352 protein-coding genes, 5 tRNA genes, 3 rRNA genes and 5 pseudogenes (2 of these 365 cut by a window edge) are annotated in these 461,373 nt (G+C 41.2%); 158 read left to right on the top strand and 207 right to left on the bottom strand.

What is annotated here, in order from left to right; genetic code table 11:
* On the bottom strand, positions 1-293 hold the 5' portion of the coding sequence (locus ACYQ3L_RS27440) for a MerR family transcriptional regulator (protein WP_379994474.1). Its footprint begins 58 nt before the window's first position; only the first 293 of its 351 coding nucleotides appear in the window; its start codon is at positions 291-293; the stop codon falls past the left edge of the window.
* Between the two features lie 72 nt (positions 294-365).
* Positions 366-1,337 (bottom strand): M23 family metallopeptidase, encoded by a 972-nt coding sequence (locus tag ACYQ3L_RS27435; protein WP_379994473.1) that lies wholly within the window; start codon positions 1,335-1,337, stop codon positions 366-368.
* Between the two features lie 186 nt (positions 1,338-1,523).
* On the opposite strand from ACYQ3L_RS27435, the gene alaS reads away from it, so the two are divergent.
* Entirely contained in the window at positions 1,524-4,142 is a 2,619-nt protein-coding gene (gene alaS, locus ACYQ3L_RS27430; RefSeq protein ID WP_379994472.1) for an alanine--tRNA ligase, read from the top strand.
* 676 nt (positions 4,143-4,818) lie between these two features.
* Here alaS and ACYQ3L_RS27425 read toward each other — a convergent pair.
* Together ACYQ3L_RS27425 and ACYQ3L_RS27420 are read right to left on the bottom strand one after the other, a co-directional pair.
* Complete coding sequence (locus tag ACYQ3L_RS27425; protein ID WP_379994471.1) at positions 4,819-6,282, bottom strand: sodium:solute symporter; 1,464 nt, start codon at positions 6,280-6,282, stop codon at positions 4,819-4,821.
* Between the two features lie 8 nt (positions 6,283-6,290).
* Positions 6,291-7,934, bottom strand: coding sequence for a hypothetical protein (locus tag ACYQ3L_RS27420; RefSeq protein ID WP_379994469.1), 1,644 nt, complete (start codon positions 7,932-7,934; stop codon positions 6,291-6,293).
* 291 nt (positions 7,935-8,225) lie between these two features.
* Between ACYQ3L_RS27420 and ACYQ3L_RS27415 the strand changes: the two genes are divergently transcribed.
* Entirely contained in the window at positions 8,226-9,758 is a 1,533-nt protein-coding gene (locus tag ACYQ3L_RS27415; protein WP_379994468.1) for a Do family serine endopeptidase, read from the top strand.
* 233 nt (positions 9,759-9,991) lie between these two features.
* Positions 9,992-10,852 carry a sigma-70 family RNA polymerase sigma factor gene (locus tag ACYQ3L_RS27410; protein WP_379994466.1) on the top strand — a complete coding sequence of 287 codons (861 nt, stop codon included), beginning with the start codon at positions 9,992-9,994 and terminating at the stop codon, positions 10,850-10,852.
* Positions 10,853-10,930: 78 nt separating this feature from the next.
* Here the strand turns inward: ACYQ3L_RS27410 and ACYQ3L_RS27405 are convergent, their stop codons facing one another.
* The 4 genes from ACYQ3L_RS27405 to mtaB form a co-directional block, all read right to left on the bottom strand.
* Positions 10,931-11,557 carry a DUF4294 domain-containing protein gene (locus ACYQ3L_RS27405; protein WP_379994465.1) on the bottom strand — a complete coding sequence of 209 codons (627 nt, stop codon included), beginning with the start codon at positions 11,555-11,557 and terminating at the stop codon, positions 10,931-10,933.
* 266 nt (positions 11,558-11,823) lie between these two features.
* Positions 11,824-12,849 (bottom strand): glycosyltransferase family 2 protein, encoded by a 1,026-nt coding sequence (locus tag ACYQ3L_RS27400; protein ID WP_379994464.1) that lies wholly within the window; start codon positions 12,847-12,849, stop codon positions 11,824-11,826.
* A complete protein-coding gene (locus tag ACYQ3L_RS27395; RefSeq protein ID WP_379994463.1) occupies positions 12,846-13,754 on the bottom strand; it encodes a lysophospholipid acyltransferase family protein in 909 nt (302 codons plus the stop codon). Before ACYQ3L_RS27395 ends, ACYQ3L_RS27400 begins: the two co-directional genes overlap by 4 nt.
* A 3-nt stretch (positions 13,755-13,757) precedes the next feature.
* Positions 13,758-15,068, bottom strand: a complete 1,311-nt coding sequence (mtaB, locus tag ACYQ3L_RS27390) for a tRNA (N(6)-L-threonylcarbamoyladenosine(37)-C(2))-methylthiotransferase MtaB (protein ID WP_379994462.1) — start codon at positions 15,066-15,068, stop codon at positions 13,758-13,760.
* A gap of 657 nt (positions 15,069-15,725) precedes the next feature.
* On the opposite strand from mtaB, the gene ACYQ3L_RS27385 reads away from it, so the two are divergent.
* From ACYQ3L_RS27385 to ACYQ3L_RS27295, 19 genes are all read left to right on the top strand, one after another.
* Positions 15,726-17,393 (top strand): AMP-binding protein, encoded by a 1,668-nt coding sequence (locus ACYQ3L_RS27385; RefSeq protein WP_379994461.1) that lies wholly within the window; start codon positions 15,726-15,728, stop codon positions 17,391-17,393.
* Positions 17,394-17,567: 174 nt separating this feature from the next.
* On the top strand, positions 17,568-17,795 hold the full coding sequence (locus tag ACYQ3L_RS27380; protein WP_379994460.1) for a hypothetical protein: 228 nt from the start codon (positions 17,568-17,570) through the stop codon (positions 17,793-17,795).
* Between the two features lie 178 nt (positions 17,796-17,973).
* Positions 17,974-18,837: an ABC transporter permease gene (locus ACYQ3L_RS27375; RefSeq protein WP_379994459.1), complete on the top strand. Its 864-nt coding sequence runs from the start codon at positions 17,974-17,976 to the stop codon at positions 18,835-18,837.
* Positions 18,838-18,851: 14 nt separating this feature from the next.
* Positions 18,852-20,120 (top strand): ABC transporter ATP-binding protein, encoded by a 1,269-nt coding sequence (locus ACYQ3L_RS27370; RefSeq protein WP_379994458.1) that lies wholly within the window; start codon positions 18,852-18,854, stop codon positions 20,118-20,120.
* Positions 20,121-20,126: 6 nt separating this feature from the next.
* On the top strand, positions 20,127-20,837 hold the full coding sequence (locus ACYQ3L_RS27365) for a class I SAM-dependent methyltransferase (RefSeq protein ID WP_379994457.1): 711 nt from the start codon (positions 20,127-20,129) through the stop codon (positions 20,835-20,837).
* A 9-nt stretch (positions 20,838-20,846) separates the two neighbouring features.
* On the top strand, positions 20,847-21,977 hold the full coding sequence (locus ACYQ3L_RS27360; protein WP_379994456.1) for a glycosyltransferase: 1,131 nt from the start codon (positions 20,847-20,849) through the stop codon (positions 21,975-21,977).
* Positions 21,974-22,834, top strand: coding sequence for a glycosyltransferase family 2 protein (locus tag ACYQ3L_RS27355; protein ID WP_379994455.1), 861 nt, complete (start codon positions 21,974-21,976; stop codon positions 22,832-22,834). The genes ACYQ3L_RS27360 and ACYQ3L_RS27355 overlap by 4 nt, the downstream gene beginning before the upstream one ends.
* Positions 22,835-22,840: 6 nt before the next feature.
* Positions 22,841-23,704, top strand: coding sequence for a glycosyltransferase family 2 protein (locus ACYQ3L_RS27350; RefSeq protein ID WP_379994454.1), 864 nt, complete (start codon positions 22,841-22,843; stop codon positions 23,702-23,704).
* Positions 23,692-24,630, top strand: coding sequence for a glycosyltransferase family 2 protein (locus ACYQ3L_RS27345; protein WP_379994453.1), 939 nt, complete (start codon positions 23,692-23,694; stop codon positions 24,628-24,630). The genes ACYQ3L_RS27350 and ACYQ3L_RS27345 overlap by 13 nt, the downstream gene beginning before the upstream one ends.
* The gene (locus ACYQ3L_RS27340) at positions 24,597-25,613 is read left to right on the top strand and encodes a glycosyltransferase (protein ID WP_379994452.1); all 1,017 of its coding nucleotides are present in this window, start codon (positions 24,597-24,599) and stop codon (positions 25,611-25,613) included. The genes ACYQ3L_RS27345 and ACYQ3L_RS27340 overlap by 34 nt, the downstream gene beginning before the upstream one ends.
* Positions 25,610-26,398: a glycosyltransferase family 2 protein gene (locus tag ACYQ3L_RS27335; RefSeq protein WP_379994450.1), complete on the top strand. Its 789-nt coding sequence runs from the start codon at positions 25,610-25,612 to the stop codon at positions 26,396-26,398. The genes ACYQ3L_RS27340 and ACYQ3L_RS27335 overlap by 4 nt, the downstream gene beginning before the upstream one ends.
* Positions 26,383-27,258, top strand: a complete 876-nt coding sequence (locus ACYQ3L_RS27330) for a glycosyltransferase family 2 protein (RefSeq protein ID WP_379994449.1) — start codon at positions 26,383-26,385, stop codon at positions 27,256-27,258. The genes ACYQ3L_RS27335 and ACYQ3L_RS27330 overlap by 16 nt, the downstream gene beginning before the upstream one ends.
* 102 nt (positions 27,259-27,360) lie before the next feature.
* Positions 27,361-28,209, top strand: coding sequence for a glycosyltransferase (locus ACYQ3L_RS27325; RefSeq protein ID WP_379994448.1), 849 nt, complete (start codon positions 27,361-27,363; stop codon positions 28,207-28,209).
* A gap of 90 nt (positions 28,210-28,299) precedes the next feature.
* Complete coding sequence (locus ACYQ3L_RS27320; protein ID WP_379994447.1) at positions 28,300-29,418, top strand: DegT/DnrJ/EryC1/StrS family aminotransferase; 1,119 nt, start codon at positions 28,300-28,302, stop codon at positions 29,416-29,418.
* A 42-nt stretch (positions 29,419-29,460) separates the two neighbouring features.
* Positions 29,461-30,159 (top strand): WbqC family protein, encoded by a 699-nt coding sequence (locus ACYQ3L_RS27315; protein WP_379994446.1) that lies wholly within the window; start codon positions 29,461-29,463, stop codon positions 30,157-30,159.
* A gap of 12 nt (positions 30,160-30,171) precedes the next feature.
* Positions 30,172-30,390 (top strand): YdeI/OmpD-associated family protein, encoded by a 219-nt coding sequence (locus tag ACYQ3L_RS27310; protein WP_379994445.1) that lies wholly within the window; start codon positions 30,172-30,174, stop codon positions 30,388-30,390.
* A 9-nt stretch (positions 30,391-30,399) separates the two neighbouring features.
* Positions 30,400-31,353: a hypothetical protein gene (locus ACYQ3L_RS27305; protein WP_379994444.1), complete on the top strand. Its 954-nt coding sequence runs from the start codon at positions 30,400-30,402 to the stop codon at positions 31,351-31,353.
* A gap of 212 nt (positions 31,354-31,565) precedes the next feature.
* The gene (locus ACYQ3L_RS27300; protein ID WP_379994443.1) at positions 31,566-32,444 is read left to right on the top strand and encodes a glycosyltransferase; all 879 of its coding nucleotides are present in this window, start codon (positions 31,566-31,568) and stop codon (positions 32,442-32,444) included.
* A gap of 2 nt (positions 32,445-32,446) precedes the next feature.
* Complete coding sequence (locus tag ACYQ3L_RS27295; RefSeq protein WP_379994441.1) at positions 32,447-33,265, top strand: glycosyltransferase family 2 protein; 819 nt, start codon at positions 32,447-32,449, stop codon at positions 33,263-33,265.
* On the opposite strand, the gene ACYQ3L_RS27290 is transcribed toward ACYQ3L_RS27295, so the two are convergent.
* Together ACYQ3L_RS27290 and ACYQ3L_RS27285 are read right to left on the bottom strand one after the other, a co-directional pair.
* A complete protein-coding gene (locus tag ACYQ3L_RS27290; RefSeq protein ID WP_379994440.1) occupies positions 33,262-34,635 on the bottom strand; it encodes a methyltransferase RsmF C-terminal domain-like protein in 1,374 nt (457 codons plus the stop codon). The genes ACYQ3L_RS27295 and ACYQ3L_RS27290 overlap by 4 nt on opposite strands.
* Before the next feature lie 249 nt (positions 34,636-34,884).
* Entirely contained in the window at positions 34,885-35,595 is a 711-nt protein-coding gene (locus ACYQ3L_RS27285; protein WP_379994439.1) for a transposase, read from the bottom strand.
* 260 nt (positions 35,596-35,855) lie between these two features.
* On the opposite strand from ACYQ3L_RS27285, the gene ACYQ3L_RS27280 reads away from it, so the two are divergent.
* The 6 genes from ACYQ3L_RS27280 (at position 35,856) to ACYQ3L_RS27255 (ending at position 42,650) form a co-directional block, all read left to right on the top strand.
* Positions 35,856-37,370: an ArnT family glycosyltransferase gene (locus ACYQ3L_RS27280; RefSeq protein WP_379994438.1), complete on the top strand. Its 1,515-nt coding sequence runs from the start codon at positions 35,856-35,858 to the stop codon at positions 37,368-37,370.
* Positions 37,371-37,383: 13 nt separating this feature from the next.
* Complete coding sequence (locus ACYQ3L_RS27275; RefSeq protein WP_379994437.1) at positions 37,384-38,880, top strand: phospholipid carrier-dependent glycosyltransferase; 1,497 nt, start codon at positions 37,384-37,386, stop codon at positions 38,878-38,880.
* 8 nt (positions 38,881-38,888) lie between these two features.
* Positions 38,889-39,593, top strand: coding sequence for an SAM-dependent methyltransferase (locus ACYQ3L_RS27270; protein WP_379994436.1), 705 nt, complete (start codon positions 38,889-38,891; stop codon positions 39,591-39,593).
* 480 nt (positions 39,594-40,073) lie between these two features.
* Positions 40,074-40,802, top strand: coding sequence for a TorF family putative porin (locus ACYQ3L_RS27265; RefSeq protein ID WP_379994435.1), 729 nt, complete (start codon positions 40,074-40,076; stop codon positions 40,800-40,802).
* Positions 40,803-40,831: 29 nt separating this feature from the next.
* Entirely contained in the window at positions 40,832-41,188 is a 357-nt protein-coding gene (locus ACYQ3L_RS27260) for a P-II family nitrogen regulator (RefSeq protein ID WP_291112705.1), read from the top strand.
* Positions 41,189-41,231: 43 nt separating this feature from the next.
* Positions 41,232-42,650 carry an ammonium transporter gene (locus ACYQ3L_RS27255; RefSeq protein ID WP_379994434.1) on the top strand — a complete coding sequence of 473 codons (1,419 nt, stop codon included), beginning with the start codon at positions 41,232-41,234 and terminating at the stop codon, positions 42,648-42,650.
* Positions 42,651-42,737: 87 nt separating this feature from the next.
* On the opposite strand, the gene ACYQ3L_RS27250 is transcribed toward ACYQ3L_RS27255, so the two are convergent.
* The 15 genes from ACYQ3L_RS27250 to nspC all read right to left on the bottom strand — a co-directional run bounded on the left by ACYQ3L_RS27250 (position 42,738) and on the right by nspC (position 60,235).
* Positions 42,738-43,181, bottom strand: coding sequence for a VOC family protein (locus tag ACYQ3L_RS27250; RefSeq protein ID WP_379994433.1), 444 nt, complete (start codon positions 43,179-43,181; stop codon positions 42,738-42,740).
* Positions 43,182-43,338: 157 nt separating this feature from the next.
* Positions 43,339-43,677 (bottom strand): YegP family protein, encoded by a 339-nt coding sequence (locus ACYQ3L_RS27245; RefSeq protein WP_379994432.1) that lies wholly within the window; start codon positions 43,675-43,677, stop codon positions 43,339-43,341.
* A gap of 177 nt (positions 43,678-43,854) precedes the next feature.
* Positions 43,855-44,679: an orotidine-5'-phosphate decarboxylase gene (gene pyrF / locus ACYQ3L_RS27240; protein WP_379994431.1), complete on the bottom strand. Its 825-nt coding sequence runs from the start codon at positions 44,677-44,679 to the stop codon at positions 43,855-43,857.
* Positions 44,676-45,761, bottom strand: coding sequence for a peptide chain release factor 1 (gene prfA / locus ACYQ3L_RS27235; protein ID WP_379994429.1), 1,086 nt, complete (start codon positions 45,759-45,761; stop codon positions 44,676-44,678). The genes pyrF and prfA overlap by 4 nt, the downstream gene beginning before the upstream one ends.
* Positions 45,762-46,321: 560 nt before the next feature.
* A complete protein-coding gene (gene uvrA / locus ACYQ3L_RS27230; protein ID WP_379994428.1) occupies positions 46,322-49,156 on the bottom strand; it encodes an excinuclease ABC subunit UvrA in 2,835 nt (944 codons plus the stop codon).
* A 105-nt stretch (positions 49,157-49,261) separates the two neighbouring features.
* The gene (locus ACYQ3L_RS27225) at positions 49,262-50,242 is read right to left on the bottom strand and encodes a lytic transglycosylase domain-containing protein (RefSeq protein WP_379994427.1); all 981 of its coding nucleotides are present in this window, start codon (positions 50,240-50,242) and stop codon (positions 49,262-49,264) included.
* Positions 50,243-50,418: 176 nt separating this feature from the next.
* On the bottom strand, positions 50,419-51,237 hold the full coding sequence (gene ispE, locus ACYQ3L_RS27220; RefSeq protein ID WP_379994426.1) for a 4-(cytidine 5'-diphospho)-2-C-methyl-D-erythritol kinase: 819 nt from the start codon (positions 51,235-51,237) through the stop codon (positions 50,419-50,421).
* 109 nt (positions 51,238-51,346) lie between these two features.
* Positions 51,347-52,243 carry a diaminopimelate dehydrogenase gene (locus ACYQ3L_RS27215; RefSeq protein WP_379994425.1) on the bottom strand — a complete coding sequence of 299 codons (897 nt, stop codon included), beginning with the start codon at positions 52,241-52,243 and terminating at the stop codon, positions 51,347-51,349.
* 68 nt (positions 52,244-52,311) lie between these two features.
* Positions 52,312-53,001, bottom strand: coding sequence for a DUF2461 domain-containing protein (locus ACYQ3L_RS27210; protein WP_379994424.1), 690 nt, complete (start codon positions 52,999-53,001; stop codon positions 52,312-52,314).
* Between the two features lie 177 nt (positions 53,002-53,178).
* Positions 53,179-54,564, bottom strand: coding sequence for a phosphoglucosamine mutase (gene glmM / locus ACYQ3L_RS27205; RefSeq protein WP_379994423.1), 1,386 nt, complete (start codon positions 54,562-54,564; stop codon positions 53,179-53,181).
* Positions 54,565-54,572: 8 nt separating this feature from the next.
* A complete protein-coding gene (gene bamK / locus ACYQ3L_RS27200; RefSeq protein WP_379994422.1) occupies positions 54,573-55,181 on the bottom strand; it encodes a BamK family beta-barrel-assembly machinery protein in 609 nt (202 codons plus the stop codon).
* Between the two features lie 33 nt (positions 55,182-55,214).
* The gene (locus ACYQ3L_RS27195) at positions 55,215-56,246 is read right to left on the bottom strand and encodes a DHH family phosphoesterase (protein WP_379994421.1); all 1,032 of its coding nucleotides are present in this window, start codon (positions 56,244-56,246) and stop codon (positions 55,215-55,217) included.
* Between the two features lie 157 nt (positions 56,247-56,403).
* On the bottom strand, positions 56,404-57,984 hold the full coding sequence (locus ACYQ3L_RS27190) for a ComEC/Rec2 family competence protein (RefSeq protein WP_379994420.1): 1,581 nt from the start codon (positions 57,982-57,984) through the stop codon (positions 56,404-56,406).
* 38 nt (positions 57,985-58,022) lie between these two features.
* Positions 58,023-58,676: a ribulose-phosphate 3-epimerase gene (gene rpe / locus ACYQ3L_RS27185; protein WP_379994419.1), complete on the bottom strand. Its 654-nt coding sequence runs from the start codon at positions 58,674-58,676 to the stop codon at positions 58,023-58,025.
* Positions 58,677-59,092: 416 nt separating this feature from the next.
* On the bottom strand, positions 59,093-60,235 hold the full coding sequence (gene nspC, locus ACYQ3L_RS27180) for a carboxynorspermidine decarboxylase (protein WP_379994418.1): 1,143 nt from the start codon (positions 60,233-60,235) through the stop codon (positions 59,093-59,095).
* A gap of 180 nt (positions 60,236-60,415) precedes the next feature.
* Between nspC and xrtK the strand changes: the two genes are divergently transcribed.
* Positions 60,416-60,949, top strand: coding sequence for an exosortase K (xrtK, locus tag ACYQ3L_RS27175; RefSeq protein WP_379994417.1), 534 nt, complete (start codon positions 60,416-60,418; stop codon positions 60,947-60,949).
* Positions 60,927-63,782: an MSEP-CTERM sorting domain-containing protein gene (locus tag ACYQ3L_RS27170; RefSeq protein WP_379994415.1), complete on the top strand. Its 2,856-nt coding sequence runs from the start codon at positions 60,927-60,929 to the stop codon at positions 63,780-63,782. The genes xrtK and ACYQ3L_RS27170 overlap by 23 nt, the downstream gene beginning before the upstream one ends.
* Before the next feature lie 86 nt (positions 63,783-63,868).
* On the opposite strand, the gene ACYQ3L_RS27165 is transcribed toward ACYQ3L_RS27170, so the two are convergent.
* Entirely contained in the window at positions 63,869-66,181 is a 2,313-nt protein-coding gene (locus ACYQ3L_RS27165; RefSeq protein WP_379994414.1) for a glycoside hydrolase family 95 protein, read from the bottom strand.
* Positions 66,182-66,864: 683 nt separating this feature from the next.
* Between ACYQ3L_RS27165 and ACYQ3L_RS27160 the strand changes: the two genes are divergently transcribed.
* The gene (locus ACYQ3L_RS27160; RefSeq protein WP_379994413.1) at positions 66,865-67,572 is read left to right on the top strand and encodes a hypothetical protein; all 708 of its coding nucleotides are present in this window, start codon (positions 66,865-66,867) and stop codon (positions 67,570-67,572) included.
* A 33-nt stretch (positions 67,573-67,605) separates the two neighbouring features.
* On the top strand, positions 67,606-68,247 hold the full coding sequence (locus ACYQ3L_RS27155; RefSeq protein WP_379994412.1) for a thiamine diphosphokinase: 642 nt from the start codon (positions 67,606-67,608) through the stop codon (positions 68,245-68,247).
* 9 nt (positions 68,248-68,256) lie between these two features.
* On the opposite strand, the gene ACYQ3L_RS27150 is transcribed toward ACYQ3L_RS27155, so the two are convergent.
* From ACYQ3L_RS27150 to ACYQ3L_RS27030, 25 genes are all read right to left on the bottom strand, one after another.
* Complete coding sequence (locus tag ACYQ3L_RS27150) at positions 68,257-68,685, bottom strand: SufE family protein (protein WP_379994411.1); 429 nt, start codon at positions 68,683-68,685, stop codon at positions 68,257-68,259.
* Between the two features lie 2 nt (positions 68,686-68,687).
* The gene (locus tag ACYQ3L_RS27145; RefSeq protein WP_379994410.1) at positions 68,688-69,680 is read right to left on the bottom strand and encodes a M28 family peptidase; all 993 of its coding nucleotides are present in this window, start codon (positions 69,678-69,680) and stop codon (positions 68,688-68,690) included.
* A 136-nt stretch (positions 69,681-69,816) separates the two neighbouring features.
* Entirely contained in the window at positions 69,817-71,772 is a 1,956-nt protein-coding gene (gene gyrB, locus ACYQ3L_RS27140) for a DNA topoisomerase (ATP-hydrolyzing) subunit B (RefSeq protein WP_379994409.1), read from the bottom strand.
* Between the two features lie 895 nt (positions 71,773-72,667).
* A complete protein-coding gene (locus tag ACYQ3L_RS27135) occupies positions 72,668-73,426 on the bottom strand; it encodes a glycosyltransferase family 2 protein (RefSeq protein WP_379994408.1) in 759 nt (252 codons plus the stop codon).
* A 183-nt stretch (positions 73,427-73,609) separates the two neighbouring features.
* Positions 73,610-73,718 (bottom strand): 5S ribosomal RNA (gene rrf / locus ACYQ3L_RS27130).
* A 185-nt stretch (positions 73,719-73,903) separates the two neighbouring features.
* Positions 73,904-76,790 (bottom strand): 23S ribosomal RNA (locus ACYQ3L_RS27125).
* A 190-nt stretch (positions 76,791-76,980) separates the two neighbouring features.
* Positions 76,981-77,054: transfer RNA gene (locus tag ACYQ3L_RS27120), tRNA-Ala, on the bottom strand.
* A 509-nt stretch (positions 77,055-77,563) separates the two neighbouring features.
* Positions 77,564-79,243 (bottom strand): ribulokinase, encoded by a 1,680-nt coding sequence (locus ACYQ3L_RS27115; protein WP_379997747.1) that lies wholly within the window; start codon positions 79,241-79,243, stop codon positions 77,564-77,566.
* A 42-nt stretch (positions 79,244-79,285) separates the two neighbouring features.
* Entirely contained in the window at positions 79,286-80,710 is a 1,425-nt protein-coding gene (locus ACYQ3L_RS27110; protein ID WP_379997749.1) for a glycoside hydrolase family 183 protein, read from the bottom strand.
* Positions 80,711-80,721: 11 nt separating this feature from the next.
* Positions 80,722-81,846, bottom strand: coding sequence for a glycoside hydrolase family 183 protein (locus ACYQ3L_RS27105; protein ID WP_379997751.1), 1,125 nt, complete (start codon positions 81,844-81,846; stop codon positions 80,722-80,724).
* A gap of 87 nt (positions 81,847-81,933) precedes the next feature.
* Positions 81,934-83,142 (bottom strand): glycoside hydrolase family 172 protein, encoded by a 1,209-nt coding sequence (locus ACYQ3L_RS27100; RefSeq protein ID WP_379997753.1) that lies wholly within the window; start codon positions 83,140-83,142, stop codon positions 81,934-81,936.
* 89 nt (positions 83,143-83,231) lie between these two features.
* On the bottom strand, positions 83,232-84,149 hold the full coding sequence (locus ACYQ3L_RS27095) for a hypothetical protein (protein WP_379997755.1): 918 nt from the start codon (positions 84,147-84,149) through the stop codon (positions 83,232-83,234).
* An 87-nt stretch (positions 84,150-84,236) separates the two neighbouring features.
* Positions 84,237-86,159, bottom strand: coding sequence for a RagB/SusD family nutrient uptake outer membrane protein (locus ACYQ3L_RS27090; RefSeq protein WP_379997757.1), 1,923 nt, complete (start codon positions 86,157-86,159; stop codon positions 84,237-84,239).
* 12 nt (positions 86,160-86,171) lie between these two features.
* The gene (locus ACYQ3L_RS27085; protein WP_379997759.1) at positions 86,172-89,279 is read right to left on the bottom strand and encodes a SusC/RagA family TonB-linked outer membrane protein; all 3,108 of its coding nucleotides are present in this window, start codon (positions 89,277-89,279) and stop codon (positions 86,172-86,174) included.
* 208 nt (positions 89,280-89,487) lie between these two features.
* Positions 89,488-89,898, bottom strand: coding sequence for a DUF4945 domain-containing protein (locus tag ACYQ3L_RS27080; RefSeq protein WP_379997761.1), 411 nt, complete (start codon positions 89,896-89,898; stop codon positions 89,488-89,490).
* A gap of 22 nt (positions 89,899-89,920) precedes the next feature.
* Positions 89,921-91,678, bottom strand: a complete 1,758-nt coding sequence (locus ACYQ3L_RS27075) for a RagB/SusD family nutrient uptake outer membrane protein (RefSeq protein ID WP_379997763.1) — start codon at positions 91,676-91,678, stop codon at positions 89,921-89,923.
* 12 nt (positions 91,679-91,690) lie between these two features.
* Positions 91,691-94,795 (bottom strand): SusC/RagA family TonB-linked outer membrane protein, encoded by a 3,105-nt coding sequence (locus tag ACYQ3L_RS27070; RefSeq protein WP_379997765.1) that lies wholly within the window; start codon positions 94,793-94,795, stop codon positions 91,691-91,693.
* Positions 94,796-94,992: 197 nt separating this feature from the next.
* A complete protein-coding gene (locus tag ACYQ3L_RS27065) occupies positions 94,993-96,768 on the bottom strand; it encodes an L-fucose isomerase (RefSeq protein ID WP_379997767.1) in 1,776 nt (591 codons plus the stop codon).
* 28 nt (positions 96,769-96,796) lie between these two features.
* Complete coding sequence (locus tag ACYQ3L_RS27060) at positions 96,797-98,728, bottom strand: glycoside hydrolase family 172 protein (protein ID WP_379997769.1); 1,932 nt, start codon at positions 98,726-98,728, stop codon at positions 96,797-96,799.
* A 12-nt stretch (positions 98,729-98,740) separates the two neighbouring features.
* A complete protein-coding gene (locus ACYQ3L_RS27055; RefSeq protein ID WP_379997771.1) occupies positions 98,741-100,837 on the bottom strand; it encodes a glycoside hydrolase family protein in 2,097 nt (698 codons plus the stop codon).
* Positions 100,838-100,873: 36 nt separating this feature from the next.
* A complete protein-coding gene (locus ACYQ3L_RS27050; protein WP_379997773.1) occupies positions 100,874-102,115 on the bottom strand; it encodes a DUF6786 family protein in 1,242 nt (413 codons plus the stop codon).
* Between the two features lie 4 nt (positions 102,116-102,119).
* Positions 102,120-104,699, bottom strand: coding sequence for a GH116 family glycosyl hydrolase (locus ACYQ3L_RS27045; RefSeq protein ID WP_379997775.1), 2,580 nt, complete (start codon positions 104,697-104,699; stop codon positions 102,120-102,122).
* 222 nt (positions 104,700-104,921) lie between these two features.
* The gene (locus tag ACYQ3L_RS27040) at positions 104,922-106,082 is read right to left on the bottom strand and encodes a glycoside hydrolase family 172 protein (RefSeq protein ID WP_379997777.1); all 1,161 of its coding nucleotides are present in this window, start codon (positions 106,080-106,082) and stop codon (positions 104,922-104,924) included.
* 36 nt (positions 106,083-106,118) lie between these two features.
* Entirely contained in the window at positions 106,119-107,366 is a 1,248-nt protein-coding gene (locus ACYQ3L_RS27035) for a sugar MFS transporter (protein WP_379997779.1), read from the bottom strand.
* Positions 107,367-107,438: 72 nt separating this feature from the next.
* Positions 107,439-108,440: a LacI family DNA-binding transcriptional regulator gene (locus ACYQ3L_RS27030; protein ID WP_379997781.1), complete on the bottom strand. Its 1,002-nt coding sequence runs from the start codon at positions 108,438-108,440 to the stop codon at positions 107,439-107,441.
* A gap of 426 nt (positions 108,441-108,866) precedes the next feature.
* On the opposite strand from ACYQ3L_RS27030, the gene ACYQ3L_RS27025 reads away from it, so the two are divergent.
* Positions 108,867-109,931, top strand: coding sequence for a hypothetical protein (locus tag ACYQ3L_RS27025; RefSeq protein ID WP_379997783.1), 1,065 nt, complete (start codon positions 108,867-108,869; stop codon positions 109,929-109,931).
* Positions 109,932-110,289: 358 nt separating this feature from the next.
* On the opposite strand, the gene ACYQ3L_RS27020 is transcribed toward ACYQ3L_RS27025, so the two are convergent.
* From ACYQ3L_RS27020 to ACYQ3L_RS27005, 4 genes are all read right to left on the bottom strand, one after another.
* Positions 110,290-110,366: transfer RNA gene (locus ACYQ3L_RS27020), tRNA-Ile, on the bottom strand.
* 202 nt (positions 110,367-110,568) lie between these two features.
* Positions 110,569-112,095 (bottom strand): 16S ribosomal RNA (locus ACYQ3L_RS27015).
* Between the two features lie 392 nt (positions 112,096-112,487).
* Entirely contained in the window at positions 112,488-113,270 is a 783-nt protein-coding gene (locus tag ACYQ3L_RS27010) for a hypothetical protein (RefSeq protein WP_379995098.1), read from the bottom strand.
* Positions 113,231-113,527: a hypothetical protein gene (locus tag ACYQ3L_RS27005; RefSeq protein WP_379995100.1), complete on the bottom strand. Its 297-nt coding sequence runs from the start codon at positions 113,525-113,527 to the stop codon at positions 113,231-113,233. The genes ACYQ3L_RS27010 and ACYQ3L_RS27005 overlap by 40 nt, the downstream gene beginning before the upstream one ends.
* A 282-nt stretch (positions 113,528-113,809) precedes the next feature.
* Here ACYQ3L_RS27005 and ACYQ3L_RS27000 point away from each other — a divergent pair, with 282 nt between their 5' ends.
* The 3 genes from ACYQ3L_RS27000 to ACYQ3L_RS26990 all read left to right on the top strand — a co-directional run bounded on the left by ACYQ3L_RS27000 (position 113,810) and on the right by ACYQ3L_RS26990 (position 116,020).
* Positions 113,810-114,985: a thioredoxin-like domain-containing protein gene (locus ACYQ3L_RS27000; protein WP_379995102.1), complete on the top strand. Its 1,176-nt coding sequence runs from the start codon at positions 113,810-113,812 to the stop codon at positions 114,983-114,985.
* 168 nt (positions 114,986-115,153) lie between these two features.
* Positions 115,154-115,621 carry a transcription elongation factor GreA gene (greA, locus tag ACYQ3L_RS26995; protein WP_379995104.1) on the top strand — a complete coding sequence of 156 codons (468 nt, stop codon included), beginning with the start codon at positions 115,154-115,156 and terminating at the stop codon, positions 115,619-115,621.
* 6 nt (positions 115,622-115,627) lie between these two features.
* Positions 115,628-116,020 (top strand): HIT family protein, encoded by a 393-nt coding sequence (locus ACYQ3L_RS26990; protein ID WP_379995106.1) that lies wholly within the window; start codon positions 115,628-115,630, stop codon positions 116,018-116,020.
* Between the two features lie 62 nt (positions 116,021-116,082).
* Here ACYQ3L_RS26990 and ACYQ3L_RS26985 read toward each other — a convergent pair whose 3' ends face one another.
* The 4 genes from ACYQ3L_RS26985 to ACYQ3L_RS26970 all read right to left on the bottom strand — a co-directional run bounded on the left by ACYQ3L_RS26985 (position 116,083) and on the right by ACYQ3L_RS26970 (position 122,993).
* Entirely contained in the window at positions 116,083-116,889 is an 807-nt protein-coding gene (locus ACYQ3L_RS26985) for an alpha/beta hydrolase (RefSeq protein ID WP_379995108.1), read from the bottom strand.
* Positions 116,890-117,296: 407 nt separating this feature from the next.
* On the bottom strand, positions 117,297-118,673 hold the full coding sequence (locus ACYQ3L_RS26980; protein ID WP_379995110.1) for an efflux transporter outer membrane subunit: 1,377 nt from the start codon (positions 118,671-118,673) through the stop codon (positions 117,297-117,299).
* Entirely contained in the window at positions 118,666-121,824 is a 3,159-nt protein-coding gene (locus ACYQ3L_RS26975; protein WP_379995112.1) for an efflux RND transporter permease subunit, read from the bottom strand. Before ACYQ3L_RS26975 ends, ACYQ3L_RS26980 begins: the two co-directional genes overlap by 8 nt.
* Complete coding sequence (locus ACYQ3L_RS26970; protein ID WP_379995114.1) at positions 121,824-122,993, bottom strand: efflux RND transporter periplasmic adaptor subunit; 1,170 nt, start codon at positions 122,991-122,993, stop codon at positions 121,824-121,826. The genes ACYQ3L_RS26975 and ACYQ3L_RS26970 overlap by 1 nt, the downstream gene beginning before the upstream one ends.
* 458 nt (positions 122,994-123,451) lie before the next feature.
* On the opposite strand from ACYQ3L_RS26970, the gene ACYQ3L_RS26965 reads away from it, so the two are divergent.
* The 5 genes from ACYQ3L_RS26965 to ACYQ3L_RS26945 all read left to right on the top strand — a co-directional run bounded on the left by ACYQ3L_RS26965 (position 123,452) and on the right by ACYQ3L_RS26945 (position 132,005).
* Complete coding sequence (locus ACYQ3L_RS26965; protein WP_459952535.1) at positions 123,452-123,667, top strand: hypothetical protein; 216 nt, start codon at positions 123,452-123,454, stop codon at positions 123,665-123,667.
* A gap of 128 nt (positions 123,668-123,795) precedes the next feature.
* Positions 123,796-126,804, top strand: a complete 3,009-nt coding sequence (locus ACYQ3L_RS26960) for a SusC/RagA family TonB-linked outer membrane protein (RefSeq protein ID WP_379995118.1) — start codon at positions 123,796-123,798, stop codon at positions 126,802-126,804.
* Positions 126,805-126,822: 18 nt separating this feature from the next.
* On the top strand, positions 126,823-128,448 hold the full coding sequence (locus ACYQ3L_RS26955) for a RagB/SusD family nutrient uptake outer membrane protein (protein ID WP_379995120.1): 1,626 nt from the start codon (positions 126,823-126,825) through the stop codon (positions 128,446-128,448).
* A 32-nt stretch (positions 128,449-128,480) separates the two neighbouring features.
* On the top strand, positions 128,481-129,626 hold the full coding sequence (locus ACYQ3L_RS26950) for a SusE domain-containing protein (protein WP_379995123.1): 1,146 nt from the start codon (positions 128,481-128,483) through the stop codon (positions 129,624-129,626).
* 162 nt (positions 129,627-129,788) lie between these two features.
* Positions 129,789-132,005 (top strand): glycoside hydrolase family 97 protein, encoded by a 2,217-nt coding sequence (locus ACYQ3L_RS26945; protein ID WP_379995125.1) that lies wholly within the window; start codon positions 129,789-129,791, stop codon positions 132,003-132,005.
* A gap of 63 nt (positions 132,006-132,068) precedes the next feature.
* Here the strand turns inward: ACYQ3L_RS26945 and ACYQ3L_RS26940 are convergent, their stop codons facing one another.
* Both ACYQ3L_RS26940 and ACYQ3L_RS26935 read right to left on the bottom strand, forming a co-directional pair.
* Positions 132,069-132,539: a hypothetical protein gene (locus tag ACYQ3L_RS26940; protein WP_379995127.1), complete on the bottom strand. Its 471-nt coding sequence runs from the start codon at positions 132,537-132,539 to the stop codon at positions 132,069-132,071.
* Between the two features lie 13 nt (positions 132,540-132,552).
* A complete protein-coding gene (locus ACYQ3L_RS26935) occupies positions 132,553-133,833 on the bottom strand; it encodes an L-cysteine desulfidase family protein (protein ID WP_379995191.1) in 1,281 nt (426 codons plus the stop codon).
* Positions 133,834-134,024: 191 nt separating this feature from the next.
* Here ACYQ3L_RS26935 and ACYQ3L_RS26930 point away from each other — a divergent pair, with 191 nt between their 5' ends.
* Positions 134,025-135,002, top strand: coding sequence for a diacylglycerol/lipid kinase family protein (locus ACYQ3L_RS26930; RefSeq protein WP_379995129.1), 978 nt, complete (start codon positions 134,025-134,027; stop codon positions 135,000-135,002).
* Between the two features lie 9 nt (positions 135,003-135,011).
* On the opposite strand, the gene ACYQ3L_RS26925 is transcribed toward ACYQ3L_RS26930, so the two are convergent.
* From ACYQ3L_RS26925 to ACYQ3L_RS26890, 8 genes are all read right to left on the bottom strand, one after another.
* Positions 135,012-137,573, bottom strand: coding sequence for a DUF5686 and carboxypeptidase-like regulatory domain-containing protein (locus ACYQ3L_RS26925; protein WP_379995131.1), 2,562 nt, complete (start codon positions 137,571-137,573; stop codon positions 135,012-135,014).
* Positions 137,574-137,615: 42 nt separating this feature from the next.
* On the bottom strand, positions 137,616-137,747 hold the full coding sequence (locus ACYQ3L_RS26920; RefSeq protein ID WP_379995133.1) for a hypothetical protein: 132 nt from the start codon (positions 137,745-137,747) through the stop codon (positions 137,616-137,618).
* A 1,158-nt stretch (positions 137,748-138,905) separates the two neighbouring features.
* Complete coding sequence (ettA, locus tag ACYQ3L_RS26915; protein WP_379995135.1) at positions 138,906-140,594, bottom strand: energy-dependent translational throttle protein EttA; 1,689 nt, start codon at positions 140,592-140,594, stop codon at positions 138,906-138,908.
* 19 nt (positions 140,595-140,613) lie between these two features.
* Positions 140,614-142,275: an AMP-binding protein gene (locus tag ACYQ3L_RS26910; RefSeq protein ID WP_379995137.1), complete on the bottom strand. Its 1,662-nt coding sequence runs from the start codon at positions 142,273-142,275 to the stop codon at positions 140,614-140,616.
* A gap of 257 nt (positions 142,276-142,532) precedes the next feature.
* Positions 142,533-143,594, bottom strand: a complete 1,062-nt coding sequence (locus ACYQ3L_RS26905) for a bifunctional 3-deoxy-7-phosphoheptulonate synthase/chorismate mutase type II (protein ID WP_006799604.1) — start codon at positions 143,592-143,594, stop codon at positions 142,533-142,535.
* Positions 143,595-143,607: 13 nt separating this feature from the next.
* Positions 143,608-144,774 carry a pyridoxal phosphate-dependent aminotransferase gene (locus tag ACYQ3L_RS26900; RefSeq protein WP_379995140.1) on the bottom strand — a complete coding sequence of 389 codons (1,167 nt, stop codon included), beginning with the start codon at positions 144,772-144,774 and terminating at the stop codon, positions 143,608-143,610.
* Between the two features lie 37 nt (positions 144,775-144,811).
* A complete protein-coding gene (locus ACYQ3L_RS26895; protein WP_379995142.1) occupies positions 144,812-145,654 on the bottom strand; it encodes a prephenate dehydratase in 843 nt (280 codons plus the stop codon).
* A 274-nt stretch (positions 145,655-145,928) separates the two neighbouring features.
* Positions 145,929-146,384, bottom strand: a complete 456-nt coding sequence (locus ACYQ3L_RS26890; protein ID WP_379995144.1) for a cupin domain-containing protein — start codon at positions 146,382-146,384, stop codon at positions 145,929-145,931.
* Between the two features lie 345 nt (positions 146,385-146,729).
* Here ACYQ3L_RS26890 and ACYQ3L_RS26885 point away from each other — a divergent pair, with 345 nt between their 5' ends.
* Positions 146,730-148,052 (top strand): hypothetical protein, encoded by a 1,323-nt coding sequence (locus tag ACYQ3L_RS26885; protein WP_379995146.1) that lies wholly within the window; start codon positions 146,730-146,732, stop codon positions 148,050-148,052.
* An 8-nt stretch (positions 148,053-148,060) separates the two neighbouring features.
* Complete coding sequence (locus tag ACYQ3L_RS26880; RefSeq protein WP_379995148.1) at positions 148,061-149,305, top strand: hypothetical protein; 1,245 nt, start codon at positions 148,061-148,063, stop codon at positions 149,303-149,305.
* A 5-nt stretch (positions 149,306-149,310) separates the two neighbouring features.
* Here the strand turns inward: ACYQ3L_RS26880 and ACYQ3L_RS26875 are convergent, their stop codons facing one another.
* A complete protein-coding gene (locus ACYQ3L_RS26875) occupies positions 149,311-150,060 on the bottom strand; it encodes a glycoside hydrolase family 25 protein (protein WP_379995150.1) in 750 nt (249 codons plus the stop codon).
* A 208-nt stretch (positions 150,061-150,268) separates the two neighbouring features.
* Here ACYQ3L_RS26875 and ACYQ3L_RS26870 point away from each other — a divergent pair, with 208 nt between their 5' ends.
* Together ACYQ3L_RS26870 and ACYQ3L_RS26865 are read left to right on the top strand one after the other, a co-directional pair.
* Positions 150,269-150,571, top strand: a complete 303-nt coding sequence (locus tag ACYQ3L_RS26870; protein ID WP_379995152.1) for a CD225/dispanin family protein — start codon at positions 150,269-150,271, stop codon at positions 150,569-150,571.
* Positions 150,572-150,636: 65 nt separating this feature from the next.
* Positions 150,637-151,044, top strand: coding sequence for a DUF2752 domain-containing protein (locus ACYQ3L_RS26865; protein WP_379995154.1), 408 nt, complete (start codon positions 150,637-150,639; stop codon positions 151,042-151,044).
* Positions 151,045-151,070: 26 nt separating this feature from the next.
* On the opposite strand, the gene ACYQ3L_RS26860 is transcribed toward ACYQ3L_RS26865, so the two are convergent.
* The 7 genes from ACYQ3L_RS26860 to argR all read right to left on the bottom strand — a co-directional run bounded on the left by ACYQ3L_RS26860 (position 151,071) and on the right by argR (position 157,962).
* A complete protein-coding gene (locus ACYQ3L_RS26860; protein WP_379995156.1) occupies positions 151,071-152,192 on the bottom strand; it encodes an aspartate aminotransferase family protein in 1,122 nt (373 codons plus the stop codon).
* Between the two features lies 1 nt (position 152,193).
* Complete coding sequence (locus ACYQ3L_RS26855; RefSeq protein WP_379995158.1) at positions 152,194-153,540, bottom strand: MutS-related protein; 1,347 nt, start codon at positions 153,538-153,540, stop codon at positions 152,194-152,196.
* A gap of 88 nt (positions 153,541-153,628) precedes the next feature.
* Positions 153,629-154,138 (bottom strand): hypothetical protein, encoded by a 510-nt coding sequence (locus ACYQ3L_RS26850; RefSeq protein ID WP_379995160.1) that lies wholly within the window; start codon positions 154,136-154,138, stop codon positions 153,629-153,631.
* Positions 154,139-154,175: 37 nt separating this feature from the next.
* Entirely contained in the window at positions 154,176-155,144 is a 969-nt protein-coding gene (gene argC, locus ACYQ3L_RS26845; protein ID WP_379995162.1) for an N-acetyl-gamma-glutamyl-phosphate reductase, read from the bottom strand.
* Between the two features lie 503 nt (positions 155,145-155,647).
* Positions 155,648-156,853 (bottom strand): argininosuccinate synthase, encoded by a 1,206-nt coding sequence (locus ACYQ3L_RS26840; protein WP_379995163.1) that lies wholly within the window; start codon positions 156,851-156,853, stop codon positions 155,648-155,650.
* A 10-nt stretch (positions 156,854-156,863) separates the two neighbouring features.
* Complete coding sequence (locus ACYQ3L_RS26835; protein ID WP_296945126.1) at positions 156,864-157,460, bottom strand: GNAT family N-acetyltransferase; 597 nt, start codon at positions 157,458-157,460, stop codon at positions 156,864-156,866.
* A gap of 46 nt (positions 157,461-157,506) precedes the next feature.
* A complete protein-coding gene (gene argR, locus ACYQ3L_RS26830; protein WP_379995165.1) occupies positions 157,507-157,962 on the bottom strand; it encodes an arginine repressor in 456 nt (151 codons plus the stop codon).
* A 206-nt stretch (positions 157,963-158,168) separates the two neighbouring features.
* Here argR and ACYQ3L_RS26825 point away from each other — a divergent pair, with 206 nt between their 5' ends.
* Complete coding sequence (locus ACYQ3L_RS26825; RefSeq protein WP_379995167.1) at positions 158,169-158,426, top strand: hypothetical protein; 258 nt, start codon at positions 158,169-158,171, stop codon at positions 158,424-158,426.
* 12 nt (positions 158,427-158,438) lie between these two features.
* On the opposite strand, the gene ACYQ3L_RS26820 is transcribed toward ACYQ3L_RS26825, so the two are convergent.
* Genes ACYQ3L_RS26820 through kdsA form a run of 5 tightly spaced genes read right to left on the bottom strand, consistent with a single transcriptional unit; the run spans position 158,439 to position 161,464 of the window.
* Entirely contained in the window at positions 158,439-159,173 is a 735-nt protein-coding gene (locus ACYQ3L_RS26820; protein ID WP_379995169.1) for a biotin--[acetyl-CoA-carboxylase] ligase, read from the bottom strand.
* A gap of 16 nt (positions 159,174-159,189) precedes the next feature.
* The gene (locus ACYQ3L_RS26815; protein WP_379995171.1) at positions 159,190-159,561 is read right to left on the bottom strand and encodes an MmcQ/YjbR family DNA-binding protein; all 372 of its coding nucleotides are present in this window, start codon (positions 159,559-159,561) and stop codon (positions 159,190-159,192) included.
* A 5-nt stretch (positions 159,562-159,566) separates the two neighbouring features.
* On the bottom strand, positions 159,567-159,932 hold the full coding sequence (locus tag ACYQ3L_RS26810) for a YraN family protein (protein WP_379995173.1): 366 nt from the start codon (positions 159,930-159,932) through the stop codon (positions 159,567-159,569).
* 9 nt (positions 159,933-159,941) lie between these two features.
* Positions 159,942-160,658 carry a 2-phosphosulfolactate phosphatase gene (locus ACYQ3L_RS26805; RefSeq protein ID WP_379995175.1) on the bottom strand — a complete coding sequence of 239 codons (717 nt, stop codon included), beginning with the start codon at positions 160,656-160,658 and terminating at the stop codon, positions 159,942-159,944.
* Entirely contained in the window at positions 160,655-161,464 is an 810-nt protein-coding gene (gene kdsA / locus ACYQ3L_RS26800) for a 3-deoxy-8-phosphooctulonate synthase (RefSeq protein ID WP_379995177.1), read from the bottom strand. The genes ACYQ3L_RS26805 and kdsA overlap by 4 nt, the downstream gene beginning before the upstream one ends.
* 248 nt (positions 161,465-161,712) lie before the next feature.
* Here kdsA and ACYQ3L_RS26795 point away from each other — a divergent pair, with 248 nt between their 5' ends.
* The 7 genes from ACYQ3L_RS26795 to ACYQ3L_RS26765 all read left to right on the top strand — a co-directional run bounded on the left by ACYQ3L_RS26795 (position 161,713) and on the right by ACYQ3L_RS26765 (position 169,758).
* The gene (locus tag ACYQ3L_RS26795) at positions 161,713-162,558 is read left to right on the top strand and encodes a helix-turn-helix domain-containing protein (RefSeq protein ID WP_379995179.1); all 846 of its coding nucleotides are present in this window, start codon (positions 161,713-161,715) and stop codon (positions 162,556-162,558) included.
* Between the two features lie 295 nt (positions 162,559-162,853).
* Positions 162,854-163,366: an ECF transporter S component gene (locus ACYQ3L_RS26790; RefSeq protein WP_379995181.1), complete on the top strand. Its 513-nt coding sequence runs from the start codon at positions 162,854-162,856 to the stop codon at positions 163,364-163,366.
* Between the two features lie 115 nt (positions 163,367-163,481).
* On the top strand, positions 163,482-163,880 hold the full coding sequence (locus ACYQ3L_RS26785) for a phosphoribosyltransferase (protein WP_379995183.1): 399 nt from the start codon (positions 163,482-163,484) through the stop codon (positions 163,878-163,880).
* A 6-nt stretch (positions 163,881-163,886) separates the two neighbouring features.
* A complete protein-coding gene (locus ACYQ3L_RS26780; protein WP_379995185.1) occupies positions 163,887-165,791 on the top strand; it encodes a TonB-dependent receptor plug domain-containing protein in 1,905 nt (634 codons plus the stop codon).
* Between the two features lie 38 nt (positions 165,792-165,829).
* Entirely contained in the window at positions 165,830-166,768 is a 939-nt protein-coding gene (locus ACYQ3L_RS26775; RefSeq protein ID WP_379995187.1) for a DUF362 domain-containing protein, read from the top strand.
* 16 nt (positions 166,769-166,784) lie between these two features.
* Complete coding sequence (locus ACYQ3L_RS26770; protein WP_379995189.1) at positions 166,785-168,320, top strand: 4Fe-4S dicluster domain-containing protein; 1,536 nt, start codon at positions 166,785-166,787, stop codon at positions 168,318-168,320.
* A 214-nt stretch (positions 168,321-168,534) separates the two neighbouring features.
* Positions 168,535-169,758, top strand: a complete 1,224-nt coding sequence (locus ACYQ3L_RS26765) for an IS4 family transposase (RefSeq protein WP_459952373.1) — start codon at positions 168,535-168,537, stop codon at positions 169,756-169,758.
* A gap of 80 nt (positions 169,759-169,838) precedes the next feature.
* Here the strand turns inward: ACYQ3L_RS26765 and ACYQ3L_RS26760 are convergent, their stop codons facing one another.
* Together ACYQ3L_RS26760 and ACYQ3L_RS26755 are read right to left on the bottom strand one after the other, a co-directional pair.
* The gene (locus ACYQ3L_RS26760; protein ID WP_379994238.1) at positions 169,839-170,021 is read right to left on the bottom strand and encodes a hypothetical protein; all 183 of its coding nucleotides are present in this window, start codon (positions 170,019-170,021) and stop codon (positions 169,839-169,841) included.
* Between the two features lie 187 nt (positions 170,022-170,208).
* A complete protein-coding gene (locus ACYQ3L_RS26755; protein ID WP_379994237.1) occupies positions 170,209-171,273 on the bottom strand; it encodes a hypothetical protein in 1,065 nt (354 codons plus the stop codon).
* 238 nt (positions 171,274-171,511) lie between these two features.
* Between ACYQ3L_RS26755 and ACYQ3L_RS26750 the strand changes: the two genes are divergently transcribed.
* Together ACYQ3L_RS26750 and ACYQ3L_RS26745 are read left to right on the top strand one after the other, a co-directional pair.
* Entirely contained in the window at positions 171,512-172,843 is a 1,332-nt protein-coding gene (locus ACYQ3L_RS26750) for a PhoH family protein (RefSeq protein ID WP_379994236.1), read from the top strand.
* A gap of 75 nt (positions 172,844-172,918) precedes the next feature.
* On the top strand, positions 172,919-173,701 hold the full coding sequence (locus ACYQ3L_RS26745; protein WP_379994235.1) for a prephenate dehydrogenase/arogenate dehydrogenase family protein: 783 nt from the start codon (positions 172,919-172,921) through the stop codon (positions 173,699-173,701).
* A 50-nt stretch (positions 173,702-173,751) separates the two neighbouring features.
* Here the strand turns inward: ACYQ3L_RS26745 and ACYQ3L_RS26740 are convergent, their stop codons facing one another.
* Positions 173,752-175,077, bottom strand: coding sequence for a hypothetical protein (locus tag ACYQ3L_RS26740; RefSeq protein ID WP_379994234.1), 1,326 nt, complete (start codon positions 175,075-175,077; stop codon positions 173,752-173,754).
* A gap of 128 nt (positions 175,078-175,205) precedes the next feature.
* Here ACYQ3L_RS26740 and ACYQ3L_RS26735 point away from each other — a divergent pair, with 128 nt between their 5' ends.
* The 5 genes from ACYQ3L_RS26735 to ACYQ3L_RS26715 all read left to right on the top strand — a co-directional run bounded on the left by ACYQ3L_RS26735 (position 175,206) and on the right by ACYQ3L_RS26715 (position 183,638).
* Positions 175,206-176,960 carry an LIC_10190 family membrane protein gene (locus ACYQ3L_RS26735; RefSeq protein ID WP_379994233.1) on the top strand — a complete coding sequence of 585 codons (1,755 nt, stop codon included), beginning with the start codon at positions 175,206-175,208 and terminating at the stop codon, positions 176,958-176,960.
* Between the two features lie 101 nt (positions 176,961-177,061).
* Complete coding sequence (locus ACYQ3L_RS26730) at positions 177,062-178,567, top strand: helicase HerA-like domain-containing protein (RefSeq protein WP_379994232.1); 1,506 nt, start codon at positions 177,062-177,064, stop codon at positions 178,565-178,567.
* A gap of 120 nt (positions 178,568-178,687) precedes the next feature.
* Positions 178,688-179,755, top strand: a complete 1,068-nt coding sequence (locus ACYQ3L_RS26725; RefSeq protein ID WP_379994231.1) for a hypothetical protein — start codon at positions 178,688-178,690, stop codon at positions 179,753-179,755.
* A 2-nt stretch (positions 179,756-179,757) separates the two neighbouring features.
* Entirely contained in the window at positions 179,758-180,651 is an 894-nt protein-coding gene (locus ACYQ3L_RS26720; protein ID WP_379994230.1) for an RsmD family RNA methyltransferase, read from the top strand.
* Between the two features lie 311 nt (positions 180,652-180,962).
* Positions 180,963-183,638, top strand: coding sequence for an AsmA family protein (locus ACYQ3L_RS26715; protein WP_379994229.1), 2,676 nt, complete (start codon positions 180,963-180,965; stop codon positions 183,636-183,638).
* A gap of 686 nt (positions 183,639-184,324) precedes the next feature.
* On the opposite strand, the gene ACYQ3L_RS26710 is transcribed toward ACYQ3L_RS26715, so the two are convergent.
* From ACYQ3L_RS26710 to ACYQ3L_RS26645, 14 genes are all read right to left on the bottom strand, one after another.
* Positions 184,325-186,370, bottom strand: a complete 2,046-nt coding sequence (locus ACYQ3L_RS26710; RefSeq protein ID WP_379994228.1) for a M13 family metallopeptidase — start codon at positions 186,368-186,370, stop codon at positions 184,325-184,327.
* 10 nt (positions 186,371-186,380) lie between these two features.
* The gene (locus tag ACYQ3L_RS26705; RefSeq protein WP_379994227.1) at positions 186,381-187,046 is read right to left on the bottom strand and encodes a GDSL-type esterase/lipase family protein; all 666 of its coding nucleotides are present in this window, start codon (positions 187,044-187,046) and stop codon (positions 186,381-186,383) included.
* A gap of 19 nt (positions 187,047-187,065) precedes the next feature.
* On the bottom strand, positions 187,066-189,012 hold the full coding sequence (locus ACYQ3L_RS26700; protein WP_379994226.1) for an ABC-F family ATP-binding cassette domain-containing protein: 1,947 nt from the start codon (positions 189,010-189,012) through the stop codon (positions 187,066-187,068).
* Between the two features lie 744 nt (positions 189,013-189,756).
* Positions 189,757-190,521: a carboxylesterase family protein gene (locus ACYQ3L_RS26695; protein ID WP_379994225.1), complete on the bottom strand. Its 765-nt coding sequence runs from the start codon at positions 190,519-190,521 to the stop codon at positions 189,757-189,759.
* A gap of 152 nt (positions 190,522-190,673) precedes the next feature.
* Complete coding sequence (locus tag ACYQ3L_RS26690; RefSeq protein WP_379994224.1) at positions 190,674-192,035, bottom strand: glucoamylase family protein; 1,362 nt, start codon at positions 192,033-192,035, stop codon at positions 190,674-190,676.
* Positions 192,036-192,054: 19 nt separating this feature from the next.
* Complete coding sequence (gene bglX / locus ACYQ3L_RS26685; protein ID WP_379994223.1) at positions 192,055-194,349, bottom strand: beta-glucosidase BglX; 2,295 nt, start codon at positions 194,347-194,349, stop codon at positions 192,055-192,057.
* A 191-nt stretch (positions 194,350-194,540) separates the two neighbouring features.
* Positions 194,541-196,061, bottom strand: a complete 1,521-nt coding sequence (locus ACYQ3L_RS26680) for a RagB/SusD family nutrient uptake outer membrane protein (RefSeq protein ID WP_379994222.1) — start codon at positions 196,059-196,061, stop codon at positions 194,541-194,543.
* A 13-nt stretch (positions 196,062-196,074) separates the two neighbouring features.
* Positions 196,075-199,155: a SusC/RagA family TonB-linked outer membrane protein gene (locus tag ACYQ3L_RS26675; protein WP_379994221.1), complete on the bottom strand. Its 3,081-nt coding sequence runs from the start codon at positions 199,153-199,155 to the stop codon at positions 196,075-196,077.
* A gap of 305 nt (positions 199,156-199,460) precedes the next feature.
* Positions 199,461-202,286 (bottom strand): triple tyrosine motif-containing protein, encoded by a 2,826-nt coding sequence (locus ACYQ3L_RS26670; protein WP_379994220.1) that lies wholly within the window; start codon positions 202,284-202,286, stop codon positions 199,461-199,463.
* A gap of 161 nt (positions 202,287-202,447) precedes the next feature.
* Positions 202,448-203,629: a TolC family protein gene (locus ACYQ3L_RS26665; protein WP_379994219.1), complete on the bottom strand. Its 1,182-nt coding sequence runs from the start codon at positions 203,627-203,629 to the stop codon at positions 202,448-202,450.
* Positions 203,630-203,646: 17 nt separating this feature from the next.
* Positions 203,647-206,745, bottom strand: coding sequence for an efflux RND transporter permease subunit (locus ACYQ3L_RS26660; protein ID WP_379994218.1), 3,099 nt, complete (start codon positions 206,743-206,745; stop codon positions 203,647-203,649).
* A gap of 141 nt (positions 206,746-206,886) precedes the next feature.
* Complete coding sequence (locus tag ACYQ3L_RS26655; protein ID WP_379994217.1) at positions 206,887-208,140, bottom strand: efflux RND transporter periplasmic adaptor subunit; 1,254 nt, start codon at positions 208,138-208,140, stop codon at positions 206,887-206,889.
* A gap of 90 nt (positions 208,141-208,230) precedes the next feature.
* On the bottom strand, positions 208,231-208,686 hold the full coding sequence (locus tag ACYQ3L_RS26650) for a DUF6769 family protein (protein ID WP_379994216.1): 456 nt from the start codon (positions 208,684-208,686) through the stop codon (positions 208,231-208,233).
* 48 nt (positions 208,687-208,734) lie between these two features.
* A complete protein-coding gene (locus tag ACYQ3L_RS26645; protein WP_379994215.1) occupies positions 208,735-209,700 on the bottom strand; it encodes a DUF5106 domain-containing protein in 966 nt (321 codons plus the stop codon).
* Between the two features lie 280 nt (positions 209,701-209,980).
* Between ACYQ3L_RS26645 and ACYQ3L_RS26640 the strand changes: the two genes are divergently transcribed.
* Entirely contained in the window at positions 209,981-210,631 is a 651-nt protein-coding gene (locus tag ACYQ3L_RS26640) for a hypothetical protein (protein ID WP_379994214.1), read from the top strand.
* An 84-nt stretch (positions 210,632-210,715) separates the two neighbouring features.
* On the opposite strand, the gene ACYQ3L_RS26635 is transcribed toward ACYQ3L_RS26640, so the two are convergent.
* Together ACYQ3L_RS26635 and ACYQ3L_RS26630 are read right to left on the bottom strand one after the other, a co-directional pair.
* The gene (locus ACYQ3L_RS26635) at positions 210,716-211,939 is read right to left on the bottom strand and encodes an IS4 family transposase (RefSeq protein ID WP_459952373.1); all 1,224 of its coding nucleotides are present in this window, start codon (positions 211,937-211,939) and stop codon (positions 210,716-210,718) included.
* A gap of 162 nt (positions 211,940-212,101) precedes the next feature.
* A complete protein-coding gene (locus tag ACYQ3L_RS26630) occupies positions 212,102-214,261 on the bottom strand; it encodes an elongation factor G (RefSeq protein WP_379996978.1) in 2,160 nt (719 codons plus the stop codon).
* Between the two features lie 1,105 nt (positions 214,262-215,366).
* Between ACYQ3L_RS26630 and porW the strand changes: the two genes are divergently transcribed.
* On the top strand, positions 215,367-218,984 hold the full coding sequence (gene porW, locus ACYQ3L_RS26625; protein WP_379996976.1) for a type IX secretion system periplasmic lipoprotein PorW/SprE: 3,618 nt from the start codon (positions 215,367-215,369) through the stop codon (positions 218,982-218,984).
* Positions 218,985-219,110: 126 nt separating this feature from the next.
* A complete protein-coding gene (locus ACYQ3L_RS26620; RefSeq protein WP_379996974.1) occupies positions 219,111-221,219 on the top strand; it encodes a DUF349 domain-containing protein in 2,109 nt (702 codons plus the stop codon).
* A 93-nt stretch (positions 221,220-221,312) separates the two neighbouring features.
* Here ACYQ3L_RS26620 and ACYQ3L_RS26615 read toward each other — a convergent pair whose 3' ends face one another.
* The 17 genes and pseudogenes from ACYQ3L_RS26615 to atpD form a co-directional block, all read right to left on the bottom strand.
* Entirely contained in the window at positions 221,313-222,425 is a 1,113-nt protein-coding gene (locus ACYQ3L_RS26615) for an ABC transporter permease (RefSeq protein WP_379996972.1), read from the bottom strand.
* A gap of 87 nt (positions 222,426-222,512) precedes the next feature.
* Positions 222,513-223,619 (bottom strand): ABC transporter permease, encoded by a 1,107-nt coding sequence (locus ACYQ3L_RS26610; RefSeq protein ID WP_379996970.1) that lies wholly within the window; start codon positions 223,617-223,619, stop codon positions 222,513-222,515.
* A gap of 15 nt (positions 223,620-223,634) precedes the next feature.
* Positions 223,635-224,363 (bottom strand): annotated as a pseudogene (locus ACYQ3L_RS26605) (ABC transporter ATP-binding protein); the annotation flags it as partial.
* A 14-nt stretch (positions 224,364-224,377) separates the two neighbouring features.
* Positions 224,378-225,289 (bottom strand): ABC transporter ATP-binding protein, encoded by a 912-nt coding sequence (locus ACYQ3L_RS26600; RefSeq protein ID WP_379996966.1) that lies wholly within the window; start codon positions 225,287-225,289, stop codon positions 224,378-224,380.
* Complete coding sequence (locus ACYQ3L_RS26595) at positions 225,286-225,489, bottom strand: winged helix-turn-helix domain-containing protein (protein ID WP_379996964.1); 204 nt, start codon at positions 225,487-225,489, stop codon at positions 225,286-225,288. The genes ACYQ3L_RS26600 and ACYQ3L_RS26595 overlap by 4 nt, the downstream gene beginning before the upstream one ends.
* 213 nt (positions 225,490-225,702) lie before the next feature.
* Positions 225,703-226,602, bottom strand: a complete 900-nt coding sequence (locus ACYQ3L_RS26590) for an HlyD family secretion protein (RefSeq protein ID WP_379996962.1) — start codon at positions 226,600-226,602, stop codon at positions 225,703-225,705.
* A gap of 37 nt (positions 226,603-226,639) precedes the next feature.
* The gene (locus ACYQ3L_RS26585; RefSeq protein ID WP_379996960.1) at positions 226,640-227,899 is read right to left on the bottom strand and encodes a TolC family protein; all 1,260 of its coding nucleotides are present in this window, start codon (positions 227,897-227,899) and stop codon (positions 226,640-226,642) included.
* A gap of 11 nt (positions 227,900-227,910) precedes the next feature.
* Complete coding sequence (locus ACYQ3L_RS26580; RefSeq protein WP_379996958.1) at positions 227,911-228,531, bottom strand: TetR/AcrR family transcriptional regulator; 621 nt, start codon at positions 228,529-228,531, stop codon at positions 227,911-227,913.
* 173 nt (positions 228,532-228,704) lie between these two features.
* On the bottom strand, positions 228,705-229,592 hold the full coding sequence (locus tag ACYQ3L_RS26575; RefSeq protein ID WP_379996956.1) for a F0F1 ATP synthase subunit gamma: 888 nt from the start codon (positions 229,590-229,592) through the stop codon (positions 228,705-228,707).
* A 7-nt stretch (positions 229,593-229,599) separates the two neighbouring features.
* Positions 229,600-231,186 carry a F0F1 ATP synthase subunit alpha gene (gene atpA / locus ACYQ3L_RS26570; RefSeq protein ID WP_291111734.1) on the bottom strand — a complete coding sequence of 529 codons (1,587 nt, stop codon included), beginning with the start codon at positions 231,184-231,186 and terminating at the stop codon, positions 229,600-229,602.
* A gap of 77 nt (positions 231,187-231,263) precedes the next feature.
* Positions 231,264-231,818, bottom strand: a complete 555-nt coding sequence (locus ACYQ3L_RS26565; RefSeq protein WP_379996954.1) for a F0F1 ATP synthase subunit delta — start codon at positions 231,816-231,818, stop codon at positions 231,264-231,266.
* Between the two features lie 5 nt (positions 231,819-231,823).
* Positions 231,824-232,324, bottom strand: coding sequence for a F0F1 ATP synthase subunit B (gene atpF / locus ACYQ3L_RS26560; protein WP_006799680.1), 501 nt, complete (start codon positions 232,322-232,324; stop codon positions 231,824-231,826).
* Between the two features lie 97 nt (positions 232,325-232,421).
* Positions 232,422-232,670, bottom strand: a complete 249-nt coding sequence (atpE, locus tag ACYQ3L_RS26555) for an ATP synthase F0 subunit C (RefSeq protein ID WP_006799681.1) — start codon at positions 232,668-232,670, stop codon at positions 232,422-232,424.
* A gap of 190 nt (positions 232,671-232,860) precedes the next feature.
* Entirely contained in the window at positions 232,861-233,973 is a 1,113-nt protein-coding gene (atpB, locus tag ACYQ3L_RS26550) for a F0F1 ATP synthase subunit A (protein WP_379996951.1), read from the bottom strand.
* A gap of 3 nt (positions 233,974-233,976) precedes the next feature.
* Entirely contained in the window at positions 233,977-234,378 is a 402-nt protein-coding gene (locus ACYQ3L_RS26545; RefSeq protein WP_379996949.1) for a hypothetical protein, read from the bottom strand.
* A gap of 3 nt (positions 234,379-234,381) precedes the next feature.
* A complete protein-coding gene (gene atpC, locus ACYQ3L_RS26540; protein ID WP_006799684.1) occupies positions 234,382-234,630 on the bottom strand; it encodes an ATP synthase F1 subunit epsilon in 249 nt (82 codons plus the stop codon).
* Positions 234,631-234,647: 17 nt separating this feature from the next.
* Positions 234,648-236,162 carry a F0F1 ATP synthase subunit beta gene (atpD, locus tag ACYQ3L_RS26535; RefSeq protein ID WP_379996947.1) on the bottom strand — a complete coding sequence of 505 codons (1,515 nt, stop codon included), beginning with the start codon at positions 236,160-236,162 and terminating at the stop codon, positions 234,648-234,650.
* Positions 236,163-236,709: 547 nt separating this feature from the next.
* Here atpD and ACYQ3L_RS26530 point away from each other — a divergent pair.
* The 5 genes from ACYQ3L_RS26530 to ACYQ3L_RS26510 all read left to right on the top strand — a co-directional run bounded on the left by ACYQ3L_RS26530 (position 236,710) and on the right by ACYQ3L_RS26510 (position 241,914).
* Positions 236,710-237,903 (top strand): saccharopine dehydrogenase family protein, encoded by a 1,194-nt coding sequence (locus tag ACYQ3L_RS26530; protein WP_379996945.1) that lies wholly within the window; start codon positions 236,710-236,712, stop codon positions 237,901-237,903.
* A 15-nt stretch (positions 237,904-237,918) separates the two neighbouring features.
* Positions 237,919-239,730, top strand: a complete 1,812-nt coding sequence (locus ACYQ3L_RS26525; RefSeq protein WP_379996943.1) for an LIC_10190 family membrane protein — start codon at positions 237,919-237,921, stop codon at positions 239,728-239,730.
* Positions 239,731-239,946: 216 nt separating this feature from the next.
* Positions 239,947-240,864 (top strand): aspartate carbamoyltransferase, encoded by a 918-nt coding sequence (pyrB, locus tag ACYQ3L_RS26520; RefSeq protein WP_379996941.1) that lies wholly within the window; start codon positions 239,947-239,949, stop codon positions 240,862-240,864.
* 13 nt (positions 240,865-240,877) lie between these two features.
* A complete protein-coding gene (gene pyrI, locus ACYQ3L_RS26515; RefSeq protein ID WP_379996939.1) occupies positions 240,878-241,339 on the top strand; it encodes an aspartate carbamoyltransferase regulatory subunit in 462 nt (153 codons plus the stop codon).
* Positions 241,336-241,914: a flavin reductase family protein gene (locus tag ACYQ3L_RS26510; RefSeq protein ID WP_379996937.1), complete on the top strand. Its 579-nt coding sequence runs from the start codon at positions 241,336-241,338 to the stop codon at positions 241,912-241,914. Before pyrI ends, ACYQ3L_RS26510 begins: the two co-directional genes overlap by 4 nt.
* A gap of 11 nt (positions 241,915-241,925) precedes the next feature.
* On the opposite strand, the gene ACYQ3L_RS26505 is transcribed toward ACYQ3L_RS26510, so the two are convergent.
* The 4 genes from ACYQ3L_RS26505 to serS all read right to left on the bottom strand — a co-directional run bounded on the left by ACYQ3L_RS26505 (position 241,926) and on the right by serS (position 245,826).
* Complete coding sequence (locus ACYQ3L_RS26505) at positions 241,926-242,684, bottom strand: MBL fold metallo-hydrolase (protein WP_379996935.1); 759 nt, start codon at positions 242,682-242,684, stop codon at positions 241,926-241,928.
* Positions 242,685-242,694: 10 nt separating this feature from the next.
* On the bottom strand, positions 242,695-243,633 hold the full coding sequence (locus ACYQ3L_RS26500; protein ID WP_459952534.1) for an SPOR domain-containing protein: 939 nt from the start codon (positions 243,631-243,633) through the stop codon (positions 242,695-242,697).
* A gap of 297 nt (positions 243,634-243,930) precedes the next feature.
* Positions 243,931-244,455 carry an SPOR domain-containing protein gene (locus ACYQ3L_RS26495; protein WP_379996931.1) on the bottom strand — a complete coding sequence of 175 codons (525 nt, stop codon included), beginning with the start codon at positions 244,453-244,455 and terminating at the stop codon, positions 243,931-243,933.
* Between the two features lie 99 nt (positions 244,456-244,554).
* Positions 244,555-245,826, bottom strand: coding sequence for a serine--tRNA ligase (gene serS, locus ACYQ3L_RS26490; protein ID WP_379996929.1), 1,272 nt, complete (start codon positions 245,824-245,826; stop codon positions 244,555-244,557).
* A gap of 845 nt (positions 245,827-246,671) precedes the next feature.
* On the opposite strand from serS, the gene ACYQ3L_RS26485 reads away from it, so the two are divergent.
* The 3 genes from ACYQ3L_RS26485 to ACYQ3L_RS26475 all read left to right on the top strand — a co-directional run bounded on the left by ACYQ3L_RS26485 (position 246,672) and on the right by ACYQ3L_RS26475 (position 250,271).
* Complete coding sequence (locus ACYQ3L_RS26485; protein WP_379996927.1) at positions 246,672-248,420, top strand: LIC_10190 family membrane protein; 1,749 nt, start codon at positions 246,672-246,674, stop codon at positions 248,418-248,420.
* 218 nt (positions 248,421-248,638) lie between these two features.
* On the top strand, positions 248,639-249,430 hold the full coding sequence (locus ACYQ3L_RS26480) for a LiaF transmembrane domain-containing protein (protein ID WP_379996925.1): 792 nt from the start codon (positions 248,639-248,641) through the stop codon (positions 249,428-249,430).
* Between the two features lie 10 nt (positions 249,431-249,440).
* The gene (locus ACYQ3L_RS26475) at positions 249,441-250,271 is read left to right on the top strand and encodes a LytR/AlgR family response regulator transcription factor (RefSeq protein WP_379996923.1); all 831 of its coding nucleotides are present in this window, start codon (positions 249,441-249,443) and stop codon (positions 250,269-250,271) included.
* 60 nt (positions 250,272-250,331) lie between these two features.
* Here the strand turns inward: ACYQ3L_RS26475 and eco are convergent, their stop codons facing one another.
* Positions 250,332-250,826 carry a serine protease inhibitor ecotin gene (gene eco / locus ACYQ3L_RS26470; protein ID WP_379996921.1) on the bottom strand — a complete coding sequence of 165 codons (495 nt, stop codon included), beginning with the start codon at positions 250,824-250,826 and terminating at the stop codon, positions 250,332-250,334.
* Between the two features lie 212 nt (positions 250,827-251,038).
* On the opposite strand from eco, the gene metG reads away from it, so the two are divergent.
* Positions 251,039-253,108 (top strand): methionine--tRNA ligase, encoded by a 2,070-nt coding sequence (metG, locus tag ACYQ3L_RS26465; protein ID WP_379996985.1) that lies wholly within the window; start codon positions 251,039-251,041, stop codon positions 253,106-253,108.
* A 56-nt stretch (positions 253,109-253,164) separates the two neighbouring features.
* Here the strand turns inward: metG and ACYQ3L_RS26460 are convergent, their stop codons facing one another.
* Positions 253,165-255,744, bottom strand: coding sequence for a Kelch repeat-containing protein (locus ACYQ3L_RS26460; protein ID WP_379996919.1), 2,580 nt, complete (start codon positions 255,742-255,744; stop codon positions 253,165-253,167).
* 376 nt (positions 255,745-256,120) lie between these two features.
* Here ACYQ3L_RS26460 and ACYQ3L_RS26455 point away from each other — a divergent pair, with 376 nt between their 5' ends.
* The 6 genes from ACYQ3L_RS26455 to ACYQ3L_RS26430 all read left to right on the top strand — a co-directional run bounded on the left by ACYQ3L_RS26455 (position 256,121) and on the right by ACYQ3L_RS26430 (position 268,040).
* Positions 256,121-258,388 (top strand): GH92 family glycosyl hydrolase, encoded by a 2,268-nt coding sequence (locus tag ACYQ3L_RS26455; RefSeq protein ID WP_379996917.1) that lies wholly within the window; start codon positions 256,121-256,123, stop codon positions 258,386-258,388.
* Between the two features lie 46 nt (positions 258,389-258,434).
* The gene (locus ACYQ3L_RS26450; protein WP_379996983.1) at positions 258,435-260,711 is read left to right on the top strand and encodes a GH92 family glycosyl hydrolase; all 2,277 of its coding nucleotides are present in this window, start codon (positions 258,435-258,437) and stop codon (positions 260,709-260,711) included.
* Positions 260,712-260,994: 283 nt separating this feature from the next.
* On the top strand, positions 260,995-261,132 hold the full coding sequence (locus ACYQ3L_RS26445) for a hypothetical protein (RefSeq protein WP_379996915.1): 138 nt from the start codon (positions 260,995-260,997) through the stop codon (positions 261,130-261,132).
* 403 nt (positions 261,133-261,535) lie between these two features.
* Positions 261,536-264,796 (top strand): SusC/RagA family TonB-linked outer membrane protein, encoded by a 3,261-nt coding sequence (locus ACYQ3L_RS26440; protein WP_379996913.1) that lies wholly within the window; start codon positions 261,536-261,538, stop codon positions 264,794-264,796.
* Between the two features lie 15 nt (positions 264,797-264,811).
* A complete protein-coding gene (locus tag ACYQ3L_RS26435; protein WP_379996911.1) occupies positions 264,812-266,743 on the top strand; it encodes a RagB/SusD family nutrient uptake outer membrane protein in 1,932 nt (643 codons plus the stop codon).
* Between the two features lie 124 nt (positions 266,744-266,867).
* Positions 266,868-268,040: a glycoside hydrolase family 130 protein gene (locus ACYQ3L_RS26430; RefSeq protein WP_379996909.1), complete on the top strand. Its 1,173-nt coding sequence runs from the start codon at positions 266,868-266,870 to the stop codon at positions 268,038-268,040.
* Between the two features lie 72 nt (positions 268,041-268,112).
* On the opposite strand, the gene ACYQ3L_RS26425 is transcribed toward ACYQ3L_RS26430, so the two are convergent.
* The 8 genes from ACYQ3L_RS26425 to glpA form a co-directional block, all read right to left on the bottom strand.
* Positions 268,113-269,075, bottom strand: coding sequence for a M28 family metallopeptidase (locus tag ACYQ3L_RS26425; protein WP_379996907.1), 963 nt, complete (start codon positions 269,073-269,075; stop codon positions 268,113-268,115).
* Between the two features lie 4 nt (positions 269,076-269,079).
* The gene (locus tag ACYQ3L_RS26420; RefSeq protein ID WP_379996905.1) at positions 269,080-270,081 is read right to left on the bottom strand and encodes a M28 family metallopeptidase; all 1,002 of its coding nucleotides are present in this window, start codon (positions 270,079-270,081) and stop codon (positions 269,080-269,082) included.
* Between the two features lie 56 nt (positions 270,082-270,137).
* Complete coding sequence (locus ACYQ3L_RS26415; protein WP_379996903.1) at positions 270,138-270,551, bottom strand: DUF1634 domain-containing protein; 414 nt, start codon at positions 270,549-270,551, stop codon at positions 270,138-270,140.
* A 5-nt stretch (positions 270,552-270,556) separates the two neighbouring features.
* Complete coding sequence (locus ACYQ3L_RS26410) at positions 270,557-271,405, bottom strand: sulfite exporter TauE/SafE family protein (RefSeq protein WP_379996901.1); 849 nt, start codon at positions 271,403-271,405, stop codon at positions 270,557-270,559.
* A 969-nt stretch (positions 271,406-272,374) separates the two neighbouring features.
* Positions 272,375-272,551, bottom strand: a complete 177-nt coding sequence (locus tag ACYQ3L_RS26405) for a hypothetical protein (protein ID WP_379996899.1) — start codon at positions 272,549-272,551, stop codon at positions 272,375-272,377.
* A 342-nt stretch (positions 272,552-272,893) separates the two neighbouring features.
* A complete protein-coding gene (gene glpC, locus ACYQ3L_RS26400; protein WP_379996897.1) occupies positions 272,894-274,108 on the bottom strand; it encodes an anaerobic glycerol-3-phosphate dehydrogenase subunit GlpC in 1,215 nt (404 codons plus the stop codon).
* Positions 274,109-274,140: 32 nt separating this feature from the next.
* Positions 274,141-275,397, bottom strand: coding sequence for a glycerol-3-phosphate dehydrogenase subunit GlpB (glpB, locus tag ACYQ3L_RS26395; protein ID WP_379996895.1), 1,257 nt, complete (start codon positions 275,395-275,397; stop codon positions 274,141-274,143).
* The gene (gene glpA, locus ACYQ3L_RS26390; protein ID WP_379996893.1) at positions 275,387-277,036 is read right to left on the bottom strand and encodes an anaerobic glycerol-3-phosphate dehydrogenase subunit A; all 1,650 of its coding nucleotides are present in this window, start codon (positions 277,034-277,036) and stop codon (positions 275,387-275,389) included. Before glpA ends, glpB begins: the two co-directional genes overlap by 11 nt.
* A 183-nt stretch (positions 277,037-277,219) precedes the next feature.
* Between glpA and ACYQ3L_RS26385 the strand changes: the two genes are divergently transcribed.
* Positions 277,220-277,762, top strand: coding sequence for a glutathione peroxidase (locus tag ACYQ3L_RS26385; protein ID WP_379996891.1), 543 nt, complete (start codon positions 277,220-277,222; stop codon positions 277,760-277,762).
* Between the two features lie 221 nt (positions 277,763-277,983).
* Here ACYQ3L_RS26385 and ACYQ3L_RS26380 read toward each other — a convergent pair whose 3' ends face one another.
* The 5 genes from ACYQ3L_RS26380 to folB form a co-directional block, all read right to left on the bottom strand.
* Complete coding sequence (locus ACYQ3L_RS26380; protein ID WP_459952533.1) at positions 277,984-278,334, bottom strand: hypothetical protein; 351 nt, start codon at positions 278,332-278,334, stop codon at positions 277,984-277,986.
* 81 nt (positions 278,335-278,415) lie between these two features.
* Positions 278,416-281,070: a T9SS type A sorting domain-containing protein gene (locus tag ACYQ3L_RS26375; RefSeq protein WP_379996887.1), complete on the bottom strand. Its 2,655-nt coding sequence runs from the start codon at positions 281,068-281,070 to the stop codon at positions 278,416-278,418.
* A 411-nt stretch (positions 281,071-281,481) separates the two neighbouring features.
* Entirely contained in the window at positions 281,482-282,999 is a 1,518-nt protein-coding gene (locus ACYQ3L_RS26370; protein WP_379996885.1) for a DUF4301 family protein, read from the bottom strand.
* A 64-nt stretch (positions 283,000-283,063) separates the two neighbouring features.
* Entirely contained in the window at positions 283,064-283,591 is a 528-nt protein-coding gene (locus ACYQ3L_RS26365; RefSeq protein WP_379996883.1) for an RNA methyltransferase, read from the bottom strand.
* A gap of 5 nt (positions 283,592-283,596) precedes the next feature.
* Positions 283,597-283,950: a dihydroneopterin aldolase gene (folB, locus tag ACYQ3L_RS26360; protein WP_379996881.1), complete on the bottom strand. Its 354-nt coding sequence runs from the start codon at positions 283,948-283,950 to the stop codon at positions 283,597-283,599.
* 198 nt (positions 283,951-284,148) lie between these two features.
* Here folB and ACYQ3L_RS26355 point away from each other — a divergent pair, with 198 nt between their 5' ends.
* The 6 genes from ACYQ3L_RS26355 (at position 284,149) to ACYQ3L_RS26330 (ending at position 289,941) form a co-directional block, all read left to right on the top strand.
* The gene (locus ACYQ3L_RS26355; RefSeq protein WP_379996879.1) at positions 284,149-284,493 is read left to right on the top strand and encodes a bactofilin family protein; all 345 of its coding nucleotides are present in this window, start codon (positions 284,149-284,151) and stop codon (positions 284,491-284,493) included.
* Positions 284,494-284,633: 140 nt separating this feature from the next.
* On the top strand, positions 284,634-286,412 hold the full coding sequence (locus ACYQ3L_RS26350; RefSeq protein WP_379996877.1) for an aminopeptidase P family protein: 1,779 nt from the start codon (positions 284,634-284,636) through the stop codon (positions 286,410-286,412).
* On the top strand, positions 286,402-287,829 hold the full coding sequence (locus ACYQ3L_RS26345) for a TlpA family protein disulfide reductase (protein WP_379996875.1): 1,428 nt from the start codon (positions 286,402-286,404) through the stop codon (positions 287,827-287,829). The genes ACYQ3L_RS26350 and ACYQ3L_RS26345 overlap by 11 nt, the downstream gene beginning before the upstream one ends.
* Complete coding sequence (locus ACYQ3L_RS26340; protein WP_291109108.1) at positions 287,816-288,334, top strand: gamma carbonic anhydrase family protein; 519 nt, start codon at positions 287,816-287,818, stop codon at positions 288,332-288,334. Before ACYQ3L_RS26345 ends, ACYQ3L_RS26340 begins: the two co-directional genes overlap by 14 nt.
* A 58-nt stretch (positions 288,335-288,392) precedes the next feature.
* Complete coding sequence (locus ACYQ3L_RS26335; protein WP_379996873.1) at positions 288,393-288,830, top strand: GNAT family N-acetyltransferase; 438 nt, start codon at positions 288,393-288,395, stop codon at positions 288,828-288,830.
* A gap of 118 nt (positions 288,831-288,948) precedes the next feature.
* The gene (locus tag ACYQ3L_RS26330; RefSeq protein WP_379996871.1) at positions 288,949-289,941 is read left to right on the top strand and encodes a polyphosphate kinase 2 family protein; all 993 of its coding nucleotides are present in this window, start codon (positions 288,949-288,951) and stop codon (positions 289,939-289,941) included.
* 237 nt (positions 289,942-290,178) lie between these two features.
* Here the strand turns inward: ACYQ3L_RS26330 and corA are convergent, their stop codons facing one another.
* Together corA and rsmA are read right to left on the bottom strand one after the other, a co-directional pair.
* The gene (gene corA, locus ACYQ3L_RS26325; RefSeq protein WP_379996869.1) at positions 290,179-291,123 is read right to left on the bottom strand and encodes a magnesium/cobalt transporter CorA; all 945 of its coding nucleotides are present in this window, start codon (positions 291,121-291,123) and stop codon (positions 290,179-290,181) included.
* A 28-nt stretch (positions 291,124-291,151) separates the two neighbouring features.
* The gene (gene rsmA / locus ACYQ3L_RS26320; protein ID WP_379996867.1) at positions 291,152-291,952 is read right to left on the bottom strand and encodes a 16S rRNA (adenine(1518)-N(6)/adenine(1519)-N(6))-dimethyltransferase RsmA; all 801 of its coding nucleotides are present in this window, start codon (positions 291,950-291,952) and stop codon (positions 291,152-291,154) included.
* A 232-nt stretch (positions 291,953-292,184) separates the two neighbouring features.
* Here rsmA and ACYQ3L_RS26315 point away from each other — a divergent pair, with 232 nt between their 5' ends.
* The 5 genes from ACYQ3L_RS26315 to ACYQ3L_RS26295 all read left to right on the top strand — a co-directional run bounded on the left by ACYQ3L_RS26315 (position 292,185) and on the right by ACYQ3L_RS26295 (position 297,418).
* Positions 292,185-293,198 carry a lysylphosphatidylglycerol synthase transmembrane domain-containing protein gene (locus tag ACYQ3L_RS26315; protein WP_379996865.1) on the top strand — a complete coding sequence of 338 codons (1,014 nt, stop codon included), beginning with the start codon at positions 292,185-292,187 and terminating at the stop codon, positions 293,196-293,198.
* A gap of 30 nt (positions 293,199-293,228) precedes the next feature.
* Positions 293,229-293,555: an HTH domain-containing protein gene (locus ACYQ3L_RS26310; RefSeq protein ID WP_379996863.1), complete on the top strand. Its 327-nt coding sequence runs from the start codon at positions 293,229-293,231 to the stop codon at positions 293,553-293,555.
* Between the two features lie 60 nt (positions 293,556-293,615).
* Positions 293,616-293,795: a hypothetical protein gene (locus tag ACYQ3L_RS26305; RefSeq protein WP_379996861.1), complete on the top strand. Its 180-nt coding sequence runs from the start codon at positions 293,616-293,618 to the stop codon at positions 293,793-293,795.
* A gap of 853 nt (positions 293,796-294,648) precedes the next feature.
* On the top strand, positions 294,649-294,969 hold the full coding sequence (locus ACYQ3L_RS26300; RefSeq protein WP_379996859.1) for a hypothetical protein: 321 nt from the start codon (positions 294,649-294,651) through the stop codon (positions 294,967-294,969).
* 994 nt (positions 294,970-295,963) lie between these two features.
* Positions 295,964-297,418 (top strand): aminoacyl-histidine dipeptidase, encoded by a 1,455-nt coding sequence (locus ACYQ3L_RS26295; RefSeq protein ID WP_379996857.1) that lies wholly within the window; start codon positions 295,964-295,966, stop codon positions 297,416-297,418.
* A 68-nt stretch (positions 297,419-297,486) separates the two neighbouring features.
* Here the strand turns inward: ACYQ3L_RS26295 and ACYQ3L_RS26290 are convergent, their stop codons facing one another.
* Positions 297,487-298,563, bottom strand: coding sequence for a family 10 glycosylhydrolase (locus ACYQ3L_RS26290; protein WP_379996855.1), 1,077 nt, complete (start codon positions 298,561-298,563; stop codon positions 297,487-297,489).
* 52 nt (positions 298,564-298,615) lie between these two features.
* Complete coding sequence (locus ACYQ3L_RS26285) at positions 298,616-299,299, bottom strand: SIR2 family NAD-dependent protein deacylase (protein WP_379996853.1); 684 nt, start codon at positions 299,297-299,299, stop codon at positions 298,616-298,618.
* A 172-nt stretch (positions 299,300-299,471) separates the two neighbouring features.
* Between ACYQ3L_RS26285 and bamJ (ACYQ3L_RS26280) the strand changes: the two genes are divergently transcribed.
* The 8 genes from bamJ (ACYQ3L_RS26280) (at position 299,472) to ACYQ3L_RS26245 (ending at position 306,453) form a co-directional block, all read left to right on the top strand.
* Entirely contained in the window at positions 299,472-300,056 is a 585-nt protein-coding gene (bamJ, locus tag ACYQ3L_RS26280; RefSeq protein WP_379996851.1) for a BamJ family beta-barrel-assembly machinery protein, read from the top strand.
* Between the two features lie 21 nt (positions 300,057-300,077).
* The gene (gene bamJ, locus ACYQ3L_RS26275) at positions 300,078-301,094 is read left to right on the top strand and encodes a BamJ family beta-barrel-assembly machinery protein (RefSeq protein WP_379996849.1); all 1,017 of its coding nucleotides are present in this window, start codon (positions 300,078-300,080) and stop codon (positions 301,092-301,094) included.
* 121 nt (positions 301,095-301,215) lie between these two features.
* The gene (locus ACYQ3L_RS26270) at positions 301,216-301,680 is read left to right on the top strand and encodes an Lrp/AsnC family transcriptional regulator (protein WP_006799740.1); all 465 of its coding nucleotides are present in this window, start codon (positions 301,216-301,218) and stop codon (positions 301,678-301,680) included.
* A 182-nt stretch (positions 301,681-301,862) separates the two neighbouring features.
* Positions 301,863-302,477 (top strand): PASTA domain-containing protein, encoded by a 615-nt coding sequence (locus tag ACYQ3L_RS26265; RefSeq protein ID WP_379996847.1) that lies wholly within the window; start codon positions 301,863-301,865, stop codon positions 302,475-302,477.
* Between the two features lie 2 nt (positions 302,478-302,479).
* Positions 302,480-303,547, top strand: coding sequence for an RluA family pseudouridine synthase (locus ACYQ3L_RS26260; RefSeq protein WP_379996845.1), 1,068 nt, complete (start codon positions 302,480-302,482; stop codon positions 303,545-303,547).
* A 113-nt stretch (positions 303,548-303,660) separates the two neighbouring features.
* Complete coding sequence (locus ACYQ3L_RS26255) at positions 303,661-304,644, top strand: D-alanine--D-alanine ligase (protein WP_379996843.1); 984 nt, start codon at positions 303,661-303,663, stop codon at positions 304,642-304,644.
* 11 nt (positions 304,645-304,655) lie between these two features.
* Entirely contained in the window at positions 304,656-305,804 is a 1,149-nt protein-coding gene (locus ACYQ3L_RS26250) for a hypothetical protein (RefSeq protein ID WP_379996841.1), read from the top strand.
* A gap of 76 nt (positions 305,805-305,880) precedes the next feature.
* Positions 305,881-306,453: a DUF4468 domain-containing protein gene (locus tag ACYQ3L_RS26245; protein WP_379996839.1), complete on the top strand. Its 573-nt coding sequence runs from the start codon at positions 305,881-305,883 to the stop codon at positions 306,451-306,453.
* Here ACYQ3L_RS26245 and rnhB read toward each other — a convergent pair.
* A complete protein-coding gene (gene rnhB / locus ACYQ3L_RS26240; RefSeq protein WP_379996837.1) occupies positions 306,450-307,049 on the bottom strand; it encodes a ribonuclease HII in 600 nt (199 codons plus the stop codon). The genes ACYQ3L_RS26245 and rnhB overlap by 4 nt on opposite strands.
* A 28-nt stretch (positions 307,050-307,077) precedes the next feature.
* A complete protein-coding gene (locus ACYQ3L_RS26235; protein ID WP_379996835.1) occupies positions 307,078-308,322 on the bottom strand; it encodes a metallophosphoesterase family protein in 1,245 nt (414 codons plus the stop codon).
* Positions 308,323-309,994: 1,672 nt separating this feature from the next.
* On the opposite strand from ACYQ3L_RS26235, the gene ACYQ3L_RS26230 reads away from it, so the two are divergent.
* The 4 genes and pseudogenes from ACYQ3L_RS26230 (at position 309,995) to ACYQ3L_RS26215 (ending at position 313,979) form a co-directional block, all read left to right on the top strand.
* A complete protein-coding gene (locus ACYQ3L_RS26230; protein WP_379996833.1) occupies positions 309,995-310,912 on the top strand; it encodes an endonuclease/exonuclease/phosphatase family protein in 918 nt (305 codons plus the stop codon).
* Positions 310,913-310,934: 22 nt separating this feature from the next.
* A complete protein-coding gene (locus ACYQ3L_RS26225) occupies positions 310,935-312,485 on the top strand; it encodes a glycoside hydrolase family 10-like protein (protein WP_379996831.1) in 1,551 nt (516 codons plus the stop codon).
* A gap of 36 nt (positions 312,486-312,521) precedes the next feature.
* A pseudogene (locus ACYQ3L_RS26220) lies at positions 312,522-313,667 on the top strand (THUMP domain-containing class I SAM-dependent RNA methyltransferase); the annotation flags it as partial.
* 36 nt (positions 313,668-313,703) lie between these two features.
* Positions 313,704-313,979: a DUF4884 domain-containing protein gene (locus tag ACYQ3L_RS26215; protein ID WP_291108800.1), complete on the top strand. Its 276-nt coding sequence runs from the start codon at positions 313,704-313,706 to the stop codon at positions 313,977-313,979.
* 3 nt (positions 313,980-313,982) lie between these two features.
* Here ACYQ3L_RS26215 and ACYQ3L_RS26210 read toward each other — a convergent pair whose 3' ends face one another.
* From ACYQ3L_RS26210 to ACYQ3L_RS26180, 7 genes are all read right to left on the bottom strand, one after another.
* Positions 313,983-314,582: an aminotransferase class IV gene (locus ACYQ3L_RS26210; protein ID WP_379996828.1), complete on the bottom strand. Its 600-nt coding sequence runs from the start codon at positions 314,580-314,582 to the stop codon at positions 313,983-313,985.
* Entirely contained in the window at positions 314,579-315,556 is a 978-nt protein-coding gene (locus ACYQ3L_RS26205; RefSeq protein ID WP_379996826.1) for an aminodeoxychorismate synthase component I, read from the bottom strand. The genes ACYQ3L_RS26210 and ACYQ3L_RS26205 overlap by 4 nt, the downstream gene beginning before the upstream one ends.
* A 110-nt stretch (positions 315,557-315,666) precedes the next feature.
* A complete protein-coding gene (locus tag ACYQ3L_RS26200; protein WP_459952532.1) occupies positions 315,667-316,050 on the bottom strand; it encodes a hypothetical protein in 384 nt (127 codons plus the stop codon).
* Positions 316,037-316,417 (bottom strand): phage holin family protein, encoded by a 381-nt coding sequence (locus ACYQ3L_RS26195; protein ID WP_379996822.1) that lies wholly within the window; start codon positions 316,415-316,417, stop codon positions 316,037-316,039. Before ACYQ3L_RS26195 ends, ACYQ3L_RS26200 begins: the two co-directional genes overlap by 14 nt.
* Positions 316,407-316,610 carry a YtxH domain-containing protein gene (locus ACYQ3L_RS26190; protein WP_379996820.1) on the bottom strand — a complete coding sequence of 68 codons (204 nt, stop codon included), beginning with the start codon at positions 316,608-316,610 and terminating at the stop codon, positions 316,407-316,409. The genes ACYQ3L_RS26195 and ACYQ3L_RS26190 overlap by 11 nt, the downstream gene beginning before the upstream one ends.
* A 231-nt stretch (positions 316,611-316,841) precedes the next feature.
* On the bottom strand, positions 316,842-318,212 hold the full coding sequence (miaB, locus tag ACYQ3L_RS26185; RefSeq protein ID WP_379996818.1) for a tRNA (N6-isopentenyl adenosine(37)-C2)-methylthiotransferase MiaB: 1,371 nt from the start codon (positions 318,210-318,212) through the stop codon (positions 316,842-316,844).
* 121 nt (positions 318,213-318,333) lie between these two features.
* A complete protein-coding gene (locus tag ACYQ3L_RS26180) occupies positions 318,334-318,615 on the bottom strand; it encodes a hypothetical protein (RefSeq protein WP_379996816.1) in 282 nt (93 codons plus the stop codon).
* 274 nt (positions 318,616-318,889) lie between these two features.
* On the opposite strand from ACYQ3L_RS26180, the gene ACYQ3L_RS26175 reads away from it, so the two are divergent.
* Positions 318,890-319,693, top strand: coding sequence for a metallophosphoesterase family protein (locus ACYQ3L_RS26175; protein WP_379996814.1), 804 nt, complete (start codon positions 318,890-318,892; stop codon positions 319,691-319,693).
* Positions 319,674-320,315 (top strand): hypothetical protein, encoded by a 642-nt coding sequence (locus ACYQ3L_RS26170; protein WP_379996812.1) that lies wholly within the window; start codon positions 319,674-319,676, stop codon positions 320,313-320,315. Before ACYQ3L_RS26175 ends, ACYQ3L_RS26170 begins: the two co-directional genes overlap by 20 nt.
* Before the next feature lie 228 nt (positions 320,316-320,543).
* Here the strand turns inward: ACYQ3L_RS26170 and ACYQ3L_RS26165 are convergent.
* The 15 genes and pseudogenes from ACYQ3L_RS26165 to ACYQ3L_RS26095 all read right to left on the bottom strand — a co-directional run bounded on the left by ACYQ3L_RS26165 (position 320,544) and on the right by ACYQ3L_RS26095 (position 337,102).
* Positions 320,544-322,608, bottom strand: a pseudogene (locus tag ACYQ3L_RS26165) (dipeptidyl-peptidase 3 family protein).
* A 1,252-nt stretch (positions 322,609-323,860) separates the two neighbouring features.
* Positions 323,861-324,982, bottom strand: coding sequence for a universal stress protein (locus ACYQ3L_RS26160; RefSeq protein WP_291108779.1), 1,122 nt, complete (start codon positions 324,980-324,982; stop codon positions 323,861-323,863).
* A gap of 77 nt (positions 324,983-325,059) precedes the next feature.
* Positions 325,060-325,314, bottom strand: coding sequence for a DNA-binding protein (locus tag ACYQ3L_RS26155; protein WP_291108777.1), 255 nt, complete (start codon positions 325,312-325,314; stop codon positions 325,060-325,062).
* A 78-nt stretch (positions 325,315-325,392) separates the two neighbouring features.
* Complete coding sequence (locus ACYQ3L_RS26150) at positions 325,393-326,088, bottom strand: phosphatase PAP2 family protein (protein ID WP_379996809.1); 696 nt, start codon at positions 326,086-326,088, stop codon at positions 325,393-325,395.
* Between the two features lie 25 nt (positions 326,089-326,113).
* The gene (locus ACYQ3L_RS26145; protein WP_379996807.1) at positions 326,114-326,938 is read right to left on the bottom strand and encodes a tetratricopeptide repeat protein; all 825 of its coding nucleotides are present in this window, start codon (positions 326,936-326,938) and stop codon (positions 326,114-326,116) included.
* A 6-nt stretch (positions 326,939-326,944) separates the two neighbouring features.
* Entirely contained in the window at positions 326,945-328,780 is a 1,836-nt protein-coding gene (locus ACYQ3L_RS26140) for a BatD family protein (RefSeq protein WP_379996805.1), read from the bottom strand.
* Positions 328,781-328,962: 182 nt separating this feature from the next.
* On the bottom strand, positions 328,963-329,814 hold the full coding sequence (locus tag ACYQ3L_RS26135; RefSeq protein ID WP_379996803.1) for a BatD family protein: 852 nt from the start codon (positions 329,812-329,814) through the stop codon (positions 328,963-328,965).
* On the bottom strand, positions 329,814-330,611 hold the full coding sequence (locus tag ACYQ3L_RS26130) for a tetratricopeptide repeat protein (RefSeq protein WP_379996801.1): 798 nt from the start codon (positions 330,609-330,611) through the stop codon (positions 329,814-329,816). Before ACYQ3L_RS26130 ends, ACYQ3L_RS26135 begins: the two co-directional genes overlap by 1 nt.
* A 17-nt stretch (positions 330,612-330,628) precedes the next feature.
* Positions 330,629-331,651, bottom strand: coding sequence for a vWA domain-containing protein (locus tag ACYQ3L_RS26125; protein WP_379996799.1), 1,023 nt, complete (start codon positions 331,649-331,651; stop codon positions 330,629-330,631).
* 104 nt (positions 331,652-331,755) lie between these two features.
* Positions 331,756-332,739, bottom strand: a complete 984-nt coding sequence (locus tag ACYQ3L_RS26120; protein ID WP_379996981.1) for a vWA domain-containing protein — start codon at positions 332,737-332,739, stop codon at positions 331,756-331,758.
* A gap of 15 nt (positions 332,740-332,754) precedes the next feature.
* Positions 332,755-333,813 carry a hypothetical protein gene (locus ACYQ3L_RS26115; protein WP_379996797.1) on the bottom strand — a complete coding sequence of 353 codons (1,059 nt, stop codon included), beginning with the start codon at positions 333,811-333,813 and terminating at the stop codon, positions 332,755-332,757.
* Positions 333,814-333,887: 74 nt separating this feature from the next.
* Complete coding sequence (locus ACYQ3L_RS26110; RefSeq protein ID WP_379996795.1) at positions 333,888-334,757, bottom strand: DUF58 domain-containing protein; 870 nt, start codon at positions 334,755-334,757, stop codon at positions 333,888-333,890.
* 55 nt (positions 334,758-334,812) lie between these two features.
* Positions 334,813-335,166: a four helix bundle protein gene (locus ACYQ3L_RS26105; protein ID WP_379996793.1), complete on the bottom strand. Its 354-nt coding sequence runs from the start codon at positions 335,164-335,166 to the stop codon at positions 334,813-334,815.
* A 39-nt stretch (positions 335,167-335,205) separates the two neighbouring features.
* On the bottom strand, positions 335,206-336,198 hold the full coding sequence (locus ACYQ3L_RS26100; protein WP_379996791.1) for an AAA family ATPase: 993 nt from the start codon (positions 336,196-336,198) through the stop codon (positions 335,206-335,208).
* A gap of 271 nt (positions 336,199-336,469) precedes the next feature.
* The gene (locus ACYQ3L_RS26095; RefSeq protein ID WP_379996789.1) at positions 336,470-337,102 is read right to left on the bottom strand and encodes a MarC family protein; all 633 of its coding nucleotides are present in this window, start codon (positions 337,100-337,102) and stop codon (positions 336,470-336,472) included.
* Positions 337,103-337,454: 352 nt separating this feature from the next.
* Between ACYQ3L_RS26095 and ACYQ3L_RS26090 the strand changes: the two genes are divergently transcribed.
* The 10 genes from ACYQ3L_RS26090 to ACYQ3L_RS26045 all read left to right on the top strand — a co-directional run bounded on the left by ACYQ3L_RS26090 (position 337,455) and on the right by ACYQ3L_RS26045 (position 347,891).
* Positions 337,455-338,717 (top strand): phosphoglycerate kinase, encoded by a 1,263-nt coding sequence (locus ACYQ3L_RS26090; protein ID WP_379996787.1) that lies wholly within the window; start codon positions 337,455-337,457, stop codon positions 338,715-338,717.
* A gap of 104 nt (positions 338,718-338,821) precedes the next feature.
* Positions 338,822-339,916, top strand: a complete 1,095-nt coding sequence (locus tag ACYQ3L_RS26085) for an MACPF domain-containing protein (protein ID WP_379996785.1) — start codon at positions 338,822-338,824, stop codon at positions 339,914-339,916.
* 487 nt (positions 339,917-340,403) lie between these two features.
* Positions 340,404-340,712, top strand: coding sequence for a DUF4286 family protein (locus ACYQ3L_RS26080; RefSeq protein WP_379996783.1), 309 nt, complete (start codon positions 340,404-340,406; stop codon positions 340,710-340,712).
* A 2-nt stretch (positions 340,713-340,714) separates the two neighbouring features.
* Positions 340,715-341,275, top strand: coding sequence for a crossover junction endodeoxyribonuclease RuvC (ruvC, locus tag ACYQ3L_RS26075; protein ID WP_291108828.1), 561 nt, complete (start codon positions 340,715-340,717; stop codon positions 341,273-341,275).
* A 9-nt stretch (positions 341,276-341,284) separates the two neighbouring features.
* Positions 341,285-341,953: a lipoyl(octanoyl) transferase LipB gene (lipB, locus tag ACYQ3L_RS26070; protein ID WP_379996781.1), complete on the top strand. Its 669-nt coding sequence runs from the start codon at positions 341,285-341,287 to the stop codon at positions 341,951-341,953.
* Positions 341,954-342,057: 104 nt separating this feature from the next.
* Entirely contained in the window at positions 342,058-343,002 is a 945-nt protein-coding gene (locus ACYQ3L_RS26065) for a Ppx/GppA phosphatase family protein (RefSeq protein WP_379996779.1), read from the top strand.
* A 74-nt stretch (positions 343,003-343,076) separates the two neighbouring features.
* On the top strand, positions 343,077-343,880 hold the full coding sequence (locus tag ACYQ3L_RS26060) for a UDP-2,3-diacylglucosamine diphosphatase (RefSeq protein WP_379996777.1): 804 nt from the start codon (positions 343,077-343,079) through the stop codon (positions 343,878-343,880).
* The gene (locus ACYQ3L_RS26055; protein ID WP_379996775.1) at positions 343,877-344,959 is read left to right on the top strand and encodes a glycosyltransferase family protein; all 1,083 of its coding nucleotides are present in this window, start codon (positions 343,877-343,879) and stop codon (positions 344,957-344,959) included. Before ACYQ3L_RS26060 ends, ACYQ3L_RS26055 begins: the two co-directional genes overlap by 4 nt.
* Positions 344,959-346,995: a polyphosphate kinase 1 gene (ppk1, locus tag ACYQ3L_RS26050; protein ID WP_379996773.1), complete on the top strand. Its 2,037-nt coding sequence runs from the start codon at positions 344,959-344,961 to the stop codon at positions 346,993-346,995. Before ACYQ3L_RS26055 ends, ppk1 begins: the two co-directional genes overlap by 1 nt.
* A gap of 5 nt (positions 346,996-347,000) precedes the next feature.
* A complete protein-coding gene (locus ACYQ3L_RS26045) occupies positions 347,001-347,891 on the top strand; it encodes a Ppx/GppA phosphatase family protein (RefSeq protein WP_379996771.1) in 891 nt (296 codons plus the stop codon).
* Positions 347,892-348,137: 246 nt separating this feature from the next.
* Here ACYQ3L_RS26045 and ACYQ3L_RS26040 read toward each other — a convergent pair whose 3' ends face one another.
* Positions 348,138-348,518 (bottom strand): hypothetical protein, encoded by a 381-nt coding sequence (locus tag ACYQ3L_RS26040; RefSeq protein ID WP_379996769.1) that lies wholly within the window; start codon positions 348,516-348,518, stop codon positions 348,138-348,140.
* A gap of 6 nt (positions 348,519-348,524) precedes the next feature.
* Positions 348,525-348,713: a hypothetical protein gene (locus ACYQ3L_RS26035; RefSeq protein ID WP_379996767.1), complete on the bottom strand. Its 189-nt coding sequence runs from the start codon at positions 348,711-348,713 to the stop codon at positions 348,525-348,527.
* Between the two features lie 129 nt (positions 348,714-348,842).
* On the opposite strand from ACYQ3L_RS26035, the gene ACYQ3L_RS26030 reads away from it, so the two are divergent.
* A complete protein-coding gene (locus ACYQ3L_RS26030; RefSeq protein WP_379996765.1) occupies positions 348,843-349,556 on the top strand; it encodes a S24 family peptidase in 714 nt (237 codons plus the stop codon).
* A gap of 21 nt (positions 349,557-349,577) precedes the next feature.
* On the opposite strand, the gene ACYQ3L_RS26025 is transcribed toward ACYQ3L_RS26030, so the two are convergent.
* From ACYQ3L_RS26025 to ACYQ3L_RS25980, 10 genes are all read right to left on the bottom strand, one after another.
* Positions 349,578-350,393: an FAD:protein FMN transferase gene (locus ACYQ3L_RS26025; protein WP_379996763.1), complete on the bottom strand. Its 816-nt coding sequence runs from the start codon at positions 350,391-350,393 to the stop codon at positions 349,578-349,580.
* 228 nt (positions 350,394-350,621) lie between these two features.
* Positions 350,622-352,232, bottom strand: a complete 1,611-nt coding sequence (locus tag ACYQ3L_RS26020; RefSeq protein ID WP_379996761.1) for a RagB/SusD family nutrient uptake outer membrane protein — start codon at positions 352,230-352,232, stop codon at positions 350,622-350,624.
* 11 nt (positions 352,233-352,243) lie between these two features.
* Entirely contained in the window at positions 352,244-355,342 is a 3,099-nt protein-coding gene (locus ACYQ3L_RS26015) for a SusC/RagA family TonB-linked outer membrane protein (protein WP_379996759.1), read from the bottom strand.
* A gap of 531 nt (positions 355,343-355,873) precedes the next feature.
* The gene (locus tag ACYQ3L_RS26010) at positions 355,874-358,600 is read right to left on the bottom strand and encodes a hypothetical protein (RefSeq protein ID WP_379996757.1); all 2,727 of its coding nucleotides are present in this window, start codon (positions 358,598-358,600) and stop codon (positions 355,874-355,876) included.
* Between the two features lie 188 nt (positions 358,601-358,788).
* Positions 358,789-359,982: a glycoside hydrolase family protein gene (locus ACYQ3L_RS26005; protein ID WP_379996755.1), complete on the bottom strand. Its 1,194-nt coding sequence runs from the start codon at positions 359,980-359,982 to the stop codon at positions 358,789-358,791.
* Positions 359,982-360,245: a hypothetical protein gene (locus ACYQ3L_RS26000; RefSeq protein ID WP_379996753.1), complete on the bottom strand. Its 264-nt coding sequence runs from the start codon at positions 360,243-360,245 to the stop codon at positions 359,982-359,984. Before ACYQ3L_RS26000 ends, ACYQ3L_RS26005 begins: the two co-directional genes overlap by 1 nt.
* A gap of 13 nt (positions 360,246-360,258) precedes the next feature.
* A complete protein-coding gene (locus ACYQ3L_RS25995) occupies positions 360,259-361,563 on the bottom strand; it encodes a Gfo/Idh/MocA family protein (protein WP_379996751.1) in 1,305 nt (434 codons plus the stop codon).
* Positions 361,564-361,597: 34 nt separating this feature from the next.
* The gene (locus tag ACYQ3L_RS25990) at positions 361,598-363,010 is read right to left on the bottom strand and encodes a putative oxidoreductase C-terminal domain-containing protein (protein ID WP_379996749.1); all 1,413 of its coding nucleotides are present in this window, start codon (positions 363,008-363,010) and stop codon (positions 361,598-361,600) included.
* Between the two features lie 12 nt (positions 363,011-363,022).
* Positions 363,023-364,351 (bottom strand): sugar MFS transporter, encoded by a 1,329-nt coding sequence (locus ACYQ3L_RS25985; protein WP_379996747.1) that lies wholly within the window; start codon positions 364,349-364,351, stop codon positions 363,023-363,025.
* A 52-nt stretch (positions 364,352-364,403) separates the two neighbouring features.
* On the bottom strand, positions 364,404-365,744 hold the full coding sequence (locus ACYQ3L_RS25980) for a Gfo/Idh/MocA family protein (RefSeq protein WP_379996745.1): 1,341 nt from the start codon (positions 365,742-365,744) through the stop codon (positions 364,404-364,406).
* 727 nt (positions 365,745-366,471) lie between these two features.
* Between ACYQ3L_RS25980 and ACYQ3L_RS25975 the strand changes: the two genes are divergently transcribed.
* From ACYQ3L_RS25975 to ACYQ3L_RS25930, 10 genes are all read left to right on the top strand, one after another.
* Positions 366,472-367,626 (top strand): XylR family transcriptional regulator, encoded by a 1,155-nt coding sequence (locus tag ACYQ3L_RS25975; protein ID WP_379996743.1) that lies wholly within the window; start codon positions 366,472-366,474, stop codon positions 367,624-367,626.
* 635 nt (positions 367,627-368,261) lie between these two features.
* A complete protein-coding gene (nagA, locus tag ACYQ3L_RS25970) occupies positions 368,262-369,467 on the top strand; it encodes an N-acetylglucosamine-6-phosphate deacetylase (RefSeq protein ID WP_379996741.1) in 1,206 nt (401 codons plus the stop codon).
* Entirely contained in the window at positions 369,464-370,222 is a 759-nt protein-coding gene (locus ACYQ3L_RS25965; RefSeq protein ID WP_379996739.1) for a glucosamine-6-phosphate deaminase, read from the top strand. Before nagA ends, ACYQ3L_RS25965 begins: the two co-directional genes overlap by 4 nt.
* Positions 370,223-370,281: 59 nt before the next feature.
* Positions 370,282-371,292, top strand: coding sequence for a Gfo/Idh/MocA family protein (locus tag ACYQ3L_RS25960; protein ID WP_379996737.1), 1,011 nt, complete (start codon positions 370,282-370,284; stop codon positions 371,290-371,292).
* Positions 371,293-371,790: 498 nt separating this feature from the next.
* Positions 371,791-374,655 carry a TonB-dependent receptor gene (locus ACYQ3L_RS25955; RefSeq protein WP_379996735.1) on the top strand — a complete coding sequence of 955 codons (2,865 nt, stop codon included), beginning with the start codon at positions 371,791-371,793 and terminating at the stop codon, positions 374,653-374,655.
* Between the two features lie 15 nt (positions 374,656-374,670).
* A complete protein-coding gene (locus ACYQ3L_RS25950; RefSeq protein ID WP_379996733.1) occupies positions 374,671-375,936 on the top strand; it encodes a DUF4876 domain-containing protein in 1,266 nt (421 codons plus the stop codon).
* A 21-nt stretch (positions 375,937-375,957) separates the two neighbouring features.
* Positions 375,958-377,553 carry a DUF6850 family outer membrane beta-barrel protein gene (locus ACYQ3L_RS25945; protein WP_379996731.1) on the top strand — a complete coding sequence of 532 codons (1,596 nt, stop codon included), beginning with the start codon at positions 375,958-375,960 and terminating at the stop codon, positions 377,551-377,553.
* Between the two features lie 7 nt (positions 377,554-377,560).
* Entirely contained in the window at positions 377,561-379,741 is a 2,181-nt protein-coding gene (locus ACYQ3L_RS25940; protein WP_379996729.1) for a HEAT repeat domain-containing protein, read from the top strand.
* 15 nt (positions 379,742-379,756) lie between these two features.
* Positions 379,757-380,605, top strand: a complete 849-nt coding sequence (locus ACYQ3L_RS25935; protein WP_379996727.1) for a hypothetical protein — start codon at positions 379,757-379,759, stop codon at positions 380,603-380,605.
* Between the two features lie 29 nt (positions 380,606-380,634).
* Complete coding sequence (locus tag ACYQ3L_RS25930; RefSeq protein ID WP_379996725.1) at positions 380,635-381,927, top strand: APC family permease; 1,293 nt, start codon at positions 380,635-380,637, stop codon at positions 381,925-381,927.
* 105 nt (positions 381,928-382,032) lie between these two features.
* Here ACYQ3L_RS25930 and ACYQ3L_RS25925 read toward each other — a convergent pair.
* Both ACYQ3L_RS25925 and ACYQ3L_RS25920 read right to left on the bottom strand, forming a co-directional pair.
* Positions 382,033-382,106: transfer RNA gene (locus tag ACYQ3L_RS25925), tRNA-Asn, on the bottom strand.
* Between the two features lie 35 nt (positions 382,107-382,141).
* Positions 382,142-382,215 (bottom strand) — tRNA-Asn (locus ACYQ3L_RS25920).
* 81 nt (positions 382,216-382,296) lie between these two features.
* On the opposite strand from ACYQ3L_RS25920, the gene ACYQ3L_RS25915 reads away from it, so the two are divergent.
* The 6 genes from ACYQ3L_RS25915 to ACYQ3L_RS25890 all read left to right on the top strand — a co-directional run bounded on the left by ACYQ3L_RS25915 (position 382,297) and on the right by ACYQ3L_RS25890 (position 388,782).
* Entirely contained in the window at positions 382,297-383,274 is a 978-nt protein-coding gene (locus ACYQ3L_RS25915; RefSeq protein WP_379996723.1) for an adenosine kinase, read from the top strand.
* A gap of 13 nt (positions 383,275-383,287) precedes the next feature.
* Positions 383,288-384,046 (top strand): SDR family NAD(P)-dependent oxidoreductase, encoded by a 759-nt coding sequence (locus ACYQ3L_RS25910; protein WP_379996721.1) that lies wholly within the window; start codon positions 383,288-383,290, stop codon positions 384,044-384,046.
* Between the two features lie 128 nt (positions 384,047-384,174).
* On the top strand, positions 384,175-384,876 hold the full coding sequence (locus ACYQ3L_RS25905) for a helix-turn-helix domain-containing protein (RefSeq protein ID WP_459952531.1): 702 nt from the start codon (positions 384,175-384,177) through the stop codon (positions 384,874-384,876).
* A 561-nt stretch (positions 384,877-385,437) separates the two neighbouring features.
* Positions 385,438-386,655 (top strand): C45 family peptidase, encoded by a 1,218-nt coding sequence (locus tag ACYQ3L_RS25900; RefSeq protein ID WP_379993522.1) that lies wholly within the window; start codon positions 385,438-385,440, stop codon positions 386,653-386,655.
* Between the two features lie 42 nt (positions 386,656-386,697).
* Positions 386,698-388,050: a dihydrolipoyl dehydrogenase gene (gene lpdA, locus ACYQ3L_RS25895; RefSeq protein ID WP_379993523.1), complete on the top strand. Its 1,353-nt coding sequence runs from the start codon at positions 386,698-386,700 to the stop codon at positions 388,048-388,050.
* Between the two features lie 195 nt (positions 388,051-388,245).
* Complete coding sequence (locus tag ACYQ3L_RS25890; RefSeq protein WP_379993524.1) at positions 388,246-388,782, top strand: DUF4251 domain-containing protein; 537 nt, start codon at positions 388,246-388,248, stop codon at positions 388,780-388,782.
* Positions 388,783-389,158: 376 nt separating this feature from the next.
* Here the strand turns inward: ACYQ3L_RS25890 and ACYQ3L_RS25885 are convergent, their stop codons facing one another.
* From ACYQ3L_RS25885 to ACYQ3L_RS25865, 5 genes are all read right to left on the bottom strand, one after another.
* Positions 389,159-390,460, bottom strand: coding sequence for an NAD(P)/FAD-dependent oxidoreductase (locus ACYQ3L_RS25885; RefSeq protein ID WP_379993525.1), 1,302 nt, complete (start codon positions 390,458-390,460; stop codon positions 389,159-389,161).
* A gap of 106 nt (positions 390,461-390,566) precedes the next feature.
* Entirely contained in the window at positions 390,567-391,247 is a 681-nt protein-coding gene (locus tag ACYQ3L_RS25880) for a DedA family protein (protein ID WP_379993526.1), read from the bottom strand.
* A 150-nt stretch (positions 391,248-391,397) separates the two neighbouring features.
* Positions 391,398-391,940: a DJ-1 family glyoxalase III gene (locus tag ACYQ3L_RS25875; protein ID WP_379993527.1), complete on the bottom strand. Its 543-nt coding sequence runs from the start codon at positions 391,938-391,940 to the stop codon at positions 391,398-391,400.
* Between the two features lie 6 nt (positions 391,941-391,946).
* Positions 391,947-392,810, bottom strand: a complete 864-nt coding sequence (tolA, locus tag ACYQ3L_RS25870; protein ID WP_379993528.1) for a cell envelope integrity protein TolA — start codon at positions 392,808-392,810, stop codon at positions 391,947-391,949.
* A gap of 3 nt (positions 392,811-392,813) precedes the next feature.
* A complete protein-coding gene (locus tag ACYQ3L_RS25865; RefSeq protein WP_379993529.1) occupies positions 392,814-393,548 on the bottom strand; it encodes a pyridoxine 5'-phosphate synthase in 735 nt (244 codons plus the stop codon).
* Positions 393,549-393,833: 285 nt separating this feature from the next.
* On the opposite strand from ACYQ3L_RS25865, the gene ACYQ3L_RS25860 reads away from it, so the two are divergent.
* The 13 genes and pseudogenes from ACYQ3L_RS25860 (at position 393,834) to ACYQ3L_RS25800 (ending at position 414,808) form a co-directional block, all read left to right on the top strand.
* Entirely contained in the window at positions 393,834-394,703 is an 870-nt protein-coding gene (locus ACYQ3L_RS25860; RefSeq protein ID WP_379993530.1) for an NAD kinase, read from the top strand.
* Positions 394,704-395,035: 332 nt separating this feature from the next.
* Positions 395,036-395,881 (top strand): hypothetical protein, encoded by an 846-nt coding sequence (locus tag ACYQ3L_RS25855; RefSeq protein WP_379993531.1) that lies wholly within the window; start codon positions 395,036-395,038, stop codon positions 395,879-395,881.
* A 387-nt stretch (positions 395,882-396,268) separates the two neighbouring features.
* Complete coding sequence (locus ACYQ3L_RS25850; RefSeq protein ID WP_379993532.1) at positions 396,269-399,535, top strand: SusC/RagA family TonB-linked outer membrane protein; 3,267 nt, start codon at positions 396,269-396,271, stop codon at positions 399,533-399,535.
* A 13-nt stretch (positions 399,536-399,548) separates the two neighbouring features.
* On the top strand, positions 399,549-401,444 hold the full coding sequence (locus ACYQ3L_RS25845; RefSeq protein ID WP_379993533.1) for a SusD/RagB family nutrient-binding outer membrane lipoprotein: 1,896 nt from the start codon (positions 399,549-399,551) through the stop codon (positions 401,442-401,444).
* A 145-nt stretch (positions 401,445-401,589) separates the two neighbouring features.
* Positions 401,590-402,756 carry an exo-beta-N-acetylmuramidase NamZ family protein gene (locus tag ACYQ3L_RS25840; protein WP_379993534.1) on the top strand — a complete coding sequence of 389 codons (1,167 nt, stop codon included), beginning with the start codon at positions 401,590-401,592 and terminating at the stop codon, positions 402,754-402,756.
* A gap of 44 nt (positions 402,757-402,800) precedes the next feature.
* Positions 402,801-404,264 (top strand): sodium:solute symporter, encoded by a 1,464-nt coding sequence (locus ACYQ3L_RS25835; protein WP_379993535.1) that lies wholly within the window; start codon positions 402,801-402,803, stop codon positions 404,262-404,264.
* Positions 404,265-404,297: 33 nt separating this feature from the next.
* On the top strand, positions 404,298-405,161 hold the full coding sequence (locus tag ACYQ3L_RS25830; protein WP_379993536.1) for an ATPase: 864 nt from the start codon (positions 404,298-404,300) through the stop codon (positions 405,159-405,161).
* Between the two features lie 20 nt (positions 405,162-405,181).
* Positions 405,182-406,003, top strand: coding sequence for an N-acetylmuramic acid 6-phosphate etherase (murQ, locus tag ACYQ3L_RS25825; protein ID WP_379993537.1), 822 nt, complete (start codon positions 405,182-405,184; stop codon positions 406,001-406,003).
* 75 nt (positions 406,004-406,078) lie between these two features.
* Positions 406,079-407,266 (top strand): annotated as a pseudogene (locus ACYQ3L_RS25820) (serine hydrolase domain-containing protein); the annotation flags it as partial.
* A 21-nt stretch (positions 407,267-407,287) separates the two neighbouring features.
* Positions 407,288-410,293: a golvesin C-terminal-like domain-containing protein gene (locus ACYQ3L_RS25815; protein ID WP_379993538.1), complete on the top strand. Its 3,006-nt coding sequence runs from the start codon at positions 407,288-407,290 to the stop codon at positions 410,291-410,293.
* 239 nt (positions 410,294-410,532) lie between these two features.
* Positions 410,533-411,738: a C40 family peptidase gene (locus tag ACYQ3L_RS25810; RefSeq protein WP_379993539.1), complete on the top strand. Its 1,206-nt coding sequence runs from the start codon at positions 410,533-410,535 to the stop codon at positions 411,736-411,738.
* Between the two features lie 128 nt (positions 411,739-411,866).
* Positions 411,867-413,012, top strand: a complete 1,146-nt coding sequence (locus ACYQ3L_RS25805; protein WP_379993540.1) for a dipeptide epimerase — start codon at positions 411,867-411,869, stop codon at positions 413,010-413,012.
* A 353-nt stretch (positions 413,013-413,365) separates the two neighbouring features.
* Entirely contained in the window at positions 413,366-414,808 is a 1,443-nt protein-coding gene (locus ACYQ3L_RS25800; protein WP_379993541.1) for a transglutaminase-like domain-containing protein, read from the top strand.
* A gap of 125 nt (positions 414,809-414,933) precedes the next feature.
* On the opposite strand, the gene ACYQ3L_RS25795 is transcribed toward ACYQ3L_RS25800, so the two are convergent.
* The 5 genes from ACYQ3L_RS25795 to ACYQ3L_RS25775 all read right to left on the bottom strand — a co-directional run bounded on the left by ACYQ3L_RS25795 (position 414,934) and on the right by ACYQ3L_RS25775 (position 424,201).
* Positions 414,934-416,421: a UxaA family hydrolase gene (locus tag ACYQ3L_RS25795; RefSeq protein ID WP_379993542.1), complete on the bottom strand. Its 1,488-nt coding sequence runs from the start codon at positions 416,419-416,421 to the stop codon at positions 414,934-414,936.
* Positions 416,422-416,501: 80 nt separating this feature from the next.
* A complete protein-coding gene (locus ACYQ3L_RS25790) occupies positions 416,502-416,921 on the bottom strand; it encodes an HIT family protein (protein ID WP_379993543.1) in 420 nt (139 codons plus the stop codon).
* Between the two features lie 15 nt (positions 416,922-416,936).
* On the bottom strand, positions 416,937-418,385 hold the full coding sequence (locus tag ACYQ3L_RS25785) for a tagaturonate reductase (RefSeq protein WP_379993544.1): 1,449 nt from the start codon (positions 418,383-418,385) through the stop codon (positions 416,937-416,939).
* A 27-nt stretch (positions 418,386-418,412) separates the two neighbouring features.
* Complete coding sequence (locus ACYQ3L_RS25780; RefSeq protein WP_379993545.1) at positions 418,413-419,636, bottom strand: DUF4861 family protein; 1,224 nt, start codon at positions 419,634-419,636, stop codon at positions 418,413-418,415.
* Between the two features lie 143 nt (positions 419,637-419,779).
* Complete coding sequence (locus ACYQ3L_RS25775) at positions 419,780-424,201, bottom strand: hybrid sensor histidine kinase/response regulator transcription factor (protein ID WP_379993546.1); 4,422 nt, start codon at positions 424,199-424,201, stop codon at positions 419,780-419,782.
* Positions 424,202-424,521: 320 nt separating this feature from the next.
* Between ACYQ3L_RS25775 and ACYQ3L_RS25770 the strand changes: the two are divergent.
* From ACYQ3L_RS25770 to ACYQ3L_RS25710, 13 genes and pseudogenes are all read left to right on the top strand, one after another.
* Positions 424,522-427,762, top strand: a pseudogene (locus ACYQ3L_RS25770) (SusC/RagA family TonB-linked outer membrane protein).
* Positions 427,763-427,784: 22 nt separating this feature from the next.
* Positions 427,785-429,713 carry a RagB/SusD family nutrient uptake outer membrane protein gene (locus ACYQ3L_RS25765; RefSeq protein ID WP_379993547.1) on the top strand — a complete coding sequence of 643 codons (1,929 nt, stop codon included), beginning with the start codon at positions 427,785-427,787 and terminating at the stop codon, positions 429,711-429,713.
* 28 nt (positions 429,714-429,741) lie between these two features.
* The gene (locus ACYQ3L_RS25760) at positions 429,742-431,352 is read left to right on the top strand and encodes a DUF5123 domain-containing protein (protein ID WP_379993548.1); all 1,611 of its coding nucleotides are present in this window, start codon (positions 429,742-429,744) and stop codon (positions 431,350-431,352) included.
* Positions 431,353-431,416: 64 nt separating this feature from the next.
* Entirely contained in the window at positions 431,417-433,054 is a 1,638-nt protein-coding gene (locus tag ACYQ3L_RS25755) for a glycoside hydrolase family 28 protein (protein ID WP_379993549.1), read from the top strand.
* 18 nt (positions 433,055-433,072) lie between these two features.
* Positions 433,073-434,239 (top strand): glycoside hydrolase family 88/105 protein, encoded by a 1,167-nt coding sequence (locus tag ACYQ3L_RS25750; RefSeq protein WP_379993550.1) that lies wholly within the window; start codon positions 433,073-433,075, stop codon positions 434,237-434,239.
* A 97-nt stretch (positions 434,240-434,336) separates the two neighbouring features.
* Complete coding sequence (locus tag ACYQ3L_RS25745; RefSeq protein WP_379993551.1) at positions 434,337-435,722, top strand: pectate lyase family protein; 1,386 nt, start codon at positions 434,337-434,339, stop codon at positions 435,720-435,722.
* 26 nt (positions 435,723-435,748) lie between these two features.
* A complete protein-coding gene (locus ACYQ3L_RS25740) occupies positions 435,749-436,708 on the top strand; it encodes a pectinesterase family protein (protein WP_379993552.1) in 960 nt (319 codons plus the stop codon).
* 608 nt (positions 436,709-437,316) lie between these two features.
* Entirely contained in the window at positions 437,317-438,495 is a 1,179-nt protein-coding gene (locus ACYQ3L_RS25735) for a tyrosine-type recombinase/integrase (RefSeq protein WP_459952530.1), read from the top strand.
* Between the two features lie 22 nt (positions 438,496-438,517).
* Positions 438,518-439,435: a hypothetical protein gene (locus tag ACYQ3L_RS25730; protein WP_459952529.1), complete on the top strand. Its 918-nt coding sequence runs from the start codon at positions 438,518-438,520 to the stop codon at positions 439,433-439,435.
* 72 nt (positions 439,436-439,507) lie between these two features.
* Entirely contained in the window at positions 439,508-439,918 is a 411-nt protein-coding gene (locus ACYQ3L_RS25725) for a helix-turn-helix transcriptional regulator (protein ID WP_459952528.1), read from the top strand.
* Positions 439,919-440,134: 216 nt separating this feature from the next.
* Complete coding sequence (locus ACYQ3L_RS25720) at positions 440,135-440,431, top strand: helix-turn-helix domain-containing protein (protein ID WP_459952527.1); 297 nt, start codon at positions 440,135-440,137, stop codon at positions 440,429-440,431.
* 25 nt (positions 440,432-440,456) lie between these two features.
* Positions 440,457-443,105, top strand: coding sequence for a hypothetical protein (locus ACYQ3L_RS25715; RefSeq protein WP_459952526.1), 2,649 nt, complete (start codon positions 440,457-440,459; stop codon positions 443,103-443,105).
* Positions 443,106-443,326: 221 nt separating this feature from the next.
* Positions 443,327-443,815 carry a DUF6169 family protein gene (locus tag ACYQ3L_RS25710; protein ID WP_459952281.1) on the top strand — a complete coding sequence of 163 codons (489 nt, stop codon included), beginning with the start codon at positions 443,327-443,329 and terminating at the stop codon, positions 443,813-443,815.
* 53 nt (positions 443,816-443,868) lie between these two features.
* On the opposite strand, the gene ACYQ3L_RS25705 is transcribed toward ACYQ3L_RS25710, so the two are convergent.
* The 18 genes from ACYQ3L_RS25705 to ACYQ3L_RS25620 form a co-directional block, all read right to left on the bottom strand.
* The gene (locus tag ACYQ3L_RS25705) at positions 443,869-444,243 is read right to left on the bottom strand and encodes a hypothetical protein (protein WP_459952525.1); all 375 of its coding nucleotides are present in this window, start codon (positions 444,241-444,243) and stop codon (positions 443,869-443,871) included.
* A 204-nt stretch (positions 444,244-444,447) separates the two neighbouring features.
* A tRNA-Thr gene (locus tag ACYQ3L_RS25700) sits at positions 444,448-444,520 on the bottom strand.
* A gap of 49 nt (positions 444,521-444,569) precedes the next feature.
* Positions 444,570-445,739, bottom strand: a complete 1,170-nt coding sequence (locus ACYQ3L_RS25695; RefSeq protein ID WP_379994068.1) for a hypothetical protein — start codon at positions 445,737-445,739, stop codon at positions 444,570-444,572.
* A 71-nt stretch (positions 445,740-445,810) separates the two neighbouring features.
* On the bottom strand, positions 445,811-447,106 hold the full coding sequence (locus ACYQ3L_RS25690) for a caspase family protein (RefSeq protein ID WP_379994070.1): 1,296 nt from the start codon (positions 447,104-447,106) through the stop codon (positions 445,811-445,813).
* Positions 447,107-447,147: 41 nt separating this feature from the next.
* Positions 447,148-449,064 carry an SUMF1/EgtB/PvdO family nonheme iron enzyme gene (locus ACYQ3L_RS25685; RefSeq protein ID WP_379994071.1) on the bottom strand — a complete coding sequence of 639 codons (1,917 nt, stop codon included), beginning with the start codon at positions 449,062-449,064 and terminating at the stop codon, positions 447,148-447,150.
* A 2-nt stretch (positions 449,065-449,066) separates the two neighbouring features.
* Positions 449,067-451,013 (bottom strand): C1 family peptidase, encoded by a 1,947-nt coding sequence (locus ACYQ3L_RS25680; protein ID WP_379994072.1) that lies wholly within the window; start codon positions 451,011-451,013, stop codon positions 449,067-449,069.
* Between the two features lie 559 nt (positions 451,014-451,572).
* Positions 451,573-453,684, bottom strand: a complete 2,112-nt coding sequence (locus ACYQ3L_RS25675) for a terminase large subunit (RefSeq protein ID WP_459952524.1) — start codon at positions 453,682-453,684, stop codon at positions 451,573-451,575.
* A 49-nt stretch (positions 453,685-453,733) separates the two neighbouring features.
* On the bottom strand, positions 453,734-454,357 hold the full coding sequence (locus ACYQ3L_RS25670; RefSeq protein ID WP_459952523.1) for a DUF6549 family protein: 624 nt from the start codon (positions 454,355-454,357) through the stop codon (positions 453,734-453,736).
* Positions 454,358-454,398: 41 nt separating this feature from the next.
* Positions 454,399-454,665, bottom strand: a complete 267-nt coding sequence (locus ACYQ3L_RS25665; protein WP_459952522.1) for a hypothetical protein — start codon at positions 454,663-454,665, stop codon at positions 454,399-454,401.
* A gap of 3 nt (positions 454,666-454,668) precedes the next feature.
* Entirely contained in the window at positions 454,669-455,211 is a 543-nt protein-coding gene (locus ACYQ3L_RS25660) for a glucosaminidase domain-containing protein (protein WP_380002020.1), read from the bottom strand.
* Positions 455,186-455,542 (bottom strand): hypothetical protein, encoded by a 357-nt coding sequence (locus tag ACYQ3L_RS25655; RefSeq protein WP_380002022.1) that lies wholly within the window; start codon positions 455,540-455,542, stop codon positions 455,186-455,188. Before ACYQ3L_RS25655 ends, ACYQ3L_RS25660 begins: the two co-directional genes overlap by 26 nt.
* Before the next feature lie 41 nt (positions 455,543-455,583).
* Positions 455,584-457,305 carry a hypothetical protein gene (locus tag ACYQ3L_RS25650; protein ID WP_459952521.1) on the bottom strand — a complete coding sequence of 574 codons (1,722 nt, stop codon included), beginning with the start codon at positions 457,303-457,305 and terminating at the stop codon, positions 455,584-455,586.
* A gap of 266 nt (positions 457,306-457,571) precedes the next feature.
* Positions 457,572-458,594 (bottom strand): BACON domain-containing protein, encoded by a 1,023-nt coding sequence (locus tag ACYQ3L_RS25645; protein ID WP_459952520.1) that lies wholly within the window; start codon positions 458,592-458,594, stop codon positions 457,572-457,574.
* Between the two features lie 259 nt (positions 458,595-458,853).
* Entirely contained in the window at positions 458,854-459,150 is a 297-nt protein-coding gene (locus tag ACYQ3L_RS25640) for a BACON domain-containing protein (RefSeq protein ID WP_380002030.1), read from the bottom strand.
* A gap of 137 nt (positions 459,151-459,287) precedes the next feature.
* A complete protein-coding gene (locus ACYQ3L_RS25635) occupies positions 459,288-459,896 on the bottom strand; it encodes a hypothetical protein (protein WP_380002032.1) in 609 nt (202 codons plus the stop codon).
* A 111-nt stretch (positions 459,897-460,007) separates the two neighbouring features.
* The gene (locus tag ACYQ3L_RS25630; RefSeq protein ID WP_380002034.1) at positions 460,008-460,652 is read right to left on the bottom strand and encodes a hypothetical protein; all 645 of its coding nucleotides are present in this window, start codon (positions 460,650-460,652) and stop codon (positions 460,008-460,010) included.
* Positions 460,653-460,689: 37 nt separating this feature from the next.
* Positions 460,690-461,070 carry a hypothetical protein gene (locus tag ACYQ3L_RS25625; RefSeq protein ID WP_380002036.1) on the bottom strand — a complete coding sequence of 127 codons (381 nt, stop codon included), beginning with the start codon at positions 461,068-461,070 and terminating at the stop codon, positions 460,690-460,692.
* 4 nt (positions 461,071-461,074) lie between these two features.
* Positions 461,075-461,373, bottom strand: partial view of an SU10 major capsid protein gene (locus tag ACYQ3L_RS25620; protein WP_380002038.1) — the 3' end only. The gene runs 1,144 nt beyond the window's last position; only the last 299 of its 1,443 coding nucleotides appear in the window; its start codon lies off the right edge, out of view — the gene reads right to left on this strand; the stop codon is at positions 461,075-461,077.

Below are 461,373 nucleotides of genomic sequence, written 5' to 3'. Positions count from 1 at the left end.
TCCAGTTTCTGTATGACCTGTACCTTGCGTGTTTCCTCATCTTTTCTTTGTTTCAAAGTCTGACGGGCGCCCTCCAGGGTCAGCCCTTTTTCTTTTACAAGATGATATACGACTGCAATATCTTCAATATTCTTCCTGGTATATTGGCGGGCGCCGCCATCTGTCTTCCGTGGATTGATTATATCAAATTCGGTCTCCCAAAAACGAAGCAATGATTCATTTACACCAAAGTGGACTGCAACCTCTTTGATGGAATAGTACAAACGGTTACTATTTTCTAAATCAATTTTCATATTTTAGCCGTTAGCTATTAGCCGATAGCTCTTAGCTTTTTTTTACTGTTTACTGCTAACTGTTAACTGACATCAATCCATTACCTGTCCGTGGTTAGCGGCTATCTGCAACATCTTGTCATACTCTTCCGGAGATAAGTCCATAAAGTAATACTTTGCCGGATTGTCGGGAACACCCCTTACATGAACCTCGTAGTGAAGATGCGGGCCGGTAGACTTTCCGGTATTCCCTACCTCACCGATTTGCTCCCCACGTGTAACCTTCTGGCCATAACGCACTTTATAATCATTCAAATGCGCATACAAAGTCTCATAGCCGTAACCGTGGTCAACTATAATACACTTACCGTAACCTTGCTTCCAGTCGGCAAGGGTAACCACCCCGTCACCCGTGACATATACGGGAGTACCTATATTGGATGCAAAGTCCATTCCCGCATGGAAACGGGCTGTTCCGTAAATAGGGTCTATACGCGTACCATATCCTGACGCTATCTGTTTCAGAAATTTATCAGGAACCGGCTGAATGCTTGGTATATGTTTAAGACGGTCTTTCTGATTTTTTGCCATACCCAGTACTTCATCGAAAGAATTCGACTGGATATAGATCTGCTTTGAAATATAGTCTATCTTCTTCGTTGTCTGAATAATAAGCTCCGGACTGGACAATTCCGTCAGGTAATCATATCTGCCCGGGGCACCTACTCCCGATGTCCTTATAGATGTAGGAATAGGATCGGCATGGAAAATAGCCCTGTACAGATTATCGTCACGCTGCTGTATATCCCTCAAAACTTTAGACATCTCGTCGGCCCGCCTCGACAATACTTCATACTGTGTAAGTATGAGTTGATTTTCTTTTTTCTGAGCCTCTCCCCAAGGGGTACCAAAGAAATAAACAAATGCTATCAAAGCTCCTATCCCAACCACTATGCCCGATATCAAATGACGGAAAACGGTGATAACTTTATCCTTCATGCCAGGATAAATCCGTTCATATGTGAGAGTTTGCGGATTGTAACGATAGTATACTTTTCGCTTCATTTTTAGTACTTCTCCGATATTTTGTTTAGAGAGTTCGACAAAAGTAAAGTTTTTGAACTATTTTTGCAAATTGAAATTACTAATATAAATATGCTAATGTGAAAATGTGCCAATATGCCAATATTATAAGTTATCAGGTAGAATAAATCGGCACATCGGCATATTATAAATTGACTCATTAAAACTATGATGACTTCTAAAGAAATTCGTGACTCTTTCAAATCTTTCTTTGCTTCCAAAGGACACCAGATAGTATCGTCAGCCCCGATGGTTATCAAGGATGACCCTACTCTGATGTTTACAAACGCGGGTATGAACCAGTTCAAAGACATTATTCTGGGAAATGCGCCTATTAAATATCCACGTGTGGCGGACTCACAGAAATGCCTTCGTGTTAGCGGCAAGCATAACGACCTTGAAGAAGTCGGCCACGATACATATCACCATACGATGTTCGAAATGCTTGGCAACTGGTCTTTTGGCGACTATTTCAAAAAAGAGGCTATAGAATGGGCATGGGAATATCTGACTAAAGTTATCAAGCTGGATAAGAACCGTTTATATGTAACGGTATTCGAAGGCAGTCCCGAAGAAGGCCTGTCACGCGACGACGAAGCTGCCGGATACTGGGAGCAATACCTATCCAAAGACCGCATTATAAACGGAAATAAGAAAGACAATTTCTGGGAAATGGGAGATACCGGACCGTGTGGTCCATGTTCGGAAATACATATAGATTTACGTCCCGACGAAGAACGCGCAAAGGTTGACGCACTGACCCTTGTAAATGAAAGCCATCCGCAAGTGATTGAAATATGGAATCTTGTATTCATGCAATTTAACCGTAAAGCTGACAAATCACTGGAACCGCTACCTGCAAAAGTAATCGACACCGGTATGGGATTCGAACGGCTATGTATGGCAGTACAGGGGAAAACTTCCAATTATGATACTGATGTATTCCAGACCATTATAAAAGCTATCGGGGGATTAACCGGAAGCACTTACGGACAGGATGAAAAACAAGACATCGCTATGCGTGTCATTGCTGACCATATCCGGACCATCGCGTTCTCAATTACCGACGGGCAATTACCATCGAATGCTAAAGCAGGTTATGTAATCCGGCGTATTCTCCGCCGTGCCGTTCGCTACGGATATACATTCCTCGACCAGCATAAGGCATTTATGTACAAGCTCATTTCTGCCCTGATAGAGACTATGGGCGGGGCTTATCCGGAACTTATCCAACAACAAACGCTGATAGAGAAAGTGATAAAGGAGGAGGAAGAATCATTCCTGCGCACACTCGAGACAGGTATTAAATTACTCGACAAGCAAATATCCGATACAAAAGCGAAAAATAAAACGGAACTGAATGGCGCCGACGCTTTTACACTATATGATACATTCGGCTTCCCGCTCGACCTTACAGAGCTTATCCTTCGCGAAAACGGTATGACCGTAGACAACGACGGCTTTAAGGCGGAGATGCAGAAGCAAAAAGACCGTGCCCGTAATGCCGCCGCTGTGGAAACAGGCGACTGGGTAGTTCTGAAAGAAGGCGACCCGGAATTCTTCGGATACGATTTCACGGAATGTGAAACGGAGATACTCCGCTACCGGAAAGTAAAACAAAAGAATCATGAATTTTACCAGATAGTGCTTAACCGCACACCTTTCTATGCCGAAATGGGCGGACAGGTCGGCGACAGCGGCTGGTTGATACATGATGATGAGAAAATAGAAATCACTGATACAAAACGTGAGAACAACCTGGCGGTTCATCTCTCTGCTAAATTACCCGAAGATGTGACAGCTACATTTATTGCACGCATCAACACGAAGAACCGTACCGCTACCGAGTGTAATCATACCGCGACACACTTATTGCACGAAGGCCTTCGCGAAATACTGGGAAACCATGTGGAACAGAAAGGTTCATATGTATCTCCCGGTGTTCTGCGTTTCGACTTCTCACATTTCCAGAAACTGACGGATAAGGAGATACGTAAAGTGGAGCGGTTTGTAACAGCAAAAATACGCGAGGATATTACCCGCGATGAGAAACGCCATGTCCCTATCTCCGAAGCCAGGGCAATGGGAGCGATGGCCCTGTTTGGCGAAAAATACGGTGATGACGTACGGGTTATACGCTTCGGTGACTCCGTAGAGCTTTGCGGGGGTACACATATTTCATCTACGGGCCGTATCGGATCATTCCGTATTGTGAATGAAAGCTCTATTGCCGCCGGTGTACGCCGCATAGAGGCTATTACAGCCGAGGCGTGTGAAAACTACTTCTATACGCAACAGGATATATTGACCGAAGTGAGATCATTCTTCAACAATACGCCTAATCTGACTCAGGCTCTCCAGAAATTCCTCGAAGAAAATTCAGAACTTAAAAAACAGGTGGATGAATACGTCAAGGAAAAAATCGTTCAGGTAAAGGACGCTTTAATAAAGAAAAAACAGGTTATCAACGGTATAGATATATATTCTTTAGCCGGACCATTCCCTGCTGATATTGCAAAAGATATAGCATTCCAGATCAGGAGCCAGTTCCCTGTCAATTCAGTTTTCGTTGGGGCTACCCAATATGAAAATAAGCCGATGCTTACATTGATGATTAGTGACGATCTGGTGAAGGATCACGAACTAAATGCTTCTCAGATAATCCGTGATGCAGCTAAACATATCCAAGGCGGCGGAGGCGGGCAACCTCATTTTGCTACTGCAGGAGGAAAGAATATAGAAGGCTTGTCGAATGCATTGCATGAGATAATGGAAAAGATAAAGTGATATTTATTCTATTAAATAGTTATTAGGGACGGTAAATTACCGTCCCTACTTATTTTATATTTGCATTGAGAAAAGTAAAAAGGTTTATCTATATAATAAGATTAAAGACAACGATAATCTTGTCGTTCTTTGAAATTATTTATTATCAATTATAAGATTGCAGAAAAGTAACACCGGAAAAATATCTAAAAAGGTGTTACTTTTGTTACCTTTTTTATAGTTACAAGTTACTTCGCCCTAGGGCAGTTACGCGTTACGAGTAGACAAGATACGAGATACGAGTTGTTAACTGCTGACTGTTAACTGAAATAAGTGTTACCTTTGTTACCTTTTAACAAGTAGTAAGTTGAAAGTTATATGAGATACGAGTAGACAAGACACGAGATACAAGTTGTTGACTGATGACTGTTCACTGTTCACTGATATATCTGTTACTTTTGTTACTTTTTATATAGTGCTCTTTGTGTAAATCTTTGTGCCCCTTGTGGAAGAGTTTTAACCACTAAGTACACGAAGGGAATCACAAAGGGCACAAAGGCTAAAAAGACTGTTACTTTTGTTACCTTTTAACAAGTAGTAAATTTTAAGTAATAAGTAGTAAGTCATAAGTTGAGAAAGCTACATTACTGTTTACTGTTCACTGTTCACTGATATATCTGTTACCTTTGTTACTTTTTCAATTCAACCCAATTTTGATCTCATTACCCTTTTTTGACAAGAGGAATAATCCGGCTGCGGTCAGTAAACCATTCAGAAGAAGTATCTCATATCCCACCCTGTAGTCCAAAGTATGTAGTAAAGTATATTCTAAGGCATAACTTAACAGAGGGGCAAGAATACAGACAACAGGGACAAACCTGTCCTTTATATTTATCTTTGTAAACAGACCGAAAAAGAATAGTCCCAGCAAAGGTCCGTAAGTATATGACGCCGCTTTATAAATAGTATCCAGTATGCTCGTCTGATTTATATGGTCAATAAAGAAGATAGCCAGTAAAAATACAATACAGACAAGCAGATGCACCCTACCCCTTATCTTTTTAGCCTCTTCGGCCTCCTTCTTCTCCACATTCAGCAGATCCACACACACTGAGGTAGTAAGAGAAGTCAACGCAGAATCTGCATTGGAAAAAGACGCGGCGATAATACCGATGGTAAAACAGATCAGTACAGGCATACCTAAATATTCGGTCGCTAACATCGGTAATATCTGGTCCGGATTATCCGGAAGTGTAATCCCATATTGGGTTGCAAATGCGAGCAACAATATACCCAGCGACAGAAACAGATAATTCATAGGAATAAAGCCAAATCCGTAACTGACCATATTTTTCCGGGCATCTTTAAGGGTCTTGCATGTCAGATTTTTCTGCATCATATTCTGATCCAGACCCGTCATGACTATCACAATGAGTATTCCGCTAAAGAACTGCTTAAAAAAGTTTTGCTTCGACACCCAGTCATCAAAAACAAAGATGCGGCTATGTCTGCTACTCTGAATAGTATCAGCAACCTGCGAAATATCGAATCCTATCTTCGAAGCCACCTGCCAGATGATAAGGCCTAATGCCGCCAGCAGGCATATAGTTTGCAAGGCATCGGTCCAGACGATTGTCTTCATCCCGCTTCGGTGCGTGTAAGTCCATATCAGGGCTACAATAACGATAACCGTTACATAAAACGGAATATTCCACTGGTCGAAAACCAATGTCTGCAGGATCAATACGATTAGATATAATTTAGAGGCCGCTCCTACAATTCGCGATAATATAAAGAATGACGCCCCTGTTTTATATGAGAACAAGCCAAAACGCTGTTGCAGGTAGCCATAAATAGAAGTCAGGTTGAGTTTGTAATATAAGGGTAATAACACAAAGGCCACAATGAGATATCCGGGGAAAAAGCCTAAGACCATCTGCATGTATGTCATGTCGAATTGCCCCACCATGCCGGGAACAGAGACAAAAGTCACTCCCGAAATAGAGTCGCCCAGCATACCTATAGCAACGATATACCAGGGAGATTTTTTGTTCCCAAGGAAGAACGCGTCATTATTGCTGTCTTTTCTGCTCACAATGTGGGATATCAGCAAAAGTACCGCAAAATATACAGCTATAATAAACAGGATAGAAGCCCCCATATATCTAATTATTCCATTATATATACATTCAATGTCTTATTGGAATAAACAGGCTTTCTCTTCTCTGTCTTATCCCAGGGCCTGTCGATAACGATATAATCAAAATTGCCCTTCAGGGTATCTGTATTCACCAGCCTGAAGTTTTCAAAGTCTGTGAATATCCTGTCATATTTTGATTTACTGTAATCGTATCCCCTCAGCATCATCTCAAATTTATGGCTCTCTATATTCAGTCCGCTAAGTACATAAAAAGTTTTACCTTCTTCGATAAATTTCTCGCTTACATCGTGAAAGCCGATATTAAAACTTTCGTATTCTTCAATATTATTTTTGAAGTTATAAAACAACCCTGCCTGCAATACGAGAAGCATAACAGTAAGCCATTTTACAGGTATCTTTTCTATATATTCCGACACCGATATCCCCATCAGGAAAACAACGATAAAGCCATAGTATATAAACGTACGCGGGAAAGGGATCACCGAATGTATTGCCAACAGGACAACCGGGGCCAAACCAAAAATAATCCAAAGTTTAAGAATTTCCTTCTTTTTTTTCAACAGGGCAACTATAAACGGTATACCGATGGCAATAAAAGTGTATATGAGGTGCAGGCCATAAATCTCACTGAATGTATTCCTAAAGAAAAGAGGAAACAAGCTTAATACCCCCATACGGTCTCCCGGAGTAATGGATAACACTCCGAAACCCTGATGCAATATAATCGGCATATAGCAAAGCAGTGTCGCCAATGTTATAAATACATTGAATACAAATTGCTGCCTTATATTCCTATAGTTATAGAGCAAAATAACAAAGTTAAGGGTAACAAAGGGATAAAGATAAGATGGCACAGCATAAAATCCGAGAACACTGCATATAGAGAATATAGCCCAATCTTTATTCCGGCTGCCGTACTTTATTATATTAAATGTAGCATACAGAGATATGACAAAGAAGAAAGCTACCAAAGCATATCCCCTCGACATATAACTATAATAGATGGACATGAATAACATGGAAGAAATGGCAACAGAAAACAATGCCACTTTCCTCGAATAGTATCTTTTGACAAAAGAATAAGCAATAACCCATGTCAGAATAGAGACAACAACCGATGATATCCGTAAGCGGAATAAGATATCAAAAAACGGAATATGCTTGGTTATATGCGTTATTATAGAATGAAAGACATGGTTGTTCGGTGCCGGATAAGACGATATACAATATAAGACAGGATTATTTGTAAAATCGACATAGGTAAGTGCCTCGTCATACGATATCGGCAATACAATAGCGAAATAGATGGATGCGATAAGGGGCGGAAGCAATATCAACAACACATACCTGTCCTTCAAATCGTTCCATATACTCTTTATCGCCCTGCCGATGTACGAACAGAAAGATACCATATGAAGATAAAATAAATTTATCTTTATTATATGGTAAACACTGATAAAGATAGAGATGACCAATATAAGTAAGAAAATGATATAATTGACTCCCGACAGTGCGTTTGCTATCTGAAAAAGTTCTTTGAAAGACTGATTTTCCAGAGGAAAGAAGCCTATTTTTATAGAAACTATTGACAATAGGAATAATATGAGCAATACCGTTATCAATATAAGGAAAGTATGTAAAGTTTTTCTCATTTAAAAATTTCATTAACTGAATGAATTATCCCTTAAGGTCAGACAAAAAATCTGCATCCTTATTTTGGGCGCAAAGATACGTTTTTTCAAAAGATTGCCATCTTTTCCTTTAGAACATTTACGTTAAACTGACAAAAAGTCCGGTCGAATTGTTAAAATTGCAATAAAGATTTTCGTCTCGGTTAAAAGTGTTAAAAAATAGAGTTACCCCACACTAAGTGTACACTTTTTGTGTTTACATTTGAAATAAAAATAAAGTGAATTAATAAACAATTTAAACGATACTTGCATATGAAAAAATTTTGGAAGAATATTTCAACCTATGTTGTGGTTGCATTAGTGAGTATAGGAGCTACATATGGCATGTATAGCTTCATGGACTACAAAAGAGGATACAGCGCTGCTGATACTTATAATTACGGAACCGAATTTGATCAGAAAGGCATACATCTGGCAAGCCTGACTGCTGACGGCTATCCTGATTTTACAAAAGCTGCAGAAAATTCTATTCATGCAGTAGTACACATCAAGTCTACAGTGAAGGCTCAGGCTTCACAAGGTCAGGGACGCCAACGGATGATCGACCCATTCGAATATTTCTTCGGATTCGGTGACCGTGGGGAACAGGGTTACGGACAACCTCAGCCAAGCGTAGGCTTCGGATCGGGTGTTATAATCTCTGCCGACGGGTTTATAATCACTAATAATCACGTTATCGATAAAGCCGACGAGATAGAAGTTACTTTGAACGACAACAGTAAATATACGGCAAAACTGGTAGGAACAGACCCTGTGACCGATATAGCACTACTGAAGATCGAAGGCAAAGAGTTTCCATATATCCCATTCGGGAACTCCGACAATCTGAAAGTTGGGGAGTGGGTATTGGCAGTAGGAAATCCATTCAACCTGACATCTACCGTTACAGCCGGAATTGTTAGTGCCAAAGGCCGTGGCAACATAAGTGGAGGGAGCCGCAACGGCGTAGATATGAGTATCCAGTCGTATATACAAACCGACGCAGCCATCAACAGGGGTAACAGCGGTGGAGCATTAGTCAACACCAATGGTGAACTGATAGGCATCAATACTGCTATCTACTCTCAGACCGGTGACTTTTCCGGATATGGATTTGCCGTACCTATTTCGATTGCCGGAAAAGTAGTGGCCGACATCAAAGAATACGGTGCCGTCCAACGTGCTGTTCTTGGCGTACAGATAGGCGAAGTTGCTGCGGCAAAAGAAGCTGATCCTGAAAAAACAAAGAACCTGAAAATAAACGAAGGTGCTTATGTTGGGGGATTTGCAGATATGAGCCCTGCCAAACAGGCCGGAATAGAAGAAGGTGATGTTATCACAGCAGTGAACGGCGTGAAGGTAAAAACAGTAAGCGAATTACAGGAACAAGTAAACAGGTTCCGTCCGGGAGACAAAGTTAAAGTAGATATAGTACGCGGAGCTTCAACCAAGACATTCGATGTAACCCTCAAAAACAGTGCCGGCAGCACTTCGGTTGTAAAGAAAGAAGACGGCATAGCCATCGTAGGGGCGGCATTCAAAGATCTTACTGCCGAAAGGAAGAAAGCTTTGGGTGTTAGCTACGGCGTAGAAGTGGCCGGTGTAGATAGTAGCGGCAAATTCCATAAAGAAGGTATTGCCAAAGGATTTATCATACAGAAAATCAACAATCAACCAGTATCTTCGGCCAGCGAAGTGGAACGCATTATCACCACAACAGCCAACAGCCAGGATAAGGCGCTATTCATAACCGGAATAACTGCTAACGGATCAAGGAAATATTACGCTGTCGACTTAAGCGAGTAATATTAACTTAACAAATATCAAATAACGCTTAAGTAAAAACTAAACATCTTACTTAAGCGTTATTTATTTTGTATATAACTTAGATATAAACTTTAAGTAAGTAAGCAAAAACAACAATTGAGTATTATTAACTAAAGCTATCTGACATTCGGCCCAAACAGATAGCCATATATAGCATTATTTTTACTATATTTGCAAACATTTTTGGGACATTTTAACATATATATTTATATATGAGGCAGTTAAAGATTACGAAGTCAATTACAAATCGTGAGAGTGCATCTCTGGATAAGTATTTGCAAGAAATTGGTCGTGAAGACCTGATTACAGTCGAGGAAGAAGTAGAGTTGGCTCAAGCCATAAAAAAAGGTGACAGGGCCGCACTCGAAAAACTCACAAGGGCTAACCTTAGATTTGTTGTATCTGTTGCAAAACAATACCAAAATCAAGGGTTAAGCTTACCCGACTTAATCAACGAGGGAAATCTGGGACTTATCAAAGCTGCAGAAAAATTCGACGAAACCAGAGGGTTTAAATTTATCAGTTACGCAGTATGGTGGATTCGCCAATCTATATTGCAGGCATTAGCAGAACAATCGCGTATCGTACGCCTTCCTCTCAATCAGGTGGGTTCGCTGAACAAAATCAGCAAGGCTTTCTCCAAATTCGAGCAGGAAAACGAACGCAAACCGTCAGCAGAAGAACTTGCCGAGCAATTGGACATACCGGTTGATAAAATCGCCGATTCGCTGAAAGTTTCAGGACGACACATTTCTATGGACGCACCTTTTGTCGAAGGTGAGGACAACAGCTTGTTGGATGTACTTGTAAATGACGACGCCCCAATTGCTGACCGTATGTTGATAAACGAATCGCTTCAACAAGAAATCGAGCGTGCATTATCAACATTGACAGAAAGAGAAAGTGAAATTATCAAAATGTTCTTCGGTATCGGATATCAGGAAATGACCCTGGAAGAAATTGGTGATAAATTCCAACTCACACGGGAACGTGTACGTCAAATCAAGGAAAAAGCGATCAAGCGCCTGCGTCAGAATTCACGAAGCAAATTATTAAAAAGCTACTTAGGTTAAAAAGGTTCTTAACCGAAAGTTCAATGGATAAGGAGAGCAAGGAAACTTACTCTCTTTTATTTTGTCTTATTTGCAGTTTTATCTGAATCCGTGATAATTACGGGCGTAATTATAGTCAATAGTACCCTGTTCTATCTGGATAACAATAGCTTCTATTGATGCATCCTTATCATTAGGGTCATACCTCGTTTTCAGGCTATTACCAAAAAGCCCCGCAAAAGCGTTATATACTCCCGCCTTGAAACTGCCGACAAGAGCTTTTACAATATTGTAAGAAGGAGTATTGCATTCACGGTCGATAAGCTTTACCAATATTTTACCCTGATTCTTGGTCATCTTTTTCATCTTAGGCTTATACTCGTCCATCATGTACTTTTGCACATCTTCCAGATATTTTTGCTTAGCCTTTTCAGTAGGTAAGGTCTCCATATATTCATAAGTCTCAACGATGGAGTATGCTATTGTTTTGGCATAAGGATATGCTATCTTTACATCCCGTACCAATTTAGAGTATTCCTGCCTTTCCTTATTATTTTTAAATTTGATCTGTCCAAAAATATAAACAGGCTTCAACTGAACCACGGCAATGGTATCACCTTCATATATAGCGGCTATATCTATATACGTCTTGGGCTTCTCTTCCTGGGACTTAACCGATACAGAAAGAAACAGAAGTAAACATAGTACAGAGAAAACCCTTTTCATATTTCAGTTAATAAAAACATTCAAATATACAAGAAAAATAAACAGAGATATCAATTTTAGAATAAATTAAGGGCGCAGGCGAATTATTTCCCTCCAGAATATAACAGAAGGCAGATCATTACCGTTTTTTTCATCATATGTATGGTATATCAATTTTTCAAAGAACGAGGAGCCTGTATAAAAGTCATACGCTCACAACTATAGATAAAGATTCTCTGAAAAAGTGCATATAAACAATCCTGATATGCAGAATAATTATAAGTTAATCAAAAACCCTGTAGTTTAGAGAAAGTTCTCACCCATTTCAGGTAATATGCAGAAAGAATACTTTTCGGGTAAATGGCTTCGATCTCCTCCGTCACCCTCTTTTGCAGATTCTCGAGACGCGCCTGACGATATGACCTTCTGTTATCATAAAAGTCTTTGTGTGCGCGGATAACCTCTTTGGCATTGGCATATTTTCCGGTAATAGCAAATTGAACAGCCGCTATATAATCAAGAATGAGACGGGCTACCATCACTCTCTTCAACTTTTCCTGCGGCAGGTTCTTATAGAGCATAATCAGATTGTTACGAAAGTTGAGAAAAGTCTTGCGCGGACTTTCTTTCTTCAATGTAGCAGCACCTACGTGGTAAACAACCGATGAGGGCAGGCATACAATCCGTTTTCCACGGCAATTCAAACGCCAGCAAAGATCTATTTCTTCCATATGAGCGAAAAACGAAGCATCAAAGCCTCCTGCCTCAAAAAAATCTTTAGAGCGGATAAACAAACAGGCACCTGTAGCCCAAAGCACGTCAACAGGCTCATCATATTGCCCCTTATCTTCCTCCACATGCATAAAGATACGCCCACGGCAAAAAGGATAACCGTATTTATCGAGAAATCCCCCCGATGCCCCTGCATATTCGAAGTACGCTTTATTTCTCTGGGCAAGAATTTTGGGTTGGGCCGCAACGATATCTTTATTATTATCCAAATGATTTATTATCGGCAACAGCCAGCCTTCAGTTACTTCTACATCCGAATTGAGCAGGACATAGTATTCGGCATTCACCTCCTGTAAAGCCTTGTTATATCCACCGGCGAAGCCGTAATTCCCGGGCAAGACTATCCGGGTAATCTGAGGATATACAGATTGAAGAAATGCAATAGAACCGTCTGTAGAACCATTATCAGCCACCATGAGCTCCACATCGGCATATGTAGTATATTGTACCACGGAAGGCAGGAATTGCTCTAAAAGCGCCCTGCCGTTCCAGTTAAGAATAACAACTGCTACTTTATTCATTTTTGTTGCTGCATTGCTTCCACTTCTTCACGTGTACGTTTCCAACGCTTATGAGTCCAGAGCCAGTAAGCCGGATTGCGAAGGATGGTCTTTTCCATAGCCCTGATATATGTCTCTGTAATATTATTTTCCGGTTCTTCCCTAGGATCATCTGTAATCAGACGAACGGTAGCCTTATAATGCCCTCTCTTTATTTTCTCCATATCCAGATAAACAACCGCAAAACCGGTTTGCTTTGCAATACGCTCCACTCCTGTAAATACAGGGGTTTCCTGATTTAGAAAAGGAGTCCAGTAGTGAATATTCCGCCATGCAGGTGTTTGATCTGCCATAAAACCGATCAAGATCTGTTTTCCTTCGTTCCTGAGTTTTACAATAACCCGGAATGTATCTTGTTTGGCAATAGCCAGAGATCCGAAGCGACTACGTATTTTGAGAAACAAATCATCCATCGCTTTATTTTTCAATGTCTTATAAATCTCACCCAGGATTTTACCTTCTTGCCTAAAGACCAGATTTATAGATGTGACCCATTCCCAGTTGCAATAATGTCCAAGATACATCAAAACAGAATTTCCATCTTTCATCAACTCTTTTATTTGCTCCACATTCTCAAACTGCATCCGCGCTTGCATTTCTTCATCAGATATATGCAGCATCTTCAATGTTTCAACAAAATAATCACAAAAGTGATGATAGAACTCCTGCTCTATGGCCAATCTTTCCTGTTTTGTTTTCTCCGGAAAACTGGCTTCCAGATTGAGCCTGACTACCTTCAAGCGATAACCGGCTATTTTATAGACGAAAAAATAAAGCATGTCGGATAATATATACAATACCCTGAATGGCAGAAGGGCATGTAAATACATCCATATATATAGTATATAATATAACAGTCTGTTCATTCCTTAATTTTCTACCAGTGCTGTTTTTACTTTATTAAAGTCCCCTAAGGTAACTATTTTTATTTCATTTGCCTTACCCGCCTGATACGGCGTCTCTATTTTCACATAATTCTCGGTAAATCCATACATCATATTATCATGTTGTGCATGCTCAAACAACACCTTACGCTGTGTGCCCTGCTGCGACTGGTAAAACGCTTCCAGTTTATTATCCGATAGATCCAGCAAAACCTTGCATCGGGCATGTTTTGTCCTGGGGTCTACCTCGTGCTCTATCTTCAAGGCTTGTGTATTCGGGCGTTCAGAATATGTAAAAACATGTAGCTGAGAAAAATCAAGACCTTCCAGAAACCGTCTGGTTTCTTCGAAATATTCATCCGTTTCTCCCCTTGTACCTACAATTACATCCACCCCGATAAATGCATCGGGCATAATCTCTTTAATTTTTTCCACTTTGTGACGAAACAGTGCTGTATCATACCGGCGGCGCATCAATTTCAATACAGCATCGGAGCCTGATTGCAGCGGAATATGGAAATGTGGCGCAAAACGCTTCGATTTTGACACAAAATCTATAATTTCATCCGTCAGCAAATTAGGTTCAATAGAAGATATACGATAACGCTCAATGCCATCCACCTCATCTAACGCTTTAACCAGGTCGAAAAACGTTTCTCCGGTCGTACGTCCGAAATCACCGATATTCACCCCCGTAAGCACAATTTCTTTTCCTCCTTTTGCCGCCACTTCCTGAGCCTGTTTTACCATACTCTCAATTGTACCATTACGGCTACGCCCACGGGCAAAAGGTATGGTACAGAAAGAACAGAAATAATCACAGCCATCCTGCACTTTCAGAAAATAGCGGGTACGGTCGTCCTGCGAGCAGGAAGGTACAAAAGATTTTATTTTATTCGTTTTCGACGTATGGACTACTCCTTTATCTTTCTTCTTCAATTCATCCAGATAAGCAACTACGTCAAGCTTCTGTTCAGAACCCAACACGATATCGACGCCCTCGATCCCGGCTATATCTTCAGGCTTGAGCTGAGCATAACAGCCCGTCACGATCACATATGCCCCGGGATTCTCTTTAATTAATTTCCGAACGGCCTGACGGCATTTTTTATCTGCAAATTCAGTAACCGAACAGGTATTTATTACACATATCTCCGCTGTTTCCCCCTCTCTTGCCCGACGGACACCAACCTGCGAAAGCTGTTTCCCGATGGCCGAGGTCTCGGCAAAGTTCAATTTACATCCTAATGTGAGATAGGCTGCCTTTTTATTTTCAAATATCGAATTATCTATCATTGTATTTAGCTTTTAGCTGACAAGTTTCCATTGTCAACTCCAGTATTGTATATCTAAAAAACCATAAAAATCTTATATAAACAAGGTAACAGGTTCAAATTACGAGCTACCTGTATGTTAACTATCAACCTGCCAAAACCTTCATTAAATTAACCTTCTTTTGCAATATATAGTTAAAAGGTAACAAAAGTAACAGAAATCGATGCACTGATTAACTAATAATATGCCGGTGTGCCAATGGCAGGAAGCGACTTTACAGAAAACAGTGAACAGTCATCAGTTAACAACTCGTATCTTGTATCTCGTATCTTGTCTACTCGTATCTTGTAACTGCCCGAAGGGCGAAGTAACTCGTAACTATATCAAAAAGTAACAAAAGTAACACGAAATACAGACTTTATATTATTACTTTTTCCAACTTTCAAAGAACCATAAATTAAACATCCGAAAATATCAGGCTGTTTACCATACAGATAAAATTCCGGGAAAATCATACATCCATCTGGCATTAAACCATATAGCGCCAAATTCGAATGAACCCGCATTTTAAAAGAGTACAAAATTACAACAATTGTCGCAATTTTAGCGATAAAATACTTGTAGAATATAAGGAGACTATTTATTTTTGCACAAATTCACCTAAAATGAGCAATTTTCATGATTAAAGAAAACCTGATCGATTTATATGCCAACAGCTTCAAAAATAACTGGGAACTGAAAGGATTATCCGATTACTCGGAACAAAAAACACTGTATTATAAGGACCTAGCCTGCGAAATAGCCCGTATACACATTATTTTGGAAGAAGCTCAGATAAAAAAAGGTGATAAGATAGCCCTTATCGGCAAAAACAATATACCATGGTGTGTAACCTATCTGGCTGTGATTACCTACGGGGGCGTCATAGTACCTATATTACAGGATTTTCATGCCGACAGTGTACAGCATATCATAAATCACTCCGAAGCCGTACTTTTATTTTCCAGCAGTCAGATTTGGGATTCCCTGGACGAAGATTATCTGCCTAAAGTAAGAGGCGTCTTCTCCGTAAATGACAATAAGTACAAATGCCTGCATGAACAAAAAGGAGAGAAGCTATCTTTTATTGTCGACTCATTGGACGAAAAGATGAAAAAAAGATATCCCGACGGATATAAAAAGGATAACATCAACTATACCAAAGTAGATAATTCGGAACTTGTGCTCATTAATTACACCTCAGGAACAACCGGGTTCAGCAAAGGCGTTATGCTTTCGGCCAACAATCTGGCCGGTAATATTACACATGCCCATTACCTGAAGCTCTTGTTCAGAGGACAAAATATTGTATCGTTCCTACCGTTGGCACATGCCTATGGCTGTGCGTTTGAGTTTCTTTATTCCCTAACCGAAGGTTCGCACACGACCTTATTGGGAAAAGCACCTTCACCGAAGATACTGGCAGAAGCCTTTGCCGAGATAAAGCCTCATCTGATTATTTCCGTACCATTAGTTATAGAAAAAATATACAAGAAATCCATACTCCCTAAAATAGAAAAGCCCGCCATTAAAATGGCCCTGAAAATACCAATTGTAAGAGACCAGATATATTCAAAAATACGAAAAGGCATGATGGAAGGACTGGGTGGCAACTTCCATGAGGTTATTATCGGCGGTGCCGCTTTAAACAAAGAAGTGGAAGCTTTTCTGCACAAAATAAAATTCCCGTTTACTGTAGGTTATGGAATGACCGAATGCGCGCCCCTTATTTCATACGACCATAACTACGATTTCATCCCGACATCATGCGGTAAGATATTGGATAATATAATGGAAGTCAGAATAGACTCTGACGATCCGTACAATACCGTAGGCGAAATTCAGGTCAGAGGTGAGAATGTAATGATGGGATATTATAAAAATGAAGAGGCAACCAAAGCTACATTTACCGAAGACGGATGGCTGCGGACAGGCGACCTGGGGACAATAGACAGCAACAACAGGATATTTATCAGAGGACGCAGCAAAACAATGTTGTTAGGCCCAAGCGGACAAAACATATTCCCGGAAGAGATAGAAGCCCGTTTAAACAATATGCCGTTTGTACTTGAAAGCCTTGTAGTTGAGCGGAACGGAAAGCTGGTCGCATTAACTCACCCCGACTACGAAACAATGGATGCCGCACACGTTGAGCAGGAAATGCTTCCGGCTATCATGGAAGAAAACAGGCAAAACCTGAATAAACAGCTGGCAAGCTATGAAAACATAACGGCAATACAGATATACCCGAGTGAGTTTGAGAAAACTCCTAAAAAAAGCATAAAAAGATATCTCTATGAAAACTAAACAGTTATTTCCGGCGAACATATAAAAACACATAATTTTGGAGAAAAATAAGAAAAACACTAAAAAAAACATAATTATGCTATACAACATGTAAAGAAATATATATATCTTTGCATCGTGTTATCAGAAATAACTCAAATACATTTACCGTTTAAGTTTTAATAGAAAAGAAAAATGAAAAAATTAGTATTATTTGCTGTTGCTGTTATTGCAATCTCTTTCGCATCATGTAGTAATAAAGCTGCTGAAGAAGCTAAAGCTAAAGCTACTGCTGACTCAATCGCTGCAGTTCAAGCTGCTGAAGAAGCTGCTGCTAAAGCAAAAGCTATTGAAGATTCAATCGCTACTGCTGCAAAAGCTATTGAAGATTCAATCGCTGCTGCTACTGCACCAAAGAAATAATCTGAGCTATAACAGCTAAAGATTACAGAAGCCTGTATGAGTGATACTCATATAGGTTTTTTTTATTAACTATTAATCAAGATTATTCACAATCTAAACTATTGTTTTAATGAATAATTCATCAAAAATAGTTACCTTTGCATGCTGAGCAGTAGAACACAAACAAAAATCATATTAAATGAAATCGGAGAAAGGGTATTGGGATATTGTAATAAAGCCTCGCGAAAACAATTTTTCCCTGAATATCGGTGAGATATGGAAGTATAGAGACCTCATAAAGAGGTATATACACCGGGACATCGTAACTGCATACAAACAAACAGTGCTAGGACCCTTATGGTACATCATCCAACCGTTGTTTACGACCATCACATATATGTTTTTGTTCGGAGGTATAGCAAATATCCCGACAGACGGTTTGCCTCAACCCCTATTCTACATGTCGGGGATATTGCTTTGGAACTATTTCGCTGAGTGCTTAGGCAGGGCTCAGGGCACATTCCTTAGCAATGCGGGTGTTTTCAGCAAAGTATATTTTCCCCGGATGGTCGTACCCATTTCGGGTGCAATCTCTACGATGCTGAAACTGGCCATTCAGATAGCAACATTCATTGTGATGTATTTATATTATATATACATTAAAGACGTAAGTATCGCACCTAATATATATATATTGCTGGTTCCACTTTTAATACTGATGATTGCATGCTTTGCCATCGGTACTGGGATTATCATTTCTTCAATGACCACGAAGTACCGGGATGTGGGTATTCTTATTGGTTTTCTGGTATCTCTGTGGATGTTTATAACCCCCATAGTGTATCCTTTATCGGTCATGTCGGAGAGATACAGCGAATATAAGTGGATTATAGCATTGAATCCGTTGTCCCCTATTGTTGAAACATTCAGGTTTGCCACTATGGGAACGGGTGAATTTTCGTGGGCTTCACTCAGTTACAGTTTCGGTGTTACGGTGGTAGTGATGATCGCCGGAATGGGAGTCTTTAATAAAGTTGAGAGGAACTTTATAGATGTCGTATAATAAAAAAACGAAAAATGTCAGATATAGCAATAAAATTTGAAAACGTATCGAAACAATATCGTCTTGGGGTGGTCGGTACGGGAACTATCAGCCACGACCTCAACCGCTGGTGGCATCTTGTAAGGGGCAAAGAAGACCCATACCTGAAAATAGGTGAGGCCAATGACAGAAGTTCCAAAGCTACAGGACAATATGTATGGGCGCTGAGGGATATAAATTTTGAGGTGCAACAAGGGGATGTAGTTGGTATTATAGGACGAAACGGAGCCGGAAAATCCACCCTCTTGAAATTATTATCGCGCGTAACGACACCCTCTACCGGATGCATAAAAGCAAAAGGGAGGATCGCTTCATTATTGGAAGTAGGAACAGGTTTTCATCCCGAACTAACCGGACGTGAAAATATCTACATGAATGGCACCATCATGGGTATGACCAAACATGAAATAACGGAAAAACTCGATGAGATCATTGCTTTTGCGGGGGTGGAAAGGTATATTGATACTCCGGCAAAAAGGTATTCGTCGGGTATGATGGTGCGTTTGGGCTTTGCTATCGCTGCGCATCTTGAGCCTGAAATACTGGTAGTTGACGAGGTACTGGCTGTTGGGGATGCCGAATTTCAGAAGAAAGCTATCGGAAAAATGCAGGATGTATCGAGAGGAGAAGGGAGGACGGTGTTGTTTGTGAGCCATAATATGCAATCGGTATCTACTTTAACGAACAACTGTGTATTATTAGTGAACGGAAAAATACATAGAATCGATAATACAAAAAATATAATTCAAGAATATTTATCATTAAATAATTCTGGAGAACTTGTATATACAGCAAATCCTAAAATAGATAAACCAAATATTGTTAAGGTTGAATGCATTACGTCTCATCCAAGTAACATACAGCAATTTGGGAAACCTATGAAAATTGTTATTGACGTATACACTCCCCATAAGATACCATCAGCAGCTGTTTCATATCAGATAATTAATTCACAAGGAATCCCAGTTACTCATATATTAAATATGCATGAAGAGATTCCTTTTGGAGATGAAAAAGGAACATATAGATTAAGCTCGGTTATTCCCTTTAGTCATCTATATCCAGATACTTATAGTTTAATTATTCATTACTCTGACAGAATCTCCAGAGAAAAATTCGAAACTCTTGAAAATGTTGTCCCATTTGAAGTCAAAATTTTTGAAGAGGTTCGAGACTACTATTGGGGAAAACGAAATGCTATTTATGTAGAAGACGCCTATTGGGAGATAGAAAAGATAAATTAAAGATATATGGTTGAGAAATATGATAATTTTATAAAAATACCTTTCACTACTGACAATTTAGACAGGTATTTTATCCGCTCATCTATCTTCAACGCACTAAAATCCAGTTTACCTTATTTCAAAGGAGAATTACTGGATGTAGGTTGTGGGCAAATGCCTTATCGCAAATATATTCTTGAAAATAGCAAAATCAATAAATATATCGGATTAGATATTGAAACGGCCATAGTGTATAACGAGGCTGTTAAACCCGATTATACATGGGATGGCAAGGCTATGCCTTTCGATGATGAAAGTTACAGCACTCTTATGGCTACTGAAGTTTTGGAACACTGCCCCGAACCAGAGCTTATATTACAAGAAATGAAAAGAGTACTAAAAAAAGATGGCTTTCTATTTCTTACGACACCATTTCTATGGCCTCTACATGAGACGCCGCATGATGAATACAGATATACTCCTTTCGCATTAAACCGACTTCTAAAAGACGCCGGATTCAATGACATTAAAATTTATGCAGGAGGTGGCTGGCATGCAAGTCTTGCTCAAATGTTGGGCTTATGGGTCAGAAGAAGTGGATTGTCTCCGAAAAAAAGGAATATTTTATCAATTTTGTTAAAACCTGTAATTAAGTATTTATTGAAAAAGGACACTCCTTCTTCTCATTTTCGTGAAAGTTTGATGATTACAAACCTATTTGTATCAGCGCAAAAATAAGTATGCAAAATGAAAATAAATTTAGCTCTCATATCTCCGAACCAGAACGCATATTCTGAAACATTTATTCAGAATCATAAAAAATATTTTGATGCTAATGTCAAGTTTTATTATGGAGGATATCTTCCTGTCTTTCTGGAAGAAGAAGCTTTGCTGGGACTAAATAAAAAAGAGAGAATAATCCGCTATATAAAAGAAAAAATCCTCAGAAAAAAACCGGAATATACAGAGAAAGAAAAAGCGTTAATTAATTCTTTCAGAAAACACGAAATAAATATCGTTTACGCCGAATACGGACCTTCGGGTGTTGCTGTTATGAAAGTCTGCAAAAAATTGGAATTACCTTTAATCGTAAATTTTCATGGATATGATGCATCTGTGACGGATATTCTTAAAGAATACAAAGACCTGTATCCAGAGATGTTCCAATATGCGTCAAAGATAATAGCAGTATCCAAATATATGTATAGCCGGTTGTTATCTCTTGGGTGTCCTCCCGAAAAATTAGAATACATAACATATGGGCCTGAGGACATTTTTTTCGATCAGACTCCTGCATATACAGAGAATGCATTCCTTGCAGTAGGCAGATTTGTAGATAAAAAAGCGCCATATTATACCATTCTGGCATTCAAAAAGGTAGTAGAGAAATATCCTGATGCGAAACTATATATCGCGGGAGAAGGCCCATTATTCAATGCATGCATCAACTTATCACATTATCTAAAGATACATTCAAACGTCCGCTTTCTTGGTAAATGCAAACATGAAGACTTAATGCCTTATTATGCTAAAGTAAAGGGATATGTACAACATTCGGTAACTGCTTCGAACGGAGATATGGAAGGTACTCCTGTAGCTATTTTGGAAGCCTCTGCCGCTGCACTCCCTGTTGTATCGACCATACATGCCGGAATTCCAGATGTGATTATCGATGGTGAAACAGGTTTACTGGTAAAAGAACATGATGTGGAAGAGATGGCAGAAAAAATGATATGGATATTGGAAAATCCTCAGCAAGCCGTTAAAATGGGTGAGACTGGAAGAAAAAACATCATGGAAAACTTCAGTATGAATATGCATTTAAAGAAGTTGAATACACTAATAGAACAAGTCTGTAATAAAAATTGCAACGCATGAATCCGCCTCTATTCTCAATCTTAATAGCCAATTACAACAACGGCCGCTTCCTTGCAGAAGCCCTGGAGAGTGTTTACAGGCAATCATATAGCAATTGGGAAGTTATAATCGTGGATGATCATTCAGATGACAATTCATTTACGATATACAATCAATTAAAAAATGATGAGCGTATAAAAATATACTACAATAGTGAAAATCAGGGAGCCGGATTTACCAAAAGAAAATGCGTGGAAATGGCTGCCGGAGAAATATGCGGTTTCCTTGACCCTGACGACGCTTTAACTCCTGATGCCATAATGGATATGGTAAGCCTCCACTCCAAAATGCCAGATTATTCTATAATTCATTCAAAATTATTTTATTGTGATGAGAATTTGAATATTAAGAGCGAATACACACATGGTCGGAACGTCATTCCTTTCCAACCAATGTTTTTTAATCTTGAAGGGGAAATTTCTCACTTTTGCACATTTAAAAAAGAAATATATGATAACACAGATGGTATAGATCCTTATCAGAGAAGGGCTGTAGATCAGGACTTATATTTAAAACTATATGATGCGGGGAGAACATTCTATTGGGATAAATCTCTATATTTATATAGGATACATGAAAACGGAATATCTACAACCAACAATATAGATAAAGCATACTATTGGAGATGGGTCGTCAATATAAATACAGCCAAAAGGCGAAATATAAATATCGAGAACCTTTTTTTAGACTCATTTGTTTCAAAGATGGACTATGACTCCCTTTTCAAAGAATACTGGAGATTGAAAAAATATAAAAAACTGAATGAACTTTTACATAAAATAAATAGTATTTTCAAAAGTCGTAAAGAAGTAGAATAAATTATTATGCCACAAATCTCCGTCATAGTCCCCTGCTATAATCAGGCACAATATTTACCGGAAGCATTACAATCCGTATTAGATCAGTCTTTTCCCGATTGGGAATGCATAATAGTAAATGATGGCTCACCAGATAATACCGAAGCTGTCGCTCATGAATGGTGTGATAAAGACTGCCGGTTTAAATATTTGAAAAAAGAAAATGGAGGATTAAGTTCTGCCAGAAATGCAGGAATAAATATGGCTGAAGGAGAATGGATACTCCCCCTCGATGCAGACGACAAAATTGGTAAAGAATATATATCATTAGCTCTTGACGCTATAAAATACAGTCCTGATATTGGAATTATATATGCAGATGCGTTCTTATTTGGAGAAAAGGAAGGCAAATGGAATCTACCAGAGTATAATTATAGAGATATTTTGAAGTCAAATATGATATACTGTTCTGCATTTTATAAAAAAGAAGATTGGACTATAATCGGAGGTTATGATATCAATTTGATTCATGGTTGGGAAGACTGGGAATTCTGGATACATTTACTTAGTACAACACAAAAAGAAGTCCTGAAACTTCCGTATATCGGGTTCTATTACAGAATAAAAGAAAATTCAATGATAGAGTTCCTCAAAAAAGATAATAATAAACGACAAAAAATCAATGTGTATGTACAAAAAAAGCATTTAGATATTTATATAAAGGAATTTGGTACATATCAAGAGGTACTAAGTGTAAATGATTGGTTAATATCATGCAATAATGCCTTATCACATAAGGTTTATCGATACGAAAATTTTATGCCTATCAAGATTCTAAAAGTATTGCATTCTTCGTTCAAACGCATATTTGATAAAAAATGGTTTCAATAATCCTCCCCAACTACAATCATGCGCCTTTCTTAAAGCAACGCATTGACAGTATTTTGAATCAAACTTTTCAAGACTTCGAACTGATAATACTGGATGATTGTTCAACAGATAATAGCCGGGATATAATCGAAGTATACAGGAAAAATCCGCATATAAGTCATATTATTTATAATGAAACCAATTCCGGTTCTCCATTCAAACAATGGCGTAAAGGTATTGATTTGGCAAAAGGAGAATATATCTGGATTGCTGAAAGTGATGATTGGTGTGAATCAACACTCGTTGAAACACTAATACCGCCCTTAGATGCTGACGAGCAAATTACTTTTGGATTTGTTCAATCCTATTATATAGTTGAAAACGAGATTAAATGGATTTCGAAAGAAGATTATTTAGAGAATTCGGTTGAAGGGCGAATGTTTATAAAAAGCCATTTATTGTATAGAAATGCAGTATTTAACGCCAGTATGGCGATCTTTAAAAAAAAGTATTTTGATGCAATAAACAACCATATTTATACGAATTACAAGTTTTGCGGTGACTGGCTGTTTTGGGGATTAATGGCAGCACAGGGAAAAGTTTTCATCAGTGGTAAGATTTTGAATTTCTTCAGAAAACATGTTGCCGATGTAAGTGGCGGAGCCTACTCCTCTGGTCTTAATTATTTGGAGGAATTTGATGTTTTACAATCCTTTTATGAGAATGGATATATCGAAAAGAGTGAATTAAAAAATGCATTACATGCGAAATATGATAATTTTACATTAAAAAGAGTGAATTTGCCAAGCGACAAAATTGCCGAAATAGATCAGAAATTTAGCAACTATATTGATATCCGGCATGTAAAAAATAATAAATTCGTGTGTTTAAAAATAAAAAATGTTTTATACTCATGCAAAAACAAGATAATAAGGGCATTTCGATAATTATTTGTTGCTATAACAGTACGGCCAGACTGCCAGAGACTATCCGACACATTGCTTTGCAAGAAGTAGATGATAATATTTCGTGGGAATTGATAATCATAAATAATGCCTCAACAGATAATTTGGAAACTGTAGCTTATTCCGAATGGGAAAAATACAAAAATACAAAGGCGGGTTTTTCCATTGTTGAGGAAGTGCAACAAGGGCAAACATATGCAAGAAGAAAAGGCGTTTCTATGGCTCAATATGAATATGTCCTGTTCTGCGACGACGATAACTGGCTGCACCACGATTACTTGCAAAATGCTTTTCGTATCATGGAGACCAATCCTCAAATAGGGGCATTAGGCGGACAAGGAGAAGCAGTTAGTGATGTTAATTTCCCTGATTGGTTTGAAGATTTTAGTGACGGATATGCTGTAGGAAAGCAAGACAAAGATAGTGGCGATATTTCGCAAAAAGGATATCTATGGGGAGCAGGAATGGTAACTCGATTAAGTTTATTAATCAAAATATTTGATGTGACATATCCGATGTTATTGAGTGGCAGAAGTGAGGAGAAATTGACCTCAGGTGATGATTCGGAAATATCCCAACGTATATTGTTAATGGGATACCATCTATTCTACAGCCAGGAATTACGTTTTAAGCATTTCATTCCCCATAACAGACTGACATGGAAATATAAAAAGAAGCTGTTTGAAGGATTTACGTATTCAGGGACTTACGTATTAAACAATTATATGATAGCCAATCAGTATCTACATGTTTCAAAGACTAAACTTTTGAGTAGTATATTTAAGTTAAGTGTGAAAAATATCTTGTGGATAGTTCTTTCCAGAAACAGAAAAGCTATTGAATCACAGTTGTCTTGGGAAAAAGCATTTTTCTTTGGTAATGCCAAATTTCTTACAGATGCAAATTCTCGTGCTATATTTCAATTTTATTTGAAATATGGTCGTGAAAACTTTGCAATAAAATGAAACTATCCATCATAACAATCAACTTCAATAATGCTGCCGGATTGCAAAAGACAATCGAAAGCATTGTATGTCAAAGAAACGCCGGCTTTGAATATATTGTTATTGATGGTAGTTCTACCGACAGCAGTGTAGATATTATAAAAAAGCAGGCAGACCGGATAACATATTGGGTCAGCGAACCCGATACAGGAATTTATAATGCCATGAATAAAGGAATACGGAAAGCCACAGGGGAATATCTCTTATTTGTAAATAGCGGCGATACAATCATGGGAAATACTGATTTGAGTTCTATAATAGAGAAGCTCGCATCTGGAGAGGATATAATCTATTACAACCTCGAAATCGCCGAAACAAACGGCAACGCCTATATTAAAACCTATCCGGACAATCCGGATTTCAAATATTTTGCTGAAGATACTTTACCCCATACAGCCTCTTTTATCAAAAGAAAGAGACTGATCGATTATGGCTATTATTCTGAAGAAAAAAAGATAGCGTCCGATTGGGCCTTCTTTATCGATGCCATTTGTTCGCTCAACTGTAAGTATAAACATATAAATCAGTGTTTTTCCACATTTTATATAGACGGGATTAGTTCCGACTTTCAAAACAGGAAACTCCTGGAAAAAGAACGGGACATGCATATAGCCCTGACTTATCCCTTATACAATACCATCTACAAAGACTGGATGGAAAAAAAGCAGGAACTATATAAACTAAAAAAGTCAGTCAGTGTTCAATTTCTTAAAAAGATAGGATTATTAAAATGGCTGAAACTATAAATACGATACACAATCCGCTTATTTCGGTGATAGTCCCTTGTTATAACCAGGCACAATATCTATCCGAAGCCCTGCAATCTCTGATCGGCCAGACATACCCGCATTGGGAATGTATTATTATTGATGACGGATCTCCGGACAATACAGAGGACGTTGCAAATGAGTGGCTCAGGAAAGATCAGCGATTCATCTATTTCCGGAAGAAAAATGGCGGAGTGTCTGATACCCGCAACTTTGGCATAGCTCACTCCACAGGAGAATTCATCATTCCTTTGGATGCTGATGATAAGATAGGTCCCCATTACTTTTCTAGGGCGATGGAAGTGTTCTCCGCGATGCCTGAGACCAAGTTGGTATATAGTAATACTCTTTTGTTCGGAAATATAGAAAAGGAGCTAATAAAACCAGCATTCTCTTTTCCCCAAATGCTGAAAGAGAACCAGATACATAATTCAGCAATATTCAGAAAGAGTGCTTTCCAGGAGACAGATGGTTACAACATAAACATGGTTGAAGGGCTGGAAGATTGGGATTTTTATCTATCATTGATAAAACCGGAGGACAAAGTTGTGAAGCTAGATGATTTCCACTACCTATACCGAATCAAGGACATTTCTCGTTCCACATTGATAGATAGTATAAAAAATGAAAAACTATTACTTCAAATCTTCAGGAATCACCTACCTTTGTATCTTGAATATTTCAATCCGATAAGAGACCATATTGAAGCAACCTACTATAAATGGGAAGCCAATTTATATAAGAACTCGATAGAATATAAGATAGGAGACTTTTTTTTATCTCCCGTCAAATACATAAGGAAAGTATTCCGAAGGATTTTTTCCGGGGAAAAGGACTAATACAAACTAAGGTTACAGACCTGTTTATTACTTTGATATATATAACCACAACAGGTAGTTATGTTATAAGAATGCATCATTAAACACGTTATTTTACCTATAATGAAGATAAACGTCATACTCATAACATATAATCAGGCTGCATATATGCCTCAGACGCTCGAAAGCATACTGATGCAGGAGACTGTGCATGATGTGGAGATCATTGTGGCTGACGATTGTTCTTCCGACAACACGGTAGATATCATAAAAGAATACGAAAATAAAACCGGGTTCAAATTCACATACCTTCAAAAACCCCATAATGTAGGCTATAATAAAAATTACCGGCAAGCCTTTGCCGCCTGTACGGGTGATTATGTCGCTATCATGGAAGGAGATGATTATTGGCTGAAACCAGATCACATACAAAATCATATAGACCATCTCGATGCTCACGCAGAATCTTCGATGAGTTACAACAGGCATTTACGACTGTTTATAGATCAAGATAGAGAAGAAATATTCGACTGGACAGGTAACAATGATTACGAGCTTATTACAATCGAACAACTCGCCCTGGGAAATAAGATAGGTAACCTGTCATGCTGTGTTTTCAGAGGTAAATATGTGCGAAATCTTGATCCCAAGCTGTTCGATATGGAGATTGCCGACTGGATGCTGGGTATGTATATGGGACAATTCGGGCCTTTACTCTACCTTAAAGATGTTACTTCCGCTTACCGCATACACGACAACGGACAATGGTCGAAAATGGATAATAAAACACAGTATCTGCGAATCATAGAATTTATAAACGAATACGACAGATACTTCAATTATAAATATACAGAGGCTTTTACAAAACATAAACGAAGGCTGGAAATACTACTCTATGGAGACAAATCGCTACGTGGACGTATAAAAAGTATTACCCCGGAATTTATCCGAAAAATAATTCGTAAATTATGAGTTATAAATTATAAATTGAGTAACTTGTTTATTTGTAACCTGTCCGCCAAGACTTGTAACTCGTAACTCGTAACTCGTAACTGTAAAATTATGAGCAAACAAATATTTGTAACACAACCGGCTCTGCCGCCATTGGATGAATTCATCCCTTATCTGCAACAGATATGGGACAATAAGATATTGACTAATAACGGGCCTTTTCACCAACAATTCGAACAGGAACTGGCCGATTACCTCGGGGTGAAATATATCTCGGTATTTTCTAACGGTACACTGGCACTCATTACGGCATTACAGGCTCTGCGTATAACGGGAGAAGTAATAACCACGCCATTCAGCTTTGTAGCAACCACCCATTCCCTCTGGTGGAATAATATCAAGCCTGTATTTGTGGACATCGACGATAAATATTACAATATAGACCCGGCAAAGATAGAAGCAGCCATAACCCCGCAAACTACAGCGATCATGCCTGTGCATGTATATGGCAATCCTTGCAATGTAGAGGAAATACAACGTATTGCCGATATATACGGTCTGCGGGTAATCTATGATGCGGCCCATGCTTTTTCTGTAAAAAAAGACGGGCAATCGGTGATGAACTGGGGCGACCTTTCAATACTGAGTTTCCATGCCACAAAAGTATATAACACAATTGAAGGCGGTGCGATCGTTTGCCAGGATGAAAAGACCAAGCAACGTATCGACTTACTCAAGAACTTTGGATTCCGTAACGAAACCACCGTCATCGAACCGGGCATCAATGCGAAGATGAATGAACTGCAGGCCGCTTATGGTTCCCTCCAGCTCAAATACGTAGACGGCTATATAGCCAAACGCCTGGAACTGGCAAAACTATATGATAGTCTGTTGAAAGATATTCCCGGAGTATCTTACATGGAAGTTGCCAAAGGTGTACAACACACCTACCCGTATTATCCTGTGCGGATCAATACGGCAGAATATGGTATGAGCCGTGATGACCTCTATTTCAAATTACAGGAATATGATATTTTCGGACGACGGTACTTCTATCCGCTTATCAGTGATTTCCCTACATACAAAGGGTTACCATCCGCAAGCGTAGGAAATCTTCCGGTAGCCGGACAGGTTTCGAAAGAAATTGTGTGCCTTCCGATATATGCCAACCTGGAATTTGATGAAGTACGAAAAATCTGTGATTTAATAAAACAATTTGCAACCAGATAAAATACTGAGTGCACACCGTTGTAACTCGTAACTTGTAACTAAATGATGAAACTGGGAATAATGCAGCCGTATTTTCTGCCGTATATCGGATATTTCCAATTATTGAATGCTGTCGACAAATATGTAATTTACGATAATATCCAATATACTAAGAAAGGCTGGATTAACAGAAACAGAATTCTGCAAAACGGCAAAGATTTGATGATTACTATTCCGCTGGAAAAAGATTCGGATTATCTGGATGTCAAAGATCGATGTTTATCAGTTGGTTTCGATAAAAAGAAATTATTAAATCAAATAAGAGAATCTTACCGGAAAGCTCCTTATTTTGAATCGGTAATGTCTTTAATCGAGAGAATCGTCAATTACAACGATACCAATCTGTTTCACTATATAGATAATTCTGTTCGGGAAATATGCAGATATTTGGGAATTAATACAGAGATAATTATATCCTCCTCTCTCAACATTGATCATTCACTAAAAGGACAGGATAAAGTGATTGCAATCTGTAAGAAGTTGAAAGCTACGGATTATTATAATGCAACCGGGGGGCAGGAATTGTATTCTCCCGAAGAATTTAAGAAAGAAAATATAAACCTGCATTTTATTTCTTCCAATCCGATTGAATACAAGCAATTTGCAAATGAATTTGTACCTTGGCTTTCCGTATTGGATGTAATGATGTTCAATTCTTTAGAGGATATACCTGCAATATTAGATAATTATAAATTAATATAATCCAACTTATATATGGAAAGGAGTAAAGGTGAAATCATTGTACCGGAAGAACTCGTTAAACTTCTTAATGATAATAATGAAGAAAAGGAGTTCTTTGAGAGTCTTACAGATGGATATAAACGGGGATATTGTGATTGGGTAGGCGGAGCCAAACAACAGGCAACACGGGAAGTAAGAGCCGGAAAGGCTTTAATTATGTTGAAAAACAAACAGAAAACGCTCAAAACATAACTGTATCGGATGAAAGAAATAGGCGGATACTTCGAACTTCAGCTCCGTAAAGGTGAGCATTATCACAAAGGAGCGGTGCAGCTGAATACTGCCCGTAATTGCCTCGAATATATTTTGAAAGCAAAGAAGTATAAAAAGATATATATTCCATATCTCAATTCGGAGGTAATATGGGAGCCTATAAAGAAATTAGGCCTCGAATCTGAATTCTACTCTGTTGATTTCAATATAGATCCGGTTTTCGGAAAGGAACTGGCTGATGATGAAGTATTCCTTTATTCAGACATATATGGGATCAAATGCAATACTGTCGAAAAACTGGTCCGGAAGTTCGGCAAACAACTCATTGTGGATAATACCCATGCATTCTATTCCAGGCCATACGAAGGGATAGATACAATCTACTCTCCACGCAAGTTTTTCGGACTGCCCGACGGCGCGTACCTTTATACAGATACGTTACTGGATGAAGTATTCGAGCAGGATATGGCCATTCCGCATATGACGCACCTGATGAAGCGTATCGAATATGGGAATGCAGGCGCAGCCTATCAGGATTATCTGGACTATTGCGCCAGCCTTATCAATCAGCCGGTAAAGAGGATGTCTAATCTGGCAAATGCCTTGCTGGCGAATATAGATTACGAAAATCTGAAACAAAGGCAGATAAGCAACTTTAAGTACCTGCATTCTGTCTTAGGTAAAGATAATATATATAAGTTCGACAACTTCCCCGAAGATACCTGTCCACTCAGCTATATGTTCTATTCGGAAGATCCGGACCTGAGAAAAAAGCTGATAGATAATAAGATCTTTGTTTCGACATACTGGAAAGCGACACTGGACTTGGTAGAGAAAGATTCGGCCGAATACAGGATTGTAAATTATCTTTTACCTTTACCTTGTGATCATCGGTACGATGAGGAGGATATGAGAAGAATCGTAAAAGTGATTCGTTCTTAAAAAAGGATTACAGGACAAGAGCCCAGATGAGTATTAGCAGTACAATCAAAGCTGCCGCAAATGCAGCAGTGACCAGAGCTGTAAATTGCAGATTTTTTGACCTTGTATCTTTGTCTTTCTTTCTCATTCCCAAATATGCTAAAAAAATAATGATATAAAAGAAGCAATAAGACTGTAATCTAACATTCCTTTAGTAAATAATTCTGTAAAAAATGGACAGTAAAAAAGATATATTGGTCTCCGTTTCCATGATTACCTACAATCATGAGAAGTTTATAGCTGAAGCTATTGAAGGAATAGTGATGCAAAAAACAACCTTTCCCTTCGAACTGGTTATCGGCGAAGATTGCAGCACAGATAACACACGGGCCATATGCATTGAATATCAGAAGAAATACCCCGACATTATCCGCCTTAGGTTAGCCGAAACCAATCAGGGCATGATGCTTAACTGGATAAACAATATAAACTCCGGACAAGGCAAATACATTGCTCTTTGCGATGGTGACGACTACTGGACCGATCCATATAAACTACAGAAGCAGGTAGACTTTATGGAAGCCAATCCCGGTTTCACCTTGTGTTCGCATAAGACCTATACACTGCTGTGCGGCGTCCTGGACGAAAATATAGAAATGGAGCGGGATGTATTGACAACGGAAGATCTCATCAGCAAGGATTGGGGATTGCTCACCGCCTCTATCCTTTTCCGCAAAGACGCACATAAAGCTCCCGATTGGTATTACACCGTAAAGAACGGTGACTATGCCCTGCAACTCATTGTATCCCTGTCGGGCAAAATCAAGTTCCTGCCTGAATATATGGCAGTGTACCGGCAGCATCTGGGCGGGATGTCATCCACATTGAAACCCTTAAACCAAACCGCATGGATGGTATATTTATTGCATGAATTCGATAAATACACCTGTCATATGTATAAAAAGACTGTCAAAGATCGCATAAAAAGGATATACCGTATACAGATATACTATGCCAGGGGCTACAGCCTGAGAAAAGCCGCTGCTGTTCTCACTTTGTTTCAGAAATTATCCTTTATCAATCCGTTCCTTATAGAATCGCAACGTAAATAAATATGAAACTGTCCATTATAACCATAAACCTGAATGACAAAGCTGGTCTGCAAAAGACTATCGACAGTGTTGTTTCACAAACATTTACCGACTATGAGTTTATCATCATCGACGGCAAGTCCACTGACGGCAGTATAGACCTTATCCGCAAATATGAAGATAAGATATCATACTGGGTAAGTGAAAAGGACAGCGGCATATACAACGCTCAAAACAAAGGCATAAAGCAAGCCGAAGGCGAATATCTGTACTTTCTGAACTCCGGCGATGCCTTATATGAAAAAGACACACTGGAAAAAGTCTTTTCCGGTGACCCGCACGACCCTTTCATCTGCGGCAGCTTCTATATGGAGCAAAAAGGCAAACTGGAAGCAGACGCCTCATACAAAGAACGTGACTGGCATATGGCCATCTACGAACTGTTTTCCGGATTCCTTTGCCATCAGGCATTCTTTATCCATCGCAGCAATTTCGAAAAATATGGACTGTACGACGAAAGCCTGCGGGTAGTCGCCGACTGGAAACTATTCTTTCAGGGAATAGGGATCGACCAGCTACCGGTAAAATATGTAGACACATTTATCGTCATCTACAATATGGAAGGATTCAGTACCCGGATTGGCGGCAGTGTCATATATCCTGAAAAACTGAAAGTCTGCCGTGAATTCCTCAACGAAAATGCAGTCAGGAAACTGGAACGGCTCTATTACCTCGAACAAAACGGCTTTGTCACCGATATAATGAAGTCTAAGCGTTGGATATACAACGGGTTCCGTGCATTCTGCAAAATCGGGCGTATCTTCGGTTTCATAAAGGGCTAATCCACCACATTCACTTCGCTTTCGGGTATATTTGCTGAACGTATGCGCCATTCCTGCGGATAAAGGTTATTGGCACGGTTCCCTATATTTTTTACAAATCCGAATGGCATATCCTTATATGTCAAAAGAATATAGCCTTTCGGCATATCCTGTAATATCAGGGCTTCCTTTCTCAGATAGCTTACCGCGGTTTTCCAATCCGCGTCGTAAGTATCGAAAGCTTCTATATTCAGATTATTACTCAAAGCCAATGATTGCGCGGGGATAAAATCCTTTCCTTTAAACTCTCCCAAACAGATACCTTCCGATACAATATTCAAACCGGAATTTAAGATACAGACATCATTATACAGTTCTTCCTTAAAGGCATACCAGGAATCCCCCTTCGGATAAAACACAAATTGCTCCTTATCCAAAATATAATCTTTATACCGGTCAGGCAATTCCACCCTGTTCTTTTTCTCATTCCTTTTCCTTCTGAAGTCGGTACGGACACCCTCTTCCCGCTGCTTCCGCAATAAAGCGAAGAAGAAACCTTCCCCCGCCGTCTTATGAGGAAAAAAACGGCAGGCAGGGATACCCTCCGCAAAAGACGGGCTTATCCCCCACTCTTCCGGTATATCCACCGGCAATACTTCTGCTCCTAATTCATCGCGTATCCACTCTACATTTTCTTCATTCTCTTCCGGGTTATAGGTACATGTACTGTATAATAATAACCCGTCAGGTTTTAATGCAGGCCATATATCCGCTAAAATCCGCTGCTGGCGTTCTTTGCATAAGTTTACATTATCAACAGACCATTCGGATATTGCTCCCTCATCTTTCCGGAACATACCCTCACCCGAACAGGGGGCATCGACAAGTATAATATCGAAGAAACCTTTCAGCTTGCCTATATGGGCGGGGTCATTATTTATTACCACAACATTCGGATTACCCCATTTAGTCATATTTTCAGCCAGGATATTTGCCCGTGAACGGATTACTTCGTTCGATACCAGCAAACTATCCCCACTTAATAAATCGGCTATCAGAGTAGATTTGCCACCGGGAGCCGCGCACAAGTCCAAAACTCTTGCATCTCCCTCAACATACTGACTCAACGCCTGCCCTACAAACATAGAAGACGCTTCCTGCACATAATAACATCCCGCATGAAACAACGGATCGAACGTAAATTGCGGCCGTTTGCCGAGATAGTAACCTGTATCACACCAGGGGACTTTAGCTCCGGACATTTTTTTCCGTTTCTTTTTATTCAAACGGATACTTGTTGGCGAATCACTGCTTAATGCTGCGACAAACTCGTCCCATTCTTCTCTCAAGAGCGGTTTGGTCCGTATTATAAAATCATCAGGTAAATTCATTTTTTCAGTTATTGGTTCCCCGGCCCACAAAGAGGGAACATCAGATATTACTTATAACCTCCCTGCAGCCTCCCCCTGAGAAGATATCAGTCAACAGTTAGCAGTCATCAACTTGAATTCCCGTATCTTGTATCTCGTATCTTGTCTACTCGTAACTTGTAACTGCCCGAAGGGCGAAGTAACTTGTAACTATTTCAAAAAGGTAACAAAGGTAACACTTTTTCCACTTTTTTTCACCTGTTACATCTTTCATTTTCTACGTTTCTTTTTCCTTTTATTCTGTTGACTCACAGTCTTCCGGTTATTATTAGCGGTTAGTTTCCGCTTTATTTCCTGACGGGCTGCGAACGCCTTGTCCATTCGCTCAAAATATTCATTCATTTCTGCTTCATCGATCTCGCCAGTACCTTCATCGTCATTCTCTGCTGTGGCCTGTTCCATATCATCTTCCACATGTGGCGCCTCCGCTGTGATACACACAGGATCAATCTCCGGCTCCTCCGGCATATAAAGGGATTCGGGCTCAATCTCCGTCATATATTCTTTCCCAGCTTTCTCCATCTCTTGGTGAGTCCGGGAGGAGCTTTTCTTATCCTGCCTGTCCAACAGCAATTTTATGGTACGCAGATCGGGCAGGCAGTTCTTCCGTTTTATCGTTTTCGATTGCAACGATACTCCTTCGGGATTACGGGCATCAGGCAGGTAAATTTCTTTTTCTTCAACCATAATATAGCCGTCGAGCCGTTTTTTCAGGGACGAATACAACATCTGACGAGTTCTTTCCTCCCGCTGATCCTCAGCTTTTGCTATTTCCCGCGCCAGTTCGGGCTTCGTGTCTTTCCAACTGTAAAATGTTTTACGGCTGATACCCATTACCCTGCATATTTCAGCCACCGAACAAAAATCATCCTCTATCAGGGATACGATTTTTTCTACTGATTCTTCACTATACTTTGCCATAAGGTTTTTATGGTATAGATAAATGACTTTGGATTTTATAATGATTCGAAATATAAAATCGTTCTGTTTTTCTAACGCGCCGGCCGGCTTGAACCGGATGATAAAAGTTTTTGCAAAGAACGCTTATATGATTAAAAAATAGAACATTTAAATTTACGTATACTTCAATTCTATAAATTTAATTCCGGATTGAATAAGCAAAACAATTCACTATCAGTAATATTTTTCCTATTTTTGCCTCTGATTTCAATTTATATATAATGATAAAGAAAACGATATCTGATGACAGGGGCATATTTATTGTTCTGTTCATATACGCTTTCCTTCTTGTCTTTTTCTGCTCGCTGATGTCGCCATTGTATCCGTTCAATGACTGGTCGGATATAAACCTCTATTTCAATATAGGTAAAGCGATGTTTCACGGACAAACACTATATACTGATATATTCGATCACAAAGGTCCGCTTATCTTTGTCATCTATGGTATCGGCTCCCTTTTTTCGGAAGACTCTTTTATAGGCATGTACTTCATCGAATCCCTTGCATGGGTGGGCATGACATTTACCGCCTACCTTATAGGAAAATTATACCTCGATAAAATATATGCCTTCATTACCGCGCTCTTTTTCCCTGTCCTGATGCTTTCGCATTCATCGGAAGGAGGTTCGGCCGAAGAATTTATCACGTTATTTATCGTCATTAGTCTCTACCTGTTCATCAGATACTTTAAGAATAAAGACGCTGCTCTGCACAAACCCTCACATATGCTTGTACATGGCATTATGTGCGCCATTGTGCTATTTATAAAGCTCAATCTGGTCGTCTTCTGGTTCTTTCCCCTGCTGGCCGTATTTACCAATATACTGCTGAAAAAAGAATATAAGAACCTGCTCCGGAATATAGCTGCATTCCTGGCCGGGGTACTGATTGTAACCTTGCCTATCGTTATCTATTTCCTGATAAACGGAGCGCTCTCCTATGCCTGGGATACTTATATTACACTGAACAGGACATATGCGCAGCTCGGCGATTTCGCCCGCATCATGGAGAACCTGATTATACGCTTCTACCAACGCCTGAAATATGATAACTACGAATTTGCAATCATACTCATCGGTGCGCTGTACTTCCCTGTCAGGTATATAGGAAATATATGGGGTAAGATGGGACTGATACTATCATTTGTATCATTGTACACAGTCATATTCATGCCCGCCAATTATGTTTTCTACTATTCCATACCCTATTACGTTTTCTGTATAACAGGCATAATCGCTATCCTCGATATACTGCGCAAGTACATTAAGATACCTGCCCTATGGTATTCCTACCTGCTTTTTGCTCTCGTAGCTCTTGCATGCGGAATCATGACCAAAGGCTTTTTCGGCAAGCCAAAAGAAGTCATTTTCAGACAACAGGAAGAAGACAACGGCGTTTTCCATAAGTTCTACGGCATAATATCGGAAGAAAAGAACCCTACTCTCATGTGCATGGGACTTGATGCCACAACAGGTATCTTTACCAAAGCCAATATAATGCCGACCGTAAAATACTTTATCTCGCCCAATCTGCCTTACAATATTTACCCCGAAATGAGGGACGAACAGACAGGATACATAGAAGAAAAGAAAGTACAGTTCATCATATTGTCGGGAGCTTCGTTCAACTACGATTACTATATGTCTTTGCCTGCCCTTCTGGAAAATTACATGCTTGTAAGTACCTTTGAAGAGAACGGAAAGTCTACTTACTTCCTATACAAACGAAAAGACTAAACCGCACAGACAAATGATAAAGAAACAAATACAAGAAGAGAAGAAAAGTTTCGTCATACTTATTTTGTATGCCATCATTCTCCTGTTCTTCTGCTCAAAGATGTCCCCCCTTTATCCTATCAACGAATGGGCAGATGTAAACCTATACTTCAATATAGGAAAGGCAATATTTCACGGGCAAGTGCCTTATGTGGATGTATTCGACCACAAAGGCCCGCTTATCTTCTTTATCTACGGAATCGGATATTTGCTCTCAAACACCTCTTTTCTGGGAATGTACTTTATTCAGTGCCTGCTGTGGATATTGATGGTATCCGCCGCCTACCTCACAGCAAAACTGTATCTCGATAAAATATATGCCCTTTTTGCAGCTATGCTCCTCCCGGCTCTGATGCTCTCACATACATTGAACGGAGGATCGGCCGATGAGTTCATTACCGTATTTGAAGTCATAAGCCTTTATCTCTTTATCCTTTACTTCAAAGATAGATCAGCGGCAGATCATAAGCCCGTCCACATGCTTATACACGGCCTGCTATGCTCAATGACACTCTTTATCAAGATCAACCTGATTGCATTCTGGGCTTTCCCTATACTATTCATATTCATCAACATAATACTGCAAAAGAAATATCGTAACCTGTTGGAAAACGCCGTGGCGTTTCTGCTCGGGCTCTCCGGCATCGCCTTGCCTATTCTTCTTTACTTCATCTTCAACAACGCTTTGCAAGATGCATGGAGTACCTATATTGTCCTGAATAAGAGTTACTCGAATCCCGGCAGCATAGGCGAAATATTAGAAAGGTTATTCTCTTACCTTTACCAACAGATACGATATGGCAACTTCGAGTTTCTAATTATTCTCATCGGAGCTATATGGTTTCCGTTGAAATATATTAAAACCCGTCTAGGTAAAGTATCTGTCACATTGTCCTTCGCAGCCACATATACAGTCATTTTCATTTCGTCCTATTATATCGACTATTACTCTGTTCCCCTGTACCCCTTCGTACTATTGGGATCTATCGTTATTTGCCGCTATATAAAAGTTCCTGCTCCATCGTGGAAGTATTACGCTCTTTTCATTATCCTTGCCCTGTACATGGGTATTCAGCAGCGAAAATTCTTCGGTATGGATTTTAGCGAGCTTTCCGGTAAAAAAGAATACAGCTTCGATATGTCCAGGTTTTCACAAATAGTGAAACAGGAAAAGAGCCCGACATTGATGAATCTGGGCCTCGATCTTGGCAACTCTGTCTTTACACAGGCCAATGTTATCCCGAACGTCAAATATTTCATATCCCCTAACCTCGAATACGACATATATCCTGTGATGCGGGATGAACAAACTAAATATATAGAGCAACAAAAGGTACAGTTTATCATTCTTGCCGAAATCGCCCTCAATTATTCTTACTTCGATCAGCTTTCTGCCCTGCACGAAAACTACGAAGTAGTATCTACCATCGGCAATACAGGCGACAAATATTACCTCTATAAACTAAAATAACAAGAAGCATGCAACCATCCTTATATCTTATCCCCGTTACATTGGGAGAAACCAGCATAGAACAAGTATTGCCACCCCATAATAAGGAAATAATACTGCAAATAAAATATTTCATTGTTGAAAATATCCGTTCGGCACGCCGTTTCTTAAAGAAGGTAGATAGCAATATCAATATAGACGAACTCACATTCTATGAACTGAATAAGCATACTAAACCCGGGCATATAGATAATTACCTGCAACCGATAACCAATGGCTTTCATATCGGCATCATATCCGAAGCCGGTTGTCCAGCCGTAGCCGATCCGGGGAGTGATATTGTCGCCATCGCCCAGCGAAAAGGCTATAAAGTGGTGCCATTGGTAGGCCCGTCATCTATCCTTCTGTCACTGATGGCGTCGGGCTTCAACGGCCAGAGCTTTGCTTTTCAGGGATATCTGCCCGTAGATGGTGCGGAACGCATCAAGAAAATCAAACAACTGGAACACTTTATTCAATACGACCATCAAACCCAAATATTCATAGAGACTCCTTACCGTAATCAAAAGCTGGCAGAGGACATTATCAAACACTGCGCGCCTTCGACAAAGCTTTGCATAGCAATGAATATTACCTGTGAAGGCGAGTATATAAAAACATTGCCCGTAAAGGAGTGGACTAAACAACTGCCGGATATGGCCAGACAACTTTGCATTTTTCTTTTATATAAGTAATCCAATACAGTTAACGGTAAAACGCCATCCGGGCCGGCCACCCAACAACTTCGACAGTCCATCACCAACCATCCATTCAAAAAAAGGTAACAATGGTGACAATTTTCTCACTTTTCGCACGTGTTACTTTACCACCTGTTCCGAACACCTCTTCCACCTTTTCAAAAAAAAGGAATAAGCCTGCACAATTATTTCACTATATAGATAAAAAAAATTCAAAAAAACACAATAATCATTTTGACCGGCAAAAAAAGATAAAATATATCCAACAGACACAAATACCACTGTTTCACAAACAATATAACACACAAAATGACCATCGGAAACTTTTTTTTCAAATTTGCACGCATTAAATTTGCGCATTAAAATATTTTGACATACTTTTGCCAATATAAATATCAAAAAGGATACTCCAATACCATTTTTCTAATCAAAAAGAGAATAAAAAGACATTTTTAACATCTTTAAATATTTTTGATTATGAAAATTTCAACTTTAAAGAAAAAAGTTTGTTTGGTCATCATTCTATCCAGTTTATTATCAACAGTCCAAATCAAAGCCCAATCGGGAATTGAAGTCGATTTTGGGGCAGACTTGGTCAGTTCTTATGCATGGAGGGGATTTAAACAGGCCGGCGCAAGTGTACAACCCGGAATCAGTGCCAGTGTAGCCGAATTCAGCCTAAGTGCATGGGGCTCTACAGACCTGGCCGGTGAAGGGAAAAAGGAAGTTGACTTCACCGCTGCTTATGAGAAAAGCGGATTTAAAGTAGCGGTTACCGACTACTGGTGGGACGGGGAAAGTGCCAACCGCTATTTCAGCAGTCCTAACGAAGGATTTGCCGGACATTATCTGGAAGCTACATTAGGATATACATTACCTGAAGCATTCCCGCTGAGCCTCACATGGAATACATTCTTACTGGGAAAAGGTAATAAAAAAGAAAATGGAGACAATTCCTACTCTACTTATATAGAATTAGCCTACCCGTTTTCGGTGAAAGGTGTAGATATGGGCATTTCCGCCGGGTTCACCCCTTGGGAAAGTTCTGTATATCCAACTTCCGGATTTAAGTTTACATCCATAGCATTAAGTGCAGCCAAAAGCATCAAGATTAACGATTCATTCTCTTTACCCGTATTTGCTAATATAATAGCTAATCCGGCTGTAGAAGACATCCATTTCGTATTCGGAATCTCCATCAAGTAAATAAAAACACTCTATAATTATTATTTAATATGAAAAAAATCGAAGCTATTATCCGCAAATCAAAATTCAATGAGGTTCGAGCCGCCCTGCACGAAGCAGACATAGACTTTCTGTCGTGGTGGGATGTAAAAGGGCAGGGCAGTGCCCGCCAAGGGTTAATATTCAGAGGAATAGCATATGATGTAAATGCTATAGACCGCATATATATTTCGTTTGTAGTGAGAAATATCAATGTGGAAAAATCAATAGATGCAATTTTAAAAGCGGCATATACGGGAGAAAGCGGTGACGGGCGAATTTTCGTTTCCAGTATCGAACAGTCGATACGCATACGTACAGGCGACCACGGCGACGAGTCGTTGTACGATAAAGATGAAGATAAATAAAGATTTGGTTATAAGAATTTGGTTAAGGTAAAAACAAGAAAATATGAAACGAAGATTATTTAAGTATATAACTATATTGCTGTTCGCTTCGCTGACTCTCCCCACAGCCGTAATAGCACAAGATTCCCTGGCTACAAGTACAGATTCTTTACAGGTGGCAGCAACCGCCGTTGTAGAAAAAGTAGCCGCAGAAGAAGCCCCTGCAACACTGGATTCAGGAAATACGGCATGGATGATAGTCGCCACCGTACTGGTACTGATGATGACAGTACCCGGACTAGCCCTGTTCTATGGAGGTCTGGTACGTCAGAAAAACGTTTTGAGTATTATTATGCAATGTCTCTTTATAACAGGCGTTATCAGTATATTATGGATAGCTTTCGGATACAGTTGGGTATTCGGCACAAGTTTTATGGAGTCTGATAGCGCCTTAGGGGCAATAATCGGAGGATGGGATAAAGTATTCCTGTGCAGCCTCACCCTCGACACCCTCACAGCCGGAAATATCCCCGAAATACTGTTTGCCTTGTTTCAGTGTATGTTTGCAGTCATCACTCCCGCGCTTATCATTGGCGCCTTTGCCGAAAGAATCAAATTTTCGGGATATGTCGTGTTCATCATCCTTTGGTCTATCATTGTCTACAACCCTATGGCTCACTGGGTATGGGGAGGCGGATGGCTCCAGGAGATGGGCGCCATCGACTTTGCCGGAGGTACTGTTGTACACATCAATGCCGGTATCTCGGCTTTAGTAATGGCCCTTATGCTGGGACGCCGCAAGGGGTACAGAACAATAGGCCATCCGTTCACACCGCACAATATTCCATTCGTATTCATCGGTACGGCACTATTATGGCTGGGATGGTTCGGATTCAATGCCGGTAGCGGGCTGGCAGCCGACGGACTTGCCGCTAATGCATTCCTTGTAACGCATCTGGCTACCTGCGTGGCAGCAGTAGCATGGATGTCACTGGAATGGTTCCTGTATAAAAAACCTACTATCGTAGGCTTCTGTACCGGAGCAGTAGCCGGACTGGTAGCAATAACTCCGGCAGCAGGAACAGCCGACGTGCCGGGTGCATTTGCCATCGGAGGTATCTCCGCGCTGGTGTGCTTCTTCATGGTCGCTTATGTGAAGCCAAAACTGAAATATGATGATTCCCTGGATGCATTCGGCGTACATGGTGTAGGAGGTATCGTAGGATCAATCCTTACAGGTGTATTTGCCACACAGGCAATTACCGGGCCCGAAGGTGTACAGGGTGCTTTATACGGTGATTGGAACCAACTCTGGATACAAGTGGTAGCGACAGGCGCATCGGTTGTTTACAGCGCGGCACTTACATTCATCCTGTTCTTCATCGTTAACAAAACAATCGGGCTTAGGGTATCCAAAGAAGAAGAGGCTGTTGGTCTCGATATCTCCCAGCATGGAGAGTATGCTTACAGCGAAAACGAATAGAACATTATACTATAAAAACACGAAGAGAAAAGCGAGGATAGATTCTTGTCTATTCCCGCTTTTCATTTTATATCCTGCAATCTGAAATTAATTTTCAAACTTTTTCATATCATCCAACAAATCCTGGTCCCATTTATCTAAAGGCAAGCTTGCATATAATTCTATCAAATTACCCTCTGTATCCCTCAAATGTACGGTACGACAACCCCAGCCTGTCATATCGGTCGGCTCATTAATAAACTTCACGCCACGCGACAAAAGTTCTTTGTATGCTTTATCCACATCATCCACTTCAAGAATTATAGCAATCTTCTCCCTGCTATTTTCCGGTAACGGCAAGTCTGTATTGCCTACAGCCGGAGCCATTAGGTCGGAAGGGAAAATTGAGAGGCCTTCACTATCGCTTACTCTAAAGCTGGCATACTGTCCGCCAATTTCACCCCAGGTTACTTCCAGTCCAAGCATCTCGGAATAGAACCTGAAGCACTCGTCAAAATCTTTTACCAATAGTCTGATACCATTTAGTTTCATAGTTTTCATTTTATTGTTAGTAGCATATGCAAAAGTAGCCACAAGCTACAATTTTTTTGTGTAAAAAAGCGGCACCGTTTTTTAAAGATAGGAAATGAAAATAAAAAACGAAGACCCCTCATCGGATCTTCGTTCACATATAATAAATGTCCGGTCTTTATTTTTCCACCGTCAGGTCTGCCACCTCTGCATCAGGAGCGTTTTTCTTAACAGAAGCAATACCATTGTCACGGCTGGCTATACTTTCATACATTTCACTTGTACCGATAATTTGTCCGTTAGTAGCTTTCAGGTTAAAATACGGTTTGCCGTTCTTTGCTTCCAGCTTGTCAAAGCGGGCATCTACCTGGCTGTTTTTCTTTACAGATTCAATTCCGTTTTTACAATTTTCCTTGGTTGTATAGCCTTCGCTTGTCAGTATTACTTGTCCGTTACCGGCCTTAAGATCAAACTGGTATTCACCGCTTTTTCTCTTCTTGATTTCAAATTTTCCCATTTTGTTTTGTTTTAAAAGTTTATAATTAGGATAACGCAAGTTTACAACAAAAAGTTCAGTTTTCATATTTTTTCACACAATATATCATTTTACAATTTTCAGAGAGACATACTCTAAACAAAATAAGCCTCGTAAAATAAATTTTACGAGGCTTCATATCTTCAGGGATATACGCTATCAAATGATCTTTTCCAGATAACCGGCCATCTCCGCCTGTACTTTCTTAGCTTCTGCTGTCGCTGCAAAAGCAAACTCGCGAGTATTATCAGCATAAATAATCGCGCGCGATGAATTAACCAATAGTCCGCATTGTGAATTCATCCCGTATCGCACCACTTCGGACAAACTGCCTCCTTGCGCCCCTACTCCGGGTACCAGCAGAAAATGATCCGGAACGATCTTGCGAATTCCGGCAAACATTTCACCCTGTGTAGCCCCGACAACATACATGAGTTGTTCGTCAGTAGCCCACTCCTGAGATTTCTTCAATACTTTCTCAAACAAGCGTTCTCCCGCTTTATCTTCCGTTAACTGAAAGTCTGCCGAACCCTTATTGGAGGTAAGCGCCAAAAGGATAACCCACTTCTTCGGATACTTCACAAACGGCTTCACACTGTCTTCTCCCATATAAGGAGCTACAGTCACGGCACTTGCTTTCAGGTGCTCGAATGCCGACACTGCATACATTTCGGATGTATTGCCTATATCACCCCGCTTGGCATCCAGTATGATAAACTGGTCAGGATATTTAATCCGGATATATTCTATCGTTTTTTCCAAAGCAATAATACCTTTCACACCCTGGCTCTCATAAAAAGCAGTATTAGGCTTATATGCCACGCAATATTTGGCTGTGGCATCTATAATCGCCTTGTTAAAAGCATATGTAGGGTCCTCCTCTTCCAAAAGGTGGGTAGGTATCTTTTTTATGTCAGTATCCAATCCTACACACAGGAAGGATTTTTTCTTTTTAATATTTTCAAATAATTCTTGCTTCGTCATAATTCACTCTCTTTTAATCTTTCTGTATTCTCTGCTATAATCAACTGATCTATTATCGGCTGTATTTCGCCATCCATCACTCCCGACAAGTTATACAGCGTAAGGTTGATACGGTGGTCCGTCACCCTTCCCTGCGGATAGTTATATGTCCTGATTTTCGCTGAACGGTCGCCGGTAGAAACCATTGTCTTACGCTTCGACGCTATTTCCGACTGATATCTGGACAATTCTATATCGTACAATTTTGTCCTCAGCATCTGCATTGCCAATTCCCTGTTTGCTAACTGGGAGCGAGCCTGCTGGCAGACAACTACCAAACCCGAAGGCTTGTGAGTCAATTGCACTTTTGTTTCCACTTTATTTACATTCTGGCCTCCCGCGCCGCTCGATCTTGCAGTTTGCATCTCTATATCGGCCGGGTTTATTTCCACATCTACTTCCTCTGCTTCGGGTAGCACGGCAACTGTAGCAGCCGATGTATGCACCCGCCCCTGCGTCTCTGTAGCAGGTACACGCTGTACACGGTGCACTCCCGATTCGTACTTCAATATTCCGTAAACACCTTCGCCTGTAACGGTGAATATCACTTCTTTATACCCGCCCGAAGATCCTTCTGTCAGGCTGCTTACTTCTGTTCTCCAGCCTTTCAGTTCACAATATTTGATATACATACGGTAAAGGTCCCCGGCAAAAATAGCGGCTTCATCACCTCCCGTTCCCCCACGGATTTCCATAATAGCATTTTTACTGTCTTCGGGATCTGCCGGAACTAACAGGAGTTTTATTTCCTCTTCCAATTCAGGTAAACGCGCGTTAGCTGTTTCAAGTTCATCTTTGGCCATCTCCCGTAATTCAGCGTCATTTTCCGAATCCAGAATATCCTTTGCCTCTTCTACGGTAGTCAGCAATTGTTTATACTCATCGCGGGCCACACTTATTTTCTCCAAATCGCGGTATTCTTTATTCAACTTGACATATCGCTTCATATCGGCAATAACTGCCGGATCGGTTATAAGCTTCCCTATTTCCTCGAAGCGAATAACCAAAGTATCAAGTTTTTCCAATAAAGATAGCTGACTCATAGTAATTTATTCCTTTTCTTTTAAATTCGGGGACAAAGGTAAAAATAAGTTGTAAGTTATGAAATTATATATTATAAGTATTTTCAACAGCCCGATAATAATTAGGTGAAAGCGACTATATAAAAACAGAAAGCCCGCGAAATCACCTTCGCAGACTTCCCAACCTTAACACAAACTTTACAAAACTACACAATAGAGCTGATTGCAGCCTGATAATTTGGTTCATTCGTAATTTCAGGAACCAACTCTGTGTTCGATTATATATCTTTTAAGATAAAGACAACGCATACTCATTCAGAAACATGCTATCCACATCTTATATTTCAATGCTTTCCTTTTAAAAACAGATACCGGAAACTATAAATAGGAAATAATATTCCTTAAAAAACAGTAAGTGAAGTTAATAAATTTACTCTGAGAAGTCCTCATTTTTATTTATATTTCAACCTTCAGATGTTATAGTTGACGTTTCTCTATTATCACCTGACAAAGATAGTAAATTTTACACATTGGCAATAGACAATATCTATTTTTTTGAAAAAATTATCTTTTCTCATAAATTAACTTAACTCATTTCTCAGATACTCGGCCGTAAAACTGTTTTTCTCATTTATGACCTCCTCCGGTTTTCCTACAGCAACAACCGTACCCCCTCCGATACCGCCGTCCGGACCCATATCTATGATATAATCCGCACTCTTGATTATATCCTGATTATGTTCGATCACAATGATGGTATTCCCTCTGTCTACCAGTTTATTGAGTACCCCGAGCAATACCCTTATATCTTCGAAATGAAGCCCTGTAGTAGGTTCATCCAATATATATATAGTATTCCCCGTATCTATTCTTGCCAGTTCGGATGCAAGTTTGATGCGTTGCGATTCCCCGCCGGACAAAGTAGTGGAAGGCTGACCGAGTTTCAGGTATCCCAGGCCGACTTCCTGTAACACTCTTACTTTATGTAATATAACAGGTACATTCTCAAAAAACTCGACAGCCATATTGATTGTCATATCCAGCACATCGGCTATGGATTTACCTTTAAACCGGACTTCCAGCGTCTCCCTGTTGTAACGTTTCCCATGACATTCTTCGCATTGCACATAAACGTCCGGAAGGAAATTCATACCGATAGTCTTATAGCCGTTTCCTCCGCAGACTTCACACCGCCCGCCTTTCACATTAAAAGAAAAGCGTCCGGGTTTATAACCCCTGATCTTCGATTCGGGAAGCCCGACGAAAAGGTTCCGAATATCGGAAAACACACCCGTGTAGGTAGCAGGATTGGAACGCGGAGTACGTCCGATAGGCGACTGGTCGACACTGATAACTTTATCCACATTGTCAATTCCGTCTAAAGTTTTATATGGCAACGGGTCGGTTAAAGACTTGTATAAGTGCTGGCTCAGTATCGGTTGCAGCGTTCCGTTTATAAGGCTCGATTTACCGCTACCCGACACCCCCGTCACACAAATGAATGTATTGAGAGGGAATGTGACTGACACATCTTTCAGATTATGTCCGGTCGCGCCTTTTATTGTTATTTTCTTACCGTTACCTTTCCGCCTTTTCTTCGGGATCTCTATTTTGAGCTTACCATTCAGGTAATCAGCGGTCATAGTACTTGCACTAAGCATCTCCTGCGGAGTCCCGGCAAAAACGACCTTACCTCCGCGACGCCCTGCATATGGTCCTAAATCCACGACATAATCGGCATCCAGCATAATATCTTTATCGTGCTCTACTACTATAACAGAGTTACCGGAATCACGCAATTTTTTCAATGAATCTATGAGCCTGTTATTGTCCCGCTGATGCAGACCGATACTAGGCTCATCCAATATATAAAGGACGTTTACCAATTGGGAACCTATCTGCGTGGCAAGCCTGATTCGCTGGCTTTCGCCACCGGACAGCGTTACCGAAGCCCTGTTCAGCGAAAGATAATTCAGTCCCACATCGAGCAGGAACGAAAGACGGGATACAATTTCCTTCTTTATCTCCTGCGCTATTACTTGCTGACGCTCCGAGATATGTACGTCCATATCCTGTATCCAGTCATAAAGCCGTTGAATATCCATTTCCGCCAGTTCGGCTATATTCTTTTCATTTATCTTGTAATGGAGTGCTTCTTTATTCAGGCGTTGGCCGTTACAATCGGGACAGACATCCGTTTTAATAAATTGCTCCGCCCATTTCTGAGCAGATGCTGACGAATCGCTATCCTGCTGCATCTCAATATACTTTGTAACACCTTCGAACGCCACTACATAATTCGATGTCCCCAACGATTCGTTCTTTATCTGTAAACGCTCGTCAGTACCAAACATGATATCATCCATAGCCTCCTGCGGTATATCCTTTATCGGAGTCTTGATAGAAACACCATGCTTTTCACAAATGGCTTCTAATTGCCAGAAAAACAGTGAATTTTTGTATTTCCCCAATGGCGCGATACCTCCTGCATAAATACTCAGTTGCGGTTTAGGTACTATCTTCCCCATATCTACCTGATTGACTACCCCCAGCCCTTTACAGCGGGGACATGCTCCATGCGGCGAATTGAATGAAAATGTATGAGGCGCGGGTTCGCTATACGACAATCCGGTTGTAGGACACATCAGCTGACGGCTGAAATGGCGTACGTCTCCGCTCTCTACATCCTGAATCATTATAAGCCCGTCCCCCTGTTTCATCGCGGTGCGTAGACTGGCCTTCAGGTTATCTGCAAACTTATTGGATACCTGCAACTTATCTATCAGCACTTCTATACTGTGCATTTTATACCTGTCGACACGCATACCCGGGAGTATTTCCCGTATCACACCATCGACACGCACTGTGAGGTAACCTTTCTTGCTGATTTGCTCGAACAGCTCTTTATAATGTCCTTTACGGTTCCTGACTACAGGGGCAAGCAAGTATATCCTTTTCCCGATATAGCGTTCCATGATGAGTTCCAGAATCTGCTCTTCGGTATATTTTACCATTTTCTCCCCGGTAAGGTAAGAATAGGCATCTCCTGCACGTGCATACAGCAAACGGAGGAAGTCATATATCTCGGTGGTTGTGCCTACCGTGGAACGGGGATTACGGTTGGTTGTTTTCTGCTCAATAGAGATAACCGGACTAAGCCCCGTTATCTTATCCACATCAGGACGCTCCATACCTCCCAGAAAGTTACGGGCATATGCCGAAAATGTTTCAATATAACGGCGTTGCCCTTCTGCAAAGATAGTATCGAATGCCAGTGATGATTTCCCGCTGCCGCTGAGGCCTGTAATGACCACAAGCGAATCGCGGGGTATTTCTACGTCTATATTTTTGAGATTATGTACGCGTGCCCCATACACGCTTATTGTTTCTTTTGCTTCCTGTGTATTTGTTTCCATTAAATAAAAAATGTTCAATTACATTAGTCGTTTTACGCGGCCCTGCATAATACAAAGTAGACTTTGATTCTGCTACAGCGACTTAAAACGTTTCTTTATAAACACTTATCTGTCTCTGTAAATCCAGGCCTTATCGTGTACTTTTATTTTCTCACCCTTTTTGTAATAGAGCGATTCCTGTGTAGGTAAAAGAATTGTATATGAACTACGGCTTTTGGAAGTAATAGTTAATTTTCTATCTCTGAGCCATGAATTGAAATCTTTCAACTGAGCATAAGTAAGTCCTTTCTCTTTGGCAAAGCTTGCCAAATCAGGGATAGACTGTGTCACCTCTACTTTTGTAAACTCAATAGGTTTGTATAAATCGTTTTCGGTAAGGACAAATCCGTATTTAGCCGGGTCTTCGAATATCTGCTTAATAGCCAGCATGCGGTAATAATAGCGGGTAGTTTCGCTTACCAGCCAAAGATCAAGGCTGTCTTCGGCCTGCTGCTTATCCATTTCTGTACTGATGCGTCCTTGGCCTGCATTGTAGGATAAAGCTACACTCGCCCAACTTCCATACTTGGCATAGGCCTCTTTCAGATAACGGCAGGCGGCCTCTGTCGATTTTTCTATCGAATACCGTTCATCTACCTCCGATGATACTTCCAATCCATAATTAGGACCGGTTTTAGGCATAAACTGCCATAATCCGGCTGCTCCGGCAGACGATACGGCACGGTGGTCGAGGCTACTCTCTATCACGGCGAGATATTTGAAATCTTCGGGAACACTATTTTCTTTCAGTATAGGTTCTATAATAGGGAAATAACGGTTGGCTTTCTTTATCAGGAGTAAAGTTGTAGAATGAAGATAAGTAAATCCGTTTATCTCACGGTCGTAACGCTCATGCAGGTCGTACCTGTCCAAAACAAGTTCTTCGCCGGCAAACTCTACCTTATGGGGAACTTCAACCGACTTGGTCATTGACAATACATAGGGAACTTTGGATTGTATCTCGTCCCCGCTATTATTGGAAAGTAAAAAAAATGCAAGAAAGCATAAGATGAGAACGGAAAGGGAATATATTATATATTTTTTCATCGGAGAAAACTCAGGCCGCAGACCTTTTTATTAATATTTTATGTTTAAAATATCCAATAAGCAGGAGCTAAACAATATTTTATTAAATACGGTCAGCCCCTTATTCTTTTTGAATAGATAATAACTATCAAAGGTACGATTTTATTTTCAGAAATGAAATTACATATACATCCCTATTATGCGGGCCCCTGCCACACAACGCAGTCCTGATAAGAGTTTTGAATATCAGATCGCTCTTCCTTAAAAATTCCAAAAACAGAAGAACCCGAGCCTGTCATGGATGCATACAATGCGCCTTTCTTATACAAATCCTCTTTCAAACCTCCAATCACAGGATATTTGACAAATACACTTTTTTCGAAATCATTCGCCATTAACCCTCCCCAATCGGAAACGGGTAGTTTTACAATTTCTTTTAATGACATTTGAGGCTGTTGTGGTTTTATTCCGGCAAAAGCATCTTTGGTTGGCACATGAATATCCGGCTTAACCAATACAAAATAATATCCTTTGAGGGATAAATCTATCTCCTCAAACACTTCCCCTATTCCACGTGCAAATACCGGCCGGTTATAAATAAAGAAGGGACAATCGGCCCCCAACTGTACAGCTATTGTTGCCAGCTCCTCATCGGAAGCTCCCAAGTCAAATATTTGATTGAGCAACTTCAATACAAATGAAGCATCTGCCGACCCCCCTCCTAGTCCGGCACCGAAAGGAATATTTTTCAAAAGATGTACTTCGACCGGGGGAAATATATACTTGACCCGCATCAACTGCAGAGCCCTCATTACCAGATTATTATCAGGCAAAGAGTCTATTTTTATTCCAGCTTCGACAAAGGTATCGCAAGGCTGTTCTTCACGGATCATTACCTCGAGAGCATCTTTTATGCCAATGGGATAAAAGATGGTTTCCAGATTATGATATCCATCTGTCCGCCTGGAAACGATATTCAGCCCTAAGTTTATTTTCGCGTTGGGGAAACAAATCATGTTTTTGAATGAAGAACGAAGAATGAAGAATGAAGAACGAAAAATAGGGAGTGTTGTAACATGCAATACCCTATTCTTAATTCTTCATTTTTAATTCTTCATTAATTTTTTATACCAATTTCTTTATTAAGGCTTCTTTGTCACCATATATATAATCTATTACCGGCACCTCGATCATGGTATATGCTCCCGGCTTTTGTTTCAGGGTTGCACGCGCCGAAGCCACTAGTACCTGAGCAGTCAGCGCAGGGTTATTTATCTTCATATTGAAGTCCAGAAGCTGGTTCTGCGTATCTCCTGAAACGCCCTTACGCACCATATTCACCCCATGCCCCATATCTTTAAGGTTATCTACACATTCTACCTGCATCACATGTGTTTCGTCATGTGCAAAATAGTCGTCAGCCTTTATTGCTGCCGCAACATCAGCAAAATTATGTTCGTCTTCCACTTCGATGTAGACCATCCGACGATGAATCCCGGTACCCACAGGAATAGTCATGGACAATGCCGCTTTTACTCCTTTTATGGCTTTCACGGCAACCGTATGCCCCATGCTCATACCCGGACCAAAGTTGGTATAGGTAATTCCTTTAGGCGCCATAAATTCAAACATGGAACGGACCATAGAATCCGTACCCGGGTCCCATCCTGCAGAAATAATAGACACTGTGTTGTTAGCCTTGGCTACTGCATCCAGCGACCTGCGTAAAGCGACAATCCCTCCGTGTATATCGTAACTGTCCACAGTATTGATTCCGGCGGCAAGACACTCTTTTGCATAATCCTCTACGCTGCGTGTAGGAGTACAAAGTATCGCCACGTCTACATCTTTCAGTTCCTTTACAGTTTTTACTACAGGATATTTTTTCAGTTCATCCGGGATATTATTCGGGTCGCGGCGTACGATACCAGCTACTTCGAAATCCGGCGATGATAGTATTGCATCCAATACATATTGCCCGATATTTCCATATCCGACAATTGCTGCTCTGATTTTTTTCATCTAAATGTATTTTAATTTATGAGTTATGAGTTGTAAGTTGTAAGTTAAAAGCCAGAAATATATGCGAATTAGTCCATCGTTACTTCCTTCATAAAGTTATAGAGCCATTCCATAGCTACAAAGTCTTCTTTCATCAGGTTAGCAAAATCGGCTGAGAACAACTCTTCTCCTACCGGCTTGTGCTTGCTCACCCATATGCCTTTGCGATGTATCCACGGCTGAAAATATTCAGGTAAATTATTCGGTATAGGGCGTTTATACTCCTCACCATTTATAACATACCCCCTGTCCAATACAGCCTTTTGTGTCACTCGCCGGAATTCTTCTGCATCATAGCTTATCTCCTCCCTGAATGCGTCCATTACTTTCTTCTTGGGTTGGAAAAGGCCTAATCCAAGGGCATATCCCTCCCCTGATATTTCCAGATAGTAGCCTGGATAATCTTTCCAGACATCATTTGTCACCGGAATCTGGAATGCCATCCACATAAAATCTTTATACGGATCTTTGTTTTTCGAAAAGCGGATATCCCGGTATATTCTCGACAGGCAGCGATGCGGCCTCAGTTCGAATGACGGGTCTATATTATGCATAACAGGCGATAATGTGGTAACCAATGCTTTCAACGGGTTCAGTACCTCCTTCTCATAGATATGCTTATGTTCGTCGAACCATTCTTTATAATTATTCTCTTTCAGGTCGTTAAAGAACCTGAACGTCTCCGGAGTAAAACCTTTAAATGTTTCTATTTTAGCCATATTATTTTACTGAATAAGCAAAAGATAGTATTTTATGCAACATTATCTAATAGTAACCAGCTATTGTTGTTGCAGACACAAAACTAATAAATCAATCTGCGACCTTACATAAAAAAAGGATAACAAATCTATAAAGAAAAAGATTGTTATCCTATATTTTTTAAGCATCAGCCTTATTTATTTTGCCAACTGCCTGATTACATTCATTATCTCGCCGCCTATTTCTTCTGCCTCTTTCATCGTATGGGCTTCGGAATATACACGGATAATAGGCTCGGTATTCGACTTGCGAAGGTGTACCCATTTATCGGGAAAATCTATTTTTACACCATCAATATCCGTTACATCGTATTGGCTGAATTTTTCTTTAACGGTTTTTAGTATGCCATCCACATCGAGTCCGGGCGTTAGCTCTACTTTCTGTTTTGCTATATAGTATTGAGGATAAGATGCCCGTATCTCGCTTACTTTCTTTTTTTCGTGTGCCAGATGCGAAAGAAATAAAGCAATACCCACCAGCGAATCGCGTCCGTAATGGCTTGCCGGATAGATAACCCCACCATTTCCTTCTCCGCCTATTACGGCATCGGTAGCTTTCATTTTGGTAGTGACATTCACTTCTCCTACTGCCGCGGGATTGTATTCACAACCGTATTTACGGGTCACATCACGTAATGCGCGGCTCGAACTAAGATTGGATACGGTATTACCCGGTGTATGCTTCAATACATAGTCGGCTACTGCGACCAGCGTATATTCTTCACCGAACATTTCTCCGTTCTCACAGATAATTGCCAGACGGTCTACATCGGGATCGACAACAAAACCGACATCGGACGATGTGGTTCTCATCATTATCGATATGTCTTTCAAGTGTTCAGGCAGAGGTTCCGGATTGTGCGGAAATTCACCGTTGGGCGTACAATACAATTCATTTATTTTATTCACTCCCAACGCCTTTAACAGCTTGGGAATAACGATTCCGCCAACAGAATTGACACAGTCGATGGAAACTTCAAAGTCAGCCGCTTTAATGGCCTCAACATCTACCAAAGCAAGGTCGAGAACAGCCTGTATATGTTTTTCCGTATAATCTTTCTCTTTTACACTGCCAATATGGTCGATATGCGCATAATGGAAATCTTCGCTTTCGGCTATCCGAAGAACCTCTTCACCTTCCCTGGCATTGAGAAATTCCCCATTTTCATTGAGTAGTTTCAGGGCATTCCACTGCTTCGGGTTATGACTAGCCGTCAGGATGATACCACCGCAGGCATGCTCCATAGCTACGGCCAGTTCGGTAGTAGGAGTTGTCGCCAAGCCGATATTTATCACATCGAATCCCATACCCATTAGCGTACCCACAACTATCTGTTCCATCATCTTACCCGAAATGCGGGCATCGCGACCAACAACAATAGCATTAGAGCCATTTTTCACATTTTCTCTTATAAAAGAAGCGTATGCCGATACGAATTTCACCGTATCAAGCGGATTGAGGCCATCTCCGACTCTTCCGCCGATAGTTCCCCGTATTCCTGATATAGATTTTATTAAGGCCATCTTCCTATTTATTCTTTAGTTTCTTCGGTTTCATCCAATGTAAACTGGTATCTCAAACGTCCATAAAACATCGGAATGTAATTTGCCTGCTGATAAGTAGAACCGTTTGCAAACGGAACAATCAGGCTAACTTCAGCACCATTCCCCAATCCCTGTTCCAACGGTAATACACATGCCTGAGACAGGAAATAATACATCTGGAGTTGATAAGTTGTAGAGGTACTGCTACCCATATAAGTAGACGAATTGCCGTAACGGAAAGTCATAAATGAGCCTTGAAAATTATTTGTTGCTATAGTATCATTTTCGTTCAGCAAGTTTAGAATATTCTCATATCTGAGATACACATCAGTCTTTCCTTTTACCGGCTTATCGTCGTTACCGGGATCGATTACGCGGAAATAAATGCCGGTATTTTGATCCAGATAATACTCATTTTCAGCAAATTTATGATCGGTAGGATAGGTTCCTCTGGTCGTAATCTTATTATCACTTATAAAGCGGTCGATGCCTTTCTTTTCTTTTTTCAGTTTATCAGCATATGTTTCTCCGCCACAAGCAGAAAAAACAATCGCTAAACTCATAAAAGTAAATATTGCGCCAATAATCTTTCTCATGTATCTTATTCGTATTTAGTATTTAGTAATTACTCATTTCTTATTTAGTAAATCAGCATATTCCGGCAATGCTTTTTCGAATATGGCTATTGCCTCATCCATTGTCCCGTAAAATTCCCCTCCTGAAGCATTAAGGTGGCCTCCGCCATTATAACATTGGGCCGCAAACTTATTGCTGGGAAAGTCCTTCTGAGAACGAAACGAAATTTTTATCATTTCATTGTCCTCACGGATAAAAACAGAGAAAATAATTCCTTTAATATTTAAAGGCAGATTGGCAAAACCCTCTGTATCGCCTTTCTTTACTTTATATCTTTTTTGTTCTTCGTTTGTGAGCCATATCAGCGCCGTGTTGTATTCGGGATATATCCTCATCTTTTCAGAAAGGGTAAAGCCCAGCATCCGGTAACGGTCTTCCGAGTAGTTATGATAAACGTTCGAATATATCTGGTCTTTGTTTATGCCTTTTTTCAACAACTCGCCTATGATATAATAGATCTCGGCACTATTGGAATTATAGGTAAACGCCCCCGTATCAGTCATCATTCCGGTATAGATCGCAGTAGCACTCTCATGGCTCATCACCTCAAAATCACCCATACGGCAGATAAGGCGGAAAATAAGTTCGCTGGTCGATGATATTTCTGGATATGAGATCATTACATCGCAGAAATCCGAAGGTTCCGGATGATGGTCTATCAGAACTTTTTTCCCTTTTGCCGCTTCGATAAAAGGCCCTAAATGATAAGAGCGTTTCGGCACATTAAAATCGAGACAGAATATCAGTTCAGCCTCAGCAATCAGTTTTTGCGCAAATTCGGGATATCTCTCATATTCGAGAATATCCTTTGCGCCGGGTATCCATTTCAGAAAATCAGGGAAAGAATTAGGAACAATTACATTCACGCTGTTTCCCAAATCGTTCAGATAATGATATAATCCCAAAGATGATCCAATAGCATCACCATCAGGCGACACATGTGTCACAATCACTATTTTATCATACTTATTGAGTAACTCCTCTACCTCTGTTATTTTCTGACTCGCTATTATCTTTGAAATCATCCACTTATACTTTTTCCTCTAATCTGCATTATGCAGCCACAAAAATACTAAAAAAACAAACTAAATACACCTTTTTGAACCATATCGTTATAAGGAAAGTTCCGTTTTTGACATTCTTTAGATAATTCAGATTGTATATCCCCTGAAAATGAAGCACCTATATACTAACATTATGATAGATCCGGACTATAAAAAACAAGAGTATGGAGAGCAAGCCGAGAATCAATCCTATAGGTTTTTTGTAAATAAAGAAGGCAAGGGCACCTGTTATCAGTGTATATATTAAAACCATATCGGGAAATGATATTTTCGCATCGTTGACCAAAGCGAATGGTAAATTCTCAAAGAAACGGATGATACCTGTCATAAACCCGACTAAACCCCCTAATATTTTTACAGGCAAGCAGTAAAAATAAGCACTTAAATCCGGCATTATCAGACTCAGCAATTTAGCCAGGCCAATCCCTCCCACAGCATAGATTATCAATGTCACTAACGGTACAATCAGCAAATTGGTTACAAAGAAATAAGTAGGAAATGTACCGAAGTAATACAAACAAAGAGGAAACGTCGCCAACTGCGCCACAACAGACAATGCGGACATCTGCCATATATGCCGCAAATATTTATTCTCTATCCTCCACAGTCCTGATATTTTAGGCAATAAATATAATATGGAGAGAACTGACATAAAACTCAGCTGGAAACCTATATCAAATAATGAAAAAGGATTTATCAGCAGAATAAAGAACCCTGCTATATATAGAGCATGCAGTGAAAAGCTTTTCCGTCCGAAAATCTCCGAAGCACAGAATACCGTGAGCATCGCACTTGCCCTTATTACTGAAGGCGGCAAGCCGGTAATAAAAGCATATACCCATAGCAGAACAATAATCAATAAGGGTTTCAGCCAATAATATCCTGTACCTTTGCGAATAAACCCGAGTAGAAAACTTATCATCAGGTAGATGATGCCGACATGCAGCCCGCTGACCGAAAGTACATGTACCGTACCCGTAGTCCTGAATCCCTGTTTTATATCATCTGTCAGGCCTTCCTGATAGCCAAGGGTCAAAGCCGACAGAATACTATATTCAGTATCATTAAATCCTAACGACTTATAAAAGTCCATAATATGTTGACGACAGCGCAATGCCGTATATTTCAGCGATAAAGAAGTTTCGCCTGTTGTTTGCCACAAATGCCGTGAAACATAAGCAGAACCGACAAAGCCCTGATTGTACATATAACGCGTGTAATCGAAATCCCCGATATCCTGAAATGGTTGTATCTTTCCCTGAAAAGAAAAGATATCTCCCGGTTGCAGCCTGTTGTTATCCAACGTATCTCTTTGAAAATAACAGACTATCAGTTTATCTTCGCGGGACAAATAGACTCTGTACGCTGTCGTTTTTTTCTTCTCCTGCGGCGTATCGGTAACAACACCGGTATATACCTGTATTTTATCCAGATATTCAAACTCAGATTTTTGCTGACGTAAAGTTGTGGATACAATACCAATACTTATCAGGAATAAACAAACTCCCGCACCAAATAACCAACGCCAGCGAAATTGCCTGTCTTCGCGTATAAGGTATGAAAAAAGCATAGCCATCAACCCTGTCAAGGAGAAAGCTATGCCTGAATATTCTATCTTTAAATAATACTGTAATAAAATTCCAACTATTAGCGGAATAAGAAAGAAAAGAAATGGTATTTTGGAGAACGGATTCTTCATTTCCGCCAGTCAAAACAAGGCCTCAGACCTATTTATTATTATTTAATACTTTTCAGTTTATGTATCATTTCCACAGGATCAGAATCTGCAAATACTGCGTTACCTGCCACGAGCACATCGGCTCCGGCATCTATTAACTGTTTTCCTGTTTGCAAATTCACCCCACCATCGACCTCGATCAATATCTGCAAATTTCGCTTTAATATCATTTCTTTCAAACGGGAAACTTTAGTCAGGGAATGCTCAATAAATTTTTGTCCGCCGAATCCCGGATTCACTGTCATAAGAAGTATCATATCCACATCCTGTAATATATCTTCGAGCAGAGAAACGGGTGTGTGCGGATTCAATGTCACTCCGGCTTTCATACCTGCTTCGTGTATAGCCGCAACCGTGCGATGCAGATGGGTACAAGCCTCGTAATGGACATTCATCATATATGCCCCGGCATCTTTTACCTGAGAGATGTATTTATCGGGATTGACAATCATCAGATGAACATCCAGCGGTTTCTTTGCAATTGTACTGATTTGCTTTATTACCGGGAAACCGAACGAGATATTAGGCACGAAGCTTCCATCCATTACATCGCAATGAAACCAATCGGCTTCGCTATTGTTTATCATCTCCACATCTGCCTGAAGATTCAGGAAATTAGCGGAAAGAAGAGAGGGTGCTATCTTATGAGACATGTCTACGAATTATAAGTTATGAATTATGAGTGTAAATATAGTAAAAAAAGGGACGGGACGGTATAGAAAAGGCCGAATTTGAGATTCAGCCTTACATCATGCTTTTTTAATAAAAAAGCACAAACCGTTAATAGCCTGTACTTTATTTATTTTATCTGTTTTCAATTAATACAAAGTCCGTTTATAGTATCCGGTAATGATTTGTCTATATAGTGGACCCGTGCAAACTGTTTAAGAAAGTCCAGTGTTTTTTCAGAAGGTGCGACAACCTTCTCTTCATTTTTATCAAAACGTTGACATTGTTCAGGTGTAAAGATTTTCTTCATAGGCGATTTCCGTTTTTAGAGTTCTATTATTGAAACGCCCATCCAATACTCTTATTGCCTGCAATCTCATTTTTAACATTTTACGATTAATCAGCTCATCCTGTTTTTGTAGTCCTCATAACCGAACTCGCGATAGATTTCCAGTTGGTTATACTTATTCCAAAGCGCGATAGCCGGATGTGAGATACCGTTAAACATCGTTGTTTTCACAGTAGTATAATGTATCATATCTTCAAAAATAATCCTGTCACCGACCAAAAGTGGTTCATCAAATGACCATTCCCCCACAAAATCACCGCTAAGACAGCTGCTCCCTCCCATACGGTAAGTAGGCAGACCCTTCACCGGCTCATGATACGCCCCCCTGATATACGGCTTATACGGCATTTCGAGACAGTCGGGCATGTGGCATGCAAAAGACACATCGAGTATGGCTGTTTTAATCCCTCCATTATCTACAATATCCACCACTGTGGAGACCAATATCCCTGTCTGCCACACAAAAGCGCTTCCGGGCTCCATCGTAATTTCAAGGTTCGGATATTTTGCTTTAAAAGACAGTAACAAATTTATAAGGTGTTCCACATTGTAGTCTTCACGGGTCATCAGATGACCTCCGCCCATATTGAGCCATTTTATTTTTGGGAGAAAGTGTCCGAATTTCTTCTCTACCTGTTCCAGCGTTTTTTCCAAATCGTAGGAAGACGATTCACACAACGTATGAAAATGCAGGCCTTCCACCCCTTCGGGTAATTCATTTCCAAAATGACCGGCAGGCACTCCAAGGCGAGAATCCGGAGTCGCCGGATTGTACAGGTCTGTTTCCACTACCGAATATTCGGGGTTGATGCGGATACCACACGAAACTTTCTTTCTATGCTTCAGTGTTTCCGGATAGAAACGTTCGTACTGAGACAAAGAATTGAATGTAATGTGGCTGCTGTACCGCATGAATACAGGAAAGTTGTCCGGGGTATAGGCCGGAGAGAATGTATGGGCAAGACTACCCATTTCCTCATATGCCAATTGTGCTTCAAATACCGAACTCGCCGTTGAATAAGGAACATATTCGCGGATGATGGGAAAAGATTTCCACATGGCAAACGCCTTGAATGCCAGTATTATATTTACTCCCGCCCGTTCTTTTACCGATTTGATAAGCGAAAGGTTCTTCCTGAGCAATTCTTCTTCCATGACAAAACATGGAGATGGGACTTTATGTATTTCTATCATGTAATTATTGATCTATATTTTTTCGCTTGCAAAGGTCGCTATTTTTATTGAATAGTGGAGGGGGGACGGTCATAAATTATGTATAAGTCATACCAACTCTTATTTTCTTCTGGAATTTCTTTCCTAAATATTTGGAAAATTAATTTCTAAATAATTACTTTGCAATTCAAAGTTCTTTTTATGAAAAACAAGATAATAGTTTCAATACTGTGCTTCTGCATATTTGCAGGTTTAAAACTGGCATATCCGCGAATGGATACCGGCAACATACTGTTCCTGCTTGGCCCCACAAATAAAGCCATAGAACTGATATCCGGATCGGATGCCATTTATGATAGCGTTTCGGGATATTTTCATCCACAGATAAATATGGTAATCAATAAGTCATGTTCGGGATATAACTTTCTGTTGATAAGCTTCCTTATGATTTCCTTTTTATTTGTAAAAACCGGGATTGTAAAAAAATGGCTTGTCATTCCCGTATCTTTTCTTTTAGCCTATACGATTACACTTATAGCCAATATATCCCGGATAACAGGATATATGCTGATAATGAATATCGGGACTTATTCCTCTTCCGGCTTTCCGGATAAATTACTGCATCAGGTAGAAGGTATTTTTGTCTACCTCTCCTTCCTCATATTCGCTTATTTACTACTTAACCACATAATAAACAAAATACAACACAATCATGAGAAAGCTGCTCAATCCTAAATGGATATTCCTTATCAACACTTTACCTGTCGCCCTGATACTATTTCTGGAATGGGGCGAATTCCAGATAATAAAAAGCCTGCTGGAATATCCGGCGCTCGCTCGCTGGAAAACATTTGCGCTTGTACTCCTTATACTTGCATTACTGAATGCTGCCTATGCTATCGTACAGACGGTACGCAAAAAACGGATAGATATGGTCTACTGCATTGTATCATTCGTTGCTTTTCTCTGTTTCATATACATATATTATTACAATTACGATGATCTGGTGCCGTCCGGTATTCCCGACTGGATGATATCGGGGAACCTGCCTATGTATGCAGGAGCTTTCCTTATGCCTACACTTATTCATGCCTTATTTGCTTTGGCTCTTTTACTTACTCCGCATGCAAGAAAACAAAAAGCATCGATAAATATTGTAGTGGCCATAAGCATTCCATTTTTTACTTATGTTTTTGCTACAATGGTATTGCCACTGTGGGACGGAATGAGATTCGGGAGTGAACACCTCTACCTTGTGTCTGCAATTCTGGCAACTACCGTTTTTCTGTTCTTTATCATTCGTTTCATATATATACTTATATCCCGCCGGAATATCTTTAAAGAATATGAACTGGCATGGAAAATTCCGGTTGCTATTATTTTTCCGATATTGGGTTTGTATATCAACAAGGAATTCGATAACCTTTTCGGGAATTTCTCCGATCCGTGGTTTTATATTACCGCAGTCACAAACGGTTTGCTTATCTGCATACCGGCACCGGAGAACAGGCAGCCAAGATTATGGCTCTATACCGGACGCTGTATCACATTTATGTATACGCTTTACTTCTTCCTTGTCATGCTCCCGTTCCTGCCGTTATCGGTTTTTGCCATTATCATATTCGGAGGAGGATTCCTAATGCTCACTCCTCTTATCCTATTCCCAATACATCTGAATGATATTGTAAAGGATTTTAATAATCTGAAACGAAGCTATAAGAAACCATTGTTATATACCATTACAATCATAAGTATTTCCACTCTGCCAATAGCAATAACAGTCACTTATAAATATGACAGGTCTGTCCTACATACCACACTTGAATATCTATATAGTCCCGACTACACAAAAGAATATAAACTAAACGGAAAATCAGTAGAACGGATACTGGAAGCTACGGATACTCACGACCGAAGGGGCAGCACCATATTCTACTCTTCTACACCATATCTGTCCGGCTATTACAAATGGCTTGTGCTGGACAATCTAACTCTTCCGGAAAGTAAAAGGAAGCTTATCTATAATTTATTTAACGGTTCAAAAATAAATAATTACAGAGACAGGAACGCAAGGAGCAATACTACACGGGATACTACCGAAATAAAAATAACAGATATCAGGCATAGCAGTAAATATGACAGTGCTCAAAAAGCCTGGGTAAGCTGGATAGATTTGTCCATTCACAACAAAAGCGCCCCTCTTTGGAATGCCGAATATATAACAAAAATCGATTTACCTGCAGGATGCTGGATCAGCGATTATTATCTCTATATAGGAGATGTAAAGGAACCCGGAATACTGGCCGAGAAAAAAGCTGCCACATGGGTATTTAATCAGATAAGGAACGTAAACAGAGACCCGGGACTGCTTCGCTACCTGTCGGGAAACAGCGTGGAGTTTAAGGTGTTTCCATTCCAAACAGACGAGACCAGATATACAGGGATCGAATTCATACACAAAGAGCCTGTCACTATCGATATAGACAACAACCTGATAACGCTGGGCGACACCATAACGCAGATGCATGGCAATTGGAATACCGGCTTGAATGGAGTAGTATATATATCGGGGCAAGAAAAACAAAAACTGGAAACAGTACTGCGTAAGCCTTATTACCATTTCATTGCAGATATGTCTGCAAATGTGGGTAACTATGAAATAGCGGGACAATCCCTTCCGGAAGAAAAAAGATCTGACAGTGAAAAAGCAGGAAAGTACATTGACCAAATACACAAATTGCTGGACCGTAACCTGATTGACAGAAATAATGCGAAGATATCGTTCACAAACACTTATATAAAAACCTTTTCGTTGAAAGATGAATGGCAGGAAGAATTGAAAAAGCAAAAATCCGAAGGTGGATTTTTCCTCGACAGGGCTGTAAAGAAAATACTTTTCGATTCATATACCCATCCTCAAACGACATACCCCGTCATAGTTGTACTGAGTGATAATATTCAGGAGGCTGTTCTTTATAATGATTTTGCCGGCATGGAGTTTACTTATCCGGAAGGTGACAGGTTCTATTCGTTGCAAAACGACAGCATAAAAGGACATTCTTTTTCGAAAGGTATAAAAGTAACAGAGAGTATTGTCGACTCCATCCCGCTGAAAACCGTAAAAGTATGGCCAAGCCTGAGTAACCCGCTTGTATATTTGCCTAATGACGACAAAGCCTCTGTTATATTAAATACAAAAGATAAAACTCTGGCAGTCAATCAGGATGCGATAAATAAAAAGAGTTGGGAAACGGGTTTGCTGATGCAGGCGCAGTGGATGCTTCAGACATTACACCCCGAAACCGCAGAAAAAGAGTGGCTTAGCCTCCTGCAAAACAGCTTCGAATCGGGGATAATGAGTCCGCCCACATCCTACATTGTTGTGGAAAACGACGCACAGAAGGCTATACTGAAAAAGAAACAGGAAGAGGTAATGTCGGGACACAGGGCACTCGACCTGAATGACGAGACACAGCCGATGTCAGAACCTGATTTATTCATATTAATGGTTTTGTCCGGACTATTTTATCTCTGGTATCGAAGGCGTAAAGCGAAAATACCTGAATAAAGATTTAATATGTTTCTTTTCATAAAAACTTTATCTGCATAATAAAACAACTGCGAGTTCTTTGAAATATTGAAAGAGGTGAAAGATTACTTCATATCGAAAATAATTTTATACTCCTGTCCTTTCACTGTTGAGAAACAAATCTTATTCTTTCCCATTTGCTCGAAATCAACGCGATTTCCAGCGTTATCCATAACCTTGGCAATGTGTATATCAGGATAATACAGGACGCATCTGTTTCCCGAACCGGAATAGACAGAACATTCTACCGGCTTGGCATTTTTCCAAACAAGACGGAGTGTAAAATTACCTTCTGTTTTCAATCCGTCTATACTTCCGGCAGGCCATGCAGAAGGTAAAGCAGCTAACAACCGGATAAAACCCATATTGCTTTGAATAAGCATTTCTGACATGCCGGCAGTAGCTCCAAAATTTCCATCGATCTGGAATGGCGGATGTGCATCGAGCAAGTTTTCATATACACCTCCGTCCTGATTATTCATACTCACAATGGTGATATCTGTTAGATTTAGAGCTGATTTCAGTAATTTATAAGCGTGATCGCCATCAAAAAGACGAGCCCAACAGGATATCTTCCAGGCGCGGCTCCATCCCATACCTTCATCACCTCTGGAAGTCAGTGTTATTTTTGCGGCATCTGCATACAAACTATCCTTATGATAAGAAATTTGATTACCGGGATATAAACCAATCAGATGGGAAAGATGCCGGTGCTGATTACTCTGATTATCCAGGCCCTCTGTATCCGTTTTCCATTCTTTTATTTGTCCCCGGCTACCAATTTCAAGACCATTATCCAGGTGGGCAAATTTGTCTTTAAGCTCAGCGGTAAATACTGGATCTGCGTCAACTACCGTTATGGCTTTCAAGGTTTGATTGAATAATTCCCAAATCAATTGTTGAGCATAAGCCACACCGTCCTGCCAAGGTCCTTGTTCCGGCGACCATTCATCGGGGGCTATAAGCTTACCTGTATTTGGATCTTCTTGCAGGCGGTCGAACCAATACTCACAAGTGGCTTTCATTATAGGAAAAGCCGTTTTGCTGAGATAAATTATATCGTTTGTATAGGCATAATGTTGCCACAAGTGCATGCAATACCAGGCATTGGCAGGACGGTTGATATTCCAATCCGTATATGCAAAAATGTTGCATTGGGTTTTGAGAGCCCAGCCCCGGTTACCTTCACTGGCAGCCAGATTGCGGAAAGAGCCGTTTTCTCGCAAGGCTTCAGTATTTATGTAATTAATAAAAGGGAGATGGCATTCCGATAAATTGGTACTTTCGGCAGGCCAGTAATTCATCTGTATATTGATGTTGGTATGAATATCGCATTCCCAGGGAGGCATATTGTTATTGTTCCAGATACCTTGCAGGTTGTTGGGTAAATTCATACCCCGTGACGAAGCAAGCATGAGATAACGGCCATATTGAAAATAAAGCATATCGAGATACAGATTATCTGTATGCAAGCCAACAAGTTTGTCTGTGGTCATATCAGGCATAGGAACGTCAAGAGAAAATTTCACCCGGTCAAACAGAGGTTTATAGTCGGTCAGATGCGCATGTTTCAATTCGGCATATGACTTTGTACTTAAATTCGAGATACGTTTGGATAACCTCTCATGTAGCTGTTGCGGAGATTCCCCTAAATAGTCATTGGAAGTGATAGTGTAATTCGTAGCTGCCGTAAGCAATATAGTTACAGCATCAGCGTTAGAAACAGTTATCCTGTTGTTGTCTGATATCAGCACGCCACCTTCGTTCAATATACAGGCCTGCGCTTCGTAAGACAGAATATCGAATTTTCCCCTGAATGTTATGAAATTAGAAGAGACTGACTGAATGACATTATGCTCAGTTTCCATACAAACAGAGAGAGTTACCTTGCCTTTTTTCTTTGGAGTGCTTATACGTATGATGATCATGCTATCGGGACTGCTGGCGAAATATTCTCTTACATACCGCACATCGTCAATATCATAGCTGACTTTACCTATAGCATTATCGAGACTGAGTTCCCGGCGGTAATTGGTCACTTCATCATGTTCAGGAAAATCTATATACAGATCGCCAAAGCTCTGATAAGCGCCTCGCGAGGAGGTACTGCCTTTCCACAAAGTTTTTTCGTTGAACTGTATATGCTCATGTTCGATACCGCCAAAAAACATGGCTCCTAATTCTCCGTTGCCAATAGGTAATGCAGAGGTCATCCACACAGTGGCCGGCCTGTCGTAATGCAGTAGCATGGGTGGTTGAACGACATTGGGGGAAATCGAGTCAGCCTTTATATGACTGCCGCAGGTACACAAAAGCAACAAAGCTATCATTGCAACAATTTTATTTGAAAACAATCTAAAGCGTTCATTTTTCTTCATCTAATTATCAACATTAGGATTCTTTTATCATATTACATTATCTCTCGGATGCAGACACATACAAAGATATATTTTTTTCACTATCCAAAACTGCTTGGAAAGAATTGTCAGGATAAAGAGTGACTTTTTGAAAAACACTTTATCTATACTATAAGCTGATAGTTGTTAGCTTATAGTTCTTTGAAGTATTGAAGGAGCCCCCTCAATTGGCTCCGCCGAACGTTATTTCCCCAAGGGGGACTTACAGAGAGGGAAAAAAGGAACAGATAAAAAATAGTGGGAAAAGTGTAACTTTTGTAACTTTTTTGATATAGTTACGAGTTACTTCGCCCTACGGGCAGTTACAAGTTACGAGTAGACAAGATACGAGATACAAGATACGGGTTGTTAACTGCTGACTGTTTACTGTTAACTGAAATAAGTGTTACCTTTGTTACCTTTTAATAGTTACAAGTTACTGCGCCCTTCGGGCAGTTACGAGTTACGTGTAGACAAGATACGAGATACAAAATACGAGTTGTTTACTGTTTACTGATATCCCTGTTACCTTTGTTACTTTTTAATTATACATAGTTAAAATATGTGAATAAAAAAGATGTATTTATCTTTTCTTTTAATCGTTAAAATCATTTTTTCGTATATTTGACATACAAACGAAACTACAAACACATACATATTGAAGTATGAAAACAACTGTATTAAAACCGGCTATTTTAGCTGTTCTCGTATTAATGGCTTTCACCAGAACTATAGCTCAATCCACTTACACCGAAATTTATCCGAACACTAAGGTGGCAATTAGTAGCGAAAAACTGAATATCAGTCAGTACAGTTCCAGATTCAAAGGTTCTATATTGGATTACACGGAAACTAAAACTGACGGGACACAGATACAGGCAAAAGCATATAAGCGCAATTCCAATATCGAAATATTTGAAAGGCCTGCATACCCTGCTATCCACACTATTTATAAAGAATTTTATCCCAATGGGAATTTAAAGCAAAAGGGGGTATTATTGCCACTGCAGGTAAAAGTAGGTAAATGGATTGAATGTGATACCCGGGGCGGCTGTTCAATCATAGACCACGAAAGCGGACGAAATACTTTCGGATATAACGATGTATTAGAATATCTCGAATTTGAGGGCGTTTACAACAAAACCGATGGCAATATATGGAAATGTACCTTCTGGCACACTCTTGAAAGTAAGACATGGGGTGTAAGGGTTGATAAAAACGGACAGCAATACAAGATGTTTAACTTCGACAGCAGAGGGCAAGAGGAAGTGAAAGAGTTTGACCTGTCCGGTAATTCCAATACGGCCACATCTGTCGGCCCATTCGAACAAAATGAGGAGACGGATGGATTAAAAAACCGAACTAATCGCTAACTTTGCTGTTCTATAGGCTATAGAACACTCAGAATGAAAAGATACAACTTGCCCTATCCTTACAGGGAAACGGAAACAGTAATATTAGCGAACGGAGAATTCCCTATACATCCTATTGCTTTGGCAATATTGAATAATAGCAAATATCTTGTTTGCTGCGACGGCGCTATTAATAATCTGGAAAAGACTAATTTAATACCGGATGCTATTGTTGGCGACTGCGATTCGCTATCGGAGGATAGCTTATCAAAATTTGCAGATATTATACACCGCATCACCGAACAGGAAACAAACGACCTGACAAAAGCGGTACAATTCTGTATAAAACAGGGAAAGCGAAATATTACTATTCTGGGAGCCACTGGCAAAAGAGAAGACCATACAATAGCAAATATCAGCCTGCTATGCGAATATATGAAAGATGCCGATGTGGAAATGGTCACAGATTACGGGATATTTGTCGCTATTGACTCTGACTCTGTATTTGAAAGCGAAAAGAAGCAACAGGTTTCACTTTTCTCTATAGACAAAACGCCTATTACCACACACAATCTTGCATATGCGGTAAATAATCACATATTTACAAATTGGTGGCAGGCAACACTGAATGAATGTACAGGCAATGAGTTTACGATAGAGACAAAAGGCAGGACCGTGGTATACCGGGCATTTTGACAGAAAACGTCAACCCATTTCCTTTGCCTTGTACGCCATGGCATAGAAACGGATCTGCTTTATCATCGAAACCAATCCATTGGAACGGGTGGGGCTCAGATTTTCTTTTAAACCGATCTTTTCTATAAAGTAAAGGTCTGCATTGATGATCTCATCGGGAGTCCTGTTTGATAAAACCTTAATTAGCAAAGCAATTATCCCTTTCACGATAACAGCATCGCTCTCTGCCTTGAATACAACCCTGCCATCGACATAATCGGCTTGCAGCCATACACGGCTCTGGCAGCCTACTATAAGATTGTCTTCGGTTTTCGATTTATCATCCAGCTTATCAAGGGAGTTACCCAGTTCTATGAGCAGCGCGTAACGATCCATCCAATCGTCGAACATGGAAAACTCTTCTATTATTTCGTCTTGTATCTCGTTTATTGTAGCCATTCTTATTTCTCCTTATAGATAACCTCCAGGACTGTCTGTCCGACAACTTCGAGTGTTTTTTTGCTGATGTTGCTCATATCGTCTTTCTGGGTATGCCACGAATGGAAGAACCCGTGTTCCGTATTTGGTCTGTAATCGATAATATCTATGCTCGGTATACGGCGAACCTCGTTCACAGGTACATGATCATCGGTAATACCTCCTATAGTATCACCTTTAAAAAACGCTCCGAAGTTTAGTTGGCCGGCAGTACTCCATACCTTCTCTACAATATTCTTTGCATGTATCCGGGAACCTTCTTCTTTGTAGAATGTAGCCTCGTCAGCTCCTACCATATCGAGTAAGATACCAAACTTAGCCTTATAATTCGGCACATGTGGATTCTTAGCCCAATATTGAGATCCCAGACACCATGTTTCACCATCTATTACAGACTTCTCAGCAAAGTGAGGTATCCCATAATCCTCCGCATCGAAGAAGATAATATCCACGCCTATCTCCGGCGATCGTGACTGTATTACACGGGCTATTTCCAGCAACACTCCCACTCCACTGGCGGCATCGTTTGCACCTAATACAGGTTTGTGGTAATTTTCGGGATTAGGGTCCTGATCTGAATAAGGGCGTGTATCCCAATGAGCAAAGAGCAAGACTCTGGTCTTCTTATCCAGTCTGTATGAGCCTATTATATTACGGCAATTCAGCTTTGTTCCATCATATGCAGTCAGCACCATCTTCTGCTCCTGTACATCTGCCCCGAAACGCTTCAGTTCGTTTACAAGATAATCACCGCAGGCGATATGCTGAGGGGTATTGGGTACACGAGGGCCGAAAGCGACTTGCTTATCTACAAAGTGATATGCACTATCAGCATTGAAATCGGGCGAAACTTTCTGGTATGCTTCCACTGGTCTTGATGTAGATGTCTTATTATTACATGCACAGGCTATCAGCGACAGCATAAGGCACACAGCGATAATATTCTTAAAGGTCATTTTATTTACAGTTAAAATATACAGTTGCAAAGATAAGAAATGATATGATATCCTTAAAGCCATTTTAATATTATCTGATTAAGGTCTTTACAAAAGGAGCCGCATTACTGCGGCTCCTTTTTATCGTTAAAATCCCTTAGGCATCAATCTTGGCATAAGTCGCGTTTTCTTCTATAAACTCGCGGCGAGGGGCTACATCTTCACCCATCAGCATGGAGAAAATATGATCTGCTTCGGCTGCATTCTCAATTGTTACCTGGCGCAAAGTACGATGGTCCGGATTCATTGTCGTATCCCAAAGCTGGATAGCATTCATCTCTCCGAGACCTTTGTAACGCTGTGTGTGAATTGAATTCTCATCGCCATCGCCATATTTATCGATAAAGGTACGGCGTTGCCTGTCATCCCAGCAGTATTCTTCCACTTTTCCTTTCTTACATAAGTAAAGCGGCGGAGTAGCGATGTACACATAGCCTTTCTCCAGTAAAGCTTTCATATGACGGAAGAAGAACGTAAGGATCAATGTAGCAATATGGCTACCGTCCACATCCGCATCGGTCATTATCACTACTTTATGGTAACGCAGCTTTTCCAGGTTCAATTCCTTCGAATCTTCTTCGGTTCCAATAGAAACGCCCAGCGCCGTATATATATTCTTGATCTCGTCGCTCTCCAGAACTTTATGAGGCATAGCTTTCTCAACGTTCAATATCTTACCGCGTAGAGGCAGAATAGCCTGAAATGCACGATCACGACCCTGCTTTGCAGTTCCCCCCGCAGAGTCCCCTTCGACAAGGAATATCTCGCAATTGGAAGCATCTTTACTGGAACAGTCGGCCAGTTTACCGGGAAGACCTCCACCTGTAAGCGGAGATTTACGTTGTACCATTTCACGGGCTTTACGTGCAGCAGCACGAGCCGTAGCGGCAAGTATGACCTTTTCAACTATGATCTTGGCTTCTTTCGGATGTTCTTCGAGGAAATGCCCTAAAGCTTCACCTACAGCCTGATCTACAGCTCCGATAACTTCATTGTTTCCGAGTTTCGTTTTGGTCTGTCCTTCAAATTGCGGCTCTGCCACTTTGATAGAAACTACAGCTGTAAGGCCCTCGCGGAAATCGTCTCCACTGATTTCTATTTTGACTTTTTCCAGCATCTTCATATCATCGGCATACTTCTTCAAAGTACGCGACAATGCACGGCGGAAACCTGTGAGGTGAGTACCTCCTTCGATAGTATGGATGTTATTCACATAGGAATAGACATTTTCATTGTAGGAAGTATTATAAGTCATCGCTACTTCTACAGGAACGCCTTGCTTCTCTGTCACAATGTGTATAACATCATCGATAAGAGCCTCTTTCGAAGCATCGATATAGCGTACGAATTCCTCCAGCCCTCTTTCGGAATAGAATACATCGGTGCGGAAAGTCCCGTCTTCTTTCTTCTGGCGCAAATCTGTCAACGAAAGACGGACTCCCGCATTCAGGAAAGCAAGCTCGCGAAGACGTGACGCCAGTGTATCATATTTATATTCGGTAACTGTAAATATTGTATCATCCGGTTTGAAAGTGATGGTCGTACCATTATCCTTTGTCTCGCCTATTCTTTCAACAGCAGTTAATGGTTTCCCACAAGAATACTCCTGCATATATATATTACCCTGCTTATGGATTTCGGCCCGCAAATGTGTAGAAAGGGCATTTACACAAGATACCCCGACCCCGTGAAGACCGCCCGATACTTTATATGTTCCTTTATCAAATTTACCTCCGGCATGCAATACGGTTAGCACAACTTCCAGAGCCGATTTCTTCTCTTTTTCCATGATATCCACGGGGATACCACGCCCATTATCCTTTACCGAAACAGAATTATCTTCGTAGATAGTAACTTTAATATCGTCACAATAACCGGCTAAGGCTTCGTCAATAGAGTTGTCAACAACTTCGTACACCAGATGATGCAAACCTTTCTCGCTGATATCCCCGATGTACATCGCAGGTCTTTTTCTTACAGCCTCCAGACCCTCAAGCACCTGAATATTCTGCGCCGAGTAAGACTCGCCTGCCATTTTTTGTTTCTCTGTCATATCTATATCTTGCTATTTTTTTAGATGAATTTCCACCTGTTGTTTTGCGTTCAAAAATCTAACAAATATACGAATTTTTATCGGGAAAAACAAGTAAAGCATCAGCCCTTTTATTATTCAAAATACAGTATAAAATATCAATCAGACATAAGGAAATATTTGATTCTCCGATTTTCTTACCTTCTTTGTAAAGGATAAATGAACCTTATAGATCCAACCTTATGAAAAACAAAATCCTTATATTCGGCATTCCCTACTTTTTAACAATGCAACCATTAAAAAAAGGTAAAATTAACTTACATTCACAACATATCGTTAAAAGGTAACAAAGGTAACAGATATACTAATGTACCAATTGCCTGATATGCCGATGAGCCAATTAACAATCGCCGAAGCGAAGGCGAGGCAATGGCGCGAAGCGACAAAACTTGTAACCCGTAACTGCCCGGAGGGCGCAGTAACTTGTAACTATTAAAAGGTAACAAAGGTAACACTTATTTCAGTTAACAGTAAACAGTCAGCAGTTAACAACCCGTATCTTGTTTCTCGTATCTTGTCTACTCGTAACTTGTAACTGCCCGTAGGGCGAAGTAACTCGTAACTATATCAAAAAAGTTACAAAAGTTACACTTTTTCCACTATTTTTTATCTGTACTTTTTTCCCTCTCTGTAAGTCCCCCTTGGGGAAACAACGTTCGGCGGAGCCAATTTAGGGGGCTCCTTCAATACTTCAAAGAACTATAAGCCAATAACTATCAGCTTATGGTATAGATAAAGTATTTTTCAAAAAGTCACTCTTTATACTGACAATCAACGCAAAAAAATGGAAGATATCGCAGGCCGATACCTCCTGACCACATTTTATATACAACTAAACATCAGCGGCATACAGATATCACCATCTCTTTACCACCCTATTGATCAGACTTTTTACATTTAGGACAAAATTCAATTCTTTATACTTCTTATCATCAATAAATCCATACTTATGCTTTATCCTATAATAGTCGGAGTAAAAATCGAAGTATGAAGAGGATATACCCCCCAATCTGAAATTAGAGATTACAATATCGACTTCTTCGAGGTCCACACCTTGACTGACGCATCTGCAAATAAAATCATAGTCAGCCAAGACTTTTACAGATAAGTCGAAAGCCCCGAATTTGTCATAGACGGTTTTTGACACAAAGAACGTAGAATGCGGCAGTACGCTCTCAGAGATGAAAGAAGCTCCACGTCGTTGAACATTAAATATCTTATCATCCTTCCAAACCCGTTCGATACCATATATCATGCTGTTTGACTTATTCACTTTACCATCAGTAAATTTTCCCCACATCGCTTCCAAAGCGTTATCTTCATACCAGTCATCAGAATTCGTAATGCCTATAAGCTCACCTTGTGCCAAAGCAATCCCCTTATTCATAGCATCATAGACACCCTTATCCGGCTCACTTAATATTCGCAAAGTGACACCTTTCTGCTCAAATGCAGGGATATAACTCTTTATCTTCTCCACTGTATTATCTTTGGAGACTCCATCTATAATTATGTATTCAAAATCAGAAAATGTTTGCCTGAGTAAGGCGTCAATTGTTCCATGAATCGTATTTTCCGAATTGTAAGTAGGTGTTATAATAGAAATCTTTGGCATATTTGTTTATTTAAAGAAACACAAAGATAAATATCTTTTTTTATTATCAGACAGTACCATCTTTATCTATATAATACTTAAAGAAGTTTCTGATTCTTTCATAGTCTTCCATATATGCATAGGAAAACCCGTATCCCAAACAAAAAAAAAGTCCCTCACTGTTTAGTGAAGGACTTATCTTAAAAACGGCGGTAACCTACTCTCCCACTTGCGCAGTACCATCGGCACGACCGGGCTTAACTTCTCTGTTCGGAATGGGAAGAGGTGGAGCCCCGGTGTTATAACCACCTGAATATCTTCAGTTAACAGTTTACAGTTAACAGTTTACAGTATTAAATACCACAACCGTATGCCTTGCTGTCAACCGTGTAGGATTGACTGATGTAAAAGAGCGAGTATCGTTATCTTATATTCGTAATATAGCAAACCTCTGGTTTGTTGTTTGGCGTCAGTTAACATCATTCTGGTTACTGACACCCTTGAAAGCGTCCGGGCTATTAGTACTACTCGGCTATGACATTGCTGCCTTTACACCTGTAGCCTATCAAGGTCGTAGTCTACAACCACCCTTAATGGATATCTTATCTTGAAGTCGGCTTCGTACTTAGATGCTTTCAGCACTTATCCAATCCGGACTTAGCTACCCGGCGATGCTCCTGGCGGAACAACCGGCAGACCAGGGGTCCGTCCAACACGGTCCTCTCGTACTAGTGTCAGATCTCCGCAAATATCCTGCGCCCACGATAGATAGAGACCGAACTGTCTCACGACGTTCTGAACCCAGCTCGCGTGCCACTTTAATGGGCGAACAGCCCAACCCTTGGGACCTGCTCCAGCCCCAGGATGTGACGAGCCGACATCGAGGTGCCAAACCATTCCGTCGATATGAGCTCTTGGGAATGATCAGCCTGTTATCCCCGGAGTACCTTTTATCCTTTGAGCGATGGCCATTCCATACTGAAACCACCGGATCACTATGCTCTAGTTTCCTACCTGATCGACTTGTGGGTCTCTCAGTCAAGCGTGCTTATACCATTACACTCTACGAACGGTTACCAATCGTCCTGAGCACACCTTTAGAAGCCTCCGTTACTCTTTTGGAGGCGACCACCCCAGTCAAACTACCCACCATACACTGTTCCTGCATCCGCAGGTTAGATTCCAAACAATTAAAGGGCCGTATTTCAAGGATGGCTCCACAAGTACTGGCGTACCCGCTTCACAGCCTCCGGCCTATCCTACACATCAAGTGCCCAGAATCAATGTAAAGCTATAGTAAAGGTTCACGGGGTCTTTTCGTCCCATCGCGGGTAATCGGCATCTTCACCGATACTACAATTTCACCGAGATCACAGTTGAGACAGTGTCAAGATCATTACACCATTCGTGCAGGTCGGAACTTACCCGACAAGGAATTTCGCTACCTTAGGACCGTTATAGTTACGGCCGCCGTTTACTGGGGCTTCAATTCAATGCTTCTGATTGCTCATGACATCTCCTCTTAACCTTCCAGCACCGGGCAGGTGTCAGGCTATATACTTCTTCTTTCAAATTTGCATAGCCATGTGTTTTTGTTAAACAGTTGCCTTGACCTATTCTCTGCGGCCACCCTTACAGATGGCACCCTTTATCCCGAAGTTACAGGGTCATTTTGCCTAATTCCTTAACTGTGAATCGCTCGAGCGCCTTAGTATTTTCAACCCGACTACGTGTGTCCGTTTGTGGTACGGTTGCTATACAGATTAGCGTTTAGCGGTTTTTCTAGGCAGTATGCTTACCTGCATTATCTACGCTCCCGAAGGATTGTAGTACTATCAGTTTCAACTCCAAAGGCGGATTTGCCTACCTCTGTCTACGTCTACTTCCTTTAACCAAGTAATCCGTCACTTGGCAGCAGTGTCACTCCTGCGTCCCCACATAACTCTGTATAACAGTACCGGAATATTAACCGGTTCTTCCATCGGCTTCGCCGTTCGGCTACACCTTAGGGTCCGACTTACCCTGATCCGATTAGCGTTGATCAGGAAACCTTAGTCTTTCGGCGAGGAGGTTTCTCACCCCCTTTATCGTTACTTATACCTACATTTGCTTTTCTACACGCTCCAGAATACCTGACGGTACGCCTTCAACGCTGAGTAGAATGCTCCCCTACCGATAATATTTTATCCCATAGCTTCGGTAACATGTTTATGCCCGATTATTATCCACGCACGACCACTCGACTAGTGAGCTGTTACGCACTCTTTAAATGAATGGCTGCTTCCAAGCCAACATCCTAGCTGTCTTAGTAGTCATACTTCGTTAATTCAACTGAACATGTATTTGGGGACCTTAGCTGATGGTCTGGGTTCTTTCCCTCTCGGACATGGACCTTAGCACCCATGCCCTCACTCCCGGTATTAACTTATGCCCATTCGGAGTTTATCTGGACTTGATAGGCGGCGAAGCCCTCGCATCCAATCAGTCGCTCTACCTGACATAAGTAATTCGCCGAGGCTGCACCTAAATGCATTTCGGGGAGTACGAGCTATCTCCAAGTTTGATTAGCCTTTCACCCCTACCCTCAGGTCATCCGAAAGCTTTTCAACGCTTACCGGTTCGGTCCTCCATTTGGTGTTACCCAAACTTCAACCTGCCCAAGGGTAGATCACTTGGTTTCGCGTCTACTCCTACTGACTCAAACGCCCTGTTAAGACTTGCTTTCGCTTCGGCTGCGTACATCATTGTACTTAACCTTGCCAGTAAGAGTAACTCGTAGGTTCATTATGCAAAAGGCACGCCGTCACATTTTAATGCTCCGACCGCTTGTAGGCACATGGTTTCAGGGTCTCTTTCACTCCTCTGTTCGAGGTGCTTTTCACCTTTCCCTCACGGTACTGGTTCACTATCGGTCTCTCAGGAGTATTTAGCCTTACCGGATGGTCCCGGCTGATTCACACAGGATTTCTCGTGTCCCGCGCTACTCAGGATACTGCTAGGCTTCGGATATGATTCGTATACGGGATTATCACCCTCTATGATCGCTCTTTCCATAGCGTTCTACTTCAAATCGGTCTTGCCACGGCGCAGTCCTACAACCCCGCTATTGCCTAAACAATAACGGTTTGGGCTCTTCCCATTTCGCTCGCCACTACTCTGGGAATCATTTTTATTTTCTTTTCCTACGGGTACTTAGATGTTTCAGTTCCCCGCGTTTGCTCACTACATACATAGTGTAATATCCTCTTCGGATACTGGGTTGCCCCATTCGGAAATCCACGGATCAAGGGTTATTTGCACCTTCCCGTAGCTTATCGCAGCTTATCACGTCCTTCTTCGCCTCTGAGAGCCTAGGCATCCCCCATGTGCCCTTTCCTACTTTCTTTTTTCTATCTAACAAATAACCCGAAGATTATTCATTAGCAGGGTTTGATAGATTATTTCCATAATCTAACTTTACTTGCTCTTTTTTTACATCATGTCAAAGATCGTTTTTAAGTGTAAACTGATAAGTGTAAAGTGAAAAATATAATTTATATTCTTCGTTTTTCACTCTTCGTTATTCACTTAAGTTGTGGAGAATAACGGATTCGAACCGTTGACCCCCTGCGTGCAAGGCAGGTGCTCTAGCCAGCTGAGCTAATCCCCCGGATTCTTTCAAGAACACCAGGATTACGCTTCGCATCTTATTTTTCGGTTAACAATTTATGACCATGACTTAAAATTTCTATAAATCCAGCCTCTATTATTCAACCGATCTTTAAGATCTCAATTCTTCAAATCTCCTTTATCTGCAACCCCTCTCTCGGTAAGCGGATGCAAAGGTAGTTCTTTTTATCAAACTTCCAAATTGTCAGACCAAAAAAAACAGTTTTTTTCTGCTAACAGGCCTGAATTCATAAGGAATATCAAAGATAAAACTTTTAATGACAATAATTTAAGAAGGCTCAAAAAATTACACTTAATTTGAATATTTTTATTCACCGATAAATTATGAGGCTATTTATGAGAGAGGAAAGCCTTTTCAGTCTTTCCTCCGCCTGACATATAAGTCCACTTTTCTACATAGTATAAATATCGGATATTCATTTCACTCTGGGAATATTCACTATTTTTTTTAATTAACACGAGAATAATATAAGACCCGATTAAAGATAGTTAATAAGATAAATAATCAGACTCTGTAAACTTACCTATACTCAAATACCTGTTATATAACATTTTGTATTTCTCATGGTTTGCCATATCCGGTTTATACTCACATATAAAGCCTTGCCCCATTTTTAACTGTGCTTCCTGCACTGTATGATATTTTCCCGCAACGACAGCCGCAAACATAGCAGCTCCTAATGCACAGGTCTGCTGCGAGCGTGCGACTTTTATAGGTAAGCCTATTACATCTGATAACATTTGCATTACAAAAGGAGCTTTCAAGGAAATACCTCCAATACCTATTACTTCTTTTATTTCAATACCAGATTCTATAAAACGTTCTATAATCGCTTTGGAGCCAAATGCCGTAGCCTCAACCAATGCCCTGAAAATCAATGGGGCCGAGCTACCGAGAGTCAGTCCTGTAACCGTCCCTGTAAGTAGCTGATTAGCATCCGGCGTACGACGACCATGCATCCAGTCTGTAGCTACAATCGTACTTTTTTCTACGGGAACTTTCATCGCCCCTTCCGAAAGGAGTGGAATAATAGCATCACCCACTTCTTCTATTAATTTAGATTTCAATTCGTCGTTGAGTAATTCTGATCTGGATAGTATATTCTCCAATGGCCATTCCAATAATTTCCGGAACCATGCATACAAATCACCAAAAGCCGACTGTCCCGCCTCAAGGCCTATATATCCGGGAAAAACCGAACCATCTACCTGTCCGCAAATGCCGGGAATAAGCTTATTCCGCATCTCATCATACGGCACAACCATTATGTCGCAGGTAGATGTTCCCATAACACGGACAAATGCTCCGGGTGTTACACCCGCACCGACTGCTCCCATATGACAATCTATTGCCCCTATACCAACTTTAACCTTTGTTGTCAGGCCCAGACGTGAAGCCCATTCGGCAGTAAGAGTCCCGGCACAGGTATCCGAAGGGTATGTTTTCTCAAACAGGTGAGAGCGGAATCCTGACAATAATGGGGAAAGTTCTGTAAGAAACTCTTCGGATGGAAGGCCATCCCATTGTTCATGCCACATCGCTTTATGACCTGCAGCACAACGACTACGCAGAACACTCTCAGGTTTTGTATTACCGGTCAGTAATGCCGGCATCCAATCGGTATGCTCGATCCATGAGTAGGCTTTTTCGCGGACTTTTTCATCTACACGAAGCACGTGCAATACTTTTGACCAGACCCATTCGGCGGAATAAATCCCCCCTTCATAGGCAGTGAAGTCTACAACCCATTCTTTCGCAAGTTCATTAATTTCGATGGATTCTTTTATGGCCGTATGATCTTTCCATAAGACAAACATAGCATTCGGATTATCCTCATATTCGTCCAACAGGGCTAAAGGAGTACCCTGTTTATCTACTAGCACCGGTGTACTTGCTGTCATGTCGAATGAAATACCGATAATGTCTCCTGCAATATCCCCTGCAACCTTCGATAAAGAATCTTTTATTGCCGATTCGAGCGTATCTATGTAGTCCTGGGGATGTTGCCTGTATTGGTTTACTTGCGGATCACAGTATAATCCTTTCTTCCAGCGCGGGTAATATTTTACGGAGGAAGAAATTTCCTCCCCATTCTCCACATCAATTATCACGGTACGGCACGAATCTGTTCCGAAGTCCACTCCTATTACATATTTTCTATTCATCATATATCTTTTATTAATAAATAAGCTCTTTTATATTTCGGGCTTTCAGTCGAAACTGCCCATATCTGCCAATTCCGCTTTCATCAGGAATACATTGTATGGCAACCACATAGACATCAGAAAATACAGGCTGTCGCCATCGGCCGACAACGGATGAAAATATGATCCGTACAACTGCGCATATTCCACTCCCGAGGCCAATTCATAAGGCTCACTCCAAGGTCCGGTTATTTCTGTTGCCGTACGCATGGTTATGTTATATCTATCGGCATTAAAATAGGCAATTATCCATCTATTATGTTTCTGGTTATATATAAATGATAGTTCTCCCACTTTGTCATTAAATATGTTCGTAGCTTGCTCTTCATCACCTTTGAGCCATTGTTTGGTTAAGCCATTCCAAAATTCATAATTAGCCTGATTCTCTATATGCTGTTCTTTGAACCGGGCCAGGCGCGCATTGCTGTCGCGTCCTGTTTGAGTCCCAATCATATACACATATCCATCCTTCTTAAAATATCCCCCCTGCCCAAAATTACTATTGGAAGAAAAACGTACATTTTCGCATTTCGCCCATGTTTGACCGTTATCGACAGATCTATACAGACCGGAATAATTTGTAATCCATCCCGTCCAGTTTTTTATATTAAAATAATGTACATAATCTATATTATTTGCCCGGATAGCTGCTGCCGGAATAGAGGTCCAGTCTCCATTACCCGACGCATCTTTTCCTCCATATATAATTTCGCGGGCATTACCCGACGCATCTACAGCCATACTATTGAATGTCAATCCATCTTCAAGATCATTATCATCCGAAAAGGCAAGAACATTACTGCGCCAACTCCCACCGTTAGGACCGGGAGCGGCAGAGTTAGGCGAAAAGTCGCGCCCGAACGTATCTCCGAAGAAAATCCCATATTTTCCCGGATTCATTTCCCAGATAATTCCCAGATCGGTTCCTCCGACATTCCATTTCTGCGCTGTATTATTCGGGCTAGGGAATTGTTCGCCAGACATAGGGCTCCCTGTTACACGTGCCGTACGGGAAACCTTACGAATAAAAAATCCCCAACGATTATCTATAGTCAGAACTTTTTCTTTCGATTTATTTCCGTCCTTGTAATAAGCAGTCAATAACAGCCGAAAGGATTCGGGATCTGTTTTTTTTACCACATACCTGAATAGATAAGAGGCTGACAGTTCCGATTTTTCTATTTTTGCAGAATAACTTTCACCTCCGCTTTTTGTAACCAGCAGATAATCTATCTCTCCTATATTTTTAAAAGTAAGTGTCGTGGAAACTGCTTTTGTTTCCTTATCGGGTACCAGTTCCGCTATTGAGACCGTAATTTCGTCAATAGGGATATAGGGTTCATTCTCTTCATCTTTACTACAAGAGTAAAATCCTGAAAAAAAGGCTAGCACCCATATATTAACTATATATTTAAATAATCGAGTCCTCATATTATATATTATTATTCCAATTCCGCTCTCATCAGGAACACATTATATGGCCTCCACATCGACATCAGAAAATATAAATTATCACCATCTAATGATGCCGGATGTATATACGAACCATATAACTGAGGGTATTCTTTCCCAGTCGCCAATATCTGAGGTTCGCTCCACCGGCCGGTCAGTTCTTCCGCATAACGTATAGATATATTATATCTGGCAGCGCAGAAATATGTTATAATCCAACATTTATACTTGTTATGATATACAATAGACAGTTCACCCACTGTATCTTCAAACAGGTTAGTAGCTTGAGATTCATCACCTCTGATCCACTCATTGCGATCCTTGTTCCAGTATTCATACAAGGATTGGTTTTCTATATCTTTTTCGTTGAACCGTGCCAGGCGGGGATTACTGTGTCGGCCTGTTTCCGTTCCTATCATATAAACATAGCCATCCTTCTTATAATATCCGGCTTGTCCAAAATTACTATCCGGAGTAAAATGGACTGTTGCACATTTTTCCCATGTTTTTCCATCGTCTTCCGATTTGTAAAGGCCTGAATAATTGGTTATCCATCCCGTCCAGTTTTTCATATTGAAATAGTGCACATAATCCTTATTATTTGCCCGGATAGCTGCTGTCGGGATCGATGTCCAGTCTCCATTACCCGACTTATCCTTTCCTCCGGGAATAAGTTCTCTGGCATTGCCATTTTCATCAGTAACCATGCAGTTAATAGTCAATCCATCATCAAGATTACAGTCATTCGAAAAAGCCAAGACGTTGCACCGCCAATTATCGCCGAAGTCTGCCGGATCGTCCTGACCGGGGATGAAACCCTTACCAAAAGTATCGCCAAGAAAAATTCCATATTTCCCTTTATCCATTTCCCAAACAATACCGAGGTCTGTACCTCCCACATCGTATATTCCGGTAGTATTATTAGGAGAGGACAAGGTCTCACCTTTTACGGCAGTTCCCGTTATACGCGCAATCCGCTCTACTTTTTTTATTTTTAAATGTTTCTTATTTTTTGAGAATCCGTATTCTATTTTCCCATCGTTACTCATCGAAATCAAGGAAGAAGAGAATCCTATCAGGAAAAATATATGCTTGATTTTGTTTGACAATTTCATATTAACATCGTTTTGCCATAGATTCTTCTGGAAGAAGATAATACCCCCTCTCATACTTTAGGAAGAGGTATTATGGCTTATTTACAATTATTGTTCCGGCATTTCATTACCCCAAAGTCTAGAATCTCCCCCCCTGTTTTTTCTCCATTCGTGACGCCAGCGATGCATATCCGGCACGTTAATGAATGGCTTCAATTTGCGCACTTCTTTCGATGGTGCAGGAGGCAGAGGGCTGGCTTCCGACTGATACCAGTATGCGACGGTAGCCAAATCTAATGTAAGATTATTTGCATGTCCGTGTTCTATACTTGCTTTCAGGCTTTTTTCGAAGAAAACAGGATCTTCTATAAAGAAGCGATATATATGTGTACGCCCCAACCAGCCTACATCATTGTTCACACGTGGATATCCGAAGTATGGATGAGAATAGGCCTCTTTTGGACACCATGATGTATTGAAAAGGTCTTCCGTACCTGTTCCCAGCAATGAAGCTTCTTCTTCGCCATCAATAAACCAAAAGTCGTCACCTTCACCATACCAGATTGGAGAAGGACAATGGACATAATAGTTAAGCCCCACAAAATGCCCTTTACCTTTGATATCAGCAAATACATAATTGCGGTCGCCTGTTGTATTATTGTCTTGTTTCCCGATTACAGCCCATTCTGTTTCTCCTTCAGGTGCAGCCTCTGTCAACTCCTGATTATACCACGCATGGAAACGGCCCAGATCGGCTGGTAATTTTTTAGTTTCATAATAATCTACATAAAAATAAAATTTCTCAAGATTTACATCCGACTGGTTTTCAATTTCGAGCCTGGCACCTTCAGCAAAAGGCATGGAGAAATATGACACCATTGATGTACCGTTTGCAGGACCTGCTGTAATAGGCAGTGCCGAATAATTGTACCGTTCATTCCATCCCTGACCAAAGAACGGCCCGATAGGAGATTCAACAGAAGGATAAGCATTGCCATCCCAGTACATACGGATTATAACATCGCTACGGTTCAAAACATGAGGCTCGGGAGCCATTGTTATCCATATATGGTTTATAATACCTGAACCGGGTATATCAGCAATTATACGTTTTTCCCCGGGACGTATATCTGAAAGATGATCCAGAACTCCTCCTGCGGGATCATTACTGCTAATGCGCCGGTTTCGCATTCCGTTTTTCATTTGAGAAAGCTCATACATAGTTCCCGGAACGGGATTTTGAGCTTCTGAATCCGGAATACAGAATGATGCAAACAGTAAACAAATTAAAATTAGCTTTAATGATTTCTTTTTCATAATAATAAACTATTTATCTAATGGGTTCTGACGGCCTGCCTTTTATGAACGGAAGGCAGGCTAAGATACTTAATGTTTATAACATATGGTTATTCAAAAGTCAGAGGGAAAGGAAGTTCATAATTTTCCGGTAAGATTATCATTGCATTGATACAATAGAATTTAGCCCAGTGAGTATTCTCAGGCCCGGGACACAGGGTTATAGTAATTCTTTCACTATCATCCGGAGTTATATCCCTGACAACAGCAACATTTGATGTATTGTAAGCCGTATTCAAATATGTCACTACTTCTTCACCTTTACCTTTAACCCGATATTCATTTTGAGTATTTATATCATTAATCGTACTAAAAAAAATAAAAGAATATTTCAGGTTTTTATTCAAAGAAAGTACAAGTCGGCTCGAAGCCACATCCTTCCCGTCATTAAAAAATAAGTCATCCGACACCTCCGACGGAAAACCCAATGTATTTGGAAAGTTTCGGTCAAATGTTCCGAAAACTCCGTCAATAGAAATAGAATAATCAGAAACTGCATCTTCCATATCTTTTAATTTATCTAATTTCATGTCAGATACCTTAAAGTTATTAAAAGGTGCTGCCGATAGTATATCACCAAAATCAATAAATATTGGACTTTTGAATGGGAAAGCCTTAAGTACATTTAATGTAGAAAAATATTTCAGTTTCCCGTCCTCCGATTCTATTTTGAGCGTTGTTTGTCCCGGAACAAGCCCTACTAGTGTAAGGGAATTATCCGTATGAGGCTCAAGCCGCACAAGTTCTGGTTTGTCGACACTCCATATAAATTTCCCTTTGGCTGTTTCTTCGCTGTCAAAAACAGGAAATATCGTTACCTTGTTTTCTATTTCGGTCTTGACTGTTATAATTTTTTGGGTAATTCTTGCATATTTTGTTGGGAATTCAGGCATATCATCACCACTCTTGCAAGAACTGATTCCCAAAACTATTAAAAGAATATAGAAAATATATTTAAAAGATTTCATAAGATAATATTTTATATTCACTATTATTTGTATCAGTAAGAAGAACCGGAGCGGAAACTACCGATTCCGGTTCTCCTTGTTTGAGAATTAATAACCCGGAGCCTGGATCAGCCTGGGATTAATATCAATCTGGGCTTGCGGCACAGGCCACAGATACATTTTTTTGTAAAATCTACGATTTTTGTAAAAAGTACGTTTATAGAATGCATCAGGATTATTGATATCATCACTTTTCGCAGACCCTTTAAAGTTCATCCCGTAATACGGACGATTAAGTTCAGTTTCTGCAATTTTCCATCGACGTACATCATGAAAGCGGATACCTTCACAGTTAAACTCCACCCGCCTTTCTTGTTGAATCAGCTTACGGATCTCGTCCTGAGAACCCGATGTTACATCCGGGATTCCGGCTCTCTGCCTCACATAATTGATGTATTTTAAAATATCCGCATTACCCGGGTCGGATTCATTCAGAGCTTCGGCATAACCCAAGTATGCTTCTGCCAAACGGTAAAGAATACCAGGCTGATACGGATGTGTCGGAGTCCTGGGGAAAACTTCGAGACTAATCCTCTTCCTTACATTATAACCATTTTGCGGAGCGTCGAAGGTGTTTCCTGTATCCCGTCCTCCATTCTGATAAAACTCAACCCGTCTGTTATCTACTCCTAGCCACGCCTCATTGTATATTACCGATGCATAGAAACGTGCTTCTCTCTTACAATACATGTTGAATGTGCCTGGGAGTGTCACCTGTCCGTGTACATTGTCCGGCCCTGATGCTCCCGGCCAATTTGTATTTCTTACTTCCCCTAGCGTAGAAAATCCGCTTTCGGAATATCCGGATGCGGGATTAATAATTGGCATATTATTTACATCGTATCCCAGTATCGGACTCGTGCCGTTTTCCATATAAAAAGCATCTACCAGTTCCTGGGTAACACCCATCCCGGCATTTCCGTTTATTCCTTTTGGCAGATGATGATCCTGCCAACTACCCAAACCTTCATAATAATCTCTACCCGGGTCCCATGTCCTTCCAAATATAATCTCTTTATTACCTTCAGAAAATTTCTTCAAAGACATATTATAATATGACATGAAAGGATCTATTGTACTGTCATTATTGTATTCCTTATATAGCTGATAGCCGTTTGCATGTGCCAGATCGATCAACTCTTTATGAGCTGTTGCCGCACGGCTCCACTTACCGATCTCCGCTGTAGGTTTGAATAAATTGACCCCATCATTATTTTTCCAGTCCTTAAGATCCGGATTCCCATTAAATAAAGGGCTTGCCGCAAAAAGAAGCATACGCGCTCTCACAGCATAACACATTGCGGAAGTTGCTCTACCCCAATCAGCTTCTTGAGAATAAACTGCAGGCAGGTGTTTGGCCACTTCTACCAATTCATTATCTATCCAGCTCACAATATCATCATATGGAGTTTGAGTGATCATCAGTTCCGACTCTGGTGCATCCACTGATTCTATAACTCCGGGCTTGAACGGGATCGGACCATATATCTCCAGCATTAACGCATAGTAGTACGCAATCAGGAAGCGGGCTTCATATTTCATTCTAGTAACATATTCGTCGCTCATACCCTGCGCCTGATTGGGACGCGCATTTTCTATAAATATCAATGCACTCCGTATTTTTTGAGGAAAAGTAACCCAATAATAGGGATTCCATGCCGATTCCGGATTCCAATCCCCGGCAGTGTATGCATACACATTTTTCCATCCAAAAGGTTGCCACTCTGATGGAATAGTCATATCATCTGACATTATGTTCCATCCCTGTTCTTTAAAATACCCCCACATCGGATTAGGTACCCCTGAATACACACCTGCAAGCCAGTCTTCAGTTCTGATTTTATCAGAAAATATCATCTCCATCGTCAGATAATCATCAGGTTTCTTATCCAGAAAATCGGAGCATCCTGTTGTGCCAATTATTAGTAATGAAGAAATAAGGGCCAGTATTAAATATTTTATATCTTTCATATTCATCATTATTTATTGGAAATTAATACTTAATCCAAATGATATGGACTGAGTCATAGGATACTTAAGCCCATCCGTCGTGGCTAATTCCGGATCCCATAATTTAAATTTAGAGAAAGTAAAGATATTCGAAGCCCTTGCAAAGAGACGCAGGTTTTCTATTCCGGCCGATCTCGTCCATACCTGAGGCAATGTATAACCAACCTCCAAAGTCCTCAACCGCAAGAAGCTCATATCTCTTAACCACCAGGTAGATGCCTGTTCATTATTAGTATTCGCCCCATAAGTCAATCTTGGCCAGAATACATTCTGATTCGGATTTTCCTTTGTCCAGCGATCATCGATATTAGTGAAGACATTCCCGGTTGCTCCTAATGCGGTTCCGGGTAACCAGTTCTCTCCGCCAAGCATCTGATATGTATTAGCTGTACCCTGGAAGAAAAAGCCAAAATCTATAGCCTTATATTTTATATTGGCACCAAATCCGTATACAATTTCCGGATTAAAGGTTCCGCCAATAGCTGTCCGGTCTCTTGCATCGATCGAATTATCCCCGTTCAAATCTTTATACTTGATATCACCCGGACGGACTGTACCGAACGTATGAGCAGGTATCTCCTGCTTTAAATTGCCATTGGTGTCAAAATCATCTTCAGTAAAAAGCCCTTCTGATACAAGTCCGAATATCTGGTTGATAGGATGTCCCGTTTCAGCCCTGTTAGTTCCTATTACAGCAGCAGGTTCATCTTTCTCAATAATTTTGTTTCTGGCAAAAGTGTAATTTGCCATTGCCGAAATATGCCAGTCGTCAGACAATTTTTTATTTGCATTCAGAGACAGTTCAAACCCTTTATTTTCTACTTTACCAAAATTGGCATAAGGAGTTTGCATAAATCCGGCCGAACCCGGAACTGTCCGCCTTTGCATAAAAATATCCCTGCGCTTATCCATGAAAACATCCGCGGTCAGGTTTACCGAATTGCCCCATAAACCCACCTCCAAGCCTAAGTTTGTCTTGGTCGATGTTTCCCATGTTAATGCAGTATTTTCTGCATTCCCTTCTGCTTTTCCGACACGATGGAAATTACTATCTGTGCCAAAAGTATACCATCCGTAACTTTCATTGATTGTTGAAAGATACGCAAACCTGTTATCCCAGATATTTACGCCAAGTATACTATTACCTACTTCACCCCAGGACCCTCTAAGTTTCAGATTGGAAATAGTGTTTGCCAGGCCTTCCATAAAACTCTCCTGAGAAATGATCCACCCTAAAGAAACCGATGGAAAAAATCCGAAGCGATTACCTTTGGCAAAATTTTCCGAACCATTGTACCCAAAGTTGAACTCCGCAACATAGCGGGTATTATAAGTATAGGAGAATCTTCCGGCAAAACCCTGAGTACGGTAAGGCAAACGGTCCCAATATTCAGTTCCTCTTTCGAGCTCCCTCTGATTATATAAAAGCATAGAATTTACAGCATGCTTTTTATCAAAGGTTCTCTCATAGTTGATTGCCCCTTCAAGATAAATACTTTGTTCACCCCATTCGGAACCGACATCATAACCTAGAAATTGTTGACCATAAGTATATATAGACAACGCTAAATTTCCATTAGCATCTCTTTCAGTGGCAGGTGTATAATAATCAGGATTTTTTCCCCTAACCTTATAGGAACCCGAATATCTGTCGAAAGAAAAACTCAATTTTGCACTTAACCCGGGAGTGATAAATTTCAGATCTTGCTCAACGGATGCCAAAGATTCAATTTTATGGCGGTTCAATGTTTCATACCCCCGTTGTGTAGCCCAGGCCCACGGATTTTCCCTTGCATATACCCGAGGTATTTCTCCTGTTGAATAAACGGGAGGATGAACATATGGAGGAATCCTCGAAGCCTGATAGAAAATACCCACATCTGTTTCATTCCATCCCGGAGGAGAGTTACGGGCGATCAGATGTCCTCCCAGATTGAAACGAAACAGCGTAGTTTTAGTCAGGTTAACATCTACATTTGAACGGACATTATAACGCCTGACCTTCAGAGAAGAATCCCATGCCTGATTTTTATCTCTTTCTATAATTCCGCTCTCATTATAGAGCCCTAACGTTAGAGCATAACGTAATATGTCACTACCTCCGTTTATATCTAAATTAGCAGTAGTACTACTTGCAAAGTCCTTTGCTACAACATCCCACCAGTTGATATCAGGATACAGTTCGGGATCGGTTTGATTTCTGTAATTTTCGATTGTTGCGTTGTTGAAGAGCGGAGACTGATTAGGATATGCGTCCAGATAGACGTCGTTCATCAATTCCAGATACTTCACAGAACCAATATACTTAGGCAGTTTCGTTGGCTTAGTATATGCCTGCTCTACGCGCGCGCTTACTTTCGGGGCCCCTATTTTACCCCGTTTTGTTGTAATCATTATCACGCCATTAGCCCCCCTAACGCCATATACGGCACTGGCAGCAGCATCTTTTAACACAGAAAATGATTCGATTTCATTCGGGTCCATATCGTGTAAGGAGCGCTCTATTCCGTCTATCAACACTAAAGGCTTAGAATTTCCAAAAGAACTCATACCTCTAATCCAAAAATCAGAATCATTAAACCACGGATTGCCACTTCGTTGTACGGCAATTACCCCGGCTAACTTCCCTGCAAGATTATTGCTGACCGAACGAACTGGGGCTGTAAGTAATGATTGAGGCTCAACAGTACTAATAGCTCCAACAACTGACGCTTTCTTCTGAGAACCGAATCCGACAACCACTACTTCATCCAAAAAAGCGACATCTTCATCTAAGGCAACATCAATAACCTTTCTGTTCCCTATTTCTTCTACTTTCTCTTTAAAACCAATACATGTAAATCTCAGTACAGCACTGTTTGATTTTGTACCAATGGAATAAGTTCCATTTTCATCTGTGATCACTCCATTTGTAGTGCCAACTTCTGTAACTACTACTCCGGCCAATAACTCTCCTTTAGAATCGCTCACACGTCCTGTTATTACCCTGCCGGACTGAGCAAAAGCAAAAACAAGGTTTAGGAAACAACACATCATTAACAGGAAATACTTTCCATTTCTTCTTCGTTTCATGTGTCTCATAACAATCATAATTTTAGCATAAGTATCTATATATAATTTTTTAATAAGATCATTCTTGTTTATCGTACCGGGTATCGGTAAATTCGTTCCTTAGATTTTGCTTTTCAGTTATCAAATTACAATTTATCCACCATATGCAAGACCTACACGGAAAAAGACCAATACCCGATAAAATCATCTGAATCTTCAGGTATTCCTATACACTCATTCATTCAATATGAATAACCTGCCCTTCCGAATAAACCCTGTCTGTTTTACCCTCTTCTTTTGCTTCGTTGGTCAGATAACCCAGAAGTTTCACAACAAACCGATATTTCTTACTTGTATCGATTGTTATATCGCGAGATGTTCCTTCATTTTCGACTATAACTATTTCTCTGTAAATATTATTCTCTACTACCTGTATACTGACTTCCAACGGCCGTCTGAAATCATCCGATATATTTGCAGGAATCTGCCATGATAATTTGACTAGATTATCATGTTTTGTATAACTCAAATTTTCAATCTCAGGTAAAGAATGACCGAATTCTTTATAATCAATAACATCTCTATCATAACAGCTTGTAAATGACATAATAGTAAGCGCTATGATCAGCATTCTAGCTATATTTTTCATAATCATATCTTTATTTTCAATATTAATACCCCGGATTCTGTGTATAATTACCTTTTGCCCATTTCATTTGAGGTAACGGAATTGGGAAATACTCATCTCTACCCGCTGTAAAGCGCGCATTATCCATCCAGGAAAATCTATTTTTCTCAACAGCGAAATAATCATTCATCGTTTTTTCCAAAATACCCCACCGCTGCAAATCGAAGAACCGGCGTCCTTCGCAAGCCATTTCCAAACGGTTTTCCCATTGTAATGCTTTCATAGCAAAATCTTTAGTCCAGGTGCAATTGATTCCGGGCTTATATGTTTCACATTTGTAATTCAAGATTGGCGATCCATCCGCTTTCCTCAAACGGATAGTACTTTTTGCCGCCCGCTCCCGAATTTTGTTGATTAACGGCAAGGCTTCATCCCATCTATCCAACTGTATGAGCGCCTCGGCTTTCCATAGTAATACTTCATCGTAACGAATCATCCTTTTATTCATCGAATTGAACTGCCAGCCATCATATAGCAAACAATTACAATTAGGATGGACCAGTTCCTTTATTGATTTCAGATATCCATATTCAGCCGGATTACGAATTGCTTTTTGTTCGAAGATCAGAAAAGGATCATATTTATAGGGTTGTCCCGGAACGGCGGCAGTATGACTAAAACGGGGATCGAATGTATTTTTACCGAAAAATTCGTTATCCCCATCAGCATAGCTACCGACATTGTAAGTATCAAACATCGGCAATCCGTCTGTTCCGGTTTTGAAAGCATTTCCCATTGTGTAACTCACATGGTGAAAACCACAGCATTGAAATCCGGCCCATTGCCATGGATGATTCAATCCTTCACTTCTGTTTATTTTCCCTCCTGTAGAGCTACCGTCATCGATCGAATATTGTATTTCCCATATAGATTCTTTCGTATTATTATCAAAAGCAATATCAAAATTATCTCCAAAATCATCGCATAACCCAACAGCTTTACCTTCCTGCTCCGTCAACTTATTGAGATATACCAGGGCTTCTGTTAATCTGTCTTTATTGATGGTTGTTACACGGTGTCTTTCATCCTGCTCATAGGCCATAGAAAGCAGTACCCGGGCAATCATTGCCGTTGCTGCATTCTTCGTTATGCGCCCTTTATCCACCTGGCTTTCGGGCAGAAGGTTTTCCGCGTCTTTAAAATCGTTCAACAGTTTTTCCCATAAGTACAGATCGTTTGGCATATCTTTTTCCCTGTTCGGTACTGATTCAAAAGCAGAGGAAGTCCCAACAACCTTCTCGTCAATATAAGGCACATATTTCCAGAACAGCTTAATACGATAAAGCGTAAAAGTCCGAATAAACTTCATTTCTCCCATTCTGGCGTTCCTGGCGGGAAATTCATCTTCAGTGATTGTCTCCAGTCTTTGCAAAGCGGTATTACATCTCTGTATTACCTGATATGATACATACCATGGGTAATCGAGAGGCCATCCATTTGGAGTTACGCCCACAAAGGTTTCCATAAAATGCCAGCCATCTCCATCCCATGTACCTCCTCCACCTTTATAAGAATCGTCGGAACGTAATGAACCTGACCACCAGGGTGCAAAAGGTGAATCCCAGGACGGTATATCTGTCATTCTTGCATATGCTGCAGTTACAAAGCCTTCCATATCTTCAGGTTTCGTAAGCAACGATTCATCCAATACTTGTTTGGGAGCCACATCTAAAAAATCGGAACAACTATTTGCTGCGAAAAAGAAAGCTAAAACGAATATTATTAATTTAAACTTTTTCATAGATACTAAGATTTAGAATGTAACATTAAGTCCAAATGTTAATGAGAATGGAGTCAAATAACCGTAACCGGGCATCTCCGGATCGAAACTTGTGTATTTATCTTTACCCCAGCTTTTCTTCAGAGTTAAGACGTTTCGTGCCGAAGTATAGATTCTTAGGTTCTGCATCAACATCTTACCTGATATTTTCTTTGGAAGTGTATACCCTAATTCTATATTCCTCAGTTTGAGATAAGACCCATCTTCTACAAAATAGCTGGAGAAACGATGTTCTGCATTTTGTGTCGAATTAGATATAGCTGGAATATCTGAATTAGGATTATCGAATGACCAGGCACCTAATATTCTCTCCGGATGATTTTTATGAGCCGGTACAGTTATATTCCATAAGTCGGATTCTTGTTTCCAGATATTATTTACTTTATTGCCATAAACACCCTGGAAGAATATATTCATATCAAAATTGCGGTATTTAAGGTCAAATGTGATCCCTCCGAAGAAATCTGGATCTGTAACTCCGATATATGTTCTGTCATATACTTCGTCTACCACTCCATTTCCATCGAGATCTTTGTAGCGAATACGGCCGACAGCCTTTCCTTTCTGTTCGGCATGGTTATCAACTTCCTCCTGTGTCTTAAATATGCCATCAGCAACTAAGCCATAAAGTATATTAGGAGTTCTTCCGGTAACAAGGTCAAGTACCCCATCGCCCGGATATTTATTAATTACGTTTTCGGGAAGATCTATTATTTTGGTTTTATAGGTTCCTATATTGGCCGAGATAGTGTACTGAAAGGCTGATTTAGGATCGTTACTATAACTAATGGAAAATTCTATCCCTTTATTATTCATATCAGCACCATTAATCCAAGGTTCGCCACCTTCACCCATCGCTGCAATGTAAGGTGTTTGAACCAATATATCTGATGTCTTCTTATAATAATATCCTAACGAGCCGTTTATCCGTTGATTAAGGAATCCGAAATCTACAGCAAGATCGGTCTGTGTTGTTGTTTCCCATTTGAGATCCGGATTACCCAACCATGTTCTCCTATAACCCGAATATAAAGGCCCGGTCTCATTTCCTTCTATAGGATAAGATGTCCCGAAATAATCGGTTGTGAACGGAGTAGATGTATAACCTCTGGGTAAACCTTGTACACTGCCGTTTGCTCCCCAGCTGGCACGCAACTTGAGGTCAGATATAAAGTTAAAGTCCGCCATGAAAGGTTCGTTATTAATCCGCCATCCTGCCGAGAATGCAGGGAACGTCGCATAACGATTATTTGCACCGAAAAGAGAAGATCCATCCCGACGCAACGTGGCTGAAAACAAATACTTTGTATCATAAACGTAATTGGCTTTTCCAAATACGGAGAAATATGTATACTCATCGGCAGAACTTCCAAGAGAATATTTTGATCCAGTAGTTATCCCTAAGTGAGCGAAGTCACGGTCTTCAAGATAGACACCTTCTCTTCTTGCTGAGAACCCTTCTTGTACAAACCTTGTCAGTTCCAATCCAAGTACGGCATCAAGACTATGTTTCCCTTTATTCATATTATAAGACATAGTGTTAGTCCAAACATAGCTAAGAGGATGAGACTGGCTATTTCCTACATAGTTTTCGCCGTCACTATTCCGTCCTCCGTTTTCGGACCAGGCACGATCCAGAGTCCTGTTATATGCATTCCCGTAATCTACACCAAACTGTGTGCGGGCAGATATCCCCTTCCAGATATCAAGGTCCAGAAAAACATTACCTATTACTTTTACATAGTTGTTAGTATTGTCTTTATTGTTTGTCAATACACGCACAGGGTTTGTAAAGTCATCAAAACCAGCAGCTCCTGCCCATCCTCCATTGACGTCATAAACGGGAACCGCCGGAGGCATAATCATAGCCCAACGCGTTTCATTCCCATCCCTGTACTGCAAATAGGACACAGCAAGATTTTCCCCTATCTTCAACCGGTTATTTATCAGATTATACTCCGTATTGACCCGTATTGAATACTGTCTGAAATATGTATGAATTTGTGTTCCCTGATTGTCGTAATAGCCAAGCGAAAATAAACTTTTCGATTTATCCGATCCACTGGAAACAGTTAATTGATGATTAGTCATTATTGCTGTCCTGAGAACCTCATCCATCCAGTTTGTATCAGAACCTCTTACCGTTTTGTCGGCATTAAGCCATTCAGCCGGTCGCGCCGCATCCAGTATAGCTCTTCCGTTAGCATCTCTATGCCATATGAAATCGTAGGTAGATGGTAATGACATAGCCATCCCATATATCTCTTCGTCATATGCCTGCGCCCTGAAAGTCGCAATCCCGTATTGTTCCGCATTCATCAGTTTCGGCTTATTCAATACGGTATTGAAAGAAACACTCCCGTTATATTCGACTTTGGTTGTGCCAGCTACTCCTTTCTTAGTCTGAACCAATACTACTCCTCCTGAAGCCCTGGCTCCGTATATACTTGCAGAAGCCGCATCCTTCAAGACTTGGATAGACTCAATATCTCCTGAGTTTATATCACGAAGATTCAGGTTTTCAGTTGGCATCCCATCTAATACTATCAAAGGCTTAATTCCTCCCGATAAAGATGAAAGTCCCCTGATTTGTATATTAACTCCTTCTGCCGGATCACCTCCGTTAGTAGTAATATATACTCCTGAAAGTTTTCCCTGAAGAGACTTCATTGCATTCGCTGACGGATTTTTTGCTAAATCAGCAGCATTGGCAATAGATAGTGATCCCGTCAAATCAGCCTTCTTCTGAGTCATATAACCGGTATAAATCACCTCTTGCAACATGGTAGCATCGTTCTCCATATTTACATTAATCGTGCTCTGATTCCCGACTACGACTTCAATCGTTTTTTTTCCAATAAAGTTAAAGACAAGAATAGCACTTTCTGAATCTGCTTCCAATGTGTACTTTCCATTAGCATCAGTCATCGTACCTTTTTGAGTGTCCTTAATAAAGACACTCACCCCGGGCAGAGTCTCTCCGGTTTCAAGTTCAAATACCGTACCTGTAACTATTCTTTTTTGGTATGCCTCATCAGTACCGTTTATCGCAAACAGGCCAACTGATGTGAAAATCATTAGCATTAGAATAAGTGACTTTCGATATATGTTTTTCCATAGTTTTAGAAACAATATAATTCTGAGATTACATAGCAGTTCCTTTTTCATAATTTTTAGTTTAAGGTGAAACAGTGTAAAAAATCTTATTATTGATTTTAAAGATTATAAACAGGAAGAGCTTAGGAGAAAACTCCTCCTGTTTTTATATCGACCTTCTATTTATAGATCGGGCCATATGTATTACATGCCCTATAATCAGAACCTTCAGTATCAGAACCAAAGGCACTCCATGCCGATGGACGGAATATCTTATCCTCATCCACATTATGCATACAGACAGGGATAGAACACATGGAAGCAAGCGAAATCAGATCTGCTCCGATATGCCCGTAACTGATAGCTCCATGATTGGCTCCCCAATAATTCATAACAGAGTACACATCTTTAAAATGGCCTTGTCCGTTAAGTCTGGGCACAAAAAATGTAGACGGCCAGGTTTTATCTGTACGCTGATCAATTATATTAAATATTTCTTCCGGGAATGTAGCTGTCCATCCTTCTGCTATCTGAATAACAGGCCCTTGCCCTTTCACCAGATTAATGCGGCACATTGTAACAGGCATTCCGGCTTTTGACAAAAGCTTGGAAGAATAACCACCTCCACGGAAATATTCTAAGGAAGAAGGCCCCCACTTTGTCGCTTTAAGCATAGCATTTACTTCCTCTTCGTCTATTTCCCAGAAAGGTTTCATTACAGGTTTACCATATTTGGTTTGCTCTCCTGTAGCATCCAAAGTACATGCTCCGGAATTGATCAGGTGGATAGCCCCATTCTCCAACAGGCCGTCCGGTTTCCAGCCTGTAACCCTTTCCAAAGCTGCAGGACTCCAATATGTTCTTACATCTGCAAATATCTGAGCCGTATTTGTTAATAATTTACCAAATAACATTGATATCCCATTCAGATGATCATCCTCTGTCGCAAATGTAAAAGGCTCACGTATGCCATTCCAGTCAAAAGATGTATTAAGAATTGCTTCAGAAAAATCGCCGTTCGGAAGAAAATCTGTCCACTGGCGCTGTCCCTGGAATCCTCCGGCAATAGCGTTGTGCCCCATTGCTTCTTCTCCAAATCCCATATCCCATAACTTATCATTGCCTATCATCAGATCGCGCATGATTAAAGTCATTTTCACTACAAATTCCCAGTCTTGGTCTTTCTGCTCACGCGAGCGCCGGATTGTTTCAGGATTATGATCCGGTAATTCATTCACAACACAGTTTTTCTTGGTCCAAGCCAGTGCTTTTTCAAATTCATCCTTATCATATATCTCCTGCTGAATCCTCCGAAGCACTTCGGAACAATCTACATATTCGGTACGCATACCCAGATATTCCTGAAGAAAATCAGGGTTTACGATAGATCCACCTATCCCCATCGAGACAGATCCGATAGCCAAATAAGATTTCCCCCGCATGATGGCTACTGCAAGGCCTGCTTTAGCAAAACGTAACAATTTTTCCTGAACATCTTCAGGTATCACAGGATCACCCATATCCTGAACATCGCGTCCGTAAATTCCGAAAGTAGGGAGGCCTTTTTGCGTATGTGCGGCAAGAGCAGCAGCCAGATATACGGCACCCGGACGCTCAGTGCCGTTAAAGCCCCATATTGCTTTTGGTATCAGAGGATTCATATCTATTGTTTCTGATCCATAACACCAGCATGCTGTTACGGAGAGAGAAACTCCAACATTTTCCCTTTCAAACTTCTCTGCACAGTCAGCCGCTTCTTTAACACCGCCAATACATGTATCCGCGATGACGCATTGCACAGGTGATCCATCCGGATAGCGAAGATTTGTGCTATAAAATTCAGCAACCCTTTTTGCCATATTCATCACTGTATCTTCTAAAGACTCACGGATACCTCTCCTGCGCCCGTCAATAACAGGGCGAATCCCAATTTTTGGATAGTTCGTTTTTTTCATTTTTTACTTTTTTAATATTACTTTTTCTTTATTGTTTCTCAAGTGTCAGTATATCGAAGTGAAATTTTGATCCCTTCTCTGTTTTTTTCACTTTAATTGAAATAGAATTTGTATGTCTGGTAAGAGTAAATATCCCTAACTCTGCATCCTCCATTTTTTCTTCAGTCTTGCTGTATACATCTTCCCACGATTTTATTTGCTTTTGCCTGTTCCAGACTTCAAAAGCTCCTCCATCGGGAGTTTTATAATAGGTCAGCTTAATTTTATAGACACCCTCTGGTACTTCATCCAGCATAATGCGCACCATTCCCTCATTTTCAGTATCCGCGATCAAACGATCTTTGTTTTCAACTTTCAGTCCATGACCGATCGACAGGTTCATTAACTGTGGATAAAAGATATGTGTAGAAGGCTCATAGACCGTACGCAGTTCTTCGGTCGGAAACACACCACATTCAGCAGGTTTTGATCCGTAATAGAATGCCAGAGATGTATAATCGACAGGAAATCTGTTTTGCTCAGGTCCATGTTCGATCGTAACCAGAAGGTTCTTATCGAATGTAACTTTATCCGTCATAAAAAAACGATATCCTCCGGTGCGTGCCATCGGTAAGGAATAATCGAGAGATCCATGTATAGGCAAACTCACCCCTCTATCCCATCTATCGAGCAAGGCATACCATCCTCCATTGTAGTAATCTTCCGACCCTGTACCATGCATCCTCAATTTATTATCGACTACAGTAGAATCATCTCCTTCGAAAAACAGAGTCATACCCGGGCGTAAAGCTTGAGCAATATGTATGATCCCTATATAATGCCCCCGATCCTTGATGTCTGCAAATAAATAGGGTTCGAATTCCTTTGGATTAATTTCCCGGCGCCAGATACTATATAGACGGCCTTCTTTTTCGGGGTTCTGTGCTTCTTTTGTATAAAATACCCTGGCTTTTACTTCTACCTTCGATTGGTTTATATCCTGCCTTTTTTCATATACAAGGCTCAGCCTCGCTTTTTTACTATACGGCATAGGGATATATGAATAGTTGATTGTCTGAAAAGAGCCCAGTAAAAGACTTTGCATGGCCGGTTTTCCATATGCGTAGCCAAAGAAATCGGCGGCGGGACTGTAAATAGCAGGAGACTCATCATCATCCCACTGCGCTTTCAACATAATATCTTTATATTTACCTTCCAGAGCCGGGCCAAAATCCAACTCAATGCCGGATATACGTCCTCCTTCATTGGCTGAGAAAAAAGGAACAGCTTCTCCCGGAGCAATAAAAAATTCTTTTGTTTCTACCAGCTGTTCAGCCTTATTCAAGCTAGTTAAAGGTTTAACTTGATGGAGCCAAAAATTACAAGCCGTGTTCAGAGCCTCTTTTTGCTTTGTATTCCATATCATACTGAAAGACTCTGTTTGCACATTCTCCGGATAAGGACGGTATTGTATCTGATGAAACATGATCTTCTCACCACAAAATACTATTTTACATGATTTTGCAAATTGAATAGGTACATAACAATAGTATCCTCCTATTTCATTTCCGCAAACCGGATTAACAAAAGGAAAAATCCTTCCTGAAAACAAGTCTATAAAAGGAATACTGATACGTGGAGTTTTTTCGCCATCAATATAGAATTGTATTGTATCTGTAGTCGGTGTGGGCGTCCAAATACGATTAATAACGCCAGGTCCTTTGTAATCGGCCAATACCAATTTCCCATTTTCCTTGCGTAGATAGGAATATTTCCCCGAAAAACCGTCATCATTGTTTCCCGTACGGTCATAACTTGATTCTTGTTCCATTATCCCGGTCCGGTATTGAGGTAATAATGCAAAATTGTATAATTGCTCCAATTCGCTGACCAAGGTAATGTCACCCGCATTTTTCTTCTTTTGTGAGTATGCAGGAAAAACAAGTAAAAATCCGAAAATAATAAAAATTAATTTTTTCATATTTAGTATATATTATCTGAATATCTCAATGCCAAATTTATCACGGATGCGATTATATGCCTCAGCAGCAGCCCCATTACCCCAATCATAAATAGTGAATTCACCTATACCTATCCCGTCCTTACTTGTCCGGCCGTCGTGCCCGTAGTTTTCCATCGTAAAGCCATAGTCTTTTTCATTGAAGAATGGCCAGACTCTTTCCCATTGCTCTTTGGCTAAAGGATTTTCAGGACAATACATCATTGAGAATGAAGCCCGGATCGCAGATAAACCCCGCTCATTGTATTCTTTTTTATTCAGCAGTTTTCCATATTGAAGAATCGTTTCGGCAAAAAGGCTTTGACGAGAGTCATTCCATTCTCCGTCTGCATTCATTACACCAAATCCACCCACTGCATTTACATAAATATAGGGAGGCTGCCATACGGTTTGTGTCATAAGCATCTCATCAAGTGTGCGCTGACCAAGTTTGAGATATTCCTTATTCTTAGTTATTCTATAGCTTTCGAGAAGAGCTTCCGCTGTCCAAAAGATAGAAAAATTACATTGCTTGTACATATTGTTCCTCTCTACTTTCTTCCCTACCCATTCCGGTGTTCCCAAACGGCAACATGACCAGTAAGTTTCAAAATCCTCCCACCGTCCGACAGGCACAATCTCCTTACATACGGCATCTAATGCTCTTAATGCAGATGAATGGTATTTTTCAATTTTAGTTAACTCATACAGCTTGAGCAAGAAAGTAACGCTCATTGATGTCTCCGGCGAATCGTTAAGATATTCCATCGGTTCCAGAGTTTCCATGTCGAGCCATCCCGGGAAGAACCCTTTTGCATCCTGCTTTTGTAATAAGGCGTCCGCGTATTTCCGGGTATATTCCAGTAACCGTTCATCTTTCTCTAATTCTTCATACCAACGCAGCATCAGGGTAGCAGTCCAACTCATATCCAGAATATGGAAAGGAGATTTCCGTGCATCCCAGGTATATGGATTTCTATTGGAGTTTCCCCAATAATAAGTATCCCAGCCTTTCGAACGGTTATATTGCTTCCCTTCAGTTTCTACCGTTTCCATCTCCGTACCGATCAGCCCATAGAAAAAACCTTCTTTCATGGGAGTGGCCAAAGCTAATTCTTTTGAGAGTAGCGCCTTATTCAATAGTTCCTTATCGCCTTTGCGACGGGCATAACGATACAATCCACTTGCCGAACGCAAAGAACTAAACCATGCCTGATTCCATATCGACCGAAACTCCCTCTCATTTACTCTGCCGGGGTAATTAGGACTTTGAGTTGTATTTACGATAAACACCGGAGCACCCACTTTCTTATCACCTAACATAAATTCTTGCCAAACGGCATCTTTCCATGTATTGAACGCCCAGTTGTAAGTATAATCGACATAAGGTTCCAAATCTCCTTTTATCGGATTTCCTTCTTCATACAGTTTCTTTCCCCAATTTTTCCAGAAGAACTTTAACGGTCTGCGAAAAGGATTTTCCAGATCTTCTTTATCCGCATATTTCATCAGATAAAAGCCGAATTCAACCCTTCCTTTAGGATATACTGCTCCTTCTTTGCGCTCATAGATAACATGTCCTGATACAAGTGTTTCACTCATACCTAATACAAGCTTATTTTCCGAAGCGATCATATCCATATACCATCGTGTAGGAGTGCCATTTTTCATAATATTGATATCCGGTATTACAGCTAATCCCTGATTATTATCAGTCACGATCATAGCAGGACTACGAAAAACATGTTGATCGATAATGTTCTTCTCTCCGGGAGTAATATGAGGGGCCCAATTAAAGTCAGGGATAAACGCAGGCTGTATCGTTAGCTGCCAGTCATCTTGTTTTATTTCGGCAGGCAAATCAAATATAAGCCTGACATGAACCAAACCGTTGTCTAGGTTCTTTATTTCCTGCTGAGGATTAATTGAACCTAAACGATTAAACTCGATACTGTGAATTACAGTCTGAAATTCTTTTGGTAGTTTTCTTATCTCTAACAACTCTTCACCTAATACCCTAACCGGAAAAAGAAGACTTGAAAAGAGAGGCAGAAAACTAATTACTAACAAATGATATATCCGTTTATTCATATCTGATATATTGTGCCCCTTTTATAATTATTTCATTTAAAATGCATTGGTAATATCATCTATAGAAACTCCAAGCAGTTTTTCCGTTATTTTTGTCAAATGAGCAGGTTCTCCCACAAAATGGAATACATTATGATTATGAGCCTGGGACTCATTTGGTTTGAGGAAAGCGGCCGGGGAGCAACTCTCCACTTCCAGGAAAGGCCCCATTATACTACCATCTTCAAGAGGTCCGTCGTTGTATGCATTCATAGCATCGCCGACAAGCGGATCTTTCGAAGGATTCCATTCCTGATTAAGATAAGTAGCTCCTTTTTCCACATCGAAAGTAGTGATAGTTAATCTATTCAGTCCAGGATCATAATTTCCGGCAATACCTTTTGTCCTGAATGAATTCAAACCTAATTTCCCCCGCTGGGCACCATCTGTCTTCAGGTAGATGGTCTCTTCTTTTACAGCTAATCTGTCAGCAGGAATTTCGCCGAAATAATCACTGGTCACGATTTTACCCATCGTTTTTTCATCACCCTTATTAAATGGAATAATAGTTACAGCTTTTGGTGCCGGGATAAACATATCCAATATCCATGTAGAAATCGTACCCGTAGCTTTAGTCCATTCAAAATCATTTTTATTGGTAATAATATTACGGGTACTATATGCAACATATTTCACTTCATCAGCTAACCGGATACCTAGCAGGGACTTTATTTGCTCTCCATCTAATAATTCGACAGTACGGTCTACATTCAACTTAAATTGCGTCCCAAGAAAGTTCTTTACCTCCATCTCTTTTTTCATAACAACCTGTTGGCCAGTTGCCGAAATCAATTCCCATGGTTCTATATCAATAGGCTTAGGTGTATGCCAGTTATCATAGACCTGCTCCTTTCCCTTTTCGAAATAGACAGAGTATTTTCCACCTTCAGGCCCAAGCCAAAAACGATTTTCGCCTCCATAGCCATTCATATGTTCATCAGGAACAGCCAGTTCGAAAGCTTTATAACCAATAAACCCCATACTCCTGCCACTTGCCCCATCAACAGTACTGGTGAATACTTTTGCCTGATATTTGGGAGAGACGATTACCTGAGCTTCATTATCCCCTTTCAGTATTATCAAGCTGTCTTTTTCAGACAGATAATTCAGATCGTATCCGAATGTTCCTTTTTCATAATTTTCCATAGCGGTTTCTTTTCCCTTCTTGTTAGAATTAGCACAACTGAACAATAGGCCTAAAGCCAAGATCAGGGCTATAAATTGACTGATTTTAATCATATTATTATTTTTTTATATCTATTTGGTGATGTTTTCCCGAAACCAGGCACTCCTGAATATCGATTTCTCCGTATTTAACCTCCAGAAACGGCTTTCCATTTTTCAATCCCGCATTTGCAAATCCGGTATTGGTTGAAAGGAAAGACACAAAATCATTCCCAATGCGGGAGTCGAAATAAATTGTCTTATCTACTGCATCATAGCGGATACCGGTCAGTCCCTCCAAAAGGGCATAGCTGGCCATTGCACGGGCATACCATGCTCCGCATTCATACTCATTGAAAGGATTACGTACTTTTCCATTATAACGGTCACGGCATGTACGCACTATTTCCAAACCTTTCTCTACTTCGCCCTCGAACATCAGATGTGCAGCAACCTGATATTCAATACCTGTCCACACCTCATCACTATATACAAACGGGAGTTTAGGTTTACCTCCTTTCGGCCAGGAGCAGAGAAGCAAGCCACCTTCATTACCCATTGCAAACGTTGGGCGTTGAGGGTTCGCGTGTTCGCGTAAATCATGTTTCAGGTTATATTTATGCACGGCATTCAAGTGACTCGTAACTTTCGTTTTATCTATTATCTCAGGCATTCCGCATACAATTGACATCCACGAACCTAATATACCATCTGACAAACAGCCCTTGCCGTATTGATATTTAGGACCTTCTGCCTCCAATATTTTAAGGGCTTCATCCGAATAGCCCGAATTAAATGCCTGTACTTTAGTCGGATCGTCCGCATTCAAACCTTTCCATTGTATATTCTGAATAAAATATTCACCATCGAAAAGCTTTGTTTCCATATATACTTTACTCTTGTCCATCAGCGCTTCGTAACGTGAAATATCTTCTCCCAAATATTCCCCCATCAAACATATCCCCTGTAATGCCCCGGTATAGAAACTTGTAATCATACCATCAGCTCCCCAGAATTCAATATCGTAGGTATTATGATGAGGCTCTTCTATCGCCCCTACTTCACGCGGGTCCCATGTCCTGATACAGTAGTCCATACTTGCTTTTACGAATGGATATATTTCTTTGAGCCAATTATTATCGCCCGATATACGCCATTCGCGATAGACCTTCATGATACCGCCGAGCTGTCCGTCCGCTGCCGAATGGAAATCGTGAATAACAGGACGTATAGGCAAATTGTTCCGGAATACCTGATGGCCTTCCTTATTTTGGCCTGCATAATATTCTGTCTCCCGCAATGTGCGTTCCATTGCCGGAAACAGATGGGGCACTGCCTGCGCATAATTCCAAACATGTGTACAGGAACCATGACACGATCCCCAGGTATCTCCGCACCCTTCCCAGTTCCACATACGTCCATCGTACTGGCGGAAGACTGTCGGGGATTTTAATATTGTAAGATTAGCCGCAACGGCTTCAATCACTTCCGCAGGAAGCGTACTATTATAGAAAGCCTCTGTAAATAGTTTGGTCTTTGATTTCAGATCATTATAGTTTTTAAGCCAGTAAGCAGAAACTTCTTTTATGTTCTCAAATTTATTACTATACCATGGACGGTAATTCCCATCCCCTTTATTATCATAAGGATAGCATTTTGTTGTACTATCTGTACATTCAGGGATATTTGGATAGTCCGATCCGGATTTAGGATCTCCGCCTATGCGCAGATTAGAGTAAGGTACATACCAAGCCATATAGAGTTTCACTGTTTTAACTTCTCCGGGTTCTAGTTTCACGGGAACAAACAATGACGCTCCGGTAGCCCCCTCTAATTCGGGTGGATTGTTTTCTATTGTTCCTGTAACGACATTATTCCAACAGATAGTCAGCGGGTCAAACCACCCTCCTCTGAACCAGTTATGATTTACCTTAGTTTCAGGATCATCAGTAAATATAGCAAACTCACCCTGATGAAAAGGTTCATCCCCGGCTCCGGACTGGTATAGAATAAAGCCATTTTCGTGTGATTTTATACAAGAGGTACCTTTCCCGTGTACATACATAAAATTGCGTGTATTGTACGAAAAAATTGCTTCGATGACAGTATCGCCTGTATTTTTGAATTCATATTCCAATCCCCCTACCGACAGGCTCGAGTTATCAGCATCTGTAGGGATAAATGGATTCCATGCGTTTATTTTTACATCCACAGGCATTTGATCGTCTTTCAACTCTATTTCGGCAAATGGAAAACGAGCAGTAAAGGTATTTTCCTTATAACGGGGTAGCCCCCATGTCCCACCTCCACCTAAAGCAGAGAGCGGCATTCCAAACTTTTTCCAGTCAGGGACCTGACCTTCTAAGATTTTGGTTGTATTGTTGACATCTTTTATATGAAGGGCCGCAAACATGGCAGGTTCATGAAAAACCTCTGGACGATGCCGCAACGACATATTTGATATCGCACCACTTCCTTCGATACAAAACATCCCTGTTCCCATTCCCCCTATAGGGAAGGCAATCCGGTTTGTATAATCCCCTGTATATTTTTCATTATAGATCCGGAGTCGTTCCCTATTACTTTTCTGGGTACAACATATAAGAGATGCCAACCCAATCACAGCCATACATAACAGGCTATGGTGTACTTTTTTCATAGATACAGTCTCGTTAAATTAAGGATGACGAATATACCTTTATGATAAGGTATCAAAAAACATTAAGAGTAGATTATAATAAGCCTTCAGGACTTATACGTTTTCGTTTTCTTACTTATTATCTTAAGAGGGACAAGAAGTATCTTATAAATATATTCCCGGACAGAATCTAAAGGGGGATGTAAACCTTATCTTCCCCCTTCAGACAAGTAACCTAAATTATTAATTAACCTCTAAATCCTGCCAACCCGGCAATTTCGGAAATTTAGCATGTGGTTCGCTTTGATACCAAAAAACGACTGAAGATATATCCGATTTTTGAGGCAGGTAACGTCCGCCTGCTCTCCAGCCCAAATCTTGAATCGTTATTTTGAGATCTTTTTCGAAACGTACAGGATCTGTTATATGCCATCTATACATACCGAAGCGTTGCTGGGAACGATAAGTTCCATCGGGACGAATAACCTGATGCAATCCTGCATAAGGCGTACAAAATTCTTTATACTGTCCTTCGCGGTCAAAGTTGTAAGATCCACAGAAATAATCTTCCGCGCCGGTACCGCAAATAGTAGGATATTTAGTATCTCCATCCATAAAGAATTTGATTTCTCCTTCGCCCCACCATCCATTATTATTTACTCCCTGGGCCATATATGTACCCACGTAATGTCCTTTTCCTTTAACTCCGTCAATCATTGTATAATCTGATGTTTCATTGTAATGTGTACGGCGGAATTGCGCATGGAAGTACCCTGCATCAGCCGGGACATCAGTCAGAGTATAGTCAACTTGATAATAAAGCACCATCGCATCTCCCGGATTGACATTTTCCATGGTGATCTTACATTTCTTACGGAAAGGCATTGTCCAGTAACAATTGAATGCACTTCCCGGATTAACGCATATGGCCAATGAGCTTAGAGGAGCATAAACACCCCATCCCATACCGAAAAAGTCTCCGACAGGACATTCTACCGAAGGTTCTTTTTCATCGTCCCAATAAAAACGCAGGATGGAAAAGCGCCAGTTGCCCGTAGGTGTCATCCAAATATGCTGGATAGCTCCGGGACCTTCAATCTCAGCTAATGTAAAAGTTTCGCCGGGCGCTATATGGACATACGGATTAACCTTCCATGTAGGCCCGAGATCGCGCGCAGCATGGTGAGCGTTCGCTACATTTCGCTTATCTCCCTGCATAGCAGGATCGGCCATTCCTCCCTTACCCTTTTCTCCTGTAAAGTTCTCAGGGCTGATAGAACGTGTTTTTGCATTAGATAGCCGATGCAGATTACTCATATCCACACCAAGACCGTTAAACGCTTCTTGCGAGAATAAAAGCTGCGTTATAAAAAAAAGACTAATTAGAAAACAAGTTTTTTTCATGGTATTTTATTTTTAGATAATAATTGAAAGTTCGGTTTAACCTTTTGCCGGTTTATAGCCATACAGGCCAAAATATAAAATAAATAAGAAACATGCGAGCGGAATAAAAAATCCGATAGCCATATTTTCTTCACCTAATGCTCCCATTATAATCGGAGAAAACGCTCCCCCTGCAACAGCCATGGTCAAGAATGATGCGGCACGCTTTGTGTGCTCGCCCATTTTTACAAGCCCTAATGCATAAATCGTAGGAAACATAATAGACATGAAAAAGAAATTAATGTATAGGGCATATAAAGATATCTTCCCTAAAGAAAGGATGACCAGAACCATGGATATAGTACACATAAAAGCATAAAGAGACAAAATATGCTGAGGCTTGAATTTTGCCATGATAAAGCTCCCCGACAGCCTGCCAATCATAAATAAAAGCATACCTCCGAATGATAATAACTGCGTAGCCTCTATTTTTGATATATTATGATCCTGCTCCATCACATAATTGATAAAAAAACCAAATATTCCCGATTGAGCCATCATATATGCGACCAGAGCCGCTATCGCCAGCACAAAATGCCGGTGCTGGAATAATGGTATGGCTTTATCTTGCCCGCTTTCGGTAACTTCCTGAACGGCTTCCTCATCAGACTCCTGTATATCGGGAAGTTTGACAAAAAAGAACAATACTGTAATAACCAACGTACAAATACCAAGTAGAATATAAGGCTTTGTTAAAGCTAGCGTATCCCCTTCTTCTGCCCCAAAGATAAGAGCACCTCCGATAAGTGGGCCAAGAATCCACCCCAATCCGTTTAACGACTGGGACAAATTGAGCCGCTGCGCGCCACGTTCTTTCGGTCCTAACACTGTTGAATAAGGATTTGCCGCAGTTTCAAGAAAGCATAATCCGCACGCAACAACAAACAGTGCTATAAAAAACGGATTGGCTGAATGAAGATAGGCCGCCGGAAGAAAAGAAAAGGACCCTACGGCGTAAATCAACAAGCCAAATATAATCCCCTTTTTATATCCAAAACGGCGCATGAACATCCCTGCGGGAACACTCATAAGACCATATGCTATATAAGTAGAGAATTGGACAAACCCCGATTGAGCCTTGGTCATAGTAAACGCTTCCTGAAAATGTTTATTCAGAACATCAAGTAACCCATGAGCAATCCCCCACATTAAAAACAGGCTACTAACCAGAATGAAAGGGATTAAATAACTCCCTCCGCCGGGTGAGGCAAATAATGATAACTTCCTTTTTTTGTGTTTTTCCATTATAGTATTATTAATAAAAATATGCTTATACGTTTAACTAAAAATAAAAAAAAATTACCTTTTCCGTTTTTGTTAATTTTTCCCCGGAACCACAATATTTGTTTGTAGAGTCACGCTTTCCACAATCTTATATTTCGGATTCTCTATATATTTGAATAATATATCCAGGGTTCTTTCCCCAAGTTCCTTCACAGGCTGTTCTATACATGTAATATCTATATCTGCAAAAATATACTCATCCGGATTATCTATACTTACATATTTCAAATCGCGATAATTATCAAATTCTCTCAACGCAATTAATGACTGTACTCCCACCCTGTTGGTTGCAAAAACAACAGAATCAACCTTCTTGGTCATCAATGCAGCTATAGCCTGCTTTACATTTTCTTCAAAATTCTCGAATGTCACAGAACGGACAAGATCAGCATCAACTGAAACTCCATTCATTTTCAAAGCCTTAGCATAACCTTCGTATCTTTTCTTTATATTCGGCAGGTTTATATTATAAGCCATAAAACCGATACGTTTACAACCCTGCTCCAACAGAATATTAGTCAGTTGAAAAGAAGCTCCTATATTATCAATCTGAATGGAACTTACAGGCAAACCTTCGAGACCTCTATCCACAGAAACTACCGGCACCTTACGCTTTACTAGTTCCATCATAGCCTTTTCGCTGTCTTGAGGTGGCACAACAATTATACCATCGACATTTTTTTCTATAAAAAGGTGAATAAGGCCCTCAAATTTGACACTAGACTCATCAGAGCTGCCGAACATAACCTGATACCCCTTAACCTCCGCAATATTTTCAATATGCCTGGCCAGTTTCGCAAAGAAAGGATTGGATATATCGGCAACTATCAAGCCAAGAGTCTTTGTTTTCCCTGTACGCAAGCTTCTTGCAGCCATATTAGGCCTATAGTTCATTTCAATTGCAGCCCGGCGGACTTTTTCCGCAACTTCCTTCCCAATACGGGAATCTTTGTCTTTTTCATTCAAAACCAAAGAGACCGTAGCACTGGACACACCTAATTTTTCCGCAATATCTTTTATAGAAACTCTAGCCATAAATTCATTTTACCTGATCGATTCAATAGGGCTTTATACTCTTTAACAACTAATTATGACACCCCATGATACAAACGTAATATTATTAAATCGTTTTAGCAAATTTATCTGTTATTTTTTTTTATAGATCATTTATTTTAACATTTAACATAATTCCAAACATATTTGAGTCACAGCTTATATATAAATTTTCTACGCTTCTATTTTGAAGCAAAAGAAGTATATTATTCACAGAAACAAAGTACATAAACATCTGTTTATAAACAATATAATAAAATAGATATAGCATTATATCAAAGAAAAAGAATCACTTTAATTCAGGATCATGCATTGCCAGCGATGAAAATATAGCATTCTCTTCAATATTTATTTCTAATTAATTTATACATTTGTTGTAGTTAATCGTTTTATTAAAATAGAAGAACCATGAAGAATATTATTTCCATTGCTCTATTCTGCCTATTTACATTATTATCAAAAGCACAGCATGAAAAACTGAAATTTGAAAATCTGGTGACACCCGATACAAGTAAAGTATGGATACAGCCAACACAGGGAAAGCCGGCAATGGCAATATGGGGACATACAAAAGGGATCTCTGTCGCGATTCCCCAACTAGACATTATGCCCAGAGGACTAATTCGGATTTTCACTCCCTATTTAAATCATGAACGGCATATAGTCACAAACTTCATAGCAATGGAACCTGTACCTGCGGGTCAAGAACAACGAGGGCTCTCGGAACTGGAAATGAGTAGCTGGGATCCCGGCATCAGGGGCAAACGTTTCTGGAGTTCTGATAATGCAGATCAAACCTCCAACAGCAACGAAATATTTCCGGTGAGAGGAATCATTGAAAACAAGAATGGCATAGAGACATTAAGCGTCTATATTTTTTCGGAGCCATTCGACAATGGGGCAAAAGTATATGTTCGGTTGCGTTTCTTTGAGAATCGTCCATATGAATTTGAACTGACAAGCTATACATACGAGAACTCAACCGAGCTGAATAACTTTATTCTGACCGCCACTATGGGAAACAAGGCTCGCCTGCGGACACTGTATCTCGACAGCTATGAAAAGAATTCTGCCGACATATGGCCTTATTACACAAATGATGCATTTACTCCACATGCCTTCTTCTCCTTAAAAGACATGATACAAGACCCTAAAGGTTTTGCTTACTTTATAGCAGCTCCAAACGAGAAAGACCCATCTACAGCCGTTTATGCTGAAGGTACGCATCAACATTGGAAATACACCGGAAATGTGGCTACACAATATTGGATAAGCACAAATCCAAGCAAAGAAACACAAGGAATTGTCAATGGCCGCTATACATACTGGGCAAGTAAATCACCTATTCCGGGAGGAATTTCATTTGAAAATTTCGAAATGAAGGAGCTTTTTAAAAACGGGAACCGGTATATATTTGGCATTACACCTGAGTCTCCTGAAGACTTCATAAATAGGATAAAGAAAGAAAAATAAGCAGTTATCATTTCTTTTACTCTAACATTTATTGATTTCAAATCTATTATAGAGGGAATAGTTTGCTCTTTGTCAACTGTGCGATACATTCAAACCTGTATACATTGATTGTCTACAGGATAAACATCAGATGCAAAGTGTCCTTTCGCCTTCCCTTCCCTGGTCTAATACTTAATCTTATTGGGATTTTTTGCTCTTATTATCTATTGTTCTCTTCTAACTTACAATATAGCATAACAAAAGCATGTATGAAGTTCTTTATTTTAATCCTACCATGTAGTAGATCATGTGTTTTGCATTGAAGATCCTGCTTAAATTTTAGGATTCTTATCTCAAATTCTTATTGTGTTATTGTGCTTGGTAGTCCCAGGCAGAGTTGAACTGCCGACCTCTACATTATCAGTGTAGCGCTCTAACCAACTGAGCTATAGGACTGGCTGTTCTCGCCTGAAACTGATTGCCAGCTTCTTGGTTTCTCTTGGTCAGTTAACAGTTAGCAGTAAACAGTAAACAGTATATTTCAACTGGTAAACCTGTACCTACTCCTGTAAACTGAGTATATGTTAAAACAACAACATCATTTAAGAGTGCAGTACCTTTCTTAAAAAGGACTACCTTGCTCGAACAGCATCTCCAGAAAGGAGGTGTTCCAGCCGCACCTTCCGGTACGGCTACCTTGTTACGACTTAGCCCCAGTCACCGGTTTTACCCTAGGACGCTCCTTGCGGTTACGCACTTCAGATACCCCCAGCTTCCATGGCTTGACGGGCGGTGTGTACAAGGCCCGGGAACGTATTCACCGCGCCATGGCTGATGCGCGATTACTAGCGAATCCAGCTTCACGGAGTCGAGTTGCAGACTCCGATCCGAACTGGGAGTGGCTTTGGAGATTAGCATCTTGTCACCAAGTAGCTGCCCTTTGTACCACCCATTGTAACACGTGTGTCGCCCCGGACGTAAGGGCCGTGCTGATTTGACGTCATCCACACCTTCCTCGCATCTTACGACGGCAGTCTTGTTAGAGTCCTCAGCCTGACCTGTTAGTAACTAACAATGTGGGTTGCGCTCGTTATGGCACTTAAGCCGACACCTCACGGCACGAGCTGACGACAACCATGCAGCACCTACATACATGCCATTGCTGGCTTACATCTTTCAACGTAATTCATGTACATTTCAAGCCCGGGTAAGGTTCCTCGCGTATCATCGAATTAAACCACATGTTCCTCCGCTTGTGCGGGCCCCCGTCAATTCCTTTGAGTTTCACCGTTGCCGGCGTACTCCCCAGGTGGATTACTTATCGCTTTCGCTTAGTCACATACGGTATATCGCATACAACTAGTAATCATCGTTTACGGCGTGGACTACCAGGGTATCTAATCCTGTTTGATCCCCACGCTTTCGTGCTTGAGCGTCAGTTATGGCTTAGTAAGCTGCCTACGCAATCGGAGTTCCTCGTTATATCTAAGCATGTCACCGCTACACAACGAATTCCGCCTACTTCATCCATACTCAAGACTCCCAGTTTCAACGGCAGTTTCGGAGTTAAGCCCCGAGATTTCACCGCTGACTTAAAAGCCCGCCTGCGCACCCTTTAAACCCAATAAATCCGGATAACGCTCGCATCCTCCGTATTACCGCGGCTGCTGGCACGGAGTTAGCCGATGCTTATTCGTACAGTACATGCAATAAGGGACGCGTCCCCCTTTTTATTCCTGTACAAAAGAAGTTTACAACCCATAAGGCAGTCTTCCTTCACGCGATTTGGCTGGTTCAGGCTCTCGCCCATTGACCAATATTCCTCACTGCTGCCTCCCGTAGGAGTCTGGTCCGTGTCTCAGTTCCAGTGTGGGGGACAAACCTCTCAGTTCCCCTATCCATCGTTGCTTTGGTGAGCCGTTACCTCACCAACTGGCTAATGGAACGCATGCCCATCTATAACCGATAAATCTTTAACAAATATCTCCATGCGGAGCCCCTGTTTTATGCGGTATTAGTCCGAATTTCTCCGGGTTATCCCCCTGTTATAGGTAGGTTGCATACGCGTTACTCACCCGTGCGCCGGTCGCCATCAAAGTATTGCTACCCTATGCTGCCCCTCGACTTGCATGTGTTAGGCCTATCGCTAGCGTTCATCCTGAGCCAGGATCAAACTCTTCTTTGTATATTCTTTTTTTTAACCTTTTGATCCTGTTCAAGCGTTTTTATTTTACTATTGGGTAATAGTAATTGACGGTAGCACCTTTTTTTACTATCTCTAGCTTTTTATCCAAACCCCAAACTTAACCAGGGTTCAGACTGTGTACTACACTCTATAATGTTGTTATTTCATAATCTCAAAGATCGCTTTCTCTACTCCCATAAACTCCCCGCTGCCGAAGAGCCTTTTAGTGGTAAAGCGGGTGCAAAAGTAGAAAACAATTCTTTACTCTCCAAATATTAAACAACCTTTTTTTAATTATTTTTTTACATAATCACTAACCAAGATAACTATTACATTAATCAACAACATGTTATTAAACCGGATAAATATAATCGTCCAAAAGCACCAAATCGTCATCGTCCTATACCAAACTCATAAGTAAGTTTCAGTGCCAGCCCATGATATGTTGGTTTAACGCCAACTCTTTCCCTTGGCTCAGTCTCTGACCATTCATAGTATTTTGCATTTTGGTAAGAATAAACCAACCCAATATTCCAGGCGCTCTTCCCTTTCTTCGCCATACTCATTCCCAGCGACGTGCTGAAATAAAAGCCTTTACCCATAGCGACTGAATATCCGACTTTTACATCCCAAAAAGGAGTTGTGTTCTCATCAAGAAAATTAATTCGGGGATTGATAAAGACAGGGAGGGATGAATCCTTCTTGTTCAGAGTCATTGCATAACTGGTTCCCACTCCCACATAAAAAATCGGATTAAACTGATATCCCATAGATGTACCGTATTCGAAGCGATAGTTCTTTATCTGGCCGATGCCATGTATATAAGCATAATCAAGAAAAACCCGGAATCCTTTTATTTCGCGATTCCATATCTTTTCCCGCCGCTTAGGCCTTGGAACAGCAAAGGGATCAAAATACTCATCCGGGCTTGCAGCCCTGGTCCCATCGATCATAACAGGCTGATCAACCATCACAGGCATCGGTAAATTACCTCCCGGCTGTTGAACTTGCCTCAGAATATCCTCATGCGGTGATTGCTCCGGGGTCAAACTTTGTGTAGGATTTGAAGGCATGCCTACAGCACCTCCGGCCACCGGTTGCGGTTGCCCCTTTTTCTTTGAATTAGGACTGCCCTCTATATATTTTTGCGGATCGGTTTTCGATAACTCCCCCATTCAGTTCCGCTAAAATGTCCTTCCTCTATTTTTTTTATATCCCCCTGTTGATATATTACTATATTCTCTTTCTGCGAAATACTATCTGTGATTTTTACACTTATAGTTCCGAATTGCCGCTTAACCAGTTTTCCTTTTATCGTTTTACCATTTTTCAGATATATAATATCCAGTCTTTCCACCTTGACAGAATCCTGAGAATAAACCAAACATATACTATAAATGAAAAATATTAAGAAAATTGTTATTTTATGCATAGTAACAGATATTTTCAGTTGATTAATACGATAATAAATATAGCGTAAACTGACAAAAAATCAAAATGACTTTAATTATTATACGATAAAATCAATGTAATTATTATCACCTGTCAGAAAAAATATAATTTTATAAAATACAAGATAAATAGATTTGATTATAATTAATATCTTTGCTGCTCTAAAACATTATAGATAAAGTTTTTTTATTTCGATCACATGTAATAGCTAAAAAATACACCAAATATATACTTTGATTTACTTTATAATATAACATCATACATGAAAACGTCTCTTTTATCTAAAATCACAATTCTGGCTATTGCTTCATTAGTACTACTTGCATCCTGCAAAGACAAGAAGCCCCAATTTACTATCGAGGGGAAAATAAGTAATGCCGATACAACTATACTCTATCTGGAGAAAAGGTCTCTTACCGAAACAACTATAATCGATTCTGTAAAATTAGATAAAGACGGAAACTTTAAATTCACAGAGGTAAATGTTGGCTATCCTGAATTCTATTTACTAAAGCTAAACGGGCAAACAGTCAATTTAGCTGTAGATTCCATAGAAACCATTACAGTGAATGCTCCTAAAGAAACTTTCGCTATGGATTACACAGTTGAAGGCTCTAATAGTTCGGCTAAAATTAAAGATATTGTTTTAGCTCAAAACAAGTTAAGCCAGACTTTTTCCGAATTGAAAAAGAAATTTGAGAGCAAAGAGATATCACAGGATGAATATATCGCAGCTGTGCAAAATGGAGTGAATGAGTATAAAACCAAAGCAAAAGACCTCATATATTCCGATTATAAAAGTTTAGCCGCATATTTTGCGCTTTTCCAAAAGGTAGATAATTATTTGATTTTCGACCCGTACAACAAAAAAGATATCGCTGCATTCCAAGCTGTCGCTACAGTATGGGACACACAATATCCGGCATCTCCCCGCACCGCTAATCTAAAAAACTTCACCTTATCCGCTCTGTCCGAAATCCGCAAAGCGGCAAGCCAGGAAGAAGCTATAAACAGAATAGCAGCATCGGAAGTTACGGACCATAGTACTTATTATGACATCACTTTACCGGATATGCACAATAAGAAGATAAGCATGTCTTCATTGAGAGGAAAAGTCGTTATACTGGATTTCACAGCATACCAAACAGACTTTTCACCGGCTCACAATATTCTGATCAATAAAGCTTATGAAAAGCACAAAGGGAATGTCGAGGTATATCAGGTTTCATTCGACACCGATCTGCATGCATGGCAAAACAGCGCAGTAAATCTGCCCTGGGTTTGCGTAAGAGAGGACAAATCATTGGCATCCGACCTACTGACCAAATACAATGTACAAGGATTCCCCACTACTTTCATTATCAACAAAAAAGGCGAGATCGTAAAAAGGGTATTATCCACGGATGATTTGTCTTCTGAAGTTCAAAAATTATTATAAAAGTTTGCTAAATATTTTGACGGTATAAAAATTATACCTTATCTTTGCTTACAATAGATTGAAAAAAGGAAAAGGAGTTCTGGCCTATACGGCAAGGATTCTTTTTCTTTTTGTCGCTTTAAAAATCAAAAGGAATAATAGTCACTAACTAATTTAACTTTAATTACCATGGCTATCACTTACATGACCGAAGACGGTTACAAAAAGTTGAAAGAAGAAATTAACGCTCTGGAGAGCGAGAGGCCGGCTATCTCGAAACAAATAGCTGAAGCCCGTGATAAAGGCGACCTGTCGGAAAACGCCGAATACGATGCCGCCAAAGAGGCCCAGGGTTTGCTGGAAGCAAAAATAGCGCAGATGAAGAATCTGTTGGCAAACGCCCGTATAATAAACGAAGACGCGATAGGAATCGACGTAGTACAGATACTAAACAAGGTAACCATACGCAATACGAAGAACAACCAGCAAATGACATACACCCTTGTAGCTGAAAGCGAGGCCAACCTGAAAGAGCATAAGATTGCCGTAAGCACTCCTGTTGCGCAAGGCCTTATGGGTAAAAAGGTGGGAGATATTGCCGAAATAAAAGTTCCTTCGGGAATGATGAGTTTCGAAATCGTAAACATCTCTATCTAACAACGGATGGCTAGTATCTTTAGCAGAATAGCAGCCGGTGAGATACCTTCTTACAAGGTGGCAGAGAATGACAAATTCTTTGCCTTCCTTGATATAAATCCCATGGCTAAAGGTCACACTCTAATCATTCCTAAACAGGAAGTGGACTATGTATTCGATCTGGACGATGCGACCATAGGCGAGATAAACATCTTTGCCAAGAAAGTCGCCGGAGCCATCGAAAAGGCTGTTTCATGCCAACGGGTTGGAGTTATGGTAGTAGGACTGGAAGTCCCTCACGCACATATACACCTGATTCCGATAAACAAGGAGTCGGACATGCTGCTATCCAATCCCAGAGTAAAGCTGGAGCAAGCCGAGTTTGAAGAGATTGCCCGGACGATTAGAGAAAATATCTGATAAGATTTATTTCAAAACAGGAAGGGCAGGAATCACGAGGTTTCTGCCCTCTTTGTTATGTCTTATTTCTTACTGTATTTCTTGATCCAATCGAGCAAAAGCAAACAGCCGGGGCCCCCTACTCCCCCATGATCGAAGCCCTGAACTTCGTACATGGTCACATCCTTGTTCCCAAACGACTTTAGGATAGCTTCCAGATGCAGATTCTCCTCATAGCGTGCTGTCATCTCCAGATTACGGTCTCCCGAAATTAATAAAACAGGAGGGATACCTGCCCGTGCCTGATTCAATGGTGCATAAGCATCAACGACAGGAAGATTTTGAGGTATTCCCTGTTCTTTCCTTATGGTATAATGCGTATTAGTCTGACCGCTGATAGGCACCAGCCCCTTTATCTTATCCGCATCAATTCCATATTTTTCAAGATAACTCTTATCCAGTCCCACCATAAGAGTCAGATACCCCCCGGCAGAATGTCCCGACACATAAATATCATTTACACTACCGCCATACGAAGCAATGTTTTGGAAAACCCACGCAACAGAAGCGGCAGCATCCTCTATATACGCCGGATTTGTTGCTTTCGGGCTAAGGCGGTAATTGACTGCCACTACCGCTATACCTTTTTCCTTCAGTTCGTTCGGGATATGCTTTTCCCCGCCTTCAAGGCCCCCGCCATGAAACCAGACCACCACAGGAAAATCTTTCTTATCCACAGGATAGTATATATCCAGTTTACAACGCTCCTTACGGTATGCATCCGTCTCGGCAGCACCGGTATAAGGTACATCCTTTTTCAGTTCATATGTATTCTGTGCGGTTATCGCCAAAGCACAGAAAAGGAAAATCACAATCAAACTTTTTTTCATATAGTCAATATATTAATTTAAGATCAGAAATTTGTAGTAACAAAGGTAACATTATTTACAGTCATCAGTTAGCAGTCATCAGTCAACAACTCGTATCTCGTATCTTGTATACTCGTAACTTCCCCAAAAGGTAACAAAGGTTACACATTTTACAGTCAACAGTTAGCAGCCATCAGTCAACAACTTGTATCTCGTGTCTTGTATACTCGTAACTTCCCCAAAAAGTAACAGATGTAACAGTTTTTACCCAATTCTAATATTGTTACCTTTTCTTTCGTTTCCATCTCCCAAAATATCAAAGAACTTATCCGGACAAAACAAATAAGTAAATGATTTGTATCTGTATAGATAAACTTTGAGATATTTTATAAACATTCAACCTTATAAAATAAACCTGTTACCAAAACTTATTTGACCACTCCCCCGCCCAATGCTTTATATAAAACTACCATTGAGGACAATTCATTCAGGATAGCCGTATTAAGGGCTATCTCGGCATCAAAGAACTGACGTTGGGCATCCAGCAGGTCAATATAGCTGATAACGCCGTTTACATACTGCAATTTAGCCAGTTCGTGGTACGATTTGGCCGAATTGTAAAGAGCTTCCTGTGAACGATATACTTCTTTCATCTTATTAAAAGTCACAATGGAATTATTCACTTCCTTAAATGCTTCAAGAACAGACTTCTCGTAAGTATATACCTCTTGTTCGTAAGCGGCTTTTGCCGCACTATGCCGGGCCTTGTTCTTCCCCATATTGAATATCGGCCCTGTAAGAACCCCCGAAATAAACCAGGTAGGGCTTTTCAGGAAATCGGACAGTTCGTCATTCTCTCCTCCCAAGCGCCCTGTCAGGCTCAGGGACGGAAACATCTCCGTATAGGCAATACCTACACGGGCATTCGCCTCTATTAGTTTTTGCTCTGCCTGTATCATATCCGGACGCCGCTTCAGGAGGGATGAAGGCATATCCACAGGCAAGCTCTGAGGAATTAACTGGTGATTTATATCATCGCCTACCCTCGATATAGTACCTGATGGAAATTCTCCGACCAGGACAAACAAATCATTCTCTTTCAGCTTTATTTCATTTTCCAGATTAGGGATCAGGGTTTCGGTACGTGCGAGTTCCACCAGACTTTGCCGGTATGGAATCTCTGATGTCAGACCTCCCTCATACCGCAATTTGGCAAAACGCACTCCCTCCCGCCGGGCTTCCAGTGTTTGTTTTACGATTTCCAATTCACGGTCAAGCGCTTTCAGTTCGAAATAAGATTGGGCTACCTGTGCCACAATGGTCAGGTGCAGGGCTTTTTGCGCCTCTACAGTCTGCATATAAGCGGCCACGCCCGCATCATTTGCCCAGCGGAATTTGCCCCAGACATCCAGCTCCCACGATACGTTCAGGTTTGCCCGCAGTTCGGGCGTATATTTACTATTATCGCCTCCATAATTCAAATATTCTTTCTGCCCGGCAAGTTCTCCCCCTATCCCGGGAAATAAGTCAGCAAAAGATATACGCTTATTGGCAGCCATCTCCTTTATACGGGCCACGGCAACAAGCATATCTTTATTGTGGCCTAGGGCCCTGGTGATCAATCCCTGCAAAACGGTATCGGAATATAATGTACTCCAGCCGATATCGGATGCATCACCGGTAGCCATACTCCCGGTTTCGAAAGCCCGGGGCACATCCATCCGTGGCTGCTCATATTTTTGTCCTATCTTACACGACGATAAAACGATTGCAGATATGATCAATATATATTTGAGTTTACTCATTTTCATTCCTTTTTATCAGCTTTTTAATTTTCAAGAACTTAGGAAATTTCAATTCGGGTATTCTTAGTTTTTCCTTAAATTTATAGACTAACACAAAGAAAAACGGTACCAGAATTATACCAAAGGTGATGGCTACAATCATACCGAAAAATACGCCCGTACCAATTGAATGCCTGCTTGCAGACCCCGGACCTGAAGCTATCACCATAGGCAGCATACCCAGCACAAAAGCCAGCGATGTCATCAGAATAGGACGAAAGCGCAGTTTTGCCGCCTGCATAGCCGCAAATATGGGTTGCATGCCCGCATCCACCTGTTCTTTCGCAAATTCAACTATCAATATGGCATTTTTCGCGGCAAGGCCGATAAGGGCAACCAGACCTATCTGAAAATAAATATCATTGTCAAGCCCTAAAACCCATATACCCAAGAATGCGCCCAATGCCGCAATAGGTAATGACAGCAAAACTGAAATAGGTACCGTCCAGCTTTCGTACAAAGCGGCAAGGAAAAGGAATACGAAAAGAAATACAAGTCCCAGCACAACTCCCGTCTGGCCGCTGGCCTTTTGTTCCTGAAATGACAACCCGCTCCATGCCACAGCTATGTTGTCGGGCAAACGGTCTTTGGCTATGCGCTGTATTTCATTCATTACCTGTCCCGAACTGTGCCCGGCGGAGGGAGTCACCTGCATAGAGGCAGATGTGTACATATTGAATCGTGTGATATTACCCGGCCCGGTGGTGTAGCTTGTTTTTCCTAAGGCCGTAAGAGGAACCATATCGCCCGTTTTAGTCTTGACGAAGAACAGATTTATATCGTTAGCTGTGGCCCTGTATGATTGGTCGGCCTGTATATAAACTTTATATATACGGTTAAACATATTGAAGTCATTCACATACACCGAACCCAGATAGGCCTTCATTGTAGAGAATATGTCCGACATAGGCACCCCCAGCAGCATGGCCTGATCCCTGTCCACATCAAAATACAACTGCGGGATTTCAGATTGCAAGGAGGATGACACATTCGATATCAACTTCGATTTCTCCGCATAATACATGAATGTATCCGTAGCCGCTATCAGATCGTCCCATTGTGCGTCCGACCTTGCCTGTAGTTTCATTTCCACCCCCCCGGCTGACCCTAACCCCGGGATAACAGGCGGACGGGAGACAAACGACCTGATCTCCGGATAATTATAAAATTCTTTCTGTACATCGCGCATTACTTCATCTACACCTTTTTTCCTTTCCTTCCACGATTTCAGTATCACAGTAAGCGTAGTGCGCCCTTGATTTGTACCTACCCGGGGACTGGAGCCTGTCACATTCTGCACATACTCGACATCGTCGAGAGAGTCTACATATCCGATAGCCCTGTCCGTTACAGTGCGCATACGCTCCAAAGTAGTTCCTTCAGGCATTTCAAGTTCTACTGTAAAATAACCCTGATCTTCCTGCGGTATAAAACTGGTAGGAACAACCTTATTCAACACAAATATAAAAACCATAACCATCCCGAAGCCCACTAAAACACGGCGGGGATTACTGATAACCTTCATCAGTATATTCGCGTATTTACTATTTCCGGTAGCTAACCAGTTATTTATCTTACGGAAAACAACATTCTTCTTTTTACCTTCCTCCTCGGGACGCAGGATCAAGGCACACATGGCAGGACTTAATGTTAGTGCAACCACTGCCGATATCAACACGGAAACGACTATCGTCACCGAAAACTGCCTGTAAAGCGAACCTGTAATACCATCGAGAAAACTAACAGGTACAAATACGGCGGCCAATACCAGAGACGTAGCGATCAGCGCTCCGGCCAGCTGATTCATAGCCAGATGTGTTGCTTCCCTCGCCCCGATCTTCTTTTCTGCCATAATCCGCTCCACATTCTCCACAACCACAATCGCATCATCGACAACAATACCGATAGACAGCACCAACCCTAACAGGGTCAACATATTCAGGGAGAAACCCATCGCCAGCATAAAACCGAAGGTACCTATCAGGGATATCGGAACCGCGACAATAGGAATGATAGAGGCACGCCAGTTTTGTAACGAAAGGAATACAACTATAATAACAAGCGCCAAAGCCTCAAATAACGTTTTATACACTTCATGGATGGACTCCCCGATATACTCCGTCATATCGAAAGGAATCAGATAATCAAGCCCTTCGGGGAAATCTTGTTTTATCTGTACCATAGCTTCTTTCACCTCTTCGGCCACTTCCATGGCGTTGGCGCCCGGAAGCATATATATGCTAAGCATCGTGGCATATTTCCCGTTCAGTCCGCTTTCGGTACTATAAGATGACGCTTCTAGAGAAACCCTTGCTACATCACGCATACGGATAAACGATCCGTCATTGTTGGCCCTCACTACAATATCCTCGAACTGGCTGACCGTAGACAAACGCCCTTGTGCTGTAATAGGCATCGCCACATCGACATTCACAATGGGCTGCTTACCCAATTCTCCTGCCGCCGACTCTCTGTTCTGGTCTTTCAATGCATCCTGCAGATCTTTTATCGTCAAGCCGAAACTAGCCAGCCGATCGGGATATACCCAGATCTGCATACCGTAATAACGGCTACCGACATTGGATACACGCCCTACTCCGGGAATACGCCTGATTACATCGAGTATATTTATAGTGGCATAATTACTCAGGTATATCTCATCATATTTGGGATCATCCGAAGTCAGGGCAATGGTCAATAACTGCCCCGGCGCCTGCTTTTCTACTGTGATGCCACTTTGTAACACCTCGGCAGGCAAGCGGCTCTCGGCGAGCTTTACCCTGTTTTGTATCTCAACCGCCGCAAGGTCTGCATTTGTATTTACATCGAATGTTACAGTTATAGACAATCCCCCGGAATTGGAACTGCCCGACTCCATGTAAATCATACCCGGAGTACCGTTCAATTCCTGTTCTATCGGGGTTGCCACAGCCTGCGACACAGTTGTGGCGTTCGCCCCGGGATAAGATGCGCCGATCTTTACCACCGGAGGCGTTATCTGCGGATATTGCTCTATAGGCAATAATACCAAACCTATAATACCGGTTATAACTATCAATAAAGAAAGTACGGTAGATAAAACAGGCCTTTCTATAAAAAATCCGGGCTTCATTATTTATCCTCCTTCTTTGTTTCTTTATTTTTTTCCTGATCCATTATTTTTTGCTCTTCATCTTTTGTGCGGGGAATCACTTTCTGTCCCTGTGCCAGTTTCTGATATCCTTCAATCACAATATTTTCCCCTACCGAAAGCCCACGGGTAACAACAATCTTGTTGTCCTGTTCAGGGCCGGTTTCTATATAACGCTTTTCCACTATGTTATTAGGGAAGACAACATATATAAAGGCGCCGCCCTTTTCTATCAGAATCGCTTTCCGGGGAACAACGACTACATTTTCCAAGACATCGAGTAATAGTTTGACCCGTGTAAATTGTCCGGGAAGAAGTACCTGGTTAGGATTCGGCAATTCGGCACGCACACCGAATGTACCGGTTTTCGGGTCCACTTGCGGTGATGCGAAGTCGACAATACCTTTCTCATTATAGACCGAATTATCTGCCAGTGTTACTACAACAGTGGGCTGCCATGAGCGGGTAGTGTCGAGTTCTCCGAGATGCACGTTCCGTCTCTGGCTACGCAGGTAATCGAGTGATGTAAGCTTAAAGTCGACAAGTACCGTATCGCGCTTAACAACGGTTGCCAGTAAAGACTTCGAATTGCCTACCAGCGTCCCTATATCCACATAGCGTTCACTTATATAGCCTGACAATGGAGAACGAACCACAGTATAGCTAAGCTGTAGTTCGGCCTGCTCCAAATCAGCCTTGCTCATCGCAACATCGGCCCTGGCCATATTCAATGCTGCTACTGCATTATCCAGATCGAGCCGGCTGGCGGCATTCTGATTATATAACGGTTCTATACGCCTGAGGTCGCTCTCTGCTTTCAGTTCCTTGGCCTCATCCCTTTTCAGTTGCGCTTTTGCCTTTTCTACCCTTGCCTTATAAGTTTTATCGTTTATATAAAACAGCGGTTCGTTAGCCTTCACTTCCTTGCCTTCACTGAAAGTCATCTTTTCGAGGAAACCTTCTACCCGGGCGTGTATCTCTACATTACGGGAAGCCCTGATCAAACCTACATATTCTCCATAAATTTCGATATTGTCCGTTGCTACGGGTTCTACTTCAACAATCGGGGATTCGACTGAAGCCTTCTTACATGCACTCAACAATACAGTGCAAAGTAAAGTTACAGTTAAAGTACGTCTAATGTTGTTCATATATAATATGTTGCAGCATACCGACTTAATAGCATGCTATTTTTGTCTTTCATCATTTATAAGACACAATGCCAGGCATCATCTTTACGAAAACACCGGGCATTTTACTCAAGTAAAGAACACTTTCTACAGATGAATTGTTTACAGTATAAACAACTCCAAATATGTGCAAATTTATAGAATATTGATTAAACTTTAACTTAATCATTTCATAAATAGTATGAATACCGGTCTTAAACGAGCCTAAAATTCAAGAATAAAGAGATATTACACACGTGCAATCGTTTGCATAACAAAAAGGTAACATTTACGTATTCTTTTAAGCCAAAACAAGATAGGACTTCTCATATTTGTATCGTGAATGTAAGATAACCATGAAACAAGATGATTATTTCTATCCATTTTAATTTAATCAGATCAATTTGAAATATACACTGGTGAAACAAAACCCTCTTTTGATGCTTATGCAGAAAAAATCACAAAATAGAACATTTTTACCTTCCGGTTTTCGCTCTGAAAATTTGGAAGTTAGCCTTATTTTGCTAGAGAGAGAGAGAGAGAGAGAGAGAGAGAGAGAGAGAGAGAGAGAGAGAGAGAGAGAGAGAGAGAGAGAGAGAATAACTTCTTATACCAAACAATATACTTTACCTCAAATAGCTGAACAGTCTATTTGAGGCTAAGCTATTTATGCATATATCAACAGAACAGAAGCTAGTTCCTGATAGTCAGGCCAATTCTATAGACAAATCAATTTATAAAATAAATCAATATTAATAAAAGTTAATCCTTAATATTATTTCGCATGGAAAGAAAGAGAAAGAGCAGATGCGCAAAAATATTCCTGATTATTATGTTAGGAATAATCACTTTGTCATCAAGTATGCATGCCCAAGGCGGCACTATTACAGTAAAAGGAAATGTGAAAGACAGCAATGGCGAACCTATCATTAGCGGTAGTGTTGTTGTTAAAGGTACAACAGTAGGTACTGTCACAGATTTAGATGGAAATTACGAACTTAAGGCACCGGAAAATGGTACATTAGTTTTTTCATATGTTGGTTTTACTACACAGGAAATACTAATTGCCGGAAAAACAACTATTGACGTTGTAATGAGCGAAGATGCCGAACTCTTGAAAGAAGTTGTGATAATCGGGTATGGCAGTGTAAAGAAAGAAGACCTCACAGGTTCAGTAACAGCCATCTCGGCTAACTCCCTGGCTAAAGGGATGGCGACTTCAGCCTCTGACCTGCTTATAGGTAAAGCCCCCGGCGTAAGTGTCGTCACAGACGGTGGTGCCCCTGGATCAGCGGCTAAAATACGCATCCGTGGAGGTTCTTCGATGAAAGCCAGTAACGATCCTCTGATTGTTATCGACGGCGTACCGGTAGACAATACAACATCTATAAATGGTATGGCCAATCCGCTGGCATCAGTCAATCCTAATGATATTGAGAGCTTCTCTGTATTAAAAGACGCTTCTGCCGCTGCGATCTACGGTTCTCGCGCTTCAAATGGAGTTATTATCATTACTACGAAAAAAGGAAGCTCCGGCAAACCGAAAATCAATTACAACGGAACATTCTCCATCAGTAGTAAAACAGACGATATCGATGTGATGAGTGCTGATAACTTCAGGAATTTTGTAAAATCGAAATATGCTGAAGGCAGCAGTCAGGTAAATGCACTTGGAACAGCCAACACAAATTGGCAGGACGAAATATTCCGTACAGCATTCAGTACAGACCATAATCTAAGCGTAGCCGGAGCTGCAGGAAACTTCCCTTACCGTGTATCAATCGGTTACACAAACGAGAACGGTATTCTGAAAACATCTTATATGGATCGTTGGACCGGATCGCTGAATTTAAATCCGAAGTTTTTTGACAATCATTTGACTGTACAACTTAGTTTAAAAGGAATATACAATACAAACCGTTTCGCTGATACAGGAGCAATTGGCGCCGCAGCAGAATTTGACCCTACCCAACCTGTATATAATAGCGAAAGCAAATATGGCAACGGGTATTATATGTCTCTTAAAGAGGACGGTACTCCTATCGATATAGGTTTGGCGAATCCAGTGGCAACTCTGAATCAAAAAAGAGATGCATCCAGGGTAAAAAGAAGTATTGGAAATATACAATTTGACTATAAGATGCATTTTCTTCCCGATCTGAGGGCAAATCTTAATCTGGGATATGATATATCTAACAGTATCGGTTGGATCAGTATAGAAGACAACTCTCCATTGAGCTGGGTAACAGGAAACTTCAAAACAGGATTTGGAGAGAACAGAGACTATAAGCAATTGAAACGCAACCAGCTGATGGATTTCTACCTCAACTATGTGAAAGAATTAGGCAGTCACAAGTTTGATGTTATGGGCGGTTATTCATGGCAATATTTCTACAGATCAGAATCTAATATTTATCCATATTCTGAAGCTAAGCAAAACGAATTTGGAGCACCATATTATAAAGATGGTGACAGTTTCAAAACAGAAAATTATCTGATATCTTACTTCGGACGCTTCAACTATACATTTGCAAACCGCTATTTATTAACAGCCACACTCCGTAATGACGGATCATCACGCTTTAGCAAAGATAACCGCTGGGGATTATTTCCTTCTGTAGCTCTAGCTTGGCGGATAACAGAAGAATCATTCATGAAGAACCAGAATTTACTTTCTGATCTGAAACTTCGCCTGGGATATGGTATCACCGGACAACAAAATTTAGGAACCGGAGATTATCCTTATATGGCTAAATACCAATATAGCAAACCAGGAGCAAACTACTACTGGGGAGATGAAAAAGTACAATTGATCCGTCCTAACGCTTACGATTCGGAATTGAAATGGGAAGAAACTACCACTTATAATATCGGTTTGGACTACGGATTTCTTGGCAACCGTATATCAGGAGCTGTAGACCTGTACTATAGAAAGACTAATGATATGTTGAATGAGATACCTATACCTGCCGGATCTAACTTTAGCAATGTACTATTGACCAATATCGGAAACATGACCAATAAGGGTATTGAATTTAATATAACTGCCCGTCCGATTGAGACAAAAGATATTAACTGGTCCCTGTCATATAATGTTTCCTATAATAAAAATGAAATTACAAAACTAGCCGAAGATCCGACCAGCATATTCAGATGGGGAGGTATCACCGGAGGTACAGGTAACCAGGTATTAGTACACAAGACCGGCCAACCTTACGGTACATTCTATGTTTATGAACAAATATATGATACCGATGGCAAGCCTATAGAAGGAGCTTATGTAGATCAGAATAACGATGGTGTAATAGACGGAGAAGATCTACGTCCATATAAGAAAGCTTCACCTGACGTATACATGGGATTATCATCTCAATTTTCTTATAAGAACTGGGATTTCAACTTTGCATTGCGTGCCAGTTTCGGAAATTATGTATACAACAATATTCAGTCAAACCGTGAAGCTTATGGCGGAGCTTGGTTGATGGACCCTACCGGATTCCTTAAAAACAGGGTAAGCAGCGCATCTTATACCAATTTCAGCCAGGCACAGTTTATCTCTGATTACTATATACAGAATGCATCTTTCCTGAGAATGGACAATATCTCTTTAGGATATACATTCCTGAAGCCATTCAAAGGATTGGAATCGGCACGTCTGTATGCAACCGTTCAGAATCCTTTTATTATCACCAAGTATAAAGGCTTGGACCCTGAGTTCAATAACGATGGTATAGACAATAATATCTATCCTCGCCCACGTATTTATATGCTTGGTTTAAGTCTCAATTTTTAACATTAAACAGATTAGAACATGAAATCACTGAAATATAAATTTATGACTGTTATGGCTGTTGCCTTAAGCACATTGGCTATAACATCATGTACAGACGATTTAAACACACTGCCTATCGATCCCAATGAAGTAGTTGGCGAAACTGTATATGGTAAAGAAATAGGGGCCTATAAGTCCGGATTGGCCAAAATATATGCAGGTTTGGCTATTTCGGGAAATAAAGGAGGAGACGATGAATCGGATGTAGCCGGAGTAGACGGGGGTAGCCAGGCCTCATTCCTTCGCGGATTATGGAACCTGCAGGAACTTCCCACAGATGAAGCTCACTGCTGCTGGGGAGACATCGGTATAAACGATTTTAATACCCTTGCATGGAATTCTACCAATGTTTTCGTTAAAGGTATGTATTACAGGCTATACTATCAGATAAATCTATCGAATGAGTACCTTCGTGAAACATCAGAAGATAAACTATCGTCAAGAGGTGTAGAGGAAAGTGTAAAATCAGAGATACGCGTTCTACGTGAAGATGCGCGTTTTATGAGAGCATTGGCATATTATTATCTATTGGATATGTTCCGTAATGTACCATACGTTACAGAAGAAAGTGTTGTAGGAAAAGAATCCGCACCTCAGATAATGGCCAAAAATTTATTTGCGTATATTGAAAAAGAGCTTATTGAATGCCAAAACGGCTTATTAGATCCTTTTGTTGGATACAACAGCAAAAATTATGGGCGTGTAACCAAAGCCGCCGCATGGTCTCTTCTTTCACGCTTATATCTGAATGCCGAAGTATATACCGGGGAGAAAAAGTACACGGAAAGTCTGACATACAGCAAACAGGTATTAAGCGTAGGATATGAACTCGAACCAAAATATGCAGACATATTCAAGGCCGACAATGGTAAATCCAGAGAAATGATTTTCCCGATACGCTATGAGGGTGCAGACACTCAGACATGGGGTGGAATGACATTCCTTCTTTGTAGTACAGTACCTTCAGCTATGCAGGCCGATATTAACGCACAAGGTGCATGGCAAGGTAACCGCGCCCGGGTTTCATTACAGGAAACATTTACCAAACAAAGTAATAATAGCAAAGACATCCGTTATAATATGCTATATCCTGCTTTGGCTGATAACATAAATATTGTAGACCCTTCTAATTACAAGAACGGTATACCTGTGGTAAAGTTTTCCAATGTTAACAAAGACGGATCTTTACCGGCAAGCAATATTGCATATACAGATTTTCCTTTATTCCGTTTAGGTGAAATATACCTGAATTATGCCGAAGCAGTTCTCCGTGGAGGAACCGGGGGATCAGAAGCTACAGCCCTCACCTATATAAACGATCTTCGTAAACGTGCTTACGGCAACGATGTAAGCGCCGAAATAAGCCAATCGAATCTCACATTAGACTTTATTTTAGACGAAAGGGGACGTGAATTATTCTATGAGGCTCAACGCCGTACAGACCTTGTACGTTTCGATAAACTGACCACTGGAACTTATACATGGCAATGGAAAGGCGGAACATATACGGGAAGATCTGTTGATAAGAAATTCAACATATACCCTATTCCGGCTGATGATATGGGAGCCAACCCTAATCTGACTCAGAATGAAGGCTATAATTAACCATCTCTAAACAAAAAAAAACACATCAGAATATGAAAAAGTTAAATATACTACTGACTAGCTTCATCGCTCTGTTCATCTTTGTTGCCTGTTCCAACGACGATGATCATATAAAGCTGAATGAGGGTAATCTTATTTCACCTACCCTCACCGAATTTGAAAGCCAACAAGATTTTGTTGTAACAGCTTCTACAAATCAAAAGGATGTAATTGGTAATATAAAATGGACTGAAGCCTCTTTTGGTATAAATTCTCCGGTTACATATGCGATTGTGGCCGACACATTGGAATCAATGGCTACCGAAGTACAAATCACCACATTCTCGACTTTTGATGAAAAACAAGATATTACAATCGAGATGTTGAACGGAGCAGCCTCATCCATGACCAAAGAGTCCAAGCCTGTTAAACTATATGTAGCAGTAAAAGCATACCTGGGTACTACAGGCGATTTAGCCGCACTTTATACTGCTGTTAAATCGGTTTCTTTCACTTGTTATTTCTTCAACCCTAAAGATCCTCTTTATATTGTAGGTGATGGATTAGTAGGCTGGGGTAATGACGTAGCTAATATAGGCAAAGACTTACAAATATTCTTTGCTAATAATAGTGGAAAATCTGATTTGATCTACACTTATACAGGATTCTTCCATGGAGGTAAAGGTCTGAAGTTCCCTACTCTTGCCGGAGACTGGGAAAAGGCTTATGGAACTAATGGAGCAACACTTGTACCAAATGGTGGAGGCGATTACACTACCCCTGCTACAGATGGCCTCTATACATTAACTGCGAACTTAAATACACTGAGTGTATCCATGACTCCATATACAGGAGAAACAAAAACTTATACGTCTATCGGTATTGTAGGCGATGCAGCCAATGGATGGCCTGGTGATGATAATATTACCGATATAGAGATGACACAGGTTGTTGCTCATGTATGGGTGGCTACTGATGTAGACCTGAAAGGTGATAAAGTAATGAAGTTCAGGGCAGAGAAGAAATGGGATACCAACTGGGGCGCACCGGATGAGCAGGAATTACCATTTGCATTAGGAAGACCAAATGGAGCCGATATAAAAATATCAAAATCAGGCAAATATTATATTGCACTGAATGACCTGACAGGACATTATGCTATAATACTTGCAGACGATCTTCCTAAAAAGAAAGACTAAAATAAAAATACTCTGTTTCGGAAAAGTGGGGATATGTCCCCACTTTTTCTTTTTGGTCCCTTGCAAACGTTTGCAAACTTTTTAGCCCGCTTTAATAATTGCACAGACTACTATTAACTCTTTAAAAGCGTTTCTTTGCTGTGTAAAACTTTTAAAAGAATCATGAAGAAAGTAATAAGTATTTCCATTTTTATCGGCTTTTGTTTAATATTCCAGACAATGAAAGCACAGGACCTAAAATCACCGGATGGCAATCTCACCCTGAAATTCTCTATCCAGAACGGAGGCGTTCCTACATATGCTCTAATATACAAGGACAAAGATGTTATAAAAACATCCAAACTCGGGCTGGAGCTCAAAGATGACAGTGACGCGCATACAGACTTCAGCGACTTTTCCGTAAAACAAAAAGACAATAACTCAAGTGAAGATAAAGTATCTTTACTGAACGGCTTTGAAATAACAGATATTAAAACCGCTACATTTGACGAATCATGGAAACCGGTTTGGGGAGAAGTAAGCCAGATCCGTAACCATTATAACGAACTAGCCGTTACTCTAAACCAGAAATCGACAGACAGACATATCGTTATCCGTTTCCGTTTGTTCGATGACGGGCTGGGATTCCGTTATGAGTTCCCTGAGCAAAAAAATCTCACATACTTCGTAATCAAAGAAGAAAGAACCCAGTTTGCCATGGCCGGAGATCACAAAGCTTTCTGGATTCCGGGCGATTATGATACACAGGAATATGATTATACAACATCTAAGCTATCCGAGATCAGAGGATTAATGAGTAAAGCTATTACACCGAATTCATCTCAGACTCCTTTCTCTGAGACAGGGGTGCAAACTGCATTAATGATGAAAACCGACGATGGCTTATACATTAATCTGCACGAAGCGGCATTGATCAATTACTCTTGTATGCATCTCAATCTGGATGATAAGAATATGATATTCGAATCATGGCTTACTCCCGATGCACAAGGTTACAAAGGCTATATGCAGGCACCATGCCATACGCCGTGGCGTACAGTTATCGTAAGCGACGATGCCCGCAAGGTACTGGCTTCACACACCACACTCAACCTGAATGAGCCCTCTAAAATAGAAGATACATCATGGATCAAACCTGTAAAATATGTCGGTGTGTGGTGGGAAATGATTACAGGCAAAAGCACTTGGGCATACACTGACGACGTGTACAGTGTACAACTGGGTGTTACCGATTATAGTAAAACCAAGCCAAATGGCAAACATGCAGCTAATACTGCACATGTGAAAGCATATATAGACTTTGCTGCATTACACGGTTTCGACGGTGTACTTGTAGAAGGTTGGAATGAAGGATGGGAAGACTGGTTTGGCAAATCGAAAGATTATGTATTCGACTTTGTGACTCCTTATCCCGACTTTGATGTCGAAGAACTTAATGCGTATGCAAAAAGTAAAGGAGTGAAAATCATGATGCATCACGAGACTTCATCGTCTGTGCGCAATTATGAACGTCACTTGGATAAGGCTTATCAATTTATGGTAGACAATGGGTACAATTCCGTAAAAAGCGGTTATGTCGGCAATATTATTCCCCGTGGCGAACATCATTACGGGCAATGGATGGTAAACCATTACCAGTATGCTTTCGAAAAAGCTGCCGGTTATAAGATCATGGTAAATGCTCACGAGGCAGTACGTCCGACAGGTGTATGCCGTACATGGCCAAACCTTATAGGAAACGAATCGGCCCGCGGGACAGAATACCAGGCATTCGGCGGTAATAAGCCCAACCATGTTACCGTACTTCCGTTCACCCGCCTTATCGGAGGCCCGATGGATTATACTCCGGGTATCTTCCAGATGGATATAAGCAAGTACAACCCCGGAAACAATTCACATGTAAACAGTACACTGGCCAATCAACTGGCACTGTATGTAACCATGTACAGCCCGTTACAGATGGCTGCCGACCTGCCCGAAACATACAATCAATATCTCGATGCATTCCAGTTCATTAAAGATGTTGCTATAGACTGGGACGAAAGCAAATATCTGGAAGCCGAACCCGGTGAATATATTACAGTTGCCCGTAAAGCAAAGAATTCAAACAACTGGTTCGTAGGTAGTGTATGTGGAGAGAACGGACGCACATCAAATATCACATTCGAATACCTGGACCCGGCTAAAACATACATCGCAACTATATACAGCGATGCGAAGGACGCTCACTATAAAACAAATCCTCAGGCATACACTATCCGCAAAGTAGTGGTAACGGGCAAGTCGAAGTTATCGCAGCTATGCGCACCTGCCGGAGGTTACGCCATCAGCATTACAGAAGCTGATAAGGCGCAAACAAAAGGATTGAAAAGACTGTAAAAGGTTAAGATTCTAAATTGGTTATCAAATGGTTGAAAAAACGCTCCCGGTTGGGAGCGTTTTTTATTGCTTTAAGCTATCTAATAATTCAAACATTTGTTCTTTTTCCTCCGGCAACAGATACCATTTATTTTCAAATTTGGCTTTTCCAAGTTCTTTCCATACAGATATCCAGCTGTTATGATCCTGCGTCTTACCCTTATAATGCATCGTTATCATATAATCGGGAGCAACCATTTTCACCATGATACCGCTATTGTTCCACGCAGTGTCATTCACCAGCTGTGACAACATCTCTCCTACCCGTCCTCTGTCTGTATCTCCTATTTGGATTTTCAGCTCATCCTTATCTGTATAGATAATTGTCATTGAATCCACCGACGTATAATCCAGATTCAGTTTCATCGTATCTGCAATTGCAACCGTATTCTCCTCACCTTGCACATTCTTCTTTGAAGAACTACAGGCAGAGAGGCCGGTTAGTAAAGCCAACCCGCAAACAGGCAGCACCTTAACGATATTTCTTACTTCCATCTTTATTAATTAATTATTTACTCGTCATTATCTTCAATACCAGCTTATCAGTTTCCTGCATACCAACAGCACCAATACTGGTAAGATTTTCAATTGTTTTATCTACATCATCATCCACAATACCCTCCAAAGATGATACTACTTTATGCTCCATAGCCATGATAGCAGAAAGTACCGCAGTGGATACGCCACTCGATATCTTAAGAGCACAACTGGGTTTTGCTCCGTCGCAAATCATACCAGTTATATTTCCCACCATATTTTTCACGGCAAAGGTGACCTGACTGTAATTACCGCCCATCAGATGAGTAATACCACAACTTGCCCCTGTTGCCGCAGCCACACAACCACACAGGGCTGAGAGACGGCCTAATTTCTGTTTTATATACACTACAGTCAGATGGCTAAGTATCAATGCCCTGACAAGTTCATCTTCCGTACAATTGGTATCTTCTGCAAAAGTAAGTACAGGCAGGGTCGCCGTAATCCCCTGATTTCCGCTGCCGGAATTACTCATCACAGGAATCATCGCTCCATCCATACGGGCATCGCAAGCTGCCGCCGTATATGACATCATATGCGAAAGCATGGAATCTCCGAATATCTTTTTACCTAAAGTCCCTGTTACCGTTTTGGCAACATTGTGTCCATAATTACCTTCATTGGAAAGGTTAGAGGCTTCCCTATTCAGTTCCGCAGCCTGAAGAATAAACCGTATATCATCAACCGGAACAGCAGTAGCGAACTCATATACCTTTGCGAAGGTCAGTGCTACTTCTTCTTTACACACATCGCCATTATCACAACAAGCCTCATCGCAAAGTATATCTCCGTTTATGGCTATATATGAAAAATTTGTATGCATGCCACGAATGATGGCTTCAGCCTCATCCACCCCTGCCATACAATGTACCTCTATGTACAGGCTGTCTGCTATATTTTCTTTCAGGGTTATTTCTAAACGTTTTTCGGATATATATTGTTTTCCTTGTACAACATCCTCCGGTGTAAGATCTTTCAGTACCTGCAGGCCATATTCACTCTTTCCGATAAGCGCTCCCAAAGCCACAGCTATAGGCAGTCCTACCATCCGGGTTCCCGGAATCCCCACCCCCATAGCATTCTTCAATACATTGGCACTCAGATACACCTTTATCTTTTCTGGCTGTTTTCCAAGAACTTCTGTTGCTTTTGCCACACACAATGATACTGCAATAGGTTCGGTACAGCCGATGGCCGGAACAACCTCTTTTTTAATCAAACTGACAATTTGTTCTTTTTCTAATGGGTCCATCATGGCTTATCTTTATATTTTAGATTATAAATACAAAGATATTGAATTAATGATGTCATTAATCTTAAAGGATATATAAATTGCAGATTAGAGTCTCATTACTTCTACAACTATATAAAGAAGCCATTCTGATTGTTCTGTGCAATTCCAGCCTATTATTTGGTCTATGACTGTTAATATGTTATTTTTGTATGACAAAACTTTTATGTGCTGATGAAATGAGTGCCAAGAAAAAAATATATGCCATAATCAACCCGAAATCGGGAACATCATCGAAGCAAAACCTTCCTCACAAAATAGCGGATATGTTTGATGCCCGCAAATTCGATATCCATATATTTATTACCGGTTATGCCGGACATGGCTCAGAGATCGCCAAACAAGCTATCAAAGATAAAGTGGACTATGTGATTGCCGTAGGCGGTGATGGTACAGTAAACGAAGTAGCTCGCACATTAGTCAATTCCGACACGGCTTTAGGCATCATCCCAATGGGGTCCGGCAATGGCCTGGCCCGTGACCTGAATATTTCGATCGATGCAAAAAAAGCAATGGCTGTTATTCTGGACGAAAATATCATATCCATCGACTATGGAATGGTAAATGACCGCATATTCTTCTGTACCTGCGGTGTAGGCTTTGACGCGGAAGTGGCCGCAATGTCCTCAGGTAAAAAGACAAGAGGCTCGTTTATGTACTTCAAGAATATGCTTGAGACCTTTATCCGGCAGAAGCCCGAAACCTATGAAATAATATGCCCCGAGGGTACTATAAAAGACAAAGCATTTGTGGTTACCTGCGCTAATGCTTCACAATATGGGTACAATGCGCATATAGCCCCCCACGCCGACATACAGGACGGCATGATGAATATCGCCATATTAAAGCCGTTATCTATCCTTGATGTTCCGCAAACATCCCTGCAACTATTTACAAAGAAAATAGATGAGAGCAGCAAAATGATCGAACTGATTACCAATGAGGTCACAATCAGGCGCGAAAATGAAGGAATGATGCATATAGACGGTGACCCCGTGAAAATGGGCAAGGAGATACATGTAAAGATCATCCCGCAGGGATTAAAAGTATTAGTACCTGCAAACCCGCCTAAGAAACACCCCTTAGACCCTCAGGAAATATTAATGCGGATAGCGGATACATTCCTCTGAAAAGAAGCGTCAAAAATTCAGGTTAAACGATATCCTGAAGCCATCCTTATCTACATTCGGATGATCGAGATAGTTTATCCTGCGTACATAGTCGATACGGAACAGCTTAAATATATTTTCTATCCCTATATTATATTCCATATACGGACCTCTGCTTGTGGTATATGTATCCTGCGGAAAGATCAGCAGATTCCTGTTGAGCTCCGGATTGTTCTTATTACTCAATGAACCGATAAAACCACGGAAGCCAAATACTTCGCGCCACTTCAGGACTTTAATGAAAGGAACCCTATTGAGGAACCATCCACCCATATGATAATATATTTCCCATGAAGCCTGCGCATCGTGTACAAATTCGAGAGGCTCTATCAGATAGTAGTTCCCCCGCTGTATAGTATATGAACTATTGGCGCTGGGCGTTATCAAAAACGGGAATGGTGTCTCACCCCATATTTTTTCAGCCTGCGCTGTCAGATAGAGCTTACCGTATGGTGCAACCCAAAACTGTTTGGATATGGCCAGAGATGTTTTATTGTAATTATACTGACCTCCTAAGATGTCTTCAAGAGCCATGGTATGCGTCAGGTTCATCACCAGCCGCGGCGAAGGTATAGAGTGCCTCTTCCTACGCTGCTGAAAGAATTTTTCATTCGGGGCATAGCGTAGGGCAAGCATGGCCTCGGTGGTCTTTACCCTGTCCACTGCATATATATTACCATTTTCATCCATTTTTTCAAATACGATATTGGCAGCGGGACGTTCATCAAAGGTCTGCCCGGTAAGTTTAAATGAGAACCCGCCATAAAACTCTTTATCCCAGGCAATCTGAGTCTGGCGGTTATATGTCATTTTAGAATTACCCGATGCTTGTATCGACATCAGTATATTGTCCCGTTCGGCCTGCGTGTAGCGTTGGCCTAATGTATTTATATCATATTTATAGGCAACTATCAGGTTATTCTTCGGATATTCATCTTTGTGCTTCTCTACCTTGTCGAAAGCCCACGTAACTTCGCCGTAATATTTAAACTCTTCATCCCTTGTTCCGTAAGCTCCATAACCATAGAAGAAAAGATTCTGATGGAAATTCTTCGTAGTAGATAGTGTCATACGGAAGCGATTACCTTCTGTTTTATTGAAACTGTAGAATGTAGGAATAGTCCCTATCTCCAGCTTATTTGTCTCAGGGTCCTTCGAGGTAGGAAAGTAGCCGGTGGACAGGATATCACCGGTTCTCAATAGTATTTTGAACAGTAATATTTTATTTACATCTTCCAACATTTGATCCATCCGGTAGTCTTTCTTATGTTCAGCCGGCCGGTTATCTGCCCAGAAATTTTTATCTCTTCTCAAATAGTCTTTTTCAAATACCTCGGGGGCAGTGAGAGCAAAAACCGGGTCCATAGGCTGATTTTCGACAAAATCCACATAAGTCCGGGTTTTATCTATATAGAACTTGACAAGATCGGCCATAGTAACATCGATAGCCATACGCTCCTCCAAAGGAATCCACTTATTATCTGCCGTTTTCTTATAATCGTGCTGAATAACAAGTTCCTGAACAAAGTTTATATTCATTTTCTTCGGAGTCCTTATCACAGCTCTCTTTACTGCATACATGCTGTCAAGAGAGATATACAGATTGCCTGTAAAACCGATATCACGGGAATTGAAAGGAGCAAAATCAAGTTTTACATAACGGTCCTTGTCTATGGTCACCGTATCCGACAGGTACCATCTGTAAAAATTAACGGCACTATGCTCGCTCAACGGACTCACAAAGGGCTGTAGCAGCAGATTGATAGAATTATCATATATAGATATATCTTTAAACACTTCCTTGATAATGGCATCAAGCCCTTCTGTATCGAATGTCTTATCCAATCCTTCTATATGATAGCCTTTTACAATACGTTTGGTCGAATTATTTTCTTTTTTATAAAATACATCGGAAATCCTTTCCCTTATAGAGAAAGGCAGTATGATTTTATTATCGATCATTGATGTATCTGCATAATTGGGCAGGAACTTATATTTTTTCAGCAAAGGCATATCCGGATGATACTCATTCAGTGCAAAAAATATCCGTTCATATTCCTTATACTGGTAATAACTGAGATCTGTTATATTATTCTCATTTTTGTGAGCGATCACTTTTTTAATCAATTCGACTGCAGGATTATTCTTCTTGGAATATTTCTCTTTCTGCGGGCGGACAATGACCTCTTTCAATAATTTATCTTCCGGTTCGAGACTTATTTCTATTGTTGTAGTTTTACCTATAGGAATCGTTATCGTTTCGGACTTATATCCCAGAAGAGAAGCTGTAACAGATGTATAATTCCCTCTGTTACTCAATCTGAATTCACCCTCTTCATCCGAAAATGTACCGATAGTCGTCTTATCGAATACGACCGTAACAAAAGGTAATTTTTCCTTGGTTATTGCATCTCTGACGGTACCACGTACCGTAGTGAGCGACTGGGCACATACTGTACCACAAATGATGAAAAAGAAAGACAATAGGAGCATTATCTTCCTTCTGCTAATATATTGTGGTATTTCACTCATTCAGTTAAAACGTTTTTTCTTTTTTGTTCCTTAGATTCTCATCTATTTTGAATCATCTCCTCCACCGCTGCTATCGGTCCCCATATGGTACATATCTCCAGTATCTTTTCCTAGATAGTCACTGATTCTCTTCAAACCGGTAATATAGCGGGTCATATCTTTATTATTTTCCATTATTTATTAAAATAATATCTAGTCTAAATGCACATAACATACTGACAACAAAACACATATAAAAATAAAGTTTGATACAGGTCTGCTCTTTTCATTTATATAGGAGTTATCATAATCAATAATTGAAAGTAACAAAGGTAACACATTTTTCAATTATGAGTCAATAGTTATCCAATGAACAATATTTTACTCGTAACTTGTTACTGCCCGCAGAGCGCAATCATTTGTAATTCTTGCAAAAAACTTGACAAAAACTTGACAAACCTGACACACTTTTCACGTTATTTTTCATTGTTTCTTCCTCAAAGAACCCAGCAGCTATTGCCCGGTACAAACTCTGTCCAGAATCAATCTCCAAGTGAAGGGACGGCACTTCTGCCTTTTCTAAAGAAATATTTACTTTACTGATAATCAACATATATTTTATCAAAAAGTAACAAAGGTAACAACCTTTTCGAAATTTTTCACCCTGTCAGCTTTTGTTATATACATACCTGTTATCTGTATTTATAGATAAAAATATACGAATAAAGTAACACTAGGTTTTCAAACTCTGACACGCATCGTTTATAAAAACAAGAGCAAATGTAACTAAATCTGCTGTCGATACACATATGTTAGATGTATGCAACATACCTTTAGTTGCAGATGTTATGATTTTTTAATTAATCAGCCGCTACCGTACCGGGTATTGAATCTTTTGTCTCATGGAACGGGATTACTGCCATCTCCGGGGTTTGTGCATAGATATTTCTTGCTGCTAATGCGAATACGGTTGGTAACAGTTATGTTTTATTATCCTGGCTGTTTGTTCGTGATACCGTAAGGCCGCTTTCCAGTACCCGATTATCCTTTGAATTGTTCTACATAAGTACCGGGCCAAATAATTTTCGACGCTCAAAAAATCTACAAAATTGATATTTAACTTTGTTTTATACATTAAATGTCAGCGTAAGATTATTTAGAAGTTTTGGTTAGGCCTGTTGTGAGACAGGCTTTTCTTATATTCTTCCTTTTTTATATAGAAGAGGATATCAAAGAAAATGACTTTAATCGAATTACTTCCATATTAAAGTCATTTCTTAATTTTTTTTCAGTCCACACCTCAACGACGTAGTAACAGATGAATCCGGCAGCCTTTTAACCGGCCGCCCGGTATCAATTAATCAGTTTTCTGTAACGGATACGCTTCGGCTCCACATTGCCCAAGCGTGCCTTTTTATTTTCTTCGTATTCGCTGTAACTCCCTTCAAAAAAGAATACTTCCGAATTACCTTCAAAAGCCAGGATATGTGTACAGATACGGTCGAGGAACCAACGGTCATGCGATATCACAACAGCGCATCCTGCAAAGTTTTCCAAACCTTCTTCCAATGCACGCAATGTATTTACGTCGATATCATTGGTAGGCTCATCGAGAAGCAATACATTGGCTTCCGACTTCAGCGTCAATGCCAGATGCAGACGATTACGCTCCCCTCCGGAAAGTATACCGGTAAGTTTTTCCTGGTCTCCTCCCGAGAAATTAAAGCGGGACAAGTAAGCGCGGGCATTAATATCTTTCCCTCCTACGCGGACAAACTCGCTTCCTCCCGAAATAACCTGATAGACAGTCTTATTAGGATCGATATCAGCATGCGATTGATCTACATAACCTATCTTTACGGTCTCACCTACTTCAAATGTTCCCTTATCAGCTTTTTCCAAGCCTTGAATCAAGCGGAACAAGGTGGTTTTACCTGCTCCATTTGGTCCGATAATACCGACAATACCCGATGGCGGCAGCATAAATTCTAGATTATCGAACAAGAGCTTATCTCCGAAAGCTTTTGTTACTCCATGTGCCTCTATTACCTTATTACCGAGACGCGGGCCGTTAGGAATAAATATCTCAAGTTTTTCTTCCCGCTCTTTCTGGTCGGCATTCAGCATCTTCTCATAGTCATTCAAACGGGCTTTACCTTTTGCATGACGGGCTTTGGGAGCCATACGCACCCACTCCAACTCCCGTTCGAGGGTTTTGCGGCGCTTGCTGGCCTGCTTTTCTTCCTGCTCCATACGCTTGGTCTTTTGCTCAAGCCATGATGTATAGTTTCCTTTCCACGGGATACCTTCTCCTCTGTCGAGTTCAAGAATCCATCCGGCAACATGGTCGAGAAAGTAGCGGTCGTGGGTGATACAGATTACTGTACCTTTATACTGTTGAAGATGTTGCTCCAACCAATCGATAGACTCCGCGTCCAAATGGTTGGTAGGCTCATCGAGTAGCAATACATCCGGTTCCTGGAGCAACAGGCGGCAAAGTGCTACACGACGGGCTTCCCCTCCCGAGAGATTTGCGGTCAATTGGTCTTCGGGCGGACAACGGAGCGCATCCATCGCACGCTCGAGCTTATTGTCTATATTCCATGCGTCGCTCGCATCTATCTTATCCTGCAATACTGCCTGACGGGCAAAAAGAGCGTCCATTTTATCTGCATCCTCGTAATATTCGGGCAATCCGAATTTTTCGTTAATGCCTTCATATTCTTTCAGCAGGTCCATTATAGGCTGTACACCTTCCTGCACTATTTCCTTTACGGTTTTGGCAGGGTCGAGCTTCGGGTCCTGTTCAAGGTATCCCACCGAAAAGCCTTTGTCCGATACTATTTCGCCCTGATATTCCTTATCTATTCCGGCTATAATCTTCAACAGCGTGGATTTACCCGAACCGTTGAGGCCGATGATGCCGATCTTGGCTCCATAGAAGAATGACAGGTAAATGTTCTTTAATACTTGTTTTTGTGGCGGGTATAATTTACCGACGCCCATCATTGAAAAAATAATCTTTTTATCGTCTACTGACATGAGTCTATATTAGTTAGAGTTATGAGTTCTTTTGATATAAAAAGCGTTTAATACTCCGTTTTGGCGTCTTTTCAAATTCCTGATCCTGCAATCTGAAATTCACCACCTGACTGTATCCCGGCAGGCGTTTGTTTATCGCTTTCAATTCAGCCACAAAAATAGCAGAATAATCCTCTTCTTTCACATCATGCGCCTTCAAATAATCTTTATCAGGATAAATAAGGGCGATCAGTTTGCCATTTTCCTCGATTACAAGTGATTCGGCAATATAAGGTGAATTATTGAAATAGTCTTCAATTTCTTCCGGATAGATATTCTGCCCCGATCCACTGAGTATCATCGTTTTACTACGGCCGCGAATAAACAGGAATCCATCGCGGTCCATCACGCCCAAATCCCCGGTACGCAACCATCCCGCACTATCCAGAACCTGGTTGGTCGCTTCTTCATTTTTGTAGTATCCCAACATCACATTTTGTCCCTTCACTATTATTTCTCCAGCTTCAGTTTCCATATTGGATGATTCTATGCGCACACTCATACGGTCGACAGGGCGGCCACACGACCCTTGCTTATATGTTTCCCAATATTCATAGGAAATAAGCGGGCCGCATTCGGTCATACCATAACCAACTGTGTATGGAAATCTTATATCCGTGAGAAATGCCCCGACCTCTTTATTCAAGGCAGCTCCTCCAATGACCACCTCAACCAGCTTATTGCCAAAGACAGGTACAAGTTTTTCAGCAATTTTTTTATATATTTTTTTTCTGAAGAAAGGGATTTTAATTAACGTCCTGACCGGTTGTTTCTTCAATTGAGGAAAAACACGGGTCTGTATTATCTTTTCGATAATAAGCGGTACAGCCAGCACTAATGTCGGATTCACTTTAGAAAAAGCATCCAGAATTATTTGAGGTGAAGGGACACGGGTCAGGTAATGTATGTGACAACCCTTGGCTATAGATAGCAATACCTCGAAGGCTAACCCGTACATATGCGCCATAGGCAACATACATACTATGCCGTCACCCGCTTTCACAAATTCAATACTATCTATCGCGAAACGGGTATTTGACCACAAACTCCGGTACGGGATCATCACTCCCTTAGGATTACTGGTAGTTCCTGACGTATAATTAAGTACTGCCAGTTCATCCGGAGACTCGTCATAAAAGATGACATCTTCCTGTGAGAATCCTTTCGGATATTTAACATTGAATGTCTGTTCCAAATGAGAGCATGATTCCAAAAACTTAGCTGAACGTGATTTCTGCGCCGAAAAGTCATCTATCAGTAAAATAGCTTCCACAGACGGCATTTGTACTGGATCTACCTTAGACCATACATATTCATCCGCAAACAGGACTTTCGCTTCGGAATGATTTACAAGCGTATGTATATTCTCCCCGCTAAAATCATGCAGAATCGTAGTTATAACAGCTCCATAAGTAAGCGAGCCGAAAAAGGCTACAGCCCAGTTAGCCGAATTCTTGCCGCAGATAGCGATTTTATCTCCTTTCTGAACCTCAAGATCATCGAACAAGATATGTAATTGCGCTATTTTTTTTGCAAAATCCTTATATAGGTATGTTTCTCCGTTATAATCGGTCAATGCGGGACGTTCCCAGTTATTAATTATTCCCTCCCGGATGAGCGTTAAAAATTTATTATTTTCCATATAATCATTCTATAGGTGATATGTGCAAATGTAAACAAATTCTTAGATTATATGCCATATAAACATTGCAAATATCATAATTGTAACAGTAATACCAGTAAGCATTATACCATACAGGTACTTTTGTTAGAATTATTAATATATGGAAAGTATTCTTTGTTAAATTATATCTGACACCTGTCACAATAAACTATCAAGATATATAAATAAAGGGTGAACAAAATCCACCCTTTACTTAATAACTGATAAACAGATATTTACTTATTCAGAATATCTATTTGCTGTCTTACAGACTCTTCGTGAATCGCTTCCAGAACAACACGCATAAATTCAGGATTCATACCCATACCTTCTGCCTGGGAAATACGCTTGCTTAGTATCTCATCATAGCGGTCGGTCTGCACGATAGTCATGTTATGTTCTTTCTTGAATGTACCTATCTCGCAAGAAATACGCATACGTTTGGCCAGTAGTTCCAGCAACTGGTCATCTATTTCGTCAATCTGCCTGCGCAATACCGACAAGTCTTCCGTCGACTGCTTACCATCGCGGATAACCAAAACCGAAAGAATTTCTTTCAACCTCGATGGTGTCACTTGTTGCGAAGCATCGCTCCATGCATTATCAGGATCGCAATGTGTTTCAATAATCAGCCCTTCGAAATTCAGGTCCATAGCCTGTTGAGAAAGAGGTTGGATCAGATCGCGCTTACCTCCGATATGGCTTGGGTCGCAGATGATAGGCAAATCAGGGTAACGGCGTTTCAGTTCGATAGGGATATGCCATTGGGGAAGATTACGGTAGATCTTTTTATCATACGAACTGAATCCACGATGGATCGCGCCCAGTTTAGTCAACCCTACATTGCTAAGGCGTTCGAGTGCCCCGATCCATAATTCCAAATCGGGATTTACCGGATTCTTTACCAATACAGGTATATCCACACCTTGTAAAGCTTCTGCAATCTCCTGTACAGCAAACGGGTTAGCCGTGGTGCGGGCTCCTATCCAGAGCATATCTATGCCGTACTTCAATGCTTCATATACATGCTTCTGTGTAGCAACTTCAGTTGAGACATACATTCCTGTTTCCTGCTTCACTTTTTTCAACCATGCAAGACCTTCACTGCCTACACCTTCAAATCCTCCGGGTTTTGTGCGTGGTTTCCAGATGCCTGCACGCATAATTTTGATACCATCAGCTGCCAGTTGGCGGGCTGTATTTAATGTTTGTTCCTCCGTTTCGGCGCTACACGGGCCCGCGATCACCAAAGGACGTTCCGGGTCAACTCCCGGCAGTAAGATTGATTCTAATTCCATTTTATCTGAGTTTTTATGATTGTAATTTCTTTATTCTTTCCAGTGCCTCTTTCAGCATATGTTCATTGCAGCAAAGCGATATACGGATGTATCTCTCCCCTTTGCTCCCAAATATAAACCCGGGTGTAAGGAATACTCTGGCATCGTATAAGATTTTATCTGCCAGTTCCTCGCTGCTTTTATACTTCGCAGGTATTTTTCCCCAAAGAAACATACCTACCTGATTCTCATCATATGTGCAGTCCAGTTCATCCATTATGGCAGCAGCATATCTACGGCGGTTTGCATATAGTTCTATATTGTTTTTCCTATGCCATTCATCCGAATTATTCAATGCAGCGATAGCAGCCATTTGCATGGGTTTTAGAATGCCGCTTTCGATGTTGCTGAGCACTTTGAGTATCCACCCTATAAACTGAGGATTGGAAACAACCAGACCAATACGCCATCCGGGCATATTATGCGATTTACTCATAGAATTCAACTCTATACAAATCTCTTTTGCTCCCTCCACTTGCATGATACTAAGCGGATTCTCGTTCAATATAAGGCTATACGGATTATCATGGGCGATGACAATACCATGCTTCCTGCCAAATGCAACCAGCTTCTCGAACAGGCCTAACGAACCATTTGCTCCTGTCGGCATATTCGGATAATTAACCCACATCAGCTTTACACCGGATAAATCCATTTTTTCCAATGCTTCAAAATCGGGCTGCCAGTTGTTATTTTCATCCAGATCGTATGTATGAATCTTCGCACCTGCCATCTTACTTACAGATGTGTATGTAGGATAACCGGGATTAGGCACCAAGACCCCGTCTCCGGGGTTCAGAAACGCCAGAGAGATGTGAAGGATACCTTCTTTTGAGCCGATTAGCGGCTGTATCTCCTTTGCCGGATCGATCGTCACACCATACCAACGTTTGTACCACGTAGCAAAAGCATCACGCAGCTGAGGGATACCCACATGCGGCTGATAACCATGCGCGTCATTTTTCGCAGCGGATTCACTCAGAGCCCTTACCGTTTCTTCTGATGGAGGCAGATCGGGACTACCAATGCCAAGGCTGATCACATTCTTCCCTGCGGCATTCATTTCCGCTACTTCTCTCAATTTGGTAGAGAAATAGTATTCCTGCACTGTATTCAGGCGGTCGGCGGGTATTATATTCATATTGATTTCAATATTTAAAGATTCCAGGAATTCAAAATTAAAGTTCGCTCTGACGGCCTTCCGGGTATTCACCCAGTGTTTTAAGTTCACTTATCAGGGGACGGATAGCATCCAGCGATTGGTGATAACGTTCCAAATCCGAGAATTTGAGGTCTACATAAAACTGATATTCCCACTCCCGGCCGACAATAGGCAAAGACTGTATCTTGGTGAGACTGATACCATAGAAAGAAAATACAGACAATACTTTCGAAAGGCTTCCTTCGGTATGCGGCAGGGTGAACACAATAGATGATTTGTTTATGACCTCGTTTAGCTGAATCTCCTGTACTATCCATTTATTGCCAAAAATAAGAAAGCGAGTAAAATTGTGCTTATTCGTCTCAATTCCTCTCGCCAGTATATCCAGTCCATAAATTTCAGCTGCTCTCACGCTGCATATAGCAGCCGTAGCATGCAAACGCTTTTCGGCGACATCTTTCGCTGCCAGAGCTGTATCCTCATGTTCAATAATGCGTACCCCGGGTAATGTATCCAGAAAATTAGTACATTGCATCAGCGCGATAGGATGCGATTCCACTTCCTTTATATCATGGATGGTTTGTCCGGGAAGCGCTGCCAGACAATGAGATATACGTTGCTTAAACTCACCTGCAATAGGAAGCTTATTCTCTTTCAGTAATTCATAATTACCCAAAAGGCTCCCGGCAATGGTATTTTCTATAGCCATAATACCAATCGTATTCGGCTCTTTTTTGATGGTAGTAAAGATATCGCGAAATGTAATGCAGGGCACTATTTCGACCTCTTCTTCAAAGAAATTTTCAGCGGCAATGCCGTGATATGCTCCCAGTCCTCCTTGTATTGCAACTTTTCTCATTTATTTAGCTTATTGTCAAAAAAAAAATCCCGTCATACTTGACAGGATTCTATATATCTGATTGTTTTATTTTATTTTCAATTTTCTCATACAAAATCCTGTTTCACCTTCTAAAAAAGTAAAAGTAAAAAAAGAAAAAGTATGTAGAAAAATTCTTCATTTCAATAACCTTGTTATGATTATGGATACAAAAGTAATACTTTTTTGAATAAAACAAACATTTTGTCTTTTTTATTTCAAAAATTTTAAAATAAGTAAATCCGTGTATCCTCCGCTATTTCCATTTAGGATCGTAAAGAACCCGCTCCCCATCAGCAGAACTATACTGATTCAGAGAATCTTCCTTCGACTGGATGACCATATAGATCATTGTTTCATCAGAAGAATTACGCAAGCACCTCTTTCCTGCCGGTGATACTCTCACCACACTGCCTTCTGCTATAGGGAAGCAATCCTCATCTACCTGAAAATCGCCAAAACCCTTTAATACTATATAGGTCTCTTCATTTTGTTTATGAATATGAAAATAGGAAATATCGGTTTTGGGTGGTAGCATCTGAAATGAAATTTCGGTACCCGTTGCACCTGTCGCTTCTTTCAGGAAAACTTTGCCTGTTATCTCCTGTCTATTCTTAGGATGGATAAGGGAATATTCATTCAGGTTTTCTAAACGGCCGATATTAATTGCCGTGTAATTTTCATTTTCTGATATTCGCTTTATTTCTTTCATATAATCTATTTTTATTTCTACATATCAGGATGATTAAAAGTCCCGTACAGTTATTTTCTGAAATATTATTTATCTATAAGGTAAACGAAGATATGATTTTTTAAGAATCAGTAATTTATAATATGACATATTTTTCAAAAAAAGATATTGTAATTTTCCGATAAGAGAATAAATAACAAAAATATTTGCAGGACATTCTATGGACAAGAAAAGTATCTGCACCATATTGTATTCTGTACATTTGATTAAACAGGCCTGCGAACCCAAGCATTAGTTATTTGAAAATTAATTAGTTACATTTGAACCGTCATCTTAATTTAACTAACGATTTAAATCTGATATTCTATGTCCGGAATAAAATTTTTATTGATAATTTTTTGTTGTATATCCTTATCGGGGATCAGTATTGCACAATCAGGCACAATCACTGCCGGATTATCGAAAGTAAATATCACATCACCACACGAAATACCACTGCACGACTCATTATATGCCCGTGTTCTGATATTACGGGACGGGGATAAACGAGTAGGATTTATCGCTGTCGACCAGGGCATCTACACAAGTGACCGGATAGCCAAAATAGGTAAAGAACAGTTTGGCTTAGATGTATTATTTTTATCTTCATCACATACCCATTCTTCCGGAAAAAGGGACGAAACTCTTGTCATAAGCCAATTAACCAAAGCATTGAAAGAAGCTACAGACAATATGTTTCCGGCAAAACTGGCTGCCGGTCACCGAAAATTCCCTCAACTTGGGTTCAACCGATTGATAGTAAGGGAAGATGGACATTCGCGGGAATCATGGTTCTCAGACGATCATTATACTTCTGAAAATCCGGAACGTATTCCTTTTGGCCCCGTAGATCCTGAAGTGGGAGTTATAAAGGTGGAAGATATGCAGGGAAATACAAAGGGAATTGTAATGAATTATGCCTGTCACGCCGATATAGTATGCAGCAATTATGAGATTTCAGCTGATTTTCCGGGAGTTGCCTGCAAAAAAGTCGAGGAAGCTTTTGGGAATAACGCGGTTTGCCTGTTTGTACAGGGTGGCGCCGGAAATATAGAATCATTGATTATCAGTTCGAGGAGAAGTGGTCCGGACGATTCATTTAAGACGGACTACAGAACCATAGAACGGGTTGGAAGCCTGCTTGCATATGAGGCTATTAAACTAACCGGATCACTGACTCCCTCGGCAATCAAGCAGGCCGGCATAAGATATATGAACGATTCACTGCAATTTACAGGAAGATTCAAGTCCGATGCTCTTTTTGATGTTCATATCTCAACAATTCTGCTCAATGACAATATAGCTATTTCTACTTGTCCGGGCGAACCGTTTGTACAACTTCAGTTGGAGTGGAAACAAAAGATGCGGGATGCCGGAAGTATCCCATTTCTCTTTGGTTACACATGGTATAAAGGTACATGGCCGAATTATATACCTGATATTAAATCAGCGGCGCAAGGCGGCTATGGAGCAGATCAGGATGGCCCTACGCTCATAGCAGTGGGGTCGGGAGAAACGATAATGAATAAGCATTTCGAGAACTTTTTCCGGCTGAACGGACTGATGCGGAAAGAAAGCGGCCCGGTCGGATTTAAAGGCGGGTCACAATGGCAGACAATAGAAATCACTCCCGAATCGAAAAATAAATAAATACAGATATGAAACTGCTCATAACATTCATTGTAAGTTCTATAATTTTCAGCTTCTCCTCCTGTGAAACCAAGGGTAATAAAAAATCTTATCATTTTGATAAAAACGGCATACGGGAAGATGTTCTGGGTAATTATCTCGACAAATCAATCACAATGGTGTACTTTCTTATGCCCGATAAGCCTGAAGGCAGGCGTACATATCCCTACCATAGGGATGATATAAGGATGGTAAAAAACATTGGAGCTAAATTCATAGGGCGTTCCATTTACCGATGGGGCGGTGAAAGCCTTTTAAATTCACCGGAGTTTTGGACGAGGGCCAAAGCCATTATTACTGAAATGCACGCATTTGATCCCGAAATGATTTTTCAGGCCTGTATATTTGAGATTATCACGCGGGATGTAGATAATGTAAAGATACCGGTATGGGTATTCGAAGATTTCGACCTCCCGGCCGAAGACCGCTTTTTCTCTTACGACAGTATGCTCAATAATGAAGGGAAACTGGTTAATCACTGGCATGAAGGGAGTAGCGTTCCCGATATAAGCAAACAGGAGACTCAACTATGGTTCTACTTTCTGGCAGGTTCATATATCAACCTTGGTTGTGAAGCATTCCATATCGGACAGGTCGAACTTATGGGGATGAGCGATCCCGAGAGAGAAGCCTGGGAAAGCATTCTGAAAAAAATACGGAATTATGCTCAGCTACATGCACGGCGCAACTGGGTACTGATAGATGCGCATGTACCCAAAGGCGATATGATAAAAGACGGGGTAAGTTTATTGGATTTCAATTCGTTTCCATTACGGATTAAAGAAATACCGGAAAAACCGTATGAGGGTATATTGGAAGAAAATTATCTGGATGCCATATACAATAAAAGTAAAGGTTGCATCACTCCAAGCGGATGGAAATGCGGTAACCTCCCGTATCTGGTAGAGTTCGATAATTTCGGGCGGGGAGAAAAGCCCAATGTAGCAAATCTGGAAAGTCATTTTGTATGGGGATGGGATGAGATATCATGGTTTTCACTCCAGCCGGAAACATATAGAAATGAGTGGCTTCGTTATGTCTACAAGTGGATCAGGAAATATGATCCCGACGGTCATCTCGAAATGCCGGGCTTTCGTATGATCACATGCCCTAATAAATCGGAAGGAAGCTATAGGGCGAACACCAGGAGCGATGATTGCCCGCTCGGATATTCACAGGAAGAAGTCATTAAGGAATTATGGAATGGAAAATAAAAGAGTTATTCACTGACAAGAGCCTTTTTATTTAAAAGCTTTTCAAATTCTTCGTGGCTTCCATTGAAGGCATTCAGGTCGACCGGGGTATCTATGCCGTCTATCCGGCCCCGGTTCGAGAATTGCCAGAATAGCCAGTCACGGCCATCGGGTAAATTGGGTTTTGCGATAATATCACGTATCCAGATAGGATTATCCGGGAATTGGTGTTGCAGGTAATTTTTATAGAATTCATTTGTGGTATAGATAATCACCTTGCGCTGATAATGGTCTTCTATAATCTCAAAGTAGTTGGCTATTTCAGTGATCAGATCCTCCTTCCGGTTTGCAGGGCTACAGTTTCCTCCATACTCCAGGTCGATAATAGGTGGTAAATCTATACTATCACGAGGGACGTAGTGTATATAATTCCGTGCTTGCTCCTCTCCGTCTTTACAAAAAGTAAAGAAATGGTAGGCTCCCGACAGTATCTTATTCTGACGGGCTTCGCGCCAGTTAAGTTGAAACATGGAATCTTTATGATTGCCTCCTTCTGTGGCTTTGATAAAAGCAAACTGAACCTTTTTCTTATCCAGCTTATGCCAGTCTATCTCTTGCTGATGATGGGAAACATCAATCCCCTGTACAGGATAATCTTTGAAAGACGGATAATTCAAACGGATATATCCATTCATAAAAGCCACATATACCCCGGCACAGATAAAAACAATCATGGCTAACACAATAAGGGAATACAGGGTAACTTTTACTTTCATTGATACTTATTTAAACCGAATAACGAAGTTAGGATTAATTTTTCTTTTTGTATGTTATATTTTTATATATATTTGAGCAGTATTAACAAACTTTTTTAATAATAATATCATAACCATGACAGAATTTAGCAACCAAGGTTATCAAGAACCTGCTCAACAAGCTAACAGTTGGGAAAACCCGACTAAACCACCGAGACCAAATAATAATTTGATTTTAGCTATCATAGCTACAGTTGTAAGTTTGATAACCTGCTGCGGATACGTCAGTTGTATCGGTGTTATCCTCGGTATTATCGCAATTGTTTTCTCCACTCAGGTTGATTCCAAATATTTTGCAGGAGATTATGCCGGAGCAGAGAGTGCTGCCAAGAACGCTAAATTATTGTCATTGATAGCCATAGGTACGATCATTCTGTCAATTGTCTGGATTATTGTTTCTATCATATTGGCAGGTGGTATTTCCGCTATCATGGAGCAATACCAAACTATCATGGATCAGTACGGAGCTTAACAGCCACTAAGTTTAAACATTATAATACAGAAAGGTAATTTCAATGGAATTACCTTTCCTTTTTTATGAAGAAGTATATACTGCTTATATCAGCCATTTTATTCCCAATCGTTATTATAGCCGTTTATTATGCAATCTATAATATAGCGGGAGAAAATACACCCTGTACATTCAAAGCGGCTACCGGACTGGAATGTCCCGGATGCGGCGGGCAACGTGCTTTGCATTTCCTATTGCATGGAGATATATCAGAGGCTTTGCGCTATAATATCTTCTTCATCGTAGCGGGACCATTTCTGGCTTACTTCTATTATCTGGCTGTAAGGATTTATATACTCGGGCAGGAAAAGTACCTGAAAAGCTTTGTATTCAAACCCTGGTTCGGATATACACTTCTGATTACAGTTATCCTGTTTTTTATCCTGAGGAATATCCCTTTCTGGCCGTTTACCTATCTGGCTCCTCCCCCATAAAGAAGTGGCACCAGCCTTCACATATTTCAGAGCACTTTTTTAAACCTTTCGAGAAACTCTTTTGCCTGTTCTACTGTCAGGCAAAGCGGAGGCAGTAAACGAAATACGTGTGTACCTGTAGCTCCGGTAAAAACTTTTTCTTCAAATAAAAGCTTCGTCCGTTTTTCTTTTATAGGTTCATCAAATTCCATACCTATCATAAGCCCGCGTCCGCGTACTTCTTTTATCTGAGGGAATTTTCTAAGTTCTTCCATCAGGAATTCGCCGACATTGTAAGCGTTTTCGATAAGCTTCTCGTTCTTCATTATGTCAAGTACAGCGATAGCTGCCGCACAAGCCAGATGATTCCCCCCGAATGTGGTTCCCAATTGTCCGTATACAGCTTTAAACATCGGATTAATCAAAACTCCCGACATCGGAAAACCGTTACCGATACCTTTAGCAACAGTTATCAGGTCGGCTTGTATTTCCGCATACTGATGGGCGAAAAATTTACCGCTGCGGCCATAGCCCGATTGTATCTCGTCCAGAATCAGAATAGTTCCTGTTTCGGTACAAACGTCGCGAAGCTCTTTCAGGAAATCATCGTATGGTATCTGGATACCTGCAACGCCCTGAATACCTTCTATAATAACAGAGCAATATTCTTTTGTGGCCAACTCCTTTTTTACAAATTCAATATCATTAAACGGAGCGAAGACTACATTCTCCGACTGATTTACAGGCGCTGAATACGCTGGGATATCCGTTGTAGCAACAGTAACCGAAGTACGTCCGTGAAACGCTTTCTTAAACGAGAGAACTTTCCTGCGTCCATTATGGAACGAAGCCAGTTTTATAGCATTCTCGTTTGCTTCTGCACCTGAGTTTACAAGGAACAGAAAATAGTCGGGGTAACCGCATTGTTCTCCCATCTTTTGCGCCAGTTCCTGTTGCAGCTTATTTACTACAGAATTGGAATAGAACCCGAGTTTATTCAACTGTTCTGTAAGTTTGGCCACATAGTAAGGATGTGTATGCCCCACCGATATTACGGCATGGCCTCCGTAAAGGTCCAAGTATTCATTACCCTTATCGTCATACACATAACATCCTTTACCTTCCACGACATTGATGTCGAACAGCGGAAATACATCGAATAATTTCATTTTATATATTATTTATTTCTTTAATTGTTTCTATTAAGTTCTCTTTCCGGATAATGTACATTCCTAACCTGACCTGCGAAATTCCGTCTTTCAGCTTATATGTGTACACAGGATGTCCGTCCTGCTCGAGAATCTCGAAATAAGAAAATTCTATATTCTTATTGGCTTCCAACTCTTTGGTAACCTCTACAATATGGGAAGATATGACAAAGAACGAACTTTTCACCTCCGTAAATGCATTCACTACAGCCAATGTGCCGTCATAAGCATCTTTCACATTCGTACCCCTGAATAGTTCATCGAAGATCACCAGCATATTCCGGTGTGTTTTCAGCTGACGGGCAACATCCTTGATACGCATCACCTCTGCATAAAAATGGCTGTAACCGGAACTCAGGTTGTCGGAAATATTAATTGTAGTACACAATCCCGACAATATACTCAAAGTCATCCTCTTTGCAGGAACAGGGAATCCCACATGCGCCAGATATGCAGACAATCCCAGCGCTTTCAGGAAAGTGGATTTGCCAGCCATATTCGGCCCCGATATAAATAACAGGTTTGATGGCTTTTCAAAGCCCATATCATTTGGAATAGCCTCTTCTACAAAGGGATGGTATAAACCATCTATCTCCAGCCGGTTATTATCGGCCGGAAGCATTTCGGCATACGACAGTCCGTATTTATCAGCGGCTTTTGCAATGGATAGAAAAGCATCGTATTCGTATATAAGGTCAAGAAAGAAGAGAATATCCTTTTTGTGAGTATAGCGAAACATATAATCGAGCCGGGATGTCTCATAAGATGGTATTTTCCGCCCCAGTTTAATGATGCCGGCATAGTCGTCCGAAGAAAATATTTCCAGAACCTTTTCGTTATTCTTTTCCAGCAATTTCGGATAATTATTCCCCTTAAACTTATCTGCCAAAATATGAGAGAAAGCATATATTGTTTTCAACAGGTCGACAGTAGAGCCAACTCCTTTCTTTACCAGATAGTACTCCGTATTCGTACTTATCCTGTCCATTATCATCCTCTCCAGGGCTGTAAACCAGGTAGGGATGCGTGTCGGATAATCACCATGCCGGATATAATATTCAGTAAAATCAAGAGAATCTTTATCCACGCTCAGGCCTTCGGGCAAATATTTCTGAAAGAACGCGATTGTGTCTGTCCGTTCGGTTATCTTTTCCAGATCGGTCAGAGGATTGGACAAAAAATTATAGAGTATCCTCCTGCCACCATAACACTGAGTGTGATTAAACAGGCTGAATACAGACGTACCGTCTTTGACTGTGTCAAAGATTTCAAGGTCTTTCAGGGTTTGGGAGTCTACTTCAAATTTCATAGCTTGCTATATTATAATGTTTATATCTTTTAGAGATATAAATCTTTTATTTTCCATAAACCTTATGGTTTTCTTCTCTCTGATTATCCTAAGAATGTATGTTTTGTTCGAATCCTATCATCATATGACTATGAATCGTAAAATACATCTTAATAATCTCCTCCTCGTTTACTTTATTATAAAAATCATCATCAACCTTATATCTTACATTGTTTATTACTAAATAGCAAAGGAGAGAAAGTCTCGGCTGCGAACCCCATAACTTAGGAAAGAGATTTCCTAATATAGGGATATATAAATTACCACTACCTGCCTCATAACTCTTTTTACATTCTTTTATTTGTATCTTACCTAACTCTACAATCTTCTCTCCAGCGTCCAAATCCTTCCTATAATTCTTATTCATAAAGAAAGGTATAAGTATACATAAACTCAAGATTCCAATATTTACCAGTATTAAGCAAATGTCTATACCGTATTCTATATAATAAACAAAATTAAAAAGAAGATCAGCAAATAAAAATAGAGAAGAGAATATAAAGCCAATTCTCATTTCATCTCTTATTATTTTTATATCATGCTCTGTAAGTCTCTCCATATTCATTTTGCCTTTTCTGGAAAATCTAATTATTATTTTAGAATGCACTAGCTTTCATCTTCAACCCTTCTGTTTCGTCCAATCCGAATATCAGGTTCATATTATGTACTGCCTGTCCCGACGCTCCTTTTACCAGATTGTCTATACAGGAAAGGATAAGCAACCTATTTCCGTGCTTTTCCAGATGCAAGATACATTTATTTGTATTTACCACCTGCTTGAGATCTATATTTTTATCGGAGACAACGACAAAAGGACTTTCTTTGTAAAAATCCTGATATAATTTCGCTGCATCTTCAATCGTTCCGTCAAATTTCAGATAGGTAGAAACAAATATACCTCTGGTGAAATTTCCACGGACAGGTATAAAGTTAATATCTTCTGTAAAAGCGGCCTGTAACTGAGTTAAAGACTGGCGAATCTCTGTCAGGTGCTGATGTTCGAAAGCCTTGTAAACAGAGATATTATTCTCCCGCCAGCTGAAATGGGAGGTTGCCGACGGCTTTACTCCCGCCCCGGTGGAGCCTGTGATAGCATTCACATGGATTTCAGTATTCAGCAATCCGGCTTTCGCCAGTGGTAACAGGCCTAACTGTATGGCTGTGGCAAAACACCCGGGATTTGCGATATAAGATGATTTCCGTATCTCTTCTTTATTCAGTTCCGGTAAGCCGTAAATGAATTTATTTCCTTCGGCTTTGTGTCTGTAATCGGTAGACAGGTCTATAATTTTCAGATGTCCGGGGATCTCATTCGTTTCCAGAAACTTCTTTGTATCACCGTGCGCCGTACAAAAGAATAAAACGTCTATTTTATCGTAAGGTAACTGGTCGGTAAAGTCCATATCCGTATCGCCTAACAATCCGCTATGTACATCCGTGAGTTTATTACCCGCGTTACTTGTACTGTTTACAAATACCAGTTCAACCTGTGGATGATTGATCAATATCCTTATCAGTTCTCCGGCAGTATAGCCGGCTCCCCCTATAATTCCTGCTTTTATCATAGTTCTATTTTTTATTTCAGAAGCTTTTTACAAATATTTTCATGGTTTTTCTTATAGAGTATACCCTCCTTACTTTTTCTTAAATAAACAATATTCTCTCGCAAAGGCGCAAAAGGTAACAAAAGTAACAGTTTTTTCATGTTACACTGAGAACCACTGAGAAGACACAATGAGTTTTACTGAGGCTTTTGTTAAAAAGTAACAAAGGTTACACTATTTACAGTGAACAGTTATCAGTCATCAGTTAACAGTTAACAACTGGTAAAATATAAAAACTTTGCGCCTTTGCGTCTCTGCGTGAAACAAAATAAGACGCCAGCCAACTTGTAACTCATAACTGCCCGCAGGGCGAAGAAATAACATTCGCCGAAGCGAAGGCGAGGCAAACTTGTAACTATTTCAAAAAGGTAACAAAAGTAACAGTATTTTCAATTTTAAATACATGTTACCTTTGCTCTGTCCCATACGCTTATGGCCATTATATAGATAAACGAAAAATGTATTTACAACTCTTTCCCGTTCTTTTTCTGTACACTATGATATATCTTGTTTGTCATAGCATAAATCTTCGTAAAACCTTTCGCATCATCCGATGTCCATGCCTTATTCACTTCGCCGTACTCCCCGAAATCAGCCTTCATCAGGTCGAAATCACTTTCCACTCCAATCAGCACGTAATGATATGGCTGAAGTTTAATGCTCACACGCCCTGTTACATTTTGCTGCGAACTCGATAGGAAAGCCTCTATATCACGCATAACTGGTTCCAGATATTGCGCTTCGTGAAGAAACATTCCGTACCAGTTACCTACCTGCTCTTTCCAATACTGTTGCCATTTGGTTAGTGTATGCTTTTCCAGCATTTTGTGCGCATTGATAATTACCAGCGGAGCCGCGGCTTCAAAGCCCACACGCCCCTTTATGCCGATAATAGTATCACCTATATGCATATCGCGGCCGATAGCATAAGCCGATGTAATCTCTTCTATCTTCTGGATAGCCTTTACCTTATCAGCATATTTTTCACCGTTTACTGCTGCTATTTCACCTTCTTCGAAATCAATCGTAAGAACTTCCTGTCCTTGTTTCTTCAATTGGGACGGATAGGCATCTTCCGGTAAAGTCTGCTCAGACTTCAGCGTTTCCCTGCCACCTATGCTTGTGCCCCAAAGACCTTTATTAATGGAATACACCATCTTTGTAAAATCGGCTTCATACCCATGTTCTTTCAGATAATTGATTTCATACTCACGGGTAAGAATCATATCGCGGGTAGGTGTAATAATCTCAATGCCGGGAGCAAGCACATCAAATGTCAGGTCGAAGCGAACCTGATCGTTTCCTGCTCCTGTGCTGCCGTGAGCAACAGCGTCAGCGCCTATTTCCTTTGCATAGTTAATAATGGCTATCGCCTGAAATATACGTTCCGAGCTGACCGAAATCGGATATGTGCCATTACGCAATACATTTCCGAAAATCATATATTTGATGCTCTTTTCGTAATATTCCTGTGTTATGTCGAGGCTTACATGCTTTACAGCACCTAATTTATACGCTTTTTCCTCTATAACTTTCAATTCTTCGGGGGTAAAACCTCCTGTGTTGGCTATGGCTGTATATACATCATATCCCATATCAGCGGACAGATATTTTGCACAGAACGATGTATCTAATCCTCCACTGAATGCTAAAACGACTTTCTTTTTCATATATGTTATGTTATTTCAATTGCTTTTTGAGGTCTTTGATTATCTCTTTTATCTCCTTCTTGTCTTTCTGCTTTTCGGGATCGAAGAGCATCGCAGTACAGATACAGTATTTCCTGTCGGTACGGGTAAGGATATCATAATTGACACATCCCTGACAACCACGCCAGAAAGACTCATCATCAGTCAGTTGCGCAAAAGTCACGGGCACATACCCCAGTTCTGTATTTATTTTCATTACCGCAGCACCCGATGTCAGGCCAAATACTTTCGCTGTCGGAAACATAGCTCTAGCCAGGGAAAAGGCATGCTGTTTGATTTTTTTTGCCAGTCCGTGCTGTCTGAATTTTTCAACTACAATTAACCCGGAATTGGCAACAAACTGTTTATTTCCCCATGATTCTATATAGCAGAATCCGGCAAATTCATCTCCCATCAGGGCAATAATAGCTTTACCTTCCTTTATTTTAAGTTCCACATATTCCGGTGTACGTTTTGCAATTCCCGTGCCCCGCACCTTAGCCGCAGCCTCAATTGTATCCAATATCGTTTGCACGTATCCGACATGGCTTTCGTTGGCTATCTGTATAGTAAGTTGTTGTTGCTCCATTGGCTTTTCTACCACAAGTTCTTCTATGTTGTTCATTGTTGTCTTATCATTCAATGTTCGGTATAAACTCAGAAAGTGAAGCTATTACCTCCTCCCTGCTTATATTCTCTCTCGGTATCAGAAGGATAGTATCATCACCGGCTACTGTACCTAATATATAACGTGTCGCTCTGCGGTCTATTTCTCCTGCTATGGCCATAGCATAACCCGGACGGGTCTTTATTACTGCCAGTTGCCCTGAGAATTCCATACTTACAAAACCAAAAGAAGACAGAGGTGTTTCTTCTTCCACATTCTGTATCGACCCGGAAAACTGATACACATAACTGCCTCTTGCCGTGGGCACTTTCACTATTTTCAATTCCTTTATATCACGGGACAAGGTAGCCTGAGTAAGCTCAAATCCTTTATCTATCAACAGCTTAAGAAGCATATCCTGACTACTCACCTCATTGGTCTGCAATACCTCCCTTATTATTTTATGTCTGTATTTTTTTGTCATTTCGTATAAATATGCAAATAATAGCGCAAATTTACACATATTTATGCATATTGTAAAATATTTAATGTATAAAAAATATTATAATGTAAATAACACATCTGCAAAATGTTAAACATCCCTTTTTTTAATTTATTTTTCTATATTTGTGCATTCGCACTTCAGGGCATATCGTGCCTTGAAATAAACCTATATATTATTGAAATCGAATGGATGAACCAGAGAAAAAGCAGCCGATAATATCTGTCTTGCGGTCAGATGCTCCGGAAAAGAAAGCGACCAAAGTCACAATTGATGACTCTTTTGCACGTATTGTAGTATATGAAAAGGAGGATCTGACGAACGATGAGATTTTCCTGCTTCTGAATATCAGGAAATGTATAAAAATTGATATTGACAAACACTATGAGCGTACAAACGAGGGAGTTGAAACACATTCTTATACAATATACAACATCCTGATTTAAAGCAAGTCACATTCACAGAACATATCTCACTTCTTTAAACGCAAAGCGCCTCTCGTTGCCGTTTTCCGTTTGCAAAACAAGCGTTCCATCGGAGACTACATCCTTTATCCTGGCTATAAAATCATTTGTGTTGTCATTAAATAAATGATAACCTGTTTTTCTGAACAGAGAATCTCTATAATTCTCTGCAATAATCTGTATCTCTCCCCTCCTCAACTGCTCGTAATAAGAAAAAAGGAGTTCTCTGACTTCTTCAAGCATAATACTCTGCTCATAATATTCTCCTGTTATTTGCTTTAAAGAAACAGGATTAGGCAGACTGCTACCGAAACTTTCCTGATTAAGATTAATACCTATCCCGCAGACAGACTCTTTTATCTCATCCCCTTCTAAGGTATTCTCTATCAAAATTCCACATATTTTCTTATCTTGCCAGTAGATATCATTAGGCCATTTTATTGTAATACCGTCAGTATATTTCCGGAGAAAATCTGCTACCGCTAACGATACCATCTGCGAGATAACAAACTGCCCGTTCGCCTTCACTGTATCCGGATACAGGACAATACTGAACAATAAGTTTTTCCCTTTCTCCGATAGCCAGCCATTACCACGCTGCCCCCTGCCTCCGGTCTGAAAATCGGCCGAGATAATGGTTCCTTCCTTTACTTTCTGCTTCAACAACAGGCTTTTCAGGTAATTATTTGTAGAGTCAATTTCGTCGACAAGGTGAATAATCAGAGGCATAGTTATGTTCGATTATTTAGGTATTAGACAAATTATTATATTCGGCTTGCTTTACTTTTGGCAATTTCCTTATCACCTCATCAACAGAATGTTGGATAAGTTCCTTTATCAATACATCAGATACATCACTCTCAATAACAATAGTATTCCAATATTTTTTATTCGAATGATAGCCCGGTCGGACGCCATTATAACACTCTCTCAGTTCAATAGCTTTCTCCGGATCACATTTCACATTCAGCCAGAATTCGCCGTCTCTTGATTCCAGACCCATATAGGCAAACATTTTGTCCATTACTTTATAAACCAGTGTATCATCTCCGAAAGGAAAGCTTTCGGTTGCTCCTTTTATAGATATACATGCCTCACGAACTTCTTCTATATTCATTTTCTTTAATTTACAGGTGCTAAGAATGCATCGTCTATATGTTCTATCTCAAACTTCTCTCCATTCCAGACTGCAGCAACCACATCAAAACGGGCAGGCTGATCTATATCATATTCCCGAAGGTAAAAATCGGCAGCTTCAACAATCCGTTTTATCTTTCCCTTCGATACTGCTTCCTCCGGGTTTCCCCATTGGCTTGAGCTACGGGTCTTTACTTCTACAAAAACAATATATTCCTCATTCCGGACAATTATATCTATTTCATATTTTTCATATAGCCAATTACGCTCTATTATTTCATAACTCTTCTGCCTGAGATAATGCTCCGCTGCATCCTCTCCCTTTTTCCCCAGATCATTATGCTCAGCCATAAAGCAAAATCAGCCGATTGTTATTTTCCTGGTTTCTTTGCTGTAAACAGGAACCAAATTTACGGTATCCTCTGTTAAACAGTATTCTACCGAATCTTGCAGGTTATGGGCTTCCAGCCGCTTAATATGCTCTGTACGGTCAATATAACTGCGAACATCCGGCAAAGCCTCTTTCCACATTGACAAAGCTACCTGCGTTGCATCCGAGGCGGGAGCATACCCTCCTCTGTCTATCAGTTTCCGGGCCAGGGCACCACCAAAAAGAGAATCCTCAATATTAAAACGGTTATTCCATCCGGCACAAAGCACTATTACATCCTTTTGTTTATCTACACAGAAGTCAGCTAAAGCGCTAATATTGGAAAAAGCACCAACAGTCAGTATATCCGAATCTTTCGCCATATCGATAGCCTGTGTTCCGTTTGTGGTAGTAAAAACAATATCCTTACCGCTCACTCTATCAGCTGTATAATCAAATGGAGAGTTCCCAAAATCTGCGAAATCACAACGCTTCACATTACGCTCTGCACCGACAAGATAACCTTTAGCCTTATAATCCTGCGCTTCTTCTATAGATGCGACAGGTATAACAGATTCCGCGCCGTTTCTCAATGCGGCACACATAGTGGTCGTTGCCCTGAAAATATCTACAACAACCGTAATATGATTGTTATCATTTGTATAAAACGGATACAAGGCCGGAGAAAAACAAACTTCTACTTTCATTCTTTTAACGCAGCTTTAATCCGTGTAAGTTTTATCAATAATCCTTCTAACTGGTCGAGTGGCAACATATTTGCCCCATCCGACAAAGCATTCGCAGGATCGAAGTGCGTTTCTATGAACAATCCGTCAACACCGGTAGCAATCCCCGCCTTACACATCGTTTCTATCAACTGTGGCTGCCCTCCTGTAACACCCGAAGCCTGATTAGGCTTTTGAAGGCTATGGGTAGCATCCAGAACTACGGGAAAACCGAATCCTTTCATTTCGGGTATCCCGCGAAAATCAACGACCAGATCTGAGTATCCGAAAGACGTTCCCCTGTCCGTTATAATTACATTATTATTTCCCGAATCCACAACTTTTTGTGCGGCAAATTTCATCCCACCCGGAGCAAGAAACTGACCTTTTTTGATATTCACTATTTTCCCGGTCTTAGCTGCAGCAATAAGCAGGTCGGTCTGGCGGCAGAGAAATGCAGGTATTTGTAATACATCCACATATTCGGCAGCCATCGCAGCTTCATGCGTCTCATGAATATCCGTAACTGTAGGCACACCAAAAGTTTCGTTCACCTTACGCAATATTTTCAAAGCCTTTTCGTCACCGATACCCGTAAAAGAATCGACCCGAGAGCGATTTGCTTTTTTATACGACCCCTTGAAAACATAAGGTATATCAAGTTTTGATGTAATTCCTATTATTTTTTCGGCAATGCGTAATGCCATTTCTTCCCCCTCAATAACACAAGGTCCCGCAAGCAGGAAGAAATTATCATTTTTCAGATTTGTAATGTCCATTTTATTCATTTGATTAGAATCTATTAAAAACTTTATCAAAGGTACGAATATTAAACCTTTTTCAGAAGCGCCTCTCCCATTTTTACATCAACCAACTGACTACAAGCATATTACAATTAAAAACAGACAAATATTCCCTGTTTTAAACAAAAAGGAACAGCAAACCGGCTCCGGCCTTCAGAGTAAAGTAAACAAACCCTTTTTATAATTTGGCCATTAAAAATAAATTCTCTTAATTTACAAAAAAATCTAGCCTCATGAACACTCAATCGGATACGATTATTTACAATTACATGGACACCTTTTTCTGTTGCTGTGTAGAAAAAGACAAACTCTGCGAAGAAATGATCACAGACCATATGCTGGTATATATATGCTCCGGCGAAATGATTTTGCAGACAAAAGAAAAACGCACCATCTTCAAAAAGGGAGATGCCGTATTCATGAAACGCAATCATCTCGCAAAAAAGACAAAACGGCCGACTAAGAACGGAGAGCCGTTCAAAGGACTTTTCTTACAGCTTAGGACACCTCTCTTAAAGACCTTGATGACTGAAGCTAAATTTCCAATATCCACCAACTTTTATACGGGAAATAAAGATAAAAGTTATACAATGCTTACCAGACATCCATTCTTAACCGGCCTGTTTATGTCGTTGGAACAGTATTTTGATTCGCAAAAATATCCATCCAACGAACTGATGACAACTAAATTGAAAGAAGCTGCCCTCGTCCTTTTAGAAGTAGATCCTTCGCTCGCCAGTGTCTTATTCGATTTTGCTGAACCATGGAAAACGGATCTCGCCGAGTTCATGAACAAAAATTACAAATATGACCTGTCGCTTCAGGAATTTGCCCATTATACAGGCCGGAGCCTCACTTCTTTCAAGCGCGATTTTGCATCCATCTTTAATGAACCTCCGGGCAGATGGCTTGTAAAAAAGAGATTACATGACGCGTATAATCAGATTGTAAATAAAAACCAAAAGCCGTCTGAAGTATATCAGGAAGTAGGATTTAAAAACCTCTCACACTTTTCTACCGCATTCAAAAAAGAATTCGGATATCCACCCTCTAATAAAATGGACTTTCAAGAAAAGTAAATTTGAGCCTATAAGCAAAGCAAGCCATTCTCTTTCTACCTATATTTGTCCCTGATTACCGTGACACTATCTTAAGGATATAAAAAAAACAACACGTTTTTTGCTTAATTCAAAGATAATATATAGTATTGTATTGGTTTTGAATATTATGGGTACAGAGTAAAACAAATACCGGAATTACATTTTTTATCAGCAGCAACCTGAAAAACAGAAAGAAGGAGAAGTGTATATTTCTTCTGATTTAACAAAAGTATATTCAATAAATAATAAACACCGCACTTAATTCACTTTGATTATGGAAACAACAACAGTAAAACTTTATTCTCTCAACTACAAAGAGGCTAAAACATATATGTTTGCCCTACTGTTCATCGCCGGTAATATAGCTCTTCCTCAAATCTGCCATTTGGTTCCCGGTGGAGGCTTGACGTGGTTGCCTATCTATTTCTTTACCTTGATTGCCGCCTACAAATATGGCTTTCGCGTAGGGTTGCTGACAGCTATCCTTTCTCCGCTTGCCAATAATGTATTATTCGGCATGCCTCCGGTAGATGTGCTCCCAATCATCCTTATTAAATCGTCGTTACTGGCTGCTGCTGCCGCATATGCTGCTCACCGCTCCGATAAAGTTTCTTTATTGGCCATCGTTGGCGCTGTATTGGCTTATCAGGTAGCAGGTACATTTGCTGAATGGGCGATTGTAAAAGATTTCTTCGTAGCTGTGCAGGATTTCCGCATTGGCATACCGGGTATGTTAATTCAGATATTTGGCGGATATGCCGTACTGAAAGCTATTGCTAAACTCTGATAATATATATAATCTCAAGATTTCAAAATTTCAAGTTTGAAGATTAGAATATAATTATACTGAGAATAATATATTCTGGAAACTTGAAATTTCGAAATCCTGAAATCCAAATCATATGTATGATAAAACATTCGAAGAAGTATTGGAGCGGTTCCGCGCAATATCTTTTTCCGAAGAGTTCGATATGATTGTGGCTATTGCCAACGGGGGGATAATACCTGCGGCAATACTTAATCAACGGCTCGGGATTGAAATACAACTATTAAAAATCAATCTGAGGGACAGCAATCAGAAACCAATCTACGACAGCCCGCAATTGATGGCACCGATAGACTTCGACTTTAAGGACAAAACGATCCTGCTGGTAGAAGACCGTGTAAAAACAGGTGCATCCCTCACTAAAGCATGTGAACTTCTGAAAGGAGCCAAACAAATAAAAACATTTGCAGTCAACGGAAAAGCAGACTATTCATTGTACGATGAAACCTGCTTCAAGTTCCCCTGGCTATTATAAAAATTTATGCAAAAAACATTGTGTGTTATTGCATCGTTGTTGCTGTCTTTGCCGAATATCTATGCAGACGAAACTCCCGATGCCCCAATCCGTGATTCTGTTCAGTTAGGAGAAGTTATAGTCACAGGCAGCCGTCCGGCAGTAAGTGTTAACAACCTGCCTATGAGTATTACAATTGTAGGAAGTAAACAGATAGAGAACCGTTTCGAACCGTCATTATTACCTATTATTACAGAAGAAGTGCCGGGATTGTTCATCACATCGCGGGGAGTTATGGGTTATGGCGTTTCCAATGGAGCAGCGGGAGGAATGACCATACGTGGTATCGGCGGAAGTCCGACAGGGCAGGTACTGATGCTCATAGACGGGCATCCGCAATATATGGGATTAATGGGTCATCCGCTGGCCGATTCATATCAGTCGCTGATGGCCGAACGTGTTGAAGTTGTGCGTGGTCCGGCCTCTGTCCTTTATGGTTCTAATGCAATGGGGGGCGTTATAAATATAATTACTAAGAAACAAAAGCGAGACGGAGTACAAACAGGTGTCCGAACCATGTACGGCTCATACAATACATTAAGCACGGAGGTTAATAATGCTGTACGTTCCGGAAAGTTCAACAGCTATGTCTCGTTGAGTTACAATCATACCGACGGGCACAGGCTAAACTCGGATTTCGACCAGTATAGCGGCTATACTAAAATCGGATATGATTTCACGCCCAACTGGAAAAGCTTTGCAGATCTGGATTTGACAAAATTCGACGCAGCCAATCCGGGAACCGAATCCGCTCCTATGATAGATAACGATTCGAAAATTACCCGCGGGGTAACGTCTTTTTCTCTGGAAAACAGTTATGATAAAACATCCGGAGCATTGAAGTTCTTTTACAACTTCGGGGCACATAACATAAATGACGGATACAAGGCGGATGCACAGCCTAAAGATTTCAGATTCCGCTCGAACGACAGAATGTTAGGCGTAACATTCTTCCAGACATACAGTTTTTTCGATGGTAATCAGACAACTGCCGGTATAGATTACCAGCATTTCGGAGGCCATGCATGGAACAGGTACCTCGACGAACGGGAAGACGCTCAGATTATAGATAAAAGTTTTAATGAAGTCGCAGGTTACCTGAACTTCCAGCAAATCCTTATCAATAAACTGGTGCTGAATGCAGGAATAAGATTCGACCACCATGCTTATACCGGAAATGAATGGATTCCCCAGTTCGGACTCAGCTACATAGCATCCGACAACACGGTATTGAAAGGGATTGTAAGCAAAGGATTCCGTAATCCTACCATTCGTGAGATGTTTATGTTCCCGACACAGAATCCCGGTTTGAAACCGGAAAAACTGATGAATTATGAATTATCGGCATCGCACAAAATGCTAAACAAGGCATTAAGCCTCGACTTGAGCCTGTATTACATCAAAGGTGACAACAGCATAATAACCGTACCGAAAGAAGCAGGAACGGGTATGATATATATGAATACAGGGGAAATAGAAAATTACGGACTCGAATTTGCTACTCGCTATCAGTTTAATCCGTATTTGAGCCTGTCGGCTAATTATAGCTGGTTGCATATGGAAAATAAAGTAGTTGCATCACCGGAACATAAATTATATGCCGGGATAAATTATTCGAAAGATAAATGGGATTTATCGACAGGAGTACAGTTTATACGTAACCTCTATACCCAGCTAGCCGATGCAAAAAACGCCATGCCTGAGATAAAGGATACATTTACCCTTTGGAATATAAGAATTGCTTATAAACCGATAACAACTGTCGAAATATTCACAAAAGGTGAAAACCTGTTAGCACAGGAATACGAAATAAATGCAGGTTATCCGATGCCACGGGCAACAGTATTCGGTGGCGTCAATTTTAAATTCTAAGAATTAAAGGTAAAAATAAATAAAGTGAAAAATTGGTTATGGATAGACGTAATTTTTTAAGAGCGATAGCGCTCACGGGGGCCGCAGCCACTATTAAGGCTAGCGGAAACATAGATATACTATCAGAGAAGCTCATTAGTTCCGAATCGGCTGCTGCCGTGGATATGGTTGCCGTCATGGGCGGTGAGCCTGAGGTTATGTTCAGGCGCGCTATAACAGAGATGGGTGGCATGGGCAAATTCATCAAAAAAGGATGGAAAGTAGTCGTGAAGCCGAATATCGGATGGGATAAGACTCCCGAACAATCAGGAAATACCAATCCGAAACTGGTAAGCGAAGTTGTCCGTCAGTGCCTGTCGGCCGGCGCAAAAGAAGTGGTTGTATTCGACCATACCTGCGACGACTGGATCAAGTGCTATAAAAACAGTGGAATTGAAGCCGCAGCTAAAGCCGCCGGAGCAAAAGTAGTCCCTGCACACGAAGAATCATACTATCGTGAGGTTGCCCTCCCACAGGGAAAGAAACTGAAAAGCGCAAAGATACATCAGGCTATCGTCGATTGTGATGCCTGGATAAACCTTCCTGTACTGAAACATCATGGAGGAGCCAACCTGACAATTTCCATGAAAAACTATATGGGTATCGTCTGGGACAGGCGTATTTTCCACAGCACCGATTTGCAGCAGTGTATAGCCGATGTATGTACATATTCGAAAAAACCTGTTCTCAATATTGTAGACGCATACAGGATAGTGAAAACAAACGGCCCGCAAGGACGTTCGACTGCCGATGTGGCAAATCCGAAGGGGCTTTTTATTTCTCAGGATATCGTAGCAGTAGATACGGCAGCCGCCAAATTCTTCGGCCAGGTGCGGGCAATGCCTCTCGACCATGTAGGCCACATAGCGGGAGGACAATCCCATAAGCTTGGAACGATGGACATAGACAAACTGAACATCAAGAGGATAAAAATATAATTCATAAAGATCGACAATGCTAAAAAAACTACGAGTGGGTGTATCTATCATCTTATTCACCCTGATAACGTTCTATTTCCTTGATTTTGCAGCCCTGATGCCTGACCAGTTTCATGCACTGGCGCACATACAGTTTATTCCGGCAATACTGGGAAGTAGCTTTATTATATTGACTGTACTTATTATATTGACTCTATTATTCGGGCGGGTATATTGTTCTTCCATCTGCCCGATGGGTGTCTATCAGGATATAGTGGCATGGCTATCGAAAAAAACAGCCAGGAAGAAAAAAAGATATAAGTACAGTAAGGCCAAGAATATACTCAGATGGTCGGTAATAGTAGTCGTCCTCATTGCATTCTTTGCGGGCTATCCTGTCTTATTAGGCTTGGTAGACCCTTACAGCGCCTACGGACGTATTATCAGTAATGTCTTCAAGCCAGTTTACATGGCCGGGAATAATGTGCTGGAGTCTGTCTTTACCAGTTTTGGCAATTATACATTCTACAAAATGGAAGTCGCAATACTAAGCATATTCTCTTTCATTATTGCTATTCTCACTTTCCTTGGCATAGGTTTCTTTGCTTGGAAATACGGACGCACGTTTTGTAATACGATATGTCCTGTCGGAACTGTACTGGGCTTTATCAGTAAATTCTCATTATTCAAGGTACAAATAGACGACAGCCTGTGCAACAGTTGCGGCTCGTGTGCCATGAAGTGCAAGGCCTCGTGTATAGACAGTAAAAATCACACTGTAGACCATAGCCGCTGTGTAGATTGTTTCAATTGCCTCGACAGCTGTTCCCGGAATGCTCTAAAATACACACCTTACATGAAGAGAGCAGCAGATACCAAGATCGAAAAAACAGCCGATTCGGGAAAAAGGCAGTTTCTGGCTACAGCGATAACAACCGCTGTATCTGTACCCGCTGTACTGGCGCAAGAAAAAATAGTAGAGATTATTACAGACGGCAAAGTCCCTACACGGCAGAATCCTATATGCCCGCCGGGGGCAAAAAGCGCAGAACATCTGCTGCATCGCTGTACATCGTGTCATCTTTGTATAAGTCGTTGTCCGTCAAGAGTAATCAAGCCGGCCTTTATGGAGTATGGCATCGGGGGGATTATGCAACCTGTGATGACTTACGAAAAAGGTTTCTGCAACTATAACTGTACAGTATGCGCAGATGTATGTCCCAATCAGGCATTGCTTCCATTGACAATGGAAGAGAAACATATGACACAGATCGGACGCGTGCATTTTGTCGAAGATATTTGTGTGGTGCATGTAGAAGAAACCAATTGCGGGGCTTGTGCCGAGCATTGTCCGACACAGGCTGTAACGATGGTTCCGTATGAGGGCCATGAAGGACTTACCATACCGCACATCACACCGGACATTTGTGTAGGATGTGGCGGTTGTGAATTTATCTGTCCGGTACGACCTAACCGGGCGATTTTTGTAGAAGGTAATATCATTCATCAAAAGAGGAAAGAATTCGAAGTTGAGAAGAAGGAAGAAGTTAAGGTTGACGATTTCGGGTTCTGATTATCCCGCTTATAGCTATTTCTAAAAATACATAAGGCAGACCCCTTATTTATCAAGAATATTGCAAACTAAAATAAAGCCGGCCATCCGGCCAGGAGTGGTCGGAAGAAATATCTTCCGACTATTTTTTTATATAATCATTTGATATTAAGCTGATTATGTTTGTTTTTATCACATAGTTTTATTATCTTTAAGTATTGATAATCATATATTTATGGCAATATTTAAAGATCATAGGATTGGAATAAATCAACTATTGGGAGTTATTCCAGAGGCACTTTTAAGTCATTTATCCGAAAATACAAAAGTTGACTATTATTCAAAAGTTCTGCATGGCAAGAAATTGTTTTACCTTTTGATGTATGGCATTTTAGAGAATGACAGATTAAGTCAGCGAACCTTAGAGGATACCTTTAATGATCCAGTCTTCAAGATGCTTTTTAACTTAGACAAATCAGAGAGTGTTCGCCGAAGTTCCATATCAGAACGGCTTTCTAAGATTGATGCGGACTTCTTCAAACAAATATATGAATGTATTTATGAACAATTCTCAGCAGCCTATTCATCGACAGAAAAAGAGGAATATAATCTGATACGAGTTGATTCTTCAATGGTAAGTGAAGCTTGTAGCAAACTCTTAGAAGAAGGTATTGACCATAAAAACGGAAAGAAGTCAGTTAAGTATAGCATTGCTTTTGATGGCATTTTACCTTGTGATGTTAAGATATTTACAGACTCCAAATACTCTGGCGAAGAAACAGCTTTACCTGAGGTTATAAGAAGTCATGTGAAACAAGAAACCGGACATCACAATATTTACATTTTGGACAGAGGATTGCAGTCAGCTAGAACCATGAAAGATTTTTCCGGAGAATCTATCCCTTTTATAATAAGAGCAAAAGAGAATCGAAAACATGTTGAACTAAAATCCTTGAAAAGCGATGATATTGATCTAGACTTGGGTAGTTTGATGCTTTTGAAAGATAGTGAAGTTTATTTATATACCGGTAAGCCTATTAATAATAAACGAGGTAATATCCATTACAAAGAAGAGCTGGTAGAAGTACCTTTTCGCTTAATTGTAGCACAAAGCAAAGATGATCCTGATAAAGAATTTTGGTTTATCACCAATGTGCTTAACTTATCAGCCAAAGATATTACGGACGCTTACAGGCGAAGGTGGGATATCGAAGTATTCTTCCGATTTATAAAGCAGGAACTAAATGTGAGTACTCTTGTGTCACTCAATAAAAATGGAATAAAAGTTATCCTATATATGACTTTGATTGTGGCTATACTTATCTTGATATATAAACAGGCTAATAAACTTGGATATAAAACTGCTAAAAGAAGATTTTCCATGGAATTGAGAAACCTGATTATATCTATGATTGTTGTGCAGTGTGGTGGTGATCCTTCTATTTTCTTCAAAACGTAGAAAACAAAAAGTGATCGGAATTTCTTCCGACCACTCCTGGCCATCCGGCCGGCTTTATTTTTTTAACACTGTATTATCTGCTAATAGCAGCCATGAAGTTCATAAGAATCCATTTCCAGCTTTTCTTTGGAATGTCCGTGGCCTATATAAGATTTGTAAATAGAAGAGTTCAGTGTCCACTCCAAATCGAATTCTTCTAACAAACGAACTATCATATAAATAAGAAAGTTCTTCTTGTTTTTGATGCTTTTATTGAGATTCATTCTAATAATGTTTATATGATTTAACTATATCAAGGTAATATAACCCTACTACCATTTTAGACGAATAACTCAGTTACATATTTTAAGAAGAAGCTCTTTTTTGAAAAAAAATCAGATCAGGGCGGAAATATAAAAATATCATAATAGTAAAAAAGGGCCTTCAGTTGAAAGCCCCTTTTCCGGTTATTTAGTTTCTCTTATATACCACCCGACACTCTATCCGCCATTGCTGAGGGAATAAATTATCCCGCATATATCTGTAAGGATTACCTTGAGCCAACTGCATAAGCTTCAGTTCGCGACCGGTAAAAATACCTGTATTGTTTATGATATTCAGCACTTCTTGTTGATACGGCATGTTTGATTGCTTAACAAGTTCGGTTAATCCCGGCCAGTCCTCTCCTTTCCATTCTGTAAAGAACAAAGCATCCGGATAGTTATTTCCGGCTTGCAGGGTCCTCTTAAATGCCAGAGACTGCCCTTTCGTTAGTTCATCATTATCCATATAGATTCCATCAACAGATGTATAAGAAGTAATATAAACACCGATAAGCGAAATATTCTCATTCGTCATTGCCCAATCGATCAATGCCCTGATCTTATTTACTTCCTCCTGATTAGCTACGACAAATGATTTCTTTCCAGAAAGGCGTAAATCGAAAGTAGCGCTTTCGCGGGAAAAATCTGCCGGAACGGAAAAGGAGTTTTCGGTGCGTGACGGTGAATTAACCCTGAATTCAGAGTTAGCAGAAACAATAGGATTTTCCTTCCTGGCTCCTTTAGGGTTGATATTATTTCTTAGAGCTTCTGCATAGCTGTATAAGGGAAGCCCACCTATCTGGCTCAAGTCAATTTTCATATCCAATCTTGAATTATTCATCCACGACTCGTATGGGACTGTAGCCTGATATAATTCATTATTTTGATTCGATATTCTAAGGAACCTATATGAGGTTGCGTTTGCCAAGCTCCTGTTAAATAAATGAAAACCTTGCTTTCCCTGCCCTATCAATACGAGATAAGGTAGTTCCAAAGCATTCGCATTTGCACTTATCAGAGGTGTCAATGTCAGAGAATCTCCTAATTCAACATAGTAGTCCTGCAAATTAAGATAAACACGTACATAGACATTCTCGTTATCGTATTCAAATTCAATGTCTTTGTATTTGGCACTATTGTATTGTTGTGCATAAGTTCTCTGGAGAAAACAAACAAATGTCATCATCAGAAAAATGATAAAAATTTTCTTCATATTTATATAGTGTTATAGGTATCTGTCCTCACCCGCTAAAGTCTTCATCCCCCAAACAGGGTAATATAAAAATGGAATATACCAAAGTATTCTTGTTTGTGTGAATATTAAATTGTCTTGTGTTTCTACCTAGTTTTATGGCCGAAAGATAATAAAAATATTTCAAAAATTTACTTTGTATAAATCAAATAAGCTATATTTATTGTTATATATCACAGATAATGTAATTGTAAAGAATATGACAAGAAAGAAAAAAAAGAATTTTGTATTAGATACAAACGTAATACTACATGATTTCAGATGTTTAGATAATTTTGAGGAAAACGATATATATCTTCCTATCGTAGTGCTGGAAGAGTTGGATAAATTTAAGAAAGGAAATGACCAGATAAATTATAATGCCCGCGAATTTCTCCGCCAGCTGGATGCTATCACTGATGACAATTTATTCACAAAAGGAACACCCTTAGGTAGCGGCATGGGAAATCTGTTTGTAGAAACAGGGATTAAAGCTCAAAATAAGGTATATGAAATATTTCCCGAACGAATTCCTGATCATCGTATTTTGTCTGCCGTTGTAGAACTAACAGAGCGCGACCCGAAAACAAAGACAATACTGGTTACCAAAGATATCAACCTGCGGATGAAAGCGCGCGCCATCGGCCTGCTGGCTGAAGACTATATCAATGATAAAGTGGTGGATGTATTCATGTTTGAAAAACAGCACAAAACCTTCAAAGATATGGATTCTTCCGTCATTGATAATCTGTATGCCAATCCGGATGGGATCGACCTCGACGAATTCGATCTGGAGAACCCGGTTATCGCAAATGAGTGCTTTGTGATGAAGAACGGGAAAAAGAGTGTTTTAGCCCGCTACAATCCTTTTACCAATAAGATAAAGAAGATTGAAAAACAAATGGCTTACGGCATACAGCCACGCAATGCTGAACAAACATTTGCACTGGAAGTATTGATGGACCCGGATATAAAGCTGGTAGCCCTGACAGGAAAGGCGGGTACGGGAAAAACATTACTGGCTCTGGCATCGGCTTTGAAACAGAATGAAAATTTCGATCAGATATTGCTGGCGCGTCCAATCGTAGCCCTTGGCAATAAAGAATTGGGTTTCTTACCGGGCGATGAAAAGCAAAAGATCGCCCCATATATGCAGCCGTTGTTCGACAACCTTTCCGTAATAAAAAATCACATACCATACGGTGGTGTGGAATATCGCAACATTGAAGAGATGCAGAAAAATAAAAAACTGGAAATAGAAGCCCTTGCTTATATCCGCGGACGGAGCCTGTCGGAAATGGTATGTATCATAGATGAAGCGCAGAATCTGACTCCCCATGAGATAAAAACAATTATCACCCGTGCCGGGGAAGGTACTAAAATGATATTTTCCGGAGACTTGCAGCAGATAGATTCTCCATATCTCGATGCCCAGTCGAACGGATTGGCGTATATGATAGATAAGATGAACGGACAGGATCTGTTTGCTCACGTAAATCTGGTGAAAGGCGAAAGGAGTAAACTGTCGGAAGTCGCAAGCACATTATTATAATTAAAAAAAGCAGTGATCTGATACAGATTGTACCGAATCTTGTATCTTTGCACCAATTTTTAAATAATACAGGAAATGAGAATTTTGATACTTGGAGCCGGAAAGATGGGTTCTTTCTTCGGCGACGTGCTTAGCTTCGACCACGAGCTTGCTGTATTTGATATTGATCCGCAAAAACTGAGATTTATATACAATACAGTAAGGATGAGTGATCCGGAGGAAATTGCGGATTTCAATCCCGAACTTGTTATCAACGCCGCTACAGTTAAATATACGATAGATGCATTCAAGACGGTATTGCCGTATATCAGTAAAGATTGTATCATCTCCGACATAGCATCCGTAAAGACCGGGTTGAAAGAGTTTTATGCAACCGTGGAGCAACCTTTCGCCTCGTCCCATCCTATGTTCGGCCCCACATTTGCCGACCTGCGCAACCTGAGTACACAAAGTGCTATTGTTATCTCGGAATCGAGCCAGGAGGGTAAGAAGTTTTTTCTCAACTTATACAACAGTCTGAATTTAAGAGTATTTGAATATACATTTGAAGAACATGACGAAACAATAGCCTACTCGCTGTCCATACCTTTTGCATCCACTCTTGTTTTCACTTCGGTGATGAAGCATCAGGAAGCGCCGGGAACAACATTCAAGCGGCATATGGATATTGCTAAAGGTCTGTTGTCGGAGGACGATTATTTGCTCACTGAAATCCTGTTCAATCCATATACTCCTGCACAGGTTGAAGGTATCCGCAAGGAACTGAAAAACCTTCTGGAGATAATAGAGAAAAAGGATAGTGCGGCGATGCTTGATTTTCTGACCAAAGCAAGAAAGAATATAGCTGAAAAAGACTAAGTAACTGTTTCAAATTAGCGGAAAAACAATATGGACTGCATCTTGAGTAATCAGGATGCGGTTTTTCGTTTTACCCGATATTGATAATATTGCAATACATTAAGCAACACCGATGTAACCATCAATATTTCGAACGGATAACTGAACCGTGAATTTGTTCCGTATGTTGCGAAAGCCTGAAGAAGTGAAGCAAATAATACAATCAAGGATATTATCGATTCGGGCGTCAGCCTCCTCCTGCGTATAGCAACTATAATATTGTATGGGATAAGTAACACAAAAAGTATTTTCACCAGCTGCAGGACAATACGCCCCGCGTAGCATACATACATGACTACGACATGCGATTCGGGTACAGAGAAATTATAAACCTCCCAATATAGCGAAGTTTTCCAAAAATCTCGCCATGAGATAAGTACCTGCTCAAGATAAAGCCCCGGATTCTTCTTAATAGTAGCAATGCTGTAGTCGTACATTTTTTTTGATAAATCGGGGAATGATAAGCCTGTACGGGCTTTCAGTTCGGGATAAGCCTCCCAGATAGTCATAGCGATTTCTTTATCTTTAGGGCTTTCATATCTGTATCTCACATACACATCTCCGATTTCCTTATATTCTTCGGTCGTATTATCTGCAAACCAGACACAATTCTGCGCAATATTGAAGCCATAGAAAGTAGAAGAAACAAAGAGTCCTGTATTCAGTTTATTTACATAAGACCATCCTAAAAACACCAATAAGGGTATCAGCAATACCAGAACATATTTACGAACAATAACCCTTAACGACCGGCAGTGCAGTCCGAGTATTATAAACAAGAGGATAGCCAGATAGATATAAAACATCTTTATCAGCACCAGATAGCCGCAGAGCAAGGACAGCCACAGATAACTTTCCGGCTTACTATCCTTATCCTTGATAATACCAAAGAATATATAAAATATAAGCGTGACAACCAGCAATGTAAATGTCTCGGTAAGTATAGCGAACTCAAAGAAAACCGAGGGCAGATAAATTGTCCCGAAAAGAGTCACTACCAATGCTATCCGTTTCTCCACATTTAGTAATAATAGGGTTTTATAAGCAATAACAAGTGCGAAAACGCCCATTATCAATTGAAGTATAACCGTAATCAAACCGGACAAACCGGAAAGACAAAGCAACAACGGATAGCCCGGGGGCCTCCCCCCTTCGTATCCTGCAAGATTAAAATTTAGAATACGCCCAGCCAACGCCTGATAATCTTTACTATCAGGATATAATGTAATATGCCCGTAAAGGATAGCTATCAATAAACGGACGGATACCGCGGCGATAATAATCGCTTTTACAGGGTTGTTGATACACCACAGCCATATTTTAGTTGTTTGCTCCAAATTATCCGACTTTTAATGATTATAACTAACAGAGCCTGATTATGTTCGCCAAGATATTAATATTTTGTGAAAACATTCCCATTAAAACTTTAATACTTTATATCTTTACAGACACAATTTTTATAAACATGGCAATAGTACTCATATCGTGGTTCATAATTTTCTTCGTATTACTCACTTCCGGAGATTTTTTTATTTCCATATATAATCTGATTTGCAAACGAAAAGAAATATATTCTATTCCCGATACAATTCTATTTGGCCTGTTTTTTACAATCATCCCTCTTTCTGTCACCTCTTTCTTTGTCCCTTCCAATTATTATATCTTATTCGCCTGTATTGCATTATGCACAGGATACTGGGTTTGGAAAAAAGAAAGAATAAGTGCATTTCTGCAGAAAATAAAAAAAATATTCCATAATCTTCATTTCTATCAAAAAGTTTTACTCGTATTTCTCTTTTTATCCGTCATCTTAATCGCAGTGTGGTCACCAGATGGCTTCGATGCCATGTCGTACCATTATGCGAATATCCGCTGGAACGAAGAATACCCCGTAACACCGGGTATAGCAAACCTTGAAGACCGTTTCGGATTCAATTCCAACCTGTTCTTATTAGATGCCATTTTCACATTCAGGCTTTTCCTCGGCTATCCGGTCTATACAGTCCAGTCATTAATCGCCATACTCATATTCTCATGGATACTCCTGGAAGCTTTCAGGTCAAAATTCGAATTGAGACGGGTAATTCTCTTCATCATATCAGTCGTTTATTTCTATTATGAACATAGAGGCATCAGCGATACATCCACCGATATACTCCCCGGGCTGATTACGTTTTACCTCGTTGCCAAAATCATTCTATATCCCGATTCTTTCAGGCAGAATTATTTATTATATATCTTCGTTCCGTTTGCCCTGGCCGGATTCAAAGTATCAGCCGCACCAGTTGCCCTGCTCAGTGTCTTCCTCGCTATTGTTATTATCCGGCGAAAAGAATATAAGCCGCTGATCTTTATAGGCTCCCTCCTATTCCTATACTTTGTTTTATGGATGGCACGGACCGTAATTGTATCGGGTTACCTTATATACCCGCTTCACGAAATCAACCTTTTTGCTTTCGACTGGCAGGTACCAGTGGAGACTGCGGCCAAACAACGTTTCCTTATCGGCTATTATGCAAATGAATACATGGCAGAAGCCTTCCGAAACGGGATAGCAGTACACAACAAATATTATATAATCCTTTCATTTATCTATTTGCTTACGGTATCATCTGTCGCCGTTTCCCTATATACCGCCTTTAAGGGCAGGAATACGATCTATAAATATGTATTGGCAACCCTGATACTCGGCCTGTGCTACTGGTTCTTTTTCGCGCACGATTTCCGTTTTGGCAGCGGCTATGTATTCGCGGCCATATTTACAGGTACAGCGTGCCTATTTGGAAAAAAGGAACATTTCTTTCCCCGGTTAAGCATTATCGGCATAGCCTTACTCGTTTTGTGGATGACTGTCTTTTCGTTCCGTTCAGCCTCTTATTACGATGAATGTCTGAGAGACCAGTTGCATGTGGCTGAAAAGAGCACTCGTATAACAAGAATATTACTGCATCCCTACTCAGCCAAAGACAAAATGGCGGCATTAAAAGAAAGCGAAGCTACGGATGAAGACTTTTCCGTCAGGCAACATAAGCTAAACAATTCGGTATCCATCGGTATCAGCACCTATCCCAACGGATGGTATGGCGACAGCATACCCTGTATAGCCAATAAGGAAGGTACGCCGGATTTCTGGACAATCCCGGATATCAGGTGGATAGAAGCAAGAGGAAATTCAATAAAAGATGGGTTCAGAAGGAAAAGGGAATTTATAAATAAATGATTAATTTTACCCTCTATTTCACGAACTTTTTATTCTCTGAGTTTTTATATAAATAATAAATAGGTTTATGACCTTATTCTGAAATCTAAATCAATAATCCGATGTTCGACAACGAAAAAAGGGCTTTTATCGCCATATCACAAGATGCAGAGGTTTGTCTGGTTCCTAAAATGGCAAACCGTCACGGGCTTATTACCGGAGCCACCGGAACAGGGAAAACCGTTACCCTGCAAACATTGGCGGAAACATTCAGCAAAATGGGTGTACCTGTTTTTGCCGCCGACGTAAAAGGCGACCTATCCGGCGTTGCCGCCATTGGAGGGAACAAGGATAGCGTAGTACAACGCGTAGAGTCATACCATCTGGCTGACAAAGGATTCAAATTTCAGGCATTCCCCGTACAGTTCTGGGATGTATTCGGTGAACAGGGAACTCCTATCAGAGCTACAGTGGCCGATATGGGTCCACTGCTGCTTAGCCGCCTGCTTTCGCTGAACGACACTCAATCTGCCATCCTGACTATTATATTCAAGATAGCAAAAGACGAGTCTCTGGAAATAATTGATCTCAAAGATTTGCAAAAACTTCTCGAATATGTAGGGAACAACTCCAATAAATATACAACATCATACGGAAATATATCGACGGCCAGTATCGGGGCCATCCAGCGTGGGCTGATAACACTCGAACATGACGGGGCCGACCGGTTTTTCGGTGAACCTAACCTAAATATCGACGACCTGATACAAACAGAGGGGGAAAAAGGAGTAATCAACATTCTTGCGTCGGACAAGCTGATGAATTCACCGAGGGTGTACACAACCTTCCTGATGTGGCTGATGACAAAGCTATTCGAGGTAATGCCCGAAGTAGGAGACCCGGATAAACCGAAAATGGTTTTCTTTTTCGATGAAGCCCATTTACTATTCACAGATGCGCCCAAAGCATTATTGGAAAAGATAGAACAGGTAGTACGGCTCATCCGTTCGAAAGGAATAGGTATATATTTCATTTCCCAAACGCCTGCCGATATACCCGATTCTGTATTAGGACAATTGGGTAACCGTGTACAGCATGCGCTCAGGGCATATACGCCGAAGGACCAGAAAGCGGTAAAAGTAGCAGCACAGACTTTCCGTGCCAATCCTAAATTCGATACGGAAACCGCTATCTCCGAACTGGGAACGGGTGAAGCATTAGTCTCTTTCCTCGACGAAAAGGGACGGCCAAATCAGGTGGAAAGATCTTATATACTCCCTCCCGAAGGACAGATAGGTCCGCTCGATACCGATACCAGAAAGAAAATGATAGCCGGTTCATTGCTGTACAGGCATTACGCACAGGTACAGGACAGACAATCTGCTTACGAAATACTTACCGAACGCCTGCAAGGCATCCTTAGCGAAAAAGAACAGGCAGCACAAGAAAAAGCGGATGCCAAAACTCAAAAAGAACAGGAAAAAATACAGAAAGAACAAGCAAAAATAGAACGGCAGGAAGCTGCACAAAAAAAGAAATTCTGGGGAGCAATAGCAACTACGGTCGTAGTTCCCCTGGCAAAGCAGGTTATTAGTGCTTTCTTCAAAGGTTCATCGAAGAAGAGATAAGATTTTCTAAACGATATAAAAATCAGAGATAATGCAGCGAATTGTCTCTTCCGGGCATCTTATTCTTATAAGAGAGGATATTTCATTGTGGTTTACTATAATAACCTAAAACGATATACTATGCACAAATATTTTTTAATAGGAATAATACTGTCAACCTGCCTGTTTTTCCCATCTTGTGCATCCATCCTGAAAAAAAAGAATGTCGATATATTCGTATATACTAAAAATCCGGCAGAAATTATCTATAAATCGGATACAATAAAAACGGAGAAAGAAAAAGAGTATGGCAGCATAAAAATGAGGGTTCCCAGAAATGAGGACTCTTTACGGTTTATAATAAAAAACAATGGCCTGAAAAAACAAATAAGCGTAAATCCTAAAATATCCGATTTTTACGATGCCAGGCTACTCTTGTTCGATGACAGCCTGAATTTGTTTTTAATTAAAAACAGAGTTATTAGCGCAACCCAAAGAGACAGATTAGATTTTGTAAGAAAAAATTATGAATCCAGATATGAACATAAATACAGGTCTTCCATACCTGAAAGAAAGAAACAATATTTTAGTAAAGAAAACTTTGCCCAAAAAGGCGATTTCTATCTCAACCTTTCCTCCCCTTTTTTGTATCCGGGCTATACAATACTAAAGCTAACACCCGGCCTGTATATGGAGAGAGGTTCCGGCCTGGGTTTCGCTGCGGGTTTTGATTATTATTACAATAATAATAAATTCATTAATCTGACGACAAGTGCCACACTGGGAGGAGATATCCCTTTCGGTTGCGGATGGGATATAGGTTATAACGACACAGAAAGATTTAATATATATCACATCACTGTTTCCAATAACCATAAGTACAAATCTTTTTCTTTGGGCTATGGTATAAGTTATGCATATACAGATTGGTGGGCAACCAAATATCATAACAATAAAAATACTTTGATAAACACAGACACAGACTATTATACAAGATTAGGCATAATGAGGCAGGATCAGGAACGGAAATATGCAGCTGTGGGATTTGTGCTTAATGGATACGTTTATTTTTTCAATTCATTTACATTTGGTATTATTTATAAACCTACCTTTGTACGGTTAAATTCCATTATGGAAAAAAGATTTTGTTACGAACACCAGATCAGTTTTGACATGGCGTTTAAAATCAGGCTATACCGAAAAAAATGAATATGCAACTATTACAACCTCAGCACTGGATCGAGTACGAACTGATCGATTCGGGAGAATATGAAAAGTTAGAGCGATTCGGCAAATACATTATACGCCGCCCCGAACCACAAGCCGTATGGCGCAAATCATTATCGGAAAAAGAATGGGAAAATATGCCGGATGCCATATTCAAAAGGGAGAAAGGAAAAACTTCCCAGGATGGTAACGATAAAGGCGTGTGGACTCAAAAAAAAGGAATGCCTGACCAGTGGTTCATCAATTATAAGTATAAGGAAATGAACCTTAAATTCCGTCTGGGGCTGACCTCATTCAAGCACGTCGGCATATTTCCCGAACAGGCTGAAAACTGGAACTTCATCTACGATACAATCAAAGCAATGAAAGTGGAGGAACCTAAAGTTCTCAATCTCTTTGCATACACGGGCGGAGCCTCTATCGCCGCTAAAAGTGCCGGATCAGATGTAACACATGTGGATTCGGTGCGGCAGGTGATTACATGGTCGCGTGAAAATATGGAAGCTTCAGCACTGGATAATATTCGCTGGATAGTAGAAGACGCCCTTAAATTCTGTCGCAGGGAAGTAAAGCGTGAAAAGAAATACAACGGTATAATACTTGACCCTCCCGCTTATGGACGCGGACCCGACGGGGAAAAATGGATACTGGAAGAGAATATTGCCGAACTGATGCAGTTATGCCGGGAACTATTAGCGCAAAAAGATTCATTCCTTATACTCAATCTTTATTCGATGGGGTTCTCGGCTGTCATCGCTGAGAATCTGATAAAAGATTATTTTCCGGATGTGAAAGACTGCCAGTTCGGCGAACTGATTGTGCCGGAAAAATCGGGAAAAAATCTTCCACTAAGCGTATATGCCCGATTTAAAAAGTAAGGTCTTGCTTTAATCCGTCAAGAAATTTTGTAACGAAACTTAAACCGGCCTTAAAACAAACACAAAAACTTTCCGTTATATTATAAGAGTCTGTTTAAATTTTATTCGTTCCAATTTTTAGAGTTATTTTTGACATGTTTTTTCGTTCGCGAAACCATAATAACGGATTATTTGATGAGCTGAGTGAACAGAAAAAACAGCTAAAAAGAAATGAAAAATGAACGGAAAGAAAGTCATAATAAAATATTCAGTCAGAATTTAAACATACTCTAAATATGCAAACAGAACAAATTACGAAAAATCAATGAATTATGAAGAAAGTATTAACCATTATTGGCGTAGTGTTGATAGTCATTATAATAGCAATGATATCAATACCTTTTTTGTTTAAGGACAAAATTAAAACCGCGGTACTCAACGTTGCCAACGAACAACTGAATGCCAAAGTAGATATTAAAGATTTCGGTCTCAATTTATTTTCCAATTTCCCCAATGCCACATTATCTCTCGAAGACGCAAGCATTACAGGTATCGGTGATTTCGAGAAAGATACACTAATACAGGCTAAATCTGGTAGCGTGACTATCGATCTGATGAGCCTCTTCGGAAGTAACTACAAGATTTCCAGAATCAATCTGGACAGGGCTTCCGTATATGCGAAAGTGCTGGCCGACGGCCGTACCAATTATGATATAATGAAAACGGATTCTACTGCGGCTGGTGCCCAGGCTGAAAACAGTACTCCGTTTAACCTGAATCTGAAAAGAATTACAGTGAATGACTGTAACATAGTTTATCAGAACGATTCCACAAAAATGAAACTCGTGCTCAACAAATGGAGCGGTGAAATATCCGGTGATTTCTCTGCCAGCGAAACAACGATAAAAACGACCTCCGAGATCAGTGAAATTTCATTCTATATGGACGGCATCCCTTACCTGAACAAAGTAAAAGGAAATGCGGACGCTACCATCAACGCGAATTTCGACAATATGAAGTTCACATTCGACAAGAGTGAAATCAGGTTAAACGAACTGAAAGCCTCTATCGACGGATGGTTTACAATGCAGGGCAAAAACTATGAGGATATGGATTTTGACCTGAAACTGAATGCTCCCGACACACAATTCAAAGATATACTCTCCCTTGTTCCGGCCATGTACACAGCCGACTTCAAAGATGTGAAAACATCGGGGACAGCGACTCTGGACGCCTATATCAAAGGGCTTTGGCAAGGGGAGAATTACCCTGCTTTCGATGTGAAGATAGGTATAAGCAATGCTATGTTCCAGTATCCGTCATTACCAAAATCGGTGAACGACATCAATGTGGCAGTGAATATAAACAGTAAAGGCGGTTCGCTGGATAATATGATTATCGACATCAGCAAATTCAGCTTCAATCTGGGAGGAAATCCGTTCAGCGGAAACCTGAATATTACCACCCCGATGAGTGATCCTAACCTGAAAGCGTATGCCAACGGTACAATCAATCTGGGTATGATAAAGGAAGTGTATCCTTTGGAAAAAGGTACGGAACTGAATGGTATAATCACAGCCAACATCAATCTGGCCACAAAAATGTCGGCTATAGAAAAAGAACAATATGAAAATGTATCGGCAACCGGTAAGCTGGAATTAAATAATATGGCATACAAAGCTACCGATATGCCGGAAGTATTGATCAACAATGCATCCCTCGAGTTTACCCCGCGTTATGTAAATCTACCTTCGCTGGAAGTAAAAATCGGCAAGAACGACATCTCGGCAAACGGCCGCCTGGAAAACTTTATCGCTTATGCGCTGAAAGACCAGACACTGAAAGGCCAGTTGAATATAAAATCAAATTATCTGAATGCCAACGACTTCATTAGCAGCGAAACATCGGGTACAGCCACGGCAGATAGCACATCGGCGACTTCAGAAGACATCATTATCCCTAAGAATATAGATTTCACACTAAGTGCTGTCCTTAACCAAATCGTATATGGCAAAATGAACATTACAAATATGGCGGGCAACATGACTGTAAGGAACGGAATACTGACGCTGAATAACGTCAGTGCCAACGCATTGGGCGGTTCCGCTAAGGTCAACGGGTCATATAACACGTCCGACCCTAAAACACCGAAAGTAGATTTTGACATCGCGTTGTCAAAAGTATCATTTGCAGAAACATTCAAATCGGTGGAATCAATCCAGAAATTCGCCCCTATCTTCGAAAGCCTGATCGGTACATATTCCATGAATCTGAAATTCAATACTTCACTGGGACAATCCATCATGCAAACCCTTGCAAGTCTTACCGGTAGCGGCGCTTTACAGACAAGCGATGTAAAGGTAGAGAATGTAGCCGCACTTACAGCCCTTTCATCCGCATTGAAAACCGACGCGCTGAAGTCTATATCCCCGAAAGATTTGAATCTGCCGTTCAATATCGATAACGGGCAGATTATTACCAAGCCATTCAATATAAATATCGGAAACGGAGGTATGATGAAACTGGAAGGTTCTACCGGACTCGACCAAAGTATCAATTACAAAGGAACTGTAACCCTGCCTAAATCCTTGGCAAATAATTATATCAACAATGTGCCTATCACTATCGGCGGTACTTTCTCCAGTCCTAAAATCGGAGTGGACACCAAAGCTCTGGTAACCGATGCCGCATCGTCAATTGTCAGCGGCCTGCTTGGCGGAAAGAATAGTGACGGTACTGCAACTTCCTTATCGGAAGAAAAAGCTAAGCAGATAGAAAAAATCAGGGCTGAAGCAGACAATGCCGCCAAAAAACTCGTAGAAGAAGCACAAAAGCAATCTGATAATCTGGTAGCTAAAGCGGGCAGTAATGTTCTCGCAAAAGCTGCAGCAAAAGGCGCCGGAAAGAAGCTGGTGGATGAGGCCGAAAAACAGGCTCAAAACCTAAGGAACAAAGCCGAAGAGCAAATCAAGAAAATTGAAGGCGAAACGGCTGCGACCACAGAATAAAGACAGAATATATATCTTGCTCAGAGAGGTGCTTTAGCAATTGCTAAAGCGCCTCTTTTTTTGTAATGGGATTCCCTTATGTTTATCTATATATTGGAGAAGTTACGAGTAGACGGGATATGAGTTATTTACAGTTAACTGTAAAAACTGTTACCTATGTTACTTTTTAACTATATATTGTAAATATAGGTTAACTAAAAGCGGTCTTTGAAATGATTATTGTTAATGAAGAGGGGAAAAGGTTACAGTTGAGAAAAAGAGTGTTACCTTTTAACAGTTACAAGTTTGCCTCGCCTTCGCTTCGGCGAATGTTATTTCTTCGCCCTAGGGCAGTTACAAGTTACGAGTAGACAAGATATGAGTTATTTGCAGTTAACTGTAAAAACTGTTACCTATGTTACTTTTTAACAAGTAGTAAGTATAAAGGAGTTCTAATTGTTTACTGGTAACTGTTTACTGATATATCTGTTACCTTTTTTTGAAAGTTACGAGTTACGGGTTAGCAGGCTGCTCACTGTTGACTGAAAACAGTAAAAGACCTGACTAAGAATTAGAAGTAATGTGCCAATTGTCAAATATGCCGATATGCCAATGAATACAAGTTCCGGTATCAGGCAATTTGCTAATTTCCGGATTTACTCATTGGCATATCGGCACATTATTTCATCAGCACATTAAAAAATCAGTTACCAGATATCTGCACGTTTATCCTTAGGAAGGAACAAGGAATCTTTCTCTGTAATACCAAATGCATCATACCATGCATTGATATGTGGCAGAGCACCGTTTACACGCCATTTTCCCAATGAGTGAGGGTCCATTTTGGTACGGCGGAGTATTTCTTCATCACGGATATTACCAGCCCATACACCAGCATAGGAAAGGAAGAAACGCTGGGCAGGGGTAAAGCCGTCTATTTTGGCACCAGCTTTAGCTTCATCAGTCTTTTCGAATGCATTATAGGATATTTGCAGGCCGCCGAAGTCACCGATATTTTCTCCCAGTGTAAATTCACCGTTGGCAAATACGCCCGGTAGGACTTCTATCCTGCTGAAATGTTGGACAAGTACTTGCGCTCTTTCGGTAAACTTCTTGGAATCGTCTGCTGTCCACCAGTTTGCGAGGTTCCCTGCTTTATCGTACTGGCTACCCTGATCGTCGAAGCCATGAGACATCTCGTGACCGATAACAACACCGATTGCCCCGTAGTTTACAGCATCATCAGCATCCAGATAGAAGAACGGAGGTTGCAGGATACCGGCAGGGAAACAGATTTCGTTAGTCGTAGGATTGTAATATGCATTCACCATTTGCGGCGGCATATGCCATTCTTCCTTATCCACAGGCTTATTGATTTTCTTAATCATCTCGTTATAAGAAAATTGTTCAGCCCTGACCATATTGGCCCAATAGCTTTCGTCTTTCTTGATTTCGAGGGTTGTATAGTCCTTCCATTTGTCCGGATAGCCGATTTTCACATTAAAAGCATTCAGTTTTTCCTGAGCTTTCTGCTTCGTTTCAAGACTCATCCATGTGAGGTTGTTGATACGCTCACCCAAAGTCACTTGCAGGTTTTTCACCAGTTTCACCATTCTTTCTTTGGCTTCGGCAGGGAAATACTTAGCAACATACATTTGTCCCACAGCTTCGCTCAATGCACCGTCGACAGTGCTTACCGTACGCTTCCAGCGGGGTTGTAATGCCTTACGGCCACTTAGTTGTTTACCATAGAAGTCAAAATTGGCATTTACGAAGTTATCGCTCAGATACGAAGCCGCGGCATCGATCACACACCACGAAAGATATGCTTTCGATTCTTCAAGAGGTAGTGTCTGGATAAGTTTTACGGCTGTAGCAACCGGTTTTACCTGAGCCACATTGATCTCAGTAAAGTCTTTCGCCTCGGCAGCATCGAAGAATGCTTTCCAGTCGAAGTTGGCAACGGATTTGTTCAGTTCCTCAACTTTCATCTTATGATAGTTCAGTTCAGGCTTTCTGGTATCCTCTTTCTTGAAGTGGTCCTGAGCCAAAGCCGTTTCTATTTTAAGAACTGCATCGGCAGCTTTTACCGCATCGGCTTCTGCATACCCTGCATTTACAAACTGTATCCGGATCAAATCGCTATATCCTTTACGGATAGCAACAGAAGTGGAATCGGTAGCAACATAATATTCACGTTCGCCAAGTCCCAGTCCACCCTGATATAGCTGAACGATATTCATCGCACTGTTCTTATCGTCGGCACCCACATAAAGAGCGAGGAAAGGAGAGCTTGCATATTTCCTCAATTCGCCGGATAACTTAATGATATCCGCTGTACTGGCTGCTTTTTTAATCGCGTCAAGCTGCTGTTGAATAGGTTTTGCCCCATCGGCATTGAGCTTTGTGCTATCCATACCGATAGCAAACAAGTCTCCGATCTTTTGCTCTACAGAACCTTGTTTATGCTCTGTCTTTCCCAGGTCTTCAATCAGACCTTTCACTTGTTTCTGGTTCTCTTCTGCCAGCTGGTCGAAAGAGCCGTAACGGGCATATTCATCCTTTATCGGATTGGCTTTTGCCCATCCGCCTGTAGCATACTGATAAAAATCGTTGCTGGGGATAGCTGTAGTATCCAGATTGGCAATATCAAAGCTTTTCACTTCCACGTTCGTCTGAGTATTTGTCTTGTCTTTGCAACTGACGGAAGCAAAGGCGAGAACAGCAATCGGTAAATAATAAATTGTTCTCATTTGTTATAAATTAATAGATATATGATTGTAATTGTTCTTTCCAAACGGCATAACCCGCATCATTCAGATGAAGCCCGTCACCCGTATATCCGGCATTCAGCAAACGTTTCTTTGCAAGGAAGAACGGGTACAGGTCTATAAATGTAATGGATTCTTCTTTGCAGAACCTGCGGATTTCCTTATTCAGGTCTTCGATCTGCTTTTCCTTACCCCTCATCCGTTCATACATGCAGACATCCTTATTCATAGGTAGCAGGCTCTGTACAAATATCTGCGTATCGGGACTTCCGCTTTTTACCTGATAAATGAGGGATTTGATGCCGACCATTATCTTTTCATTCGAACGTCCTAACGAAATATCATTGATTCCCGCCATTAGAAAGAGTTTCATCGGTTTGGCGTCGATTATCTCTCGCAGGCGCCCCAGCATACCGAACACATTATCGCCGGCAATGCCCCGGTTTGCAACATTCATTCCGGGAAAGTATTCTTCCCATTTCCCTGCTTGGGTAAGGCTGTTGCCAAGAAATACGATCTGCCCGTGTTCCAGGGGATTGGCCTTAAATACGGCCATCCGGTCTATATAAATCTGATTATCCAAAATATTCTCTTTAATTTCCTGCCCCATCACGCAGGCCGATAGTGATAACAATAATATCAGCAAATTGGTTCTCATAGTAAATCTTATTATCAGGTTAAGTATTATTCTTCATATTCTCCAGTTCCACCGTCAGTTCCTCCCACCGGATCATATCCTTCTCCAGTTCCTTTGCCAGTTGCCCGTGTTTCTCGAAAAGGGAAGTATCAGCCGTACCTTCGGGCGTAGCCAGTTTCATTTCAATATCTGCTATCTCGCTTTCTTTGTTCTCAATTGTATGCTCAATATCCGAGATTTGTTTTTCTATTCTCTTTATCTGGCGGCTCAACTCTTTACGTTCCCCATAAGAAAGCTTACTTACAGGGTCTTCCGCTATTTTCTCCGGCTCCTCATTTCTGGAAGAGACATTCGCCGACACTTCCAGTTCTTTAAGGCTATCCATCTTTTTGCGTTGCAGGAACTCATAGATTCCTCCAAGATGCTCTTTCACCTGCCGGTTGCCAAATTCATATACCTTATCCACCAAACCGTTCAGGAAATCACGGTCGTGCGATACAACAATCACGGTGCCCTCAAATTCCCTCAATGCATCTTTCAGGACATCTTTCGATTTCATATCGAGGTGATTGGTAGGCTCATCCAGGATCAGCAGGTTTACAGGTTCTAGCAATAAGCGGATCATCGCCAGACGGCTGCGTTCTCCTCCCGAAAGGACCTTCACCTTCTTATCAGAGGCTTCGCCACCAAACATAAAAGCGCCGAGTATATCCCGTATTTTAGTACGAATATCGCCCACAGCAACATAGTCTATTGTTTCAAACACGGTTCTCTCCTCATCGAGCAATTGAGCCTGGTTCTGGGCGAAATAACCGATCTTTACATTATGCCCCAGCTCCAATTTTCCTTTAAAGTCGGTTTCACCCATGATACACTTTACCAACGTAGATTTACCTTCTCCGTTCTTACCTACAAAAGCGACTTTGTCCCCTCTGTTGATAGTGAAGGTCACATCCCTGAATATAAGATGATCGCCATAACTCTTCTCCACATTTTCAGTTATCACGGGATACGAACCGGAACGGGGAGCCGGTGGAAATTTCAGATTCAGCATGGCATTATCTTCGTCATCCACCTCGAGCCGCTCTATTTTATCGAGCTGCTTGATTCGCGATTGTACCTGTACGGCTTTTGTTGCCTTATAACGGAAACGTTCGATAAACTCTTCGGTCTTCTGTATCTGTTTCTGCTGGTTTTCGAAAGCACGCATCTGATGTTCCCTATGCTCTTTGCGCAGTTCCACATATTTAGAATACGGGACTTTATAATCGTAAATACGCCCGAGAGATATTTCCACCGTGCGCTGTGTAACCGCATCCAGAAAAGCCCTGTCGTGCGAAACAAGAATCACGGCATTAGCACGGGTTGCCAGAAAGTTTTCGAGCCATTGAATGGATTCTATATCCAGATGGTTGGTCGGCTCGTCGAGGAGTAAAACTTCCGGTCGTTGAAGCAGCAACTTAGCCAGTTCTATACGCATACGCCATCCTCCGCTGAATTCGCTGGTGGGGCGGGTAAAATCCGTACGGTTAAAACCTAAACCGGTCAGAGTTTTCTCTATTTCAGCCTGAAAGTTATTTCCGCCCGACATCAGAAACTGTTCGTTCAGATGGGCTGATTTCTCTATCAGGTTATGGTATGCTTCCGATTCGTAATCCGTTCTTTCGGCAAGTTGTTGGTTGACATACTCCAGTTCGGCTTCCATTTTCTGAATATGTTCGAAAGCCAGGGATGCTTCTTCAAAAACCGTATTCCCCTCTTTGAGGGTCATATGTTGGGGCAAATAGCCGATTGTTATATCTTTGGGATACGAGATATTGCCTCGTGTAGGTGGTTGCAATCCTGCAAATATTTTGAGCATGGTAGATTTACCCGCTCCGTTTTTCCCCACAAGGGCAATCCTGTCTTTTTTATTCACTACGAACGATATATCATCAAAGAGGGTAAATCCTCCGAATTCTACCGTAAGTCCTTCTACTGAAATCACAATTAATATATTTTAAATCTATGCAAAAGTAGGGAATTTTGTTGATAGCTAAATAGAAACAGGGCTAAATAAGCTATTTGGGAAAATAAAAATATGCTGATCGTCAATATACCAAACAATGTTTGCCGAAGCAACAAGATTGCTGTTACTTGTTAAAAGGTAACAAAAGTAACAGTTTTTTTATGTTACACTGAGAACCACTGAGAAGACACTGAGTCTCACTGAGGCTTTTATTAAAAAGTAACAAAGGTAACAGATATATCAGTTAACAGTAAACAGTTAACAGTCATCAACTCGTATCTGGTATCTTGTTTACTCGTATCTATTTACTTATTACTTAAAACTTATTACTTACTAAAAGGTAACACTCTTTCTGTCTCTTCAATTGTAACCTTTTCCACTCTTCATTAACAATAATCATTTCAAAGACCGCTTTGTGTTAACCTATATTTACAATATATAGTTAAAAAGTAACATAGGTAACAGTTTTTACAGTTAGCTGTATAATCCGTATCTTGTTTACCCGTAACGTATCACTGCTTACTATATAGATAAAGTATTTTCTAAAATCAACTATCATTTGTATGGTAATCTTAGCCCTTGATTTGCAGAATAAAGGAAAGGCTGCATAATGATACAATCATTATACAGCCTTTCTAACCACTTACATACTGAACTGAATATTATTTAACAGACAGCCCAACCTAAAACAACCTTGCCTTAAAATATAACCAAACCAATCTTTTATTTTTTATGCTTAAACAGCCAGGGAACCAACTCCTTTTCAGCGAAAGCATTCACCCAACTGCCATGATTCACTCCTTTATACTCAGTATATTCGACATCACAGCCCAATGTTTTCAGCCGCGCGTAAATATCTCTGGAGTTCGTTACCGGAACCACCGAATCGTCATCCCCGTGGAAAAGCCATACTGCTGTATGCTTCGCATATAACGGAAGCTTGCTTAAATCAGCTCCTCCACATATAGGGAATGCCGCGGCAAAAGTCCCGGGCATACGCCACAATATTTCCAGGGTACCCATCCCTCCCATAGAAAGACCTCCTATATACACTCTGCTCACATCTACCTTACCGGACGATAACCAATCCTGAATAAGCCCCATAACCGTCTTCATCGATTGTGTAGGTTCGTCGGACAATCCGAAGGTCAGGGTCATCTTATCATCGATCTGATGCCTCACTACATTAGACCAGTAACTATTTGCAGGACATTGCGGTACAATAACGACAGCCGGATAGGCAGACTGAAAGTGTTCTGACAAAAACTGCTTGCCATGCGTCAGCTGCTTTTGGTTATCGTCGCCGCGTTCTCCCGCACCGTGCAACATTACTACCAATGGATATTGTTTAGTAGCATCATAGTTTTCCGGAAACATTACCAGATAAGGCAAGGTATATCCGTTTACCATATACGAGGCATTCCTGAACTGGGCAAAGCCATACACAGTACATACAAACAAGATAAAAATGAAGATACTCCTTTTCATAATTATATATTTAATATTAGACTATCAAAGATAGCCATAAAGCCTCAGTTCCGCTCATATTTCAAAGCTCCCGGCCTTATAATAGTTCCTGTTGGATATTTATCCGGATAAAAGGCCGTACCTGGATACGGCCCTTAGCAAAAAAAGAGTATTTATTTTAATGCAAATGATTCAAAACCTAATTTTTTCAGTCCTCTTTGCACATCGGGATGGCTCATAAAAAGATTCCACAACAGTTGCGAACGGTAGTTCTCTATCATAACCGCTATAGGCCCCTGATCGATAGCCAGATAACGTTTCGGATACCAATTATCAGTTTCACTGTATGCATCATAAAACCCATATTGTCCCCATACTTTATCTCCCATATTATACAGATTCCTCATTACTTTCATCGATTCTTCCGGTGTGTAAACAATAGAAGATAATGCCGCAGTAGGAGCTATTACGCCATGATCGCCGGCCTCATCCGGTTCGTGGGCTGCATATCCTTTTACGGAATAACTGGCTGTCAATCCCCAGGCATCTTCACCATATCCCTTATACCCCTTCGGATTGCGGATACAATAAGCCCGGTTAATCAAAGTATAATGCTTCATTTCCTGGAAATAATCGGCATATTTATCTTTCAGTCCTGTAGGATTAAGGCCAAGGAAAGAATAATGCGCCCAGAACAAAGACCCCACTCCGCTATTACTCTGATAACGCATGTTTAATGTATAGCCTTCCAGTTCATGCGTCCCTATTATTTTACCACCTTCGGCCCAGCCTTCATGATATACTTCGGCAGGTACGCCATGTGTAGGTGAGCAAGCCGCCAGTACATATGTAATAAGGCATTCGTTATACCCCCGTATAGGGAAATTCATTTCCCATGAGTGATTGGGACTCCAATGCCAGTACAATACGTTTTTGCTGTTTCGATGCCAGTTCCAGTCTACATTCTTCCATATTTTATCAATACGTGCAGCCAAAGCTCTTTCAGGGTCCGAACCATCAACGTAGTACTGATGCAAAGCCAGTAGTCCTTGTAGCAGGAAAGAGGTTTCCACTAAATCTCCGCCATTGTCCTTATCGCTGAAACCCTTCACTTTTCCGGTTTCGCCATCCCACCAGTGAGGATATACACCGTGGAAAGAGTCGGCCTTTTCCAGAAAATTTACAATCCGGATCATACGCTCCAGACCTTGTTGCCGTGTAACATAGCCACGTTCGATTCCGGCAACCATAGCCATTATACCAAATCCGCTACCGCCGGATGTAACTGTACTTTTGTCATTTTGCGGATATTCTCCGTCTACATGAAAACGTTCGCGTGCCATCCCGCTGTTTGGCTCGGCTCCATCCCAAAAATACAGGAACGTCCTGCGCTGAACACTATCCAGCAAAGCCTCATCTGATATCTCTGTCGAGTCGCTGTTATTTTCCGTCCGATTAGTTGACGGACTACGATTACAACTAACGATAACAGATAGCAAACCAAGCAGGATAAAAGAAAGATGTATCTTTTTCATATTTTTCCTGTTTAATGATTTAATTCAATGTGAATCGCGCCGATTTAACATCATGACTGTTTCCTCCGATCATTACATCGAAATCCCCGGGTTCGAACACATAATCAAGGTTGTAATTATAGAACTTCAATAATTCGGGAGTGATCCTGAAACTTACCGTTTTAGATTCACCGGCCCTGATAAATACTTTTTCGAATCCTTTCAACTCTTTCACGGGACGGGTTACACTGCCTACGAGGTCGCGGATATACAACTGTACAACTTCCGCTCCATCAGCTTTTCCTTTATTGGTTACTGTTACACTCGCTGTCAGTTCCCCTTTGCCATCAATAGATGCAGAACTCAATTTCACATCGCTATATTCGAACGTCGTATAACTAAGGCCATATCCGAACGGATAAAGCGGATCGTTGTCTACATCGAGATAGTTGCTACGGAACTTCTCAAACCATTTTCCCTCCTGAAGCGGACGGCCAGTATTCTTATGATTATAGAATAATGGTATTTGTCCTACATTTTTAGGGAAAGTAGCTATCAGCTTACCGCTTGGGTTAACATCCCCGAACAATACATCGCCGATGGCTTCCGCTGCTTCCGTCCCACCAAACCAAACATTCAGGATAGCGGGTACATTTTCGTTTTCCCATGTCAGGGTTAAAGGGCGGCCTGTGAATAATACCAATACAACGGGTTTGCCTGTTTTTAATAATTCCTTCAATAGAGTTTTTTGTACATCCGGAATATCCAGGTTGGTACGGCTGCTCGATTCACCGCTCATCTCCGACGATTCGCCGAGAGCAGCCACGATTACATCCGCGCTCTTCGCTACATCCAAAGCCTCTTTCAGCATCTCTTCATCCGAGCGTGTCTCTTTATCTCTGTGAAGAGTACGGCCAAACATAGTGGCATGCTCTTCATAAACAGGATCACTTATCAGATGGCTGCCTTTCGCATATACGACCTTTACATTCGCTCCGGCTACAGCCTGTACTCCCTCCACAACTGTCCTGGCAGTATCGAGGTTCACGGCCACGCTCCATGTGCCCGGCATATTTGAACGGGTATCAGCCAATGGACCTACGACAGCAATAGTGCCTTGTTTTTTCAATGGCAGCGTATTGTTGGCGTTTTTAAGCAGTACAAAACTTTCCGAAGCTATTTTTCGCGCTACAGCACGGTGTTCCGGTGTATATATCTCTGTTTTGGCACGATTTACATCACAATATTTATAAGGATCGGCAAATAAACCCAGTTTATACTTGGCTTCCAATACACGGCGGCATGCCTGATCTATTTCGGCTTGAGTAACTTTTCCTTCTCTGAGCGATTTACCTACGGTAGCCAGTCCTTCACTGACCATATCCATATCAATACCAGCCTTTAGAGCGCGGGCCGAAACGGTTTGCAAATCTCCTATACCGTGATCTATCATTTCGCTGATACCTGTATAGTCGGTTACTACAAATCCTTTGAATCCCCATTTGTCGCGCAGTACATCTGTCATCAGCCATTTATTTGCGGTAGCAGGGACTCCGTCTACCTCGTTAAATGAAGCCATCACACTACCGACACCTGCATCCACAGCAGCCTGATAAGGATACAGATATTCATTGAACATACGAATACGGCTCATATCCACGGTATTATAATCCCGGCCGGCTTCACCCGCGCCATATAATGCATAATGCTTCACACAAGCCATTATATTCGAATTGAGCGCATAAGCCTTGTCTCCTACTCCCTGATAACCATGAATCATCGCTTTTGCTATCTGTCCTCCGAGATAAGGATCTTCACCGCTCCCTTCCGAGAAACGTCCCCAGCGAGGATCGCGGGAAATATCCACCATAGGGCTGAAAGTCCAGCTGATACCATCTGCACTGGCTTCAATCGCCGCAATACGTGCCGATTGCTCTATGGCAGCCATATTCCAAGTAGCAGCCAGGCCTAACGGAATAGGAAATACAGTCTCATATCCGTGAATAACATCCATCCCGAATATCAAAGGAATTTTAAGACGGCTTTCTTCTACGGCAATTCGTTGTACATCCCTGATTTTTTCAACACCTTTTATATTGAACAGACCTCCGACTTCTCCTTTCTTGATCTTCTCGGCAATGTTGCTGCTTTTGGCCTGTCCGGTAGTAATATCCCCGGAACTCGGCAGATTGAGCTGTCCTATCTTTTCTTCCAGCGTCATTTTGCCCATCAAGTCACTTACAAACTTATCCATCTTAGGATCCTTCGACACGTTTTTCTGTGCTGTCAAGCCGAGAGTACAAAGGCTTAACGCCAGAACCAATAACCTTTTCATAATTTTTTAACCTTTTTGCCTTTTTATTACCTTTTTCTCCTTTTAAGTTCACATAACGTCAAAGCTGTATCAAAAGCCGTAACCGCAAAGGATGCAAACAATCACGCTAAATTCGCGAAAAACGTTGCGGCCTTTGCGGTAAAGAAAAAAATTCTTTCGATACGCCTTTACCAATCAACCAATAACAATCTTTACAAATAGTCCGGATTTTGCTTCAAAACTCCGTTTGACTTGTCTATTTCCGATTGAGGAACCGGAAGCAGAGCGTGTTTGTTCTGATAATTCGTTTTACCGGCAGCATGTAGCACCTCTGTCGCAGTACCCCAACGTACCAAATCGTAGAAACGATCCGGCTCAAGAGCTAATTCCGCCCTTCTTTCACGTTGTATCGCTTTTCTCAGTTCAACCATATCCGTCGTTGTTACTTTTGGTAAAATAGAAGAACTGGCACCTCTGGCATGGGCTCTTACCATTTCCAGATATTCCAATGCATCGTCCGTGTTACCCGTCTCATTTGCCGCTTCTGCCGCCATAAGAATTACATCCGGGTAACGGATAATACGTATATTAACCCAAAATCCTTCTCTTGTATATTTAGCTCTCATTGCAGGATTCGTATAAGCTTTCTTGTTGAAGTATGCACCCATAGCGGAAGACTCGGGGGATTCCCCGTATGGTTTGTTCGTATTTTCCGGAGTGATCGGTTCGCCCGGTCTTCTGAAATATAACAGTGTAGCATCTTTACGGGGATCTCCGGGCTCAAAAGCTTTTGCCACTTCGCTTGTAGCCATATGCCAGCCCCAGCCAAGATTCCATTCACCGGCTCCTCTGACTCCCTGTACCTGGCAAAACTGGCTACCGATGTCCGTACTGGCTGGTTTAGCCGAAGTAGCTGTACATTGCAGTTCGAATATAGATTCGCCACAGTTTTCACCGGCATCAGTAAATACCTGATCTACTGCGGTATTCAGATTATATATCTTAGAATCAATAACCTCCTTGGAAGCAGCCAGCATGTTGCCCCAGTCGTTACGCATCATGTACGTACGGGCATGCAACGATCTCGCAGCCCCCCATGTCAGGCGGCCTACATATTTAGCCTCCCAACTTACAGGAAGATTAGCAGTAGCATAAGTCAGGTCGGCATCAATTAACTGATATATTGCCGATGCCGGGCTTTTGGCTATATTGGCCTGTGAAGCATCTGTGATCTTGAAATCGATCAAAGGTACGTCGCCCCAGGCTCTCACCAGATTGAAATAACAGTATGCCCTGAAGAACTTAGCTTCGGCTTCCAGGCTATTAAATTCAGGATTATTTATTTTCCGCAAAGTATCGATCACCGAGTTACAATCGTGTATAATGGAATAGTTGTGGTTCCAGTATGTTCCAAGTATACCATTCGACGGAGTGTATTCAAAATCGTCCCAGAACCGGGCATTATCCGGCCCGTCATTATCTGTACTACCCTTTTCCGAGTCTTCGGACCGGAACATGTGCACAGCAAAGGCCGGAATACCAGCTGTTATATTATAGCTTCTCATTTTTGAGTAAACACCGAATACATTTGCTTCCAGGCCACCGCTGGTATCATCGTCTTCAGTAAAGCTTCCCTGAGGGCTTCTGTCCAGAAAATCGCTACACCCGACAATAGATAATGCTATTACAGCGATTATCGTTACATATATATATTTATTAAAAATTCGTTTCATAATATTTTACCTATTAAAATGTGAGATTTAAACCAAATGTATAAACCGCAGGTATTGGATATGGATTAGAATCTATACCGAATGCAGTAGCGCTACCACCTATTTCAGGCGAATACCCGGTATTATTCTTCCAAGTCTTAGGGTTCTGTGCATTTATATATACTCTAAGAGACCTCATGCTTAGTTTCTTCAACAATTCGGAGCTGAATGTATATCCAAATTGTATGTTTCTGATACGGAAGAAACTACCATCTTCGAGAAAATATTCCGACGGATAATCTTTTCCGTTGATAGCGCGGGATCTGTTCAAAACAGGTTCCCAGTTTGATGTTCCTTCTCCGTGCCACCTATTCATACGGCCTTCGAGATAATTGAATTGGGACCATTCATAAATATTCCATGTACGGTATATTTCATTGCCCGCCACGCCCATCATATCAACAGACAGATCGAAGTTCTTATATCCAAGATTAAAGGAAATGCCGTATGTGAAATCCGGGGTAGGATTACCTATCATTGTTCTGTCTGCAGTCGTAATCTCTCCATCACCTGTCACATCTTTGAATTTAAGGTCTCCGGGTCTTACTGTCACTAACTTGTTTACAGGGGAGTTTGCAATATCGTCGGCCGACTGATATACACCTTCCACCTTATACCCGTAGAAATATCCGATCGGGTATCCGGCCTCTGTATACGACATCATCGGAAGTCCGGAAGTACCATCTGTAATCCTGTATCCTTCCTGAACGAGGGATATGACTTTATTCTTGATTGTTGTCAGATTGGCGTTAACCCCGTATCTCCAGTCCGAACCAATCTTGTCGTTCCATGACAGGGATAATTCCACCCCTTTATTTTCTATTTCTCCTAAATTACCAAGCCCCGGCGTAGTTCCTGCGATACCCGGTACTTCGGCCAACAGGTCTTTTGTGTTCTTTTTATAATAAACTCCTTCAAAGTTCAATTTGTTTTTCAGGAAATAAGCTTCCAGTCCGGCTTCCCAAGCTTCAACTTTTTCCCATTTCAGGTTAGGATTAGGAAGATACTGTTTGCTATATCCCGGGATAATATTATCACCGAATACGGCAGATGTGGTATTGGTCAATATAGGTTCAGCCGGATAAACCCTGCTCATATTCTGGTTCCCTAATGTACCCCATGAACCTTTCAGCTTCAGGTAATCAAAAATACCGTTATCCTTCATAAAGTCCTCTTCACTGATGATCCAACCGCCACCGAAAGAGTAGAAATTCTGCCACTGGTTACCGGTGTAGAAGAAAGCGGATGAACCATCGCGGCGGAACGACCCGTTGAACAAATATTTGTTGTTATAGTTATACAACGCCCTTAGAAGGAATGACACTGTAGAACGCTCCCATTGGGTACTTCCCGTAGTAGATGCATCCGGGTCGCCAATACTTACGAACCATTTGTCCGGGTCGTTAGCAATCGGAAGCCCGTTTCCTTCGGCACGCTTGGCGGTAAGGCTTGACAGGCTGTTGTAATAAGTCGTGAAACCCGCTGTTGCTGTGATATTATGCTTATCGAAGGTGTTCGTATAAGTCAAAAGGTAATCGGCCTGAACCTTTGTTTCATTCTGTTTTTGCTGTTCTACGGCTGTTTTTCCATCACCCATTACAACTGCCTGCTGGGTATCCACATCAAACAATGTCCTTTTTGGTGTATACAGCCTGCTGTCATAAGACCCGAAATCCAAAGAGTACATTATCCGGAAGTTGAAATTCTTTAAAAAAGTAAGGTCTCCGTACACGTTTCCGGAAGCCCTGTAATCAATAACTTTGTTCACTCCTTTTTGTAATTCCACAAAGCTCATAGGATTCGACACCTCATTTTTCTGGAAAGCAGGAAGCGTATTGAACAAGCCTTCTTGTTCATTGTATGGTGCTGCAATAGGTGCTGCATACAAAGCCCTCTTCACCCCATCAGTGTATAAGCCGATTGCCGTATTGAGAGGGGTCGCACGGGCTCCGTTAAACTGGAATCCGACTTTCAGATTTTTTGTGATATTATAATCGCTACTCAAATTGATCGTAACCTTATTATATTCCTCGTGCTTCAGGTTACCTTCTTCCGATGTATAACCTACACCCATATAGAATTTATTCTTTTCGGTAGAAGATGTTATGCTGATATTGTTGTTCGTAATGAAACCTGTCTGGAATATTTCATCCTGCCAGTCAGTATCGGCAGTCCATCTTGTATAATCAAATGCTGCTGCGCCCTGATTTGCCAATTGCTCCGAATAAAGTTCTTTAAACTGAGTTGCATCTGCCATCTTAATCTTGTCCACTACTGACTTGAAACCAAAAGATGTATTGATATTAACCAGGGTCTGTCCTTCCTTAGCTTTCTTGGTTGTAACGATGATAACCCCATTGGCACCACGTACACCGAATATAGCAAGAGATGAAGGGTCTTTAAGTATTTCCATCGATTCAATATCGGCAGAATTCAGGAAACTGATATTATCATTGAACAACCCATCTACAATATAAAGAGGTTTGTAACCGTTGATCGAATTCGTACCACGAATCCGGATTTCAGGATCTTGTCCCGCAATACCTGTATTCACCACCTGAACACCAGCCACTTTACCCTGCAAACTAGCCAATGGATTGGCAGATGGTCTGTTTGCGATCTCATCAGCCTTGATACTCACGATAGAACCTGTCAGGTCGCGTTTCTTAGCTGTACCATAACCGATTACTACAGTTTCGGAGAGCAGTTGGGCATCATCTTCCAGTGTCATATTTATTGTAGACTGAGAACTTACTGTAACCAATTGCGTTTTCATCCCTACATAAGAGAATTCCAAGACATCTCCAGATTTGGCCGTCAGGGAATATGTACCGTCAACATCTGTAACAGTACCAGAGGTGGTTCCCTGTATCTTAATACTTACGCCAATCAGAGGTTCGCCGGCGACATCCGCCACCTTACCGGTAATAGTCTTTGTCTGAGCATAAATACTTACAGTACTCACCAGTAAAAGGCAAGCAAGGAACATAAAACTCCTCATAAAGAAGGAGCCGGTTCCTAATGTAATAAATGTTCTTTTAGGTTTACTTTTCATAGTTTTACTTTTTATTTAAACACACATTATCAAACAAAAATCTACTATGAACGACTGAAAAGAAATGGTAATTATTCTTAAAATATTTTTTAGGCTTTAATTTTGGTTGAGAAAAGAGATATTAGATTACCATATCGTATCTATGCCGTGATATTAGATTTTATGTCAAATGTAGATAATCTGACAAAAGTGTTTCGAAAAGTTAATACACCGTAATTACACACCTCCACGTTTTAACAGTACCACAACCTCACTATTACCTCTCAAAATAAAATAATAGATTAATAAACAATGAATTAATACGATCAATCTATTTCAAGAAAAAACTCATTCAAGTTCTGGGAAGGTTGGATATTTAATTTTTTTCGCAGCCTGTAACGGCTGTTTTCTACGGCTCTTATCGAAAGATTCATCAACGAAGCTATTTCTTTTGTCTCCAAATTTAGCTTGAGACAGGCACAAAGCCGGAGGTCATTGTTCGTCAATTGAGGATATAAGGTCTTCATTTTTTTAAAGAATCCGGTATGTTTCTCTTCAAATTTTATAAGGAACATTTTCCAGTCATCTTCAGAGTTCATGTTATTATTGAGGAGAGAATTTATCCTGTGATATAAAGGCAATAACGCATTTATCTTGTTCTTTGAATAGAAATCATCCACTATATCTTTTATTCGCAGAATCAGTTCATTTTTTTGTATGATAAATGAGGTCTGAGTAAGCAATTCTGCGCTTTTCTGTTCCACTTCCTGCTGTAATTCTCCTGCTAATACCCGCAAACGCCTTGTTTCACGCTGCCTGATTTTCTGCAAATGAAGGTTGCGGTAGCGGCGAAGGATCAGCAACCATGTAGTATATAATATTCCGACTATTATCAGTATATAAAGCATATATGCCCAGATAGTCTGATACCAGGGAGACAGTATTTCGAATTCATAGGAAACCGAATCTGAAAAATTACCCAGACTATCTATTGTCCGTATCATAAACCTATATTTTCCCTGGGGAAGCCGGGCATAAGAAACGCTATTGACTTTTTGAGGCACAGACCAGTCCTTATCCACATTTTCCAGCATATACTGAAATGATAAGTTTGAGGCAAACGCATTATTGGATGAAAAGGTAAATGTTACAGTATTGAAACTATAAGATACTTCTGTACTTTTTGTTATATCCTTATATTCTATATGGCCGTCAATATTTACAGTCCGCATAGATTCAAAATACGGAGCTAACAATTCTTTATAAAGGCTATTTTTGCTTTTCGTCGTTTTATTGTATAGCAGAAACCCATTATCGAGACAGATGAGGCTCGTGGTTTCATTTAGTATGGAAACATTCTCATATGCATTAACAAGAGACAAGTTCATTCCCAAATTATAATTCTCTGTTATAGCTATTTCATAACCATCGTAGAAAAACTTATATATAGCAGCCTCTGTCAATGCCCAAAACTGATTTTCTCTTATCGGAATTATCTGCCTTATATTATGCACGGTACTGAAACATTCATTCAGCAAAGAACTGGACACAATCTTGTTTTCAATATCATCATATGTATAAAACCGATTGTCCCCCAGTAAAACTATACGCCCTCCAACCTTAAATATTTTCAGTTTATAAGGTAATCCGTCCTTATTATTACCTCCATAATATGAAAAAGACCGGAAACCCGAAAAATCATCTTCCAGCTTACAACGATATACTCCCCTATTGAAATGTTCGAGCCATATGTTTCCTAAATGATCAAACTCAGCATTTATGATTGGTTCGGATATCTGGCCGGGAGTATAAACCCGGCCTGTTTTCTTATCTACTATCCTTATCGAACTATATGTGGAAAGCACCAATAAATCATGATCCCTTACCTTAGCTTCAGACAAGTTATATATACCCGTACCTATAGCAAATGCGTCGGTAACCGACAGGTTTTTATGAATTTCCTTCAACCCTTTGTTATGGCAACAATATAGAACGCCATCAACAACCTTGAGTGCCCAGACCTGACCCTGTGTCCCATCTATCAGTTTCATATCGGAGAGAGCGTTCGGCTTATTCAATCCCTCTTTCTCTATGTAAAACACACCCTGATTGGTACCAATAAAGAGCTTATTATCCCAAAGCACGGCACAATACACAGCTCCGGTATTTCCTCCGGGATCTGTATAACAACTCATATTCTCAATGTATTGAATATATGCTATTCCACGATCCAGTGCAGCCCAGATATTACCCAGATTATCTTCATACAAAGAAAGCACCGTATTATTCTGGAGTGTATTTTCGGAAGATATATGGTCTATAATCCGCCCATCAATGTCAACCTCGTAGATCCCATCCAGAATAGTACCCAGATAATACGATCCTTTCGAAGACAATACCCCGCAACTCAGTTCCTTTAAATTCATTATACCCGAAAGCTGCGGATTCCACTCTCTAAAGCTCTTCCCGTCATAGATATAAATACCTTTGGATGTAGTGCCTATCAGGTATTGATCTTTCTTGTAAGGCAGAATAACACGGACGTCCGTACCTTCAAAAAACTCGCTCCCCTCTATTTTCTCCAGCCTATCCCCCTTCAGGCGGAAAAGCGAACCCAGCATTTGTTGTACAAGAAATTCATCCCGTACTTTTGAAAGGAACAGGAAGCCTTTCTCGGACGGTATTCGCTTTACCGTATTATAGTCATAAACATATATAGAGCTAAACGACTGGAAATAGACACAATCGCTCGCAATCCAGATTTTCCAGAAATCATCATTTTTGAAGAGCGCCTTATCCAGGCTATCACTTAAGGAAGTGTAAACAAGCTTCCCCGAAATATCTCTATCCCAGCGGCCAAATTCTTCGTAGCTCCCTGTGAATACGGTTTTGTGCGACATTACTGCAACAGACCTGGCGATCAATGAATTCGGTATCCGGTTAAGATTCCATTCTATACCATCAAATTCGAGCAATCCTATATCATTCCCGAAATACATAGTACCTCTTTCATCCTGTCCTATCGACCAGTTTTTGTTATCAGCCTGATATTTTTCCCTGTACAAGTTTATAATATGCGGCTTATTGGAAAAAGCAGAGATGGTAGTTAGCAGCAGTATGATTAAGATAATATATCCGGATAATCGCTTCATAAGGTCCACAGTTTTAAGAAGGGTTCTATTTTGACATTCAAAAATAGCATAATTTTATTAAAATAACATCTCTAAGTCCACTTGGTTCACCGGATGTAAACGGAGCAAAGGCATCCGCTATTGCCAACGGATGCCTTTCATGCATATAAATTGTAAAAAAACTATCGTTCCCATTGCTGCAACTCACTCACAGCTAGCTGATAATCCCTTTCCGTTTCATAATACTTATCTGTCGTTTCATAATATACCGAAAGTTCCAACAGATAGTTTATGAGAGACAACTGGCCTTTATCCAAAGCCTTTTTCAACAAATCGCGATTGTTCGTAACCTTCAGTGTCTCCTGATATTCATTCAGTAATACAGAAAGCTTAGAGGCTTTATCATATTGATTCTTTAATACATTCTGAAATTGCAGTTTGGTATCAGCGTGCTGCATCTGCAAAGCTACAGTCTGCGCTTTACGGTGCTTTACGGTATTCTTTCCTTCCCATAAAGGGATGGAGACACCAACTGTAAAACCCTGCAATGTAGTACCGAGAATACGTTCGCTTGTGTAGCCGGCTGTAATTTTCGGCAGATTCAGTGCGCGGGTCAGTTGCTCCTGTTTTTTACTCAACTCAATTTCTTGTTCGGCCAGACGCAACGAGGGATTGTTTTCTTTTACCCTTTCGAACCATTCTGTAAAATCAAGCGGAAAAAGGTAGTCCGGATAATCACCGAACGAATATGGGACCGGCTCCCCACCATTCAACCGTTGTAGTTCGGCTTTCAGCGTATTTATTTCAACCATGTTTATCTGATACAACTTTTCTGTATTGAGTAAATCCAGTTTGGTTTTATTCCTCTCCAGAACATCTATATCTCCCTGGTTGAAACGTTTCTGGTAAGCATCAGACAATTCCCTGGCAGACTCCAGACGCTGGGCCAGTTGTTCATTCAACTTTGTCCGGTAGGTAAGTTCCACACACAAAGCGCGTGCCTGCTGCATAATCTCCCTGTGTTGTTGGTCATAGGTCAGATCGACCTGCTTATTCTTACCTGCTGCTAACTGAGATTTGTAGCGGTAAGCAGTAGGAAAATCGAAAGATTGCGTTACATTCAGATCCGTACGGTTGCCTTCTCCGGCAGGACTCCCCCAGAGATAACCGAATTCAACTTCAGGATTAGCCATATTTATGCCGGTCCTGTTACCGATCTTATCGGCATTGGCTTGTTCCCGGTACGCCTTCAGTGTTGTATTGTTCGCTTCTATGCTTCCCAACACCTTACTGAATGTATCCTGTGCCTCAACACGAACAACAGACAGCAGCGATAATAAAAGTATATATATTACTGTTCTCATAATTTGATTCTTTTTTGTCAAACAACCTCTTGTTTTACCTCTTTACGGTTTTTCAGCATCCTGTAGATAATAGGTACGACATACATATTCAATAAAGTGGACGTCAGCAACCCTCCGAGTATAACTTTTGCCATAGGGCTTTGTATCTCATTCCCCGGAAGATCTCCCTGAATAGCCAATGGAATAAGGGCTAACCCCGAACACAAAGCAGTCATCAAAATAGGATTCAGACGATCAAGAGATCCTTGCAGAATACTCTTATTCACAGAATATCCATGATTACCCAAATCATTGTAATGCGCCATCAGCAAAATGCCATTCCGTGTCGCAATCCCGAATAATGCTATAAATCCGATAATGGCAGGGATACTTATTTCTCCCGAAGTAAACAAAATAGCATATACTCCCCCGATAAGGGCCAACGGAAGATTTAGAAGTATTACTGCCGATTGAGTGATATTCCGGAACTGATTGAACAACAATAGAAATATAATCATAATAGCAAAAACAGACACAATAAGCAATATTCTCGATGCGGCCTGTTCACTTTCGAACTGTCCTCCATACTCGATGTGATAACCCTCCGGCAACGTAATATCCCCGTCGACCTTTTCCCTGATATCATTAACTACACTGCGCAAATCGCGATCGGCGACATTGGCGGAAACAACAATTTTACGCTGTGCATTTTCACGGTTTACGGTGTTGGGACCTGTGGATGAAGTTACCACCGCAACATATTCAAAAGGTATTTTCTTATCGCCGGCATCTATCATCAGATTCCGTATTTTGTCCGCCTGATCTTTATAATCGTCCGATGCTTTCAATGTGAGGTCAAAGCTTTTACCATCCCTGTAAACTTGCGATACAACTTCCCCGGACAACATGACTGTTACAAAATCGGAGAATTGCGGCAATGTAATTCCGTATTTTGCCAGCATCTCACGCTTTGGAGTTATCTTCAATTGCGGACGCTCTACCTGTTGTTCTACATTCAGGTCGGCAACACCCTCGATACTTTCTATCGAAGATTTGATTTCATTACCTAACGAATACAACTTATTCAGGTCCGTACCAAACAATTTAATCGCAATATTGGCTTTTGTACCCGAAAGCATATGATCTATACGGTGCGATATAGGTTGCCCGATTTCGACACTGATACCGGGAATAGCGTTCAGCTTTTCGCGAAGCTCGGCTATCATCTCATCCTGTGAGCGGTCTTTGAGTATAAACGGGGCTTCTATCTCCGATGTATTTACGCCGAATGAATGTTCGTCAAGCTCTGCCCGGCCTGTCTTACGGCCTACTGTCTGTATCTCGGGTACACTAAGGATGGCCTGCTCGGCCATAGTTCCTATTTTATCCGATTCTTCCAGCGATATACCCGGTAAGGTATTTATCGTAACAGTAAATGAACCTTCATTGAACGGAGGTAAAAAGTTACGTCCGAATGTAAAGAATATGATAATAGCGGACACTAACAATACTCCTGTCACTCCCAGTACAATTTTCTGTTTTTCTAATGCCCAATGCAGGCTTTTTTCATAAACAGCTTTTAATTTAACCACAAAGACAGGTTCTTTCTCCTCCTTATTCTTCTTGTTCTTACCCAACAGATAACTACATAATACGGGAGTCACTGTCAGAGCGACAACGGTCGAGGCAAACAATGCTACAATAAAGGCAATACCCAGTGGCACAAGCATACGCCCTTCCATCCCACTAAGGAAAAACAACGGGATAAAACTGGTGACAATAATCAGTGTAGAATTAAGTATCGGCATACGTACTTCCTTCGAGGCCTCGAAAACGACAGTCAGCACGGAGTGTTGTTCTTCTTTCGGCCTTTGCCTGTTTTCACGCAAGCGTTTGAATACATTTTCCACATCAATAATAGCATCATCTACCAGAGAACCGATTGCGATAGCCATCCCTCCCAGGCTCATCGTATTAATTGTCAGTCCCATTAGTTTCAGAGCAAGGATCGAGGTGAGCAACGACAAAGGCAGAGCCATCAAGGAGATAAATGTAGTACGCCCGTTCATCAGGAATATAAACAGGATAATAACGACAAATATCGCTCCTTCATACAGCGATTTCTGTACATTATTTATCGAGTTGTTTATAAATCGTTCCTGACGAAATATATCTGTGGATATTTTTATATCGGAAGGAATATTCTTCTGTAATCCGGCAAGAGAAACATCCAGTTTATCAGACAGTTCTATTGTATTGGTATTCGGTTGTTTGGTGACAGTTATCAGTATGGCAGGTTTTGTCTTCTCCGAAGCTATTCCCAGTCTCGGAGTTTTTGCTCCTATCTTTATTTCGGCTACATCGCTGATAAGGATAGGACTTTCGCCTACCTTTTTTACAACGGCCTTACCCAATTCCGATATATCAGCGCTTTGGAGTACACCTCTTACAATATATTCATTCCCATATTCGTACAAGATGCCTCCGGACGCATTCTGATTCATATTGCGTGTTACCTGCAATACTTCATCAAGAGTCACACCATAGTGCTTCATACGCCCCGGATCGATGAGTATCTGATATTCTTCTATATCGCCGCCTATTACCGTAACCTGAGCCACACCACCGGTAGATAGAAGCCGTGGACGGATTGTCCAGTCAGCGATAGTCCGCAAGTCGAGCAATGAAGTAGAATCGGAAGTAAGACCGATAATCATTACTTCCCCGAGGATTGAAGACTGAGGTCCCAAAGTAGGTTGGCCTATATTTTCGGGCAGGGCATCACCCAATGCGGCGAGTTTTTCGGTAACAATCTGACGGGCCTTATATATATCGGTACCCCAATCAAACTCGACCCAGACCACTGAAAACCCGGTAGTAGAGGACGACCGCACACGACGTACATCCGTAGCTCCGTTTACAGCCGTTTCTATAGGAAAAGAAACCAGGCGTTCCACTTCTTCGGGAGCCATTCCGTTTGCTTCGGTCATTATCACTACGGTAGGCGCATTCAGATCGGGAAATACATCTATTTCCATATTCTTTGCGGTATAGAACCCGCCTATAAGCAGGAGCACCGCGCCAATCAACACCACAAGACGGTTGTTGAGTGAGAATTGTATTATTTTATTCAGCATAAATAAGTTACAAGTTGACGAGTTACAAGTTACAAGCAATAAGATGGTCTACTGCATGTATTTTTCTGTATCTACTGGTTAATTTGTCCATCATGTGCATATTTGCTAATTTTCACATTGGCATATTGACACATTAATAATTTAGTGTTCATGAGCATGAGGAATAGCCGCTGAAGCCGATGCCAGTTTAATATGATATGCACCTTTACTTACAACCTTATCTCCCGTCTTTAATCCCGAAAGTATTTCTACAAGACTCCCGTCATTTGTTCCTATCCTGACTTCCTGTTTTTTGTAGGCATCGGGATGAGTCTGCAAATAGACGAAATAAACGCCTTGTTCCTCTGTAAGAGCAGAAGCGGGAATCGCCAGGACATTTTCCCTCGGCTGTCCCAACAGATAAACTTCCACATAAGAGCCGGAAACAACCTGCCCTATATTGTCAAACTCAAAGTTAGCTGGTAGATAATACTCCTGACTGTTTGTTGAACGGCCGTATGAGACAATGCGGCCGTTCAGATCTGAAAGACGGTAAACCGTATTGTCATACGAAGTTTTGAAGTTAGCGGATGTAATGCTTCCCAAATCTTTATAATAGCGCTCCGACACATCGGCCCGAAGTTGCAACTTCCTGTTCTGTGTCACAGTCATTAATGGCTGGCCCACATCCACATATTGACCTTCGGATACCAGTTTACTTTTTACAAACCCGCTGATAGGAGCAGAAATACTGATGCCTCTTGCTGTGGAACGCTGACCTATGGCCTGATATGATACTTTTGCATTCTCATAATTCAGCTTTATCTCGTTGTATTCTTTTTGTGAAATCAGTTTATCCCCGATCAGGGATTCTGCGCGTTGGTACTCGCGTTGAGCTATATCATACGCTGTTTTCGCTTTTACGGAAGGGTCTCCATCTACAAGGTTTTTCGAGGAGATGCTGACCAGAGACTCGCCTCCTTTTACAGTTGCACCCTCATTCAGCGATGCTTTATTAAAAGATACGATACCGCTCGAAGTAGCGGAAACAGTTACTTCATCGCCTTGTGCCGATAATATCTGCCCGCCGGTCTTTATCACCTGATGAAACTTGTCAGGCTTTACGTTAAACACTTCCAAACCAGCCTGCCTGGCCTGTTCGGGTGTAAATAATATTTCATCACCATGAGCCTGTTCTTCTTTTCCATGATCGTGATCGCATTCTTCACCCCCGGCATGGTTGTGCTCAGCCTCTTGTTCATGGTCATGATTGCACTCCTCACCTTCTGCATGATTATGCCCCTCTTGCGATTCGGATGTATGATTGTGTCCCGCGTGATCGTCTGTTTTAGGTTTGGAATTACAACTCCATAATATCGCCAACAGACAGGCGAAATAAATTATATATTTTTTCATTATTCTTATTTTTTAGATTTTCTGACATAACAAAGAGTGAGGTTTTTTACTTCCTCTTCTCAATGACATAGATAAAGTTTCTATAAAATATTAACCTAAAAAATAAGATACGGGAGGAGCGCGCAGACTTTTTACTGAGCCTACGAAAGGAGGAATATAGTTTTCTAAATACGGTTTCTGTTGTAACCTCTGTCCAAATTCGGGAGCTTCCAGATAAAGCTCACTCAGAGGATTTATTGTAAACAATAAGGACAAGCAATTAGCGCAGGGAAGTATATCGTCATGAAGATCATTATTCTGTCGAAGAACGATTTCTTTCAGATCGCAGTCTTCTGAAGATGAATGATGGTGATGCTTGTCATGCTCGCAACAGCAGTCTCCTAAGTCGTCATGTTGACCCGAACAATGATGTTGATGAACGATTTCCTCCAGAGAGAAGCAAACGGCACCATCATGATGGGAATGAGGTAAAACAGAATGCGCCAATAAGAATATATTGGCAAGCATCAATAACGTCAGAGTAAGCAGTCGTTTTACCTTTTTCATATATGCAAAGATATGATTTTTTCTTAAAAAAACCTGATATCCTCTTCATCAATCGGAAAATAGCATTGGGTTATGATCCTTTATGTAAGATTCTATTTTCTGGGCAGTAGCATCCTTTAGTAATATGCGCTTATCCTTGTCTAAAAGATAAAGCGTAGGAATTGCTTTCAGATCGTAGACTTTCTTGTTCAACACCGTTTGATTCTTGTCATAACCGTTTATCCATGACGCAGGAATATCCTTCTGGTGATTTTGCCAGATACTTAAGTCTGCATCAGGATAAAAAGTCAATACTTTAAGCCCGCCTGACTCGTGTATCTTATTTATAACGGGGGATTGTTTCAAATAAACTATATTTTCGGCACAGGTATGACAATCGGGATTGTAGAACATCAGCAAAGTATATCCCGCATCTAATCTGTGAAGTGTACCCGTTTTTCCGGAACTCAGGGTATAGGTGATATCGGCGGCTATCTGCCCGGGCCTGTTTTTTTCCATCATTTCCAGCTTAAATCTGATTTTCTCCTTTTCTACATCACCTGTTACAGAATCAGTCAGTATATATTTAGCCACGGGAATATAATACTCTTCATTACGCATAAAGGAATTAGGATCATACAGATACTTCTCGAAGTTATTTGTGAAGAAAAAATACATCTCCGGTGTTTTCTGATGCTCTGCCTTCTTCAATAAAGCGGCTATAGATTGTTCGGCAATATTCTTATCTGCTACAGGCAAAATCTGTACATAATTAGCAAGAGCCTGCTCGGTTATATCAGGCAGATGGATATATGTTGTATCTGAAAAATCGAAATTATCCCAGTAATGGGTAATCAAAAAATTGGCTCTGTCCACAGGCGCGGTAAGTTCTTCCGGTACCTCCGGCAATTCCACAGCCGTTCTCTCCTCAACTTCCGTTTCCTGTGCAGATGCATTATTCTGCAATGGTTTGCTATTACTACAAGAATAAAAACCAAGTACGGCTATAACGGCTATTAGTATAAAGTATTTCATATCCTATATCAATTAAATATCTGCAAAGATAGCATTTTAACATTTTATATTAAAACAAAGAAGAGCAGTAATAGTTTGATTCTCTTCGTTTTTTGTATTATGTCAGATATCATCAAAATAACAGGGGCTAAAGACAAAATCCGGGGATATAACGGGTATTAAATAAAGAGAGCTATATTTATATAACCGAATTTGAAACAGTTTCTTAACCGTCTCCGGGCAATCTCCAGATAAATAATCCCTATCTTTGGTTTATAAATATGACCTAATAAAAAACAATATGAAAAAAATCCTAGTGCTATTATTGTCTGTGATAATACTTACTCCCTCCTGTAGCAACGAATCGGAAACTGAGATCTCACCATCGGGAGAAAGCAATAATGGGCAAAAGACAGAGACTTATGTATTTAGCGGTATCAAGTATTCCTTCCGGGAAGGCGACGGCGTAGAGGAATCTTTATATACAGCCCCTTCTATAGTATTTACCAATAAGACTGCTTCTGAAATAACTGTTTCTTCCGTAAATCCGGTTTGTGAAGACCTGAAGCAGAAATCCCAATTTATGCCTGAGAACAAGCCTGAACAGAATATAGAGATAAACGATTCTATAACAATCGGAATACCGTATAGCGTAGATTCTGACACGTTTGAGAAAGAGAAATGGTTCACTGTCAGCGGCAATACCGAATGGAAATATTCGGAGTTGCCGGAGGAATCTGCAGATACAACTAAGATTGCAGATAAACTGACCGTCCCGTCATTCAAAAGCCTGAAAGTGGACAGGACTTTCAAGAAACGCGTAGTACGGACATCATACATAGCCACATTCGTAGGTAAAGAGACAGGCAAAGTGGTTGAAGTCTACGGAAAATGGGAAGGAGTTGGATATTCCACATTCTCAGTAGAACTTAATGAATTGGAGATTGAATAAAGCGGCACGTATTGATAAACCAGATAAAAAAGAGTACCGTATTGGCAGGAGTGGTCGGAAGAAATTCCGATCACTTTTTGTTTTCTACGTTTTGAAGAAAATAGAAGGATCACCACCACACTGCACAACAATCATAGATATAATCAGGTTTCTCAATTCCATGGAAAATCTTCTTTTAGCAGTTTTATATCCAAGTTTATTAGCCTGTTTATATATCAAGATAAGTATAGCCACAATCAAAGTCATATATAGGATAACTTTTATTCCATTTTTATTGAGTGACACAAGAGTACTCACATTTAGTTCCTGCTTTATAAATCGGAAGAATACTTCGATATCCCACCTTCGCCTGTAAGCGTCCGTAATATCTTTGGCTGATAAGTTAAGCACATTGGTGATAAACCAAAATTCTTTATCAGGATCATCTTTGCTTTGTGCTACAATTAAGCGAAAAGGTACTTCTACCAGCTCTTCTTTGTAATGGATATTACCTCGTTTATTATTAATAGGCTTACCGGTATATAAATAAACTTCACTATCTTTCAAAAGCATCAAACTACCCAAGTCTAGATCAATATCATCGCTTTTCAAGGATTTTAGTTCAACATGTTTTCGATTCTCTTTTGCTCTTATTATAAAAGGGATAGATTCTCCGGAAAAATCTTTCATGGTTCTAGCTGACTGCAATCCTCTGTCCAAAATGTAAATATTGTGATGTCCGGTTTCTTGTTTCACATGACTTCTTATAACCTCAGGTAAAGCTGTTTCTTCGCCAGAGTATTTGGAGTCTGTAAATATCTTAACATCACAAGGTAAAATGCCATCAAAAGCAATGCTATACTTAACTGACTTCTTTCCGTTTTTATGGTCAATACCTTCTTCTAAGAGTTTGCTACAAGCTTCACTTACCATTGAAGAATCAACTCGTATCAGATTATATTCCTCTTTTTCTGTCGATGAATAGGCTGCTGAGAATTGTTCATAAATACATTCATATATTTGTTTGAAGAAGTCCGCATCAATCTTAGAAAGCCGTTCTGATATGGAACTTCGGCGAACACTCTCTGATTTGTCTAAGTTAAAAAGCATCTTGAAGACTGGATCATTAAAGGTATCCTCTAAGGTTCGCTGACTTAATCTGTCATTCTCTAAAATGCCATACATCAAAAGGTAAAACAATTTCTTGCCATGCAGAACTTTTGAATAATAGTCAACTTTTGTATTTTCGGATAAATGACTTAAAAGTGCCTCTGGAATAACTCCCAATAGTTGATTTATTCCAATCCTATGATCTTTAAATATTGCCATAAATATATGATTATCAATACTTAAAGATAATAAAACTATGTGATAAAAACAAACATAATCAGCTTAATATCAAATGATTATATAAAAAAATAGTCGGAAGATATTTCTTCCGACCACTCCTGCCGTATTGGTACTCTTTTCTTCTTTATTATATCAGATTAATCAATCTTCCTCTTTCTGACTTGCCTCGTACTCTTTCAATAACTTGTCCTGAACATCGGACGGTACAAGCTCATAACTCGCAAACTTCATAGTAAACGAAGCACGGCCTCCGGTCAGTGAACTAAGCGAAATAGAATAGTTAGCCATTTCTTTCAACGGCACTTTGGCATTCAGTATCTCTATACCCTTGTCGCTTTCCATTCCCATAATCATGGCACGGCGATTCTGGAGGTCTCCCATCACATCCCCCATCCTATCCGATGGAACAGTTACTGTCACATCATAGATCGGTTCCAGGATTTTCGGGCCCGCGTTCCTAAACGCTTCGCTAAACGCGTTACGTCCCGCAAGCATAAATGAGATTTCATTGGAGTCTACCGGGTGCATCTTTCCATCATAAACAACCACACGGACATCACGCGCATACGAGCCTGTAAGAGGGCCTTGTTCCAGACGCGACATCACCCCTTTCAATATAGCCGGCAGGAAGCGTGCATCGATAGCACCTCCGACAATACTGCTGACAAAGACAAGCTTGCCACCCCAATCGAGTTCATAAGTTTGCACATCGCGTGACTGCACCTTAAACTCCTGTCCGTTAAACTTATACGTATCCGGCAATGGCATTCCTTCTGTATACGGCTCTACAACCAGATGTACTTCTCCAAACTGTCCGGCACCTCCCGACTGCTTCTTGTGGCGGTAATCCGCGCGTGCAGCCTTCGTTATGGTTTCACGATACGGAATCTTAGGTTCGGAATAAACAATAGCTATCTTATCATTGTTTTCGATCCTCCATTTCAATGTTTTCAGGTGAAATTCACCTTGCCCGGATACGATAAGTTGCTTCAGCTCTTTCGAGTTTTCGATTACCCATGTAGGATCTTCCTCATGCATACGCTGCAACGCCTCGTTCATCTTTTCCGTATCCTTCTCATTTTCGGCCTTTATAGCACGACGGTATTTAGGGTCCGGATATTTTATAAAGTTAAACTTATTATCCGCGCCTTTTGCATTCAGGGTATTCCCTGTACGCACATCTTTTAGTTTCACTGCCGCACCGATATCTCCTGCCACCAGTTCTTCTATTTTTGAACGCTGCTGTCCGGCGGGACAGAAAATCTGGCCGATACGTTCTTTCGAACCTCTGTCGGCATTTATCAGGTCGTCCCCTTCATGCACCTTACCGCTCATTACCTTAAAGTAAGAAACTTCTCCCACATGCGGCTCAACCATTGTCTTAAAGAAGAAAAGGCTGGTAGGCGCCTCCGAATCCGGCTTCACTTCTACCCCTTCGGTATTCACAGGCGCAGGCTGGTCGCGTACGTAAGGCACCACATTACCAAGGAATTCCATTGTACGGCGCACACACATATCTTTTTCGGCAGATACGCAGAATACCGGGAACAAATCCCTGTTCACCAACCCCCAACGGATACCCATACGCATTTCGTCTTCAGTCAGCGTCCCTTGTTCAAAGAATTTCTCCATCAGGGACTCTTCGTTTTCCGCAGCTGCCTCTATCAGTTTTTGCTGCAATTCGGTTGCCTTATCCAATTCTTCGGCAGGTATATCGAGAACCTCAGGAACACCACCTTCAGGTTTCCATCGGAACATTTTAAATTTCAAAACATCGACAACAGCATTAAAACCTTCCCCGCAATTGATCGGATATTGTATTAACACTGCCTTTTCGCCATAATCGGCTTTAAGTTGGGAAACCACATTATCAAAGTCTGCCTTTGGATGATCTAATTGGTTAACAATAAAGATCACCGGTTTCTTAAATTTTTGAGTATATCTCAATTGGTTTATAGTGCCCACTTCCATTCCATACTGGGCGTTCAGCACCATCAGCGCTGTATCTGTCACATTTAACGAGGTAACGACATTTCCCACAAAGTCATCTGATCCCGGACAATCAATAAAGTTAAGTTTTCTATTCATCCATTCCACAGAGAAAATGCTGGAAAAAACGGAATATCCGTATTCTTTTTCCACGGGGAAATAGTCCGAGACTGTATTTCCGTCCTTTACACTTCCTCTGCGTTTTATGACACCCGCTTCGTAGAGCATGGCTTCGGCGAGAGTGGTTTTGCCCGCTCCCGAACTACCAAGAATAGCTATGTTCTTGATTTCTTGTGTTTGGTAAGTTCTCATGGCTAAAAATGTTTTACATGGTTAATATTATTATACCTTTTACCAAAATAGCCTCATTTTGAGGCGACATTTCCAAAATTAGTGAAATGTTTTGAGGAAATTATCATTTTTGTCATGCTAAATATAGTAACATGTTAAAAAAATTCTATTTGCCTTTAAGTTTTTTCACTGATATCGGCTATCAGCCGGGAGAATCAATTAACAGTTAACAGTAAACAGTTAGCAGTAAACAGTATTTCGCGTAGAGACGCTAAAACGCAAAAGGTAACAAAGGTAACACGGAAAGCAATTAAGAATTAAGAATGAAAAATTAAGAACCAACGGTCAGCGGAGCTAATTTTTTTTCCTCGTAACTCGTAACTGCCCTAGGGCGAAGAAATAACATTCGCCGAAGCGAAGGCGAGGTAAACTTGTAACTGTTAAAAGGTAACAAAGGTAACAGATATGTCAGTAAACAGTCAACATAGCAGTCATTAGTCTACAGCTCGTAACTCGTCGTATCTCGTCTACTTGTATCTCGTGTCTCTTTTACTTGTAACTGCCCTAGGGCGAAGTAACTCGTAACTGCTTTAATCAATACTTCAAAGAACTAAAAGCTGTCAGCTATTATATAGATAAATCTGTAAAAGAAAAGTGACAGTAATGGCAAAAGTTTATATACTGCTCTTACAGGGCGTTTACCGAAGATCATTATTTATACCCAAGGCGTTACCGTTGGGTTGAAATATGTAACCCTTTCAGGGTTATTTTAGGCTGAAAGCCTGATATACGATAGCCCGCACCGGGTATGGGTAACGCTCCTGAAACGGCGCCCTGAAACGAGAAACATGGAGAGAATGACAAAAGGGATATCTATCCATAACATTGTTGTAAACTGCTCGTCTTTTCCATAAATAGTTACAAGCTGAGTAATACAAGTTGTTTACTGCTAACCGCTCGCTATTCACAGTTCACTGTTCCTTACTATCTGTTTACTGAAAAGTACAGACCAAACAATAAATTGTTTATTTTTGTGTTTTATTATATGTAATAATCAGCCGTCGAATTATACGTGTCACAAAACAAAACGGTATGTACACTATGTCTTGGACTAAGTGTACTGTTAGTGTTCTTATTAGTATCGTGTTCTAACCAGAAGAACACCGCTTTGACACGCTTTTACCATTCCGTAAATACCCGTTATAATATCCATTTCAATGCGAACGAAGCGTATAAGGAAACCCTAAAGGCCAGAAGTCAGGGTCAGGAAGATAACTTTTCGCAAATGCTGTATATTTTCCCCGACAATTCGGACTCTGCCTCTATGCAGGCTCCCGGCGGAAGTTTTACAACTACCATAGACAAAACGACGAAGGCTATAAAGTTGCACTCCATAAAAGCAAAACCCCGCCGCGACCCTAAACGCAGGAATGACGAAAAATACCAGGCATGGCTTCAGCAAAAAGAATATACCCCTTTTATGGATCAGGTATGGCTCCTGCTGGCTAAGGCCGAATTTTATGAAGCCAATTACCTGCGGGCGATAACCACTTTCATGTATATCACAAAGATATACAGTTCTGATCCCGATATTGTAGCCGAATGCCAATTGTGGATCAGCAGGGCCTACACAGAGATGGGATGGATGTACGAGGCCGGCAATATATTGTATAAGATGGAAATTGCGGGAGGTGCTCCCGAAAGCCAGAAAGCACTGTATTCGGCTGTAAAGGCAAATTATCTGGTAAGAAATAAAGAATACGCGGAAGCTGTTCCTCATCTGGAATATGCTATAAAGAAAGAAAAGGATAAGAATCAAAAACTCCGCTTAAAATATCTGCTGGGACAATTACATATCGAAACGGGAGATAAAACCGCCGCCGCTAAGGCTTTCTCGAATGTATACGGGATGAATACTCCTTATAAGTTTACATTTAACGCCAAATTGCAGGAATTACAACTCAATGCGTCCAGAAAAACATCCGACGTGATCTCTTCCCTCAGGAGTATGGCTAAAAATTCGAAGAACAAGGATTACAAAGATCAGGTATACAATACCATCGGGAACATATACCTGCAACAGCAAGATACGGCTATGGCTATAGAAAATTACCGCACCGCGATAAAAGAAAGTGTCCGCAACGGATACGATAAAGCTATGGCACAGGTAGCGCTTGGAGACATCTATTTCAACAGGAGGAATTTTATTCCGGCCCAGCCCTGTTATTCCGAAGCTTTACCTCAATTGAAAAAATCAGATATGAATTATCCGCGTGTCGCCTTTCGTTCCGGTGTTCTGGACGAATTGGTTGTGCATGCCATCGTTGTTTACGAACAGGATAGTTTGCTGCATTTGGCGAGCCTTCCCGAAGAACAACGTTTGGAGATCATTCATAAAAAGATAGACGAACTAAAAAAAGAGGAAGAAGAGCGCCTGCAAAAAGAGGAAAGGCAGAAGCGGGTAGAAGAACAAGAGAGCCGGATCTCCAGTTGGGACCAACTGGAAACAAGCTTATCCAATAACATCCCGCAAAATCAGGTATTTCAGCCGGGAACGGCAGGTCTGCAAGGGTCGGATACTCAATTCTATTTCTATAACGAGCAAACTGTATCCCAGGGAAAAGTGGCTTTTCAGAAGCAATGGGGAAACCGCAAACTGGAAGACGACTGGCGCAGGCGGAGTAAATCGGGTATATCTCCTTTGGATAAGTTGGATGAAATAAACCGATCAGACTCTATAAGTATAGGCAAGACGGGCTCAGTACCGGAAGATACGGCGGTTTCAGGGGAGAAGGGCGCTATAGAAGACAAATATTCCGTGGAATACTACTTACAACAATTACCGCTTACCGAGGAGGCTGTAAAAGAAGCTGACGAACTGATCGAGAATGCCCTGTTCAACATGGGAAAAATATACAAAGACAAGCTCGAAGACATGCCTCTGGCTATAGAGACCTTTAATACGGACATAAGCCGTTTTCCTGCCACGCCTAATCTGGAAGAAATATATTACCAGTTGTTACTGATATACATGCGGCTCGGCGATCAGGATATGCTGGCTGTGTACAGGAATAAATTACTGACCGAATTCCCTCAGGGGCAATATGCGACACCGTTGTCCGAACCTGATTTTGAATGGAATTTCAGGCATATGCCACTCCTGCAGGATTCGTTGTATAATGAAGCCTATGATGCTTATAGTAAGGCCGATGTACAGATTGTGAGAAATAATTATCAGGCTATGAGGGCAAAATATCCGTTTACGGATATGATGCCCAAATTTGCTTTCCTGAACGCCTTATCTTATGCTCAGACCCGCGATATAAAAGCATTGGGTGATAATCTGACCGAAGTAGTACAAAAATATCCGAAAGCGGACGTTACTCCACTGGCTACAGAAATCCTGGAAAGGATAAAAGAGGGCCGCATCATTCTGGCCGACGGCACACCTATTACAGAGTTCGATTGGAGCAAAGCGTATCTGGGAGACAGTGCAATGGTTGGCCAAAACGGAAAAACATTGGCTTATAGTGACAGTTTGAACACAGAGTATTTGTTGTTACTGATGTATAAATCAAATACTATAGACCGGAATGAATTACTCTATCAGGTAGCTGATTATAATTTCTCCAATTACGTGATTCAAACATTCGACCTGAATTTCGACACCGAGCCACCATACGATATTTTGCAGGTAAAGGGATTCGAATCGTTTGCCAATATCAGGTCGTATATGAATAAGGCCTTTGGCGAAGAAGGGCTGATGCATAAAATGGATACTTCTATACTGGCGCTACCAATCTCGGTCGATAATTATACAAATATGCTTCCCCGGCTGGGACTGGATCAATATATGATATTCTTCTCAGAACATTATGAAAAACAATTGCCTCAATTGGTCGCATATTGGAACAATAAGGGGATAATTGACAGTCTGACAGTACAACCGGCTACTGATGAATCCAATGTAACATTACCGGAATTGCCAGATGATATCACCCAACCGGAAAAAGAAGAGGAAATTATAAAGAAGGATGATGAAGTTGTCAAACAACCAGAACAACCTGTCAATGATAAACAAATAAATGCTGACGACCTGCTTACTAAAGAACAATTGGAGAAAGCCGGAAAAGTAAATGATGTAATAGAATCTGTCGAAGATATTGTAAATAATCCGGTGGATGGCATCAAAAACTTGTTCGGTAAATATAAAAACAAAGAAAATCTGACCAAGGAAGAAAAAGCGGAGCTGAAAGAGCAGCAACGCCAGGAGAAACAACGCCAGAAGGAACTGAAAGCAATAGAAAAAGCCAGACAGGATTCTATCGGCAAGATTGAGAAAATTAAGGCTGATGCTATAGCCAAAGCAGAAAAGGCAGCCCAGGATTCCATAAAAGCTGTAGAAAAGCAACGCCAGCAACAAATACAACTGGAGCAACAGCAGAAGAAAGATGCAGAACGCGCTGCGATTAAGGCAAGAGAGGACGAGCGCAAGCAGAAAGAGAACGAGCGTAAAGAACGTATCCGGCAGCAGGAAGAACGGCAACGGCAACAGGAAAGAGAACGCAAAGACAAAGAGAAAGCCCGCGAAGAAGAACGTAAAGAAAAAGAACGCCAGCAAAAAGAACGTCTTCGTCAACGTGAAAAAGAACGTGATGAAAAGGAAAAAGCCCGCGAAGCAGAGCGTAAAGAAAAGGAAAAACAAGCCGAAGAAAAACGAAAAGAGCAGGAGAAAGATAGATGATAATACCCTATTTTAGCTACGTTAGTTAAAAAACTTTATATTAATAGTTGATATGACAAAAAAAAATGATTAATTTGCCGTGCGAAAAACATAAGGTATTACCTACATCCATTAAAAACTAACTATATGAACGAGAACCTAGAGCCCAAATTGCCTGTGGGAGACTCTTCTGACGAGAACAAAGCCGAAGAAACAAAGCCGGTAGAAGCAAATGTTGAAGCGGTGGAGAATATATCTGCTGAAAAAGAATCCCCGGCTGAAAATATAGAGCCAGTAAAAGATATAGAGCCAGTTGAAAAACCAGAGCCAGCGAAAGATGCTGAAACTGTAGAAGAAACTGTAGCTCCGGATACTACTGAACCTATAGAAGATGCCGTTCCTGAAGTTCCTGAAGCAGAAGCTAAAGCTGAAACTGCGGCAGAACCGGAAGAATCAACTACTGCGGCAGAAAAAGACGAGTCGGAAGACGACACAGAGCAACCAGAGGCAACAGAGGCTCCTGTGGCAAAGCATGCATCTTTAACAAAGGATGAGATAATAGAAAATTTAAAAAATCTTGCATCACAATCCGAATTACCTTCGCGTACAGATGTGGAAAGCCTGAAACAGGCATATTATAAACTTCGTTCGGCGAGTGTAGAAGCAGAGAAAGCCGCATTTCTGGAAGACGGCAATGACGCTGAAGCTTTCACGCCTACACCCGATCCCAGTGAAGATGTGGTGAAAACTTTCCTAAACGAGATAAAGGAAAAGCGGGCAAGTAATGCTATTGCCGAAGAAAGACTTAAAGAAGAAAACTATAATAAGAAGATCCAGATAATAGATTCGATAAAGAATCTGACTGAAAGTTCAGACGACTTTAACAAGTTGTATAAAGAATTCAAAGACTTACAACAGCAATGGAACGATATAGCGTTGGTTCCTCAGGCCAAGGTGAAAGAACTATGGAAATCATATCAGATTTACACAGAGAAATTCTATGACCTGATAAAGATAAACAACGAGTTCCGCGATTATGATTTCAAAAAAAATCTGGAACTGAAAACGTCCATTATTGAAGCCGTAGAAAAACTGATGGAGGACGCAGATGCCGTATCAGCATTCCATCAGCTTCAAAACTTCCATCAGCAATGGCGCGAGATAGGCCCTGTAGCAAGAGAACTCAGAGAAGAGACATGGACGCGCTTCAAAGATGCATCTACGGCAATAAATAAAAAATACCAGACACATTTCGAGTCTTTGAAAGGAAAAGAAGAAGAGAATCTGGCCGAGAAGACAGCTATTTGCGAAACCCTCAAGACAATTGATTATTCTACGCTTAATTCATTCAAAGATTGGGATGAAAAAAGCAAGGAAGTAATTGAGTTGCAGGCTAAATGGAAAACCATTGGGTTTGTGCCTAAAAAGGTGAACACACAGATATTTGAAGAGTTCAGGGCATTGTGCGATACATTCTTCGAACGTAAAAGCGAATTTTTCAGAGGGGTGAGGGACGAGATGGATATCAACCTCGAGAAAAAACGTTCTTTATGCGAACAGGCAAAAATGCTGAAAGACAGCACCGAATGGAAATCTACAGCAGATAAACTCATAGGTATACAGAAAGAGTGGAAAACCATCGGTCCGGTTCCACGTAAATATTCGGATGCTATCTGGAAAGAGTTTGTCACTGCCTGCGATTATTTCTTCGAACAGAAAAAGAAGAACGAATCTTCACAAAAAGGTGAAGAACTTGAAAATCTCACAGCAAAGAAAGAAGTCATAGAGAAGATAAACAATATAGACCAATCTTTGGAAGCATCGGAAGCAATCGCCCAGGTGCGTTCTTTAGCTGATGAATTCCATAAAATAGGATTCGTTCCGTTTAAAGAAAAAGATAGGATTTATAAAGAGTTTCATCAGGCCGTAGATGCCCATTACGACCGCTTGAAAGTGGATAAAACCGAACGCCGTTTCGAAGCATTCAAGTCGAATATGAAGGATATGTCAAAACAAGATAATCCCAAACGGGTATTATACAAGGAAAGGGATCATCTGATGCACCAGTATAATAAGGTGAAAACAGATCTTCAAACTTATGAGAATAATATGAATTTCCTTTCTGTTTCATCTAAAGGTGGCGGAGGACTATTGAAAGACATTACTCATAAGATAGAGAATCTGAAAAATGAGATGGACTTGCTTGTGAAGAAGATAGAGGCCATTGATGAAAACCTGAATGAGTTAGAAAAATAGATAATTCTTATCTCAGAATATAAAGAAAGGACACCTGAAAAAGTGTCCTTTCTTGTTTCTATCAATGTGAAAATCAGAGGATTTTTTTTTGATTCAATTGGTTTTCTTATAGCTGATTACCGCCCATATATTAAAGAATAATGCAAATCCGATGAGGACAACCATATGCCTTGTCATATCTGCCAATGCGCTCCCTTTCAGGAATACCATACGCATGACTTCTATAAAATATCTCAAAGGATTAGCCATCGTAATGATTTTTGCCCACTCCGGCATACTGTTTATGGGAGTAAACATACCACTCATCAAAATCAGTACGATAAGGAAAAAGAACATCACAAACATGGCCTGTTGCGTTGTATTCGAATAATTTGAGATAACCAGTCCCAATCCCGAAACTACAAGCGTGTAAACACCTGCAAAGAGGCCGATAGAGAGAAGGCTTCCCGAAGGAGTCAACCCATACACAAAAGCGGAAAGCAGAAAACAAACCGTCAAGACAATACCTCCGATAATCCAGTATGGGATCAATTTTGCGAGAATAAAAGTAAACTTGTTTACAGGTGTCACATTCATCTGTTCGATAGTTCCGGCCTCTTTTTCACCGACTATGTTCAGGGCAGGAAGGAATCCTGCAAGTAGAGTGAGTAACATAACCATCAGTGCCGGCACCATGAACACTTTGTAATCCAGATGCGGATTGAACTTATTCTGAGGTACTATATTGATTACCGGCAGAATTGTCTTTGTGCCTGCGTTTACCCATTCACCCCGTATTTCACTCCCGAAGTCATTAAGAATAGAAGTCATATAGGACGAACTCAGCCCTCCTTTGACGCCATTCACAGCATTTGCCGAAATCATTACATTGGCAGTCCCGTCCCTTACGAGGTCCCTTTCAAATCCAGGTTGTATTTCCAGTATAATATCCGCTTTACCGGATTCTATACTCTCCAAGGCTTTATTATTCGACGCAGAAACATCAGTCAGAATAAAATACCCGGAAAATGTTATTTTATTCACAAGACGTTCCGAATAAGAGCTATGGTCATTGTCGACAACACTCAGGCTGATATCTTTTATCTCCTGATTCGCCGCCCAAGGCATAACAAGCATCATCATTACAGGCCAGACCATTATCAATTTCGGAAGGAATTTATTCCTCAGAATCTGCTTGAATTCTTTCTCGATAAGAAACTTTATCATATTATTCGCTTTTAGCTGTCAGACATTAGCCTATAGCCTTTTTCCTGTATTTTCCAACAGCTGATGGCTATAAAAGCCAACAGCTTATTAAGTGAGCCTTGTTTTGAACTTCTTTAAACTTATCATGATCAGGAATATTGCCATTATCAACAGTATTGTCATCTCTTTCCATACAAATATGACACTAACACCTTCTATCATCAGTTTCCTTACAGCCGATATATACCATTTCGCAGGTATGATGTCCGAAAACCATTGAAGAGCTACAGGCATACTTTCTACAGGAAATATCATTCCCGAAAGTAGCATCACCGGCATCATAAAGCCCATACCCGAAACCAGCATGGCGGCGACCTGTGTATCCACAATCGTAGAGACAAGAAGCCCCAGAGCCAATGCCACCATAATAAAAATGACCGAAACAATTGTCAACCAGAACAGGCTGCCCGCAACAGGGACCTGTAATACAAAGACCGACAAAAGGAGTATCGTGGACAGATTGACAAAAGATAGGGTGAAATACGGAACCATTTTTGCCAGAATAATATATATAGGCTTAACAGGTGATGCCAATAATATTTCCATTGTTCCCAGTTCCTTCTCGCGTACAATGGCTATGGATGTCATCATGGCGCATATTAGCATCAATATAAGTCCCATTACTCCCGGGACGAAGTTATAGGCACTTTTAAGCTGAGGGTTATACAGCATTCTTATTTCAGGTATAATCCGGAAAGGGAGCTGGTATTCCCGCATCAGTTCCTGCTGATACGAAGATATAATACTGGCCGCGTAACCGGACAGCATACTGGCCTGGTTAGGGTCGGTGGCATCGGTTATAAGCTGTACGGATGCTTCCCCCGTATGAAGCAGGTTATCGCTGAAATTCTCTCCGAAGACGACTACCAGATTTGCCTTCCCTTCTTTGAATACTCTATCTATATCATCAGGGTTATTCAAGACTTCTGCAACGGTAAAGTATTCGCTGGCCTGCAATTGTTCCGTGATACGCTGCGTAGAAATATCTTTTGATGGATCGAATATCGCAATCTGAGTATTTTTCACTTCGGTAGTGATGGCAAAGCCAAAAAGGATAATCTGCACGATAGGTATGCCAAGAAGAATAAGCATGGTACGCCTGTCGCGAAATATGTGGAAGAATTCTTTTTTGACGAAGCTTATGAATTGTTTCATAATAGTTGAAAGTTATTAGTTATCCCCCCTTTGTGCTTTCCTCGCCAATTGCTGAAATACTCCGTCCATACTATCCGCATTGAACTGATGGCGAAGATTGTGAGGAGTATCCAAAGCCTCTATCTTACCATCGACCATAATAGATACCCTGTGGCAATATTCAGCTTCATCCATATAGTGAGTAGTGACAAATACGGTGATACCTCTGTCCGATGCCTGATATATCAGTTCCCAGAATTGCCGGCGTGTGGCAGGATCGACACCTCCGGTAGGTTCATCGAGAAAAACGATCTTAGGTTCGTGAAAGATAGAGACCGAGAAAGCCAGTTTCTGTTTCCAGCCGAGGGGTAGTTCTTTTACAAGCGTATTACGTTCATTTATAAAACCCAGTTCGGTAAGTATCTCGTCGGTTTTGGCAGCTATCTGTTTGTCTCTCATCCCATATATTCCTCCAAACAGTCGCATATTCTCCCACACCTTCAAGTCTTCATATAAAGAAAATTTCTGGCTCATATAGCCTATATTCCTCTTTACATTTTCCTGCTGCCTGGCAATATCGAACCCGGCAACCATGCCTTTTCCCGAAGTTGGATAGCTCAATCCGCAGAGCATGCGCATCGCAGTTGTTTTCCCGGCTCCGTTTGCTCCCAAAAATCCGAATATCTCACCTTTATCTACACTGAAAGAAATATTATCTACGGCCGTGAAATCGCCGAATTTCTTTGTGAGATTTTCCGTCTGTATTACTTTTTCTGTCATTATTCGTTATTTTGAGCCAATTGCATGTAGCAATCTTCTATCGTTGCCTGAATAGCATGTATTTCTATACTCTTATGTTGCATATCAGCAAGATAGGTTTTCAGTTCGGCTATATTCAGATTACCACTGACTGTGATATGATGTGTTTCCCCAAATGTGAAGCAGCTTTTCACCATATCGTATTGCCGTAAATCCTTTAACAACCGATACATCTGATCACTCTTTACCGACCATAACGGTTCGGAAAACCGGTCTATAATATTTTGCGGTGTATCTACCTGCAAAAAACTGCCTTGCTGAATAAGTGCAATACGGTCGCAAAGCGTAGCTTCGTCCATATAAGGAGTAGATACAAGAATGGTGATATTCTGTTCTTTCAGTTTTCTGAGCATCTCCCAGAATTCCTTTCGAGAAACCGGATCTACTCCGGTTGTAGGCTCGTCGAGAAATAATACGGAGGGTTTATGTATAAGGGCGCAACTTAGTGCCAGCTTTTGTTTCATACCTCCCGATAACTTACCGGCTCTCCTGTTTTTGAATGGTTCTATCTGCTGGTAAATATCTTTTATCAGATGATAGTTTTCCTGAATGGTCGTATTGAATACGGTAGCAAAGAATTCGAGATTCTCTTCTACTGTCAAATCCTGATAAAGTGAAAATCTGCCCGGCATATAGCCGATTCGTTTGCGTATCTCCTTATAATCACCGACGACATCAAGCCCATCGACTGTAGCTGTACCGCTATCAGCCAGAAGTAATGTGGTAAGTATGCGAAAAAGACTAGTCTTACCTGCTCCGTCGGGGCCGATAATACCGTATATCTCACCTTGCTCCACATCGAAACTGATATTGTTCAGAGCGTGAACATTGAGGTACTTTTTATTTATATTCTGTACTGAAATCGCGTTCATTTGTTTAATTCAACATACAGATTATCATCCTTTTCCAGATAATGTATTTTATCTTCTCTCGAAAGCCAGCCAAGGGTGAGATATACATACATCTGTCTGTAACCTGTTATTTTTTCTATATCATCAATTGTCATCATACCCCTTTCGCAGAGTAATTGCCATATCAATCCAGCATCAGCACTAATAAGATTATTCAACATATGCAATAAAATTTCAAGATTCCACAACTTCTTCTTTTAAACGGATGCTTATCTTCAAAGCTCCTTTCCGTAAGAATACGTTTTATTAGTTTCCGATATAAAAATATGTCCGCTATAGTTTACGGGCAATAATAAATCGACAAACAGATACTATTTCCCGATGAAACCGGTGTCCTTATATATCAATTCAGGATCTCAAGATTATATTGATTTTTAGCGCAGTTTCAACTCTCCATACATTCCTTTTTTGAGGTAGCCATCATTCTTTACGGCTATTTTTACCGCATAGACCAGATTGGCCCGTTCGTCCCGTGTCTGGATAGTTTTCGGAGTGAATTCCGATTTATCCGATATCCATGTGACAGTACCCGCATACTCTTTCATATCCTTTTCGCCGAAGTCGGCAAATACCTTGACCTGCTGCCCTATTTTCACTTCTGTAAGCTGACCGGAAGTAATATACGCCCGCAGAAACATATTGTCCATATCGGCAATCTTGAATAGTGCCCTGCCCTGAGTTGCCAGTTCTCCCTGTTCCGCATATTTGGATAATACAGTTCCTTTTATCGGGCTTGTAATAATGGATTTCTGCAATTGATCGTTCAACTGGGCAACCTGTATATCCAGCCCTGTACTTTCTTCGGATACTCCCTTGTTAGAGTTTTCCAATGTCTCGGTTTGTGCAGCCAACTGCCTTTCCAATACCAGTATCTGAGCATTGATGTCATCTACTTGTTTCTGATTGGCGGCATTGGACTTTACCAGATTCTCGAAACGTTTGAGTTCATTTCTCTGAGTAGCTATCTGCTGTTTTGTGGCTGCTATCTGACGCGGGACATCGGTATAGCGGGTTTTCACCGATTTCATATTGGCCTGTAACTGCATCTTTTTCAGATATAGCTGTACGGTGTCTATATAACCTATTTCCCTTCCTGCGTCGAGGAGTTGACCTTCTTCAAGATCAAATTGCATTATCTTCCCGTTCGCTTCTGCAGAGACAATCACTTCGGTCGTTTCAAATACACCTGATGCATCATAGTCACCATTGCTATTTCCACAAGAGGATATTAAGAAAATTATACTGATGAACGATAAGTATTTTATTAATTTCATAACGTATATTTTAGACTAGCTACCCGGCGAAGGGAGATTAATTATTCGTCGTATATTTCAGATTATATATAGATAGAAGTAATTCGATTTCATGCTGTATTTTATCTTGTTTTGCCAGATCCTCATTGGTTATTTCGCGCATCAGGTCGGTAACGGTCAGTATTCCGTTAGCTACTTTTGCCTCTGCTGCCCGTTTTACACTACTGCGGAGTGAGATTATTTCATCATCATACTTCAATAAATCCCGGTTCTTTTCTATCTCCTGTTGGTCCTGAGTGGTTTCCAAACTTGTATTGAAAAGAAAAGTCTCACGCTGTGTAAGTACATTATCCTGATTAACCTCTATCAGCTTTCTATCATTCTTTTGAGTGTAAAGGCTTCCAAAGTTCCAAGACAAACGGACTCCCCCAATATAGTACGGTGAGAAATCATTATCCAGCATATTCAATCCCGGCTTGCCGTAACCACCCGTGAGGAACAAACCCAACTTTGGCATATAGCCTGTTTTAATTGATTTTTTTTGTATTTCAAGGCTGTTGAATTGTGCGTCGAAAAGCTCCAGCTCGGGGTGATTCACTTGTGATAAAATCATCAGGTCTTCCCCTTCCGGCTTTTGCAATGTGGTACTTTTATCCAGACTCTCACCTATCAACAAAGCGAGCATGTCCAGATAAGATCTTCTGTTCGACAGCAATTGTGTTTTGTTTTGTTCCGTTTTCAACTGTTCTACTTTGACTGCATCCAGATCGGCCTGATTGGCTACTCCGTTTTGAATATAGCTCGAAATCAGGTTGTAGTTACGCTGCAATTCATCTTGCAACAGGCTGTTTTGCTTCAACCTGGCATCAAGTAACAATATACCAAAATACAATTGATTGACCCTATCGTTTATTGTATATAGCTCCACATCCAATTGTTTTTTCTCCACGTCGGCATTTGCATTGGTTATATTTTTTTTTGAGCCGATTACTCCTCCGTCCCAGATAGTCTGGGTAATATCTATCGTTGCAAAATACTGATCTTTGCTTAGTCCTTTGATGTCTATCCCCGGAACAGTAACCGGTATCTTAGTCACTTCCGACTGATACGATGCTTTTGCCGACAAAGAGAACTGGGGCAAATATCCCTTTCCTGCATTCGACAGATTATACTCTTTCGATTTCTCTATCAGCTCATACCGTCTGATAAGCGGATAATTCGCTTTTGCTTTCCGCTGACAGACCTCCAATAAAAGTGTTGCCTGCGAAAAAACAAAGGACGGAATTGAAAACAACAAAAACAACAGATACTTTTTCATAATTCCAGGGATTATTTGTCTATTTTCAACATCATTCTTATCCATTGCGGAACCAGTTTCCGGCGGTCATTGATGAAATTGGCATAGTCATCTTCTGTCATCGGACTATGTATGCTTATCAACAGAGGTTTGCCTACAATAGGAAATACTGTCATTGATACGATGTTAATGAAAATCTGAAGCGGGTCAATTCCTTTTAGATCTTTCTTATTCATCTGATCCGACATCTGTTTATAGAAATAATTGTTTTTGATGAGATTCTCAGAGATGCCTACTCTTTCCATCAGTTTTTTGGGATTTGCCTGTATTTCACTTAACACAAACAGTGGCAGATTCGGATTCTCCAAAAGAGAATCTACATAGCGATTTACAATTAAATCTATCTTTCTTGACAACTCGATGCTTTCATCATTGACAACGCCAACTATCAATCCGAACATTTGCTGCATACTTTCCTCCATTATTATATCAAAGAGTTTCTCTTTGCTGCGAAAATAATAATTGAGTAATGCCAGATTTATACCGGCTTCATCGGCTATGTCACGTGTACGGGCTTGCCCGTACCCCTTTTCCTGAAAAACTTTTCGTGCGGCTTTCTTTATTTTTTCTTCTGTGGATATATCTTTTTCCATAAGCAGATCATTACTTTCATGATGCAAATATAAATTGAATTTTCGATTTAATCAAATGATTAAATATTTATTTTAAAAATATTATTCTTTATTCTATAATCAACCGGATACAAAAAACAATAAGGGATTGTTCCTGTAGAAACAATCCCTTATTATATGGCTTAAGAGTATTATTAACCTTGCAATGCTGAAGCTCCGCCGATAATATCCAGCAACTGGTTAGTCACTGCCTGCTGACGAGACTTGTTGTATTGGATTATCAGATCCTGAACAAGCTCATCCGCATTATCCGACGCTATCTGCATAGCCATCGTACGGGCTGCGTGTTCCGATGCATTAGCATCCAGCAACGCTGCATACAGACGTGAATACAGTACCGTAGGGATCAGGCTCTCCAATATCTCTTCTTTCGAAGGTTCCAGAATATAATCGGTCTGGACAGCGTTTTTGTTTGCTGTGTCATCCGGCTGCGTATGACTAAGGTCGAAAGGTAGGAAAAGTACATTCCTCAGCTTCTGGGAACCAGTAGATATAAAATGGTGGTATATCAAAACCACCTCGTCTATCTCCTTATCGATATACTTCTTTATCAAATCTTTTGCCAAATCCTGCACCATCACGTATGATGGCTTATCGGCCATTTCCTTATAATCTCCCTGGGATACCAACCCCTGCTTCTTCACAGCATCAGCGATTTTTTTACCTATAGGATATATGAGGATATTGTCCTTTCCCAACGCTTTATACCTGTTGTATGTAGCATTAAACTCTTTCACAACATTGGCATTATAAGCTCCACACAGCGAAGAGTTGGAAGCAAAGGCTACTATTGCAACCTTTTTCACATCTCTTGTCTGAGTAAAAGGTGAATCGTAACTTGTATCCGAAGAAAGCAGATTAGTCAGAATGGCATCCAACTTTGCCTGATACGGTAGAAAGTTGCTGATGGCAGCCTGAGCTTTGTGAAGCTTAGATGATGCTATCATCTTCATCGCAGAAGTAATCTTCTTCGTGCTTTTTACCGAAGTAATCCTGGTTTTTATTTCTTTAAGAGATGCCATAATTCAATCATTTTCTATATTGAGCGGCTGTATCCTTCGCAACCTGCTTAATAATATTCTCTATATCCGCGTTGATAACACCTTTTTTCAGTTGGTCCAATACATCTGCCTGATGCTGCATTTCCAATGTTCTCAGAAATTCAGTTTCAAAATCATGGACTTTATCTTCAGGAACATGCCTCAACAGTCCGTTTGTACCACAATACAATATTGCAATCTGGCGTTCTACCGGCATTGGCGCATATTGTGGCTGAACAAGCAGCCGGGTATTTTTCTTACCTTTGTCGATAGTCATTGCCGTTACAGCATCCAGATCCCCTCCAAATTGAGTAAATGCTTCCAGCTCGCGATATTGAGCCTGGTCTATCTTCAATGTTCCGGCCACTTTTTTCATCGCCTTCACCTGAGCCGAACCACCCACACGCGATACGGATATACCAACGTTAATAGCAGGGCGCAAACCTGAGTTAAATAAGTCAACATCAAGGAAAATCTGACCGTCGGTAATAGAAATCACATTAGTAGGGATATATGCCGACACGTCACCCGCCTGAGTCTCGATAATAGGTAATGCGGTAAGCGAACCTCCCGCTTTTACTTTACCTTTAAGACTTTCGGGCAAGTCGTTCATTTGCTCGGCAACTTCCTGCTGACTGATAATCTTGGCTGCACGCTCCAACAAACGTGAGTGCAAGTAGAATACGTCTCCCGGATAAGCTTCACGACCCGGAGGACGGCGAAGAATCAGGGACACTTCACGATAAGCTACCGCTTGCTTAGATAAGTCATCATAAACCACAAGGGCATGACGGCCTGTATCACGGAAATACTCTCCGATAGCAGCTCCCGCAAATGCGCCGAAATACTGCAAGGCCGCAGGTTCGGCTGCCGTAGCAGAAACAACAACGGTATACTTCATCGCGCCTTTTTCACGAAGTGTTTCAACGATATTGGCTACTGTCGAAGCTTTCTGACCGATAGCTACATAAATACAATATACAGGGTCTCCGGCTTCATAGTTCGATTTCTGATTGATAATCGTATCGATGGCGATTGCTGTTTTTCCGGTCTGGCGGTCACCAATGATAAGCTCACGCTGACCTCTACCTATCGGAATCATGGCATCCACAGCTTTCAGACCTGTTTGCAACGGCTGCGCAACAGGCTGACGATAAATAACCCCCGGAGCTTTGCGCTCCAACGGCATTTCGAGTAGTTCGCCCGTAATAGGACCTTTTCCATCCAACGGCTGACCAAGCGGGGTGATTACACGTCCGAGCATTCCTTCACCCACATTGATGGAGGCAATTCTCTTTGTACGTTTTACCGAAAAACCTTCTTTGATCTGATCGGACGGGCCAAGCAATACAGCTCCCACATTGTCTTCCTCGAGGTTCATCACAACGGCCATAATGCCATTGTCGAACTCAAGAAGCTCATTGGCTTCCGCATTCTTCAGTCCATATATGCGAACAACACCGTCCCCTACTTCAAGAACAGTACCCACCTCGTCGAATTGCACGCGGTTGCTAATGTTCTCAAGCTGCATTTTCAGCACTTCAGAGACTTCGCTTGCTTTTATATTTTCAGACATAAATCAATTTAGTTATAAGTTATAAATTATGAATTATGAGTTTCATTCACTCATTTTCATATTGGCATATTGGTACATTAATTCATCTTACTGTTTTCTGCGACAAACTGTTGTTTAATCCGCTTCAGCTGAGTCTTCACACTGGCATCGAGCCGGTATGTATCGATATAAAGAATAAACCCTCCTTCGATATCAGGGTCTACACTTATTTCAAAATCAAGGGTTCCGGGTTTGATTGTTTGCAGCAATCCCTTCATCTTCTCTGTTACAGCAGCATCTACAGGTGTAGCTGTCACGAGCTTTCCTGTATTGATATGCTTCGACTCACAATATAAGTCCACATAACTCAATGCTATATTCCGAAGATATACCTCCCTTTTATTTTTCACAACAAGATCGACAAACCGGACAAACACACCGCTGCCTTTTCCCCCTATGGAGGCTTTAATCAGCGCGAGCTTATCATCAGCGTTCAACGTAGGATTATCCATTGCCATACGCAACCGGGGCTCGGCTGCAAATGCAGCTGCAAGCACCTTCATCTCCGAAAAGAGAATATTTTCGGATTTATTGTCAATAGCAAATTGCAACAACGCTTTAGCATATCGCTTAGAGATCATCCCTTCATTCATAACAGTTAAGATTTAGATACCATAGCCTCATCAACCAGGCGATCAATCATTGACATCTGAGCTTTTGGGTCTTTCAGAGATTCGCGAAGAACTTTTTCGGCCACATCGACGGAAAGCTCGGCTACCTGACGACGAATGTCCCGGATAGCCTGCTCTTTTTCCGCTTGTATCTGTTTCCTTATTTCTTCGAGTTCTTTAGCCCCAGCCACTTTTGCTTGTTCACGCGCTTCGTTTACAATACGGTCGCGGGTGTCGGCAGCATCCTTCAAGATCTTCACCTGTTCTGCTTTGGCCGAGTTAAGAAGTTCATCACTTTTTTCTTTTATCTTGGCCAACTGCTCATTCGCTTTATGAGCTGCATCCAATGAGTCCTGTATATAGTTTTTGCGTTCATCCACCATTTTGGTAATCACAGGGAAACCAAATTTAGCGAGAATGAAGAAAACAATACCGAACGAAAGAAGCATCCAAAAGAGAAGCCCAGATTCAGGTAATAGTAAATTCATATTTTTATTAATTTAATGTTTAAAAATTTAATATTTAAAGATTAAAGCGTTATTATCACATTTTTAAATCCTTAAATCTTAAATCCTTAAATATTTATTAAAGGATAAATCCGCATACAACAACAGCAAACAAGGCAACCCCCTCTACTAACGCTGCCGCAATAATCATGGATGTACGGATATCTCCGGCTGCATCCGGTTGACGGGCAATACCTTCCATAGCAGAACTACCGATTTTACCGATACCGATGCCTGCTCCGATTACAGCTAATCCTGCACCAAGTGCAGCACCAAAACCTGTTAAGCTTGCAGCTTCTGCTGCTTGTAATAAAGTTGATAGTAACATAATTTTTACTTTTAATTAGTTAATTATTTATTGTTTTATTTTAGTTATGAGTTACAAGTTACGAGTTACACGTCAAACACAAGTTGACAAGTAAACGAGTAAACTGGTTTTATTGTTTCTTTAAATTCGTTTCATTGGCATATTGGCACATTTTAGATCGCTGACCGTTGGTTCAAATTGGCTAATCAATTTAATGCTTTTCTTCTGCATGATGATGCGGTTCGGCTTGTGCCAGACCAATAAATACAGCCGATAACATAGTAAACACATACGCCTGGATGTATGCAACCAGAATTTCTACCAGACTGATAAAAATTGTGAGCAATACAGAAACTACAGTCATCGAGCTATTGATGACAGTTCCCAGATTGACCGTAACAAATATCAGACATGTCAAACCCAATACGATGGAGTGCCCGGCAAGGATATTTGCAAAAAGACGAATCATCAATGCAAACGGCTTGGTAAAGACACCTACCAACTCGATAGCAGGCATAATCGGAATCGGAACTTTCAACCATGTCGGCACATCTGGCCAGAATACTTCTTTCCAATATTCTTTTGTCCCGAAAAGGTTTACTGTAAAGAATGTAAACAGTGCCAATATCAGCGTGATGGCAATATTGCCCGTCACATTCGCCCCTCCCGGAAATATAGGGATCAATCCCATTATATTGTTGAAGAAGATGAAAAAGAATACGGTAAGCAGATAAGGTGAAAACTTCCTGTAATTCTTACCCACACAAGGTTTGATGATATCATCCTGAACGCTCATAATGAACATTTCCATGAAACCGACAAAACCTTTCGGAGCTTTCTTTTCCCCGCTTTTCGCCTGTTTTTTATACCAACCGGCAACGCTCATCACTATAATGAGCAATAAGACAGAGCTGATTATCAGGCTAGTAGCATTCTTGGTAAGTGAAAAATCCCACGGACGCACTTCTTCTCCTGCTGCATTCTTTTCTACTATTTTGCCTTTATATTTACCATCGGGAGCAATATAAAAGCCTTCGTATGCTTCGTGCCCGTGATGGAATCTGGTTGACATAAATATATGCCACCCGCTGGTTTCACCCTTTACTATAATTGGCAAAGGGATGCTCAGATGGAAATCGCCGAAACTAGCCATATGCCATTCATAGGAGTCGGCCAGGTGGTCGAGAATCAATTCTTTTACGTTCAATTCGCCTTCTTCCTGCTCCACTTTGGCTTCATGTCCTTCTTCCGCCGCTACAGGCTGCATGCCCGCGACTGCAAACAGAAAGAGTATGGCTATAACATATTTCAAATAGTGTTTCATATACTATTGTTGTTTTTTCTTGATCCGTTTTTCTATTCTGGTGAACAAATAGGCTTCAACGGCCAGGAACAACAGATAGAAAATCATAAAAATAAGAACGAAACTCTTTATATTTTCCTTGACTATAATTGCATATGCCCCAACAAAAATGAGTGCTGCAAATATCTTTATCACCTTTGTCAGCATATATGTATTCAACATCTGCCGCGAAGTAGCCTTCCGGCTTGCCGATTCTACATAAATGAGAATCAAAGATTCCAGTATAAGGAAAAAGAGCAAAATGCCTTCGTACCAGTGCGGATAATACTGCGGGAACTGATAGTACAGCAAAGCACCGATCAAAGCCCCTGCGATAAGGCCGAATGCCAGTAACGAAGTAATTAATTTGGCTTTAAAAAAGTCCATCCTTCAAGCTACGCAAATTGTCACAACTCCGTTGTTCACTTCCGCTATACCGCCATTCACCTCTACTGTTTTTTCCGATCCGCCGACCGTATAAATAATTACACCTTCTTTTAATGGTGAAATCAACGGTGCATGGTCGGGATAAACTCCGAAGCTGCCCGATATGCCGGGTATGACTACCGAAGCCACAGCACCCGAAAACAGTTTCTTTTCGGCTGATATAATATTAAGTTGGAGTTCTGTTTTTTTCATATTTGCTAATTTTCAAATTATTCCGCAGCCTGAGCCAGTATCTTCTTACCTTTCTCTATAGCATCTTCGATTGTACCTACATTCAGGAATGCCTGTTCAGGTAAATAATCCACCTCTCCATCCAATATGCGTTGGAAACCTTTGATAGTATCCTGAATATCGACGATCACACCCGGTACTCCGGTGAATTGCTCTGCCACATTAAACGGCTGGGACAAAAAACGTTGGATACGTCTTGCACGGTTCACAGTTTGCCTGTCCTCATCGGAAAGTTCTTCCATACCCAGAATGGCAATGATATCCTGCAGTTCCTTGTTACGCTGAAGTATTTCTTTCACCCGTTGGGCTGTATCGTAATGTTCCTGTCCTACAACTATAGGGTCGAGACTTCGGGAGGTAGAACCCAGCGGGTCCACAGCCGGATAAATACCCATCTCGGTAATCTTACGGTCGAGAACGGTCGTAGCATCCAGGTGGGAGAATGTTGTCGCAGGCGCAGGGTCGGTCAGGTCATCGGCAGGTACATACACTGCCTGTACCGATGTGATAGACCCGTTCTTAGTAGAAGTAATACGTTCCTGCATAGCCCCCATCTCCGTAGCGAGCGTAGGCTGGTAACCCACTGCCGATGGCATACGTCCCAACAAGGCCGAAACTTCCGAACCGGCTTGTGTAAAACGGAATATATTATCAATAAATAAAAGGATATCTTTTGGTCCGTCTGATTTCGCATCGCGGAATGATTCGGCAATAGTCAGTCCAGAAAGGGCTACGTCGGCACGCGCTCCCGGCGGCTCGTTCATCTGGCCGAATACAAGTGATATCTGGGATTTTTCAAGTTCCTTGGGATCTACTTTCGACAAATCCCAATGCCCCTCTTCCATGCTTTTTTCAAACTCTTCTCCGTAACGGACAACTTTCGACTCTATCATTTCACGCAACAGGTCATTCCCTTCGCGGGTACGTTCCCCTACCCCTGCAAATACAGAATAACCATTGTGCTTTTTAGCGATATTATTAATAAGTTCCATGATCAGTACGGTCTTACCAACCCCGGCACCACCGAACAAACCGACCTTACCTCCCTTTGCATACGGAGCAAGCAAGTCCACAACTTTAATCCCTGTGAAAAGAACTTCGCGTGTAGTCTGCAATTCTTCGAATTTTGGCGGTTCCCTGTGAATCGGATTTCCTCCGGTCTTATCCAAAGTACTCATACCATCGATGGCATCCCCGACAACATTCATCAGACGACCTTTCACCTGATCCCCGGCCGGCATTCTGATAGGTGAGCCCAAAGGTACCACATCCAGTCCCCGGCTCAGACCGTCGGTACTATCCATGGCTACGGCACGTACAGTGTCTTCGCCTATGTGTTGTTTAACTTCGAGAATCAAAGAGCGACCATCAGGCCTTTTAATTTCAAGGGCATCATTGATATTCGGCAAGTTCGATGCAGGGTTGGTTGTGTCGAAAAACACATCCACCACCGGTCCGATTATTTGAGATACATGCCCAACAATTTGTGACATAAGCTTTCTGTTTATTATTTATTTTCTATTATTTCCGTTTGCTCAAAAGTATGCACCATGCAAGTCTCGAAGAATCGCCTCAGCAATTCCCTACCACTTTTTATTAAAGTTTTAAAATTAATAAAACTTTTGGAGAATCAGTATATATTGAAAACCTTTCTGTATAATTTGTGGCACCAGACTCCTCTATAAATGTCGTCGCAAATATAAACAATATAAATTTTTAATAGTATTTTCGCAAACGAAAAAAATAAGTACGCTTATCATTTTTAAACTTTAGTTAACTACAATGTTTTAAATAGTTAAATATCCCCCCCGAATCATTTTGAATTGAGAGATATTTTACCTGAATGACCACAGATATACTTAATAAGAACACTGAAAGGCGCCTTTTATCAAATATGCAAAAGAAGTATCCTGCAAAGCGCATTATAATAATCAGGCTAGCCCTAAATCTGAAAACAGATACTTTCTATTTATCATTTTTAATCGTATTTTTGTAAAGCGAATTTATTCATCATTTAGAAAACCGTCTTAAAATAAAGAAATGGGAAAAGTTTTAATAATCGGAGCCGGAGGTGTCGGCACAGTTGTGGCGCACAAAGTTGCCCAGAATATGGATGTCTTCACCGAAATAATGCTGGCTAGCCGTACAAAATCGAAATGTGACGCTATTGCTAAAGCTATAGGTGGAAATAAAATACAAACAGCACAGGTTGATGCCGACAATGTGGAGGATCTGAAAAGGCTATTCAATTCATTTAACCCCGAATTGGTTATCAATGTCGCATTGCCTTATCAGGACCTGACAATAATGGATGCCTGCCTTGCTTGTGGGGTCAATTATCTGGACACTGCCAATTATGAACCGAAAGAAGAAGCTAAATACGAATACAGTTGGCAATGGGCCTATCGAGAGAGGTTTAAAGAAGCCGGGCTCACTGCAATACTGGGTTGTGGATTCGATCCCGGAGTTACCAGTGTATTCACAGCTTATGCCGCCAAACATCACTTCGATGAAATACATTACCTCGACATCGTGGATTGTAATGCAGGCGATCATGGAAAAGCTTTTGCTACCAATTTTAATCCGGAAATCAATATACGTGAAGTTACCCAGAAAGGTAAATACTGGGAAGATGGTAAATGGGTGGAGACTGAGCCTCATGCCATACACAAGCCATTGAATTACCCGAATATCGGACCAAAAGAATCGTATGTAATTTATCACGAAGAGTTGGAATCGCTTGTCAATAACTTCCCGACACTGAAACGTGCCCGTTTTTGGATGACATTCGGACAGGAATACCTCACACATTTGCGTGTTATACAGAATATAGGTATGGCACGTATCGACCCTATTGTCTATAATGGAGTGGAAATCGTACCTATCCAGTTTCTGAAAGCTGTATTACCTGACCCCGGAGAGCTAGGCGAAAATTATACAGGCGAAACATCGATAGGATGCCGCATCAAGGGTATAAAAGATGGGAAAGAGCGCACATATTATGTCTATAACAACTGCTCCCACGAAGCAGCCTATAAAGAAACAGGTGCGCAAGGGGTGAGCTACACGACCGGCGTACCCGCGACCATCGGCGCAATCATGTTTATGAAAGGCCTTTGGCACAAACCGGGAGTATATAATGTAGAAGAATTTAACCCGGACCCGTTTATGGAACAATTGAATAAACAAGGTCTGCCCTGGCACGAATTATTCGATGTGGACCTGGAAATGTAATTAAATGCTAAATATATGCTAGCAACCATAATTGCCTGGATAGTAATATCGCTTGTATTACTATCCTTTGGCGATATACTTATCCACTCTTACAACAAACTTTGCAAGCAAAAAGAGGAATACAACCTGCCCGACATTTTTATTTTGGGGATGTGTTTCATACTAATACCTTTATCGTCCACATCATTCTGGCTACCATCCAATCATTATATACTATTGGCCTTTATAATTGTCTCTATAATATACTGGGCTTTTAATAAAGAAAGATTAAAGGATCGAATCAAAAAAGCAAAACTCACTCTTTCAACCCTTTCTTCATTCCATCTGATTATTATACTAGCATCGGTCATCTCTATTTTATCTTTTGTCATATGGAGTTCCTGTGTGTTTGACGGAGCATTCTATCACCATCAAAATATCAGATGGAATGAAGAGTTTGCCGCTGTTCCGGGGCTTGCTAATCTGGAAGACAGGTTCGGGTTTAATTCCAATTATCTGTTGATATCAGCTATTTTTAGCTTCAGATTTATGTTTGGTGAACCCCTATATGCTTTACAATCAACTTTGTTTGTATATATAACATGCTGGTTATTAACAGAGCTGATAAAAAGTAATTTCAAGATAAAACATATAATAGCATCTATAATATTTTTGGTTTTCTTCTCAATAAACAGTGAACTTCTTTGTGATTCATCTACTGACATCGTACCTAACTTATGTACCTTTTACTTCATTTTAAAATTTGTATTTTACCCCAATTTATTTAAAGATCAGCTACTTTTCGTTATACTGCTACCTATAAGTTTAGTAACGTTCAAATTATCTACATTTCCTTTATCCTTTGCCAGCTTATATATAATTATACTATATTTAAAAAAGAAAACATGGCAACCTGTTCTTTTTTGTGCGGCAGTCGCAACAAGCATTATCTTTGTATGGTTTGCCAGAAATATTATTGTATCCGGTTATCTGGTCTTTCCTCTTCATGAAGTAGATTTATTCTCTTTCGACTGGAAAGTACCCGGATCGGTAGCCAAATTAGAAAGATGGGGAATACACGGTTATGCCAAGAAAGTATTTTATGAAACTGTAACAACATGGCATTATCTGAGACATGCAGTCTTAACCTACAAAATATATCTGATCAATAATAGCTTTATCATGCTTTCTTTCATAAGTATAGCAATTTCACCCTTAATAGTTTTGTATAGCTATATAAAGAAGAAAGCTGTAAACCACGTGTATTATATACTCTATATTTCCTCCTCTATATATATTCTCTATTGGGCCGTATCTGCTCCTGATTTCAGGTTTGCAAACGGAATCATCCTTTCTTCCGTATTCATTATACTCGTTATATTTTTAGGAGATAAAGCTGATGGAAGTATAAATCTAAAAAATCCGACATTGATAGCCTTTTCCCTGATACTGCTTTTCTCCGGAATAAAAAAGACGCAAAACTATTATAAACTTTTACACTTAGAATATCCTGAAATAAGGACAAAATCGTTTGCCTCCATTCTCTGTATACCATATGGAGCCAAAGATCAAGCAAAAGCGAGAGGGGTATCAATAAAATTCGAAGAGTATCGGATAAAAGATGATATAATTATTTTCCTGTCGGAGGATGAAACAGGCAGAACCTTCGATCAACTACCTGCCACAGCTAATATAGGCCTGCCATTCCAGCATCATTCAAAAGCTCAAGATGTAAGGACTATCGGGCTAAGAGGAAAAACTCTTCAAGAGGGTTTTCGCACAAAAAAAGAATATTTAGATATATTAGATTCTATGATAAAGGAAATTACAGGGAAAGAATACAAATAAAAAAAAGTATCATATTATCTCAAAAAAAGTATCTATCTTTGAACAATAATAAAATAAAGATTGTCATGAAACGGAAACATATGCGAGATCATCATTTTATACCCGAAGACAATCTATTTATTTGTAACAACTATTTTAATATATAGATAATTTATCCTCGAAGAAGTTCTCTTTTTCGGGGATTTTTTTGATATAATATCAAACCTGATTAAACATATGTGCAACAAAAGCCTGGTATCCATTACAGATTATTCTAAAGAAGATATTCTGAGAATAATCAACTTGACTAAAAAGTTTGATGAGAATCCTAACCGGAGATTATTGGAAGGTAAAGTCTGCGCTACCCTCTTCTTCGAACCCTCTACCCGTACACGCCTTAGCTTTGAGACTGCAGTTAACAGGCTGGGCGGTCGCATCATTGGTTTTTCCGATGCTGCCACCACGAGTTCCTCCAAAGGGGAAACACTTAAAGATACGATCGCCATGGTAAACAACTATGCCGACATTATCATTATGCGTCATTATCTCGAAGGGGCTGCACGCTACGCATCGGAAGTATCTTCTATACCCATCATTAATGCAGGGGACGGAGCGAACCAGCATCCGACACAAACGATGCTCGACCTTTATTCCATATTCAAAACACAAGGTACTCTCGAGGATCTCGAACTAACAGTTGTCGGTGATTTGAAATACGGACGCACTGTGCATTCCCTAATCATCGGAATGTCACATTTCAATCCTACCTTCAACTTCGTGGCTCCCGAAGAATTAAGACTACCCGAGACATACAAAAACTTCTGCGATTCGCACAATATTAAATACAAAGAGTATACAGATTTCTCACCGGAAGTAATAAACAATGCGGATATACTTTACATGACCCGTGTACAACGAGAACGGTTCACAGACCTGATGGAGTACGAAAAGGTAAAGAACGTATATATCCTCAAAAAGGATATGATAGCAGATACCAAAGAGAACCTGAGAATATTACATCCCCTTCCACGTGTAAATGAAATACAACAGGATGTGGATGACAGCCCTAAGGCTTATTACTTCGAACAGGCGAAAAACGGGGTATTCACCCGCGAAGCCGTTATATGTGATGCATTGAATATTAATGTAGAATAATTGCTATTAAGAGATGAAAGAACAAAGGAAAGAATTACAGGTAGCTGCCCTCTGCAATGGTACAGCTATAGACCATATACCTTCAGATGTAGTTTTTAAAGTAGTATCTCTGCTCGAACTGGAAAAGCTAAGCAATCCTATTACCATCGGTAATAATCTGGAGAGTAAAAAGATGAACTCTAAGGGTATCATTAAGATCTCCGACAAATTCTTTGAAGAAGAGGTCATTAATAAGATAGCTTTAGTAGCACCGAATGTTGTATTAAACATCATTAAAGACTACACAGTCGTGGAAAAGAAAAGGGTTATCCTTCCCCGGAAGATAAAAGGTATTATGAAGTGTAATAACCCTAAATGCATCACTAACAATGAACCTATGCCGACTAAATTTGAAGTTATCGACAGAGAAAACATCGAACTGCAATGCCATTATTGCAGTGTAAAAATAAAGAAAGACGAGATCATACTGAAATGAAGCAGGACTGGAAACCGGGAACGCTGATATACCCTTTACCGGCTGCCATGATTAGTTGCGGCAGTAACCCCGACGAATACAACATCATTACCCTTAGCTGGTTGGGAACCATATGTACCAATCCGCCAATGTGCTATATATCAATCCGACCCGAACGCCATTCCTACAGTATTATCAAACGGAATATGGAGTTCGTGATAAATATTACCACCGAAGAACTGGCCTATGCTACAGATTGGTGCGGTGTCAGATCAGGGAAAGACTTCAACAAATTTGACGAGATGAAGCTCACCGCAGGAAAAGCATCTATCGTGCAGGCCCCTGTCATTGAAGAATCACCATTAAATATAGAATGCCGGGTAAAAGAAATACTTGCCCTCGGTTCACATGATATGTTCATAGCCGACGTGGTAAATGTGAAAGCCGACGAGAAATACATTGACAGCACAACGGGCAAGTTCAGTCTCGAAGATGCAAACCCGATCGCTTATTCACACGGCCAGTATTACGAACTGGGTAATAAAATCGGGGGCTTCGGCTGGACTGTCAGGAAAAAGAAAGACGAAGAATTGTAAATATGGTATCACTATATAAATACCTCAAGTCCATCATAGGATAAGAACACATTCCCGGGCAGAGTCCGTTGCACCATATCGTGTAAACCTATACCATGCGACATATGGATAAGATAAGCCTTCTTGGGAGCTATCTTTTTAATTTGCTCCAATGCTTGCGACAGGTTCAGATGCGATATATGTTCCCCAATGCGTAATGCATTTATAACCAACGTATCCAAACCTTCCAATTTAGCATACTCTCTATCAGGAATAAATTTTACATCTGTCAGGTATGCAAAATCACCGATACGATAGCCCAGTATGGGGAGCTTATAGTGCATCACACCTATAGGCTGTATCTCTACATTCTTGATCCTAAAAGGTTTTTCAGCGTCCACTTCATGTAACAGCAATGCCGGAATCCCGGGATATTTCTGTTCCATGAAAAAATAAGGAGTCCGCTTCCTGAGAGCATCCAATGTAATACCATTAGCATAGATATCAACATCTGAAAATTTACAAAACGGCCGTAAATCATCTAACCCTCCAACATGATCATAATGTTCATGCGTCAGCAACACCCCGTCAATCGGAGAAAACTCTTCATTGATAATCTGTTCTCTGAAATCAGGACCGCAATCGATCAACAATCTTAAGTCATCCATACTCACTAAGACAGACGCTCGTAAGCGCCTGTCCTTTACATTGCCGGAGGTACATACCTCGCATCGACATCCTATTTCCGGAACTCCTGTAGACGTCCCTGTCCCCAAGAATTTTATTCTCATTCTTTCAAATTCATTTAAGTACCAAAATCCACAAATCGTCGAGAGGTATTCCAAAACGACTTATCCGCCTTGTTTTAGAAACTCCTTCCGTATATTTCTTTGTCACCTCTTCCAATCCCTGAATCGCCTCTGTTTCAGTATCATAATTTCCTAACAAAACGTAATACACTCCAAGATTGTTCCTTACAACTGTCGAGTATTCCCCTACCCCGTTAAATGTCCTTTTAATAAAGTCTGCATTGTTCCGGCTCTTGAAAGAACCCAGTACAATAGCATATTTCTTCATATATCCGTTATCCGCCTGATCCACTAATTTTACGTCCATAGAACGGAACAATTTCCAGTCCGAATCATTGAATGTCCGGAATGATGCCGATGGTTTTGAAACGGGAGCCACCCTCTCCGGATTCGATGTGGATGTAGTCACATCAGCTTTCGACGCAGCCGTTACCGGAGACCTTGTCCCCGAAGGGATTATAGTCGCACGCTCAGACTCTACTGCCCTTTTTGCAGAAGGAGGCCTAACTGCTGCAACTATTCCGGTTTTCTTTACCATAGGAAAGCTCTGAATTTTCGGTTCCGGAGTACCTTTCCCTACACCAGGAGTCCTGTCCTGTGTTTCAACACTGCCAAATAAAGCCTCGGAGGCTGAAGAATGAGGATCTAATTCGAGTGTAATAACCGGATGCAACAATGACTTTCCGTCTTGTATAATATCCGTCACCCCTGTAAGGTTCTTCATCACGGAGTCTAACTCCGCAACTGTAATTTTTTCTATTATAACATCTGAATCTGCAACCTTCTTGGTCTGCACAGGCATAGTCCCGTGAGTTTTATTCACAGATTGATAAAAACTTTTATATTTTTTGTCCTGATTTTTCTGAGATTTACATGGTAAGACAAGAAAGATAAAAGCCAAAAGTAAAGTTGTGTGTATAGTTATTTTCATAAAACCTATGTGTTTTGCGAATAAATAGGAAACTTTTTTACTATTCAATATACAAAGATAGAAAAAAACAAAAGGAAACAATACTCTTATACAAAGAAACTTACAAAAGCCCGTCACTTTTAACAAGCTAATATTGAAACCTTACATAACCCTGTGAACTATTTATAATAATATAAGAACTTCAAATGTTCAGATGCGGGTTTCTCTTAACCCGTTATATAGATAAAAATTATCGTATCCGATAACAAAAAAACAGGGAGAACATTATGTCCCCCCTATTATTATATTATCTGACGATCAGTATTCTCTCTGAAGTATCCACCAGTCATTGAATGGTATACCATATTTAGCTTTTAGTGTAGATGGATCGCCTAATTCCGCATATTTTGCCAGAATTTCATTTTTCTTGGCCACAGCCTGTTCTTTTGAGTCATAGCTTGCGATAATCACGCGGTACATACCTTGCTCGTTACGAGCCAGAATAATATTGTAACCATCATTACCGAATCTTTCCTTCAATGATTCTGCTCCCGGCTTCATTGCCATAGCAGCAACTACTACGCTGTATGCCTTTAATCCTGACGCATCACTCTCATATACAGGTGTTACTTTTTCCTTCCTTACAGATTCGTTAGTGCTTGGAGTGTATGTCGGTGTGGTAGCCGCGGGTTTAGAAACAGCAGCCGATGTTGTATTATCTTCCACATCTCTCTCTTTAGCCGCTTCGTACACTGATTTGTAGGCGCTTTGTTTTGGTTTACATGAACCAAAACCTATAACGAAAGCAATAGCCAATCCGATTCCAATTAATTTCTTATTCATACCTTTTTATAATTATCTTAGTTTTAACGATTAGCACAAAAATAATACATTAACTACTTAAAATAACAGTTTCCCGAATCAAATAGTTCCTTTTTCACTTTAATTAATAAATTCAAATCCCGTATATGGCACCAATGCGTCCGGTATACGGATACCTTCGGCAGTCTGATTATTCTCCAGTAAAGCAGCTACTATACGCGGCAAAGCCAGCGCGCTTCCATTCAACGTATGCACCAACTGAATCTTTTTATCAGCATCACGGTAACGGCACTTCAAACGGTTGGCCTGATAACTTTCAAAGTTCGATACAGAACTTACCTCCAGCCAACGCTGCTGTGCTGCTGAGAACACTTCGAAGTCGAATGTAAGGGCCGATGTGAAACTCATATCGCCTCCACACAGACGAAGGATGCGCCAGGGTAAACCCAATTCTTCGACAAGAGACTGAACATGAGCCACCATTTCTTTCAATGATTGGTAAGAGTGCTCCGGCTTGTCGATGCGGACAATCTCTACCTTATCGAACTGGTGCAAACGGTTCAAACCGCGCACATCTTTCCCGTATGATCCTGCTTCACGCCGGAAACAAGCCGAATAAGCGGTATTCATCACAGGAAAATCCTTCTCTTCCAATATTACATCTCGATAAATATTAGTTACCGGAACTTCCGCCGTAGGGATCAGATATAAGTCGTCCAGCGTTGCATGATACATCTGGCCTTCTTTATCCGGCAACTGGCCTGTACCGTAGCCTGACGCAGCATTTACTACATATGGAGGCTGTACTTCCATATATCCGGCTTCGCGCGCCTTATCAAGGAAATAATTGATCAATGCCCGCTGCAACCGCGCACCTTTCCCTTTGTAAACGGGAAAACCCGCACCTGAGATTTTTACCCCGAGTTCAAAGTCTATCAAATCATATTTCTTGGCTAAATCCCAGTGAGGAAGCGCGTCTTTCCCCAGATCGGGAATTGTTCCGCCGGTACGTTCCACTACATTATCTTCCGGTGTACGGCCTTCGGGAACTTCATCGGCAGGAAGATTGGGTATAAGTACAAGCAAATCCTGCAAATCCTGTTCTGCCTGACGCAAAGCATCTTCCAATATCTTATTTTCGCTTTTTAGTTCCGACACTCTGTTTTTTGCAGCTTCCGCCTCTGTCTTTTTACCTTCCTTCATCAGTTGCCCGATATGTTTGGATAAACTATTGGATTCGGCCAGGCTTGCATCGAGTGTTGTTTGCGTTTTCTTTCTTGTCTGGTCTATATCCAGTACTTTCTCTATTATTTCTTTTCCGTCGAAATGCTTCTTGGCCAGTTTTTTTATAACCAGCTCCGGATTCTCACTAATGGTTTTCAGCGTCAACATTATATCTGTTTTTTCAGGTCACGAACCTATTTTATTATTTGCGTATTTATAATAACAATATTTGAGTTACAAAGGTAACAGGAATCAATTAAGAATGAAAAATTAAGAATGAAAAATTAAGTAACAACGGTCAGTGAAGCTAATTCTTTTCCTCATAACCTGAAACTGCCCGAAGACGAAGTAACCTGCAACTGTTAAAAAGCAACAAAGGTAACAGATATATCAGTAAACAGTAAACAGTAAACAGTGAACAACTCGTATCTCGTATCTTGTCTACTCGTAACTGCCCTAGGGCGAAGTAACCTGTAACTGTTAAAAGGTAACACTTATTTCAGTTAACAGTAAACAGTCAGCAGTGAACAACTCGTATCTCGTATTTTGTCTACTCGTAACTCATAACTGCCCGAAGGGCGAAGTAACTTGTAACTGTTAAAAGGTAACAAAGGTAACAGATATATCAGTTAACAGTAAACAGTGAACAACTTGTATTTTGTATCTCGTATCTTGTCTACTCGTAACTCGTAACTGCCCTAGGGCGAAGAAATAACATTCGCCGAAGCGAAGGCGAGGCAAACTTGTAACTGTTAAAAGGTAACACTTTCCACATATTACTTCTTTTCTTCATTGTAAGTTCCCCCTCCGGGCAGGCCTGTCAACACGTCAAAGACCATAAGCTAATTGCTGATAACAAAAAAGCTTCTAAACTATAGATAAAGTTCCTGCCAAATATTTTATATATTTGCCTATTATGAGTAATAATAAATTATCAAATTATGATTTGCTCTTGTCGTTTTATTTTTTGAGAGAACAAATAGGTCTGCGACCCTAACGATTACGGTTAAAGAATGATTGCAATACTTGTATCCTGGCTTCTAATTTTCTTCGTCTTGTTTTCTGCCGGGGATTTCTTTATCTATTTATATCAGATTTTATGTAATAATCGCACCGGTTATTCTCTGACCGACCGCTTTCTTACCGGAATGTGCGTTATTCTGATTCCGTTGTCCCTGTCATCTTTATTTATCCCGTCAAATCAGTATGTGTTATTCTCATTCCTGGGTTTAATAATCATATACTGGTGTATGAGGAGACACCATTTACAGGAAATCATCAAAAGCATACGCCTAAAAATAGGCAGATTATCAATAGTGCAATTATTGATTATCGGCCTGACTATACTCTCTTTTTGTATCCTTTGCCTTTACTCCTCCTTCCTTAGTTTCGATCCCAATTACTACCATTACCAGAATATCCGGTGGAATGAAGATTTTGCCGTTATCCCCGGATTGGGAAATTTCGAGGACAGGCTGGGTTTTAATTCGAACTACCTGCTGCTGAGTTCTATTTTCACACTCCGCTTCTTATTCGGACAGCCTGTTTATTGTTTACAAAGCGTATTGGCTATATTACTGGCCATATGGATATTATATGAAACAATAAATAGCAGATTTGAAGTTAAACGCCTGATTCTACTTATCTTTTACTTTCTCTTATTCTATTTTTCGAAAGAAGGCATTGCTGATACTTCAACCGATACAATACCTAATCTGGCCGTATTTTATCTTATGTCAAATTTGGTATTATATCCGGATGCTCTTAAGGAAAAAGCTGTCTTATATGTTTTTGTTATCACCAGCCTGGTAACCTACAAGCTACTCTTCGCCCCGCTATGCCTGGTTAGCCTGTATGTAATGTATCATCTCATCAAAGAAAAAAACTATAAAGAAATACTATTCCCGGGTATCAGCGCAATGACCGTTGTTATACTTTGGCTGATACGGAATGTAATCATTACGGGCTATTTGGTCTATCCGTTAGGAGAAATGGATTTGTTTTCGTTCGACTGGAAAGTACCTGAATATATCCTCATCAAACAGCGTGAATACATCAGTGAAATCGGAAATAGCGGGTTTGATTATGCGATTCCTCATTATTTGGAGAATCTTTCTTTTTCTACTTTTCTGCTGTCATGGACTACCTATTTTTTCCTGTCGGTAATTGCTGTCTTTATTACAGTATCCTGGTATATCGGAAAGAAAGGGAATATTCCTGCGTATATGTATTTTGTATTTCTTATACTATGCACTAATCTTATATACTGGCTCTTAACCGCGCGCGACTTCAGATTCTGCGCGGGAGTAATATTTTCCATGATATTTTTTGCTATATCCTTAATTCTGAAAGATAATAAGAAAATACGCAAAAGGGCCGGAAACATAATTACGGCAGGTCTGGCGCTTCTCTTATTCATATCTTTTGCCAAGGCTGGCAGCCAATATTACCATGCATTAAAAGAAAGAAATATAAAGGATTTCGTTTGGACAATGCTCTATCGTCCTTATCCGGCAGAATATAAGATGGAAGATTCAGCCCTGTTTGAAAAGACATCGCATAACCTGACATTCGAAATAATCCCCTATAAGATGAACGACAATATCACTATCTATATAACCACCCAAAGGACGGGCTCATGCTTTGGCATATTCCCGTGCACAGGAGATGCAGCCATTGCCAGAGAATGGAAAATGCAGGATATAAAGACAGTGGAAGCGAGGGGAAATAGCCTGCAGGACGGCTTCAGACCGATATATTGATTACGGATTAGCAAATCCTGAGATTAGCCAATTCATATTTTATTTCCTTTTACTAGTCGCGATATTCATAAACAGCATATTTTCACATCGGCTAATTTCAGGATTTGCTAATTAATATATTGATTTCATCGGGAAATAGTATTTGTTTGTCGATTTAATATTGCCTGCAAACTATAGCGGATGTATTTTTGTATCAAAAACTAATAAAACGTGTTCTTATGGAAAGAAACTATAATGATAAACACCTGTTTAAAAGAGGAAATGGAAACGGTATCGGATTCGCTCTCTTCTTAATTCTTTTTGGAGGAGTGTTCCTGTTCCTCAATTTGGGTATTATACCGATAGAATACAAACGGATACTTATATCATGGCAGATGCTTCTGATTGTATTAGGTATATGGACATTACTGAAAAGGCAATATGTAGGAGCTTTCGTTCTTCTAGCTGTCGGCATTTTCTTTATATATCCTGTTTTATGCAACGTGTTTCCCGAATATTTTGTACGGTTCGACGTAGATATCAAAACATACTGGCCTGTCCTGCTTATTGCTGGCGGGGTCCTTCTAGTAATAAGCCGTTCTTTTTCTTCACCCAAAAAGGAATTCCATAAAGGATGCAGGCGAGAATCAACAAATGGTAATTACAATCCGGCAGAACAGAACAGTGCCGACTATATTGACAAGAACCTGATGTTTGGCGGATCGGAACAGATTGTTCTCTCTCAGAATTTTAAAGGAGGAGAAGCCAATGTAATGTTCGGGGAGCTGATTATAGACCTGCGCCGTGCAAATCTTAGCGAATCCGCGGGCATACTCGAAGCCAACGTGATGTTCGGCAGTATTGTCATTTATATTCCATCCGACTGGACTGTGGAATTAAAAAGCAACTCCTTACTGGGCTCTTTCGAAGATAAAAGATATCATTTCAGTGAAAAAATAAGGGAAACCGGTGTGCCACGCCTGGTAATCAAAGGGAGCGCTATGTTCGGAAGCGGCGAAATAAGAAACTAATATCCTGAAAATGGAAAACCGCAAACTGATTTATATACATATTCTCATTGCGTCATCAGCAGGCATCACTCTGTACATCTGTATAAAGCCGCTGGTGGATATATCCGAATATGTATTGATAACAGACTCAGCCATATCGGGAACCGTACTTTCGGGATTACTCCTATTGTTAAGGAATATAGCGCAATATAGTCGTATTTCTTCATTTCCGGTCAGGCAACAGCTTATCAATTACAGTGCATTGGCTATCCTCTTTGTGGCATGCTGGCTCTGTATCGAATTTCTGGCTCTATATCTGGTATTCCCCGAAGAAGGCTGGGCTGTACTACTGCACACGATCCCTATACGTATTGTACTGGCATTACTGGTATACAGTCTTACAATAGCGACATTTACCCGAATGTATATAGCAGAAGATAAGATTGCCGATATAGCGATCGAAAATGAAAAAGAAGTAAGGGAACGTCCGGGCAATATACCGGAACCGGTGACTGAGGCCGAAAACAATGAAACACTGGAACGTATAGCCGTAAAAAACGGACAAAAAATAGATGTGGTACTGGTATCTGAAATCATACACTTACAGGCCGAAGGCGACTATGTAATGATACACTCCACGAAGGGAAAATTCCTGAAGGAGCAAACAATGAAATCGTTCGAAAGCGGCTTGCCTCAAGATAAATTTGTACGGGTACACCGCTCCAGCATAGTCAATATAGAATTTATATCCCAGATAGAGCTCTATGACAAGCAAAGCCAGCTGCTGAAACTGAAAAACGGAGGACACGTGCGGATAAGCCTGAGTGGGTATAAGGCATTGAAGAAGACACTGGGTCTGTAAAAAATAGAAGAGCCTGAATTCCGGTATGGATTCAGGCTCCTTCTTTTATATTACTAACATTTACTTCTCTACCGAACTTTTTTCTTTATCGGCTTTCCATATTCTGTATTTCACCTCATAACCCTTTGGCGCATATATTACAATAGGCAATTTGCTGTTGTATCTTACAATAAGGGTTTGGCCGCTGACAAACTTGTTTTCGTTTGGTTTGTTACAGGCCATCATTGTGGAACGGGTTTGCCCGTCAGAAGTAAACTCATAATAAGTATATCCCCAGCCTTGCAGGTCTTTTTCTTCCAATTTACCCATAAGCGAGTGATGATTACAATCTACGCTCATCACTTTTCCGGGAATAATCTCTACTTTGTACAATGATTCATCTGACTTCTTTTTCATTTCTATTACGTGTCTTACCATCCCTTCTCCGGCTTTAGGGAATGGAGCCAGCGCCTTCTCTATATCGTTTTTTTTATCCTGTGCATTCATTGAAGTTGTGAATGATAATAATACGGCTACCGAAAGTAGTGTCAGCATTGTTTTTGTTAAGTTCTTCATTTTTACTTATTTTTAATTAATACCTATATTTTAATCACTTATACTGTATAGATGAACAAAATGTTAAAAAGCTGCATCTATATGTCCGGTTAGTTAACATCCGGACAGACCGATTTGTTTATATAATCTTCTTAACATGGAAAATAGGAACGAATTAATTTATAAAAAAAATATCTTTTCCTTTTTAGTTTCTATCTTTGCATCCTGATATTCTGAAAAAATATAAAACAATATACTATATGACTAAGAAATTCAAAAGAACCCTCGTTACATCGGCCCTTCCCTATGCCAACGGGCCTGTCCATATCGGGCATCTGGCAGGCGTTTATATTCCTGCCGATATTTATGTGCGTTACCTCAGGCTGAAAGGTCAGGAAGTAATACACATCGGAGGTTCTGACGAACATGGGGTACCGATTACCATACGCGCCAAAAAAGAAGGTGTGACGCCACAGGATATCGTAGATAAATATCATACCATAATCAAAAAATCGTTTGAGGATTTCGGCATATCCTTCAATATCTATTCGCGCACAAGTTCGGAGATACATAAGCAAACAGCTTCTGACTTTTTTCTCAAACTATATCAAAGCGGAGATTTTGAAGAAAAGACAAGCGAACAATATTTCGACGAAGAGGCGCAAATGTTCCTTGCCGACCGCTACATAATGGGTGAATGCCCGCATTGCGGCAATCCGAACGCATACGGAGACCAGTGCGAATCGTGCGGAACATCTTTAAGCCCTACCGACCTGAAGAATCCCCGTTCCACAATTTCAGGTTCGACACCTGTAATGCGAGAGACAAAACACTGGTACTTGCCTCTCGATAAACACGAGTCATGGCTTCGCCAGTGGATACTTGAAGACCACAAAGAATGGAAGCCGAATGTGTACGGACAATGCAAATCATGGCTCGATATGGGATTACAACCCCGCGCCGTAAGCCGCGACCTCGACTGGGGTGTACCTATTCCTCTGCCGGACGCCAAGGGGAAAGTGCTTTATGTATGGTTCGATGCGCCTATCGGTTATATATCGAATACAAAAGAATTGTTACCTGACAGCTGGGAGAAATGGTGGAAATCGGAAGATACAAAATTGCTTCACTTCATCGGCAAGGACAATATCGTATTCCATTGCATCGTATTCCCGGCCATGCTGAAAGCAGAAGGCTCGTTTATCCTACCGGAAAACGTTCCGGCAAATGAATTCCTGAATCTCGAAGGAGATAAAATATCCACATCGCGCAACTGGGCTGTATGGCTGCATGAGTACCTCGACGATTTTCCGGGACAACAGGATATCCTGCGTTATGTGCTTACGGCAAATGCCCCTGAAACTAAGGATAATGACTTTACATGGAAAGACTTTCAGGCTCGTAACAACAATGAACTGGTCGCCATACTCGGAAACTTCATCAACCGTGCGCTGGTACTTACTCAAAAATATTTCGACAATAAAGTCCCGCAGATACACGAGTTGACCGGCTACGATAAAGAAACCCTGAAAGAGTTTGCCGACGTAAAAGAAGTGGTGGAATCATATCTTGAGACATTCCGTTTCCGCGATGCACTGAAAGAAGCTATGAACCTGGCCCGTATCGGGAATAAGTACCTGGCGGATACCGAGCCGTGGAAAGTGGCTAAAACAGATATGTCCCGTGTGGAAACCATAATGAATATCGCATTGCAACTGACAGCAAATTTGTCTATCGCCTTCGAACCATTCCTACCGTTCAGCGTGCAGAAAATCCGCCAGTTCATTAATAAAGATAATCTGACATGGGAACAACTGGGCAGAATAGATCTATTGCCGGCAGGCCATCAGCTGAACCCTTCGGAACTGCTATTTGCCAAGATAGAGGATGAAGCGATCGAAAAACAAATACAAAAGTTGCTTGACACAAAGAAAGCCAATGAACAGGCTGTGGAGATAAAGGTTGCCCCTCAGAAAGCAAATATAGCTTTCGATGATTTTGCAAAACTCGACCTTCGTGTAGGCAAAGTATTGGAATGCATAAAAGTGCCGAAAGCTGATAAACTGCTCCAGTTCCTTATATATGACGGAATGGGCAAACGTACAATCATATCGGGTATCGCCGCATGGTACAAACCCGAAGACCTTATAGGCAAACAGGTATGCTTTGTGGCTAACCTTGAGCCACGTAAGCTGAAAGGAGTGGAATCGCAGGGAATGCTGTTGTCTGTGGAAGACAGTGATGGAACACTATCATTGATACAGCCGCCTAAAGACGTAACTCCGGGCAGCCAGATAGGATAATAATTTAATGAAATAATGTGCCGGTATGCCAATGTAGAATGGGATACCGGTATTTTCTATTCCGAAAGGATAATAGAATCATATTTGAGCTGTGGTTCTTCGTTCAGGATGCTCTTATAATCCAGACAAAATTTATCATAGCATTGCTTTGACAAACCTTTTTGTCCTAACTTATATAAACTCCGGCATTTGATCTGCACGGAATCTTCGTCTATACTATCATGTATAAGTATTACATCAGCCAACTTTACCAACAGCCGGAAATCGTCTTTAATACCCATACTTTTTGCTGCTTTGAGCAAATTATTGATAAGCAGATCGGAATAACCGGACTGATATTTATCTGCCCATCTCTTATCTATATTCGGCAGCAACAAACCCGCTGATGCAATATCAATAATCTTTTCCACGGTGGCTTTATTCATTCTATCGCTACCTGATATTTCATGCAACAGATTCATTACAGTTACATAATCGCAAAAGGTATCTTTCCCGATACTTACGTGCCAGTAACTGTTATCTTTCTGAAAAGCTACATCGCCTGTTTCCTGAAGAAGAAGCCGTAGTTTACGGATATTTACATTCCGGTTGTTTGTCGCCTTGTTCTTATCCATATCAAACCAGAACTGCTCATCCAAACGCTCGGATGTTATTCCTTTTCCCGTAGCAATATATTCGAGCAAACACATAAGGAACATTTGCCTGATTACCGGAGTAAAGTATCCTGTGATATCATTGCCTTTACGGTCGAAAATCTGAAAACCTCCCAGCAGCGATATCGTGGACTGTTTCTTATCTTTATAATAATGAGCAGGCTGTACCTGCAATTGTTCCGGAAAAGAATCTCTATTTCCCACAGCCTCAGGGTGGATATTTTGTTTATTATATCCGAATCTCATAATCAGAGAGATAATCAACAGAACCACCACGGCCAGCAAACCTATTACGATATAGGTCACAGGCGAATTACTGAATGCCCCACCTGCATTATATACCGGTAAAATATCCGGTTGAGACAATGGTGGATAAAGTAAAGAATATATACCGATTTCAAACGCTCCCTCTTCTGTTCTCTGTAATATAACCGCATATATGCCGGAATTTTTATATCTGAACATATCACAAAAAGACTCTGTATCCTGAAAATTGTATGGTATGGAATCGGACAGGAACCTGTAAGAAAAGTCATCCATATTCACTTCCATCAGGCGTATAGAAGATTTATAAACATCGCTTCTGTTGGCAAGAGTATAAAACTTATTCTCCGCCACATTGATTATCATCGAATTACCAAAAACATACGGCTCCTGCATTCTGGTCAACATACCTAGTTCCTCAGTTGTCTTGTTCCTTGTATCGATCAATTGAAGATCATATATATTGTACGAAGAAGCCTCCTGCAATCCGGTCTTGCTGCCATACCCCCCGAATACGAGTATCTGTCCATCTCCCAGATACCCCATCGATGACAAATAACGGGGGGTCAACTGGCCGATAAGGTCATTTGACTCCCACTCTCTCGTGCCTGGATTATAAGTCGATAAAGCAGCGCTATATCTGTACAGGCCGTAGCCTCCGAATATGACCAGTTGATTTGTATACGGATCTATGAACCTGTTATGATGCTGAATATACAAAGACATATCCACCGGACTCCCCGACCATGTATCTGACCCGAAATCATACAGTATCAGTTCGGGCTGGCTTATGCTGTATGATATAAGCCTGTCAGCTTTATAATCATAGATCAGATAGCTGGATGCCCCCTGAAAAGGCCTGCCGCTATTAACCTTTATACGTTGTACCGACTTATTCTTCAGATGCATTATATATAAGCTGTCATTTGTGGCTACAAATACCCTGTTGTTAATAGAATCCGTTGCTATCTGGGGATTATAGTTCTTCGTAATCAGGCTCATATCTTTATTCCAGTTCGTATGCCTGTCTATTTCCCATATACCGTTCGATACAGTAGCCCTGTATCCGTTAGTTTCATCATATACAACGCCCGTATCATGTCTCCCCATATCCCATCTACGGATGATCTTTCCTTTCTCATCCTTTATTACGATATCTTTAACCGACATGGGAGGCACATCGGAAGTATAAAAAAACTTATGTCTGTTAGCTCCAAAGTATATCTTTTCTATAATAGATATTCCTGACGGATTATCGGGTGTATCAATCTGTATTTCATCTCCGTCTATGGAAAATGTTACTGAGCCCGTACGGACCTCTATCTTTACTTTCACCCATTTGTCTTCGAGTCGTTTGCGCTCATATTTATATTCCGATGAGGCTTTCGTGTTATGTATGCCGTTAAGTATAAGATTGATGCGATTATTCCCCAGATAAGATGTCATATCCAGACTTGTAGTATCATTTGCTATAATCCTGAATATATATCCGTATGTATGGTTACTGTTTGTAAGTTTAAGGTCAAATCCGAGTGTATATCCTTTTGAGAGTTTCAAAAATGCGTCGGGGAGTAAATCAAGAGAAGTCCTGTCATCCTTATTTACTTCATGTGACTTAAAATTCAATCCATATGAAAGATCCTTATCCATATCTTTGGATTGTGAGATAATAGTAAGGAAAGAAGAAAAAATAAAAACAAAAAGTATAGAAATTTTCATCTTATTTCTTTTAAGGTATAGCAGCTAGTACAAATTTACATAAAATTAGTTATTCGTAATTATATACAAAATATTAAAGGATCTTCCCGGACCGCACAGCCAAAAGACTCCTTTATGCACCATTTTACATAAAATATTAAATATCAACATAATTACAACAAAAACATACAATAAAAGGTCATCTTACCGGAGATACAAACAGATCATTCGTTAGTGTACAAATGAGACAAAAGTGTTGCTTTTGACGCCAATTAATAATTAATTAAGATACGGGTTAATAGCGGAAATATACGTTTGCACAATATAATTTGCAGACACAACAGTCAGCCTGAAAAACGATTTAGCTTTTATTTGAATATAATATTCCAACAAAAATATGAAGAAAAGTATATTCGTCTCTTATACCTTAATTTTACTGTTTTTACTAACAAGCAATATAAATGCCCAGAACAAAAGCCAGCCTGTAGATTTTGTAAATCCGTACATCGGTAACATAAACCACCTTTTGGTGCCCACGTATCCGACTGTACATTTACCTAACAGCATGCTTCGGGTATATCCCGAACGTGAAAATTATACAGGTAATACTATCGCAGGACTTCCCCTTATCGTCACAAGCCACAGGGGAAGTTCTGCCTTTAATCTGAGCCCGTATCAGGGAGCGGCAGATGATATAACAAGTGTGATTAACTTCGGCTACGACAATGAGATTATAAAACCTTATTATTACAGTGTCGACCTCGACGATTATAATATACATGCGCAGTATGCTCCGTCACATCAGGCAGGAATTTACGACATCGGGTTCGAAAATAATAATGAACCCGCCTATCTAATCCTCAATACCCGGAACGGGGAACTCAATTCGGAAAAGAATACAATATACGGATATCAGAATCTGAGCAATAATACAAAAGTATATATCTACTTCGAAACTGATATACAACCTTCAGAAGTTGGAACATACAAAGGGAATACCATAAATAGCAATGAAAAAACCACCCAAGGCCGGAACGCTTTTTATGTGATGAAATATCCTGCCGGAACCAAACAAATAAAAGTGCGTTACGGAGTCTCGTTTATAAGTGCCGAACAGGCTAAAAATAATCTAAGGCGTGAAATAAAAGACTATGATATGGAAAACGTAGCGCAAAAAGGCCGTGACATCTGGAATTCAACATTGGGAAAAATACAGGTTTCCGGTATCGACGAGAATGCCAAGACAGTTTTTTACACCTCTCTTTACCGCACTTACGAACGTATGATTTGCATTTCGGAAGACGGTAAATATTTCAGTGCTTATGACAGCAAAGTCCATGATGATGAAGGCCGTCCATTCTATACCGACGACTGGATCTGGGATACTTACCGTGCGACTCATCCGTTGCGCATAATTATCGAACCTGAAATGGAAAATGATATGGTTAACTCATACATAGTAATGACTCGCCAGATGAAAAATCCATGGATGCCAAACTTCCCCGAAGTGACGGGCGACAGCCGCCGTATGAATTCGAATCACGGGGCAGCTATGGTTGCCGATGCCTACATAAAAGGATTGAGAGGATTCGATCTCGAAGAGGCATACAATGTGAGTAAAGCGGCAATCACCGAAAAAACACTTGCTCCCTGGTCGTCCAAGCCCGCCGGAGTATTAGACCGGTTCTACAAAGAACACGGATACTTCCCGTCCTTATCAAAGGGAGAAAAGGAAACAGCTCCGGAAGTCCACGGATGGGAAAGACGCCAGCCTATCGCCGTTACTTTAGGTACAGTCTACGATGAGTGGTGCCTCTCGTTAATTGCAAAACAATTAGGGAAGAATGATGAAGCCGATTACTTTTCGAAACGTAGCTTGAACTACCATAAGGTGTTTAATCCCGAGACCAGGTTTTTCCACCCTAAAGATGCATCAGGCAAATTCATGGAAGACCTTGATTACCGCTTTCCACCGGGTATTGGCGGACGCGATGCTTACGATGAGAACAACGGATATGTATATCGCTGGGATGTGCCGCACAATATTGCAGACTTAGTGAGCATGCTCGGAGGAAAAGATGCTTTTGTAAAAGAACTTGAAGATATGTACAGCACCCCTCTGGGGAAAGGGAAACCCGATTTTTACCATATTTACGCCGATCATAGCGGTAATGTCGGACAATTCTCGATGGGCAACGAGCCTTCGATGCACATTCCGTATTTATACAATTATGCAGGACAGCCATGGCGTACGCAAAAGCGTGTGCATACCCTGCTCAATCAATGGTTCAGAAACGACCTGATGGGTATTCCCGGCGATGAAGACGGCGGCGGACTCACTGCATTTGTCGTATTTTCGCAGATCGGATTTTATCCCGTTACCCCCGGACTACCAATGTACGTAATAGGAAGTCCGACCTTCGAGATTGCAAAACTGGATATCGGCAACGGAAAATCATTTGAGGTTGTGGCGATCAATTATTCTCCTGAAAATAAATACATCCAATCAGCAAAGCTAAATGGTAAAGACTGGAATAAATCATGGTTCTCACATGAAGAACTGATGCGTGGAGGAAAGCTCGAACTTGTTATGGGAAAACATCCGAATAAAGAATGGGCCTCAGACGATAACGCTGTGCCGCCATCATTCAGCATGAATAAATAAAATTCAATTACTATACTACCACACGGCTATGAATATCAAAAACACGATTAAGAAAGTAACTGCTTCCGGTATATTCTTTTTATTTGCAATTATTACTTTTGCGCAAATAAAAACAGAACCGGTAGACTATGTAAGTATCCTGACAGGGACATTATCTAAATTTGAACTATCGACAGGTAACACATATCCGGCAATAGCCCGTCCGTGGGGGATGAACTTCTGGATGCCTCAGACCGGGGAAATGGGGAATGGGTGGTCGTATGTATATACTGCCGACAAAATCAGGGGATTCAAGCAAACACACCAACCCAGCCCATGGATGAACGACTACGGACAATTCTCCATCATGCCTATTGTAGACAAACCGGTTTTCAATCAGGACAAGCGGGCCAGCTGGTTCTCGCACAAATCGGAAGTAGCAAGACCTTATTACTATAAAGTATATCTTGCCGATTCGGATATAACAACTGAAATAACGCCAACCGACCGCGCGGCAATATTCCGTTTCACTTTTCCCGAAAAGGATAATTCCTATGTTGTTATAGATGCTTTCGACCGAGGATCTTATATAAAAATTATTCCGGAACAGAACAAAATCGTAGGTTACACAACGCGTAACAGCGGCGGTGTACCCGATAATTTCAAAAACTATTTTGTCATTGTTTTCGACAAGCCGTTTACCTATCAGGCAACTGTAGGAGACAGTGAAATCCGTAAGAACGAACTTGAAGCTAAAGAAAACCATACAGGTGCTATTATCGGCTTTGCTACAAAGAGAGGTGAAACTGTTCACGCACGTGTGGCATCATCATTTATAAGTCCCGAGCAGGCCGAACTGAACCTCAAAGAACTCGGCAGTGACAGCTTCGATCAGATAGCGGACAAAGGCCGCAAGGTCTGGAATGAGACATTAGGGCGGATAGAAGTGACAGACGACAACATAGACAACCTTCGTACATTCTACTCCTGTTTTTACCGCTCGGTACTATTCCCGCGCAGCTTCTATGAGATAGATGCAAAAGGAGAAGTTGTTCACTATAGTCCTTATAATGGCGAAGTCCTTCCGGGATATATGTTTACCGATACTGGTTTTTGGGATACATTCCGATGCTTATTTCCATTCCTGAACCTTGTATATCCGTCGATGAACGAAAAAATGCAGGAAGGTCTGGTAAACGCATACAAGGAAAGTGGATTCTTGCCTGAATGGGCCAGTCCCGGCCATCGCAATATTATGGTGGGGAACAACTCTGCTTCTGTAGTTGCCGATGCATATCTGAAAGGATTAAGAGGTTACGACATTGAAACACTATGGGAAGCCCTGAAACACGGAGCGAATAATGTACATCCTAAAGTTTCGGCTTCAGGGCGTCTGGGGTATGAATATTACAACAAACTGGGTTATGTGCCGGACGATCTCAGAATAGGACAAAGTGCCGCACGTACTTTAGAATATGCATATGACGACTGGACTATCTACAGATTGGGCAAAGCATTGGGCAAACCCGAAAGTGAAACCAGCATATATAAAGAACGTGCTATGAACTACAAGAATCTCTACAATCCGAAGTTCAAACTGATGACAGGGCGCAATGAAAACGGTGAATTCGATAAAACGTTTGTAGCCGAAGACTGGAGCCGTGCATTCTGTGAAGGTAACAGCTGGCACTGGAGTTTCTGCGTATTCCACGATCCGCAAGGCCTGATAGACCTGATGGGTGGAAAGAAAGAATTCAATACAATGATGGATTCCGTATTTATAGTACCGGGGAGCAAAGGAATGGAAAGCCGCGGTATGATTCACGAAATGCGAGAGATGCAGGTGATGGACATGGGACAGTATGCACATGGAAACCAACCGATACAGCATATGGTTTACCTGTACAACTATTCCGGTGAACCATGGAAAACTCAATACTGGGCACGCGAAATAATGGATAAGCTCTACAACCCCAATCCTGATGGGTATTGCGGCGATGAAGACAACGGACAAACATCGGCCTGGTACGTTTTCTCTGCACTCGGCTTCTATCCTGTATGCCCAGGCTCTGATGAATATATTCTGGGATCGCCATTATTCAAATCAGTCACCCTGAATCTGGAAAATGGGAAAAAAGTAGTTATCAAAGCTGATAATAATAGTAAGGCAAGCAGGTACATATCATCTATGACTGTGAATGGGAAAACTCATAGCAAAAACTACCTGACTCACGATACATTGCTGAAGGGTGCGAATATCAATTACAAAATGGCTACTACCCCTAATATAACAAGAGGTATAAATGCTGCTGATTATCCGTATTCATTCTCTAATGAGAAATAATGACAAATAAAATTCTGTATTAATCAAAAACAACCCTGGTACTCAGGTATCCCAAATTACCAAAGAAGTATATACATACGCCAACGGCTCATTTATAGGCTTCTTTTGGTAAAGCGGATAGCAGAAGATATTTTAATATTAATTAATATTGCATGCTGTATTTTCTATCTGATCCGAAAGAAACTTAAAAAGAATTAATTATATAAAAAATTGGAATCAACAAAGAATTAACCCTTAATTTATCCTCACATATATGCTCTATATTATACAAAATACAACAACAATGAAAGGCATTTTTTCATCTGAAAATTTGGCGGTTAGCTGTATTTTACTAGAGAGAGAGAGAGAGAGAGAGAGAGAGAGAGAGAGAGAGAGAGAGAGAGAGAGAGAGAGAGAGAGAGAGAGAGAGAGAGAGCATTAATTAAAAAAAGGCAAAAAAACAATAGGCCGGATATAACAAATAGAATCCGACTATTCTATTAAGAAACCCTTCTTCCGGGAAACTGACCAGTTCCCCGGAAGAAGGGTTTCCGTATTTATACACATCTGTTAAAATTATGGTTTGTAAGAGGGGAAAACACCCATTCATATTAAAAAGTCCGATTATTAACCTCTAAAATTTATAGCCTATGGGAAAACAAAAAAGATAACAGTAGATCAGAGATTTTAAACAACTAACCTTATTCGTAATTATTATAACAATGAAAATAACAAAAAACTCCCATCGACTGGACATTCCTCTGTGTCTAAGAGTTATAGAACACCCCTCTGAGACACGATTAAATAGTAAAGAACCGCAAATTACTAACTTTAATTAACCTATTATGAAAGACATTTTTACTAAGAAAGTATTTATGCGCATAAGAACGGTATTGCTTATAATAACATTATTAGCAATAGGAAGCCCGCAATACATATCGGCTTCAGTACACAAAACCGAACAAACCCAGAAAGAAGTAAAAGGGACGGTTTTCGACAGTTCTAACAAAGAGACATTACCCGGTGTCAGCGTTTTTGTAAAAGGAACAAACATTGCCACTATGACAGATGCAGACGGCAACTTCTCCATAAAAGTTCCGTATGCTGAAGCTACCCTCATTTTCTCATATATCGGATTCCAGCCACAGCAGATAGAACTGAATGGCAGAACAACCTTAAACGTTGATCTGGTAGAGGATATCAAGGCGCTGGATGAAGTTGTAGTTGTAGGTTACACTACTCAGAAAAGAGAGAATATCACAGGCGCCGTAGCAACCATCACTACGAAAGACCTCGTACAAAGTCCCACCGCAAATATAAACAACGCGCTAGCCGGACGACTTCCGGGTTTGATTGTAAACCAGTTCAGCGGAGGAGAACCGGGTGTCGATAAATCCGAATTGTTTATTCGGGGTAAGTCCACTTATGGGGATCAGTCTCCAATCGTAATCGTTGACGGAGTAGAACGTGACATGTCCTATCTGGCGGCAGACGAAATAGAGACATTCACTATATTAAAAGACGCTGCTTCTACCGCACCTTATGGTATCCGTGGAGCCAATGGAGTTATAGTTGTTACCACCAAGCGCGGTAAAGCTTCGGAAAAGGCTTCTGTGAACTTCAAGGCTTCTTTTGGATTTAATAAAGTAGGTAAGACCCCTAATTTATTAGGCTCTGCCGATTATGCGACTCTATATAACGAAGCATCGCGAAATGACGCCATGATGAACGGAACCCTGGAAAACTTTAAATATCCGTTCACTGACGAAGCTATTGCCAATTTCAGAATGGCTAAAGGTGATAATTCGGATGGCTTGGGATACAACTGGGACTATTTCGATTATATGTTCAAATCTGCCGCCCAGCAAGACTATAACCTGTCGGTTCGCGGAGGTACAGATAAGGTCAGATACTTTGTTATGGCCGGACATATGAATCAGGGAACCAATTACACACATGTAGATCTATCCGATTATGACACATCCCCTAATTTCAAGAAATATAATTTCCGTTCTAACATAGATGTGGATATTACAGATAAGTTCTGGGTGAAACTGGACTTGGGCGCACGAATAACTGACCGTACAAATATTGGTTCGGCGGCCAGCCGTCTGGTAAATATAGCCATGACCCAGCCTCCTTACCTGCCGATCGTTCTGGAACAAAATGATAATCCGGCGAATCAAAGTTATTTTGTCAGCAATCCTAAAGGTATGCTGTTCGGAGACCAGATATATCGTTTCAATCTATTGGGTGAATTATCCCGTTCGGGCTACCACAACCAAAAGTTCACTTATCTGGAAGGCAGCTTCTCTATGGGATACGATTTGGACTTCATTACAAAAGGATTAAAAATCGAAGGAACCTTCTCTTATGATGCCCGTGAAGAACAATGGACAAGGAGGGAGGTTAATACTTATAGCGAAGGATACCGCCAATACCCTTCTTACGCCACATTCAAGCCTACAGATGGTATTGACATTTACAGGACTCCCGGCCACTACCAAGGAACATATTCTACCGGTAATAAATACAACACAGACCAGACGGTAGGTAATAACTTCACTCAAAGCAACCCTTCTAACAGAACATATTATCAGGCAAAATTAATGTATCAGAACTCATTCGCACAGAATCATAATGTAGCGGGTATGTTTCTGTTCAATCGTTCCACAGAAGGGCAATATGATGGGCAATACATTCGTCCCGACCATAGGTATCAAGGCTTGACAGGACAGTTTACATACAATTTTTCCGATCGCTATTTTGCAGAATTTAACTTCGGGTATAACGGCTCCGAGAACTTTGCTAAAGAGAAACGTTATGGCTTCTTCCCTGCCGGTTCTTTAGGATGGATAATCTCCAACGAGTCATTTATGAACAGTACCAAATCGTGGATGGACTTCTTAAAGATCAGAGGTTCATACGGTTTGGTAGGTAGCGACAAACTTCCCGGAGGACGATTCGGATATCTGCAATTTTTCGAAAGCGGTGAAGGCTATAACTTCGGCGAAGGAGGCTTTAACACAAACCCGGGCGGATGGAGAGAAGGTGGATTGGCTAATAGAATACTGACATGGGAAAAGGCAAAAAAATTAAACATTGGACTAGATGCTAATTTTCTAAAACAGAGACTGCGATTCTCATTCGACTACTTCCACGAAAACAGGTATGATATCCTCACCGAACTGACCGGTGACAGGCTCGGTTTCCCTGATATAGTAGGAAAAGATGCCCCTCGTATAAATTCTGGTAAAGTTAAAAATCATGGACTTGAATTTGAAGTAACATGGTCCGACAAAATAGGCAAGGACTTCAGATACTTTATCAAACCTAATTTCACATTCGCCCGTAATAGGATTGATTACATGAATGAAGTTGTATATGAATATGTATGGAGAAGGAAAACAGGACAAGTTCTGGATGTAAATATGCTATATGTATTCGACCACTTCGTAGCAGATCAGGCAGAGGCCAACAAATTGAATGCCGACGGTTACCAGCCATGGGGAACTCTGATACCGGGAGATGCCGTTTACAAAGATCTGGATGGAGACGGTGTTATTACCGATCGGAATGACCGCATGGCAATGGGGTATCCCCGCAGCCCGGAAATCCAATTCGGATTACCTGTTACGTTACAATATAAAGGATTCGATTTCAGTGTACTCTTCCAGGGTGCGACAAACTCTACCATCATGCTGAAAGATGCTGCCGTATTTGATTTTCCTAACTTCGACCAGGACAAGATAGGACGCGTAAGACCTATGCATCTCGAGAGATGGACTCCTGAAACCGCGGCAACAGCCAAATATCCGGCTTTGCATATCGGTACACACTCTAATAATAAGAATGAAAGCAGTTCTCTTTTCATGTACGACGGTTCATATGTAAGATTAAAGAATATAGAACTCGGTTACACACTACCCCGCAAGATCATAAGGGTAGCAGGACTAAGCAATGTCAGAGTATATGCTCAGGCTCAAAATCTAGCCACATGGGATAAATTGGGTGATGTAGACGTAGACCCTGAAATGCGTAATGGAGGAGGGGACTGGTATCCTATATTGAAGGTATTTAATTTTGGTGTGGATATTACATTTTAATAAAATAACAAGAATATGAAAAGTTTCAAATATATATTAAGAGGTCTGCTGGCAGTCATGCTAATGTCTCTTGCCGCATGTAGCGAATATCTGGACAAGCAACCCGACGATCAGATTCCTGAAGAAAAAACTTTTGCCAGCTATGATAAGGTAAACCAGCTTGTAACAGACTTATACCTGAGAACAAAAAGATGTAATGCGCCAATGACATGGCTATCGCATTTTTCCTCTGCCGGTTTGACCGATGAAGCCGAGGCTACTAATGTGGAGGGAAATATCACAAACCGTTACAATAGTGGTGACTGGAGTCCTACAGCTGTACCTCAGCCGAACAATGATATGTTCTGGAAAGGAATTTACAATACGATACGCCGGGCCAACGTAATCATTACCGGAGTTGCAAAGTATAACACTCCTGACAGTGCTATCGATCCTGGAGACCTGAATATAAGGATTGGAGAGGCATATTTCATCCGGGGCTATCTGCACTATCTACTGGTACGCATGTACGGTGAAGTACCGTATATCGATTACGTAGTGGATGCCAATCAGCCTATGGACTTCAAGAAAGAATCGGTACATACGATCGTTAGTAAAATTGCGGCCGATGCCAATGAAGCGGCTAACCGCCTGCCTGCAATTCAAACAGGAATAAATTTTGCTCGTGCCGATAAAGGTGCCTGTTTAGGATTAATCGCTATCGCAAGATGGACTGCTGCTGCGCCGATGTACAACGGAGCTGCCAGTTACGGTTATACCGGGAAACGCGAATTTGAATCTGAATATGCTTACGACGTCAAGCGTTGGGAAGCTGCCCGTGATGCAGCTAAAGCTGTGCTTGATTTTCAGGCTGACGGCAAACCGCGCTACTCCCTCTATACCAAATATACTAATGCAGACTTCAATGACAGCGGTGGTAAAAACTATAATGGTTCTACTGTATATACCCGCCTTTGGCAAATGTTCTACGACGAAGAAGCATTCAAGAACGAAGCTGTTTGGTTTGTAACAAAAGACAAGTATGAAGGGTGGTTTGGTGATATGTATCCTCCTAGCCGCGGAGGAGGTTCCCGTCAGCAACCCGTACAGGAACAAGTAGATGAATATGAGTACATTTCTCCTGACGGATACGGTTATCCGATCTATGGCAGCAAAGCAATAGCAGACGGATACGATGATAGTGACCCATACATGTCGGTCAGGCGTGATCCTCGCTTCTACCGCGATATTATATTCCACGGAGCTGCATTCCGCGATGGAGGGAACAATCCTTCTGTTACAAATACGGCTTCCGGAAGTGATAAAATCGGGGCTAGCAATGCGACCACCACGGGCTATTATCACCGTAAATACCTGCAGGAAGGCTGGAACAGAAGCGGTAGTGTCTCCATAAGCGCCCCTGCTGTATGGCGGTTACCGGAATTTATCTATATCTATGCCGAAGCTGTAAATGAAGTATCGGGGCCAAATCAAGCGATATATGACCTTGTGAATACTGTAAGGGCACGTTCTTTTATGGTGCCTATGCCCGAAGCTTGTAAAACAAACAAGGATTTGATGCGGGAATATATCAAGCGTGAGCGCCGTGTCGAATTCTATTATGAGAATAAGAGAACATTCTACAGCCGTTTGTATCTGGAACCGACAACCGAATCGGAGTTGACGAAAGAACAACAATGGCTGGCGGCAGGTTCTACGAACAACGAAAGATCTAAAAACTACTGGACGCAATACCATCAACCATATCCTAAATGCCAGCGTATGATTAACGGTATGATGCCTGTAGAAGATCCTAATGGTAAAATCGAAGTTGGAGATAAAAAATACAGGATGGAACGTTTCTGTAAGGAAACACGGGTATTCGAGGCTCCTAAGCATTATTATTGGCCGATAATGCAAACTGAGTTACAGAAGGCCGTAAATCTGGTGCAAAATCCAGACTGGTAAATTTTATTGGTTATCTTGTGAAAGAGAGTTTATAGCTCTCTTTCACTGTTTTATGGCCTTTATTATTTATCTTTAGCCTCCAATAAATATAGCACCTTGAACGAATACTAAAAATCAATTGAATATGAAACACTTAAACGTATTTATCGCTCTTATCATCTGTTTTGGCATACTCTCATGCACGGGCAAGAAAGAAAGCAAAGTATCCACACCGGGCAACTCCAACAACCTTCCGGATTGGGCTTTTGGAGGATTTGTCCGCCCGGACGGAGTCAATCCGCTAATCGAACCCGATCCGGCCACGAAATTCTTCTGTCCTATGCAGAAAGATTCTATCGGATGGGAAGAAAGCGATACATTCAATCCCGCAGCAGTTGTAAAAGACGGGAAGATCTATGTCTTGTACCGAGCCGAAGACAATTCTGCCACAGGCATCGGCAAGCGCACCTCCCGTATAGGCTTAGCCGAAAGTCCGGATGGCATTACAATACAACTACGCAATACCCCTGTGCTATATCCCGCTGAAGATAACAATAAGGAATATGAATGGGAAGGCGGCTGTGAAGACCCGCGTGTTGCCATGACCGAAGACGGAACATTTGTAATGATGTACACCGCATGGAACCGGCAAGTCCCACGCCTATGCGTAGCTACTTCCAAAGACCTCATTACATGGGAGAAACACGGCCCGGCTTTCGCTAAAGCATACGACGGCCGTTTCAAAGACCTGGCGAGCAAATCAGCGTCCATTGTTACCAAGGTTATGGATGGTAAACTCGTAATTACCAAAGTAAACGGGACATATCTGATGTACTGGGGCGAACACATGATCAATGCCGCTACATCGACCGACCTGATAAACTGGACTCCTCTCCTCAATGAAAAGAACGAACTGAAAGGGCTTATCTACCCACGCTATAAGTATTTCGACAGCGCCCTTACCGAATGCGGCCCTCCGGCGATAATGACCGATAAAGGCATCCTGCTCCTGTATAATGGCAAGAACAGAACCGATGACAGACGCGACGAACGCTTCAATGCGGGTACATACAGCGCCGGACAGGTCTTATTCGATCTGCAGAACCCATATAAAGTGATCGGACGGCTCGATACTCCTTTCTTCCGGCCAATGGCCGAATTTGAAAAGAGCGGCCAATATAAAGACGGTACTGTTTTTATAGAAGGACTGGCCTATCTCAATAACAAATGGTTCCTATACTATGGGTGTGCCGATTCTAAAGTTGGGGTTGCCATTTATGATCCCGGCAAACAAGTCCCCGGAGATCCCATCGAATAATGACAACGTATCATCAATGATCTATATGCCAATATCTAATTTAGAGTTGGCATATTTTTTTTCCAACCCTCATCAGAAACTTTCCAGATTAGCCATATTCCACAGATTAAGGAACGACAGTTTGGTTATATCCACCACCTTATCATAATTTATCTTATCCGCTTCATCGCTTAGTTTATGATAATCGGGATGCAGATCGGTGTTATAAAAGATCACAGGTACTCCTTTCTGCATAAACGGCATATGGTCGCTCCCTCCCGGCGAACTGTCTAAAGAAGGAAAGTCCGGAACCAGCTTTAGGCTGTATCTTTCTATATCCGACTTAATCCATTCCCCGAATACCGGTTTGCTCTCACTGTAAAAAACAGATACATGAGCTCCGTCCCCGTCTTTGTTGCGCCCTATCATATCACAATTGATATATCCTTTTATGGGAATAGGTGAAAGCAGCGGAACAGGTATATATGAAAAATGTTCTTCCACAAAATGAAAAGAGCCCAACAGCCCCATTTCTTCCCCATCCCAAAGGGCGAAAACGACAGTCCGCTCCGGTTTCTGACCCGAAGCGACGAAAGCCTTCGCTATCTGCAATACAGCCGATACGCCCGAAGCATTATCATCAGCCCCGTTATACACACTATCGTTCAGATTACCGGAGCTCAGGCCCAAATGATCGTAATGCGCTCCTATCATAACTATTTCGGCGCTGTTTTTACCCGGAATATATCCCAATACATTATTTAATCTGGTATCCTTATTAGCCGATCCTTTAAAAATATCCGGGATAAAAGGATGCATGAATTTACCTTGCCAGGGCTTTATGCCAATATCTTCCAGAATAGACGCGATATAGCTTGCAGCCTTCGCTCCGCCGCGCTGCCCTGCTTTCCGTCCTTCAAGACTGTCACTGGCGAGAACTCCTATATAAGTAAGGGCATCCTGACGGGTAATAGCCGACAAACCCTTTTCCACAGGAGTTTGAGATAAGCAACAAATAGAAAGTAAGAGTAGTGTAGAAGTAAGTATATGTTTCATGTATTCAAAAGTTTTTCAGGTTTGCCATATTCCACAGATTGAGGAAAGAGGCCTTGGTAATATCCACCAGTTTATCCCAGTTTATTTTATCGGCATGGTCGGTAGGCTGATGATAATCGGGATACCCATCGGTATGATACCATATCAAAGGGATATCGCGTTTTGCAAAAGAAGCGTTATCACTCCCTCCTATCGGCTTATCCCACGGCCTGTAGTCCGGTTTCAGATTCAGTTTGTATGTTTTTATATCATCTTTGAGCCATTCTCCGAACGCAGGGTGTGATTCGGTATAAAAATAAACGACATGTTCCGGTTTTGCCTCATCCTTATTACGGCCTATCATATCAAAGTTCAGGTATCCTTTGACAGATGATGCAAAAGGACAATCAGCCACAAAATATTCCGAACCCAGCAAACCCAGTTCTTCCCCGTCCCAGAAAGCAAATATAACCGTTCTCTCCGGCTGCTGACCTGAAACGACAAAAGCTCTTGCTATCTGCAACACGGCTGATACCCCGGAAGCATTATCATCGGCGCCGTTATATATTTTATCTCCCGCCAGACTCTCATCCACTCCCAGATGGTCGTAATGAGCGCCGACAATCACATATTCGTCTTTCCTTTTACCTTCAATATATCCCAGAACGTTTTTTAACTCCAGCTTTCGGTAGGCCCTTTCCTGCTTATATTTAGCTATAGAATCGGGATTTACGGAAAATCGCGCCCGTGTCTGGCGCTCGCGGCTATATGCCTCGAACGGCTGGAAATAAGAACCGGCATTCAGAGGCTTAACACCCATATCCTGCAACAGAGATTTGATATACTCCGCAGCAATACGGCTCCCATGCCTGCCCGCTTCCCGCCCCTGCAAAGCATCACTGGCTAGGAAACCGATATAAGCTTCGGCGCTTTCCTTGTTGATACTGCCGAGTCCTGCATCTTTTCCCGGCTGCCCGAGAACAGACAGAGATATAAAAAAAACGGTTATAAGAAATATTTTATCCATAAAGAAGATAGCATTTAATGATACATTATTTCAATCTGACTTGATTATTGCATACTTCAATGCAGCCCTAAAAGCATATTAGCTACAATAATACACAAAACAATTAAGGTCACCACCACATACATGTAGTCTTTTTCTATCAGAAAGCCAATTACGGAAAAGGCAACCCGTAATATAGGCGTCGCAATCAGCACACATACCCCCAATTGTATAATAGCCGCGCCATCGAAAGACAAAACACGGGGAATTATTGTAGACAATTCCCTCAGATAATACTCCACTCCGGGGAATGGCTGCCCGTCCGGAGTCGGTTTGTAATGTTCCATAGACACCCCGTGATTCTGGAAAAGGTAAATAATACCTCCCAAAAGCGTAATGCCACAGGCAAGGGTAACTCCATAGCGAAGCAGTTTTCCTATAAAGAGCTCCATATCCCTTTCGGCCCAAAATTCTTTTGTAAATATATTCATACCCTTTATAGTTTACCTGTTATACCATTATATATCATCGAAACAGCTAGCAAGAAAATCACGACACTGAAAAGCAGGCGTAATTTTTTCACATTCGTCTTAGGCAGTATCTTGGACCCGAAGAATGCCCCCAATAGCACCCCTACAACGATAGGCATTGCCAGTCCCGGATCTATATATCCGCGTTGCAGGTAAATAACCGCACTCGCGGCAGCTGTTACACCGACCATGAAATTACTTGTTGTGGTAGATACTTTAAAAGGTATCTTCATTGCAGTATCCATTGCCAGCACTTTCAACGCTCCCGAGCCAATACCTAACAGTCCGGACAAAACTCCCGCCAATGTCATCAGTGAATAACCACCCACTACATTATGTACATTATATTTTTCTATTCTGCCGTCTTTTGTGGGATAGGAACCGTTAAGCTTCAGTTTTTCCCCGAGCTTATCACCCGGCGCGGCATAATCGATATTCTCTTCCTTTTTGCTGATAGAGCGTACTGCCGAAAAAATCAACACACAGCCGAATATGACGGCAATATATACTTTATCGAGATACATTGCCACTATAGCGCCGATCACAGCTCCGGTGGTAGTCGCTATCTCGAGGAACATCCCTATACGTACATTCGTTATTCCTTCTTTGATATAAGCCGCCGCCGCACCCGACGACGTAGCAATCGATGTAACTAAAGCCGCGCCTATCGCATAGCGCATATCTACGCCAAACCCCAGAGTAAGCAAGGGGATTACCACAACTCCCCCACCCAATCCTGTCAGTGAGCCGATAAACCCGGCAAAGCAAGCACCGAAAAAGAGGATGATGGAGAACACTTCTAAATTTAAATCCATTTCATTTATTTTTTATGAGTGTAAAGATACTATTTCGCAAGCCAATTCAATTAACAAATTTACAAATTAGCATATTAGCAAATGATGCGAAGCGACTTTACAGTTAACAGTTAGCAGTAAACAATATTCTCTCGCAAAGATGCAAAAAGGTAACAAAGGTAACAGATATATCAGTGAACAGTGAACAGTAATGTAGCTTTCTCAACTTATGACTTACTATTTATTACTTAAAATTTACGACTTGTTAAAAAGGTAACAAAGGTAACAGTCTTTTTAGCCTTTGTGCCCTTTGTGATTCCCTTCGTGTACTTAGTGGTTAAAACTCTTCCACAAGGGGCACCCGCTCGCGCAGACGTCCCGTCTGTGTGTTGCGTAGCAAACATTTTCGCCCTGTCAACAAAACACGGACTGGAAGTCCGCGCCAGCAGGGGACTTACTACTTATTACTTAAAATTTACTACTTGTTAAAAGGTAACAAAGGTAACACTATTTTACAGTCAACAGTTAGCAGTCATCAGTCAACAACTCATAAGATGTAAAACTTTGCACCTTTGCGTCTTTGCGTGAAACAAAACAGGGAGTCAGCCGACTCGTAACTTGTAACTGCCCTAGGGTGAAGAAATAACATTCGCCGAAGCGAAGGCAAGGCAAACCCGTAACTATTTCAAAAAAGTTACAAAAGTTACACTTTTTCCGCTATTTTTTATCTGTTACTTTTTTCCCCTCTCTGTAAGTCCCCTTGGGGCAGGGGCCTATCAATACATCAAAGAGCTATCAGCTAAAAGCTATATCCTATAGATAAAATACTCCATTCCTATTCATATAAACCAGCATCTTTTTTTTATAAAAACAAAAAAGATGCATCCAATGAATACATCTTTTTTGTGAACGGAACACCTGAATTATAAAAACAGGTATAATCTATTCATATAATCATCTGTAAAAAGACTGACTTCCCAACCTGTTTTCTTACAGTTTCTTAATTATCTGAGTAACATCAACAAGGCTGAAAGCTTCCCTGAAAATCTTCAAGATCTCATTGTAGGTAGAATACTCAGCTTCTACTTCAAAACTCTGAACACCAAACGGACGGCATTCATTAATTTTGGCCTCATGGCTACTTCCAATATTGTAAATTCTTTCCATAACTTATTTTTTTAAGAGAAAATAAAACAGCAGCATAACTTATTTTGAAACATAAAAATTCATCGATACTTTATTTTATTTCACTGTATAAACAAATATAACGATAATAACATATTTTTGCAAACTTTTGTTTCATAAAAATTCATTTTTAACACCACAGTTCCAATAGCTTTCCAATAAAACAGACAAAATACTATATATCAAATAATTAAAACATGAACGAATTAACCGGCATTAAAAAAAACAACTATCCAAAGCAAAACTACATTTCAAATCAAAACTTTTATGATTTCGAAAAGAAACTTTGACAGAATTCTATCGTAACTTTATTCGAAACCTTAATTAACCCAAAGCCTTTGCTAAAATCGAAATAGGATGTTCACTACGTTTCGTCGTAGACATTTCTATCTGCCATTTGCATGTTTCGCAATCGGTAACTACATAGTCAGCATCGCTTGCTTCTATCTGCCCGAACAAAGGCGCGCCAATATCCTGTGATGTCTTATAATTTTCTTTCTTAAAGCCGTAGGTCCCGGCAATACCACAACATTGCGAATCAAGAACTTTTAATTCTATATTCGGGATCAATTTCAGTAATTCTATCGAATAGTACGACCATCCCAGTTTTTCCATATGGCAGGGCGTATGATAGGCCACCTTTATTTTTTCCTTACCGAATTTCAACTTCACATCAGTTATACTTAACAGCCGGTATATATAACGGGTCGCAAGCTCCACATTATCCCTTACATCGGATGTATCGATATCCAGCAAATGAGGATATTCGTCCCGTATGGTAAAAGTGCAGGTCGAAGAAGTTGCCACCACAGGAATATTCTTTTCCAGTACCGATTCCCTGATAGAAGCCATATTCACCTCCGCCTGTTTCTTAGCCTGACCTATAAGACCGTTGGAAATCAATGCCACTCCACAGCACTTCTCTGTCCTAAGCAGCTGAACGCCGATTCCGAGTGCATTAAATACCTTTACGAGATCTTTTCCCAGTTGCGGATTATTATAATTGGCATAGCAGCCATGAAAATAGCTGACCTGCTCCTTAAATTTCTTTTGCTTATCCGCCTGCTTTTTATACCAGCTTTCGAATGTACCAGACGAATATTTCGGAAAAGTACGGTGATGATCTATCTTCAAAGCAACATCCAGTACTGACTTCATCGGCTTTAGTCCTAAAGCCAGATTCACGATGGGTGCAAGGGGAGTAGCCAGCGTACCTACAATATCCGTATTGGCCAGAATATAATCCCTCAGTTTCGGTTTTTTCTTACTGTATTTTATCCGTGCCGACTGGATAATATCGCCAATCTTCACATTCGAAGGGCATGCCACTTCACACCTTTTGCAATTGATGCAATACTTCAATGCTTCGTCATAAAAGTTCGATTTTTTCAGACGCAGACGTTCTCCGTCAGGTCCGGCCTGCTTAGGTCCGGGATAAGCGGGATTTACAGCTGCTACCGGACAATATACCGTACAGATGGTACATTTGATGCATTGTTCGAAATTATTATCGCTCATGTTATGTTGTTGAAGATTCATGACCGTCCTCCTTCCAGGTCTCAGACCTTTTTTTACTTACTCATTATTTTATCCGCTATAAACAGGGCGCTAAGGATGGAAACCCCTGCCCCACTACCTTCTTTTATAGGATTGAATCCTTCCAGAACCGCGCCGGAAACATATAGATTCTCTATAACTTTGCCTTTACGCAAAGCATTGAATGTTTCGTTTGTCTTTACGCCAAATTCCTGATAGTTCTGTCTGTCGAACATATTTCGGTTGTACCAGTCTTCCCTGCCGGGATTATAAGACACATCCAGATCGAACACAGGTTCGTAAACCCGGGAACGCGTCGCGATCAGCCCCTGGCTGAAATAGCTCCCTGTTGCCAGGACTATATTCCCGGCATTGAAAGGGATATTACCGTGGTTGTAAGAATAAACCCTCATCACCCTGTTATCCTCCACATCAGCCCCCTTTACCGTATCGCCCAACATATATACACCTCCCAGATGAATAAAATAATCGTGCATATACTGTTGCGTGTGTATTCCTATAACAGACGGCGGCAATGTCGGGATCAGGAATACCGGCTTACCTGCAGCCTTCCTCAAGGCGGCAAGTATATTTGTATTTTCCAATCCGAAACATGCCGGAAAAATGATGGCATCACTATCCGGCGCCGCCTTGCCTGATATCCTTATCAATTCATCTTTATTGGACTCTTTATCGAGTATCCGTGCAATATTCGTCGAACGCAGTTCACTCGGATTGCGGCGGAGATAATCCAGACCGGGCAGGCTAAACAGGTGAACATCGCTCTTCGTCCCTATTTTAGCAAATTCATCCGCTATAAACCGAGGATAGAAATCAAGGAATCCGGCAATATTAAAAATCGAAACTTTCTTCCACGGCAATTCCCGTTCCGATTTACTGACAGCAAAATCAGATGCAGACAGCCAGGTAGGTTTCAATGTTCCCATAGGAGTTATCCGGTAATGGTTTTCCATAGAATCACCCCGAACAGACAAGCCGATTCCCGTGAGAAAAGCTTCTAACTCACCCGCCAACTCACAAAATTTATTTTCACCTAATTTTGCGTATGGATGACAAGGTGACATCCGGATCAAATCCTTTACGGATCTCCGGGGATTGGTCACCGCTTCGCCATCCGGCAATACATTCAACAAGTCGAACGAACCTGATGAGAAATGCAGCGCACTCTGCCCCGAAGAAACAATTGCGCACCGGTGTCCTTGCTGCAATAAACGTATTCCACATGCAAGGCCGGATAACCCTCCTCCTATAATTACAGTATCAAACTTCATCCTGTCCTTTTTGCTTTTGTGATAACTTCAATCCGCACACACTCTCATATACCCAGTTTGTATATTCACTTTCACGTAATGTATCACCCCATGCTATGGGATAAATACCTTTCCAGCGTTCATTCAGAAAGTAAGCCAGATCTTCTTTGGCAGTCTTTGTACACAATTTATCCGTATCGCTCATAATACCGGCGGCACGGCAGGCACACAGTTCCCCCTGACATGTCCCCATCCCCACACGTGTACGGCGGCGAAGGTCAACCAGGTTGGTCACATTCAGTTCTTCCAACGCGTACTTCACCTCCCCGACTGATACTTCTTCACACTCACAGACCAGACTATTATCATCTTCCGTATTACCCGACAAATTACCCGCCATATCACCATGACGGTAAATAGCGGATTTACGCTGTGCCGTGGGAAGTGATATTATTTTTTTACTTATATCTTCCATTTTCTCCCGTGAACCGGGCAGATTCTCTTCGGCAGTAGTACATTTATTCGTTACATTCAATTTTTGGCACACCAAATCCGTAGCCCATTCTGCCATCAGGCGATAAGTCATTAATTTACCTCCTGTAATAGTGATATATCCTTCCAAACCGTCACGTTTAGCATGATCAAGCAAGACAATACCCCGGCTTACACTGCGTCCTGTAGGATCATTATCTGAAGCAACCAAAGGCCGTACTCCTGCATAAGCCCGTAGTATCCGTGTACGGTTGAGTATCGGGGCTAACTTTTCCCCTTCGCGTATAAGCGTATCTACTTCCTCCGGAGTTACCACCATATTATCTATCTGGTCGTACGGAATATTGCTCGATGTAGTACCTATCAGCGATATTGTATCTCCGGGGACGAGTATATCGGCATCAGCAGGCTTGCGGCACCTGTTCAGCACCATATTGTTTATCCGGTGTCCAAAAATCAATAAAGCCCCTTTGGCCGGAAGCATATTTACTTTTATATCTGCAAACTCAGATATATGTTGCCCCCAAATACCGCCTGCATTTACTACGACAGAAGCATATAGTTCTTTTGTTTCTTTCGTTTTATGATTAAAAGTCTTTACCCCCACAATCCTGTCCTGCTCACGGATCAACCCTACAACTTCGTGATATGTATAAACCACAGCCCCGTAATTCTTCGCATCTATCATATTAGAAGCTGTTAGACGAAAGGGATCGACAGATCCGTCAGGAACTTTTACAGCTCCTATAATATCCTTATTAGCAGATGGCTCCATCAAAAGCGCCTCCTCCGGATCTATTATTTGCGCGTTGATGCCCGCCATAGTACATGCCTCGACAAACTTAGACTGGTAGGCAATATCATCTTCAGGAAGAGTAAGGAAGAGCCCGTTTGTCTCCTCTATACAATGGCTTGCTATCCTTTTCAGTACCATATTCTCTTTGATGCATTCCTCGGCCGACTCCAAATCTGTGACGGCGTAACGCGCGCCACTGTGAAGCAACCCATGATTGCGTCCGGTGGCTCCTGTCGCTATATCAAATCTTTCCAGCAACAGCACATGTAAACCCCGGCGGGAACAATCGCGGGCAACCCCGGCTCCGGTAGCGCCTCCTCCGATGACAATAACATCGAACAAATTTGCCGAATTAGGATGATTAACACTCATGGATTAGTTTTTTTAATTTCACTATACAAAAAAAAGAAAATTTCGGAATATTTGAAAATGTTTTCGAAACTATTTGAAATATTTCGAAACTTATTTTCATAAGGGAAACATAGACGATCGCCTGTCCGCTAAACTTTATTGGTAATTATTTGTTTTATTTATTGACTTATAAATACAAAAGGTATGAAACAACTGACACTTGCTTTATTTTTTAGCTTAATAATGATATCCATGGTTCAGGAAGACAAAACAGTGTATGATTTCAAAGTGACGGATATCGATGGAAAAGAATTCGACTTTTCATCATTGAAAGGGAAAAAGATTCTGGTTGTAAATGTAGCTTCCAAATGCGGTTTAACTCCTCAATATACAAAGCTACAGGAATTATATGAAAAATATAAAGATAAGGATTTCGTCATCGTCGGTTTTCCGGCCAACAACTTCAATGGACAGGAACCGGGTACAAATGAAGAAATAAAAACATTCTGCACACTAAATTACAATGTATCTTTTCCAATGATGAGCAAAATAGATGTAGTAGGAAAAAGCAAAGCTCCAATCTACAAATGGCTTACAGAAAAGGCGGAAAATGGTAAACTGGACGCAGAAGTACAATGGAATTTTCAAAAGTTTATGATTGACGAAAACGGACATCTGGTAGGTTTTGTTCCTCCTCGCGAAGATCCGTTCTGTGATAAGATCGTGAATTGGATCGAACAGAAATAATTAGTATTAATATTTTATTGGCGAGGGGCTCGTCGCCGAGGAACAGAGTGTCAGCTTTTACTTTTGGGCAACAAAAGGAAGCAAAAGTCCGGGAGACCGTGGCAGGAATGAGCTAAGGTTTCCGGCATAAATGAGGACAATTATTACGTATAAAAACAGAGGGGTATCCGCTCATACGGATACCCCTCTGTTATATTTATATATCTATATAAATTATATTTCTAAAGGTTATTTCGTCGTCTGGAAGTAGTCGCGCCCTTATATACCATATACAAAATCAATATAGACAGAATAATAGGTAAAGAGATATCTCCGACAGGCGCACCGACATTGCCCGTATTAGACCATTCTCCTTCACCCGGCATATATGGATCTTCCCATTTATCCATGACACTCCTAAAACCGCGGGAAGGCGCAGCCAAAGCCGAGGTTTGAACATCACTGGCTATGGACCTCTTCTCTACCTTCAAATATTCGGTTGAAGGCAGATCTTTTGTTATAACCGGAGTTTCAAACGCCTCCTCAGCATGGATGGATATTGAGGGGAGCGCTAAACAAAAGAATAACGTCAAAAATATTAATATTCGTAGTTTTGTTTTCATCTATCTTTATTTTACGTACGTCTGTGTAATAACTAGCTTATGCTCTTGTATTTAGTTTTGTAAATTTACAAATTTCACAGTATGATTTCTTTTACCTACAATTTTCACAATATATGTACCAATGCTCAAAGGCTTCACATAAGTCCATGGCTGCAATACCTCGGCTATTTTTGTCCGTCCCATCAGCCGCCCCTGCATATCATAAATGATGACATCACTGTTCACATCATTCTCCTTTAAGCCGGAGATATATAATGTGGATGAACTATAATAACAGGATATCGCTGTTTCGTCAGGTCCTACCACTGTTCCTTCAGTATCATAGAAGCGAAGGATAAAACGATTGTCATTAATCCCGCTCTTTGTATTTGACGCGGTTTCCGAAACAAAAGTATATTCAGTATCGGGTGTTACCTTTATAGTCTTATTATTAAGATATCTATCAATCAACCATACTCCCGGTACAGACTCGAGTTGATTCAATCCGTAGAATTTCAAGGTCATCTCCTGAGTTGAAGCCGGAGGCATAAAATACAGGGCTAATTCCTTGGTCTGTGTAGGAACAGCATTTCCCAGCAGGTTTTCCTGATCACTCGATTTAGTATAAACAATCGCTTTGCTTTGCTCGAACAAGGTCTTGGTCGGCTTACCGTTTACTTCATCTATATATGTTTCAAATGCCACGGATAGACCTTTCCTTGTATCGTATGAATCTTCTTTATACTGAGGTTTAGCATTATCATTAAATATAACAGTAGTTCTGTCGGCTGTCCCGTCATTAGCAGCAGCCTCCACGATAAACCAGTCTTTCATCAGAGAGTTGTTGCCGCTGACGGCGGATGCCTTGGTAGCCTCCGCGCTTTTCGCAAAACGGGTTACTCCAAAAGCCTGCAACTCCGGACCAAGCTTTATTGTTACAGGTTCACCTGCCTGTAAGCAAAACATCTGCATAGGCGAAATCACATGAGATAATGGATCAATAGAAGGAAGCGATGCGTTTCCAGTCCTATCGGGCTGAACACCATACACAGCCGATGCTCCGTCATGACTCACAAAGTCGTAAGTTGTACGGTAATTGTATATATTTTTAGTTGGATCATATTTGACTAAGGCCTGATTTATCATCCAATATTTAGGTCTCACATTTACCCCGGACTGAGATGGATCTAATCCTATCTTCACCGGCTTTGAGGCATCAGCAGAAAATATAGTAGACACAAATCCCGTAGTCACAATGTCTCCACTGGCAGCTTCAGGTGTTTGAGTTACACCATCGGCTTCATAACCTAATAACGGATTCAAACTTATCGGAGCCATAAACGGATTACCTAAGAAATTCAATCCCGGTTCCAAATCCACTGTTATTTGATTACTACCGGTAAAGATATCAGTATTGAACTTCTCATTCTCCATCAGTTCGTATCTGGATCTGTCTTTACCATTTTCTATCCATTTAGGATCATTCAAACCATTCACTGGTAATGCCGGATTTGCATAAGCATTACCCGAACTGAATTCAGTTACATCATACAAGAAACGACTGAAGCCTTCCATTGCTTCATCAGGCGCAGCCAAATCATAGAAGATCTTCCGGTTAAAAGTATATCCGCCTCTTGCACGTTTGGTATCCTTTATACCCTTAGTCGGAGAGTTAAAGAAGTTCCACCTGTCATTAATATTATCCGGTCCGGTTGTATGGTCCGCATGTGAAACTTCCATACTGATGAAATACCCGCGCCCGGATTTCATTCTAAAGAAAGGATCGACTATCGGCCCTTCATACGAAGTAATACTGCTTCCGTTTGGCTTAGTCAATGTATGATAGAACATGTAATCGGCACCCAGCTCCTTGAATGGAGGTGAAAATCCCGTCAGTTTATTCCAACCTTCTGCAGTCCTAAGTGAACCGCCGAAAGTAGCAGGATCTGTAATCTTTTCACTGCTAAAGTGTCCATCGTCCGTGCTTGCACTGCCATCTGATATAAAGTTATACAACTTCAAATTCACCTGACTATAGGTTGCTAAAGCCACAGGATTTGAGGTCATCGTTGGATATACATTTTTAATTCTGGCAAAACCGGTATTTATTATTTGCGGGTCAGTAACCCCGTCGGCATCCACTGCCAAACGATTATCACCGTTTGCGCGGATATAATTAACATATATCGCGGCCGATACATTAACCAACAGGTTATTATTCGTTTTATTCTCTATACTGATTGTAGGAAATTCTATCCATTTACTCTTTTTCTGCAAATAGGTATCCCATGTATAAGAATTCCATTCACCCGTACCGGTCCCTTGTACCTCTTTATCTCCAGTCCCATATATATGTTGCTGCGTAGTACCTATAAAAGCAATAACGCCGTCCTTTTCATCGCTATCTGTTTTGTCAACGAAAAGCTGCGGAGCATCTTCTGCTACCGGAGTTGCCAGGGTACCAGGATCTTTTGCATTAATAAAATTTCCGATTATTTCCGTACGCCCTTTTTGTACAATCGCTGAGCCTGTAGCAAATTTAGCGGACCCGCTAATATATAATGTAGTAGACGGACTTTCACCTTTATCCGTAGCAATTACGGCATCAGGATATTTGACATACGTTTTACCTTTGGAATAAAATATCACCTTATTAGGATCAGATGACTGCCCTTTAACGAACAAAGGCAGAAAAAATAATACGACTAATATTAATCGAAGTTTCATTATTGTAGTTTTATTAAAGTCAGTCAAAATCAAAACATTATCCTAAAAAAACCATAGGGGGAAGACCGTTTATAAAGTTTTATGTACCTTCAAATTTCTCACAAAGATAATGCTTTTTTCTTAAATATGAAGATTTTAAGTTTTTTTTATAGTTAAAAGCGCCCGGGCTTCACCACATATTTAGAATATCCTTTCACCAGCCAACGATAAAGGGCGCAGCAAAAATATATTGTCATTACAGAATGTCTATTTTCCGGTAACACATTGCTAACACAATTATTACTCCGGCATATCGCCTATTTATCTTAAACCCCATGACAATACCACGGATCAAAGGAAACGGCAACCATAAAGCACTCTGTCAGAGCAGCATAAAAAAACATCGCGACCTACTGCCAACCGGCGTAACAATCACAAATGACGGCCCCTCAGAAGATCGTTTACTGTTTTAACAGGGTTAAAAGTTTCAATCGGAACTTCTACAAATATTGTATTCCAATCCGACATTGCCCCGTTCCATAATCCGGGCAATTCCAAAGCCTTTAATTCCTTACCATTTTTCGATTTGACAGATATAAATCCGGTATTATAATCCACATAATCTTTCAGATTGAAATGATACCCCCTGTAGTCTTTTACGCTACATACTATATCTACAGGATTGAAATGTGTTCCACTCTTGAACATCTCTTTCTTTTTCTCGTCCGACATGTCGATCTGCGAACTTTCAAGTATCTGGGGAGAAACCGTTTTATCCGTATTCACCGCCAAAAACGGGCCTCCGCCGGGTTCACCGACATTCCTCACCATACCGCAAACACGGCATGGCCTGTCCAGTTTACGCTTTAGATAAAGTACCAGTTCCGCATCTTCCAGAAATTTCGTATCCGGATTCTTTATATTCAGTACATCCTGTATAAAATGCAGAATTTTCAATAATTCATCATGCGTATATTTTCCACAGTCTATAAGCTTCAAATACTCAAAAACTTTTTGCTGAGTCTCTACCAGCACGCCAGCCAGTATCTTTTTATATTTAGTTTCAACTTCTTTATATTTATCCGGAACCGTATTATCTATATTCTTCACGAAGATAATATCCGCATCCAAATCATTCAGATTCTCGATCAACGCGCCATGCCCCCCGGGCCTGAACACGATCTTATCATTATCTCTGAACGGTTTATCATCCGCGTCTACAGCAACAGTATCTGTGCTCGGTTTCTGCTCGCTAAAACTTATATTGTAAGTTACAGATAATTCCTTCTCAACTTTCCCTTTCTCTGCACCTATTAGTTTCTCAAACAAATTCCGGTGTTCCGGAGAAACTGTAAAATGAAGATTTATCTCTCCCTTATTATTCCGGGCATACAAATAACCTTCCTGCAGATGCTCTTCGACCGGAGTCCGTGAAAAACCATTATAACGATGAAATTTCAGTAAGCCTTTCGGTAAATTTCCGTAATTCAAGCCTTCCGGCTTCATCAGATTCTTTACAACCGATTTATAATCGCCACTTGCCAGCAATGTTTTAATATCTTTCCCTTCGTTTTTAAGGCAAACTGCATCTAGTTCTTCGTAGAACGCAAATTTCTCAAGTCCCTCAAAAAAAGCTTTTTCGAATGCGGACGCGGGTGCGTTGTATGGCGCATCCAAAAACTCAAACAGATCTTTAAACATCCTGCTCGCAGCACCGGAAGCGGGGACAAACTTCATCACTTTACGGCCCGAAGACGCGTATGTATTCCATGCATCTAAATACTTATGCTCTTCACCCGCGGCAATTACCATTATCCCTTTTTCTACCGAGGCAGGGGCTGATATTTCCAGAAATGGAAATCCCTTTTTGAAACTGTCAATTTGTTTTTGAAATTCTTCCGGGGAAATTCCTTTTTCCTCAAGATAAAGTTTATCCGATTCTGTCATCATAGCCTTACGTTATACTTCTATATTATTAGAGTGCAACTGCAAAACTAACAAAAATATTGCAAAGTCACCGCAACTGTTTAAAAAATTCCCATATGACAACACCCGCCGCAACGGAAACATTCAATGAATGTTTTGTCCCATACTGAGGAATTTCAATACAGCAATCGCATAGGTCTACAACCTCCTGCCGGACACCTTTCACTTCATTTCCTAATACGACAGCATATTTTTCTGTTTTGTCCAATACCAGTTCATCCAGCATAATACTGCGCTCAGCCTGCTCTATAGCACAAATAGTAAAGCCTTTGTTTTTCAACGCCCTGACAGCATCCTCCGTATCCCCGCAATATATCCAATCCACAGAATTTTCGGCGCCCAGAGCGGTTTTATGTATTTCCGCATTTGGCGGACAAGCGGTTATTCCACATAAACAGACCGCTTCTATCAAAAAGGCGTCTGAAGTACGAAAAACCGATCCGATATTATTCAGGCTCCTTACATTATCCAATACAACAACCAGCCGGGTTTTCTCTGCGTCCTTAAATTCGTCTATCGAAATCCGGTTAAGTTCCGTTATCTTTTTTACCCTCATAGACACTAATCAATAAGAATAACACTTGCATAGTCCAGCTGCGCTCCAATAGGCGGATTACGCTTCGAGAGTCTAAGCTCGATACTTTCTATCTGAGTATATTTATCCTTTAGACGATCTATTATACGTTTCGCTGCATGCTCCAGCAATTTTGACGGTATAGCCATCTCATTTTTAACATCTTCATAGATATCCGCATAACTTATCGTATCATCCAAATCGTCCGTCAATGAGGCTTTCTCCAGATTCACCCCGATTTTCAGATTAATGATATAAACATTACCTACTACAGTCTCCTGGCCAAAAACGCCATGATTGGCATAAATAGTCAGATTTTCCAATAATATAAAACTTTTCACAATTATATTGTATTTTGATTATTCGATTGGCAAAGATAGGTAAAAAGATGGATTCGGATTGACTCGCCGAACATGTAAAAGACATGTTATAAACTATTAAAACAGTGACTATTTTTATTTAAGAAATGGATAGTTCTGATGTTTTTTAACTAAGTTTGTTTCCTGATAAACCTAACGAACTAATTTAAAATGGCAAAAATGAAAGAAGGCATAACAACGGCCAACACTCACAACATCCTTACACCGGGCACGCGGATAACAGGTGACATCAGTGCCGAAGAAGATTTTCGCATAGATGGTATAATAGAGGGGAATATCAGTTGCAAAGGGAAAATAATAGTAGGAAACAATGGAAAAATATCCGGGAATATAGACTGTACAAATATAGAAATATGGGGGTCGATAAATGGAAACATCTCATGCATTGAAAACGTTATACTAAGAGCATCTTCATTCCTGAAAGGCGACATAAAAACGGGAACGATAGAGATAGAACCCGGCGCGCAATTTGACGGCGGCTGTTCAATGTATAAAGGACAATAAAAAATTAATAATAAAGGGTGAAAAAATAATTAGCAGATTCGAATATTAGCAAATGATATTGTCGCTTATACTCCATTTGCGAATTTTCAAATATGCTAATTCGCCAATTAGCTGCTTCTAACTAATAACTATATAAACATATGAGCAATACAATTCATAAAAGGCTGAACGCTTTACGCAGGTTTATGGAAGAGAAAGGATTACATGCCTTTATTATTCCCAGTACAGATTCTCACCTGAGCGAATACCCTGCGTCACATTGGGCTTCAAGAGAATGGATAAGCGGCTTTACCGGGTCGGCCGGAACAGTAGTTGTAACCCGCGAGAAAGCCGGATTATGGACTGATTCGCGCTACTTCCTTCAGGCGGCAAGTGAACTGGATGGCACAGGAATAGACCTGTTCAAAGATGGCCTGCCTCAGACTCCCGCCATTGATGAGTGGCTGGCCTCTGAACTGGGAGAAGGTGACTATGTGGGTATAGATGGTAATGTATATGCCGCCAAAGAGGCTTTTAACCTGACTAAAAAACTAAATATGAAAGGCTTGCATCTGATCAGCGATTATGATCCTTTCGATGTAATTTGGCACGACAGGCCTGAAATCCCAAAGAATCCGTTCTTTGTGCTTCCCGAAAAATATACAGGAGAACCGGCTCACAAAAAAATAGCGCGCATATGCGACTCTGTCGAAAAAAGCGGAGCCGAATCTTTGCTTGTAGCATCATTGGATACCATTGCATGGATTTTCAATATCCGGGGCAATGATGTAAAATGTAATCCGGTGACCGTTAGCTATGCCTGTATTTCGCGCAAGGAAACCGTACTATTCATCGATCCGAAAAAACTGTCCGATGAAACTACAAGTTATCTGAAGGCAGAGGGAGTAACAATTGCCGAATACTCCAAAGTATATGATTATGTATCAAAAATAAAAACATCTGTCTGCCTCGACAGCAGTAAAATAACTTTCAGCCTGTATAATACAATCCCCACAGAAAACAGGATCATAGATATCCCATCTCCTGCCGACCTGATGAAAAGCATCAAGAATGAAGCGGAGATACAAGGATTCAACAACGCTATGGAACGTGATGGCGTAGCCTTGGTTCGTTTCTTCATGTGGCTCGAAAAAGCTGTACCTGAAGGTGGTGTTACAGAAATAATGATTCCTGAAAAACTGGTAGAATACAGAAGCCGGCAAGATAACTTCGTAGGAGAAAGCTTTGATACCATTTCAGGCTACGGGCCAAATGGTGCTATCGTGCATTACCACGTATCACCTGAAAGTTCGGTTGAGATCAAACCCGAAGGTTTTCTGCTGGTAGATTCCGGCGCACAATACTTTGACGGCACTACCGACATTACCCGTACCGTAGCTGTAGGCCCGCTTACCGGGCAAATGAAAAAGGATTACACCATGGTATTAAAAGGCCATATCAGCCTTGCCACTGCCGTTTACCCGCAAGGAACACGTGGAAGCCAGCTGGATATCCTAGCCCGTAAATCCATGTGGGACAACGGAATAAACTACCTGCACGGAACAGGGCACGGCATAGGCCATTTCCTCAATGTACATGAAGGTCCTCAAAGTATCCGTATGAACGAGAACCCTACAACACTACAGATCGGCATGGTTACATCCAATGAACCGGGACTATACAGAGCCGGAAAATATGGTATCCGCACAGAAAACCTTATACTTACACAGCATGAGACCTCTACGGAGTTCGGAGATTTCTATTCGTTCAAAACTCTTACTCTTTGCCCGATAGACACAACTCCCGTGATAAAGGAAATGCTGACGAAAGAAGAAATCATATGGCTCAACGAGTACCATAAATCAGTATATGACCGTCTCTCCCCTCTGCTAACTGAGGAAGAAAAAAGCTGGTTAAAAGAAAAGACAAATGAAATATAGTGTATTAATCTTTATAAGCCTCCTCTTTGCTTTCAAAGCGGAGGCTCAAAACAACACAAACAAATACGAAGCAGGCTTCAACCTCAACGTAAACATTCCATCCCAAAAGAATAATATGTTATATCTGGGCTATTATTGGAAAGGTACTACCTATGCCCGGGATTCGGTACAATTATCAGCAGAAGGAAAAGCCAGGCTCAGCCTTTCGGAAGAACCGGCAGCAGGACAATATTTTATTTTTATAAAACCGGACTTCCGTATTGATCTCCTTATTGATAAAGGAGAAAATGACATCCAACTATTCATAAACGAGAAAGACTTTACAAAAAGCACAGTAACCGGCAGCAACAATACCAAATTATTGTGGACATACCTGAATAACATTCAGAAAAGAGATATAGAACGAAGCAAATTGGAAAAACAACTTGAAGACTCATCCATTACCACTCAAAAAAGAAAGAATCTGGGTGTGGAGATTCAAAAACTAGATGAAAATACTCAGGCTTATATCCAGAAGACAATAAAAGACAATAAAGGCAACTGGTTTGGAGTTTTCCTGAAAGGGATGGAGTCTGTTACATTACCTTATAAACAGCCAAAAGACGGGAAAGAATTCCAAGAAAACAGGGAGTATGGCAAACGGCATTTCTTTGACAATGTAGACCTCACCGATCCCCGCCTATGGTCGACCAACTATATGGGCAGCTATATAGACACTTACATACAACACTGGGTGGATCAGGTCCCGGATTCGTTGGCAGATGCAGCAAGCCGGCTGGTAGCAAAAACAAAAGGGAATGAATTTTGTTTTAAAGAAATGCTGTCGAAACTTACAAATGAATCACTAAAGAGCCTGAGAATGGGTGACGAAAATATCTGGGCACGTCTGGCCGAAGATTATATTTTCGACAAAAACCTAGTGTGGATCGATAGCGCCCAAAATTCGGAATTACGGAGACAATACGAGCTAATCAAAAATAACCGCATCGGGATGAAGGCTCATAATCTCACTCTGCAAACCCTTGAAGGCGAGACAATCAACACCAACGACATCGACGCCGCATATCTGCTCTTATATTTTTACAACACCGATTGCGGGCATTGTCAAACAGCCACTCCTGAGCTTCACGACAAAATATATACAAAATATAAAGACAAAGGGCTTAAGGTAGTAACCATAAACCTGAACAATAATAAAGAAGAATGGACAAGATTCGTACAAAGCAAGGATATAAGCGATTGGATCAATTGCGCCGACCCGGAATATAAGTCCCGGTACTGGACATATTACGATACATCGGGTGTTCCGGCCGTCTTCGTTCTAAATAAAAATAAAACAATCATAGCAAAGAAAGTAGACGAACAGAATCTGGAAAAACTTTTCGATTTTTATATAAATAACAATGGCATTAATTAAAGAAGTTAGAGGGTTTACACCCGAAATAGGAAAAAACACATATCTGGCCGAGAATGCAACAATCATCGGCGATGTAGTTATAGGAAATGATTGCAGTATCTGGTTCAGCACCGTACTGCGTGGCGATGTAAATTCCATCCGCATAGGGGACCGGGTAAATATCCAGGACGGCAGTGTCCTGCATACACTATATCAGAAATCGGTAGTGGAGATTGGTGACGATGTTTCAGTAGGGCACAATGTAGTCATACATGGGGCCAAAATAGAAAACGGGGCATTAATTGGCATGGGAGCCATCGTTCTCGACCATGCTGTCATCGGTGAGGGCGCCATCATAGCGGCAGGCTCAGTTGTACTTAGCGGTACACAGGTAGAGCCGGGTAGTATTTATGCCGGCGTACCGGCCAAATTTGTCAAGAAGGTAGATCCCGAGCAGGCTAAAGAAATGAATCAGAAGATCGCAAAGAATTATCTGATGTACTCGGGATGGTTTAAGGAAGAGTAATAGCTTGGAAATATCGGTAAGGGAAATAAAAAGAGAAGAGCTCTTTGTTCTTGAAAGTATGCTGTATGAAGCAATTTATCAGGACGAAGGCTCCGCGCCTTTACCATACGATGTAATCAAGAATCCGGGAATAGACGCTTATATACACGATTTTGGAAAGCTGAAAGATGACTATTGTCTGGTAGCCGTCCTCAACGACAAAATAATAGGTGCAGTATGGATACGCATTCTGGCAGGAGAAGTAAAAGGCTTTGGAAATGTAGATAATGAAACTCCTGAATTTGCAATCTCATTACTCAAAGAATACCGGAATCAGGGCTACGGCACACTGTTAATGTCAAGGATGATAGAATACCTTCGCAAAGAAGGCTATAAACAAACATCCCTGAGTGTAGACAAGAATAATTATGCTGTGAGAATGTATAAAAAACTGGGATTTGAAATTATACAGGAAAAGGAACATGATTATTTGATGGTATTGAAGCTGGATAAATAGAATATATAAGATAGACCCAAGGCTGTAGTAACAGCCGCATTAAACATATGACAACTTTTATGGTTTGTATTTTGTTAAATTACAATACACAAGTATAAAATTCTAAATAAGAACCATTATGAAAAAAGATGTTCTGAAAAAAATAATCGCTAAGCCCGGAGAAAAACATAAAGTCTCCGATTATCAAACAGACTTCACTGCCGGATTGAATAAAGACGAAGCAGAAAGACTACTGACTGAAAACACAGAAAAACTGGCAAAGCTCCAGGATAAACTCTATGCTCAGGACCGCTATTCCGTACTTGTTATTTTCCAGGCAATGGATGCCGCCGGAAAAGACGGTACAGTAAAGCATGTGATGTCGGGCATTAATCCGCAGGGATGCCAGGTATATTCTTTTAAACAACCATCAGCCGAAGAACTCGACCACGATTACCTGTGGAGAATCTATAAATGTCTGCCCGAGCGCGGAAGGATAGGCATATTCAATCGTTCGCACTATGAAGACGTCCTGGTTGCCAAAGTACATCCGTCAATAGTACTGAACGGGAAACTACCCAAAATCAATAAAATAGAAGACGTTGACGACAAGTTCTGGAAAAAGCGGTACAGGCAGATCAATGATCTTGAACGCCATCTGACCGAAAACGGAACGGTAATACTTAAATTCTTCCTTAATGTATCACACGAAGAGCAGGAAAAGCGTTTTCTGGCAAGACTCGACGATGAATCAAAAAACTGGAAATTCTCTGCATCGGACCTCAAAGAACGTGAACACTGGGACGATTATATGAAAGCATATTCCGATATGCTTACCCATACATCCACCGACGATGCCCCGTGGTATGTAATCCCGGCCGATAATAAATGGTTTATGCGATATGCGGTAGGGGAAGTTATCTGTGACAGGATAAACGATTTGAAATTACATTATCCCGTATTAACGGAAACCGCTAAGCAAGAGTTAGAAGCAGCGAAAAAGATTCTGGCACCTCAAAATACAGAAGCCGAAAAGCCCAAAGCTTCGTCAAAAACGCCAAAGGCTACGAAAATAAAAACAATAAAGGACAAGCAAGCCGCTAAATCCGACAGGAAGATAAGAAAGTCGTAGAGGAACAGAATAGAAAATCCAAAAAATAAGAAGAGGCTGTGTCAAAAGGGGAACAGCACTGTCAATGTGCTACCTTCTTTGTCATCCTGAGTACAACGAAGGATCTCAACCCTGTGAAACGAGATGTTTCACTCCGTTCAACATGACAACCAACGGTCACAGGAGCGTAGCGTATGTAAATAGAAAGTGAAAAATACTTTTGACACATCCTCTTATATCATAGAATTATGGATATAATCACAGCCATTTCTTCTTCTTGAAATAGATCAGAATTACAGCCACGGCGAATATCATCAACCCTATCGAAAAGACATAGCCATACTCCCATTTCAATTCTGGCATATCGCCAAAGTTCATCCCATATATACTGGCAATAAGCGTAGGCGGCATAAATATGACAGAAATAACGGTAAACATCTTGATAATCTTGTTCTGCTCGATGTTCACAAACCCGAGGAAAGTATCCTGTAAGTAATCCAGACGGTCGAAGCTGAAACGGATATGTTCAAGCAGTGAATTTATATCTTTAATAAGGATGGTAATCCTGCCATGCAGCTCCTTCGGCATCAGTTCACTTTTCAACATACTGGACACAGCACGCTGCTTGTCTATAATATTTTCACGCAGCATCATTGTCTTTTCCTGGAGGTTTTTGATCTCCATCAAAAGTTCCTCATCCGCTTCCTGAATACTGATACTATTACTGAGCGTCGTAATCTCCTGTGTCATATCCTCCACCATATCCGCGTCTATTTCGACCCGCGTCTCCAGTATGGCCACAAATACATGATATCCAGTCGGATAAGTCTTCGGATTAGCCGATATTTTCTTTATTGTTTCGTGGAAAGAAGTCAGGTCCTCGCCACGTACAGTTATCAGTATATTATTCTTCAGGATAAACGAAACCGGCTCCCGCTCAAAATTACTCAGCAGGAAGTTCGAATTCACGACCAGAGAATCCGCAGTTTCCATATAGCGGGACGACATCTCGATTTCGACCATCTCCTCCTCTTCCTGTATATAGATCTTCAGATAATCTTCCAGTTCATTCTCTATTTCCTCATCTACATTGTTCAGGTCGATCCAAAGGAAGTTTTTGATGGGTGTAGTTTTCAGGAATTCAATGCTACGGCTCATTCTTATAGCATTGTCTTTATGGTAAAATAGTTTTACTTCCGACATGAGCGCTTTCTTTTAAAGGGTGTGTACTCTATTTCCTCTCGTCTTGTCTCCCGGGCAAAAAAGCAGCAACAATATTTGTCAGCCTTTCGAAATCTGCAACCGAGAGCCGTTCGGGTCGCTCATCAAAAACCGGGTCTGTATATGCATCGCAATCTTTTCCGAGCAATGGTTTCATCGAGTTCCTCAATGTTTTACGGCGCTGATTAAACCCTGTCTTAATAACTGTTTTAAATAATTTTTCATCACAGTCCAAACTCTGACGTTTGTTTCTGACAAGTTTCACCACTGCCGATTTCACCTTCGGAGGAGGGTCGAACACCTTCTCACTCACCGTGAAAAGATATTCAATATCGTACCATGCCTGAAGCAGTACACTTAATATACCATATGTCTTGCCACCGGGTTTGGCGGCGATACGTTCAGCCACTTCTTTCTGTAGCATTCCCGAACAACATGGTATCTGGTTTTTATAATCGAGTACTTTAAAAAATATCTGTGAAGATATGTTGTAAGGATAATTACCAATTACGCAAAACTGGCTATTATATATTTTCAACAAATCCAGTTTCAGAAAATCATCTTCAATAATATGTCCCCGCAAGGCAGGATAATGCTCGTTAAGGTAAGGAACAGAGTCGCGATCCAGTTCCACGACGGTAAGTTCCTTTCTCTTCTCTATCAGATATTGAGTAAGCACTCCCATTCCCGGCCCCACTTCAATAACAGGCACATCTGGAAAATCGTCGAGAGTATCCGCAATACGACGGGCGATATCCAGGTCCTTCAAAAAGTGCTGTCCTAAGAATTTCTTTGCTTTAACTACTGCCATGCTTAACAATTATGATTATCTTTGCAGGCGCAAAGGTAGTGTTTTATTACCAAAAATTTGCTTGTACTTCTACTATTATATAAGGGAGCTTCTAAAAATCTGATTTTTCGAGGCTTGCTCCTGAGTCAAAAACAAAGTTTACAGACGTAGACGTGCATTTTGCAGAAAGAGCATAATGAAGAAAAAACAGTTTCAAGAAATCCTCTAAAGATAATACAATTTTACAATACAAATGGAAGAATCGACAGAAGTAACGACACCTAAGAAGAAATCTTTACTCAACACTTTGGTGAAGATAGTACTGCCTTTGGTACTGGGTATTGCCATTGTTTACTACCTTATCAGCAAAATAGACCCTGCCGAATTGTGGATTGTCCTCAAAAATGCCAATTGGGCCATTCTGTTGTCATCCCTTGTATTTGGCCTATTGGGTAATATCATAAGAGGTTACCGGTGGGAATTATTTATCCAACCGTTAGGATATACGCCTAAATTATCGACCCTTATATATGCTATACTTGGCGGGTACGCAGTAAACTTTGCGATACCCAGAGCCGGAGAAATCTGGAAATGCGGCATGGTTGCCAAAGAGGAGAAAATTCCTTTTACGAAACTATTCGGCACCATGATACTCGACCGTATATTCGATATGATAACAGTTATTGTCATTTGCCTTGTAGCATTCCTTATAAATATGCAGTTCTTCATTACACAACTGGAACAAAGCAAATCGACTCTTGATATCATCCTGATGATTGTGAAATCACCTGTTCTCTATATAGCATTAGTCGCCGCTGTGGTTACAACATACATAGTCTTCAGGTTCTTTAAAGAAAATATAATCGTAAAGAAGGTAAAAAGTTTCCTGTCGGGCATGGTAAATGATATGAAATCCATATGGCGGATGAAAACCAAGGGGCGCCTCCTGCTCTGTTCTATTGCCATCTGGACATCTTATTTCTTTTATTTTTATATAACATTTTACGCTTTTGATTTCACGGAAAATCTGGGTATTACGGCCGGACTGATAACATTCGCGTTAAGCAGTCTCAGCATGATCATACCGTCCAACGGAGGCTTAGGTCCCTGGCAGATAGCGGTAGTAGCCGCATTGATGCTATATGGCGTCAGTGAATTAAATGCGACAGCTTTCGCTACCGGGGTATTTGCCCTGCAATCTATCATATGGGTAATTCTTTGCGGATTATTCGGAATAGCCGCATTGGCTTTAAAGAAACAGAAATAACCATTAAAAACCTTAATACATCATACGAATATGAAAATATCAGAACACATAGAGCGATTGAAACTAATACAGAAACTGATACAAGAAGAAAAGACCGGGCACCCCGACGAACTGGCTAATAGATTAGGCATCAGCAGAGGTACGTTATATAGCCTGATCGACGAGTTACAATCTTATAATGTATCGATCAGTTATTCAAGAAAGAAACAAAGCTTCATATATAATGATGATACCGCTCTTGAGATTAAATATTCCATCAAATTGTTGAATAAAGATGAATTAACAGAAATTAGCGGAGGATGTTCCACTTTTTCTCTTCCGTATAAAAAATTATACGGAAGGACAATATCTTTGTAAAAAAATAAGCTAAACCGGTTTGCTTTTGGAATTTATTATTAATTTTAAAAGTATTTTATTATGAAAAATTTAGATTTGGAGGTTTGCGGAGTAGAAGAGTTAGATACTCGACAAATGGAACAGATTAATGGAGGTAGTAGTGATTTTTGGACATGGCTTCGTATCGTATCTGAACTTATAACAGATAGTCGAACCGGCATGGGATTAGGAGAAGAAGCTACATTTACTGCTGGCAGATAATAGTATTTTATCAATTGTGTACTGATTCCCGAATCAGCTGACTGGATAAAAGATATTTAACTTACAACGGAAACAAAAATAAATATTCTTGTTTCCGTTTTTTGTCAGACAAAACCTTTCTGGTATAGTTATTACTTTTTTGTACATTTGTTATATAAGTCATAAAATAATAGCATGAAATCATTTGATAAGAACAGATTATTTCTATGGCATTATTCATTTGCTATTTTGTTTCTCTTTCTGGCTGTATATATTCAGAAAAGTATTGGTTATGAGAATCCTAATGAGATGCTGAAGAAGACTTTCTATCTTTACTTTATGGTTATTATCGGAGCGCCTGTTATTGAAACTGTTCTAATCCAATTGGTTCCTTTCAAAATTCTCCAATTATTGAAAATAAAAAATTATTTCATTATTCTTTTTTTATTGACTCTATTATTCTCTGTCCTTCATAAAAGATTCTATGATAACATTATTATTTTTCTGATGTCTACTGTTTCATGTGGTGTAATTATCAATTATTTTTTACAAGTAAAGAAACGGGAAAATACAAAAAGAGCTGTTTTGAAAACCATCATATTTCATAGCCTGTTTAATACATCAATAATAATATTAGACATTATATACAATAAGTTTTTATGCACCTGAATATAAGATGATTAAAAACACAATTCTCCAAATATCTAATTTTTAGGGTGTAAAAAAATATACTTCATAAGCATCTGATAATCACATAAAATAAACCCCTATTCAATATAAACTCCAGTAATGATAATGTCGATATAATATGATAACTTAGCTCATGGCGTTACACCCTTATATCCTTTACTTTCAACTTTTAAATAATAAACACATGAAAAGACTATTATCTTTGAGTTTCTTTTTCTTTATACTAAGCTTTATACAAGTATTCAGCCAAAAAGACATGAAAATATATTTTGAAGCGAAATGCCATGTGGTACTGAACGAGTATAAAAATAAGTTTGATTGTGACTCAAGTATAATCAGCAATTTCAAAGCTGACTATACTATTGACATGAGTAAAATAGCACAGGAAAAGCTTTTCAAGAAACCTCCTTCGGAGATAATCGCGTTTTTCAACACTGATAACGGGAAAAAGTACAGATGCTATATCAAAGGTTACAGAAACCGGAATGATCTTCTACTGAAATAATTCTTGTTACAAAAAAGTATGAGGGTGTGTCAAAAGTAATTTTTACTTTCTATTTACATACGCTACGCTCCTGTGACCGTTGGTTGTCATGTTGAACGGAGTGAAACATCTCGTGTCGGGAGGGTCGGGATTCTTCATTGCATTCAGAAACAACGTTCGGCAGAGCAAAGCGGAGCCAATGACAAAGAGGGCAATAATTTGATAGTGCAATTTGGCTTTTGACACACCCTCTTTTTTACTCTTTCATCCGTTGATTAAGAATAAACATTCAATCTATGCATTTATGTATCCATATTCTTGTCCGGATTTATTATTGAGTCAGATCGAAAGCAAGAAAATAGAATAATAGTTATTTACGCCAATTAACTTTAGCAGCCAAGTGTTACCTTATTTGTACAATTTTATCTATATATTGGCTGATAGCTGGAGCTCTTTGAAAGAATGAAATGGCCCCCTAGATCCCCCAAGGGGGACTTATAATGAGGGTAAAAAGTAATAAGTGAAAAAGTGTTACCTTTTAACAGTTACAAGTTACTTCGCCCTAGGGCAGTTACGAGTTACGAGTAGACGAGATACAAAATACGAGTTGTTTACTGTTCACTGTTTACTGATATATCTGTTACCTTTGTTACCTTTTAACAGTTACAAGTTTGTCTCGCCTTCGCTTCGGCGAATGTTATTCCTGCGCCCTAGGGCAGTTACGAGTTACAAGTTGGCTGGCGTTTTGTTTCACGCAAAGACGCAAAGTTTTACATCTTACGAGTTATTGACTGATGACTGTTTACTGTTAACTGATATATCTGTTACCTTTTTTATAATGGCGGACAATATTATAATCCCAGCAGATCACATTATATATAATAAGAAGAAGAACGACAAAACAGATTGTAAGCAATGCATCCGGAAATAATCTAAAAATATCTGTTATGCTGATTATCCGCACTGATATTTTCCTATCTTTGTTACTATTCGTAAATTTTAAAACATAATCATTATGTCGAAAGAAATACTTAAACTAAAACCGCAGCAATTGTGGAAGCACTTCTATGATTTAACCCAAATTCCACGCCCTACAGGGCAGATGAAAGAAATTACAAAATTTGTAATTGACTTCGGGAAATCGCTAGGGCTCGACGTTAAGCAAGACAAGACAGGCAATGTATTAGTCACTAAGCCTGCAACAAAAGGTATGGAAAAAGCCCCTGTGGTAATCCTCCAATCCCATCTGGACATGGTTCCTCAAAAAAACTCTGATGTAAAGCATGATTTTACGAAGGACCCTATAGAAACTGTAATAGACGGCAACAAAGTAAAAGCCAAATCGACCACTTTAGGTTCTGACAATGGTATAGGGGCAGCTGCTATGATGGCTGTTCTGGAAGATAAAAAACTGAAGCACGGCAAAATCGAGGCTTTATTTACCGTAGACGAAGAAGTAGGCATGGTAGGTGCTATAGGATTGAAGAAGGGATTCCTTTCGGGTAGTATCCTGCTGAACCTCGATACAGAAGAAATAGGAGAACTGTGTGTTGGTTGTGCCGGAGGTGCGGATGTAAATGCAGATTGGGAATTCAAAGACGCAAAAACTCCGAAAGGCGACATAGCCTATAAAATCACATTAAAAGGACTCAGAGGAGGTCACTCCGGAACGGAAATACATTTGGGCAGAGCCAATGCTAACAAGCTGATGTTCTATTTCCTGAAAGAAGCCGTGAGCAGTTATGAAGTACGTCTTTCGGCAATCGACGGAGGCTCGCTGCGTAATGCGATCCCCCGCGAAGCCGTCGCTATAGTGACACTTCCCGAAGAGGACGAAAAAGACTTCCTGAAGCTTGTGAAATCGTATGAAAAGATATTCAAGGAAGAATACAAGGCCGTAGAGCAAAACCTGTCATTCAAAGCAGCCAAAACAGACTTGCCGAAAACACTCATACCGGAAGAAATACAGGATAGCCTGATTAATGCGGTAGTTGGGTGCCAGAATGGTGTGATCAGCATGCTTACCGATTTTGAAGGTATCGTTGAAACTTCTACCAACCTTGCTTCCATCAAATCCGGACCGGGACATATTGCAGCAAAGATGCTAGCCCGCAGTTCTTCGGAAACCCGCAAAGATGAGATTTGCTCAAGCCTGGAAAGCGTATTTGCTCTTGCAGGTGCGAAAGTCTCCATCGAAAACGGTTATCCGGGATGGCAGCCTAATGCCCAATCGGACACATTGAATATGATGGCCAAACTGTACGAGACCATGTATAAGGAAAAAGCGCATGTTGTAGTTGTACATGCCGGGCTGGAATGCGGTATCATATTAGGCAGCACTCCGGGACTGGACATCGTATCCTTTGGGCCTACAATCCTGAACGCCCACTCTCCTGACGAGTTTGTGGAAATAGATACAGTGGCTAAGTTCTACGATTATCTGGTAAAAACACTGGAGAATATTAAATAGAATAATCATATATAAAAAAGGCGAATATCTACAGATTTCGCCTTTTTATACTCTTGCCGACCCGGGCTTTATTCCGGCTTCGTCCTGTACTTGGCCAATATAGCAAGAACATCATCGTTTAATTCTCCAAAAATAGAAACGCCGCATGCTCCATTTTCCAGTGCATATTTTATCCCTTCTTCCAGTTCGCTGTTATTTTTGAAATCCGGTAAAAACAAGCCTGCATACAGAGGAAAACGCCCGTCGATACCGCGTATGCCCTGCTTAGTAGCGTCCCCTATCCAAGGTACATCTTCTTTATAAAACCCATGATAGATCATCGGATAAACCGCATCCAGAGGCCAATTTGTCCAGTCCTGACGGACAAGGCGCTTTGCGACATCAGGAGTAGGAAAAACAGCTGCGGTAAGCGGCTTGTTATATGCTTTAGCGACGTCTCCTATCTTATTAACAATACCTGTGACCGCGTCATACCTGAAAGTACGCCATGAAAGGCTCTCCTGTGGATATTGAATGCTATCCAGGTCTTTATGGTACTCTTCTTTAAACTTCGCCTTACATAAATTACAATAACAGTAATCGTATTCCGGCAATTCCTCCGTTTGCACAATTCCATAGACCTGCCATAAATTAACAGCCAATACCACATCACTGAAACGGACATAATCCATATGGATGCCATCTACATAATCCTTAGCTAATGCATTTTTCACATCAGCCACCAGAAAATCAGCCACCTCGGGGCGAGAAGGACACATCCACCGGTAATAATCCACATATGGCGGATGGTCGGCACAGGATTCTCCCTTTCTGTTTACAGCCGCCCATTCAGGATGTGATTTCAGGGCATCGCTCCTATTCATTATCCACATCCATCGGTGCGCTTCGAGCCCCTGTTTCTTTGCCGCACGGTAATGCTTTTCGCTATCGGCTTCAAAGAATATACCTGCGATTCCGGCATCATGGTATTTCTTATATTTTACAGCTAATTCTTCCTCCGTATCTTTCTCCTGAGGATTGATCCACACCCAGTGTTTATAGGTAGAATCACATTTTGCCCTTTCCTTTTTCGATGAGTCGCAACTAAAGAAAAAAGATAAGAGGCACAGGAGCGCGAACAAATATGCTACAGGTTGGTTTCTCATTTATACTTCTGTTTTAGTTTATACATTAAAAAGGCTTATATCATAGAAAGCATTATTTAAGCAACTTACGTAATTCCTCAACTCCCTCCGATGCTCCTTTCTTTATAAAATGAATATCTTGCTGATATACCTTTACTTCATTCGGGTCTATCAGATAAACAGGAGTGTCGCGGCGAATATAATTCAACAATCCGGCAGCAGGATACACATTCAGAGAAGTACCTATTACCACGAGGATATCGGCAGTCCGGACTACTTCTATAGCTTTTTCTATCATCGGCACAGCCTCTCCGAACCAGACAATATGCGGACGGAGCTGTGAACCTTTTTCGCATTTATCCCCCACTCTAATCTCAGCATTATCGGGAGTAAGTGTATAGATAAGAGAAGGATCGGCCGTAGAGCGCACCTTATCCAGTTCACCATGCAGATGCAAAACCGTCGTGCTGCCTGCCCTTTCGTGCAGGCTATCCACATTCTGAGTAATGATCGATACTTTATACTCTTTTTCCATTTCGGCCAGACCTATATGCCCCTTATTGGGCTTAGCTTCGAAAGCCGCTGTCCTCCTCGCATTATAAAAATCGAGAACAAGTTGCGGATTACGCCTGAATCCCTCAGGAGTAGCTACATCTTCTATCGAATGCTGCTCCCACAATCCTCCGGAATCCCTGAATGTGGATATACCACTCTCAGCACTCATTCCAGCACCTGATAAAACAACAATATGCTTCATAAATATTAAAAAATGTAAGTATAACATACAAATATAGTTTTTTCGCCTATAAACTTTATCAATGTATCGTGAAAAGAATTACTTTTGTTGGCAAATAAAAATAAACAATTAATCTTTGTTATCAGATATCTATCATTCTGATTTACAATATTAATTAAAAATGAAAATATATATGGATAAAATCAGTTACGCTCTGGGACTAAGTATTGGTAACAACTTCTTAAGTTCCGGTATCAAAAAAGTGGATTTTGAAGCTTTCTTGAAAGGGATGCAGGATGTAATAAACGAAGCTCCGCTTGCTATGTCATACGATGAAGCAAAAGAAGTAATGAACGATTATTTTACCAGACTGCAGGGAGAAAGACTTGAAGTAAACCTGAAAGCCGGAGAAGAATTTTTAGCGATCAACAAAAACAGGCCGGGAGTTGTAACTCTGCCAAGTGGACTCCAATACGAAATACTGAAAGAAGGAAACGGCTCCATGCCGAAAGCTACAGACCAGGTAAAATGCCACTATCACGGAACCCTTATCGATGGCACTGTATTCGACAGTTCTGTAGAACGCGGCCAACCGGCAACATTTGGTGTGAACCAGGTGATTCCGGGTTGGGTAGAAGCCCTTCAATTAATGCCCGTAGGTTCAAAATGGAAACTTTTTATCCCATCTAACCTCGCTTATGGAAAAGCAGGAGCGGGACAATCTATCGAACCTAACTCGACTTTGATATTTGAAGTAGAAATTTTAGATATTGTTTAATAATAATTATTTAGTTAAAACATGAAAAAAATTCAAGTTGTTGCCCTTGGTGCTTTTGTAGCCGTAGGAGCGTTGTTTACATCTTGTGGAGGAAGCGTTTCATCAGAAGCTTCATTGAAAACCGAAAATGATACTATTTCTTATGCTTTTGGAGCAAGCCTTTATGACCAGGGGCTTTCTATGCACCTACAACAATTAGGTGTGGTCAGTGATACTACAGGTCTGAGTTCTTTTTACAAAAGACAAATTGAAGCAGAGCAAGACTCTTTCAAAAAAGACTCATTACAAAAAGTAATGAAACACAAGCTTGACTCTACTGTAAAAGTAAACGAAAGAAATATTGCTGAGTTCCTGAAAGGATTGAAAGAAAGCATCGATGCTCCGGATTCTAAATCCGCATACTATGCAGGAGTATCGGTAGGTGGACAAATCTCGAAACAAATGTTCCCCAATCTGATCAGTCAGATGTACGGTCCCGATTCTAAAGAAAAGATCAACACCAGCGCTTTCATAGCTGCTATGGCTACCGCTCTGAAAAAAGGCAAATTTGCCGTAAATGATCCGGCTTCTCTTTTCCAGGTAAAGATGCAGGAAGTACAAGCAAAAGCTCAGGCAAGACAAGAAGAAGAATTGAAAAAACAATATGCGCCTCAGATAGAAGCAGGACAAAAATTCCTTGACGAAAATAAAGCTAAAGAAGGTGTTGTGACTCTTCCTGACGGACTTCAGTACAAAATAGTAAAAGAAGGTACAGGAGCTAAACCAACAGCAACAGATGTAGTAAAAGTACATTACCACGGAACTCTTCTCGATGGCACTGTATTCGACAGTTCTGTAGACAGAAAAGAACCTGCTACATTCAATGTCAGCGCAGTTATCAAAGGATGGACAGAAGTTCTTCAGCTAATGTCTGTAGGATCTAAATGGCAGGTTTACATTCCTTACGACCTAGCTTATGGCGCACAGGACAGAGGAACTATCAAACCTTTCTCCACTTTGATTTTCGATATCGAATTATTGGATATTGAAAAAAAATAAGTCAAAAAGTAAGATTTAGATAATATTTTGGCACATCCAATGTAAATTTTCGAGCAAAAAGTCTTGTTTTTATAAAAAATATCCTATATTTGGATTAAAATAACGATAAAACGCTCATATTATGCAGAAAATTGACAAACTTGATAAGAAGATACTGGAGATTATATCTCAGAATGCGAGGATTCCATTCAAAGATGTAGCTCTTGAGTGTGGTGTCTCCCGTGCTGCCATTCATCAGCGTGTACAACGCATGATCGAGATGGATGTGATAGTAGGTTCCGGTTATTTTGTAAATCCAAAGGTATTGGGGTATAACACTTGTACGTATATCGGGGTAAAGCTGGAAAGAGGCTCCATGTACAAGACTGTAATCCCTGAACTGGACAAGATTCCTGAAATCGTCGAATCTCATTTTACAACAGGACCATATACTATTCTTATCAAACTGTATGCCCGCGACAATGAGCATCTGATGGATCTGCTGAATAACAAAATACAGGATATACCGGGTGTTGTAGCTACCGAAACTATGATTTCTCTTAGCCAGGGAGTTAAACGCCAGATACCAATATCTAAATCGGAATAAGAAATAATTCTTTCCTTATATAAAAGGATAGTCATTCTTTGGCTATCCTTTTTTTGCACTATCATCTTTAGCTTATAATAACATAAATATGTAATGTAAAAGAAGCAAAACCCGTATTTTTTTAATATTTTTGCATCACGTTCAATATGGAATAGGTCTGCGACCTTACTTAATTTGTTTACATGGAGAAAAAAAGCTTTGTTTCGAGATTTCTTACCAATATCTATGTTAAGAATATATTGTTGATGATTGCCGCAGGACTCGTTCTGGTGATTATCATATTATTCTTTTTAAACAGATATACCAAACACGACGAATCTGTCATTGTACCTGCCGTAAAGGGATTGCAGGTAGAAGATGCCGAAGGTATTCTGAAAGCGGCAAATCTCCGATATGAAGTCGTGGATTCTATCTTCACCACAGGAGGTGTTCCGGGAGCTATTACGGAACAAACCCCAAAAGAACAATCGAAAGTAAAAGAAGGACGCACCATTTTCCTTACTATTCAGGCCAAAGGTATTCAAATGGTAGCTATACCTGAACTAAAAGACTACTCGCGCCGTCAGGCGGAAGCCCAGCTTAATTCACTCGGATTTAATAAGATCATCATAGACGAAGTTCCATCGGCATACGCCGGCATCGTTATCTCAGTTTCATATAAGGGGCAAACGTTGTCTCCAAATCAAAAAATACCGAAAGGTTCTACCCTGAGGATGACTGTTGGCGCCGGAGGAGAAGTTCTTGAAGACAGCATTCCCGATGCAGATACTAATGTAGATGAATCTTTCTTTCAATAATAATGAACGATTCTTTTGACAATATAGAAGACCTTCCGGAAGATGAATTAACCGAAGGACAGGAAGATTCAGGCCTGTACGAACATTACCGGTTTGTAGCCGACAAAGGGCAGGGCATGATACGTGTAGATAAATATCTGGCAATGCATATTGTCGGAGTGTCGCGCAACAGAATACAGCAGGCAGCCGAAGCAAATTGCATCCTGGTCAATGAAAATCCCGTAAAATCGAATTATAAGATAAAACCACTGGATGTTATATCTGTCGTGATGAACCGTCCGCCACGCGAACTGGAAATCATACCGGAAGATATACCGTTGGATGTGGTTTATGAAGATGACGATCTGATGGTCATAAATAAACCGCCGGGACTTGTCGTACATCCCGGATTCGGGAATTACCAAGGTACTATGGTAAACGCCGTAGCCTACCGTCTGAAAGATACACCCGAATATGACGCCAAAGACCCGCGTTTGGGAATTGTCCACCGCATCGATAAAGACACTTCGGGGCTGATTGTGGTAGCCAAGAATGCTTATTCAAAAGCACATCTATCCGCTCAGTTTTTCAACAAAACCACAAAGCGCCAATATGTGGCACTTGTCTGGGGTGCAATCGAAGAAGACGAAGGACGAATAGAAGGCAATATCGGCCGCGATCTGAAAGACCGTATGCTGATGACTGTTTTTAAAGACGGAGACCATGGTAAACCGGCCATCACACATTATAAGGTACTCGAACGCCTTGGTTATGTATCATTGGTACAATGCCGTTTGGAAACGGGACGTACACACCAGATACGTGTACACATGAAATATATAGGCCATACATTATTCAACGATGAACGATACGGTGGCCACGAAGTACTGAAAGGAACTCATTTTGCAAAATATAAGCAGTTCGTTCAGAATTGCTTCAATATATGTCCGCGCCAGGCGCTACATGCGCAGACTCTGGGTTTCATACAACCCCGTACCGGGGAAGAACTCATGTTCGAAGCGCCTATACCGGATGATATGAGCCAGCTGCTCGAAAAATGGCGGGGATATATAGCCAACAGGGAAATATAAAAAGGAACGAAGAAATTTAATACAACAATAATTAATCATAACTATCTGTTGTTGTTTCATATATAAAAGTAATAAATAGGTCTTTGACCTTAACTATCAAGTTTAATCGACCAATGAAACGAAACATCGCCATAGTATGGGGAGGATATTCTTCCGAAATAGTAGTATCGGAAAAAAGCATGTCCGGCGTCTATTCTTTTTTGAATAAAGAAAAATACAACATCCACAAAGTTAAAATAGTAAGAGAAGGCTGGACTGTCGATGCAGACGGAGAGATATATCCTGTCGATAAAAACGATTTCAGCTTTACACATCCGCAAAAAGGCGAAAAGATAAAATTTGATTTTGCATTCATCATCATACACGGTACTCCGGGCGAAGACGGCCGCTTGCAAGGCTACTTCGATATGCTCAATATCCCCTATTCCACCTGTGGCATGATGGCCTCTTCTTTGACCATGAACAAATTTGTCTGCAATAATTTCCTTAAAAACTTTGGAATAAGAGTCGCAGATTCCTTATATTTGAATAAAGAAACAAGATGCAGTATAGATGACATCGCTGCAAAGCTGGGATTTCCTATGTTTGTAAAGCCAAACACAGGAGGTTCGAGTTTTGCTACAACTAAAGTAAAATCGATAGAACAACTACAAAAAGCTATAGACATCGCATTCGGCGAAACTCCCGAAGTTATTATCGAGAACTTTATCAGCGGACAAGAAGTCACCTGCGGTTGTTATAAAATAAAGGATAAAGAAGTGGTCTTTCCTATTACGGAAGTAGTCACTCCTAATGAGTTTTTTAACTATGAAGCCAAATATGAGGGCCAGGTAGAAGAAATTACCCCTGCCCGCATACCGGATAATATGACAAATGAAATACAGCGATTAACTCGCAGAATATATGATATGGTAGGAGCTAAAGGTATTATCAGAGTAGATTTCATTATTTCTGACACCATACCGTACTTACTGGAAGTAAATACCGTTCCCGGCATGACACAGACAAGTTTCATTCCTCAGCAGGTAGCTGCAGCTGGATTAAACATTACTGATGTGCTGACGGAAATTATAGAAAACGAATTTAACGCGAATTGAATTTACATGCCATGAGTAATAAATTTGATGACATAGCACCTCTATACGATCATGAGGTGGAACAAGCCATTCAGGATATACTGGTAGATCCGGGGTTTCAGCACGCTGTAAAATATATAATACCGAATATAGACTGGGATGAATTTTCAGCGGAAATGCTGAGATATAAATCCAAAGAACAGTTTCAGTCGGAAATGATATATCCGGTTGTAACTATGCTGGGTATGAAGGTAGCAACCAGTATTAAAGGCGACAAATGGGAAACTATCGACAAATCGGTACAACACCTCTTTTTATCCAATCACAGGGATATTGTTCTGGATGCCGGATTACTGAACATCCTGCGTCATAAGGAAGGATTCAAAACAACCGAAATCGCCATTGGCGATAATCTGCTTATCCATCCGTGGATAGACAAGTTGGTAAGGCTCAACAAAAGCTTTATAGTAAGACGGGGACTTTCTATAAAAGAGAGGCTTACCGCATCTAAACACCTATCCGAATATATCCACCATGTAATATCTTCCAAAGATGAATCGGTCTGGATTGCCCAGCGCGAAGGCCGTGCAAAAAATGCAGATGACCGTACACAGGACAGCCTGTTGAAAATGCTGGCGTTATATCCCGAAGATAAACCGTTTATTGAAAGCCTGAAAGAACTGAATCTTATACCGCTTTCCATTTCATATGAATATGACCCGTGCGATTATCTGAAAGCCAAAGAATTTCAGCAAAAACGCGACAATCCTGATTTTAAGAAATCTCAACGAGACGATCTTCTGAATATGGAAATCGGCATACTGGGACAGAAAGGGAACGTGATATTCCGCTTCGGGAACTGTATCAACCCCGAACTGGACAAGATTACAGAACCGGACAAGCGTTTGCAGCCCGAACTGGCCGCTAAAATCATAGATAAGGAGATACATTCCAATTACGAGATATATCCTTGTAATTACATGGCCTATGACATGTTTTACAAAGTGGATAAGTTCAACGAAAAGTACACAGCCGGGCAGTTGGATGATTTTAAAACTTACCTGGATAAACAAATAAGTAAAATAGATCTCGACTATATCGACTATGACTTTGTGTGGGATAAGATGCTGGAAATGTATTCTAATACATTAAAAAATTATCTGGAAGCCACACAATCGTAAAATGGAATAGCATCTCTCATATATTTTGAGTTCTCAAATATATTCCTATATTTGCAACACACAAATGACTCAAACTATGAAGAAATTTATATTCTATATTATATGTTTTATATTCCCTATCCTGTGCTTTTCTCAAGTAGTAAAGCTGGGTGAAGATTTCGTGGACGTACCCGTCATCGATGGAAAAGTGACATTTTTAAAAGAGATTCCTTCAAAAAAGAATATTTCTACAGATGCTAATTACAAGATACTGAAAGAGTGGGCTATTATTAATTATGGCAAAGATCCTTTTATCTCAAGTGTACGCCACGATACAAAGAATAATGAATTTATAGCTAAGTCGAGGATCGAACTACTTCTGCCTGCCAACTCGAAAGGTGTCCGCGAAAAAATGGTTATGAGGTACCGTATAAACGGATTCCTGTTTCAGGACAAATGCGTACTGGAAGTGACTGACATATCTTATTTGTATGAAAACCAGGCGAATGACAAACTACTGCCCCGTGTAATACGGGCGGAAGACTTTATTACCGACAACGCTGTTGAACTGAATGACAATATACGGGAATTCAGAGTAAATACACGCAAGAGTACACTTTATTTCATGAATGAAATCTCAAAAGACTTCGAAGGAAAATTTGGTTATTAAAAATCCAGTTTCAGCTGCTTTTCCGTAAGGTTAAACGTAAGCCGGTGATAGGGAGTCACCCCATATTCCTTTATAGCATTCCGGTGTTTCTTCGTAGGATAACCTTTATTATGATCCCAGTCATACAAAGGATACTCCCCATGTAATTCCGCCATATAATCATCCCTGTATGTCTTGGCCAGAACAGATGCCGCCGCGATAGGCAATAGCTTTCCATCTCCTTTTACCACACAGGTATGGGGCACATCCTCATACTTCCTGAACCTGTTGCCGTCGATCAGTAAATGTTGCGGCCTGATCTTCAATGAAGCCACAGCCCGTTGCATAGCAAGGAAAGACGCGTTGAGTATATTTATCTTGTCTATCTCCTTATGATCAACGATCCCGACAGCCCAGGCTAAAGCTCTTTCTTCGATAAGGGGACGCAGCTTATACCGCTCTTTTTCTGTCAACTGTTTTGAATCGTTTAGTTCTTCACATTCAAAATCCTTTGGCAGTATCACCGCGGCAGCAAATACAGGCCCGGCAAGGCAGCCCCGTCCGGCTTCGTCGCATCCGGCTTCGATCTGGTCTGGATATAATGATAATTGGAGCATAGTTCAATAAGTTTTTCGGTTTCTTCTGTCAGAAAGTAATCCGGACATTATTATCCGCGGGTGGAAAATCGACATGTAATTCTTCTATATCCATTGGCGAGTCCATTACTTTAGATAATCTGAGCATCGATTGTTTCAGTTTTTCATCCGGTTTTTCATCTCCATACAGGTGTAACACAAATACCTGGGACAATACGTCCGCAAATTGTTTTAATACATCATCCGGCAGGTTATAACCCATCCCTTTCAGCTTTTGGATAGTCAGTTTATGCGATAAAAGCTGCATACGTTGCTTATCATCGGATGCCAGTGTCGGGTTATCCGGTAGCGAAGTTACATTTTTTGTTTTTATATCCATACCTTTTTCGCTCAATTCAACAAAGCGATAAGAAAACGGGTAGCCGGATAATGTCCCTGTCTCAATATCATAAATCGTATTTCCCTTATCAGAGGTGAAAGCCGAAATATCGTTCGAATGGAAATGCCCCGTAAAAATAGCTTTCATACCCTTATCTGCAAAAAGATTTGCAAAGCGTTTCCAGTCATCGACCAGATAATCTTTGAAAAATATAGACTGGTATACGATGTGTTCTGTCAGTCCCCAGTGCATCATACCTATTACATTTACATTTTGTAGCCTGGCTTCATCTAAAACTTCAACAATCCACTTTTCGGTATCAGCAGAGATCTTTCCGCCCGAAATACTCCGCGTCTTATATTCTTTATATCTTGCCGCATCTATAGCCACAAGCCATGTATTGGCATCCAAAGAAGCCACATAGCTCAACGATGCCGTATCTCTCAGTAAAGCACTATTGTATCCGCATGAAGCGTAAATATCAGTAAAATCTTCCGGAGTAACGTTCGGTACCGGTAAAGCCTTATTCCCTTTAAACTCTACTGCACCGGGCATATTTATATCATGGTTGCCGGGGATAACGAATACTTTTACACCTTTATCCTGTAATGGTTTCAGTTTATTTACAAAATCGAGATGGCTTTGTTTTTCCCCGTCCTTTGTCATATCTCCACTCACCAGCAGCACTTCTATATCGCTGTGAAGGTAGTCATCCAGGACTTTATCCAGGACTGCGGGGGCGTCTTTAATATTTTTCCCGCTCACCTGTATATAATCCTGCAAGGCATAACCATCGTCCATCAGTTTTTCCGAAAGATAATGCGTATCTGTTATCACACCTATCTTTATCGGTTTACCGGCCAATAATGAAGTTGTGAAAAGGAGAAAAAGTATATAGGGTAAAATCCGTTTCATTTGTATTTTTTTAGTTATAACAAAAATAAGGTATTTATGTTAAACAGGGCAAACCTCTAATAAGTTTTAAATAATACAAAACATTTATTCCTGCCCTGGTTATACACTTGACAGTTAACAGTATCTCTTGCAGAGACACTAAGGCGCAAAAGGTAACACTTTTTTCAGTCATCAGTTAGCAGTAAACAGTAATGTAGCTTTCTCAACTTACTACTTATTACTTAAAATTTACTACTTGTTAAAAAGTAACAAAGGTAACAGGGATATCAGTGAACAGTAAACAGTCAGCAGTTAACAACTCGTATCTTGTCTACTCGTAACTTGTAACTGCCCGCAGGGTGAAGAAATAACATTCGCCGAAGCGAAGGCGAGGCAAACTTGCAACTGTTAAAAGGTAACAAAGGTTACACTTTTTTACTTATTACTTATTACTTTTTACCCTCATTGTAAGTCCCCCGAGGGGAAACAACGTTCGGCGGAGCCAATTTAGGGCGCCATTTCATTCTTTCAAAGAGCTCCAGCTATCAGCCAATATATAGATAAAGTTCCGGTAAAATATTTCACAGGATATGCGAAAAAACTGCGGATCGTCACGACCACAGAGGCTACAGCAATAAAATAATGAATCTCATGTTATCGATAACATACGAAACCTTTTTCTTTTAAGCAAGAGCCGGCTCCTTACATCCGCTACCGCACAATTGTATCGTGTGGATGAATGATTACGGATTTAAAGTAAACGCTCTGCCTGCAATGATTGGAAGTGTCAATCCCATCGAAGGTCAAGCAAAGCACCTTTCACAGGCTCTAATACCATACCCATCGTCGCCTGAATCGTAAGCAGTGCCGCAGATGACGACCAGCAACATTAAAACAATCGTAACTTTTAGTCGGTCCGGTTTCTTTAGTTCGATTATTCAAATTGTCATTTGTAAATAAAAAGGCTGTACAGCCATAGATAAGCTGCACAGCCAAAAGAAAGTCTGCATGAAGATTGGAATAGCCTGCCGGACGGACATAACAGCGGGATACCGGTCACGGCAGGATATTTGTGCATTTTGGAAATTCATTTCGTAAGCTACGCGCGGGTGCGCACAGTAGGAGGCTGGTGTATATGTTTCTTTCTTTTTTCTCCCTAACAGAATAAGGCTAAGCACCAAATTTTCAGGATAAAAAATGACAGAAAATATTATAGAATTATTACTTATACCTGGTGTTGTCATACGCCGGAAAGATGAGCCTGTTTTATTTTATTGTTAATGGCCGGAGTAAATATACATAGGCAATTTTGTGTTTTTTTTGAAGATTTTGAAAATAAAGGGTAGAAATATTTGTTGAAGTGCACCGGCCTATGGAGGTGAGACAGCATTCATTTGCCAATAAACATGCTATCCGTCATTATCTTTTACAGAATATAAAAGACATCTTAGTTATTATTCCTACTTTTGTAATTACTTATTAAATAAAGTCGTCCGGACTTTTTATTTTTGTATTATTTTGTCATTGGCTCCGCTTCGCTCTGCCGAACGTTGTTTCTGAGGTACGAAGGATCTTGTTTTATGAGATGTTTCACTACCGTTCAACATGACGAAGAGAATAAAAACAGATTAAAAGAAACTTTTTTGAAAAGTCCAGACAGCTTCAATATTATTACTTCGATATAATTTTCCTTATGAAAAAAATTATTTCCTTATCGGTTTTCATTTTTTTATGTGTGGGTTTTATCTGTTCGCAGGATTTAGTAGTGGGCAGTTACAATATCCGTTACAATAATCAGGGCGATGCAGAGAAAGGAAACGGATGGCAACGCCGTTATCCTGTAATTACAAAACTGATTTTATTCAACGACTTTGATATTCTGGGCACACAGGAAGTGCTTCACAATCAGTTGGAAGATCTACAACGCGAATTGCCTCAGTACGGATATGTGGGAGTAGGCCGTGATGACGGGAAGACCGCCGGGGAATATGCTCCCATATTTTATAAAAAGGACAGGTTTGAGCTGTTGAAATCAGGGCATTTCTGGATGTCCGAACAAACAGACTTTCCGAATAAAGGCTGGGACGCCGCCCTGCCACGTATCTGTACTTGGGCCCAATTTAAAGATAGGAAAAAGAAGAAAAAAATATGGTTCTTCAATCTGCATATGGACCATGTAGGCGTAGAAGCCCGCAGGCACAGCGCCCGGCTGGTACTGAAAAAGATAGAGGAAATGTGCGGCAAAGATGCAGTAATACTGACAGGCGATTTCAATGTGGATCAGACCCACGAAAGTTATAAGCTATTGGCTAATTCGGACATCCTGTTCGATTCGTATGAGAAAGCCGGAGTTCGCTATGCGCTCAATGGCACATTCAACGCGTTCAAACCCAACCTGATGACTAACAGCCGTATCGACCATATATTCGTAACCGGCAAATTTGTGGTTGACCGCTATGGCGTACTTACCGATACGTACCGTGTTCCGGTAGAAAACAGTAAAGAGCTGCATGTCGGTGATTTTCCGAAAGAAGTATTTTCTATGGAAGCCGAAACCCGTTTGCCATCAGACCATTATCCGGTGAAAGTTTATTTACGCTATAAAAAATAAATACATATTTTAAACAGACTCCATGAATAAAAATAAGGTACTCCATCTGTTCCTGATAGTTGCTGTCCTATCTGTATTGTCCTCCTGTAAAACCCGGCAACAACGTGTCTCATTTACTGACATAGCCCATCCCAAAAGGGAATTTAGAGGCGCATGGCTAAGTACGGCCTGGCAAACAAGATACAGGACAATGACAGTATCACAGCTGAAAACATATTTTATAAAAACGCTGGATGAACTTCATGCCGAGGGGATCAACGCCGTTATTTTCCAGGCACGTCCTTATGCTGATGCATTCTATAAGTCGGAACTGGAACCCTGGAGCGCTTTCCTTACCGGAACGCAAGGTGTAGCTCCCGAAGGAGGATTCGACCCTCTGGCATTCCTTGTCGAAGAATGCCACAAACGCAATATGGAACTGCATGCATGGCTCAATCCTTACCGCGTATCGGCCAGCGAAAACGATATGTTCGCAAAAAGCCATATATATTATAAATACCCTGAGAGGTTTGTAAAATACGGCGGTAAAGTCTATTTTGACCCGGGCATCCCCGCCAACCGCAAATTTATCTGCGATGTGGTAAAGGATATTGTAATGCGCTACGAAGTGGACGCCATACATATGGATGATTACTTCTATCCTTACCCTATTGCCGGAGAAGGATTCCCTGATGACAACAGCTTTAATACATATGCAAAACAACAGGGATTCTCCCAGAATCAACTGGCCGACTGGCGACGCAACAATGTGAATTTGCTGATACAGGACATAAAAAATACCCTGATGACTTCAAAACCATGGGTAAGATTCGGAATCAGCCCGTTTGGTATTTACCGCAATAAGAAAAGCACGCCCGACGGTTCGGGTAGCGATACTAATGGCCTGCAAAATTACGATGACCTGTATGCTGATGTAAAGCTATGGGTAAAAAATGGCTGGATAGATTATAATATGCCCCAGGTATATTGGGAAATAGGCCACAAGACAGCCGATTATAAAACCCTTATTAAATGGTGGGCATTCAATAATTACGATCAGCACCTTTATATCGGTCAGGATGTAAAACGTACAATGGATGCTAATACACAGCCTTCGGGAGATAACCAGCTGAATGAAAAGATGGTGCTTTCACGTAGTTTCACAACTGTACATGGCAACTGCTTCTGGCCCGCTTATGAGTTGTTGGATAATTATAAGGGTATCGCTACCCAATTGAAAAATAATTACCACAAATACCCTGCCCTTATCCCGGCATATAAGCATATGCACAACAAAAGCCCCAAAAAGGTAAACAAGGTGGAGGAATCCTATACAGCGACCTCTCATACATTGAGCTGGAAAAGTAATTCGGACAAATACGATCCCGAAACAGCGCAATACTATGTGGTTTACCGTTTTGCGAAAGGAGAAAAAGAGAATCTGGACAACCCTCAGTATATTGTCGCCATAACACGGGATAACAGCCTTGTATTGCCTTACGAAGGAGGAAAAAAGGAATACAAATATGTAGTTACCGCAGTAGATGCCTTCCACAACGAATCGAAAGGTAAGTCGAAAAAGATAAAACTATAAGCCGATAAGCAAACGATGATAAAGAAAGAGTTTACAATGATAGCCAAAACGATGGCCGGCCTTGAGGATGTTCTGGCGGAAGAGCTTACCGGACTAGGTGCAAACAATCTGGAGATAGGTAAACGCATGGTTTCCTTCGATGGCGACCTGGCAATGCTCTATAAAGCAAATATACACTGCCGGACAGCCCTGCGCATACTTCGTCCAGTATTTGAATTTAAGGCTAAAAATACAGATGAAATATACAAGAGGGTAAAGGCGATGAACTGGTACGAACACCTGACAGAAGACAGTACCTTTGCCATTGACGCCATCACTTTTTCCGACTATTTCACCCATTCTAAATTTGTCGCCTATCGTGTAAAGGATGCCATTGCCGACTACTTTATGCAAAAAACAGGCAAACGTCCGTCCGTGGATACAAAGAATCCCGACCTGCTTATCAATTTTCACGTTGCACACGACAAATGCACCTTATCTTTCGACAGTTCGGGCGAATCATTGCACAAAAGAGGATACCGTGTAGCCCAGACAGAAGCACCTTTGAATGAAGTGCTGGCAGCGGGGATGATACTTAAAACAGGATGGCGGGGTGAATCCGATTTTGTGGACCCGATGTGCGGTTCCGGGACACTGCTTATCGAAGCCGCTATGATAGCCATGAATGTACCTCCGGGTATATACCGGCAGAATTTCGCTTTCGAAAAATGGAAGAATTTCAATGCAGGCCTTTTTGAGACCATATACAACGACGATAGCGGAGAGCGCGAATTTAATCACAGGATATATGGTTCGGACATCTCTCCGGAAGCTATCGATATAGCTGCACAGAATATCAAAAGCGCAGGACTGGAGCGCCGCATCGATCTTGAGGTGAAGCCATTTGAGAAATACATACAGGCTCCTGCCGAAAAAGGGATATTGATTACGAACCCGCCGTATGGAGAGCGTATAAAACCGGAAGACCTGAGCGGATTATATGAAATGATAGGCGAACGCTTCAAGCATGTATTTATGGGTTATTCGGCATGGGTACTCAGCTATAAGAAGGAATGCTTTGATAAAATAGGGCTGAAACCATCTAAGAAAATACAGCTTGTTAATGGTTCATTGCAATGTGAGTTCCGCAGATATGATATATTTGCAGGAAAGAAGTACGATTCGAAGAGAAAAGACGATGAGTAGGAACAGAAGTCTAACAAAATAAAGAATACAGATATGAAAACACTCTTTACCTTATTTTTGACCGGCATAGCGATCATAAATTTATCTTCGTGTTATTCACAGCGGCCTGTTGCCAGCAGAGCCTCCGATAATAATCAGACTTATAAGGTAGAGTACCTTTTCGAACATGAAGGTTGTAAAGTATACCGTTTTTATGATCGGGGCAACTATGTGTACTTCACTAACTGCACGGGAGATGTTACTGCTATTTCGACTGATTCGACTAAAACCAGAGTGGAGACTATTGTAAAAAGTAACTTATTGAAATAGGCTCTATATCAGGTCAGAAGTATCGAGACTTACATCATCTTCAAGGTCTATCATCGTATTGATTATGTATAGCCTTGAATATTCTTTCATGTCCTCTGCTTTGATCTCTTTCTCTTGTATTATGCCCTGTTCAAGCAATAACCTGCGCTTGGTCCCCGCCAGCAGATAAGAAGCGGGAGTGTATAAGCCCGAATCATTTCTGAATACGACATTACTGAATGATGTATCGGTTATGCAGCCACTCTTTACTATTAAGATATCATCACAATCGTCTTTTTGGGAGAGAAGATTATCTATATCGTGCCTGTCCGCATATTTAAAGGAATAGTCGATGGTATCATCAAATACCAATTTAAGTTTCCGGATTGTTCTGAACTTGTAGTGTTGATATTCAACACCTATCATATGACTGGAATATATTATACGGCATTTTACTATTCCATTCCTGTATCCGAGTGGAATATCGCCTTCTGATAAGTCAACCAAAGTCGGCTTCGCAAAAAAGGTCTTTGACGTACGAAAAATACGTTCCTGATGAAAAGGCAGGTTACAGAACTTACCGTCCAGTATTTTTAATGCTTCGGTAAAAACAGGTTGTCTCATATTATCGGTAAATAGATTTTACTTAATACTTCTTTGTATTCGCTCTCACAATTGCTATAGGCTGTTATACCTCCACCGCTCCGGAAATAGTACCGGCCATCTTCCTCTTCTATGAAACGTATCATTACTGCCGTATCGAGTTCTTTTCCGTCATAATAGCCGAATATTCCGGTATAGTATCCACGGGACTCGTTCTCAGCCTCTCTGATAATATCCAAGGTTGCCGGTTTTGGTGCGCCTGATATAGACCCGGCCGGAAGCATTCCGAAAATGATATCTCCCAGATTATCAACACAATCACCCTGTAACCATCCTGTGATTTCGGAACTCACCTGCAAAATATCGGTTCTGTTGGTCTTTATCCGGTCTATATACCTGAATCTGCTGACTTGCACATTATCGGCTACAATACTAAGGTCGTTACGCAACAGGTCCACGATCGTATTGTGCTCTGCCGTCTCTTTATAGTCGTTCAGGATTATCCGCGCGGCGTCGGGAACAGAGGCATCTATCGTCCCTTTCATCGGGTTGGTAGATATAATTTTATCCGATATTTTCACAAACCGTTCCGGAGAAAAGCAGACGAAACGACCGGGCAATAACAGTTTATAGGGAGCATTACTATATGCGAAAATATCAGGAAATGATAAATTGGTGGATATGGGAGTCTTTATTGTCAGGTTAGTAAGATAGGAGTAACCTCTCAATAGACCTTGGTGAACAATATCGAATTTCGCTTTATAGGTATCATAGGTAAGAGGTTGCGGGCTAAATTGAATGTCGTTTTCAATCTGTTTTTTTACGGGAGAATTACCCTGCCCTCTTATATCGAATAATATCTCTGCCTGCTCAAAAGGATTTTCTAAAAAAAAGCCTTCAGTCAGTTCAAAGTTAACAGCAAAGAGAAATGGCCGTTTCGCGTTGCCGTGCACATTCATCTTGTGCTGTATATCTTCAACTCTTTTTGTAAGCATTTTACTTATACGCCGGGAAGATAAGATTAATATGAATTATCCAAGAACAAAAAACAAGAAAACGGCTCTTCGCCACTCCCTTGTTTCCTGCTATTTCTTTTTCGGTTGGATCAATCGTCGTCATCGTCGCAGCCTCTTCGTTTTTTCCTTTTTTTACCCGAGAAAATAGACTTTATCTTTCTGATGACAAAACGTAACAGCATTGGTTGCACTATTTCCCACACAACAGGATAATAAGCCATCAGGGTTCCCAATAGGCCACTGTGTGCTACTCCATCCGAATCCGTATCTTTAGATTTGGACTTCTCTTTGGGGCCGAACCCGAATTGACGAAGTACCGTATTCACGGCGCTATGAAAAAGGAGTGGACCCGCATTATCGGAAAGATACGTCCAGTGTTCACCCAGACGTTCTTCACTCTCGGCGCACTCACGCCTCGCTATTGCTTTTTCCTGACGGAGTTCTTCTAATGGTGTTAATTTATTTCTCATCATTATCCTCCATTCCTCTGAAAAAGTTTATAGTACTATTCAGTATAGATTCTTTTATCTTTCTCCTGAACAGAAAAACTACCAACAGAACAAACAAAGAAAACAGGGCCATAATACCGAATCCGGCCGCCAGACTATTCAGGAGTTCACCTATAAAAAATGCCAGCCCGATCAGCAGGAAGAACATAAGTACAGCGATAATAGACAGAACTATTAAGCCATATCCTACCGCAGAAGCAGAGAGACTCAACTTCTCAAAAGCATCCAGCTTGAACAGCCGGATTCTTTTATTGATATAGCTTAATAGTTCTAATTTGATTTCTTCAACCAGAGTATTTAAGCTTTTGTCTGTTTCTTTATCATTCAACATCGCTCCTCAACTCATCTATTTTTTCCCGGCCTCTGCCTGCTGCATGTCTTACATTGCCTTTTACCTTATCTACAAGGCTGTTTATGTCTTTTAACCATTCTTCTTTCTTATCAGAAGCTGCAACATAGCCCACCGCAGCACCTAATGCCGCACCTATGGCTAAAAATAATAAATTAGAGCCAGTTTTATTCATAATTCTTTAAGTTTTTAAATTAATCCTTTTTTCTATAACAAATATTTCCTTTCTATGTTTTCCAAAACGGACAACTAATATAGTTACTTTTTGAAAAAGCAGGAAAAATCTTTAATAAAAATAACTAAACTATGTATATATTTCAGAGTTACAGAGCTATTTAGCATATTGGTAAGTGAAACAACGAAAATAAGTTAGAAATTAAAATGCATTATTAGCCCTATTTATAACTTATATGGCCTCGCCAAATAATGTAGCCGAAGTATTCCCTGTAATTCTGACAGTTACAAAATCTCCGATGCGATGGCTGCCTTTATCAAAGATAACCACTTTATTTTGAGAAGTACGTCCAAACAGTTGTTCCCTCGAACGTTTGGAGAATCCTTCGACCAATACCTCAAACTCTTTGCCGACATCTCTTTTATTACTTTCAAGGGAACATTCGTTCTGTAATTCTATAATTTCCTGCAAACGCTTTATTTTAACATCTTCGGGCACATCATCTTCTAACTTTCTGGCAGCAAATGTTCCCGGACGCTCCGAGTATTTAAACATAAAGGCCGAATCGAAGCAGACTTCACGCATCAGTGACAAAGTCTCCTGCTGGTCTTCTTCTGTTTCGGAATGGAATCCGCACATTATATCCGTAGAGAGCCCGCATCCCGGAATAATCCGTTTGATAGCCTCTATACGGTTCAGGTACCACTCTCTGTCATACTTACGTTTCATCACATTCAGCATACGGCTGCTTCCCGACTGTACAGGCAGGTGGATAAATTTGCAAAGATTATCATACTTCGCTATCACTTCCAGCGTTTCATCGGTCATATCCGTTGGGTATGAAGTGGTAAAGCGGATGCGCATTTTTGGGGCTTCAAGAGCTACAATTTCGAGTAAACGGGAGAAGTCTACCACCGTACCATCTTCATTCTCATAGCGGTACGAATTTACATTCTGCCCCAGCAAAGTTACTTCCTTAAAGCCTTTGTCGCGTAAGTCGGCAACTTCGTTCAATATACTTTGAGGCAAACGGCTACGCTCACGTCCTCTGGTATAAGGCACAATGCAGTACGAACAAACCTTATCACATCCGCGCATAATGGATATAAAGCCCGAAATATGATTTCCTCCGATACGCAAAGGTATCACATCCTTATATGTTTCGGTTTTTGATAAAACGACATTGATTGCTTTTTCGCCACTTTCGGCGGCACCCACCAGATTAGGCAGGTCGAGATAAGCATCGGGACCGACCACCACGTCTACATGATGCTTGTCGTGCAGTTCTTCTTTCACCCGCTCTGCCATACATCCGAGAACCCCGATGATCATATTGGGCTTCTTCTTTCTCTTAAGGGCATTGAAAAAATCGAGGCGCTGAATAACCCGTTGCTCGGCATTATCGCGAATCGAACATGTGTTTACAAACACGGCATCAGCATCTTCCAGCTTGTCCGTCATAGTATAACCATCCATCTGCATTACAGATGCAACAACCTCGCTGTCCGCCACATTCATCTGGCAGCCATAGGTTTCGATGAACAGTTTTTTCTCTCCGGCTTCAGTCATGGATTTAAAGTCCAGTCCTTTTTCGTTGTTCATAGAAATATAATTTTAATAAATAATAAAATAAAAATGATTTATCTCAAATCGTTTCAGTCTGGCAAAAGTACAAAAAAAACGGAATACTGATGCGGTATTCCGTGCAAGCTATGTTAAATATCTACTTCTCCTCTTCTACGATAAACCAGCGGGCGCTGTCTTTCTCTCGGACAGCGGCTTGTCCCGGTTGTAAATCAGGCAATTTGCGGAGGGCAGGCTCCATCTCCAGCATTTCGTCTACAGAAACGAGATAGGCGTCTTCATCATCAGTCACATCCTCTTCACCGAAGAGCTGCCAGTCTCCGTCTTCATCATATAAAACGAAGGTAACGGGCGAACCGTTAGTCAGTACATAACTGGTCGTTAATACCGATTTGTTTTTTTGTTCTTCTTTAAATTTCATGTTGTATTATTTTAGAATAAAGATAGGAATTATAATCCGATAATACTTCGTTCCCATAATCCGTTATAAAAAATATGAATAACGCCTGAATTTCTTTATTTATCATACACCCGCCAGGAAAAGAGATTTTAGCCGCCTAATATGTTAACATAACCGCACATTTAGTTAAAATAAATGTAAAAAACAGCCCGCCGCAGTATATTTTCTGCTTACCGGATACTAAAATCTATTATTCCCCGTAACCTTGCACCTGCTTTACTATTATTAAGTTTTTATGAAGAAAATATATATCCTCTTATTTACCCTTCTTACTTTCACCGCATGTGAAATGATAGAGTACCACCCCTATGACGGGCGTATAAAAGGAGAAACGGGAATTAATGCAAAAAATATTGCACGTATAGAAGAGTTCTGTAAGGGAAAGGAGACGATCCGTTTTGTAATGACCGGGGATACGCAACGCGCCTACGACGAAGCCGAGGATTTTGTGAAAGCTATAAATAAACGGAACGATGTCGATTTCGTTATTCACGGCGGAGATATTTCTGACTTTGGCCTCACTAAAGAGTTTCTGTGGCAAAGGGATATTATGAATAAGCTGAAAGTGCCTTATGTGGTACTTCTGGGAAACCATGACTGTCTCGCAAACGGCATAGATGTCTTCCATGAAGTATTCGGTGAGGTGAACTTTTCATTTCTGGCAGGCAACACTAAATTTATCTGTCTGAATACAAATGCCCTTGAATTCGACTACTCGCATCCTGTTCCCGATTTTCAGTTCATAGAACAGGAATATAAAGACGAAAGGGAAGAATATGAAAAGACAATATTTGCAATGCATGTACGCCCTTATTCGGAACAGTTCAATAATAATGTAGCCAATGTTTTTCAACGATATATAAAGGAATTCCGGAAATTGCAGTTTTGTCTGAATGCACATGATCACTGGGCGCAGGTAGACGACCTGTTCAACGATGGAGTGATGTACTATGGTACACCAAGTGTGGACAAACGCAAATATTTACTGCTGACTATAAAGCCTGACGATACATACGATTATGAAGTTATTGAATTTTAAGAATACACTATATCTGTGCCTTGTTGCAATGCTTATCACCCATTCTCTTTCTGCCCAGAACGATTACGACAGGCGTATTGAGAAATATAAATCGCAATGGGAGAACCTTATTCCCAATTATACCAAAGTGCAGTATGCCGGCGGAATGGGGCTGATATCATTAGGCCTGGGATGGGATTACGGAAAAAACAATCAGTGGGAAACGGATATATTCTTCGGATATCTGCCAAAATATTCGACCAAGCGTTCTAAGATAACGTTTACCCTGAAGCAGAACTTTATTCCCTGGAAGAAGGAACTGAATAAACATTTCTCGATAGATCCCCTGGCTACCGGACTGTATGTAAATACGATCTTCGACGGGGATTTCTGGGTAAATGAGCCGGACAAATACCCGAACAGTTATTATTCGTTCTCTACAAAGATGCGCTTCAACATCTATCTGGGTCAACGGATCACGTATAACATTCCGCCGGACAAACGCTTCTTTGCCAAGTCCCTCACTTTGTTCTATGAAATAAGCAGCAATGACCTGTATATCGCCAGTGCTTTCACGAACAGTTACCTGGGACCAAAGGAATATCTAAGATTATCATTCGGATTGAAAATGCTGATGTTCTGATATAAAAGAAGAGGCTGTCTCAAAAGGGGCACAGTACTATCAATGTGCCACCCTCTTTGTCATCCTGAGTGTAACGAAGGATCTCGACCCTGAGAAACGAGATGTTTCACTCCGTTCAACATGACAACCAACGGTCACAGGAGCGTAGCGTATGTAAATAGAAAGTGAAAAATACTTTTGGGACAGCCTCTTTTTTATATTCATTCTTCTCTCATTCAGGATTCCGAATCAATCGTTATATGTCGGCAATGTCGAAAACTCTTTCGAGTAGCGTATCATCTGTTCCGCATAGCCTTCGGTATAAGAGATTTTCACATCGGTCATCTTACCGTCCTTATCCTGTACCAATTGGAATACCGGATTCACAAAACCTTTGTATGGTTTCATATTCAATGTCTTGTAACGCTCCAGCACTTCTTTATGCAATTTCTGATCAACTTTTACCGCATAATTCGCTACAATAGCTTTTGCCCCATTGAAATCGCCTTCCGATTTGATTCGTTGGATTTCGGCAAGTAAATCGCCGAATAATGTGCGCAATTTGGCATAATCGTTTACTACAACATATGTTTTGCCATCTTTTATTTTATATTCGACAACATTTTCAGCTTTTCCTTTTTCATAAACCCACCTGGCTATCAACTGGCGGTTACGCATATGCGCTTCCTCGATGTCTTTACCGGGTTCGATACGTACAAGTTGTGTCATCAGGCCATTCATCATAAACTTATAGTATTCTGCTTTGTAAGCGTCCGCATTCGGGATAATGCCCAACTCTACAAGTTTGGCATCGGCAAGGAAATACAGTCCGAACAGGTCGGCACGGGCTTCTTCGATGGTAGAACTGAATTCTCCCAATGCATTAGGATCAACCTCGGGCAGTAATTTTCCCGAACCATGTCCCAGACATTCGTGGAGATCGGTATGTAAAACATCGGTAATGAAGCCATATTCCTTTATCATATTCACCTCAGCGTCAGACCACATAAACTCTTTACCAAATCCGGTATGCGCGCCTGCCGCGTCGTATGCTTCCATGATATTTTCTATTGTCACCGACTTGGAACCATGATCTTTGCGTATCCAGTCCGCATTCGGCAAATTGATGCCGATAGGCGTCGCAGGATAGCAGTCTCCGCCAAGTTGAGCTACGGTGATTACTTTGGCAGATACGCCTTTTACTTTTTCCTTTTTGAAACTTTTGTCCACAGGTGAATGATCCTCAAACCATTGCGCGTTTGAACTGATAATCTCGGTACGTTTTGTCGCTTCTACATTTTTGAAGTTTACAATGGACTCCCAACTGGCTTTGATACCAAGCGCGTCTCCATAAACTTCCGTGAAACCATTTACAAAATCGACCTGTGAATTTAAATCTTCAACCCATGCCACAGCATATTGATCGAACGTTTTCAAATCACCGGACTTATAATATGAAATAAGTTTTGAGATCACATTCTTTTGCGCGTCATTCTCGGCTACAGCCTGAGCTTTTTCGAGCCAGAAAACTATTTTTTCGATTGCAGGTGAATACAAGCCGCCGACTTTCCAAACCTTTTCGACCAGTTTTCCGTCTTGTTTTACCAAACGGCTGTTGAGCCCGTAAGATATAGGCGTAAGGTCGGTTGTATCTTTCATTGCCCCGTAAAATCCCTGGACTTCTTTCTGGGTAACTCCTTCTCCGTAATAATTATTGGCAGAAGTAAGGATGAGATCTCCTCCCGACTGGTTCACTTTCTTTGCCATTACCTTAGCGTCGAACATGACAGGCGTAAGCATCTTTATAAAATCATCTACGGACTGACCTTCTTTTACCGGAACAAGTTCCGCCGGTAAGTTTTTTACCTGCTCCGCGAAAAATTCTTTAGAAAAACCCGGCAGGAATTTTTCCTCGCCGTAGTGATGGTGTATCCCATTAGAGAACCACACACGCTTGAGATATACTTCAAACTCTTTGTAATCAGCCGAGCTCTTATCTCCTTTATAATTTCCATAGATAGCCTCCAGCGTGCGGCGGATAGCCAGGTTATACCGGTTGTTCTGGTCGAAAAGAATATCCCGCCCTTCGACAGCAGCCATAGAGAGATAATAAACCAGTTCTTTTTGCTCCAAAGTCAGATTGTTGAATCCGGGAACGTAATAACGCAGGATTTCGAGGTCGGCAAAAGCATCTATTGAAATCAGCAGGGACAGTGTCCGCTTCAGCCTGCTTCTCCGGTGCTTTTTGCCCCCCTCCGCAGCCGGCAAACATCATTGATAATCCGGTCATAGTTATTAATATTGTTTTTTTCATTTAATTATATAATTTAAATTCTTATCTATTGCCTATTGCCTGTCGGCTCACTCTTTTATTTCGCCCATATGCAGGTGTGATGTCATCAATAACAATTGAAAAATCGGGGTTTATTGATGTTTCCATTACAATCAATGAATTATTTTTATAAATAACTGTAAAATTACTGTTTTTTTGGAGTTTGATGTAATGATTTACTTTTAATTAGGCTAAAGACTTTTCTCAAACTTTATCTATACTATTTTTAGTGTACTGGTTTACAAGAAAGGGAGTTCTTTGAAATGTTGGATTTAGAATTTAAAGATTCAAGGTTTAATGATTTAGAAAAAGTTACGAGTTACAAGTTGGCTGGCGTTTTGTTTTGTTTCACGCAAAGACGCAAAGTTTTACATCTTACGAGTTATTGACTGATGACTGTTTACTGTTTACTGATATATCTGTTACCTTTGTTACTTTTTATATAGTGTTCTTTGTGTAAATATTTGTGCCCCTTGTGGTAAAGAGTTTTCAACCACTAAGTACACGAAGGAAATCACAAAGGGCACAAAGACTAAAAAAGTGTTACTTTTGTTACCTTTTTTTAAGAGTTACGGGTTTGCCTCGTCTTCCTCCGCTCGCGCAGACGTCCCGTCTGTGTGTTGCGTAGCAGACATTTTTGCACTGTTAACAAGACACGGACTGGAAGTCCGCGCCAGCGGGGGACAGGGCTGTTAAGTTCTCCGCTTTGTTCTGTTATTCTCTGCTGTCATCCTGAGTGAAACGAAGGATCTCCTTCTATTTAGGAGATGTTTCACTTCGTTCAACATGACAAAGAGAATATAAGATTCAGAACTTAACAGCTCTGCCCTAAGGGGGGGACTTACAGAGAGGGGAAAAAGGAACAGATAAAAAATAGTGGAAAAAGTGTAACTTTTGTAACTTTTTTGATATAGTAACGGGTTACTTCGCCCTAGGGCAGTTACAAGTTACGAGTAGACAAGATACGAGTTGTTAACTGCTGACTGTTTACTGTTCACTGATATCCCTGTTACCTTTGTTACTTTTTAACAAGTAGTAAATTTTAAGTAATAAGTAGTAAGTTGAGAAAGCTACATTACTGTTGACTGTTAACTGCTAACTGATGACTGAAAAAAGTGTTACCTTTTGCACCTTAGCGTCCCTGCATGAAATACTGTTTACTGTTTATAAAAAAATCTATCCGTTAACATCAAAGATAACGAATAGATTTATATGCTATTATATACTTAGTTTTCTAACCTCTTAACACCAGCAAAGGTGTATCGGAGTGAAACAGCATCTTACGCGAGATACTCGGACTAAACATACGGGCAAAGATATTCCGCTTACTGGTGGTCAGGGATAATATCTGTATTTTATCATTCTTTATATATTCATCCAGGCTTTTGAGCATATCATTGGTGTCGATCAACTTATAGTCGAGGTTCAAGCCCGGATATTGCTTACTGAAATAATCTTTGATTCCGGCAAGTTTTATTTCGTCCCAGCGGTCACCTTTCTTAACGGCTATATGAGTAAGTACAATCTGTACATCGCTATATGGTTGCAAGAGTTTTGCCAGCAAATCGAATGAGATCAAATCTCTCTGACTGAAGTTTGTAAGGAATGCCATTTTCTTCACTTCCCTCAAATCCGAGAATGGTGTGTTTTCCGGAATTGCAATTAACGGAACGTGAGTCATTTCTATCACCTCCGCCGTTACACTGCCGATGAGGTCGGCATCTTTCTGATCCTTGCCTCTGGTGCCCATAAGTATCAGTGTCGGCTTATATTCTTTGGCAAAAGTCACTATCTCTTCTTCGGGCAAGCCCTCGCGCAATACATAAGAATAGTTTACCGAAGGGAATTCCCCTTCCGAAACCTTCTGGTCTATCGTATTGCATAGTTTCTGGATATTTTCCTTTACTTTCTCTATAATATTCTGGAATTCCTTTTCTTCCTTTCCCTGATAGGCAAATGCTTCGGCCATCGGTAGTGCAGTAGGATAGTAGGGATTGAAATATACATGAAGTATCTTTACTTTCGCGTTGAGATCACGAGCCAGGTTAAAGGCTATCTTACATGCTTTAAGCGAATAATCGGAGAAATCGACCGGAATAAGGATGCGTTTGCGTCCGTCATCAGTCCTGTATGTTTCTTCCTCATCGTAGCTGAATAAGTGACGACTCTCCACTACGCTCAGGGCTTTGGGCAGATCGGATTCTTTGATACGGATACGAACGCCGGGTGATACTCCCGGATTATCCAAATCCACATCATTGATATGGACTTCAATATTCTCACCTTCCAATACGCCTTTCAATATCTGGGCTTTTTCGTTTGTGTGAATCGCAAGTGTTACCAATTTATCTCCCATTGCTGTATATATTTATTTGTTGTTGTACTTATTTTAAAAGAGATGAACACTTTTGGCATTCATCTCTGTATTTTTTCTTAAGCTTCCTTCGCTTCCATCATCTCTAAAGCCATGTCCAAAATAGTGGTATCATCGAGTGAAACATAACCTCCGTCCGGCCCGGGTTCTATATGTACGCCACAACTTTGCCCTTTTTCGTAGCTATATCCCCCGAAGTAGTTCCAAACCGTTTCTACAGGAATTTGTAAAGTTTCAGCTATCTGATGTATGCTTCCATCCGGTAAACTATCCTTGATTTTGCGAAGCTCTGAAAATGTAATAACTCTAGTCATACTCTCTAAGTTTTAAATGGTAAATGATTAGGAATATGTTCTAAAGTTATAAAATTCTTTTTTGAAAAACAATGGATTTTATGAAGGAATATCAAATATTGCGCTATATATAGCAATTGATGCTATCGTGAGCAATATTGCGCCAATAAGTATCTTTGCTCTTTCTTTGCTATAGACAGGTATTCTAACCTCCTCTTTAGGAACTTTCAGAATATACCGGCGAGAGGTTAAATAAACATAATACACCAAAAAGCCTATTAAAGCACCCCAAACAGCACCTCCGACAACATCGGAAATAAAATGAACTCCCAGATAAACACGGGAATACGCTGTAATGGTAGCCCATATTATCATTGTAATAGTTAGATATCTGTACCGGAACAACAGGGAGGTGAAAGCTACAACTCCGAATCCATTGGCTGCATGATTGGATATAAACCCGTAACGTCCTCCGCGATATCCTTTTACTACTTCCACAAAGGCTTCAAAATCGGGATGATGTGTGGGCCGCAATCGCTCAAAATAGGGTTTGATAAGGTTCGCCGAAACAAAGTCACATAAAACTCCGACTAATACGGCACAAATAAGAAGCAACAGGGCTTCCCTCCATTTTATTTTATACACAAATACGGCCAGACCGGTTATAGCTAGAGGTAACCAGATAAGTTTACCGCTATATATCCACATAAATGTGTCCCAATAGTCAGTATGATGCTCGTTGAGCCATAGAAATAAATTCCGTTCGTATGGCAATATCTTTTCTACAAGGCTCATCAGAAGTTTCTCATTTTAAAGCAAATTATATTACTTCCAGCTTTTCGCGCTGAATCCAGCCCACACTGCCATTGTCTATTTCTATTTCGAGCCAGTTGCGGTCTTCTTTTGTTATATATACTTTTGTTCCGGAGTGTAATATGAATAACTCTTTGCTGTTAATATCCGGAGAACTGACCACGGATGCCGAACCGGCCATGATAACAGCGGTATCCCTGTGTTCGATCTTGTTCTTCTGTCCGAACGAAAATACATTTGCGAGTATGACCAAAACCAATGCCACTATTCCTATATAGAAAGCCGTTTTCTTCATGAAGACATAGCGGCTGAAGAAAAACATGGATAAGCATCCCATCAGTAAAAGGAATGAGACTACTGCTATGACGGCCCAGGTATTCGAACTGAATAAGTTCTGGACAGCCCTGAACCATATGTTGAGAAAGAATGTATCCGCAACCAGTATTTTATCTTCTATCTTTGTCGACAGATATTCAATATTGTGACGGGTATCCCTGTCCCCCGGATCGAGCAACAAGGCTTTTTCATAGTTCAGGCGGGCATGCGCCAAGTCATTCACCCTGAAATAAGCATTGCCTAAGTTATAATACAATTGGGCTGACTCCAGCCCTTTTTCCAATTGTTCATTCTTCCGGGTTTCCAGTATTTCAATGGCCTTACGGAAATCACCTTCATTGTAGGCTGTTGTAGCCGGGTCGGAAGAAGTTCCGGGTTGCTGTTGGCTTCCTGTCACAGTTGCCGGCGAATCACTCACAACCGGGACCGAATCCTGTGCATAAGCGACAGAATATATAGCGAATATGAATAGGCAAGATAATATGATTCGTTTCATCAGACCTTATTTTATTTTCTTAATTGTACTTTCCATTTTACCGATAGCATCTACTGTATTGTTGTACAGGTCATCCATTGCGTGCCCGGATTCGGACGGAGCATAACGGGCAAATTCCCCTGTATCCAGTATATTAATAAACTGGCTTATAAGATCATCGCCCACACCGTATTTCAATAATTCAATTTCAATATTTTCCCTGTTCAGGTCTGCAACCGGGATCGTCAGCTTGTCACTCAGATAACCCCATACTGCGCGCAGGATTTCCTCATAGAAACTATCTTTCTGTTGCATCTGCAAATATTTCTTAGCCAGTTTAAGACGCTTTGTCGCCACCTTATTCGCTTTCCTGGTACGCATCATAGCGATATCGGCATTCGCCTTTATCTGTTTCCTGTATATTATAGTAAATGCAATAAACAGCACTAACGGAATCAGATACCACAGAAGATATGTAAGGGAGCCTACAAAGAAACTTTGAGGGTCTGTAAATGAATAGTCCCCTGTTTTAAGATAACGGATATCCTGCTCCATTTCCAGTTCTCTCTGGCTCGAATAACTGGTAGACACATTCTTTCCCGCATTTGGGTCCTTATCTACATCCAGTGTGTATGATGGGGATGAAACGGTTTTATAAGAACCGCTTCTGGTGTCGAAGTAGGAAAATTCGATGGCAGGTATTGTAAATTTACCCGGATAACGGGGAATAAACATATACTCTATTGATTTTGTACCCGACAAACCATTCTCGGTTAACTTAAAATCATTCTTTACATTCGGATCGTAAGTTTCAAAATCTTTAGGGAACTTGACTTCAGGATTCTTTATAAGTTTCAGGTTTCCCGTTCCCGTTATGTCCAGCTTGATAGTGACAGCGTCGTTTGCCTTAATTTTTTCTGCGGATATAGACGGTTTGAACGAAAAGTCTCCCACTCCTCCCGAAAAATTAGCGGGTTTATTTTGTATCGGAAGCGCAGATACATCGACCGTGACAGGTGTTGTCTTCAATGTTTTTTTAGCCTCGGTCATCACCTCCTGAGTACCGAAGAACGTCTGCACTTTTTTACCTGAAGCCACTTCAAATACGATTTCCATTGTACCCGACGGTATCGTCATTTTACCCGACCGTTGAGGGAACAAGAGCGTTTTCTTTACATCTACAGTATAATAGTTGCGTCCGTTATAATGCTCCAAAGCCATTTGGCGATTTGCCGGAAGCTCGAAATCCTCTGTCATGAAGCCTTCAAATTCAGGAAATTGGATCTTCCCTACATCCCTTATATTCAGTACTGTGTAGAAGCGGAATGTGACAGTCACCGCTTCCTGTTCTTTTACCTTAGTTTTAGAGAATATCGCCCTTACGAAAGCATCATTCGGATTGACATTTCCGGCTGTAGAAGAAGATGTTGTCGGCTTTACCTGCTGCCCGGGCTGTTGCGGCTGAGCATTCTTATCGGGAGGTAAGACCTTTATCTGGGCAGTATTCGATTTATAATTGCTGCCTCCTACTTTTACCGATGCCGAAGGTAAGGTAAAGGTACCTTCTTCTTTTGCCAACAATAGGTATGTATAGGTTATATTACTCTCCGAAGTCACTTTCCCATTGATGTTCGAAGAACTATACATTTGCGAAACAGATGGCCCGTAAAGTACGTCAAAACCTTTTATCTCATCCGGCACATGAATTTCCCGGCCTTCACCACCTTTCAATACATACTGCAGCTGGATTTGCGCACCCTTCACTGTAGAAGCAGGGGCACTGATAACAAAGGTGATGTTATCAGCGCATATGTTTGAAATGCTTATGAGTAATAATGTCAATAAAATCAAATACTTTTTCATTACTCTATTTACTCTTTTTCGTTAGGTCTATTTTTTTATTCAGAATACAAAAATAATAACTTTAAGGTCTCAGACCTACTTATTGACTACACTTTGTTCCGTCGAACGTTGTTTGTCCATCTAAATATAGCATCGGTCGAAAGTCATAACTTTAAAGTGTAATATTAAATATCAACGTTTACTTATATTGCTTTCAGGTCTTGTACCCGTATTATTACGGGCTCTATTATTAAAGACTTTTCACTTCTGATCGTCTCATCGTACACGTCTCCCCACATATCTCGTACTCTTCTGCCTGTCGGGGTAGAATATTCTACTGATATCTGCCCTTCGGGAATAGTCATCTGTCCCTGATTACGTGGCTGAAGTATTAAGCGCCTAAGTTCGACTACCTTATAGGTCTTGCCATTCACAACTTCATCTGTAAAGGTTTGACGCGAACGTGTTATATTGGTTGTATAAAAATCTTTCACAACAGGAAAATCCGCACTTATTATACGCTTAACCTCTTTAGTTGTATATAGCTTATAAGTCAGCGTCAATGTATCTGACAAATTTACACTTGTTCTGGATACGGTTGTTTTTACAAAAGCATCGACTTCGTCCGCAACTTCTTTTGGCGACTTCACTTCTACTTTGACGGACTCCGCTTTATATTTCTTGCTGTTTACCGTTATTTCAGCTCTGGGCAATGTATATTTCCCGTCTTTAGAGGCTTCCAGATAATAGGAAGATGTGGTCATATATACAGTCACTCGTTTACCATTATTAAACCTGACTGCCCTCGACGATGATACAGAAGGGCCATATAATATGGTGAAGCCCTCCATATTCTTTATTATTACCGGCTCTCTTATATCATTATCGCTTTCAACTATATAGTCCACTCTGAATTGTTCCCCTGTGAACACTGTTTCGGGCGCTTTTACATTTACCTTGACACTCTGGCCTATAGCCACCGACAGAAAGGGGAATAGTAATACAACTGACAAGCAGAACCGGCAAATTGAATAGCTATATCCTTTTCTCTTCATTACCAGTCTTTATTTTGCTTTCTGTTATTTTCGTTCTTCTGTTTTCGCTCCTGAGCTTTAGCCTGTTTTACACGTTCCTGTGTTTCTTTCTCGTCTTGTTCCAAAGCCTGAAGTATCTGTTGCATATTTTGCTGCGACATTTGGTTCTGATCCTGCTTCTGGTCCTGCTTATCCTGCTTAGGGTCCTGTTTCGGATCTTGCTTGGGATCTTGTTTCGGATCTTGCTTTTGATCCTTATTCTGATCTTGCTTATTATCTTTATTCTGGTCTTTGTCCTGATCTTCTTTATCTTTTATCATTTTCTGAACCACAGCCAGGTTGTACCGTGTTTCTTCATCTTTAGGATTCAGGCGCAGGGCATTTTTATAGGCTTCCATCGACTGCTTCAGATTATCCGCCTGTTGCCCTCCCCCCTGTTGAGGCTGACCTCCCTGTGCCATCTGCATTTGCTGTCCTTTTTCATTCCCTTTCTTTTTCAGGAATGTATTACCCATATTGCTCCAGGCAGAGCCCATTTTTGTTTCATCTTCATTCTCCAAGGTCAGATAATGCTGGTATTCTTTCAGCGCGTCATCCCATCTCTGCTGCTTATAATATGTGTTAGCCAGATTGAAAGAAGCTTCTTTCGAACTTGCATTTTCTTTCAGCGCATTGCTGTATTCGGTTTCAGCCGCGCCATATCGTTGTTCATTATATGCCTTATTCCCTGTTCGTACAGCTTTTCTAACCCCCTTCTGGGCGGATAGGCCGATAGTTACAAACACTAATAATGTTATAAATATAATTTTCTTCATCATCTTGTCCACATTCTCAATTATTTAAACAGCCTGATATTCCGGAATATCCTGTTCTTCTTATCAAACACACATATCTCCAGTAGAAGCAGCGCCAGCATAACCCATGCGAAAATCTGATATTTTTCGTCGTATTCGGAATATGCGATTCCATCTATTTCTTTTTTCTGCAATTTTTCCAACTCCGCTTGCAGGCTTTTCAGCGCACTGTTCGAATTATCAGCATGTGCATAAAGCCCTTTTCCGGCCTTTGCTATCTGGCGGCACATCTCTTCATTCAGCTTTGTCACGACCGGCTGCCCCTGAGTATCACGTTTCATATTATTAGAACCCGGCGATACAGGAATCATTGCACCTTCGGTAGTACCTATGCCCACAACATTTACATGCACACCCTTCTCAGCTGCCCGCGTTGCGGCTCCTTCCGCGTCGCCTTCATGTCCTTCACCATCGGTAATCAGAACAATAGCCTTGTCTATATCCGTATCGTTAGAAAAGCAACTCATGCTGATATCTATCGCACTGCCGATTGCAGTTCCCTGAACCGGTACAAGACTGGGATCAATCGTTTCCAGAAACAATTTAGCTGACTGGTTATCAGGAGTAAGCGGCAACTGTATAAAAGCTTCTCCGGCAAATACGACTATAGCCACTTTATCATCCCTGCGTTCATCGATAATGCGGGTCAGCATTTGCTTTGCCTTGGCTAACCTGCTCGGTTTTATATCTTCAGCCATCATCGAATTAGATACGTCTATGGCAATAACCAGTTCTATTCCTTTCTTGTCGACCTTCTCCACTTTTGTTCCAAACTGCGGGCGTGCAAGAACGACTATACCAAAACCTATGGCAACAAGTATAACCCAGAATTTCAGATATGAACGTTTCAATGAAAGTTCAGGCATCATTCTTTTTACCAATGCAAGTGTTCCCAGTTTTTCCACACTTTTCCTTTTCCTTATATTCAGGAAAATAAAGCCTATCACAAAAACGGGTATGGCAAAAAACAAATACAAATATTCAGGATTCCCAAATTTAAACATACTATTTTGCAATTACGAGTTACAAGTTACGAGTTACAAGCTTTAATACGTTATAACCAAACCCTTAGCCCATCATCATTCTTAATTTTTAATTCTTAATTATCTCATGGTATATTCCTCAACCATGTACGGCGAAGAACCAGCTCCAGGCCAACCAACGCTAATGCGAAAATGGCAAATGGCAGGTAAAGTTCTTTACGCTTGGTTACAGTATTTACACTTATATGGGTTTTTTCCATTTGATCTATCTCATCATAAATCGCACTCAGGCTGGTATTGTCCGTTGCGCGGAAGTATTGCCCTTTGGTAATAGCTGCTATCTCCGTCAATGTACGCTCGTCAAAGTCGCCTGACACCTGCATAGTCTGCAAGCCGTAAGGTGTCATTATCCTTGCTGTAGATGTCCCTCTGGAACCAATTCCTATGGTATAAACACGTATATCATAAGACGCTGCCAGTTCTGCTGCCGTTAAAGGTGCAATTTGTCCGGCATTATTGGAACCGTCAGTTAAAAGTATTACAACCCGCGATTTGGACTTACTGTCTTTCAAGCGGTTCACAGAGTTGGCCAAACCCAGTCCGATGGCAGTACCATCCTCTATCATGCCGAATTTAACCTCTGTAAGTAAGTTCAACAATACCTTGTGATCCGTTGTCAACGGGCATTGGGTAAAGCTTTCCCCACCGAATATGACCAGACCGATCCGGTCGTTAGGCCTGTCGTTAATAAACTCGGCGGCAACCTTCTTAGCCGCTTCGAGACGTGTAGGAGAAAAATCCTGCGCCATCATCGTACCCGAAATATCGAGAGCCATTACAATATCAATCCCTTCAGAGTTCGATACATCCGAAGAATTGACACTCTGCGGACGGGCCAGGACAATTATAACTAACGCGATTGCGACCACCCTTAGCAAAAACGGAAAGTGGCGCAGATAAACTCTTATTGTAGAGGGTGCCTTCTCAAAAGCAAAGCCTGAAGACATCTTAAATGTAGCCTGCATCTTCCTCAACTTAATGATGTACCACACAATTAGCGGTATCAGCAATAAGAGCAAGTATAAATATTTCGGATTGGCATATACTATATCCATCATATATCTTTAGCTTTGTTTTTTATCTTCTTTGTTTTCTTTTTCATTCGAGACTTGATTCTCTGCCAGATTATCCTTTTGTTCTTCCATTGTCTGCCTTTCTTCTATCTTAGTCTGATTGACAAACAGGTAAGCGTTAACCAGGCTCAGGTCGTTTTCGTCGGCAAACGGAGTATATTTGGCAAACTTGACCAGATCGGCCAACCTCAGTATCTGAGACAGGCCATCTGTTGCCGATTTTGTATCAGTAGCCAAATGTACGGAAGCGATAATATCCTCTGATATCATTTCCGGAGCATCTATATTGAATCGCCGGTCAATGTATTCGCGAAGAATATCTGTAAGTTCGGTATAATACTCTTTCTCCTGCCCTTTCTGCCATAGTTTAGAAGTCTTCAGCTTATCCAGTCCCTGTAATGCAATCACATGAGGAGGCAAAATAATTTTCGGGGTGAAGAAATAACCTTTATTCCTCTTCCGTATATAGAAGTAAAAGGCAAGCCCGATAAGGGCAAGGATCAATAGTATAATCAGAGGAATAAACAAATATTCAAGATAGTCCTGCCATACAAACGGCGGATCTTGCACTGTTTTTATATCCGATATCTGAAGCTTTTCAAAATCTATGGAATCAGTCTGGTGATTTTTCAATTGCTCCAGATATGCTAAAGACTGCTCCGACAATTGCGGTGCGGAAACTTTCAGCCCAAAATCGTTTGTACGAAGCGTATCCACACCATCCAACACCTGCATATAAGGTACATGGTAGAGTGTGGAATCGAACGAAGTCACGACATATTTCTGGCTGATGGTCATTACCTCTGTCATTACCGTATCCGGCTTCAGCATTTTCAGCACCTCGATACCTGTTATCAGCGTATCCGGATAGACAGGGAAGACGATATCCCGTCCTTTGGGGGCAATGACCTCTACATTAATGATTGCCTGTTCACCGATCAGGATATCCGATGGCTGTATTGTTGCCCTTACCGTCGACTTCTGCGCCGATAGCGAAAAACTCAGGCAGCAAAGCAAGCCAGGCAATAGTATATTTTTTAGTTTCAACATATTTTAGTTACGAGTTACAAGTTACGAGTTACAAGCCTTTTATAATTTATAACTCATAATTCATAATTATTCTTTTAGCTTCTCTTCTTAAACAAGGCCATCAATGCCTTTACATAATCCTCATCGGTACGGACAGAAACACTATCGACCTTACTCCGGTTGAATGATGTCTGCATATTCTCCTGTTGTTTTTTCCACCAGTCCTGATATACCTGGCGTACCCTTCTGGACGAAGTATCTACCCAACGTTCCGTTCCGGTCTCCGCATCCATAACCTTCATAAGTCCGACATCCGGAAGCTGGGTTTCGAGATTATCATAAACCTGCAAAGCAACGATATCGTGCTTACGATTGGCGATGGTCAGGGCGTTGTTATAATCCTGAACATCTACAAAGTCGGATATCATAAACGTCGTGCAACGCTTCTTGATAACATTCGTCAGATATTTCAAAGCCATTCCCACATCGGTTTTGGCACTATCTGCCTGAAAGTTTATGAGCTCCCGGATAATATACAGTATATGCTTCTTACCTTTCTTGGGAGGTATGAATTTCTCTATCTTGTCGGAAAAGAAGATCACCCCGATTTTATCGTTGTTCTGTATGGCTGAGAATGCGAGGGTTGCTGCAATTTCCGTAACCATATCGCGTTTCAGAGAGTTCCTTGTCCCGAAGTCCTGGCTGGCAGACACATCCACCAAAAGCATAACTGTCAGTTCACGCTCCTCTTCAAACACCTTAATAAAAGGCTTATTGTAACGGGCAGTCACATTCCAGTCTATATCGCGGATATCGTCTCCGTATTGGTATTCTCGTACCTCCGAAAAAGCCATACCCCTGCCTTTAAATGCTGAATGATATTGCCCTGCAAATATATTGCGGGACAAGCCACGGGTCTTTATTTCAATCTGACGTACTTTTTTTAGTAATTCGCTTGTTTCCATAAATTCAGTAAACAGTAAACAGTAAACAGTAAACAGTATCGTACACTATTTTCCGTCACTTTATTCTGGTTGTTTTTAGTATCGAAAATAATATCCTTGCGATTTCATCCACATCTTTATATATCTCTGTAAAAGCATCAATCTCCAAGTAATTAGTATCCTTAAGTAAGGATAACCAGTATTTAGTTTCCAGCACTTCTTTGTATGCAATACCCATTTTTGCAGAAAAATCAGCATGCGATATTGCACCGTTAGCTTCAGCAACATTTGCACCAATAGATGTTCCACATCTAAGTATTTGTTTCGACAAGATATATTCATTCTTTCCGTTTAAGGATTTATGCAATCCTACAATTTTTATCGCAAATGAATAAGCCTTCTCATAAACTATACTATCTTTTTGAATCATCTCAGTACTGATTACTGCTTACTGTCAACTGTTTACTGATCAAGGTACTTCAATCTTATTTAAGATTTCGCTGATGATCTCATCGGAATTCGTATTATTGGCTTCCGCTTCATATGTCAGTCCGATACGGTGGCGCAATACGTCGTGGCATACTGCACGGATATCCTCTGGGATAACGTAGCCTCTACGTTTGATAAACGCGTATGCACGTGACGCCAAAGCCAGACTGATAGATGCACGCGGAGAGGCTCCGAAACCGATCATCCCTTTCAGCGATGTCAAGCCGTTTTCTTCCGGAAAACGTGTTGCAAATACAATATCGACAATATATTTCTCTATCTTTTCATCCAGATAAACATCTTTCACCACTTCTCGGGCTCCAATGATTTCATCCGCTTTCATTACCGGAGTTAAATTTCCATAGTCTCCTGTCAGGTTGTTTCTCAGGATTAATTTTTCCTCTTCTTTCTTCGGGTAATTTATCACTACTTTCAGCATGAAACGGTCTACCTGCGCTTCCGGAAGCGGATAAGTACCTTCCTGCTCAATAGGGTTCTGAGTTGCCATCACCAGGAATGGGGACGGTAATTTATATGTCTTTTCCCCGATCGTCACCTGGCGTTCCTGCATGGCTTCGAGTAAAGCACTCTGTACTTTGGCAGGAGCACGGTTTATTTCATCTGCCAATACAAAATTTGAAAATACAGGCCCGTGTTTTACGAAGAACTCTTCGTTTTTCTGGCTGTAAATCATTGTACCGATAACATCGGCAGGCAATAGGTCCGGAGTAAACTGTATACGGCTGTATTTAGCATCGATCAACGACGCCAATGATTTTATAGCCAGTGTTTTTGCCAATCCCGGCACCCCTTCAAGAAGGATATGCCCATCGGCTAAGAGACCGATCAGGAGTGATTCCACAAGATGCTTCTGTCCTACAATCACCTTGTCCATCCCCATTGTGAGAGACTCTACAAATGAACTTTTACTTTGTATCCTTTCGGTAAGTTCTCGAATGTCAACTTGCGCCATACTTTTATTCTATTTTGCGTTTATATTTATTGTTTGATTTTTCTCAAATATAATTAGTAAACTCAGATTAACCCAAGATATTTTACGGGTAAAACACTCCTATTTTACTAAGCACGACAAAAATAGAAATGTTAAATCTGAAAACCGATAATTCGGAGTTAAAAAAAATTAAGCGGAACGAAGTATTTAAACCGACAAATTAAATAGTGTACAGCACATACATCATATTATTAATTTAAGGGTTTTAATATCCCGTTCAGTTACGAAATTCTCAATTGAAAAGGCTTTCTAAAAACGGCCTTATCCCGGCTAAGAAAAACTCAACCGCTATTACCATCACTATAAGTCCCATCAGACGCATCATTACATTGATACCGGTTTCGCCAAACCGTTTTATCAGTTTCGATGAACTGATAAGAATGAGATAAGTAACCAGTAACATAAGGCATAACGCCACCACAAATACAACTTTCAGCAATATACTGTCGGCATCTTCCATCAAAACAATAGCATTCGTTATCGCTCCGGGCCCGCACAGCATAGGTATGGCAAGCGGCGTGATAGCAATATCTTTGATTGTCTGTTTTATTTCCGAGCCTTTAGCTTTAATCGGAGACAGGCGGGCATTAAGCATATCGAAACCGACAACGAAGAAAATCGCGCCTCCTACTATCCGGAAACTGTTGACGGATATACCAAATACCCTGAACAGGAACTGTCCGGAGAAAGCAAAGACCAATACAATAATGAGTGAAACCAATACAGCCCGTTTTGCCACGGCAACCCTGTCTTTCGGCTCCATGTCGGAAGTAAGCCCGAGAAAAACAGGCATCGCGCTAATAGGGTTTATAAGGGTAAAGAAAGATGTAAAGACCAATAGTCCGTAGGTTAACAATTCATTCATATTCTTATTTTTCAACAAAGATATATCAAGCCTCAACATATCCGGTACATTTCCCGGATTTTGTATAAAAATTGTACATCCGTTCTTTCTGCCGGCACTATAATGATAAATGTTTTCCGCATTTATACTGTTTTGTACCGATTAATTTCAGAAACACCTTACCTTTGTTAGGTCTGACTAACAAATAGCAGAAGAATGTATGCTAATAAGTCAAAATTCACTATAATTTCATTTTGAAGCAAAAAATCTTCCATAGAATTTAGTATATTTGTACCGCTTTTAAGGATAGGAAATCCAAGCAAACAACATATTGATAATCAATTATATTAATTATATTTAATTACAGACAATCATGATTACAATTGACAAATTCAATTTTTCAGGAAAGAAAGCGTTCGTCAGAGTTGACTTCAATGTACCTCTGGATGCAGATTTCAACATCACAGACGACACCCGTATCCGTGCAGCTATGCCGACCCTAAAGAAAATCATAGCCGACGGCGGTAGCCCGATCATCGCATCTCACCTTGGACGCCCTAAAGGTGTAGAAGAAAAATATTCACTGAAACATATTCTTGCCCATGTATCCAAACTTCTTGGAGTCGATGTACAATTCGCTAACGACTGTGTAGGCGAAGAAGCCGGTATAAAAGCGGCCGCCCTTCAACCGGGCGAAGCTCTTTTGCTTGAAAATCTTCGTTTCTATGCCGAAGAGGAAGGCAAGCCACGCGGTTTGGCTGATGATGCAAGCGATGAAGTAAAAGTTGCTGCTAAGAAAGCAATCAAAGAAAGCCAGAAAGAATTTACAAAGACACTTGCTTCCTATGCGGATGTTTATGTAAATGACGCTTTCGGAACTGCTCACCGTGCACATGCTTCCACTGCACTTATTGCTGATTATTTCGATGCAGAACACAAAATGTTCGGCTATCTGATGCAAAAAGAGATCGACGCTGTAGAAAAAGTAATGAAAGACACTGCACGTCCGTTCACAGCAATTATCGGAGGATCAAAAGTGTCTTCTAAAATAGATATTATCGAAAACCTGCTTGACAAGGTGAATAACCTTATCATCGGCGGTGGTATGGCTTTCACATTCGAAAAAGCGAATGGTGGCAAGATCGGTAATTCTCTTTGCGAAGATGACAAGCTGGAATTAGCCAAAGACATTATGGCGAAAGCTAAAACCAACGGTGTAAACCTTGTTATAGCAAGTGACGCCAAGCTTGGTGACAAATTTGCTAACGATGCCAATACACAGTTTGCCGATGCCGGCAATATCCCCGACGGATGGTCTGGTTTCGACATAGGGCCTAAAGGTGAAAAAGAATTCACAGATGTAATCATGGCTTCCAAAACTATCCTTTGGAATGGTCCTGTGGGTGTATTCGAATTCGACAATTTCGCTCATGGTACCGAAACTGTTGCCAAAGCGATTGCTACTGCAACCAAAGCCGGAGCTTTCTCTCTTGTAGGTGGCGGGGACTCTGTTGCTGCTGTTAACAAGTTCAACCTTGCCGATCAGGTATCTTATGTATCTACTGGCGGTGGTGCATTGCTTGAGTTCATCGAAGGAAAAGTTCTTCCGGGAATTAAAGCTATCAGAGGATATTAATATCCAACGCTTATATATGAAGGTCCGTACATTCCTGTACGGACTTTTTTATTTCATTTTCAATTTATTTTTTTTAACTTTGGAACAACCTAAACAACAAAAACATGAAGAAAAAAATTAATGCCCTGCTTCTATGTTGCCTATTCTTATTCTTCACAGGATGTTCCAATGACGATGATCTTATAGTAGATGAACCTGAAGAAAAACAGGAAGAAGTCAACCCGATGGACGCATTTACCCCCCTTAAATCAAAATCAGCTACAAATAAAAAAGATTTGTTAGGAAAGGGTTATGATTATACAGGCTCATATGCAAGCGATCTATCAGTAAAAGAGTCCATCATCGACATGGAGAAATACCTGGCTGAGGAGTCGGGCCGTTACTATAAAATGGGATGCTTTGAAAGTTCTAACTTTACGGTTTCCGGTTCCACTGCATGGCGTTATACGAAACATCTTACAAATATATCCAATGACAGCTATTGGAATCTGATACCCGATAATATTGCCGCTTTCTCGGGTGTAATCCTTGATAATGAAATGCTGTATAACAAAAAGGATGAAAATAAAGAAGATTACTCATTTGCAAGCATCCACTATTATTACTATTGGTACAGGCACTCGCTAAACACCGGGCCTAAATATCTATATGATTATCTGACAACGGATTTCACGAATGACCTCACTTCTTTGCCTTCAAACAAAATCATTGAAAAATATGGTACTCATATTATTATTGAGTATGTTACAGGGATGCGTCTGGATTTAATATATAGGTCTAAGGTAGATAAATCGGGTTATGTGAGCCCAGAGTATGATGGTACATACTACACAGAACAGTATGTCGAAGATGGAATAAGGCACACTGTCAGGAGTATTGGCTATTGGCCTAATGGGCCGGGTAATCCGCCAGATGAAAACAATGTAAAACTAAATGGTATTCCTATCCTCTATATTGAAAACCATGGAGGTGACAATAGCCTGATACCATCCGGAGTCTACAATCTACAGAAACAATATCCACAATTAAACATCAACAAATGGTTTCAATCTTTAACCGAAGATAATACTGCCCTTGTAGACTTGAATTTAGACAAACTTATTCCTATATATGAGCTTGTAACAGATGAACTGAAGAAAACAGAATTACAAAATGCAATAGAAAAATATATCAAAGACCGACAGATTGTTTTCGAGTAAACAAAATAATAATTCTTATGAAAGCCTGCATAATTAATTATCAGGCTTTTCTTTTATCTCTTAAAAACTTAAACATTGCCCGTTCCCCTCCCGGATAAGTTTGACGATTAATAATTTAATCCGCTTTTTATTTTATCAACTGTATATTGTTAGAAAGTAACAAAGGTAACAGAAATCAATGTACCGATTAATCAATTTGCCGATGTGCCAATGTTTTTAACGAAAAATGAAGAACGAAAAATATTCTTAAACGAAAAGTGAAGAATGGATAACAAAAAATACTTTTAAACGAAGAATGTTTTTCACTTATCACTTTTAGTTTAAAACATTTGCTAATATGCTAATTTTAACTACACTTCGTTCCGTTGAACGATGTTTCAAATTTGCTAATTAATTTTTTCAAAGAACTATCAACTATCAGCTGACAGCCAAAAGTTATATATAGATAAACTTTTCGTACTTTTGTTACCTTATAATAAACTTACAAATGATAATATTCAATACGACTTTTCATGTAGAAGACGATGTTTGCGGCGATTATATTAGCTACATGAAAGAAACATATATCCCGAAAGCGGCTACCAGCGGATTCCTGCATGAACCGCGATTCGCCCGTATCCATGCGCAACATGAAGAAAGCGGCAGCAGTTATTCCCTGCAATTCAAGGTAAAAAATGTAGATACACTCAACCACTGGTTTGAGACAGAAGGTCTGGATTTACAAAAAGAAATTACGGTACGCTTCGGGAATAAAGCTCTGGGATTTGTTACATTACTGGAAGAAATCGAATTATAATGATAGAAAAGGAAAGGATCATTCTGGGTATCGACCCGGGAACCCAGGTAATGGGGTATGGCGTTCTCCGGGTGGTGAATAACAAACCTGAGATGCTGGCTATGGGTATACTCCAGTTAAGTAAGTATGATGACCATTATCTCAAGCTTCGCCGTATTTTTGAGCGGATAATCGGCCTGATTGACGAATTCTTACCTGACGAACTGGCCATTGAGGCTCCCTTTTTTGGAAAGAACGTGCAAAGTATGCTCAAGCTAGGCCGCGCTCAGGGCGTAGCTATGGCTGCTGCTTTATCGAGGGATATTCCCATTTTTGAATATGCACCATTGAAAATAAAGATGTCGATTACCGGAAACGGAAGGGCGGCTAAAGAACAGGTTGCCTATATGTTACAAAATTTTCTGAAAATACCTGATGAAAATATGCTGCCACAGATGGATGCCACCGACGGATTAGCGGCTGCAGTTTGCCATTTTTTCCAAACAAACAACCCTTCTCAGGAAGTAAAATTTACAAGTTGGAAAGATTACATAAATAAAAATCCGGGAAAAGTGAAAAAATAGACAACTCATATGATATACGAAGATCTGAAAACAATAGAATACGGCAGAGCGTGGGACTATCAGCAGCAGCTATTCGCAGAGGCTTTATCCTGCAAGGATAAAGGCACCAGACCCGAAAGTCATCTGCTTTTCTGCGAACATCCCCATACCATCACAATCGGTAAACATGGCAAACAGGAGAATCTACTCTTTCAGGAAACTTATCTGAAAGAAAAAGGAGTATCACTTTTCCAAATAGACAGGGGAGGTGATATTACCTACCATGGTCCTGGACAACTCGTGGGTTATCCGATATTCGATCTGGAAGCTTATGGTATAGGCCTACGTCAATATATCTTTAACGTAGAAGAAATTATTATCCGGCTTCTTCAAACTTATAATATCCGGTCGGAACGCCTCAATGGTGCAGCTGGTGTATGGTTAGATACAAATATCCCTTCAAAAACACGGAAGATAGCTGCCATTGGAGTACGTAGCAGCCGCTTTGTCACCATGCACGGATTTGCGCTGAATGTAAATACCGATTTATCTTTTTTCTCACTTATTAATCCTTGTGGCTTCATAGACAAAGGAGTAACTTCGATGGAGAAGGAGTTGGGGTATAAAGTAGATATGGAGGAAGTAAAAGAAAAAGGGAAAAATTTATTTGAAGCACTCTTTATCGAACAGATTGTTTAATAAACGTTTAACTAATTTTAGTTTCTCAATTCCAAACTTAACCGTGGCTTAATCGTTTCGTAATACACTTCTCATACTTTTGACGAAACAAAAAATGTAAAGGGATGGATATAAAACGATTGGGAGCCATCGACATAGGCTCCAATTCGGTACGTCTGCTGATTACAGATGTACTCGACTATCATGGCAAAGCAATCTTCAAGAAAGATTCCTTAATACGCATACCACTAAAATTAGGAGAAGACACATTCTCCAACGGATCGATCAGTGAGCAGAAAAAAGAGAAACTCGCTATACTGATGCAGTCTTTCTATGGACTTATTCAGGTAAATGATGTGGAAAAATGGCGTATCTGTGCTACATCAGCCATCAGGGAAGCTACAAACGCCAATGAAGTACTGGATTATGTATATGCCAGATCAGGCATCGAAATTGAGATAGTGGACAGTAAAGAAGAAGCCCGCTTTATACTGACCAACAGCATAGACGAACTTCTGGAAGAGAACCGGGCATACATATACACCGATGTAGGAGGCGGAAGCACCGAAATGGTTATATTCCATCAAAATAAAGAGATCGCCACGGAAGGATTCAAGCTGGGAACTTTACGCAATTTGTCTCAGGATGAGGAAAGGGCTGAATGGGAGAGGATGAAAGACTGGTTGTCCGAATACTGCAAAGATTTTGTAAAAATATCCCTGATAGGCTCAGGAGGCAATATTAATAAGCTGGACTCCCTGCTTCGCCGCTGTGGACGCATAAGACGGGAAGAACTCGTTAGTTTTTCGTGTAAACTGAGAAAGATGAGTTATGAGGAACGTCTCCTCAAATATAATATAAACCTGAACCGGGCTGATGTTCTCCTTCCGGCCATCGATATATACCTGCGCATAATGAAGCTGGCACGGGCTCTGGTTATCGAAACACCCATAATCGGTGTAGCCGACGGTATAATCAAAGATTTATACCTGAGAAATTATATGCCCGCATCAACACCCGATATCCAGGAAGTTTCTCAGCCTCAGGCAAGAGGAAAACAGCCCGCTTAACTGTTTATTCATAGGACCTTAACAGCGCTGTCACAATATATTTATTCTTTTGTTAACGATAAAAAAGAATAGATATGAATCAAAAAAAACATCACAAGACCATCGTTTTATCGGACATACATTTAGGTTCGAAATGGTCGAAAGCAAAAGAAGCTACAAAGTATTTGAAAGAAAATACATGTGACACGCTCATCCTGTGCGGTGACATCATCGACGGATGGCAACTCATGCGCGGTAAAAAAGCAAAATGGAAAAAACGCCACAGTAACTTTATAAAACTATTGCTGGATATTCAACACGATACAAAAATTATTTATCTGAGAGGGAATCACGATGACTTCCTGGACCGTATCCTGCCTCTCCAGTTCCAGAATATAAAGATTGTAAAAGATTACATACATACGAGCAACGGCAAGCGTTTCTATGTAATACACGGCGACGTATTCGACATGGTAACCAGCCGTTACAGCTGGTTGTCGAAAATCGGCGATGTAGGTTATACCCTCCTCATGTGGGTAAACAAATACTATAACAACAGGCGTTTGAAGAAAGGACTGCCTTATTATTCCCTTTCGCGTGAAGTAAAGAAAAGGGTAAAAGCATCCGTTTCCTACATCAGCGACTACGAGAAGCACATTGTGGAAATAGCTCGGAAGAAAAAATGCGATGGCGTTATCTGCGGACATATCCACCATCCGGAAAAGGCTTATTACGATGAAATATTATATCTCAATTCGGGTGACTGGGTAGAATCTTTATCCGCGCTGACTGAGGATTATGAAGGCAATTGGGAAGTAGTGATGTATAATCAGGAAGATAAAGTGGTGGAAGTTATGAAAGAGGATAAAGTTCCCGAAAAAGTAAAATTAGCCATATGAGATACCTATTCATCGTTCAGGGTGACGGCCGCGGGCATATGACACAAGCCATAGCCTTATCCGAAATACTGCGCCGCAACGGACACGAAGTCGTTGAAGTGCTGATCGGGAAAAGTAAAGTAAGGGAGATCCCGGATTTCTTCTATGAAAAGATCGGAGCAAAAGTCCGGGTTTTCGACACACTGTCTTTCAGTTTCAAAAAAGATAAAAAACATATACACCTGCTAAAAACGATACTATACAACATTACACCTAAAAGGCTCAGAAAGTATAAGAAAAGCATTGAGAAAATACACAGGCGCATAAAGAAAAACGAGCCGGATGTAGTAATTAATTTCTATGAAATACTGACTGGTTTTGCCCACTTACGTTTCAGTATGGATGTTCCCGTTATTAACATAGGTCATCAATACCTGCTTAAACATCCGGGATATACACATGGCAAAGGAGACGGACAGGGCATGATGTTTCTTCGCCTCCACACCCTGCTATGCGGAGTAGGAGCAACTAAAACCCTTGCCTTGTCATTCTATCCCATGAAGGATTATATACCGGAACGCATCGCCGTAGTCCCTCCACTACTAAGGAAAGAAGTTTTAGACCTTACACCCACAAAAGGAGACTACATACTGGGGTATATGCTGAATCACGGTTACGAGACCGAAGTCAGGACATGGCATGCTAAGTATCCCGACATTAATTTACATTTCTTTTGGGATAAGAAAGATGCAGGCAGAGAACAGCATATCGACAAAAATTTAACACTTCACACGATTGATGATGAAAAATTCCTTAACTTTATGAGCGGATGCCGGGGATATGTTACCACTGCCGGATTTGAGTCGGTATGTGAAGCCCTTTACCTCGACAAACCAGTAATGATGATTCCGGCTCATATAGAACAGGAAGTAAATGCCGCTGATACCGCATCTTTCGGAGGAGGGGTTATCGGGAACAATTTTAATATAAGTGTGTTATTGAATTATATGGAAACGAAAGAAAATTCAGACGGATCATTCCGGAAATGGGTGGATTCGGCTGAGGAAACCTTTCTCAGACACCTTACAACGCTTGTGTAATGATAAACAACAGAGATTTAAGCTGGCTTACTTTTAATGAACGTGTATTACAGGAAGCTCAGGATAAGAGTGTGCCTCTGATGCAACGTCTCCGCTTTTTGGGGATATACTCTAACAACCAGGATGAATTTATCAAAGTCCGGGTAGCCAATATTGTACGGCTGAGCCAGATAAAAGGGAAGAAAACACCCCGGTTTTCCGGAGGCTATACCGGCAGGGAACTACTACCGCTTGTAAATGCGGGAGTGTACTCGGGACAAAAAAAGTTTGCACATACCTACACAGAAGTTCTGGACGAAATGGAACAACAGGGGATATATGTTATCAATGAAAAACAACTGAACAGGAGACAGAAGCAATTCTGCCGCGACTATTTTTCTTCTGTTGTCAGCCAACGGCTGGTTCCCCTCATTTTAAAGAAAACAACACAAATACCGTTTTTGCAGGATAACAATATCTATCATGCCGTAAAGATGACTTCCGGCAAGAATTGCAAAAATCCGAGGTATGCTATTATCCAGATACCGGTAAGCAGTTCATGTCCCCGGTTCATCGTGCTGCCTTCGGTCAAAGACAGGAATGATATCATTTTCCTGGACGATATTATCCGGCTGTGCCTCGACGAAATATTTTTCATGTTCAATTACAAATATATATCGGCCTACACATTCAAACTGATGCGTGACGCGCAGCTGACCCTGGATGACGATATATCGAAAAGCCTGATAGAAAAGATGGAGGACGGATTACAAAACCGTCTGCACGGACAACCTGTGCGCCTGATTTACGACAAGGAAATGCCGGATGACTTGCTAGATATAATCGCCACTAAGTTGAGACTGAAAGGAAATGAAGGACTGGATGCCGGCGGCAGATACCATTTGATGCGTGACCTGATGAAATTTCCGAAAGTCCGTCCCGATCTGGAAAGTAAAAGCCCTGAGCCCTTACAGCATCCTGACATAAAAGCATTCTCGAGTATATTAAAAGTTATAAGCAGAAAAGACATTCTGCTTAATTATCCTTATCATACATTCAACCATTTTATCGACTTTCTCCGTGAAGCGGCTATAGACCCCAAAGTGGAAAGCATATATATAACGCTTTACCGTGTGGCAGAACGTTCGAAAGTGATAAATGCGCTGATAAATGCGGCGAAAAACGGAAAGAGAGTCGTCGTTCTGCTCGAACTACTTGCGCGCTTCGATGAAGAGCAGAATGTTGAATACTCCGAGCTGCTGCAAAAGGAAGGAATAAAAGTCATACATGGCGCAAATGGGCTGAAAGTGCATAGCAAGCTGGTATTGGTGCAGCGTAAAGATAGAGGATACGCCTATATCGGGACCGGTAATTTTAATGAATCGACAGCACAGATCTATGGCGATTTCGGTTTGTTTACATCCAATTCGCAAATAGTAGCCGATGCGGCGGCTGTTTTTGATTTTTTACTTAACACGCATAAACACTTTTCGTTCAAGCAGCTGATGATTTCCCCCTATTATATGAGAGAGCAATTTGAAGCACTGATAAAACAGGAAATAAAGAATGCCCAGAACGGTAAGAAGGCATATATACACGCCAAATTTAACAGTCTTACCGATGAGGACATGATAAGCCTGCTATATAAAGCCAGTCAGGCCGGAGTGGAAATACGCCTGATAGTAAGAGGCGCCTGCTGCCTGCAACCCCAGATAAAAGACCAGAGCGAAAATATCAGGGTTATCAGTATTGTGGATAAATATCTGGAGCATGCGCGGCTTGCTATTTTTCACAACGATGGCGATGAAAATATATATATCATGAGTGCCGACTGGATGACCCGTAATCTCGACCGCCGGGTCGAAGTCGGTACCCCCATCCTTGATAAAAAGATAAAAGAAACTCTAAAAGAATTCTTTAACATACAATGGTCCGATAACGAAAAAGCCCGGGACCTTACCATATTTGGAAGCAACGAATATGTAGAAAAAGAAGGCAATACCCCGTGCCGGTCACAAATGGCCCTATATGATTTTTATAAAAACCTGAATAAATAAACAAAATGAACACCGATATATTTGCAGGCATAGATATAGGCTCCAACGCTATCCGCCTATTGATAAACAATATAGAAACTTCCCGAACAGGCGCCGACTTTAAGAAAGTCGCTTTCCTGCGTGTACCCATCCGGCTAGGGGAAGATGTATTCACTAAAAATGAGATAAGCGAAGATAAGAAACAACGTCTGATCGATGCCATGCAAGGCTTTTCGCATATAATGAAAGCCTATGGTGTAACCGACTACAGGGCATGCGCGACCAGTGCCATGCGTGATGCCAGGAACGGGAAAGATATAACAAATACGATCCTCGAAAAAAGCGGTATCAACATAGAAATCATAAGCGGACAGGAAGAAGCTGATATAATATATGAAGCCGGAGGCCTGAACAACCTGATGGACAAAAACCGTAATTATCTGTATGTTGATGTAGGTGGAGGAAGCACCGAGGTCGTAGTATTCGGTAACCAGCAAAAAATCACCTCCAACTCATTCCAGATGGGAACTGTACGCATGCTCGTGGATGCTGTAAAAGAGGACGAGGAACAACGCTTCAAATCATGGTTGAAAGAAATATATAAGAAATATGCACCTCTTAGCATAATTGCTTCCGGAGGAAATATCAACAAGGTACACAAAATGCTGGGTAAAAGAGAAAAAGAATACCTTACCTATCCCGAGATGAAAGTTCTATACGATACCTTGAAAGATATGAGTTATGAAGAGAGAATTCAGAATTTCAAATTGAATACTTACCGCGCCGATGTTATTATTCCGGCTCTCAAAATATTCCTCATAGTGAGCAAGGCATGTAAGATCGGTGAAATCTATGTTCCTAAAGTAGGATTGGTAGATGGTATAATACACCATCTCTATGGGGAAAAACATAAATAAAGCCGGTTAGAATACACCCTTTTTTAATAAGCAAGGGACTAAAAGGCAAGCCGGCATGATGTGTGTGACGCTCTTTTGCCATGCTGAATAAGCTGACGCCGAGCATTGTTTCAAGAAATCAGCGATTCAACTGATTGTGAAGGATATCCTATATCAAAAGTATTCCTTCACAGAGGACAGGGTAACAGAATGATACCGGAAATTTCTTTTGGGGCAGCCCCTTTACTCAAATAAATCAATCGTGTTTTAGATATCTCTTGCAATTGCTGATATGGATACTATATCTCTCCCTGAGTCTGTAATGACTTCTCTTCCGTTATCTATTTGTCCGGTCAGTAAATGGAAGGCTACACCTGTTTGCAGACTATCCTCCATATCATACTGACATATCATCAGTAAAGAAGCCACGTCCCCGCGTGGTAAAGAAACTTCCATCGACCAGTTTTCATCTATATACAATGTAACATAACCAGCGGAATCTTTATAAGATATGAATACGCTGTATGGCTCCTGTGAGTCTATAAATACTTTGTATTTAACAGGGATTGAAGTTTTCTTACCGGTTGAACATGAATATACTCCCCCGATGAACAACGGCAACAGCATTGTGTAAAATATTACTTTCATAACCTCTTACTTCATTTCGCCCCATTTTACAATAGCAACCTGTTTAATCCGTTCATATGTATCACCTTTTCTCGATTTTAAGGCATTTGTAACTGTGTTAACATGGATACCCAAGGCAATCGAAACCTCCTTCTTCCATCCGTGAGGTAAAAAATCCGGTAGTTCTGTTTTATGTATTATAGTCGTTTTCGCCATATGTTTTATTTTAAAAAATTCATATCTTTATGGCTTTGTGAATATTCACAAATGCAAATATACTCAAATGAGTACACAAAAACAAATAAGTATTTACTAAATATTCACTTTTGAGAATAAAATTATCTCATGTCTATTAATCAAAGAGTTCAGGAAATAATAGATAAACTGTTTTCCGGCAACAAAAGAGCTTTCTCCGTCGCTGTAGGGATTGCTGCGACTGTTACTGAGAATATTGTAGGAACAAGAGGCACTAATCCTTCGTTTGAAGTAACCTGCAAAATAGCATCCGCAATTGAGAACATCAATACGGAATGGTTGCTGACAGGGAAAGGCTCGATGTTTAAAACCGGAATATTGCAAGGTAACGATATACTAAATACCGTTTCGGAAAATGAATCTTCTTATGGACTAATATCGGATTATAGCGCCAGACCTTTTATCGAATCAGCCTCTCTTGTCAAAGATAATTTCAGCCGAGCCATTAGTTCCAATAATTGCAAAACTATTATAATCCCCTTTATAGATGGCTGCGATTTTTTGTTACGAAATCATGGGGACAGCATGGTTAACCTGTCCGACCTGAAGAAAAGTATAAACGATCAGGATATTGTGGCATGCCGGTTTTGGGAAAATCTTTCGCATATACGCTGGGGTGAGGTGTATGCTATGGCTACAAAACAAGGATATATCATAAAAAAAGTAGTGCCATCGGATGTAAAAGGGAAAATAACATGCATTTCTTTTAATGGAAAAAAAGGATATACGCCATATGATCTGTCCCTTTCCGAAATTTCCGACTGGGCCATTGTAGTGGGTGTGGCTTCTGTGAATGTATGGTAGAACCGTTAACAGATAAATATATCAAAGGTTAAACAATAAATATTCGTCTATCACAAAATTAGAGGTTATTTCCCGAACCGCTTCGTCCGGCGCTATCATCAAAGAGGTGGAAAGCACTTCTGCATCAATAGCATTTACAGCCTTCACTGATACAATCTTCCGCACCTCACTATAGGTTCCTGTATGAGGGTCTAAAATATGCTTCGTATGACTTGGCATATTCCCGGAAGTAGATAGCGTACTATCTTTCAATTCCACTATTCCGAGGGTATTCTGAGGATTGTAGGGGTCTTCTATTCCAATAGACCAATTATCTCCAAAAGGATGAGAACCCAATGCCAGTACCGAACTATTACCGAAATTTATCAATGCGCAACTAATTCCTTTAGTCTGTAGAATATCCCTTATTTTTTCCAACGCATACCCTTTGGCATAAGCTCCCAGGTCCAGCTGAATGTCCTGGTCCTGAAAAAAGACCGTATGCCTTCTGCTATCTAAAAGTACCTGTTTGAAATCTTTCAGGCTGATGTCAAAATAGCCTAGAGTCATTGCATGATATTGCCTGCAATCGACGAGTACCGACCATAATTCATCATTCACCGGTACAGGTGAATGAGCCGCGTGCTGATTAACTGCGTACAATTCACTTTCTTTATCGAATTTATTAAACAACTTATTTAGCCGGAAAATCTCATTTTCAATTTCTATCCAGCATTCCATCGATACATTTTTGCCGGGATGCAGAATCAAAGCATCCAGCCTGGTCCCCATCACATGCATCATAGCCCCGTGAAACAGGTTGGAGGATTCATAGAAATCTGAATAGGAATCTGACATATTAATTCATTTTGTAAGTTAAAAACAAACTCTTAGCTTATATGACAAAAATACTGATAACTTTTAGTTTTTACAGTACCCGATTTGATTAAACTCTATGAATAAAAAAGAAACAATGAAAGAGGATATGAAGTTTTACAATCTATTCATTCCTCTCTCATCACTCTCCAGAGCCTTATTCAGGCTTCATCAATCATGATAATTGAACGCTTCACTTATATAGCGGGATCAATTCCATCCCGGATTTTGCGTAAGATTCGGATTCAAATCCATTTCGGCTTGCGGTATCGGCCATAAATAATAATGATCGGGAAATCCTCTCTGGCGAATATTTACGCCTGTAAATTCAGTCATCCAGACTCCGTCCACTACATCTTGCCCTATTCTCCACCTGCGGATATCAGAATACCGTTGTCCTTCTCCACAAAGTTCTACCATCCTTTCATGCCGTATTTTTTCACGCATCTGCTCTTTGTTCAGGCCTGAAGGGAGATCCGGCATACCGGCTCTGTCCCTGACATCATTTACAGCATCGTAAACAGACTGATCCGGAGCAGCAAGAGCTTCATTCCGGGCTTCCGCATACATCAACATCACATCAGCCAAACGAATAAGAGGGAAATTCAGAGGCATATTATCCTGTAATGTATATACAGAGCCTGTTTCCACAAACTTCCGCCATGCGTAACTGCCGTTTGTCCAAACAGGAACAAAGGCGGTAAGATCAGTTGACACAACCGGAAATTTATAGACATATGATATCCCTCCCGCACCTACGAACTCTGACCAGGGTACTATTATTCCCGCATGGAGGCGAGGGTCCCGGTTCGCATATAATTTTCTGACAGAAGCTTCATCATTCCAGTCTGTTACTCTATTTGGGTTAAATGTCTGCCCATTCGCATTTGTATAATTATTAAAATCGAATGGAGTACCATCTATCATCTCATATGCATTTACCAATTCAGGAGTCGGGCGCGTACGTTGCGAATTTGACGTTGCACCCCTTCCGGCGCCATAATTCCGGTCTGTCGCTATTCCATGGCCTGATTCGGCTACATATTGAACATCAAAAATGACTTCGCTATTATTATTACCGGCTACCCTGAACAGTGTATGATAGTCGCCGAGTAACGTCCTGTCGCTTTGCTCCATTATTTCGTTAAAGTCTGCGGCAGCTTTGTCATATTGCTTTGCCCAGAGATGGGCTTTGCCCCGCATTGCTAAAGCAGCCCACTTAGTGACACGCCCTTTGTCTGACTGACCATAACTTTCCGGTAAAAGGGAAATAGCATCTGTCATATCCTGTACAATGAAATTATAAACTTCCTCATCTGTACTACGGGCTTTATATCCTTCGTCAATATTCATTGGATAGTCATAGATCGGAACACCTCCAAAGTAATCCCACAACTTGAAATAGAAGTATCCCCTGAAAAACTTAGCTTCACCCAGGCAGCGATTTTTTATTGTCGCATCCATCGAAGAAATATCGGGAATGTATTTTAAAGCGGTATTGGCCCTGTAAATACCTTTGTAGAATATTCCCCAGGAAGTTGAATATATCGCAGCATTAGTAGGATTGACACCAGTAGTCAGACCTGTGGACCACGACTGGTAAGAAATATCAGTAAAATCGTCCATCATGCCATATATAACTATACTATTGACAAACTCACGGTTAGCATGGTACAACGGATTTATGCCCTGTATCGCATCTTCCTGTGATTTCCAGTAATCTCCTTCCGACAGACCGACCAATGAATTCCTGTCAAGGAAATCGCTGCAAGAAGCCAGAAAACAAACAGATAGTAAGATTAATATTATTTTGTTTTTCATGTCTCTTTTATTTAAAATGTTACATTTAAACCAATAACCCATTGTTTCATCAGAGGATATGCCATACTGGGATTCTCAGGATTATAGCCATCGAAACTTGTAAATGTGAAGTAGTTTTCGAGATTTGTATATACCCTCAATCTTTCAACCATAAACCTGGAAGTTAATTTTTTAGGCAAAGTGTATCCCATCTGTATCGATTTTATCCTAAAATAAGATGTATTATATAACCAGTAATCACTGTATGCCGTATTCAGTGCTGATCCCGACGTAAGCAGGCGCGGATATTCAGTGGATGGATTCTCCGGTGTCCAGCGATTTAAAATTTCAGCCCTCTGAAGGAAGCCTTCATTTATATTGAACGTATTAAATCCGTCATTCCCCCAATATCCCCTGGCTCCGCTGACGCCTTGTCCTGCTATATTAATATCGATACCTTTGTATGCCGCGCTGAGATTAATTCCATAAGTCATTTTAGGCAGGGAAGAATAGTCTTTAACTACACGGTCTTGCAGATTGAACGTTTTATCTCCGTTCGAATCCTTATATAACATATCACCGGGCTTTGGCGTACCTCCTATATCGCTGCCAAACTTATAACCATCGGCTATCAACTGGTCTATTTCCGCCTGATCCTGTAAGATTCTATCAAACTCCAGCACATAAAAACTCTGGTAAGGATTGCCCTCTTGGGTTATAGTGGCTCCGCTGATCAATTTATCCCCGTTATATTTGGTTACTTCATTGCTGATTGTTGATAAGTTTCCGCTGACACTATAGGTAAAATCTTTTCCTACATTTCCATGATAAGTCAGCTGGAATTCCATGCCTTTATTTGACATCTCGGCAATGTTTTGCCAAGGCGGAGTGAAATTCCCAAAAACCAGAGGAATCTGAATTGTAGTTAATAAATCCGTTGTTTTTTTGTTATAATATTCTGCACTTAAAGATAATCTGTTCTTCAACAGTACCAAATCCAATCCGACATTAGTCATAGTAGTGGTTTCCCATTTGATCTTACTATTAGCCAGTTCTTTAGGAGCTACACCTTGTTGAAGCTGTCCACCGAACGGATAAAGAAGGGAGCCATATACCACCTGATAGCCATAATCTCCAATTCTGTTGTTACCGAGTTTACCCCATGAACCTCTTATCTTCACGTCATCGAAAATATTCTTTAATGGTTGGGCGAATGATTCTTCAGTCAGTCTCCAGCCTCCTGAGAATGAAGGAAAGAACCCCCACCTGTTATCCTTATGGAATCTTGAAGAACCATCATAACGGGCATTGACCTCCAATAGATATTTACCTTTATAATCGTAATTGATACGTCCGAAATACGATCTGAGGGCATCATCGGTCCCGTTTCCTGTAATTGATTCATTATCAACACCGGCATCCATGATGTAAATAGCATCATCCCCCAATATATCACCTTTTCTTGCATCGAACCTGTCCATACGGTTGTATTGCTGGTCGAAACCGAGCATTGCTGCAAAATTGTGTTCTTTATTCAAAGAATAATTAAAGCGTAAGAGCGAATTCAATACAGTTGTATAATCTCTGCGTGTTCCATTGAATAGCTTATCAACGTTAGAACTTGCCTGATATTCATAGCCTGTCTGGAAATTCCATAGCGAGTATGGCCTTGTATACTCCCAATTATATCTGTTGTCATAATTGAAACCAAAGCTGTTTTCCCACTCCAGATATTTCAGGAATTTTATTTTTGCATAAACTTTTAAACCTAATTTTTGTCTTTCATAATTACCCCTTATATTATCGATGTATGCGCGGGGATTTCCTACACGCGGGAAGTTTTCAAACATTGTTCCTCCATAGCGTCCATCTTCATATTGAGGAATAACTCCGGGCGTGGTATTTCTGATATTATCATAAAGGCTGGTTACATTGATCGGGTCCCTGTCAGACCAGGAACCATAAACATTCCCTCCCATATCGAGCCAGTTTGTTACTTTCGAGTCGACATTTATACGGAAAGAGTATTTCTTATAGCCTGAATTATCGATAATACCTTTATTATCAAGATATCCGAGAGACATCGAAAAATTCGTATTTTTCCCTCCTCCCCGTACTGTCAGATTATGTTCTGTCACTACAGATGTATTCAACATCTCTTCATACCAATTGGTATTCGGATAAAGAGGGTTGCCTGCGGCGGATTCCGTCCTCCATTGTTCGATTAGGCTGACCGGATATTTTTCACGGCCTTCCGATTCGTTGACTAATTCCATGTGGGTAGCCATATCGTTTATAAAGTCTATTGTTTTAGCCGCTTTTTGCCAACCTACATAACCGCTGTAGGTAACATTAACTTTGCCTTCGCTCCCTCTTTTTGTAGTAACTAATATTACTCCATTAGCTGCCCTGGAACCATAAATGGCGGATGATGCCGCATCTTTTAGCACGGATACACTTTCTACATCATTCGGGTTCACATCATTCAATGCCCCCGGAACTCCATCGATAATAACCAATGGCGAAGCATCATTCATTGTTCCTCTACCTCTCACCAGGATATTGACATCCTCTGCGCCGGGTGTTCCCGACAATTGCGAGATATTCAATCCGGCACTCAATCCTGTAAGTGCAGAAGACAAATTCATTGTAGGCCTGCTCGATAGTGCTTCGTCAAACTTTACGGATGACACGGCTCCCGTCAGATTCTGTTTTTTCATCGTACCGTAACCAACCACAATGACATCATCAATCATATGGGAGTTTTCGATCAGTTCAATATCATAGTCATTACTTGCGCCAATAGTAACTTCCTTCGGATGATAGCCCAGATACGTGACAACTATTACCGAACCGGGATTTACAGTCAAAGAGAACTTCCCGTCAATGTCGGTCATAGTAGCGTTCGTTGTACCTTTTACAGTAACGCTCGCCCCTATAAGCGGTTCTCCTGATCCGTCGGTAACAATACCCTGTATTTTTTTCTGTTGCGCCGGAGCTGGTGGTAATCCTTGAATTTTACTACCGTTTTCCACTCCATCATGAGTATATGCATATGCAGTAATATTGGATAACCCCAACATTACAGAGCAAATAAATGCCCATAAAATAAGTTTCTTACAGTTTCTCATTTTGTTAGATTTTTCAATTATACGTTGGTTTTTCAAACTAGAATGACATCTTTTACAGTCAGTAATTCTGTATTATCTAAGGATGCCATCATTCTCAAACATCTTTCTTATTTCATAATTATTAGAGTTTACAGTAACATTTACTATTCGATATTAATGAGAGCTCAATGATGGAAATTGAAAAGAAGATTATTATATCTTTTTTGTACTGACATTAATATTTCAACGAGTCAAATTCCTGAAAATCATGACTTCCTCAAGAACTACAGCCAGACCTACACATCCCCTTGCACTATAAACAAAAATATCTATTCTTTCATTTTCATGATGTCATATTCGAGTTAAAGAATCCTCATATTACGTCATTCTGAATTTATACTTGTATCTGCATTGGGGATATCAGGACAAGCTGTTCAATTGTCGTAAAACTGTACGGGAATATAGGAACGCTGTATTCATGCCACGCCCGGCATGCAGTGGTTTAAAAGGATATCCGTTGAAATTGGCTTGCTGTATATAAAGAAGTTATGATTATTTATTAAGTTCGTATTGTCTCCCCGGAGTGATAAAATATTTACCTTTTCCAGCTTTGAAGAAGATTGTGTTTTTACCTGGCTCCACCCTAAAGTTGAGACAGATATTCTTATCCTCACCACAAACATTCCAGAAGCCGGACTTTAAATCTGTAAGTAGAATCTGAAACTCCATATCCTGATTTACAATCAAAGCAAATGGCTCTTGTATCTGCTCATAACCGGCGCTCATACATACCATACGATCTTGCAATAAGATAATATATTTATTGTCTTCTTCCTTAAAATATACAGGCAAGGGGCCGGTATCACCTGCCGCCATCTGAAGAACAGTAAGGAAGCGGTTATTCCGTTTGTTTTCCCTGGGATACACAACAACCTGATAGCCATCTGTTTCCGGCAAAGCCGATTTTATCTGATACTGTACACCTAATACGCTGGAAGAGTCTTTCAGACTGGATATTTCTATTTCCCGTTCTTCCGGCAACGGAAGTAACACATTCAGATGGGTCTTGCCAGTAAGACCGTTTTCACTGTTATGTAATACGACTCCGGTTTGCAAATAGTAAGGTTTATTGAGTGTATTGATTTTCCAATATTTTTCGAAACTGTCCTTAGATGTAATCAGGTCGTCAGCAACTATGACAGCTGCCGGAATATCCTCTCTGTTCAGATTCAGAAAGCAGAAGCTACGGGTATAATTACTCACTTTGCTATAATAAGCAGCAGTGAGATCCGCTTTGAAATAACTGTATGACGGTTTTTGAGTATTAGCTTCAAAATCTGAGGAAAGTACAGTTCCATAATCGAACCACGGGTCTGTTTTCGTTTCATGGGGAGTTCTTGGAGTCCTTTGGTTGAAACGGCTTCCTCCATCATTAATTGTTGTCCTGTGCTCTAACTTTTCGTCAGGGTCTTTTACCAACATCATACTGTGAGCTACCGACCTTTTGTAGAAATTAAAGTCATAGGGTGTACCATAAGCCCGGTATATACCAAGGTCGGCTATTTGTTGTCCGCGATAATAAATCTGGAAAGATCCTGCATTGGCATGCTGATGATTCCCGAAATGATAACCGCCACCTTTTATTTCGACAATTACATCATTACTTTCTTTACGCATACCCCATCCTGTACGGGCAATCATACCTCCCAGAACAGTACCGAAATCTATCGTCAGCGGTAGTGAATCCGGACTTGGATTTGCTTTAAGGTCAGGATCGTTTACCAGAAGGAAAAGTACAGGATTATCTTTAGCCCGGGAGAGTCCGCCACGGCGCTCAAATTCTCCTTTCGTTACCGGATCGCCTGCATATGCGTAATCCAGTAATAACGTCTCCGGATAAGACACATGAGTTTTTGAGAATTTATCCCCGTCCGAAAGCCTGTCTCCGTTTGGTAGCTGCATATACACCCAGTATTTTCTAAGGTCGGAAATATTATCGTTGAATATGCGGATTCCTGTCATCCGGTAAAACATCCATGCCGCATGCATTTCCCATCCATGCCTGTATGCACCGTAGTCAAATCCCTGGTTATGGCGGGGCGACTGATATTCGAACGCCCGCATCGGAAGTAATTTTTCCAGCATCAGGTAAGATATATACCGGTAAGGTTCCCGGTTCTTATCATATATAGCTATGCTCATTGCCAATAAATCCCTGTTAACCTGTGCTTCGCTGGCATGCCCGTTTACAATATTTTCTTTAAAGGGAGGCCATCCGATTTCCATATCGGGCGCAAGGCGCATCATATTCTCATAGAGAACCTGCTTATCACCTTCGTCCAGCAGGTCATAACACCAATCATATATAAGCGCTGCCGTATAGATAGATTTACCTATCTCCCTTGTGATATCTCCATGCCTGACATTCCCGTATTCAAGGACTGATAAGTAACCGGTCATCAGGCGAACGACTTCATTGCCTACAGAGCGATCGCCGGTCATGAGATAATAAAAAGCTTTGATAATTGCGACATCTCCCAGTTCATTATTATGGAATACTTCTTTCCGCATATCGAACTCAAAAGGGAACGGTTTTTTAGCTGCTTCCTCCACTTCCTGCCATATAGCAAGGTTCTCGCCTTTGGTCAATCGTTCTCTGACTTCAGGCAAGTTATCTTTGTTAACCCATAGCCGTGGATGGCTCGCAGGAGGAGTGATAGCGGGCGTGTAAGTTACTGCCCCGGCAGGAACCTCTTCCGGAATATATGTTTTTATTCTGATCGCTTCGAAAAAGATTTTTTCCGGAAGCCATATTTTCAATTCCTGCCCCGCTTCGAGATTGAATGTACCGAGATCATGCCCCGAATATTCATGAAGATTGGACACTATTCGCCTTGTTATACGCTGATTATCTATCTGAAGTTTAACCAACCTGGTCTCAACCGTCATTCCCGGCTTAATCTCCTCCTCTCTCACCACATCGGCAAATATCCTGTACTTCCCTGGTTCGGGAACATTTATAGCGTATGTAATATCCGGTTCTGATTCGCTATCATTACTGACTCTCTCGCCTATTCCTTTTTTTAATGACACATATTTCATATCCGTAGAAGTTGCTTTATAGCTTGTTATTGTAGTCTTGTTATTGACTTTTGCTATATTTACAGGTAAGATTATAGTGTAGCTTTTGGAAATATTCTGGGCCGATGTGCCTGCACCTGACATCAGGAATATCAGGAAAGTAACAAAATATAGTCTGTATTTTTTATCGTTATTCATGTTCTGTTTTTTCTTATATGAAGATTCGGTCGATAGGTATTACAGGCTCGCTGGCATCCCCCAAATGCCCTTCGGAAAGGGGGACTGAATATCTACTGTGAATAGACTTTGGGGAACAGGACGCCATATTCCGGCTCGCTTTGGATAATACCGGAATGAACAAAATATTTGAACGGATAAAATTCAGTCTACTTCTTTACCGTATTCGTTACTCTTACATTGACATTCTCCGGGTCAGTCTGAATATCTTTTCCGACCGGATTAAGTTGTATTATCTTATTAAAATGCGAATTATGAACAGGTGCCAGAAACTCCAGTGCTATATCCGCTTTATAAGAAAGAATGCCGTTCATATAAATATTATACATGTTCCCTGGCTTGAAGCCCTGTCCGTATTGTCCGTTCCCGTAAATACGTATGACTTTTCGTTTTCCACCTTTAGGGCCGTCACTGATATTGGAACAATAGATATTGTATATCTTCGGCTGCGAAGGGAGAAGAATCATCACATGGTGTATACCCGATGTTTCAATATTGCGGCAGGTAATATCATGAATATCCCCACCGTAGGAATAATCTGAATAGCTGACCGGTAACAAAGGAAATACATATTTATTGTTGCTCCATCTCGATTCGTCGAAGGCAGCCAGGATAATGGAGTCGTCGGATGTTTCGCCTGTAATATTCTCAATCAGGATATCAGATCCGCCTTGTATTACGCTGATCCCGTCCCCGTTTTTTACAGTCGTGTGCAACTCGAGATTGTTGACATGGCCGTTCTTGCATCCATTGGTCAGTACAATACCCCAGCTATGTGTTTTCTGAACTTTCAGCCCGGATATTTCAAAACCATCTACATAAGAAAATAATATGGTAAAATTTCTCCATCCCCAATAGTCTCCCAGCCATTTTTCTCTGACTCCTGTTTTGGGATTAACTCCTTCGTAAAAATTTTCGGCACCTTCGATTACAGCACCGTTCTTACCTGTAATCCTGATATTCTTGGCAGGTAATAACTGTTTTACGTAGCTATTCGGATTCTGTTCATCTATATCGAGATTTCCGGAACGGATGATATTATCAAAAGTCTGGTCGGCCAGTTTTATTTTGCATCCGTCGACTACCATCGTTGTATTGGATGGCAGGGCGATAGCTTCCGTGATAAGGTAAACAGCAGTATCCTTGAACAAGATGGTGCCACCGTTACACTCTTCCAGAAAACCAAGCGCATTGGAAATCTTCTCGGATATATTCTTTCCTTCGAAATCTTCCGGTTTGACTACAATGGATTTGTCGCCATTTTCAAGATTCTTTGATTCCCGCGCAAATACAATACCCGGGTGAAAGGAAAAAATCAGAAATGCAAGCAATATCAGTCTCATTATTCAATCGTTTTATTAATTGATTTCTTACGGATTATACTACGGACCAGCCAGTATAACAACCGGAAAAACAGGATGAAGAAATAGAAACCTATACTTAGACTCAGCACCCATAACAATTGTGTATAGAGTTCTTTCCATTCCGTATCAAAGGCAATAATGGAATATACATTCAATAAGAACGCGAATACAAAAGAGGCTCCCCATATGATTAACTCTGTCCGTTGCCTCTTTGCTGTTATTTTAAATTTTATATCTTTCATGTCAGTAGTTATATTACAGGTAAGGTATTTCGTATTCTTTAGGGAACTCGATTACAGAACGCTCTTCCATAGCTTTATTTCCCAACAGGGCCAGAACGGATGCATAATATGCTTCCTCTACCAGCATCGGCATAGATTCTCCGGTGATAACAGAAGTACAATAAGCAGATACAAGAGCCAATGAACCATCATCTACTGCAGCGCCTGTAGTGTTAGACCCGTCGTGTGTCTGGATATTATCTAAAATAGGCTCTCCCAACGCCTTAGATGCAGTTTCAGGCACCCAGCTGGGACCGGCAAACGGTATACTGTCGAATACCTTATGTTCTATCTGATTTATCAGTTGTTGTATTCCCGGCGCCGGTTTTGGATTTTCCATATATAGCAGTCCCTGTGCCAGTTCGAGTGTACCCTTATGACCGAGTACCTGCTCATCCATTCCGTAATGCTTATTCGAGATAATGGATTCGAATGTCATACGCAACCCGTTGGAATAATGGTAAATAACGCTTACGCTGTCGTAAACTTCTCGTCCGTCTTTCCAGAAAAGGATATCTCCGAAACCTGTAATATAGTCAGGCAGGGACTTATTTACCCAAGTGCCCATCTGTAGCTGATGCGAAGCAAGTTCAGTCATCAAACCGCCCGAAGACTCCCTGTATAAACGCCAGTTTATCTGTTTCTCCAACGATGGTTCAGGTACAGGCCTGCGCCAGTCGTTATTCCGGTACCAGAAGTTACGAAGACCTACTATCTCACCAATTGTACCGTTCTGTATGAGCTCCAGAGCTTTCAGGTATTTAGGGTCAAACAAGCGTTGTAGCCCAATGTACAAGACTTTGCCGCTTTCTTTATAAACCTCATACATCTCTTTACACTGTTCGATAGTTCTTGCCATCGATTTTTCGCAAAATACATGCTTTCCGGCTTTAAGTCCGGCAATAGAAATAGGCGCATGCTGATGAAGCGGTGTAGAGATCAGGATACCGTCGACGTCCGCGGCATTAATTGCTTCGTTGTAATCTTTATATTGCTTTGCCTTTGGACATAGCTTTGCCGCATTATCCAAGTGAGGCTGGTAAATGTCACATATAGCCACTATTTCAGCATGTGGAATCTGCAACAGATGATTAATGTGATACATTCCCCTCGAACCCGTTCCGATAATTGCAAGCCGGGCTTTAGATCCGGCTACATCCTTCTCTTTTTTAAGGGCATATGCATGCAGTAACGGTAAAGAAGATAACAGAAGTCCACCCCCTCCTACTACACCCATATTCTTCAGGAAATCTCTGCGAGATAAATTTTGTGTTTTCATCGTCTATATTGTTTTTTTTTAAATATCATCTCTTTTATTGTTTCAATGCACCGGATCTTTTTTCTTTAGCAAGTTCCAGGGCGGTGGTTGTTATATAATATTTAACCAGCATATTCGGCACTTCCCAATCGGGCATTTCACGTGTAATCAGAAAGTTGAAGTATTTCTCCGCTACTTTCGAGAAATGTGCTTCATGCCCGTCATCCATACTCGGAGATATTTCTATTTCCAACATGCCGTCATATGCATTTTTGAGTGATACGGGGTAAATATTTTTCAGGTCGCTGATCGCTCTTGCAATATTCTTCCTGAAATCGCTTTCGGTAGCCTCTGCTCCTTTTTTGATATAAAGCCTGGATTTATAGTCTTGCTCTTTCCCCTGTAGTACCAACAGTACCGCTTTGGTCCCGTTAATTATCGTCCGGTGCGTATCGCCTGTTCCTTCGGGCGCCTGATAGTCCCACACAACTTTTATGCCGACATTCACGCCTTTTACCTGATAATTGATCGTACCATTGGCATTGACGTATAAAATGGAGTCTTTTACATATTTGCTTAAATAACCGGGAAATTTCTTAGCCTTTGTAGAACGGCGGAATTGTTCTAAAGTGACAGGTGTTGCCCAGTGGCTGGCGCCGGTCACTTTTATGTCTTTTTTATAATCCAGTGCGACTTCGGGGAAACATTCCCAGTTGACGATATCGATCAGATGTGTGGTAACATCCACAATTCCTTCACCCTGCTGTTCCACATCGTAATACCATGCAGGACGTGTAAGAGGTGTCCCGGATACAATTTTATAGAAGTGGTGTACACTTTCCATTTCTACGGCAGGATTTTCCGGCGTGCCTTTGGTTATCGTGCCAAAGAGTTCTTTGTCCTGCATAAGGACACGGTTCAGTATATTGATGAAATTATAGCGTTCGGTCATGATATCATACAAAAGTACATCATTTTTTGCAGAAAGTGTAAATGCTTCTTTCAATTGTTCGAAAGAAGCTTTATCTATTGCCATCGGTTTATCGGCAAGGACATTCAGCCCGGCACCCACAGAACGTAGTATGTAATCAGTCTTCAACTGGTTGTTTCCGGCCAGCACCACGACATTCCCGCTCTTATCGGAGAGCATTTTCCCGAAGAAATCATCCCCTGTATATACTTTAAGGTTCCAATATGTGGGATTATTCTCCCGGGTATTATATGAATCAATCAGGTCCATATAATTATTCAGTTCGGGCCCGCTCGGGGCATATACCTGCACGTTGTAATTCAGTTGCTGCAACATGGACTTCTGCAACAAAGCAGCATGGAAGTGTGCGGGTGCTACTGTGATCAGGCGCACTTCTCCTTCCGAACCATTAAATTTCTTACTTCCCGATTGCATATTACAAGCTGTGATTAGAATCAGAACCGGAAGAAAGCAGAATATATATTTTAAGTATTTCATATATCAAATGTATTATTTCTTTGGCCTGAATGACCATGATTGAATCTTATGTCCGTGTGCAGCAAAGAATATCAGATACATATAGCATGGAATCAATACCCAGTAAGCATGTTGCAAATCCCAGAGGTCGGCAAAACTCCCGTAAACTATCGGCATTATCGCATTTCCACTCAACCCCATAATCATCAGTGATGACCCTATCTTTGTAAACCGTCCTAATCCTTTTATCGACAGCGGCCATATGCCTGCATAGATAAGGGCATTGGGAAGTCCCAGCGCACACAGGAACCAGATGGAAAGGGTACTTTCGTGACCAAGAATAACAACTTCCTTACTTACAAGGATAATGGCGAAAGACAGTAACAGACCGAGTGTACAGCAAACCTGCAATGCCCTTGTCTGAGATACATATCTTGGTATCAATACAATTCCTATCATATAACCGATTATGGTCGCCGTCAAAGTATAAGAAGGGAAAGCTTTGGCCTCCAAGAGATTCATGCCCATTGAGCCTGCATAACTGATAATGGTGTCGATGGCTATAATCTGTGTCCCTACATGAACGAACAAAGCAAAAGCACCCAGTATCAGATATGGAAACTGAAAGATGGAAGTCCTTTTGTGAGTACAATTCTCCTCTTCCTTATTATTTTTTTCAGGATCTATTTCGGGCAGTACGGAATAGCGGACAAATACTCCGAACAAAAATAATGCTACGGATAATATCGCGTAAGGCTTTATTACCCTGCGGATAAGATCATCGAGCATCATATTTTTGGAGGCGTCGTCCAATGTGCCGGATTCCAGGAGGGTGAACAGGCTACTGTCCGTAACCTTCAGTACCACGGCAGCGAAGATAAGAGGGGAGACTATACCCGCGAATTTGTTGAATATCCCCATCATACTTATTCTCTTAGCCGCACTCTCGATAGGCCCTACGATCGTTATATAAGGATTGGCCGCCGACTGGAGTATCGTCAGCCCCGCGCCTATTACAAACAATCCGGCGAGGAATATTCCGTATGTCCGGGTAAGAGCAGCAGGGATAAACAAGGCCGCCCCCACGGCCATACAGAAGAAGCCATACATTATCCCCCGTTTATAGCCCACTTTATTTAATATATGGGCCGATGGAATAGACAGGCAGAAATAGGCTATATAAAAGGCAAAGGCCACGAAGTAGGATTCGAAGTGCGTCAATTCACACGCAATCTTGAAATATGGAATAAGGATCGCATTAACCCATGAGACCAAACCGAAGATAAAGAACATCGCACCTACAATAACTATTGCAATGGTTGTATTACGTTTGTTTAATTGTTGATTGTTTATTTGGCTCATGGGTATTTTTATATTTCAAGATTTTAAAATTTAAAGATTAAAAAATACTCATTTACAGTTTCATTTCCCAACCAGGCTGATAATCGCGGCTCCAGTATTTCATCGCGTCCGTATCCTGCATGATACGTCCGTTTGCCGGGTCTATGTTCAACTGCCGCCCTACGCGTTGAGCAATGTTACCGACCTGCATCAGCAATGTACTCTTATGCCCTGAAACTATATCCGAATTCAATTTTTCTCCTTTCCTGATACCATCGAAGAAGTTATTTATATGCAGAGCGTCCAGACTTTCGGCAGGATTCATCAGGTTGCGCGGATCTATCTCAATTTTGCTGTACTGCTGTTTCACGACTTTATTATCCAGGTCGAAAATCCTGTAACCGTCACTTCCGGTAATCAGCATACTACCCTTGTCCCCGTAGAACATAGCGCCTACGCTGCTGCCTTCGATAGTTCTTCCGTTACAGCTACGGCCTTCCCAAGTCATGGATTTATTCTTCCCGAATTCCATATTTATCACTTGTGTATCCGGTGTTTCCCAATCGTCTTTGAAGAAATAACGCCCCCCGGCCGAGTTCACCATCGTAGGATATTCCAGTTCCATACCCCAGCGCAGTATATCGACCATATGTGTGCCGTTATTCATGGATTCGGCTGTTCCCCAGCGCCAGAACCAGTGCCAGTTGTAATGTACTATATTATCTTTATAAGCAATGCGTGGCGCAGGCCCCTGCCATAGATCCCAGTCGAGCCATTCGGGTACGGCAACCTCTTTTCCTGTACCTATCGAGGTGCGATTGTTGGTGTACCATGCTTTCCCGAAGTGTACATTACCGATAATGCCTTCTTTTATCGCCTGTATCCCTTCCTGTACATTTGGCCAGGAACGTCTCTGGTTACCCATTTGCAGAACCCTGTTATACTTTGCTACGCCGTTGATAAGTATTTCGCCTTCTTCGGGACAATAGCTGCATGGCTTTTCCAGATATATGTCTTTGCCTGCCTGCATCGCCATCAAAGCCGCGGGGGCATGCCAGTGGTCGGGTGTGGCAATGATAACCGCATCCACATCCTTCGATTCGAAAACTTTCCGTAAATCCTTTTCGCCCTTTGGACTGAATCCCTGAATCTTAGCTACGGCATCGGAACATTTGGCGATAGCACGGCTGTCGACATCGCATATATAGGTTATCTCGCAACCTTTTTGTTTCGCAAAGTTCGCAGCCAAGGCCCCTCCCCGCGAATTAACTCCAATTGCGGCAATACGTATTTTGTCGTTTGCCCCGTTGATATTGGAATAACTTTTTGCACTTAAACCGTTTAAAACTCCCCCGAACGAAAGAGCCGATGTGCTCACAATTGCTTTTTTTATAAAATCACGTCGTGTACTCATGATAATGTGTTTTATAGAGGTTAAATTTGATTCTCAGTTACTAAATACAAAGAAAATCTTATTTGATACAAAACCGAACTCAAATGACGCCTTACTATTCTCAAAAAACGTCAACATCTCCCTGCAATGACCTAAAGCCTTTATTATACATATATTATCAGACATTCTGAATATCACGGAGACTGTGTTTCGTCTTAAAGACAGATAATGTTAAATCTAACAGCAAATATGGAGATTCCCGCCATAGCTCACCAATACACTGTAATACAGAGTATTTAAATCCACACAGGCCGGTATACACAAATAGTAAAGATTGGTATTTCTTCGTATTTTGAATTTTATGTTAATAATCTCTTAATAATATGGTATCCATATCAAGGTATCAATTTCATTTATAAATTATTTTTATCTTTAGCCACTGAATATTTCCGGCCTGATATAAAAAAATATGTGGAGCCGTTATACTTCTTCAAGTCTAAAACTCCATATTATACTTATAATATAGTTTCGTATTTGCTACTATAGTCTAAATATCAGGTTGAGGCATATAAATAACTTTACTTAGCTTTCTGTTTGGAAATATAAAAATTAAATTTGAATATTCCGGCGATTAAACAATGTTTAGATTATTTTTAAGATTTGGAGCCAGTTTAAAATTCGCTTATTTCATAGTACAATCACCTTATCTATCATAAACCAAAATACTTTAAACTAATCTTGTATAACTATGCTAAAGATACTTGTATTGACAGATTTTTCGAGTGGTTATAGCCGCCGGTTGCTGGAAGGTATTATCCGGTACTCCAGAGAAGTGGGGCCGTGGTCGTTTCTGCGGATGCCTCTGTATTACCAAATGATGTATGGCGAAGCGGGTGTCGCCGACTTTGCAAAAAAATGGAAAGCAAACGCCATCATAGCACAACTCCGGGATGTAAATCTGGAATTATTCGAAACTCTGGATATCCCGATCATTGTACAGAACTATCGCGACAGGAATAAATCCATTTCGAATCTGACAGGTGACTACTACGAAACAGGTGCCATGGCCGCAGACTTCTTTCTGGCGAAAGGTTACCGAAACTTTGCATATTACGGGTACTCGAATGCAATCTGGTCCCGGGAGAGAGGATTAGGCTATAAGGAAAGAATTGAAAAAGCCGGGTATAAATGCAAGATACTGGAAAACAAAAATCCCGACAACAAAGAATGGCTTTACAATACAGAATATATGGGGAAATGGCTGCAATCCCTTCCTAAGCCGACTGCCCTTTTCGCCTGTGACGATTATTATGCACTGCAAATATCGGAAACCTGCAACATATTTAATATCAATATACCTGATGAAGTAGCTATACTGGGCGTGGACAACGATACACTGTTATGTAACCTGTCCACTCCTACGCTATCCTCCATCGTACTCGATGTGGAAAACGGAGGATATCAGGCAGCCAGGCTACTCGACAAATATATCAAAGGGGAGATAAAAGAGGCTTTCAATATAGTAGTCAAGCCCCTGTATATAGAAAACAGATCGTCGACAGACAAATATGCCGTTTCGGACGAACACATAAAGATAATACTGGATTATATCAACAAAAACTACAATAACAAGGTATCAGTCAACGATATAGTCGATATCGTCCCTTTATCGAGGAGGGTCCTTGAAAAAAAATTCAAAGCCTTGGTCGGCACATCCATATACCAATGCGTATTGGATCACCGTATCAATCATTTTATAAAACTACTGTTAACCACTGACGAACATCTGCCGGATGCTGCCATACAGTCCGGATTCGATGATTTTAAAAATGTATCTCGGATATTCCGGAAATATAAATCCATATCGCCTGCGGAATACAGAAAATTATATAAGAAGCAATAAGAACTGATCATCTCCGGCAAAGACGCTAAGGCGCAGAAATACTTTTCAATTATTTCCGTATGGAATTTTCAGGTAAAAACGGTTGTTATTTTTTTCTTAAACATTTATCTATAAAATAAGAGCCGATAGCCTTTAGCTGTTAGCTGATAGTTCTTTGATAGATTGATTAAAGCAGTTACAAGTTACTTCGCCCTGCGGGCAGTTACAAGTTACAAGTTAGTTCACTGTTTACTGCTAACTGTTAACTGATATATCTGTTACCTTTGTTACTTTTTAACAGTTACAAGTTTGCCTCGCCTTCGCTTCGGCGAATATTATTTCTTCGCCCTAGAGGCAGTTACGAGTTACGAGTAGACAAGATACGAGATACGAGATACGAGTTGTTCACTGTTTACTGTTTACTGTAAATAGTGTTACCTTTTGAGTTGATAGTGGCTGATGACAAGCATTGATAAGCTCTTACTTTATCTGATTATTGTCAATTGTAACAGGACGCCATTTCATGTTCTAAATGAAACATTGACGTCTTATGAGAACAGTCATTCGCATTACAAACCATATTCTGAAAATATAAAAGCTTAATTTTGAGCTATCGTTAAATCAGTCCTAACCGATTACTAAAAACAGAACCCGAAATGAGAACTATAATAGAAAATGCTACTTTAATCCTACCTGAAGGGATACTAAAAAACGGCTTTGCCGTATGCACCGACAGCATTATATCGCAGATAGGGGAAGGTCCTTTTGGCAAATACAACGATTCTGATATGGTAATCGATGCCAAAGGAAACTATGTATCCCCGGGATTTATTGATATGCATACACATGGTGCCGGAGGACATGATTTCATGGACAATACAGTGGAAGCATACCTCGGGGCGGCCCGTACACATGCGCGGTACGGAACAACAAGCCTTGTCCCCACCACCCTGACCAGCACGACAGAAGAACTGCTAAACACATTTACTATATATGAACAGGCAAAAGAGCAAAATACAGATGGTGCGGATTTTCTGGGATTACATCTCGAAGGGCCTTATTTTGCCTACAATCAGCGGGGCGCCCAAGACCCGGAATACCTGAGGAACCCGGAACCGGAAGAGTATAACCTGATATTAGCTCACGGAGAGAAACACATTATCCGCTGGAGTATGGCTCCCGAACTGGATGGCGCTTTAGAATTGGGACGATTGTTGCGGTCGAAAGGTATTCTGGCTTCACTCGGGCATACAGACGCGCTTTATGAAGAGGTTACCGAAGCTTATAAAAACGGCTTCACTCACGTTACCCATCTCTATTCCTGCATGTCCACAATCACCCGGCGCAACGCTTACCGCTATGCAGGAGCCGTTGAAGCCACTTATATGATAGATGATATGAGCGTGGAGATCATCGCCGACGGAATACATCTTCCTAAATCGTTGCTCCAGTATGTTTGTAAATTCAAATCCATCGATAATATTGCCTTGTGCACCGACTCCATGAGGGCTGCGGGCATGCCGGACGGAGAATATATATTGGGCAGTAGAGACAAGGGGCAGGTGGTTGTTGTAGAAGATGGCGTAGCCAAACTTCCCGACCGTAGCGCGTTCGCCGGCAGTGTGGCCACGGCCGACCGGCTCGTGCGCACGATGGTCGAAGTTGCCGGGATTTCTTTATCCGATGCGATAAAGATGATAACCCGGAATCCTGCCCGTATTCTTGGTGTTGATAAAACCAAAGGATCTCTTGAGTCAGGCAAGGATGCCGACATTGTTATTTTCGACTCTGATATTGCGGTACAAACGACAATCGTAAAAGGTAAAGTTATTTATACACAAAACAATAATCTTAAATCATGATCTTTAAAAAGGACAAGTTGACGGTAAAAATATATACTTCAACTAAAGAAATGTCAGTCAATGCTGCGTTGGATGTATCTACACAAATAAAAGAACTTCTCAGCCGGAATGAACATATCAATATGATTTTTGCGGCGGCTCCTTCTCAGTCTGAATTTCTAAAGGAACTGGTTAGTTATCAAGATATAGATTGGGGAAGAATCAATGCTTTCCATCTGGACGAGTATATCGATCTGAGTGAAGATGCACCGCAAAGGTTTGGCAATTTCCTCAAAAAAGAGATATTCGGACTGCTGCCCTTCCGGAATATTTACTATCTTGACGGAAATAAACCGACTGACGAGGAATGCAAACGCTATACCGCTTTGCTGGAGAGGAATCCGCCTGACATTGTATGTCTGGGCATAGGTGAAAACGGACACATTGCGTTCAATGATCCCCATGTTGCCGACTTTAATGATGCGGAGACTGTTAAGGTTGTTACACTCGACGAAATGTGCAGGCAACAGCAGGTAAACGACAAGTGCTTTGCCAGAATAGAAGATGTGCCGGAACAGGCGTTGACATTGACGATACCGACCTTACTATCAGCCCGGTATTTGTACTGTATAGTACCATTCAAATCTAAATCCCAGGCCATATATAATATGATAAACGGAGATATTTCGGAAGCCTGTCCGGCATCTGTACTAAGGACTGAGGATGATGTCATCCTATATCTCGATAAAGATAGTGCCTCTTTACTGGTTCAGTGAGGATAGCCAAAACAATGAATAGGTCTGAGAGACCCTAACCTTATAATAATTACTGCCATATGAAGCTAAAAATTATAGTAATATCAATCATCTCCCTGTTTATATCAGGAGGTTTGTATTCCCAGGATGTAATAAAACTGGGAATCATAGGACTGGATACATCACACTCCCCGGCATTTATCAAACTGTTGAATGATAAAAATGCAGCTGAACAGTACAAAGGATTCAAGATTGTCGCTGCTTATCCCTACGGATCAAAAACAATCGAGAGTAGCGCAAAACGCATACCCGGATATATTGAAGAAGCCGGGAATCACGGAGTAAAGATAACATCTTCAATTGCCGAAATGCTCAAACAGGTAGATTGTGTACTCCTCGAAACCAATGATGGCAATCTGCATTTGGAACAGGCTCTCGAAGTTTTTAAAGCCGGAAAACCCATGTTTATAGACAAACCGGTTGCCGCCAATCTGGCTGAAGCAATCGCGATATTTAAACTCGCAAAAAAGTATAATGTTCCTGTATTTTCGTCTTCAGCCCTCCGATATTCCCCTGTAAATCAGGAAATACGTAAGGGAGATCATGGTAAAGTGCTTGGAGCGGATTGCTATTCACCTGATGCATACGAACCCAGTCATGCAGATTTCACGTGGTACGGCATACATGGTGTGGAAACGTTATATACCGTTATGGGAACCGGATGCACAGAAGTAAGCCGCTTATCGACAAAGGATTTCAGCGTAGTCACAGGTGTATGGGCAGACGGCAGGATCGGAACATTCCGCAGTATCCGCACAGGCCATAATTACTTCGGGGGAACAGTTTTTTGTAGCACAAAGGTAGTGCAGGCCGATGGTTATAAGGGATATGCGGTACTGCTGGATCAGATTCTGCAATTCTTCAAGACGAAAGAAGTGCCTGTCGACCCTGATGAGACAATCGAGATATTCACATTTATGGAAGCATCGAACGAAAGCAAACGTCAGAACGGGGCTCCGGTATTGATGGAAAGTATCCTGGAAAAAGGAAAGCTGGATGCCGAACGTATCCTGAAAAATCTAAATGATTAGCATTCTTCGTGCATCATTAACAGGTAAAAGTAATTTAATGAGTAGTCATATTTCTGAAAAAAGGAAGTTGCCCGGTTGGATAGCTTCCTTTTATACGTAAATGTATCGAACAGTGATTCACGTTCCTTATTCTTATATTTAGCCGGTTTTTAAGTTATGAGTTCTTTGAAATATTTTTAGGCTTCAGCCTGTCTGCCGCAGTATTACTGTCAGATAATTATGCATACATTCTGTATCCGGGACAAAAAGTGAAATTGCATTATTGCCTGTCTATATTCTTCCCGGGTCGGAGATACCAAAACAGCCTTACAACGAAAGCTGCTTGTTTTTTGTATTATCTCCTCCCAATTTAACATAAAAATGAGTATGATGCACGGTAAAAATACCCAGAAATAGGTATTGAGGATATCTTCAAAACAGTCTAATTTTGATGATCATTTAATAGATTGTAATTCATCCATCATTTATCTGTTGATAAAATTTAATAAATTTTGCCGAATGAAAGAGAATTTCTTTCACAGTAAACTTGCTGCAGTAGTAATCCTTTTCTTAATTTTAGGTAACACAAATCCATCCCTGGCTCAGAATAATACTTATCAAATCAAAGGTGTTGTATTAGATTCTTTGGAGATGGCTCCGGTAGAGATGGCAATTATCTCTATTGTCGATCTCGGCCTCTGGTCCAGAAGCGATGAAAAGGGAGTATTTGTATTGGACAATGTTCCTGCAGGGACACACCGTATCAGATTTTACCTCCTGGGTTATAAAGAAATAACCGTAACCAAAGCCATTCATTCAAATATCGAAGGATGGACACAGAAAATACAACCGACAAGCCTGTCTTTGAATGAAGTAACGGTTACTGCAACAGAAAACAAGCTGGGGTCAATCTCAACAATCGGAAGAGAAGCAATCGAGCATATTCAGCCCAAAAGCTTAACTGATATATTCCAATTGCTACCGGGACAAATAACGGACAATCCGGCTTTGTCATCACCGGGACAAGTAAAGATCAGGGAAATAACAGAAAACGACAACAGCGCATTGGGAACGTTGGTTATTGTGGATGGAGCCCCAATATCAAATGACGCGAACATGCAGACGATCAACACATCCCGGTCTGGTAAATCATTCAATGAAACCAGCTATTCCGGGAGAGGGATCGATTTACGTGACATTTCCGCAGACAACCTGGAGTCGGTAGAAGTCATCAAAGGGGTGCCTTCTGCTGAATACGGAAATCTTACCTCAGGAGTTGTGTTGGTAAAAACAAAGATCGGGGAGCAACCCTGGACAGCCAAATTGAAAACAGACCCGAATACTAAGATAGGAAGTATATATAAAGGCTTACGCTTACCAGAGCGCTCCGGCATACTGAACGTAGGAGCTGATTATGCTGAAGCTTACGATGATATTCGTGAAAAATCTGACGGTTATAAGCGCCTGACAGCAACAGTGGCATACTCAAATACTTTCCTCAACAAAGCGAATCCTTTAGATGTGAATATCCGCTTGTCAGGCTACAGCACGATCGACGAGAATAAGTCCGACCCTGAGATGAATAGCGAAGAATTAAAAAAGACATCACAAAAAGGAGTCCGCTGGGGAATCGATGGTAAATGGATGCTGCGTAAATCATGGATCACCAATCTGGAATATAGTATATCGGGTGACTATGCATCGAACACAAGCCGTACCAAGTCATTACAGGTACTGTCTACCGGAGCTGTACCCTATCCCACTTCCTACGAAGGCGGAATGTTTGAGGAACAATATCTGCCGGGGGTATTTTATACGGATTACTCTACAGATGGTAAACCATATAACGTTTTTGCCAAACTAAAAGGGAACTGGAGCCGCCAATTTTTCGAGCAAACCCTCAATTCCGTTAAGATGGGATTAGACTTCTCTCTTACAGGGAATAACGGCCGCGGGCTTGAATATGACATATCCAGGCCGCCAATGCTAAATCTTACAACCAGTATCAGGCCAAGGGCTCCTAAAGACATCCCTACGCTAAAAAGTTATGCCTTCTTTATAGAAGATAAAGTTGTACAGCCTATAGGCACAACCGAGCTTACAGTACAGGCAGGGACACGTTTTGTAAAAGTACAACCGGGAAATTTTCATTCGGTAGAACCCAGAATAAATACAAGTTTTGAATTTCTCAATAAAAAGAACAACCAGTTATTCGATCATTTTAGTATCGACATAGGCTATGGACTTTCATCCAAAATGCCAACCTTGTCATATATATCGCCGGATAATGCCTATTTCGACAATATGAGTCTCAATTATCTGGATGGGGAAAACTCTTTAGCTGTGATATCGACCGAAGTATTAAACACATCCAACCCTAACCTGAAACCGGCACGCAGCACTAAAAAAGAGTTAGGCTTGTCTTTCAGGATAAATAAAGTCTCCGTCTCATTAACAGCATATCACGAAAAATTAAAAGACGGGCTATCGTTTTACTCCACTCCTCACTTCTCTTTTTATGAGAAGTTTACAGTAAACGGAGCAGGCAAAATGCCGGAATTTGAAAACGGCAAAGTCTACTATTACGAGAACGGAAACCGCCTGGAGGCTCCATCATCGACCAGTGTAGCGATATATACTTACAATACGCCGGCAAACAACCAGACGCTTATAAAAAAAGGGTTTGAATACATTGTCGATTTAGGTAAGATAAAAGCCATAAATACATCGTTTGTCATAGACGGAGCCTGGTTGTGGCAGGAAAGCTACAATACTCTCCCTACATACATAACTATCTCGCAACTTTTATATGGAGAACCATATCCGTATATAGCAGTAATGCCGGCCAACGATAAAACAATCCGGCAGCGGATAAATACAAATATCCGGATGATAACCCATGTACCCCAACTAAAAATGATAGTTTCACTTACAAGCCAGATAGTGTGGAACTCTAAGTTCAAATACAAATGGGATGATGAAAATGGCAACTCCCTGATTTACTATTACGATGATAATGGCAACAGGGTGTATGGCGATGCTGCCTTGAAAGATATGAGTGCTACCCGCTATGTAGACCCTGTCGGGTTTATGGACAATACAGGCACTATCCATGATTGGAAACCTGAATATTCCACCCATAATGACTATCAGGCAATGGTAAGGACGTACAGTGAATCGTACTACTTTGTAGAAGAAAGCCTGCCTCCGGCCGTTCAGTTCAACCTGCGGTTGACAAAAGAATTTTCGCGCAATCTCACATTGTCTTTTATGGCAAATAACTTTCTGAAAATGAATCCGCTGCAAAAAAGCAACAGGACCTCACTTGATGTAAAAAGGAACACGAGGTTCTACTTTGGAGCAGAAATCAATTATAAATTTTAAAACATCGAAACAATTATGAAAACATTACTTTTTAAGCATAACAATGCTAAAGAGTTCTCGGTTAAAACCGCCCGGTCACTTTGTTTGCTTATCTTTTTACTTTCAATATTATTACTTCCGTCATGTAGCGACAATGATGAAGAAGCAAAAAGATATGTCGTAAAAGTAACAGTAAATTACCCGGAAGGATACAACGGGCTGGCTTCGGGAGTTGAAGTAAAAGCAGTAAATTCCCAGACCGGCTCCAGTACTGCAGCTACCACCGATGCCAGTGGTATAGCTCAATTCAATCTGGTATCAGGTTTATATAACTTCACCGTAGTTCACGAAACTGAAGAATTTGCCTTCAACGGGCTGAAAGAAAATCAGACTGTGTCTCTGGATATGGCTGTTTCTGTAGACCTCCATGCAACATCTCTTACAGGTGGACTTGTATTTAAAGAATATTATTATGCAGGTTCTCCGGTAGAAGGAAAAGCCGTAGGTTATAGTTCCGATCAGTTTATGGAAATATATAACAACTCAGACGAAGTTATATATCTGGATAATATAGGTATTGGCTGTTTAGATCCGGCTACCTCCAGTAGTGCATCCGTCTGGGTCGATAACAATGGGGAACTCTTAAATGTATTGCCTTTGTGGGGCTATAGTTTTTATATAGAGGGATCAGGTAAAGATCATCCGCTCGAGCCTCGCACCAGTATTGTGATTGCCCAGGATGGCATAGATCATCAAACAGACCCTCTGGGCAATCCGGCTTCTCCTGTAAACCTGGGTAATGCGACATGGGAAACTTATGTAGGGGACATCAATAATGGAAAAGATGCGGATGCCGCCGGTGTACCTAATCTGACCTTATTATCGACAACTACAACGACACAGAATGACGCTTTATATTCGGTATTCGGCCCTGCACTGATAATGTTCCGCTTCCCGGAAGGAGTAGATCCCGCTGCATTCGCGGCAAATGCAAGCAATCTGTCCACAAAACCGGGTACATCTGCAGCTACACAATATCTGATGATTCCAAAAGAATATGTGGTGGATGCGATAGAATGTGTCTATAATGACCCCGGGAAACGTAATAAGAGAATTCATTCAGATCTGGACGCGGGTTATACGTTTATAACAGGAGGTACATATAACGGAAAAAGTGTCCGCCGTAAAGTGAAGCAGATAATAGACGGCAAAGTTATCTACAAAGATACAAACAACTCGACAGAGGACTTCCTGAAAGATCAGACTCCTACCCCATTTGTTCATCCTGTCACAGTAGACTAGATAATTAAATCATAAACCTAGATGAAGTTTATTTACAAAAATATAATCCTGACCGGATTCATCTGTCTGTACACAGCGGCAACTTGTAATGCCCAGTCTGGCGACAGCATTACAAGCCCTGCCGACTATTCGCTATTGCCAATACAATATACCGGACTGCAAACGTCAAATCCTGTTGCATATATCGAAGTAGACAGGGACCGGATGAACGGACAGATTACCTATAATCATACTTCGGGAGATTATAAATATATTTCTGACCCGAGGTCTATGAATAGCGGACAAGTCGCATTGGAAGGATTTAAACGGGTAAATAAACTTCATTTCTACGGAAGTTTTTCCTACAATATATCAGGGTTGAAAGGCCAGAAGTGGAAAGACGTACTGATGCCTTCCCAAGGCAATCCCTTCATATTGGGTGACAGTATAGGAGGTGATTATGACAATGAACGTTTCGCCATAAAAGGAGTAATGGCTTCCACCCTCAACAAAAAACTGAAATGGGCCGTTGCCGTAGATTACAATGGAGGCAGCTCTGCCGACCAGAGCGACCCCCGGCCCAGGATTGATGCCACACGTTATTCTATTTACCCGGGTATCATGTATAACTTATTGCCGGATTGGAGTATCGGGCTTGATTTTGGATATGAAGGCTATAAGGAAGTTATCTCCGTTACCACAACTACTAAGAAAGACCATAATTACTTCCTGTTTCAAGGATTAGGCAATTATACCATCGAATCGGGAATATCACATGGCCGCCAATACAAAGGAACTGCGTTTGGTAGTAATGCCCAGATTAAATGGAGAAAGAATATATATGAAAATATTCTCCAGTTAGGCTATAAAAGCAATGAAGAAAAGTCTGAAGACGGTGCTGTCTCGGAGAGTGACAATAGTTCTGTAAGTGGCTCCGGGAATAGTAATATGTTCAGATCAGGAGATTATAAGGAAACAATTTACTCGCTGATGAATATATTTTCTGTAAAACAGGGTCAAACATCACATATTCTAAAGGTCAATATCGACAACAACAATTCCAAAGGTATATGGTACGACCAGAAAAAAATAACAAACAGTAATAATCAGCAAATCTGGGAGATATATAATAAATCGGTAAAATATAAAAATAAAACGACAAAAATCGGACTGGATTACATATGGCTGAAAGAAAGATCCGGCTGGAAAGATTATATGCTGGGAGTCGCGGCAGAATTTGAGCAACATAAGACCACACTCCTGCCTGATATGCATCTGCAAAAATATTCAAACGTCAATGTCGCTATAAAAGGAGGCAAGACCTTCCGGTTGCCAAAGAATTTCCAATTAGGCTTCGATTTAAAGGCTTCATACCAACGTAATCTTTCTTCAAAAGCGGATTTTACAGGTCTGGCTTTAGCTAATCTGTGGTCGTATCCTGTCTTTGAATATCTTACATCCGATCATTATAGAGGCGATGCTTCATTCAAATTAAGTAAACAAACACGGATGGGAAACCTTCCGTCAACCATATATCTGACAGCCGGTGCCAGTTATACAAAATCGGCTCTGGATACCGATAATTTCAATAAACCCGATCGTATAGGGATTGCAACATCATTTGGTTTTACATTTTAAGAAGAAAATGAAATACAAGATACTTATTATTCTATTGTTTGCCTATTGCGCGACTGTAGGAGCTAAAGACACAAGGAGAGGCTTTGCCATTGTGATAGATAGTATAAGCTATGTACAAGCAAAAAGCGAAGTCGAAAGTTATGCCGGATCGGTAGAAGCCGATGGACTTAAAACGTTTATAGTTGTCGACCGTTGGAACAATCCCGACTCCATAAAGCATAAATTGAAACAATTATATCTGTCAGCCGATAATCCCATAGAAGGAGCCGTATTTATCGGGGATATTCCTGTGGCTATGATACGGGATGCACAACATTTGACATCGGCCTTCAAAATGAATCAAAAACGGGACTGGCAACGCTCCAGCATTGCATCTGACCGTTTCTACGATGACTTCGACCTTTCTTTCGAGTTTCTGAAACAAGACTCTGTAAAACCTCTTTTGTTTTATTATTCATTACGGGCAGATTCCAGGCAGTCGCTTCATTCCGATATTTACACAGGCCGTATCAGGCCGTTGGATAAAGGAAGTAAAGGAAAATACGAACAGTTGCGGGATTATCTCGTAAAAGCCGTTGCCATAAAATCTCAGGAGAAAAACAATATTATAGATAATCTCAGTATGGCCCGGGGATACGGATACAATTCCGAATCACAGGTAGCATGGTCCGGTGAGCAACTGGCGCTTAAAGAGCAATTCCCGACACTATTCAACCCCGGGAGTTTTGTTAAGTTTATGGACTTTGACTCCTATTGGCCGATGAAACCATATTGGTTAAATGAAATTCTCCGTCCCGATCTGGATATTATGCTATTCCATCATCACGGGGCTAATGACAATCAGTATGTGACCGGCAATAAAAAAGGAAATGACGTCAATACATCGATAGAAAACATCAAATTTTATCTTCGCAGCAAGATATCTTCAGCTGTGGAAAGAGGTAAAAGCAAGGAAGAGGCGATAGACTCTTATATGAAATTGTTAGGTGTACCGCGCGAATGGTGTGAAGAAGCTTTCGATCCGGAACTGATAGCAAGTGACTCAATAACAAATGCATCGATGGGAATTACTCCGAAAGATATACTTGAAATATCCCCTAATGCGCGTTTTGTTATGTTTGACGCATGTTTCAACGGCTCGTTCTTCGAAGAGGAATATATAGCAGGCGCTTATTTATTCAACAATGGAAAGACCATTGTAACCCAGGCAAATACAGTTAACACCATACAAGACAAATGGCCGGACGAATTCCTTGGACTTCTCAGCCATGGCCTCCGGATAGGTCAATGGGGTAAATACACCCACTTTCTGGAAACGCATATATTTGGAGATCCTACCTTCAGATTTGCAAGGAATGTGACGACCGGTTTCGATATCAACGATGCCCTGACAATTCATAAAAATGATATTAAATTCTGGAAAAAAGCTCTGTTAAACCCGTCTGTAGATATACAGGCAATCGCTTTACGGATGCTCTACGAGAATGATTATACGGACATTTCGGCATTATTGAAAAGATCCTATTTCGAATCGCCCAGTATGATCGTAAGGCTTGAGGCGCTGATGCTGTTATCTCAAATAGATAATGATGATTTTATAGAAGTACTTGCCGCTGCTTCGTCTGACAGCTATGAATTGACAAAACGGTATGCGATAGACCTCATTGCCAGAAATGGTTCCGAAGAGTTGCTGCCATCCGTAGCCGGAATGATACTAAATGACAATACATCGAAACGCCTGGTATTTAAACTATCCTCAGGTTTCAGGATGATGAACCTCGATAAACTCGAAACAGAGTTACTGAAACAAGCCGGAAATCTACCTTTATACTCGCGAGACATGCTTGACAGCAGCCTGAAGAATATCAGGTCGACCAAAGAAAGTAAGAAAAAGGATTTTGACCTGATGGTGAATAAATCGGAAGGAGTAAAAAAACGATTATCTGAAATTAACCGCTTTCGCAACCAGCCGGCATCAGATGAAGTCGATATATTATTCACAATATTGTCAGATCCGGACGATGAGGCGGAAATACGGTTGACAACGGCCGAAGCTCTGGGCTGGTATATCTATTCTTACCGTAAACTCCACATAATAGATAGGTTAAACGAGCTGATAACAAAGGAAAAAGACACCTCAGTATTATCTGAAATGAAAAAGACTATCAACCGGTTGTCTGCTAAATAAGGAATAGATCAGTGTATGAAAAAATATATTTATATAATTCCGGCCCTCTTTCTTTTACTTGTCTTATCATGTAAGAGCAATAAGCCCCTGACTGAAATAAAGCCAATCTTTACAGAATATGAGCAACACCTCATAGACTCCATATTGCAATACGGGCTCGACCATGAAGCGCTTTACACAATGTTAGGCAGAGTGAAACCGATGAGTTCCCTCGTTTCTTTTTGGTATCCTTTAGCCAATAAAGACAGTTTGAAGAAAACAAGCGCCGATGTAGTAGACCGTAAAAACCAGGGAATATATCTGGACAAACTGCATGCTGTTCAACAAGCTGTAAATAAGTTGAATATTCCCGATTTACGTTTTATAATGATTCCCTATAAGGCAGCTCAGGGCAACAGACGTATAATGCAGCTTAATGTTGTGCGTGTAAGCGCATTAGACAGTCTTTTAAGGGTAAAAGAAAGTTTCTTCGGACAATTCGGGTTAGTTCCGGGTACAGATCCCGGCATCGCCGTCAGTGCAATAGAGAATGCCGACCGTTACGAACGCAACCGGGGATACGGATATTTGTTCGGTTATCCTGATTACGCGGTTGATTTCTTTGTGGATGACGCTGTAAGAAGGAGCCAGAAGAAAGAATCCCTGCCAAGAGAGTTTTTCCAGATACCTGTATATGCCGGTGACAAAGGTTATTTCGTCTATACATACCCCAAAGATCACAAGCCTGCGCCGGCAGTAGACTCGGCTATATACAACAGAGCCGGAAAAATACTGGAAGATTATAAGAAGATAAGGGACAGCTATATGAATACTGACAGCACCATCAGCGCTTACCAGTTACTTATAGAGTATAATAGGCAATGATATAAACCAGTATAAACCACAAAACTATTTTGAAGGATAAAAGTAAAGCTAAGATAAGTGCTCTTACCGGAGTATCTATTGTTGTAGCCAATATGATAGGTGCAGGAGCATTTACCAGCCTGGGCTTTCAACTTGAATCGTTAAGCAATACGGGAGTCGTGCTTTCCCTGTGGATATTAGGAGGAATAGTAGCCCTTTCGGGAGCGTTCAGCTACGCCGAAATAGGTACAATGATTAAACGGTCGGGAGGCGAATATACTTTCCTTTCACAAATATACCACCCTGTGGTCGGCTACCTTTCAGGATGGATTTCATTGACTGTCGGATTCGCTGCCCCCATCGCCTTATCGGTTATTGCTTTTACCACATATCTCCCCGTAGAATTAAAGTATCCGAAGCTGATTGGTATCGTCCTGATTTTCTTCATTACACTTATTCATTGTTACAATCTGAACTCCAGCTCAAAATTTCAGAATATAAGTACGTTTCTGAAAGTATTCTTCATCGTAATTATTATTTGTACAGGTCTCTTTTTACCGGAAAAAGGAGCGAATGCCTTTAATTTTGAACAATCTTATTGGACAGAAACAGGGTCACTCGCTTTCGCTGTGAGCCTTATCTATGTCAGCTATTCATATTCAGGATGGAACGCCGCCGCTTATATAACCGAAGAATTCCGTAATCCCCGAAAGGCTCTGCCCGTCGCGCTGATTGGCGGAACTTTACTTGTGACCGTCCTATATACTTTACTTCAGTTTGTTTTCTTAAAGCATGTCCCTTTTACCGAACTTGCAGGAAAACTGAATATAGGTACTATTGCCGTAGAATATATGCTGGGTGATACAGCTTCGAAAGTATTCAGCGCAGGTATCTCCATTATCCTGATTTCGGGAATAAGCGCGATGGTATGGGTTGGCCCCAGGGTTACATCAAGTATCGCGCGGGAACATAACTTATGGAAGTATTTCAATGTTGCACCGGATCATATACCCCGCAAAGCCTTATGGTTCCAGTTTTTACTAACCGGGATACTCTTGCTGACCGGAACCTTTGAGCAGATAATGATTTATTGCGGAGTATTGCTTAATGTATCCACATTACTGGTCGTGACCGGCGTTGTGATATTGAGATATAAAAAAACAAGTAACCCGGATGGTTTTCGAAGCCCGTTTTTCCCTTTATTCCAGATTCTGTTTATCATCGTTTCTCTCTGGATGATAATATTTGCGTTTATCCACAGTCCAAAAGAATGTTTACTGGGTCTCCTCAACCTGCTGACAGGCTTCTTAACGCTCATATTCAGTAATAAATTTACAAAATAATCATCAGGCTCGAAAACATTATCCTTTCATGAAGGATACAAAAAATAAACGAGTCCGGAATATTTCCGGACTCGTTTACAAATAGTTTACACGACTCTTTTCTTGCTCTTCCTCTTGGACTTGAACCAAGGACCCTCTGATTAACAGTCAGATGCTCTAACCGACTGAGCTAAGGAAGAATATACTTTTGAGGGAAAGAATCCTTTCAGATTTGCTCTTCCTCTTGGACTTGAACCAAGGACCCTCTGATTAACAGTCAGATGCTCTAACCGACTGAGCTAAGGAAGAGTATTTTTCTCTCAAAAGTGACGCAAAAATAGGCCTTATTTCTGAATTATGCAATATCTTTACGCAAAAAATTAAAGAAGAATGACAAAAGTGCTTGGAATGGGCAACGCCCTTGTGGATGTTTTAGCAGTAATAGAAAACGATAAGATACTGGAACTCCTCGGATTACCGAAAGGGAGCATGCAACTTATCGATGAAACGAAGCTGGAAATAATATCTAAAGAAATTAATAAGCTCGACAAAAGTATTGTTTCCGGCGGCTCTGCTTCCAATACAATCATCGGACTTGCCAGTCTCAATGTCGAAACCGGGTTTCTCGGTCGCATAGGCTCCGACTTCTATGGTACATATTATAAAGAAGACCTGAAGAAGCATCATGTAAAGTCACATCTGACCGAAGTGAATGAAGCTTCGGGCGTGGCATCTACATTTATTTCCAAAGACGGAGAACGTACTTTCGGCACTTATCTGGGCGCGGCGGCATTACTCCATGCTGATGAGCTGGAAGCAAATGATTTCAAAGAATATGATTATTTCTATATCGAAGGATATCTGGTACAAAGCCACGACCTGATAAAGAAAGCCATCGTACTGGCAAAAGAAGCCGGAGCAAAAATCATTCTGGATATGGCCAGTTATAATGTTGTGGAAGCCAATCGTGATTTCCTGCTCGAAATTATACCTCGATATGTGGATATCGTTTTTGCAAATGAAGAAGAGGCAAAAGCCCTGTTCAGCCTCGAACCTGAAGAAGCTGTTTCTGAAATAGCGAAGCAGGTAGATACAGCGATTGTAAAAACAGGGGAAAAAGGCTCGTGGATTCAACAGGGAGATGAAAAAGTATTCGTTCCCGCACTTAAAGTAAATTGCGTGGACACAACAGGAGCAGGCGACCTGTATGCGGCAGGTTTTATCTATGGCCTGATACATAACTGCCCGCTTTCTGCTTGCGGAAGGATAGGTACATTGCTGGCTGCAAATGTAATAGAAGCTATCGGAGCTAAAATAGAAGAAAATAAATGGAGCCGATTACATCAGGATATTAAGAAATTAATCTAGAACAATTACCATTATGAAGAATACTCTGGAAAACAAAGTCACGTTCGTCACCGGAGGCGCGCTTGGGATCGGCAAGGCTATAGTAACCGCTTTCTGTAAGGCTGGCGCAGATGTATTCTTTTGCGATATAAACGAAAAAGAGGGGAAACAACTCTGCGACGAACTGAATGATTATAAATGTACATTTGCTAAAGCCGACATATCGGATAAAGGGGCTTTAGCAAATGCCATAACCTCGATCCTCAGTCAAAAGGGCGACATAGATATTATCATTAACAATGCGGGCGTAAGCCAGTTCGGTTCCATTCTGGATATGTCGGTCAATGGGTTCGACAAGGTTTTGAAGACAAACCTCCGGCCTGTATTCATTACCGCTAAATTATTAGCCAAACACCGGTCAAAAAGCAGACCGGAGAATAATTACGGACGCATTATCAATATGGCGTCTACCCGCTACCTGATGAGTGAACCCGATTCGGAAGCATATGCGGCTTCGAAAGGGGGAATCGTATCCCTCACCCATGCGTTGGCCATCTCCCTGAGTAAATACAATATCACGGTGAACTGCATCAGTCCGGGATGGATAGACACGGGACACTATGGAGAATTGCGCCCGATAGACCACGGACAACATCCATCCAACAGGGTGGGTACACCGGAAGATATCGCACGTATGTGCATCTACCTCTGCCAGCCCGAAAATAATTTTATCAACGGGCAAAATATTATTATAGACGGAGGTATGACCAAAAAGATGATCTATGAAGAATAAAATGCAAAGCACACGGACGGGACGTCTGCGCGGGCAGAGGCTATATCTGCATAACTAAAAATTTATCAGAACCAAATATCTTTATCTATATAAGAAACTGATTATTAACATTAATATTTAAGTATCTTATGAAGTATAAAGAGAAAACGGCTTCGGAGATTATCCGGATGATAGAACAGGACTTGTGCAGCATCTCCGAAATATGCAAATCGTTTAAAATCAGTCGTAAGACATTTTATGAATGGAAAAAGGCAAAACCTGATTTCGGTGAAGCGGTGGAAGAAGCCATCGACCACCGTGAAGAAGTGATGATAGCTTCGGCACGTATCGGACTGAAACAACTGCTCGAGGGATACATGCAGAAAAAAGAGAAGGTCACCTACATCCCCGATAAGAACGATCCGCTGAACGAGGTGGAGAAATGCCGCGTAGTGGAAAAGAAATTCTGCCCGCCGAGCATCCGCGCGATAAAGTACGTACTCGACCGGGAGGAAAGGAGGAAGGACAGAGACCGCTTGCTTGCATCGGAACGCCATCCGCTGGTCATTGAAGTACAGGACGAAGAAACCAGGCGTCAGCTGATGATATTGAAAGGGAACGGCTTCCGTTCGGGCGGCTCGCTCAATCCGGAAGTAGTGGCGGCCGTGGACAAGGAAATGGAAGAGGAAGGGCGAAAAACGAAAAATGAAGAACGAAAAGTGAAAAATGAGCAAGGGCAAGCTATGGAACAGCCGCCTGTCGCTCAACCATCTGCCGCTCCGGTAGAGAAGCCCAAGCCAAAGAATCTCTATCCGTTCCTGCCGCCGGGATATACATCGAGAACGGATTGAAGAAGGGGTAAATAATAAGTGAAAAACGAAAAGTGAAGAACTAATTGAAAATCGGCGGAGCCAAAAGCGAAGAACGAAAAATTATACGGGATACAAGTTGTTAACTGCTAACTGTTGACTGTTAACTGAAAAGTTAACCCGCTGGCGCGGACTTCCAGTCGTGTCTTGTTGACAGGGCAAAAATGTTTGTTACGCAACATACAGACGGGACGTCTGCGCGAGCGAAGAAGACGAAAAATTTGGAAATGGACAGAGTATATGACAAACCACGATACTGTTTACTGATGACTGTTTACTGTTCACTGAAAATACTGTTACCTTTGTTACCTTTTAACAGTTACAGGTTACTTCGCCCTTCGGGCAGTTACGAGTTACAAGTTGGCTGGCGTTTTGTTTTGTTTCACGCAAAGACGCAAAGGCGCAAAGTTTTACATCTTACGAGTTATTGACTGATGACTGTTTACTGTTAACTGATATATCTGTTACCTTTGTTACTTTTTTACAATATATAATTAATAAGCGTAAAATAAAGTCTATCTTTAAAGGATAAAATTTGAAACTATGAAGCGGACACTATGTATATTTTTCTTATTCATCATCATATCTTTTCCTGCACTGGCCTGTACCACTGCCATTATTTCGGGTAAATACATCGCCGATGGCCGTCCGTTGCTCTACAAGCACAGGGATACAAGCAGCCTGCAAAACAAACTGATGTACTTTACCGATGGCAAGTACAGTTATGCAGGCATTGTAAACAGTTCGGATAAGGCAGGCAAAGAAGTATGGGGAGGCTATAACTCCACCGGATTCGCCATAATGAATTCGGCTTCTTACAACCTCAACCCCGATGAAGCCGGTAAAGACGAGCTCGAAGGCGTGGTTATGAAACTGGCATTGCAACGCTGTGCCACTCTGGCCGACTTTGAACGCCTGTTGGACTCATTGCCCAAGCCGATGTATGTGAGTGCCAACTTCGGAGTGATAGATGCGCAGGGTGGCGCAGCCTATTACGAAACAGGAGATTATACATACAAAAAGTTCGACGCCAACGATACCAATACCGCCCCTCTGGGGTATATTGTCCGCACAAACTACTCTTTTTCCGGCGATAGGGAACGCGATAAGGGCATAAGCCGCTATCAGGCTGCCGAACCTCTGTTCTATCAGGCATCGTTATCAAATTCTTTCTCATACAGATTTTTATTGCAAGATGTATCCCGCCATCTTACACACGGATTGACAGGAGTAAATCTATATGACCTGATACCGGAGAATACCAACAAACGGATGTTCGTACCCTTCAGGGATTTTATCCCCCGCTATAGCACATCATCCGCTATGGTTGTACAGGGTGTAAAGGAAAACGAATCGCCCGCCCTTACCACAATGTGGACAATACTGGGTTCACCGCTTACAACCGTTGCAATACCGGTATGGCTGAGCAAAGAGAATATCTGCCCTTCCATACTTCTGGCCGATGAAACAGGCAATGCAAAACTTTGCGACTGGTCGCTCCAGCTGAAAAAACAGCTTTTCCCCATTACGCGCGGAGAGGGTACAGATTATATAAATCTTACAGCACTAATTTCCGCAGATGGAAATGGTATTATGCAAAAGGTTCAATCTTATGAAAACAGGATACTGAATGATGCCGATATATTACTCAGCAAATGGAGGACCAATGGATATGATTTAAAAAATCTGAAAGATTTCTGCCATCAGACAGATGTAGGTGTTGCAGACCTGTACTTTACAACATTCGCTATCCCTAAATAAAAGAAACATAATAAAAATAAACCTTTAACTTCCTATATTACTATGCTGTACGACATTGCCATTATCGGTGGAGGCCCTGCCGGATATACCGCCGCAGAAAGAGCTGCCGCAAACGGATTAAAAACTATTTTATTTGAAAAAAATGCATTAGGCGGTGTTTGCCTGAACGAAGGATGTATCCCTACCAAGACACTGCTGTATTCTGCCAAGACATTAGACAATATAAAACATTCGGCAAAGTATGGAGTATCAGTCGAAGGGCAGCCGGGTTTTGATTTAAGTAAAATAATCGCCCGCAAACAAAAGACCGTTCGTAAACTGGTAGCCGGCATCAAACAGAAAATGGCCGCTCACGAAGTGGAAATTATCGGTGCGGAGGTACATCTTATCGGAGAAGATAACAGCCGGAACATACTAGTAGGCAATGATGACGAAACATATACAGCAAAATATGTACTGCTCTGCACAGGCTCCGAAACAATAGTGCCGCCCATTAAGGGACTAGACTCAAGTGGCTACTGGACATCGAAAGAAGCGCTGGACAACAAGGAAGTACCCAAATCGCTGGCAATCATAGGCGGAGGAGTTATCGGTGTGGAATTTGCCTCATTCTTTAACAGCCTCGGTGTAAAAGTCAGCGTCATAGAAATGCTGCCCGAAATACTCGGCGCTATGGATAAGGAACTGTCCGCCATGCTCCGTACCGAGTACGCAAAAAAAGGTATTGATTTTTACCTCGGTACAAAAGTAGTGGAAATAAAAGACGGGGAGGTAATTATTGAAAAAGACGGGGAGCAATCATCTGTCGAAGCAACCCAAATACTGCTAAGCACAGGCAGGCGACCGGTTACAGCAAACCTGAATCCGGAAAAACTGAATATTGAAATGCACCGCAACGGAATAAAAGTCGACGAATTTATGAGGACATCGCATCCCCGCATATATGCCTGCGGAGATATTACAGGCCATTCACTGCTTGCCCATACCGCTGTGCGTGAAGGGGAGGTGGCCGTAAACCATATTTTCGGTAAAGCGGACAGGATGAGTTACAAAGCGATCCCGGGAGTAGTATATACCAATCCCGAAATAGCGGGAGCAGGACAAACCGAAGAAGAACTTATTGCAAAAGGCATAAAGCATACCGTACTGAAACTACCGATGGCATACTCAGGACGGTTTGTGGCAGAGAACGAGTTGGTTAATGGAATGTGCAAATTAATAACCGGTGAAGACGAAAAGATCATAGGCTGCCATATGCTGGGCAATCCGGCTTCGGAGCTGATTGTTATCGCAGGCATAGCCATAGAGAAAGACTTTACTGTGGAAGAGTTCCGTAAGATTGTATTTCCTCATCCTACCGTGGGAGAGATCATTCACGAAACCTTATTTATATAAAATTGAGGATTAATCTTTTACCTGTATTAACAAAACCCTGCTGAATAGTTAAACCATTCGTTAACAGGTTTTGTTATATTTTAAGTAACTGTTTAAATTTATTGGTATCCTATTATGAATAATATTGCCGCGCCTTCGTTTCCGCGACCGTTAATTCAAAAAGTTACCAGGTATATCTTAAAAAAAGGAAAGATTATGAAAGCAATTGTATTTCTATTATCATCAATCCTGTTAATCTTTGCAGGATGCAAAACTCAGCAGGACCCGCTCAAAGCTGCGGCCGAAGAAGCGGAACAGAGAATGTGGTTTGAAAAGGCAGTCCAGGCGCTCAACGACAGGGAATTCGTATTGGAAGCCGACCGTATCGATTTTAAATACGGACGTTTTGTTTATGTAAGCGCCAACACAAATTTCATCTCCATGCATCAGGATAAGGCGACTATTCAGATGGCTTTCAATTCGCCCTATGCAGGCCCTAACGGGATCGGTGGTATCACTGTAGACGGAAAAGTGTCGAACGTAAAAATGCAATCGGATAAGAAAGGCAACATTACCTTTAGCATGACCGTGCAGGGAACGGCAGTTTCAGCCAATGTCACGTTACGGCTGACCAACGGTTCCAATCAATGTAATGCAACCATAAATCCGAACTTTAACAGCAACAGAATAGAATTCAGCGGAAATCTATATCAGGAAGCTGATTCGAATGTATATAAGGCTATGTCTTTATAGAGAGATACACAAGATACAGATAAGGTTGCTAACAGTTAAAGGCTGTTAGCCGGAGTTCTTTGAAAGAATGAAATGGCCCCCTAAATTGGCTCCGCCGAACGTTGTTTCCCCTCGGGGGACTTACAATGTGGGTAAAAAGTAATAAGTAAAAAAGTGTTACCTTTTAACAGTTACAGGTTACTTCGCCCTAGGGCAGTTACGAGTTACGAGTAGACAAGATACGAGATACAAAATACAAGTTGTTCACTGTTTACTGTTCACTGTTTACTGTTCACTGTTTACTGTTTACTGTTCACTGTTTACTGATATATCTGTTACCTTTGTTACTTTTTGATAAATGAGAGCTTTATGGATATGAATTGTAACTTCATTAGAGTTACAATTCATCTTTATACATCTTATTAAACTTTGGTTTAATAAACAAACGTAACGATACGTCGTAGTTCAAATAACTCCATACCCAGTCTATGAACACGGAAACTTTATTCCTCATACCTACAATCGACAGTATATGTACCCATAGCCAGAGCCACCAGGCAAACCAGCCTCCAAAACGGAATTTACCCAGATCGGCAACGGCTGCATTACGCCCGATGGTAGCTAATGACCCTTTGTCCGTATAGGTGAATTTTTCCCAACTATCGCTATTGGCCGCAGTATTGAGGTTTTTTGCCAGGCGTTTTGCCATTTGCAGCGCCACCTGCGCCACTTGCGGATGGCCTTTGGGGCTCTTGTCGGATATAAGGATGGCAGTGTCCCCTATGGCGAATATATCGTCATAGCCTTGTACCTGATTGTATTCATTGACAGACAGCCGCCCCCTGTTGTACGCAGTATCTGCGAGTCCTTTCAGGCTGTTCGGCTTTACCCCTGCAACCCAGAATACATTCCGCGTGCGGATGTTAGTCCCGTCGCTAAGTTCTACAAACGGCTTATTGTAAGATTTTACGGATATATCCTGATGGATGATTACACCGCGGCTTCTCAGGGTTTCGGCAGCTTTCTCCGATGCCTGCTCCGACATGGCGAAGAGTAACCGGGGTGAGGCGTCTACGAGATGGATATCCATCTTGGTGAAATCTATTTCAGGATAATCTTTAGGGAGGAAAGATTTCTTCATATCGGCCAGGGCCCCTGCCAGTTCAACACCTGTAGCCCCTCCGCCAACGATGGTAAATGATAGTATTTCTCTAAGTTCGTCATCATCATCCGTACTAAGGGCTTCTTCGAAACTAAGTAATATCCTGTTTCTGAGAAGTAAAGATTCTGACACTGATTTCAGGGCAAAGGTACTGTCTTTCAGACTGTCATTACCAAAATAATTAGTGTCGCATCCTGTTGATATGGCCAGATAGTCATATGAAATATTGCCTATATTTGTGTGTATCACCTTATTCCCGGGGTCAACATTCTGCGCCTCACACATACGGAAATGGAAATTCTTATTCTTTTGGAAATTCTTACGGTGGGGATAGGAAATAGAGCTGGGCTCCAGTCCTCCGGTGGCTACCTGATAAAACAGCGGTTGAAACTGATAGTAATTATTCTTATCTATCAATACTACCTGATATAGGTTCTTGTCCATCTTCTTGGCTAACTCCAGACCGGCGAATCCACCGCCGATGATGACCAGCCTCTTTTTTGTTCCCGCGTCGGGTATGTTTGCTATATTGTTCATAACAATAGTAGTTTATGGTTTTTATTAAATGAAAAACCACTATCACGATAGGAGCAGTTAAGCTCCTGTCAGTGTCAGTGGTAATAGTTTAAGATGTAATATCTTTTTATCCTTTGGCTTTTGTCGCCTTTCTCGCTTCCAATTTAGCCTTTATGACCTCGTATATTGCCGGCAGAATGGATACTATCACAATAAGGATAACTACTTTATCCAGATTCTTCTCAACCCACTCCAGTCGTCCGATGAGGGCTCCCAGGGTACAGAAAATAACCACCCAGGCTATACCTCCTATAACATTAAAAGAGAAGAAATGTTTATAACTCATTCTGCCCATACCCGCAACAAAAGGGGCAAATGTACGTACTATCGGTACGAAACGGGCTAGTATAATGGTTTTACCGCCATGTTTTTCATAAAACTTATTCGTCTTTTCCAGATACTCCTGTTTGAACACTTTGGAATTAGGGTTGCTGAATAGTTTTTGCCCGAAAAAACGGCCGATCGTATAATTGACTGCATCCCCTATAATTGCAGCAACTATAAGTATGGCAACTAAAAAATAAATATGAAGAGGATTATCAGGGCGTACAGCTATGGCTCCGGCCAGGAACAGCAGGGAGTCGCCCGGAAGAAAAGGTGTGACAACCAAGCCGGTCTCGCAGAAAATAATAAGGAATAATATGGCGTATACCCATACTCCATAGTCGGTTACCAGCATATCAAGCGTGCCGCCGGTGTCCCGCAGCAGGTTGAGGAAGAAGTTCCATACTTCATGTAAAAATTCCATTTTCTAAGTTTGAGTTATATTTAAAATATTTAATGCAACATTGTTTTATTATTACTGACGATTGCTGTTACAGATACAAAAGCCATAGTATAAATAGGTCCGCGACCTTAATAACAGAAATGATGAGACAAATCCCATCATTTCGTGTTTTTATTTTACTAATAGTCCGGCAGCTACGGCATCACGCTTTTCCTTTCCGGCCAGTTGTTCTACCAGATTCAGGGCAAAGTCGATTGTAAGTCCGGGGCCACGGCCTGTTGTGATGTTTCCGTCTACTACAACAGATTTATCTGTTTGCAGGGTAGCGCCTTTCAGGTATTGTTCGAAGCCGGGATAACAGGTCGCTTTTTTGCCATCCAGTAATCCCAAGCCGCCTAATACCATCGGCGAAGCACATATCGCTGCTACCTTTTCGCCTTTATTGGCAAAAGCGAGCAACTCTTTTTTCATATCCTCATGTTCATTAAATCGGGTTGTCCCGCCCGGTAATATCAGCAGTTCCGCTTCGGAGAAATTTACCTGGTCAAGCATCAAGTCGGCCGTAACCATTACCTGATGACTGCTCGCCACTTGCCTGCTATCTGTCAGGGATACTGATTTAACATTCAACTCAGCCCGGCGCAGAATATCGATTGTAGCAATCGCTTCAATGTCTTCAAATCCGGTTGTGAGAAATATAAATATAGTCTTCATACCAATTTAATTTAGATTAAACTTATATGTGATCGTTCCTTTTTGATTGGTAACAGAAGATACCGCGTTGAACTTCGTTCTTTTTGCCGCCCTTAATGCTTCGTTGCGCAGATTGGTATTCGGGGTATTGGTTCCTTTCCCTATCATAGCTTCTACGACATCGCCTTTGGCATTCACGAGTATGTCGACAACTACTGTACCATAATCATCCACAGAGTAATTCGGTTTAACAAGTCCTCCACTGCCAAGACTGCGCCCTCCGAGATCGAAAGAGCCCCAGCCCCCTACACCGGATGTCTTGCCGTAGCTCGCATTTCCTGTAGGTACACCCTGTGTTCCCTCTCCGGTGCCTTCTCCACGGCTGCCACTGCCTGTTCCATTACCAAATAATCCTGCCATTTGGTTGTTTATCTGGCCTTTTTTAGCCGCTTCTTGTTGAGCGATACGTTCGGCTTCGGCTTTCTTATGTTGTTCGGCAGCCTCCTGTTGTTTTTTCTCTTCGGCTTTCCGTTTGGCTTCTTTTATAGCTACCGTTTCTTCAAAGTCCTGGGTGACGGCTGTTTTTTGCGTATTGGTTACAGTCGGTTTTGCTTTGACTGTGGTATTCTCTACCATCGGGATGGGATCTTCCACTACATTCGGAGAGGTTGCTTCTGCTGCACCCTGATTTCCATTTCCCCTGCCAAAGGGTTCGTCATCACCGCCCGCATCGGCTACGTTGCCAAACATAACAGGCACTCCACCCAGCTCGTCGGAATGGCGTATGACCGGCGATGGTTTCAAATAGTAAAACAACAGGAACAGGATAATCAGCAGATGAAAACCCGCAGTTCCTATTATACTTATCATTTTATCTTTTTGTGCCTCCATATCTTAATCTAATAATTCGGGAGTTTCTCTTAAACAGTTTTTATAAGCCTTTATAGTCTTCTCCAAGCCCATATACAGTGCATCGCTAATCAGCGCATGACCGATAGAAACTTCGTCGAGCCAGGGAATATTCTTATATAAGAAATGTAGGTTTTCGAGGCTCAGGTCATGCCCGGCATTTACTCCAAGACCTAATTTCTTTGCATGCTTAGCAGCTTCCAGGAAAGATGCGACAGCAGCTTCTTTATTTTTTGCATAGTCATTGGCATACGGCTCGGTATATAGTTCAATCCGGTCGGTTCCGGTTTTAGCGGCGAACTCTATAATCTTCAGGTCGGTTCCGGTAAAGATGGAAGTACGTACACCGACTGCTTTGAATTCGTCAACCAGATCGGACAACAGTTGCTGGTTTTCGACAGTGTCCCAACCCGCATTAGATGTTATGGCATCGGGTTTGTCGGGAACAAGGGTTACTTGTGTGGGCCTGATCGTCGTAATCAGGTCTACAAACTTCTGGGAAGGATAGCCTTCGATGTTAAATTCTGTCCTTACTTTGGCTTTCAGGTCATACACATCCTTAAAGCGGATATGCCTTTCGTCAGGACGAGGATGAACTGTGATTCCTTGTGCGCCAAATTTTTCACAATCAAGAGCTACCTTCAGTACATCGGGGATATTCCCGCCACGCGCATTACGTAAAGTCGCTATTTTATTTATATTTACACTAAGTTTGGTCATAAAAAACAATTAAGGTCACAGACCTATTTATTATTTGGTAAGTAAAAAAACAATAGTAAGTTATGATTTTATATTATATCATTAAATACTCTCTTTTACCTAAAAAACGAACCCTCAAACATCAAATACTAAATCTATCATTATTAAGTTAAAACTTTTTAGCAACTTTGCAAAATGATACGTCATGCAAATGTAATACGAATTGGTGAAATAGTGTGTATCAGTTCCAATTTATTAACAGCTTGACTGTTTATTTGTTTGGTATACATCCAAAATTATAAGATAATGAAGATCGCGATATTCGGGAGTAAACATCAAAAGAAAGAGCAGGTAGAAAAATTGTTCAAAATCCTGCTGGACAATAACACTGAAATATACCTTCAGCAGAAATTCTATAATTATCTTAAAGATGTACTCTTTTTAGAATATGATATTGCCGGTATAATTATGAACGATGAATTCAATGTCGACCTGGTTGTCAGCATCGGCGGTGACGGAACATTTCTCCGCACGGCATCTATCATCGGCAAGAAGAATATACCCATATTGGGTATTAATGCCGGGCGCCTAGGATTCCTTGCAGATGTAGGTGACAAAGACCTCGAGGATACATTTGCCGATATCTTCTCCGGTAATTACCGTATCGAGCATCGCAGCCAGTTGCAATTATCTACCGAGCACAAGGATTATCTTGGCTTCAATTACGCATTGAATGAAATCGCGATATTGAAACAGGATACAGCATCCATGATTACTGTACACGCCCATATCAACGATGAATACCTCACATCGTACGAAGCGGACGGATTGATTATCGCAACGCCGACCGGCTCTACAGCCTATTCGTTGAGTGTGGGTGGCCCGGTAATGACTCCGACTGCAGCAAATATTGTTATAGCTGCCGTTGCTCCCCACAGCCTTAGCAACAGGCCACTGGTAGTGACAGACGATTGTGTGCTTACGCTGGAGGTTGAAAGCCGTAATCAGAATTTCCTTATCTCACTGGACGGGCGTTCCAACATATTTACTACGGGAACCAAACTGATAATAAAGAAAGCCGATTTTACACTGAGAGTTATAAAGCGCAAAGAGAATACTTTTTATAATACATTGCGTAACAAGTTGATGTGGGGTGTTGACCCGCGCCAAAGCTAAGGGTATATAAGCGATAGTATATAAAACGGTAAAAAAGGCTACAGTAAACCGATGTGCCAATTTACCAATATACAAATGTGCCTATCAGCAATCGCCGAAGCGAGGGCGAAACAATGACGTAAAGCAACTATACTGCAAACAGAGAACAGGCAACCTGCACCTTATATACCGTCTACCCGCAACTGCTCTAAAGGAGCCAATTGCCAGCCAGAATTTATATAATATCACATCTATCCGATTTCTGCATATAATTTCTATATTTGCATACATGAAGATTTTTGCATTGATTTATAATATTGGTTTTTATTTTTAATATATACACTTACATAACAATGATACTTTTGGCTGAAAGCGGATCTACTAAAACCGAATGGTGTTTAGTCAATGGAACCTCTGTTTCCGAACATTCCTTTACCGATGGAATAAACCCTTATTTCGAATCGAGAAAAGAAATCAGCCACACTATCAGGCTACAGCTACCCGAAATATTTTTCAAGACAAAGATCCGGGCTATATATTTCTATGGCGCCGGATGCTCTTCCCCTGAGAAAAAAAACGTAGTAAAAGCATCCCTCGAAGCCCAATTCCGCACCCCCGCTTTTGTAGAGAGCGACCTGTTGGGTACCGCCAGGTCTCTGTTTAACGACCAATCAGGAATAGCCTGTATTCTGGGTACGGGTTCCAACTCCTGCTTTTATGACGGAGAAGATATTATAAAGAATGTCCGGCCCCTCGGCTTCATTTTAGGTGACGAAGGCAGTGGTGCTTATCTGGGAAAAGCATTCCTGTCAGATTGCCTGAAAGGACTAGCTCCGGACGAGTTAGTCATTCCTTTCTACAAGAAATATGGCATCAATCCGGAACAAATACTGGATTATATATATAGCAAACCTTTCCCGAACAGGCTTTTAGCGGTACTCTCCTTTTATCTTTCCGAAAACCTCGGCCATCCTTATGTCTACGATTTAGTATATAGCAGCTTCAAGGCTTTTTTCGTAAGAAATGTGTTACAATACGACTGTCAAAACTTTCCTGTGCGCTTCTGCGGATCAGTAGCTAAAAAATATTCAAGCATGCTGAAACAGGTTTCAACAGACCTGGGGATAGCTATAGACAGTATTATCGAAAATCCCGTTGACGGACTGATCAGATATCATCGGAGCAGTCTTAAGTTATGAATTTTTGTTTATAACAATTAATAAAAGTTAATTTAAGGGATCTTTTTCCATTATACCCTAATTTATTTAAATATATTAATTTATATTTGTTAGTGTATTATCGTTTATCAGTTATTAGAATAAAAAACAAAGAAAGCATCAGTTCCGAATTACTTCATTGATAAAACTATAGATCATTGATGTAAAATCTTCTCTGTCTCAAAATGTGAATTTATACTAATTTTAGTATCTAAACATTAATTACATTATTGGCAAATATACCGTTTCGACGTATAACATTGGCATTACGAACCTTATTTTATTGGCAATTGTGCTATAAAAACACTATTTATTTCTATTAAGTAAGTAAGAACTTTCAATTATTATTTAAATTAAACCTATGCTACTATGATCGCATCAAAACAAGCCAGGAAAAGTTTTATAAAGAAACTCTTGTGTGTGTTCTTTTCCGTATTAGTACTATCTAATACAGGGAGCATAAATGTGCAGGCAAATACGGGAAAATCAGGGAATCCCGCCGATTTGCAACAAACGGTAAAAACTATAACAGGTACTGTTATAGACAGAAACGGAGAACCTCTGGTAGGTGTGAGTGTTACAATACAAGGCACAGTTACTGGTACAATGACCGACATATCAGGCAAATATGCAATAACGGTACGGGATAATAATCAGGTGCTGAATTTTTCATATATAGGATTCAAATCTATCTCAGTAGAGGCTAAAAACAATGTAATCAATATCACTATGGAAGAAGATGCCCAGATGATGGATGAAGTTGTAGTAACCGCAATGGGTATAAAAAAGGAAAAAAAAGCATTGGGTTATTCTGTTCAGGATCTCAATAGCAAAGAGTTAATGAAAAACAAGACTGCGAACCCGATCAACTCTCTGGCGGGTAAAATCGCAGGTGTAAATGTCACTCAGGCTAGTGGTGGAGCCGGAGCCGGAGCCAACATCATCCTTCGCGGCGGAACCTCCCTGGAACGGGACAACCAGCCGCTATTTGTCGTAGATGGTATTATTTATGACAATTCTACCAGTATAAATGGTAACAGCGCCTTTGACGGAGCACAATCCACCAACTCAACTTATAGTAACCGTGTAATGGACATCAATCCGGAAGATATAGAAAATATATCCGTTCTGAAAGGCCCTGCGGCGGCAGCGCTATACGGATCGCGCGCGGCAGCCGGGGTGGTACTGATAACAACAAAAAAAGGATCTGAAGGTTCGGTATCCGTCAGTTTAAACTCCAGATTTCAAACGAATTGGGCTAACCGGTTACCCGAACAACAAAGTCTATATAAAAGGGGTTCTTACCAGCAAGACGGCTCACTGATGGAAGGAGATGCCACCACCACAATGAGTTCGTGGGGAGCCAAATTCGGAGCAAATGAAACTATATATAACAACATTGAGGATTTTTTCCAGCCGGCAAATACATGGGATAATTCCGTAAGCATATCGGGAGGCTCCAAAACAGGAAGTTTTTATTTCTCTGCTTCCAATTTTGATCAAACGGGTATTATCCCGAACTCTTCTTACGATAAAAGTACGTTCCGTTTCAACGGCGAACAGAAATACGGAATATTAAAAGTCGGCGCAAACGTAGCATTTTCAATTGCAGACCAACTCAGTTCACTGACATCGGGAGGACTATATGGTTCAAACGGCGAAGGTGCCGTACAGGCCGCTTACATCTGGCCGCGCAATCTGGATATGAACTATTGGTTGAATGAAGACGGGACAAAACACCGTTTGTTTGACTGGGATTTGGTGCAAAACGACTATGACAACCCTTATTGGATCTTAAACAAAATGCCAAGAAAAGATAAGACAAAACGTTTTACGGGTAGTGTCAACGTCGGCCTGGATATTACCGACTGGTGGAGTGTCAACGCCACGCTGGGTATAGACCGCTATACCACCAATGCGTCGCGTTTTTCTGCACCTGGTTCCGGAATCTCTCTCATCTATCAAAAAGGCTTATTGTCCGAAAACGACAGGACGTATGAGTACTCAACTACCAATGTTATGACGAATTTCCATAAACAATTCAGCGATTTCGACCTGAATTTGTTATTGGGGACAACAAGCGAAGCCACATCAGTAATTTATAACGGCAGAAAAGCATGGAATTTCATTATTCCCGAATTCTATGTCGTAACAAATGTGGCAAATACTGACCTTGCCATCGCGCAGTCGAAAAGCAAAAAAAGATTAGTAGGAGCCTACGGCGAATTCAGAGCTTCCTACAAAAATTTTGCATACCTCACTTTTACCGGACGTAACGACTGGACATCCACACTCCCTATTAATTCCCGTTCTTATTTTTATCCATCGGTATCGGGTAGTATCCTCTTCACCGAGCTTCTGCCCAAAAGCGATATATTGTCGTTTGGAAAAGTACGCGCGTCCTGGGCAAGAGTAGGTAAGGATGCTGACCCCTATGTAACCAATACCTATGTTAACGCTCCCGAATTTACTAATTATAACAATGGGGACGGTTTGGGTATTCGTGACGAATGGACACAAGGCAATCCGTTTTTGATTCCCGAAATCACCGAATCGCAGGAATACGGGTTCGACCTCAAATTATTCAACAACAGGCTGGGAATAGAATACACCTACTACCAGAATAAAAGTAAAAACCAATTGATGCAACCACGCGCCAGCCAGACAACCGGTTATATACTTAAGACCACAAACGCCGGAGTTATTAACAATAAAGGTATGGAGTTGGCGATAAATGTAGTACCCGTAAAAACCAAAAACTTCACATGGGACCTCACCATCAACGCTTCGGGCAATAGGGGTACAGTAGACGAGCTACTACCCGGAATGGAAATATTGTATGTCACCGACGCGCAAGTAGGCAATGCCAAAGCGGCCTCCTTCAACAAAGGAAACTTTATGGGAATCTCCGGTTCGGAATGGCTGAGAAGCCCGGAAGGTTATCTGGTTTTAAACCCTGAATCGGGTATGCCTACTTCCGATGGTTTGGCAACTCATGAAATTGGAAACAGGGAACCTAAAGTATTTGGAGGCATCAACAATAGCCTTCAATATAAGAACTGGAATCTTTCCTTCCTTCTGGACTACAGAATAGGTGGAGATGTTTATAACGGTACTAACCATTACATGACAAACAACGGAACAAGTGCACTTTCTGCGAACCGTGACAAACTATCCATCACCGGCGTGGTGCAAACCGGTGAAGACATTGGCCCGAACGGAGAAAAAATACCCGTTTACTCGGAACCAAAAACATTCGAATATGAAGCGGGGAAAATGTATAAAGTAGGAAATCTGGATCTGAGCGGCGAATATATTATCAATAATTATTATTGGCAAAACGCTTATAACCTTGAGTCAGCCAATTATATGACAAATGTAAATTGGCTGAGACTTCGGAATGTCTCCCTGTCATACACATTTTCGCAAAGCACATTGAAAAAGTTGAAAGGAATAAAAGGATTGACAGTAACTGCATCGGGAACCAATCTTTTGCTGTGGACCAATTACAAAGGCATGGACCCTGAAACATCGGCAGCAGGTTCCGGTGCCGTAGGATCCAGTTCCGTGGGTATTGACTATTGCGGTATCCCTGCGTTGGCAGGTTTTTCATTCGGACTCAATATAACATTTTAAAATCAACATGAAAATGAAAAAAATAGTTTACATAATAATAGGATTCTTGCTGTTGTTAAACTTTTCAGCATGTCAGGATTGGTTAGACGTGAACGAAAATCCCAGCAAGGCCAACAATACTGTGCCTACACCCGACCTCCGGTTGAGGTCTATCCAAATGCAATTTATCGACGCATACGAATCTTCGGGTACGCGGGCTTCATGGATCACTCAAAATATTACCAAAGTACCAGCTAATAACAATAACGATAAGATACAAAGGTGGGACTGCCCTCTTGCCTCCACTACGTGGCCCTATCAGGCTTGGTTTGTATATTGTGCATCCAATCTGCAACCTTTGATCGACAAGGCTACGGCCGAAGAAGCATGGCAGTATGTGGGCGCAGCTCAGCTAATTCACGCCTGGGGTTTTATGCTGATGCTGGACATGTATGGGGAAATGCCTTACACGGAAGCCTTGGGAACAAGCATTACACCTAAATATGACGACGGGAAAACCATTTACTACGGCTGTATGGACATGCTTGAAAAAGCGATCGAGAATCTTTCGAGAAGCCAACCGGCGACAGCAACTCCATTATCAAACGGAGATATATGGAACGGTGGCGATCAACAAAAGTGGATTAAACTGGCATACGGTCTGAAAGCGCGCTGGCTCAACAATCTGAGTAAAAAATCATTTTATAACCCCGATGCTGTATTGGAAGCGTTGTCAAAAGCACCTCAGTCGGTAGCAGACAACACTGTAATGCGCTTTATAAACACCGCGTCCACGGACAAAGCCGGCACCGTAGCGGCATTACAGCATACAAATGTTGGTGCTACAGCTTCCCGCATGTCGAAATGGTATACCGACCTGCTGACAAACACATATACCGGAGGTTCCGGCGTAAAGGACCCGCGTGCCACACGGATTATTCCAAGTGCGGAGTTCTATAACCCGGCCACAGGGTTAAAAGAATGGAGATTGTCGAAAGGAGTTGACCTCATTTATTCGGACATCCGGACAAAAAGCGGTCCCGTAGCATTCGAAATCACAGCGACAAAACCTGATCCCACAACTACACATCCATCAGGTTTTGTGAGAGCCACCGCGGCGCAAAAAAGCGATCCGGCATTTACCAACAGGTGGTTTACAACAAACACTACAGCGGCAAGACAAGGCGACTCCGTATATATTTCCGTCTATTCCGATCGTCTGGATTGGATAATCGGCAAGGGAGACGAAACAAACGACCGCTATCTTGCCTATCGTTACAATGGCGTCACTGAAGCCAATCCTAACTACAACAACAGCATAATCAATGTTACTTCCACAGGAAGTTTCTATATCCGTGCCGACGCTCCCGCCCACCTGGTATGTTACCACGAAATGTGTTTTATCAAAGCGGAGGCCATGTTTCGGAAAGGAGATAAAGGGGGTGCTTTGACCGCCTACAAAGCCGGCATCCGTGCACACATGGAAGCTATGAATGAGAAATTAAAGGATTATCCGCAGGTATTGGGGAAAGAGGTTATAACAGAAACGGAAATATCGGCATTCTTGTCGAGTGCCGCCGTCGCTCAAAGCGCGGGAGAATTGACTATGGCCAAAATTATGCAGCAAAAACAGATCTCCATGTCTTTTACCGTACAAAACTGGACAGATATGAGAAGGTTCAATTACTCGGCTCCCGACTCACAATTCGGCGTTGTATATCCTGATTTTGGTAGGCCTTACGAATTTGACGCGGCAGCTCAGGAATGTTATCCGTCCACCGATCCGAACAATCTCCGTTACTGGCCACGCAGATTTCAGCAATGTACGCATGAGATTACTTATAATATAGAAAATTTACTGGCTTCGAATCCCGAAGCACAAAAACGGACGATATTATCATACCCCGTTTGGTGGGATACTGTTGAATAATTTTGTTTAGCTAGCAATATAATCCCGTTACTAAAAGTAGTAACACCCCTTCGAAACAAGGGGCGATCAACCTGTGTTTGTCCCTTGTTTTTTCCCAGTAATTCATGATTTTTAATTACAAATAAAAAATATTGAACAAAAAAAAATGAAAGTATTTAAACTGCTAATTTTATTGATACTTGTATCGCTTTCCTGTTTCACCCAAAACAATAGGGTGATAGTAGGCGCTGAATCTACAAATGAATTTTTCCCTATACTGAAGAACAAGCGCGTAGCAATAATGTCCAATCATACGGGCATGGTCGGAAAAGAACATTTAGTAGATATATTGGTAAAAAACAAGATCAATATGGTATGTATACTGTCTCCCGAACATGGATTCAGGGGAAATGCCGATGCCGGGGAACATGTATCCAGTTCTGTCGACGAAAAGACCGGAATACCGATACGTTCATTGTATGACGGGAAGGATCAAAAGCCCAGTTCGGATACGATGGATTCATTTGACGTTCTTATTATCGACATCCAGGATGTCGGCCTGAGATTTTATACGTACTACATCACCATGGCCCGGTTAATGGATGCATGCGCCGAATACAACAAGAAAATGATCGTACTGGATCGTCCGAACCCGAACGGTCATTACATAGATGGCCCTATCCTGGATATGAAACACAAATCGGGAGTAGGTTGGCTGCCGATACCTGTCGTACATGGCATGACATTAGGCGAACTGGCTCTGATGATAAACGGGGAAAAATGGTTACCTCAATCCCGTGTCTGCGATGTGACTGTTATTAAATGCAAAAACTATACGCATCAGACATTATACCAGCTGCCGGTCCCGCCATCACCTAACTTACCGAATATGAAGTCGATATATCTTTACCCCTCGACATGCCTGTTCGAAGCCACACCTGTGAGCCTGGGCAGAGGTACGGAATTTCCATTTCAGGTATACGGGCATCCGAATATGAAAGGGTATTCATTTTCGTTCACTCCGCAAAGCATTCCTGGTGCGAAAAATCCTCCGCAGCTCAACCGTGAATGTTTCGGTGTAGACCTCAGGAATATCCCAGATGAAGAAATATTTAAGAAAGGTTTTGACCTGTCATACATCATAGATGCTTATAAAAACTTAAATTTGGACGATCATTTCTTCCGCCCGTTTTTCGAAAAGCTCGTAGGAGTATCTTACATACGGAAAATGATAATGGAAGGGCGGTCGGCTGATGAAATAAAAGAAATGTGGAAAGACGATGTTGAAAAATTCAGGGAACAACGCAAGCCATACCTTTTGTATGCCGAATAGACCTGTAACTTATAACTTATAATTCATAACCCATAACTAAGAACATGAATCCAATATTAATACTTATTACCATCATCTCCTATTTTGCCGTCTTGTTTGGCATATCTTATATAACGAGCCGCAAAGCCGATAATGAAAGTTTCTTTGTAGGCAACCGGAAATCATCGTGGTACATCGTTGCCTTCGCTATGATAGGATCGGCAATATCCGGCGTTACGTTTGTATCCGTACCCGGTATGGTAGCTGTAAGTAATTTTGCCTATTTACAAATGGTAGTAGGTTTTGCTGTCGGACAATTCATTATCGCCTTCCTCCTGATTCCCTTATTTTATAAGATGAACCTGACTTCCATTTATGAGTACCTTGAAAACCGGTTTGGGATAGCATCCTACAAAACAGGCGCATGGTTCTTCTTTATTTCCAAAATGCTAGGGGCGGCAGTACGCTTATTCTTAGTGTGTGCGGTACTCCAATTCCTTGTATTCGAGCCATTCGGTTTACCTTTTATTCTCAATGTAGCGGTATCTATTGCTCTGGTTTGGCTATATACCTACAAAGGTGGCGTAAAAACACTTATCTGGACCGATTCGCTCAAAACCTTATGCCTCATCGTATCGGTGGTTATGTGTATCTATTATATCGCTTCCGATATGGATTTCAGCTTTGGTGGCATGCTATCGTCCATCAATGACAATAAATATTCGCAAATATTCTTCTTTGACGATATTAATGACAAAAGATATTTCTTCAAACAGTTTCTCGCGGGAGTGTTTACGGTGATTGCAATGACCGGACTAGATCAAGACTTTATGCAAAAAAACCTGAGTTGCAAAAATCCGAAAGACTCCCAAAAGAATCTTATCGTAAGTGGTGTGCTTCAGATTGTTATTATTTTATTATTTTTAATGCTTGGAGTACTTTTGTATATGTTTGCAGCAAGCAACAGTATAACTATTCCGGAAAAGAGCGATGAATTATTCCCTATGCTGGCCACAGGCGGATATTTTCCTGTTGTAGTAGGAATATTATTTATCATCGGACTCATTTCGGCGGCTTACGCAGCTGCGGGCTCGGCATTGACATCGCTGACCACATCCTTCACTGTCGACATATTGGGCAGCACTAAAAAAGGGTCGGATAGCACAACAGCCAACAAAAGAAAAAAAGTACACATAGCGATGGCCATTGTTATGGGAGTGGTTATTATTGTTATTAATTTATTGAATAATACGTCGGTAATAAATGCAGTCTATGTTTTGGCAAGTTATACTTATGGGCCGATATTGGGGATGTTTGCTTTTGGTATATTTACCAAACTAACAGTAAAAGATAAATACATACCACTTGTAGCAGTCCTCTCCCCGCTACTTTGTCTTGTAATAGACCTGAATTCTGAAAAATGGCTCAACGGATATTCGTTCAGCTATGAATTACTGATAATGAATGCGGCTTTCACATTCGTCGGCCTGTTATTATTGACAAAGAAAACAAAAACTGAAAAAGAATAAGTACAATTTGGATAACGTAAAGAATAATAAGATATGATTTTATTAGCAGATGGCGGTTCTACCAAGGTTGACTGGTGTTTAATAAATAAAGGTCAACTGATAAAACAGATTTTCACAAAAGGAGCAAATCCATTCTTCTGCACACGCGAAGAAATCAGTGAAGAATTGAGAATCTCTCTTACTCCCTATATATCAGGTCATAAGATAGAAGCCATATACTTTTACGGCGCAGGGTGCGCATTTCCGGAAAAGAATGAAATAGTAAGATCTGCTATCGCCGATAATTTCAAAGTTGACAAGATAGAAGTCGGAAGTGACTTACTCGCTGCTGCCAGAGGGCTATGCGGACACAGTGCAGGTATAGCCTGTATTATCGGGACAGGATCAAACTCTTGTTTCTATGATGGTGAAAAGATCACGTCGAATGTTTCCCCCTTAGGTTATATTCTGGGAGATGAAGGGAGCGGCGCTGCCTTAGGCCGCCTGTTTGTAGGCGCATGCCTCAAAAATCAGTTGACACCGGGTATAAAAGAAATTTTTCTCGGCCGGTACAATCTTACCCCGGGTATTATTCTCGAAAATGTATATCGCCAGCCTACCCCGAACAGGTTTCTGGCAAGCCTGTCTCCGTTCATACTCGAAAACATCAATGACAGCACGGTATATGATCTGATATATAATGCGTTTAAAGATTTCTACATCAAAAATGTAATGCAGTATGAATATGAAGACTATGATGTGCATTTTACCGGATCTGTTGCTTTTCATTATCAGCAAATACTGAGAAAAGCAGGGGATGATTTAGGCCTGAGAATCGGTAAAATCACGCAGTCCCCGATGGAAGGCCTCATCACATATTATAGTAGCCAGCAAGTCGTAGGCACATTTAATTCTTAATTCTTAATTCTTAATTAAAAATGTCCTTTATAAAAATAACAGAACAACCATCATTATATGACAATCTGGAAAACAAATCTGTCCATGAACTTCTGACAGATATTAACAAAGAAGACCAGAAAGTTGCTTTAGCAGTAGAAAAAGCCATCCCTCAGATAGAAAAACTCGTATCGCAGATCATACCTCGTATGCAACAGGGCGGCCGTATTTTTTATATGGGAGCTGGCACCAGCGGAAGACTGGGTGTATTGGATGCATCCGAGATACCGCCTACATTCGGGATGCCGAACACACTTGTGATAGGCCTTATAGCTGGCGGGGATACAGCTTTACGGAATCCGGTAGAAAAAGCGGAAGATAATCCGGAGACCGGATGGCGCGACTTACAGGCATATAACATCAACGAAAAGGACACGGTAATAGGTATTGCGGCATCGGGAACAACTCCTTATGTTATCGGCGCCTTACGCGAAGCACGGAAACACGGAATCCTTACAGGCTCTATTTCCAGTAACCCCGGCTCTCCCCTGTCACAGGAAGCTGATGTACCTATAGAAATGATTGTAGGCCCCGAATTTGTAACCGGTAGTTCCCGTATGAAATCGGGTACAGGCCAGAAAATGATATTGAATATGATTACTACCTCTACCATGATTAAACTGGGACGGGTAAAAGGAAACCGCATGGTAAACATGCAACTATCCAACGACAAGCTTGTAGACAGAGGCACCCGCATGATTATAGACGAATTGGGACTGGACTACGGGCAGGCGCAACGGCTCCTGCTATTGCATGGGTCGGTAAAAAAGGCAGTAGATGCTTACAGAGCCGATCATCAATGATTGACTTTCAGGTGTCAGTATTATAGAGTATTTCGCAGCAAAAAACTTATAACTCATAATTAAAACCAGTCTGACATGATTAAAAGAACAATAATTTTCCCGATATTATTAATCCTGGTATGCAGCACGCTTTACGCACAGTCGCTGCCCCTGGTCAACCCCCAAAAAGCAGGCTTGGATAAGTCCAGGCTGATATATGCAGACAATGCCATTAACCAGTCTGTTCAGGATGGAGACATCCCCGGAGCAGTACTGGCTGTGGTAAGGCATAAGAAACTGGCTTACCTGAAAGCTTATGGTAATAAACAAGTATATCCCGGAACAGTAGCGATGACCACAAATACGGTATTCGACCTCGCATCGTTAAGCAAACCCGTATCCACGGCAATATCTACAATGATATTACTGGAACGTGGACAATTGAGGTTAAGGGACCAGGTGGCTACGTATATACCGGGATTCCAGCCGTGGACAGATACTATAACAGGAAGAAAAAGAAATATAAGAATTGTCGATTTGCTGACCCATACATCAGGACTTCCACCCTATGCTCCCGTAGAAGAATTAAAGAAACAATATACAGTCCCGAATCCGGACGGGCTGATTACATACATATCGAATGTGAAACGCAACAATGAACCGACCAAAGTATTCGATTACAGTTGCCTCAACTTTATAACCCTCCAGCGCATCATCGAGAATATATCGGGTATGAGCCTGCAAAACTTCGCCAGGCAAAATATATTCAACCCACTGGGAATGAAGCATACCGATTACAATCCTACGGGTGAAACGCTCGATTTGACGGCTCCGACCCAAAGACAGGCCGACGGCTCCGTATTAAAAGGAAAAGTACATGACCCGCTGGCCAATATAATGAATGGCGGGGTTTCCGGGAATGCAGGCGTATTCTCCAACGCGGAAGATATTGCCATACTTGCCGCAATGCTGCTGAATGAGGGGGAGATCAACGGTGTACGCATACTGAGCCCGTTGACAGTCCGGGCGATGCGCTCCGTCCCGAAAGGGTTTGAAGAATTCGGACGCTCACTGGGATGGGATGTATATTCCGGCTATGCCAGCGATGGGGATTTATTCGATACGTCGGCATTCGGGCATACAGGCTATACGGGTACATCAATTACCATAGATCCCGGCTCAGGCACCGCAGTCATACTACTAACCAACAGGGTACATCCCGATGATAAAGGAGCAGTATCACGCCTACGCGAGGTAGTGGCGAATGTTGTAGCTGCATCTATAGTAAAGATCAAATGATGGATTATGAAAAATTGTAAGATAACCTATGTATTTATGTTATTCCTCTTCGTTGCCTTCCTTACAAATAACGAAATAAAGGCGCAGGAAATAACAAAAGATGTGACTGATAAGATCGGTGAATATCTCACCAAGACCATTAATCAGCAAACACGCATACGCCCTGTAACAATTGACTCTGTTGATATACAGAAAAAAAAGGTCCGGCTGTTCGCCAATGTCAATTTGTCTTTCGGAGGCTTTGACAGGCAACTGGTAGACGACATATATGCGGGAGTGAAGGAATATCTGCCGGATAATATGAAAAATTATCAGGTCGAACTTTTTTCCGACAAGTACAAAATAGAAGACTATATTCCGCTAATCAGGAAAGAAAAATTTACCAGCAAAGTTGATAAGCCGTTAATAACGCGCCTGTCTCATCCTGTAAAGAGCAGCAAAGGCCTTCAGAACCGCCATATCGCCATGTGGCAAAGTCACGGCTGGTACTACGAGCAAAAGCTGTCCCGCTGGGAATGGCAGCGTGCCCGCGTCTTCCAGACAGTAGAAGATTTATACACGCAAAGCTATGTTTTGCCATACCTTGTCCCTATGCTCGAGAACGCAGGAGCAAATGTTTTCCTGCCGCGCGAACGGGATACACAAAAGCATGAAATAATTGTAGATAACGATAAGTTCCTCAATAATTCTGCTTATAGAGAAACAATAGGAAAAGAAGCTTGGATAAAGGGGGACAGCACCGGATTCGCCCAGCTGAAAGAAACCTATCTGGACTTGGAAAATCCATTCCGGGACGGTACATACCGGCAGGTGAAAACCATAAGTAAAGGAGATGAAAGCGTTTGCGAATGGTTGCCCGATATTCCGGAAAAAGGAAAATACGGAGTGTATATATCTTATGCCAGCCTGAAAAACAGCAGTGAAGACGCCCGTTATACCGTGTATCACACCGGAGGTAAAACGGAGTTCAGCATCAATCAGACCATGGGGGGCGGCACATGGATATTCCTTGGATTCTTCTCCTTTGACAAAGGTAAAAATGAGAATTGTAAGATCACCTTATCCAACAAAAGCGCGAAAAGCGGGCGGATAATTACTGCCGATGCTGTAAAGATAGGGGGAGGTATGGGAAATATCGCACGTACCACCGATCCCGGAAATTTAAAGCAACCCGATGATACAATTGTATCTAAATTTCCGCCAATAAAGTACGAACTGGAAACGAGCAACCATCCCCGCTATACAGAAGGAGCGCGTTACTGGCTGCAATGGGCAGGTGTTCCCGACAGTGTGTACAGATGGACAAAAGGAAAAAGCGACTATACGGACGATTATCAGAGCCGTGGGTTATGGGTAAATTATATGGCGGGAGGATCTCCTGTTATCCCGAAGGGGAAAGGATTGAATATTCCTCTGGATATGGCAATGGCTTTCCATACTGATGCGGGCACAACCTACAATGATTCTATCATAGGCACGCTGACCATCTGCATGACGCATATAAACGATGAGATATTCGCGAACGGTACTCCGCGTATTACTTCCCGCGACCTTACATCCCTCATCATGGACGAAATAGTGAAAGACATACGCACCGGATATGAGCCGGACTGGACACGCCGCCATATATGGAACCGCAATTACAGCGAAGCCCGCATGCCGGAGGTGCCGACTATGTTGCTGGAGTTGCTCTCCCATCAGAATTTTGCCGATATGCGCTACGGACTCGACCCGGCTTTCCAATTTACGGCAAGCAGGGCTATTTATAAGGGAATACTTAAATTTATTGCTTATCAGTACAACTTCGATTATGTAGTGACGCCGTTGCCGATAAAATCGTTCAGCACCGGATTTACAGGAGATACTCAGGTGAAACTGCAATGGTTACCGGTAAACGACCCGTCGGAACCGACCGCAATACCAAACAGTTATATCGTTTATACCCGTACGGATAGCAACGATTTCGATAATGGTATATTGGTAAAGGATAACCAGACTACTATCGATATAGAGAAGGATAGGATATACAGTTTCAAGGTAACGGCGGTAAACGAAGGCGGTGAAAGTTTTCCTTCCGAAATATTATCCGTTTGCAGAAAATCGAATGAGAAAGGAACTGTCTTTGTTGTCAACGGGTTTCAACGGGTATCTGCTCCCGACAGCTTTGCCAGCAGTGACAGCATTGCCGGATTTTTAAGCTATAAAGACCACGGAGTGCCCGATAAGAGCCAGTATAACCTTATAGGCAGCCAGTATGAATTTCGCCGCAAGATTCCATGGATGGACGATGACGCAGCCGGATTCGGAGCAAGTAATTCCAATTATGAAACGACTGTAATCGCAGGTAACACGTTCGATTATCCGTTCGTGCACGGTATATCCATCGTAAATGCAGGCTACTCTTTCGCATCCGCTAATACGGAAGCCGTAATGAACGGTCTGGCTGATATGAACAATTATAAACTGACAGACCTTATATTAGGGAAACAGAAACAAGCGAAAATCGGGCGTGGCGCATTTCCTCCACGGTTTAAAACCTTCCCTGACGGATTACAGTCGAGAATAACAGATTATTGCAACCGGGGAGGAAACATATTTATCAGCGGCGCCTATGTGGGTACAGACCTCTGGGACAACGAATTTGTAAATGAAGAAGACAAGGTATTCGTGCAAAAGGTATTAAAGTATAAATGGCGGACAGGGCAGGCAGCGGTAACAGGAAAAGTCAAAAGCGTGGCTTCACCTTTCACACAGCTCACAGGAACTTACAGTTTCTACAATCAACTGAATTCGGATTGTTACGCAGTAGAATCGCCTGACGCCATAGAGCCTGCGGATGCAAACAGTTTCACCGTATTCAGGTATAGCGAAAATAATCTGAGTGCGGGAATAGCTTCTGATGATAATTATAAGACCTGCGTTTTGGGTTTTCCTTTCGAAACGATCAGGGAAACACCTTTGCGTGACCAACTGATGAAAAACATTCTGGATTTTATGTTTAATAGAAAATGATTAAGTAATGAATAATATTTATTGTCGCATTTGTTTTATAGGAGGGTGTTTCAAAAGTAAAACTACACGATCAAAGTGTCACTCTCTTTGTCATCCTGAGAGAAACGAAGGATCTCGACTCTGAGAAACGAGATGTTTCACTCCGTTCAACATGACAAAGAGAAAGTGAAAAATACTTTTGAGACAGCCTCCCACAGCCAAAATATATCAATAAACGCTTTTATTTAATAATAACTAATATGAGAATCAACAATATAACAAAACTGGTTGCAGCAGCTTTAATTCTCTTATCTGCCTGTCAGAATAAAGAAGAAAACGCACCTTATCCCGAACTTGATGCTCTCGTAGACAGTGTCAGAATGAAGCATGTACCGGACAGGCGGGACAATGTATATGACATCAAAGTGGTGGAGAATGAAGGCAAGCCTGTCATAAAAGGGGTGACTTCTCTGGAAGAGGCCAAAGCCGATTTACTGAAACAGATCCGGAAAAGTAATCCGGCGGCAATAGACAGCATCAGTGTATTACCTGATGAAACGGTCGGAGAAAAAACATATGGAGTGATTAACGTTTCAGTAGCAGATGTACGCATGGGTGCAAGTTATGCCGCTGAAATGGGAACCCAGCTATTACTGGGAGCGCCTGTACAGGTTTTGCAACACGACGACTGGTGGAGGATAAAGAGCGCGGAAGGCTATGTGGCATGGACGACCGGCAGCTCATTTGTAAGAATGACAAAAGATGATTTCAATAAATGGATAACTGCAAAGAAAATCATTTTCACAGATGATTACGGCTTCGGATATGAAAACCCTGATGAAAAGAAGCAAAGGGTATCCGATCTTGCATTCGGCAATATGCTGAAACTGGAAGCCGACAACGGACGTTTCTATAAGGTATCTTATCCTGACGGCCGCATCGCTTATATATTGAAAAGCCAGAGCAAACCCTATGAAGAATGGCTGGCATCAGTCAGACTGACAGAAAAGAGCATTCTGGAAAAGGCTCTGTCTCTCAAAGGTATCCCGTACACGTGGGGCGGTACATCCGTCAAAGGCATGGATTGCAGCGGATTTACCAAAACAGTGATGCTGATGCATGGAATTATTCTTATGCGGGATGCTTCCCAGCAGGTAAAGACCGGCATTCCTGTGGATATAAGCAATGGTTACGAAAACCTGCGTCCGGGTGACCTGATGTTCTTCGGAAAAAAAGCGCAGGACGGAAAAAAAGAACGGATACGCCATGTTGCCTTTTACAAAGGTGATAAAGAGTTCATCCACGCTTCGGGATATATAAGGATAAACAGTCTGGATTCGACCAAAGCAAATTATGACGAACTAAATACCCGCGAGTTTGTACGGGCGTCGCGAGTTATCGGTGCTGTGGATACTAAAGGAATCTGGAGTATAAATAATAGTCCGTTATATAAGGAGCAGAGATAATTAGCGAATTAGCATATTTGAAAATCAGCAAATGGAGCGCAAACGACAATATCATTTGCTAATATGCTAATATCCGAACCTGCTAATTATTTTTCATTTTTCGTTTTTCACTTTTAATTTAATAATATATGGCACAATCAAGACGTGATTTTCTGAGAAAGACAGCATTGGCCTCTCTTGGTGCCGGTCTGGCTGCCGGCTCCCCATTGAGCATATTCGCACAGAAAGGTAAAGACAAGGTTACAGGCAGCAAAGGAAAAATGAAATTCAGCTTCAGACCTTTCGACCTGCAATTGAGACATGTATTCACTATCGCTAATTTTTCACGTACAACAACCCCTGTTGTATTGACGGAGATCGAATATGACGGTATTACCGGATACGGGGAGGCCTCTCTCCCGCCCTATCTGGGAGAAACGCAGGCATCTGTTATGGACTTCCTAAAAAAAATAGACCTGAGCCAGTTTTCCAGTCCGTTCGAGCTCGATGATATACTCACCTATGTAGATAAAATAGCGGAAAACAACACGGCTGCAAAAGCATCTGTGGATATAGCCCTGCATGATCTTGTGGGTAAGATCATGGGACAACCGTGGTATAAAATATGGGGGCTGGATAAGTCGAAAGCACCGTCCACGACTTTCACTATCGGAATAGACACCGCCGATGTGGTGAAAGAGAAGACCAGGGAAGCCGCGCCGCTTTACAATATTCTGAAAGTAAAGCTGGGACGCGACAATGACAAGGAGATGATAGAAGCTATCCGTACAGTGACCGACAAGCCTATTGCCATAGACGCCAATCAGGGCTGGAAAGACAAACATCATGCACTGGATATGATATACTGGCTGAAAGAAAAAGGGATAGTAATGATAGAACAGCCGATGCCGAAATACAACCTCGACGATTCGGCCTGGATAACAGAAAGGAGTCCCCTACCCGTTTTTGCGGATGAATCTTTCCAACGGTTGAATGATGTATTGCGGCTCAAAGGCGCTTTTACGGGTGTAAATATCAAACTGATGAAATGTACGGGAATGCGGGAAGCATGGAAGATACTGACGGTAGCCCGCGCAGCCAATATGCAGGTAATGATAGGTTGTATGACGGAAACTTCCTGTGCTATTTCGGCAGCGTCCCAATTATCCCCTGCTGTGGATTGGGCAGACCTGGATGGAAACCTGTTGATAAGTAACGATATTTATAAAGGGACGACTGTTGTTGACGGGAAATTGATATTGAATGATTTGCCGGGAATAGGGATAGAGAAGTAGTATCGAACAGGAGCCAGTCATAAAAATCTCTCGCAAAGACGCAAAGGAAGTATTTATCATTTAAGAAAAAATTTATCTATATACTAGAATTGAATAGCCTGAACAATTGCATTTTAGACATAAAAAGTAACATCTGAATAAAATTGAAAAATGTGTTACTTTTGTTACTTTTTTATTTAAACACAAAGTAAAAAAGTAACAATGAAAAACAATACAAAAGTGTCAAGTTTGTCAAGTTTTGTGAGTGTACCGGTAAACACTGCTAACTGATGACTGTTAACTGTTCACTATAAAAGCTGTTACTTCTGTTACTTTTTAACTATAAATAGTTAACGAAACAAAAAAAAAGATCTATGAAACACTTATATCTTATAATAATCACACTGGCAATATGGGGATGCAACACCCAACAACCCAAGCCTGTGAGTCTGGAGCAGATAGATACGGAAGAAAAGGCCGGAAATTTTACGAAAGCTTCTTACCTGATCGACCTTTATATTGCTGAGAATAGACCTTCTGCCGATACAATCTATGACCTCAACTGGAGAAAGGATAAGATGCATCGCATAGCTCTGGACTTCAACAAGGACAAAGAACCGGTAATGGAATACATCAAAAAATACTATCCTGATGTAAGTGATGATATGTTAGCCAAATGGGAAGCAGATAAATCTCTGGAATATATGGTTATAGACGGTCAGAAGAGATACTTTAGCCGTGGAGCCAGCAACCTGTTCCGGCTGGATAAAGATGCTATCGCAAAGAAAAAGGAAATAGATAAACCGGGGACAGACGCAAAGGAAGAAACTCTGAAAGTACATCTGCCGGAAATAGTATCTGTATTGGGAAAAACAGGAAAAACCCAAATGCCTCCCGTTGCAATGAGAGTAAAATATGAAGTGACGCTGAAACCGAATGCAGTACCCGAAGGTGAAGTTGTAAGATGCTGGCTTCCGTACCCGAGAGAGGATGAGCGCAGACAATCGGAAATAAAATTGTTGTCGGTAAATGACGATAATTATATTATATCCCCGTCTGAATATGCACACCGCACATTATACATGGAGAAAGTTGCGAAGAAAGACGAGCCTCTGAAGTTTGAGATGGAATTCTCTTATAAATCGGCGGCAGAATGGTTCAATCTTGAGGGCAAAGAGATCAAGCCATATAATACAAATAGCGACCTGTACAAGACATATACTTCCGAACGGGCTCCCCATATCGTTTTCAGCGATTCTATCAAAGCCATATCGGAACGTATCATCGGCATCGAAACAGATCCTTATCAGAAGATGAAAAAGATATTCACATGGGTAGATGAAAATTTCCCTTGGGCAGGCGCACGGGAATACTCGACAATAGACAATATCCCGGCCTATGTACTGGCAAACAATCATGGCGACTGCGGACAGGTAACATTGTTGTTCATAACGCTGGCACGCTATAATGGCATTCCTGCACGCTGGCAAAGCGGATTTATGATGCATCCGGACGGACTGAACCTGCACGACTGGAGCGAATTCTATATAGAAGGTACCGGCTGGATACCGATGGACCAGTCATTCGGTATCAACAGGTTTACAGATGATGAAAAAGTCAGGTACATATATTCTAACGGGATGGACGCGTACCGCTGGATAGTCAATAACGATTATTCCCGGCCTCTGTTCCCCGAAAAGATTTACCCTCGAAGCGAAACGGTGGATTTTCAGCGCGGAGAGTTGGAATGGAAGGGTGGAAACTTATACTTTGATAAATGGAACTGGGACTTTGATGTCACATATACTAATAACTAACCGGAAGGTTATTCACTGAAACTAACATTTTTTAGGGTTCTCACAGAAAAGGCTTTAGCCATATACCCGTACAGGTCAGACTAAAGCCTTTCTATCTAGTCGTTCTTTGACATATTATTTAATTTTCACAGCGTCACTCCCGACTTAAAGATGGCTATTTCCTTAAAGCCGGTCTCTTCATGTTTCAGATGCCTGCCATCACAAACTTCGACCGTAAAGTTGATAAAATCATTCAGAACGGTTTCCATACTCCTGCCTTCGAGCAAAGCTCCGGCATTGAAGTCTATCCAGTTCTGCTTGAAATTATATAGCTTACTATTGGTAGATATTTTCATTGTGGGAACAAAAGCGCCGAACGGTGTTCCACGGCCTGTTGTAAACAGTACGATCTGACAACCGGACATAGCCAGCGCCGATGCGGCAACAAGGTCGTTACCCGGTGCATTAAGCAGGTTAAGGCCATGTTTTACTACCGGCTGGCCATAATCCAGCACATCCACGACTTCCGAATTGCCACCTTTTTGGGTACAACCAAGTGATTTATCTTCAAGGGTAGTGATGCCCCCGGCTTTATTACCCGGTGACGGATTTTCATATATCGGCTGGTCGAACTTGCGGAAATAATGCTTAAAGTTATTGATTAACAACACCGTATCGTTAAATACCTTTTCAGTTTCAGCTCTGTTCATCAGGATAGTTTCGGCCCCGAACATTTCGGGAACTTCGGTAAGGATGCTTGTTCCTCCCTGTGCTATCAGCCAGTCGGAGAACTGCCCTACCAACGGATTAGCTGTAATGCCGGAAAAGCCGTCGCTACCGCCGCACTTCAATCCTACTTTCAGTTTCGACAATGGAAGCGGTTCGCGTTTATCGTTACGCATACTTTCCACCAGTTCCTTCATCAGCTGAAAGCCTGTTTCTATTTCGTCCTGTACCTCCTGTGCAATAAGGAATTTAACCCGCTTATCGTCCCATTCGCCCATTACTTTTTTGAAGTCTTTCTGCTGATTGTTTTCACAACCGAGGCTCATGACCAATACGCCGCCTGCATTAGGATGTTTGGCCAGTGCCGCCAATGCTTTCTGTGTGTTGACATGATCATCGCCAAGCTGGGAACAGCCGTAATTATGGGTATAGACACGTATATCGTCTATATGGGAAACATCCAGTTCGTTTTTTATACGGTTGATGATAGCCTGCGCCTGTCCGTTGACACAACCTACGGTAGGAACTATCCACAGTTCGTTGCGGATACCCATTTCGCCATTGTAGCGCAGATAACCGTTTATTGTAAGGCCGCTCTTCTTTATATCCAGCTTCGGATGGACCGGAACATAGGTATACTGAAGGTCGTCATGCAAATTGGTCTTCACATTCTGGGTATGTACATGTTCACCGATATGGATACCAGTTGTAGCATGCCCTATCGGGTAACCGTATTTGATAACGTCTTCGTTTTCCTTTATTTCGTCTATTGCGAATTTATGGCCTGTAGGGACAGCATTCTTGATGGTGACTTTTTTGCCGTCTATATCCAGAATATCACCTTCATTCAGGTCTTCTATAGCCACGCAGACATTATCCGTAGGGGCTATTTTAAGATATTTATTCATTTCTGTTTTCTCCTTCTTTTTCTATTGATAGTCGATACTTTTTCAGTAGACTTTGACTTTGCCGAATATAGTTTGCCGCATTACACCAATCTGCTCCTGACAGATGCCCGCATGTCCATATATTCCTCATCCGATAAATAAACCTTTTGGGGATTCATCGTAAAAGTAGAACCAAAATCCGGGCCATCCGTATATTTAGGCACCAGGTGTATATGCAGGTGCGGCAATTTGTCAGAGTAAGCGCCGTAATTGATTTTAACAGGGGTAAATATATCTTTCAATGCCTTTGCAACCTTATTTACATCCTGCATATATGACAAAAGGGCATCGTTATCCAATTCATAAAGTTCCTTTGCGTGATCTTTATAAGCGACGATACAACGGCCTCTATATGTTTGCTCCCTGAAAAGATACACGGTGGAGACATTCAGCTTACAAATCTCGATCATCAGATCGTGTTGTATCTGATTCTTATTACAGTATAAACAATCGTTATTCATAATCATTCAATTACATTAGTCGTTTTGCATTAGAGACTGTAATGCAGCCAACATGCCTTTATTCAAGATCAGCTCCACATCTTTAGATACTTCATCTATAAATTGAGGCACTACCGAGAAGTTTTCCTTCCACATTTCCTTATTGTCCACAATGGCTGTTACCCATCCTTTGATATTACCCTTATCAAAAGTCTTCTGTATAAATTCGATAAACTCAGGGGTATCATTCGGCGTAAAGTTCTTTGCATCTGATTGGCCGGTATAAAGCACCAGCAGGGCAGCAAAAGAGAATGTAGTCAGTTTTGCATTCTTATTCAGCTTCTTACAACAGTCATATACAGTAGGATAATCCCGCGTCTCCCATTTGGAGATGGAGTTTAAAGAGATATCTTTCAGATAGTGTTTCAGATACGGGTTGTAGAAGCGTTCCAGGATTTTGGCGGCAAAGGCTTTCAGTTCCTCCGGATCTTCATCGATACATGGCAATACCTCTTCGGCCACCATCTTATTGATATATTTCTCTACTTCGGGAGTATTGAAAGCATCCATCACCGTTTCGCAACCGAGCTGGAGAGCCACAGGCACCATAGCTGTATGGGAGCCGTTAAGGATACGTACTTTCTTGGCGCGGAAAGCTTTGATATCATCCATGAAAAGAACATTCAGTCCGGCTTTGTCTAACGGGAATTTCTCTTTAATAATGCTGTCGCCGCCGATGGCCCATACATGAAAATATTCACCTTTCACGACAAGGTTATCATCGAAGCCTATCTCAGCCTTGATTTCATTGATATTCTCACGAGGAAAACCCGGTACAATGCGGTCTACCAATGTATCATAAAAATGGCATGCGGTATTTACCCAATCTATGAATCCGGCTTCCAGATTATTGAACCTGGCGTGTTTAAGTACATATTCGCGAAGTGTGGAGCCGTTGTCTTCGATCAGTTCGCAGCAGATAATAAGAAGGCCTTTATCTTTGGCGCCATTGAATTTTTTATATCGTTTATGCAATAAGGCAGTCATTTTAGCAGGGAACGATTTCGGAGGCTCTGCCGTAAGGTCGTCACCTTCTTCGTAACGGATACCGGCTTCGGTAGTGTTGGAGATAATCATTTCAAGTCCCTCGCTCAAAAATAGCTTTTCGTATTCAGCATACTGGCTGTAAGGATTCATAATATCCATAATGCTTTTTACCAAAGCAACTTCTTTTACAGGCTTCTTGTCTTTAATACCTTCGAGGTAAACATGGTACATACTGTCCTGATCTTTGAACATCTTTACCATATTTTCACCACCGCCTATCGGCTGTACGGCGATGATGCCATGATTCATTACACCTGCGTTGTTTGCCTTGTCGATCATCCAGTCTACAAAGGCCCGAAGGAAGTTCCCTTCGCCGAACTGAAGGATTTTTACCGGTAAGTCTTTTTTTTCTACTGTTGTTTTATTAAGTGACTTCATGATATAAGTTGTTATTATAGTTGATTCTTAATTCTTAATAGCATATGTTATCGGATTATTTAAGCGGTTCAGGACTTCATCTATACATTTCATAAAATCGTCTTTGGTGACAACCGGCTCTTTGTCCAGTTCCCATGTAGGCATAAAATAATATTCCACATAGCCGTTCTCGGGTTCAAGTACCAACACATGGTTCAGTTCATCGCCTGTTATCTCTTTAATTTGCCGTGTGTGCGCAAACACAACAAGACCCTGCATATCGTTATTCAGGCTTTGCTTACCAAAAGTAGCTATGTAAGACCATTCACTGTCCTTACTATTGCTAAGGATCAGCTCTGCGTCTTTTATTTTGATAATTCCCGTTGCAATATTAACCTTTTTGTCCACAAGCAACTCCATGCGTGAAGCCCGGCTACCTGCATCGATGGATATGAGAGAAGTAAGGTCACATTTTTCGCCGTTGGCATCCCATCCGTAATAAATTGTTTTCACCTGCGACCGTATTTTACCGTCGGCAGGAATAAGGCAGGTCATACTGTCTTTCTTTTCTACACGGACAGCTTTTTGTCCGTCCCATACAGCGATAGTTCCAATTCCCAGAGCAGTTCCCACTTTCATATTATCCATTCCCCAGTCCGCCATATTGTGATAGTTATCGAAACCATCGACCCCTACAGCAGGAAGGACAATATCTGAGGTCTTTTTACCGAATACGTCAATCGCATTACGGTTATCCAGATAGAAGCGAAAAGCGGCTTTATCGCTCTCCCAACCCGGGCCCTCGTATTTGATATAATAGGAATGATCCCTGAATGTTCCGGGCAGACTTATATAATTAGGCTTCACCCACGAGTAACCACCTACATATTTATGTCCTTCGAAGTGCCCGCCTATTTTGTGCGATAATTCCGCATAACTGCGTTTAGGATAAGCATCGGCCGCACCCGGCCGTACCGAGATAACAATTTCACTATTAGCATTGATTTTATTTACAGGCAGTATTGCCAGTTGCCGCCCTTTTGCATCAGTAATTATTTCAATGGGAACCTCTGTATTATTTACGGTCGCCATATAATTTCCTAAAGAGAGATCCAGTTCATGTACCGGGATCTCCAAAGTATAATCAACAACCGCCTGTCCCGAATTATTCTTCACGGAAATGCTTTGCGCCGACAAGAAAACGTTTATCTGTAAGAATAGAAACAGAGAAATAAAAAATAACTTTTTATACATAATAGAATAATTGTTCATTGGTCTTTTTTTTAAGGTTAGGAATTTTTATAAACTGTGTAAAAGTAAACATTATTCTGCTCCTATAGCAAATATAGGAGTAACGAATCAGATACAAAGGGGTATTTTTGACTTAATTAGTTTCACCCCGTATATTTACATTACTATGAACGATTTTTCAGGTTCTTATACTCGCTGGGAGTCATTCCATAAACATTTTTGAAACACTGCGTAAAGTATTTGGTATCTGATATACCTATCATAAATGAAACCTCTTTTATCGTATATTGCTGCGTCCCTATCAGCTTAGCCGCATGTTTTATTTTTATATCACGGATGAACCCGATAGGTGAAAGCCCTGTAAGGCTTTTCAATTTCTTGAAAAATACGGTCCGGCTCATGGCAATGGCATTTGCAAGGTCATCTACCACAAAATCACTATTATCAATATTCTCTTCTACCACCTCTTTTATTTTCCTGATGAATAATTCATCCTGAGCTGTGATTTTATGTTCGGGTTCTTCCTTTTTCTCAGGTACGGTGACATTCAAGGGCCTGCCCGCAGAATAAACGTCGTAAAGCCGCTTACGCTGACGAATGATATTTTCAATCCTTGCCCTCAGATATTTAACACTGAACGGCTTGGTTATATAATCATCAGCGCCGTAATCGAGACTATCCAGTTTACTTTCCATATCGGTCTTTGCTGTAAGCAGGATAACAGGGATATGGCTGATTTCGACAGTAGAGCGTATTTTTTGTAATAGTTCTGTCCCATCCATTTCCGGCATCATAATATCGCTCACTATAAAATCGGGAACATTTTCCATGGCCTTATCATATCCTTCTTTTCCGTCCGAAGCATCCAAAACATTATAATAAGGCTCTAATATAGTAACAATAAAGCGCCTCAAATCGGAATCATCTTCCACTACCAGTATAGTCTCTTTCGGGCTATCCGGTTCCCGGTCCTGATCCTGATTCCCGGACTCATTCCCGCCCATCTTCTCTTCCGCAACGATATTTGTATCCGTTTTATCCGCATCGGAATCTTTAGATGCGAATGAGAATATAACATTTGTATCGTCTTTCAGGTGTTCGATCCCCATCGGGAACAGTACGGTAAAGGATGAACCCTCATTTTCTTCACTATCAACGATGATCTTTGCATGATGTTTGTCCGCTACTTCTTTGACTATAGACAGACCAATGCCTGTACTCGGCTTATTCTTATCCTTATTAAACGAGGCAAAGCGGGTAAACAACTTATTCAATACATCTTTTGTCATGCCTTTTCCTTCATCTTTTACCTGAATAGCAATAGTATTATCTTTCTTATTGCTAATAACATTTACCTCTATTGTTTTATCGTCGGACGTGTATTTAAATGCATTGGAAAGCAGATTGAATATCAGTTTTTCCACATTATCCCGGTCTATCCAGATTTTATCGTCACCGGCCCGGTTATTAAACTCAAGCTTTATGTTCTGGTACTCAGCCGCCTTTGAGAAATTGTTACAAATGTCGGATACATAATCGCCAAACTGTGTTTCCTGAATATTCAGCTTCATTTTTTGTATTTTCCTGAAATCCAATATCTGATTCACCATACGCAACATCCGGTTAGAATTTTTCAATACCAGTTGCAACTGGGATTTTATATCTCCCGGCGTTTTTTCATTTTCTATAATATTTTCCACAGGTGATACGATCATAGTCAACGGGGTTCGTATCTCATGTGAAATATCGGTAAAGAAACGGGTTTTCATTTCGGTTTCTTCGTGCTCCAGCTTCACTTTATCCCGCAAACGGTAGAATATGAACAGGGTGCGTAATATGGCATACAATATAGCTGTAATAAGAACTACATATAGTAAATAAGCCCAACCTGTCTGCCAGAAAGAAGGGGTTATTTCTATATTTAATATATGTTCGTTATCCATCCAAATGCCGTCGCTATTTGTGGATTTTACCCGGAAAGTATAGCTGCCGGGCGACAGGTTTGTATAATTAGCTATCCGTTGTTTGGAAGTAATAATCCAGTCCTGATCGAAGCCTTCCAGCTTGTATGCATAATTTATCCTTCTGGGATCTATATAATCGAGAGCGACAAATTCTATACTGATAAAGTTTTGCTTATGGTTCAGCTTTATATGATCCAGATCGTCTATATTCGCTTTCAAAGGAGAATCCTCCCCGATAGTAACATCTTTATTTGCAATCTGGAATTTTGTTAATGCAACATATGGTGTAAATGTACTTTTATTAATATTCTCCGGATCGACGGACAATACGCCTTTCGAATAACCTACATATACGATTCCCGACCGGGCTGTACACCTGGCCCCTTCCGAAAAATTCTGCCCTTCTATCTGCCTGTTTATCTCACTATAGGTTTCGAATGATTTCTTTTCCGGATCGAACTTGGTGAGATTACCTTCCGATGTCACCCAGAGATTCCCTTTCTTATCTTCTGTAAGAGTCAGTACGACATCCGAGGGCAACCCATCCTTGATAGTATATGACAGAAACTTAAGAGGAAAACCATTTCCATCTACAGCTTTGATCTCATTAACCCCGCCACCGAAAGTCGCGATATAAGTTTCCCCTTTCCGGGTTGTATAAATATCGTAGACATCGTTCTCACTAAGGCTCTCGTTATCTCCAGGCACGCGCGTATAAGACTTGTAGTCAATATCGCTTACCGAACTGAATCCAGAAGAAAACATGATAAGCCCCAAGGTCGTGCCTATGCAAATATTCCCGTACTTATCACTATTCATGGCTCTAATCTGCGACCCATACTGGAACGGATAATTTTTCAGTTCATTCCTATGACTTAAGAACCGGCCATTACTTTCATCCAGCAGATTGAGCCCTCCGCCATATGTGCCTACCCATATCCTCTTTTTATTGTCCTGGAATATGGCATATACACTATTGTTACTCAAACTGTATATATCGTTTTCGGAATACTTGTATTGTACTATTTTATATATACCGTTTACTAAAGTAAGCTTATACACACCTTCTCCTTTTGTTCCTATCCAGATATTCTTATCTGTATCTTCCATCATGCAATATGTGACTCCTTCAAGGGGCCGGCCATACTCTATTCTTCCGTTGCTGCATATATACCCCAACTGTGCCAGTGACGGATCATAGACAAATATCTTACCTCCTTTTGTCGATACCCACAGCTTCCGGTCAGTATCTTCAAAAATACTGCGGATATCATTATTTATCGTAGAATGAATATTCGGGTCGACTACAATTGTCTTAAATACTCCATCGTTAAATATCACTTTATCCAACCCATGAGAACGTGTACTGAGCCATAGATTTCCCTGCTTATCCGAGAATGCTGTATGCATCATATTCGAAAACTTCCACGATGGAGAGTACGGCTCGTTAAAGAATGGGATCAGACTATCATTTTGAGGGTCATACCAGGAAAAGCCCCCACCCCGGGGATGCACCCATAAACGGTTTTCCTTATCTTCGAAAATGAAGAAATTAGCCGGGAAGACATTCGAAACCACGCTCTCTATTTTCATCCGGAAGTGTTGCATAACCCCTGTGCCGGGATTGAATTTGGAAACTCCGGCCTGATCCGATTCAAACCATATGTTCTTCGATTTATCAATATAGCAGGATACAATATAATTAGTGGGTATGCCTGTTAAATCCGACATATCATATTTCCTCAGATCCTTAGATGTACGGTCATAAACAAAGAAGCCATCGCTCCTCGTTGTCATTAATATCCGGCTACCATCAATAGGTTGAATATGACTGATATATGAATCCGTACCGGTCTGTAATAAATCCGACTGGCCATTACCTTTATTATAAATCCATATTTTACCTCTATCTGATCCGAACCAGAGTCTGTCACCCGATTCCATCACAGAATAAAAATTCTGTGCAGGCTTGGATTCTATATATGTCTTATCCGAAAAGAAACTGGTTATTTTACCATCTTCAGACAGGAGATAAAGGCCATTATCTGTAAGTATCCAGCTATTCAGGTCTGTATCTTCATATACCTCATATATTCCGTTACTATTCAGTTTTCCATTCTCCTTATTCAGAGTTTCTATGGCAAATGTTGAGTCGGTAACACATACACAGCCCATATTATCTGACAACAGCCAGACTTTACCCGACCGCATTGTTTTTATCTTGGTAGCAATGAAAGTGAGATTTTCATACCCTTTTAGCGACCTTATACCCATGAATGTCTCGGTATGGGGGTCAAACCGGTGCGGCTCCCGGTCGTAAGGCAGCGTCCAGATATACCCGTATTTGTCTTCGTATATATTATCTATACGGTTACTGCGCATATGATATTTGTCCCCCTGCTGGATTCTGTATGTATAAAAATTATATCCATCGAAACGGCAAAGCCCGTTCCATGTAGAAAACCACATAAAGCCCTTCTTATCTTGCAGGATACTCATTATGGTATGCTGTGGTAATCCGTCTTCCGGCCCGTAATGTTCGAAAAAACATTTTTGTTGAGCATAAGAAGATAAAGCAACATACAGAACGAATAAAAAACAATAGAAACGATTCAAATTCATGGTACCAACAGGTTTTGTACAAATATAAGCAGTTTTAAATAAAATGCTGTAAGATACGGGGGCAAGTCAATTCACCCCCCTTAAAAAAATATTTTACCACCCCTCCGCTCCGGAAATGATATATACATTGCATTCGAAATCTAATAACATCTTTTAAATAAAACCCAAAGTATTTTTTAATGACTAAAAAACATCCAAACTATCTATTACCGTAAAGAAAAATATAACTGAATTTAATAAGAAAAATCTGGACTGACAAAACGACCTCATCCTTTCGGATACAATTTTTAAAGAAATACAAATCATAAATCTAAACAACCATGCAAAAGACAATCAAAAGAATTTTGTCTCTTATCTGTATCTCAATGTTTCTGTTATGCGGACAAACCGTATATGCCCAGCAACGTGAGATAAAAGGGACAGTAACCGATACTCAGGGTGATCCTCTGGTTGGTGTTACAGTTTCAATCAAAGGTACGACCAAAGGTACAATGACCGATATCGATGGTAAGTACACACTTTCTGTCAGCAATGCTGACAAAACCCTTTTGGCTTCATATATCGGTATGAAACCGAATGAAAAACCAATTACAGGAAATATAATCGACTTTGTAATGGAAGACCTTAGTTCCGAACTGGATGAGGTGGTAGTAATCGGATATGGAACAGTTGCAAAAAAAGACCTGACAGGTTCCGTAGCTTCCATTGGGTCCAAAGATATCGGCTCTATTCCTGTATCCAGTGCTGTTGAAGCTATGACCGGCAGACTGGCGGGAGTAAATATCACTACCACTGAAGGCTCTCCCGACGCAGATATAAAAATCCGGGTGCGGGGTGGAGGCTCACTTTCTCAGGACAATTCTCCACTATATATTGTTGACGGATTCCAGGTTTCAAGCATCAGCGATATTGCACCCACTGAAATACAGAGCATCGATGTATTGAAAGATGCCTCTTCTACAGCCATATACGGTGCACGCGGCGCAAATGGTGTAATCATCATTACAACTAAAAGTGGCCAAGAAGGAAAAACCAGAGTCGACTTCGGAGCATATTTCGGTATAAGAAAAGTCGCTAAAATGACTAAAGTGATGAGTCCGTATGACTTTGCTTACTACCAGCACGAATTAGGCAATACCGACTATGGAAATTTTCAGGATCTGGAAATCTGTAGAAGGAAACGATTTTCAGGATGAAATTTTCGGACGCACCGGCAACCAGACACAATATAATGTAAATGTAAGCGGTGGTACCAAAGATATAAAGTACAGCGTAAGTTATGCCCATAACGAAGAAAAAAGCATCATGTTGGGCTCCGGCTTCAAGAAGGATAATATTAATGCAAAAATCAATACTAACCTGAACCAATGGTTGAGCCTGGACTTCAATGGACGCTTGAGTTATACATCTGTAGATGGCCTGAGTGGAGGTGCTGATACGAACGAATCGAATGCAGCTAATTCTATCGTTGCCAATTCGGCCCGTTTCCGTCCTGTTAATCCAATATCCAGTAATACGGACGATGAAGAAAACAATACCTCATCCCAGAAAAATCCATTGGAACGTTCACTGGCTACATACAAAAGACGTAGCACATTCAACCAGAATTACAATGCGGGATTGAACTGGAAGCCTACAAAGGAACTTACTTTCCGTTCCGAATTTGGTTATGGCTGGAAATATGATGATACAGACCAAATCTGGTCTGCCGATGCTGTTCAAAACTCAAAACTGAAATATGACGGGCAACCTCAGGCTATATTGTTAAGAACTACAACCAAGAACTGGCGGAATGCAAATACAGTGACTTACGATAATAAGAAAATGTTTGACGGACGCGACCACCTGAATATATTATTAGGGCATGAAGTCTCCAGCAGCCAGGCAAAATCAGTTGAAAACACATCTGTGGAATTCCCTACTTCTATGACTATTGCCGAAGTGAAGGCTAACATGTCGGCGGGATCTCCTCTACCTACAATCACGACAATAGGAGCAAAAGAGAATATGTTATCTTTCTTTGGCCGGGTAAATTATACAATGCTGGGTAAATATTTATTCACCGCGACAATGCGGGCCGATGGCTCCAGTAAGTTTGCCCAAGGTAACCAATGGGGTGTTTTCCCTTCTGCAGCACTGGCTTGGCGGATGTCTGACGAAGAATTCATGAGTAGTACCAATAGTTGGTTATCGAATATGAAGTTCCGTCTGAGTTTTGGTACTGCAGGTAATAACCGTATTAAGTCAGGTTTGACAAGTACCACTTATTCTATGGCCAGCAATACATCAAAAGCCCCTTTCTTTAATGACAACCGCACCAGTATGCTGGAGGCAGGCAAAACTCTATACAATCCGGACCTGAAATGGGAAACAACTGTTACCCGTAACTTCGGTATAGATTATGGCTTCCTGAACAATCGTATTTCCGGTACTTTAGACTTATACTGGAATACAACCAGGGATTTGCTGATGCAAACGGTAATCCCGTCAAATACCGGCAACGACAATCAATTCCAGAATTTTGGACAGACATCGAACAAGGGCATCGAACTAGCAATGAATGCCGTACTGGTAGATCAAAAAAATTTCAATCTGAACTTTAACTTCAACATATCTTACAACAGGAGTAAAATTGACAAGCTACCTATAGAAAGTTCGTGGCAAAGCAGTAGCTGGGCAGGCAGCACTCTTTACAAATACGAAGATTTCCGTGTGGAAGAGGGTGGACGCCTCGGTGAAATCTGGGGTTATAAGACCAATGGATACTTTACGGCATACGACCCGAATACTAATCCCAACGGCGAATTGGTATTGAATGGTACAAACTGGGTATTGAGAGATGGTATTGTTGACAACAGTAAAACCTTTACCGGAGGTAACTACTATCCAGGTGCATTAAAAGTCGAATGTGACGAAAACGGAGAACCTCTCAAACAGAGATTGGGTAACACCATAGCTCCTGTTACAGGTGGTTTTGGGTTCAACGGTAATATAGGCAATTTCGATTTCAACGTATTCTGTAACTATTCCATTGGAAACAAAATCATAAATGGGAACAAACTGGCATTGGCTTTCAACACAGGATCTGCGAAAGGTTATAACCTCAATAACGATTTTGCGATAAGCAACCGTTATACATGGATTGACCCCGTAACAGGGATGAATCTTGGTAAAATAAGCAATTCTACGATATCTTATTATGGAAGTGCCGATGCTGTGGCTGCACGCCTGAATGAAATAAATGCAGGAGCCAGTATATACAACCCGGCTGCTGTTACCAATATGCAATTGATAGATTATGCCGTAGAAAATGCCTCGTTCCTGCGTATAAACAATGTGACTATAGGCTATAACTTTCCTAAGACATGGGTAAAAAAAGCCTTTATACAAGATGTAAGAATCTATCTAACAGGCTACAATCTGCTGTGTATCACAGATTATTCAGGATCTGACCCTGAAGTGGACACCAGTAGCAAGAAAAACCCTATGACCCCGGGTGTTGACTATGCCTCATATCCGAAAAGCCGTTCTTTTGTAGCCGGTATAAATGTATCATTCTAATTTCTAAAGAAGAAAAACGATTATGAAAAATATAATTAAAACAATAGCATTGTCTGCCGGTATACTGGGCTTATCTGCCTGCTCCGATTTTTTAGACCAGAGTTCACCGTCAGAACTAACAAAAGACCTTGTTTTTGAATCGACATATTACACCGGGTTAACAATAAATAAACTCTATGGAGAGATGACCCTGGACCAAACTTACTCACAATATATCCCTATCGTATGGGGAACAAATACCGATTGTGAACTGATAGACGGATTGGGCGGGGATGCCACCAATACTGCCAACGAACGTGGTAATATGAATTATAATGCCAGCCCGGGTTGGGGGAATATTGCCAAATTATGGGACGCGATGTATGGTATGATCGAAAATGCCAACCTTACTGTTGAAGGCATCAATAGCAGCACCCTGGCCCAATCGGGAGGCAGTGATGGCACCACAATGCTTCGTTTCAAAGGTGAAGCATTAACCATTCGTGCTATGCTGTATTTTGACCTGATTCGCTTCTTTGGGGACGTACCGTTGAAACTTGAATCTTCAAAACCCGATTTAAGCAATGCCTATCTCGAAAAAACAGACCGGGATGAGATCATGGACCGGTTGATTACCGACCTGGAGGAAGCCATCGGGCTTCTCCCCTGGGCCGGAGAGGTTTCTTCTTACACTACCGAACGTGTAACCAAAGGCTATGCACATACACTATTAGCTAATATCGCCCTGACACGTGGCGGATGGGCTATCCGTGAGAAATCGAAAAGTGGTTATATCACCGCCACTGAAAATAGCGATGGAACCTACCCCACTCAGCGTTGCGACGATGCTACCCGTAAATCCATGTATGAGTTGGCTTTGACTCATTTATCTGCTGTTATTACCAATAATACCCATAAATTGAACCCTTCGGTCGAAGACCAATGGTACTTACTCAACCAGAGCCGACTGGACCAGACTTATCGTGAGAATATATTCGAAATCCCAATGGGATTAGGAGTAAGCAGTGAACTTGGCTATACGATAGGGGTGCGTATCAATGGAGCCAGTGCTCAATACGGAGAAAAAGGCAACTCATCCGGAAAACAAAAAGTTACCGCTCCTTTCTTCTGGTCATTCGACAAAAACGACCTGCGCCGTGATATTACATGTGCCCATGTACAATTGAAAGAAACCAACGGAGTATTGGAAGAATCCACGATAGGCAATGCGCCGTTTGGCATTTACGTCGGGAAGTGGGATATCCGCAAAATGAGCGAAAAATGGCGTAATGTGGCAATCGCTACGGGCAATGCAAAATGGATGAGTGGTATCAATGTAGTAAGGATGCGCTATCCGCAAGTATTGCTGATGTATGCGGAAGTAATGAACGAGCTGGCCGGCCCCGATGGAGGTTATACTAATTCGGCCGGGCTGACAGCCCGTCAGGCATTAGGCGAAGTACATTCCCGAGCGTTCAATGATACACATAAAAGTGTCGCGGAAGAATATGTTGCAAACATTCCTGCTGACAAAGATTCTTTCTTCAATGCAATAGTTGATGAAAATGCCTGGGAGCTGGCTGGTGAAGGTTTCCGTAAATTTGATCTGATCCGCTGGAATCTGTTAAGCAAAAAGATTAACGAATTCAAGGCTAACTATGAAGAACAACTGGCCAACAAATATCCTGAAAAAATCTATTTCAATTACACTGATGCATCAAAAACAGTCATCGACATGTCCAGTGTAACATGGTATGAAACACCGGCCAACACAGGTAACTATGATGCCAATGCATCATTCTTCGGGGCTGAAAGGACTGCTGCTACCCAGACGCAGTTAAAAACCAATCTGCCGTCCATTTCATCCGGATTGAATTCAACGGTAAGGAACCGTTACTTACTGCCGTTGGCTTCGACAACGATTTCGGCATCTAACGGAAAATTGCAAAATTCATATGGATACAGCAATTAATAGTGTACAAAAAAATAAAATGAGCAAGATGAAAAAAATAAAATATATAATCGGTCGGGGAGCATTCACGCTTCTGACCATATTTGCCACTGTGTCTTGTACAGATGGAAATGACTGGGATGTAGACAACTCATACGATCGTTTGTTCAGCGTCACTTCTTCATCACTGAGCATTTCTCCCGAAGCTACAACAGCAGAATTCAAGTGGACGAAAACTCCGGGCACCGAATATTATATAATAGAAGTCAGCAAGGATACTTTATATAACGAGGTACCCATGAATAACACTAATAGCATTATTTTCGGTGAAAATAAAACTATCACTCAATCTCCTTATGTATTGACAGACCTGGATAGTGACAGTAAGTACTTTATCCGTATTAAAGCCATGTCTTCGGTAAAAACCGGATCAAAATGGACTTATCCTGAGAAATTTTCGTTCAAGACTAAATCTGAACAGATAATGAACTCTGTATCAAACAGCGATAAGACATCGAGCAGTATAAGGCTATCATGGACTGCCGGAGCAACCGTTACTAAAATAGAATTGTCGAAAAACAACCTGGTAGTTCAGGAAAAAACTTTAACTGCTGATGAAATCGCCGCCGGAGAAACTACTTTGACCGGTCTTGAACCGAATACTTCTTATCAGGCCAATCTGTATAATAACATTATCAGAAGAGGTTATGCCCTCTTTACTACTTTCCCGGAAGCGCCTGGTGCCGACATTATACTATATCTGGCCGCTGATGACATCATAGACCAGACATATCTGGATGGTCTGGCAACACAGTACCCGGGTAAATCGATAACTCTGGCACTAGCTGCAGACGCAACCTATACCGTAGCTGAAAAAATAACGATACCGGATGGAATGTCAATCAACTTCTTCGGTATTCCGGGGAGTAATAAAACTGCACTAAGAATTCAGGGAACTGTAGATTATGCCGGAAGTCATGATTTCATCACATTCCAGAATTTAAATCTTGATTGCCTGAATAAAGGCTATATAATGAATCAGAGTAGCGCCGGACAGGTAAATAAGATTGAGTTTGATGACTGTCTTATTCAGAATATAGCGACAAGTTTTTTCCGGATGCAAAGTACACCGATAAAAGTTGTCAACTCACTGGTTCTTAACAATTGTATCTTCCGTAATATAGGTAGCGGTTACTTCTTTATTCATATCGATGCTAATTCGGGAAGTGGCGTATTAAAGAATCTGACTATAAGCAATTCTACTTTCGATAAAGTATGTGCATCAGGTAAAGGATTTATTTACAGTAATAAGACCAATATGGAGAGTCTGACTATAAGCAACTGTACCTTGTATAAAGTAGCGGGAGCCAGCCAGCGCTTTATTGATTTCAACACTGGTTATGGAGCTACGACCTTCACTATCAGCAATACTATATTAGGTATGACTGGTGATGCCACAGCCCTGGGTATCCGTTCCGTACCTGTTCCATCTATAAACTCTACATATGCTACAAGTAATTGGGCTCAAACTAGTGACGCCGTTACTTACTCTACATATAGCGGTACTGCAGCCGACTTATTTACAGATCCTGAGAATGGCGATTTCTCAATTAAAGACGGCTCGTTCAACAATAATATCGGAGATCCCAGATGGCGTTAATAAATAATTAATATACAACATGGAGGAGGATGTAATATCCTCCTCTATCTAAAAAAGTAATGATATGAATTTTTTGACAAAAATGTCTTTTGTCCTTCTATGCATTTTGCTTTCTGTAAGTACGGTAAAGGCTGAAAACAGATATAACTATCTCTATAAAGACCTGCCATTCAAAATGCCAGTCATTCAACATCCGGTATTCCCAGACTATAAGGTATCGATTACCGACTTTGGCGGAGTCGCTGATGGAATAACCCTGAATACCGGAGCTTTTGCAAAAGCAATAGATGCACTGTCAAAGAAAGGAGGCGGTACTCTTTTCGTCCCTTCCGGAGTATGGTATACAGGGCCTATCGTATTCAAATCGAATATAAACCTGCACTTAGATAAAGGAGCGCTTATATTGTTTTCCGCCGATTTCAATCTGTATCCGCTTGTCAACACAGTTTTCGAAGGGCTGGATACGCGCCGCTGCCAATCTCCTATATCAGGGCGTAACCTTGAAAATATAGCCATAACAGGAGAAGGTTCCATCAACGGATCGGGCGAAGCCTGGCGTCCACTGAAGAGAAGTAAGGTGACGGAAATCCATTGGAAAAAGGTAATCGCCTCCGGAGGTGTGGTGAAAGATGATAACTACTGGTTTCCATCAAAAGGTTCTTTGAAAGGGCTTGAGATAAGTGATATGAATGTCCCCCGCCAGGACCTGACCGAAGCGGAATGGATGGAAATAAAAGACTTTCTCCGACCGGTAATGGTGAGCTTCATCGAATGTAAAAATGTATTACTGGAAGGCGTTCTGTTCGAAAACTCACCAAGCTGGAATATACATCCTCTGATGTGCGAGAACGTTATTTTAGACAATGTGATGGTACGCAATCCTGGATATGCCCAGAATGGGGACGGTCTGGATCTGGAATCATGTAAGAATTCGATCATAGTAAATAGTATCTTCGATGTTGGTGACGATGCTATCTGTATCAAATCGGGGAAAGATGAAGACGGTCGCCGACGTAACCGACCGACCGAAAATGTATTGATAGATAATTGCAAAGTTTTCCAGGGGCACGGAGGTTTTGTTGTCGGCAGTGAGATGTCGGGTAGTGTCAGGAATATATCGGTGTCCAACTGCCAGTTCCTCGGTACGGACGTAGGCCTGAGATTTAAAAGCTGCCGTGGCCGTGGCGGTGTGGTGGAAAATATTTATATTAGAGACATAAATATGTTTGATATTGCAACCGAATCGTTCCTCTTCGATCTTTATTATGGCGGTAAATCGGCAGTAGAATCGCTTGAAGACGGCGATACCATACCTGTAGCATCTACCGTTCCGGCTGTGGACGAAACGACTCCCGCGTTCAAAAATATTTATGTAAAGAATCTTGTGTCGCGAAATGCACGCCGGGCTATGTTTTTTAATGGCCTGCCGGAAATGAAGATTGAAAATATAAATGTGGAAGATGTCATTATCACGGCAAACATCGGAGCTGAACTTGTGGAATCGAAAGATATTCATTTCAAAAATGTAAAAATCGTGCCGGCACAGGGGGCGGCTCTTATTCTCCGGAATGTAGAGAATGTAACCGTTTCGGATTTTAAATTCCCTGTATCTCTAAAAGAGGTGGTAAATATGAGTGGCAATAATAAAGATATACATTTGCCAAAAACGATAGATAAGACTCTTATCAAAGAAACAAAATAAAAGAAAGGTGAAACAGGCATGAATATTAAACTACTTATTTGCTTATTGTCTATAGCTTCCATCATATCAATGGAAGCCCAGACAAAATATTATGTCCGCCTGACCGATTCGGAAATAAAGCGAAACCCCGAATCGTGGATGCTCGATTTTTCCAAAGCTCCCAAATGGAACTATTGCCACGGACTTGAGTTGCAAGCCATATTCCAGACATGGCAAAAGACGTTCGACCAAACATATTACGACTATGTATATAGTTTTGCCGACCTCATGGTTGAGCCTGACGGGCAGATCAAGACCTATAAACCCCTGGAATACAATATAGACCGGGTAAATTCAGGTAAGTTCCTCTTCCCGGTGTATGCGCTTACCAAACAGGAACGCTTCAGAAAAGCACTCGATCTGATGCGCGACCAGATGCGGACACATCCGCGTACTGCTGACGGTAGTTTCTGGCATAAGAAGATATATCCGCATCAGGTATGGCTCGACGGATTATATATGGCGGGGCCATTTCTGGCAGAATATGCCAAAACTTTCAATGAACTGGAATTATTCGACGACGTTGTTGTTCAAATATTGGATGTACATAAATACATGTATGACGCTAAAACAGGCCTTTACTATCATGGCTGGGACGAAAGCCGGCAGCAACGGTGGGCAGATAAGGTAACAGGACTATCTCCTAATTTCTGGTCGAGAAGCATTGGCTGGTATATGATGGCAATGGTAGATGTACTCGATTATCTCCCCGAAAACCATGAAAAGCGGGGCGATGTGATCAAATTGCTGCAAGACTTGTCGTCCGCTATTGAAAAATACAGGGATGAAAAAACCGGGATGTGGTACCAGGTAACCGATCAGATGGGGCGTAAAGGTAATTATATAGAATCCAGCGCATCGGCTATGTTCATCTATACATGGGTGAAAGGCGCTCAGAAAGGATATCTCGATAAAAGTTATCTCGAAAAAGGAGAAATAGCCTATGACCAGTTTGTAAAAAGATTTATAAAAGACAACGGAGACGGTACCCTTTCACTCACAGATGGTTGTAGCGTTGCCGGACTGGGCGGCGAAAATAACTATCGAGACGGAAGCTATGAATACTATATAAACGAACCTGTAAGGGACAATGACCCTAAAGCTGTAGGACCATTCATTATGCTTAGTGTATTACTGGATAAATAATTTTAATTTCAAGATTTCAGGTTTCAAGATTAAATATAGGAGTAAGAAACAATCTTGGAACCTGAAATCTTGAAATCTTGAAATCTTGAAATTAAATATGAAAAAACTTATACTACTTCTCTTCTTTTCGCTTTGTCTGGCCTTTGCTTATAGCCAAACTCCCGCATTCCCCGGTGCAGAAGGCGGCGGAATGTACACCTCCGGAGGCAGGGGAGGCAAAGTATATTACGTTAACTCCCTCGAAGATACAATAACGGGTAATAAGAAAACTCAGGAAGGTACGCTTCGCTGGTGCCTGAAAAGACCGGGGGCAAAAACAATCCTTTTTAAAGTTGCCGGTATTATCCGCTTAAAATCGAAACTGCAAATATCCGACAGTATCACTATTGCGGGACAGAGTGCACCCGGTGATGGTATCTGTATCTCGGATTACCCGGTAAGGGTAGAAGGCAATAATGTCATAATACGTTATATGCGTTTCCGGCTCGGAGACTTACAAAAAGTACAGGATGATGCGTTATATGGTTTCCGCAACAAGGATATTATCATAGATCACTGTTCTATGAGCTGGAGTACGGATGAATGTTCCTCGTTTTATGACAACGAGAATTTCACCATGCAATGGTGTATCATCTCCGAAAGTTTACGGGGGTCGGTTCATCAGAAAGGGAGTCACGGCTATGGAGCAATATGGGGTGGAAAAAAGGCATCGTATCATCACAATCTGCTGGCACATCACGACAGCCGCAATCCGCGTATGTGCGGAAGCCGTTACAGTAACCAGCCTGAGCTGGAACTGGTAGATTTCAGGAACAATGTAATATATAACTGGGGAAGTAACAGCGGATATGCAGGGGAAGGCGGCAGGTATAATTTTGTCAACAACTACTACAAACCTTCTCCCACTTCCTCAAACCCCGACAGGATATTTTCACCGAATGCCGATGACGGAACAAACAAACAGGTCAAAGGGATATGGGGTAAATTCTTCTTGGATGGAAATTATTTCCCTGAAAATGAAAAAGTAAACAAAAACAACCTGATAGGTTTACAACCTAATCCATCATCTAAGGATATTAAGGATATCGTAGTGGACAGGCCTTTCGATGTACCTTATACAACAACAGATAATGCAAAGGATGCTTATAAAAAAGTATTGGCAAATGCCGGAGCCAGTCACATACGGGATAAAACAGATACAAGAGTAGTGAACGAGACTGCCAGAGGATTAACTCCTGTCAGAGCCTCGGGTAGACTTGGAACCAAACCGGGCCTGATTGATTCACAAAATGATGTGGGCGGATGGGAAACATATATCTATGACCCTGCAACCGTGCCCGTCGATTCAAATATAGATGGCATTCCGGACGGATGGCTGGAAAAACATTATCCGGGCAAATTGGCAAATGATACAGACGAAGAAGGCTATACCTATCTGGAAGTTTACCTGAATAGCCTTTTAAAAGTGAAAAGTGTAAAATAATTGTCACCTTGTAACTATTATACCCCATGAAAAAACTCATTTTAGCTTGCTTGTTATTATTTTCCACCTGCTTTTATGCTCAGGAGAAAACCGGAATAACAGTCGACCGCAACGGAACCGGTGATTTCAGGAACATACAGGAAGCGATTAATTCTGTCCGCACAGCCGATCCCAGAGGAATAATAACTATATTCATCAAGAACGGAGTTTATAAAGAGAAGTTAATCATTCCTCCGCATATCACTAATATACATTTAATCGGAGAAGACAGGGAAAAAACTGTTATCAACCATGACGATCATGCGAATATAAACAAGATGGGTACTTTCAAAACATATACTTTCCTCCTGAGTGGAAATGATATTACACTGGAAAATCTCACAATAGAAAACTCTGCGGCAGAACTCGGGCAGGCCGTTGCCCTGCATATCGAAGGTGACCGTGTCATACTCCGCAATTGCCGCCTGCTCGGTCATCAGGATACGCTCTACGCGGGTAGAGACGGAGCAAGGCAATATTTCGAGAATTGCTACATCGAAGGTACTACCGATTTTATTTTCGGCCCGTCTACTGCCTGGTTCGAAAAGTGTACTATTCATTGCAAAAGGAACTCATATATTACAGCAGCCAATACACCCGAAAATATAAAATACGGATATATATTCAACAATTGTACAATCACAATGGCCAACGGCATCAACTCTGTCTATCTTGGCCGTCCATGGAGGGCTTATTCCATGACTTTGTTTATGAACTGTACCCTCCCAAAAGGAATAAATACGACCGGATGGGACAATTGGCGCAATGCTGACAATGAAAAGACAGCCCGTTATATGGAATATAACAACAAAGGTGAAGGAGCAAATACATCAGGCCGTGTAAAATGGGCTAAAATATTATCTTCCGGCGAAGCAAAAGAATACACTATTGAGAATGTACTGAGTGGCTGCGACAACTGGAATCCATTAACCAAAACGTATCAGTAGTTAAAGGACAGGTGTTACTTTATTCATATAACTTTATCTGTATATAAGGATAACAAGCGTGTTATATTACAAAAGGTGACAGAATGAAAAACTTTGAAAAGGTTGTTACTTTTGTTACCTTTTAACAGTTACAAGTTACGAGTAAACAAGATACGAGATACAAGTTGTTAACTGTAAAGGTTGTTACCTTTGTTACCTTTAAAAGTTATCACCAAAATTCGCCAAGAAAACAAACGAAAATAAAAGTGATATGTATGAAACTAAATACACTTATATATAGCTATTTATATTAGTTAACAAGAATAAAAATAGATTTTTATTTTTCATTTCCATAATCGTTTTTTATCCATTATTTGTTACCTGTTTGTTACTTATGGATTTTTATAATTGTTACTTTGTTTGTTTTTCGTAAACTATTATGTTTCTTGTATTTATATAATATCTGATTATTAGCTATTTAAAAACATATATATCAAAAGGTAATTAATCCTTATTTTCCTTTGCCATGTCGTTCCTTGTTTGTATCTTGCCCCCGGTTTAATTTTTAATTTTATTCTTTTTAGTTTTTCTTTCTTGATTTTTTAGTATTTAATTTAATATTGATCCTTATGACAACCAGCAGGAAACAACCCAAAGCAAAGGAGCCGGTAAAGATACGCTTTAAACAACTCTCCGGCGGCAGCCAGTCCATTTACTTCGATATCTACAGGAACGGCAAGCGCTTGTACGAGTTCCCCAAACTCTACCTTGTACCAGAAAGGACACCCGAAGACAAAGAGCTGAACCGCCGGATGCTCGACAAGGCCGTCCGTATCAAAGCACAGCGAATAGATGAGTTGTCCAGTAAGGAAAACGGCTTTGTCAATATGGGACTGAAACAAAAGGCGAATTTCATCAAATATTTACAGGCATTGACGGAACGCAAAGAAGCGGAGGGCAAGACAGCGGTATGCGATACCTACCGGAGCCTGATAAAGCACCTGATCCTTTATAAGGGTGACGGGCTAACCTTCAGGTCAGTTACCAGGGAGTATTGCTGCGGTTTCAGTGAATACCTGCTGACAGCGGAGAACCTTTCCAGCCGCAGGGGCATTGCGGCTAGCGCTAAAGGCAGCCTGTTATCCAAAGGCAGCCGTTACGGTTACAGCCGCGCCTTATCCATTGTATTGAACTGTGCGGTACAGGATGGTATCATTCCCGATAACCCGATGAAGAAGCTGACCCGCTTCGAGCGTCCCAAACGTCCGGAAAGCGACAGGGAATACTTAGGCCTGGAAGAAATCAGGGCGCTGGTAAAGACCGAATGTGTCAAACCACTGGTAAAGTCAGCCTTCCTGTTCAGTTGTTTCAGCGGGTTGCGCTTCTCGGATGTCAAGGCCCTGAGATGGGACGATATCCAGACCGACCATGAAGGCCGGAAGCAGATCTGCTTTACCCAGCAGAAGACAAAGAAAAAAGAATACCTGCAGGTATCGGACGAGGCTTTGAAGTTCCTGCCGGAAAGGGGAATCGCTATGGGAGAAGATATTATCTACCCCTTATCTTCCAGCGGCTTTACAAATCAGGCCCTTAAAAGCTGGGTACTGGCGGCAGGGATAAAGAAGCGCGTGACATTCCATGTTGCCAGGCACACAAACGCTACCCTTTTACTGTCCCTGGGTGTACCTATCGAGACAGTGAGCAAGCTATTGGGGCATGCCGATATGAAGACGACACAGATATATGCCAAAGTGATAGATAAGAATAAGCGGGAAGCAGTCAGCAAGCTGGACGGACTGACGGACTAGGATACTGTTTAAATTCTAATATATGGATAAGGATAAAAAACCGGGAGCGGGATTTGAGACAGGGGGACTGATCGAACGAATTTCAGGCAGTACCCTGTCCTCAGCCTGGAAGAACGGCAAGGCGGGGCAGTTCAAAGATTTGGAGGACAACTGCTGTTACAGGTTCCTGGAAACAGACGGACATTATATGGCATATAAGGAAGAAGCCGGACAACCACATACGCTGCCTGTAGTCATATGCGGCTTTTGCGCTTACCTTATAAAGAAGTGGGGAAAAGATACCCTAGCCATTTACAACGGATACCTGGATATGCGGCTGGGTGAATACAGGGAACGGCATAGGAACGATGCGGGCTTACCGTTCAGGAACCTTGAGGAAGAATTTTACTCCCGGCACAGGACGGATGAAGAAGAACTGTTCAGGCAGTCACAGGGGTTGTTTGAATACCTGGGCGATAGCGAAGCGGAGATAATCAGGTCATACATGGATAATTATTTCAGGTATATAGAAACCAAAACACCTGTCAGGGTAAAAGAAGCACAAAAGCAGGATAATCAGGATAAGGATAATATAAACCATCCGCCCTGTTTCAGCCGCATTTTTACCGCTACGGAACAGGAACAACTGTACACCGGGCTGGTGAAAGGCGGATTTATATCCGCAGGAACGCCTTACAGCCACTTTTGTTATGCTTTCGGGGGAATGGCTATACCCGGAGAAGAAAAGCCGTTCAGTCCGCTGCAATGGACGGGAACGGTCAAGGAACTGCATTACTTTATATCCCGGCATTTCCCAAAGGAAATAAACCAATGGTTAAAAGCGGCACAGTGCTTTACAAAGGACAATAAGCCCATCAATAAAAAAAGCCTGAGCACGGCAATGGATAAATACGACAACCCACCGGAAAGCAGTGCAGTCATAGACAGGTTGCTAAGTTAAACAGTTGATACATAAAGGCGGCAGGGCGGTAACCAGGGGGAAGCAACCCGGTACCGCCCGTTTTGTTTTTCCATGCGTCCTATCTTTGCTTTTGTTAACCGGGCGGGAGAGTGTAAGCCCTACCGGGTTGGCAAAGGCATGCAGGGGAAGCCTTACACCTGTCCCCGTGCAGCCAATACCGAAAAAGATAAAAAGGACATGGAAGAACAGCTATTGAACGAGTTGCAGAAAATCAGGGAACTGACATTGCTGGGAATCAAAAAGGCGCTGACGATGACAGACGCCAGCCTGCTGACAGGATTGAGCAAAAGCCATCTGTATAAACTGGTATGCGCGAAGAAAATCCCCTATTACAAATCCCAGGGAGGCAAGCTGACCTATTTCGACAGGCGGGAGCTGGAGGCATGGATGCTGTCCGGCCGTATCAAAACCAGTGTCGAACTGGAGCAGGAAGCTGCCGACTTCCTGGTGGCAGACAGATGATAACCTACAACTTACTACCGGACAAAACAGGTTAAAAACCCTCTGTCAAAACCATTTTAACAGTTAAACTTTTATAATAATCCCCTGGCTTCCGCCTATGGGCATACAGTCCCATATTCAGCCACATAAACACATATAACTAACTGGTTTTAACAGTTTTGCATATCTTGTTTTTGTCCGGTAAATTGCTATTCCAAATAAAAAAAACAGAACATAATGGATACTATACTAAGCCTGAAAGAATATGCCGAAAGGACTGATATCCCGGAAGAGGAACTGACCGGGAAATCCAGGAAGCAAGTCCTTGCCGTAGCCCGTTTTATCTATTGGTTTTACCTCAACAAGTCCGATCCTGTCCGCTGGTCGAGCGTGAAGATAGCGGAAATATTCGGCAGGGAGCATCCCGCCATCCTCCACGGGATAAAGCAGGTAAAGAACTTCATCGATACGAACGACTCCATCATCGAGCCTTACAGGAAGGATTTTATTGAACCTTTCCTGAGCCGGGAGTAACCGGATTAAGATAAAATAAAAGGCCATGCCGAAAATTAAAACGCCTGCCGGCGGTATCACCACAACAAGTACATACGGGGAGGGGGATATGTATTCCCTGGTCAACCTCCGCCCCAAGAACGGGGCATTACACCCTGTACCGCCCCGTAAGGTAATGCAGGAACTATCCCAGACATACGGTATTGTCTTCCTGCACCAGAATAACAGCTATAAGAACTGGATCGGGGTTGTTTATAACGATACCGGCTATTCATCCGTATACTGGGATATACTAAGCCCGCAGCCCAAAACTATCCAATCATACATACAAGGCAGGATTCATAGTGTACAGCAGACAGGCAATACCGTTTCACTTATCACAGCCGACAATATTTATTACCTGTTCTATCAGAATAACAACTATACTTTCATCGGGGAACTGCCGCAAGTGCCGCCCATCGGGTTAAGGACATCCGACCGGATGGCGCACGCCGAATTATTCTATGACAACGAATATGAGCCGGGCAGCGTAAGGCCGGAAGATTTTATCGACGTAACCAAAGGGCTTGTCAACGTAGCGGTCAACAAGCTGAATGAAGAATACGGACTGCACCTTTTCGACGCCTGCCTTATCCGCTATGCCTTCCGCCTGTATGACGGAACCCTGACCAAACATTCCCCTCCGGTATTTATTATGCCTGTAAAGCCTGTCACGGGGGATACTTCGATAAGCCGCACCGGGGAGGATAAAGACTCCGTTAAATGGGTTCAGTATGAGATAAACAACGACGGCAACAGGTGGTATGTCGCTTCCTGGTCGCGGGTACATGTCTACGGCTATAAGATGCATATGCATTACGATTTCGCCTTTGAGGGCTGGCAGGACTGGCAGGATATTATCCGGTCGGTCGATATCTTTATGTCCCCGCCACTGGGTTTATCCAATATCGAAAATATCCGGGGGGACATGCCCTTTGATCTGGATATACTGACAAGCTGCAACCTTGTTAAAGAAATAAAGCCGGAAACATTAAAGGAGGTATCCAATACCGCCACATTCTACTATATGAAGAGCATCCCCTTGGGAAGCAGTAAAAGTATCCTTGAACCGGAAGTATTCCCCTCGACGGATTCGGATGTTACCAGGATGGAGAACCTCATCTACCAGGAAGCGATGACGGACGATAACTTCTCCAACCATAAGTACGGTGCAGAAGTAAGCTATACCTATAATAACAGGTTGCATATCGCCAATGTAAAGACTACTTTCTTCAAAGGCTTCAACCCGGATTACTTCCTGTGGTACAATACGTCAGATATACCGGACGGTAATTACAACGGGTATAAATATTCGGATGCACACGGGCAGTTATGGAACAACCTTTTGTTCGAAATAGAGATAAACACCGGGATAACGAATGAAAAGCTATACAGGTATGTGGCCAATGCTCCTTACTTTCCCGTATATAAGCTGTTTATGAGTTCCTTTATTTCCTATCCGGATACCCGCGCCAAAAGGATAACCATTTACAGGCAGACGGGCGGCCAGTGGTATAAGGTATTTACAGAGCCTTTGGAACCGCATAATTTCCTCAACCTTGCATTCTTTGTCAACGACGGGTTAAAGCCTGTCACGGAAGACAGCAGCCCGTCCACTGCCGTATTACCCGATACCAACACCGTAGTAACATTATCCGAACCGAATAAAATAAAGGTATCGGCCTTAAATAATCCGCTGCTGTTCCCCAATATCAATACCTATCAGACCGGGAACGGGACAATACTGGCAATGGCATCCAATGCCATGCGCATCTCGGAAGGACAGTTCGGGCAATATCCCCTGTATATCTTCACCACACAGGGTATTTATTCGCTCGATGTGGGACAGGGGGAAGTTGTCTATTCGAACAAATCCGCTCCTGCTTCGTATGAAATACCGACAACCCCTATTGTCGCTTCCACACCCTTTGGCGTGGTGTTTACATCCGGACGCGGCGTATGCATCATCAGCGGGCAGGACGTGGAACTATTGACATCACAGCTACAGGAAGAACAAAAAAAGTTTATTATAGAATCTCTCCCGCAGATGGAAGGGCTTATGCATACACCCGGCGAAACATTAACGGAATACCTCCGGGGACTGGACAACCTTATCTACGATCCATACGAAAACGAACTGCTTATCTGTAATAAGGAATCAGGGTTTAACTATGTGCTGAACTTCTATTCCAAATCGTTCTATCGGTCTACGGAGAAAATAGGCCTGGTAGTGGATAATACCTTTCCTGAATTATATGTTATTGGAGACAACAAACTAAAGGATTATGAGTTTGGGAACCTGAATGAAGACGGCACGCCGCAACGGGCGGATGTCAGCTTTATCATGCGCCCGCTACAGTACGGCAGGCCGTATATCAAGTGGCTGGAAAAGCTACAGTTGTTCTGTACGCTTTACGATGCAGGCCCTTTGGTGTATATATCCCACTCCTCTATGGACGGTGTAAATTTTCGGGCGATGTCGGGCATGGCTCCGGCGCAAAGGGGGAATTATTCCACGCTTGAGACCCGGAGGATAGCAGGCAATAAATTCCGCGACTTCCTGTTTTCTTTCGGGGCGTCGCTGGCTCCGCAGAGCATTATTTATTATCTGGAAGCATGGGTAGATGTGGGATACAATGAAAGTCTGATGAAATAAGGTGTTTGGTTAATTGTATTTTTAGGCTGGAAATGTGTTTTTTATCCGTTCATTTATCTATATTTGTAGTGTATTACTGATTGTGGTAATATTAATTTAATCAATAAAGTCTATGAAAAAGCATCAGGTAAAACGGAAGACCATCCTTGAAAAGATGCTTGAGGATAAGAAGGCCTTATCGAAGTGTATACGTGAAAACGGAGATTTAGAAAAAGTTTTGAATGAACGGAACATTAAACTCGCTAAGCCCTTACCCTTATAGTATTTCGGGGGCTGGTTTGGCGTATTCCTTTATAACAGTGAGCGGTATCGAATATACCGCTTATTTTATTTGTTGTAGTAATTACGACAAAAGCCTTGAGAATACCTTTATGTTCAACTTTGAGCACAAAGGCGAACGCGCCGCTAAGACATCAGACCCGCGCATACGGGAGACAATCCTGTGCATCATTGAATTATTCTTTCAAAACAACCGGAACTCAATGATATACATATGCGATAGCCTGGACGGCAGGGAACTGTGCAGGAAAAGGCTTTTCGACATATGGGGCAATGAATGCAGGGACAGGTTCAGGCATATACATAAAGAAGAACTGCACGAAGAAGGGGAATATTACACACTTTGCTCATCCCTGCTGGTACACGTTGAAAATCCTGATATGGAGCAGGTAATACAATCGTTTGTCAGGCTAAAAGAAATGTTAATATAAACAGAATAAAGAAGCCTGTCAGAAAACAGGCTTTATCCAAATAAAAAACGAACCTACATATACCTTTTAGCATACCTTATATACTTCTCCTTAGCCTCTTTCCTTTCCAGTAGCGTTGCCTTATTATTCCGGCATTCGGGCGTCTGGTAAAACGACATCCTTTTACAGTCGCTCCATTTCAAACGCTTTGGCAGCAAGCCTGCCCGTTGGTATTCCAGGAACTTATCCCTGTGTATGGATACCAGCCTGTCCCCTGCCGGCAGGCTCATCAGCATAACTATAAACTGCCTGTTCCATCCCTTTTGCTTCATATCGGCAAGGCTGATGGCAATATCCATCCTGATAGCCTGCTTACGGCAGAAAAACCATTCTTTCAAAGAAAGCCGCGCTTCATTAAAGTCCGAATATATGATACTGAATACTGACATAGGTTATTTGTTAATTGGTAATTCTTGTTTTAAGACATTGTCGCTTTGCGCTAATTGGCACATCGGCACATCATCTCATTGGCACATTAAATTTACTCAATTACGCATTGCCACATTAACAAATTAATCTGGACTTATTTACATCTTAAAAACTTTTTGCAGTGATAGGAAAATTGAGGACAGGAGAGAATCAAAACAGAATTGAGCCGGTTTGGGGACTTGAACCCCAGACCTGCGCATTACGAATGCGCTGCTCTGCCAACTGAGCTAAACCGGCGTTTGGGCTGACAAATGTAGTATTTTTCTTAAAAAAAAGAATAATCGGACTAATGTTTTGCCCTGATGCGTTTATTCCATATAAACTCAACCAGGTCTACAAATGAAAAGATAACGATCAGGTGGAAAATACTGATATTAACCTTGAAAAGCAAGGATGAAAGATAAGTAAAACCCATCAGTAAGAGGCTGACAGATAAAATATTGACCGGGAACTCGAACGGCTCGAAATATTTTATCCTCAGCGTCATTTTAAGGTGGCGGCTTCTTTTCCCTGTTTGCAGCCAGACAATCCAATAGAGGAAAACGTAAAGTACCGCCAGATACCAGACAGGTAGTATTTGCCTGTCGAGGTGCAGGTGCAGGTAAGCATTGAACAATATCAGCGTACCCGGCTGCCTGTTCAGGTAAGTGTTGTGGGCATCATTCTCGAAGTCGCCTATTAATATATACCTGTTTTGCAGGTAGTCGTTGAATACTTCGGGGGCTATTTCCAATATGGATACCAGTTCGCCGAGGCCGATTTTCACATATTCCCCATCTGTAAAATCAGAGCCGCGAAGCGGGTAATCATCAATCTGGTTGTTGAAGGCAATGCCTTTTCCCTGAAACCACGTGAACAGAAAGTTCTTACGGACATTCACCTTATCCAGATCCGTGTACATCCTGAAAGGAACCAGCGTGTCCCCGTATACGCCGAAACAGGGGACTTTGTACACGGCGTTCTGCTGCAAATACACCGAAGCCGTTGCGGAGCGCACACCTGCAAGGTTACGGCTCAGGCTGTCATTGGCATAGGTATTGATACCCAAAAACTTATCGCCCAGCCCCGAAACGGATTCAACCAGCAGGCTGTCGTCCGGGGTGGGGATATCGAAATGCACATCGCACAGCACATACCTCACTTGTTCTTTGTTAGCTGCCAGATGGGTAAACAGCCGGGCTAGATATTGCCTGTTGGTAACGACGTCGTTTTCAGTCGAATCTTCATCGAGCGGGACAAGGTACCGGGATTTGGAAACGTCGATAAAAATAATCTCATCCGGCATCGGCTTATGCCCGTCAGGTAACAGCATGTTAATCCCGCCCACCCTTTTTTGGATAGCCATATCCGGCCCCGAATTATAGGGCAGCGCCATCCACAGGAAAGTGGAAACGAACAGCAGGATGCTGTAGATATGCAGCCTGCCGTCAGAGAATAAGGTTTTTATATAGTGCATTTTTCAATCAAATAGTATAGAACTGCCTTTGATGCGGGAAAAATAAATCAAATAAACCGGATGCTTCACTATTATTCTTGAACGCAACGGACGGAGAGGCTGACCGCACGGCTGGGCGAGTTGACGGAAGTGTCGTCACTGCTGAAGAACAAGCTAGAAGCGCGCTGCGCAGACACTGAACTCGACCAGTATTGGGCGAATGAACCCGGGGTAATGGCAATGACGGAGGAGCGCCCAGTAGCGGGAAGGAAAATGCTGTTGCTGCCGTTACCAAATACTTGGCCGTTCTTACCATTTTGAGTTACCCAGGTATGAGGCGCATTCGCCAGTATTTCATATTCAGATTTGGTAGGCACACGCCAGCCGGCAGGGCAAGCCGATTGGGCTTCATCAAAAGTGTAATAGTTGCCATAATCTTGCGGTGATGATACAAAAGTCCCTTTTGCCCCTACATTGTATTTAGCCCAGACAATACCGTTAATAGCTATGCCATCAACGGCTACAGGAGACGGAGATGGAGATGGAGTCGGTACAGGAGACGGTGAAGGGCTTGGAGTGGGCTTATTACCCGGCGGGATAAAGTAAAAATCCTCTGTCAAAATACCGGATTTGAAGGGTAATTGTTGATCGTTTGTAAGATTGGAGACGCCGTTTGCTACCCGGTTCAATATATTATCTATAGTAGCGCCCTCCTTCAAAATTTCCTGTTTCAGGTAATGGGTAAATACGCCATTGCGCAAATTATAAGTTCCGCCATCCTGCGCTGTAGACCCCGGTGATGCTGCAAAGGCAATGAGCGTACCTTTAGGAGCAAGCATTCCGGCAAGGCCTTTTTCATTGCTTCCCCGGCTCCAGCCTCTGGTAAACGGATTATCGCGGCAGGCATCCAGTATCAGCAGCTTAAAGCGGACTCGTTTCTCTTCCATATTGCCCAACACCTGGTTTACATTCAGTGCGTTGTACCGTACATCGGTTTCTGAGTTCAACTTCGCGCCAACAGGTATTAAATAATTTTGTCCCTTTACCTCCATGCCGTGGCCTGCAAAATAAAAAATGGCCATATCGTTACTTTCAATCGTGTTGTACCAATTGCTTAAATTGGCTTCCAAGTTCGGTAAGTCGTTATCTTTAAGGAGTGTGACTTCAAAACCAAGCCGGGTAAGCACACCGGTTATATCGTTGGCATCGTTCAGCGTATTGTTCAGGCTTTTGCCCGCCCCATAGTCGCTCATACCGATAACAACGGCTTTGCGTTTCTGGCTGGTAGGGTTTTCAACAGGTGCCTTTACCAGCTTGAGATTGCGCTCCTGTGCAAAAGACAGGTTTGCACAAAATAAAAGGAATATAAAGAGAAAAAAAGGTTTCATTATTATCTGCGTTTTATTTTGGTCAAAATATTTTATCAGTCTCAATTTAAGGTAGCGTCTTTGGTCGTCTTCTTCTCGTTAGGAAGAATATAGACTTCAACACGACGATTTTGAGTGCGCCCTATAGCAGTGCTGTTATCTGCAATCGGTTGTTCAGATCCCACGCCTTGAGTTATCATACGAGAGTAACCCACACCCTTACTCATCAAAAAATTAGCAACAGCTTGCGCTCTTTTTATAGACAGTTTGTTATTCTCCGTAGAATCTGTGTACCCATAAAGAATAACATTAGTATCAGGATTTTTCGTCAAAGATGTTGCAAAACTAGTCAACACGCTTTGAGAAGCGGAATTCAGTGTGCTTGAGTTAGTAGCAAACAAGATTCCTGATTCGAAAGTAACTTTGATAGCTTGTCCATCATTTATAATAACTTCTTCATCTTTAGTAGAAGATGAAGACCCCAGAGCAAGGCGGAAACCGTAGGTGTTGACCTTGAGAGTGGGAGGAGATTTGAAGGCCCGATTCGCAGAGCGGCAGTACTTAGCGGGGAACATCCAACTACCGCCCCGCAACACGCGGCTCGAACCCGAAGCAGCCCCAAGCGGATTGGTCGCGAGAGCAGTACTATAATCGCCATACCAGTCGTTACACCATTCCCACACATTCCCGCTCATGTCATAAACGCCCAGTTCGTTGGCCTGCCTCTCGCCTACAGGATGAGTGGCATTATCCGAATTATACTTAAACCAGCCTGCAACATTCAGATAGTCGCCGCCACTGTACATATATCTCTGGCTCTTATTCCCGCCCCGGGCCGCATATTCCCATTCGGCCTCGGTAGGCAGGCGGTATTTTTTTCCTGTCTTTGTATTCAGCTTAAAAAGAAACGCCTGTATATCGTTCCAACTGACAAACTCCACTGGCCGGTTACTGCCTTTAAAAGATGAAGGATTGTTGCCCATAACGGCTTCCCACTGTGCCTGTGTTACCTCATACTTTCCTATATAAAAATCGCTAAGCGTTACTTGATGTTGTATTTCATCGTATCCGCGATCAGGTTCAGATGCGGGGCTACCCATCGTAAATGTACCGCCTTTCACGGCAACCATCTCTATATTCAGGCTGCCCGCTGTTTCCGTGTAGTCTGCAACGCTGTTAACTACAGGCGCCGGCGAAGGACTGGGAGTGGGCTTATCGACTGGCGGGATAAAGTAGAAACCATTACTGCTTATCAAACGGTTTTCTTCAACAGGGGTTTGTTCGCCATTGCTTAACTTAATTACCTTGCCCCGGACTTTTTGGAACAGGATGTTAAGTTCGAGTCCCGGCACTAATAATTCATCGGACAATACTTTTGTATAAAGTCCATTATCGCTGTTATTGCCATCACTAGCTACTTGCCCGTTATCAGCGGCAAAGGCGGCAAAAGAACCGGTTGTAAAATCCGCCTTTCGCAAAACCAAACCTCTGTCGCCCACTCCTCCTCTGCTACCCCAGCTCCGGTTTTTAAAAGGATTGTTACGACAGGCATCTATCACAAAGATATTCATGGCATCAGTCCTTGAATTTTGAAACTGGTCAAATATAGTAGAGAAATCCAAGCCTTCTAATGTTACGTTTTCCCGCTCATCCAATGAGGCATCGACAGGAACTAAAAAGTTTTTTCCATCTATCTGTATGCCATGCCCGGCATAATAGAAGAAACGCACATCGGCATTTTTATGGTTTTTGATAAAGGTAAGCAATTGTTTCTCGAATCCGGATTTTGATGTATTTACAACTTTTTGTACGGTAAAACCTAATTTCTGTAAGGTAACTTCCATCAGGTTCGCGTCATTAACCGCGTTTTTCAGGGGAAGCTCCTTGTAATCGTTATTGCCTACTACTAACGCGGCTTTTTTCTGCGCAAACGACAGGCCTGTAAAAAACAATAAGACTGTAAAGAGAAAAAGTTTCATAACTATCTGTGTTTTATTTTTATAAAAATAGGGACAGCCGTATGGTTCACAGACGCGGCTTTAAATGCTATTTTATTCTTCTCGAACACCACTTCGTTTCCGTCTGCGATTTTATCCGCCAGCGTATTCTTCACAATTCTTACAAAGCTTTCACCGGGATTATTTTGCAGGGAATTTCTTATCGCATCCATATTCAATTCTTCTTTCGAATAAATGACGCACAGATAGTCTTCGCCTGCTGTTTCGTCCATCTGGATATATTGCGTTTCGTCCGGGATGGATACGGATACTTCCGATTTAAAATCGAGCAATGCGGAAACATTCCTGTCCGGGTCTGGGAAAAGCTGCGCCAACGGGCTACGCCTCGAATCTGTTGAAATCAGGTAAACATAGGCAGGCTGCGAACTGGTGAAGTTGATGCGGAACAATGTCCCGGCAGGATACGGATTTAGGATATTGTAAGTCATTTTTTCTGCGCTTGCCAGCCGTAATCCGCGAAAAGCCGCTTCATCGCCTTCGAGTTGCATGGAAGTACCGTCACTAAGTACCAGACTGAATGAGCCTTCCATCCGTTTCATTGTATCGGGTGCAGGAGGAGGTACAGGCAACGGCTTAGGCGGTTCAGGCGGTGGAATGGGCAACGCATCATCGTATAAGGAGATAGCATAGTTCAATATTTTCGGAAAATCCTTGTACTTCACACGGATAAAGCCTCCGTCACCCCAAGCAGTACCCCAACTGTTCAGAAGCTCAACGGCTCCGGATGTACCGTCCCCGTTATTATAGTTATCGTCATAGCCGACCATGCACATAGCATGATACCCCCGCAGGCCGTCAAGCACACCGTTCCATACCTTGCCATCAAATGATTGATAACATTTTATGCTGACGAGCACCGGCTTTTTATCCGCTATGGCTCTTTTTATATTGTCGAAATCTTCCCTGCTTTTTATACCCTCATCTGTAGTCAACCGTTGAAAATCTTTGATGGCGTATGTTTTGGCTTGTTGAAAAAATGGGGCGATAACAGGGTTACACTGATAAGGCAGATCCGTCAGGAAAACAGCCCCTGCCTTTTTTAGTAATTCCACGCTTGCATAGATAGTGGAACCATTCTGGCAATCGACATCATTGTTATCCTTTATCTGGGAATAAACGAAAGAGGGTGAGAATGCTTGATTGGTGATATCTTGTACATCGGTCAGGTTATTTTTCACAGCCCAACTGATCGTTCGGGCAGCATATGCGCTTGCCCATCCGGTACATGTACCGTACTGCCCCTGGTTACCCGGAATAGGAGCGTATTGTCTTAATGAAGCAGCCGGAGGCAACGGCGCCAACGAACGGACTTTAGGCACCAGGGGAATATTTTGATATGCATCCGGGCTCATCAGTTCGCCGGTAAGCCGGGGAGGATTGAAACCGTACTTCGTTTGCATAAATCCGGCGATATCCTGCCAGTAAGGCGTTGCAAACTCCAGTACGCAGTAAGGGGTAATGTATTGGCCGAACATTTCGTTTACATTGTCTGGCGTAACGTTTAATGTCTTGCACAGGGCTTCGACCGATTCTATTTGCTTGTCCTTGCCCGGATTTGCTTTCCATGCCCTTGTGCCGAGTGTGGCTACGGAATTTTTCCTGATGCACGATTTGATTAAATCCAATAGTTCCGAAGAGCCTTTCTCCTTGTAGTTTTTGTATTTGATTACACAAACACCTGTTTGCGAAAGGACTTTGAGCTCTGCGCCCGGATCGCCGAATACGACCTTTCCGGTACTGCTCAGATTGTCGCCTTTTTTCACTGCCTGCCCGTTTACAAGTACCTTTCCGGTAACATTTAATACAATATTCTGACTGTAGGACTGGTAAGGCAGTAAAAAGAGAGCAAGCGGTAAGATAGTTCTCAGGAACATAATCATTACCTTTCTATTTCCGGTATTTTCTTTCATCTTCGTTTTTTGACTATTAGTGTTTTACAAATCAGGTTTCTATTTTCAAAATCATTATACACAATGGATTCCATTAAAAAATACAGACACCTACCCGTACGTAAGAATGCCTCCCGGACGGAATAAGTGTAAACAATAATAAAGAAAATGCCATCCTGTGCTAAAGGATTCCGACATTTTCATGTACCGGATATTATATCCGGTATAAAATAACAATAAAAATAGATGCCTGTATTTAAAATATTATTACCTATTTTTATCCGTTTATTACCTATTTCGCAACTATAGTTACATTAGTTGCGGTATTGATATATTTATGGAGCCATACATATATGACTTGTGTAAATATTCGTTCCGCAGGTATTTATATGTTATTTGTACTCATATATGAGTATTATGTTACGATTTCAGCTATTTCCGGCGGTTAGCTGCGGTTCCCTCGTCCTACCGGATTTGCAATCCGATAGCTTTTGATATAAGAATTTTTAATTCTATTTCTTTGGATTTATAGTTATAAAGCGGATTAAAAATCTTTCTGGTAAACATCTCAATATTCCAATCAAAAACTCGCCTCCCCCACAGACCTTTTCACCTTCACTTTCTTCACCTCATCCAGTAATACGGGCAATGCCAGTTGGAAACAGATATACAGGCCTATCATCCGTGTCATTAGTATATCGTCATGCTTTCCTTCCTTGGCCCCATACGAGCCGTTCTTCTTCTGTTCATACACACGCGCCTCGTTGAGCGCTTCCCCGTTGCGCTCTATATACCCTTTCTCGCGGATAATAGCCACATAGTTGGCGATTATCATTGTCTTGGTGCTCCTATTCGTATGGAAGCCGTATTTTGCAGGCAGGCCCTCCCGTATCTTATCGGCAGGAGTACGGCTGTACAGGTTCGGGTAATGCTTTACAAGCGTATCGAAGATCAACTCCGACTCATCCGTTTTTATATCCGTATCATACGTGTTGCTTTCGATGATAAGCAGGGCGTCATTATAATACCGGGCTATCTGTGCGGCTATCCAGATGGAAATATCCTTGTCTATACGTCCCCGCCACTCCGCCACTATTTCAGGGGCGCAGCCGTGCATCATCCAGTAACGGTCGATAACTGTGATCACACCCCAGTCCGCACTCTCCGATACTCCCTTCTGCGGGTCGAATATCACCAGGTAACGGTCTGACACCCGTATTTCCGTATCCGGGAACTCCCATACTTTAAGTTTGTTCCTCTCCTTTATGGCTTTCAGTACAGGGTCGGAAGTATGCATATCTGCCAATGCTTCCTTATCCTCTATAAAGCGTATGTTCTGTAAAATTTCCTGCACCCGTGTTGGCTCCAGCTTCGATAAGGCAGGGGAACAATCTCCGGTAAGCTCCCCTACGGCGACAGGCATCCTGCAATCTTTCCGCAGGGCTTCCACTTCCTCGGCGCGGAAAGCAGGCAGTCCGGAATCCTGGAACGCTTCTATATCGTCGCTCGGATACTCCTGCTTCATTTTGGCATGGCTCGGCATTTCGGATAGCTTGCCCCTGTACCAGTTTATATTTTCCAGCGTGCAGCCTTCGTTGTTATTGAACAGGTTCAGCTCGTAATCCGTCAGCGTCCCGATAAAATCCTCTACCGTCCCTTTCTGCTTTTTCCCCCTGTGGTTATAATATGTACCGTTAAATCCTTCCTTATAAATATCTATCAGGAACCATTCGACAAAGACAAAGGTATAGGCTGCCGATTCTTTCTTCGCTTTTTCGCATTCGTTATAAAAGAAATCCCCCACGCCGTTGGCCGTACTTTCAAAGGCGACCAGTGTCAGGGGCTCCCTTGGTATCGACCCGACAATGGAAGTTACGAGGTCTTCCGTCTTATTCTTCTCCGTATTCGGGTAAAAGGCAATTTCCGAGAAGTGGGCCATTTTCGCATCCTGCGAGCGTACCGAATCCGGCTCTTCCGCCGTACCTACGGTAATCAGGCAACCCCTTTCGGGTACTTCCTTTATATTCTGTGTCTTCTCATAGCTCCTTATCGTGTGTATTACCCCGCCTACGGGCATCATATTCTTGACCGACCTTTCGAACATGGCGCGTATGGTGATGGATGCGTCTTTCAGGTGGGCGCAGATAACGCTGTTCCAGTTCTTTTTATGTACCAGTTGTATCCAGAACATATACAACTGTATCAGCGTGGAACCGCCCCATTGCCGGGCTTTCAGCAGGATGACACGTATCGGCGTTCCGGCTTTACGCATGGCTTCCAGCTTTGACAACAGCCGCCTTTGCCCCCTGTTAAGCCTGAAAGGGATATCCCTGCCCGAAATCTTGTCGCGGATGGTAACGTAGAATACGGCGAAGAACTCGAAGTCATATTTTATCCGCAGCTCGCAGAAATTTATCCAGAAGGCTTCGTATTCCTCCCGGTCGGGACAGATATGGTTAGCCCGGTATAGTTTTTCGATGGAGCCGTACTCCTGCAATTGCCTGCAATGTCCGGTTTCCATCATCTCCTGCGGCAGGTACATAACGGGAAAGGGCGCATCCTCTACTTTGAGGCACACCCTTTCGCCGTCGCATCCCTGACCCGTTACCGGGTTATAAGGCTTGTTTATTTCCTTATGTTTCCGTGCGTTCTTCCTGACTATATCTTCTACATTCCTGTGCACCACTGGCATGTATTATTTTATACAATACAGTTCATAAAAAGGTCTGCGACCTCATCCGTCAATCCCTTATTTCTATGTATTCTATACCTTTTATTTTAGTATTCGGATTTTTAGAAACGGCGTCGATCCGGCTTTCTTTCTTCCCGTAATACCAGAGGAAGCCTAAAAAGCGTTTTTGCTTCACATGGTTTACAACAGCAAGGCTGTCCCTGTTTTCGAATCTTCCGCAAAACTCATCCAGCTTGTTTATGCAGCCGTTCATGTCGAACCACTTATCGCGGATAGTTATACACCGGAGGGTATCGGCAACAGATTTATCCCGGTGTACAATACTGTCACGGACAGAGCCTTTCAGTTCATATATGGTTTGCGTCTGCATGGTTGCAACGCTTTCCAGGTTCTTCTTATCTGCTTTCAGGCTGCTTATCAGCTTCATGTCTCCGGCCCTGTACTTTTCATATTCCGACAGTTTCAACTCCAGTTTACCCACGCTGGCTACATGCAAACTGTCTTTTGTCCGGTAGGTTTGTAGTGTATCCAGGAGAATACGGGTATTTTTTACATACAGTTCTTTTTCCGCCTTTTCCCTGTTCATTTTATCATAGAGAACTTTAACCGTTCCCATCAGGGAGAGCAATGCTATTACCGCTCCGGCTATAATATAAATCCTTATTTTATCCATATTTTATTATTTAGTTTCATTATTGATAATCTGTTACAGCTTTAATAATTTGCCAGTCCGGATTTATTTTGATTAATTTGCCATATGTTTAATTCTATATCATGGAAGTAATATTGGATTATATCTCTGGACATGGGCTTCATATTATTATCGGCTTTATTTTTTTCAGATGGATCGTTCATAATCCGGTCGATAAAAAAGACCAGAATCCTGGTAATAAGCAGCCGTGAGGCTTTCATCAATATATTATGTGTTAATAAGCGATTGGGCGGGCAACTAAAAAGCCCGCTTTTTAGTTTAGTTTTCATTCCTCATTCTTCATTCTTCATTATTTTTTCGACCATAGCGATACACGAGGTAATAACAGGCACATAATTATCTGCCGTTGCATACTTCCAGCCCTCGCTGTCCATCAGCCGCCTTGCGAACTCCCTGGGTTCATCCCGGTAAGGCCATGCATCCGCATAACCCGTTTTCCGGAATATCGCCTGATGGTCGTATAAGCACTCTTCATAAGACTTGTAAGCTCTAAAGTACCTGTACACGGAATATTTATATTTGCTTCCGTGAGGAGTAACAGACACTACCCGTTCCGGATATACGAACTTCTTATCCGGGGTATCGAAATATTCGGTAGTCAAAGCCCGTTCAACGGGGCCGTCCCAGCTAGTACCCTTAGTTATCCCGAACAGGTTGTACGGGAGTTTTCCACCCAGCAGCCAGCCTTTCTCCAGTCCTGCCTGTGCCGTTTCGAATACCGGATGAATGGAAGCCTCCGGCTTTTCCATGTGTAAGCGGTATGCCGCCGGATATATCGTCCTTACAAATTCAGTTTGCTGTTTCCCTGTCGCCATCTTTACCCTCCTTTTCTGTTTTATTATCGGCTTCTATACTTAGGTTACTCCCGATGTTTATTTTCAGGTGCTCGAATGTGGAAGCCAGGATAAAGATGATGCTCTGCGCCGCCCCGCAGGCTACCACTATCAGGGAGGCCGTTTCCTTCATCCGCTCGCCGTCGCATATCACGCACCAGGCAGTGAGGACGCCCCAGAATACCGTAATTATCCACCGGCGGCTGCGGAATTTAGGATACCACCTGCCGGTAACGAACGTAGAGCTGATAAAGGTGGCTAAGGCAACCAACCCGACCGCTATCTCACTGTAATTCAAATTAATCTGTTCCATTTTTGCAAATCAAATTTTTATTTTTATTTCTATTTTTTTCTTTATCCACCCCATAGCCATTTAACAGCCGTTTTCGGCAGCGCGTCAAACTGTGCCTGTGTTAATCCGGTATTGCTTGAATAAGAGCCCGAAGACGCATAGAATATACTGTCCATAAAGTTGTTGTTATCATTGTTAGCAGCCCATGCAAATAAATTACGGATATCTATATACAGCCGGTTACTGTCATAGTTACCGGGGGAAGCACACGCATACAGGGAGTATACTTTTGCAGATTCATTATACAAAATAACGATCCCGTGATCGTCTACACCGGATATTGTACTTATGATGTCAAAGACATTGGCATTCCATGTCGGCCTGAGAACTACTTTTCCCTGCGCTTCCCCGTTACCCCATCCGCCACCGCCACCTGCCTGCGTGTAAAATACATCGAATATTATCCTGCCGTCCCAGCCTGCTGAAGTATAGGACACATCGACAAGTTTGAAATACCTGCGTGCATTTACTATCCCTACAGCCGATGCATAATCGCCACCGTTACCTGAAATCCTGACAACACCGTTTTTAACAAGCCCCAACGCATTCAGGTTAACGGGTATAGATATATTGGCCGAACCGTCGAAGGAAGCCGATCCCGTAGCATCGCCAGTCATTGAAATTGTTATTGCCTTAGCCAGCTTTACCGCGCTGTTTGCACTGCCGTATGTGAAATAGGAAAACAAAGCTTTCAAATTATTACGGATACCCTGCATACGGGTCCAAAGCCCCGTGGCTTCTGTTTCGGGCAAGGTGGTACTTGCATCTGCATCCGTTAGTGTGCCGGTAAGGCCAGCATTCATCTGACCGACTGTCACGGCGTCGTTGTCACCTGTCCCATTTGCGACATTGGTAATCCTTCTTTTTAGGGTAGGGTGACCTATAGAAAATTCATTAGTAGCCGTAGCAGAGGATTCACCCCCGATGGCTACGCTATAGTCTCCGCTCGCTACCGCAGACCTGCCTATACCTACCGAATATATACTCGGAGCACTTGCAGAATATCCTATAGCAACTGAACTATTGCCGTTAGAGTTTGTTTGAGCACCTAAGCCTACTCCGTATATACCAGTTCCTACCAAATTAGCTCCTGCACGTAATCCACCACCAATACGCCAGAGTGTAAACACCGGGTCTGTCTCCGTTGTCGGTACCAGGATCTTATAACGGAAAGACAATTCAGGTTCCGTGCCACCTTCAGGTATAAGCCATGCGTAACAGGCCTGAGCGCCATTGCCTCCCGCAGGATTTTCATCGGCATTGACGAATGTCCACGTTTTATTGACAGGCTTTTCGCTTAACTCCGCATCGTAAGCTGTCAGGGCGGCATAAGTAGCGAAGTCAACGCCGAGCCAGTTGCCCTGCATGGTAGTCAGTGCATCCAGACTATTCTGTAACCCTGTTATTGCCCTTATCGGATGCTGATCCGCTTCATCGCGCCCTGTCAGTTCCCCGTGATCCGTTACCCCTCCACCGCCCTGTTCCGCCCCTATTCCTTCAAGTAAGCCATCCATATTTTCAGGGGTCAATTCCTGTCCGTCAATAGTCACGCCTTTACTCATGGACATATTTATAAGGGGTGCTTCCGATGGCCAGAGGTACACGTAGAACCTGTCCCCACCATCCGATAACCTGAAACGGAGCTGTCCTTTATAAAAAGGTATTTTCCTGTAGTTGTCTACTTGCAGGAATACCTGTTTTTCTGTTGTTGTAACCGTAAGCATAATATTTAAATTTTTATAATTGCTCAATATGCCGGTGTGCCAATGATTTCAGCTAATGGCCAATAGTTTTTTTTAATTGACATTGTCGCTTCGCGCCATTGGCATATTGGCACATTGGTATATTTGTTAATCACCTGTCATTTTTATATTTTTGCGTCGAGAGAAATTCTTTTATTCATTCAATAAGAATGGTAAGGTTAAACAGGGCTGTAGCGATACACCCCTGTTTTTTTATGATTCATCATTATTCCTTACCTTTTTTATTGTCAGCCGACCGAATAAGCGGAACCGTTTTGCAGGTCAGGCGCATAAGTCGAACCGCTGGTACCGTCACCGCCTTTCCAGTAGATCATATAGTCGGAGCCTGCCATAAAATCACCGTGCGAATGATCCCTGGATACATTATTATATGTAGCCCCCGGAGGAATATTATACTGAAACGAATCATTCCAGTTATAAGAGCCCGGATAAAGAACAACGATAGCAGTAACAGTTGCCAGTGAATTACCGTTTATAAGGCTTATAACAGGATTAGTGGCAACCCCGTCCTGTGCAAGCGTACATGTCGCAGTCGCCGTTCCCGCCACTGCTGTGATAGTGCCTGTACGCAGGGAGCCTGTATTGCCCGCTACCGTCACGTTGACTGTCCTGCTGCCCGTACCGCTCATAACATTTGCTGTACACCATCCCGGAAGCGACACCGTCCATGATGTATTGCTTGTAACGGTAATAGTGAACGTTTCCCCGGCAGCAGGTGACGATCTTGTTGTAGGGCTTATGGATATATTTGGAGCCACATAAGCGGCTTGTGTAACAGCACATGCAGCATTTAATGTTCCGGCTGTGACAACGATGTTGCCAATTCTCTGACCGCCTGTATTGCCTGTTACCGTTACGTTGATTGTCCCGTTGCCCGTACCGCTTGTAACATTCGCTGTGCACCATCCCGGAAGCGACACCGTCCATGATGTATTGCTTGTAACGGTAATAGCGAAGGTTTCCCCGGCGGCAGGCGACGATTTTGTCGTAGGGCTTATGGAGAGGGTATAGATAACCGCCCCCTGCTGCGATACATTGACAAGTCCGTTTGTCCCGTTGTCGGAAGGGATGACGGTAACTATTCCCGTGCGGACTTCACTTGCGCTGTTCGGGTCTACCGATACGTTAAACGAGTCTTCAACGGCAGTTGCCACAATATCCGTTACTTTCAGCCATTCCTGGTTGGAGACAGCCTGCCAGGCTACACCGTCCTCTATACCTGTTATTATTATCTTTTGCTTTGTTGCCATATATTAATGTGATAATTTGAAAATGTGCCGATGTGCCAATGGTAATTACTGACTCCGTATCATTGGCATATTAGTTTATTGGCATATCGGCATATTGAATTTGCCCATTCGCTGATTATTCATATATTTACATCGAAATTTCTCTGGGATTTCACTTCAAATCGGTAAGGCTGTATCTCTCTTTTATGCAGTCTTACCTTTTTTATTTCACCGCCTTGCGTCATTGGCATATTGGCATATTTGCTAATCTGCACATTGATTATGAAAGTACATTCCCCGCAGCATCGAATGTGACTGTTGTAGGGTTTACCACTACAGCCGACCGCGCTTTCTGTGTTACCGCTACCGTTGCCGGGGCTCCCCCGTCCGAAGGCGTCACTGTTACCGTTGCAGACCTGTCTGCCGATGTGGATGTGTAAGCAGCACATGCGATTGTAAAACTGCCGTTGCCCGTACCGGTTCCTCCTGTAAGGGTACACCATGCCTGATTGGAAGAGGCTGTCCAGCTTACGCCGGTTGTTACGCCCGTTACCGTTATCTGTTTTGTTGTTGCCATATTTTTTAATGTTATAATTGTTTAATATGCCGATGTGCCAATTGGCGCGAAGCGACAGTTTATTCATTTGCTAATTAGCTGATCTGACATTTGCTAATTAAATTGGCACATCGGCACATTAATAAATTGACCCATTGTTATATCACATTCCCTCCTGCATCATATACTGCGCTGCCCGGTGAAGGGACTATCTCCGACTTCTTATGAATGATATAGGTTATTGCATACTTTCCCGGAGCAAAACACCGGATAATAAACTCCGTTACCATACCCGGATAAATAGCTGCCTGATACCACTTGTCCACTTCATACTCCTCCGAGGTAGGCAGGGTTACGAATACCAGCGTCTGCGAAGTATTGCGTACACGGATACTCATAACATAACCGGGCTTTAATTTCTCCAGCCGGACAAGCGAGAGCGTTTCCGAGGCGGATATGCTTACCGTTGTCGTACCCATAGGGATTATACCGGATACGGAAGTCAGTATCTGCGTATCGGTGTAGAAGTTCACATATGCCCCGCCTGCACCTGTAAACCGCCACTTATCTTCTTCCATATTCCAGTAGGCAAAATTGCCTTCCGATAATACAAGGGCGTACCACCCTGCCTCTCCCCCCTGCGGATATTTTATATACAGGTCGTCGATATAGACCACAGGCTTTTTCTGATACCTGAGCAATGGTATTTTATTGAAGTCGTAAGGAGGGATACTATCCCCGCATCCATTTTGCTGACATCTGTTCATCGGCACATTTTGATTACGTTACACTCCGTCGAACGTTGTTTCATATTGGCATATTGCCTCGCCTACGCTTCGGCGAACGTTGTTTGGCACATTAGATAATTAGCATATTAGCTAATTGGTATTAGCACATTCCATTGCCCTGGTTTCCATTACTTTCGCCATTGCGGGCTTTTCAAACAGATCGAACACCATGCCTGCGCACAGGTACGCCAGGGGGATAAACAGCTTGTCACTTATGACAGTACCGTCACTAAGCGGAGCGGTAACGGGTATGTACAGGGCTTCCGATATTTCATGCTTATATCCTTTGGGGAGGGAGTAATATTCCAGTACGGTGCTTATCCCTTCATCCGTTTGAAGTATATTCCTCACGCATACCGGACGGCAGATATTCCCGCGCGTATATTCGTTCGCCTGTATAGATGCAATGGGATCGGAACTGTCATAGAGCGTCTCGGCCGCCTTTTGCCATCCTTTCATCCTGAACGAGGCCAGCCTGTAAAAGTCTGGAGGCAAAACCACATATCCCGTACCTTTGGATATATCAGGGGAAATTGCCTGCCCGGAAAAGTCTTTGACGGTGAAATATGTCCTGGGCAGCAGGTTGACGGCTTTCCGCCATGCATCTGCAAAAACGGCCCCTATATGCTTTTCCACCTTTGTCGTATCCGAACCTATAAAAGCCTCCGGGCCTGAATCGTCCCATCCGGTCTCATTCATTACCTGCATCACACGCGCTGTAAATTCTGCCTTCATACCTGCTTTACCTTTTTACCTGAGTGTATAAACTGCCTTATAATTTGAGCTTCGGAAATGAAATATTCAGTTCCCCGGCTGCCCTGAGTATTTTCTCCGGAGTGCCTAACTGCTGGTACGGGATATTGTAAGGGCTCGACCGGAGCAGTTCCTTTGCCTGCTGTATATTGGTTACATGCCCTATTTCCGTCGAACCGCTTTCTTCCTCTTCCTCGCTTTGTTCCCCGTCAGTGCCTGATGCCGTATAGACCAGTCCCCTTTTGAAATAAAAACTGTCCTCTATCGCCTTTTGCTCCTCCTTACAGGAAGTAGCGTATGAGCCCCCGAAATTCGAGAACGTAACATTCTTAACTCCCCCGCTTAACTTTACGGCGAAAACGATTTTGGCCTTATCCTTTGAAAAATATACTTTCCTCATATTGTTATCCTTCGAATTGTGAACGGTTTAAATATAACCTGGCATGGGCGTCAGGGAATGATAATGTCAGGCCGCTGGCTTCGATCAGCAGCCTGCCCTGGCTATCGGCTTCCCCGTTCTTTACATTATCCAGTTTTTCAGAACGCCATCCCATCGTCCATTTTGTCATATAGTCGGCATCCAGCATATAGGCGCATCCCTGCAACCCGGCCTCGACCATCGACTTATCCAGTATAGGCACGAGCGTCCCGAAAGGCGATTCGATGGGGGTTACTTTCAGCCCGAAGAAGTCTTTCTTTGAGC

The sequence above is a fragment of the Dysgonomonas termitidis genome (assembly GCF_054657735.1).
The sequence above is the reverse complement of the archived record's forward strand: the minus strand, read 5'-3'. Positions and strand labels throughout refer to the sequence as shown.

Bases quoted from the DNA above. Each gene is read 5' to 3' on its own strand.
- ACYQ3L_RS27085 (WP_379997759.1), bottom strand. From the start codon at position 89,279: ATGAGACACATGAAACGAAGAAGAAATGGAAAGTATTTCCTGTTAATG.
- ACYQ3L_RS27170 (WP_379994415.1), top strand. From the start codon at position 60,927: ATGAGAAAGCTGCTCAATCCTAAATGGATATTCCTTATCAACACTTTA.
- ACYQ3L_RS25855 (WP_379993531.1), top strand. From the start codon at position 395,036: ATGATACTTTTGGCTGAAAGCGGATCTACTAAAACCGAATGGTGTTTA.
- ACYQ3L_RS26225 (WP_379996831.1), top strand. From the start codon at position 310,935: ATGAATAAAAATAAGGTACTCCATCTGTTCCTGATAGTTGCTGTCCTA.
- ACYQ3L_RS26790 (WP_379995181.1), top strand. From the start codon at position 162,854: ATGGAAACAACAACAGTAAAACTTTATTCTCTCAACTACAAAGAGGCT.
- ACYQ3L_RS26375 (WP_379996887.1), bottom strand. From the start codon at position 281,070: ATGAAACTTCGATTAATATTAGTCGTATTATTTTTTCTGCCTTTGTTC.
- ACYQ3L_RS26170 (WP_379996812.1), top strand. From the start codon at position 319,674: ATGAAGTTATTGAATTTTAAGAATACACTATATCTGTGCCTTGTTGCA.
- ACYQ3L_RS25980 (WP_379996745.1), bottom strand. From the start codon at position 365,744: ATGAGTACACGACGTGATTTTATAAAAAAAGCAATTGTGAGCACATCG.
- glpA (WP_379996893.1), bottom strand. From the start codon at position 277,036: ATGAGTGTTAATCATCCTAATTCGGCAAATTTGTTCGATGTTATTGTC.
- ACYQ3L_RS27365 (WP_379994457.1), top strand. From the start codon at position 20,127: ATGGTTGAGAAATATGATAATTTTATAAAAATACCTTTCACTACTGAC.
- ACYQ3L_RS27160 (WP_379994413.1), top strand. From the start codon at position 66,865: ATGAAAACAACTGTATTAAAACCGGCTATTTTAGCTGTTCTCGTATTA.
- ACYQ3L_RS26900 (WP_379995140.1), bottom strand. From the start codon at position 144,774: ATGAATATAATACCCGCCGACCGCCTGAATACAGTGCAGGAATACTAT.
- ACYQ3L_RS26525 (WP_379996943.1), top strand. From the start codon at position 237,919: ATGCTAGCAACCATAATTGCCTGGATAGTAATATCGCTTGTATTACTA.
- ACYQ3L_RS27190 (WP_379994420.1), bottom strand. From the start codon at position 57,984: ATGAAGAATCCGTTCTCCAAAATACCATTTCTTTTCTTTCTTATTCCG.
- ACYQ3L_RS26505 (WP_379996935.1), bottom strand. From the start codon at position 242,684: ATGAGAATAAAATTCTTGGGGACAGGGACGTCTACAGGAGTTCCGGAA.
- ACYQ3L_RS26420 (WP_379996905.1), bottom strand. From the start codon at position 270,081: ATGGATAAAATATTTCTTATAACCGTTTTTTTTATATCTCTGTCTGTT.
- ACYQ3L_RS26250 (WP_379996841.1), top strand. From the start codon at position 304,656: ATGAGTAATAAATTTGATGACATAGCACCTCTATACGATCATGAGGTG.
- ACYQ3L_RS26755 (WP_379994237.1), bottom strand. From the start codon at position 171,273: ATGAAGAAAATTTTTATCATTTTTCTGATGATGACATTTGTTTGTTTT.
- ACYQ3L_RS26725 (WP_379994231.1), top strand. From the start codon at position 178,688: ATGCACAAATATTTTTTAATAGGAATAATACTGTCAACCTGCCTGTTT.
- ACYQ3L_RS27285 (WP_379994439.1), bottom strand. From the start codon at position 35,595: ATGGCAAAGTATAGTGAAGAATCAGTAGAAAAAATCGTATCCCTGATA.
- greA (WP_379995104.1), top strand. From the start codon at position 115,154: ATGGCTATCACTTACATGACCGAAGACGGTTACAAAAAGTTGAAAGAA.
- glpB (WP_379996895.1), bottom strand. From the start codon at position 275,397: ATGAAGTTTGATACTGTAATTATAGGAGGAGGGTTATCCGGCCTTGCA.
- ACYQ3L_RS27045 (WP_379997775.1), bottom strand. From the start codon at position 104,699: ATGAAAAAAGTACACCATAGCCTGTTATGTATGGCTGTGATTGGGTTG.
- ACYQ3L_RS26640 (WP_379994214.1), top strand. From the start codon at position 209,981: ATGAAAAAAATCCTAGTGCTATTATTGTCTGTGATAATACTTACTCCC.
- ispE (WP_379994426.1), bottom strand. From the start codon at position 51,237: ATGATTTGTTTCCCCAACGCGAAAATAAACTTAGGGCTGAATATCGTT.
- ppk1 (WP_379996773.1), top strand. From the start codon at position 344,959: ATGATAAACAACAGAGATTTAAGCTGGCTTACTTTTAATGAACGTGTA.
- ACYQ3L_RS26880 (WP_379995148.1), top strand. From the start codon at position 148,061: ATGAAACTGCTCATAACATTCATTGTAAGTTCTATAATTTTCAGCTTC.
- argR (WP_379995165.1), bottom strand. From the start codon at position 157,962: ATGACAAAAAAATACAGACATAAAATAATAAGGGAGGTATTGCAGACC.
- ACYQ3L_RS26715 (WP_379994229.1), top strand. From the start codon at position 180,963: ATGAAGAAAGTATTAACCATTATTGGCGTAGTGTTGATAGTCATTATA.
- alaS (WP_379994472.1), top strand. From the start codon at position 1,524: ATGATGACTTCTAAAGAAATTCGTGACTCTTTCAAATCTTTCTTTGCT.
- ACYQ3L_RS26065 (WP_379996779.1), top strand. From the start codon at position 342,058: ATGGATATAAAACGATTGGGAGCCATCGACATAGGCTCCAATTCGGTA.
- ACYQ3L_RS27100 (WP_379997753.1), bottom strand. From the start codon at position 83,142: ATGAAAAAGAAATCATTAAAGCTAATTTTAATTTGTTTACTGTTTGCA.
- ACYQ3L_RS26230 (WP_379996833.1), top strand. From the start codon at position 309,995: ATGAAAAAAATTATTTCCTTATCGGTTTTCATTTTTTTATGTGTGGGT.
- ACYQ3L_RS27010 (WP_379995098.1), bottom strand. From the start codon at position 113,270: ATGGGGGAGTTATCGAAAACCGATCCGCAAAAATATATAGAGGGCAGT.
- ACYQ3L_RS26940 (WP_379995127.1), bottom strand. From the start codon at position 132,539: ATGGAAGTAAGAAATATCGTTAAGGTGCTGCCTGTTTGCGGGTTGGCT.
- ACYQ3L_RS26895 (WP_379995142.1), bottom strand. From the start codon at position 145,654: ATGAGAAAAGTTGCAATACAAGGAGGACTGGGAGCATATCACGGCATT.
- ACYQ3L_RS26735 (WP_379994233.1), top strand. From the start codon at position 175,206: ATGGCAATAGTACTCATATCGTGGTTCATAATTTTCTTCGTATTACTC.
- ACYQ3L_RS26590 (WP_379996962.1), bottom strand. From the start codon at position 226,602: ATGAAATTAATAAAATACTTATCGTTCATCAGTATAATTTTCTTAATA.
- glmM (WP_379994423.1), bottom strand. From the start codon at position 54,564: ATGGCCTTAATAAAATCTATATCAGGAATACGGGGAACTATCGGCGGA.
- ACYQ3L_RS26330 (WP_379996871.1), top strand. From the start codon at position 288,949: ATGAAAAAAGATGTTCTGAAAAAAATAATCGCTAAGCCCGGAGAAAAA.
- ACYQ3L_RS26805 (WP_379995175.1), bottom strand. From the start codon at position 160,658: ATGAAAGTAGAAGTTTGTTTTTCTCCGGCCTTGTATCCGTTTTATACA.
- ACYQ3L_RS26885 (WP_379995146.1), top strand. From the start codon at position 146,730: ATGTCCGGAATAAAATTTTTATTGATAATTTTTTGTTGTATATCCTTA.
- ACYQ3L_RS27035 (WP_379997779.1), bottom strand. From the start codon at position 107,366: ATGGAAAAACACAAAAAAAGGAAGTTATCATTATTTGCCTCACCCGGC.
- ACYQ3L_RS26245 (WP_379996839.1), top strand. From the start codon at position 305,881: ATGAAGAAATTTATATTCTATATTATATGTTTTATATTCCCTATCCTG.
- ACYQ3L_RS26355 (WP_379996879.1), top strand. From the start codon at position 284,149: ATGAAAGAAGGCATAACAACGGCCAACACTCACAACATCCTTACACCG.
- ACYQ3L_RS27295 (WP_379994441.1), top strand. From the start codon at position 32,447: ATGAAACTGTCCATTATAACCATAAACCTGAATGACAAAGCTGGTCTG.
- ACYQ3L_RS26910 (WP_379995137.1), bottom strand. From the start codon at position 142,275: ATGGAAAATAATAAATTTTTAACGCTCATCCGGGAGGGAATAATTAAT.
- ACYQ3L_RS26340 (WP_291109108.1), top strand. From the start codon at position 287,816: ATGGCATTAATTAAAGAAGTTAGAGGGTTTACACCCGAAATAGGAAAA.
- serS (WP_379996929.1), bottom strand. From the start codon at position 245,826: ATGTTGACGCTGAAAACCATTAGTGAGAATCCGGAGCTGGTTATAAAA.
- ACYQ3L_RS26160 (WP_291108779.1), bottom strand. From the start codon at position 324,982: ATGGGAGATAAATTGGTAACACTTGCGATTCACACAAACGAAAAAGCC.
- ACYQ3L_RS27150 (WP_379994411.1), bottom strand. From the start codon at position 68,685: ATGGCTACAATAAACGAGATACAAGACGAAATAATAGAAGAGTTTTCC.
- ACYQ3L_RS26825 (WP_379995167.1), top strand. From the start codon at position 158,169: ATGGATGAACCAGAGAAAAAGCAGCCGATAATATCTGTCTTGCGGTCA.
- ACYQ3L_RS26115 (WP_379996797.1), bottom strand. From the start codon at position 333,813: ATGTTGAAACTAAAAAATATACTATTGCCTGGCTTGCTTTGCTGCCTG.
- ACYQ3L_RS26425 (WP_379996907.1), bottom strand. From the start codon at position 269,075: ATGAAACATATACTTACTTCTACACTACTCTTACTTTCTATTTGTTGC.
- ACYQ3L_RS25890 (WP_379993524.1), top strand. From the start codon at position 388,246: ATGAAAGCAATTGTATTTCTATTATCATCAATCCTGTTAATCTTTGCA.
- ACYQ3L_RS26665 (WP_379994219.1), bottom strand. From the start codon at position 203,629: ATGAGAACAGTAATATATATACTTTTATTATCGCTGCTGTCTGTTGTT.
- ACYQ3L_RS27050 (WP_379997773.1), bottom strand. From the start codon at position 102,115: ATGATTAAAATCAGTCAATTTATAGCCCTGATCTTGGCTTTAGGCCTA.
- ACYQ3L_RS26955 (WP_379995120.1), top strand. From the start codon at position 126,823: ATGAAATCACTGAAATATAAATTTATGACTGTTATGGCTGTTGCCTTA.
- ACYQ3L_RS26760 (WP_379994238.1), bottom strand. From the start codon at position 170,021: ATGAATCTCAATAAAAGCATCAAAAACAAGAAGAACTTTCTTATTTAT.
- ACYQ3L_RS26135 (WP_379996803.1), bottom strand. From the start codon at position 329,814: ATGAAGAGAAAAGGATATAGCTATTCAATTTGCCGGTTCTGCTTGTCA.
- ACYQ3L_RS27080 (WP_379997761.1), bottom strand. From the start codon at position 89,898: ATGAAAAATATAGCTAGAATGCTGATCATAGCGCTTACTATTATGTCA.
- ACYQ3L_RS25740 (WP_379993552.1), top strand. From the start codon at position 435,749: ATGAAAAAACTCATTTTAGCTTGCTTGTTATTATTTTCCACCTGCTTT.
- ACYQ3L_RS25645 (WP_459952520.1), bottom strand. From the start codon at position 458,594: ATGGCAACAAAGCAAAAGATAATAATAACAGGTATAGAGGACGGTGTA.
- ACYQ3L_RS27290 (WP_379994440.1), bottom strand. From the start codon at position 34,635: ATGAATTTACCTGATGATTTTATAATACGGACCAAACCGCTCTTGAGA.
- ACYQ3L_RS26180 (WP_379996816.1), bottom strand. From the start codon at position 318,615: ATGAAATTTAAAGAAGAACAAAAAAACAAATCGGTATTAACGACCAGT.
- ACYQ3L_RS25685 (WP_379994071.1), bottom strand. From the start codon at position 449,064: ATGAAACTTTTTCTCTTTACAGTCTTATTGTTTTTTACAGGCCTGTCG.
- ACYQ3L_RS26315 (WP_379996865.1), top strand. From the start codon at position 292,185: ATGGAAGAATCGACAGAAGTAACGACACCTAAGAAGAAATCTTTACTC.
- ACYQ3L_RS25720 (WP_459952527.1), top strand. From the start codon at position 440,135: ATGGATACTATACTAAGCCTGAAAGAATATGCCGAAAGGACTGATATC.
- ACYQ3L_RS26580 (WP_379996958.1), bottom strand. From the start codon at position 228,531: ATGGAAAAAGATATATCCACAGAAGAAAAAATAAAGAAAGCCGCACGA.
- ACYQ3L_RS27280 (WP_379994438.1), top strand. From the start codon at position 35,856: ATGATAAAGAAAACGATATCTGATGACAGGGGCATATTTATTGTTCTG.
- ACYQ3L_RS25730 (WP_459952529.1), top strand. From the start codon at position 438,518: ATGGATAAGGATAAAAAACCGGGAGCGGGATTTGAGACAGGGGGACTG.
- ACYQ3L_RS25905 (WP_459952531.1), top strand. From the start codon at position 384,175: ATGAAGTATAAAGAGAAAACGGCTTCGGAGATTATCCGGATGATAGAA.
- ACYQ3L_RS26575 (WP_379996956.1), bottom strand. From the start codon at position 229,592: ATGGCATCTCTTAAAGAAATAAAAACCAGGATTACTTCGGTAAAAAGC.
- ACYQ3L_RS25815 (WP_379993538.1), top strand. From the start codon at position 407,288: ATGAAAAATTGTAAGATAACCTATGTATTTATGTTATTCCTCTTCGTT.
- ACYQ3L_RS26305 (WP_379996861.1), top strand. From the start codon at position 293,616: ATGAAAAATTTAGATTTGGAGGTTTGCGGAGTAGAAGAGTTAGATACT.
- ACYQ3L_RS26630 (WP_379996978.1), bottom strand. From the start codon at position 214,261: ATGAGAACTTACCAAACACAAGAAATCAAGAACATAGCTATTCTTGGT.
- ACYQ3L_RS26210 (WP_379996828.1), bottom strand. From the start codon at position 314,582: ATGAGACAACCTGTTTTTACCGAAGCATTAAAAATACTGGACGGTAAG.
- ACYQ3L_RS27195 (WP_379994421.1), bottom strand. From the start codon at position 56,246: ATGATTTCAAAGATAATAGCGAGTCAGAAAATAACAGAGGTAGAGGAG.
- ACYQ3L_RS26025 (WP_379996763.1), bottom strand. From the start codon at position 350,393: ATGTCAGATTCCTATTCAGATTTCTATGAATCCTCCAACCTGTTTCAC.
- ACYQ3L_RS26495 (WP_379996931.1), bottom strand. From the start codon at position 244,455: ATGAATAAGAAATTAATTGGAATCGGATTGGCTATTGCTTTCGTTATA.
- ACYQ3L_RS26370 (WP_379996885.1), bottom strand. From the start codon at position 282,999: ATGATGACAGAATCGGATAAACTTTATCTTGAGGAAAAAGGAATTTCC.
- ACYQ3L_RS25885 (WP_379993525.1), bottom strand. From the start codon at position 390,460: ATGAACAATATAGCAAACATACCCGACGCGGGAACAAAAAAGAGGCTG.
- ACYQ3L_RS25990 (WP_379996749.1), bottom strand. From the start codon at position 363,010: ATGAAATACTTAAAATATATATTCTGCTTTCTTCCGGTTCTGATTCTA.
- ACYQ3L_RS26130 (WP_379996801.1), bottom strand. From the start codon at position 330,611: ATGATGAAGAAAATTATATTTATAACATTATTAGTGTTTGTAACTATC.
- pyrI (WP_379996939.1), top strand. From the start codon at position 240,878: ATGAAAGAACAAAGGAAAGAATTACAGGTAGCTGCCCTCTGCAATGGT.
- ACYQ3L_RS26435 (WP_379996911.1), top strand. From the start codon at position 264,812: ATGAAAAGTTTCAAATATATATTAAGAGGTCTGCTGGCAGTCATGCTA.
- ACYQ3L_RS25860 (WP_379993530.1), top strand. From the start codon at position 393,834: ATGAAGATCGCGATATTCGGGAGTAAACATCAAAAGAAAGAGCAGGTA.
- ACYQ3L_RS25985 (WP_379996747.1), bottom strand. From the start codon at position 364,351: ATGAGCCAAATAAACAATCAACAATTAAACAAACGTAATACAACCATT.
- ACYQ3L_RS27260 (WP_291112705.1), top strand. From the start codon at position 40,832: ATGAAAAAAATCGAAGCTATTATCCGCAAATCAAAATTCAATGAGGTT.
- ACYQ3L_RS26285 (WP_379996853.1), bottom strand. From the start codon at position 299,299: ATGAAGCATATTGTTGTTTTATCAGGTGCTGGAATGAGTGCTGAGAGT.
- nagA (WP_379996741.1), top strand. From the start codon at position 368,262: ATGAGAACTATAATAGAAAATGCTACTTTAATCCTACCTGAAGGGATA.
- ACYQ3L_RS26000 (WP_379996753.1), bottom strand. From the start codon at position 360,245: ATGAAAGATATAAAATTTAAAATAACAGCAAAGAGGCAACGGACAGAG.
- ACYQ3L_RS25690 (WP_379994070.1), bottom strand. From the start codon at position 447,106: ATGAAACCTTTTTTTCTCTTTATATTCCTTTTATTTTGTGCAAACCTG.
- ACYQ3L_RS25950 (WP_379996733.1), top strand. From the start codon at position 374,671: ATGAAAACATTACTTTTTAAGCATAACAATGCTAAAGAGTTCTCGGTT.
- ACYQ3L_RS26770 (WP_379995189.1), top strand. From the start codon at position 166,785: ATGCTAAAAAAACTACGAGTGGGTGTATCTATCATCTTATTCACCCTG.
- ACYQ3L_RS26385 (WP_379996891.1), top strand. From the start codon at position 277,220: ATGAAACAACTGACACTTGCTTTATTTTTTAGCTTAATAATGATATCC.
- ACYQ3L_RS26205 (WP_379996826.1), bottom strand. From the start codon at position 315,556: ATGCTTACAAAAAGAGTTGAAGATATACAGCACAAGATGAATGTGCAC.
- ACYQ3L_RS26980 (WP_379995110.1), bottom strand. From the start codon at position 118,673: ATGAGTAAACTCAAATATATATTGATCATATCTGCAATCGTTTTATCG.
- ACYQ3L_RS26795 (WP_379995179.1), top strand. From the start codon at position 161,713: ATGAACACTCAATCGGATACGATTATTTACAATTACATGGACACCTTT.
- ACYQ3L_RS25790 (WP_379993543.1), bottom strand. From the start codon at position 416,921: ATGAATAACGATTGTTTATACTGTAATAAGAATCAGATACAACACGAT.
- ACYQ3L_RS25850 (WP_379993532.1), top strand. From the start codon at position 396,269: ATGATCGCATCAAAACAAGCCAGGAAAAGTTTTATAAAGAAACTCTTG.
- ACYQ3L_RS26235 (WP_379996835.1), bottom strand. From the start codon at position 308,322: ATGAAACGGATTTTACCCTATATACTTTTTCTCCTTTTCACAACTTCA.
- ACYQ3L_RS26610 (WP_379996970.1), bottom strand. From the start codon at position 223,619: ATGAAACAATTCATAAGCTTCGTCAAAAAAGAATTCTTCCACATATTT.
- ACYQ3L_RS26930 (WP_379995129.1), top strand. From the start codon at position 134,025: ATGACAAAACTTTTATGTGCTGATGAAATGAGTGCCAAGAAAAAAATA.
- ACYQ3L_RS25725 (WP_459952528.1), top strand. From the start codon at position 439,508: ATGCGTCCTATCTTTGCTTTTGTTAACCGGGCGGGAGAGTGTAAGCCC.
- ACYQ3L_RS26615 (WP_379996972.1), bottom strand. From the start codon at position 222,425: ATGATAAAGTTTCTTATCGAGAAAGAATTCAAGCAGATTCTGAGGAAT.
- ACYQ3L_RS26200 (WP_459952532.1), bottom strand. From the start codon at position 316,050: ATGATGAGAAATAAATTAACACCATTAGAAGAACTCCGTCAGGAAAAA.
- ACYQ3L_RS26155 (WP_291108777.1), bottom strand. From the start codon at position 325,314: ATGACTAGAGTTATTACATTTTCAGAGCTTCGCAAAATCAAGGATAGT.
- ACYQ3L_RS26840 (WP_379995163.1), bottom strand. From the start codon at position 156,853: ATGAAAAAGAAAGTCGTTTTAGCATTCAGTGGAGGATTAGATACATCG.
- ACYQ3L_RS26890 (WP_379995144.1), bottom strand. From the start codon at position 146,384: ATGAAAGAAATAAAGCGAATATCAGAAAATGAAAATTACACGGCAATT.
- ACYQ3L_RS26975 (WP_379995112.1), bottom strand. From the start codon at position 121,824: ATGAAGCCCGGATTTTTTATAGAAAGGCCTGTTTTATCTACCGTACTT.
- ACYQ3L_RS26410 (WP_379996901.1), bottom strand. From the start codon at position 271,405: ATGGATTTAAATTTAGAAGTGTTCTCCATCATCCTCTTTTTCGGTGCT.
- ACYQ3L_RS26125 (WP_379996799.1), bottom strand. From the start codon at position 331,651: ATGTTTAAATTTGGGAATCCTGAATATTTGTATTTGTTTTTTGCCATA.
- ACYQ3L_RS27095 (WP_379997755.1), bottom strand. From the start codon at position 84,149: ATGAAATCTTTTAAATATATTTTCTATATTCTTTTAATAGTTTTGGGA.
- ACYQ3L_RS26455 (WP_379996917.1), top strand. From the start codon at position 256,121: ATGAAGAAAAGTATATTCGTCTCTTATACCTTAATTTTACTGTTTTTA.
- bglX (WP_379994223.1), bottom strand. From the start codon at position 194,349: ATGAAAAGGTTATTGGTTCTGGCGTTAAGCCTTTGTACTCTCGGCTTG.
- ACYQ3L_RS27210 (WP_379994424.1), bottom strand. From the start codon at position 53,001: ATGGCTAAAATAGAAACATTTAAAGGTTTTACTCCGGAGACGTTCAGG.
- ACYQ3L_RS26960 (WP_379995118.1), top strand. From the start codon at position 123,796: ATGGAAAGAAAGAGAAAGAGCAGATGCGCAAAAATATTCCTGATTATT.
- ACYQ3L_RS26850 (WP_379995160.1), bottom strand. From the start codon at position 154,138: ATGGAGAGACTTACAGAGCATGATATAAAAATAATAAGAGATGAAATG.
- ACYQ3L_RS26020 (WP_379996761.1), bottom strand. From the start codon at position 352,232: ATGAAAAACAAAATAATATTAATCTTACTATCTGTTTGTTTTCTGGCT.
- ACYQ3L_RS25635 (WP_380002032.1), bottom strand. From the start codon at position 459,896: ATGAACAGATGTCAGCAAAATGGATGCGGGGATAGTATCCCTCCTTAC.
- ACYQ3L_RS25715 (WP_459952526.1), top strand. From the start codon at position 440,457: ATGCCGAAAATTAAAACGCCTGCCGGCGGTATCACCACAACAAGTACA.
- ACYQ3L_RS25760 (WP_379993548.1), top strand. From the start codon at position 429,742: ATGAAAAAAATAAAATATATAATCGGTCGGGGAGCATTCACGCTTCTG.
- ACYQ3L_RS27350 (WP_379994454.1), top strand. From the start codon at position 22,841: ATGCCACAAATCTCCGTCATAGTCCCCTGCTATAATCAGGCACAATAT.
- ACYQ3L_RS25965 (WP_379996739.1), top strand. From the start codon at position 369,464: ATGATCTTTAAAAAGGACAAGTTGACGGTAAAAATATATACTTCAACT.
- ACYQ3L_RS27385 (WP_379994461.1), top strand. From the start codon at position 15,726: ATGATTAAAGAAAACCTGATCGATTTATATGCCAACAGCTTCAAAAAT.
- ACYQ3L_RS25915 (WP_379996723.1), top strand. From the start codon at position 382,297: ATGACAAAAGTGCTTGGAATGGGCAACGCCCTTGTGGATGTTTTAGCA.
- ACYQ3L_RS26365 (WP_379996883.1), bottom strand. From the start codon at position 283,591: ATGAGGGTAAAAAAGATAACGGAACTTAACCGGATTTCGATAGACGAA.
- ACYQ3L_RS26015 (WP_379996759.1), bottom strand. From the start codon at position 355,342: ATGAGAAACTGTAAGAAACTTATTTTATGGGCATTTATTTGCTCTGTA.
- ACYQ3L_RS27435 (WP_379994473.1), bottom strand. From the start codon at position 1,337: ATGAAGCGAAAAGTATACTATCGTTACAATCCGCAAACTCTCACATAT.
- ACYQ3L_RS25935 (WP_379996727.1), top strand. From the start codon at position 379,757: ATGAAAAAATATATTTATATAATTCCGGCCCTCTTTCTTTTACTTGTC.
- ACYQ3L_RS27250 (WP_379994433.1), bottom strand. From the start codon at position 43,181: ATGAAACTAAATGGTATCAGACTATTGGTAAAAGATTTTGACGAGTGC.
- ACYQ3L_RS27030 (WP_379997781.1), bottom strand. From the start codon at position 108,440: ATGGCTAGAGTTTCTATAAAAGATATTGCGGAAAAATTAGGTGTGTCC.
- atpF (WP_006799680.1), bottom strand. From the start codon at position 232,324: ATGAATTTACTATTACCTGAATCTGGGCTTCTCTTTTGGATGCTTCTT.
- ACYQ3L_RS25995 (WP_379996751.1), bottom strand. From the start codon at position 361,563: ATGAAAACACAAAATTTATCTCGCAGAGATTTCCTGAAGAATATGGGT.
- ACYQ3L_RS26645 (WP_379994215.1), bottom strand. From the start codon at position 209,700: ATGAAATACTTTATACTAATAGCCGTTATAGCCGTACTTGGTTTTTAT.
- ACYQ3L_RS26175 (WP_379996814.1), top strand. From the start codon at position 318,890: ATGAAGAAAATATATATCCTCTTATTTACCCTTCTTACTTTCACCGCA.
- ACYQ3L_RS27405 (WP_379994465.1), bottom strand. From the start codon at position 11,557: ATGAAAAGGGTTTTCTCTGTACTATGTTTACTTCTGTTTCTTTCTGTA.
- ACYQ3L_RS26460 (WP_379996919.1), bottom strand. From the start codon at position 255,744: ATGAAAATTTCTATACTTTTTGTTTTTATTTTTTCTTCTTTCCTTACT.
- ACYQ3L_RS26600 (WP_379996966.1), bottom strand. From the start codon at position 225,289: ATGAACGCGATTTCAGTACAGAATATAAATAAAAAGTACCTCAATGTT.
- ACYQ3L_RS25880 (WP_379993526.1), bottom strand. From the start codon at position 391,247: ATGGAATTTTTACATGAAGTATGGAACTTCTTCCTCAACCTGCTGCGG.
- ACYQ3L_RS26660 (WP_379994218.1), bottom strand. From the start codon at position 206,745: ATGCTGAATAAAATAATACAATTCTCACTCAACAACCGTCTTGTGGTG.
- ACYQ3L_RS27420 (WP_379994469.1), bottom strand. From the start codon at position 7,934: ATGAGAAAAACTTTACATACTTTCCTTATATTGATAACGGTATTGCTC.
- ACYQ3L_RS25835 (WP_379993535.1), top strand. From the start codon at position 402,801: ATGAATCCAATATTAATACTTATTACCATCATCTCCTATTTTGCCGTC.
- ACYQ3L_RS26875 (WP_379995150.1), bottom strand. From the start codon at position 150,060: ATGAAAGTAAAAGTTACCCTGTATTCCCTTATTGTGTTAGCCATGATT.
- ACYQ3L_RS27000 (WP_379995102.1), top strand. From the start codon at position 113,810: ATGAAAACGTCTCTTTTATCTAAAATCACAATTCTGGCTATTGCTTCA.
- ACYQ3L_RS25765 (WP_379993547.1), top strand. From the start codon at position 427,785: ATGAAAAATATAATTAAAACAATAGCATTGTCTGCCGGTATACTGGGC.
- ACYQ3L_RS26270 (WP_006799740.1), top strand. From the start codon at position 301,216: ATGCAGAAAATTGACAAACTTGATAAGAAGATACTGGAGATTATATCT.
- rpe (WP_379994419.1), bottom strand. From the start codon at position 58,676: ATGTCTCATAAGATAGCACCCTCTCTTCTTTCCGCTAATTTCCTGAAT.
- tolA (WP_379993528.1), bottom strand. From the start codon at position 392,810: ATGGAGGCACAAAAAGATAAAATGATAAGTATAATAGGAACTGCGGGT.
- ACYQ3L_RS26750 (WP_379994236.1), top strand. From the start codon at position 171,512: ATGACAAGAAAGAAAAAAAAGAATTTTGTATTAGATACAAACGTAATA.
- ACYQ3L_RS26655 (WP_379994217.1), bottom strand. From the start codon at position 208,140: ATGAAAAAATATATAATTTATTTCGCCTGTCTGTTGGCGATATTATGG.
- ACYQ3L_RS27090 (WP_379997757.1), bottom strand. From the start codon at position 86,159: ATGAAAGATATAAAATATTTAATACTGGCCCTTATTTCTTCATTACTA.
- argC (WP_379995162.1), bottom strand. From the start codon at position 155,144: ATGATAAAAGCAGGAATTATAGGGGGAGCCGGCTATACTGCCGGAGAA.
- ACYQ3L_RS25745 (WP_379993551.1), top strand. From the start codon at position 434,337: ATGAAAAAACTTATACTACTTCTCTTCTTTTCGCTTTGTCTGGCCTTT.
- ACYQ3L_RS26010 (WP_379996757.1), bottom strand. From the start codon at position 358,600: ATGAATAACGATAAAAAATACAGACTATATTTTGTTACTTTCCTGATA.
- xrtK (WP_379994417.1), top strand. From the start codon at position 60,416: ATGAAAAACAAGATAATAGTTTCAATACTGTGCTTCTGCATATTTGCA.
- ACYQ3L_RS27270 (WP_379994436.1), top strand. From the start codon at position 38,889: ATGCAACCATCCTTATATCTTATCCCCGTTACATTGGGAGAAACCAGC.
- prfA (WP_379994429.1), bottom strand. From the start codon at position 45,761: ATGAGTCAGCTATCTTTATTGGAAAAACTTGATACTTTGGTTATTCGC.
- ACYQ3L_RS26335 (WP_379996873.1), top strand. From the start codon at position 288,393: ATGCTGTATGAAGCAATTTATCAGGACGAAGGCTCCGCGCCTTTACCA.
- ACYQ3L_RS25650 (WP_459952521.1), bottom strand. From the start codon at position 457,305: ATGCTTACGGTTACAACAACAGAAAAACAGGTATTCCTGCAAGTAGAC.
- ACYQ3L_RS25910 (WP_379996721.1), top strand. From the start codon at position 383,288: ATGAAGAATACTCTGGAAAACAAAGTCACGTTCGTCACCGGAGGCGCG.
- ACYQ3L_RS26780 (WP_379995185.1), top strand. From the start codon at position 163,887: ATGCAAAAAACATTGTGTGTTATTGCATCGTTGTTGCTGTCTTTGCCG.
- ACYQ3L_RS26265 (WP_379996847.1), top strand. From the start codon at position 301,863: ATGGAGAAAAAAAGCTTTGTTTCGAGATTTCTTACCAATATCTATGTT.
- rnhB (WP_379996837.1), bottom strand. From the start codon at position 307,049: ATGCTCCAATTATCATTATATCCAGACCAGATCGAAGCCGGATGCGAC.
- gyrB (WP_379994409.1), bottom strand. From the start codon at position 71,772: ATGACAGAGAAACAAAAAATGGCAGGCGAGTCTTACTCGGCGCAGAAT.
- ACYQ3L_RS25795 (WP_379993542.1), bottom strand. From the start codon at position 416,421: ATGAATAAATATCTTAAAATAGCCCCTACGGATAATGTCTGCGTGGCT.
- atpE (WP_006799681.1), bottom strand. From the start codon at position 232,670: ATGTTACTATCAACTTTATTACAAGCAGCAGAAGCTGCAAGCTTAACA.
- ACYQ3L_RS25660 (WP_380002020.1), bottom strand. From the start codon at position 455,211: ATGGCGACAGGGAAACAGCAAACTGAATTTGTAAGGACGATATATCCG.
- pyrB (WP_379996941.1), top strand. From the start codon at position 239,947: ATGTGCAACAAAAGCCTGGTATCCATTACAGATTATTCTAAAGAAGAT.
- ACYQ3L_RS26835 (WP_296945126.1), bottom strand. From the start codon at position 157,460: ATGGAGCAACAACAACTTACTATACAGATAGCCAACGAAAGCCATGTC.
- ACYQ3L_RS26710 (WP_379994228.1), bottom strand. From the start codon at position 186,370: ATGAGAACAATTTATTATTTACCGATTGCTGTTCTCGCCTTTGCTTCC.
- ACYQ3L_RS25800 (WP_379993541.1), top strand. From the start codon at position 413,366: ATGAAACACTTATATCTTATAATAATCACACTGGCAATATGGGGATGC.
- ACYQ3L_RS26475 (WP_379996923.1), top strand. From the start codon at position 249,441: ATGGAAAACCGCAAACTGATTTATATACATATTCTCATTGCGTCATCA.
- ACYQ3L_RS26105 (WP_379996793.1), bottom strand. From the start codon at position 335,166: ATGATTCAAAAAGATAGTATAGTTTATGAGAAGGCTTATTCATTTGCG.
- ACYQ3L_RS26695 (WP_379994225.1), bottom strand. From the start codon at position 190,521: ATGAAAAGGAGTATCTTCATTTTTATCTTGTTTGTATGTACTGTGTAT.
- ACYQ3L_RS27410 (WP_379994466.1), top strand. From the start codon at position 9,992: ATGAGGCAGTTAAAGATTACGAAGTCAATTACAAATCGTGAGAGTGCA.
- ACYQ3L_RS26965 (WP_459952535.1), top strand. From the start codon at position 123,452: ATGCTTATGCAGAAAAAATCACAAAATAGAACATTTTTACCTTCCGGT.
- ACYQ3L_RS26635 (WP_459952373.1), bottom strand. From the start codon at position 211,939: ATGGCAATATTTAAAGATCATAGGATTGGAATAAATCAACTATTGGGA.
- ACYQ3L_RS26670 (WP_379994220.1), bottom strand. From the start codon at position 202,286: ATGAAGCGATTATCCGGATATATTATCTTAATCATACTGCTGCTAACT.
- bamJ (WP_379996851.1), top strand. From the start codon at position 299,472: ATGGATAAAATCAGTTACGCTCTGGGACTAAGTATTGGTAACAACTTC.
- ACYQ3L_RS25670 (WP_459952523.1), bottom strand. From the start codon at position 454,357: ATGGATAAAATAAGGATTTATATTATAGCCGGAGCGGTAATAGCATTG.
- ACYQ3L_RS27065 (WP_379997767.1), bottom strand. From the start codon at position 96,768: ATGAAAAAAACGAACTATCCAAAAATTGGGATTCGCCCTGTTATTGAC.
- ACYQ3L_RS26040 (WP_379996769.1), bottom strand. From the start codon at position 348,518: ATGAAAGTAATATTTTACACAATGCTGTTGCCGTTGTTCATCGGGGGA.
- ACYQ3L_RS26765 (WP_459952373.1), top strand. From the start codon at position 168,535: ATGGCAATATTTAAAGATCATAGGATTGGAATAAATCAACTATTGGGA.
- ACYQ3L_RS27070 (WP_379997765.1), bottom strand. From the start codon at position 94,795: ATGATTTTCACATCAGTTGGCCTGTTTGCGATAAACGGTACTGATGAG.
- ACYQ3L_RS25675 (WP_459952524.1), bottom strand. From the start codon at position 453,684: ATGCCAGTGGTGCACAGGAATGTAGAAGATATAGTCAGGAAGAACGCA.
- ACYQ3L_RS26110 (WP_379996795.1), bottom strand. From the start codon at position 334,757: ATGGAAACAAGCGAATTACTAAAAAAAGTACGTCAGATTGAAATAAAG.
- uvrA (WP_379994428.1), bottom strand. From the start codon at position 49,156: ATGGAAACAAATACACAGGAAGCAAAAGAAACAATAAGCGTGTATGGG.
- pyrF (WP_379994431.1), bottom strand. From the start codon at position 44,679: ATGACGAAGCAAGAATTATTTGAAAATATTAAAAAGAAAAAATCCTTC.
- ACYQ3L_RS25975 (WP_379996743.1), top strand. From the start codon at position 366,472: ATGCTAAAGATACTTGTATTGACAGATTTTTCGAGTGGTTATAGCCGC.
- murQ (WP_379993537.1), top strand. From the start codon at position 405,182: ATGTCCTTTATAAAAATAACAGAACAACCATCATTATATGACAATCTG.
- ACYQ3L_RS27370 (WP_379994458.1), top strand. From the start codon at position 18,852: ATGTCAGATATAGCAATAAAATTTGAAAACGTATCGAAACAATATCGT.
- ACYQ3L_RS26440 (WP_379996913.1), top strand. From the start codon at position 261,536: ATGAAAGACATTTTTACTAAGAAAGTATTTATGCGCATAAGAACGGTA.
- ACYQ3L_RS25960 (WP_379996737.1), top strand. From the start codon at position 370,282: ATGAAGCTAAAAATTATAGTAATATCAATCATCTCCCTGTTTATATCA.
- glpC (WP_379996897.1), bottom strand. From the start codon at position 274,108: ATGAATCTTCAACAACATAACATGAGCGATAATAATTTCGAACAATGC.
- ACYQ3L_RS27360 (WP_379994456.1), top strand. From the start codon at position 20,847: ATGAAAATAAATTTAGCTCTCATATCTCCGAACCAGAACGCATATTCT.
- ACYQ3L_RS27225 (WP_379994427.1), bottom strand. From the start codon at position 50,242: ATGAAAAAATATATAATATATTCCCTTTCCGTTCTCATCTTATGCTTT.
- ACYQ3L_RS25625 (WP_380002036.1), bottom strand. From the start codon at position 461,070: ATGAGGAAAGTATATTTTTCAAAGGATAAGGCCAAAATCGTTTTCGCC.
- ACYQ3L_RS27315 (WP_379994446.1), top strand. From the start codon at position 29,461: ATGATGAAACTGGGAATAATGCAGCCGTATTTTCTGCCGTATATCGGA.
- ACYQ3L_RS26145 (WP_379996807.1), bottom strand. From the start codon at position 326,938: ATGAAACGAATCATATTATCTTGCCTATTCATATTCGCTATATATTCT.
- ACYQ3L_RS26530 (WP_379996945.1), top strand. From the start codon at position 236,710: ATGGGAAAAGTTTTAATAATCGGAGCCGGAGGTGTCGGCACAGTTGTG.
- rsmA (WP_379996867.1), bottom strand. From the start codon at position 291,952: ATGGCAGTAGTTAAAGCAAAGAAATTCTTAGGACAGCACTTTTTGAAG.
- ACYQ3L_RS27300 (WP_379994443.1), top strand. From the start codon at position 31,566: ATGGACAGTAAAAAAGATATATTGGTCTCCGTTTCCATGATTACCTAC.
- ACYQ3L_RS27345 (WP_379994453.1), top strand. From the start codon at position 23,692: ATGGTTTCAATAATCCTCCCCAACTACAATCATGCGCCTTTCTTAAAG.
- ACYQ3L_RS27145 (WP_379994410.1), bottom strand. From the start codon at position 69,680: ATGACCTTTAAGAATATTATCGCTGTGTGCCTTATGCTGTCGCTGATA.
- ACYQ3L_RS25805 (WP_379993540.1), top strand. From the start codon at position 411,867: ATGGCACAATCAAGACGTGATTTTCTGAGAAAGACAGCATTGGCCTCT.
- ACYQ3L_RS25705 (WP_459952525.1), bottom strand. From the start codon at position 444,243: ATGTCAGTATTCAGTATCATATATTCGGACTTTAATGAAGCGCGGCTT.
- ACYQ3L_RS27310 (WP_379994445.1), top strand. From the start codon at position 30,172: ATGGAAAGGAGTAAAGGTGAAATCATTGTACCGGAAGAACTCGTTAAA.
- ACYQ3L_RS27060 (WP_379997769.1), bottom strand. From the start codon at position 98,728: ATGAAAAAATTAATTTTTATTATTTTCGGATTTTTACTTGTTTTTCCT.
- ACYQ3L_RS27275 (WP_379994437.1), top strand. From the start codon at position 37,384: ATGATAAAGAAACAAATACAAGAAGAGAAGAAAAGTTTCGTCATACTT.
- ACYQ3L_RS26500 (WP_459952534.1), bottom strand. From the start codon at position 243,633: ATGAAAATAACTATACACACAACTTTACTTTTGGCTTTTATCTTTCTT.
- ACYQ3L_RS26195 (WP_379996822.1), bottom strand. From the start codon at position 316,417: ATGTTGAATGATAAAGAAACAGACAAAAGCTTAAATACTCTGGTTGAA.
- ACYQ3L_RS26295 (WP_379996857.1), top strand. From the start codon at position 295,964: ATGTCGAAAGAAATACTTAAACTAAAACCGCAGCAATTGTGGAAGCAC.
- eco (WP_379996921.1), bottom strand. From the start codon at position 250,826: ATGAAGAACTTAACAAAAACAATGCTGACACTACTTTCGGTAGCCGTA.
- ACYQ3L_RS26545 (WP_379996949.1), bottom strand. From the start codon at position 234,378: ATGGACTTTTTTAAAGCCAAATTAATTACTTCGTTACTGGCATTCGGC.
- ACYQ3L_RS25940 (WP_379996729.1), top strand. From the start codon at position 377,561: ATGAAATACAAGATACTTATTATTCTATTGTTTGCCTATTGCGCGACT.
- ACYQ3L_RS25755 (WP_379993549.1), top strand. From the start codon at position 431,417: ATGAATTTTTTGACAAAAATGTCTTTTGTCCTTCTATGCATTTTGCTT.
- ACYQ3L_RS27055 (WP_379997771.1), bottom strand. From the start codon at position 100,837: ATGAATAAACGGATATATCATTTGTTAGTAATTAGTTTTCTGCCTCTC.
- ACYQ3L_RS27040 (WP_379997777.1), bottom strand. From the start codon at position 106,082: ATGAAAAAAACTTGTTTTCTAATTAGTCTTTTTTTTATAACGCAGCTT.
- ACYQ3L_RS26430 (WP_379996909.1), top strand. From the start codon at position 266,868: ATGAAACACTTAAACGTATTTATCGCTCTTATCATCTGTTTTGGCATA.
- ACYQ3L_RS25900 (WP_379993522.1), top strand. From the start codon at position 385,438: ATGAAGCGGACACTATGTATATTTTTCTTATTCATCATCATATCTTTT.
- ACYQ3L_RS27155 (WP_379994412.1), top strand. From the start codon at position 67,606: ATGAAAAGATACAACTTGCCCTATCCTTACAGGGAAACGGAAACAGTA.
- ACYQ3L_RS27355 (WP_379994455.1), top strand. From the start codon at position 21,974: ATGAATCCGCCTCTATTCTCAATCTTAATAGCCAATTACAACAACGGC.
- ACYQ3L_RS27005 (WP_379995100.1), bottom strand. From the start codon at position 113,527: ATGCATAAAATAACAATTTTCTTAATATTTTTCATTTATAGTATATGT.
- corA (WP_379996869.1), bottom strand. From the start codon at position 291,123: ATGTCGGAAGTAAAACTATTTTACCATAAAGACAATGCTATAAGAATG.
- ACYQ3L_RS26140 (WP_379996805.1), bottom strand. From the start codon at position 328,780: ATGAAAAAGTATTTGATTTTATTGACATTATTACTCATAAGCATTTCA.
- ACYQ3L_RS25830 (WP_379993536.1), top strand. From the start codon at position 404,298: ATGATTTTATTAGCAGATGGCGGTTCTACCAAGGTTGACTGGTGTTTA.
- ACYQ3L_RS26905 (WP_006799604.1), bottom strand. From the start codon at position 143,594: ATGGAATTAGAATCAATCTTACTGCCGGGAGTTGACCCGGAACGTCCT.
- ACYQ3L_RS26810 (WP_379995173.1), bottom strand. From the start codon at position 159,932: ATGGCTGAGCATAATGATCTGGGGAAAAAGGGAGAGGATGCAGCGGAG.
- ACYQ3L_RS26345 (WP_379996875.1), top strand. From the start codon at position 286,402: ATGAAATATAGTGTATTAATCTTTATAAGCCTCCTCTTTGCTTTCAAA.
- ACYQ3L_RS27325 (WP_379994448.1), top strand. From the start codon at position 27,361: ATGAAGATAAACGTCATACTCATAACATATAATCAGGCTGCATATATG.
- ACYQ3L_RS26920 (WP_379995133.1), bottom strand. From the start codon at position 137,747: ATGGAAAATAATAAAGATATGACCCGCTATATTACCGGTTTGAAGAGA.
- ACYQ3L_RS26445 (WP_379996915.1), top strand. From the start codon at position 260,995: ATGAAAGGCATTTTTTCATCTGAAAATTTGGCGGTTAGCTGTATTTTA.
- kdsA (WP_379995177.1), bottom strand. From the start codon at position 161,464: ATGAATAAAATGGACATTACAAATCTGAAAAATGATAATTTCTTCCTG.
- atpC (WP_006799684.1), bottom strand. From the start codon at position 234,630: ATGAAAAAAACAGAACTCCAACTTAATATTATATCAGCCGAAAAGAAA.
- ACYQ3L_RS26705 (WP_379994227.1), bottom strand. From the start codon at position 187,046: ATGAGAACCAATTTGCTGATATTATTGTTATCACTATCGGCCTGCGTG.
- ACYQ3L_RS25775 (WP_379993546.1), bottom strand. From the start codon at position 424,201: ATGAATTTGAATCGTTTCTATTGTTTTTTATTCGTTCTGTATGTTGCT.
- ACYQ3L_RS25865 (WP_379993529.1), bottom strand. From the start codon at position 393,548: ATGACCAAACTTAGTGTAAATATAAATAAAATAGCGACTTTACGTAAT.
- ACYQ3L_RS26190 (WP_379996820.1), bottom strand. From the start codon at position 316,610: ATGAATAAAACTGGCTCTAATTTATTATTTTTAGCCATAGGTGCGGCA.
- ACYQ3L_RS27415 (WP_379994468.1), top strand. From the start codon at position 8,226: ATGAAAAAATTTTGGAAGAATATTTCAACCTATGTTGTGGTTGCATTA.
- ACYQ3L_RS26720 (WP_379994230.1), top strand. From the start codon at position 179,758: ATGCAACTATTACAACCTCAGCACTGGATCGAGTACGAACTGATCGAT.
- ACYQ3L_RS26935 (WP_379995191.1), bottom strand. From the start codon at position 133,833: ATGGACCCATTAGAAAAAGAACAAATTGTCAGTTTGATTAAAAAAGAG.
- ACYQ3L_RS27380 (WP_379994460.1), top strand. From the start codon at position 17,568: ATGAAAAAATTAGTATTATTTGCTGTTGCTGTTATTGCAATCTCTTTC.
- ACYQ3L_RS26585 (WP_379996960.1), bottom strand. From the start codon at position 227,899: ATGAAAAAGTATCTGTTGTTTTTGTTGTTTTCAATTCCGTCCTTTGTT.
- ACYQ3L_RS27025 (WP_379997783.1), top strand. From the start codon at position 108,867: ATGAAGAATATTATTTCCATTGCTCTATTCTGCCTATTTACATTATTA.
- ACYQ3L_RS26855 (WP_379995158.1), bottom strand. From the start codon at position 153,540: ATGAAATTTGAAGTAGACTCCCAAACCCTGAAAGACCTTGAAATCTTT.
- lipB (WP_379996781.1), top strand. From the start codon at position 341,285: ATGATATACGAAGATCTGAAAACAATAGAATACGGCAGAGCGTGGGAC.
- ACYQ3L_RS26300 (WP_379996859.1), top strand. From the start codon at position 294,649: ATGAAAAGACTATTATCTTTGAGTTTCTTTTTCTTTATACTAAGCTTT.
- ACYQ3L_RS26260 (WP_379996845.1), top strand. From the start codon at position 302,480: ATGAACGATTCTTTTGACAATATAGAAGACCTTCCGGAAGATGAATTA.
- ACYQ3L_RS27105 (WP_379997751.1), bottom strand. From the start codon at position 81,846: ATGAAATTGTCAAACAAAATCAAGCATATATTTTTCCTGATAGGATTC.
- mtaB (WP_379994462.1), bottom strand. From the start codon at position 15,068: ATGATAGATAATTCGATATTTGAAAATAAAAAGGCAGCCTATCTCACA.
- ACYQ3L_RS27110 (WP_379997749.1), bottom strand. From the start codon at position 80,710: ATGAGGACTCGATTATTTAAATATATAGTTAATATATGGGTGCTAGCC.
- ACYQ3L_RS27115 (WP_379997747.1), bottom strand. From the start codon at position 79,243: ATGATGAATAGAAAATATGTAATAGGAGTGGACTTCGGAACAGATTCG.
- ACYQ3L_RS25655 (WP_380002022.1), bottom strand. From the start codon at position 455,542: ATGGAACAGATTAATTTGAATTACAGTGAGATAGCGGTCGGGTTGGTT.
- ACYQ3L_RS27245 (WP_379994432.1), bottom strand. From the start codon at position 43,677: ATGGGAAAATTTGAAATCAAGAAGAGAAAAAGCGGTGAATACCAGTTT.
- nspC (WP_379994418.1), bottom strand. From the start codon at position 60,235: ATGATAGAAATACATAAAGTCCCATCTCCATGTTTTGTCATGGAAGAA.
- bamJ (WP_379996849.1), top strand. From the start codon at position 300,078: ATGAAAAAAATTCAAGTTGTTGCCCTTGGTGCTTTTGTAGCCGTAGGA.
- ACYQ3L_RS26690 (WP_379994224.1), bottom strand. From the start codon at position 192,035: ATGAAAAAGATACATCTTTCTTTTATCCTGCTTGGTTTGCTATCTGTT.
- ACYQ3L_RS26730 (WP_379994232.1), top strand. From the start codon at position 177,062: ATGTTCGACAACGAAAAAAGGGCTTTTATCGCCATATCACAAGATGCA.
- ACYQ3L_RS26815 (WP_379995171.1), bottom strand. From the start codon at position 159,561: ATGAATATAGAAGAAGTTCGTGAGGCATGTATATCTATAAAAGGAGCA.
- ACYQ3L_RS26415 (WP_379996903.1), bottom strand. From the start codon at position 270,551: ATGAATATATTTACAAAAGAATTTTGGGCCGAAAGGGATATGGAGCTC.
- ACYQ3L_RS26100 (WP_379996791.1), bottom strand. From the start codon at position 336,198: ATGGCGCAAGTTGACATTCGAGAACTTACCGAAAGGATACAAAGTAAA.
- ACYQ3L_RS27255 (WP_379994434.1), top strand. From the start codon at position 41,232: ATGAAACGAAGATTATTTAAGTATATAACTATATTGCTGTTCGCTTCG.
- ACYQ3L_RS25665 (WP_459952522.1), bottom strand. From the start codon at position 454,665: ATGAAAACTAAACTAAAAAGCGGGCTTTTTAGTTGCCCGCCCAATCGC.
- ACYQ3L_RS26865 (WP_379995154.1), top strand. From the start codon at position 150,637: ATGAAGAAGTATATACTGCTTATATCAGCCATTTTATTCCCAATCGTT.
- ACYQ3L_RS27400 (WP_379994464.1), bottom strand. From the start codon at position 12,849: ATGAATAAAGTAGCAGTTGTTATTCTTAACTGGAACGGCAGGGCGCTT.
- ACYQ3L_RS26945 (WP_379995125.1), top strand. From the start codon at position 129,789: ATGAAGAAAGTAATAAGTATTTCCATTTTTATCGGCTTTTGTTTAATA.
- ACYQ3L_RS26480 (WP_379996925.1), top strand. From the start codon at position 248,639: ATGGAAAGAAACTATAATGATAAACACCTGTTTAAAAGAGGAAATGGA.
- ACYQ3L_RS25750 (WP_379993550.1), top strand. From the start codon at position 433,073: ATGAATATTAAACTACTTATTTGCTTATTGTCTATAGCTTCCATCATA.
- ACYQ3L_RS26745 (WP_379994235.1), top strand. From the start codon at position 172,919: ATGAGAATTTTGATACTTGGAGCCGGAAAGATGGGTTCTTTCTTCGGC.
- ACYQ3L_RS26080 (WP_379996783.1), top strand. From the start codon at position 340,404: ATGATAATATTCAATACGACTTTTCATGTAGAAGACGATGTTTGCGGC.
- ACYQ3L_RS26310 (WP_379996863.1), top strand. From the start codon at position 293,229: ATGAAAATATCAGAACACATAGAGCGATTGAAACTAATACAGAAACTG.
- ACYQ3L_RS25640 (WP_380002030.1), bottom strand. From the start codon at position 459,150: ATGGCAACAACAAAACAGATAACGGTAACGGGCGTAACAACCGGCGTA.
- ACYQ3L_RS26055 (WP_379996775.1), top strand. From the start codon at position 343,877: ATGAGATACCTATTCATCGTTCAGGGTGACGGCCGCGGGCATATGACA.
- ACYQ3L_RS26035 (WP_379996767.1), bottom strand. From the start codon at position 348,713: ATGGCGAAAACGACTATAATACATAAAACAGAACTACCGGATTTTTTA.
- ACYQ3L_RS26005 (WP_379996755.1), bottom strand. From the start codon at position 359,982: ATGAGACTGATATTGCTTGCATTTCTGATTTTTTCCTTTCACCCGGGT.
- lpdA (WP_379993523.1), top strand. From the start codon at position 386,698: ATGCTGTACGACATTGCCATTATCGGTGGAGGCCCTGCCGGATATACC.
- ACYQ3L_RS27335 (WP_379994450.1), top strand. From the start codon at position 25,610: ATGAAACTATCCATCATAACAATCAACTTCAATAATGCTGCCGGATTG.
- ACYQ3L_RS26405 (WP_379996899.1), bottom strand. From the start codon at position 272,551: ATGGAAAGAATTTACAATATTGGAAGTAGCCATGAGGCCAAAATTAAT.
- ACYQ3L_RS27265 (WP_379994435.1), top strand. From the start codon at position 40,074: ATGAAAATTTCAACTTTAAAGAAAAAAGTTTGTTTGGTCATCATTCTA.
- miaB (WP_379996818.1), bottom strand. From the start codon at position 318,212: ATGAACAACGAAAAAGGACTGGACTTTAAATCCATGACTGAAGCCGGA.
- ACYQ3L_RS26090 (WP_379996787.1), top strand. From the start codon at position 337,455: ATGATTACAATTGACAAATTCAATTTTTCAGGAAAGAAAGCGTTCGTC.
- ACYQ3L_RS27165 (WP_379994414.1), bottom strand. From the start codon at position 66,181: ATGAAGAAAAATGAACGCTTTAGATTGTTTTCAAATAAAATTGTTGCA.
- ACYQ3L_RS25845 (WP_379993533.1), top strand. From the start codon at position 399,549: ATGAAAAAAATAGTTTACATAATAATAGGATTCTTGCTGTTGTTAAAC.
- ACYQ3L_RS26675 (WP_379994221.1), bottom strand. From the start codon at position 199,155: ATGAAAAGTAAACCTAAAAGAACATTTATTACATTAGGAACCGGCTCC.
- atpA (WP_291111734.1), bottom strand. From the start codon at position 231,186: ATGTCTGAAAATATAAAAGCAAGCGAAGTCTCTGAAGTGCTGAAAATG.
- ACYQ3L_RS26030 (WP_379996765.1), top strand. From the start codon at position 348,843: ATGTCTATTAATCAAAGAGTTCAGGAAATAATAGATAAACTGTTTTCC.
- ACYQ3L_RS25955 (WP_379996735.1), top strand. From the start codon at position 371,791: ATGAAAGAGAATTTCTTTCACAGTAAACTTGCTGCAGTAGTAATCCTT.
- ACYQ3L_RS26775 (WP_379995187.1), top strand. From the start codon at position 165,830: ATGGATAGACGTAATTTTTTAAGAGCGATAGCGCTCACGGGGGCCGCA.
- ACYQ3L_RS25695 (WP_379994068.1), bottom strand. From the start codon at position 445,739: ATGCACTATATAAAAACCTTATTCTCTGACGGCAGGCTGCATATCTAC.
- ACYQ3L_RS26860 (WP_379995156.1), bottom strand. From the start codon at position 152,192: ATGAAATTATTCGATGTATTTCCGCTGTTCGACATCAATGTCGTGGAA.
- ACYQ3L_RS26680 (WP_379994222.1), bottom strand. From the start codon at position 196,061: ATGAAACGAATTTTTAATAAATATATATATGTAACGATAATCGCTGTA.
- ACYQ3L_RS26970 (WP_379995114.1), bottom strand. From the start codon at position 122,993: ATGAACAACATTAGACGTACTTTAACTGTAACTTTACTTTGCACTGTA.
- ACYQ3L_RS27075 (WP_379997763.1), bottom strand. From the start codon at position 91,678: ATGAAAAAGTTTAAATTAATAATATTCGTTTTAGCTTTCTTTTTCGCA.
- atpB (WP_379996951.1), bottom strand. From the start codon at position 233,973: ATGAAACACTATTTGAAATATGTTATAGCCATACTCTTTCTGTTTGCA.
- ACYQ3L_RS26060 (WP_379996777.1), top strand. From the start codon at position 343,077: ATGAATCAAAAAAAACATCACAAGACCATCGTTTTATCGGACATACAT.
- ACYQ3L_RS25680 (WP_379994072.1), bottom strand. From the start codon at position 451,013: ATGAAAGAAAATACCGGAAATAGAAAGGTAATGATTATGTTCCTGAGA.
- ACYQ3L_RS26950 (WP_379995123.1), top strand. From the start codon at position 128,481: ATGAAAAAGTTAAATATACTACTGACTAGCTTCATCGCTCTGTTCATC.
- ACYQ3L_RS25780 (WP_379993545.1), bottom strand. From the start codon at position 419,636: ATGAACAATTATTCTATTATGTATAAAAAGTTATTTTTTATTTCTCTG.
- ACYQ3L_RS26985 (WP_379995108.1), bottom strand. From the start codon at position 116,889: ATGAAAAAAAGTTTGATTGTGATTTTCCTTTTCTGTGCTTTGGCGATA.
- ACYQ3L_RS25630 (WP_380002034.1), bottom strand. From the start codon at position 460,652: ATGAAGGCAGAATTTACAGCGCGTGTGATGCAGGTAATGAATGAGACC.
- ACYQ3L_RS26990 (WP_379995106.1), top strand. From the start codon at position 115,628: ATGGCTAGTATCTTTAGCAGAATAGCAGCCGGTGAGATACCTTCTTAC.
- ACYQ3L_RS26085 (WP_379996785.1), top strand. From the start codon at position 338,822: ATGAAGAAAAAAATTAATGCCCTGCTTCTATGTTGCCTATTCTTATTC.
- ACYQ3L_RS26215 (WP_291108800.1), top strand. From the start codon at position 313,704: ATGAAAACACTCTTTACCTTATTTTTGACCGGCATAGCGATCATAAAT.
- ACYQ3L_RS26045 (WP_379996771.1), top strand. From the start codon at position 347,001: ATGAACACCGATATATTTGCAGGCATAGATATAGGCTCCAACGCTATC.
- ACYQ3L_RS25710 (WP_459952281.1), top strand. From the start codon at position 443,327: ATGAACGGAACATTAAACTCGCTAAGCCCTTACCCTTATAGTATTTCG.
- atpD (WP_379996947.1), bottom strand. From the start codon at position 236,162: ATGTCACAAATTGTTGGGCATGTATCTCAAATAATCGGACCGGTGGTG.
- ACYQ3L_RS26820 (WP_379995169.1), bottom strand. From the start codon at position 159,173: ATGCCTCTGATTATTCACCTTGTCGACGAAATTGACTCTACAAATAAT.
- ACYQ3L_RS26925 (WP_379995131.1), bottom strand. From the start codon at position 137,573: ATGAGTGAAATACCACAATATATTAGCAGAAGGAAGATAATGCTCCTA.
- ACYQ3L_RS26485 (WP_379996927.1), top strand. From the start codon at position 246,672: ATGATTGCAATACTTGTATCCTGGCTTCTAATTTTCTTCGTCTTGTTT.
- ACYQ3L_RS26595 (WP_379996964.1), bottom strand. From the start codon at position 225,489: ATGTTGAATAATCTTATTAGTGCTGATGCTGGATTGATATGGCAATTA.
- ACYQ3L_RS27320 (WP_379994447.1), top strand. From the start codon at position 28,300: ATGAGCAAACAAATATTTGTAACACAACCGGCTCTGCCGCCATTGGAT.
- ACYQ3L_RS26150 (WP_379996809.1), bottom strand. From the start codon at position 326,088: ATGAGCCTTGTAGAAAAGATATTGCCATACGAACGGAATTTATTTCTA.
- ACYQ3L_RS27395 (WP_379994463.1), bottom strand. From the start codon at position 13,754: ATGAACAGACTGTTATATTATATACTATATATATGGATGTATTTACAT.
- ACYQ3L_RS26620 (WP_379996974.1), top strand. From the start codon at position 219,111: ATGAACGAGAACCTAGAGCCCAAATTGCCTGTGGGAGACTCTTCTGAC.
- ACYQ3L_RS27425 (WP_379994471.1), bottom strand. From the start codon at position 6,282: ATGGGGGCTTCTATCCTGTTTATTATAGCTGTATATTTTGCGGTACTT.
- ACYQ3L_RS27305 (WP_379994444.1), top strand. From the start codon at position 30,400: ATGAAAGAAATAGGCGGATACTTCGAACTTCAGCTCCGTAAAGGTGAG.
- ACYQ3L_RS26095 (WP_379996789.1), bottom strand. From the start codon at position 337,102: ATGAATGAATTGTTAACCTACGGACTATTGGTCTTTACATCTTTCTTT.
- ACYQ3L_RS27330 (WP_379994449.1), top strand. From the start codon at position 26,383: ATGGCTGAAACTATAAATACGATACACAATCCGCTTATTTCGGTGATA.
- ACYQ3L_RS25945 (WP_379996731.1), top strand. From the start codon at position 375,958: ATGAAGTTTATTTACAAAAATATAATCCTGACCGGATTCATCTGTCTG.
- ACYQ3L_RS27340 (WP_379994452.1), top strand. From the start codon at position 24,597: ATGCAAAAACAAGATAATAAGGGCATTTCGATAATTATTTGTTGCTAT.
- ACYQ3L_RS26785 (WP_379995183.1), top strand. From the start codon at position 163,482: ATGTATGATAAAACATTCGAAGAAGTATTGGAGCGGTTCCGCGCAATA.
- bamK (WP_379994422.1), bottom strand. From the start codon at position 55,181: ATGAGAAAGATTATTGGCGCAATATTTACTTTTATGAGTTTAGCGATT.
- ACYQ3L_RS26255 (WP_379996843.1), top strand. From the start codon at position 303,661: ATGAAACGAAACATCGCCATAGTATGGGGAGGATATTCTTCCGAAATA.
- ACYQ3L_RS25735 (WP_459952530.1), top strand. From the start codon at position 437,317: ATGACAACCAGCAGGAAACAACCCAAAGCAAAGGAGCCGGTAAAGATA.
- ACYQ3L_RS25810 (WP_379993539.1), top strand. From the start codon at position 410,533: ATGAGAATCAACAATATAACAAAACTGGTTGCAGCAGCTTTAATTCTC.
- ACYQ3L_RS26350 (WP_379996877.1), top strand. From the start codon at position 284,634: ATGAGCAATACAATTCATAAAAGGCTGAACGCTTTACGCAGGTTTATG.
- ACYQ3L_RS27215 (WP_379994425.1), bottom strand. From the start codon at position 52,243: ATGAAAAAAATCAGAGCAGCAATTGTCGGATATGGAAATATCGGGCAA.
- ettA (WP_379995135.1), bottom strand. From the start codon at position 140,594: ATGTCAGTAGACGATAAAAAGATTATTTTTTCAATGATGGGCGTCGGT.
- ACYQ3L_RS26650 (WP_379994216.1), bottom strand. From the start codon at position 208,686: ATGAAAAAGGTAAAACGACTGCTTACTCTGACGTTATTGATGCTTGCC.
- ACYQ3L_RS26290 (WP_379996855.1), bottom strand. From the start codon at position 298,563: ATGAGAAACCAACCTGTAGCATATTTGTTCGCGCTCCTGTGCCTCTTA.
- ACYQ3L_RS26510 (WP_379996937.1), top strand. From the start codon at position 241,336: ATGAAGCAGGACTGGAAACCGGGAACGCTGATATACCCTTTACCGGCT.
- ACYQ3L_RS25875 (WP_379993527.1), bottom strand. From the start codon at position 391,940: ATGAAGACTATATTTATATTTCTCACAACCGGATTTGAAGACATTGAA.
- ACYQ3L_RS27135 (WP_379994408.1), bottom strand. From the start codon at position 73,426: ATGCCAAAGATTTCTATTATAACACCTACTTACAATTCGGAAAATACG.
- ACYQ3L_RS25785 (WP_379993544.1), bottom strand. From the start codon at position 418,385: ATGAAGTCACTTAATAAAACAACAGTAGAAAAAAAAGACTTACCGGTA.
- ACYQ3L_RS26565 (WP_379996954.1), bottom strand. From the start codon at position 231,818: ATGAATGAAGGGATGATCTCTAAGCGATATGCTAAAGCGTTGTTGCAA.
- ACYQ3L_RS25840 (WP_379993534.1), top strand. From the start codon at position 401,590: ATGAAAGTATTTAAACTGCTAATTTTATTGATACTTGTATCGCTTTCC.
- ACYQ3L_RS27375 (WP_379994459.1), top strand. From the start codon at position 17,974: ATGAAATCGGAGAAAGGGTATTGGGATATTGTAATAAAGCCTCGCGAA.